This window comes from Methylobacterium fujisawaense (assembly GCF_014138435.1).
Lineage (GTDB): Bacteria > Pseudomonadota > Alphaproteobacteria > Rhizobiales > Beijerinckiaceae > Methylobacterium > Methylobacterium fujisawaense.
This window is the reverse complement of the sequence record NZ_JACJIM010000006.1, coordinates 169,040-495,461: the sequence shown is the minus strand read 5'-3', so window position 1 is coordinate 495,461 and position 326,422 is coordinate 169,040. Positions and strand designations below refer to the sequence as shown.

303 protein-coding genes, 4 tRNA genes, 5 pseudogenes and 2 riboswitches (1 of these 314 only partly in view) are annotated in these 326,422 nt (G+C 70.7%); of the genes and pseudogenes, 137 read left to right on the top strand and 175 right to left on the bottom strand.

All coding sequences use genetic code 11. The features are described from left to right. Positions 1-267, top strand: a 267-nt coding sequence (locus tag GGQ91_RS21035; RefSeq protein ID WP_281375120.1) for a transketolase C-terminal domain-containing protein, incomplete at its 5' end; no start/stop codon positions are given. Between the two features lie 168 nt (positions 268-435). Here GGQ91_RS21035 and GGQ91_RS21030 read toward each other — a convergent pair. Both GGQ91_RS21030 and GGQ91_RS21025 read right to left on the bottom strand, forming a co-directional pair. Then, positions 436-1,587, bottom strand: coding sequence for a tartrate dehydrogenase (locus tag GGQ91_RS21030; protein ID WP_246410824.1), 1,152 nt, complete (start codon positions 1,585-1,587; stop codon positions 436-438). A gap of 104 nt (positions 1,588-1,691) precedes the next feature. Continuing rightward, entirely contained in the window at positions 1,692-3,620 is a 1,929-nt protein-coding gene (locus tag GGQ91_RS21025; protein ID WP_244539026.1) for a chloride channel protein, read from the bottom strand. A 222-nt stretch (positions 3,621-3,842) separates the two neighbouring features. Between GGQ91_RS21025 and GGQ91_RS21020 the strand changes: the two genes are divergently transcribed. Then, positions 3,843-3,919: transfer RNA gene (locus tag GGQ91_RS21020), tRNA-His, on the top strand. 566 nt (positions 3,920-4,485) lie between these two features. Then, positions 4,486-5,019: an isochorismatase family protein gene (locus GGQ91_RS21015; RefSeq protein WP_182592778.1), complete on the top strand. Its 534-nt coding sequence runs from the start codon at positions 4,486-4,488 to the stop codon at positions 5,017-5,019. 56 nt (positions 5,020-5,075) lie between these two features. Here GGQ91_RS21015 and GGQ91_RS21010 read toward each other — a convergent pair whose 3' ends face one another. The 3 genes from GGQ91_RS21010 to GGQ91_RS21000 form a co-directional block, all read right to left on the bottom strand. Continuing rightward, entirely contained in the window at positions 5,076-5,672 is a 597-nt protein-coding gene (locus GGQ91_RS21010; protein ID WP_051044938.1) for a sigma-70 family RNA polymerase sigma factor, read from the bottom strand. After that, a complete protein-coding gene (locus GGQ91_RS21005) occupies positions 5,669-5,929 on the bottom strand; it encodes a NepR family anti-sigma factor (RefSeq protein ID WP_043354366.1) in 261 nt (86 codons plus the stop codon). The genes GGQ91_RS21010 and GGQ91_RS21005 overlap by 4 nt, the downstream gene beginning before the upstream one ends. A gap of 513 nt (positions 5,930-6,442) precedes the next feature. Beyond that, positions 6,443-6,517: transfer RNA gene (locus GGQ91_RS21000), tRNA-Thr, on the bottom strand. 2,656 nt (positions 6,518-9,173) lie between these two features. Between GGQ91_RS21000 and GGQ91_RS20995 the strand changes: the two genes are divergently transcribed. The 6 genes from GGQ91_RS20995 to GGQ91_RS28545 all read left to right on the top strand — a co-directional run bounded on the left by GGQ91_RS20995 (position 9,174) and on the right by GGQ91_RS28545 (position 13,638). Further along, the gene (locus GGQ91_RS20995; protein ID WP_182592777.1) at positions 9,174-9,917 is read left to right on the top strand and encodes a LuxR family transcriptional regulator; all 744 of its coding nucleotides are present in this window, start codon (positions 9,174-9,176) and stop codon (positions 9,915-9,917) included. 91 nt (positions 9,918-10,008) lie between these two features. Continuing rightward, the gene (locus GGQ91_RS20990) at positions 10,009-10,659 is read left to right on the top strand and encodes an acyl-homoserine-lactone synthase (RefSeq protein WP_210281366.1); all 651 of its coding nucleotides are present in this window, start codon (positions 10,009-10,011) and stop codon (positions 10,657-10,659) included. A gap of 28 nt (positions 10,660-10,687) precedes the next feature. Continuing rightward, positions 10,688-11,089: a hypothetical protein gene (locus GGQ91_RS20985; RefSeq protein ID WP_182592776.1), complete on the top strand. Its 402-nt coding sequence runs from the start codon at positions 10,688-10,690 to the stop codon at positions 11,087-11,089. A gap of 392 nt (positions 11,090-11,481) precedes the next feature. Beyond that, positions 11,482-12,921, top strand: a complete 1,440-nt coding sequence (locus tag GGQ91_RS20980) for an IS1182 family transposase (protein WP_182592775.1) — start codon at positions 11,482-11,484, stop codon at positions 12,919-12,921. 173 nt (positions 12,922-13,094) lie between these two features. Then, the gene (locus GGQ91_RS28250; protein WP_246410822.1) at positions 13,095-13,391 is read left to right on the top strand and encodes a hypothetical protein; all 297 of its coding nucleotides are present in this window, start codon (positions 13,095-13,097) and stop codon (positions 13,389-13,391) included. After that, a complete protein-coding gene (locus GGQ91_RS28545) occupies positions 13,327-13,638 on the top strand; it encodes a GNAT family N-acetyltransferase (protein ID WP_343066824.1) in 312 nt (103 codons plus the stop codon). Before GGQ91_RS28250 ends, GGQ91_RS28545 begins: the two co-directional genes overlap by 65 nt. Positions 13,639-13,989: 351 nt before the next feature. Here the strand turns inward: GGQ91_RS28545 and GGQ91_RS28630 are convergent. From GGQ91_RS28630 to GGQ91_RS20890, 16 genes and pseudogenes are all read right to left on the bottom strand, one after another. Then, a pseudogene (locus GGQ91_RS28630) lies at positions 13,990-14,121 on the bottom strand (DUF4113 domain-containing protein); the annotation flags it as partial. Between the two features lie 2,031 nt (positions 14,122-16,152). Next, positions 16,153-16,353: pseudogene (locus GGQ91_RS28655) on the bottom strand (DUF6531 domain-containing protein); the annotation flags it as partial. A gap of 165 nt (positions 16,354-16,518) precedes the next feature. Further along, positions 16,519-16,800, bottom strand: coding sequence for a hypothetical protein (locus tag GGQ91_RS20965; RefSeq protein ID WP_182592773.1), 282 nt, complete (start codon positions 16,798-16,800; stop codon positions 16,519-16,521). A 511-nt stretch (positions 16,801-17,311) separates the two neighbouring features. Next, positions 17,312-17,788, bottom strand: a complete 477-nt coding sequence (gene comJ, locus GGQ91_RS20960) for a competence protein ComJ (RefSeq protein ID WP_182592772.1) — start codon at positions 17,786-17,788, stop codon at positions 17,312-17,314. Between the two features lie 603 nt (positions 17,789-18,391). Next, entirely contained in the window at positions 18,392-18,973 is a 582-nt protein-coding gene (locus tag GGQ91_RS20945) for a DUF4150 domain-containing protein (protein ID WP_343066823.1), read from the bottom strand. Positions 18,974-19,155: 182 nt separating this feature from the next. Beyond that, positions 19,156-19,620: pseudogene (locus tag GGQ91_RS28625) on the bottom strand (DUF2169 domain-containing protein); the annotation flags it as partial. Positions 19,621-19,644: 24 nt separating this feature from the next. Further along, positions 19,645-20,331, bottom strand: coding sequence for a GAD-like domain-containing protein (locus GGQ91_RS20935; RefSeq protein WP_182592769.1), 687 nt, complete (start codon positions 20,329-20,331; stop codon positions 19,645-19,647). A gap of 18 nt (positions 20,332-20,349) precedes the next feature. After that, complete coding sequence (locus GGQ91_RS20930) at positions 20,350-21,483, bottom strand: PAAR-like domain-containing protein (RefSeq protein ID WP_182592768.1); 1,134 nt, start codon at positions 21,481-21,483, stop codon at positions 20,350-20,352. Beyond that, positions 21,480-22,550: a DUF2169 family type VI secretion system accessory protein gene (locus GGQ91_RS20925; protein WP_182592767.1), complete on the bottom strand. Its 1,071-nt coding sequence runs from the start codon at positions 22,548-22,550 to the stop codon at positions 21,480-21,482. Before GGQ91_RS20925 ends, GGQ91_RS20930 begins: the two co-directional genes overlap by 4 nt. A gap of 10 nt (positions 22,551-22,560) precedes the next feature. Next, complete coding sequence (locus GGQ91_RS20920; protein ID WP_182592766.1) at positions 22,561-24,561, bottom strand: type VI secretion system Vgr family protein; 2,001 nt, start codon at positions 24,559-24,561, stop codon at positions 22,561-22,563. Between the two features lie 51 nt (positions 24,562-24,612). After that, a complete protein-coding gene (locus tag GGQ91_RS20915; protein WP_182592765.1) occupies positions 24,613-25,101 on the bottom strand; it encodes a hypothetical protein in 489 nt (162 codons plus the stop codon). Between the two features lie 32 nt (positions 25,102-25,133). After that, the gene (locus GGQ91_RS20910) at positions 25,134-25,649 is read right to left on the bottom strand and encodes an Hcp family type VI secretion system effector (RefSeq protein WP_182592764.1); all 516 of its coding nucleotides are present in this window, start codon (positions 25,647-25,649) and stop codon (positions 25,134-25,136) included. Between the two features lie 1,221 nt (positions 25,650-26,870). Beyond that, on the bottom strand, positions 26,871-27,563 hold the full coding sequence (locus GGQ91_RS20905; RefSeq protein ID WP_182592763.1) for a Rossmann-fold NAD(P)-binding domain-containing protein: 693 nt from the start codon (positions 27,561-27,563) through the stop codon (positions 26,871-26,873). A 10-nt stretch (positions 27,564-27,573) separates the two neighbouring features. Beyond that, entirely contained in the window at positions 27,574-28,575 is a 1,002-nt protein-coding gene (locus GGQ91_RS20900; protein WP_179698079.1) for an AraC family transcriptional regulator, read from the bottom strand. 11 nt (positions 28,576-28,586) lie between these two features. After that, on the bottom strand, positions 28,587-29,336 hold the full coding sequence (locus tag GGQ91_RS20895; RefSeq protein WP_043352177.1) for a glucose 1-dehydrogenase: 750 nt from the start codon (positions 29,334-29,336) through the stop codon (positions 28,587-28,589). A 339-nt stretch (positions 29,337-29,675) separates the two neighbouring features. Continuing rightward, positions 29,676-29,750 (bottom strand): annotated as a pseudogene (locus GGQ91_RS20890) (DUF4113 domain-containing protein); the annotation flags it as partial. On the opposite strand from GGQ91_RS20890, the gene GGQ91_RS20885 reads away from it, so the two are divergent. The 4 genes and pseudogenes from GGQ91_RS20885 to GGQ91_RS20870 all read left to right on the top strand — a co-directional run bounded on the left by GGQ91_RS20885 (position 29,725) and on the right by GGQ91_RS20870 (position 31,616). Continuing rightward, complete coding sequence (locus tag GGQ91_RS20885) at positions 29,725-30,183, top strand: YqaJ viral recombinase family protein (protein ID WP_403091476.1); 459 nt, start codon at positions 29,725-29,727, stop codon at positions 30,181-30,183. The pseudogene GGQ91_RS20890 and the gene GGQ91_RS20885 sit on opposite strands and share 26 nt — an antisense overlap. Before the next feature lie 116 nt (positions 30,184-30,299). Beyond that, positions 30,300-30,686 (top strand): helix-turn-helix domain-containing protein, encoded by a 387-nt coding sequence (locus tag GGQ91_RS28620; RefSeq protein WP_182592762.1) that lies wholly within the window; start codon positions 30,300-30,302, stop codon positions 30,684-30,686. 47 nt (positions 30,687-30,733) lie between these two features. Then, positions 30,734-30,910: pseudogene (locus GGQ91_RS28615) on the top strand (hypothetical protein); the annotation flags it as partial. A 274-nt stretch (positions 30,911-31,184) separates the two neighbouring features. Further along, the gene (locus tag GGQ91_RS20870) at positions 31,185-31,616 is read left to right on the top strand and encodes a tyrosine-type recombinase/integrase (protein WP_182592789.1); all 432 of its coding nucleotides are present in this window, start codon (positions 31,185-31,187) and stop codon (positions 31,614-31,616) included. Between the two features lie 162 nt (positions 31,617-31,778). Here the strand turns inward: GGQ91_RS20870 and GGQ91_RS20865 are convergent, their stop codons facing one another. The 5 genes from GGQ91_RS20865 to GGQ91_RS20845 form a co-directional block, all read right to left on the bottom strand. Continuing rightward, positions 31,779-32,156, bottom strand: coding sequence for a hypothetical protein (locus GGQ91_RS20865; RefSeq protein WP_043354364.1), 378 nt, complete (start codon positions 32,154-32,156; stop codon positions 31,779-31,781). Between the two features lie 52 nt (positions 32,157-32,208). Next, positions 32,209-32,586 (bottom strand): hypothetical protein, encoded by a 378-nt coding sequence (locus tag GGQ91_RS20860; RefSeq protein WP_244447686.1) that lies wholly within the window; start codon positions 32,584-32,586, stop codon positions 32,209-32,211. A gap of 76 nt (positions 32,587-32,662) precedes the next feature. After that, a complete protein-coding gene (locus GGQ91_RS20855) occupies positions 32,663-33,028 on the bottom strand; it encodes a response regulator (RefSeq protein ID WP_043354361.1) in 366 nt (121 codons plus the stop codon). Between the two features lie 165 nt (positions 33,029-33,193). Next, positions 33,194-33,760, bottom strand: a complete 567-nt coding sequence (gene hpt, locus GGQ91_RS20850) for a hypoxanthine phosphoribosyltransferase (RefSeq protein WP_043354359.1) — start codon at positions 33,758-33,760, stop codon at positions 33,194-33,196. Positions 33,761-33,912: 152 nt separating this feature from the next. After that, the gene (locus tag GGQ91_RS20845; RefSeq protein WP_043759265.1) at positions 33,913-34,299 is read right to left on the bottom strand and encodes a hypothetical protein; all 387 of its coding nucleotides are present in this window, start codon (positions 34,297-34,299) and stop codon (positions 33,913-33,915) included. A gap of 304 nt (positions 34,300-34,603) precedes the next feature. Between GGQ91_RS20845 and GGQ91_RS20840 the strand changes: the two genes are divergently transcribed. Continuing rightward, positions 34,604-35,077 carry a response regulator transcription factor gene (locus GGQ91_RS20840; protein WP_182592761.1) on the top strand — a complete coding sequence of 158 codons (474 nt, stop codon included), beginning with the start codon at positions 34,604-34,606 and terminating at the stop codon, positions 35,075-35,077. A gap of 205 nt (positions 35,078-35,282) precedes the next feature. Here the strand turns inward: GGQ91_RS20840 and GGQ91_RS20835 are convergent, their stop codons facing one another. After that, a complete protein-coding gene (locus GGQ91_RS20835; protein ID WP_043354355.1) occupies positions 35,283-35,624 on the bottom strand; it encodes a phasin family protein in 342 nt (113 codons plus the stop codon). Positions 35,625-36,124: 500 nt separating this feature from the next. On the opposite strand from GGQ91_RS20835, the gene GGQ91_RS20830 reads away from it, so the two are divergent. The 3 genes from GGQ91_RS20830 to GGQ91_RS20820 all read left to right on the top strand — a co-directional run bounded on the left by GGQ91_RS20830 (position 36,125) and on the right by GGQ91_RS20820 (position 39,537). Continuing rightward, the gene (locus tag GGQ91_RS20830; protein WP_182592760.1) at positions 36,125-38,044 is read left to right on the top strand and encodes a heavy metal translocating P-type ATPase; all 1,920 of its coding nucleotides are present in this window, start codon (positions 36,125-36,127) and stop codon (positions 38,042-38,044) included. A gap of 100 nt (positions 38,045-38,144) precedes the next feature. Beyond that, positions 38,145-38,957 carry a universal stress protein gene (locus GGQ91_RS20825; RefSeq protein WP_182592759.1) on the top strand — a complete coding sequence of 271 codons (813 nt, stop codon included), beginning with the start codon at positions 38,145-38,147 and terminating at the stop codon, positions 38,955-38,957. A gap of 175 nt (positions 38,958-39,132) precedes the next feature. Further along, positions 39,133-39,537, top strand: coding sequence for a BLUF domain-containing protein (locus tag GGQ91_RS20820; RefSeq protein WP_043388204.1), 405 nt, complete (start codon positions 39,133-39,135; stop codon positions 39,535-39,537). Between the two features lie 43 nt (positions 39,538-39,580). On the opposite strand, the gene GGQ91_RS20815 is transcribed toward GGQ91_RS20820, so the two are convergent. Together GGQ91_RS20815 and GGQ91_RS20810 are read right to left on the bottom strand one after the other, a co-directional pair. Continuing rightward, positions 39,581-39,817: a hypothetical protein gene (locus GGQ91_RS20815; RefSeq protein ID WP_043354346.1), complete on the bottom strand. Its 237-nt coding sequence runs from the start codon at positions 39,815-39,817 to the stop codon at positions 39,581-39,583. Between the two features lie 16 nt (positions 39,818-39,833). Continuing rightward, the gene (locus GGQ91_RS20810; RefSeq protein ID WP_043354344.1) at positions 39,834-40,694 is read right to left on the bottom strand and encodes a universal stress protein; all 861 of its coding nucleotides are present in this window, start codon (positions 40,692-40,694) and stop codon (positions 39,834-39,836) included. 268 nt (positions 40,695-40,962) lie between these two features. Between GGQ91_RS20810 and GGQ91_RS20805 the strand changes: the two genes are divergently transcribed. The 6 genes from GGQ91_RS20805 (at position 40,963) to GGQ91_RS20780 (ending at position 45,526) form a co-directional block, all read left to right on the top strand. Further along, on the top strand, positions 40,963-42,513 hold the full coding sequence (locus GGQ91_RS20805) for a PAS domain-containing sensor histidine kinase (protein WP_081948865.1): 1,551 nt from the start codon (positions 40,963-40,965) through the stop codon (positions 42,511-42,513). Next, positions 42,503-43,111 carry a response regulator FixJ gene (fixJ, locus tag GGQ91_RS20800; RefSeq protein WP_182592758.1) on the top strand — a complete coding sequence of 203 codons (609 nt, stop codon included), beginning with the start codon at positions 42,503-42,505 and terminating at the stop codon, positions 43,109-43,111. Before GGQ91_RS20805 ends, fixJ begins: the two co-directional genes overlap by 11 nt. 126 nt (positions 43,112-43,237) lie before the next feature. Continuing rightward, positions 43,238-43,663, top strand: coding sequence for a response regulator transcription factor (locus GGQ91_RS20795; protein WP_182592757.1), 426 nt, complete (start codon positions 43,238-43,240; stop codon positions 43,661-43,663). Between the two features lie 372 nt (positions 43,664-44,035). Continuing rightward, complete coding sequence (locus GGQ91_RS20790) at positions 44,036-44,404, top strand: SPW repeat protein (protein ID WP_043387222.1); 369 nt, start codon at positions 44,036-44,038, stop codon at positions 44,402-44,404. Positions 44,405-44,488: 84 nt separating this feature from the next. Further along, the gene (locus GGQ91_RS20785) at positions 44,489-44,713 is read left to right on the top strand and encodes a hypothetical protein (RefSeq protein ID WP_043354335.1); all 225 of its coding nucleotides are present in this window, start codon (positions 44,489-44,491) and stop codon (positions 44,711-44,713) included. 120 nt (positions 44,714-44,833) lie between these two features. Continuing rightward, entirely contained in the window at positions 44,834-45,526 is a 693-nt protein-coding gene (locus tag GGQ91_RS20780; protein WP_043354333.1) for a helix-turn-helix domain-containing protein, read from the top strand. A 47-nt stretch (positions 45,527-45,573) separates the two neighbouring features. Here the strand turns inward: GGQ91_RS20780 and GGQ91_RS20775 are convergent, their stop codons facing one another. From GGQ91_RS20775 to GGQ91_RS20760, 4 genes are all read right to left on the bottom strand, one after another. Beyond that, positions 45,574-46,434 carry a universal stress protein gene (locus tag GGQ91_RS20775; protein WP_182592756.1) on the bottom strand — a complete coding sequence of 287 codons (861 nt, stop codon included), beginning with the start codon at positions 46,432-46,434 and terminating at the stop codon, positions 45,574-45,576. Between the two features lie 107 nt (positions 46,435-46,541). Continuing rightward, complete coding sequence (locus GGQ91_RS20770) at positions 46,542-46,808, bottom strand: hypothetical protein (protein ID WP_236952731.1); 267 nt, start codon at positions 46,806-46,808, stop codon at positions 46,542-46,544. Between the two features lie 103 nt (positions 46,809-46,911). Continuing rightward, positions 46,912-49,608, bottom strand: coding sequence for a cation-translocating P-type ATPase (locus tag GGQ91_RS20765; RefSeq protein WP_179697328.1), 2,697 nt, complete (start codon positions 49,606-49,608; stop codon positions 46,912-46,914). Then, complete coding sequence (locus GGQ91_RS20760; RefSeq protein ID WP_182592755.1) at positions 49,601-50,002, bottom strand: DUF6455 family protein; 402 nt, start codon at positions 50,000-50,002, stop codon at positions 49,601-49,603. The genes GGQ91_RS20765 and GGQ91_RS20760 overlap by 8 nt, the downstream gene beginning before the upstream one ends. A gap of 138 nt (positions 50,003-50,140) precedes the next feature. On the opposite strand from GGQ91_RS20760, the gene GGQ91_RS20755 reads away from it, so the two are divergent. From GGQ91_RS20755 to GGQ91_RS20720, 8 genes are all read left to right on the top strand, one after another. Then, on the top strand, positions 50,141-50,626 hold the full coding sequence (locus GGQ91_RS20755; RefSeq protein WP_182592754.1) for an SPW repeat protein: 486 nt from the start codon (positions 50,141-50,143) through the stop codon (positions 50,624-50,626). Further along, on the top strand, positions 50,587-52,245 hold the full coding sequence (locus tag GGQ91_RS20750) for a bifunctional aminoglycoside phosphotransferase/ATP-binding protein (protein ID WP_182592753.1): 1,659 nt from the start codon (positions 50,587-50,589) through the stop codon (positions 52,243-52,245). Before GGQ91_RS20755 ends, GGQ91_RS20750 begins: the two co-directional genes overlap by 40 nt. 73 nt (positions 52,246-52,318) lie before the next feature. Beyond that, positions 52,319-53,683 carry a S41 family peptidase gene (locus tag GGQ91_RS20745; protein ID WP_182592752.1) on the top strand — a complete coding sequence of 455 codons (1,365 nt, stop codon included), beginning with the start codon at positions 52,319-52,321 and terminating at the stop codon, positions 53,681-53,683. Between the two features lie 39 nt (positions 53,684-53,722). Continuing rightward, positions 53,723-56,326, top strand: a complete 2,604-nt coding sequence (mgtA, locus tag GGQ91_RS20740) for a magnesium-translocating P-type ATPase (protein ID WP_182592751.1) — start codon at positions 53,723-53,725, stop codon at positions 56,324-56,326. A gap of 90 nt (positions 56,327-56,416) precedes the next feature. Then, a complete protein-coding gene (locus GGQ91_RS20735; RefSeq protein WP_043352687.1) occupies positions 56,417-56,764 on the top strand; it encodes a DUF1476 domain-containing protein in 348 nt (115 codons plus the stop codon). Positions 56,765-56,836: 72 nt separating this feature from the next. Continuing rightward, positions 56,837-57,487 carry a BON domain-containing protein gene (locus GGQ91_RS20730; protein WP_182592788.1) on the top strand — a complete coding sequence of 217 codons (651 nt, stop codon included), beginning with the start codon at positions 56,837-56,839 and terminating at the stop codon, positions 57,485-57,487. Between the two features lie 11 nt (positions 57,488-57,498). Then, positions 57,499-57,975 (top strand): hypothetical protein, encoded by a 477-nt coding sequence (locus GGQ91_RS20725; protein WP_081948758.1) that lies wholly within the window; start codon positions 57,499-57,501, stop codon positions 57,973-57,975. 680 nt (positions 57,976-58,655) lie between these two features. Then, entirely contained in the window at positions 58,656-59,369 is a 714-nt protein-coding gene (locus tag GGQ91_RS20720; protein ID WP_158713301.1) for a Crp/Fnr family transcriptional regulator, read from the top strand. Between the two features lie 402 nt (positions 59,370-59,771). Here GGQ91_RS20720 and GGQ91_RS20715 read toward each other — a convergent pair whose 3' ends face one another. Next, complete coding sequence (locus GGQ91_RS20715; protein ID WP_182592750.1) at positions 59,772-62,318, bottom strand: phosphoketolase family protein; 2,547 nt, start codon at positions 62,316-62,318, stop codon at positions 59,772-59,774. 132 nt (positions 62,319-62,450) lie between these two features. On the opposite strand from GGQ91_RS20715, the gene GGQ91_RS20710 reads away from it, so the two are divergent. Genes GGQ91_RS20710 through GGQ91_RS20700 form a run of 3 tightly spaced genes read left to right on the top strand, consistent with a single transcriptional unit; the run spans position 62,451 to position 64,315 of the window. Further along, complete coding sequence (locus GGQ91_RS20710; protein WP_043759288.1) at positions 62,451-62,651, top strand: hypothetical protein; 201 nt, start codon at positions 62,451-62,453, stop codon at positions 62,649-62,651. A 25-nt stretch (positions 62,652-62,676) separates the two neighbouring features. Continuing rightward, positions 62,677-63,321 (top strand): BON domain-containing protein, encoded by a 645-nt coding sequence (locus GGQ91_RS20705; protein ID WP_043352669.1) that lies wholly within the window; start codon positions 62,677-62,679, stop codon positions 63,319-63,321. A gap of 10 nt (positions 63,322-63,331) precedes the next feature. Further along, complete coding sequence (locus tag GGQ91_RS20700; RefSeq protein WP_043387193.1) at positions 63,332-64,315, top strand: zinc-dependent alcohol dehydrogenase family protein; 984 nt, start codon at positions 63,332-63,334, stop codon at positions 64,313-64,315. A gap of 94 nt (positions 64,316-64,409) precedes the next feature. Here the strand turns inward: GGQ91_RS20700 and GGQ91_RS20695 are convergent, their stop codons facing one another. Next, positions 64,410-65,405: an ABC transporter ATP-binding protein gene (locus GGQ91_RS20695; RefSeq protein WP_043352660.1), complete on the bottom strand. Its 996-nt coding sequence runs from the start codon at positions 65,403-65,405 to the stop codon at positions 64,410-64,412. 212 nt (positions 65,406-65,617) lie between these two features. Between GGQ91_RS20695 and GGQ91_RS20690 the strand changes: the two genes are divergently transcribed. Genes GGQ91_RS20690 through GGQ91_RS20680 form a run of 3 tightly spaced genes read left to right on the top strand, consistent with a single transcriptional unit; the run spans position 65,618 to position 67,638 of the window. Beyond that, positions 65,618-66,433 (top strand): universal stress protein, encoded by an 816-nt coding sequence (locus GGQ91_RS20690; protein ID WP_043387218.1) that lies wholly within the window; start codon positions 65,618-65,620, stop codon positions 66,431-66,433. Next, positions 66,433-66,765, top strand: a complete 333-nt coding sequence (locus tag GGQ91_RS20685; RefSeq protein ID WP_053610283.1) for a c-type cytochrome — start codon at positions 66,433-66,435, stop codon at positions 66,763-66,765. The genes GGQ91_RS20690 and GGQ91_RS20685 overlap by 1 nt, the downstream gene beginning before the upstream one ends. Before the next feature lie 12 nt (positions 66,766-66,777). After that, positions 66,778-67,638: a universal stress protein gene (locus GGQ91_RS20680; protein ID WP_182592749.1), complete on the top strand. Its 861-nt coding sequence runs from the start codon at positions 66,778-66,780 to the stop codon at positions 67,636-67,638. Positions 67,639-67,973: 335 nt separating this feature from the next. On the opposite strand, the gene GGQ91_RS20675 is transcribed toward GGQ91_RS20680, so the two are convergent. The 7 genes from GGQ91_RS20675 to GGQ91_RS20645 all read right to left on the bottom strand — a co-directional run bounded on the left by GGQ91_RS20675 (position 67,974) and on the right by GGQ91_RS20645 (position 71,713). Continuing rightward, the gene (locus tag GGQ91_RS20675) at positions 67,974-68,420 is read right to left on the bottom strand and encodes a host attachment protein (RefSeq protein WP_043352661.1); all 447 of its coding nucleotides are present in this window, start codon (positions 68,418-68,420) and stop codon (positions 67,974-67,976) included. Positions 68,421-68,437: 17 nt separating this feature from the next. Then, complete coding sequence (locus tag GGQ91_RS20670; RefSeq protein ID WP_043352654.1) at positions 68,438-69,244, bottom strand: universal stress protein; 807 nt, start codon at positions 69,242-69,244, stop codon at positions 68,438-68,440. Positions 69,245-69,343: 99 nt separating this feature from the next. Next, positions 69,344-69,991 carry a BON domain-containing protein gene (locus tag GGQ91_RS20665; RefSeq protein WP_043387185.1) on the bottom strand — a complete coding sequence of 216 codons (648 nt, stop codon included), beginning with the start codon at positions 69,989-69,991 and terminating at the stop codon, positions 69,344-69,346. Between the two features lie 48 nt (positions 69,992-70,039). Next, entirely contained in the window at positions 70,040-70,492 is a 453-nt protein-coding gene (locus tag GGQ91_RS20660) for a response regulator (protein WP_182592748.1), read from the bottom strand. A 132-nt stretch (positions 70,493-70,624) separates the two neighbouring features. Then, positions 70,625-70,882: a hypothetical protein gene (locus GGQ91_RS20655; protein WP_043352639.1), complete on the bottom strand. Its 258-nt coding sequence runs from the start codon at positions 70,880-70,882 to the stop codon at positions 70,625-70,627. A 12-nt stretch (positions 70,883-70,894) separates the two neighbouring features. After that, the gene (locus tag GGQ91_RS20650) at positions 70,895-71,110 is read right to left on the bottom strand and encodes a hypothetical protein (RefSeq protein WP_043387181.1); all 216 of its coding nucleotides are present in this window, start codon (positions 71,108-71,110) and stop codon (positions 70,895-70,897) included. 84 nt (positions 71,111-71,194) lie between these two features. Further along, positions 71,195-71,713, bottom strand: a complete 519-nt coding sequence (locus GGQ91_RS20645; protein WP_043387216.1) for a potassium channel family protein — start codon at positions 71,711-71,713, stop codon at positions 71,195-71,197. A gap of 175 nt (positions 71,714-71,888) precedes the next feature. Here GGQ91_RS20645 and GGQ91_RS20640 point away from each other — a divergent pair, with 175 nt between their 5' ends. The 3 genes from GGQ91_RS20640 (at position 71,889) to GGQ91_RS20630 (ending at position 72,924) form a co-directional block, all read left to right on the top strand. After that, the gene (locus tag GGQ91_RS20640) at positions 71,889-72,128 is read left to right on the top strand and encodes a biotin/lipoyl-containing protein (protein ID WP_043352632.1); all 240 of its coding nucleotides are present in this window, start codon (positions 71,889-71,891) and stop codon (positions 72,126-72,128) included. A 71-nt stretch (positions 72,129-72,199) separates the two neighbouring features. Continuing rightward, complete coding sequence (locus tag GGQ91_RS20635) at positions 72,200-72,574, top strand: SPW repeat protein (RefSeq protein ID WP_043352631.1); 375 nt, start codon at positions 72,200-72,202, stop codon at positions 72,572-72,574. Then, positions 72,571-72,924 (top strand): c-type cytochrome, encoded by a 354-nt coding sequence (locus GGQ91_RS20630; RefSeq protein ID WP_182592747.1) that lies wholly within the window; start codon positions 72,571-72,573, stop codon positions 72,922-72,924. Before GGQ91_RS20635 ends, GGQ91_RS20630 begins: the two co-directional genes overlap by 4 nt. A 214-nt stretch (positions 72,925-73,138) precedes the next feature. On the opposite strand, the gene GGQ91_RS20625 is transcribed toward GGQ91_RS20630, so the two are convergent. The 5 genes from GGQ91_RS20625 to GGQ91_RS20605 all read right to left on the bottom strand — a co-directional run bounded on the left by GGQ91_RS20625 (position 73,139) and on the right by GGQ91_RS20605 (position 78,232). Further along, entirely contained in the window at positions 73,139-73,834 is a 696-nt protein-coding gene (locus GGQ91_RS20625; RefSeq protein ID WP_043387178.1) for a dienelactone hydrolase family protein, read from the bottom strand. Positions 73,835-73,873: 39 nt separating this feature from the next. Then, positions 73,874-75,892, bottom strand: coding sequence for an erythromycin esterase family protein (locus GGQ91_RS20620; protein ID WP_182592746.1), 2,019 nt, complete (start codon positions 75,890-75,892; stop codon positions 73,874-73,876). 101 nt (positions 75,893-75,993) lie between these two features. Further along, positions 75,994-76,524 (bottom strand): Hsp20/alpha crystallin family protein, encoded by a 531-nt coding sequence (locus GGQ91_RS20615; protein ID WP_053610281.1) that lies wholly within the window; start codon positions 76,522-76,524, stop codon positions 75,994-75,996. Between the two features lie 263 nt (positions 76,525-76,787). Further along, entirely contained in the window at positions 76,788-77,207 is a 420-nt protein-coding gene (locus tag GGQ91_RS20610; RefSeq protein ID WP_182592745.1) for a CBS domain-containing protein, read from the bottom strand. A gap of 206 nt (positions 77,208-77,413) precedes the next feature. Beyond that, the gene (locus GGQ91_RS20605) at positions 77,414-78,232 is read right to left on the bottom strand and encodes a universal stress protein (RefSeq protein ID WP_043386946.1); all 819 of its coding nucleotides are present in this window, start codon (positions 78,230-78,232) and stop codon (positions 77,414-77,416) included. A gap of 191 nt (positions 78,233-78,423) precedes the next feature. Between GGQ91_RS20605 and GGQ91_RS20600 the strand changes: the two genes are divergently transcribed. Then, entirely contained in the window at positions 78,424-78,990 is a 567-nt protein-coding gene (locus GGQ91_RS20600; protein ID WP_075380915.1) for a flavodoxin family protein, read from the top strand. On the opposite strand, the gene GGQ91_RS20595 is transcribed toward GGQ91_RS20600, so the two are convergent. Beyond that, complete coding sequence (locus tag GGQ91_RS20595) at positions 78,980-79,861, bottom strand: RMD1 family protein (RefSeq protein WP_403091468.1); 882 nt, start codon at positions 79,859-79,861, stop codon at positions 78,980-78,982. The two genes, GGQ91_RS20600 and GGQ91_RS20595, sit on opposite strands and share 11 nt — an antisense overlap. Positions 79,862-79,938: 77 nt before the next feature. Here GGQ91_RS20595 and GGQ91_RS20590 point away from each other — a divergent pair, with 77 nt between their 5' ends. Continuing rightward, positions 79,939-80,307, top strand: a complete 369-nt coding sequence (locus tag GGQ91_RS20590) for an SPW repeat protein (RefSeq protein WP_182592744.1) — start codon at positions 79,939-79,941, stop codon at positions 80,305-80,307. A 287-nt stretch (positions 80,308-80,594) separates the two neighbouring features. Here GGQ91_RS20590 and GGQ91_RS20585 read toward each other — a convergent pair whose 3' ends face one another. From GGQ91_RS20585 to GGQ91_RS20550, 8 genes are all read right to left on the bottom strand, one after another. After that, positions 80,595-81,992: a bifunctional enoyl-CoA hydratase/phosphate acetyltransferase gene (locus GGQ91_RS20585; RefSeq protein WP_182592743.1), complete on the bottom strand. Its 1,398-nt coding sequence runs from the start codon at positions 81,990-81,992 to the stop codon at positions 80,595-80,597. A gap of 12 nt (positions 81,993-82,004) precedes the next feature. Continuing rightward, a complete protein-coding gene (locus tag GGQ91_RS20580; RefSeq protein ID WP_182592742.1) occupies positions 82,005-83,861 on the bottom strand; it encodes a PHA/PHB synthase family protein in 1,857 nt (618 codons plus the stop codon). Positions 83,862-83,964: 103 nt separating this feature from the next. Next, positions 83,965-85,086, bottom strand: coding sequence for an ABC transporter permease (locus tag GGQ91_RS20575; protein ID WP_053610280.1), 1,122 nt, complete (start codon positions 85,084-85,086; stop codon positions 83,965-83,967). Between the two features lie 19 nt (positions 85,087-85,105). Beyond that, complete coding sequence (rbbA, locus tag GGQ91_RS20570) at positions 85,106-87,850, bottom strand: ribosome-associated ATPase/putative transporter RbbA (RefSeq protein WP_182592741.1); 2,745 nt, start codon at positions 87,848-87,850, stop codon at positions 85,106-85,108. 8 nt (positions 87,851-87,858) lie between these two features. Continuing rightward, positions 87,859-89,178: an HlyD family secretion protein gene (locus tag GGQ91_RS20565; protein ID WP_182592740.1), complete on the bottom strand. Its 1,320-nt coding sequence runs from the start codon at positions 89,176-89,178 to the stop codon at positions 87,859-87,861. Beyond that, complete coding sequence (locus GGQ91_RS20560; protein WP_182592739.1) at positions 89,175-90,071, bottom strand: CBS domain-containing protein; 897 nt, start codon at positions 90,069-90,071, stop codon at positions 89,175-89,177. The genes GGQ91_RS20565 and GGQ91_RS20560 overlap by 4 nt, the downstream gene beginning before the upstream one ends. 147 nt (positions 90,072-90,218) lie before the next feature. Continuing rightward, on the bottom strand, positions 90,219-90,509 hold the full coding sequence (locus GGQ91_RS20555; RefSeq protein ID WP_051044756.1) for a hypothetical protein: 291 nt from the start codon (positions 90,507-90,509) through the stop codon (positions 90,219-90,221). Positions 90,510-90,704: 195 nt separating this feature from the next. Beyond that, entirely contained in the window at positions 90,705-91,049 is a 345-nt protein-coding gene (locus tag GGQ91_RS20550; RefSeq protein WP_043759339.1) for a hypothetical protein, read from the bottom strand. 295 nt (positions 91,050-91,344) lie between these two features. On the opposite strand from GGQ91_RS20550, the gene GGQ91_RS20545 reads away from it, so the two are divergent. Continuing rightward, positions 91,345-91,599: a hypothetical protein gene (locus tag GGQ91_RS20545; protein ID WP_182592738.1), complete on the top strand. Its 255-nt coding sequence runs from the start codon at positions 91,345-91,347 to the stop codon at positions 91,597-91,599. Positions 91,600-91,699: 100 nt separating this feature from the next. Here GGQ91_RS20545 and GGQ91_RS20540 read toward each other — a convergent pair whose 3' ends face one another. From GGQ91_RS20540 to chpT, 8 genes are all read right to left on the bottom strand, one after another. Then, complete coding sequence (locus tag GGQ91_RS20540) at positions 91,700-92,716, bottom strand: asparaginase (protein WP_043386909.1); 1,017 nt, start codon at positions 92,714-92,716, stop codon at positions 91,700-91,702. 146 nt (positions 92,717-92,862) lie between these two features. Then, the gene (locus GGQ91_RS20535) at positions 92,863-93,480 is read right to left on the bottom strand and encodes a hypothetical protein (protein WP_182592737.1); all 618 of its coding nucleotides are present in this window, start codon (positions 93,478-93,480) and stop codon (positions 92,863-92,865) included. A gap of 171 nt (positions 93,481-93,651) precedes the next feature. Further along, positions 93,652-94,515: a CheR family methyltransferase gene (locus GGQ91_RS20530; RefSeq protein ID WP_043386914.1), complete on the bottom strand. Its 864-nt coding sequence runs from the start codon at positions 94,513-94,515 to the stop codon at positions 93,652-93,654. Next, positions 94,512-95,732 carry a chemotaxis-specific protein-glutamate methyltransferase CheB gene (gene cheB, locus GGQ91_RS20525; protein ID WP_043386917.1) on the bottom strand — a complete coding sequence of 407 codons (1,221 nt, stop codon included), beginning with the start codon at positions 95,730-95,732 and terminating at the stop codon, positions 94,512-94,514. The genes GGQ91_RS20530 and cheB overlap by 4 nt, the downstream gene beginning before the upstream one ends. Positions 95,733-95,789: 57 nt before the next feature. Next, positions 95,790-96,182 (bottom strand): response regulator, encoded by a 393-nt coding sequence (locus GGQ91_RS20520; protein WP_043352407.1) that lies wholly within the window; start codon positions 96,180-96,182, stop codon positions 95,790-95,792. Between the two features lie 11 nt (positions 96,183-96,193). Continuing rightward, a complete protein-coding gene (locus GGQ91_RS20515) occupies positions 96,194-96,712 on the bottom strand; it encodes a chemotaxis protein CheW (protein ID WP_043386919.1) in 519 nt (172 codons plus the stop codon). Positions 96,713-96,776: 64 nt separating this feature from the next. Then, positions 96,777-99,506, bottom strand: a complete 2,730-nt coding sequence (locus GGQ91_RS20510; protein WP_182592736.1) for a hybrid sensor histidine kinase/response regulator — start codon at positions 99,504-99,506, stop codon at positions 96,777-96,779. 103 nt (positions 99,507-99,609) lie between these two features. Continuing rightward, a complete protein-coding gene (gene chpT, locus GGQ91_RS20505; RefSeq protein ID WP_043352403.1) occupies positions 99,610-100,332 on the bottom strand; it encodes a histidine phosphotransferase ChpT in 723 nt (240 codons plus the stop codon). A 391-nt stretch (positions 100,333-100,723) separates the two neighbouring features. Here chpT and GGQ91_RS20500 point away from each other — a divergent pair, with 391 nt between their 5' ends. Together GGQ91_RS20500 and GGQ91_RS20495 are read left to right on the top strand one after the other, a co-directional pair. Further along, entirely contained in the window at positions 100,724-103,705 is a 2,982-nt protein-coding gene (locus tag GGQ91_RS20500; RefSeq protein ID WP_043386920.1) for a bifunctional [glutamine synthetase] adenylyltransferase/[glutamine synthetase]-adenylyl-L-tyrosine phosphorylase, read from the top strand. A 97-nt stretch (positions 103,706-103,802) separates the two neighbouring features. Continuing rightward, positions 103,803-104,666 carry a 3'(2'),5'-bisphosphate nucleotidase CysQ family protein gene (locus GGQ91_RS20495; protein ID WP_182592735.1) on the top strand — a complete coding sequence of 288 codons (864 nt, stop codon included), beginning with the start codon at positions 103,803-103,805 and terminating at the stop codon, positions 104,664-104,666. Here GGQ91_RS20495 and GGQ91_RS20490 read toward each other — a convergent pair. Further along, positions 104,647-105,192, bottom strand: coding sequence for a YHS domain-containing (seleno)protein (locus GGQ91_RS20490; RefSeq protein WP_043759343.1), 546 nt, complete (start codon positions 105,190-105,192; stop codon positions 104,647-104,649). The two genes, GGQ91_RS20495 and GGQ91_RS20490, sit on opposite strands and share 20 nt — an antisense overlap. A gap of 183 nt (positions 105,193-105,375) precedes the next feature. Between GGQ91_RS20490 and GGQ91_RS20485 the strand changes: the two genes are divergently transcribed. The 10 genes from GGQ91_RS20485 (at position 105,376) to GGQ91_RS20445 (ending at position 114,232) form a co-directional block, all read left to right on the top strand. Next, positions 105,376-106,008: a DUF1134 domain-containing protein gene (locus GGQ91_RS20485; protein ID WP_043386928.1), complete on the top strand. Its 633-nt coding sequence runs from the start codon at positions 105,376-105,378 to the stop codon at positions 106,006-106,008. Positions 106,009-106,119: 111 nt separating this feature from the next. Then, the gene (locus GGQ91_RS20480) at positions 106,120-106,848 is read left to right on the top strand and encodes a hypothetical protein (protein ID WP_343066821.1); all 729 of its coding nucleotides are present in this window, start codon (positions 106,120-106,122) and stop codon (positions 106,846-106,848) included. 144 nt (positions 106,849-106,992) lie between these two features. Next, on the top strand, positions 106,993-107,295 hold the full coding sequence (locus GGQ91_RS20475; RefSeq protein ID WP_043352393.1) for a hypothetical protein: 303 nt from the start codon (positions 106,993-106,995) through the stop codon (positions 107,293-107,295). Between the two features lie 169 nt (positions 107,296-107,464). Beyond that, the gene (gene lptM / locus GGQ91_RS20470; RefSeq protein WP_043352391.1) at positions 107,465-107,809 is read left to right on the top strand and encodes an LPS translocon maturation chaperone LptM; all 345 of its coding nucleotides are present in this window, start codon (positions 107,465-107,467) and stop codon (positions 107,807-107,809) included. Between the two features lie 165 nt (positions 107,810-107,974). Continuing rightward, on the top strand, positions 107,975-109,243 hold the full coding sequence (lysA, locus tag GGQ91_RS20465; protein WP_043386933.1) for a diaminopimelate decarboxylase: 1,269 nt from the start codon (positions 107,975-107,977) through the stop codon (positions 109,241-109,243). Then, positions 109,240-110,088, top strand: coding sequence for a glycosyltransferase family 2 protein (locus tag GGQ91_RS20460; RefSeq protein ID WP_179697349.1), 849 nt, complete (start codon positions 109,240-109,242; stop codon positions 110,086-110,088). Before lysA ends, GGQ91_RS20460 begins: the two co-directional genes overlap by 4 nt. Before the next feature lie 12 nt (positions 110,089-110,100). Beyond that, positions 110,101-110,192, top strand: a tRNA-Ser gene (locus GGQ91_RS20455). Between the two features lie 86 nt (positions 110,193-110,278). Continuing rightward, positions 110,279-110,683, top strand: coding sequence for a DUF6538 domain-containing protein (locus GGQ91_RS28610; protein WP_403091461.1), 405 nt, complete (start codon positions 110,279-110,281; stop codon positions 110,681-110,683). A 34-nt stretch (positions 110,684-110,717) separates the two neighbouring features. Continuing rightward, positions 110,718-111,050: a hypothetical protein gene (locus GGQ91_RS20450; protein WP_182592734.1), complete on the top strand. Its 333-nt coding sequence runs from the start codon at positions 110,718-110,720 to the stop codon at positions 111,048-111,050. Between the two features lie 712 nt (positions 111,051-111,762). Continuing rightward, a riboswitch (cobalamin riboswitch) is annotated at positions 111,763-111,960 on the top strand. A 133-nt stretch (positions 111,961-112,093) separates the two neighbouring features. After that, complete coding sequence (locus tag GGQ91_RS20445; RefSeq protein ID WP_182592786.1) at positions 112,094-114,232, top strand: TonB-dependent receptor; 2,139 nt, start codon at positions 112,094-112,096, stop codon at positions 114,230-114,232. A 1,661-nt stretch (positions 114,233-115,893) separates the two neighbouring features. Here the strand turns inward: GGQ91_RS20445 and GGQ91_RS20440 are convergent. Further along, a complete protein-coding gene (locus GGQ91_RS20440) occupies positions 115,894-118,362 on the bottom strand; it encodes a 2Fe-2S iron-sulfur cluster-binding protein (protein WP_182592733.1) in 2,469 nt (822 codons plus the stop codon). A 586-nt stretch (positions 118,363-118,948) separates the two neighbouring features. Between GGQ91_RS20440 and GGQ91_RS20435 the strand changes: the two genes are divergently transcribed. Together GGQ91_RS20435 and GGQ91_RS20430 are read left to right on the top strand one after the other, a co-directional pair. Beyond that, the gene (locus tag GGQ91_RS20435; RefSeq protein WP_043759408.1) at positions 118,949-120,034 is read left to right on the top strand and encodes an efflux RND transporter periplasmic adaptor subunit; all 1,086 of its coding nucleotides are present in this window, start codon (positions 118,949-118,951) and stop codon (positions 120,032-120,034) included. After that, positions 120,031-123,147: an efflux RND transporter permease subunit gene (locus GGQ91_RS20430; RefSeq protein WP_246410818.1), complete on the top strand. Its 3,117-nt coding sequence runs from the start codon at positions 120,031-120,033 to the stop codon at positions 123,145-123,147. The genes GGQ91_RS20435 and GGQ91_RS20430 overlap by 4 nt, the downstream gene beginning before the upstream one ends. A gap of 527 nt (positions 123,148-123,674) precedes the next feature. Here GGQ91_RS20430 and GGQ91_RS20425 read toward each other — a convergent pair. From GGQ91_RS20425 to rsgA, 5 genes are all read right to left on the bottom strand, one after another. Continuing rightward, a complete protein-coding gene (locus GGQ91_RS20425) occupies positions 123,675-124,832 on the bottom strand; it encodes an L-dopachrome tautomerase-related protein (RefSeq protein WP_043759412.1) in 1,158 nt (385 codons plus the stop codon). 39 nt (positions 124,833-124,871) lie between these two features. Next, the gene (locus GGQ91_RS20420; RefSeq protein ID WP_043346403.1) at positions 124,872-125,144 is read right to left on the bottom strand and encodes a type 2 periplasmic-binding domain-containing protein; all 273 of its coding nucleotides are present in this window, start codon (positions 125,142-125,144) and stop codon (positions 124,872-124,874) included. Then, positions 125,141-125,698: a hypothetical protein gene (locus tag GGQ91_RS20415; RefSeq protein ID WP_182592732.1), complete on the bottom strand. Its 558-nt coding sequence runs from the start codon at positions 125,696-125,698 to the stop codon at positions 125,141-125,143. Before GGQ91_RS20415 ends, GGQ91_RS20420 begins: the two co-directional genes overlap by 4 nt. Positions 125,699-126,078: 380 nt before the next feature. After that, entirely contained in the window at positions 126,079-127,050 is a 972-nt protein-coding gene (locus tag GGQ91_RS20410; RefSeq protein ID WP_182592785.1) for an NAD(P)H-binding protein, read from the bottom strand. Between the two features lie 248 nt (positions 127,051-127,298). Next, entirely contained in the window at positions 127,299-128,333 is a 1,035-nt protein-coding gene (gene rsgA, locus GGQ91_RS20405) for a ribosome small subunit-dependent GTPase A (protein WP_182592731.1), read from the bottom strand. A 350-nt stretch (positions 128,334-128,683) separates the two neighbouring features. Here rsgA and GGQ91_RS20400 point away from each other — a divergent pair, with 350 nt between their 5' ends. From GGQ91_RS20400 to GGQ91_RS20385, 4 genes are all read left to right on the top strand, one after another. Then, complete coding sequence (locus tag GGQ91_RS20400) at positions 128,684-128,971, top strand: co-chaperone GroES (protein ID WP_043356833.1); 288 nt, start codon at positions 128,684-128,686, stop codon at positions 128,969-128,971. A 98-nt stretch (positions 128,972-129,069) separates the two neighbouring features. Beyond that, on the top strand, positions 129,070-130,713 hold the full coding sequence (gene groL, locus GGQ91_RS20395) for a chaperonin GroEL (protein WP_091994949.1): 1,644 nt from the start codon (positions 129,070-129,072) through the stop codon (positions 130,711-130,713). Positions 130,714-131,008: 295 nt separating this feature from the next. Further along, positions 131,009-131,824, top strand: coding sequence for a transglutaminase-like domain-containing protein (locus GGQ91_RS20390; protein WP_182592730.1), 816 nt, complete (start codon positions 131,009-131,011; stop codon positions 131,822-131,824). A 292-nt stretch (positions 131,825-132,116) separates the two neighbouring features. After that, complete coding sequence (locus tag GGQ91_RS20385) at positions 132,117-133,178, top strand: YihY/virulence factor BrkB family protein (RefSeq protein ID WP_043356828.1); 1,062 nt, start codon at positions 132,117-132,119, stop codon at positions 133,176-133,178. A 101-nt stretch (positions 133,179-133,279) separates the two neighbouring features. On the opposite strand, the gene GGQ91_RS20380 is transcribed toward GGQ91_RS20385, so the two are convergent. Beyond that, complete coding sequence (locus GGQ91_RS20380; protein ID WP_043356826.1) at positions 133,280-133,558, bottom strand: hypothetical protein; 279 nt, start codon at positions 133,556-133,558, stop codon at positions 133,280-133,282. A 272-nt stretch (positions 133,559-133,830) separates the two neighbouring features. Here GGQ91_RS20380 and GGQ91_RS20375 point away from each other — a divergent pair, with 272 nt between their 5' ends. Then, positions 133,831-134,040, top strand: a complete 210-nt coding sequence (locus GGQ91_RS20375) for a cold-shock protein (RefSeq protein ID WP_043356824.1) — start codon at positions 133,831-133,833, stop codon at positions 134,038-134,040. A 144-nt stretch (positions 134,041-134,184) separates the two neighbouring features. Here the strand turns inward: GGQ91_RS20375 and GGQ91_RS28235 are convergent, their stop codons facing one another. Beyond that, a complete protein-coding gene (locus GGQ91_RS28235) occupies positions 134,185-134,400 on the bottom strand; it encodes a hypothetical protein (protein WP_236952732.1) in 216 nt (71 codons plus the stop codon). 335 nt (positions 134,401-134,735) lie between these two features. Here GGQ91_RS28235 and GGQ91_RS20365 point away from each other — a divergent pair, with 335 nt between their 5' ends. Then, complete coding sequence (locus GGQ91_RS20365; RefSeq protein WP_043383977.1) at positions 134,736-135,089, top strand: hypothetical protein; 354 nt, start codon at positions 134,736-134,738, stop codon at positions 135,087-135,089. On the opposite strand, the gene GGQ91_RS20360 is transcribed toward GGQ91_RS20365, so the two are convergent. The 4 genes from GGQ91_RS20360 to GGQ91_RS20345 all read right to left on the bottom strand — a co-directional run bounded on the left by GGQ91_RS20360 (position 135,064) and on the right by GGQ91_RS20345 (position 139,700). Beyond that, positions 135,064-135,453, bottom strand: a complete 390-nt coding sequence (locus tag GGQ91_RS20360; protein WP_043356817.1) for a TIGR02300 family protein — start codon at positions 135,451-135,453, stop codon at positions 135,064-135,066. The genes GGQ91_RS20365 and GGQ91_RS20360 overlap by 26 nt on opposite strands. Positions 135,454-135,899: 446 nt before the next feature. Then, complete coding sequence (locus tag GGQ91_RS20355; protein ID WP_182592729.1) at positions 135,900-136,823, bottom strand: cobalamin B12-binding domain-containing protein; 924 nt, start codon at positions 136,821-136,823, stop codon at positions 135,900-135,902. 427 nt (positions 136,824-137,250) lie between these two features. Further along, complete coding sequence (locus tag GGQ91_RS20350) at positions 137,251-137,727, bottom strand: BLUF domain-containing protein (protein ID WP_043759418.1); 477 nt, start codon at positions 137,725-137,727, stop codon at positions 137,251-137,253. 524 nt (positions 137,728-138,251) lie between these two features. Next, entirely contained in the window at positions 138,252-139,700 is a 1,449-nt protein-coding gene (locus GGQ91_RS20345) for a DUF1254 domain-containing protein (protein ID WP_179697379.1), read from the bottom strand. 737 nt (positions 139,701-140,437) lie between these two features. On the opposite strand from GGQ91_RS20345, the gene GGQ91_RS20340 reads away from it, so the two are divergent. The 3 genes from GGQ91_RS20340 to GGQ91_RS20330 all read left to right on the top strand — a co-directional run bounded on the left by GGQ91_RS20340 (position 140,438) and on the right by GGQ91_RS20330 (position 142,885). Then, a complete protein-coding gene (locus GGQ91_RS20340; RefSeq protein WP_081948693.1) occupies positions 140,438-140,923 on the top strand; it encodes a response regulator in 486 nt (161 codons plus the stop codon). 987 nt (positions 140,924-141,910) lie between these two features. Continuing rightward, positions 141,911-142,498 carry a phasin family protein gene (locus tag GGQ91_RS20335; RefSeq protein WP_182592728.1) on the top strand — a complete coding sequence of 196 codons (588 nt, stop codon included), beginning with the start codon at positions 141,911-141,913 and terminating at the stop codon, positions 142,496-142,498. 141 nt (positions 142,499-142,639) lie between these two features. Next, positions 142,640-142,885, top strand: coding sequence for a hypothetical protein (locus GGQ91_RS20330; RefSeq protein ID WP_043356801.1), 246 nt, complete (start codon positions 142,640-142,642; stop codon positions 142,883-142,885). A gap of 387 nt (positions 142,886-143,272) precedes the next feature. Here the strand turns inward: GGQ91_RS20330 and GGQ91_RS20325 are convergent, their stop codons facing one another. Then, a complete protein-coding gene (locus tag GGQ91_RS20325) occupies positions 143,273-143,638 on the bottom strand; it encodes a hypothetical protein (protein ID WP_246410816.1) in 366 nt (121 codons plus the stop codon). Positions 143,639-143,768: 130 nt separating this feature from the next. Between GGQ91_RS20325 and GGQ91_RS20320 the strand changes: the two genes are divergently transcribed. From GGQ91_RS20320 to ftsH, 7 genes are all read left to right on the top strand, one after another. Continuing rightward, complete coding sequence (locus GGQ91_RS20320) at positions 143,769-144,899, top strand: ABC transporter permease (protein ID WP_179697381.1); 1,131 nt, start codon at positions 143,769-143,771, stop codon at positions 144,897-144,899. Further along, entirely contained in the window at positions 144,896-145,642 is a 747-nt protein-coding gene (locus tag GGQ91_RS20315) for an ABC transporter ATP-binding protein (protein ID WP_182592727.1), read from the top strand. The genes GGQ91_RS20320 and GGQ91_RS20315 overlap by 4 nt, the downstream gene beginning before the upstream one ends. Before the next feature lie 296 nt (positions 145,643-145,938). Then, positions 145,939-147,159, top strand: coding sequence for an ATP-grasp domain-containing protein (locus GGQ91_RS20310; protein WP_182592726.1), 1,221 nt, complete (start codon positions 145,939-145,941; stop codon positions 147,157-147,159). 144 nt (positions 147,160-147,303) lie between these two features. Continuing rightward, positions 147,304-148,329, top strand: a complete 1,026-nt coding sequence (locus tag GGQ91_RS20305; protein WP_182592725.1) for an NAD-dependent epimerase/dehydratase family protein — start codon at positions 147,304-147,306, stop codon at positions 148,327-148,329. Between the two features lie 223 nt (positions 148,330-148,552). Beyond that, the gene (locus GGQ91_RS20300) at positions 148,553-149,278 is read left to right on the top strand and encodes an HAD family hydrolase (RefSeq protein WP_043383993.1); all 726 of its coding nucleotides are present in this window, start codon (positions 148,553-148,555) and stop codon (positions 149,276-149,278) included. Beyond that, on the top strand, positions 149,275-151,566 hold the full coding sequence (locus GGQ91_RS20295; protein WP_182592724.1) for a glycoside hydrolase family 65 protein: 2,292 nt from the start codon (positions 149,275-149,277) through the stop codon (positions 151,564-151,566). The genes GGQ91_RS20300 and GGQ91_RS20295 overlap by 4 nt, the downstream gene beginning before the upstream one ends. Before the next feature lie 401 nt (positions 151,567-151,967). Next, positions 151,968-153,866, top strand: coding sequence for an ATP-dependent zinc metalloprotease FtsH (gene ftsH / locus GGQ91_RS20290; protein WP_182592723.1), 1,899 nt, complete (start codon positions 151,968-151,970; stop codon positions 153,864-153,866). 668 nt (positions 153,867-154,534) lie between these two features. Here the strand turns inward: ftsH and GGQ91_RS20285 are convergent. After that, complete coding sequence (locus GGQ91_RS20285; protein ID WP_182592722.1) at positions 154,535-154,936, bottom strand: EF-hand domain-containing protein; 402 nt, start codon at positions 154,934-154,936, stop codon at positions 154,535-154,537. A gap of 940 nt (positions 154,937-155,876) precedes the next feature. On the opposite strand from GGQ91_RS20285, the gene GGQ91_RS20280 reads away from it, so the two are divergent. Beyond that, positions 155,877-156,083 (top strand): hypothetical protein, encoded by a 207-nt coding sequence (locus GGQ91_RS20280; RefSeq protein WP_043353665.1) that lies wholly within the window; start codon positions 155,877-155,879, stop codon positions 156,081-156,083. A 90-nt stretch (positions 156,084-156,173) separates the two neighbouring features. Here GGQ91_RS20280 and GGQ91_RS20275 read toward each other — a convergent pair whose 3' ends face one another. The 3 genes from GGQ91_RS20275 to GGQ91_RS20265 form a co-directional block, all read right to left on the bottom strand. Beyond that, positions 156,174-156,869: a VIT1/CCC1 transporter family protein gene (locus GGQ91_RS20275; protein WP_043759436.1), complete on the bottom strand. Its 696-nt coding sequence runs from the start codon at positions 156,867-156,869 to the stop codon at positions 156,174-156,176. A gap of 311 nt (positions 156,870-157,180) precedes the next feature. After that, positions 157,181-157,432 carry a hypothetical protein gene (locus tag GGQ91_RS20270; RefSeq protein WP_043353668.1) on the bottom strand — a complete coding sequence of 84 codons (252 nt, stop codon included), beginning with the start codon at positions 157,430-157,432 and terminating at the stop codon, positions 157,181-157,183. Positions 157,433-157,689: 257 nt separating this feature from the next. Further along, the gene (locus GGQ91_RS20265; RefSeq protein ID WP_043353670.1) at positions 157,690-157,950 is read right to left on the bottom strand and encodes a hypothetical protein; all 261 of its coding nucleotides are present in this window, start codon (positions 157,948-157,950) and stop codon (positions 157,690-157,692) included. Positions 157,951-158,243: 293 nt separating this feature from the next. On the opposite strand from GGQ91_RS20265, the gene GGQ91_RS20260 reads away from it, so the two are divergent. Together GGQ91_RS20260 and GGQ91_RS20255 are read left to right on the top strand one after the other, a co-directional pair. Further along, positions 158,244-158,495 carry a hypothetical protein gene (locus GGQ91_RS20260; RefSeq protein ID WP_043353672.1) on the top strand — a complete coding sequence of 84 codons (252 nt, stop codon included), beginning with the start codon at positions 158,244-158,246 and terminating at the stop codon, positions 158,493-158,495. Between the two features lie 103 nt (positions 158,496-158,598). Continuing rightward, a complete protein-coding gene (locus tag GGQ91_RS20255) occupies positions 158,599-159,174 on the top strand; it encodes a phospholipase A2 family protein (protein ID WP_107059924.1) in 576 nt (191 codons plus the stop codon). A gap of 104 nt (positions 159,175-159,278) precedes the next feature. Here GGQ91_RS20255 and GGQ91_RS20250 read toward each other — a convergent pair whose 3' ends face one another. Next, positions 159,279-159,734 (bottom strand): DsrE family protein, encoded by a 456-nt coding sequence (locus GGQ91_RS20250; RefSeq protein ID WP_043353674.1) that lies wholly within the window; start codon positions 159,732-159,734, stop codon positions 159,279-159,281. A gap of 128 nt (positions 159,735-159,862) precedes the next feature. Here GGQ91_RS20250 and GGQ91_RS20245 point away from each other — a divergent pair, with 128 nt between their 5' ends. Then, positions 159,863-160,681: a hypothetical protein gene (locus GGQ91_RS20245; RefSeq protein WP_182592721.1), complete on the top strand. Its 819-nt coding sequence runs from the start codon at positions 159,863-159,865 to the stop codon at positions 160,679-160,681. Positions 160,682-160,842: 161 nt separating this feature from the next. Here GGQ91_RS20245 and GGQ91_RS20240 read toward each other — a convergent pair whose 3' ends face one another. From GGQ91_RS20240 to GGQ91_RS20210, 7 genes are all read right to left on the bottom strand, one after another. Beyond that, on the bottom strand, positions 160,843-164,016 hold the full coding sequence (locus tag GGQ91_RS20240; protein WP_182592720.1) for an efflux RND transporter permease subunit: 3,174 nt from the start codon (positions 164,014-164,016) through the stop codon (positions 160,843-160,845). Positions 164,017-164,163: 147 nt separating this feature from the next. After that, on the bottom strand, positions 164,164-165,342 hold the full coding sequence (locus GGQ91_RS20235; protein ID WP_075380944.1) for an efflux RND transporter periplasmic adaptor subunit: 1,179 nt from the start codon (positions 165,340-165,342) through the stop codon (positions 164,164-164,166). 57 nt (positions 165,343-165,399) lie between these two features. Then, complete coding sequence (locus tag GGQ91_RS20230; protein ID WP_236952735.1) at positions 165,400-165,717, bottom strand: hypothetical protein; 318 nt, start codon at positions 165,715-165,717, stop codon at positions 165,400-165,402. 536 nt (positions 165,718-166,253) lie between these two features. Beyond that, the gene (locus GGQ91_RS20225; protein WP_075380945.1) at positions 166,254-167,423 is read right to left on the bottom strand and encodes an MFS transporter; all 1,170 of its coding nucleotides are present in this window, start codon (positions 167,421-167,423) and stop codon (positions 166,254-166,256) included. A gap of 7 nt (positions 167,424-167,430) precedes the next feature. Beyond that, on the bottom strand, positions 167,431-168,726 hold the full coding sequence (locus GGQ91_RS20220) for an arsenic transporter (RefSeq protein WP_043759444.1): 1,296 nt from the start codon (positions 168,724-168,726) through the stop codon (positions 167,431-167,433). 34 nt (positions 168,727-168,760) lie between these two features. Continuing rightward, positions 168,761-169,198 carry an arsenate reductase (glutaredoxin) gene (gene arsC / locus GGQ91_RS20215; RefSeq protein ID WP_043353683.1) on the bottom strand — a complete coding sequence of 146 codons (438 nt, stop codon included), beginning with the start codon at positions 169,196-169,198 and terminating at the stop codon, positions 168,761-168,763. Continuing rightward, complete coding sequence (locus GGQ91_RS20210) at positions 169,191-169,550, bottom strand: ArsR/SmtB family transcription factor (RefSeq protein WP_043353685.1); 360 nt, start codon at positions 169,548-169,550, stop codon at positions 169,191-169,193. The genes arsC and GGQ91_RS20210 overlap by 8 nt, the downstream gene beginning before the upstream one ends. 50 nt (positions 169,551-169,600) lie before the next feature. Here GGQ91_RS20210 and arsH point away from each other — a divergent pair, with 50 nt between their 5' ends. Both arsH and GGQ91_RS20200 read left to right on the top strand, forming a co-directional pair. After that, the gene (gene arsH / locus GGQ91_RS20205; protein WP_182592719.1) at positions 169,601-170,347 is read left to right on the top strand and encodes an arsenical resistance protein ArsH; all 747 of its coding nucleotides are present in this window, start codon (positions 169,601-169,603) and stop codon (positions 170,345-170,347) included. A 264-nt stretch (positions 170,348-170,611) separates the two neighbouring features. Then, positions 170,612-170,684, top strand: a riboswitch (Fluoride riboswitch). Positions 170,685-170,725: 41 nt separating this feature from the next. Further along, positions 170,726-172,123, top strand: a complete 1,398-nt coding sequence (locus GGQ91_RS20200; RefSeq protein WP_182592718.1) for a voltage-gated chloride channel family protein — start codon at positions 170,726-170,728, stop codon at positions 172,121-172,123. A 323-nt stretch (positions 172,124-172,446) separates the two neighbouring features. Here GGQ91_RS20200 and GGQ91_RS20195 read toward each other — a convergent pair whose 3' ends face one another. The 4 genes from GGQ91_RS20195 to GGQ91_RS20180 all read right to left on the bottom strand — a co-directional run bounded on the left by GGQ91_RS20195 (position 172,447) and on the right by GGQ91_RS20180 (position 176,514). Next, positions 172,447-174,138, bottom strand: a complete 1,692-nt coding sequence (locus GGQ91_RS20195; protein WP_043384017.1) for a methyl-accepting chemotaxis protein — start codon at positions 174,136-174,138, stop codon at positions 172,447-172,449. A 139-nt stretch (positions 174,139-174,277) separates the two neighbouring features. Further along, a complete protein-coding gene (locus GGQ91_RS20190) occupies positions 174,278-175,255 on the bottom strand; it encodes a sigma-70 family RNA polymerase sigma factor (protein ID WP_182592717.1) in 978 nt (325 codons plus the stop codon). Positions 175,256-175,316: 61 nt separating this feature from the next. Continuing rightward, positions 175,317-175,733 carry a cupin domain-containing protein gene (locus tag GGQ91_RS20185; protein ID WP_043384020.1) on the bottom strand — a complete coding sequence of 139 codons (417 nt, stop codon included), beginning with the start codon at positions 175,731-175,733 and terminating at the stop codon, positions 175,317-175,319. A 31-nt stretch (positions 175,734-175,764) separates the two neighbouring features. Then, positions 175,765-176,514 carry an SDR family oxidoreductase gene (locus tag GGQ91_RS20180; protein WP_182592716.1) on the bottom strand — a complete coding sequence of 250 codons (750 nt, stop codon included), beginning with the start codon at positions 176,512-176,514 and terminating at the stop codon, positions 175,765-175,767. A 639-nt stretch (positions 176,515-177,153) separates the two neighbouring features. On the opposite strand from GGQ91_RS20180, the gene GGQ91_RS20175 reads away from it, so the two are divergent. The 4 genes from GGQ91_RS20175 to GGQ91_RS20160 all read left to right on the top strand — a co-directional run bounded on the left by GGQ91_RS20175 (position 177,154) and on the right by GGQ91_RS20160 (position 179,526). Then, positions 177,154-177,483 (top strand): CsbD family protein, encoded by a 330-nt coding sequence (locus GGQ91_RS20175; RefSeq protein WP_053609625.1) that lies wholly within the window; start codon positions 177,154-177,156, stop codon positions 177,481-177,483. Positions 177,484-177,860: 377 nt separating this feature from the next. After that, positions 177,861-178,334, top strand: coding sequence for a VOC family protein (locus GGQ91_RS20170; protein WP_043384134.1), 474 nt, complete (start codon positions 177,861-177,863; stop codon positions 178,332-178,334). Between the two features lie 28 nt (positions 178,335-178,362). Next, positions 178,363-179,187, top strand: a complete 825-nt coding sequence (locus GGQ91_RS20165; RefSeq protein ID WP_043759451.1) for a 2-keto-4-pentenoate hydratase — start codon at positions 178,363-178,365, stop codon at positions 179,185-179,187. Between the two features lie 102 nt (positions 179,188-179,289). Beyond that, the gene (locus tag GGQ91_RS20160; protein WP_043353327.1) at positions 179,290-179,526 is read left to right on the top strand and encodes a hypothetical protein; all 237 of its coding nucleotides are present in this window, start codon (positions 179,290-179,292) and stop codon (positions 179,524-179,526) included. A gap of 16 nt (positions 179,527-179,542) precedes the next feature. Here the strand turns inward: GGQ91_RS20160 and GGQ91_RS20155 are convergent, their stop codons facing one another. After that, positions 179,543-180,250: a response regulator gene (locus tag GGQ91_RS20155; RefSeq protein ID WP_043353334.1), complete on the bottom strand. Its 708-nt coding sequence runs from the start codon at positions 180,248-180,250 to the stop codon at positions 179,543-179,545. Further along, positions 180,247-180,840: a MarR family winged helix-turn-helix transcriptional regulator gene (locus tag GGQ91_RS20150; protein ID WP_210274645.1), complete on the bottom strand. Its 594-nt coding sequence runs from the start codon at positions 180,838-180,840 to the stop codon at positions 180,247-180,249. The genes GGQ91_RS20155 and GGQ91_RS20150 overlap by 4 nt, the downstream gene beginning before the upstream one ends. A 140-nt stretch (positions 180,841-180,980) precedes the next feature. On the opposite strand from GGQ91_RS20150, the gene GGQ91_RS20145 reads away from it, so the two are divergent. Next, entirely contained in the window at positions 180,981-182,348 is a 1,368-nt protein-coding gene (locus GGQ91_RS20145; protein WP_182592715.1) for an 8-oxoguanine deaminase, read from the top strand. A 33-nt stretch (positions 182,349-182,381) separates the two neighbouring features. Here GGQ91_RS20145 and GGQ91_RS20140 read toward each other — a convergent pair whose 3' ends face one another. From GGQ91_RS20140 to GGQ91_RS20125, 4 genes are all read right to left on the bottom strand, one after another. Beyond that, entirely contained in the window at positions 182,382-184,055 is a 1,674-nt protein-coding gene (locus tag GGQ91_RS20140) for a formate--tetrahydrofolate ligase (RefSeq protein WP_043384032.1), read from the bottom strand. A gap of 258 nt (positions 184,056-184,313) precedes the next feature. After that, on the bottom strand, positions 184,314-185,273 hold the full coding sequence (locus GGQ91_RS20135) for an OmpA family protein (protein WP_182592714.1): 960 nt from the start codon (positions 185,271-185,273) through the stop codon (positions 184,314-184,316). Between the two features lie 348 nt (positions 185,274-185,621). Beyond that, a complete protein-coding gene (locus GGQ91_RS20130; protein ID WP_043384035.1) occupies positions 185,622-187,490 on the bottom strand; it encodes a tetratricopeptide repeat protein in 1,869 nt (622 codons plus the stop codon). Positions 187,491-187,644: 154 nt separating this feature from the next. Further along, positions 187,645-189,318: an electron transfer flavoprotein-ubiquinone oxidoreductase gene (locus GGQ91_RS20125; protein ID WP_043353371.1), complete on the bottom strand. Its 1,674-nt coding sequence runs from the start codon at positions 189,316-189,318 to the stop codon at positions 187,645-187,647. A gap of 313 nt (positions 189,319-189,631) precedes the next feature. Here GGQ91_RS20125 and GGQ91_RS20120 point away from each other — a divergent pair, with 313 nt between their 5' ends. Continuing rightward, entirely contained in the window at positions 189,632-190,522 is an 891-nt protein-coding gene (locus GGQ91_RS20120; protein WP_182592713.1) for a uracil-DNA glycosylase, read from the top strand. A 143-nt stretch (positions 190,523-190,665) separates the two neighbouring features. Beyond that, positions 190,666-191,577 (top strand): KPN_02809 family neutral zinc metallopeptidase, encoded by a 912-nt coding sequence (ypfJ, locus tag GGQ91_RS20115; protein WP_043384038.1) that lies wholly within the window; start codon positions 190,666-190,668, stop codon positions 191,575-191,577. Between the two features lie 87 nt (positions 191,578-191,664). On the opposite strand, the gene GGQ91_RS20110 is transcribed toward ypfJ, so the two are convergent. Further along, positions 191,665-191,925 carry a hypothetical protein gene (locus GGQ91_RS20110; RefSeq protein ID WP_043384142.1) on the bottom strand — a complete coding sequence of 87 codons (261 nt, stop codon included), beginning with the start codon at positions 191,923-191,925 and terminating at the stop codon, positions 191,665-191,667. Between the two features lie 237 nt (positions 191,926-192,162). Here GGQ91_RS20110 and GGQ91_RS20105 point away from each other — a divergent pair, with 237 nt between their 5' ends. Beyond that, on the top strand, positions 192,163-193,785 hold the full coding sequence (locus GGQ91_RS20105) for an ABC-F family ATP-binding cassette domain-containing protein (RefSeq protein WP_111473581.1): 1,623 nt from the start codon (positions 192,163-192,165) through the stop codon (positions 193,783-193,785). Positions 193,786-193,889: 104 nt separating this feature from the next. Beyond that, the gene (locus GGQ91_RS20100) at positions 193,890-194,369 is read left to right on the top strand and encodes a hypothetical protein (protein WP_043356918.1); all 480 of its coding nucleotides are present in this window, start codon (positions 193,890-193,892) and stop codon (positions 194,367-194,369) included. A gap of 100 nt (positions 194,370-194,469) precedes the next feature. Here the strand turns inward: GGQ91_RS20100 and mnmE are convergent, their stop codons facing one another. Next, complete coding sequence (mnmE, locus tag GGQ91_RS20095; RefSeq protein WP_182592712.1) at positions 194,470-195,795, bottom strand: tRNA uridine-5-carboxymethylaminomethyl(34) synthesis GTPase MnmE; 1,326 nt, start codon at positions 195,793-195,795, stop codon at positions 194,470-194,472. A 123-nt stretch (positions 195,796-195,918) separates the two neighbouring features. Here mnmE and bla point away from each other — a divergent pair, with 123 nt between their 5' ends. From bla to GGQ91_RS20070, 5 genes are all read left to right on the top strand, one after another. Continuing rightward, on the top strand, positions 195,919-196,797 hold the full coding sequence (gene bla, locus GGQ91_RS20090) for a class A beta-lactamase (protein WP_182592711.1): 879 nt from the start codon (positions 195,919-195,921) through the stop codon (positions 196,795-196,797). 11 nt (positions 196,798-196,808) lie between these two features. Then, positions 196,809-197,294 carry a YbaK/EbsC family protein gene (locus GGQ91_RS20085; RefSeq protein ID WP_043356908.1) on the top strand — a complete coding sequence of 162 codons (486 nt, stop codon included), beginning with the start codon at positions 196,809-196,811 and terminating at the stop codon, positions 197,292-197,294. 67 nt (positions 197,295-197,361) lie between these two features. Further along, positions 197,362-197,718: a hypothetical protein gene (locus GGQ91_RS20080; protein ID WP_043356906.1), complete on the top strand. Its 357-nt coding sequence runs from the start codon at positions 197,362-197,364 to the stop codon at positions 197,716-197,718. Positions 197,719-197,858: 140 nt separating this feature from the next. Continuing rightward, entirely contained in the window at positions 197,859-198,707 is an 849-nt protein-coding gene (gene panC, locus GGQ91_RS20075) for a pantoate--beta-alanine ligase (RefSeq protein WP_043356904.1), read from the top strand. 191 nt (positions 198,708-198,898) lie between these two features. Next, on the top strand, positions 198,899-200,185 hold the full coding sequence (locus GGQ91_RS20070) for a porin (protein WP_182592710.1): 1,287 nt from the start codon (positions 198,899-198,901) through the stop codon (positions 200,183-200,185). Between the two features lie 41 nt (positions 200,186-200,226). Here the strand turns inward: GGQ91_RS20070 and GGQ91_RS20065 are convergent, their stop codons facing one another. Further along, positions 200,227-201,699, bottom strand: coding sequence for an EAL domain-containing protein (locus tag GGQ91_RS20065; protein WP_182592709.1), 1,473 nt, complete (start codon positions 201,697-201,699; stop codon positions 200,227-200,229). 285 nt (positions 201,700-201,984) lie between these two features. Here GGQ91_RS20065 and GGQ91_RS20060 point away from each other — a divergent pair, with 285 nt between their 5' ends. Next, entirely contained in the window at positions 201,985-202,857 is an 873-nt protein-coding gene (locus GGQ91_RS20060; protein WP_051976115.1) for a MipA/OmpV family protein, read from the top strand. An 85-nt stretch (positions 202,858-202,942) separates the two neighbouring features. Then, complete coding sequence (locus GGQ91_RS20055) at positions 202,943-203,164, top strand: heavy-metal-associated domain-containing protein (protein ID WP_043761495.1); 222 nt, start codon at positions 202,943-202,945, stop codon at positions 203,162-203,164. 176 nt (positions 203,165-203,340) lie between these two features. Here the strand turns inward: GGQ91_RS20055 and GGQ91_RS20050 are convergent, their stop codons facing one another. Further along, entirely contained in the window at positions 203,341-203,490 is a 150-nt protein-coding gene (locus GGQ91_RS20050; protein ID WP_182592708.1) for a hypothetical protein, read from the bottom strand. 416 nt (positions 203,491-203,906) lie between these two features. Between GGQ91_RS20050 and mnmG the strand changes: the two genes are divergently transcribed. From mnmG to GGQ91_RS20025, 5 genes are all read left to right on the top strand, one after another. After that, a complete protein-coding gene (gene mnmG / locus GGQ91_RS20045) occupies positions 203,907-205,814 on the top strand; it encodes a tRNA uridine-5-carboxymethylaminomethyl(34) synthesis enzyme MnmG (RefSeq protein WP_075380958.1) in 1,908 nt (635 codons plus the stop codon). After that, positions 205,811-206,446 (top strand): 16S rRNA (guanine(527)-N(7))-methyltransferase RsmG, encoded by a 636-nt coding sequence (gene rsmG / locus GGQ91_RS20040; protein WP_182592707.1) that lies wholly within the window; start codon positions 205,811-205,813, stop codon positions 206,444-206,446. The genes mnmG and rsmG overlap by 4 nt, the downstream gene beginning before the upstream one ends. Next, on the top strand, positions 206,443-207,300 hold the full coding sequence (locus tag GGQ91_RS20035; protein WP_043354859.1) for a ParA family protein: 858 nt from the start codon (positions 206,443-206,445) through the stop codon (positions 207,298-207,300). The genes rsmG and GGQ91_RS20035 overlap by 4 nt, the downstream gene beginning before the upstream one ends. 61 nt (positions 207,301-207,361) lie before the next feature. After that, complete coding sequence (locus tag GGQ91_RS20030; protein ID WP_053609629.1) at positions 207,362-208,255, top strand: ParB/RepB/Spo0J family partition protein; 894 nt, start codon at positions 207,362-207,364, stop codon at positions 208,253-208,255. 136 nt (positions 208,256-208,391) lie between these two features. After that, positions 208,392-209,126, top strand: coding sequence for a class I SAM-dependent methyltransferase (locus GGQ91_RS20025; protein ID WP_182592706.1), 735 nt, complete (start codon positions 208,392-208,394; stop codon positions 209,124-209,126). A 7-nt stretch (positions 209,127-209,133) separates the two neighbouring features. Here GGQ91_RS20025 and holA read toward each other — a convergent pair whose 3' ends face one another. From holA to GGQ91_RS19980, 9 genes are all read right to left on the bottom strand, one after another. Continuing rightward, positions 209,134-210,177, bottom strand: coding sequence for a DNA polymerase III subunit delta (gene holA / locus GGQ91_RS20020; RefSeq protein WP_053609616.1), 1,044 nt, complete (start codon positions 210,175-210,177; stop codon positions 209,134-209,136). 6 nt (positions 210,178-210,183) lie between these two features. After that, positions 210,184-210,729, bottom strand: coding sequence for an LPS assembly lipoprotein LptE (gene lptE / locus GGQ91_RS20015; RefSeq protein ID WP_043346867.1), 546 nt, complete (start codon positions 210,727-210,729; stop codon positions 210,184-210,186). A gap of 169 nt (positions 210,730-210,898) precedes the next feature. Beyond that, positions 210,899-211,855 (bottom strand): AEC family transporter, encoded by a 957-nt coding sequence (locus tag GGQ91_RS20010; protein ID WP_182592705.1) that lies wholly within the window; start codon positions 211,853-211,855, stop codon positions 210,899-210,901. 107 nt (positions 211,856-211,962) lie between these two features. Continuing rightward, positions 211,963-214,206 (bottom strand): TonB-dependent siderophore receptor, encoded by a 2,244-nt coding sequence (locus GGQ91_RS20005; protein ID WP_182592704.1) that lies wholly within the window; start codon positions 214,204-214,206, stop codon positions 211,963-211,965. Positions 214,207-214,336: 130 nt separating this feature from the next. Beyond that, positions 214,337-215,215, bottom strand: coding sequence for an acid phosphatase (locus GGQ91_RS20000; RefSeq protein WP_043346862.1), 879 nt, complete (start codon positions 215,213-215,215; stop codon positions 214,337-214,339). A gap of 159 nt (positions 215,216-215,374) precedes the next feature. Continuing rightward, positions 215,375-216,229 carry an alpha/beta fold hydrolase gene (locus tag GGQ91_RS19995; RefSeq protein WP_043384071.1) on the bottom strand — a complete coding sequence of 285 codons (855 nt, stop codon included), beginning with the start codon at positions 216,227-216,229 and terminating at the stop codon, positions 215,375-215,377. Between the two features lie 40 nt (positions 216,230-216,269). Next, complete coding sequence (gene dapD / locus GGQ91_RS19990; protein ID WP_043384148.1) at positions 216,270-217,115, bottom strand: 2,3,4,5-tetrahydropyridine-2,6-dicarboxylate N-succinyltransferase; 846 nt, start codon at positions 217,113-217,115, stop codon at positions 216,270-216,272. A 51-nt stretch (positions 217,116-217,166) separates the two neighbouring features. Continuing rightward, entirely contained in the window at positions 217,167-217,658 is a 492-nt protein-coding gene (locus GGQ91_RS19985) for a cyclic nucleotide-binding domain-containing protein (RefSeq protein ID WP_043384073.1), read from the bottom strand. Positions 217,659-217,723: 65 nt separating this feature from the next. After that, positions 217,724-218,410: a response regulator transcription factor gene (locus tag GGQ91_RS19980; protein ID WP_043346856.1), complete on the bottom strand. Its 687-nt coding sequence runs from the start codon at positions 218,408-218,410 to the stop codon at positions 217,724-217,726. A 375-nt stretch (positions 218,411-218,785) separates the two neighbouring features. On the opposite strand from GGQ91_RS19980, the gene GGQ91_RS19975 reads away from it, so the two are divergent. Further along, positions 218,786-219,343: a L,D-transpeptidase family protein gene (locus GGQ91_RS19975; RefSeq protein WP_043759476.1), complete on the top strand. Its 558-nt coding sequence runs from the start codon at positions 218,786-218,788 to the stop codon at positions 219,341-219,343. Positions 219,344-219,358: 15 nt separating this feature from the next. Here GGQ91_RS19975 and GGQ91_RS19970 read toward each other — a convergent pair whose 3' ends face one another. Further along, a complete protein-coding gene (locus GGQ91_RS19970; RefSeq protein WP_043346853.1) occupies positions 219,359-220,111 on the bottom strand; it encodes a YggS family pyridoxal phosphate-dependent enzyme in 753 nt (250 codons plus the stop codon). A 392-nt stretch (positions 220,112-220,503) separates the two neighbouring features. Between GGQ91_RS19970 and leuS the strand changes: the two genes are divergently transcribed. Continuing rightward, positions 220,504-223,113, top strand: a complete 2,610-nt coding sequence (gene leuS / locus GGQ91_RS19965; RefSeq protein WP_043384077.1) for a leucine--tRNA ligase — start codon at positions 220,504-220,506, stop codon at positions 223,111-223,113. Positions 223,114-223,380: 267 nt separating this feature from the next. On the opposite strand, the gene GGQ91_RS19960 is transcribed toward leuS, so the two are convergent. The 3 genes from GGQ91_RS19960 to GGQ91_RS19950 are packed head-to-tail and all read right to left on the bottom strand — an operon-like array spanning position 223,381 to position 225,902. Beyond that, a complete protein-coding gene (locus GGQ91_RS19960) occupies positions 223,381-224,166 on the bottom strand; it encodes an ABC transporter substrate-binding protein (RefSeq protein ID WP_182592703.1) in 786 nt (261 codons plus the stop codon). 15 nt (positions 224,167-224,181) lie between these two features. Next, complete coding sequence (locus GGQ91_RS19955; RefSeq protein ID WP_182592702.1) at positions 224,182-224,952, bottom strand: TerC family protein; 771 nt, start codon at positions 224,950-224,952, stop codon at positions 224,182-224,184. Beyond that, positions 224,949-225,902: a lipid kinase gene (locus GGQ91_RS19950; protein ID WP_043346841.1), complete on the bottom strand. Its 954-nt coding sequence runs from the start codon at positions 225,900-225,902 to the stop codon at positions 224,949-224,951. The genes GGQ91_RS19955 and GGQ91_RS19950 overlap by 4 nt, the downstream gene beginning before the upstream one ends. Before the next feature lie 293 nt (positions 225,903-226,195). Between GGQ91_RS19950 and GGQ91_RS19945 the strand changes: the two genes are divergently transcribed. From GGQ91_RS19945 to GGQ91_RS19935, 3 genes are all read left to right on the top strand, one after another. Next, a complete protein-coding gene (locus GGQ91_RS19945; RefSeq protein ID WP_043346839.1) occupies positions 226,196-227,068 on the top strand; it encodes a hypothetical protein in 873 nt (290 codons plus the stop codon). A gap of 171 nt (positions 227,069-227,239) precedes the next feature. Further along, on the top strand, positions 227,240-228,511 hold the full coding sequence (locus tag GGQ91_RS19940; RefSeq protein ID WP_182592701.1) for a thermonuclease family protein: 1,272 nt from the start codon (positions 227,240-227,242) through the stop codon (positions 228,509-228,511). A 4-nt stretch (positions 228,512-228,515) separates the two neighbouring features. Continuing rightward, positions 228,516-229,556 (top strand): aldose epimerase family protein, encoded by a 1,041-nt coding sequence (locus tag GGQ91_RS19935; protein WP_182592700.1) that lies wholly within the window; start codon positions 228,516-228,518, stop codon positions 229,554-229,556. A gap of 122 nt (positions 229,557-229,678) precedes the next feature. On the opposite strand, the gene GGQ91_RS19930 is transcribed toward GGQ91_RS19935, so the two are convergent. The 6 genes from GGQ91_RS19930 to GGQ91_RS19905 all read right to left on the bottom strand — a co-directional run bounded on the left by GGQ91_RS19930 (position 229,679) and on the right by GGQ91_RS19905 (position 235,371). Beyond that, entirely contained in the window at positions 229,679-230,395 is a 717-nt protein-coding gene (locus GGQ91_RS19930) for a hypothetical protein (protein ID WP_182592699.1), read from the bottom strand. A gap of 24 nt (positions 230,396-230,419) precedes the next feature. After that, positions 230,420-230,764 carry a hypothetical protein gene (locus tag GGQ91_RS19925; protein ID WP_043384095.1) on the bottom strand — a complete coding sequence of 115 codons (345 nt, stop codon included), beginning with the start codon at positions 230,762-230,764 and terminating at the stop codon, positions 230,420-230,422. A 14-nt stretch (positions 230,765-230,778) separates the two neighbouring features. Further along, complete coding sequence (locus GGQ91_RS19920; RefSeq protein WP_043384098.1) at positions 230,779-231,198, bottom strand: hypothetical protein; 420 nt, start codon at positions 231,196-231,198, stop codon at positions 230,779-230,781. A gap of 129 nt (positions 231,199-231,327) precedes the next feature. Continuing rightward, on the bottom strand, positions 231,328-231,846 hold the full coding sequence (locus tag GGQ91_RS19915; RefSeq protein ID WP_043384101.1) for an Hsp20/alpha crystallin family protein: 519 nt from the start codon (positions 231,844-231,846) through the stop codon (positions 231,328-231,330). A gap of 121 nt (positions 231,847-231,967) precedes the next feature. Continuing rightward, the gene (locus tag GGQ91_RS19910) at positions 231,968-232,450 is read right to left on the bottom strand and encodes an Hsp20 family protein (RefSeq protein ID WP_043346827.1); all 483 of its coding nucleotides are present in this window, start codon (positions 232,448-232,450) and stop codon (positions 231,968-231,970) included. Between the two features lie 254 nt (positions 232,451-232,704). Continuing rightward, positions 232,705-235,371 carry a DNA translocase FtsK gene (locus GGQ91_RS19905; RefSeq protein ID WP_182592698.1) on the bottom strand — a complete coding sequence of 889 codons (2,667 nt, stop codon included), beginning with the start codon at positions 235,369-235,371 and terminating at the stop codon, positions 232,705-232,707. A gap of 168 nt (positions 235,372-235,539) precedes the next feature. Between GGQ91_RS19905 and mtnA the strand changes: the two genes are divergently transcribed. Continuing rightward, entirely contained in the window at positions 235,540-236,643 is a 1,104-nt protein-coding gene (mtnA, locus tag GGQ91_RS19900) for an S-methyl-5-thioribose-1-phosphate isomerase (RefSeq protein ID WP_111473573.1), read from the top strand. 6 nt (positions 236,644-236,649) lie between these two features. Here mtnA and GGQ91_RS19895 read toward each other — a convergent pair whose 3' ends face one another. The 4 genes from GGQ91_RS19895 to pth all read right to left on the bottom strand — a co-directional run bounded on the left by GGQ91_RS19895 (position 236,650) and on the right by pth (position 240,848). After that, a complete protein-coding gene (locus GGQ91_RS19895) occupies positions 236,650-237,693 on the bottom strand; it encodes an aldo/keto reductase (RefSeq protein WP_182592697.1) in 1,044 nt (347 codons plus the stop codon). 58 nt (positions 237,694-237,751) lie between these two features. After that, entirely contained in the window at positions 237,752-238,741 is a 990-nt protein-coding gene (locus GGQ91_RS19890; RefSeq protein WP_043387838.1) for a MaoC/PaaZ C-terminal domain-containing protein, read from the bottom strand. Between the two features lie 169 nt (positions 238,742-238,910). After that, positions 238,911-240,008: a redox-regulated ATPase YchF gene (ychF, locus tag GGQ91_RS19885; protein ID WP_043355673.1), complete on the bottom strand. Its 1,098-nt coding sequence runs from the start codon at positions 240,006-240,008 to the stop codon at positions 238,911-238,913. Positions 240,009-240,239: 231 nt separating this feature from the next. Beyond that, positions 240,240-240,848, bottom strand: a complete 609-nt coding sequence (pth, locus tag GGQ91_RS19880) for an aminoacyl-tRNA hydrolase (RefSeq protein ID WP_043387837.1) — start codon at positions 240,846-240,848, stop codon at positions 240,240-240,242. A gap of 302 nt (positions 240,849-241,150) precedes the next feature. On the opposite strand from pth, the gene GGQ91_RS19875 reads away from it, so the two are divergent. Continuing rightward, positions 241,151-241,381 carry a hypothetical protein gene (locus GGQ91_RS19875; RefSeq protein WP_043387836.1) on the top strand — a complete coding sequence of 77 codons (231 nt, stop codon included), beginning with the start codon at positions 241,151-241,153 and terminating at the stop codon, positions 241,379-241,381. A 72-nt stretch (positions 241,382-241,453) separates the two neighbouring features. Here the strand turns inward: GGQ91_RS19875 and GGQ91_RS19870 are convergent, their stop codons facing one another. Then, a complete protein-coding gene (locus tag GGQ91_RS19870) occupies positions 241,454-243,679 on the bottom strand; it encodes an FUSC family protein (RefSeq protein ID WP_051976288.1) in 2,226 nt (741 codons plus the stop codon). Positions 243,680-243,854: 175 nt separating this feature from the next. Here GGQ91_RS19870 and GGQ91_RS19865 point away from each other — a divergent pair. Together GGQ91_RS19865 and GGQ91_RS19860 are read left to right on the top strand one after the other, a co-directional pair. Next, positions 243,855-243,931: transfer RNA gene (locus tag GGQ91_RS19865), tRNA-Arg, on the top strand. A gap of 325 nt (positions 243,932-244,256) precedes the next feature. Continuing rightward, positions 244,257-244,544, top strand: coding sequence for a hypothetical protein (locus GGQ91_RS19860; RefSeq protein WP_043351475.1), 288 nt, complete (start codon positions 244,257-244,259; stop codon positions 244,542-244,544). Between the two features lie 186 nt (positions 244,545-244,730). On the opposite strand, the gene GGQ91_RS19855 is transcribed toward GGQ91_RS19860, so the two are convergent. Next, positions 244,731-245,450, bottom strand: a complete 720-nt coding sequence (locus GGQ91_RS19855; RefSeq protein WP_043387833.1) for a helix-turn-helix transcriptional regulator — start codon at positions 245,448-245,450, stop codon at positions 244,731-244,733. A 94-nt stretch (positions 245,451-245,544) separates the two neighbouring features. On the opposite strand from GGQ91_RS19855, the gene GGQ91_RS19850 reads away from it, so the two are divergent. Further along, positions 245,545-246,156, top strand: a complete 612-nt coding sequence (locus tag GGQ91_RS19850; RefSeq protein ID WP_043357054.1) for a glutathione S-transferase family protein — start codon at positions 245,545-245,547, stop codon at positions 246,154-246,156. Between the two features lie 1,119 nt (positions 246,157-247,275). Here GGQ91_RS19850 and GGQ91_RS19845 read toward each other — a convergent pair. Next, positions 247,276-247,437, bottom strand: coding sequence for a YqaE/Pmp3 family membrane protein (locus GGQ91_RS19845; protein WP_085987713.1), 162 nt, complete (start codon positions 247,435-247,437; stop codon positions 247,276-247,278). Between the two features lie 216 nt (positions 247,438-247,653). Continuing rightward, the gene (locus GGQ91_RS19840; RefSeq protein ID WP_182592696.1) at positions 247,654-249,162 is read right to left on the bottom strand and encodes a glucosamine inositolphosphorylceramide transferase family protein; all 1,509 of its coding nucleotides are present in this window, start codon (positions 249,160-249,162) and stop codon (positions 247,654-247,656) included. A gap of 524 nt (positions 249,163-249,686) precedes the next feature. Between GGQ91_RS19840 and GGQ91_RS19835 the strand changes: the two genes are divergently transcribed. Further along, positions 249,687-250,520, top strand: a complete 834-nt coding sequence (locus GGQ91_RS19835; protein ID WP_043756327.1) for an outer membrane protein — start codon at positions 249,687-249,689, stop codon at positions 250,518-250,520. 348 nt (positions 250,521-250,868) lie between these two features. Here the strand turns inward: GGQ91_RS19835 and GGQ91_RS19830 are convergent, their stop codons facing one another. The 3 genes from GGQ91_RS19830 to GGQ91_RS19820 form a co-directional block, all read right to left on the bottom strand. Beyond that, complete coding sequence (locus tag GGQ91_RS19830) at positions 250,869-251,069, bottom strand: hypothetical protein (protein ID WP_182592793.1); 201 nt, start codon at positions 251,067-251,069, stop codon at positions 250,869-250,871. 195 nt (positions 251,070-251,264) lie between these two features. Further along, positions 251,265-253,376, bottom strand: a complete 2,112-nt coding sequence (locus GGQ91_RS19825) for a putative bifunctional diguanylate cyclase/phosphodiesterase (RefSeq protein ID WP_179697411.1) — start codon at positions 253,374-253,376, stop codon at positions 251,265-251,267. Positions 253,377-253,704: 328 nt separating this feature from the next. Beyond that, positions 253,705-254,001, bottom strand: coding sequence for a hypothetical protein (locus GGQ91_RS19820; RefSeq protein WP_236952738.1), 297 nt, complete (start codon positions 253,999-254,001; stop codon positions 253,705-253,707). A gap of 95 nt (positions 254,002-254,096) precedes the next feature. On the opposite strand from GGQ91_RS19820, the gene GGQ91_RS19815 reads away from it, so the two are divergent. Further along, positions 254,097-254,468, top strand: a complete 372-nt coding sequence (locus tag GGQ91_RS19815) for a hypothetical protein (RefSeq protein WP_043386687.1) — start codon at positions 254,097-254,099, stop codon at positions 254,466-254,468. Positions 254,469-254,518: 50 nt separating this feature from the next. Here the strand turns inward: GGQ91_RS19815 and GGQ91_RS19810 are convergent, their stop codons facing one another. The 14 genes from GGQ91_RS19810 to GGQ91_RS19745 all read right to left on the bottom strand — a co-directional run bounded on the left by GGQ91_RS19810 (position 254,519) and on the right by GGQ91_RS19745 (position 266,998). Next, positions 254,519-255,211: a response regulator transcription factor gene (locus GGQ91_RS19810; protein ID WP_078947215.1), complete on the bottom strand. Its 693-nt coding sequence runs from the start codon at positions 255,209-255,211 to the stop codon at positions 254,519-254,521. Next, on the bottom strand, positions 255,208-255,729 hold the full coding sequence (locus GGQ91_RS19805; RefSeq protein WP_043386683.1) for a hypothetical protein: 522 nt from the start codon (positions 255,727-255,729) through the stop codon (positions 255,208-255,210). The genes GGQ91_RS19810 and GGQ91_RS19805 overlap by 4 nt, the downstream gene beginning before the upstream one ends. After that, the gene (locus GGQ91_RS19800) at positions 255,726-256,667 is read right to left on the bottom strand and encodes a YncE family protein (RefSeq protein WP_043357068.1); all 942 of its coding nucleotides are present in this window, start codon (positions 256,665-256,667) and stop codon (positions 255,726-255,728) included. Before GGQ91_RS19800 ends, GGQ91_RS19805 begins: the two co-directional genes overlap by 4 nt. 8 nt (positions 256,668-256,675) lie before the next feature. After that, on the bottom strand, positions 256,676-257,230 hold the full coding sequence (locus tag GGQ91_RS19795; RefSeq protein ID WP_043386677.1) for an SRPBCC family protein: 555 nt from the start codon (positions 257,228-257,230) through the stop codon (positions 256,676-256,678). 2 nt (positions 257,231-257,232) lie between these two features. Continuing rightward, a complete protein-coding gene (locus tag GGQ91_RS19790; protein WP_182592695.1) occupies positions 257,233-258,300 on the bottom strand; it encodes a VWA domain-containing protein in 1,068 nt (355 codons plus the stop codon). Beyond that, on the bottom strand, positions 258,297-258,929 hold the full coding sequence (locus GGQ91_RS19785) for an MxaK protein (protein ID WP_182592694.1): 633 nt from the start codon (positions 258,927-258,929) through the stop codon (positions 258,297-258,299). Before GGQ91_RS19785 ends, GGQ91_RS19790 begins: the two co-directional genes overlap by 4 nt. Next, positions 258,926-259,978 (bottom strand): VWA domain-containing protein, encoded by a 1,053-nt coding sequence (locus GGQ91_RS19780; protein ID WP_182592693.1) that lies wholly within the window; start codon positions 259,976-259,978, stop codon positions 258,926-258,928. Before GGQ91_RS19780 ends, GGQ91_RS19785 begins: the two co-directional genes overlap by 4 nt. Before the next feature lie 4 nt (positions 259,979-259,982). Then, positions 259,983-260,927, bottom strand: coding sequence for a nonribosomal peptide synthetase MxaA (locus tag GGQ91_RS19775; RefSeq protein ID WP_182592692.1), 945 nt, complete (start codon positions 260,925-260,927; stop codon positions 259,983-259,985). 2 nt (positions 260,928-260,929) lie between these two features. Continuing rightward, on the bottom strand, positions 260,930-261,784 hold the full coding sequence (locus tag GGQ91_RS19770; RefSeq protein WP_111474332.1) for a DUF58 domain-containing protein: 855 nt from the start codon (positions 261,782-261,784) through the stop codon (positions 260,930-260,932). Then, positions 261,781-262,812, bottom strand: a complete 1,032-nt coding sequence (locus GGQ91_RS19765; protein ID WP_043386668.1) for an AAA family ATPase — start codon at positions 262,810-262,812, stop codon at positions 261,781-261,783. The genes GGQ91_RS19770 and GGQ91_RS19765 overlap by 4 nt, the downstream gene beginning before the upstream one ends. Positions 262,813-262,989: 177 nt before the next feature. Further along, positions 262,990-263,280 carry a methanol dehydrogenase [cytochrome c] subunit gene (locus GGQ91_RS19760; protein ID WP_043386662.1) on the bottom strand — a complete coding sequence of 97 codons (291 nt, stop codon included), beginning with the start codon at positions 263,278-263,280 and terminating at the stop codon, positions 262,990-262,992. Positions 263,281-263,366: 86 nt separating this feature from the next. Then, on the bottom strand, positions 263,367-263,954 hold the full coding sequence (gene moxG / locus GGQ91_RS19755; RefSeq protein ID WP_043386659.1) for a cytochrome c(L), periplasmic: 588 nt from the start codon (positions 263,952-263,954) through the stop codon (positions 263,367-263,369). Between the two features lie 79 nt (positions 263,955-264,033). Then, positions 264,034-264,942, bottom strand: coding sequence for a methanol oxidation system protein MoxJ (moxJ, locus tag GGQ91_RS19750; RefSeq protein ID WP_043386657.1), 909 nt, complete (start codon positions 264,940-264,942; stop codon positions 264,034-264,036). Positions 264,943-265,114: 172 nt separating this feature from the next. Continuing rightward, positions 265,115-266,998: a methanol/ethanol family PQQ-dependent dehydrogenase gene (locus GGQ91_RS19745; RefSeq protein WP_043386654.1), complete on the bottom strand. Its 1,884-nt coding sequence runs from the start codon at positions 266,996-266,998 to the stop codon at positions 265,115-265,117. 368 nt (positions 266,999-267,366) lie between these two features. On the opposite strand from GGQ91_RS19745, the gene GGQ91_RS19740 reads away from it, so the two are divergent. The 6 genes from GGQ91_RS19740 to sorB all read left to right on the top strand — a co-directional run bounded on the left by GGQ91_RS19740 (position 267,367) and on the right by sorB (position 274,948). Next, a complete protein-coding gene (locus GGQ91_RS19740) occupies positions 267,367-268,170 on the top strand; it encodes a trypsin-like serine peptidase (RefSeq protein WP_051976220.1) in 804 nt (267 codons plus the stop codon). Positions 268,171-268,385: 215 nt separating this feature from the next. Then, positions 268,386-269,795 (top strand): cytochrome P450, encoded by a 1,410-nt coding sequence (locus GGQ91_RS19735; protein WP_182592691.1) that lies wholly within the window; start codon positions 268,386-268,388, stop codon positions 269,793-269,795. Beyond that, a complete protein-coding gene (locus tag GGQ91_RS19730) occupies positions 269,785-272,244 on the top strand; it encodes a putative bifunctional diguanylate cyclase/phosphodiesterase (protein ID WP_182592690.1) in 2,460 nt (819 codons plus the stop codon). Before GGQ91_RS19735 ends, GGQ91_RS19730 begins: the two co-directional genes overlap by 11 nt. A gap of 115 nt (positions 272,245-272,359) precedes the next feature. Further along, positions 272,360-273,301 carry an NAD(P)-dependent oxidoreductase gene (locus tag GGQ91_RS19725; RefSeq protein ID WP_043352342.1) on the top strand — a complete coding sequence of 314 codons (942 nt, stop codon included), beginning with the start codon at positions 272,360-272,362 and terminating at the stop codon, positions 273,299-273,301. A 97-nt stretch (positions 273,302-273,398) separates the two neighbouring features. After that, positions 273,399-274,607: a SorA family sulfite dehydrogenase catalytic subunit gene (gene sorA / locus GGQ91_RS19720; protein WP_179697417.1), complete on the top strand. Its 1,209-nt coding sequence runs from the start codon at positions 273,399-273,401 to the stop codon at positions 274,605-274,607. A 23-nt stretch (positions 274,608-274,630) separates the two neighbouring features. Then, on the top strand, positions 274,631-274,948 hold the full coding sequence (gene sorB, locus GGQ91_RS19715) for a SorB family sulfite dehydrogenase c-type cytochrome subunit (protein WP_043386636.1): 318 nt from the start codon (positions 274,631-274,633) through the stop codon (positions 274,946-274,948). A gap of 43 nt (positions 274,949-274,991) precedes the next feature. Here sorB and GGQ91_RS19710 read toward each other — a convergent pair whose 3' ends face one another. The 6 genes from GGQ91_RS19710 to GGQ91_RS19685 all read right to left on the bottom strand — a co-directional run bounded on the left by GGQ91_RS19710 (position 274,992) and on the right by GGQ91_RS19685 (position 281,702). Further along, complete coding sequence (locus tag GGQ91_RS19710; protein ID WP_043386634.1) at positions 274,992-275,231, bottom strand: hypothetical protein; 240 nt, start codon at positions 275,229-275,231, stop codon at positions 274,992-274,994. A 112-nt stretch (positions 275,232-275,343) separates the two neighbouring features. Beyond that, positions 275,344-276,753 carry an adenylate/guanylate cyclase domain-containing protein gene (locus GGQ91_RS19705; RefSeq protein WP_236961944.1) on the bottom strand — a complete coding sequence of 470 codons (1,410 nt, stop codon included), beginning with the start codon at positions 276,751-276,753 and terminating at the stop codon, positions 275,344-275,346. A gap of 1 nt (position 276,754) precedes the next feature. Beyond that, entirely contained in the window at positions 276,755-278,152 is a 1,398-nt protein-coding gene (locus GGQ91_RS19700; protein ID WP_182592689.1) for a TAXI family TRAP transporter solute-binding subunit, read from the bottom strand. 12 nt (positions 278,153-278,164) lie between these two features. Beyond that, positions 278,165-279,112 (bottom strand): DMT family transporter, encoded by a 948-nt coding sequence (locus GGQ91_RS19695; RefSeq protein WP_043759527.1) that lies wholly within the window; start codon positions 279,110-279,112, stop codon positions 278,165-278,167. Positions 279,113-279,142: 30 nt separating this feature from the next. After that, positions 279,143-280,411, bottom strand: coding sequence for an arsenic transporter (locus tag GGQ91_RS19690; RefSeq protein WP_182592688.1), 1,269 nt, complete (start codon positions 280,409-280,411; stop codon positions 279,143-279,145). A 67-nt stretch (positions 280,412-280,478) separates the two neighbouring features. Continuing rightward, positions 280,479-281,702 (bottom strand): metallophosphoesterase family protein, encoded by a 1,224-nt coding sequence (locus tag GGQ91_RS19685; RefSeq protein ID WP_043352327.1) that lies wholly within the window; start codon positions 281,700-281,702, stop codon positions 280,479-280,481. 782 nt (positions 281,703-282,484) lie between these two features. Between GGQ91_RS19685 and GGQ91_RS19680 the strand changes: the two genes are divergently transcribed. The 6 genes from GGQ91_RS19680 (at position 282,485) to GGQ91_RS19655 (ending at position 289,146) form a co-directional block, all read left to right on the top strand. Beyond that, positions 282,485-283,285 carry a MetQ/NlpA family ABC transporter substrate-binding protein gene (locus GGQ91_RS19680; RefSeq protein ID WP_182592687.1) on the top strand — a complete coding sequence of 267 codons (801 nt, stop codon included), beginning with the start codon at positions 282,485-282,487 and terminating at the stop codon, positions 283,283-283,285. Next, complete coding sequence (locus GGQ91_RS19675; RefSeq protein ID WP_182592686.1) at positions 283,285-284,454, top strand: methionine ABC transporter ATP-binding protein; 1,170 nt, start codon at positions 283,285-283,287, stop codon at positions 284,452-284,454. Before GGQ91_RS19680 ends, GGQ91_RS19675 begins: the two co-directional genes overlap by 1 nt. Positions 284,455-284,544: 90 nt before the next feature. Beyond that, entirely contained in the window at positions 284,545-285,198 is a 654-nt protein-coding gene (locus tag GGQ91_RS19670; protein WP_043352323.1) for a methionine ABC transporter permease, read from the top strand. Positions 285,199-285,285: 87 nt separating this feature from the next. Then, positions 285,286-286,518: an SfnB family sulfur acquisition oxidoreductase gene (locus GGQ91_RS19665; protein WP_403091439.1), complete on the top strand. Its 1,233-nt coding sequence runs from the start codon at positions 285,286-285,288 to the stop codon at positions 286,516-286,518. A gap of 10 nt (positions 286,519-286,528) precedes the next feature. Continuing rightward, complete coding sequence (locus GGQ91_RS19660; RefSeq protein ID WP_053610243.1) at positions 286,529-287,767, top strand: SfnB family sulfur acquisition oxidoreductase; 1,239 nt, start codon at positions 286,529-286,531, stop codon at positions 287,765-287,767. Beyond that, positions 287,767-289,146: an LLM class flavin-dependent oxidoreductase gene (locus GGQ91_RS19655; RefSeq protein ID WP_053610242.1), complete on the top strand. Its 1,380-nt coding sequence runs from the start codon at positions 287,767-287,769 to the stop codon at positions 289,144-289,146. Before GGQ91_RS19660 ends, GGQ91_RS19655 begins: the two co-directional genes overlap by 1 nt. Here the strand turns inward: GGQ91_RS19655 and GGQ91_RS19650 are convergent. Continuing rightward, positions 289,134-290,348 carry a transporter substrate-binding domain-containing protein gene (locus GGQ91_RS19650; RefSeq protein ID WP_182592684.1) on the bottom strand — a complete coding sequence of 405 codons (1,215 nt, stop codon included), beginning with the start codon at positions 290,346-290,348 and terminating at the stop codon, positions 289,134-289,136. The two genes, GGQ91_RS19655 and GGQ91_RS19650, sit on opposite strands and share 13 nt — an antisense overlap. A gap of 1 nt (position 290,349) precedes the next feature. Then, complete coding sequence (locus GGQ91_RS19645) at positions 290,350-291,372, bottom strand: helix-turn-helix domain-containing protein (RefSeq protein WP_236952740.1); 1,023 nt, start codon at positions 291,370-291,372, stop codon at positions 290,350-290,352. 412 nt (positions 291,373-291,784) lie between these two features. On the opposite strand from GGQ91_RS19645, the gene GGQ91_RS19640 reads away from it, so the two are divergent. Both GGQ91_RS19640 and GGQ91_RS19635 read left to right on the top strand, forming a co-directional pair. Next, positions 291,785-296,215: a S8 family serine peptidase gene (locus tag GGQ91_RS19640; protein ID WP_182592683.1), complete on the top strand. Its 4,431-nt coding sequence runs from the start codon at positions 291,785-291,787 to the stop codon at positions 296,213-296,215. A 46-nt stretch (positions 296,216-296,261) separates the two neighbouring features. Further along, a complete protein-coding gene (locus tag GGQ91_RS19635) occupies positions 296,262-296,459 on the top strand; it encodes a hypothetical protein (protein ID WP_043348020.1) in 198 nt (65 codons plus the stop codon). A gap of 191 nt (positions 296,460-296,650) precedes the next feature. Here GGQ91_RS19635 and GGQ91_RS19630 read toward each other — a convergent pair whose 3' ends face one another. The 3 genes from GGQ91_RS19630 to GGQ91_RS19620 form a co-directional block, all read right to left on the bottom strand. Beyond that, entirely contained in the window at positions 296,651-297,016 is a 366-nt protein-coding gene (locus tag GGQ91_RS19630; RefSeq protein WP_182592682.1) for a response regulator, read from the bottom strand. Further along, entirely contained in the window at positions 297,013-298,503 is a 1,491-nt protein-coding gene (locus tag GGQ91_RS19625) for a sensor histidine kinase (protein WP_182592681.1), read from the bottom strand. The genes GGQ91_RS19630 and GGQ91_RS19625 overlap by 4 nt, the downstream gene beginning before the upstream one ends. Before the next feature lie 332 nt (positions 298,504-298,835). Next, complete coding sequence (locus GGQ91_RS19620) at positions 298,836-299,405, bottom strand: DUF3016 domain-containing protein (RefSeq protein ID WP_182592680.1); 570 nt, start codon at positions 299,403-299,405, stop codon at positions 298,836-298,838. 206 nt (positions 299,406-299,611) lie between these two features. Between GGQ91_RS19620 and GGQ91_RS28440 the strand changes: the two genes are divergently transcribed. Next, on the top strand, positions 299,612-299,740 hold the full coding sequence (locus tag GGQ91_RS28440) for a hypothetical protein (RefSeq protein WP_257787387.1): 129 nt from the start codon (positions 299,612-299,614) through the stop codon (positions 299,738-299,740). 9 nt (positions 299,741-299,749) lie between these two features. On the opposite strand, the gene GGQ91_RS19615 is transcribed toward GGQ91_RS28440, so the two are convergent. The 6 genes from GGQ91_RS19615 to GGQ91_RS19590 all read right to left on the bottom strand — a co-directional run bounded on the left by GGQ91_RS19615 (position 299,750) and on the right by GGQ91_RS19590 (position 303,285). Beyond that, the gene (locus GGQ91_RS19615; protein ID WP_043348032.1) at positions 299,750-300,028 is read right to left on the bottom strand and encodes a hypothetical protein; all 279 of its coding nucleotides are present in this window, start codon (positions 300,026-300,028) and stop codon (positions 299,750-299,752) included. 29 nt (positions 300,029-300,057) lie between these two features. Further along, positions 300,058-300,399 (bottom strand): DUF6894 family protein, encoded by a 342-nt coding sequence (locus GGQ91_RS19610; RefSeq protein ID WP_236961934.1) that lies wholly within the window; start codon positions 300,397-300,399, stop codon positions 300,058-300,060. A 309-nt stretch (positions 300,400-300,708) separates the two neighbouring features. Then, positions 300,709-301,167, bottom strand: a complete 459-nt coding sequence (locus GGQ91_RS19605) for a Ros/MucR family transcriptional regulator (protein ID WP_043348035.1) — start codon at positions 301,165-301,167, stop codon at positions 300,709-300,711. A 631-nt stretch (positions 301,168-301,798) separates the two neighbouring features. After that, positions 301,799-302,404 carry a PAS domain-containing protein gene (locus tag GGQ91_RS19600; RefSeq protein ID WP_182592679.1) on the bottom strand — a complete coding sequence of 202 codons (606 nt, stop codon included), beginning with the start codon at positions 302,402-302,404 and terminating at the stop codon, positions 301,799-301,801. A 132-nt stretch (positions 302,405-302,536) separates the two neighbouring features. Further along, entirely contained in the window at positions 302,537-302,686 is a 150-nt protein-coding gene (locus tag GGQ91_RS19595; RefSeq protein WP_164706361.1) for a hypothetical protein, read from the bottom strand. Between the two features lie 104 nt (positions 302,687-302,790). Beyond that, the gene (locus GGQ91_RS19590; RefSeq protein ID WP_053610254.1) at positions 302,791-303,285 is read right to left on the bottom strand and encodes a GAF domain-containing protein; all 495 of its coding nucleotides are present in this window, start codon (positions 303,283-303,285) and stop codon (positions 302,791-302,793) included. Positions 303,286-303,713: 428 nt separating this feature from the next. Between GGQ91_RS19590 and GGQ91_RS19585 the strand changes: the two genes are divergently transcribed. Beyond that, positions 303,714-304,550 carry an outer membrane protein gene (locus tag GGQ91_RS19585; RefSeq protein ID WP_083683604.1) on the top strand — a complete coding sequence of 279 codons (837 nt, stop codon included), beginning with the start codon at positions 303,714-303,716 and terminating at the stop codon, positions 304,548-304,550. A 120-nt stretch (positions 304,551-304,670) separates the two neighbouring features. On the opposite strand, the gene GGQ91_RS19580 is transcribed toward GGQ91_RS19585, so the two are convergent. The 4 genes from GGQ91_RS19580 to GGQ91_RS19565 form a co-directional block, all read right to left on the bottom strand. Beyond that, positions 304,671-305,084 (bottom strand): VOC family protein, encoded by a 414-nt coding sequence (locus GGQ91_RS19580; protein WP_043386105.1) that lies wholly within the window; start codon positions 305,082-305,084, stop codon positions 304,671-304,673. A gap of 341 nt (positions 305,085-305,425) precedes the next feature. Continuing rightward, positions 305,426-306,736: an MFS transporter gene (locus GGQ91_RS19575; protein WP_043348042.1), complete on the bottom strand. Its 1,311-nt coding sequence runs from the start codon at positions 306,734-306,736 to the stop codon at positions 305,426-305,428. A gap of 539 nt (positions 306,737-307,275) precedes the next feature. After that, a complete protein-coding gene (locus tag GGQ91_RS19570) occupies positions 307,276-308,847 on the bottom strand; it encodes an ABC transporter substrate-binding protein (protein WP_179697426.1) in 1,572 nt (523 codons plus the stop codon). 90 nt (positions 308,848-308,937) lie between these two features. After that, on the bottom strand, positions 308,938-309,258 hold the full coding sequence (locus tag GGQ91_RS19565) for a hypothetical protein (protein ID WP_182592678.1): 321 nt from the start codon (positions 309,256-309,258) through the stop codon (positions 308,938-308,940). Positions 309,259-309,497: 239 nt separating this feature from the next. Here GGQ91_RS19565 and GGQ91_RS19560 point away from each other — a divergent pair, with 239 nt between their 5' ends. The 3 genes from GGQ91_RS19560 to GGQ91_RS19550 all read left to right on the top strand — a co-directional run bounded on the left by GGQ91_RS19560 (position 309,498) and on the right by GGQ91_RS19550 (position 311,048). Then, positions 309,498-310,034, top strand: a complete 537-nt coding sequence (locus tag GGQ91_RS19560; protein WP_246410813.1) for a PAS domain-containing protein — start codon at positions 309,498-309,500, stop codon at positions 310,032-310,034. 29 nt (positions 310,035-310,063) lie between these two features. Further along, complete coding sequence (locus GGQ91_RS19555; protein WP_182592677.1) at positions 310,064-310,330, top strand: hypothetical protein; 267 nt, start codon at positions 310,064-310,066, stop codon at positions 310,328-310,330. 79 nt (positions 310,331-310,409) lie between these two features. Next, positions 310,410-311,048: a hypothetical protein gene (locus GGQ91_RS19550; RefSeq protein WP_236961930.1), complete on the top strand. Its 639-nt coding sequence runs from the start codon at positions 310,410-310,412 to the stop codon at positions 311,046-311,048. A 274-nt stretch (positions 311,049-311,322) separates the two neighbouring features. On the opposite strand, the gene GGQ91_RS19545 is transcribed toward GGQ91_RS19550, so the two are convergent. Continuing rightward, the gene (locus tag GGQ91_RS19545) at positions 311,323-311,796 is read right to left on the bottom strand and encodes a CYTH domain-containing protein (RefSeq protein ID WP_043348059.1); all 474 of its coding nucleotides are present in this window, start codon (positions 311,794-311,796) and stop codon (positions 311,323-311,325) included. A gap of 245 nt (positions 311,797-312,041) precedes the next feature. On the opposite strand from GGQ91_RS19545, the gene GGQ91_RS19540 reads away from it, so the two are divergent. From GGQ91_RS19540 to paoC, 6 genes are all read left to right on the top strand, one after another. Next, entirely contained in the window at positions 312,042-312,509 is a 468-nt protein-coding gene (locus GGQ91_RS19540; protein WP_246410830.1) for an NUDIX hydrolase, read from the top strand. 195 nt (positions 312,510-312,704) lie between these two features. Continuing rightward, positions 312,705-315,146 carry a bifunctional diguanylate cyclase/phosphodiesterase gene (locus GGQ91_RS19535; protein ID WP_182592675.1) on the top strand — a complete coding sequence of 814 codons (2,442 nt, stop codon included), beginning with the start codon at positions 312,705-312,707 and terminating at the stop codon, positions 315,144-315,146. Between the two features lie 140 nt (positions 315,147-315,286). Further along, positions 315,287-315,484: a hypothetical protein gene (locus tag GGQ91_RS19530; RefSeq protein WP_043353828.1), complete on the top strand. Its 198-nt coding sequence runs from the start codon at positions 315,287-315,289 to the stop codon at positions 315,482-315,484. A gap of 356 nt (positions 315,485-315,840) precedes the next feature. Beyond that, positions 315,841-316,431 (top strand): aldehyde dehydrogenase iron-sulfur subunit PaoA, encoded by a 591-nt coding sequence (gene paoA / locus GGQ91_RS19525; RefSeq protein ID WP_182592674.1) that lies wholly within the window; start codon positions 315,841-315,843, stop codon positions 316,429-316,431. Next, positions 316,428-317,378: an FAD binding domain-containing protein gene (locus GGQ91_RS19520; protein ID WP_182592673.1), complete on the top strand. Its 951-nt coding sequence runs from the start codon at positions 316,428-316,430 to the stop codon at positions 317,376-317,378. Before paoA ends, GGQ91_RS19520 begins: the two co-directional genes overlap by 4 nt. A 3-nt stretch (positions 317,379-317,381) precedes the next feature. Further along, positions 317,382-319,601 carry an aldehyde oxidoreductase molybdenum-binding subunit PaoC gene (gene paoC / locus GGQ91_RS19515; protein ID WP_043759557.1) on the top strand — a complete coding sequence of 740 codons (2,220 nt, stop codon included), beginning with the start codon at positions 317,382-317,384 and terminating at the stop codon, positions 319,599-319,601. A gap of 169 nt (positions 319,602-319,770) precedes the next feature. Here the strand turns inward: paoC and GGQ91_RS19510 are convergent, their stop codons facing one another. The 5 genes from GGQ91_RS19510 to GGQ91_RS19490 all read right to left on the bottom strand — a co-directional run. Then, a complete protein-coding gene (locus GGQ91_RS19510) occupies positions 319,771-322,377 on the bottom strand; it encodes a TonB-dependent receptor (protein ID WP_182592672.1) in 2,607 nt (868 codons plus the stop codon). 290 nt (positions 322,378-322,667) lie between these two features. Next, positions 322,668-323,273 (bottom strand): SOUL family heme-binding protein, encoded by a 606-nt coding sequence (locus GGQ91_RS19505; RefSeq protein ID WP_043759561.1) that lies wholly within the window; start codon positions 323,271-323,273, stop codon positions 322,668-322,670. An 88-nt stretch (positions 323,274-323,361) separates the two neighbouring features. Beyond that, a complete protein-coding gene (locus tag GGQ91_RS19500) occupies positions 323,362-324,492 on the bottom strand; it encodes an FAD-binding domain-containing protein (RefSeq protein ID WP_246410811.1) in 1,131 nt (376 codons plus the stop codon). Between the two features lie 201 nt (positions 324,493-324,693). After that, positions 324,694-326,421, bottom strand: coding sequence for a hybrid sensor histidine kinase/response regulator (locus GGQ91_RS19495; protein WP_043759565.1), 1,728 nt, complete (start codon positions 326,419-326,421; stop codon positions 324,694-324,696). Further along, on the bottom strand, positions 326,418-326,422 hold the final stretch of the coding sequence (locus GGQ91_RS19490; RefSeq protein ID WP_043353847.1) for a response regulator. The gene runs 457 nt beyond the window's last position; the window shows 5 of its 462 coding nt (coding positions 458-462); its start codon lies off the right edge, out of view; its stop codon occupies positions 326,418-326,420. Before GGQ91_RS19490 ends, GGQ91_RS19495 begins: the two co-directional genes overlap by 4 nt.

Genomic DNA, 326,422 nt, shown 5'->3' with positions numbered 1-326,422 from the left:
ATCGAGGAGGGCTCGCGGGGCGGGTTCGGCGCGATGGTGCTGCACCTGCTGTCGGAGACGGGGGCGCTGGACGCGGGCGGGGTCCGGGTGCGGACGCTGACGCTGCCGGACACCTACCAGGACCACGACAGCCCCGAGAAGATGTACGCCGAGGCCGGCCTCGACGCCAAAGCCATCGTCAAGGCCGCCCTCGATGCCCTGCCGGCGGCGTCCGGCAAGGCGGAGCCGGCCAGCAACGTGGTGAGCGTGCGCCGCCGTCCCCGCTGATCGCGCGTTTCGCGACGGCGCTCCGCCCCGCGCACCGCGTCCTGAGGGGCCGGAGCAGAGCGCAGGCCCCGAAGGCGCCTTCCGGAGGTCGCGCGATCTCCGGAGGGCGCCTGCGAGGCGGCTCCGCCGCACCCCAGGATGAGGGTGCGGCAGGGCGAACCCGCCTCCCTAGCCCAGCGCCTGCGCCACCGCCTTGCCGCAGGCCTGCGTGTCGGCGTTGCCGCCGAGGTCGCGGGTGCGCAGGGTCCGCTCGGACAGTACCCGTTCGATCCCGCTGACGATCTCCCGGGCGGCTTCGTGCTCGCCGAGATGCTCCAGCATCATCGCCCCCGACCAGATCTGACCGATCGGGTTGGCGATCCCCTGGCCGGCGATGTCCGGCGCCGAGCCGTGGACCGGCTCGAACACGGACGGGTGCACCCGCTCCGGGTTGATGTTGCCCGACGGCGCGATGCCGATCGTGCCCGTGCAGGCCGGGCCCAGATCCGACAGGATGTCGCCGAACAGGTTGGAGGCCACCACCACGTCGAACCGGTCCGGGTTCAGGACGAAATGCGCGGTCAGGATGTCGATGTGGTACTGGTCCCACCGGACGTCCGGATAGGACTCGGCCACCGCCTTCACCCGCTCGTCCCAGTACGGCATGGTGATCGAGATGCCGTTCGACTTCGTGGCCGAGGTCAGGTGCTTCTTCGGGCGCTTCTGGGCCAGCTCGAAGGCGAATTTCAGGATCCGATCGGTCCCGTGGCGGGTCATGATCGTCTCCTGCAGGGCGAATTCCCGGTCGGTGCCGGCGAACATCCGGCCGCCCGCGTTCGAGTACTCGCCCTCGGTGTTCTCGCGGACCACCCAGAAGTCGATATCGCCCGGCTTGCGGTCCGCCAGCGGGCACTTCACCCCCGGCATCAGCCGCACCGGGCGCAGGTTGGCGTACTGGTCGAATTCCCGCCGGAACAGGATCAGGGAGCCCCAGAGCGAGATGTGGTCCGGCACGCGCTCGGGCATGCCGACGGCGCCGAAATAGATCGCGTCGTGGGTCTCGATCTGCGCTTTCCAATCCTCCGGCATCATCCGGCCGTGCTGCTCGTAGTAGTCGCAGCTCGCGAAATCGAACCAGTCGAGCTGGAGCGAGAAGCCGTGGCGCCTGGCCGCCTGCTCCAGCACGCGCACGCCCTCCGGCACCACCTCCTTTCCGATACCGTCGCCGGGAATGACGGCGATGCGGTAGCGGCGGGGCGGGCTGTTCGGGTGGCCGGTTTTTTCTGGACCGGGTTTTTCTTGGCCGGGTTTTTCTTGGCCGGGTTTTTCTTGGCCGGGCATGTGTCCTCCACGCATGTCGGAGATCGGGCTTTTGCGGAGCCCGGGTCGGAGACGTCAGGGTGATTGTTGCACCCGGGCGTGCGGTCAACACGCCGGCCTGACAATCAGTCGGTTTCGCCCGCCATCGCCCGGCGCTGGCGGTCGAGTTCCTCGCTGTAGCGTTTCAGCGTGTGGCTCTCGGTGAGCAGGCCCAGCACCTTCCGGCTCTCGGCACTCTCGACGACTGCGAGTGCCTCGCTCTCCGTGCGGTCGAAGGCGGCGGCGGCGTCCTTGGCGTTCATGCCCGGCGTGAGGAAATCGTCCCCATGGAGGAGCAGGTCGGCGAGCACGGGCTGCGCGTCGGCGCCGGAATCCCGGGACGCCGCGTGCGCCTCGGGCACGTTCACGATGCCGGCATAGCGCCCGCCCCCGTCCACGGCGATCACCCGGGAGGGCGAGCCGAGGGGATGGGCACGCAGGAAGGTGGGCAGCGGCGTATCCACCGCCACGGTCCCGGGATTGCGGCGCATCAGGCGGCCGACGGTGAGCGAGCGGATCCAGCCGACATCGTGGGGGCTGCGGATGCTCTCGCCGCGCAGGTGGAAGCGCCAGGTGGCGAAGGAGTAGCCGAAGGTCTTGCGCACGGTGAGCGAGGACGCGATCACCGCCGCCAGCACGACGCCGGTGATCGGCAGGCTGCCGGTGACCTCCAGCGCTAGGAACGTCATGGTCAGCGGGCCGCCGATGATCGCGACGGCCAGGGCGCTCATGCCGATCACCGCGTAGGCCAGGGGCGTGAGGCCGAAATCCGCGAGCGGCGGCACCAGCACGGGGGCGAGGGCGGCGAACAGCTTGCCGGCGATGGCGCCCAGGAACAGGGACGCGAAGAACAGACCGCCCCGGAACCCCGAGCCGATCGAGATCGCCGACGCCACCGCCTTGGCGGCGAACAGCCCGGCCAGGGCCGCGATGCCGTGTCCCTGCCCCTCGGCGGCGAAATGCATGTGCAGGGCGCCGTGACCGCCCGAGAGCACCTGCGGCGTCGCCAGCAGCGCCAGCGCGCCGACGCACAGCCCCCCGAAGGCGGGCGCCGCCACCCGCGGGACGCCCGAGGCCTGGACGAGGCGCTCGACCAGGGTGACCCCGCGCATGATCAGGATGCCGAGGCCCGCACAGACCAGCCCGAGGGCGAGGCTCGGCAGGATCTCCAGGCTGGTGACGTGCGAGGTCGTGACCGCCTGCATGTCTCCGAGATCGACGAGCGGCTGGGCCTCGATCAGCGACCGGGAGATCAGGTTGCCGCACAGGGCCGCGACGATTACGGGCGTCAGGGTGGCGATGGAGTAGGTGCCGATGATCAGCTCGAAGGCGTAGAAGGCGCCGGCGAGCGGCGCGCCGAAGCCGGCCGCGATGGCCCCGGCCGCACCGCAGCCCACCAGGGTGCGCAGGTCGCTGCGCCGCACCTCGAAGGCGATGCCGAGCCGCGAGGCGAGGCCGGAGGCGATCTGTGTGTAGCCGGCTTCGAGCCCCACCGAGGCGCCGGACCCGTTCGAGATGACGTTCTGGAGTGCGAGGTAGAGGCTGTCGCGCAGGGACATCCGGCCGCCATGCAGGGCATTCGCCTCGATCGGGTCGATGGCGGGGCGCTTGCGCGGGCCGCGGACGTAGTTGGCGGCGACGATCAGCAGGCCGAGTACGCCGCCGCCCAGGCAGGGGCCCACGAGGAGGAGCACCGGTGACACGGCATCGACGGCGCTGAGGCGCGCGCCCGCGGGCAGCTGGTAGAGCCCCTCGCGCAGGGTCTGGGTGATCCAGGTCATGGCGGAGACCGCCACGCCGGCGACGCAGCCCACCAGGGTCGCCAGGGCGACGAGGCCGCCCTCGCTCCGGCGAACGAGGCTGCGCAGCCGTCCGGGGGCCTGGATGAGGCCGATCCCGGCCCAACGGCGACGGGTCCGCCGGCTCGGCCGGACGGCCGATCGGGCCGGGACATCGGCCGATCCCTCGCCGGGCGCCCTGCCCCCGCCGGCGCCCGCTGGCTGTCGCGCGCTCACGGTCCGCCTCTTCGCCTCCGGTCGGTTCGACTGGCGGGGCCGACGCGTCGACCCCGCCAGTCGCAGTTACAGCCGGGGTCGATCCCGTTGCAAACGGGCGCGTGCCGCAGGGGCGCTGCCGGCCCGGCGCGGGGGAGCCGGACGGCGCTATCCACGGAGTCGAAATCCCGTGCACACATCGCCTTGAAAACTGCCGCGGCCCACGATACACCCCGCGCCAGTGCCGCCGTAGCTCAGTTGGTTAGAGCACCAGATTGTGGATCTGGGGGTCCCCCGTTCGAGCCGGGGCGGTGGTACCATTCATTCAGCTCGACAGCGCAAGGGGTTGGCGGATCGCCGGCCCCTTTTGCTTGGGGGGATGCGTCCGGCGCCTCCCGGATCCGGCGTTCTCGCCGGACGAGCGTCTCGGGACGACCGCACAGCCCGGGCGATCCCAGCGGTCTCAGGCGTGGTTGGGCGCGGCGTGCGGGAGATCGTCCACCGCGCGCCGCGGATGGCCTAGCGCGACGGCGGATGCGGGGCGAGCCGGCCCGGGATGGACGCCATGGTGCAGCGGCAGCAGCCCGGCCTCGCATCACCCTTGAGGCGCCCCAGGCCGTCGGGAGAGTGGGGGCGCGCCCCGCCCTCCGGCCGGCAGCGGTGGCGACCACAGCCCGCGTCGGATATCGCACGTCCGATCGGCCTCGCGGGCACGCCTGCCGGATCGGACGGGTGCCGGGTCGCGCGGTCGCCGGCCTCGGTGCGCGGACGGCCGATGGTCCGGCATGCCCAATCCGGCAGGCAGGCAGCCGCAGCACCACATGAGCGGACCGGACGTCCGACCGAACCCGTTCCGGCTTGCGCGCCCCATGCGAGATCCGAACCGATGCCCCTGATCGATCCCGCTCGCTCGCTTCTCCTGATCATCGACGTTCAGGTCCGGCTGATGCCGGTGATCGCCGACGGAGCCGGAATCCTGGCCAATACGGGCCGCCTCGCCGCCGCCGCGCATCGCCTCGACGTCCCGATCCTGGTCACCGAGCAGAATGCCGGTGGCCTCGGCCCCACCATGCCGGAACTGGCGCCCGAGCCCGGGACGGCCTTCCCCAAGATGAGCTTCAGTGCCACCCGGACGCCGGGCTTCCTCGAGCGGCTGCCCGCGGATCGGGACCTCGTGGTCACCGGCTGCGAGGCGCATATCTGCGTGCTGCAGACCGTTCTCGGGCTTCTCGAGGCCGGGCGCCGCGCCTGCGTGGTGTGCGATGCCGTGGGTTCGCGGCGGACGGAGAGCCGGGCGGCCGCGCTCACCCGGATGTCCGCCCACGGGGCCGAGATCGTCACCACCGAGATGGTGGTGTTCGAGTGGCTCGGCACGGCGCGCCACCCGCGGTTCCGCGAGATCATGACGCTCATCAAGTAAGGCGCCGGCGCGGCTCCCGGCCCGCCGAGCCGGCATCCCCTTCGACGGTAAGCGGCCTAGGGACCGTCCAGGGCCGCACGGGTCTGCGCGTCGGGACCGATATCGTCGGCGCCGTTCATGCCCAGAACCTCGATCAGGCGCATCCGGGCGCGGCTGACCCGGCTCTTGATCGTGCCGACGGCGACGCCGCAGATCGCCGCGGCCTCCTCGTAGGTGAAGCTCTGGGCGCCGACCAAGACCAGCGCCTCGCGCTGAGCCGGCGGCAGACGGTTCAGCGCGCTCTGGAACTGCGCCATCTCCATCCGGATCTCCTGCTCCGGGAGGGCGCTGAGCCGCCCGGCATGCACGCCGTCGGCATCCTCCACCTCGCGCTTGCGCTTGCGCTGCTCGGAATAGAACAGGTTCCGCAGGATCGTGAACAGCCATGCGGTCAGGTTGGTCCCGCGGCGGAAGCTGGCGGCGTTGATCCACGCGCGCACCAGCGTGTCCTGCACGAGATCGTCCGAGCGGTCGAGGTCGTAGGTCAGCGAGAACGCGAAGGCCCGCAGGGCCGGGATCGCGCCCAGAAGGAGGTCGCGCATCTCGGCATCGGCCCCGACGGGCGCCGGACCGGATCCGCTCCCCGCGGGGGCGGCTTGCAGCATCAGGGTCATTGCGAGGCCTCCGTGTCGGAGCAGGCGGCGAGGTCGTCGAGCAGCGTCCGGAGCCGGTCCGGAATCGGCAGCGCCAGCACCCCGGCGTAGTGCAGGCGCAGGCCGCGCCCGATCCGGTCCCGCGCCGCGCCGTCGATCGAACGACCGGGCGCACCGGCCCGCCGCGCCGGCCGCGGCCCAACCGCGGCGCATCCCTCGGTCGCATCCGGCGCTCCGGCGGAGCCCGCCCTCGCCCGATCGTCCTCGTTCCCTGACATGGTCGCGCCCCCTGCCGTGCCCGATGCGGCCCCGGAGGCCCGGCCTCCGCCGGACCGGTCTCGGCGCGGCGGAGACGCATCTCATCGCTGTCCGGCACGGCTGGTAGGCGCGACGGATTTAATCGGCTCTGAACTGCGCATTCATCTAATTTTAATTATCAAATGGCCCAGCTTGGGCCGAATTTTCGGGATATATACTCAGTTACAATTCAGAAATACTTGTCTTCAGCTTGGCTGTACCGAGGATGCGCGGAGGCACCTGAACGGACGCTGACCGCGCTCCGGGCCGCCTGTCCGACCGGGCGCGGTCTCGCTCCTCCCGAAACCGAACGGGCCGCGACCAGCCCCGTCCTGGCGCGCGCCGCGCGCGGGTGCGTCGACGGCAGACCCGGTCCCGGGATCCTTCCAGGGGGGAGGCGATTCGGAGGGGCGATGTCCCGACCGCTGCGTGAGGAGAGCGGTCGCCGCGCTCCGGGAGCAGGCCCAACCCACTCTGATCGTGCGGAAAACGTCTGGTGCCGGTGGAGAGGATCGAACTCCCGACCTTCGGTTTACAAAACCGCTGCACTACCGCTGTGCTACACCGGCGGACGCTCTGAAACCATTGAGAAAATTGGCGGTTTCGGTGCGTCAGAGGCGCTTTTGACTACGTTTTGGGGCGCTTCGTCAAGGCACACTACACGGCACATTCCGTTCACCGCTCGTTCGCCTCGTCCCTCTGAGAGGCGATCTTCGTCGGCCGCCGCCCTAGAACGGGGGTCGGCACATTGGACGGCACAGGAGACATGCCGGTGATGATGCCAAATTTATACCAGCGTGGGAACATCTGGTGGGGCCGCGCGTAGGTCGCTGGCCGTGAGTACCGAAAGTCGCTCAGGACAACGGTGAGACACGTCTCCGAAGCGCGCGTCACGGAATGGCTTCACGGCCTCGGAAGCGCCCGCCATCAGCTCGTGGCCGTTGATAGGCAGCCCACGCCGGTAGTCGACAACGGAACCGTTTATGCAATGGGATATGCTGACCGAGTGAAGGTCGGCTGGACGGGGCGGACAACGGGTTGGCGCCTTAGACAGATGCAGCCGTTCTACCCCGAGACGCTGATCGTTTTCGGATCATGTCCGGGGACGCGCGGCGACGAGGCACGGTTTCATGGCCTCTTTCGCCTCCATCAGATTCGCGGAGAATGGTTTTTGCGCGAGGGCGCGGTCGCGGCTTGGATTGAGGCCGGTTGCCCCGTGCAGTCCGATCCTGCCCAGCCAGCGTGATGGGCGATCATGACGAGCGCCGGTAGGTCAGACTGTGACCTTCGTCTGGCGCCGCACCTTCCCCGACACGCACCACGATTTCGTCGCGAGGAAGCGGGTCAGCACGTCGGCCGTATCCGGCGCATCCACGGCGGCCCACAGGATGGAGTCTGGATCTGAAGCTGCACCGGCTGCCAGCGCGGGCACGAGGCGACGGGCGTCCGGCCGCTGAACGGTGAGGCAGCCACTCAAGACGAGGCGATCAAAGCGTTTGCCGCCGCGTGGTCGAGGGACAAGGCCCTGAGCGTGCGGACCGTGCTGACGCTGGCATAATAGCCAAGACACGACAAAACCCGCCGCGGCGGTAAGCCGAGAGGGCTGGGTTTGTCTCGGAATAATCCGGACCAATTTGGACAGAGCAGCCGGCTAGCGGCCGCCGATCGACGACGTGCCCGAACGCTGGCAGATCGGCGACCGGATATGTTCGAATGCAGAGTTGAGAAGCCTCGCTGCGATCCGCGGGCCGGTCGAGGTTGGCGAGGGGCGATAGCCCAGGTTCTACAAGACCCTTTTGTGCAGGGGCTTGCCTTCTCGACGTGACCGGCCCTGGCAAGGGCGCCAGGGCCTCACTGCTAGATTCAGCCGCCGCGTGTTGCGAAGGCTATCCAACCTTCCTGTCGGTCTTTTTGCGCCAGAAAGTTACACCCAAAAAGCGAGTGCGGGGGCTACGAAGGATGAGGTCCCAAGAAGTGTCATAACGGAGAGGATGATCATTCGCTTCATGCTCGCAAATCCGTTGGAATTGTTTGAGAGAAAGCCGCTCATGTCCGGCAAAATCCGTGTACGGCATTAGGGGCGCTGTCGACGTGACGAAATGCACAATTAATCACTAAGATGCGCCAGCCTGCGCCGCGAACTCAATAACAAGGCCACCATCCATTGAGGCTCAGGCTGGAAGCCCGCGTACCTCGGGACGTCTGGCAGCCCAGATATCCGCCCACGCGTGCTGGCCGCACTGATGTCCGATCCGGCGATCGCCACCGCTCCTGACGACCAGCAAAAGGGTAGAGCCCCGTCAGCTTCCCGAGGCGCAATCGTTCTACTCAACCCGTTCGAGGTCCGGCTCCGGGATTTCCTCCTAGGCGATGTCGCCCATGCGAACGTTCGCCATTTCGAGCAGTCTCCGGATGAAAGCGGGAATCAGGCCGGCCAGTTATTGCGCGACGTGTCTTCACGACGAGTAGGAGCTTGAAGCACGGTGCCTTTACACATTTCGCTTTCGAACGAGTCGCGATATCTGATTTTTAGGCCACTAATCAGTTGGTCTGCGCCGGTTATAGAGCACAATTGGCTAAAATTTGACCAATTAACATCGCAATCAGCAGTTCCACGCTTGGCTGGACCAGCATGCGCCCGCCATCACGCCCCCGCGAAGGTCCGCACGAGCTCGGCGATCCCTCGGAGCACGAATGATACTTATCGCCCTCAACCTCGCGCTCTGGGCGGCGATCCTTTGTTCTTGGGGCTGGGCCTTCAGGCAGATCCTCTCCTGTGGATGATCGACCACGGATCACGCAGTTGCCATAGCCCTACCGATGCCGGGTCGCTTGCCGCCTAGAGGCCGAAACTGTCCGTCCGCGCCGCCATAGCCTCCACGATCCGCAGCGCTTGAAGCCGCTTGGCAGCAGGAAGGCTGAGGTACGCTCTGCACTGGCGTAGCAATGGTGTCGGACTCCGCAGCCAATCGGAACACACGCAGCTGCACTTTTCAGATCGACGGCTCGCCTGCACGAAGTGCATGACATCAAGTCCTGTTTCGGCGGCAATAATATCCAATTTATTTCGAGTTTTTGGCCCAGTTTCCACGGATATAATCCGTATAAACCACAAACGATTGCGACTTGATCATGGCGGACCATATCTCATCGCAGATTTAATGGCAATAACATTAATACATATTATGCATTTTGCGCAATCTGAAGCACTTTACGGATGAAGTTATGCAATTTTTCAGTGTTAGACAGGCAGCATTCGACATTATAGAGCAGATTAGGAGAGCCGATAACTTGCAATCGATATGCGACGTATTGAAAGAACACGGTGCTACGTTTGGCTATGATGCTTTCACCCTGGGTTATGTACCAAGATCGTCCCAGCAGACGATGCGGGATTGTATCATCATCTCAGGTTGGCCCCCTGCATGGGCGCGGCGGTACCAAGCCAGAAACCATATCCGCATCGACCCGGTGCTCACGTACATGAGGCAGGTCGTAGATCCTTTCAGTTGGCAGCAGGCCGCTGACGCGATTGCTTCGCCATCCGGCCGTATGGTGATGGACGAGGCGCGCGCCTTCCAGCTGCGCGACGGCTTCTGCGTCCCTTTTCATCAGCCTGACGGAAACGAAGCCGGCATCAGCTTCGGAGGCGAACGGATGCGACTATCACAGGATGAGCGTGCAGCTCTGCATCTCGTGGCGATCTATGCGGTCTCAGCAGCGCGGGCGATCGTACGCTCTACGGCTGGATCGTGTGCTCGGAGTCGGGTGGGCGCACCGCTCACCGACCGGGAGATCGAATGCCTCAAGTGGGCATCCGCTGGGAAGACGGCTTGGGAAACATCCGTCATCCTGTCGATATCCAGGAGAACGGTCGAACAACACCTTGGGAGCGCGGCTCACAAGCTGAACGCTGTCGGACGCGTTCAAAGCGTCGCGGAAGCAATTCGGCTCGGCATCATAAACTGATCCATGCTCACGGATCATCCGCAAAGTTACGGATGATCTGCGCTGCCCATTTCGCGGAAACATCCTTCCGTCTTCACGATGGGAGAATGTGATGTTCAGGCTCATAACAGGGAACATAGATCGGAATGACCCTTCGCTAGCCGATAGAATTTACCGATTTCGGCACACATTCTTTGTCGAAGGACTGGGCTGGGCAGCCTGCCGAAGACCCGACGGGCGTGAAAGGGATCGATTTGACGGCCCGGCCACGTTCCACCTGCTCGGCGAGGAGGATGACGAGATCGTCGCCTACGCCAGGTTCCTGCCGACGATGGGGCCGCACCTTCTCTCGCACCTCTATCCAGAGATCATGCAGGGCGGATCCGCCCCGAAGGGGCCGGCGATCTACGAATGGACACGCCAGGCGATCGTCGCGAAGAGGCGTGAGATGCCGGATGCCGACATATTCGCCGCAGCGGTCTCCGGTGCCATCGCGCTAGCGGTCCATGCCCTGAACCTCGACGGTTTGCTCATTGAGTTCCACCCCGCGCATATCCCACGGCTTCTCGACACGGGCTGGGATGTTCGACCGCTCGCCCTTCCGACCACCTACGAAGGGTCAAAGATCGTCCCGGTCTACGCCCAGGTGACCGGCCGCACCCTAGATGCCGCGCAGGCGGCCTTCGCGGCTTGGCCGGGAGCTCAGCTTCGCCTTCCTCACGGCCTCGTTGGCGGCACGCATCGCGAGCCCACAATCCAGTAACACTCGGACGCCGATAGGAGCGCCACCGATGTCACTCGCTACGCAAAGCGTGCTGTTCTTCCGGGTGTACCGGGAGGTCGCCTTAGTCCTTTACGCCGCCCTAGTGGAAGAGATCTGCAACTCGCCGAGTTTGCCCTATCAGCTCGCCACGACACTGGAGGATATTGGCCAGGGCTTCATTAAACTCGCCGACCAGGTCAACGATGAGCTGGACCGCCGCGGCCTCCTCGACCGCGAAGTCGAGGCCGAACTGACTGTCGAAGCTCAGATCGAAGCCTTTCTGGCATGCACGTTCGTGGCTCGCGGAGATCCGAAGAGCGACGCATCGGCTAAGCAGGAGGGAGCAGTGCTGAACCGAACGCTGTTCGAGCAGGCGCTGAGGATCGCCCTCACGATGATCCACGATCTACCGATCGCTCAGCCTACCTGAGTACAGCGGATCTGCTGCTTCGTCTTAAGCGTGGGCTGGTCCGGCTCACCAGCCCACGAGAGCTCTGCGGCATGCCCAGAGTACCTGCACCCAATGGCGCACAGCCGCACAAGGACACCCGAAATTGTGTCCTAATCGCGCTGACGCCGAATTCGGGCACTGCGGCGATGATCGCCGAGCGGGCCGGCATTCCGGGCCGGGAGCGCGCCTGCACGCCGGCCGCGCGCTGGCGCACCTGGAAGCTGACGGCCTCGCGGTCAGCGAAACCCGCCGGAACTGGACGCGGTGGCGATCGGCGCGGTGAGTTGCGCTCCCCTGTGACTGCAAAGGGTCGAGGCTGTGTCAAAAGTCCCTTCCGAGATAGACTTGCCGCCTCATCTGCGGAGGCCAGCATGGGTCGGTTCGTCGAAGGACAGGACCGTCGGCAGTCCTGGTTGCTGCCCAGTTCGCTGGACGACTACGTCACCGCCGACAATCCGATACGGGTGATCGAGGTCTTCATCGACGAACTCGATCTGGGCACCCTCGGCTTCACCCGCTTCGAGCCCGCGGCGACGGGACGGCCGGCCTATGATCCGGCCATGCTTCTGAAGCTCTACCTCTATGGCTATCTCAACCGGGTGCCGTCGAGCCGGCGACTTGAGCGTGAGGCACAGCGCAACATCGAGGTGATGTGGCTGACCGGTCGCTTGGCGCCCGATCACAAGACGATCGCCAACTTCAGGCGCGACAACGGGCCTGCGATCCAGGCGGCTTGTCGGCAGTTCGTGGTGCTGTGCCGGGATCTGCAGCTCTTCGCCGGGGCGACCGTCGCCTTGGACGGATCGAAGTTCAAGGCGGTCAACAACCGGGACCGCAACGACACCGTGGCCAAGGTCGCCAAGCGCCTGGACCAGGTGGAGGCCAGCATCGCCCGCTACCTCGCGGCGCTCGACCGGGCGGACAGGGAGGGCAGCGACGTCCCCGAGGCACGCACGCAGCGCATCGGCGAGAAGATCGCCGCCCTACGCCAGCAGATGGCCTTCCTGCGCGAGATGCAGGCGCAGGTGGAGATCGCGGACGACGGACAGGTCTCGCTGACCGACCCTGACGCCCGCTCGATGGCGACGAGCGGGCGCGGCACCGGCATCGTCGGCTACAACATCCAGATCGCCGTCGACCCCGAGCATCATCTCGTCGTGGCCCATGAGGTCGTCAACGAAAGCCACGACCGAACCCAACTCGTGCCGATGGGCGATCGGGCCAAGCAGGCCACGGACGAGGGGGAGATCGTGGTCCTGGCCGATCGCGGCCACTACAGCGGCTACGAGGTTCTGGCCTGCGAAGGCACGGGCATCCTGCCGGCCATGCCGCGGGCCGACACGTCGGGTCGAGCCAAGAAGGGGCTCTTCGTGCGCGCCGACTTCGTCTACGACGCCGCGGCCGATCACTACGTCTGCCCTGCCGGCGCTGTGCTGACCAAGTCTAACGCGCGCTCCGATCGACACGGTGACATCGACCACTACCGCAACCTGGACGCCTGTCATGCCTGCGCGATGCGGGCGCGCTGTACGACCGAAAAGTTCAAACGCTTCAAGTGCTGGAAGCACGAGGCGGTGCTGGAGGCCATGCAGAGGCGGCTCGACGCCATGCCTGACGCCATGGCGGTCCGGCGCGCCACGGTGGAGCATGTCTTCGGGACGCTGAAAGCCTGGATGGGCAGTACGCCGTTCCTGACGAAGGGCCTGAAAGGTGTGCCAACCGAGATGAGCCTCGCGATCCTCGCCTACAACGTGAAACGGATGATCCGCCTGTTCGGCGCAACCTGGCTCATCCAAGTCATTCGAGCCTGAAGCGGCCAACCGCGCCGCCGTCATCATCCCGCCAAGCGACGCTGCCGGCCACAAGCAACGCGTTTCGACACGGCCTCGGTCGCAAGCGGCCGCACAGGCTGTCATTGGCGCTTCTCTAAAGCGGTCGTTCGTCGGAGGCCGGCCAACTTCGTTTTGGAGTGGGAAGCAGCCTGTTGTCGATTTTCGGCGCGGCATTGAGAATGGGACTCTCGAAACGGCTATGGTGCCATCAGATCATGCTGCTACGCGAGTTCGAGATAGGCGACGAGGCCGCAATCGGTAGCGTTGCACTTGCGGCATTCAAGCAATTCGAGTCGTTTTACGCAGACTGGCCGGCGATGGCATCTAACATCTGTAGAATGGCCAACTTGGCAAAAACAAGCGAGCTCATCATCGCCGAAAGGAATGGGGAAGTCGTTGGCGGCGTCGCCTACGTCGGCCCCCATAAGCCGAAAGCCGCTTTTTTTTGATCAGGCCTGGCCAATCATCAGAATGTTGGTCGTCTCGCCATCGCATCGTGCTGGAGGCATTGGGAGAATGCTCACCGAGACGTGTCTTGAGCGAGCAAGGCGTGACCATTCACCTATGATTGCCTTGCACACATCGCCCATCATGAGTGTGGCGCTACCCATGTACCGACGTATGGGTTTCGAGAAATCGCGAGACGCGCCGGACATCCATGGCGTCCCCTACGCGGTGTACACAAAATCTCTTTGAACCCTCGACGCGAGCGCTCGCAAAGGTTCAGAAGAGGAAAGGCCCTGAGGGTTGAAAGTGCAACTCGAACGTGGTGGCTAGGGTGCTGAAATCGGCGATTAGAACACTGGTGTTGGCCGCGCTCGCTGGGGTGCTGTTCTTTGCCGCCTTCTTCTACTTCCTCGCGCACGCGGGCTTGGGTAGGCTTGACTGCGATGCTGGGCTGTTCATGGGCACCTGTATCGAATGACCATCCTCTAAGGGTTGTGAGCGGTCCCCGCAGCTATGTCCGTTCTGATGCATCCGCTTTCTGGGAGCGGACGGGCTGATAACCACCCAAAGCAGTCGTGAGGACGGACGATGCACGCCCAATGCGTGCGCAGCGGGCAACTCGCTGACATGCGTCGTGTAGCGCAGCGTGCGCATCTCGAACTTCGTGTTCCAGTGGCGCCGGCTCACCAGCCCCGCGCGCGCTGGCACCACGGCCCCGCGGCCCCAGCGCAGGTCGGCCACCGACACCGGCGCGTACGCCCGGTCCCAGCCGTAGACCCGCTCCAGGACCTTCCCGGCTCCCGAGCCGGAACTCCGCCCCCGGCCGCCGACCTGCCGCACCAGCTGGCCCGCCGCGTCCCAGGTGCTCTCCAGCACGAACCCGGCCGCGCTCGCCCGGCGCAGCTCCCGGCCCGCCGCGTCGTGCTCCAGCGTCAGCGCGCCGTGCCCGGCGATCTCCAGCGCCGTCAGCGCACCCAGCGGGTCGTACCGGCTCTCGACACGGCCCCCGAGCCCGACCCGCTCCACGCGGTTGCCGCAGCAATCGTACCGGCTCTCGACACGGCGCCCGTCCACCGTCTCGGCCACCACCCGGCCGAGAGCGTCCCATTCCAGCAGCACCTCCGCCCCGCCCCCGCGCGCCGCAACCAGCTGACCGGCCCCGTCATAGGCAAAGGTCGTCACCTGCGGCTCGGCCGCGCCCGGCACCGTCATGGCCTCGTGCGTCAGCAGCCCCGAGGCGTCGTGCGCGTAGAGCGTGCGCGTGCCGTCCGCCGCCAGCTTCTCCGTCAGGCGCCCGGCGCGGTCGTACGCGTAGGTCGTGCGCAGCCCGTCGAAGTCGGTCTCGGCCACCACCCGCCCGGCCGCGTCCCGTTCGAACGTCCAGGCCCGCCCGAGCTGGTTCTCGACCCGCTCCAGCCGGCCCAGCCCGTCATGGCCGAAGCGCAGGCGCCCGCCCTTCGGGTCCTCGATCTCGGCGAGCAGTCCGTAGGCGCCGTAGCGCTCGACCGTCCGGCGGCCCTCGCCGTCGACCCGCTCCACCCGCGTGCCGGACCGGTCCCGGGTCAGGCGGCTCACCACCCCGTCGGGACGCATCACGCGGCTCGGCTGCCAGAACCCGGCCGTGCCCGCCTCGTAGGCGAACCGCGTCACCCCGCCGAGCGGATCCTCCACCGCCACCACGCGCCCGAACCCGTCCCGGGTGAACCGGGTCAGCCCACCCCGGAAGTCGCGGATCCCCGACAGCCGCCCGTGCGCGTCGTAGGCCCGGCGCTCGATCAGCCCGTCATGGCGCATCAGCGCCACCGGCCGACCGGCCGCGTTCAGGGTGATGTCGGTGCGGTGCCCGAGCGGGTCGGTCACCGAGGCGAGGTTGCCGCGTTCGTCATAGCCGTAGACCCACGACCGCCCGAGCGGGTCGAGCACGTGCTGCAGGTTGCCGTCCGCGTCGTGGTCGGTGCGAGTCTCCCGCCCCTCCGGGTCGGTCACCGAAGCCACCCGGCCGTAGGCGTCGTAGCGGTATGCGGTGCGGCCACCCTCGGCGTCGACCTCGGCGAGCTTCTCGCCGGCCGCGCTCCAGACCTGCTCGGTCCGGTTGCCCAGCGCGTCCTCCTCGGCGGTGACCAGCCCGCCGGGCCCGTACTGGTACCAGCGCCGCTCCTCCGGCCGGCCGCCAGGCGTGTACAGGGTGCGGTTGTTCTCGGGATCGTACGTGAAGCTGTCGCCGTCGTAGGGCGCCGGCGTGCCGTCGGCGCCCCGGGTCTCGACGCGCACGGTACGGCCCTGCGCGTCGTAGACGCGCCGCGACCAGGTCGAGACCCCGTCCGTCCAGGCGATCCGGCGATCGGCGGCGTCGTGCTCGTAGGCGTGCGACGGCCCGCAGGTCGACTCGGCCGCCACGAGGTTGGCGCGGGCGTCGTAGCGGTAGCGCAGGAGTTCGCAGCGCGTGCCGTCGGTGCCGACCAGGGTGACGCCGGCGCGCCGGCCGGCCGCGTCGTTGTCGAAGGCGAGGCTCAGCCCGTCCGGGTGGTCGATCCGCATGATCAGCCCGCGCGGGTCGCGCGCGAGCGTGATGCGGTTGCCGTTGCGGTCCTCGATCGCGGCCGGGCGCCAGACCCGGACCGCTTGGCGGGTGAGGCGGCGGAACAGGCCGTCTTCCTTGAGCAGCAGGGTGTCGAGGTCGGCGAACGACAGGGCGAGGTTCCTGTCGGCGTCGTTAGTCGCCCAGACGTGCGGGAACGGCGACGGCCGCGCGAACCGAATGCGCCGGTGGACGCTCTGGAGGTAGACGAGTTCGCCGTCCGGCGTCTCGGTGATGCTGACGTCGATCGGGGTGGCGATACCGCGCCCGAGGGGCCCGATGAAGGTCTCGTCCGAGGCGTAGTGGCGCGACAGGACCAGGTCGAGGCTGCCGCGCAGCTCGAACTCGACGTCGTCCGACAGCGCCGCGCCGGTGTCGATCCGCACCGGGTTGCCCACCGCGCAAGTGCAGGGCTTTGAGCCATTGCTCGGCTCGGACTCGGCCTTCTTGCTGACCCGCCCCCCCTCCTTACCTTCGCTCTTGGCCGCCTGCGAGCCCTCTCCTTCGAGCCCCTCACCGACCGCTTTACCCGCCTTGGCGGCGTTGGCGCCTTAGGCCGTCGTGGCCGCGGCACGTCCCGTCTGCTTGGCGACGGTGCCCGCGGTCTTCACGGCCCCGCCCATGCTGGCGACGCCGCCCACCACCGCCTGGGCCATGCCGGTCACGGTCTGGACCGTCTGCACTGTCTCCGGCGCGGCACCCATCGCGCCCGCCGCCGCACCGGCGAGTTGCTGCCCTCCGGTCATTTGGGGGGCGCCGTACCACATCTGGCGGAGGCCTGTGGAAACGTTGTCGGCCGCGTTCACCAGGCCGGCCCAACCCGTGACCTGCATGGCGACACCGGCCGGTACACCGACGACCGTTCCCTCCGCAGCCGCTCCGCCCAAGATCAAGCCAGCTGAACCCAGTCCTTCCGCGACGCCACCGACGGCCTGGATCGCGCCCATCGTAGTCGGATGCTCGGCCACCCACTCGCCGACCGCGTCCCAGCCCTTCCGCAACCAGCTGCGATCATCCTCGGGAGGCTGGCTCTGGGCAGAACCACCCTGCGGGGGGGGGCACGGCCGAACGATCGCGGCTCAGCACGATCTCGCCGTCGGTGTTGCCGCCGCTTGAGGAACGCGGGCCAACTTTTAGAGGACGCATTCACTGGCACGCTCGACGCGATCGGCTAAGATGATCCCTTGGCCGCTTGCCTTCTACGAGCCAAAAAGCCAGCACCCATCATAAGGTTGGCTCATGACGCCGGAGCGATGCGATAGCTATCTCTGACGCCGAAAACATTGATGGAGCCAATTATTGTCAAAAATCATTTTATAATTTTCTCATTCATATCGGTGATTACTAACTTATTTCATCAGCGTCTACACGAAGAACGCGATCAGTTGTAATGCCGATACCTTTCTTTATGATGGAAAAAGATGGATTCGTGTCATTTGAAAAGAACAACTTCAACATGAAGGTACAATCACCGTCTATAACGTGCCCATCATAGACGGAAAATGTCAGATTGTATTTATCTCTATCGATGTGGACTTCGCGTGTTTCGGAAACCGTCCCGACGTGTATATAATCTCCGCTGACCTCAAATGGGACCTGCACGGCCCATATACATAGATCGTCGGGTACAAATTTTTCGTTGCTGTAGATCTGTATCCGGCATCCACCGTCGTGATCTGGAACTCCAAAAGAAACGTCACCTGGGGAAAATAAAAATCCTTGAGCTTCGTGGTCGTCAGTCCATTCACATGCCCTCGGAGGACGTTCAAAGACGACAACTTGTGCGTTTGTTACAGTCACATTAAATTCTGCGATCAGCATATTTACGGCCCCGTGGTTATCGTTGTTTTACAGCCCTCATCGGCGCGAGTTGGTGTGTTCATCTGCGCTTTAAGCTGCTGACCAGCGCTTCGATTATCCGATAATGAAATATACTTGACACTCGCGTTCGTGCTCTCGGAGAATGTCGCAGGCGGTTACTCGTCCCGATCATATAATGGGATAGGCGGTAAGCCTGATCTACTCATATTTGCCGCTCGCCTCTGGTTCGTGCCCGTCCTATCAAGCGTCAACTCTCTAGGCTGTCCCGAATCTTGAGCATCCTCAATATGTTTGGCCGCAAGCGGTGAACGTGATCGCGAGATTACAACGGTTCTTCTGCAATTGTTCCTTTTTTATCTGCGTGTGATGCGAAAGGTCTGCAATGCGCCTGCTGTCGCCAAGCCGGCAGCAATCGCAGCCTCCAGCCTTTTCTTCGCATCTGGATCGTCTTGTCCAGCCGCTCCTACAGTTTCGGGATGCGTGCGCTCCATCTCGGCAACTGACCGCGCTACACTCTCGTTGCGTGGGCCAGACCATGAAACATCCCAATAGCTCATCGGAGCCATATTCTTTGTCTACACGTAAGCGCGCGCGGCAAGCACATCATTTGTGTTCTGTGAATGTAGATCGAGCTGCTGAGCAGCATTCTGGATAGCCCTGTCTTCGCGAAAAAACGTCGAGTTCGTGCAGAGCTATTCCCCCGACTACCGTGCCTGCTGCAAGGCCGGGCTTCGGTACGGAAATCGCCTCGCCGCCAATGGGAACAGCATCGGTCATCGTGCCAGCACCCGCTTGCGCAAGTCTTATCCTTGGCGCGACCTTCACTCGTCTCAGAGTCGGATAGCTGTTGGTGTCCCTCAGGTGAGTGAGTTTTCCGAAAGTATTTTTCTTTTTCATCCACAGTTCGTCACTGTGACTCACCACTCCGTTGTCTTCGATCCTTACCGTCGAGGAGTATGTCTTTGGCTCACACTTCCCACCGTGTGTGCCCGATAGAACCCCGCCGCCCGTCCCCGCTTCGTCACCATAGCAAGCCTTGATCAGCGAACTGCTCACGTATGAGGGTTCGTCGTTCTGCCGGACGCTCGCGACAGTGCAGGCGCCCTCGATCTGCCCCTGGGTGTGGACCCGGTACGGCACGATCGTCTGCGGCGAGCGGCACCAATCCATCGCGGTCGAGACCACGATCCCCCTCGCGCGTCATGCGCGCGCCCTCCCACGGCAGGCTCATGCGGCCTCTCCCCCATCCCGCAGCCCGTGCTCGCCCGAGACCGGCAGGCCCGCCGCCTGCTCGGCCGGCACCGCGTCCAGTTCCGCACCCAGATACGCCGGGCACCGTGCAATCCAGCCGCGCGTGCTTCTCGACCATCATTCCATCTTCGCCGCACCACGGGGACGAACGCGGGCAGCTGGAAGCCGAGCGTCCCGGTCGGCAGCAGGCCATCGAGGCTCACGCGCGTGCCGCCGGTCAGCCGCCGGACCACGAGCCGCGGCGGCGCCACCTGGAAGAAGCGGTAGTCGAAGTCCGCCGGCATCTGCGGGCAGCGCCCGCGCTGCCACGCCTCGTCCCGGGTGCCGCAACGCCGTTCCCGCCACGCCCAGAACGGCGGCACCGGGCCGAACCCGGCCGGCTCCGGCACCGCGAACGGGTCGGTCACCGGCGCGTCCACCGCCTCGATCTGCGGCGCCCGCAGCGCCCGGCCAGCCGGGCTCCAGTCCCGGTGCAACAGTCCCGGGCCGATCGGGTTGTACCGGCTCCCTCCGCCTTCCGGATCGCCGACGAACCGGCCACCGGCCGACAAGCAATAGTCGAGCGGCACCAGCGCGACAGGCTTAGTTTTTAGACGCCGGAGTGATCATCGAGCCCCGAGGCGTCTGACATCTCTCATCTGACCGAGCGGTGCGCCGGGCTCGGGGGCTGTGATTTCAGTCAGCATGGGAGGCTCAAGTTGCACCAAAAAATCCATATACTCCCGTGCCTTGAACAGCTGTAGGTTTTCCGCGGCTGGGTCGCCGCCGATTTGTAAAGCAGGCACGAATCCAAAAACTTCATCCAGAGCCGGTCGTCCAAGCCGAGCGGATGCTTCCTGATAGTATTCGTCCATACCATCATTTTCTATCTGACTATAAAGTGATGTTCCTATTAAGAAATCCTGACCGTATCGCTCTCCTGTCGCAGGATTGACAATTTTATTCTGCGCCACAGCTCGCGAATTGCAAATATCGATATAGATTCCATATCCTTTACGGCTCCAAATATCCATCGCGCAAAATGCGGTGAAATTTATGACGGTTAGATCTTCGGCGCTGAACTCAGGATCATTTGCAAATATAACCTTTAAAAGAGGCTCAAATGATCTGGGATCGGCGATGCGACAATAGCCGGACCTGTACTCACCCCAGCCATATTTTTCCCAGAAAATAATCATAGATCTTGGAATTCGCTCCTTGTATAATTCTATGACATCCGGCGGGACGGTCTTTGCATGCTCCGGAGGACCGAAATCATTGATGATACGTTCGAATGCATCAAATTCTATCATATCGATTCGCCCTGATGATTAGAGTGTTATCGCGTCTGATTCGGGCACAATCTCGCAGATGTCCAACGTCACGGACATTCTGCAGCCCTTCTCACACATCTCGGCTACGTAGCGTTTTAACTTCCCCTTACGATTATCTGCAGGCCAGGACCCGCCGATAGACTTGTTGACCCCGTCGCTCCCCATGCCCACAAAATCTAGTTCATTTCCGCCGACGACCATATCGATTCGATGCAAGGCATTTAAATTACTCAACAAACCACCTGGACCTAGACGCGCATATAATGGTTTGAAAACACGGTTCTTGAAATTGTCAGCTCTATTACGCTGTTCTAATTTCTGCTTCGGGCTTTGTGCATCAAATTTATCGATATCGGCCTTGTTTTGGCAGGCCTTTTTAGCATTTAACCCGTCCTGCTGGATCTTTAATTGCCTTCGGTATTCGGTCTCATCGTAATTTCTGCGCTCGAAGCAGATCAAGTCGCTCCTGCACCCTGAAACACGGAATCCTCCTGGTCCTCGTGGTCCAGGAGCCGGTTCCGGTCCGGGTTCCGGCCCCGGCTTTGGCGCCAAACGTGGCGGCACCTTCGGCACGGGCGATGTTCCGCGCGGTCCGAGAAACCGCTCCATGCCCGGTGCTAAACGGGGGAGGAGCTTCGGACCTTCGTAGAAAGCCTGCTGGGCGGGCGGGGCGGCGGGATCGACCCCGTCCAGACTGGCCAGCGGTATTCTCGGCTCGATCTCCTTCCGCTCCGGCGTCGGGTAGCTCTGGGTGTCCTTGATGTAGGTGAGCTTGCCCCAAGTCTCCCTGTGGTTCATCCACCACTCGTCGTCGTGGCGCACCACCCCCTTGTCCTGGATCTTGACCGTCTTCGACCACGTCTTCGGCTCGCACTCCGCGCCCTGCGTGCCGAACTGAACGCCTCCGCCGGTCGCCGCCTCGTCGCCGTAGCAGCGCTTGATCCGCGAGCCCTCGACGTAGGACGCCTGATCCGTCTGCCGCACGGTCCCTGCCGCGGATGCCCCCTCGATCTGACCCTGCGTGTGGACCCGGTACGGCACGATCGCCTGCGGCGAGCGGCCCCAGTTCATGGGGACCGACATCACGATCCCCTCGCGCGTCATGCGCGCGCCCTCGCGCTGCAGGCTCATGCGGCCTCTCCCCCGTCCCGCAGCCCGTGCTCGCCCGAGACCGGCAGGGCCGCCGCCTGCCCGGCCGGCACCGCCTCCAGTTCCGCGCCCAGATACGCCGGGCACCGCGCGATCCAGCCGCGCCAGGTCAGGTCCACCGACCAGGGCGGCGCCTCCGCCCGCAGGTCGAGGTGCAGCCCGTCCAGCGTCAGCGCCGCGCGCGCCTCCCGGCCGTCGTTCCAGCTGTGCCGCACCACGGGGACGAACGCCGGCAGCTGGAAGCCGAGCGGCCCGGTCGGCAGCAGGCCATCGAGGCTCACGCGCGTGCCGCCGGTCAGCCGCCGGACCACGAGCCGCGGCGGCGCCACCTGGAAGAAACGGTAGTCGAAGTCCGCCGGCATCTGCGGGCAGCGCCCGCGCTGCCACGCCTCGTCCCGGGTGCCGCAGCGCCGCTCCCGCCACGCCCAGAACGGCGGCACCGGGCCGAAGCCTGCCGGCTCCGGCACCGCGAACGGGTCGATGATCGGCGCGTCCACCGCCTCGATCTGCGGCGCCCGCAGCGCCCGGCCCGCCGGGCTCCAGTCCCGGTGCAGCAGTCCCGGGCCGATCGGGTTGTACCGGCTGCCCCCGCCCTCCGGATCGCCGACGAACCGGCCGCCGGCCGACAAGCGGTAATCCAGCGGCACCCGCGCGACCGGCTCGGCCGGCCCGAGCCGCCACGACGCCCCGTCCGGCTCCCAGCGCCGCGGCCCGTGGACGCGCAGATCCGTGCGGCCATTACCCAGGCAGAGCGACACGTCCCAGGAGGCCGCCCGCCGGCCGCCCGGCGCGTGGGCGCTGCCGAGCACGGTCACGTCCGCGTGCGGACGGTAGCCGACGAGGTCGTTCGCCCGCAGCAGCGGCGTGCGGTGCGGGTCGCCCGCGTAGACGTCGCTCATCGCGATCGCCTGCCGCTCGTACAGGCGCAGGGCGCCCTCTGCGGTCAGCGCGTAGCTCGCCCGCACCGCGACCACCGCCATGACCGCCCCGTCCCGGTGCAGGTCGTCGAAGCCGATCGCCGCCAGCGGCGTGTCGTTGCGCAGCAGCATCGCCCGTCCCTCAGCGCGAGGGGTTCAGGTCGATCACCTTGCCCCAGTGCTTCACCTGCTCGGAGAAGTCGGTGGTGAGGGTCGTGCCGGTGAGCGTGACGTGCCCGTCCTTGGTCAGGGTCAGCGTCGCCTTGCCGACCTTGAGCTGGAACGTCTCGCCGACGTTGATCAGCATCTCCTTGCCGACGTTGATCACGTGCTGCTCGCCGACCGTGATCTGCGCGTCCTGGCCCACCGTGACGGTCTGGCTCACCCCGACCACGGTGCTTTTCATCACCCCGACCTCCTCGGACGAGGTCAGGCCGACCGTGCGGTTCATGTTCAGCGCGACCGCGAGCTGCTTGTTCTGCGCGATCGTCTCGACGTGGTTGCCGCCGACATCGATCGACTTGTCGTTGCCGATGCTCTCCGACTGGTCGTGATCGACCCGCTTGCGCCGGTCGTGGCGCACCTTCACCCGCATGTCCCTCTGCGCGTGGACGAACACCTCCTCCCGGCCCTGCTCGTCCTCGAACCGCAGCTCGTTGAACCCCTCGCCCTTGTGCGTCTTCGACTTGATCGCCATCCGCGTCTTGTTGGCCGGCAGCGGGTACGGCACCGGCTCGCGCGCGTTGTAGGCCCGGCCCGTGATGATCGGCTGGTCGGGGTCGCCCTCCAGGAAGTCGACGATCACGTGCTGGCCGATCCGCGGCAGCGCGATCTGCCCCCAGCTCGCCCCCGCCCAGCCCTGGCTCACCCGGATCCAGCACGAGGCCGTGTCGTCGGCCCGCCCCGACCGGTCCCACGGGAAGCGCACCTTCACCCGGCCGAACGCGTCGCAGTGGATCTCCTCGCCCGCCGGACCGGTCACGATCGCCATCTGCGGGCCCTCGACCCGCGGCTTGCCCGGAGCGTCAGGCCGATACGGCGTGTCGTGCCGGATCACCCGGAACGACGTGGTCAGGTACGCGCCCCCGTCCCCGGCATCGCCCTCGACCGCCCCCGGCTGGCTGCCGGCGTGGCTCGCCGCCACCACCAGGAACCGCCGGTTCAGCGCCGGGTCGGGATGCCCGGTCAGTGCGAACCGGTGCCCGGGCAGCAGCCGCGCGCCCCGCCCCGCCCCCTCGCCGTGGCTCGCCTCGTCCCGGAACCCCTCCAGCCGGTAGCGCGTGAACGCCCGGCCGACCGCGTCCGCCTTGTAGCGGCCGGGGTAGTCGTACATCTCCAGCTTGCGCGTCAGCCCGTTCAGCGCGGACGCCTGCGCCCGCGCCTCGAAGTCGTGGACCGGATTGCGGAAGAAGTGGTCGCGCTGGACCACGTCGGAGGGCGCCACCAGCTCGCGCCAGGTGAACCGGCCGACATGCGGGCCCTTTACCGTGCCGCCCGGTGTGGCGTTGTACGCGATCGCCTCCGCGCCCGGCGCGTCCGGCGCCAGCTTGGTCGCGTCGGTGAGCACCAGGGTGTGGGCGCCCTCGGCATGCTCGAAGTGGTAGGCGATGCCCTCCTCGGCCATCAGCCGCTCGATGAAGGCGAGGTGCGTCTCCCGGTACTGCACGCAGTACTCGCGCGCGGGATGCTGTTCGGTCAGCGCGAAGCGGTAGGCGGTGACGCCGTTGTCCTTGAGCACCGCCTCGACGATCTCGGGCACGCTCTTCGTCTGGAAGATCCGGCAATCCGCGCCGAAGCGCAGGCGGTGCAGCGCCGGCATGAGCAGAACGCGGTAGGCCGTGTGGTGCGCACCGGTGTCGCCGCGCTCGGCCAGGGCGAGCACGCCGTGGACGTGGCGGGGCGGGCCGTAGCGGTCGAGCACGGTGAGCCGGGCCGGCTTGTCGAGCAGGGCGGTCAGGTCGAGGCCCGGGTCCGGCGAGGCCAGGGCGATCTCGGCCCGGAACAGGCTCGAGATCGCCTCGTCCAGGCGGAAGCCCGTGACCGCCAGATCGGCGCCCGGCAGGCCGTCTGCGGTGAACGCGAGGGTGAAGTCGCGGTCGAGATCGCTCAGCGGCTGGGTGATCTCGGCGGGCAGGGCGATCATCGGAGAGCCTCGAAGGGGGCGGAGGTGGTCGGTCCGGCGTGGCCGGGCGGCTCAAGGGGGGCAGGCCGGGACGTGGAGGACGAAGCGCTGCAGCCAGAAGGCGGCGAGCCCCGCGCCCAGGGCTAGGCCGAGCCAGGAGCGCGGACGCCCGAAGGCGGCCAGACCGATCAGGCCGAGCACCGGGCCGAGCGTGATCAGGGCCAGGAGGATCGGCATCCCGTCGCGCCCGTCCGGCACGGCGCAGAACGCCACGGCCTCCGCTTCGGGCAGGTCGAGGATCCACTCGGCCGGGTCGGCGGAGAACACCCGGATCGCCAGGGCGATGACCGAGGCGGCCGGCACCAGCGCGAGGTCGCGGGCGTGGTCGCGCCCGCCCGGCCACCGCCCCGGCAGCCGGGCGGGCGGCCGGACCATCCGGGCCGGGATCGGCCTCGGCGGGGATTCGTCCTGGACGGGCTCGTCCGGGACACCCGCGTCCGGGCGCGCCTCGTCCCGCGGGACGCCGGGCCGTCCGGCGCGTGACCCGCCCGAGGCGCGCATCCGCTCGTCCCCCGCCGCTCAGGCCCGCGTTCTCAGGCCTTGGGCTTGCGCCAGTCGTCGGCGCCCGACGTGCTGGCCACCGTGTGCTCCCACTCGATCCGGCGGTAGGACAGCGACACGGCGATCAGCTGGGTGAAGTCGGCATTGCGCGCGTCCTGGCAGTGCGGCAGCTGGGCGTCGATGTCGATGATGGTCGCGTCGACCAGGCGGGTGGTGAAGAAGTGCTCCTGCTTGCCGGCCGAGCTGGTGCGGAACCACTTGACCTCGACCTTGGTCAGCATCTCGCCCGAGGTCAGGGCGTTGTAGAGCAGCGGGGTGGCCTTGTTCAGCGGGGCGGTGAACTTGAACGGCAGGTGGACGCGCTGGCCCGAGGGCTGACCGGACTGGGGGTCGCGCGGGATGGTGACGCGGTGCTCGATGGCCTGGACGAGGATCTCGTTCTCGTGGCCCTCCTGCCAGATGTTGCCCACGGAGGCTTCGGTGAAGGCGCCCTGGGTGATGCTGCCCTGGGTGGAACCCTCGATCGAGATATAGGCGGGTGTCGGCATGGTCTTCCCCGATGATCCGAGGCCGGCGGCGGTCGATCCGCAGGTCCGGCCCGATGAGGTCCGGTTGTCTGCGCTGTGTTCCGGCTTCGCGGGAAGCACATGGCAGAGTTCGTGCCAAGCTGTGCCGGGGCGATCTTATTTTGATCTTTGCCATCCAAGTGCCTGATCTCTCAGTCTGATCGTTTCGACCTGACAGCCGGGTGCTCGGATGCGTCCATCACCGGTTGAGATTTTTGGCCAAAAATGGCCGAGCGCTTGGCCAAAGATGGCCAAACTTTTTAAGTGGGGTAAGCACCTGTAGCGGCCGATGAAATCGACGCGGTTCGAACTGGACCAAGTCCAGAGAACAGCGAAGTCGTTGAGAACACAGGAGACAAGGTATTTGGCCAAAAATGGCCGAACCGTCCGGACGGTTAGTAAGGAATACGGCCGCACGGGCGGCCCGAACATCGCCGCAGAGGCTGTCGTCCCGGGCAGGGCCGTAAACTTTCCGTTGCATACGCGCCAAGGCAGGCAGCTTGGCCGTGCCCATTGAAGATCCACGACAATCTTGCCACCGGCCGGAATTGAATCGTACTGGAAATGCAGCGCTTTCTGGCCCCGCTGCAAACGAATCGCATTGGTGTGAGGCTTGACCACGAGCGTTCCCAAAGCGGCGAGATTCGCCTGAGGCAAGTGATGCCGCGTGGACGAAAATGCGGCGCTGAACCTTCACTGCTCCGGTGCGAGACACTCGGCTGAAGGCCGCTTGCGACCCAAGTTCGTCATAGCGGGCATTCAATCGCATTCTCCGAAGCGGACGTTCTTCGTACCGCCGATCAAACACGCGAAATGTGAGCGCGACCGTACGGAGGAACGCTTTACCCTCGTCCAGCCCATAATGCTTAATTGGAAAGATATTCGGTGGCTTAGATAGAAAGTGCTGCCGGTCGTTACTCTTCGGTTGCACCGCCCTCGACCATTCCGGACCACCGCACTGAATCATCTCGGTCTAACTCTGGAGACGTCGTAGCAAGGCTCGTCGTAGGTTCGCGCGCCGAAAGCATCATGGTTGCTCCGATGGCGACGAAACCTGCCATCGCTCGGAGATCGTCCCGCTGGCGAGGATCATTCGAGACCGCTTCCGCTTTCCGCTGAAGCCGGAGAATGGACGGCGAACGTCGCCGGCACGATCCGTTTCCAGGACGGGATGGCAATCGCGCTGACGGAGTCAGTCATGGATCACCCGTGGTTCGATGGGACGGCGGCCTTGGCCGCCCGATAAATGTCGGGCGCTTCCAGGATCGCGCGGCCCCGGCCGCGGCGCGCGACGGCGAGCATGGCCCGGCCGATCACCTCCGTCGTCAGGAATTGCGCGGGGGCGATGCGGCGCAGCAGATGCAGCACCGGGCCGGCCAGCCGGTAGAGAAGCCGGTAGGACGTGGTCTTCGAACGCTCGCCGTGCATCGGCAGGATCACGGCCGGCCGGAACATGAAGGCCCCCGCGAACGGCAGCGCCTGCAGCGCGTTCTCGGTGCGTCCCTTCACACGCGCCCACATGCTGCGCCCGCGTCCGCCACCATCAGTGCCGGCCCCGGACACGTAGACGAAGGTCATGTCGGGATCGAGCAGGGCCAGCCTCTCCGCCACGGCCAGCGTCAGGTCGTGGGTCAGCCGGACGTACTCGGCCTCGGTCAGGCCGGAGGACGTCACCCCGAGGCAGAAGAAGCAGGCGTCGTATCCCGTCATCTTCCGCCATGCCGTCGGTCCGGGATCGAACAGGTCCTGGACGACGGTCTCGTGCAGCTTGGGATGCGCGCGTCCGGTCGGGGTGCGTCCGACCGCCCTGATCTCCGTCACGTCGGAGGCGAGCAGGCATTCGCGCAGGACGCCCGCACCGACCATGCCGGTGGCGCCGAACAGCAGGATTCTCATGGGGCCGATCCTAGTGGAGGGAGCGCCAGCGCGCCGGCGTCGTGCCCTCCAGACTCCGGAAGGCGCGGTAGAACGAGTTCGTGTCGTCGTAGCCGAGCAGGTAGGCGACCTCGTTCATGTCGAGGGCGGGATCGGCGAGGTACTGACGCACCAGTTCCCGCCGGACGTCGGCGAGGATTTGTCGGAAGCTGCCGCCTTCCTCGGTGATGCGCCGCTGAAGGGTTCGGGCGGTCAATCCCAGTTCCTGCGCTACCGCGCCGACGTCGGGGGACTGGCCCGCCAAGAGACGCTTCAGGGCCCACCGCACCTGGTCGGTGATCGAGACCTTGGACAGGTGTTCCTGCCGTTGCCTCGCGAGATGCGGGTCGATGACCTCCAGCATCGCGGGATTGTGGGAGACCATCGCCGCGTCGAGATCCGCGCGATGCAGGATCAGGGCGTTCCGACGCGCGCCCTGGACCACGGCACAGCCGAGGTAGTCCGACTGCCCGGAGACGTCGCGGCCCGTGCCCGAGAGTTCGAGGTGGAGCGGGCGGATAAACCGACGCGTGCCGCGGCGACCGAGCTCCACGAACGAGGCGAAGGCAGCGTCGACGAGCGCCGCCGGGGCATCCTCGCCCGCGAACGGCCAAGCCAGGCTGATCGTGGCCGACGCCCCGTCCTCCTCCAGGATCATCTCCTCCGGCGAGCACAGGGCCTTGAATCGCGCGACCCGCGTCAGCGCCTCGCGGAGGTCGCGGGCGTAGTAGGCGGCGAGGAAGGCCGGCGGCAGCGTGCCGGGCTCCATCCCGACGATCAGCCTCATCCCGACGTCGGGGGCCGGCGACAGCGCCTCCAGCGACCGCCACAGCGCGAAGTATTGCGCCGTGGTGACCTGCGCGCGGGCATCGGCGGCGAGGCTGGCCGGAAGCCGCGAATGGCGCAGCACCGCCGTCGGGGTGAGCCCGACGGCGTCGAGCCCCTGCCAGAAGGCCGGAGCGACCTTGAGCCGGTCGGGGGGACGCGACGCCATCTCGGGGTTCCCTACTTAGCCTGGAAGCCGCCATCGATGTTCAAGACATGCCCGGTGACGAAAGACGCCTCGTCGGAGAGCAGCCAGACGATGCCGTTGGCGATCTCCTCGGGATGGCCCATCCGGCCCATCGGATGCATGCCGGAGATCATCGCCTCGTCGTATTGCCCGAGCTCGATCTGCTTCTCGATCAGGTCGGTCTTGATGGCTCCGGGGGCGACGGCGTTGATGCGGATGTTCTTGGTCGCGTAGTCGAGGGCGCCGGACTTCGTCAGGCCGACCACAGCATGCTTGGTCGCGGCATAGGTCCCGGCCCAGGGAATGCCGTTCAGGCCGGCGATGGACGCCAGGTTCACGATGGCGCCGCCGCCCTGTCGCTCCATCTGGTGGATCTCGTGCTTCATGCAGAAGTACAGGCCGAGGACGTTGGTCTGGAGCATGCCGTTGAACGCGTCGGTGTTCGAGGCGCCGATGGTCTTGTTCTCGTTCGAGATGCCGGCGTTGTTCACCGCGAGGTCCAGGCGGCCGTAGCGAGCGACGATGTCCGCGACGGTCCGGCCGACCGCCTCCTCGCTGTCGACGTCGCAATTGACGAAGGAGGCCTCGCCACCGGCGGCCTCGATCTCCTGGACGGCCTGGCGCCCGCGGTCGTCGCGACGGCCGGTGATCACGACCTTGACGCCGCCCCGCGCCAGGATCAGCGCCGTCGCCTTGCCAATGCCGGTCGCTCCACCGGTGATGAGTGCGATCTTGTCGGCCATGGAAGGGTCCGTTCGTGTCTGAGCCAAGGATGCCGCCACCGGAGAACCCGGAGCGACCGACCGACACATCGACGGTTTGCATCGTCTTTGAACTAGCACGTCATGCCAATAGACTTGCAATATCCGCCATTCGGTATGCGGCGATCCGTGGGGGAGCGTCGTGGCGCAGGCTGGCTTTCGTGGAAGGCGAGCATCAAAGGCCGTTCGGCCGTTCGGAATGGTCAGATCCCCTTTCGAGCAAATCGCCTTTCGCCGAATGTCTGCTTATCCGTATCGTGATCCGAAAGCAGATCGTCGCAAAACCACCCACAGCAGTCTCTTGCTCTCCGCGGTGACCCCTCAAGCCTGGGCCACCGGCAGCTCCGACACCTGCGTGGTGTAGCGCGGCGTGCGCATCTCGAACTTGGTGTTCCAGTCGCTAGCACTGCGCAAGGACGGCAAGCCGCGGGCCGAGCGCGAATCCTACCTGATGGAACTCGTCGGCGAGCGAGTGACGGGCCTGGCGACGCAGCACTACCTGACCGCCGCAATGCTCGAGGGTTCGGAGCGGGAGCCGCAGGCCTGCGACGCCTACGAGTTCCTGTACGGGGTCGACACCGTCAAAGTCGGGTTCGTGGACCATCCGACGATCGCCATGGCCGGGGCCAGCCCGGACCGGCTGGTGGGAGCGGACGGCCTCGTCGAGTTCAAATGCCCGACGCTGCGCACCCACCTGGAGACACTGCTGTCCGGCGCAATCCCGGAGGAGCATTGGCCGCAGATGGGCTGGCAGATGGCCTGCACGGGCCGGGCGTGGTGCGACTTCGCCTCGTGGCACCCGAGCGTACCGCCGGCCCTGCGGCTGTAGCGGCTACACCGGGACGAGGCTCAGATCGCGAAGGACGAAGAGGCCGTGCGCGGCTTCCTCGGCGAAGTCCAGGCGCGTGTGTCGCGGCTTCTGGCCATCGCTGTCGCGGAGGCAGCATGATGACGGGCCGCCTTTCCCAGGCGACTAAGAAGCCCCGCACCCTCCGTGCGCCGGAGCGCGTCCATATCGGCGAGGCGGCGGCCATCCTCGGCGTCTCCATCCGAACAGTGCAGCGCCTCGCCACGCGACGCGAGTTGCCGTCCGCCGCGAAAGTTGGTCGCCTGTGGACGTTCAACGAAGCGGCGATCCGCGCTTGGCTTGTTGAACAGGAGAGCAAGCCACCATGCCCACAGATCGAAAGAAGGCCCTGGAGGGCTGCTACTGGCGAGGTAGCACCCTATGGGCGCGCTTCACGGTTGCCGGCAAAGAGTACCGGTTCAGCCTCAAGACAGGTGATCCAGTCGTTGCGCGCAGCCGCCAGACTGCAGAGCACGCACGGATAACGGCCGCCGCCTCGTTCGGCGACAACCGCAAGCATTGGGAAGACGCCTTGAAGGAGTGGGGCTCCTACATCGTCCACCATATCGGCGAGCGGACGTTCAAGCGATACCTCGGCTCGCTCGACATCCTCGCCCCACACCTCACCGGGCTGTTCGTCGATGAGATCGACGACGACACCGTGGCCACCATCATCAAGGCTCGGCGCGCCCAGAAGGTGACCACCGCCACGATCCGACGCGATCTCACCGCACTGTCGAGCGTGCTGGCGTTCGCGATCGACGAGAAGTGGCGGCGCGGGAATCCGGCTCTGGAGGCGCAGCAGAGCCGCCGGATGAAAGAGCGGCGCGACCCGATCGTACTGCCAGAGGATCGGGACATCTCCATCGCGGTCGACCGAGCGCCTGGGAATTTCAAGTTCCTGATCCGGGCGGCCCTGCTCACCGGCTGCCGCCAGGAGGAACTCGTCACCCTGGAGGCACGTCGACCTCGCGCGCGGGGCGATCTCCGTTCTGGGCAAGGGCAACAAGCGGTGCGTAGTCTCGCTGTCCGAGGCGGCCGTGGCCTTATTCCGGGACATCCCGGTCAGCATGGTGACGCGGCGGGTGTTCTGGCACTCGGACGGCCAGCCGTTCCGCAACGTCGCGACCCGCTTCAGCCTGTACGGCCGGCAGCTCGCCGAAGAGGCGACGAAGAAGGGCACCGAGTTTCGGCGCTTCCGCTTCCACGACCTCCGGCACCGGTTCGCGGTCGATTACCTGCGGACCGGTAGAGGCGGCATCTACGAGCTTCAGCACGAGCTCGGCCACACCAGCCTGAAAGTGACCGAGGGCTATCTGGCCTTCCTCACGGCCGACGAGGCCCAGGCCGCGAAGGAAACGGCCGCACAAAAGTCGGCACAGGTGTATCGGTTTACACCGGCCGAGAACGCTTAGTGATTTGATATTGAATAGGAATGTGCCGGGGCGCGCGAGGCAGGTATTCGATTTACAGAACCGCTGCACTACCGCTGTGCTACACCGGCTCGCGAGACGCTTGCTACCAGCCGCCGTGCCGCCGCTCAACCCGAGGGGCGCGAAGAATTGCGGCGGCCCGCCTCATTGGCCCGAGCGGCGGATCAGGCGCTTGAAGCGCTGGTCCGCGGTATCGAGGCGGTCGGCGATGCCGCGGCGGATGCACTTCCCGACGGAATCGCCGGCGTAGAAGCCGACCGTCTGGTCCTGGTATCGGCAGGCCTGGATCGGCGGCCAGGCCACCACCCCCGCGACGACCAGGAGCACGACCAGGCTGTCGACGACGAGCCAGCCCTTCCAGCCGAGCCGGAGACGGCGTCCCCGTTCGGGTGCCCGGCTCCCGCGGGGGGGACGGTTCGCCGCTTCGGGGCCGACCCGTGCCATGCGGGCGCGGAACTTCGCCTCCTCGAGGGCATCGGACGCACCTTCGGACGCGGCGGGAAGAAGCGGGCGGCTGGACATGGCGGACTCACGGGGAGCGGAGCAGAGCGCGGCGGCGCGACACGCCGAAGGTTCAGTTGATGAGCCGCTTCAGGAGGGCGAGGTTGTCCTGGATCGAGAGGACGCTGCCGAGCATCTCGTTGCGGGCGCAGGCACCGGCCCCGACGAGGCCGAGCCAGCCCGCCGCCGGACGGCCGCTGCAATCGGCGAAGCTGCCATACAGGAACAGCGCCGCCGGCACCGCAAGCACGGAAATCTTGACCAGCGAAGACAGCCGCCCGAAAAAGCCCTTGCGTGCCCGCTGCGGCTCGTCCCGATCCGCCCGCCAGGTCGCATCGTCCGGCTCCCAGGCATAGCGGTCCGCTTGATAGGCTGCCGCGTCGATGTCCCGGTCCCGGCGATACATGGCGAGGGCGTACTCGGTCTGATCCAGTCGGGAGCAGATTGGCACGCCTTCGTGAAGCTCAACCTAAGGGAAATGTTTAAGTTCGTCTGAACGGGTGGACTGTCCCGCCGGGCCGGTCGCCTCAGGCCGCCAGCGCCCGCTTCACCGTGGCGCGCAGATCCGCCAGGGAGAAGGGCTTGGTCAGGACATCGGTGACGATGGCATCGAGCCCCCGCGCGCGCTCGCGCTGATCGGCGAAGCCGGTCATCAGCAGGATGGTCAGGTCGGGGAAATCGCGCTTGGCCGCCAGGGCCAGCGCGATGCCGTCCATGAGCGGCATGCGGATATCGGTGAGCATCAGATCGAAGCCGCCGTCGGCCTCGTTGAGGCGATCGAGCCCGTCACTGCCATCGCTGGCCGTGACGACCGCATGGCCGTCGATCTCCAGCCCCCGCTTGAGGAAGCCCCGGACGGTCTCTTCGTCATCCACCAGGAGGATGCGCGCCATGTGGTCCCGTGATCGTCCCCGAAGCCCGCGAGCGCCCCGTCGCGATGATGCGGACGCCCAAACGTCGACAGACACAGGCGAATTTGCCGCCTGTCAAGACGTCGCACGTCGAATCGTCAATCCTGCCGTGCAGCGCGGCGAAAATGCCGCGCCGCGGCGTCTCGGTCAGGCATCGAACAGATCCGGGCCGCCATCCCCGTAATCGACCACGCCCACGAAGGGCAACTGCCGAAAGGCGTGCGCGGCATCCATGCCGTAGCCGACGACGAAGACATCGGGGCAGACGAAGCCGACGAAATCCGCGTCGATCGTCACGGCGCGCTTGCCGGGCTTCTCCAGCAGCACCGCGGTGAGGACGCGCCGGGCGCCGCGGGCCATCAGCAGGTCCTTGGCGAAGACGACGGTGCGGCCCGATTCCAGGATATCGTCCACGAGCAGCACATCCCGCCCGCGCACCTCGCTCTGCACGTCGCGCAGGATCTCGACCTGACCGCTGGACACGGTCCCCGTACGGTAGCTCGACAGGTGCACGAACTCGACCTGCGGCGCGAGGCCGACCCGGTGGAGCGACCGGAGCAGGTCGGCCGCGAACATGAAGCTTCCCTTGAGCACGGCCACGACGAGGAGGTCCTCGGGCCCGGCAGCCAAAATCTCCTGGGCGAGTTCATCGTTGCGCCTGGCGATGGCCGCCTCGTCGAACAGGGTCCGGACGCGCCGTTCAGGGGTGCTCATCACTCGTATCCCGAAGCCCGTTCGCGGGACGGGATCCGCCACCGCACTGGAGAGGGTCTTAGCGTCCCGGGCGCCGTCGGGAAACTCCGGATCCGAAACGACGGCGGGCCGACATCAAGTCGCGCCCGCAGGACCCGCCGACGCCGGGAGCGTCAGGCCTCGGTTCCCTGCCGGAACGGGCGGAGCAGGCGGGTGAGCCGGCGCCGGCGCGGCGCGGCCGCGCCGGCATGCCGCTCGGCCGTCACGTCCGGCAAGGGCTCCGGTCGGGGCTCCGGTCCGGACTCCAGCTCGGACTCCAGGTCCATCCTCTCCGGCGCCTCCGCGGGCTCGACATGCCGCACCTGTTCCAGGACGTCCGCCACGATGCGGGGAATGGGGCGCTCGTGCTCCTCCAGCAGCAGCGACGCGGTCCAGAGGCGGCTGGCATTCGCCAGCGGCAGCGTTCCCTGGGTCAGGCGCTCCATCAGCATCCGATCGGCCAGCGACGCCGCCAGCGCGCTCACGATCTCGAGTTGATCCTGCTGTGTCGTGCTGTTCATGGCAGTCTTCACGCTCAGACGATATTCAATTCATGCGGTCGAGAGCGTAGGCGGACAAATTTGGCAATTCTATAACTCACACCAGAACCGGGGAATGCCCGCGAACAAAACCAGAGGACAACGAAACGACACGCCTTCCGGTCCCCTGCAGGAGCTGGTGCGCTGGGCGGTGCTGGCGGGCCTGGCCTGAGCCGGCCTTGAGGCAGGTCAAGGCCGGGATCCGGATCGCGCCCCATCCTGGCGGTCCCGAACCCGGACCGGCACGCCGCCGACGAACCCGCCGATCCAGCCGCCGATACACCTCATGCCTGCCCTGACCGACCTCATCTACGTGGTGGACGACGACGCGGCCGTCCTCCACTCCACCCGCTTCCTCCTGGAAAGCGAGGGCCTCCGGGTCGAGACCTTCGCGGACGGACCGGAACTGCTGGCCGCCTTCCCGGGGCCGAGCCCGGCCTTCGTCCTCCTCGACCACGTCCTGCCGGGGCTCGACGGCCTGGAAGTCTGCGCCAGGCTCCACGACCTCGATGCCCGCGTGCCCGTGGTCCTGATCACCGGACACCCCAACCCCGCCATCCGCGCCCGGGCCCGCGCCGCCGGGATCCCGCTGGTCGACAAGCCCCTCGCCTTCGACGCGCTCCTCGGGCTCCTCGCCCCGGACGCCGCCCGAGACACCGCCCGAGACGCCGCCCGAGAGGCCGCCCGAGAGGCCGCCCGAGAGGCCGCCCGAGAGGCCGCCCCGGCGCCACGCCCCGCGCCCCTCCCCCAGCCGGCCTGACCACACCCGGCGGAAACCAGACCGGCCAGAGCGAAATACGGCGCGCATCGGGCCGGCGCGCGAACACCCGGCGGAGGGCGGAACGGGTCGGCTGATCGACCTGCGGCCCGTCCTGCCACCCCCATCATGCCGCCCCCGTCCTGCCCCCACCGCAGCAGAAGCCATCGAGACGGGCGCGCTCGGAATGGCGCGGCGGTCCGGCCCCTCAGGCCGCCTTGGACACCCCCTCGGCGGAGGCCGCCTCGACGACCTCGTGCGACAGCGTGCGCGCCTCCGCTTGGTAGTCGGCCATGCTTCTGGTCAGGAACGCCGTCTGAAGCTCGAACGCATCCTTGAGCGAGCCGCATCGGGTGAGCGCGGCCAGATGGTCCGCCTGGGCCTGGAGACGGCAGCCCGTGAAGCGCACCGTCTCCGTGGCGATGCGCAGCGGCAGATCGACGGCAAAGGCGCGCCAGGCGCCGAAGCCTGTACCCAGGCCGGCCTTGATGGACTCCATCGGGTCGGTGGACGACGGTGCCTGAAGAGGCGTCACGGTCTCAGAAGCCATCGGGATCTCCTGTCTCGACATCCGGGCCACGAATGAAGTTCCGGTACGATCCGCATTGATTCAGATCAATATCTCAAATCCAATACAAATATTCGCTGAGATATTATTGAGAAAAACCCGACCGGACAGGTCGGACGCCGCCGGACGCGCCGCCCCGCGACCCGATCCAAGGCTCGGCGCCAGTTCCGGATCTCTCGGGCATCGCAGGCCGCGGCCCGTCCGCGCCCGGGACTCGGCCCTCGCTACCCCGCTCCGGTCGCGAAGGGAGAAGCCGACGCGACGCGTCGAGAGCCGGACCGAGCCCGCGATGCCCAACGGATTCACCGTCGTCCGCAGCCCCGTCCCGGTCGGTGCGCCGGCATCGCGGGGGCCGGAACCTGGCGTGGTCGCGCCCCACGGGCCTGGGCCCGGCCCGGTTCGACGGGGACGGTTTGATCCAACGCAAGGCCCGCGAGCCAGGCGGGCCCTAGCTCGGCGGCGCGGACGGAGGCACCCTCGACATGGCCACGGCGGCGGTAGGCTCAACCGGAACAGGATGGTCGGCCGCCGAGTGGGGGACGCGGGTGCGGAGGTGGCTGGCGGTCCTGCCGCTGGCGGGCCTCTGCGCGGGCCTCCTGGCGCAGGCGCTCGGGCGTCCGGACTTCGCGACGGCGGCCTGGGCGTTCGCAACCCTGGCGGTCCTGGCCGTCCTCCTGACGCAGGTCGTGACGAGCTTGGCGCGCGGCGATGTCGGGCTGGACCTCGTTGCCCTTCTCTCGATGGGCGGCGCCCTCCTCCTGGGTCAGACGCTGGCCGGTGCCGTCATCGCCCTGATGTACGCGGGCGGCCAGTCGCTGGAGGCCTATGCCACGGGCCGGGCCGGGGCGGCGATGACGGCGCTGATCGCGCGCCAGCCGCGCACCGCCCTGCGCGAGGAGGGCGGTGTGTTGCAGGAGGTCGCCCTCGCGGCGCTGGTCCCGGGGGACCGGATCCTGGTCCGTGTCGGTGACGTCGTGCCGGTGGACGGGTGGGTCGCGGCGGGCCGGGCGGTGCTCGACCGGTCGAGCCTGACCGGCGAGGCGCTACCGGTCACCCTCAAGGCGAACGAGCCCGTGCTCAGCGGCACGGTGAATGCCGGCACGCCGTTCACCCTCTTGGCGGAGCGACCCGCGGCCGAGAGCACCTATGCCGGGATCGTCCGCCTGGTCGAGGCCGCCCGGGCCCAGAAGGCGCCGATGGCGCGGTTGGCGGACCGCTACGGGCTCGGATTCCTCGCCCTCACGCTGGCTTTGGCCGGCGGCGCCTGGGCCGCCACGGGCGACCCGATCCGGGCCCTGGCGGTGCTGGTCGTCGCCACGCCTTGCCCGCTGATCCTGGCGGTGCCCGTCGCCCTCGTCTCGGGACTGTCGCGCGCAGCCGGCATCGGCGTGCTGATCAAGGGCGGCGGCGCGCTGGAGATGCTCGCCCAGGTGCGGGTCCTGGTGATCGACAAGACCGGCACCCTGACCCGCGGCTCCGCCCGACTCGCCGCCCTGCGAACCCTCGGCGCGCACGGGGAGGCCGAGGTCCTGCGCCTCGCGGCGTCCGTCGATCAGGCCTCGGGCCACCCGGTGGCGCGGACCCTGGTCGAGGAGGCCCGGGGGCGCGGCCTGATCCTTCCGCAGCCCTCGATGGTCGCGGAATCCCCCGGCGAGGGGGCGAGCGGCCGGGTGGAGGGGCGGCTCGTCATCGTCGGAGGCGCGCGCCTGATGCGCCGGCACGGCATCGTCTTCCCGCCGGCGGCCGGCCCCCGACAGGCCGCGGCGGCGGCATCGACGGTCCTGGTCGCCGTCGACGGCACGCCGGCCGCGGTCCTGGACTTCGCGGACCCGCTGCGGACGGATGGCGGCCGGGCGCTCATGGACCTTCGCGCCTGCGGGATCACGCGCGTGGTGCTCGCGACCGGCGACCGGCGCGGCGTCGCCGAGGCGCTCGTCGCCGGCCTGCCCGTGGACGCCATCGTGGCCGACCTCGATCCGGCGGCCAAGACCGGCACCGTGGCCGCCGAGCGTCGGAACGGCCCCGTGATGATGGTGGGCGACGGGGTCAACGACGCGCCCGCGCTGGCGGCGGCCGATCTCGGCGTGGCCCTCGGCGCCCGGGGCGCGGCGGCGGCGGCCGAGGCGGCCGACGTCGTCCTGCTGGTGGACAGCCTGGCGCCGCTGCCGCAGGCGATCCACATCGCGAAGCGCGCCCGCGCCATCGCCCTCCAGAGCGTGTGGATCGGCCTCGGCCTGTCCCTCGCCGGCATGGTCGCGGCGGCGCTGGGCCATCTCTCGCCGCTTCAGGGGGCGCTCCTTCAGGAGGCCATCGACGTCGCGGTGATCCTCAACGCCATGCGCGTGCTCGGCGGCCCCCGGGACGGGCGCGAGCCGACGGCGGAGGCCGTGGGCCATCCCTGACGCCCGCCGGCAGCCGGCGGGCTTGCGCTGGATCAAGGTGGCCCCTCGCGGCTCCAGCGAGGCTCCCCGCGTCGGCATCGACGCGGGCCGGAGCTGAGCCATGGACTACGCCAACATCCTCGTTTCCGCCGACCTCGGCGAAGCGGCGCTGGACCGGATGCGCCTCGCCGCCGGCCTCGCCCGGCGCTTCGCGGCGACGCTCACGGGCGCGGCGGCCCATCCGGTCCCGGCCCCCCTCCTGGTCCGCGATGTCTACGATGCCGTCGCGCAGGAGCAACGCAACACGGCACAGGTCCAAACCATCCTCGAACAGGCGCAGGCCCTGTTCCGGCGTGCCGGGACCGAGGGGATCGGCACGGACTGGCGCGCCGGCTTCGCGGACGCCGTCACGCACGTCATCGAGACGGCCCGCGCCGCGGACCTCGTGGTCCTGAGCCGGCGGGGACCGGGCGACGCGGATCCGGGACCGCTCGGCGTGCCGCCCGGGCCCGTCCTCATGGAGGCCGGCAGGCCGGTCCTGGTGGTGCCGCCGGGGCTCGCGAGCCTGACGGGGTCGCGCATCGTTATCGCGTGGCGGGACGGTCCCGCAGCGCGGCGGGCCGTGTCGGCGGCTTTGCCATTCCTGCGGGCGGCGGACCGGGTCCACGTGGCGACCGTCGGCGCCGATGCCCGGCCCGACGGTGCGGACGACGTGGCCGGCCACCTCGCGCGGCACGGCGCGCACGTCGCCGTCCATCACCTGCAAACGGAGGAGGATGCCGGCTCGGAGATCCTGCGGTTCGCCCTGCGGCAGGATGCGGATCTGATCGCCACGGGCGCCTACGGCCATTCCCGGTTGCGGGAATGGATGTTCGGCGGCGTCACGCGCGATCTCCTCGAGCGCTCCCCACGCTGCTGCCTGATGAGCCACTGAGCCCGCGCTTCCTCGGGGCCGCCCGTTCGCAGGCTGGACGAGCGCTTCCCGATCGCGGGCGTCGAACGGCACCATCCCGCGGTGCCCGCGTTCCGGTCCGATCCGTGCGACGAGGCCAGGCTCGCCGGCCCGGACGCGTCAGGGTCGCGCTGGGCGGCGGCAGGGAGGCAGAGCCATGGACAGTCGGCTTCTCTACGTCAGCCGGCGGACATCCTCCGAGGCCGACGTCCGGAACATTGTCGAGACGTCTCTGTCCCGGAACGCCCGGCTCCGGGTCACGGGAGCCCTCGTGGCGTCGCGCACCCGGTTCGCACAGATCCTGGAGGGGCCGCGTCCCGCGGTCGATGCCCTGATGGACAGCATCCGTCGCGACCCGCGCCATACGGAGGTGGCGGTGCTGCTGTACGACGACATCGACCGGCGGCGCTTCGCCGACTGGAGCCTCGCCTATTCCGGCGCCTCCGTTTACGTCGACAGGCTGATCGCAGCCCTGACCGCGCGTGCCCCGGCGCAGCCGGACCCGGCCGACCTGCGCCGCCTGATCCAGGCCATCGAGGAACTCGCGCGGGCCCGGCTCTGACACCGCCGCACGGGCCGGGGAGCCGACGGCGCCCGCGGAGCCGTCATTCGACGAAGCCCCAGCCGGCCTCGAGGGCGCGGCGCTCCTCCTCGGTCAACGGGTTGGCCCAATCGGGCGCGTTCGGCGCCCGCACCGGCGGCACCGCCTCGACGGGTTCGGGGCGCACCGGCGGCACCGCCTCCGCGGCTTCGGGGCGCGCCGGGGCGCCACGGGGCGGCGGCTCACGCTTGCGCGTCGGCCCGGTGGTCGTGCCGCTCCGGGCTGTTGGTCGCTTGCGCATCGCCGACCCCCTAGGTTCAATGGGACAGGAACAGCGGCACGGGACAGTTCCGCAGGAGCGAGCGGGTGACGCCGCCCAGGAAGAACTCCCGCTTGGGAGAATGCCGGTAGGCTCCCATCACGACCAGGTCGGCGCGGAACAGGCCGGCCTGGCTGCGCAGGGTCTCGGCGATGCCGTCCCCCTTCGGCAGGTCGTTGACGACGACGTTCACGCCGTGCCGCGCGAGGTGGGGCGCGAACTCGGCCCCGGGGACGGCCTCGTGGATCTCCGCGTCGTCGCAGACCGAGACGACCTCGATCGCTTCGGCGGCGCGCAGGAACGGCAGGGCATCGTTGGCGGCCCGCGCCGCCTGCGCGCTGCCGTCCCAGGCGACGATGATCCGCCGTGCGGCGAAGGCGTCGCGGCCCGGCGGCACCGCGATGACCGGCCGCCCGCTCTCGAAGAGCGCCCGCTCGATGGTCTCGCGATCGAGGTCGAACCGTCGCGGTCCCGCGTCCAGGACCGTGAGGTCGTGCAGGCGCGCCTGCGTGGCCAGCCGGGTCACGACGTCCGGGTAGGTCAGCCCCGGCGCCTCCGTCGTGCAGACAACGCCGACCTGGGCCGCATCGCCGGCCGCACGCTCCGCGATGGAGCGCGCCAGCGCGTCGAGACGGCGGTCCACGAGGGCCTCGCCCACGTAGTCGAACTCGCCGAGCCACGCGTCGTCGCCCGTGAGGCGCCAGGAGGCCGACTGCACGGTGAGGTGCGCATTGGCCGCCTTGGCCAGCGTCAGCCCGTAGCCGATCGCCGCGATGGGGGGATCGAACTCGCCCTCCACGGTCGTGCCGACGAGGACGTCGCGAATGCCCGCGAGTGGGGAGCGGGAGGGGCTGGACATGGAGCGTCTCCGATTCGTGCCGGCCCCATGGTTCGTCCCGTCGCGGCTGGGCAGCCTTGATCCACCTCAAGCGGCCCACGATGCGGAGTGTTCAATTTCGCACATTCGCCCGACGGGATCGTCTATATTCGACCAACAACACTGCCGAAAGGCTGTTCACTGATTCCAAAATGCAGTAATTTTTGGTTGTCATGGCGCAACCGATTGGAAGTTCGGGACGGATGCGTTTTCATCGTCGCGGCCCGCAGGACCTCTCCGGGTGCAAGCGATGACGAACCCCGTCGACGCGCCCGGCCACCCTCGCGACGATGCCACCGCTCAGACCGGCGACGACCTGCGGTTGACGCTCGACGAGGTGGGCATCTGCATCTGGTCGCTGGACATCGTGACCGGTCGCGCCACGGTGTCGCCGACCTGTGCCCGCCTGTTCGGCGTCCCGGCCGAACGATTGACCACCTTCGCCGCCTCACAGGCCCTCGTGCATCCGGAGGACCGTCCAGCCCGCGCGGAGGCCATCGAGAGAGCCGTGCGGGAGGGGGGCAGCTACGAGGTCGATTACCGCGTCCTGCGCCCCGACGGGCATGTCTGCTGGCTGCGCTCGCGCGGCCGGGTGCAACTCGACCCGGAACGCAGCCCCTTCCGGCTCCGCGGGGTCGTGCTCAATATCGACGAGCAGAAACGGGCCGAGGTCGACCTGCGGGCCCGCGAGGCTCACCTGCGCTCGATCCTCGACACCGTGCCGGAGGCCATGGTCGTCATCGACGAGGCCGGCCGGATCCATTGGTTCAGCGCGGCGGCCGAGCGTCTCTTCGGCTACGCGGCCGACGAGGCGGTCGGTCGGAACGTCCGCATCCTGATGCCGGAGCCGATGCGGAGCGAGCACGACGCCTACCTCGACCGCTACCGGCGGACCGGCGAGCGCCGCATCATCGGCACCAACAGGGTCGTGACCGGCCTGAGGCGGGACGGCTCCACCTTCCCGATGGAGCTGGCCATCGGCGAGATGCGCGCGGGCGAGCAGGTCTTCTTCACCGGCTTCATCAACGACCTGACCGAGCAACGCCGCACGCAGGCCCGTCTCGAGGAACTCCAGGCGGAGCTGGTCCACATGTCCCGCCTCAGCGAGATGGGCGAGATGGCTTCGACGCTGGCCCACGAGTTGAACCAGCCGCTCGGGGCCATCAGCAACTATACCAAGGGCTGCAAGCGCCTTCTGGCGCATCCCAGTCCCGAGAACGTCGCCAAGACGGTGGAGGTGCTCGACAAGGCCGCGGAGCAGGCCTTGCGGGCGGGACAGATCATCCGGCGCCTGCGCGAGTTCGTCACCCGCGGCGAGACCGAGAAGCGGGTCGAGCCCGTCGCGAGCCTGATCGAGGAGGCCAGCACGCTGGCCCTGGTCGGGGCCCGGGAGCAAGGCGTTGTCGCGCGCGTGCACGTGGATCCGAGGGTCACGTCCGTCCTGGCCGACCGCGTTCAGGTTCAGCAGGTCCTGATCAACCTGATGCGCAACGCCCGCGAGGCCATGCAGCAGGGGCACCGGCGCGAATTGCGCGTCGAGGCCTGCCCCGCGGGAACGGACCACGTCGAGATTGCCGTCGTGGACACCGGGCCGGGCATCTCGGACGCGGTGGCGGACCGGCTGTTCCAACCCTTCGTCACCACCAAGGCGAGCGGGATGGGCGTCGGGCTCTCGATCTGCCGCACCATCGTCGAGGCTCATGGCGGCCGCCTATGGGTCGAGCGCAACGAGGCCGGCGGGGCAACCTTCCGGCTGACGCTGCCGGCCGCGCACGATGGAGACCTCGGTCATGCCAGCTAGCCTTGTGCACGTGGTCGACGACGACCCGGCCATGCGGGACTCGGTCGGCTTCCTGCTCGGCACCGAAGGCTTCGAGGTGCGGCTCTACGAGACTGCGACCGACTTTCTCCAACGGCTCGTCGAGCCGGCAGCGGGCTGCGTCCTGACCGATATCCGCATGCCCGGTCTCAACGGCCTGGAGTTGCTCCGCCGCCTGCGGGCATCCGGCCACAAGCTTCCGGTTATCATGATGACCGGGCACGGTGACGTCCCGCTCGCGGTGGAGGCGATGAAGCTCGGCGCCTGCGACTTCATCGAGAAGCCGTTCGACGACGAGCCCCTCCTGCAGGCGCTGCGCTCCGCCCTGGAACGCAACGGCGCGGCCGAGGCGGTGGATCCGACGCTGCGGGAGTTCGTCCGGCGGGTCGGCACCCTGAGCGAGCGCGAGCGGCAGGTCCTCGACCAGCTGGTCGCCGGCGGCACCAGCAAGGAGATCGGCCGCACGCTCGACATCAGTCCGCGCACCGTCGAGATCTACCGGGCGAAGCTTATGGCCAAGACGCAGGCCGGCACCCTGCAGGAGCTGGTGCGCTGGGCGGTGTTGGCGGGCCTGGCCTGAGCCGGCCTTGAGGCAGGTCAAGGCCGGGATCCGGATCGCGCCCCATCCTGGCGGTCCCGAACCCGGACCGGCACCCCGCCGACGAACCTGCCGATCCAGCCGCCGATCCAGCCGCCGATACACCTCATGCCTGCCCTGCCCGACCTCATCTACGTGGTGGACGACGACGCGGCCGTCCTCCACTCCACCCGCTTCCTCCTGGAAAGCGAGGGCCTCCGGGTCGAGACCTTCGCGGACGGACCGGAACTGCTGGCCGCCTTCCCGGGGCCGAGCCCGGCCTTCGTCCTCCTCGACCACGTCCTGCCGGGGCTCGACGGCCTGGAAGTCTGCGCCAGGCTCCACGACCTCGATGCCCGCGTGCCCGTGGTCCTGATCACCGGACACCCCAACCCCGCCATCCGCGCCCGGGCCCGCGCCGCCGGGATCCCGCTGGTCGACAAGCCCCTCGCCTTCGACGCGCTCCTCGGGCTCCTCGCCCCGGACGCCGCCCGAGACACCGCCCGAGACGCCGCCCCGGCGCCACGCCCCGCGCCCCTCCCCCAGCCGGCCTGACCACACCCGGCGGAAACCAGACCGGCAAACCGGCGCGCGCCGGCGTGCTCGAGGCCGAGCCACCCTGGCCGAGGCGACCGTGGCGTCCGCATGCGGCGGCGGACGATCCGAAGGGCTCTGAACGCTCCGTCACAGCGTACGGCCAAGCAAAAGGACCGGCCCACGTCGCTCTTGTCTCCACGGCCCGACGATTTGCCAAGCTTATTCATGAACATTGCGGCGAAACCTGCACAAAGATCTTGAGCTGGATCAATGTATCGCCGCATCAATACGGAGACCCTGAAAATCGGGAAGGCGGTAGGCCGTCTGCCGCTCGCGCTCCGGACGCCCGCTCGGTCCGGCCGCCGGGGCCCCTTCGTCAGGGGGAAGCCGATGAGAACCATCGAGAACCGAACCGAGGACATGATCCCGAACGCGCTCAACATCCTCCTCGGGATCACGCTCGTCCTCGCACCCTGGTATCTGGAGTTGAGCTACGATTCCGCCGCCGCACGCAACGCCTTTCTCAGCGGCGGCGCCATCACCGTCGTCGCGTTGCTGGCCCTCGGCCGGACCTACGATTGGGAAGAGTACCTCAACCTCGCCCTCGGCCTATGGGCGGCCATGGCGCCGTGGGCACTGGGCTTCGCGGAGACCAGGGGCGCCATGGGGGTGCATGTCGGGGTCGGGCTCGCGGTGGCCGCCCTGGCCGCGTTCGAACTCCGGCGGCTCTACGTGTCGCCCCAGGCGCGCTCGGTCTGAGGCGGGCCGGGCGCCGGAACGGCCGCGACAGCCCTGCGCCGCGCGCGGCCGCGTCCCTCACGGCATCGTTTCCAGGAGGCTGCCATGCCCCTCGACCCCGTCGCGCTCGCGGCCGCCGCGTCCTTCACGGTCGGCTGCGCGGGCATCCACGCCCTGCGCCGTCATGCCGACGTCCTCACGCTGGTTCTGGGCGTGCTGGCATACGGGCTCGCCACCCTGGTGGGCGCCCTCCTCGCGGGGCGCTCCGGCCTGCCCGGGCTCCCCGACCCGGTTCCCGCCTGGGCATTCGCGACGACCGCGGGCCTCTGAGCCCGACGCGCGGCACTACGTAATTGTCCGTAAGCAAGTTCGCTTAAGACACGAACCGGAATTTCATCGCTCCCCGAGGACGGCCAATCTCGCTCCCACGACGAGGTGAGGAGCGAAGCGATGAGCACCGACTACACCGCACGGACGTCCACGCAGATCCCGGCAGGCCATTCGGCGCCCTTCCCGAGCCTGGACGCAAGCGCCCTGTTCGCGGGCTGCCCCGAGGTGATCGGGACGCCGTTCTCCTACGCCCGCGAGGAGGAAGTCTACGGCGAGGGCGAGGAGGCCGAGTTCGTCTACAAGGTCGTCAGCGGCGCGGTGCGCACGCACAAGGTGCTGAGCGACGGCCGTCGTCAGATCACCGGCTTCCGCCTGCCCGGCGACCTGTTCGGGTTCGAGCAGGGCAAGATCCACCGCCACAGCGCCGAGGCGCTCACCGACACCAAGGTGCTGATCTTCAAACGGCGGCAGGTCGAGCGCGCCGCGACCGACCGGGCCGAGTTCGCCTGCCAGCTCTGGGACATGGCCACGAACGATCTGAGGCACGCCCAGGATCACATGCTGCTGCTCGGGCGCCGCTCGGCGGCGGAGCGCGTGGCAAGCTTCCTCATCGACGTGGACGCACGCCTGGGCGGCACCGGGACCTTCGCCCTTCCGATGACCCGGCGCGACATCGCCGACTTTCTCGGGCTGACCATCGAGACCGTGTCGCGCACCCTTTCGCAGCTGGAGGAGGACGGGGCCCTGCAACGCGTCGGCGGCCGCCAGGTCAGCCTGAGACGGGCCCGGCTCCACCGCATGATCGAGGACTGAGCGCGACGCCGCCCCGGCGGGTCGCGACGGATCGTGATGCCGCGCCGTCAATGGGCGAGGAACAGCGGAAGGGGGCTGCGGGCCAGGAGCGACTGGGTCACGCCGCCGAAGAACCATTCCTTCAGGCGGGCGTGCCGGTAGGCGCCAATCACCAGCATGTCGGCGCGGAACAGGCCCGCCTGGGTCCTGAGCGTCTCCGCGACGTCGTCGACGACCGGCAGGACGTTCACCGACACGGTCACGCCGTGGCGCGCGAGGTGCGGCGCGAACTCGGCGCCGGCGACCGCGGCCGACAGGTCCTTCTCGCCGACGACGGACACGATCTCGACCGCCTCGGCGGCGCGCAGGAACGGCAGGGCATCGTTCGCCGCCCGCGCGGCCTGGGCGCTGCCGTCCCAGGCGACGACGATCCGACCGGCAGGCCAGGCCGAGCAGCCCGCAGGCACCACGATGAGCGGGCGACCGCTGCCGAACAGGAGTCCGTCGATCAGGTCGCGGTCGAGATCGACCTCCCGCGCCTCCGCGTCCAGGATGGTCAGGTCGGCGAGGCGCGCGCGGGCGGTGAGCCGGGCGATCAGATCCGGGTAGGCCAGCGCGGGCGCCTCGGTCGTACAGGTCACCCCCGCACGGGTGGCATCCCCGGCGGCGCGTTCGGCGACGGCCTGGGCGAGGACGCGCAGGCGCCGGTTCTCGTCCGCGACGAGGCCGTCGACGAACCCCAATCCCGCGCCGCCCACCATGGTGAGACGGCGGGCCGCGGACTGGACGGTGAGGTGGGCGCCCGCCGCGGCGGCGAGCGTGAGGCCATAGCCAAGCGCCGTTCCGGGCTCGTCGCCGCGGCCCTCCTCGGTGACGGCGACCAGGATGTCGCGCAAGGCGGCGAGGGGCGATGAGGACGGGAGGGACATGAGAGCTCCGGGCTGCCGATCGCCCGAGTCTCGACGGGTGCGGCCGCTCGACCTTGATCCAGCTCAACGCCGGACCGTCGGCGACCGCGCCGGATCACCCGATCCGGTCAGGGCTTCTTGCGGAAGCGGGACACGAACCGCTCCACCGCCCGCGCCATCGCTTCGAGCCGCGGCTTCAGCGCCGGGATGTCCTCGCTCAGGAGGGCGAAGCCGAGGGGCAGCATCCAGAGGCCGAGGATCGGCAGGAACGACAGCAAGCCGCCGCCGATCAGGGCGAGCGCCGCCGCCAACCGCGCCGGCCGCCGCGAGGGCTTCCTCAGCCACGTGACCGCATCGCGCAGGCGCCCGGGAAGGCGGCCGGTCAGCCGCTCCATTCGTGCATCCCAATCCGCTGCGGTCGGGTCCGTCGTGATCCTGCTCATGGACGACAGCTTACACGAAGGCGCGCGGGCCGTGGGCGCGGAGGGGCACCGGACCTCACGTCGGACGGCCGTCGCGCCCGGACGGCCGGCGGGCTCCTGCCGCCAGGGTGGCGAGTTGGACGACCAGGAGCGGTGCGAGGCTCACCGAGAGGACGAGCATCCAGCCGTTCCGATCGAGCGGGACGAGGCCCAGCAGGCGGCCGACCGGCGGGAGATAGGCCGGGCCGACGAGCAGCGCCGTGCACAGGAGCAGGGCGGCCCAGACCCAGGGATTCCGGGTGACCTCGTTGCGGAGGAGCGGCGCGCTGGAGGCGCGCATGTTGAACACCTGCCAGAGCTGCGCGAAGGCGAGCGTCAGGAACGTGACGGTCACGACCGAGGCCGGATCGAAGGCGAGCCAGAACGTGGCGGCGGCGCCGGCCGCGAAGGTCGCCGCCGTCATCGCGGCGGCGTGCAGGCCGATCCGCGTCCATTGCGCCCGCCCCAGAATGGGCTCCTTCGGATCCCGCGGCGGTCGCCGGAGGATGTCGTCCCGGCCTTCGCCGAGGGCCAGGGCGAAGGCCGGGAACACGTCGGTCACGACGTTCAGGTAGAGGATCTGCATCGGCAGGATCGGTAGCGGCAGCGTCGACACGACCGCGAGCCCGACGACCATCACCTCGCTCAGGTTGCAGGCCAGCAGATAGGTGACGAACCGGCGGATGTTGTCGAAGATGATCCGCCCCTCGCGGATCGCGCCCACGATGGTCGGGAAGGCATCGTCGAGGAGGATCATGGCGGCGGCCTCGCGCGCCACGTCCGTCCCCCGCCGGCCCATCGCGACGCCGATATCCGCCTGCCTCAGCGCCGGGGCGTCGTTGACGCCGTCGCCGGTCATGGCGACGACCTCGCCCTTCGCCTGGTAGGCGCGGACAAGCGCCAGCTTCTCGGCCGGGCTCACGCGGGCGAAGACCGCGACATCCTCCAGCCCGTCCGGCAGGCCGGCATCGGGGACGCCCTCCGCGATGCGGTCCCCCGGACCGGCGAGACCGACCGCGAGGGCGATGCTCCGGGCGGTTACGGCGTGATCGCCGGTGACCATGACCGCGCGGATGCCCGCGGCGCGGCAGGCCGCCATCGCCGCCGGCACGTCCTCCCGGGCCGGGTCCTCCAACCCGACCAGCCCGAGGAACGTGAGATCCTCGAAGGGCGGGCTTCCCGGGTCCGCGACCGTCCTCTCGGCGCAGGCGATGACCCGCAGGCCCCGTGCCCCCAGATCCTCGACGCGGCGTCGCCACAGGGTGCGGTCGCCCGCGTCGAGGGGACGATCATGCGCGCCGTCACCGGTGCGCCGCGAGGCGGCGAGCACGGCCTCCGGGGCGCCCTTGACCGCCACCCAGAAGCCCGGCCCCGCAGCATGGACGGTGGCCATCATGCGGACGGCCGCCTCGAAGGCGTGCTTTCCCACGAGAGGGCGGTCGCGCCCGAGGGCCGCGCGGTCGAGGCCGGCGGACCGCCCCGCCCGCAGCAGCGCCTGTTCCATCGGGTCGCCGCTGCCGTCTCCGGCGCCCGATCCGAGCGCGGCGTCGTTGCAGAGCACCGCAACGCGGAGCAGGCGTCCGGCTTCGATCGATGGCCCTCCCTCGGCCAGGTCCCCCTGCCCGGAGGGCAGCGACAATTGCCGCACCGTCATCCGGTTCTCGGTGAGCGTCCCCGTCTTGTCGGTCAGGATGACCGTCGTGGCGCCGAGCGTCTCGACGGCCGACAGGCGCTCGATCAGCGCGTTCCTGCGGGCCATCCGCCACATGCCGCGCGCGAGCACCAGGGTCGCGACGATGGGCAGGCCTTCCGGAATGGCCGCGACCGACAGCGCGATGCTGGCCTCGGTCATGAGGCGGAGATCCTTGCCGGTTGCGATGCCGAGGCCGGCCAGGAGAACGGCCACCCCCAGGACCGCCCAGACCATCTGGCCGGACAGGCGGCCCAGGCGCCGTTCCAGGGGCGATCCCTCCGGGTCGGCCTGCGCGACGAGGCGCGACACCGCCCCGAGTTCGGTCGCCGCGCCGGTCGCGACCACGACACCCGCACCGCTCCCGCGGGTGACCAGCGTGCCCCGGAACAGCATCGACGCGCGCTCCGCGAGGCGTGCTTCCGCGGCGACCGGCTGTGCCGACTTGTCCACCGGCACGGATTCCCCCGTGAGGGTCGACTCGTCGGCGCCCAGGTTCGACGCCTCGACCAGCCGGATGTCGGCCGGGACCGCATCGCCGCCCTCGATCAGCACGATGTCGCCCGGGACGAGATCCTCGGCGGGCAGGACCCGGATGTGCCCGTCGCGGCGGACGCGGGCCGAGCGCGTCCCGAGCGACCGCAAGCCCTCGACGGATCGGACCGCCCGCAGCTCGGTGAAGAAGCCGAGGCCGGTATTGATGGCCAGCACCGCAATGACGGCGGCCGCCTCCTGCCAATCCCCGAAGTAGAGCGAGAGCCCGCCGGCCGCGGCGAGCAGGTAGACGACGGGGCTCGCGAGCTGGTGCAGGAGCAGGGACAGCCTGCCGGCCCTCTCGGTCGTGGCGATCACGTTCGCGCCGAACCGCGCGCGCCGTTGCCGGGCCTCCGCATCGGTCAGGCCCGCAGGCAGGGCGGTCTCGAAACGCCCTGGAACCTCCGCGACCGGCAGGGCATGGACGGGTTTCGTCCCCGCCGCCGGGCACCCGGTCGCGGCCGGCGGGCTGGGCCATTCGGGATCCTCGGCCGGATCCCGCTCAAGCATGGCGCAGCCGGTCGAGGCGCGCGGCGTTCGGGCAGAAATCCGGGTAGGTGCGGGCCGCCGTTCCGGCCCGGAGCTCGCGTTCGCAGCGGCTCCGCGCGCCGCAGGCCCGGCAAGCGGACTCGAGCGCCCGCATGGTCTCGGGCTCGCTCCGCCGAACGGCTTCGGGGTCGAGCTGCAGGCGTCGCATCAGGCTGACGACGCCCTGGAGCTTCGCGCCGGCTTCCGGCGACAGGCCGGCGGGCGCCGCGGCGTCGGCCTCCATCATCGTCTCCATCATCTCCTGGTCGATGTCCCGGATTTCCTGCGCCGCCTTCAGGAGGCAGCACCATCCGGTCATCGCGGCGGCGACGCCGAATGGATCGAAGGGGTCGGTCTTGTCGGCTGGTGCGGCCATCACAGACTCCTGAAAGTCCCTGCGTGCCCCACCGCGGCGGCGGCGCCCTTGATCCATCTCAAGGCCGATCCGGCGACATCGGCGCACATCTCGGTCGGCGGCGGCCCAGGGCCCGCCACACCCCGGGGACGAGGGGCGATGCGAATCATCGACAACCAGCCGGAAGACATCTTCCTGGGGGGCTGGAACCTCATGCTGGGGGCGGGCCTGATCCTGGCGCCCTGGTACTTCGGCTTCCGATCCGAGGACATCGCGGCCTGGAACGCCTGGATCACCGGGGCGACGATCCTGGCCTTGGCGGCCCTGACGCTGATGCGCACCCGTGAGGGAGAAGTGTACGCCATCGGGGCGGCCGGTCTCTGGTCCTGCGCGGCCCCCTGGGCGCTGGGCTTCCAGGACGCCGCGGCCTGGGCTCACGTGGGCCTCGGCGTCGCCCTCCTCGTCTCGGCCGGCTCCTGGCTGTGGCGGCTGCGGGACCTACCCGCCTCCCAGAAATCGGCCCAGAAATCTGCCCAGAAATCTGCTTGGCAAACCGCGCCGCCCGCGGCCCGCGCGACGCCCAGGGTCAGCGAGGATCGATCCGCATGTCGACCGGGGACCAGGACGCCGTCGCCGCGTTCCTGACGCACGCCCTGTCGGGGATGGGGCAGGTGGAGACCGTAACCACCCACATCTCCCGGCTCTTCCTGGCCGGCAGCCGCGTGTTCAAGCTCAAGCGCGCCGTCCGCTTCCCCTATCTCGACTTCTCGACCCCCGAGCGGCGCCTCGCAGCCTGCGAGGCCGAGGTCGTGCTCAACCGCCGCACGGCACCCGCGCTCTACCTCGGCGCCCGGCGGATCACGCACGGACCGGACGGGGGCCTGGCCTTCGACGGGACCGGGAACCTCGTCGACGCCGTGGTCGAGATGCGGCGGTTCCCGGAGGCGGACCTGTTCGACACCCTGGCGTGCGAGGGGCGCCTCGGACCGGACCATATCGCGGACCTTGCCCAGGTCATCGCCGCCTTCCATGCCGGCGCGGAGATCCACCGCGACAAGGGCGGGGCCGCCGCCCTGACGGCGCTCGTCGACTTGAACGCGGCGGCGCTCCGGGCGACGGGGCTCGCCTCGACCGGCGCGGTGGCGACGCTGACGGCGCGGTTCCGGGCGGTTCTGGCGCGGCATGCCCCCCTGCTCGACGCCCGCCGCGCCGCCGGCAAGGTCCGCCGCTGCCACGGCGACCTCACCTTGCGTAACATCTGCCTGTTCGAGGGCAAGCCGACGCCGTTCGACTGCATCGAGTTCAGCGAGACCATCGCGACGACCGACATCCTGTACGACCTCGCCTTCGTCCTCATGGACCTCTGGCACCGGTCGCGCTTCGACCTCGCCAACCTCCTGCTCAATCGCTACCTCGATGAGGCGGACGAGACCGACGGTCTCGGATTGCTGCCGGTCCTGATGGCGCTGCGCGCGGTGATCCGCGCCCACGTCACGGCGGCTCAAGCGGCGGACGGAACCGGCGCGGCCGCCGCCGCCAGGACCGCCGAGGCGCGCGCGTATCTCGCCCTCGGGGAAGACCTGCTGACCGACAGGCCGGCGGGCCTCCTGGCGGTCGGCGGCTTCAGCGGTTCCGGCAAGTCGAGCGTCGCGGCGGCGGCGGCCCCCTGGCTCGGCGCGGCCCCGGGCGCTCGGATCCTGTCGAGCGATCGGATCCGCAAGCGCCTGCACGGGGTCGACGCCCTGACGCGGCTCCCGGCGGCGGCTTATGCCCAGACCGTGTCGCGGCGCGTCTACGCGATCCTGCGGCGGGACGCCGGGCGGGTCCTGGCCGCGGGCCATTGCGTCGTCGCCGATGCGGTCTTCGACCGACCGACCGAGCGGGCGCAAATCGAGGCCCTCGCCCGAGACCGGGGGGCCCGGTTCTGCGGCGTCTGGCTGGAGGCCCCGGCCCCATTGCTCGCGCGCCGCATCGACAGCCGCGCCGGCGACCCTTCGGATGCCACCGCGACGGTCCTGGCGGCCCAGGTCGCGCGGGGTCGCGGCGCCCTCGCGTGGCACGAGCTCCGCGCCGATCAGCCCGTGGACGCGTTGCGCGCGACGGTCCTGTCGCTCCTGGGGAGCGCCGGCGTGACGGGCTGGCCGGCGGCCCGGCCACCCGACGGGTCACCGGCGACCCCAACCCCGCCGGATCGGCCGGAGCGGGCACGGGGCGTTCCGACGACGATCGCCATCGCGCAGGGCCCGCCTCCGCACACGCGGTGACGTTGACGCACGTCAAGGCGAGGCCGGGCGCGGAGAGCCATCCTCACCGCGCGCGTGGACGTCGAACCGGGCGATGCCGTTCAAACCGATCGCAAGCAAGGCGGCACGCGACCGGGGGCCGACCGGTCGCGGCGCCGCGTGCTGCCTCGCCGGGGCGGCCTGGCTCGCCGGCGCCGCCGGCGCGCTGCTCACGAGCCCCGCCGCACCCGATGCCGGCCTACGCCCGGACGGGTTCCAGGACTCGCCCTATCGGGACCTGCGGCTCTTCGGGGCCGCATTCCACGCCATCCGGTCACGGGCGGCCGATATGCGCGGCGACGGTCCGTTGATCGACGCGGCCATCGTCGGAATGCTCGCCGCGCTGGACCGGCATTCACACTACCTCACCGCGGCCGAGTTCCGCCGGCTCGATGAGCAGGATACGGGAAGCTATGCCGGCATCGGCGTGGTCGTCGACGCGGACGGGACGGTGCGGCGCACGCTTCCCGATGCCCCGGCCGCGCGCGCCGGCCTCACGCCCGGGACAATCATCCAGGAGATCGACGGCGTCGCCATCGGGCGCATCGCGCCCGACCAGGTCGCCGACCGCCTGCGCGGAGAGCCGGACTCGACGGTGCGCGTGCGGGTCGTCCGGCCGGGCGAGCCTGCCCCGGCCGAGATGGTCCTGATCCGGGAGTGGCTGCCGCTGCACCCGGTGCGTCTGAAAGCCCTGGATACCGTCGCCTATCTCGGGCTCGACCACTTCGACGAATTCACGACCGGCCGGCTGCTCAGGGCGGTGGCGAACCTGAAGGCCGGCATCGGCCGTGACAGGCTCACGGGGTTCATCCTGGACCTGCGCGGCAATCCGGGGGGCCTCGTCGTGCAGGCCGTCGCGGTGGCCGGGGCCTTCCTCGGACGGGGCGAGATCGTGCGCCTGGTCGGCCGGGACCCCGGCAGCGTCGAGCGGTTCGCGCTGGACAGGACCGGTGCCGACGTGATCGACGGCCTTCCGCTGGTCGTGCTCGTCGACGGCGGGACCGCGTCCGCGGCCGAGATCGTCGCCGGCGCCCTTCAGGATCACCGGCGCGCGATTCTCATCGGGACGCGCACCTACGGCAAGGGGGCGGTCCAGACCACCTATGCCCACCGCGACGGGCGCGCGCTGCGCCTCACCACGGCCTGGTTCGTCACGCCCGCGGGCCGCCGGGTGGACGGCAACGGCATCGCACCCGACCGCGTGGTGACCCCGGACGGCATGGCGGCCGGGACGCAGGGCCGCCTATCGCCGGAGCCCGGTGCGGGCGGCGGCTCGCTGCAGGACGGCTTCGTCGCGGACGGCCTCATCGATCCGTCGCGGGACCGGCCGTTGACGGCGGCCGTGCAGCATCTCCTGGCCGTCAGCCAGAGCGGCGGCGGCGGCTTGATCCACCGCAACGACCCCAGTCCCAACCGGTGATGTCGTGCCGCCGCGAGCGGGAGAGCGACGGGTCGACCCATGGAGATGACGGCGGTTCCGGCGCGCGCGCGCGACATCGCCACTCCGACGGAGCTGTCGTCGCCCGGGCCGAGCGGGGCGTTCTGGGTGCGCGGCCTCGAGACGCTCTGCGCCGAGCTCCGATGCGGGCTCGACGGGCTCGGCGCGGTCGACGCCGCGCGACGGCTCGAACGCTACGGGCCGAACAGCGATGCCGGGACGCGGGCCGGCGGCGCCCTGCAGGCCGTGCTCCGCCGCCTGCTCGAACCGCTCGCCCTGATCCTGATCGCGGCCGGCCTCGTCTCGGTCGTGACCGGCGACGTGGTGGGAGGCGTCATCATCGTCGCCATCCTCGGCCTGTCCATCGGCCTCGACACGGTGCAGGAGGGCCACGCCACACGGGCCGCCGAGGCCCTGCGCCACACGGTGGCGCTGAAGGCTGAGGTCAGGCGGGACGGCAGCTTCGTCACGGTCCCGGTGGAGCAGGTGGTTCCCGGCGACATCCTGCGCATGCGGGCCGGCGACATCGTCCCGGCCGATGCCCTCGTGATCGACGGCGACGCCTTCACGGTGGCCGAGGCCGCCCTGACCGGCGAGCCCTACCCGGTGGAGAAGCGGGCCGGGCCGGTGACGTCTCCAGAGCCGGCGGAGGCCTCGAACGCCGTGTTCCGCGGCGCCGTCGTGCGGACGGGCAAGGCAACCGCCCTCGTCGTCGCGACCGGCCCCGCCACGATGTTCGGCGCGGCGGCCTCGGTTCTGGCCGAGACGCGGGCATCCTCGCCCTTCCAGCGCGACCTCCACGCCTTCGGGCTCATGGTCGCCCGGCTGACCCTGGCCCTGGTGCTCAGCGTCCTGGCCGCCCGCGTCGTGCTCGGCCGCCCCGTGCTCGACTCCCTCCTGTTCGCGGTCGCGCTCGCCGTCGGCCTCACCCCGGAACTGCTGCCGATGGTCACGACGGTGACGCTCTCGCGGGGCGCGCTGCGCATGGCGGCCCGCAAGGTCATCGTGAAGCGGCTCGCCGCGATCCACGACCTCGGCGCGATGACGGTGCTGTGCACCGACAAGACCGGGACGCTGACCTCGGCCGAGATCGCCCTGGGCCGGAGCCTCGATCCGGCGGGCCGCGAGGACGGGCGGCCGTCGCGGCTCGCGGCGGTCGCGGCCGATCTCGGCGGGGATCGCAGCTCGCTCGACGCGGCCCTCATCGACCATCACCCGAACGCGGGCCGGGCGTGGGTCCTGGCCGGCCAGCGGGCGTTCGACTACGGGCGGCGCACCGGGTCGGTCCTCGCGCAGGGACCGGAGGGGCCGCTGCTGATCCTGAAGGGCGCGCCGGAGGCGGTCCTGGCGCTGTGCACCGCGCGCCGCGCCGGCGAGGGGACGGAGCCGATGGGCCCGGAGGAACGCGGCGCGGCCCTCGGGCAGGTCCGGAGCCTGGCCGAGGAGGGGCTGCGCACCATCGCGGTCGCGTCGCGGCCCTGGTCGGGGCCCATGCGGCCGCCCGGAACCGCGGACGAGGCCGACCTCGTCTTCGAGGGCTTCTGCGCCTTCGCCGACCCGCCCAAACCGACGGCCGCCGCCGCCGTCACGCGGCTCGCGCGCGCCGGCGTGCGCCTGAAGATCCTGTCCGGCGACGACCCGGTGGTCGTGCGCCGCCTCGCGAGCCTCGTCGGGCTTCACACCACCACGGTCCTGTCCGGCTCCGAGGTCGCGGCCCTGAGCGATGCGGCGCTCGCGGTGCAGGCCCGCAAGGTGGACGCCTTCGGACGGCTCACCCCGGACCAGAAGGCGCGCATCGTGCGGGCGCTTCAGGCCAGGGGCGCGATCGTGGGCTTCCTGGGTGACGGCATCAACGACGCGCCGGGCCTCGCGCAGGCCGATATCGGCCTCTCCGTCGAGGGCGCGACCGGGGTCGCGCAGGCCGCGGCCGACATGATCCTGCTCGCCTCGGACCTCGCGGTCGTCGCCGACGGCGTCGAGGAGGGGCGGCGGACCTTCACCAACATCCTGAAGTACATCCGCATGGGCGCGAGCTCGAACTTCGGCAACATGCTCTCGATGGCGGTCGCGTCGGTGACGCTGCCGTTCCTCCCGATGCTGCCGACGCAGATCCTTCTCAACAACCTGCTCTACGACCTCTCGGAGGTCGGCATCCCCTTCGACCATGTGGCGCCGTCCGCGACCGCCCGGCCACAGGTCTGGGACATGGCGGCCATCCTCCGGTTCGCGGGCGTGATGGGCCCGCTCTCGTCGCTGTTCGACCTCCTGACCTTCGGCGCCCTGCTCTTCCTCTTCGGTGCCTCGGCGGAGGAATTCCGGACGGCCTGGTTCCTCGAATCCATGGCGACGCAGATCCTCGTGATCTTCGTCATCCGGACGAGCGGGCGCCCCTGGCGGGATCGTCCGAGCGCGGCGCTGGCGTGCTCCTCACTCGCCGCGCTGGCGGCCGCGCTGGCCCTTCCCTTCACGCCGGCAGGGCCTTGGTTCGGCTTCCAGGCCCCGCCCCTCCCGACGCTCCTCGGCATCGCGCTGATCACCCTCGCCTACCTCGCGGCGGTCGAGACCGTGAAGCCCTGGGCCGCCCGCCCGCCGCACCGCGCCCGCCATCGGCGCGCCGAACCTTGATCTGCCTCAAGGCCGGCGGCGTCGGCCGGTTGAAGGATGGCCGCACCGCAGCCGGCGCGGTCCGGCACCGCTCACGGGATGGAGGCTTCCATGACCACGACGTTCGACGAGCGCGAGCGAGCCGCCGAACGCCGCTTCGTCCAGGAGGAAGAGGCGCGGTTCCACGCCCGCAACCGGCGCAACCGGCTCCTGGCCGCCTGGGCCTCCGAGCGGATGAACCTGACCGGCCAGGCGGCGGAAGACTACGTCACCGCCGTCACGGAGTACGCCGTCGTGACCGAGGACGAAGCGCTGATCGACAGGCTTCGGTCGGATCTCGGGGCGGCCGGCATCGACGCGACGATCCCCCGCCTGCGCACGGAGCTGGAGCGGTGCGCCGCGCTCGCCCAGGCCGAGCGGCGCGTCGGCGTCGCGCTGAATCGAGGCTCCTCCGTCTAGGCCGCGCCGCAGCGCCGAGGAGCCCCCGCGCCAGCCAGAACGATCGGGAGACACGCCATGAGGAAGGACCCCATGACCGACAAGGACCTGCGCCGGGCGGTGCTCGACGAACTCGACTTCGACCCGAGCCTGGACGCCGGGGATATCGGCGTCGCCGTCTCCGAAGGGGTGGTGACGCTCAACGGCCATGTCGGCAGCTACGCCGAGAAGGTGGAGGCGGAGCGCGCCGTGCGCCGCGTCCGGGGCGTGCGCGCCATCGCGCAGGGGATCGCGGTCCGCTACGCCGACGAGAAGAAAGTGGCCGACGACCAGATCGCCGCCCGGGCGCTCGCGATCATCGACTGGTCGGTGCATCTCCCGAAGGACGCCATCCAGGTGAAGGTGGCCGGCGGCTGGGTCACGCTGACCGGCACGGTGGACTGGCAGTACCAAGTGGCGGGCGCCGAGGCGGCCGTCCGGAAGCTCACCGGCGTGCACGGCGTGACCAACCTCATCGAAATCCGGCGGCAGGTGCCGCCGGCGGCGGTCAAGGACAAGATCCTGGAGGCGTTCCGGCGGGGCGCCCTGTTCGAGGCGGAGGGGATCAAGGTCACCGTCACGGGGGACAAGGTGACCCTGGAAGGGGCGGTGACGGCCTGGGCCGAGCGCGATGCGGCCGAGCGCGCCGCGTGGTCGGTGCCGGGCGTGCGCGCCGTCGAGGACCGCATCGTGGCCCTGAGCTGAGGAGGACCGCCATGTCCGGCGAATCGCACGCGCTCGACGCCGCCCCGCTCCAGGGTGGACGACCTCCGGGGAAACCCGATGCCCGGCCCGGACTGTCTCGCGTGACGCTGACGCTGGCGCGCTGCCCGGAGCATCCGGACGGCAGCACCGGACGGGGCTACGAGATCGTGGCGCCCCTCACGCCAGACGGGCACCTCGACCCGGCGCTCTGGCGCGAGACCCGCGACCGGTGCCGCGTCCGCCGCTTCTGGATCGGCGAGCCGGACCGGCACGGCCGCCTGGTGCACCGGGCCGGTGGCGAGGGCGGCGCGACTTGGCTGATCGACTACGAGGACTGGACGAACGAGGATGACGAGGCCGGCTACCATCTGGGTACCCACGTCTTCGTCGAAGGCGAGTACGTCTCGATCCGGGACGCCGGCGGCGCGGTCTACCGCACGTTCAAGGTCGCCCGCCTCACCCATCCGGACGGCGGGGACGGATCATGACGGGCGGGGGCGCGGACTGTCCCGTCTTGCCCCTGTGCCCGCCTCCGTGCCCGCCTCCGTCGGAGTTCGGGCCCGCCGAGAGCACCCTTCTGACGCGGTGGCGCACCTTCTGGCGCGATCTGCCGCTCGCCCGGGCCGGCGCGGTCGACCGTCTCCTGTACCGATGGGTAAGGCCGGCCGACATCGCAGCCCATTCCGTCGGTTCGACGGAGGGGCGCGACGGCCGCGATGGCGGGGTCGGGATGGGGGGTGTGCGCGCGTGAGCGCGATGGAGCGTGCAGCCCCCCGCCGTCCCTCAGGGTGCGGCGATGATCTCCGGGGGCCGCCGGGCGGCAGGCGGTGCATCGTGCCGCGATGCCGGATGGCGTGGAGGCTTCGAACCGGGCGCCTTTGATCCACCGCAAGGCACGACCGCGGCGCGGCGCCGACCTGTTTCCATCCAGCGAGACTGGGGGCGCATGATGTCGATAGCCGAAGGGAAGACGCGCTCAAGGCTGAGCCACGAAGCGATCACCGCCCAGGGATGCGAGGCGGCGCAATCCCCCCCTGGCCCGACACGGCCCCCGACACGGCCCCCGACACTACCGCCGACACTCCCCCTGGCACGCGCCCGGGACGCGCAGACGGGCCGGCGGAAGTTCGCCCGCGACCCCACGCGCCCGTCGGGCGTGGATTGGACCTTGACCATCCGGCGCAGGCTGGATCGGTCCGGCGGCGTCTGGGCCGCGGAGATCGATGCCCTCGCCGCATCCGTATCCCGGGTCGTGAACGTCGAGGCGGACACGGACATCGTGCGCGAGGGCGACACGCCGACCGAATGCCGCCTTCTGCTGGAGGGTTGGACGTGCCGGTACGTCCCCTTGAAGGACGGCAGGCCGCAGATTCTCGGCCTGCAACTCGCCGGCGACGCCCTGGACCTGCAGGGCCTTCTGCGGGGCGAGATGGATCATGTCATCGCCACGCTCACCCCATGCCGCATCGGCATCATTCCGCACGGCGTCCTGCACGGGCTCGTCGAGCGGCATCCCGGCATCGGCCGTCTGATTCAGGTCGAAACCGCCACCGAGGCGGCCATAACCCGCCGCTGGCTCCTGAATGCGGGGCACCGTCAAGCCTATGCGGGGATGGCGCACCTGATCTGCGAACTCTTCACCCGGGCCGCGGTGGCCGGCATGACCGAGGCCTTCCGATTTCCGATGCCCCTGACGCAGACGGAACTCGGCAGCGCCCTGGGCCTCACATCGGTCCACGCGAACCGGACCATGAAGAGGCTCCAGCAGGCCGGGCTCGTGTCCAAGCGATGCCGATGGATGACCATCGAGGACTGGGACGGTCTCCGGAAGGTCGCCGAATTCGACCCTGCCTACCTGAACCTGGATTTCCCGCCCCCCTGACCCGGGGTGGACACGGCCCGGGTTCGGCTCCCCCCGGATCCGGGTTTGGGGTGGCCCTCGCGGAGGGACTCATCCGCGATTGCGTCCAGCCCGGGGGATGGCGCGGCCCCGAAGACGGCCCGAAGACGCCTCGAAGACGCCTCGGGCGGCACGCGCGCTTCGGGCCGTCGCGACACCCCGAAGGTCGGGCACCGATACCGTGATCGCAGTCAGGAAGGGACGCCCGGGGGGTTCGTCCAGCGCGCCCAGCACCGGCGCGTCGAGGCCTCCGATCGGGAGCGCCGCTCATGACCGGTGTCGGCGACCGCGGGCGCGCCACGCCGGGTCGTCGGCACCCGGCCGGGACAGGGCGCGGCGCAGGCTGGAGGCGCCGGCGTCGAGGACGCGGATCATCGCCCGGCCTCAGGTGACGACCGTCCAGTCGTCCAGGGTTTCGCCCGGGCGAGGCTCTTTTCCCGTGGTCGGACCGCACTGCATGATGTCGCCGTCGATCCGCCGACGGTCCGGATGCGGGTGCGCATGCCGGTCCGGCCAGACCCAATCCCGCACCTCCGGCAGGTCGTCGCCGGTGCGACGGACATACGCGTGATGGGCCGCCAAGGCATCCCGCAGCGCCTGCTCGGCATGCTCGGCGCATGCCCCGAGATGGGGGACCGTCTGCAGCGCGGCGAGCGCGAGGTGGAAGCGGTCGAGGCGGTTCAGCACGCACATGTCGAAGGGCGTCGTGGTCGTGCCCTCCTCGATGAAGCCGTGGACGTGGAAGTTGCCATGGTTCGTCCGCTTGTAGGTCAGCCGATGGATGAGCCACGGATAGCCGTGATAGGCGAACACCACGGGCCGATCGGAGGTGAACAGGCTGTCGAAGGTTGCGTCGTCGAGCCCGTGGGGGTGCGTCTCGGGCGCAGGCAGCGTCATCAGGTCGACGACGTTCACCACCCGGACCTTGAGCGCGGGGACATGTCGGCGCAGCCAATCCACCGCGGCGAGCGTCTCCTGGGTCGGCACGTCGCCCGCGCAGGCCATCACCACATCCGGCTCCCCCGCACCCTCGTTGGAGGCCCAGTCCCAGATGTCGACGCCGGCCGCGCAATGGCGGACGGCCTCGTCCAGACTCAACCACTGCAGGGCCGGCTGCTTGCCGGCCACGACGACGTTGATGCGGTCGTAGGTGCGCAGGCAATGATCCATGACGCAGAGCAGGGTGTTCGCGTCCGGCGGCAGGTAGATGCGGGCCGTGTCGCCCCGCTTGTTGGCCACGAAGTCGATGAAGCCGGGGTCCTGGTGGCTGAAGCCGTTGTGGTCCTGCCGCCAGACATGGGACGAGAGAAGGATGTTGAGGGACGGCACCGGCCGGCGCCAGGGCAGGTCGCGCGCGGATTTCAGCCACTTGGCGTGCTGGTTCACCATCGAATCGACCACGTGCGCGAAGGCCTCGTAAGTCGCGAACAGGCCGTGCCGCCCGGTCAGCACGTAGCCCTCCAGCCAGCCCTCGCAGAGGTGCTCGCTCAGCACCTCCATGACGCGGCCGTCGCGGGCGAGGTTCTCGTCGCCCGGCAGGATCGCCTCCTGCCAGGCGCGGCTCGTCACCGCGAAGACCGCGTCGAGGCGGTTCGAGGCGGTCTCGTCCGGCCCCATGATGCGGAAGTTGCGCGCCGGCGCGTTCAGGGTCAGCACCTCCCGAAGGTAGGCCCCGAGCGCGCGGGTGGCCTCGGCCCTGGTGCGGCCGGGCTCCGGCACCGCGACGGCCGCCACGCTCAGGTCGGGTAGGCGCAGAGGCGCGCTCTTGTGCGCGTTGGCGTGCGGATTGGCCGAGATGCGCCGCGCCCCCTTCGGCGGCAGCGCGGCGAGTTCGGGGACGAGGGCGCCGTCCTCCGCGAACAGCTCCTCCGGACGATAGGAGCGCATCCAGGCTTCGAGGATCGCCCGGTGCTCCGCGTTCTCCCGGACGGCGGCGACCGGCACCTGGTGCGCGCGCCATGTGCCCTCGACGGGCTTGCCGTCCACGCAATGCGGCCCCGTCCAGCCCTTGGGGCTGCGCAGCACGATCATGGGCCAACGGGGCCGCTCGACGGCGCCGCGTCCGGCGCGCGCCCGGATCTCCGCGATGGTGTCGAAGGCGGCATCGAGGGCCGTGGCCATGGCCTGGTGCATCGGGGCCGGGTCGTCGCCCTCGACGAAGACCGGCGCGTAGCCGTAGCCGACGAGAAGGCTGCGCAGCTCGTCCGCGGGCATGCGGGCGAGGACCGTCGGGCTGGCGATCTTGTAGCCGTTGAGGTGCAGGATCGGCAGGACCGTGCCGTCGGAGCACGGGTCGAGGAACTTGTTCGCGTGCCAGGCGGCGGCGAGCGGCCCGGTCTCGGCCTCGCCGTCCCCGACGATGCAGGCGACGGTCAGGCCCGGGTTGTCGAGGGCTGCCCCGAACGCATGCGCCAGAGAGTAGCCGAGTTCGCCGCCCTCGTGGATCGAGCCCGGCAGCTCGGGCGAGGCGTGGCTCGGGATGCCGCCGGGGAACGAGAACTGCCGGAACAGGCGGCCCATCCCGACCGCGTCCCGGGCCACGTCCGGGTAGATTTCGCTGTAGGTGCCCTCCAGGTAGGCGTTGGCCACGAGACCCGGCGCACCGTGGCCCGGTCCCCAAACGGCGATCATGTCGAGGTCGCGCTGCCGGATGATCCGGTTCAGGTGCGCGTAGATGAAGTTGAGGCCGGGCGTCGTCCCCCAGTGGCCGAGGAGCCGCGGCTTGACGTGCTCCGCCTTGAGCGGCTCGCGCAGGAGCGGGTTGGCCATGAGGTAGATCTGCCCGACCGACAGGTAGTTGGCGGCGCGCCAGTAGGCGTCGATCGTCCCGAGGCCATCGGGTCCGAGCGGCCCGGGCACGAAGGCCAGGCCGTGTCCGTCGTCCCGGCCTTCGCCGTCGCGGCGCTCCTTCGAGCCGTGCCTCGCGTCCATGTCGGCCTCCCGGCGGATCCGTAACCCGGGGCGGACCCTGCCGGGGGCCGGGCCCGGCGGCGTTGAGGTGGATCAAGGCCCTCCCCGGGCAGGACGGCAAGATGGCCCCGTCAGCCAAGACGGGAGCGAACGATGACCCTGGTGCTTCGATCCACCCACATCCGGACGGTGCGCCGCGTATGGATGCCGCTCAGGCTCGAGCCGCGGAACGACGCGGGCCGGCGCGTCGTGGCGGATGGCTACCACTACGGGCGCATCGGCAGTCTGCAGGCCCTGGCCCTGGCCATCGCGGCCTCGGCGGTGACGACTGTGCTGCTCTGGCTGGTCCTCTGAACCGAGCGACGCGGGGAGACGGGTGATGGACGACAAGACCGTGCACCAGCATGTGCTCGACGAGCTGGAATACGCTCCGATGATCGACGCGGCGCAGATCGGCGTCACCGTCGAGAACGGCATCGTGACCCTGACGGGGCATGTCCGCAACTACGCCGAGAAGGGCATCGCCGAGCGCGTCGTGCTGCGGGTCCGCGGCGTGCGGGGCGTGGTGGAGCGGATCGAGGTCCGTTATCCGAACTGCCCCATCGTCGGCGACGAGGCCCTGGCCGAGCGCTGCGCCCGGGTGCTCGCATGGGACGTGCAGATCCCGGAGAACGCGGTCACGCTCAAGGTCGAGAAGGGCTGCGTCACGCTCGACGGCTGTGTCCCGTTCTATCACCAGAAGGCGGCCGTCGATCAGGCGCTGCGGCGCCTGGCCGGCGTCACCGACATCGTCAATCTCATCGCGGTGAAGCCGCTCGCGCAGGCCACCGAGGTGAAGTCCCGCATCCTCGCGGCCCTGAGACGGAGCGCGCGGGATCCGGATACGATCCGCGTGCACGTGGACGGCGACAAGGTCACCCTCGACGGGTGCGTCGATGTCTGGAGCGAGCGCGAGATCGCCGAGCGGGCCGCGTGGTCGGCGCCCGGCGTCCGCGCCGTCGAGGATCGCCTGACCCTCGCGTGAGGCCGGCCCGATGCTGGCCATGGTCCTGCGGGAGATCGGCGCGGCCCTCGTCCCGGAGGAGCGTCCGGACCCGGACCCCGGGCCGGGCGAGGTGCGCATCCGGGTCGAGGCCTGCGCGGTCTGCCGGACCGACATCCACGTCATCGACGGCGACCTGCCCCAGGCCGTCTATCCCATCGTGCCGGGACACGAGGTCGTCGGGCGCGTCGAGGCGGTCGGCGCGGGCGTGACGGCGCCGCGACCGGGCATGCGGGTCGGCGTGCCCTGGCTCGGGCATGCCTGCGGGCACTGCGCCTACTGCGAGACGGGGCGCGAGAACCTCTGCGACGCCCCCGGCTTCACCGGCTGCACCCGCGACGGCGGCTTCGCGAGCCATCTCCTGGCCGAGGCCGCCTTCACCATCCCGCTCGACGCGCGCCTGGACCCGGTCGCGACGGCGCCCCTTCTGTGCGCCGGGCTGATCGGCTGGCGCACGCTGCGGATGGCCGGCGATGCCGGAACGGTCGGTCTCTACGGGTTCGGGGCGGCCGCCCACATCGTCGCCCAGATCTGCCGCTGGCAGGGGCGGCGCGTGTTCGCGCTGACCCGGCCGGGCGACCGGGACGCCCAGGACTTCGCGCGCACGCTGGGGGCCGCGTGGGCCGGCGGGTCGGACGAGGCGCCGCCCGAGCCGATGGACGCGGCCCTGATCTTCGCCCCGGACGGGAACCTCGTCCCGCGGGCCCTCGGCGCCCTGCGCAAGGGGGGCCGCGTGGTCTGCGGCGGCATCCACATGAGCGACATCCCGGCCTTCCCCTACGACCGGCTCTGGGGCGAGCGCTCCGTGCATTCGGTGGCGAACCTCACGCGCGAGGACGCCCGCACCTTCTTCGCCGTCGTGCCGCAGGCCGGCCTCGTCACGCACACCCGCACCTACGCGCTGACCCGCGCCAACGAGGCCGTGGCGGATCACCGGTCCGGCGCCCTCCGGGGCGCGGCGGTCCTCGTGCCCTGATCCCACGTCCCGGGGGCGCGAGGCCGTCCGGGCGGGGCACCGGGTCGAGGCGGTTTCGGGCGATCGGCGGGGGCGGTCCGGCCGGAACGCCGCCTCAGGCGCCCTGCCGCGGGAGCGTGTCGAGGGCCTGCCGGAGCAGGGCGTACTTTGCCAGCGTGACGCGCCACTCCCGGAACCAGTCGATCAGGCCGCCCCACGGATCGTTGAGCTGCCTCAGGCCCGCGACGAAGGCCACGACGGTCCCGAGATCCGTCTCGCCGTTCACCACGAGGTAGCCGCCCAGCCCCAGGGTCAGCGCCACCCCGGCGTGGTGCATCAGGTTCATGAGGAAGTTCATCGAGAACTTCAGCTTGAAGATGCCCATGTTGAGCCGGAACACCCGCTCGATGCGCGCGTCCTGAAGCCCCGTGGCCTCGTGTCGGTGCCGGCCGATGATGCCGCCGCTGATGCGGCGCAAGGCGCCCGTCCGCGCGACCACGCGGCGGTTGATCGCCTGCTGCATCAGCGGCACGAAGACCATCTGCGGTACGAACACCGCCAGCGCCAGGGCCGCCATCAGCGGGTTGAGGTACAGCATGTACCCGAACGTCCCCAGCACGATGCCGCCCTCCAGGACCGGTTCCGAGACGCTCACGCCGACGAAGGCGCCGACCGGCTCCGCCTCCGCCAGGACGAGGGAGACCTCCACGCCCTCGACCGCCGCACGGTCGCCCGGGGCGAGGGTGCCGAGGTCCTGCAGCAGCGTCCTGCGGAGCCGGCGGACCGCGCTCTCGCTGACGTAGCTGCGGTATATGTTGAGCGCGAGCTTGAGGGCCCCCATCGCCGTGGCAGCCGCGATGTACAGGGCCGCGAGCAGGAGGATGGTTCGGGCGCTCCCGCCGGGAAGGGCCGCGTTGACGACCCGCCGCTGCAGCTCGAGGGGCGCCAGATCCGCCACGAAGAGGGCCGTCGCCATCGCCACCAGGGCCAGCTGATGGGCGCCGCTCGCGCTCGCGATGAAGGCCGGGAGGGTCCGCGGCGTCGCCAGCCCATCGCGGGAGGGCCCGAAACCGGGCAGGCCTGAAGCCAGGATCGCGGAAGCGGACGGCATGAGACCTCCATCCGCAACCTCATGTCCCCATCCGGCGGGACCGGGCATTGCGATCGGTCAATCGTCCCGGACATCGCGCCCACCGCGCGGCGGGACACGCGCCCTCGCGGCTTGCGGCGGCCCCGGTGCGGTTGAGCTGGATCAAGGCCCCGGCCACCCGCACGGGCAAGAGTCGCCGGGCCGGGCGGACGGGCCCGCGCCGGGAGGTGATCATGCGGATCTCCAACATCTTGGTCTCGGTCGACCGCGGGGCCACGGCCGTCGACCGCGTCCGGCTCGCCGCCGACATCGCCTGGCGCTTCGACACCACCCTGATCGGCGTCGCCGCGCGGCAGCTCGTCACCATGATCCCGGTCGAGAGCGCCGACGCGTCGCAGCGCATCTTCGAGATCGAGGAGACGCGGGCGAAGGAGGAGCTGGCCGAAGGGCGGGCGCTGTTCGAGCGCGAGGCCGGCGAGCGGGTCAGGACCGCGTGGCGGGAGGCGCTGGCCGAGCCCCTGGCCTTCCTGGTGGAACAGGCCCGCGCCGCCGGCCTCGTGGTGGTGAGCCGTCAGGGGCCGGCCGACGGCGATCCCGGGCCGATGGGTGTCGCCGCGGGCGGCCTGCTGATGGAGGCGGGGCGTCCCGTCCTCATCGTGCCGCCCGGCCTCCATCGGCTCTCGGCCAAGCGGATCGTCGTGGCCTGGAAGGACACCCGCGAGGCGCGCAGGGCCGTCCACGACGCCCTGCCGTTCCTGGTGCGGGCCGACCAGGTCCATGTCGCGGTCGCGGGTCCGGAGGCGCGCCGCGAAGGCGCCACGGACGTCGCCGCGTACCTGTCGGGGCACGGCATCCGCGTCGCCACGCACCTGCTGCACAAGCCCGAGATCAGCGTCGCGGACGAGATCCTCCGCTTCGCCCGGCGGGAGGAGGCGGATCTGATCGTCATGGGCGCCTACGGCCATTCCCGGCTGCGCGAGTGGGTCTTCGGAGGCGCGACCCGCGAGATGCTGGAGACCACCACCGTCTGCTGCCTGATGAGCCACTGATGCGCACGACCCGCCTCCTTCTCGCCGGCGTCCTGGCTGCCCTCCCGCCTCTGCCCGCCGTGTCGGCGCCGGCCTGGAACCTGCAGATCCGGCAAGGCGAGACCCTCGCGCGGACCAACTGCGCCCGGTGCCACGCCATCGGGCGGGCCGGGGAAAGCCCGCTGCGGGCCGCGCCCCCCTTCCGCGATCTCCACACGCGCTACCCCGTCGAGGATCTCGGCGAGGCGCTCACCGAGGGGATCCGCACGGGCCACCCGACCATGCCCGAGTTCCGGTTCGATCCGGACCAGGCGCAAGACCTGATCGCCTACCTCAAATCGCTGGAACGCTGAGGGAGAGCCTCGATGTACCTCCGCTGCCTCCTCGTCCCGACCGGCCCGGGGATCGACGCGACGCGTCGGCTGGAGGCGGCCCTGCGCCTCGGGCGGCGCCTGCACGCGCATATCGGCGTCGCCTTCATGGCGCCCGGCCCGGAGCACGTGCTGGCCGCCATGGCGAGCCTCGTGCCGATGGACGGCACGACCATCGAGGCCATCCAGCAGAGCGTCCGGGAATCGGCGGCCGAGAGCAAGGCGGCCTTCGAGGCGTGGTGCGGACGCGCGGGCGTGCCGGTGATCGCGAAGGCCGAGCGCCTGGACGCCACCTTCGCGACGTGGACCGAACTCTCCGGAGAGGTCGAGCCGCTCCTGACGCTGACCGGGCGGGTCAACGACCTCGTCATCGTCGACCGCCCGGATCCGGACGAGCCGTTCACGGGCCGCGCCCTCGACACCGCCCTGTTCGCCGTCGGCCGGCCGACCCTGGTCGTCGGCGAACACATCCCCCACGACCTGCTGGACCACGTCGTGATCGCCTGGAACGGCAGCCTGGAGGCGACGCGGCTGATCGGCCAGTCCATCACGCTGCTGCACGAGGCCGCGCGCGTCACGGTCGTGCACGCGCAGACCGAGCGCTTCGCGGAGGTGCGGGCAGCGGATCTGTGCGCCTATCTGCGCTGGCACGGCATCGTGGCGGAGGCCGTCAGTCTGCCGGTCGAGGACGGGACCCCGGTCGGCGCGGCGATCCTGGCGGAGGCGGGACGGCGCAACGCCTCCCTGCTGGCCATGGGCGCCTACACGCACAGCCGCGTGCGCGAGTTCCTGCTCGGCGGCGTCACCCGCCATGTCATCGAACACGCCGGCATTCCGGTGCTCATGGCCCACTGAGTGCGGGCCTGGGCAGAGGGCTCGGTTTCGGCCGGGCGCCCGGTCGCGATGCAGTTCCACCGCCGCAGCCCGGTCCGGGGGGCGCGGGTTGCGCCTCTGCGTCCGGATCCGGCCGGAGAGCGCAATTGTAGCCGGTATCGACGGCGCGCCAGAACAGGTCCCGGAACGCCGCCCCGTGGCGCGAGAGGATGGCGTCGATCAGGACCCGGGCCGCGGCGGCGTCCGCCGCGCTCCAGTCCCCCGGGCATGGGGCCGGCGGCGTCCCGGCCTCGTCGGCTCCTGCCGCGTCGGCCCCTGCCGCGTCGACTTCTGGCGCGTCGGCTTCTGGCGCGGGGTCAGGCATTGGCGAGGCAGCGCTCGATCTCCTCGACCGGGTGCTTGGTCAGATCCTTGTCGACCTCCGCCACGACGACCCGCCGCAGGCGCTCGGGCAACGCGCGCCGCATCTCGGCGAGGGTCTTCGGCGGGGCGACGACGATCAGGGCCGTGACCGGATCGAAGGCGTCCAGCGCGTGAGCGACCGCTTTCGCGAAGCGTCGCTCGGCGAGATCATGCCAGTCCGTCTGCGCGATGGCGCTGCGCTGGTCTCCGAGCCTGACCCGCGGCGGCCTATCGGTGCCCTGCGCGTGGGTCGGCGGGTTCGGGGGCGCCTCGAACGCGAGCTGGACCTGGAGGTCCGGCTTCGGGTGGACGCTCACGTTGCGGAGCACCAGGGCCTTGCGGCCGTCGCAGACGACGACGTAGCCGCCGTGCGGGATCATGCGGGTGCGTGTATCGGACATGCCGCCCATCCCTGCTCTCAGTGGCTCATCAGGCAGCAGACCGGGGCGCCGGCCAGCAGTTCGCGGGTGACGCCGCCGACGACCCACTCGCGCAGACGCCCGTGCCCGTAGGCGCCCGTGACGATCAGGTCCGCCCCATGCTCTGCCGCCGCCTCGACGAGCGCCAGGGACACCAACTCGCCCTGGGCATCGCGCCGGACGCGGATCGCGGAGACGTCATGGGCCTGAAGGAGGCGGAGGGTATCCTGCCCTTCGGAACTGGCTCCGTCGTCGACGGAGACGACGAGCACCTCCGAGGCGCGCTTCAGGAAGGGCAGCGCGTCCCAGACCGCCCGGCGCGCCTCGCGCGTGTTCTTCCAGCCGATCACCACGCGCTTCGCGTCGAGATGGTCCAGATCCGGCGGCACCACCAGCACCGGACGGCCGAGCTGCATGACCGCATCGGCCGGATCCACCGCGAACAGGGGGGGCCCGGGGACTCCGCGGCCGACCACCACGAGGTCGGCGGCCGCGGACTGTGCCGCCAGGAACGCCACCGGGACATCGAGGTTGGAGCGCCACTCGAGGCGGTTGCGGCCGCCGGCCGCCGCCGCGAAGGCCTCGTGGGCGACCCGGAGGTCGTTCAGGACGGTCTCGCCGGAATCGGCCAGCGCGTAGGCGCTCGCCGGCGTCGGGCCCACCGGCGGGACGACATAGGCCGGCTGCTCCGCGGCGACGCCGATCAGGCGGGCGTTGAAGTCGTCGGCGAGGCGGCCTGCCAGGCGCACGCGGTTTCGCGCGCCATCCGTCAGGTCCATGGCGACCATGATGCTCGCATAGGTCATGGAACGTCTCCGGCTCGAAGGACGGCGGCGGGATGGCGGCGGGATGACGGCGGGCCCGGCCGGCGCCCCCCGTCGGTTCGGGCCTCAGCCCCGCGTCCGTCAGCCCAGCGTCAGGTGGTCCTCGACGGCGCGCACGCCCGGCGCCGACCACGCCGCGTTCTCGGCGAGCCGGCGCTCGTGCCACGCGTTCACCTTGCCCTCCAGGACGACCTTCGCGTCCTTGACGGTGACCTTGATGGCGTCCGCCTCGAGTTCGGCGTTGCGCTTCAGCGCCGCCAGGATCTTCGCACGCACATCGGGCACGCTCGCCTTCGGCGCCACCTCGATGGTGTTGAGGATGCCGGCCACGCCCGCGAGGCGCTTGATCGACCGGTAGGCTTCTTCCTTCTGATACTGCCAGTCGACCCGGCCGGTCAGCGTCACCCAGCCGTTCTGAACTTTCACCTGCACCGCACCCTTCGGCACGGTCGCGGACCAGTCGAGCATCTGCACGGCGCGCTGGGCGAGGTCCTCGTCGCGCGGCGGCGTCTCGCCGCCGAAGCGGACCTTGATCTCCTCGACGACGCCGCGCACCCCGCGCACCTTCTGGGCCGCCTTCTCGGCGGCGACGCGCTCCGTGTAGCTGGCGACGTGGCCCGTGAGCGTGACGATGCCGTTCTCGACGGCGACGCCGATATGTGCGGCGTCGATGCTCGGGTCGAAGTCCAACTCGTCGATGACGTTCTGGCGGATCAGCTTGTCGCCCATGTCGGTCTCCTCCGATGAGGTCCAGGCCGTGCCCGGTCCACGCCGACGCTAGGCCCGGCAGGCGGTCGGGCATTGATCCAGCGCAAAGGGGGCGCCCGCCGGCCTCCGATCCGGCATCGGGCAGGCCCGGGTGCCGCCGGCAACGGCGCAGCCGGCGGTCACGGTGGAGACCATCGCCCGGGCCTCGAACAACCGGTCGAACTGCGGCACGTCCGAGAAGGCGCGCGGCACGCGTGCGTTGCCCGAGATCAGGGCGAAGGGGATACCCTTCCGGCGCAGGGCGCAGGCCAGCGGGAAGCCGGAGCCGTGATTCAGGTCGATGCTGACCACCGCGAAGTCCGGAGGCGTCTCGTCCAGGCAGCGGGCCGCCTCCGCGCTGGTTCCGTAGGGTCCGCGCACCGCGCAGCCGGCCTCGGCGAGGACGTCCTCCAGCCACATGCCCGGCAGGGCCTGCGGCTCCGCCACCAGCACGACCGGCCTGTCCCCTGGTCCGCTCCTCATCGCCCGTCTCCCAGTGCCGTTGCGGTGCGGCCAGGATGGACCGGTCGGTCCGGTCCGCGTTGCGCCAGGTCAAGGGCGGCGTGACCGTACCGCACAGGGCCGTGCCGGGCTCCTGCCGGACTCATGCCGGGCTCATGCCGCGGAACGCGACGCGGCCGGCTTCGCCGCGAACCGGATCGAGCGGGCCACCCTGAGGGCCGCCGCGAGGTCGTCCCGGTCGGTGCCGTAGCGGTGCCAGAGATTCTCCAGCCAGTCCGGAGGCCCGGCCTCGGCCTCCGGGATCTCGGAAAACGGCACATGGTACATGCCGTCGAGCGCCTCGATGCCGTAGCCGGTGACGGCCCATTGCCGGCCCTGCCAATGCACGGGGGCGGTGAGATCGTGGCTCATGGGGATGCCTCCTTATACCGTGGCCTCGGACAGTTGGGCGACCAGGCAGGTGTCGGCCCGCAGACGCCAGTCGACGATGCCGGCCGCTTCGCAGAACAGCGCCTGGGCCGCGCAGGCCGCGGTGACCTCCGACCGGGCGGGGACGATGACCTGGTGCTGCAGGATACGGTGGTCGTGGCCGCTATCGTCCGGCACGACCTTGTGGAAGGTCACGAGGTATTGGCGCATGGTGCGCCTCCTGTCCGAGAATCCCTTCAGCCTGGGGCCCGCGAGGACCGGCGGCCTTGATCCAGCGCAAGGATGGGCGCCCGGTCAGGTTTCCGGGGCCGGCGGGAAGAGACGGTCTCGGCTGGGCTCGGTCCCGATGCCGGCCGCCGCCCGGGCGGCCCGGTGCGCCTGCGTCTTCCCGTGCAGCGGCCAGTACCGCTCCATCGCCAGGTAGGTGAACGAGGCCGACCACCCGATCAGGAGCAGGCCGTTGAGGGCCTCGACCCCGGCGAGCAGCCGCGTGTGCGAGGTCGGAAAATGGTCGCCGAACCCGAGGGACGTGTAGGCCACCACGGAGAAGTACAGGCAGTCCTCGAAGGTCTCGACCGGCGCGCCCGCGAAGGTGCCGATGCCGAGCCGGAGCACGAGCAGCCAGTAGGCGCCGGCGTAGATCCAGACGGCGACGGTGTGTCCGACGAAGGTCATCAGCACCACGGCCAGGATGCGGACCCGCGGCGGGACCGGCAGCTCGGACAGGTGCTCCGAGGTCAGCCGCAGCGTCTCGTAGAGGACCAGGATCGTGGACACGACGAGGGCGACGCTGGCCGTCATGGCGAGGAGCATGGCGCTGGACCGGACGACTGTTCCCCTCGACCCTGCCTGAGACACCGCGGACCTCATTGACCTGGCTCAAGCGGCCCCGCAGCCGCGCGGTGATCCAGATCAAAGCGCGTCCTTCCCGGATGGCCTCCTCTACAAGCGGCGCCCCGCGACGGGCGCCCCGACAGGGGAGACGACCATGGCCGACGTGCATGTGGCCGAGGAACTCTGGTCCACCAGCATGCTGCCTGAGGGCATTCTGGAGCGGTGGTTCGTGGCGGACGGAGCGCGCGTGCGCGCCGGCGAGGCCGTGGCCGCCGTCCGCATCGGCGATGCCCTGCACGACATCGCCTCGCCGGCCGAGGGCTGCCTGACGGTCCTCGCCCCCGTGAACCAAGTGGTCGACCCCGGCTGCGTCATCGCCGAGGTCCACGCCTGACGCCGCGCCGCGGCGATGGTTTCCACACCGGCCGTGGCGCGGTGCCCGGCCGGTCCTATCGGAGGCAGATCATGTCCCGCGCGGACCCGGCCCCAACACAATCGCCGACGTGGCGGACGGACGAGATTCTGGTCAGCATCCTGCAGTACACGGCCGGCATCGCGCTGGTGCTGACGGCGTGGGTGCTGGCCTTCACCGACCATGCCCGTGCGGCGGGGTCCGCGCTGCTGCCGGGCTTGCTCATCATCATGCTCTACGGCGCCAACCAGATCCGCTTCCGGGCCGTGCTGGAACGGACGGTCCTGCTCGTCGGGGTTTGGACGCTGGTCGCACCCTGGGCCCTCGGCTTCGCGGCGAATGACGGCGCGACCTGGGCGCATGTCGTTCTCGGGAGCCTGGCCGTCGCCTCCGCCACGGCCCTGCTGCGGATCGCGAAACGGCCATGACGGTCTCGCTGCCCGCCGCCTGCGCGGCGCTCCTCGCCGGCCTTCTGGCAGTCGGAACCGGCGCCGCGGCGGCCGATCCCGACGAGGGTCACCGCCTCCGGGGATGGACCATCGCCACGCAGCTCTGCAGCCCGTGTCACGTCATCGGTCGCGTCCCGCAGGCCGGCGACGCCATGGGACCGTCCTTCGTCCGGATCGCCAACATGCCCTCGACGACCGGACTGGCGCTCAACGTCTTCCTGCAGAGTCACCACCAGCGCATGCCGAGCCTGCGGCTCGACCGCGACGAGATGGATGCGGTCATCGACTACATCCTCAGCCTCAAGGAGGCCGAGGCCATCCGGCCATGAGGCGCGGCACGCTTTCGGAGCCCGTCAGGGACGAGACGCGGATACGCCTGCAGACATGCCTGCCGCCCGTCAGGCCGCACGCGACGGCCTCGGAGCCGGGCAGGCCCCGCGCCGGACGGCCGTTGCTCTCCGGCGTCAGTGATGGGCTGGGCGTCGGCGATGCACCGGTTGCCCGGGTCGCGGCCTTCGGGGCGGCCGTCGCGTCTCCGCGCCGTCAGGATACCGGAACCGAGGCGCCGGAGGTATCGGCCTTCAGGTGCTCCCGGAACCACCGCGCCGCGTGCTGCGCCACCGTCTCGAGCGTCCCCGGCTCCTCGAAAAGGTGCGACGCACCGGGCACGACGACCAGGCGCTTGACGCAGGTCAGACGGGCCAGGGCCGCCTCGTTCAGGGCGAGAACCTCGGGGTCGCGGCTCCCCACGAGCAGCAGCGTCGGAGCCCGCACGCGGGCCAGGGTCGCGCCCGCCAGGTCGGGGCGGCCGCCGCGCGACACGATCGCCCCGACCTGATCCGGCTCGGCGGCGGCCGCAATCAGCGCGGCCGCCGCCCCGGTGCTCGCGCCGAAATAGCCCCGCGGGAGCCGCCGCAGATCCCGCTGGCCGGAGAGCCACGCGGCCACGGAGCGCAGCCGCCCGGCCAGGAACGGGATGTCGAAACGCAGCTGGCCGGTCCGGCGGTCGGCCGTCTCTTCGCTCGGGGTCAGAAGGTCCGCCAGCACCGTCGCGAAGCCCACCGCATTGAGCGCCTGCGCGACGCTGCGGTTGCGCGGGCTGAAGCGGCCGCTTCCGGAACCGTGCGCGAACAGGATGACGCCGCGGGGCGTGCGTGGAACGTGCAGGTCGGCCGCCAGGAACGCCGCGGCGGCCGGAATCCGGATCTGCTGCTCGCGCGGAGCGAGGATTTCGTCCATGGCCAGCTCCTCCGCTGGGGAGAGGATCGCGCCGGCGGCTCAGAGGCCGACCGGGAAGGTTTCCGGCACCTCGCCCGCATCCCACTCGGCCGTCCGCTCCAGGGGCGTCACCGCGCGTGTCTCGTCGAAGTGGAGGATCGCGTCGAACTGCTCCGGAAGGCAGGCTCGGGCATAATGGCTCTGCAGCTCCGTATCGGGCCGGTAGATGACGCCGATCGCCCGCTCGATCCGGTCGGTCCGGAGGATTTGCTCCGCCTCCCCGCCGAGGGTGAGGGGCAGCAGGAAGCGGCCTATGCCGAGGGCGTGGAACAAGGCCTCGTAGCTGTCGGGTCGCGCGGGACGCACGCGCTTGCGCTCGGCCGGCTGATCCCAGTCGGAGGCGGCCGTCACGGTCCCCGCGTAGGTGGTGAAGCCGACGCTCACGACGGCGCGGCCGTGGCGCTCCCGCAGCAGCTGCCCTAGGTTCAGTTCGCCCCGCTCGCCCATCGCAGTGGCGCGGGCGTCGCCAAGATGGGAGTTGTGCGCCCAGACGGCGATCTTCACCGGGCCGGGCCGGCGCTCCAGATGCGCCACCAGCCGCTCCAGGCTGTCGGCCATGTGGCGGTCCCGCAGGTTCCAGGAGGAGACCTCCGCCAGGAACATCGTGCGGTAATAGGCTTCGGCGCTCTTGACGACCCGTGCGTTCTGTTCGGCGTTGAAGAGTTCCTCGCCATCGGCGCTGCCGCTCCAGGACAGGGTATCGGCCGTGCGCCGCTGCAGCGCCAGGAGCTGGGCGACGGCCTGCTCCTGGCAGGATCCGATGCCCTTCAGCCCGGTCATGAAGCCGTAGGCCTGGCCGCTGTCGCCGAACCGGTCGAAGCAGGCGTAGCGCGTACGCGCCACCGCGGCGGCGGCCGGGTCGACGGCTTCCAGGCAGCGGAGCACCGCCTTCATCGAGGCGCGCAGGCTGTAGAGATCGATGCCGTACACGCCCACCCGCGCCTGCGCCGGCAGGCCCTGGTTGTGGATGCGCAGCCACTCGACGAACTCGACCATCTCGGTGTTGCGCCACATCCAGGTGGGGAAGCGGCGGAAGCCGGCGAGCGCCTCGACGGCGTCGAGGTCGTCGCTGTCGCCGCGGACGTAGCGGTTCACCCGCCAGGCATCCGGCCAGTCGGCCTCGATGGCCACGGCCCCGAAGCCCTTGTCGGTGATCAGCCGCCGGGTGATCTCCGCCCGTTCCCGGTAGAATTCGTGCGTCCCGTGGGAGGCCTCGCCGAGGAGCGCGAAGCGCGCGTCGCCGATCAGCGCCAGCAGCGGATCGTAGTCGTCGGGGCCGCCTTCCAGGGGGATCGCCGCCGCGCGCAGGCGGCGGAGGACCGTGGGGTCCGGCGCGTCGTCGGCGTGCGCCGCGGCGGGATCGGCCGCACCCGCGGCCTGCGCGCGCCCGAGCAGCCGGCGCACCTCGTCGTCGCTCGTCTGCGTGAAATCCCGGTACGCGGCGCCCACCGCCCAGAACGGTTCGGGCAGGTCGGCGCAGACGACCGCATCCGCCTCGTGTTTCAGCCGCTCGACCGTCTCGCGGGAGGCGGTGGGCACGGCCACGACCACCTCCTTCGGCTGGCGCTGCCGGATCGCCCGGATGGCGGCCTGCATCGAGGCGCCGGTGGCCAGGCCATCGTCCACCAGGATGACGGTGCGCCCGCGGACATCGGCGGGCGCGCGCCCGCCGCGATAGACGCGCTCGCGCCGCAGGAGCTCCTCTTGCTCCTGCGCGGTGACCGCGTCGATCAGGTAGGGGGGGACCTTCAGGGACGCGACGATGTCCTGGTTGAGAACCCGCACACCGCCGCTGGCGATGGCGCCCATGGCGAGTTCCTCGTAGCCCGGCACGCCGAGCTTGCGCACGATGAACACGTCGAGGGGCGCGTGCAGCGCGTCGGCCACCGCGGCCGCCACCGGAACGCCGCCGCGCGGCAGCGCCAGGATCACGACGTCGGAGCGCCCGGCGAAGGCGGCGAGTCCCTTGACGAGTTCCCGGCCCGCTTCGGCGCGGTCGCGAAAGATGCGCTCGGCCATCGCCACCCTCCCGCTGCGCGGATCCCGGAACAGGATCGTCGTTCGCCGGGGCGGGCGACCCGACGCGTCGGGCCCACCCCGGGCTCGCGTTCGAAAGCCGGCTACGCGGCCTGAACGGCGATCGTCGTCTCGGCCTTCGCCTCCGCGGTCTTCGGCAGCGTCACCGTCAGCACGCCGTTCTTGAGGACCGCCTCGATCTTGCTCGCGTCGACGCCCGGCGGCATGCGGAAGGCCCGCTCGATGGCGCCGAACCGGCGCTCGGACAGGTAGAAGCCCTCGCCCTTGCGTTCCTGGTCTTGCCGCTTCTCCCCCTTGATCATCAGCATGCCGTCGGTGACTTTGACCTCGACATGCTTCTCATCGATCCCGGGAAGCTCGGCCGTGACTTCGTAGCAGGTCGGCTTGTTCTGTATGTCGGCCACGGGAGACAGTTGCCACAGCGCGCCGCCGGTGAACGGCGTGGTGGCCGCCCCGAGGAAATCGAAGGGCACGCGCTTCAGGCTGCGCGCCAGATCGTCGATGAGATGATCGATGTCCCGGCGCACATTCTCGAACGGACGCCATTCGGCCGGTGCGGACGCGCGCTCCGACCCGTCGCTGCTGACCGACACTTTTGTACCGGACTCGGCCATGGGGAATGCCTCCTCTCAAAAAGTGGTCCGCATCGGTAGGGCCCGCACCCCGATGCGGCATTGATCCACCTCAAGATCAACCGCGCCCGAAGACACGAAAATAAAATATAATCAGAGTACGAATATTTGGAAAAACGACGACATCAACAAGACATCGAGACAACCTCAGGCTGTCCACGCAGGATCTCCATCCGCACCGCAGGCGCGCGCGGGGGGCCGGGATCCAGCCGTCGGTCCCAGGGCGGCCTGCCCGCGCCCCTTCGTCAGCGATGATGCGCGGAGACGGCGCGCAGAACCTCGCCCGACAGCCCGGCGCCGACCTTGTGGGAGATGTCCCCGAGGCTCACCATGCCGACGAGCTTCTGGTCGGCGTCGATGACCGGAAGGCGGCGGACCCGCTTATTCTCCATGATCTTGATCGCCAGAGCGAGATCGTCATCCGGAGCGCAGCAGGCGACCCGGGTGGTCATCACGTCGGTCGCGGTCAGCGTCTGCGGGTCCTTGCCGTCCGCCAGGGCGCGGCACGCGATGTCCCGGTCGGTGACGATGCCGACCAAGTGGCCGTCCGACTTGACGGGCAGCGCGCCCACATCGGCATCCCGCATCTGCCGCGCAATCACGTCGACGCGCGTCTCGGCCGAGACGAAAGTCGCACCTTTGTGCATGACGTCACGGACTTTCATGAGCTTGGCCTCGTGCTGATGGTTTCGGATCCGCCCCGGAATCGCCTCCGCGCGGATTCTGTCTGAAACCCTCTTCCGGCTGGAATGACCGGCATTGATGCAGGTCAACGGAAGTTTCGTTCAGCTCAAGACTTCGTCCGAAGCTCGCGCCCGAAGCACAGGCGTTCCGCGGGCCCCGGCGACCGGTGCGCGAAACCTTCCGCGGCTCAGTGCGCCATCAGGGTCGGCACCGTTATCCTGCGGAGGAGGTCGCGGCTCGCCCCGCCGAGGAAGACCTCGCGCAGGCGGGAATGGCCGTAGGCCCCCATCACGAGAAGGTCGACGCCGGCCTGGGCGACCTCCGCCAGCAGGGTTTCGCCGACGGTGGTGCCGCTGATGATCGCGCGGTAATCGGCGGCGATGCCGTGGCGACCCAGATGCTTCACCACGCGGGCGCCGCCCTCGCTGACGCCGGCCACCGCCTCCGTCTGCACCGTGAGGACGCGCACGCGCTCGGCGCGGCTGAGGAGCGGCAGCGCATCGGCCAGCGCCCGTGCGGCCGCGGCGCTGCCGTCCCAGGCCACCGTGACGGCGCCGAACCGCGCCGGCCGGCCCCACCGCGCCGGCACCACGAGGATCGGCCGGCCCGCTCCGAGGAGAAGGTCTTCGATATAGGCATCCGCCGGCTTGTCGCGGCCCGGATCGGCCCGCTCGACCACGATGAGATCGGCGAGGCGGGCCCGATCCAGCAGGCGGCTCCGGATGTCGCCCGCGCTCCCGCTCAGGGTTTCCATCTCCATCGGCACGTCGGCGGTTCTGGCGGCGTAGGACAGGTCGTCGGCGGCGTCGCGCACCACCGCGAGGGCGGCCTCACGGGCCGAGAGGGCGAAGCCGTAGGGCAGCTCCGCCAGGGGGGCCTCATCGCCGCCCTCCGGCTGGAGGTACAGGCATCCGGCCGCGGCCCCGACCTCCCGGGCCAGGGACAGCGCGTAGGGCCCGGCGGCCTCTCCGACCGCGTCCGCGACGATGAGCAGATCCTTGATCATGGCGCGCATCCTGTGAGGGCGAACCGGAGGACGATCCGCGTTCCGGTCCAGGCCGCCAGGGTGCGCCGATGGGCACGGCGAGCCTTGATTCATCGCAAAGAGGCCGGACGGCCGGCCTTTGATGTCCCTCAATGCCGCGCCCGGGCCCGAGGCGGATCCTGGCGGCTCACTCGGGCACGCGGAGGCGGGCGATGCGTGACGTCCTGGTCGTCTATTATTCGCGCTCGGGCACGACCGACGTGGTGGCCCGGGCGCTCGCGACCGCGCTCGGCGCCGACCTCGATCGGATCACGCCTGCGGTTTCCTATGCGGGGGCGGCGGGATTCGTGAGAGGCCTGTGGCATGCGCTCCGTCGGATCGGGCCGCCGATCCGGAAGCGCTTCGATCCGGCGCCGTTCAAGACGGTCGTCCTGTGCTCACCCGTCTGGGCCGGCCGGCTTCCCGGGCCGGTGCGGACCTACCTCCAGGAGGCCGGGGCGCCGCCGCACCTGCTCGGCGTCGCCGTCTCGGGCTCGGGGGGCGCGCAGGCCGCCTTCTTCCGCGATCTGGAGCAGATCAGCGGCTGCGCCGGCATGCCCACCCTCTCGTTGACCCAACGCCAGGTCCTGACCGGCGCGTATCGCCCGTCCCTGGATGCGTTTGCCCAGACGGCGCGTCGCGGCTTGAGCGACGCGGCCCCGGCCCGGCCCCGCGCGGACGGCAACGCGCCGGATCGGTCCGGTCCGGACGGCCTTCCGGGCGGCGGCCTCATCGCCTGAAGGCGGGCAGCAGGGGAAGGAACGTGATCGCGATCTCGAGGGCGATCAGCAGGACGACCACGATCTCCAGGCGCAACGAACGGTTCGTGTGCATCAGGTCGGTGAGCGCGGTCGCCGTCGCGCCGATCACGGTGAGCTTGCGATTCAGCGTGGCCGTCCGCTCCCGCAGCTCGTACTCGTCCTCGAGGCGCGCGTAGAGGCGTTCCAGGCCGGGCTGATCCCACAGCACCTCGGGCTTCTCCTCGACCGCCACGCGCCCCGACACCCTGTGCTGGACGAGCAGCGTGCTGCCGACATGCTTCAGGACGGCCCGACGGCCGCCCGATGCGCGCCCCGTCTCGGCCAGGCGCCGCGCCAAGGGCTCGATCACGTCGAAGACAGCCGCGACCTCGATCTCGTTCTGCGCCAGCGCCGTGCTCTTGGCGAGGATGTCGGCGATGACGATCAGGCGCCCGGGCGTCAGCTGGCGGATGGCGATCCGGCCGCCGGGCACGACCTGATCGTCGTGATCCGGCCCGATCTCGATCGTGGCGGTCTCCTCTTCCGGCCGCGTCACGGGACCGCGGACGCGCGACAGCAGGCCTGCCGCCATCGCCTCCTCCTCGCTCGGGGACAGCCCGACCGTCACCACGACCCCGTAGCGGAAGACCACCGCGAAACCGCACCCGACCCGCAAGGCGAGCGGGTTGATCGCGAGCGTGTCGTTGCGTTCGAGACCCGCCGTATCGATGCGGTCGCCGAGGATCCGGGCGCGGGCGATCAGGCGTTGCGGTTCGACCGGCAGCGTGTCCTGACTCAGCGGAACCCCCGACCGCGTCGATCCGATGCCCGGCCGCGAGAGGGACCCGGCGCCCGGTTTGATCCAACGCAAGGTGTCCCGTCGCCCCGCGCAATACGGTCCCGGGCACGGCGGCGACACGCGCGCCGGACCCGTTGAGGGAGCGGAGGATGCGCACCATCGACAATCAATCGCAGGACATCTTCCTGAACGGATTGAGTCTCCTGCTGGGCGTCGGCCTGATCGCGGCGCCCTGGTATTTCGGATTCGCGTCCGAGACCGCCGCGGCTTGGAACGCCTGGATCTTCGGCACCACGGTCGCGATCCTCGCCGTGCTGGCGCTGATGCAGACCTACGACTGGGAGGTCTACGCCATCGCGGCAGCGGGACTCTGGGTCTGCCTGGCCCCTTGGGCACTCGGCTTCCAGGAGGCCACGGTGGCGACGTGGGCGCATGTGAGCTTCGGCATCGCGCTGATCATCTCGGCGAGTTCCGAAGTCTGGCGTCTGCGCGAATCCCCGTCGGCCTACGAGGTCTGAGCCGGCGCCGCCCCCCTGACCCGCACCCCCGCCGTGCCGCGGCCTGCCTCGTCCTCCGGGGGGCCGCCGTTCCGGCCCTCGCCGGATCCGGCCCTGGAGGCGTGGCGCCCGCGCCGATGCGCTGGAGCCCCCGTCGGGGATCGACCGCGCGGGAGCGCGGGTCCGCCCTCGGTCCGTCGAGGGCCGTGAAGCCATCGTGGTCGTGACGCTCGTAACGCTGCCGTGGCCCCTCGGGGCGCATTCGAGGCGCGGCGCGCCGGCGTTCCCCCCGCTGAGCATCGGATCCATCAGGGCGTCCCAGAGCGGTGGGCGAAGAGCTGCGCCAGCGCGCAGGAGGCCAGCCGCACCTCCGGGCTGTCGGAGCGGCTCGTCAGGATGATCGGGACACGGGCGTCGAGCAGCAGACCGGCGGCGTCGGCGCCCGCGAGATGGATCAGCTGCTTGGCGAGCATGTTGCCCGACACGAGGTCCGGCACCACGAGGATGTCGGCCTCACCCGCGACCGGCGACACGAGGGCCTTCGCGGCGGCGGCGGCGCGGGAGATGGCGGTGTCGAAGGCCAGCGGCCCGTCGACGAGGCCGTCCGTGATCTGCCCGCGCCCGGCCATCTTGCACAGGGCCGCCGCGTCGAGGGTCGAGCCGAGCTTCGTGGAGACCGTCTCGACGGCCGAGAGGATCGCCACCTTGGGCTGCGCGATGCCGAGCGCGCGGGCGAGGTCGATGGCGTTCTGCACGATGTCGCGCTTCTCCTCCAGGCTCGGCGCGATGTTGACGGCGGCATCGGTCAGGAACAGCGGCTTGGGGTAGCTCGGCACGTCGAGGGCGTAGACGTGGCTCATGCGCCGCTCGGTCCGCAGGCCCGTCGCCCGGGCGATGGCGGCCGCCAGGATCTCGTCGGTGTGGAGCGCGCCCTTCATCAGCGCCGTCACCCGGCCGGCGCGGGCGAGGGAGACCGCCTTCTCCGCCGCGGCGTGGCTGTGGGGCGCGTCGACGATCTCGATGCCGTCGAGGACGAGGCCGGCCGCGCGCGCCGCGGCCTCGATCTTCGGCCGCGGCCCCACCAGAACCGGCACGATCAGCCCGGCCTCGCGCGCGGCGCGCGCGCCCTCGAGCGAGACCGCATCGCAGGGATGGACGACGGCCGTCAGCGCCGGGGCGAAGCGGCGCGCCGCCGCAATCATGGGTTTCCAATGCACGCCCCGCTCGTGCAGGTGGACCTCCGGCAGCAGGACGCGCGGCCGGCGCACCTTGTCGGCGGGGGCCAGCACCTCGGCCTCGCCGGTGATGACCGTCTCGCCCTGCGCATTCAGGCAGACGCAGTCGAGGCGGACCCGCTGATCGGCGGCCTCCTTGGCGCGCACGGTGACGCGCGCCGTCACCGTGTCGCCGATCCGGACCGGATGCAGGAACCGCAGGGACTGGCTGAGATAGACCGTGCCGGGCCCGGGCAGCTCGGTGCCGAGCACCGCCGAGATCAGCGACCCGCCCCAGAGCCCGTGCGCGATCACACCGTGGAACCGGTCCGTGGCGGCATAATCTCGATCGAGATGGGCCGGGTTCACGTCGCCGGAGGCCAGGGCGAACAGGCTGATGTCCTGCGCCTGCAGGGTGCGGGTCAGGCTGGCGGTGTCGCCCACCGCGATCTCGTCGAAGGTGCGGTTCTCGATGAAGCGGGGCGGTTCCATCGGGCCACCCGCTCAGGCTTCCAGCACGTAGGCGCCGGGCGCGTCCCCGAGCACCGCGTAGCCCGAGGCCGGTGCGCCCATCGCGGGCGGCGGGGCGGGCGGCCCCGACCGCTCGGCGAGCCAGGCGACCCAGGCGGGCCACCAGGACCCTTCGCACTGCGGCGTCTGCCCGATCCAGGTGTCGGGATCGCGGTAACGGTCGGTCGCCCGCGTGGTGCGGATCCGATGACGGGCCTGCTTCCGCCCCGGCGGCGCGACGATCCCGGCATTGTGGCCGCCGCTGGCGAGGACGAAGGTGACGTCGGTATCGGCGAGGGGGTGGATCTTGAACACCGAACGCCAGGGCGCGACGTGATCGCGCTCCGTGGCCGCCGCGAAGACCGGGACACGGATGTCGCTGATGGAGACCGGCCGGTCTCCGGCCAGGAAACGCCCCTCCGCGAGATCGTTGTCGAGGAACAGGCCACGCAGATATTCGGCGTGCATCCGCGCCGGCAGGCGCGTCGCGTCCGCGTTCCAGGCCGTCAGGTCTGTCATCGGCTGTCGCCGCCCCAGGAGATAGTCGCGGACGATCCGGGACCAGATCAGGTCGTTCGAACGCAGGAGCTGGAAGGCGCCGGCCATCTGCCGGGCATCGAGCGTGCCCTGGCTGCGCATCAGGCTCTCCAGGAAGCTGATCTGGCTCTCGCCGATGAACAGCGTCAGCTCTCCGGCCTCGGTGAAGTCGAGCTGCGCGGCGAACAGGCTGAGTGAGGCGAGGCGCGCGTCGCCGTCCCGGCTCATCGCGGCGGCCGCGATGGCGAGCAACGTTCCCCCCAGGCAATACCCGGCCGCGTGGATCGGGTGGCCGGGAACGATGGCCGCGACGGCCTCGAGGGCCGCCATCACGCCGAGCCGGCGATAATCGTCGAAGGACACGTCCCGGTCCTCCGGACCGGGATTGCGCCAGGAGATCATGAAGACGGTGTGGCCCTGGCCCGTGAGGTACCGGACCAGGGAGTTTTCGGGCGACAGATCGAGGATGTAGAACTTCATGATCCAGGCCGGGACGATCAGCACCGGCTCCGGCCGGACCGCGGTCACGGTGGGGGCGTACTGGATCAGCTCGATCAGCCGGTTGCGGAACACGACCTTGCCGGGCGAGACCGCCACCGCGTCGCCGACCGGGAAGGCGTCGGCGCCGACCGGCTTCAGACCGTCGGCCGCGCGCTGGGCGTCCTCGGCGGCATTGAGCAGGCCCGTGACGAGGTTCGCACCGCCGGTCCGCACAGTCTCGCCCAGCACGACCGGATTGGTCCAGGGCAGGTTCGAGGGCGCGGCGGCATCGAGGACTTGGCGCGCCGCGAAGGCGACCATGGTCTCGTGGGCGCGGCACACGCCGGGCACGCCGGTCGTGGCGTTGTGCCACCATTGCTGGGTCAGCAGGAACGACTGGCAGGCGAGGCTGAAGGGCCAGACCTGCCAGGCCGGATCGTCGAAGCGGTGGTCCTGGGGCAGCGGATCGATGCACGGCGCAGCGTGACCCTGCAGGACGGCGCTGCGGGCGGCGAACTGCGCGAGGCGCACCTGCTTCCGCAGGAGCTTCATCACCAATGTGGCCTGCTTGCCGGGCGAGAAGGCCGCGTGGATGGCCCAGTCGAACCACGCCTCGGCGAGGGCAGCGGGGGAGAGGCCGGCCGTCATCCGGGCGACGGACGCGTGCACGCTCTGATCGATCGCGCGCCGGACCGGCGCCAGATCGTCCTCGTCCTCGGGGGGATCGGGCCGGGATGCCGGGCTGGGGACCTCCGGGATCGGGCGCAGACGCAACCCGGGCCGCGGCGGCTCAGCGGCCGTCTCGGCCCGGTCTCTCACCTCAGCGTCGAGCATGCACGGTCTCCTGCGACGCCGCGCAGGGTACGGCAGGCGCAGCCGCCGTCCCGTGATTCAGATCAAGGTGCGGCGGACGGCCCCCGGCCGCGGTCCCCCGAGGTCACGAGAGGGCGACCGTCTTGCGGAACCGCAGGATCGCCGCGACGACGAACACGGCGCCGATCGCGCTCACCACCACGATGCGGGTCCAGACCGCGTCGAGACCGGCGCCCCGGTAGAGGATCGCCTGCGCGAAGGCCACGAAATGGACCGTGGGGGAGGCCTGGAGGAGCGTGGCGAGCCAGGGCGGCATGCTCTCCAGCGGCGTGTTGCTCCCGGACAGCATGGCGAGCGGCAGGTAGACCAGGAGGTAGATCAGGCCGAGCTGCGGCATCGAGCGCGCGAGGGTGCCCAGGAACAGGCCGATCGCCGTCGCGAAGAACAGGTACGCCGCCGTCCCGACCAGAAACAGCGGGATGGAGCCGATGATCGGCACGTGCAGCAGGCCCCGCACGACGAGGACGAGGGACAGGCCCACGGCCACCAGGATGACGAGGCCGTTGGACCAGACCTTCGCCATGGCGATCTCGAAGGGCGTGACCGGCATCACCAGCAGGTGTTCCAGCGTCCCCCGCTCGCGCTCCCGCACCACCGCCGCACCGGCCAGGATGATGGCCAGCATCGTCACGCTGTTGAGGATCCCCATCACGCTCGTGAACCACGCCGTCTCGGCATTGGGGTTGAAGGCGATGCGCGCGACGAGTGCGACCGGCGCCGGCGCCGCCCCCCCTGCGCGGCCGACGAAGCGGGCGACCTCGTCGGCCACGATCTGCTGCGCGTAGGCTGCGCCGAGGCCGGCCTGCACCATTGCGGTGGCGTCGATGTCGAGCTGGAGCCGGGCTGGCTTCAGACCGAGCAGGTCGGCCTGGAAGCGCGGCGGGATGTCGAGCACGAACGTGTGGGTGCCCGCGTTCAGCGCCGGGACGATGTCCCGTTCGGCGATGGCGACGGGCGGCTTGAAATGGGGGGGCAGGAAGGCCTGCGTGATCTGCCGGGACAGCGTCGAGCGGTCCTCGTCGACGATGGCGATCGCGGCGTTGTGCAGTTCCTGCGAGCTGCTCTGCGCCTGCGCCAGGATGGCGAGGGAGAAGCTGTAGACGACGAGGCCCAGCAGGACGTAGTCGCGCCCGAAGCTGCGCAGCTCCTTGGTCCCGAGCCAGACGATGTTCGCGAGGGTGGCCACGGCGCAGTCCCGTCCGCGATCAGGATTCCTGCCGGGGCATCGCCAAGCAGGCCGCCGCGGTCAGGACGGGGACGAATACAGCCAGGATGGCGAGGCTGCCGGCGAGGTCGGCCCAGCCGAGGCCCTTGGTGAAGGCCCCGAGGCTCACCGGCAGGTAATAGGTCATGGGGAAGAGCCGCCCCAGGATGCGCCCCAGGCCCGACAGGGAGGCCACGGGGACGAGCATCCCGGCGAACATGGTGGCGGGCAGCACGGTCAGGATGGCGGTGCCGAACAGGGCCGCGATCTGGGTCCGCGCGAAGGTCGAGACCAGCATCCCGTAGGCCGTCGTCGCCGTCACGTAGATCAGCGTGCCGACGACCAGGACCGAGGCGCTCCCCTTCAGCGGGACCCCGAAGACGAACTGGGCCAGCAGGACCATCAGCGCGAAATTGACGAGCGCCAAGCCGATATAGGGGAGCTGCTTGCCCAGCAGGAATTCCAGGCGCGTCAGGGGCGTCACGTAGAGATTGGTGATCGAGCCGAGTTCCTTCTCGCGCACCACCGCCAGCGCCATCATGATCGCCGGGATCAGGGCGAGCTGGAGGGCGATCTGCGCCGGCACCATCGCGAAGATGCTGTCGAAATCCTGGTTGTACTTGAAGCGGACCGCGATCTCGGCCTGGGGAGCCGGATCGGCCTTGGCAGGAAATCGCCGCGGATCGGACAGATAGCGCTGGTGCACCCCGGACAGGTAGCCCCGGATGGTCTGCGCGAAGAACGGCCGGGCTCCGTCGATCCAGGCCGCCACCTGCGTCGGCCGCCCGCGGGCCACGTCCCGGCCGAAGCCCGGCGGGATCTCGATCGCGGCCGCGATGTCCCCCCGGGCGAGCCGCCGCTCGAGATCGCCGAACCCCGACAGGGGCGCGGTCTCCACGAAATAGCGCGAGCCGCGCAGGTCCTCGAGATAGGCGCGGCTCGCATGGCTCCGGTCGTGATCGAGCACCGCGAAGGCGACGCTGTTCACGTCGGTGGAAATGCCGAAGCCGAAGACCAGCATCAGGAAGGTCGTGCCCAGGACCGCGAAGGCGAGGCGGACCCGGTCGCGCGCCAGTTCCAGCGCCTCGCGACGCGCGCAGGCGAGGAGCCGGCGCGGGCTGACCGGGATGATGCCGTCCGTCCGGGGGCCGGACGGGGGAAGCCGCGCCTCCGTGATCGCGGGCGTCTGCGGGGGCGCTCCGGTGCCGCCGGCTCCGGCCCGTTCGAGGAGGGTGACGAAGGCGTCCTCCAGGGTGGCGGCCCCGCAACGCGCCACCAGTCCCGCGGGGGTGTCGATGGCCAGGACCCGCCCCGAATCCATCAGCGCGAGGCGGTCGCAGCGTTCGGCCTCGGCCATGAAGTGGGTCGACACGAAGATCGTCACGCCCTGGCGGCGCGCGAGATCGAGCAGGAGAGCCCAGAAGCGGTCGCGTGCCGGCGGATCCACCCCGGAGGTCGGCTCGTCGAGGATGAGGAGTTCGGGCCCGTGGACCACGGCCACCGCCAGGGACAGGCGCTGCCGGATGCCGAGCGGCAGGTCCTCGGCACGCTGATCGACGTGGCGGGCGAGGTCGAACTGCGCGACGAGTTCGGCCACCCGGGCGCGCCTGGCCTCGGGGCTGAGCCGGAACAGGCGGGCATGCAGGGCGAGGTTCTGCCGGACGGTCAGCTCGGCATAGAGCGAGAAGGCCTGCGACATGTAGCCGACCCGTCGGCGCGCCGCGATGCCGCCCGCGGCGACCGGCTGCCCGAACAGGAGCGCCTCGCCCTCGCTCGGCGGCAGGAGGCCGGTCAGGACCTTCATGGTCGTGGTCTTGCCGCAGCCGTTCGAGCCGACGAACCCGAAGATCTCCCCGGGCAGGATGTCGAAGCTGACGCGGTCCACCGCCGTGAAGGCGCCGAACCGCCGTGTCAGGTCGCGGGCGGTGATGATCGGCCGGTCGCGCCCGGGGGCGGCCCTGGGCGGCACCGGCGCCCGGGACGGGGGCGCGTCCGCCTGCGGCAGCAGGGCCGTGAAGGCGGCCTCGACGCCGGCCGCGCCGGTCCGCCGCCGCAGCCCCTCCGGGGAGCCCGTGGCGACCACCCGGCCGTCGTTCATGGCGACGAGCCAGTCGAAGGCCTCCGCCTCCTGCATGTAGGCCGTGGCGACCAGCACCGACATGGCCGGGCGCCGCGCCCGGATGCGCCCGATCAGCTCCCAGAACTGCCGGCGCGAAAGCGGATCGACCCCGGTGGTCGGCTCGTCGAGGATCAGCAGGTCGGGATCGTGGATCAGGGCGCAGCAGAGGCCGAGCTTCTGGCGCATGCCGCCGGACAGCTTCCCGGCCGGGCGGTCCGCAAAGGGCGCGAGCCCCGTGGCGGCCAGGAGTTCGGCGATCCGCGCGTCCCGCTCCGCCGGCTCCTGCCCGAACAGCCGGCCGAAGACGTCGACGTTCTCGCGCACGCTGAGGCTGGCGTAGAGATTGCGCCCGAGTCCCTGTGGCATGTAGGCGATCCGCGGACACGCGGCCGCCCGGTGCCGAGCCTGCGCGATGTCGCCGTCGAGCACCGTGGCGCGGCCCGCCTGAAGCCGCCGGGCCCCCGCGAGAATCGCGAGCAGCGACGACTTCCCGACGCCGTCCGGCCCGATCAGGCCCACGAGCCGGCCGCCGGGGATCGCCAGCGTCACGTCGTCGAGTGCGACGGTCCGGCCGTAGCGGTGGGTGAGATGCTCGACCCGGGCGACGGTGAGATCCGGCGGCCCCATGACGCGTCTCAGGGCGCCGTGGGGATCGGCGCGGGAGCCGGTGCAGCCGGCGGCGGGCTCGGGAGGAGCGAGGCCGGCCAAGCGGCCGTCTCGTCGGTCCGCACATAGGCGATCCCGGGCAACCCGCTGCGGATGAGCCGCTCGCGTCCACGGAGGCGCTCCGGGTCGATCCGCACCCGGATCCGGAACATCAGCTTGTCGCGCTCGTCACGGGTCTCCACGGTCTTCGGCGTGAACTGCGCCTGGCTCGAGACGAAGACCACCCGCGCCGGGATGACATGCCGAGGATAGGCGTCGAGCACGATGCGCGCCTCCGCGCCGATCCGGACACGGCCCGCCTCCGGCGTCGGCAGGTAGACATCCATGCGGACGTCGGCGGCGTCGAGCATCGTGAAGACCTTGCCGCCGGCGCCCAGGACCTCGCCGACATTGGCGACGCGATACTCGATGGGCCCGTCGCGCGGCGCGACGAGGGAATTGTCGGCGATGTTGACCCGGATAAAGGCGGCGCTCTGCGTCTGGGCTTCGAGGGCGTGCCGGGCCGCGCCGACCCGCGCGGCCGCCGCCTCCCGGGCGGCCTGCGCCGCGTCGGCGTTCTTCCGCGCGACCTCCAGCGCATGTTCGCCGCCGCCGAACCGTGCCTCGGCCGCGCTCAGCGCCGCGGCCGCCTCGTCCGCCGCCTGCCGGCGCGTGTCGAGCTGCTCGGCGGACGCGTAGCCCCGCGCCGTGAGATAGGTCGAGCGGCTCAGCTCCTGCTGGGTGAGCTTCACGTGGCTCTGCCGCTCCTGGATGTTGGCGCGGGCCTCCGCGACGGCGCGCTCGGCCTGGCTGACCGCCGCCTGGGTGGCGAGAACCTGGGCCTGCTGCTGGACGAGGGTCCGCTCCGCCTCCTCCACGCCCTTCTGGGCCTGGCGGATCTGCGCCTCCGCCTGGCTCAGCTGCGCCTCCAGATCCCGCGTATCCATCACGGCGACGACCTGCCCGGCCCGCACCAGGTCGCCCTCTTCGACGAGAAGACGCGCGATGCGGCCGGCGAACTTGGTCTCGATGTCGATCACGTTCGCTTCGAGCCGGCCATTCCCGGAGGCGAAGCCCGGCGGCAGCAACGGGCGATGGGCCTTCCACCATCCGTAGCCGCCCCCGGCGAGAAGCAGCAGCACGATGGCGGCCGTGAGCCACAGGCCGCGTGATCGCCGATCCGGACCGGCGGGGGGGCATGGCGCGGGAGACGGGACGCTGGTTCCGGGCGCGGGGACGACCTTGTCACGAAGCACCTCCGCCGTCCGGTTGCGGGCGCTGACGGAGGGCAGGACGGTGTCCACGCTCATGGGGACGCGCCCTCGATCCGTACGGCGCTGTCGGCAGGCGTGGCGGGATGCGTGGCGGGATGCGGTGCGGCGGAATCCTCCGCCCGGGCGTCGTCTGGACCCGGCAGGACCGTGCCGGTGATCGGCTCGACCCACGTCAGATGGTCGCGCAGGGCGACGACGCCCGGAACGCCGTCGACGGCGGCGCGCACCGCGCCCCTTTCCCGCTCGTCGGCGATCCAGCCGTGGAGCTCGACCGTTCCGTGCCGGACGGCGACCGCGATGGTGGCCTTCGGGATGCAGACGGCTTGGTCGAAGGCCGCGAGGATGTCCTGACGGATCTCGACATCACTGCGGTGGCCCGCAGTCCCGTCCGCGTCCAAGGCGGCGCCGAGAGCCCGGACGACATCCGCCCGGCTCACGATCCCGACGACGGCGTGCCCGCGCAGGACCGGCACCCGCTTGATCCGAGCCCGTATCAGGGTCTCGACGATCGCCTTCAGGGGCGTGTCCTCCGTCACGGTGGTCACGGGGCTGGACATCACCGCCTCGACCCGCCGGCCGTGCGCGTGGACATAATCCTCGGCGAGCCGGCCGGGGCTGCGCAGATACGCGATCCAGCGCGACATGCGGTGTTCGGTGCCGAGTTCGACCCGGCGGAGCAGATCGCCCTCCGTCACCATGCCGACGAGCGCGCCCTGCGCATCGATGACCGGCAGGCCGCTGATCTCGGCGTCGAGCATGAGATCGATCGCGCGCCGCAGGGCCGTGTCGGGGCAGACGCTGACGACGGGCGCCGACATGATCTGCCGGGCGCACAGGGGATGCAGCCTCAGGTGCGACCGGTCGCCCGCGGACGGCGACGGGGCATCGGGCCCTGGGGCGTGATCCGGAACGGAGGTGAGCGCTGGCATTCACAACCTCCCCGGCTTGGGATCGGGGCATCGATCAACCGGCATCGGCAGGGCGGCCGGCCACGGAGCAGGGTGCGCAGCCCAACCTTCGGCCCGCCTTGCGCTGGATCAAGCCCGGACGGACGGAGGGCCCGCCGCGGCCCTGAATCACGTCTGAGCGGGCGTGCCCCGCTCGTCCGGTTTCAGCCGCAGCACCGGTCCCGGCGAGGCCTGCCGGTCCATCACGGACTGGTCGATATCGCGCGCGGCATTCGCGTAGATCTCGAACCGCCGCTGGAGGACGGCCCGCTTGATGCGGTTCTTGCACTTGACCATGGCCGCGCGCGCCTTGTCGGCCCGCCGCCGCAGCTTGAGCGCCAGTTTCTCGTAGGATTTGTCGATGCGGGCGCCGACCCGTTCGGTCTCTTCGCTCAGGTTCGTAGCGAGATCGCGTTTCATGGCTTCACCTCTTCGCAGGTCTGCCATTCATCGCTGTCGGCGCAGCCTGGGCGTTGATCCAGCGCAACGTGCGGGCCGACGGGACGGCGCAACCGCCGGGGTGAGGCGACAGGCGGCGCCCTCCCCCGTGCGGGACCGGGGTCCCGCGCGCAGGCCGTTGCCGCAGGCTTCGGCCCGGCGGGCCGTGAAACGGCGTCAGGCCATCCGTTCGCTGCTGTGGCTCATCCGGCGCGCGACGTAATCCGTGCGGTGCCAATGCTGGCCGAAGATCAGCCATGCCAGCCCGAAGCCGACGCCGCCGGCGGCGAGCAGCGCCGCCACTGCGGCCGGATCGTGGCCGTTGGCCACCCGGCGGCTCAGCGCGTGTTCGTGCGGTCCCAGATGGATCGCCTGCCGCAGCGCTTCGGGGCTCTTCAGGATGTCCTGCAGGGCCCGTCTCACGTGTTCGCCGATGCGGCCGGCAAGCCGCTCATCCGGATGGGCGCCCTCCCCGCCCCGGCCCTCATGCTCGACGACCTCGTGTGCGTGGCTGTCCGTCATAGCGCGTCTCCATGGCTGGCTGCGGGTTCACGGGCGATCCGGTCTGCCGCTGCCCGGCCGTTCCGTCCAGACGAGAGCGACGATGCGGTCCTCGACGGCCCGGATGCGGGGCGCGGACCCGCGGCAAACTCTGCTCGCCCCCGGCCGGCGAGCCTTGATCTAGCGCAACGGCGACCGGGCCAATGACGACGAGCCCGGCGCCGCACGCGGGCCGAGCCTTGCGATAGGTCAATGCGGGGAACCCGGATCGGTCTGTGATGCCGTCACACGCTCTACCTCTACGGCGGAGGCGGCCATGCGGTATCCTCTCGTTCTCGGATGTTCGATCGCTCTTGTGGTGGTCTCGTCGGCTCTGGTCCGGGCCGGCGACAGGCCGGATTCGATGGATGTTGCGGCCAACCGAAGCGACTACATCGCCAAGAGCGGTGCGACCGTGCCGAAGCCGGACAAGATCGACGTCGACGAGAGCAGCCAGATCCAGCGGCGCACGCCGGAGCAGATCCGCGACGACGCCATCACCCGCGGCATCTGCGTCGGCTGCACCCGGTGATCCTCCGGCCGGGCGCGGACGACCCCGGCGCGGATCGGGCCGAACCGCGGCCCCGCCCCCCTCTCGCGCCGAGCCGGTCCCCCTTCGGGCGGCCGGTGCCCTAATACGTCGCGAACAGCCGCGCCACCGCCTCCGGCTCCGTCGTGACGGTCAGCGCCAGGGCCAGCAGGATTCTGGCCTTCTGCGGGGTGAGGTTGTCGGCGCTGAGGATGCCGCGGGTGCGCAGCCGGGTGGTGAGCGGGACGACGCCGCTGCCGGCCCGGGTCGACATCACCACCACGATCCCGGCGGCAGCCGCCGCCTCCAGGGCCTCGGCCTCGGCCGGCGGGGTCATGCCCGGGGCAAGACCGGCCGCGACGAGGCCGCGCGCGCCCGCCGACAGGAAGGCCCGGACCGCGGTGCCGTCCGCGTCGGCGTAGCCATAGACGATATCGACCCGCGGCAGCGCGGGCAGGCTGCGGATGTCGAAGGGCGTGCCCGGTGCGTGCGCCCGCTCGGAGCGGCGATAGTAGCGGACGCTGTCGCCGTCGACATGGCCGAGCACGCCGAAATCCGGCGTCCGGAACGTCTGAAGCCGGGCCACCGAGGTCTTGGTCACCTCGCGCGCCGCCTGGATCTCGTCGTTGAGCACCACCAGCACGCCGCGCCCGCGGGAGGCCGGCGCCGCGGCGGTGCGGATCGCGGCCACGAGATTGAGCTTGGCGTCGGTGGAGAGGGCGCTCATCGGCCGCTGCGAGCCGACCAGCACCACCGGCAGGTCGATCGTCAGGGTCAGGCTCAGGGCGTAGGCGGTCTCCTCCAGGGTGGCGGTGCCGTGCCCGATGACGATTCCCGCGAGATCCGCATGCTCGGCCGCGAGGCGCTCGCACAGGCGCACGAGGTCGCGCCACTCGGCAAATCCGATCGCCGGGCTCGGGACCGCCTGGAACGGGACCGGCACCACCGTGGCGACGGTGGCGAGTTCCGGGACCGCCTCCAGGATGCCGCCGGCTTCGAGGCGCCGGTCGGTGGCGGTGTAGTCGAGGATGTCGAGGGTGTCGCGCCCGAGGGACGAGATCGTCCCGCCCGTGCCGATGAACGCGACCTTGGGCAATCCGGTCCCCGATCCTGCCGCCATGCCGTGCCTCCCGACCCTGTCCGGTCGCGCGAATGCGATGGCGGAGTGATGCCGCGTCGCGCGGCCGAGGTCGATCCCGGCCGCGCGCAGGCGGGCGATGCGTCGGGCGGGCGGCCCCCTCGGCCGGCCACGCCCGCACCGCCGGCTCAGCTCTGGAAGTCGACCAGAAGGGCCGAGAGGCTGCTGCTGCTGTTGGTGGTGCCGTTGGCGCCATAGCCGGCGCCGACCGACTGGCTGCTCTGGAGCTGCTGCATGAAGGTCGAGAGGAGGTCGTTCGTCGACTGCGTCACCGACGTGGGGGACGAGGTCCCGCTGCCGGTGCTGCCGGAGGCGGCGCTCCCCGGCGGCGGACCGGGCGGGGGGCCGGGCGGCGGACCGTCCGGCCCGGACACGTCGCCGGTGGCGTCCGCGCTCTGAAGGCTCTGGCCGTGGCTGGAAAACAGGTTCTTCAGCTCCGTGGCCTGGTCGGTGGTGAGGCTGCCGCTGCTGACCTGATCGGCGATCAGGCCGTCGATCCGATCCTTCATGGAGGACGGGTCGAGCTTGGACCGGGTCGTGGTGCTGCCCGAGGCGGAGCTGTCCGACGACAGGCTCGAATCGATGCTGCTCAGGGCGCTGGTCAGCGCCGTCGCGTCGGTGCTGCTGATCGTGCCGGCCGACAGCGCGCTGCTGATCGTGTCGGACATCTGGGTCTTGGGCGACGGAGGCGGCGACCATCGCTGCGCGGAGAGCTGCGATGTCGCGGTGGATGAGACGGTACTCATGAGGGGGCTCGGGTCACGGATGAGCCGGATTCGCCCGGCGGCGGGTCCGTGTGCAAATTACCCACGCGAGTCTTAAGGCCGCGTTTCCGGAACCGCCCGGATCCCCGTCGCGGTGCCGGGTGCAGGGACGGCCCGGAGCCGGGGCGCGACCGGGAACCCCGATCGCCGGATTCAGAGGCTCGCGGCCATGCGCAGCGGCGGCGCCTCGGCCGGGCGCGCCGCGGCCTCGGAATGGCCGTAGAGGCCGCGGTGCTTCGGGTTGGGCGACAGCCGGTCGGTGAGGCCGATCACCGTCTCGGCGGCCCCCAGCAGGAGCGCGCCCTCCGGTGCGAGCTGCGCGGCGAGCCGCGCCAGCACGTCCGACTTCGTCGGCGCATCGAAGTAGATCAGCACGTTGCGGCAGTAGATCACGTCGAACTGGCCCAGCGAGGCGAAGCTGTGCAGCAGGTTGAGCTGGCGGTAATCCACCATGCTGCGCAGGCTCTGGGCGATCTGCCACTGCTCGCCGACCTGGGTGAAGTACTTGATCAGCCACTGCACCGGCAGGCCGCGCTGGACCTCGAAATGGCTGTAGAGCCCGAGCTTGGCCTTCTCGATCACCTCGGTGGACAGGTCGGTGGCGACGATCTCGACCTGCCAGCCGGCGAGCCGCGGCGCCGCCTCCTGGAGCAGCATGGCCAGCGAGTAGGGCTCCTGCCCGGTGGAGGCCGCCGCGCACCAGATCCGCAGCCGGCGGCGGCTGGCATTGCGCGCCAGCACGTCCGGCAGGAGCGTGTCGCGGAACAGGTCGAAGGGGATCCGGTCGCGGAAGAAGAAGGTCTCGTTCGTGGTCATGGCCTCGACCACGGCCCGCTCGATCGTTCCGTTCTGGGCGAGCTTGAGGGCGCCGATCAGGTCGCCCAGGCTCGCGAGCCCGAAGCGGCGGCAGACCGGGGTCAGCCGGCTCTCCACGAGGTAACGCTTCTCCGGCGTCAACGCGAGGCCGGAGCGCTGCTTCAGGAAGCTGCGCAGGAATTCGAACTCGAGTTCGGTCATGCCGGCTGCCCCGTGATCATGGCGCGGAGCGCCGTCGCGAGTTCGGGCAAGGGCAGCACGGCCTCGGCGAGCCCGGCCCGCGCGACGCTGCCCGGCATGCCCCAGACCGTGCTGGTGGCCTCGTCCTGGGCCAGAACCGGGCCGCCGGCCTCGGTGAGGGCCCGGGCGCCGTTGGTGCCGTCCGAGCCCATGCCGGTGAGGATCACGGTCGCGGTGGCGGCGCCGAACACGACCGCCGCGTCCTTGAACAGGACGTCGACCGCGGGGCGGCAGAAGTTCACCGGCGGGCCGTCGGTGAGCTTGATGATCGGGCCGCCGGCGGCCGCGGCCAGTCCCATGTGGCGGCCGCCCGGGGCCACGTAGATGCGGCCCGGTTCGACCCGCTCGTCGGCCTTGCCCTCGGCTGCGGGGAGCCCGGTACGGGTGGCGAGGTGTTCGGCGAAGACCGCGGTGAAGATCGGCGGCATGTGCTGGACGATCAGGACCGGCAGACGGCGCAGGGCGGCCGAGCCGATTCCCTCCAGCATCTCGCCCACCGCCCGCGGGCCGCCCGTGGAGGAGCCGATCAGCAGGGCCCGGGGCTGGGTCCGGTTGCGGACCTTAGGCCGAAGCGTGAAGGGGGTCGCGGGGCGCGCGGCGGCCGGCGCCGGATGCGCCACGACCGCGGGTGCGTGGTGCCCGACCGCAGGCCCGGCGGGGGCGTGCGGGGTGGCCGGCACATGGCCGAAGGCGGGGCGCCGGCTCCGCGCGCGGGCGGAGCCGAACACGCGGACGCGCTCGATCAGCTCGACCCGGAACGTGTCCGAGGTGGTGACGCCACGGCTGCTCTCGGGCTTGGCGATATAGTCCACCGCCCCGAGGGCGAGGCATTTCAACGAGATGTCGGCGTTGCGCGTGGTCAGCGTCGACATCATCACGACCTGCACGCTCGGGCTCATGGCCAGCATGCGCGGCAGCGCGGTCGTGCCGTCGAGTTCCGGCATCTCGATGTCGAGCAGGACCACGTCCGGGTCGTGCTTGGCCATCAGCTCGAGGGCGATCCGGCCGTTCGAGGCCGTGCCGACGAGCTCGAATCCGGCCTCGCCGATCCAGCGGGCCACGAGGCCGCGCACCACGGCGGAATCATCGGCCACCAGAACCCGGATCGTGGTGGCGGATGCGGTCGTGCTCGGGGTGGTGGGTGTACGGAGCGGAGCAACCGCGGGACTCAGGGCCATGATGCTTGCCTCGGGTACAGGTCGCGGGTGCAGGGGCGTCGGAGCCGAATCGTGCGGTCAGGCCGCGTCGGCGACGAGACCGACCTGTTCGAGCTTGGCCGTCAGGATGTCGCGGTCGAAGGGCTTCATGATGTATTCGTCGGCCCCCGCCCGGAGGGCGCGGGCGATCGCCCCGACATCGTTCTCGGTGGTGCAGAACAGGACCTTCGGCACGCCCCCGCCCTCGCTCTGGCGCAGGGCCTGGAGGAAGGCGTAGCCGTCCATGTTCGGCATGTTCCAGTCGAGCAGGATCGCGTCCGGCATGCTGGCGGCACAGGCTTCCAGGGCGGCGCTGCCATCCTCGGCCTCGCTCACGTTCATGCCGAGATCCTCGATGATCCGCCGGGCGACCTTCCGGATCACCGCGGAATCGTCCACCACCAGGCAGGTGGTCTCGTGGGGCGCCTTCATCGACCTCTCCCTCAAGCCGCCTTGGCGCCGGCGGGCGTGAAGCCGAGGAGCGCGTCCACGTCGAGGATCACCAGGAGCCGCCCGTCGAGGCGATGGACGCAGGTGGCGAGATCGCGGAAGCGCGGATCCAGGTTGATCGGCACCGCCTCGCGGCTGTCGGCCCCGAGCTTCAGCACCTCGCCGACGCCGTCGACCACCAGCGCGAAGGTCTCGCCGGCCTGCTCCAGGCCGATCGCCATCTTCGGGCTGGCCTTGGTGCCGTCCGCCTGGGCCTCCGCGTCGGGCAGGCCCAGCCGCCGGCGCAGGCTCATGGCCGTCACCACGCGGCCGCGCAGGTTCAAGAGGCCGACGATCTCGGCCGGCGCCAGGGGAACCGGCGTCACGCCCGAGGGGACGAAGACGTCGTGCACCCGCTCGATCGCCAGGCCGAACAGCGTCTCGCCGACATAGACCGTGACGAAGTCGTCGGTGGCGCCGGTCTCGACACCGTTGGTGGTGGCGCCGCTGGTGTTGGCGTTGGCAGCCTGCATCGGAACTCTCCGGATTCGATCGTCTCGATCGTCTCGATCGTTTTGGGGCGGGCGGCGTGCAGGCTCAGGCGGCTTTCGACACCGTGGCGGCGCCGATCTCGGCCAGCGCCGAGATCAGGCCGCTGCGGTCGAACTTCGCCACGAGGTCGCTGATCGCCAGGGCCCGGGCGCGCTCAACCGCATCGGCGCCGATCGCGCCGCTGAGGCCGATCACCGGGAGCCCGGCGAGGCGCGGCTCGGCCCGGCGCATGGCGGCGACGAGGTCGAAGCCGCTGCGGCCCGGCATCTCCAGATCGGTGACCACGACCTCGATCTGCGGATCGGCCTGGAGGGCCGCCAGCGCCGCGTCCGCGCTCGCCGCGGTGACCACCTGGTAGCCCGCCGCCTTCAGCACCGGGCTCAGCATGTCGCGGAAGAAGGCCGAGTCGTCGACCAGCAGGATCGTGGAGATCTGCTCGGGCCGCTTCAGGCCGCGCGCCCAGTCGTCGTAGGCCAGCGGCAGGAAGTGGGCGATGTTGATGATGTCGGTCGCCCGGCCCCGCAGCACCGCCGAGCCGATCAGGTCCGACCGGTCGGCCGCGATCTCGATGTCGAGGCGCTCCTCGACGATGTCGACGATCTCGTCGACCACGAGGCCCATGGCGCGCTCGCCGTCGGAGAACACCACCAGGGCCTGCGTCCCCTCCGACTTGATGGTGATCGCCGCGTCGGCCGGGACCAGGGGCATCAGGCGCCCGCGATACTGGATCAGCGCGCGGCCGCCGAGCCACTCGACCTTGGCGCACTCGATCTCCTCGAGGCGGGTGACCAGCGACAGCGGCACCGCCTTGAAGCTGCCCTGGCCGCCCTTGAACACCAGGAGCGTGGTCTTGGTGTCGGCCATCTCCACCGCCTCGTCGGCGTCGGCGTCGATGTGGCCGCCGCTGCCCTGGACGCCCTGCGCCACCTGGCGGGCCACGCCGTTGGGATCGACGATCAGCACCACGGCGCCGTCGCCGAGGATCGTGTTGCCGGCAAACATCGGGATGTGCCGCAGCTTCACCGACATCGGCTTCACGACGATCTCCTCCGTGTGGAAGACCTCGTCGACGAGGATGCCGAAGCGCTCGCGCCCGACCTGGGCGACCACCACGAAGCCGGCCTGCTCCGCCTCCCCGCCCGGGCTCGACTGGCCGAGCAGGCCGGTGAGCGAGACGATCGGCAGGAGCCGCTCGCGCAGGCGCAGCACCGGCGCGCCGTTGATGTGCTCGACCCGCTGCGCCCCGGCATCGACCCGCACCAGCTCCAGCACCGCCACCTGCGGCAGGGCGAAGCGGTGCTCGCCGGCCCGCACGATCAGCGCGGCGACGATGGCCAGCGTCAGCGGGATCTTGATGGTGAAGGTCGTGCCGCGCCCCGCCGTCGTGGCGATGTCGATCAGGCCGCCGATGGTCTCGATGTTGGTCTTGACCACGTCCATGCCGACGCCGCGGCCCGAGACCGAGGTCACCGCCGCCGCCGTCGAGAAGCCGGCGTGGAAGATGAACTTGGCGACCTGGGCGTCGGTCATCCGCTCGACATCGGCCTGGGAGGCGAGGCCGCGCTGCACCGCCTTCTGCCGGATCGCCGCGAGGTTCAGGCCCTTGCCGTCGTCGGCGATCTCGATCGTGATCGTGCCGCCCTCGTGGTAGGCGGCGAGCCGGATCGTGCCGCGGGCGGGCTTGCCCGCCGCCACGCGCTCGGCGGTCGATTCGAGGCCGTGATCGGCCGAGTTGCGGACCATGTGGGTCAGCGGGTCCTTGATGACCTCAAGGACCTGCCGGTCGAGTTCGGTCTCGTTGCCGACCATCACGAGGTCGATCTGCTTGCCGAGTTCCGCCGAGAGGTCGCGCACCACGCGCGGCAGCTTCTGCCACGCGTTGCCGATCGGCTGCATGCGCGTCTTCATGACGCCTTCCTGCAGCTCGGCCGTGACGTGCGACAGGCGCTGCAGCGGGACCTTGTAGCTCGAATCCTCGTGGCGGCGGGCGATCTCCAGGAGCTGGTTGCGGGTCAGCACCAGCTCCGAGACCATGGTCATCAGGTGCTCGAGCGTGTCGACGTTCACCCGGATCGTCTGGTTCTTGGCGGCGGCGGTCGTCTCACCCTCGGCGCCCTCGGCCTTCTCGGCGCGGGCCGGCTCGGGCTTCTCGGCCTCGACCGGCTCGACCCTGGTCTCGGCCTTCGGCGGCGCGCTCGCCGCGGGGGCGGCGGGCGTCGGGGCCGGCGCGGCGGCAAGGGGGGCCGGCGGCGGGAGGAAATCCGATTCGTCGGGACCCGGGGCCGACAGGAAGGCGGCTTCCAGCTCGTCCAGGGTGACCTCGCCGGGCTTCAGCTCGCGGACCACCGGATCGGGCAGCACCGGCTCAGGCGGCGGCGAGGCGACGGCCTGCGGCTCGGGCGCGCCCTCGGCCATGCGCTCCAGGGCGGAGATGAGGTCGTCATCCGAGCCTGAGGGCTCGGTGCCGGTGGCTTCCAGATCGGCCAGGATCGCCTTGAGCCGGTCCAGCGTCAGCAGGATCAGGGTGACGGAATCCGACGTGGCGGGCAGCCCGTCGCGGAAGCGGCCCATCAGGGTTTCCGCAGCATGCGCCAGGGCTTCGAGCCGCGGAAGGCCGAGGAATCCGCAGGTTCCCTTAATCGTGTGCACGAGCCGGAAGATGTTTCGCAGAATAGTCTCGTTGTTCGGATCCTGCTCGAATCGAACAAGTTCTGCATCAACCGTGTCGAGATGCTCCCCGCTCTCGGTCAAAAACTCGCGAAGCAGGTCGTCCATAGGCGCTACTCGTTACGCGGAGAAGGTCTCGCGCAACCTACTTACTCGCGCGGGGTTAGGGAAGCGTTTCCATCCCGGCCCCGCGTCTCGGTTTTTCAGAATTTCACGCCAGGGCCGTGTCCGAAGCCTCGCCGTCGGGGTCTTCGGGCGCTCCGATCACTGCGGGGCTCGCGGCGGGCGTGGCGGTGATAGTCACTTCATCACCCTCGATGGCGAATCGCACATCCATGGCGGCGGCCCGCGCCACGAGGCCCGCGTAGAACGGCAGGATGCCGTGCGCGTCGACGGTGCCGCTCTCGGGGCGGCCGGCCATCAGCTCCTCCACGTGGGGCGGGATGCGGGCATGCGAGCCCTTGGCCTTGAGCACCAGCGTGGGCGCCTCGGCATCGCCGGAGACGACGACGTCGATCACGCCGCCCCGGGGAATCGCCGAGGTGGCGACCATCACGAGGTTGAGGAGGAGCTTGACCTTGTTCTTCGGGAAGAGGGCCTGGGGGGCGCTCCAGGTCAGCTTGGTCTTCTCGTCGGAGAACATGCCCTTGGCCACGCCCTCGGCGTCGGCGAGGTCGATCGAGGCGCCGGCCGAGCCCGCGGCCCCGAAGGCGATGCGGGCGAATTTCAGCCGCGCCGAGGCCTGCCGGGCGCTCTTGCCGATCAGCTCCAGGGCGAAGGTCCGCATCGATTCGTCCTGGTCGTCCTCCAGGACCTCGAGCCCGTTCACGATCGCGCCGACGGGGCTGATCACGTCGTGGCAGACGCGGGAGCAGAGCAGGGCGGCGAGGTCGAGGCCGTCGAGATGCAGGGTGGGCGAGGTCGGGGAGGACATGGTGCGCTCCGGGCGGGCGGATCTGAGGTGCGGACGTCTGCGGGTCGGGGCCCCGATCGAGGCTGCCGGGTTCCGGCCGCCCGGCTCCCGGGCGCCCAGTCCTCGGCCGCCCCTGTGGCGATCGAGTCGCCCGAGGGGGTCCCGCACGGCCTGCAGGTCGGACCGGGGGCGACGACCGGTCCGCACGGATAGACGCCACGGTCAGCTTTGAAAAGCGTTACCGGATCGGACGGAGGGCGGGGCGGCCCCCGATTCCGGATCCGCATAGCCCAGGATCCGCCCAGCCCAGGACCCGCCCAGCCCAGGATCCGCGCGTCCCTGCGCGCGGGGCCGGACACGGGCGGCCCGGTCGGTTACGATGCCCGCCCCGTCGCGCCAGGGAGGATGCGGCATGAGAGACGAGACCGGTCTCCGGAACGGATCGGCCACGACGCTGCGCGCGAGCCTGAGCCCCCGGCTCGGCCTCGCCGATCCGGACGCCGCGCAGGCCCGGCTCGCCGAGATCGCGCCGGCCCTTCCGGCCGGTTTCCTGACGCCGCCGTGCCGGGACCTGCTCCTCGGCCTCGCGGACCACTCGCCCTTCCTCTGGCGGGCGGCCACCCGGTCGCCGGACCGGCTCGTCGCCCTGCTGGAACAGGCGCCGGACGCGGCCAGCCGGGACATCATCGCCCGGCAGCGCGCGGTCGGCGCGTCCTGCGGGGCGAACCCCGACCTCGCCGAGGTCGGCCGGCGGCTGCGCGCCAACCGGGAGGAACATGCCCTCCTGGTCGCGCTGGCCGATCTCGGCGGCTGCTGGGATCTCGACGCGGTGACCCAGGCCCTGTCGGCCTTCGCGGACGCCTCGGTGAGCGGGGCGGTCGAGGCGCTGCTCCGGCAGGGGATGGCGGCCGGGCGGTTCCGGCCCGCGGATCCGGAGGCGCCGCAGGACGGGTCCGGCCTGATCGTCCTCGGCCTGGGCAAGCTCGGCGGCTGCGAGCTGAACTATTCGAGCGACATCGACCTCGTCGTCTTCTACGAGGCCGGCTCCGCCGCCGCGGCCACCGGCGGCGATCCGAAGCCCTTCTTCGTCAAGCTGGCGCAGGGGCTGGTGAAGCTCCTGGCCGACCGGACCGCGGACGGCTACGTCCACCGCATCGACTACCGGCTGCGGCCGGACCCGGGCTCCACCGCGGTGGCGCTCTCCACCGGCTTCGCCTTCGACTACTACCAGACGCTCGGCCAGAACTGGGAGCGCGCGGCCTTCATCAAGGCCCGACCGATCGCCGGCGACATCCCGGCCGGCGAAGCGTTCCTCGCGGAACTGGCGCCGTTCATCTGGCGCCGGCACTTCGACTTCCCGGCCATCGCCGAGATCCACGCCCTGAAGCGCCAGATCCACATGGTCCGCGGCCACGAGACCATCGCGGTCGGCGGCCACGACATCAAGATCGGCCGCGGCGGCATCCGGGAGATCGAGTTCTTCGTCCAGACCCAGCAGCTCGTCTTCGGCGGCCGCAAGCCCGCCCTGCGGGGGCGTCGTACGGTCGCGATGCTGGCCGAACTCGTCGCGCAGGGCTGGATCGACGGGCAGGCCCGGGACGAGCTGCGTGCGGCCTACACGTTCCTGCGCACCCTGGAGCACCGGATCCAGATGATCCGGGACGAGCAGACCCAGCGCCTGCCCACCGGGACCGAGGCGCTGACCGCGCTGGCGCTGTTCGCGGGCTTTTCCGACCTGGCGGCCTTCGAGGCGGCGCTGCTCCACCACGCCGGCCGGGTCCAGGCGCATTACGCCCTGCTGTTCGAGGCCGGGCCGGAGGCGGGCGGGGACGGGCCCCCCCTGGTCTTCGGCGCGAGCGAGCCGGAGCCCGCGACCCTGGCGCGGCTCGGCGCCTTCGGGTTCCGGGATCCGCCCCTGGCCTGGGAGACCGTGCAGGGCTGGCATCTCGGGCGCCGCCCGGCCCTGCGGACCGGCCGGGCCCGGGAGATCCTCGCCGAGGTGCTCCCGGCGCTGCTGCGGGCGCTCGGCGGAACCGCCGATCCGGACGCGGCGCTCCTCGCCCTCGACCGGGCCTTCGCGCGGATGCCCGCGGTGGCGGAACTCCTCGCCATCCTGCGCTCGCACGAGCGCCTGCGCCTCCTGTTCGCCGACATCCTGGGGACGGCACCCCGCCTCGCCGACACGGTGGGCCTGAGCCCGCACGTCCTCGACACCGTGCTCGACGCAGATTTCGTGACGCCGACCACCGATCCCGATCAGGTCCGCGCGCAGTACCGGGCGCTCCTGGGACAGCCGGCGAGCCACGAGGAGAGCCTCGACCGCTGCCGGGACGCCACGCGGCAGATGACCTTCGTCACCGGCGCCCGCCTCCTGTCGGGCATCCTCACGCCGCGCCAGGCCGGGGAGGCCTACGCGGCGATCGCCGACGCGACGGTGGCGCTGAGCCTGGAGGCGGAGGAGCGCCGGTTCGCCCTGGACCACGGCACGCTGCCCAAGGGACGCTGCTGCATCCTGGCGCTGGGCCGCCTCGGATCCCGGCAGCTCAGCGCGGAATCCGACCTCGACCTCGTCTTCCTCTACGATTTCGACCCGGAGAATCGCACCAGCGACGGCCGGCGCCCCCTCGACGCCGTGGTGGCCTACAACCGGCTGGCGCAACGCGTGTTCGCGGCGCTCACCACGGCCACGCGGCGGGGGCGGCTCTACGCGGTCGACCTGCGGCTGCGGCCCTACGGCAGCCACAGCCCGCCCGCCGTGCAGCTCAGCGGCTTCGCGGCCTATCACGGCGGCGAGGCGGAACTCTGGGAGCACATGGCGCTCGCCCGCGCCCGGGTCGTGGCCGGCGACGCCACCCTGGCGGCCGACGTCACGGCCGCGATCGCCCGGGTGCTCCGGCAACCGCGCGAAACCGCCGCCGTCTGCGCCGAGGCGGGCGCGATGCGGGCCCTGGTCGCCCGGGAGCGGGGCCATGCCGGCCCCTTCGACCTGAAGCTCGCACCGGGCGCGCTGTTCGACCTCGACTTCCTGGCCCAGGCCCTCGTGCTGAGCCGGGCCCGCGACTGGCCCGGCTGCATCGGCCTCGGCGCGGAGGCGCTGTTCCGGGAGGCGGCGGCGCGCGGCCTCCTGCCCGCGGCAACGGGCGAGGCCCTCGCCGAGACCTACGGGTTCCTCGACGCCGTCTATCAGTGGCAGCGGCTCGTGATGACCGATCCCGCCGCGGAGCCCTCCGAGACCGCGGCCCGGCAGATCGCCAAAGCCGTGGGCCTTCCGGACGCCCGCAGCCTCGCGGCGGAGCTGCGCCGCCACCGGCGCCGGAGCCAGGCCCTGCTGGCGCGGATCCGGCGGACTTTGCGGATGCCGGGCGCCGCGGATGTCCCGCCGGAGCACGGCTGACGGGGCCGTCCCGGCCCGACAGGCCGGCCGCACACCCGGGAGACACGGTCGACATTGCCGGCGGGCTCGGGCATTCAGGGTCGCCTCCGGAGGGACCATGACGAGCGCGACGACGATCTCGGAACCGGAGCGTGAGCGGATCGCCGCGGCGCTCGCCGAGATCGCCTGCGCGGCGGGCGAGATCCTGCGCCGCTACCATCGGGCCCCCTGCCCCCACGCCCTGAAGCCGGACGGCTCACCGTCCAGCGCCGCCGACACCGAGGCCGAGGACCTGATCGTCGAGGCCCTCGCCGGACGCTTCCCGGGGATCGCGGTCGTGGCCGAGGAGCGTGCCCAGACCGACGCGACGCGGCCGGCCGACCTCTTCTTCCTCGTCGATCCCCTGGACGGCACCCGCGACTTCCTCGCCGGGACGCCGGACTACTCGGTCAACATCGCGCTGGTGTCCGGCGCCCGCCCGGTGGCCGCTGCCCTGGCGGCCCCGGGGCTCGGCCGGGTCTGGTGGGCGGGCGCAGCAACCGTCGAGGGCGCGGTGGTCGCCGGCCGGCCGGGGGCCGGGCGGCCGGTCCACACGCGACCGGCGCCGGAGGCCGGCCTCGTCGCCCTGGGCAGCCGGCGGCACGGCGATCCCGAAACCGCCGCCTGCCTCGCGGCGCTGCCCGTCCTGGAGACGCGCCAGGTCGGATCCGCCCTGAAGTTCGGGCTGATCGCCGCCGGCGAGGCGGACATCTACGTGCGCTGCGGCCCGACCATGGAATGGGATACGGCCGCGGGCGATCACATCGTCGCGGCGGCGGGGGGCTGCGTGGTGGTGCCCGGCGGTGGCCCGATCCGCTACGGGCAGCACGGGCCCGATCATCGCAACGGGCCCTTCGCGGCCCTGGGCGATCCCGCCCTGGCCCCGCGCCTCGCCCTGCCGACCGGCAGGCCGACGGTGCCGCTCAGCGCGGCGCATCCATAGGCGGGACGTCCTGCAGGGCACGCAGGGCCGGCCACGCCGCCTCCGCCTGCCGGACCAGGTCGGGCTCGGCCAGGAACCGGGCGCGGCGCTCGGCATTCCGGAACAGGTAGAGGCGCTCGCCGATCACCGCGAAGACCAGGGGATCGGCATCCACCAGCCGGCCCTCGAGGATTCCGGCAGCGTCGTAGCCCCCGAGGCGCGGGGCGTAGACCGGCGGATCGTCCCGGAAGGCCTCGCGGTTGGCGCCGCTGGCGAAGCGCCAGACCCGGCCGTCCCAGGACAGTTCGAACCGGGCCGCCCCGGCCTGCGGCCCGCCCTCCAGGAAGTAGCTGACGGGGTCGAAGCCGTTGAGCGTCAGCAGCGCGATCCGCGTCTGGGACGGCAGGCCCTCTTCGGCCGCGGCGCGGCGGGGACCGACCCCCGGCAGAGGGGCCAGCGTGGCCGTCAGCGCGAGGGCCAGCGTGATCGTCAGCGCCGCCCCCGGGATGATCGCCGCGGCCGCGGGGTCAGGACGCGTTAACCACATCTTGCGAATTCCCTCAGAAGCTGGTCCGACTCATCCGCCCGGGTTCGCGGGACGCACGGCCCGGATGGATGGCGGCGCCCCGGCCGATCCGGGGCGCAGGCGCGGCCGCTGCCGGCCCGGCGGGACGAGAGCGGCCCAGGTCCATCGCACGAACCGTTAATCGAACCGGGCGAGGAGACAACGATGATGGCACGAGACGATCGCGGCACCGACCGCCGCACCCTGCTGCGGGCGGGCCTCGGCCTGGCTCTCGGCGCGCCCTTCGGCGCCTCTCTCGCCGGCCTCGCCGCCGCGGAGCCGGCCCGGGCGGCCGGCGAGGACCTCGACACGCCCGAGACCTTCCGCCCCGGCGAGATCGTGGAATCCGGCCACCGGTTCTTCGGCACCGTGTCGCGCGGGCTCGCGCTCACCGTCGAGGAGGCGGGCCGGCGCTGGGGCGAGCCCAACGGCTATATCCTCGGACAGGAGGGCGGCGGCGCCCTGGTGGCGGGCGTCCGCTACGGCGAGGGCACCCTCTACACCCGCAATGCCGGGCAGCGGCGCATCTACTGGCAGGGCCCGTCCCTCGGCTTCGACGTCGGCGGCGACGGCGCGCGCACCATGATGCTGGTCTACAACCTGCCGAACGTGCGCAACCTGTATCGCCGCTTCGCCGGCGTCGACGGCTCGGCCTACCTCGTGGGCGGCTTCGGGATGACCGCGGTGGTCAACGACCGGACCATCGTCGTGCCGATCCGCAGCGGCGTGGGCGCGCGCCTCGGGATCAATGTCGGTTATTTGAAGTTCACCCGTGAGCCGACCTGGAACCCGTTCTGATCAGGAATCCGTTCTGATTGACCGGTGCCGCAGGATTTCACCCCCGCGGCCAACCTGGGCTAGAGTGGACTTGGGTCGGGTCTTCCGGCCGGATGCGCGGACTGCACCCTCGTGATCGAAACGGTGATGATCTTCGCGCTGGGCTTCCTGGCGGCGAGCCTGTGCGGCCTGCTGCTGCTGCCGGCCCTCAATGCGCGTGCCGCACGCCTGGAGCGACGCCGGGCCGAGGCGCGCCTGCCCCTCTCGCCGGCCGAGATCGCGGCGGAGCGCGACTTCCTGCGCGCGCAGTTCGCCGTCCAGCAGCGCCGCCTGGAGCGCCGGGTCGAGACGGTCGAGGCGCGGCGGCAGGCCGACATGGCGGCGATCGGAGCCGGGACGATGCGGGTCGCCGCCCTGGCGCGCGATGTCGCGGCCCGCGATGCCGAAATCGCCCAGGTCCAGGCCAAGACCCGGGAGCTCGAGGCCGAACTGGCGATCGCCCGCGAGGACGGCACCGCGAGCCTCGCGACGCTCCAGGCCCTCGAGGACGCCCATGCCGACCTGCTCGACAGCCTCCTGACGCTCCGGCAGGGCATGGCCCCGGCACCGGACGCCGCTGCGCTGGCGGCCGAGCGCGACGATCTGCGCGCCAGCCTGAAGGCGGCCGAGGAGGCTCTGGCCCTGACCCTGGCCGACCGGCAGAACGACCGCTCCGGCGACCGGCAACCGGATCGGCAAGCCGGGATCGAGCGGGAGAACGCCGATCTGCGCCGGCGAATCGTCGAGGTCGCCGACGCCCTCACGGGCCCGGGCCGGATGCCCCGCGCCGCCGCGCCGATGCCGCAGCACGAACGGGTTTGAGCGGATCCGCCTCCGAAACGGGGCCTCTACCACCAGAACCGGACCGAAAACCTGCGACGACTGCCTTGTTTCGACCACGCAAAGGCATCATCGCAACGTCGACGCGTCACGCATTCACAACTTCGACAGATGGTACGGATACCCATGCGCCTGAAGCCGATCGCCCTCGCCGTCGCGGCGTCCGTTGTCCTGACGCTGCCGGCGGCGGCGCAGCAGACGAAGCGCGGCAACGAGACCCTGAAGAAGTACTGCACCGGCGATTACCTGACCTACTGCGGCAATCTGGCCCCCGACGATCCGGCCACCGACGCCTGCTTCCAGAAGAACTGGAAGAAGCTGAGCGAGAACTGCCGCCGGGCGATCGACGCCTACGAGGCCGAGCAGCAGCAGAACGCCCCCGCCAAGAACCGGCAGGGTTCGCAGGGCGGCAAGGAGCGGCGGGGCTGACGCCTCTCCGCTGACAATCCTCGGCCGAAAGTCCCCCGAGCGGGCCATCGGCCGAGGACCGAGCCCGGCCTGTGGCGGGGGCGCGCTCGCGCCGGGGCTCGGCAACGGCTAAGGTAGCGCTCCCGCCGGCCCTCGCGTGCCGGTGCCGAGCCCGCCGGACCCTCGCGCGATGTTGTCGAAACCCGCCCTGAAACTCCTCGCCGTGTCCGGCCTCGTGGCCCTGGCGGTCTCCGCCTGCGGGCGGCGTGGTGCCCTGGAACCGCCGCAGACGGCGGCCCCGGCCGCCGCGCCGGCGAGCGGGGGCGCGGCGACCGGGCGGCGGACGCTGCCGGTCTCCGTCGGCCTCGGCGGGGGCGCCCCGGAGCCGGATGCGGCCTCGGTGCGCGCCGGCGACGAACTCTCCGTGGCGGCAGTGCCGCCGGGCGGCACCGATGCGCCGGTGGAGACCAGCCGCGGCGCGCGGCGGGGCTACCGCGTGCCGAAGGAGCCTTTCATTCTGGATCCGCTGCTGTAGAGGGCTGAGGCCGGCACGGCGCCACGCCGCCGGCAGGCCGTCGTGGTGCTCCGCGCCCGGTGACCCGGTTGGATCCGGTCGTCGGCGTGCGCCCGCGTCGGCCTGCGGCGGGGTGTTTCACGGGAAACAGGCCGCGCTCCGGCGCGCAGACGAGACACGGCCGAGATGCACCATTTCCACTATCGCGACGGCCGCCTGCACGCCGAGGCGGTCGACCTGACCGGCCTCGCCGCGGAGGTCGGGACGCCGTTCTACTGCTACAGCACCGCCACCCTCGAGCGGCATTACCGCGTCTTCGCGGAGGCCTTCGCGGCCGACGACGCGCTGGTCTGCTTCGCCATGAAGGCGAATTCGAACCAGGCCGTCCTGCGCACCCTCGCTTCCCAGGGCGCCGGGATGGACATCGTCTCGGGGGGCGAGCTGCAGCGGGCGCTGGCGGCTGGGGTGGACCCCGGCAAGATCGTGTTCTCCGGCGTCGGCAAGACCCGCGCCGAGATGGAGGCCGCGCTCAAGGCCGGCATCTTCTGCTTCAATGTCGAGAGCGAGCCGGAACTCGCGGTCCTGTCCGACGTGGCCGTGGGCCTCGGCCTCAAGGCCCCGGTCTCGATCCGGGTGAACCCCGACGTGGATGCCGGCACGCACGCCAAGATCTCCACCGGCAAGTACGAGAACAAGTTCGGCATCCCGATCACCCGGGCGCCGGCGGTCTACGCCACTGCCGCCGCCCTGCCGGGGATCGCGGTGCACGGCGTCGACATGCATATCGGCAGCCAGATCACCGATCTGGCGCCCTTCGCCGACGCGGCCCGGCTGCTGGCGGACCTCGCCCGGACGCTCATGGCGGCCGGCCATCCCCTGCGCCACATCGATTTCGGCGGCGGTCTCGGGATCCCCTATCGCGACGACAACGCGCCGCCGCCGGATCCGGCCGCCCTGGCGGCGACCCTGCGGCCGCATTTCGCCCCGCTCGGCCTGCGGCCGGTCTTCGAGATCGGCCGGATGATCGTCGGCAATGCCGGGATCCTGGTGACGCGGGTGCTCTACGTGAAGCACAGCGAGGGGCGCACCTTCGTGATCGTCGACGCGGCGATGAACGACCTGATCCGCCCGACCCTGTACGAGGCCTATCACGCCCTGCGGCCGGTCCTCGAGCCAAGTTCCGGGACGCCGCGCCTCGTCGCCGACGTGGTGGGTCCGGTCTGCGAGAGCGGCGACTATCTCGCTCTCAACCGTGACATGCCGGCGGTGGCGGCGGGCGACCTGATCGCCGTGATGAGCGCCGGCGCCTACGGGGCGGTGCAGTCCTGCACCTACAACACGCGGCCCCTGGTGCCGGAGGTTCTGGTGCGGGGGGACCGGGCGGCCGTGGTGCGACCGCGCCTCGACGTCGACGCGCTGATCGCCCTGGACCGGGTGCCGGACTGGCTGGCGTGAGCGGCGCGCCCGCATCCCCGTCGGCCGCCGCGGCCGACCGGCGGCTGCCGCTGTCGGTCTTCATCATCGCCCACAACGAGGTGGACCGGATCGGCGCGACGATCCGGGCGGTGCGGGGCCTGACCGACGACCTCGTGGTGGTCGATTCGGGCTCCACCGACGGCACGCAGGCGCTGGCGGCCGCGCTCGGCGCGCGGGTGATCCACAATCCCTGGCCGGGCTACGGCCCGCAGAAGCGGTTCGCCGAGGAGCAGTGCCGGCATGTCTGGCTCCTGAACCTCGACGCCGACGAGGTGGTGCCGGAGGATCTCGTCCGGGAGATCCGGGCCCTCTGGGCCGCGGGCGAGCCGCGCCGGCCGGCGTGGCGGATCGGCATCGCGGAGATCTTTCCCGGCGAGGGCCGCCCGCACCCGCTCGCCTACACCCTGACGCCGGTCCGGCTCTACAGGAAGGACCGGGGCCGTTACGCCGCCTCGCCGGTGCACGACCGGGTGGCGCTGGAACCCGGCGTCACGCCGGGGCGGCTCAGGGGCGTGATCCATCATTTCTCGGTGCGCTCGCTCGGCGACCAGCTCGACAAGCTGAATCGCTACTCCGACCAGCAGGCGGAGGACTTGGAGACGCGGGGCGTGGTGATCCCGACCTGGCGGGTGTTCGTGGAACTGCCGGGCAACTTCCTGAAGGCCTATCTCGGGCGCCGCCACTTCGTGCGCGGCACCTACGGCTTCCTGACGGCGATGAACTACGCGATCTCGCGGCATCTGCGCGTCGCGAAGCATGTCGAGCGCCGCCGCGTGGCCGCCGCCCGCCAGGATCGGGTTGACCCGCCGGATCCGACCTTCTAGAGCCAGAGCGCCGGAGACGTGGCCGAGCGGCTGAAGGCACTCGTTTGCTAAATGAGCATACCCAGAAATGGGTATCGAGGGTTCGAATCCCTCCGTCTCCGCCATTTAGCCCTAAGATGTTGTAAAAGCAGCGCTTTTATCGCTTCGTCCGGCCAGCTTTGGTGACACAGCGTCATCGTAGCCGTACGGGATGAGGCCAAAGGTGCGGCGCGCCGACCACCTGCAATGCCGTCGTGGGCGCTGGTCCGTGCGACTCAGGGTGCCAGCCCATCTCGTCTCCACGGTCGGACAGACCCATCTCGTCCGGGCTCTCGACACGAGCACCGAGGCTGTTGCGCGGCAGCGACGGTGGATCGCGCTGGCGCTGCTCTGGGACTGGATCGGTGCGCAGACCGTTTCGGAGGGTTGGCAGCCCGCCCGGGCGGCTGCCCTGACCGGTTCAGGACGGTCCCGCGATGATACCGGGCGCGAGTGCCCGGACCCAACGCCTCATTCTCTCCCCAAAAGACAACCCGAAAGGATGGCCGCGATCATGCTCATCCAGGGGGCTCATCGCGCCAGACCACAATGCTCACGACGCTGGAGCGCTGGTTGAAGGAGATCGATGGGTCCAGACCAAGCAATCTCGGATGCAGCACGCCCTTGCCGTCCGGGAGTTCGCACAAACTCAGCCGTCAAACTATGCCGTCCGCGGCGTGGATCGACGCACCGCGGGTGAGTTCGTCAGCGACGTGCTCCTGCGGAGTCGGGCGTCTCAGGCCATGGTCCATCGACAGATCGCGGCGCTCTCTTCGATGTGGCAGCGGCTCATCAAGCGTGGCTTTGTCGCCGACAATCCGTGGCAGGGCCAGGGTAGCGTCGCGAACGGATCGAGGCAGGAGCCATCGAAGCGCGCCGACACCGCTGATGAGCTTGTCACGCTCCTCACGGCTGATCCTGTGGCGATCATGGGCCAGCGGTAGGGGACGGTGCTGTTCGACCTCATGCGGGTCGGCTTACTGACCGGCTGCCGCATCAGCGAGCTTTGCCAGCTTCGCACCGCCGACATGCGCATAGAGGGGCGAGCGTTCCGCATCTCCCACGGAAAACGGAGCATGCCCGGCGCGTCGTACCAGTTCACGGATCAGCTAGGCCGATCTTGCAGCAGCGCGTTGCACGCTCGTCAGACGGCTGGGTATACTCGGGTCTCACGCCCGCGGGGCCGGACGGGAAGCGAAGCTGGATCGTGGTGAAGCGATTTGCCACCTTTTGCCAGAAGGTGCTTGGGCCCAGCAAACAGGTCGATGTCCATAGCTTCAGACGATGCTTCGCAACTTATCTCCAACGGGCCTCTACGCACACCACAACAGTAAACAGCAGCGTTATCGCCGAGCTTATGGGTCACGCCAAGCCGCGCTCGGCCTTGCCGTATACGCGTCAGGACTCGGACCGGAGCAACTCCGAGCCGCCATCGAGGCTTTAGATCGGGCGATCGAACCACAGGTGATCAAGCCTCTTATAGCCAAACCGTGTCGCTTCGCGTCCGGTCAAGTTCGGCAATGGGTGTGACGCGGTAATTGGCTTGATGCGCGGAAGCGACCGTTCGATAACGGCGAGGTTAAGGACCCCATTGTCACAGCGAGGCCACACACGGTCGCCGATCTTCCTCATGGCTTGACGTGGCCTGACAAGGCGACGGATGGTGACAGCGACGGTTCCCTTCGGGGATCAAAAGGGAACGCGGTGAAGGGCTTGCCCTGAAGCCGTGGCTGCCCCCGCAACTGTAAGCGGCGAGCCCAGCACCACCGCGTCACTGGATGTGCCTCATCCGGGAAGACGGTGCGAGGGCGGTGACCCGCGAGCCAGGAGACCTGCCGTCAGTCGTGGTCACACGCGAAACGCGTCGGGCGGGGTGTCCTGACGGGTGTCGAAGCGCCGGGCTGACGCTGGGCGTGGAGACCTCATTCGCGGTGACGTGCCACTCCCGTCGCCCGAGGCTCCCGTGTCCCGTCGTCCCACCATCCGAATGCTCTCGACCTGGTCGGGCGTCGGCCTCGCCGCCCTGGCCTCGGCGGCCGCAGCTCAGGACCGCTCCACGCCGAGTGCGGCGACCACCGAGACGACGCTGGAGGAGATCTCGGTCACCGCCGACACAGCCGTAGCCGCATCGCCGCGCGTCGGTCCGGCCGCGAGCGCGGGCTACGTCGGGGGCACGACCGGGATCGGTGGGATCAGCACCCCCGTGGCTTCCGCCAGTTCGGGTGTCATCACGGGCGCACAGCTTAACAGCCGTCCGGTGACGCGCCCCGGCGAGGTGTTGGAGTCGGTGCCGGGCCTGATCGTCACGCAGCACTCCGGCGAGGGCAAGGCCAATCAGTTCTTCTTGCGCGGGTTCAACCTCGACCACGGCACCGACATAGCCCTGTTCCTCGACGGCATGCCGCTCAACCTGCGAACCCATGCCCACGGACAAGGCTACGCCGACATCAACTTCCTGATCCCGGAACTCGTCGGCGCGGTGGAATTCCACAAGGGTCCGTATTTCGTCCGCGACGGTGACTTCGCCTCTGCGGGCTCCGTGCGGATCGACTATCTCGACACGACCGCGAAAAACGTCGCCCTGACCTCCATCGGCAGCTTCGGCCACAAGCGCGCGCTCTCGATCACCACCGTACCACTCGGTGAGGGCAACCTCCTCCTCGCGGGGGAAGCCCAGGTCTACGACGGCCCGTGGGTGGTCCCGGACGCCCTGCGCAAGATCAACGGCGTGGCCCGCTACAGCCAGGGTACGCCGCTCGACGGCTTCTCGGTCACCGGCATGGCCTACGCGGCGCGCTGGACCGCCACCAACCAGATCCCAGAGCGCGCTGTGGCGGAGGGGCTGATCAGCCGCTACGGCACGATCAACCCGACCGATGGCGGCGACACCTCGCGCTTCTCGCTCTCGGGCAAGTTCAGCGCAACGGACGACACGGGCGTGACGCGGGCCTCGGCCTACGTCATCCGATCCCAATTGAACCTGTTCAACGACTTCACTTACTTCCTCAACGATCCGGTGAACGGCGACCAGTTCCACCAGCTCGATCAGCGCATCATCGGCGGCGGCGAGGCCCTGCACATCTTCCAGGGCGACCTGTTCGGGAGGCCGATGGAAAACGAGATCGGCGTGCAGACCCGCACCGACTCGATCCGCGTCGGCCTGTTCAACACAACGAACCGGCAGTATCGCTCGGGCGTGCTCGACGACCGGGTGCTGGAGACAAGTGGAGCCTTCTACTTCGACAACCGCGTGCGCTGGACCGACTGGCTGCGCACCAGCGTCGGTTTCCGCGCGGACGGATACTACGCCAGCGTCGTCTCGGACACGCCAGCCAATTCGGGCAAGGCGCGCGATGGCATCGTCAACCCAAAGCTCGGCCTGACGCTCGGGCCGTGGTTCGACACCGAACTCTTCGTGAACTACGGCGGCGGCTTCCACTCGAACGATGTGCGCGGCGTGACCGCCACGGTGGATCCGACCTCCTCGCTGTTCAACACGACCCGCTCGCCCTTCCTCGTGCCCTCCACGGGCTACGAGATCGGCCTGCGCAACCGGTCCATTGCCGGGCTGGAGACGAGCCTCGCCCTGTTCCGGCTCGATTTCGCCTCAGAGAACCTGTTCCAGGGCGATACCGGCACCACGGAGCCGAGCCGCCCGACCCGCCGCTTCGGCGTGGAATGGACCAATCGGTATGCGGTGACGCCCTGGCTCGCGCTGGAGGGCGACCTGACGATCACGAACGCTCGCTTCTCGGACTACGACCCGGTGGGCAACCGGGTTCCTGAAGCGCCGACGACCATCGCGTCGGCGGGCGTGACCTTCGGCGAGCCGCTAGGCTGGTTCGGATCACTCCGCTTCCGCTACTTCGGCCCCCGGCCGCTGATTGAGGACAACGCGATCCGCTCGCGGGCGACCGCGCTGTTCAACGGCCGGGTGGGCTACAATTTCGACAACGGCATCAGCGTCTCGCTGGACGTACTGAACTTGACGAACAGCAAGTCTGACCAGATCACCTACGCGTATGTTTCACGGTTGCCCGGCGAGCCCGCCGAAGGGCTGATCGACCGCGTGTTTCACCCGGTCGAGCCTACGGCGGTACGTCTAACCATCGCTGGAAAATTCTGAAGGACCGGTCCGGTCCACACGGGCTCGTATAAGCCCACCGAGTGCCCCGGAAGCGGGGACGAGGCTTTTGAGCGCTTTCGGGGGCGGGTGCGCCAAGCCGGAAGCCCTGGCAGCTCCGGCGGACCTGCCGTCGCGGGCCTCGATGCAGTGAGGCCGCCGGGAGGCTGCAATGGGCCCTATCTGAACAGCGGCAACTCTGCGCCGAGCACGCAAAGGCCGACCAGAAACAGGGAGCCACCCGCAGCTTCAAGAATGACGCGCAGACGGTCGCTGATGAGAGACGCCGCGGCAGAGGCCGTTCCAGCCACGAAGCAAGCCAGACTGATCAACGTCACCGCAGCGCCTCCACATCGGCATGGGACGCCTACGCTACGGCGTGAGGGAGCAGGAAGTTTCGGCGAGGGTTCGCCGAGCCGGCGACGACGCGGTCGAGCTTAGGGGCAGCGTTTCGCGCCCCCCTTGGCATCCACGCCCGCCCTTGTCGCTGAGGGGCGAACGGTAGGCGGACGTGGACGGCCAGCCTGAAGCCGGCGGCGGCGGCCTAATGTCTGATTGGAGACATTTCAATCCAAACTTGCTCTTCCCAGTGAACGCCGCTCGCACATCCCGTGCAGGCGGTGGGAGGGATCTCGGAGGCCTCAGGAAATCCAGCCGAGCACCGCCACCAGATGGTCGGCCTGGGCTCGGGTCAGGCCAGAGGCGACGGCGGATCCATTCCGGCAGACCGCAAAGGTCCCGTCAGCGGACGCACGAATTTTGATGGAGGCCATGGAGCTAAACCCGCGATCATGTCGCGGCCGATGTCGACGGCTCCGTACGAGCCGCGTGAGATGTGACCCCGGTTCCCCCATGGGAAAATGCGGCGGACCGCCTCAGGTCTGTGGCTGGAACCCAAGCATGTCCCGCTCGCGCATCCGATGCGAGCTGATCAATCCGTCGTCGTCCGCCGCACTACCCGGAGATCCGCGTTGATCACGTGGACTGGGATGGGTAGCGAACGCAGCCATCGAGGTAAGCAGCGGATAAAAAACACGAAATTCGAGATCATGGGCGGGCCGCGTCTCCGCGATCGCCCACCAACCCGAAACCGGTGTTTCCTCACAACGGGTTGGCGCGCCAAAAGTCGGTTCGCCCCCGCAGCCGCGGCCTGTGGATTGCACTCCCTGAGTGTCCTCCCATCCCGTCGCCGCGACGTCGCACTGGACGCCGCCGAGCTGCGATCAAAAACGGTGCGAACGGCGCCCCCTGACGCAAACCGACCTGCGCCTGGCGAGAGTGCCCGGCCCAAAACACCTTTGGGCCATCGGTCACGGCTTGCCGGGATCTTGAGCGGGCGGGGGCCTTCTCCCCGGCGGAATGACGTCAGGCCGGCGTTCTGGCAACGGAGACGAGCAACCGATGGCCCGGGACGGCCCGCTCAGGGGCGGCGCGGGTGCTTGGAGCCGAGCTGGCGCTAGGCTTGGCCACAGACCCGTGCCGGTCTCGACGTCGAGCGTCATGGCCCCAACGCGATAGCGGCCTGAAGCGAAGCCCGCATTGGCCAACGCGAGCAGCCGGTCGAAGCCAAGGATCACCCCGCCCTGGGGGTGCCCCGCCGCGCGGCACGAGATGCGCCCATCGCCGAGGGCTGAACGGCATCAATCGCCCCCCCGAACGCGGGGCTACGCTTCCAACTCCACGTCGCCTTCAGGCTCGGCCTGGCAGGCGAGGATGTAGCCATCCTCCCTGTCGCCGTCGCCGAGTGCGTCCTGCACGGGCATCCGAACCGTCCCGCTCCGCAGCTTCACCATGCAGGTTCCGCACGTCCCGGAGCGACAGGCGCTGTCGATGCGTACCTTCGCCTCGTCAGCCACGTCGAGCAGCGTCGCTCCCTCGCGAGCCGTAGACGTCTTACCGGTGTCCAGGAATTTGACCTGACCGACGACCGTGCCGGACTGTCCGGTCCTTCTGGTCGGATCGCGACGGTCCGTTCCGAAGGCCTCTGTCCGTATCTGACCGGCCGGCACGCCCAGATCGAGCAGGATCGCCTTGACCGCGTCCATCATGGGCGTCGGTCCGCAGATGTGGGCGCGGTGGAGCGCGATATCCGGCACGGCGGCCGCGACGAAGCGGGCATCGATGCGACCGGTATGACCCTTCCAGGCCTCCCTACCCGGTGCGGACATCGCGACAGAAACGTGAAGCCTGGGATTCCGCTTCCTCAGCGCCTCGATCTCGTCCTTGAAGATGTAGTCCTGCGGGCTTTTGAAGCTGAGGAGGAGGTAGATCGTGCCGGGCCAGTCCGTCTCGGTCAGGTAACGCACGCTGCTCATCATGGGCGTGATCCCGACGCCGCCGCCGATCAGCACGACGGTCGGCCATTCCCTGCCGGAGAACACGAAGCCACCGCTCGGCGCCTCGACCTGGACGCAGTCGCCCGGTCGCATCTCGTCGTGCAGCCAACGGGAGACCGCGCCGTTCTCCTCGCGCTTGACGGTGATCTCGATACGGTCCCGCCACGTCGGCGACGAGGCGATGGTGTACGAGCGGCGGGTCGGAATGCCCTGCCGCGTGATCTCCAGCGTCAGGTACTGCCCGGCCACATGCCGGAAGGGGATCTCGCCGCCCTTCGGATCGACGAAGCGGAACGTCCTGACCGTGCGGGTGACCTGCGCGACGTCGCGCAGTTCCAGCTCGCCGAACCACCGCACCGTCCCGGTCGCCTCGTCGTTCCGCGCGTAGGGCGTTATCGCGGGACGCAGCAGCGAGGTCTCGGGCACGATCTCGACGGGCTTGCGCCGGATTTCGGGCGACGGGAAGCATTTGCCGAAGGCCAGCAGGAGCCGGGGGTCCCCGACGATCCGGATCTTCCGCCTCGCCAGAGCCCAGACCAAGCTCTTTTCCCTGGCGAGGAACCCGAGCCACGTCTTGGCGTCGGCAATCACACGCAGGTTGGGCTTGTCGACCAAGCCGTCGCGAACGGCGATCTTTCCATCGCGGACGGTGACGGTTGCTTGGCGGCTCTCGGCGCCGGTGAAGGTGAAATGGAAGACCGCGTCGAGATCGCGCGCCTGCGCCCGCTGGAACACGATGGGCATGAAGGTCAGGAGGCCACCGATGGTCCGGGGGGTCATGCCATTGCCGACGGGCTTCACCGTCTTGTGCTTCCACTTGCGTCTGGCGATCTCCTCGGCGTCGGTGCCGGCCACGACGTAGACCGGTTCCGGGCGATCCTGGAGCGGCTTCAGAATTTCGCGCCGGTGCGCGCCTTTATCCTTCAGGTACGAGCCGATGACGTCCTCGCCCGCCGGGCACACGGCGATGCAGTAGGCCGACTTGTAGTTCGCCCCATAGGTCAGGCTCTGCCACATCGAGGCGGTCTCGGGCTCGTTGACCCGCCGGCGATAGTCGAGCGCGTCGCGGGAGTCCGCAATCTGCTCCACCCAGTCGGTGAAGCCGCCCATGAATTCGCGGTAATTGTGGGTGAAGCAGGCCTGGAAATCGAAGGCGCCTTCGAGCTTGATCGCACCGACCGGGCAGGCCGCGACGCAGAGCTTGCATTCCAGACACGGGTTGTAGTCGATGGGCGCGTCGGGGATGTCGATGTCCTGGTCGAGCAGGACCGTGCCCAGCAGGATGAAGTTCCCGAATTTCGGGTGGATGACGTTGCGGTGGATGCCCATCCGGCCGAGACCTGCCGCGACCGCCACGGGCTTGTGAGCCACGATCCAGATGGCGTGCCCGGGGTTCTGGTTCATCTCCATCGGGAAGCCCATGGAGGGGTTGACGGCTCGGATGCCATGATCCTGAAGGCGCGCGACGATGGCGGCGCAGATGGCGTTGGTGTCGTGACCGGCACGGTGGAATTCGAGGTTGGCAACGGACCGCGGCGTCCCGCGAACCGGTGCCTGCGCCATCTTGACGACGATGCTGACGAGGGACCGCGTCCAGGGATAGTGCCGCAGGATCTCGTCCCGCTGCGGCTCAAGCTCGGACCGGCCGATCTCGACGAACCCGACGTCGTCCGCACCGCATTCGAGGGCCAGCTGCCGCAGTTCGCCCGCCCCGAATGGCCTCCTCGCAGCGGCCGGCCCGCTCGATAGCTCGGCGGCACGGAGACGCTTCACCGTGGGATGATCTTCGAGGTTCATCAGGCAGGGATCTCCGCCCCAGGCTGGCTTCGCGATCCGGGATGCTCCGGACGACAGGCGCCGAGCCCCCGGCGCCTTCGATGCCGCAAAATAGATGTTATATGTAATCTATAAGTGTCTGCGCTCCGATCCGCAAGCCGGCCTGGGCGCCCTGTGACTTCGCCGGTCGAGATTGCCGCCTTCCGACGTGACCGCGCACCGCCGCGACAGGACGCATCAGGACGGATGGTTCGTCGTCTCGAGGCTGGGCCTCCGCCTTGGAGCCTTCGAGGCGCTCCTCCGTGTCGGGGAGGGCGCGGTCTTGCTCGGCGCTGCCAGAGGAGCCACGCCTTCCGCGTGGCAGGCCGCGGCCTTGAGCTTCAACGCAGCGCGACGATCCGGAGCGATCTCCCGGACCCGACCCCGGCCGTGTGCGTCCCCTGCCCCCAAGGTCGCCGGTCGCCATGGAGCCCATCGCGTGGCCCCGGCCTCCCGTGATCGTGTCCCCCGGAATGGGCGGCAGCACGGGCCATTGACGATGGAACCGAGCCGGAATAGATGACGACTATCATATCAAAACCCCTCAAAAGGTTACGGGGAATCGCCAATGGACGCGCGATGGATGGTCGGACTGACCGGATTGGCCCTGGCGGCCTGCTCGCCCGCCGAGACAGCGGTCAGCCCCGAGCCGCCCCTGGTGCAGATCGCCGAAGTCGTCCCGAGCCCCGGCGCGGTCTCCCGTTATACGGGCGTGATCCGGGCGCGCACCGAGAGCAACCTCGGCTTCCGGGTGGGAGGCAAGATCTTCGAGCGCCTCGTCGATCCTGGTGACCGCGTGCGCCTCGGCCAGCCGCTGATGCGCCTCGACCGAACCGACTTCACCCTCGCGCTCAACGCGGCGCGCGCTTCCGTCGATGCCGCCCGCGCCCAGATGATCAAGGCCAAGGCCGACGAGGAGCGCAGCCGTAAGCTCGTCTCGGACGGCTGGACCTCCAAGCAGACCTACGACCAGAACAAGGGCGCGGCCGACGCGGCCATCGCCCAGTTCGCCAATGCCGAAGCCCAAGCCAGCCAGATCGAGAACCAAGCGGGGTATGCTGAGCTCAAGGCCGATGCCGACGGCGTCGTCATGGAAGTGCCCTCCTATCCTGGGGAGGTGGTCGCCGCCGGCCAGACCGTGGTCAAGCTCGCTCGCGACGGGGCGCGCGAGGCGGAAGTGTTCATACCCGAGGGCAGCCGGCGCGCCGCTCAGGGCGAGGCTTCCGCCACGCTCTATTCCGAGGACGCGGCGACCTATCCGGCCCGACTGCGCGAATTGTCCGCCACCGCCGACCCGGCCACGCGCACCTACCGGGCGCGCTACATCCTCTCGGGAGACGGCGAGGCGGCGCCGCTCGGCGCCACCGTCACCCTGCAGCTCAAGGCCCATGCGGCGGTCCGCACAGCGAGCGTGGAGGTTCCCCTCGCGGCGCTGTTCGACCAGGGCCGCGGCACCGCGGTCTGGCGCTACGACGTCGCGACCGAGACCGTGCGGCCGCAGATGGTGCAGGTCGCCCGAATGGGCGAGGAGCGGGTCGAGATCGTGGCCGGCCTGAACCCCGGCGACCGGATCGTAGCCCTCGGCGCCCATCTCCTCAAAGCCGACCAGAAGGTGCGGCAAGCGCCGGTCAGCATGACCGGGGTGGCCCGATGAGCCGCTTCAACCTCTCGGCCGTGGCCGTCCGCGAGCGGGCCGTCACCCTGTTCCTGCTGATTGCCCTGACGGGTGCCGGCTTCTTCGCCTTCCAAAAGCTCGGGCGTGGCGAGGACCCGAGTTTCGCGGTGAAGACAATGGCCGTCTCGGCCGCATGGCCTGGGGCGACGACCGCCGAGATGCAGCGGCAGGTCGCCGACCCGCTCGAGAAGCGGCTGCAGGAACTCGCTTACTACGACCGTGTCGAGACGACGACCCGGCCCGGACTGTTGCTGATGAAGGTCTTCTTCAAGGACAACATGCCTCCGGCGAAACTTCAGTCGGAGTTCTACCAGACGCGCAAGAAGCTCTCCGACCAGGCTTCCAGCCTGCCGCGCGGCGTGCTCGGGCCGCTGTTCAACGACGAGTTCTCGGACGTCTACTTCTCTCTCTATGCGCTCCAGGCCAGGGGTTTGCCGCACCGTCAACTGGTGCTTCGCGCCGAGGACCTGCGGCAGCGCCTGCTGCGGGTGCCGGGCGTCGAGAAGATCAACATCCTAGGCGAGCAGGCGCAGAAGATCTTCGTCGAGATCTCCTACCAGCGTCTCGCCACGCTCGGCATCAACGGCCAGCAACTGCTGGCGGCGCTCGCCAACCAGAACGACGTGACGCCGGCTGGCTTCGTCGAGGCCGACGGCCCGCGGGTGTACCTGCGCCTAGACGGCGCCATCGACGGGCTCGACGCGATCCGCAACCTCCCGGTGGCCGTCGGCGACCGCAGCCTCAAGCTCGGCGACATCGCCGCGGTGAAGCGCGGCTACGAGGACCCGAAGACCTTCGAGATCCGTAACGACGGCGCGCCGGCCCTGATGCTCGGCCTCGTGATGAAGCCCGGCTACAACGGCCTCAAGCTCGGCGCGGCGCTGAACGCCGAGGAAGTGGCGATCCACCACGAGACGCCGGTCGGCATCACGTTCACGAAAATCACCGACCAGGCGAAGGTCATCGACGACGCCATCAACGAGTTCATGGTGAAGTTCTTCACCGCGCTCGGTGTGGTCATCCTTGTGTCGCTGGTGGCTCTGGGCTTCCGCGTCGGCATCGTGGTGGCGCTGGCCGTGCCGCTGACGCTCTCGGCGGTGTTCGTGGTGATGATGGTCACGGGCCGTGACTTCGACCGCATCACCCTCGGCGCCCTCATCATCTCGCTGGGCCTCCTCGTCGACGACGCCATCATCGCCATCGAGATGATGGTGGTGCGCATGGAGGAAGGCGCCGACCGGATCGAGGCCGCGACCTACGCCTGGAGCGCCACGGCCGCGCCGATGCTCACCGGCACGCTGGTCACCATCGCGGGCTTCCTGCCCGTGGGCTTCGCCGCGTCGACGGCGGGCGAGTACGCCGGAAACATCTTCTGGGTGGTGGCCTTCTCGCTGATCGTCTCATGGATCGTGGCCGTGACCTTCACGCCCTATCTGGGCGTCAAGCTCTTGCCCAACATCGAGAAGGTCGAGGGCGGGCACGACGCCATCTACGCCACGAAGAACTACCAACGCCTGCGCCGCGTCGTGCGCCTGTCCGTCGACCATAAGTGGATCGCCGCCGGCATCACGGTGGGGTTGTTCGCACTCGCCGTCGTGGCCATGGGCAAGGTCGAGCAGCAATTCTTCCCGAATTCGGAGCGCCCCGAACTCATCGTCGAGGTCACCCTGCCGGCGGGCTCGGCCTTCGCCACCACCGAGGCCAGCGTCAAGCGGATTGAGGCGGCGGTTCGCGAGTTGCCCGAGGCGCGTGAGATCACGAGCTATATCGGCCAGGGCATGCCGCGCTTCGTGCTCTCTTTCGACCCGGAACTGCCCGATCCCGCCTTCGCGCAGATCGTGGTGCAGACCGCCGATTCCCATGCCCGCGACGCCCTCCGGGGCAAGGTGCGCAAGCTCGTCGAGGACGGCCGCTTTCCTGAAGCCCGTGTGCGGGTCCTCCAGATCGTGTTCGGACCACCGGTCCGCTTCCCCGTCGCCTTCCGCGTCGTGGGACCCGACCTCGACATCATTCGCGGCATCGCCGGTGAGGTCGCCCAAGCGATGGCCACGAACCCCAACATGCGCATGGTCCATCTCGACTGGGGCGACAAGACCCCGAGCCTCCACCTTGCCCTCGACCAAGAGCGCGTGCGCTTGATCGGCTTGACGCCCAAGGAGGCCGGCCAGCAGCTGCAGAGCTACCTCAACGGCACGCCCGCCACCCAGGTCCGGGAGAACCTGCGTTCCGTCGACGTCCTCCTGCGCAGCCCCGGCCCCGAGCGGCGCTCGCTGGGGGAGATCGGCGACCTGACGCTGGCGACGAAGGACGGGCGCCAGGTGCCGGTCTCGCAGGTGGCGCGCTTGGAGAGCCGCACCGAGGATGCGGTCCTGAAGCGCTACAACCGTGAGACCTACATCCGCGTGCAGGGCGACGTGCTCGACGGCAAGCAGCCGCCCGACATCCACGCCCAGGTCGTTCCGCTGCTGGCGCCGATCAAAGCCAAGCTGCCGCCGGGCTACCGCATCGACACGGCAGGCTCCGTGGAGGAGAGCGAGAAGGCGATGCTGTCGCTGGTGGCGGTGTTCCCCATCATGCTCATCGTGACGCTGACGGTGATCATGATCCAGGTGCGCTCGTTCGCCACCATGTTCATGGTCTTTGCCACCGCACCGCTGGGCCTCGTCGGCGCCGCGCCGACCCTGTTGGTCTTCCACCAACCCTTCGGCTTCAACGCGATCCTCGGGCTGATCGCGCTGTCGGGCATCCTCATGCGGAACACGCTGATCTTGGTGGACCAGATCCACCACGACCAAGCGGCGGGCCTCGGGGATTATGAGGCCATCGTGGAATCGACCGTGCGCCGGGCGCGGCCCGTCATCCTGACGGCGGCGGCTGCGATGCTGGCCTTCATCCCGTTGACCCACTCGGTGTTCTGGGGTGCGCTAGCCTACGTTCTCATCGGCGGCGTCGGTGTCGGTACGGTCCTGACGCTCCTGTTCCTGCCCGCCCTGTACGCCCTGTGGTTCCGGGTGCAGCGGCCGGAAAAGGCCGTCACAGGGCCGGCCGTGGTCACCGTCGATAATGCGGCCGCAACGCCCCGCTCGACATAAGGACGCCGTCTCCAGAGACGTCCAGAAGATCGCACGCGCTTCCAAACTCGCGTGTGATGGCCCGGCGGGCCCGTATCTGCCCCCCCACGGGCCCGCCGGGATCATTGATCGTACCCGCACGCCGTCGCCCCTGTGGACCGCCGCTCGTGTGCATCGGGACGCTGCAAAAGGCGGACGGGATCCTGAAGATCCGACGCCAGCATGACGCGATCAAGAGTGCTTTCTCGCGCGCCGATCGTCCACCGCCGCAACGCGGATCCATGGAGCCGAACGGGCGGATCCCGGAACCGTCCCCGCCGCCGCAGCTTCCGGCCCTGGAGCTTGGCGGCAGCGCCCCCGCGCTCAAGGTCGTGGGGAGGCTCTGGCACGGGGTCATGCCGGGCAGCCTTTCGGTTCGCCGATCTCGCCCCCTCGAGAAGGCTCCCCGGCGAGGCGCGGCGAGGTCCGTCATCACGGCAGCCGGGCGTCGGATCTGTCGCCGGAGAACGTCCACGCGATCCGGCGCAGGCCTCAGCCGCGACGCGGTCTCAGGGGCGGGTCAGGAGGACGGGCCCGCTGTCGATCCGGATGCGCAGCACCGCGTAGGGCTTGCGGCGAAGGTCGCGGCCTTCGTGGAAGCCCGCTTGCCGGTGCAACTGGTTGGCGGTGAAGTACAGGTAACCGTCGCGCCCGATCGACAGCGTATCGGGCCAGCTGATGGCCGGATCGGTGACCACGGTGGACCACTTGCCCTGGTCGAGCACGCGGATGGCGTTGTGCTCGTAATCGCCGGCGAAGACCCGGCCGCGATCGTCTTCGGCGATCCCGTCCGAGGCGCCCTTGGCGCCCATGTCGCGGATCTGGCCGGCGAGATCAGCCTCGCTCACCCGGGGATCGCGCAAGGCGGCGGTCGGCACGGCATAGAGCGTCCGGCCGGAGAGCGGGCCGTAATAGAGCAGCGACCCGTCCGCCGAGAGCGCGATGGCATCGCTGGCGACGCGGACTGGCTTCGCCGGCCCGTTGGCGGGGCGGTTCATCAGCGGCTCGCCATCGACGACGGGGGTGAAGTCGGGCTCCGGCGCGGTGCTCGCATGGCCGGAGAGGCGGCGGAATGCCTTTCCGGTGGCGAGGTCCACCACGATGATCCCGCCAATGCCCGCGTTGGAACTGTCGGTGATGTAGGCGACGCCGGCCTCGCCCTGGCGCAGGTCGAAGCGGACGTCGTTGAGATAGGTCGTCGGCAAAACGACGCTGTCGGGCAGGACGATGGTACGGACGATCGTGTTCGTGGCCAGGTCGATCGCCACCAGCTTGGCACCGCCCGGCTGCGGCGTGCGGAAGCCGGGCGCGGCCGTATCCAGCACCCAGAGCCGGTTCGCGCCGTCGGCGACGACGCTCTGCACGGAGATGAAATGCGCGGCCGGGGCGGCCGGATCGGGCTGGTTCGTCGCGAGCTCGGGATAGGGCACCGTCGTCCCGTTCACCACCTCCCCCACGGTGAAGGGCGCGTTGTCGCCCCATTGCGGGAAATTCACGAACATCCGCCCGTTGGGCGCGACAGTGATGCCCGTCGGCATGGCGCCGTCGAATTGTGCGACCTGCTCGATGGCAGGCGCCGGCGCGGCGGAGGGCTCGGCCGCGCGCGCCGCGTCGTTCGCAAGCGCGATGGACAATGCCGCCGCCAGGGTGGCGGTGAGACTCTTCATGATGTCCTCTCCCCCCCGACGCCGCGTCGAGGCCTGTCGTTAGGCGCAGCAGGTAAGACGTCGGCACCGGTCGGCAATGGCGGGACTGAACGGCTCCAGCACCGGCGCGAGCCGCCCTGCGGCGAGATCCGCGGAGACGTAGGACCGGCCGAACCGTGCGAGGCCGGCGCCGCCGAGCGCCATCAGGCGCACTACGTCGCCGGACAGGCCCTTGTGCTCGGCGAGATCGACGCGCATCCGCGGATGTGCCGCGAGAGATCGCGGCCGGACCGGCAGGATGACCTGGGTGCCGAACGGGACCGAGGCGTTCACCCGGAGCCGGGCGCTCGGCTCGGCTGTCCCTCGGCCCCTGACGACTTGCAGGCGTCCGCGCGCTGGTCGCGCAGGCTGCGCAGGCCGGCGAGGCTGATCTCCTCCGTGATGGCTTCGTGCCATCTGTCGAGCAGGCGGATGCTGAATCGTCGGCCGTTCAGGATGCTCTTGAGCACATCGCCATTCAGCGAAATCACCCCGATTTCCTGCATCTGCGCCGTGGGAAACATTGCGTTCGACACCGGCCCGTCGTCGATCCGATACTGATAGTTGAAGATGGAATTCTTCGGCAGACCCGTCACCTCGAGCCGGTCGCCGACGATCTGGATGCGCGATCGGGTCTTCGGCGCCAGGATGCAGGCAGCGTCCCCGCTCGACGGGTGACCGGCCTTCCTGAGCACCCAGTCGCCCTCGCTGGCGACCGTCTGTCCCGCATCCTCGGCGGCGCCGAGGGGGGAGGCCAAGCAGGCCGCGACGGCGAAGAGTGCAACCCTCATGAACGACATCCTCGTCTCACACGTCGGTTCGGTCCTGGACCCAACATCGTTCTCCAAGCCGGGCTGTCGATCTGAGACACATTCGCCCGGTCACCCCGGCAGGCGATGGCTGGCAGATCCGCCCCAAGACCGGTCGGCAACGTGGTCCGCGACCGCCCACGCCCCGTTGCAGCAGCAGCCCCGGGAGACCTGTGGTCAGGCGCGCGAGGACGCGGCGGTCGTGCCTGTTCGCTCCACCCCCGGCTCGGGAGCAGGCCGGCCGCAATCCACCCGACCAAGGCTCTCAGACGATCACCGGCGCCCGCCGGTTCCGGCCGACGATGGTCAGGCTGCCTCGACGTGGGCGGAGCGGAGAAGCTGACGCCGGTCGGCGCGTCGGCTTCCGCCCCGCTTGGGCGGCCCTGCGGCCCGCTTGCGGGCGTCCAGACGGCGCGCCGTCAGAACACGGCGTGGTCGCCGCGCTCGGCAACGGCCTCGCCTCGGATCACGCGCGCATAATAGTCGAAGAGAGTTTCAGAGCCGGTCGACGGTGTGGCGCGCGCATCATATTGGCCCGTCACCGGATCCAGAACGAGCATAGATTCCGTCGCGTAGTAGCGCCCGATGCGCGCGAGTTCGGCCTTGGCTGCCAACGTCGGAACCAGCCGTCCGAGCATGGCCAGAGTGACTATGATGACGTCCAGAAGGGCCACGGGCACATGCGTGAATCGCGCTTCGCGCCCGAGCAAGGCGAAGAGCTGCTCGCCCTGCGCCTTCGGGGTCACAGCTTCGCCCGGGCCGCCGATCGGCAGCACGCGATTGCGCCGGTCCGGGTCGTCGAGGCACTCGGCAATGTAGGTGCCCAAGTCGTCGTCGCTGATCGGCTTGCAGGCCGTCAGCGTACCGTCGCCGAAAATCAGGAACGACTTCCCGCGTTTCAAACGATCGATTTGCCCCGAGAGCGATTTGAAGAAGGCCGTTGGTCGTACGATCGTGTAATCGAGGCCCGACGCGGCCAGAACGCCCTCGAACGCGCGCTTGGCGTGCTGGAACGCCAGGACCGGCTTCTGGACGCAGATCGCCGAGAGAAGGATGACGTGGGTCACGCCGGCCGCCTTCCCGGCGTGCAAAGCACTCACATGCGCGCGATAATCGATCGCCCAGGCGTCGTCGGGCAAGCCCGTGCGCGAGGCGAGACACGAGACCAGGACGTCGAACGGCTCGCCGCGGAAACCCGCCTCGGCGAGGGACGATGGATCGGTCACATCCACCACCCTTGCGGTCGCGCCCGGAGGCAGTCGGGAGCAAGCGGGCGGCCCTGACGGGTCGTCGATGTCGGCGCGACGCCTGACGAAGCAGACCACGTCATGGCCCCGTGACACCAGCGCGCGCACCGTCGCGCGCCCGATCGTCCCGGTGCCACCGAGCACGGCGACGCGTCGCGGGCGCAACGCGTCCGATTGGTCTCCGGTCACGCTCACCTTATCCAGCCACTCAGGGTTCCGGCATGTCCGGTCGTTGTGACGAGACCGTATCGATCCACCCGAACAGGAGGCCGCCTTCGCAGCCTGGATTGCCACGGGTGTGGGCGAAGGGTCAGCGCGTCATGCCGGCGTCATAGCACGGAGCGCGCCGCCGGCGCCCGCTCTCGCGGCAGCGGGACAGTCAGGGCCGCAGCCTACCTGCGAGGACGTCGGTGGCTGCGTGGACCAGCCGGTGTCGGTGTATTGGTCCGGTTCTCATCGAACAGCTTGCGCCAACGGATCAGCCGCTCAGGTGCGAGGCTGCCGTCCGCGACGGCAGCCTGCACGGCGCACCCGGGTTCGCTTGTGTGGGTGCAGTCGCGGTATCGGCACAGGGGCGCGCGTTCGATGATCTCGGCGAACAGCGTTTCGATCCCTTCCGCGGCGCCGCTGACGTGCAGCGTGCGCATCCCCGGCGTGTCGATGACCCAGCCGCCGTCGGCGATGGCATGCAGCGAACGCGACGTGGTCGTATGGCGGCCCTTGGCATCGTGCTCGCGAATGCCGCCGGTCAGCTGGGCCTGGGCCTGACCGGGACCGACCAGCGTGTTCACCAGCGTCGATTTGCCGACGCCGGAGGAGCCGACCAGCGCCACGGTCTGCCCCAGCCCACACCACGGAGCGAGGGCGTCTGCGGCCGCGGAGAGACGGGGGTTGAGGGTTACGACGTCGAGCCCGCGCTGCAACTCGGACGCTTGGCGCTGGTAGGTTCCCAGATCGGCTGTCGTGTCGGCCTTGGTGAGGAGGATCACCGGGTTGGTGCCGCCTTGATTGGCCAGAGCCAGATAGCGCTCCAGTCGCGCCGGATTGAAATCGGCGTTGCAGGAGGTGACGATGAACAGCGTGTCGACATTGGCCGCAGCGGCCTGAAGGGTCCGGCTGCCTTCGGTGCGGCGCTCCATGACCGTCCTGCGGCTGAGACGGCGATGCACGGTCTGGGTTCGCGGATCGACGAGAACCCAATCGCCCACGGTGAAGTCGCTCGTGCTGGCGTGGATCGCGAGCGTCAGTTCGACGGATCCGGCCTCCGACAGGGCGGTCAAGCGAGACCGGTGAAGCGTCGCGATCCGCATCGGGGCGAGATCGGCCTCGTGGGGTTCACGCTGGACTTCGAAGAAGTCGGACCAGCCCAAGCTTGCAAGCGACAGGGGCTGGAAGGAAGGGGGATGATCGATCACCGCCCTGCCCATGACATGGCATCCTGCGCCTGGCCAGCCCTCCGCCGCCAGGCGCACGTCGATGCCCGGCCGAGTGCAAGGACCGTCGCCTTGCGCCGTCTCCCTGCGCCGTCTCCCTTGGCCATACCCACGGGAGGCGGACGGTCGTGTCGCCGCGCGGGTCAATCGGGAGCGGCCGCGAAGGCGCGCGCCCCAATGCCCGGATGAGCCGGTCCCCGGCCCATTCATAAGATTAGCACTTCCACTCGGTGAGTGCTAACAATGCGTCGATCGGGCGGCGATGACAGTCTCGCCGTAGCCTTTCCCGCGACAGCGCCAATCATGTCGGTTGGATCTCGCTTGGGAACGATCAGGATACCACGATGAAATTCCGTCCGCTGCACGACCGCGTGGTCCTCCGTCGCATCGAAGGCGAGGAGAAGACCAAGGGCGGCATCATCATTCCCGATACGGTCAAGGAGAAGCCGCAGGAGGGCGAGGTCGTCGCCGCTGGACCGGGCGTGCGCGACGAGGCGGGCAAGATCAACCCGCTCGAGGTGAAGGCCGGCGACCGCGTCCTGTTCGGCAAGTGGTCCGGCACCGAGGTCAAGATCGACGGTCAGGACCTCCTGATCATGAAGGAATCCGACATCCTGGGTATCGTCGCCTAGCGCGGATCAGGCCGCTCAGAGCCTCACGACGATCTGCCCTTCGAGGCGCCCGCTGTGGCGCGCCTCAGGGCCAAACGACAGATGACGAGTGCTCCACCATGTCCGCCAAAGACGTTCGCTTTTCGGTCGATGCCCGCGAGAAGATGCTGCGCGGTGTCGAACTGCTCGCCAGTGCGGTGAAGGTGACGCTGGGCCCGAAGGGCCGCAACGTCGTGATCGAGAAGAGCTTCGGCGCCCCGCGCATCACCAAGGACGGCGTCACCGTCGCCAAGGAGATCGAGCTCGTCGACAAGTTCGAGAACATGGGCGCCCAGATGGTGCGCGAAGTGGCCTCCAAGTCGAGCGACACCGCCGGTGACGGCACGACGACCGCGACCGTTCTCGCGGCCTCCATCGTCCGGGAGGGCGTGAAGTACGTCGCCGCCGGCATGAACCCGATGGACCTGAAGCGCGGCATCGATCTGGCCGTGGCCGCGGTCGTGAAGGATATCGGCGCGCGCTCCCGCAAGGTCGCCTCGTCCGAGGAGATCGCCCAGGTCGGCACGATCTCCGCCAACGGCGACAAGGAGATCGGCGAGATGATCGCCCACGCCATGCAGAAGGTGGGCAACGAGGGCGTCATCACGGTCGAAGAGGCCAAGACCGCCGAGACCGAACTCGACGTCGTCGAAGGCATGCAGTTCGACCGCGGCTACCTGTCCCCGTACTTCATCACGAATGCGGAGAAGATGGTCGCCGAGCTGGAAGACCCCTACATCCTCATCCACGAGAAGAAGCTCTCCTCGCTCCAGGCCATGCTGCCGGTGCTCGAGGCCGTGGTCCAGACCGGCAAGCCGCTCCTGATCATCGCCGAGGACATCGAGGGCGAGGCGCTGGCCACCCTGGTGGTGAACAAGCTGCGCGGCGGCCTGAAGGTCGCGGCCGTGAAGGCGCCGGGCTTCGGTGACCGCCGCAAGGCGATGCTCGAGGACATCGCGATCCTGACCAAGGGCCAGATGATCGCCGAGGACCTCGGCATCAAGCTCGAGAACGTGACGCTCCCGATGCTCGGCCGCGCCAAGCGCGTGCGGATCGAGAAGGAGACCACCACGATCATCGACGGCGCCGGCGAGAAGGCCGACATCGAGGGCCGGATCAGCCAGATCAAGGCGCAGATCGAGGAGACCACCTCGGACTACGACCGCGAGAAGCTCCAGGAGCGTCTGGCCAAGCTCGCGGGCGGCGTCGCGGTGATCCGCGTCGGCGGTTCGACCGAGGTCGAGGTCAAGGAGAAGAAGGACCGCGTCGACGACGCGCTGCACGCCACCCGCGCGGCGGTCGAGGAAGGCATCGTCCCCGGCGGCGGCACCGCGCTCCTGCGCGCCAAGGCCGCCGTCCAGGGGCTCGCGAACGACAACCCCGACGTCCAGGCCGGCATCAAGATCGTCCTCAAGGCTCTCGAGGCCCCGATCCGCCAGATCGCCCAGAACTCGGGCGTCGAGGGCTCGATCGTGGTCGGTAAGATCCTGGCCAACAGCTCGGAGACCTACGGCTTCAACGCCCAGACCGAAGAGTATGTCGACATGCTCAAGGCCGGCATCGTCGACCCGGCCAAGGTGGTGCGCGCGGCCATTCAGGGCGCGGCCTCGGTCGCCGGCCTGCTGGTGACCACCGAGGCGATGATCTCCGAGGCGCCGCGCAAGGAGGCCCCGGCCATGCCCGCCGGCGGCGGCATGGGCGGCATGGGCGGCATGGATTTCTAACCGGCCGAAACAGGTCCGAAGCGCCCTCCGGCACGCCGACAGGCGGATCGCCGGAGGGCGCTTCGGCGCAACACGAGGGGGTGGATCGACGGGCTGGACCGACCTTCTGTCGCTATCGACCGCTGCCGCCTCCGCCGGGCTGAAACCGGCAAGCTTGTGCCGTTCGCTCCGGGCGCCTCATCCTCGTGACGGATGCGTTGGCTCGCAGGGCGATCGCGCCGACGAGGGCCCTGCGAAATTCGTCCTGTCGGCATGACCCGCGCCGATCTCGCGGTTGCCATCGAGGAGAGAGCACATGCGCATTCTTGTCGGCTGCGAGATGACTTACGAGTTTCCGCAGCCCACGCCCGTCATCGCGACGCTCAACGTCCACGCATCGCGCTTCCCTGACCTCGAACGGCCCGATTACCTGATCACGAGCCCGGCCGTTCCCCTGGAGGGCTATCGCGACAGCTTCGGGAATTGGTGTTCCCGTATGGTCGCTCCGGCGGGGCGCTTCATGCTCAAGACCGACACGGTCGTGCGGGACCACGGCAGCGGGGATCTGCAGGAACTCGACGCTCCGGAGATCCCGGTCGAGAAGCTGCCTTCGGACAGCGTGCTGTTTCTCCTCGGCAGCCGGTACTGCGAGACGGATCGCCTCTCCGCCATCGCGTGGGATCTGTTCGGACATGTCCCGCCCGGCTGGGGACGGGTGCAGGCGATCTGCGACTATGTGCATGATCGGATCGCCTTCGGGTATGAGCACGCGCGTGCAACCCGCACGGCCTTCGATGTCTTCGAGGAGCAGCGGGGCGTCTGCCGCGACTATGCGCATTTGGCGATCGCGTTCTGCCGCTGCCTCAACATCCCGACGCGCTACTGCAACGGCTATGTCAGCGACATCGGCCTGCCGGTGCCGCATGCGCCCGGTGATTTCGCCGCCTGGATGGAAGTGTATCTCGGTGGCCGTTGGCATACCTTCGACCCTCGCAACAACAGCTCCCGGATCGGCCGGATCCTGATCGCCTATGGGCGCGACGCCGCGGACGTGCCGTTGACGCTCACCTTCGGGCCCAACGATCTCACCGGGTTTCGCGTGACGACGGAAGAAGCGCCCGGCCCGGCCTGAACCGGCGCCGTATCGAAGCCGAGCACAGCCGATTCGGCCGATCGACCGCAGGATGGTGGCGCTGCGGCGTCGCGCAGCCGTCGATCTGACAAGGCAGGAACGGGCGGGCGACCCGGCTTCCCGGCCGGCGCGCTCCGTGTCCGTTGCGGGACCTCGGGCGGGCCTCGACGCATGGCGATGATGGGCCTGACGCCGAAGGTCTGCTTCAATGCGGCGCAACGGCCGACGCGATTGGCGGCCGGCCGGAACGACGTAGAGTGCGCCCGGGTCAAGGCGCTGCGCAGGATCCCTCGTGAGCCCGGACCAGAACCACGACGAGGGCGAGGACGAGGGCGAGGATTGGCGCTCCGTCAGCACGCGCCGGCCTGACACGGGAAGCCTCAGCCGCGCCCGGAGCCGCGCGCGCGAACCCGGTCGCGGGCGAACCGCGGATGATCCGGCCCAGATCCCGGCCCTGGGGTGGAAGGACGTCCTCTGGAGGATCCTGTACTCCTTCCCGCGCGACCGCATCTTCACCACGGCCGGGGGCGTCGCCTTCTTCACCCTTCTGTCGACCTTCCCGGCTTTGGCGACCATCGTGTCGGTCTACAGCCTGTTCTCCGACCCGCACGTCATCAGCGAGCACCTGAGCCTCCTCTCGGGCGTCCTGCCGAGCGGCGTCCTCGCCCTCCTGTCCGACCAGCTCATACGCGTCGCCCAGCAGAGCGCCGGCGCGCTCAGCACGGCCTCGCTGGTGAGCGTGTTGATCGCCTTCTGGAGTGCGAACTCGGGCGTGAGCGCCCTCTTCGATGCGCTCAATGTGATCTACAGGGAGCGGGAGAAGCGTTCGCTGGTGCGCTTCTATGCCACCACCTTCCTGTTCACGTTGAGCGGCATCGTGTTCGCCCTGACGGCCACCGGATTGGTCGTCATCCTGCCGCTCGCGCTCGACCAGCTCGGCCTGGGTGTGCTGACCGACGTCACGCTGCGCCTCGTGCGCTGGCCGGGGCTGCTGATCCTCGTCAGCCTCGGCTTGGCCGTGACGTATCGGTACGGACCCAGCCGGCGCGAGGCCAAGTGGCGGTGGGTGAGTTGGGGCGGCGTCGCCGCGGCCATCACCTGGGTCTGTGCCTCGGTCTCGTTCTCCTGGTACGTGGCCAGCTTCGACAGCTACAACAGGATCTACGGTTCGCTCGGCGCAGGCGTCGGGTTCATGACGTGGATCTGGTTCTCGGTCGTGATCGTGCTTCTGGGGGCCAAGTTGAACGCCGAGATCGAACGCCAGACGGCGCGCGACAGCACGCGGGGGCAGCCGAAGCCGCTCGGCTCGCGCGAGGCCCATGCGGCCGACACCATCGGACCGACCGAGGGCTGAATGGGGTGCCGGCACGGTCAAGAGGACCGGCCTGAATCTCGGGCCTGTCGCAGGCGTCGGGATCTCACGCCCGGCTGAGCGTCACGCGCGAAAAGCCGCGCTCACGGATCCGGCGACGGCTCGTCCTCAATCAGCGCGATCGAGGTCGCGATCGGACCGTCCAGGGGTCCCACATGGGCTATGAAGCGGGCCCGCGACCAGAGTTCGACGCGGTCTCCGTCGCTCAGGCAGAGGGCACGTTCCGTCGCGTCCGCGTCGCTGGCGGCCTCGATCGGGATGGTCGACCTGACGCTCCCATCCGGCGCGAACCGGTAGGCCCGGTACGGCGAGAGCGCACAGGACGAATGGCGCCTGGCCGGGAAGCTTACGACGTCTGCCATTCGCGCCTGCCCGCTCCCGTTGTGAACACCAGCCCCAAGCTGCTGGCGCTCGAGGCACGCGATCCGTCGACCGGCATCCTGCGCCTCCCTGAGCCGCAATGATAGCCCAGATGATGGGCGGCCGGAGCGAACCCGGAAAACGCCGTCACGGTTCGTGCGGTCGTCGGTTCAACGCCGTCTGATCGGTGCCGCGCATGGAACGGTCGGCTGATCCGGCCGGTTCGAAGCTCACGGCGTGCCGCGTTGGCGCGCCGACGACCAGGGTTAACGCTATGGCTACCGGCACAGTGAAGTGGTTCAACGAGACCAAGGGCTATGGCTTCATCCAGCCCGACGACGGCGGCAAGGACGTGTTCGTCCACATCTCGGCGGTCGAGCGCGCCGGGATGCGCAACCTGATCGAGGGGCAGAAGATCTCCTACGACGTCGAAGCCGACCGGCGCAGTGGCAAGGAGAGCGCCGCCAACCTGAAGGGCGCCTGAGCCGTCCTTCGTGGGGATCACAGCCGGCGCGCGCCGTTCGGCATCGGCTGACCAGATCCGCCTAACATCAGCATCGCGGGCCGAGTCGGGTATCGACTTGCGGTGCTGAAGCGACGACCTGTGCGGGACCGCTCGCCACCGATGTCACCGCGCCGGGACCGCCCCGCCCTGGCTCACCAGGGTGGCCTCCCGGTCGGAGGCCTTCCACACCGGCAGCGACCCCTCGCGAACGAACATGGCGAAGGCCTCCGCCACCGCTCCTCGGTCGAAGGCTTGCGCCCCGTCCACCGCGCGACCGACGATGCAGGCCGCGTCGGGAGCCTCTGCGACGGGTGGCCGGCTCTCCAACGAGAACAGCACGCCCGACCGATCCGGCCTCAGGTCATCCGGCAGGGCTCCGATCTTGCGCCACAGGCAATCCCAGCGGGCGCAGGCCTCCGGGCGCTCGGGGTAGATCCCGCACGCCGTGCCGGTGTTGTGGCGGCACAGGATCCCCGCGGGCTTGTCGAGGGCCTTGATCTCCAGGGCTCGACAGCAGACCGTGCAGGAGCCGCAGGATCGGCCTTGTGCGAGAGCCGCGGTGTTCCGTGGGGTGCCCCCCCGGCGACCGCCTTGCCCTTGGGGCTCCTTGATGATCAGGGTGTCCTCGCTGTCACGTCGTTGCGGCCTGTCGCGCGCGGTATGGGACGTCGCCGATGTCGGACGATGCCACGCTCTGGGATCTCGTAACCGCCGAGCGCATCGCCATCGAGGACGTCGGTGCCGCCATCGACGTCTACCTCGCGGAACCGACGACGCAGAATCATCCGATCGGGCCGGACCATAGTCTCGATCTGGCTGCGGCCGTCGCGGCGCACGCCTTCGCGTCCGCGACCGTGGTCGATCCTGACAGCGACGAGCCGTCCCGTCGCATGGCGGTGCGATCGGCCCTGCTCATGGGCCGCCCGACGGCCCGATCGATCGGCCGCCGAGACCCTGCGAGGGATCAGCGTTCGGCGGATCGGGCGATCCGCTTGAGCGCGGCTACTGATCGTCCTCGTCGTCGTTGACCTCGATCAGGTCGCTGGTGTCCTCGTCGTCCTCGTCGACCACGAGGGTGTCATCCTCGACCGTGTCGCCGTCGTCCTCGATATCGAGCGTGTCATCGCTCTCGGTATCGGTGTCCTTGTCGGCTTCCTCGGCCTCGGCCTCATCCAGTGAGACGAGTTCCGGCCCGTCCGTCTCCTCCTCATCGTCGACCGGCGTCTCCTTGCGCGCCACCACGGGTGCGGCCGCTCGGGCGGAGGACGGCGACACGGAGGTGGGGACGACCTCGCCCGAGTAGGGCGAGATCACGGGGGTCTTGTTGAGGTCGTAGAACTTCTTGCCCGTCACCGGGCAAATGCGCTTCGTACCAAGGTCCGGACGTGCCACTGCGACTCTCCAAAAGGACGTTCCACGCTGGACGGGCAGCGCACTCTCCGGCTCGTCTATCATAGATGGCGGCGGATCACCCTGCCCAACGCGAGTCTGAATCGGATCCGGGCAGCGGCTTGCCCGCCCGCAGACGTCCCGCTGCCGGTGACGGCCTGGCTGACCCCGCGAGGGGGCAGACACGCGCCCGCCCGACCGACCGCTTGAACGTCGGCTCTCGGACGCCGCCATTCCCAGGCCGCCCGGCAACGTCGCCCCGGGGTAGTCAGCGGCCCCTGGCCCTTCGCCAGACGGCACAGGGACCGTCTTCGGGCCGCCCCAGTCGGCCGCTTCGCGCCCGTCCCCTGAGAGCGATTCCGAGGCTCGATCGGCCGGATGCCGGGGGGCAGGCTGACCTCTCAGAGCCGCAGGAAGGCTGATGAAGCCTTGCTTCTCCTGCGCCGGTGTCAGGTCCCGCACTCGGTCGCAACCGCGTCTGCTCCTGACGTCCCGGCCTCGTCGGCCGCAAGATCGAGCAGTCGTTGCGCGAGTAGCACCGCCGTCGCCGCGTCCACCGCGGATGCGTCCGCTCCGACCCGTTGGACGAGGTCCGGCTGCTGCAGAAACATCGGTCCTCCGACCATCACGCAGATGGCTCGGTTGCACGACGCATCGCGCACGGAGCGGATCGCCGTGGCGAGCTGGTCGACGCGCGTCTCGCTGCTGAGCGTCAGACCGACGACGCCGAACCATTCGGACGCCACCAGAGCGGCGATCTCCTCTGGACTGGAGGAGAGGCCGATCGACACGGCCCAGCCTGCCCGACGCAGGAATTGCTCGACGATCCGCACGCCGAACGTGTGCTGTTCACCTGGAGCGCCCATCAGGAGCAGACGACGCCGATCATCGCGCGAGGCGGTCCCCGGCGCGGCTCGGAAACGCGCGACGAGCCGTTGGAGACGGGCCACCCCCGTGGTGACCTCGACGAAGTCGCACAGATCCTCGTCCCACATCCGGCCCAAGAGAGCCGCGGAGGGGGCCAGAAGATCGAGGAACAGGCGATCGACAGGGTGGCCGGCCGCCACCAGGGCCGAGAAAGCCTCAATGACGGCCCCATCGTCCGTCGCGAGCGTGAGATCGGTGAAGGCCGCGATCTGTCCCGCGTCTGGTTTGAAGGCGGGTATGGCTCCCTCGGTCCCCAAACCGCGATGGCGCAGAACCAGTTGCGGGATGATCTCGGTCTGGACGACCTGCCCCAGGGCCAGGCAGCGCTCGCGTGCGGCCTCGGCGGCACGCTTGCGCGCATAGAGCCGACGAGCCTCGGTCGCACGTTCGGTATCGTGCGGGAGACCGTCGCCCCCCAGATGGTCGGACGAACCGAAATTCTGCATCGTCCCCCCCGGCGCCACAGCGTCGGCGGCCTTGCTGGCCTATCGATCGCTGCGCAGCATGAGAACTGTTGTCAGCGCGGATGTAAAGGCTAAGTCAAATTTCCTGGGATAAGACAACGCGGCCCGGCTTGGCCGAAAGACAAAGTTTTGCGCGCGGGCGAGACAACGGTCGGGCTCGGGCTCGGGCTCGGGCTTAGACAGGCGATCGCGCGCCCCCTTGCCCGTGAAGGGTCTTTGCGTGGTCGGACTGGCTCGCGGGCCCAACCGCACAGCCGCAGGGACTGGAATGGAGGTTCGCCACGGCGACGCGGTCGATCCTGGAGAACGGGATGCTCTGCGACGCTCGGTCGAGGTCGAATGGGGCCCATCGAAGTCCTGGCCCACAACGCCGATCGGGCGCCGGACTGGATGTTACGGGCTGGCCCGATCAGCTCCGTCCCAGCGAATCGAGCGGTCCCGAATCGAGTTGCTTGAGAATCCGCTTGAGGGCCGAGATGTTGCTCTTGTCTTCGGCGCTTTCAAGCGCGTCCGTCAGGACCATGCGGATGTCCTCGGCTTCGACCTTCTCCATCTCCCAGTCCGGATAGAGACGCTCTCGCTCTTCCTCGCTCTGGCTCAGCGAAACGACATCGTAATGGCGCGAATCGCCATGCAGGCGCGCGATCAGCTTGTGTATCTGGGCAGCCGGCCCCTCGATCCACTGGAAGAAGACGCCGCTGCCGAACACCAGGACCCCGGTGATGCCATGCGCGAGATTGTGGAGCTGGGCCGCCTTGACGATGCGGCCGACCTCGGCGTCGTCGACGCCGTCGGCGGCACGGCTGCAATAGACGAAATGATACAGCGCGGGCAGCGGGACTTCGTTCAACTCAGCGCCTCTTGGAATGCCGTATTCATCGAACATGAGCGGGCTCTTTCCGTCTATGCCAAGCAGGGCGTTCCCCCCGGCGCGTCAGCGGCAGGATAGCGCAACGAACCGGATTTGGCATTGAGCTTGGTCGCCCCGGCCATCAGGCGGACACCGAAGGTGCTGCGGATCGACCGGCCATCAGCGTGCTCACCCGCGATCAGGCCGATGCGGTGACGACGAAGCGGGCCTGTCACGGGCCTGCCATTGGCCTGCCATGGGTCTGCCATGGGTCGTGTGCAGGCGCGGAACCGACGTCGGCTTCCCCTGGCGGTCCGAAAGCGGTCGGACCGCTCTCGCCCTGAGCGGCCCTGCAGGTTTCGACCCATCTCGGTCGTCAGGACCGCGTTCGTCTCGTCCTCAAAGGAGACGTTTGCCTGCGGTAAAGCGACTTCGGCTCGGGGTGAGGAGCCGGCCTTCGGCGGGGCGGTCGCAACGGACTGCGTCACCGTCGCAGGCGGACGTTCGCGGATTGGATCTTATGGAGCGCTGCCTCTCGGGCAGGGATCCGGCCGTGCGGCCTAGAGCGTGGCGCTGGAGCTGCGGGTGACCGGCGGCGGCGCCCAGGAGCCGTTCAGGAGGACGTCCTTCGGCCAGTAGGTGCGGAGCATCAGGATGAAAGGCCCAGCCGGGGCAGGTAGCCAGTTCGCCTCCCGCTGCGCGCCAGGGCTCTCATGCTGGATGAGGAGATCAACCGAGCCGTCCGGGTTGGCCTTGAGGCTGTCGCGCGGGCTCAATGAATAGCGGTTGATCGGGTTGTCGACGAAAAAGTAGTCCGCGTCATACATCGTCAGCGACCAGAAGCCGTTGACGGGCGGCAGCTCGCCGGCCGGGAAACGCATCACGTACGTCGAGGCGCCGGTCAGCCGACGGCCCGCGGCATCAACCGTGGCCACCGGGTAGACTGCGTCCTGCGGCAAGTTGCAGCCGAGCCCGACCGCCGTCACCAGAGCGCGTTGCAGGTAATCCTTGCCGTAATCGCCGCCGTTGGTCGTGAAGGTCCAGCCGTTTACGTGCTGTCCCGCCGTCTTCATGTGTCCCATGATGCGAGGAATGGCCTCCTTCGGCGCCTGCGCGATTGCCTCGCGGGTGGCAGGCGGCAGGCGTGCGGGATCGAAGGGCTGGCCCGGCACGATGCCGAGTGAGGCCATCTTGGCGACCGGAACCCCATCGGCGAGCGCCGGCGAGTTGTCCTTCATGAGGGTGGCCAGCATGTTGAAGTAGGTCGTCGCATCCATGCGGTTGACCTGCTCGCGCACCGCCGTCTTCGTGTCGACGCTCGGATCGACGCGCCCCGGAGGCGGTGTGTACGGCTTGCCGGCCGCGCTCGCCGGGATGAGCCGGTACTGGTCCTGCAGCGCGTGCACGGCCCTATAATCCTCGGGAGCCCCCGTGCAGTAGGTCCGGCCAAGGATCCAGATCAGGTTAGTCGGCGCCTGGATCAGCTTGGCGCCGGACGGCACGCTGCCGCTCCAGCCGGGTCCGGCGATGAAGTAGGTTTGTGGCCCGGTTCCCGTCGTGCGCTTGCCCGGCACGGCGAACACGTTCGTCCAGGCGCTCAGCATCGGCATGAGATAGTATCGGCCGTCCTCCTCCGGGATGCTGAGAAGGTGGGGCTCTGTCCCGACATCGATGAAGGCGCTGGAGTACAGAGTATCCGCGTTTGGTGCGGTGACGGCCCGGAACTTCGCGTCTGGATATTCGCGTAGATTGGCGAATTGGCCCATCGGGGCGTTCTTGCCCTCAGGCGCCGCCACATTGGTGAGCACGCGCCGGGTCATCTCCATGGTGACGAGCGGGTAGCCGTAGATGTAGGCGTCCGTCGCCAGCTCGATCGGATCGGCCACCGCGTTGTTGCCGATGAGTGGCGCGTCCTGGGCCGTGCTCTGAGCCCGGGCGAGAGGCAGGCCGGAGCCGACGAACGGGATCGTAGCGGCGCCGGCGGCGAAGATCCGTCTGGTGACATCCATGACCGTCTCCTCGGAATTGCCCGCTCAGGCAGGCGGCTTCAGGAAAAATCTCGATCCCCTAGACGCGCCGAATGCAGTGCCCTCTCGCCGGACCGGCTTTGCCGATCGTCAGAACAGAGAAACCGTCGAGAGCCACATCGGATCGCGGCGCGCGGCAGCATACCGAAGCTGAGCACGGCAGCTTGACCGAATGGGACAGCGGCTTGGCTCGACCCGGAAGCGCACTGTGTGTCTGACAGTCCAGTAAGGCTTGTCCTAGCGGAACGCTCCAGTTCGAAGCGGCCACAAATGGCGGTCTGCTGAAGGCGCCCCATAGCGAACCGGCGGAGTGGGTCTTCATCCGCATGCCCAATCCTCACCGGTGGGATCGGCTGCTTGGGATCGTGAGCAGGCGGGAGGGCAAGGCCCGCTCCAACGTGTCTGCGCCCTGGAACAGACCGGCAGAAACCCACCCCGCGCGGTCCTTCCGCTGCCGACCCATGTCGGCCCTTCGGCCCGCTGTTGGACGCCCCGAAAGCAGGGGCGTCCACAGACGCCATTCGTCGGCCGTCCGGCAAGTTCGGCTCTGGGCGGAAGGCGGCCGGACCAGGGCGCGCCCTCGGGAGACGCGCTGCCACAACCAAGGTCATCGCGCCCGGCGGACAATTGGCGCATAAGGGGGAATCACTGGCTTCGGACCCGGCCGTCAGTGCCTGAGAGCAGCGAGCGCTCCCGCCCTGATCACGCGGAGCATGTCTGTGTCTGACAGCAGGCCTTTAGCCATCCTCATCGCCGAGGCCGATGAACTTGTCCGTATGGTCACGGCCGACATGCTGGAGGATGTTGGCTTTCAGGCCATAGAGGTCCGCACAGCCGCCGAGGCGCTGGCGGTGCTCGAAGGACCGACCCCGGTGAGCATGCTGGTGACGGGGCGCGGCATCGTGGGTGATGGTGTTGCCCTTGCCCACCTCGTTCATCACCGTTGGCCCGCCGTCGGCATCATTGTCACCTCGGGAGCCGGATCGGATCTTCAGCGGGCGCTGCCGCCGGGCACACGCCTGCTCAGCAAGCCCTACGACTTTGCAGACCTCATCCACGAGGTGGACGCCGGCCTCGCACAGGTGCAGGAGGCGCCCGCAACCGCCCCCGTATTGCCGAGCGGAGTACCGCCTCACAGGGGAGTGGACCTGGGCAACGGCCTGGGAACCGTTGCCGGCCCCTCGACCGAGCCGGACAAGACGTAACCCCTGCTTCCATCACGGCCAGGTCTGAAGCCCGTCAGTTTGGCCGAGGCGATGTTCGGTTTGATGCGTCGTCGCTCGCAGGCAGACGAGCGCAAACCCGCCCGTCTCGCCGATCCGGCGTCCTTCGTTGGCGTCTCCGAAGCGGACAGGGCCCGCTGCCGGTCCGCGACCTTTCGAACGCCTCGATCACCACGGAGCTCCGGAAGCAGGCCAAGCGCGAGGCCACCCGGGGCGACCTGGCGACCCGCGCGCGGAACACGGCTGCGATCGAGAGGGCGCTCGATACCGCCGGCGGGACTGCCGACGACCGGACGCCCGTGCTCAACCGCATGGCCAAGTTCGTCACGATCACCGCGTGCGACGGCGAGCTCGTGCCGAGCGTCGGAGAGGAGGCCGGCGGGATCCGGAGCGGGTCACGATCGCTCCGGCAAGGGTCGACGTCCTGGCGGCCGAGCTTCGCGAGACGGACCCGCGGAACGTCAGACGGCAGGCGCCGAATGGCCGCTCGACGCCCGCGCCGAGGCCCGCGGCGGCTCCGCTGACGGGCGATCTCGGGCGGCTCTCCCGACCGGGGCCGGACTACAGCTTGACCATGATCGGCGGCGTCGACCGCGAGGAACGTGCCGCTGACGACCGCATCGCGGCAGCCCGGGCCTCCTGAGCGCCTCGCAAGCCGTTGGCGACCACGGGACGGCCTGCGCCCAATACGCCGTCGCGGTCTCACGCGACCCACCCTGACCGCAGTGCATCCTGCCGAAGCTTTTATTGTGCAGCGCAATCAGCGACTTATCATTTAAGTATCTCCGTTCTGGAAAATCACGGATCATTATTTGGATCAAATCTTCATTTCAGACATTGTTTATATGATCCGGCGCACGATTTAAATGAGGCGCAATAAGATGGATAAATAACTATCCCCGCATCCCGATTGGCATCTGAATTTCGCAGAGCAGACATCGCCAATCGATTATAGGACAGGAATTTACAATGACATCCAATCAAAACACTGACCAGAACAGGCACAACAGGCAGTTCGACAAGGCCGCCGAGACCCTGAAGGCCAACGCCGACAAGTCCGCCGAGCAGACCACACAATTCGCCGACGCCGCTCGCGACGGTGTGAACAAGCTCGTCGATCTCAACGAGCGCGCCGCGGAGAACACCCAGCACATCGTGCAGAAAGGCGTCGAGACGGCCTCGCACCAAGCGCGCCAAGCCGCGGATCGCTTCAGCCGCACCCTCGGCTACACGGGCGAGGGCAGCGAGCGCTTGGCTCGGCAGTCCAAGCAGAACATGGAAGCGGTCGTTCGCTGCGGGACCGTGATCACCCAGGCCTTCCAGGACACGTCACGGATCTGGCTTTCGCTGAGCCAGAAGCAGTGGCAGCGCAACCTCGACGGCCTGAACAAGCTGGCTCGCGCCAAATCGGTGCAGGAGTACTCCGCGATCCAGAGCGAGCTCGTCCGTGAGGGGCTGCAATCCATGGTTCAGGACGGCAAAGCCCTCTCCGAGACCTCGGCCCGCGCCATCGAGGAGGCCGGCAAGACCTTCTCCGGCATCGCGCAGCAGGGCTGAGCGCGCGTGCGCTGAGACGCCGGACCGAAGGTCGAGCGATCCTCCTCGATCCGGCAATCAACCCGAGGGCGGTCGCTTCGGCCGCCCTTTTCGTTTGTCGCAGTCGCGTCGGTTCTCGCGCGGCGTGGCTCGGAGTGCGCGATGTACAACCCCTATGCCGTGACCCTGCTCGCTCTCGAGGCGCAAAGAGTCGTCGAACTTCGGCTTGTGAAACTCGCCTTGGGCGGTGCCGACGGTCAGCTTGAGGCGCACCGAATGGTCAGCGAGAAGATCAGCGCTTTCATCGAGGCCTCGGGCACCTTGATGACCGGAGGTTCGGTCGACGTGGTTGTCGCCCGCTATCGTGAGCACGTGGCTGCGAACGAGAAGCGTCTCACGGCGACCTGATCGGGATTGGCCGGCAATCGCCTTCGGGCAATCCGTGGGGTTCACCGCAGCGCGCGCAGATGTGGGAGCCGGGCGTGTCGCCGCCGCAGCCGCATCTGCGTCTTCCAAACCCTTGCCCAGAAGCAGGCCGTCGCAAAACCACCCGACTGAGACACTCGGTGACCTGTCGGAGCAGGGCCGGAAACGGCTTACCCGAGTCGGCGCGCCTGAGCAGGTGAAACGCACACGCAGCCCATGGCCCGACTGAGGCGGGCGAGAGACCGTCACCCTGCAGAGGGCCGCGGCACACAAGGAAGGCCCCGGTGATCGTGACGCGGAAGCGCTCACCGCCGGGGCATTGACGCGGCGGCGACAGCAGGTCCGGCTCCCTTCAGCCACGGCTCGGATTCAGTCCGGACACCTGTAGATGTCGGCCTCGAAATCCCCATCCCCCTGGATCATGTGCCAGACGCCGCCCCGCTGGCGCGTAAAGACGATGTCCGATCCCATCGTGATGCCGCTGCGAAACCGGCACGCGACGCCGAAGATGAGCCTGCTCCCTTCGCCGCGCCTGGTCTTTATCGCGCATGTTCCGCCCGCGTACGTGATCTGCTGCGGTGTGATCGTCACCCTCAGGCTCGGGGGATCGGTCCTGTCGCCGCGGCATGGCCGGTTCTGCAGGTATCGCCCCTCGAAAGCGTCTTCTGCGCAAGCGCGGGCGCCGACCAGGACCATCGCTGCCGCCGCCCCGGCGACACACCACGCGCGGCCCATATCGCCCTCCAGATCAAGATCAAAGCGAATGTGAATACAGAGCCATGGCGCCGCAATTGATCCATATCAATCTCATTACTGGCAATTTATGCTGATTTTTACATGACAATGGCACATATCGAGCACGCGAATGCCGCTTGTCATGACGCTGGCGCTCCGGAATCTGCTTCAGGATCGGCTTCGGTTCGTGGCCGCCGTCACCGGGATCGTGCTCTCGGTCGTCCTCATCCTGGTGCAGATGGGCTTGTTCTACGGCTTCGGGCGGATGGTGACGCTGATCGTCGATCACACCGCAGCCGATCTCTGGATCGTCTCGAAAGGAACGCAGTACTTCGAGGACATCTCGATTCTCGACGCGGAGATGCGCCAGGAGCTGAGCGCCGTCGACGGGGTGTCGGAGGCCGTCCCGGTGGTGGCGGGCTTCTCGGCTTGGCTGCCGCCGGACGGCGGATTGATCGGGATCTTCATCATCGCGTCCGACCCGGTCGGTGGCCTGGCGCCGTGGAACATCGTGGAGGGTGGCCTCGACGATCTCGCGACCACCGGCACCGTGTCGCTCGAACGGTCCTACGCAGACCAGCTGGGCGTGTCTGCGCGCGGCGAGACGGCACAGGTTCGCGGGCACCCGGTGACGGTCGGGGCGGTCACCTCCGGCCTGCGCTCCTTCACGACGCGGCCCTACGTCTTCACCGATTTCCGCAGCGCCCGATCCTATGTCGGATTACCGGCCAATCTGGTCACGTACTTCCTCATCCGGGCGAAGCCGGGGGCCGACATCGCGCGCATCCGGCAGGAGGCGCAGGCGCGTGTCTCCGGCATGGAGGCGCTCACGCCGGAACAGTTTCGCGCGCGGTCCCTGAATTTCTGGCTCTACCGTACGGGGGCCGGCGCGGCTCTCGTCGCGGGCGCCCTGCTCTCCATCATCGTCGGGACCGTCATCATCGCGCAGACGCTCTACTCCAGCACGAAGGAGCACCTCTACGAATTCGCGATGGTCCGGGCGATCGGTGCCTCCAACCGATACATCTACAGGGTCATCGCCTTCCAGGCGCTCGTGAACGCGCTGATCGGTCTCTCGGTGGCGACCGTAATCAGTATCGGGGTCGAGCGTCTGACCGCGACGAGCGTCGCCCCGGTGATTATTACCCCCGCCTTGGTGGCGGTCGCCTTCGCCCTCACGCTCCTCATGTGCGTCGCCTCCGGCATCGCCTCCATCGTCCGGATCATCCGGGTCGATCCCGCGAGCGTGCTCACCCGATGAGTGCCGCGATCGAAGCCGCGCGGGTGTGCAAGACCTACGGGCAGGGGCCGACGCGCGTCGAGGCGGTGCGGGCGCTCGACCTTGTCGTCCGCGCCCACGAGTTGACGGTCCTGGTCGGGCCCTCGGGCAGCGGCAAGACGACCCTGCTGTCCATCCTGGGCTGCATGTTGACGCCCACGAGCGGGACCGTGCGGGTCTGCGGCGTCCCGACCGGCGACGCCCGGCCGGAGGCGCTGGCGGCCATCCGGCGGCGGCACATCGGCTTTGTCTTCCAATCCTACCATCTGTTCTCCACGCTCACCGCGGCGGAGAATGTCCAGCTCGCCCTCGATATCCGCAGCGAGCGCGGCCCCGGGGCGACCGCGAAGAGCGCCGCGGTCCTCGCCGATGTCGGCCTCTCCGCCAAGCTGAACGCGTTCCCGCGCGAGCTGAGCGGCGGCGAGCAGCAGCGCGTCGCGATCGCGCGGGCGCTGGTCGCGGATCCGTCCGTCATCCTCGCGGATGAGCCGACGGCCGCTCTCGACTCGGAAAACGGTCGGGCGATCATGGCCATCCTGTCATCGGCGGCGAAGCAGCGCGGGCGGGCCGTCCTCGTCGTGACGCACGACGCGCGTCTCTTCCGCTTCGCCGATCGGATCGTGCACATCGAGGACGGGGTGATCACGCGCGAGGAACGGCCGGACGCGGACGACTGCGAGACGCATGCCCGGACCGTGGGTTCGCAGAGGGCCGGCCGCCCATGATCGACAGGCGGCAGAATCATCGCGGCCGGGCGGGTGCGGCGCGCGGCAGGCGGTCTTCTGGACGTCCGCGAGCCCGGGCCGCGGTGGCTTCGCGACCGGCCATGCGTGCCCCCGCCGCGACAGCCGTGTCCGTCTGCTCGTCCCGGCGAGGCGCCCGTATCCGGACTATAACGGGCCCCCGCCATCGGCGCGTCCTGGCGCGGACGGACGCTCTGCCCTGAAGGCATCGACACCGGCATCGACGGCCTCGGCGCGACGGGCATCCCGCCGAGCATCCTGGAGGCGACGAGCACCGCATGCGCGTTCTCCTGACCGAGGGCAGCAGCACGTCTGCGCGCCAAGCCATCACGGCCCTGGCGCTCGCCGGGCACGAGGTCGCCTACTGCGATCCGGCCCGGATCTGCCTCGGGCGGTTCTCGCGCTTGGTCGTCCGCCGCTATCGCTGCCCGCCCCTCGGCACGGATCCGGAGGGGTTTCGACACTTCCTCCACGAGACGCTCTCGTGGGAGAGATTCGATGTCCTCCTGCCCATCCACGAGCAGGGATACCTCGTCGCCCGCTTGGCCGACGAACTGCGCCCGCGGGTTGCGTTCGCGGTTCCGGCCTTCGAAAGCTACGAGCGCGTCCTGACGAAGCTCGGTTTTCGCGGCCTGCTGACCGAGCTCGGCCTGCAACAGCCCCCAACACATTTGCTCGACGATCCGCGCAGCCTCGCCCAGCACGCGGCCTACCCGTTCGTCGTGAAGGCCGCCCTGGGCACGGCGAGCCGCAGCACCTGGTTGATCCGTTGCGAGGCGGACCGGGACCGTGCCGCGGCCGAACTCGCGCATGTGGCGACCCCGGGCGAGCCGATCCTCGTGCAGGCATGGGTGTCCGCGCCCCTCGAGCAGGCGCAGGCCGTCTTCCAGGAGGGGCGGCTCGTCGGGTTCCACGCCACGCGCAGGCTCGTCGAGGGAGCAGGCGGCGGCGCGGCGCTCAAAGAAAGCGTTCATCGCCCCAACGTCGCCAGCGATCTTGCAAAGATCGGCTCCCATCTGTCCTGGCACGGCGCATTGTCCGTCGATTACTTCACGGACGACCGCGGCGAGCGCCCGCTCTACATCGACGGCAATCCGCGCCTCGTCGAGCCGATGGCCGCCAGCCTCGCGGGCCTCAACCTTGCGGACCTGCTGGTCCGCGTATCTGCCGGTCACAGCATCGCGCCCGGCCGCATGGGCCGGCCGGGGGTGCGCACGCGGCTCGCCCTGCAAGTCCTCCTCGGCGCGGCGCTTCGGGGCGCCCGCCGGCGGAACCTCGTCGCGTCGCTCCTGCAGCTTGTCGGCCGCCCAGGACCCTTCGCGCAGGCGCGCGAAGAATTGACGCCGGTGCGTCTCGATCCCTTGAGCGTCCTGCCGGTGGTGGGTGCGGCGCTCATGCTCCTCGCGCGGCCGGCCTGCGCCGGAGCGATGGTGCGGCAGGGATGGGGCGCTCACCTCCTGACACCCGAAGCGATGCGGCACATTCGAGATCTGGCCTAAGCCTCCAGCTCGCCCGACCCGGGCCGCCCAATCGCTGCATTGTATTGGCCGCCAATTCCGCACCGATACACCGGCGGAATTGATCGAGATCAACGCAATAAATGAGCGTGACATCAGCATCGCATCGAATTCCAGAGAAATCCGATGACCGCCGTCGATCTCGTTACGGGTGGATGCGGCTTTATTGGCCGCCATCTCGTCCAGTCGATCATTGTCACAGGGCGCAGCGTGCGCGTGCTCGACTGCGGCGACCCGCGTGGCCTTTCGGCTGACGCCGAGTATCGCCGCGGCTCGATTCTCGATGCCGCCGCCCTGTCGACCGCGATGGTCGGGATCGCGCGCGTCTATCATCTGGCCGGCGACGCGCACCTGTGGGCCCCGGAGCGGGGTGCCTTGGCCCGCGTGAACGCCGAGGGCACGGAACGCCTGCTGGCCGCAGCGCCGCCTGCCGCACGGGTCGTGCATTGCTCGACCGAGGCGGTGCTGCTCACGGGATTTCGGGATGCTGCGCGGGTGCGCGACGGCGATCTCCCATCCCTGGACCGGATGGCCGGTCCCTATACACGATCGAAATGCCTGGCCGAGCAGGCGACGTTCGCCGCCGCGCAGGCGGGCCGCGATGTCGTGATCGCGAGCCCCACGGTCCCGATCGGACCGGACGACTGGAACATGACGCCGCCCGCGGCGATGCTCGCCCTCTTCCTGACCGGGCAGACGCCGTTCTTCCTCGATTGCACGCTCAACCTCGTCGATGTCCGGGACGTGGCCGAGGGGCTGCGTCTGGTGGGGGAGAAGGGACAGGCCGGGCAGCGCTACGTGCTGGGCGGCGAGAACGTGCCGCTGCGGCAGCTCCTCTCCAGGCTGGAGCGGATGACGGGCCGACGCATGCCGTCCATGGCGTTGCCGGGCTGCCTCGCGATGGCGGTGGCCATCGTTGCCGAGTGGTTCGCCGATCACATCTCCCACCGAAGTCCGGTGGCCGTGCGCGAGGGCGTGCGCCTTGCGCTGCGTTCCACGGCGTTCGACCACAGCAAGGCGCGCCGGGAACTCGGCTACGAACCCAGACCGATCGACGAAGCGCTGGCGCTGGCGGTCGCATGGCTCACCGAGCGGTCCGTCCCGCGCGCGGATGTGGCCGCACCGGCCCGCAGCACCGGCTTTGCGTCCTGATCGGCCTGCTGCCGTCGAGCGGGGTGTCGCCGGCAGGCGGGCTGCCGGACGCGCATCGGTCGCCGGAGGGGCTCGAGGCCGGCCCAGCCCGCAAGTCACTGGCGCTCCTGACAATCGGCGGCCGGATGCTCTCCCGCGCCGACGCCAGGTCGGTTCTGGTCTTCGGCGCGACAGGGAGATGGCTGATCCGCAGGACGTGCCATTCGGCCGGGGGAGCGACGGGATGAGGCCTCCACCGATCACGCGCCGCCCGAGCGCCCCCGCCTTCATCTTCGACGTCGACGGCGTCCTGCTGGCGTCCCCGCATGAACGTGCCTGGCGCGAGGCGCTCGCCGGCGTCGCGGATCCCCGGCCCTTCACCACCGCCCTGTATCAGGCGCAGGTCGCCGGAAAGGCCCGGATCGACGGGGCCCGCGCGGCCCTCGCCGCGCTGGGTCTACCGGATACCGAGCGCCTCGTGTCGGCCTACGCCGATGCGAAACAGCGCTGTCTCGAGCGGATCGTTGCGGCCGAGGGCGTGACGGCCTTTCCGGACGCCCTCCGCTTCGTCCGGGCCCTCGCCGACCGGGGCTGGCCCCTGGCGGCGGCCTCGTCCTCGAAGAACGCGGAGGCCATGATGCGCGCGGTGCCGCTGAGCCCGGACCGGACGCTGCTCGACGCGTTCGCGGCCCGCATCTGCGGCCGCGCCCTGCGCCACGGCAAGCCGGACCCCGAGATCTTTCTGCTGGCCGCCGCCGAATTGCGGGTCGTCCCGGCCCGCTGTTTCGTGGCCGAGGACGCCCCCGTGGGCATCCGGGCCGCCAAGGCCGGCGGCATGACGGCCATCGGCATCGCCCGCCTCGGCGACGCCGACGGATTGCGGGCAGCGGGGGCCGACCGGGTGGTCACGAGTTTCGACGAGATCTGCATCGAGCATATCGCGCCGCCGTCTTCGGGAGATGCCGCATGAGCGTGGCCGACACCTTGGCCGAAGACATGATCGCTGGAGGCGATCCGTCCTGGCTGCTGCGCGAGACCGGATACGAATTGCTGCGGGAGAGCACCTTCGAAACCCGCTTCGCCCTCAGCAACGGCTTTCTCGGCGTGCGGGGCGGGCTGGCTTCCCATCTCGGCGCCTGCCGGGCTGTTCCGCCGCGGATCTACGTCGCCGGATTGTTCGACACGCCGACGCCCGACAGCGTGGTTCCGGAACTGGTGCCGGCCCCCGACTGGACGCAGGTCCGCATCCTCCTGCCGGACGGCCCGCTCATGCGCTGCCCGGACCGGTCCTCGCGGGCTCTGACCCTGGACATGCGACGGGGGGCCCTGTTCATGGAGGCCCGCCAGACCTGCAACGCCCCGCTCGATGTCTGCCTGCGCTCCCTGCGGCTGGTGTCGCTGCACGCGCGTGCGATCGGCATGCAGGTGATCGAGCTTCGGATCGAGAGCGGGGTCAGCGACCTCACCTTCGAGGCCGCGTTCGGGCCCACGGATTTCGAACTCGCGCCGGAACGGGCGGAACTCGACCTGAAGGCGTGGCGCACCTGGCGATCCGGCCGGAGCCTCGCCATCGCGGCGGCGGCCTCCCTGGAGGTCGACGGGATCGAGCGCCAGCCCGTGATGCGGGGCGACCTGACCTGGAACTGGAGCTGGACCGCCCAGCCGGGCCAGATCGTGACCTTCCGGCGCATCATCGCGGTGACCCGCCACCACGCCACCGACGTCCATGCGGGCGCCCGGGCCCGCAAGGAACTGGCCGCCGCGCGCACGCTCGGCTGGCGCGGCATCCTCGCCCGCCACGAGGCGGCCTGGGCCGAGCGCTGGCGCTGCAGCGACATCCGGGTGACCGGTGACGATGCCGCCCAGGCCGCCCTGCGCTTCGCCATCTACCACCTGAACGGGGCGGCGAATCCGGAAGACCCGCACGTCTCCGTCGCAGCCCGCGCCCTCACGGGGGACGATTACCGCGGCCACGTCTTCTGGGACACCGAGATCTTTCTCGTGCCCTTCTACGCGCTGACCTGGCCGGAGGCCGCGCGCACCCTCCTGATGTACCGCTTCCGCACCCTGGACGCGGCCCGCGCCAAGGCCGCGCAGATGGGTTGTCGGGGCGCCCTCTACGCCTGGGAATCGGCCGATAGCGGGTCGGAGGTCACGCCCGCCCAGACGGTCGGCCCGGACCGCAAGATCCTGGACGTCCTCTGCGGCAGCCAGGAGCAGCATATCAGCGCCGACGTGGCCTATGCGGTGTGGCAATACTGGCAGGCGACCGAGGACGAAGCCTTCCTGCAGGAGGCTGGGGCTGAGATCATCCTGGAGACGGCCCGGTTCTGGACCTGGCGTGCGGCGCCGGAGGCGGACGGCCGGCGTCACATCCGCACGGTCATCGGGCCGGACGAGTATCACGAGGGCGTGGACGACAACGCCTTCACCAATGGGATGGCCCGGTGGACCATCGCGCGCGGCCTCGACGTCGCCGCCCTCGTGCAGGCCCGCTGGCCGGAGACGTGGGCGCGCCTCGCGCGGAGTCTGGACCTCGGCGAGGCGGAACTGGCGCACTGGCGTGAGGCGGCGGAGGCCATCGCCACCGGCTTCGATCCGGCCACGGGGCTGTTCGAGCAGTTCGCGGGCTTCTCGGCCTTGGAGACGGTCGATTTGAACGCCTATGCCGGGCGCTCGGTGCCGATGGATGTCGTGCTGGGGCGCGAGCGGACGCAGCGGGCGCAGGTCATCAAGCAGGCCGACGTCGTCGCGCTCCTGGCCCTCCTGCCCGAGGCCTTTCCGGGCGCGAGCGGCGGGACCAACTTCGACCATTACGAGCCCCGATGCGGGCACGGGAGCTCCCTGAGCCGGGCCATGCACGGCCTCGCGGCCGCGCGGCTGGGGCGTGCCGAGGCAGCGCTGAGCTACTTCCGCCGAAGCGCGGCAATCGATCTCGCCGACACCCATGTGGCGATCGGCGGCGGCATCCACGTCGCGGCCCTCGGCGGGGTTTGGATGATAGCGATCCTCGGCTTCGCCGGGTTGTCGCTGCGGGCTGACGGGCTCGCTTTCGATCCGTGCCTGCCGGCCGACTGGCAGAGCCTCGACTTCAGGATCCGGTGGCGCGGGCGGGACCTGGCCGTGGCCATAGACGGGACGACCCGTGTGCTGCGTGTCGCCCTCGACCGGGGGGCTCCCATGACGGTCTTCGCCGGAGGCGCCGCCTTCGTCATCGCGATGGACCGGCCCCTGACGGTCAAGGGCGTCGGCGGATGAGACCGTCGTCCTGGAGCGGGCGGCGGATCTCGGTTGCGGGACCGGGACCGCCCGCCCTCTCCCATCCGTAAGCGATCCCCGCCGCGACGCACGCCGAGGGGCCATCCCCGGGATGTTGATCGGCGATGGGTTCGGCGCCGATCCGGCCAGCAAAGCACGGTCGCCCGTCACAGGCGGCAGCCGCCCCCCATGCCGGTCCGCATGGGGCGACCGGAGGTTCGCTGCGGCGTCATGCGGAGCCGCGTTCGACCGCGGCTCCGAACAGGCTGCGCGTTCAGCCCGCTCGACCGACGGATGTCGCCACCCCGCGCCGCGGTTGCAGACGGGCCGAGACATTTGAGCTGGCGCAAAGCGACGAGCGGCCGAACGGCGCACTTCCCGAGGCGACGTGGGAGGCGCTCATGGACCCGAGTCAGCGCAAGTTGAGCTGGGCGCTCTGGTCCGTGGCGGCGGCTTCCTTCGGCGTCCTGCTCGTCCACGATCTCTGGGTCGGCTTCAGCCAGACGGACGCGATCCCCTACAGTCAGTTCGAGCAATTGGTCGCCCAGGGAAAGATTGCCGAGGCGACCGTCGGCACCGACCGGATTGCGGCCACGCTGAAGGAGCCGGCGGACAACGGCCACCGGTACGTGGTGGCGACGCGCGTCGATCCAGCCCTCGCCGACAGGCTTTCGGCCAAGGGCGTGGTGGTCAAGGGAGCCCCATCCACGGGCTTCATGACGGGCCTCCTCTCCTGGATCCTGCCTGCCTTCGCCGTCTATTTTCTGTGGCGCGCCCTCTTCAGCCGCGTGTCCGGGCGGAGCGGCCTCGGCGGCCTCATGGCCATCGGCAAATCGAAGGCCAAGGTCTATGTCGAGACCGACACGAAGGTGACGTTCAAGGAAGTGGCCGGCGTCGACGAGGCCAAGGCCGAATTGCAGGAGACGGTCGCCTTCCTCAAGGATCCCAAGTCCTTCGGGCGGCTCGGGGCGCGGTCACCGAAGGGCATCCTGCTCGTCGGGCCGCCGGGCACCGGCAAGACGCTGCTCGCGCGCGCCGTCGCCGGCGAGGCCGGCGTGCCGTTCTTCTCGATCTCGGGGGCCGAATTCATCGAGATGTTCGTCGGCGTCGGCGCCGCCCGGGTACGAGACCTGTTCGAGCAGGCCCGCGAGGCCGCGCCTGCCATCATCTTCATCGACGAACTGGACTCCCTCGGCCGCAGCCGCAGCGGCACGCAGATCCTGGGGGGCCACGACGAGCGCGAGCAGACCGTCAACCAGCTCCTCGCGGAACTCGACGGGTTCGACCCGACCACCGGCGTGATCCTTCTCGCTGCGACGAACCGGCCGGAGGTCCTGGATCCGGCGCTCCTCCGGCCCGGCCGTTTCGACCGGCAGGTGCTCGTCGACCGCCCCGACCGGAAGGGCCGTGTCGAGATCCTGAAGGTGCATGTCGGCAAGGTCCGGCTCGCCGGGGAGCTCGACCTGGACGAGGTGGCGGGCATCACGCCCGGATTCACCGGCGCCGACCTCGCCAATCTCGTCAACGAGGCCGCCATCGTGGCGACCCGGCGCGGCGGCGCGGACGTCACCTATGCCGACTTCACGGCCGCCATGGAGCGGATCGTGGCCGGGCTTGAGAAGCGCAGCCGCGTGCTTGGGCCGGAGGAGCGCAGGCGCGTGGCGTTCCACGAGATGGGACACGCCCTCGTTGCCGCGAGCCTGCCGGGTGTCGATCCGGTCCTGAAGGTCTCGATCATCCCGCGCGGCGTCGGGGCGCTCGGCTACACGATCCAGCGTCCCACCGAGGACAGGTTCCTGATCACCGCGAGCGCGCTGCGGAACCGGATCGCGGTCCTGCTCGGCGGCCGTGCGGCCGAGGCGCTGGTCTTCGACGGGGATGTCTCGACCGGTGCCGCGGACGACCTGCAGCGCGCGACCCAGATCGCGCTGGAGATGGTGACCCGGCACGGAATGACGCCGGAGGTCGGCCAGCGCACCTATCTGCCACCCGCGAACCCGTTCCTGTCCGAGATCGGCAGCGACCGGCCGAACGCGTCCGACCTGACGGCTCGCGAGATCGACGTTGCCGGTCGGGACATCGTGGCGGGGGCATTCGAAACGGCGACAGAGATCCTGAGACGGCGGCGGCAGGATCTGGAGGGCGGGGCCGCGCTCCTCCTCGACGTGGAAACGGTGACGGCGGCGGAGTTTCCCGCGCTCAGGCCGGGCCTGGAACGAGGCCCGTCTCCCGAGCCCGAGCGGCGGCGCGCGCCGGTCGTCCGGCTGCCGGTCGATGCGAAGCAGGGCACCGACCGATGAAGCCGGCGGCCATCCGGGCCGACGGCGCAGCCGGCAGGACCGGAAGGCCGTCTGGGGCGGATCCTGGCCTTGGCGACCTGATCGTCCGTGAGGCGAACGCGCCTGGCCCGTTCCGGCTCTGGAACAGCCGCCGGCGTCCCCCCCGGGCCCGCGATCCTGGGCAGGTGCCGCGCACCGGTCAGCAGGGCCCGCAGCGCGTCGGGGGCGGCGGGCCACCCCGTCGCGACGAGGAAGCCGCCGACGACGGCCACCGGCACGATGAGGAGATGCTTGAGCATATCTGTGTCATGGGCGGCTTCCCACGCGCGCGTGGTCCCGCGCGTGGTCCCGGAGGCCCTGTTCGAGGCGGGGTCACCGGGACGGCGGATCGACCCGCCGGCCGGCGCGGCCAAGGCCGGGTGCCGGTCACACGGGTGGCGCCGGGCTCGCCGAACGGCGTGGCCATGGCGGCGGCGCCCCATCTGCGGTCGGCCTCCGATCCGCACCTCATCGCGCGCCCGCACCCCGACCCTTCGCCCGTGGAAGGCGCCGGGTGCGCCGGCACGCTCATGCCTCATGGGATCGCCGACCCGCCTCATCGCCGGCCCAAGGCCGGGCTGGGCGGAGGACGAGGTGGCGGCTGCGCGGGCTGGTCCCGCCCGGTCTCTGCGGCTTGCTGTGAGCGTCGACTACCGATCCGAGAAGAATTTCCGAAGCTCCTCGGAGGTCACCTTTCCATCCTTGTTGGCGTCGACCGCGTTGAAGAGACGCTTATGGATAGCCGTCACTTCGTCGAACGAGAGAGAACCGTCCCCGTCCGTATCCGCAATCGCGAACATCATCCGCATTCGGAGGCCGCCGGCCATCATCCCGTCCATCATGTGGTCCATCATGCCACACATGCCGCCATGGCCCAGCCCTCCCATGCCGCTCATCATGCCCCGCCCCATCATTCTGGGTCGATTGGGCGGGGAGGCTGGGTCCGGCGTGTTCTCCGGGCCCGTTGATGTCTGAGCACCTGCGCTGGACAGCGAGCCGGCCGCGAGGAGTGTGGTGAGGGCCGTCACCTGCACCAGTGTCGCCAGCGTCATGAAACCCTCCCCAGCGAGAGATGTCCCTCGTCACGCGCAATGTCGCCAGCGATGCGGTCGGCCGTGGGCGCAACCGAATTCAGGTTACCTGCCCCGAGGGGTCACACATTGATGTTGATCAACCGCTCAGGACCTCAGGATCGGCGTTCGATCTGAGGCATGCCATTCCGTCGGCATCTCCGAGTCCTGAGCGCCGGATGCGCCCCGGCCATCGAAGTCCCTCGCGGGGCCCGCTGGGGGTGTCACCGATACCCGGTTGGGGTGTGATGGCGAGACCGGCGGTGCAGGCGCGCATGACGGCACGCGTCGTGGCGGATGCGCCCGTCCTGGCGATCCGGCGCAGGGGCAGACCCGCTCCGCTGCTGCCGCTCCGCCCCCCGCGCTTCGACAAAGCGGCCGGGCGGCACGCGACGCTCGGCTCCCGCAGGCCCGGTGGAGTTCGAGAACCGGCCCGAACCCGCTGAGTGTGGTGTCCACCGTGCCGGCAGCAATCCGCGCCTTCGCAACGGACTCGGGAACAGCGGCTTGGCGTTGATCTGGCTCAACGACGCGAGGCTGACCTTGTATGCGAGTTCGACTTCGATCGGCCGGTCGCTGGAGCGCGAACAGGTAGGCTCATCATGACTGCGACCACCGCGGCACCCGCACGGCCTGAACCCGACACCGCCAGAGTCACCTCTGCCCAGCGCGAAGCCTCGGCGCGCGCCGTCGCGGTCGTCTCCGGTGCACGACCGACGCGGCGGCAGTTGCCCGGATGCCATGTGCCGCGACGTCATCGTCGCGTCGGACGTCGCTATTTGCCAGTATCCGTCTCAACAAACCGAAATGGATCAAGGCCCTGGCCATCGCCGCTTCCCTTGCCGACACGAGGGATTGCGCACGTTCAAGCGGTCCGCTCCGGGGGCAAGTCTCGGCTCGGCCGTCCAAGAGGGAGGGGTCCATGCAGAGCGGCAAGGAGTTTATCGACACCCTGAAACGTGAGCACGCCCGCCTCGGCCGGCTGGTCGACGTCATCGATAACGGTCGTTGGTGGACGACGGACACGCCGGGCCGCCCGGCAGTCGCCGATCTGGACAAGCAGGCGAAACTCCTGGTGAGCGTCATCGATGAGATTGACCGTGTTGTCGGGCAGATCGGCTCGCGCTGAGCCCGACGCTGCGTAACGTGCGCAACAGCAATGCCGCCCAGCGCTCCGTGATCCTTGGCTTGCGCCTCCGCCGTGTCTCCGGCCGAGCGGTCACACAACCTTGCCGACGAGATGCCCGATCCCCGCGGTGACCGCCATCGCCAGGGCCCCCCAGAACGCAACCCGCGCGGTCGCCCGCGGGATCGCTGCGCCGCCCACCTTCGCGCCCAACGCCCCGAGCACAGCGAGGAACGTCAGCGAAGCTGCGGACACCGAGACGACGAGATAGTCGGCCGGAGAGACCGCGGCCACGAGAAGGGGCATGGCCGCGCCTGCGGAGAACGTCGCCGCCGAGGTCAGCGCAGCCTGGATCGGGCGCGCCGTGGTGAACGTGGAGATGCCGAGTTCGTCCCTGGCATGGGCGCCGAGGGCGTCCCGCGCCATCAGCTGCTCCGCGACCTTCAGCGCGAGATCGTGGTCGAGGCCGCGCGAGACGTAGATCCCCGCAAGCTCCTCCCGCTCGGCCGCCGGGTCCTGTTCGAGCTCGCGCCGCTCGCGCGCGAGGTCGGCCCGCTCCGTATCGGATTGGGAGCTCACCGAGACGTACTCACCGGCCGCCATCGACATCGCGCCGGCGACGAGGCCCGCCGTACCGGCGACCAGGATATCGCTGGCGGCGGCGGCGGAGGCCGCCACGCCGACGATCAGACTAGCCGTGGATACGAGCCCATCGTTGGCGCCCAGCACCGCGGCACGCAACCAGCCGATGCGCTCGATCAGGTGGCTTTCCGCATGGCGCGCGCGCATCGGCGTCAGCCTTTCTCGGCGGGTGTGGATCTGCCGCTGCCGGGAAGTATGCGACGCAGGGCGCGCTCGTGCCAGAGGTGGCGATGCGCCGAGGCGGCTGTGGCGCGGGGAGGCCCGCTCGGGCCGGGCGTTTCCGCCGGGCCCGAGCCAGATGGAACGGCCGACCCCGCCGGCGCGAGGAGATCGGCAGGACCCGGGTCACACCCGGCGGGTCATCCCTCCAAAGCCCCCCTCCAAAGCCCCGACGGTTTCGGCTGCGCGCCTGTCCCGGCAGCGCCGGGCGTGCCCGCTCGGGCTGAGCGGCCGACGGCTCAGCCGCGCTTCGCCTGCTTGAAGCTCTGTATGGCCTCCCGACAGCCGGTGGAGAGCTTCGCCATGTTCTTCTCGAAGCAGGCCTGCGTTCCGGGACCATCCTCCGGGGTCAGGTCGCCGCAGAAGGTCGTGAAGTCGCCCATGCATTGCTGCTGGAACGCCGCCTTCTCGTCGGCGGACATCGGCGCGGCCCAGACGGAGGTTGCCGCGGTGGACAGAAACAGAACGGTCGTGACCAAACGTATCGGCATGGCGATGCCCCTTCGGCTCGATGAATCCGGTCGGTAAGTCGAATGGGTCGAAAGCGGTTGCACGCCGGCGGGCCCGTCGGCGTTGGCCCGGACAGCCGGCGCCGGACGGTGCCCCGGCGGGCGTTCCGGACGGGGCCCTCAGCGGATCTGTGGCCCGGCGCGGTGCAAGGGCGACGATGACCGCGCTGGAGATTCCGACCGCCCGCGGAACTGCGCCCCGACCGGCCGACAGGGCCGGAAGGGGCGCAGCAGGTGCGTCAGCGGTGGGTTCCGGTCGAACCGGTGCCGGACGTACCGGTGGCCGTGCCGCCGGTCCGCGTGGTCGAACCGGTCGATTCCATCCCGCCGGACTTCATCTCGTGTCCGGGAGCATAGCCGGATGCGCCGGGGCTCCCCGCCCGGCTTCCGCGGTCCTGCATCTCGTGGCCAGGCGCCTTGGACGAAGCCCCCTGCTCGGCGGCCATGGCGCTGCCGCCGAGAGCGAGAGTGGCGAGAATGATGATCGGGAAGCTTCGCATTGAGCGTCTCCTGTGTTGGAGCCCCTAAACGGCAGGGTGGCCGCGACCGTTCCAGAAAAATTCGATGTCTCGAAAGTATCGCCCGATGTTCGAAGACCGGAGATATCGCCGACCTTAATACTGAAGAAATTCTTTTAGGTTGTTCCTGCCGATCTGTCGCACGTCTGGCCGGCTCAAACGGCGCATCTCAGTCGTCGCATGAGCCCATGGTGCTGCGCGGCGCGTGGAACGGATTTGCCCCGAGCGCCGTATCTGAGCCGCACCGGGACCAATCCCGCTGCGAGGGAGGCTCCATGTTTCGCACGCCAACGTTGTTCCTGCTCGGCGCACTGACCTTGGCGGGAGGCGTTCTCGGGACCTCGTCCGCCGCCCTGGCCGATCCGCCCTGGGCCCGTGGGGAACGCGGCTTCCGCCCCGGCGGCCCGCCTGCATGGGCGCCCGCGCACGGGTATCGCCGCCATCGCGACATGGGCGGCTACGGCCGCAGGGATGCGCGCGTCTTCGAGGAGCGTCGCTACCGCGGGTACCGCGACGACCGCTACTAGATCCGTCGCGGGCATATCCTCGCCTCGCCGGCCCGGGCAGACCGCACCCCGCTTGGGCCGAGACACCTTGCGCGCGCCTGCGCCGTAGCCATCGGGACCGGTCATGACCCTCGTCCGTGCGATTGTCCTCGCGGTTGTCGTCCTGACCTCTCAGGGTGCGCTCGCGCAGGCGCCTGTGGCGCCTCCATCCGCCGAAGACGGGGAGCCTCGCCCCGGGCCGCCCCCGCCCCTTCCGGATGTCTCCGATCCGAACGGGCGGGCCGGCGGGGCGCTGAACGAGCCCGACGAACGGTCCGATATCCCGAAGACGCTCCGCTCGTCCGGATCCAAGGCCGGCGGCCCGGCCAACGACCTGAACCCGGGCGGCCGCGCCGAGGCGCCGGCCCCGCCCAAGGGCGAGCTTGGCCAAGTCATTGCCGGCAAGGAACTGTTTCACGGCAACTATTGCGGGAAGGGGCAGCGCGGCGAGGGGTTGCCGCCGACCGACGACCTGGACGCCGCATGCATGCGCCACGATGCCTGCTATGACACGGCCGGGTACAGTTCATGCGCCTGCGACGCGACGCTGAAACGGGAGGCCTCCATCGTCTCGGACAGCCCGAAGGTGACGCTGGAAGTCCGGCGCAGGGCCCTCAGCGTGATCGAGGCGACGGCCGCGATGGACTGCCGCGCCCCCTGATCCCGGTCGGTGGACCGGCTCCTCGGCCGGGACTTCGGAAGTCGCGCCCGTCCCGCACCGCCGCGGGACCGGCGGCGGCGCAGGCCGCGCGCCGGCAGATCACCCTACGGCCGCACATAGCTCCACCCCTGCTCCTGCCGCTCCATGATCTGCACGACGCCGGAGGGAACGATCGTCGCCTGCGGCAGCAGCGGGATCGGATGCCCCTCGGCCTTCTCCATGGCGGTCTTGGTGTTGTTGCAGGCCGAGAACTGGATCTTCGACGGGAAGCCGGACTCGGCGAAATGCGCGATCCGGTCGGCCACGGTGGATTTGTCGGCCCGATACATGGCGAGGCCCGGCCCGAAGGCGACGATGTCGATCTCCACCGCCTCGTTCTTGGCGCGGTAATGATCGACCACGTTGGTGGCGTTGTTGAGCGTCAGGTTCATCGTGGCCGGGTCGGCTGTGTCCACCTGGAACACGACGCGGTGCCCCCTGCCCGTCTCGGCGGCAGAGACCGGGGCGGCGGCGAGCCCGGCCAGCAGGAACAGGATCGGGCGTCGGGGGAGCTGTCGCATGGCTGATCTCCGGTCGGGGCCGGCGCCTGCCGGAGCCCGTGACTTTGGCCCAGGCCCGGCGCCCGTGATAGCGAAGCCGCGGCTCCGAAGTCGATCCGGATCGGCGGTGCGATGCCGGGGAAGCGGCCGTGGCAGCGATATGGGTAACAGCCCTGGTCCGGGCGCTGGCCTCGGGAACCGTCGTCGTGCTGGCCTCCGTGCTGGCGGAACTCCTCGGACCGGTCTGGGGCGCCCTCATCGTCAGCCTGCCGGTCTCGGCCGGGCCGGCCTACCTGTTCATGGCCTTGGAACACGATACCGACTTCGTCGCCGGGGCGGCCCTCAACGGCTTCGCCGCCAATGCGGCGACGGGCCTGTTCCTGACCGTCTACGCCCTGCGGGCCAGCGGCCGGGATCTGGGCTCGACCCTCGGTCCGGCGACGCTGGCATGGCTGGCGGTGGCCATCCCCGTATCCGCCGCGTCCTGGACGCCGCTGACGGCCCTCGGGCTCAACGCGCTCGTCTATGGCGCGGGGGCCGTCGCGACCCGGCAGGCGGTGCGAACCTCCCTCGTCCGGAGCGCGGTCGTCGCGCGGCCGCGACCGGTGGATCTCCTGGCCCGAGCGACGGCCGTGGCCCTGTTCGTGGCGGTTGTCCTGGCTGTCAGTTCGGCCCTGGGACCGGCGCGGACCGGGGTGGTCGCCGCCTTTCCGGTCACCCTGACGAGCACCTTCGTGATCCTGCATCGCCGGATCGGCGGGGGCGCGATGGCACGCTTGGCCAGCATTGCGATCCGGGGCGTCTTCGGCTTCGGCCTGGCGCTGCTCACGCTTCACCTGACGGTCCAGGCCCTCGGTGCCGCCGCCGCCCTGTGTGCCGCCCTCCTCGTCTCTTTGATCTACTCGGCCGGGCTTCTCATCCTGCAGCGCCGGCCCAGTCCGAAGGAGCCCGGCATCGTCACGCGGTGAAGCGGCGGGGCGTCCGATCCCGGGTGTCGCGGTACGCTCGACCGCCCTGCTGCGGGGGACGCGCCAGGAGCCGAAATCCTCGCGGCGGCGTCAGGCTGGACCCGCCACGCCGCCCCCCCGGGACCCGACGCAATCCGGGATGCGCGCCCTCCGTCACGGTGTCAGACCCTCTCGGGGGCCGAGGATGCGGTCCCGGTCGGCACAGGCTGCCGCCCCTGCGCGCGCCGCTCCTCGACGCGCTGCAGGATGACGTAGAAGCACGGCACGAACAGCACCGCCAGGCAGGTCGAGGCCAGCATCCCGCTGAACACCGTGATGCCGATCGACTTGCGCGCGGCGGCGCCGGCCCCGGAGGCGGTGACGAGGGGCAGGACGCCGAGGATGAAGGCGAACGAGGTCATCAGGATCGGGCGGAAGCGCAGCCGCGACGCCTCCACGGCCGCGGCCGCGATGTCGAGACCGGCCTGCCGCTTCTCGCGGGCGACCTCGACGATCAGGATGGCGTTCTTGCTCGCCAACGCGATCAGCAGGATCAGGCCGATCTGCGTGTAGAGGTTGTTGGCGACGCCGAGCAGCAGCAGCGCCCCGACCGTGCCCAGGAGCGCCAGCGGCACCCCGAGCAGGACCGCCAGCGGCAGGATCCAGCTCTCGTACTGGCCGGCCAGGACCAGGTAGACGAGGAGGATGGCGAGCCCGAACACGAGGTAGATCTGCGCGCCGACCGCCTTCTCCTGGTACGACATCGCCGTCCAGTCATAGCCCGTGCCCGGCGGCAGCACCTTGGCGGCGATCTGCTGCATCAGGTCCAGCGCCTGCCCGGAGCTGAAGCCCGGCGCCGCCCCGCCCACGATCGTGGCCGTCGGGTAGAGGTTGTAGAGGCTGATCAGGGACGGGCCCTGCACGGTCTTGATCTCCACGATGGTGCCGAGCGGCACCATCGCCCCGTTGCCGGCCCGCACCTTCAGGTTCTCGACGTCCTCGGGGCGGAGCCGGTAATCGGGCGCGGCCTGCACGTAGACCTGGAAGGTCCGGCCGAACTTGTTGAACTGCGTGACGTAGGACGACCCCACGTAGCTCGAGAGCGTCGAGAAGACCTGCCCGACCGTGACGCCGAGCGCCTCGGCCTTGATCCGGTCCACCGCGATCGCGATCTGCGGCACGCCGGCCCGGAACGAGGTGTTGAGCCTCCGCAAGCCCGATTGCGCGTTCCCGTCGGCGACGATCGTCCGGGCGAGGCTCTCCAGCAGGGGGTAATCGAAGTCGCCGTTGCGCAGCTCCACCTGCATGGTGAAGCCGCTGGCATTGCCGATGCCCTGGATCGGCGGCGGGATGAGCACGAAGGTCGCGGCGTCCTCGACGCCCTCCAGCATCGTGTTGAAGCGGTCGTAGAGGCTGCGCAGATCCTGGCCCTTCTCCCTGGCCCGGGCGTCCCAGTCCTTGAGGACGACGTAGGCGACACCGGCATTGGGCAGGGTGGCGTTGGAATCGAGGACCGAGATGCCGCTGATGGTGAGCACGTTGTCGACGCCGGCCGTCGCCTTCGCCTGCGCGCTGATGCGCTGCATCACCGCGTCGGTGCGCTCCTTCGAGGCCCCGTCGGGCAGCTGGGCCCCGATCAGCACGTAGCCCTGATCCTCCGTGGGCAGGAAGGCGGTGGGCAGGCGGGTCAATCCCCATCCCGCCAGGCCGATCAGCAGGAGCGCGAGGACGGCCATGAGGCCGCTGTGCCGGACCATGTGGGCGATCAGCCGGGCGTACCAGCCCTCGACGACCCCGTAGACGCGGTTGAAGCCGCGGTAGAACAGGTTCCGCTTCTCCGGCGGCACCGGCTTGCGCAACCACAGGGCGCATTGGGTCGGCTTCAGCGTGGCGGCGTTGATCGCGCTGATCAGCGCGGTGGCGGCGATCACCAGGGCGAACTGCTTGTAGAGCTGCCCGGTCAGGCCGGGGAGGAACGCGGCCGGCACGAAGACCGACATGAGCACCAGGGTGATGCCGATGATCGGGCCGAACAGCTCCTCCATCGCCTTCTCGGCCGCCGCCCGGGGCGAGAGGCCCTCGTCGATATGGTGGGCCACGCCCTCGACGATCACGATGGCGTCGTCCACCACGATGCCGATCGCCAGCACGATGGCGAACAAAGTCGAGAGGTTCACGCTGAAGCCCATCGCCGCCATGGCGGCGAAGGCGCCGATGATGGTCACCGGCACCGTCGTGGCCGGCACCAGCATGGCCCGCCAGTCCTGGACGAAGACCAGGATGACGATCAGGACCAGCACGGCGGCCTCGAACAGCGTCCTGTAGACTTCGTGGATCGAGGCCTGGACGAACGCGGTCGTGTCGAACGGGATGGCGTAGACGAGGCCCGGCGGGAAGGTCTTGGCGAGTTCGGCCATCCGGGTGCCGACGGCGTTCGCCACCGTGAGCGCGTTCGCCTCCGGCAGCTGGTAGATGCCGATGCCGGCGGCGGCCTGACCGTTCAGGGTGAAGGACTGGCTGTAGGTCTGCGCGCCGAGTTCGACCCGGCCGACGTCGCGCAGGCGGGTGATGCGGCCGCCGTCCTGCGCGTCCGCCTTGATGATGATGTTCTCGAAATCCGGGGCGTCGTTCAGCCGCCCGTTGATGTTGAGGGTGTACTGGAAATCCTGTCCGGTCGGCACCGGCGGCATCCCCAGGGCCCCGGCGGTGACCTCCTGGCTCTGCTGCTGCACGGTGTTGATGATGGCGTCGGGGGTGAGGCCCCGGGCCTGGAGCAGATCGGGGTCCAGCCAGATCCGCATCGCGTACTGGCCGGCGCCGAACACCGTGACGTTGCCGACGCCGGGGAGCCGGGCCAGCTCGTTCTGCACGTTGATCACGCCGTAATTCGACAGGAACAGGCTGTCGAACTTCCCGTCGGTGGCCGACAGCGTCACGAATTGCAGGATTGCGGTGGATTTCTTCTGGGTCGTGACGCCCTGGACCTGGACCGCCTGCGGCAGCGAGGACATCGCGATCGCGACGCGGTTCTGCACCAGAACCTGCGCCTGATCGCCGTCCGTCCCGATCGCGAAGGTGACCGTGAGGGTGTAGGTGCCGTCGCTCGCGCTGGTCGACTGCATGTAGAGCATGCCCTCGACGCCGTTGACCTGCTGCTCGATCGGCAGCGCCACCGTGTCGATCACCGTGCGGGCGCTCGCACCCGGATAGCGCGTGGTGACCTGGACCGTCGGCGGCACGACGTTGGGGTATTGCGACACGGGCAGGTTGAGGAGCGACACCGCGCCGACCAGCACCATGATCAGGGCCAGCACGTTGGCCAGGACCGGCCGCTCGATGAAGAAGCGCGAGATCATGCCGTTGGCCCTCGGTGCCGGCGTCTCAGGGGCGGTCCGCCGCATCGGCGGGCCGCGGATGGGCGGATGCCGGCCTCCGGTGACCGGGCGGATCGGTGCCCTGGACCATCGGTCTCGCGGGCTCGGCCAGGCGCACCGGCCGGTGTCTCACCGCTGAAGCGGCGCCGGGCCTGGAGAGGCCTCGGCCACCGCCGACTTCTGGGGTGCGACCTTGGCCCCGGGGATGGCTCGCTGGATGCCGTCCGTGACGACCCAGTCGCCGGGGGCGAGCCCCGCCTCGATCACCCGGTACCGCCCGTCCCGCGCCCCGAGCGTCACCACCCGTTGCGCGACCGTGTTGTCGGCCCCGACCGTGAGCACGTAGCTGCCCTGCTGGTTCGTCCCGATGGCGTCGTCGCGGACCAGCAGCGCCTTGTCGTCGCGGCCGACCGGGATCCGGACCCGCACGAACAGGCCCGGGAGGAGCGCGTGATCGCCGTTCTCGATGAGCGCCCGGGCCAGCAGGGTGCCGGTGGACGGATCGACCTGCGGCGCGAGGTAGTCGAGCCGGCCGGTATGCGGATAGCCGGTCTCGGTCTGCAGGCCGATCTCCACCGGTATCTTGGCCAGATCGCCCAGCGGCTGCTGCGTCGCGCGCAGGTGCTGCTTGACCAGCAGCACCTGCTGCTCGCTGACGTTGAAGTAGACGTAGAGCGGATCGATGCGGACGAGCTGCGCCAGCTTGGTCGGCCCGCTGATGCCGACGAGCGCCCCGACATCCGCCAGGTGGTTGGTGACCACGCCGTCGAAGGGCGCGGAGACCTGCGTGTAGCCGAGGTTGATGGTGGCGATGTCGAGGTTGGCCTGCGCCTCCATGACGGCGGCGCTGGCTTGGTCCTGCTTGGTCTTCGCGTCCTCGACCCGGGCCTGCGAGGCGAATTCCTGCCGCCCCAGCGTGGATTGGCGCTGATATTCGGACTGGGCGTTCGCCAGGGCGGCCTGCTGCGCCGCCAGGGCGCCCTGCGCCTGCTTGAGCTGCGCCTCGTAGGTGTTGCGCTGGATGGCGAAGAGCGGCGCGCCCGCCTTCACCACGGCGCCGTCCTTGTAGGTGATCGCCTCCAGAAAGCCCTGGACCCGCGCCTCGAGATCGACGGCCGCGAACGCCTTGGTGTTGCCGGTGAGTTCGAAGTAGCGCGTCACCGTGCGCACGACCGGCTGCGAGACCGAGACGCCGGGCGGCGGTGGCGGGACGTACTGGTTCGAATCGCGGCAACCGGCAGCGCATCCGGCGATGGCCGCGAGGGCGAGAAGACGGACGGATCCGGGAAGCTGCAGCACGATCGGCACGGCCGGCCCTCAACCTGAGATCGTTACGGATGGTCTTTGGCCTCGGTCCTGCCGCGGCTACTGACCATCCTCGGCCTTGGCTTCCCGGGCGAGGGTCAGGCATTCGAGCAGATCGACATAGCTGGGCAGGCCGTCGAGTTGCGCTTCCGCCGCGCAGCGTGTCCGGTCACCGGCCGGGTAGCTGGACCACTTTTTTTCGACCTCGGCCCGCGCCGACCCCTCATCCTCGAGGCAGAGCTTCTGCCGGCCGGCATCGAGGGTCATCTGCTGCGTCGCCGCCCGGCAGCTGCCGTGAACGTCGAAGACCGGCATCGTGTCCGAGACCGGCGTCGCCAACGCCAGCTCCATCAGCAGGGCAGGAACGGCAAACATCATGATCGACACACTCGCGCAGCGCGCCAACCGGACAACCCGGTCGATCCTGACTTTGGCGGCCCAACACAGATGCCCCGCCCTGCGACAATACAGGTTCGATGCGCAAACGGGCCCGATTCGGTCGCCTGTGCTCTATCGATAGCACATTTCGCAGCTGAGCCATGGCCTCAAAAATTGTTATCAACCAAGGCGGACTACCGAATCCCGCGATCCCCCGGCAGATCGGGCACACGATGTATTTACATCTTATTTAAACGTCCCACCCGATACGGGACAGCAACAGACCCAACGATACACCTGCATCACGGTATTTCGGCGCCCCCAGGATCGACGGCCCGCGAAGATTCACCTGTGAAAGACGGGCGCCGCCAAGGAGAGGGGATCGGCCGGTCTTGGACCCGGCGGAGTGGGACGATGGACCGAGCCGCGAACAGCCGAACATGCAGGGTTCGTCGCGGTCGCGCGATCCCCCCTCCCGTCGGCCGGCGGGACAGGGCCGGTGTCGCGATCCCCTGCCTGTCGGCTTGGCCGCCGTCTCACCGCTCCGCGCGGTGGAGATGCCACAGCGCGCCGACCAGCCCGAGATTGGCGAGGCTCAGGGCGAGCAAGAGCCACAACAGGGCCTCCGGGCTGGCCTGGGTCAGCACGAACGCGCCGGCCGGCGGGGCGAGCGCCTGCGCGACCAGCCCCGGCCGCGCCAGGCGGCCGACCACCAGCGGGTAGCGCACCGGACCGAACAGGGCCAAGGGCACCGTGCCCCGCGCGATCGAATAGATCCCGTTGCCGCCGCCGTAGAGCACCAGCCAGATCCCGACGCCCGGCAGCCCCAGGGCCAGCAGCACCAAACCCAGCGCCACCAGGCCCAGGGCGGCGGTGAGAGTCCACAGCGGGTGATGCCGCCCTTCGAACGACATCTCCACGATGCGGGCGCCGACCTGCGCCGGGCCGATCAGCGCCGCGTAGGACACGGCGGACGCCAGCGCCACGCCCCGCGCCTGCAGCAGCGTCAGCAGATGCACCGACACCAGCGCCATGATCGCGCCACCGAGGACCAGCACCCCGGCGAACAGCCGGAACGCCCGCCGCTCGGAGGCGGACAGAGGGCCGGTGCGCGCCGCGCGGTGCTCCGCCGCCGCCGCCGGCGGGTTCGGGATCAGCAGGAGCACCAGCGGCAGCGTGACCCCGAGGTGCAGGCCGGCATAGGCGAGGCAGGCGCCCCGCCAGCCGACCTGCGCGACCAGGAACGCCGAGAGCGGCCAGCACACGGTGCTGGCGAACCCGCCCCACAGGGTCAGGGTGGTGATCGCCGGCCGTGCCGCCGCCCCGTAGAGGCGCCCGAGGGTGGCGAAGGCCGGATCGTACAGGCCGCAGCCCATGCCGAGCCCCAGCAGAAGCCAGCCGGCCAGGTAGACCGGCAGGACCGGCGCGGCGGCCAGCGTGATCAGGCCGGCCGCCAGCAGCAGCGCCGCCAGCGCCAGAACCGGACGGCCGCCGTGGCGGTGGATCGCCGCCCCGACATGCGGCGCGGCGAACGCGGCAACGAGGAGCCCGAGGGACAGACCGCCGACCACCCAGGCCAGCGGCCAGCCGGTGCTCTCCGCCACCGGGCCGGCGAGCACGGCGGGCAGGTAGAACGAGGACCCCCAGGCGAGGATCTCGATCACGCCGAGGGCGGAGATCACCGGCCAGCGCCGCCCCCCGGACACGCGCGGCCTACCGGGTGCCGAGCAGCGGCAGCCAGGCCGCCAGCGCCAGCAGCGTGGCCAGCAGCACGGGCGGGGTGATGACCAGGCCGACCTTCATGTACTGGCCCCAGGTGATCCTCTGGCCCTTGCTGTCCAGGACATGCAGCCAGAGCAGGGTGGCGAGGCTGCCGATCGGCGTGAACTTCGGCCCGAGGTCGCAGCCGATCACGTTGGCGTAGACCATCAGCTCGCGGGTCAGCGGCGACAGGTCCGGCGCCCGCTCGATCGCGAGCGCCCCGATCAGCACGCTCGGCATGTTGTTCATCAGCGACGACAGGATCGCGGCGGCAAAGCCGGTGCCGATGGTGGCGGCCCACGGGCCGTGGCCGGCGAGCCAGACCAGGCCCTTCGCCAGCGCGTCGGTCAGGCCGGCGTTCCGGAGGCCGTAGACCACGAGGTACATGCCGAGGCTGAACAGCACGATCTGCCAGGGGGCGCCGGTCAGCACCTTGCGGATCGGGATGATCCCGCCCCGGTTGGCGAGCAGCAGGAGCACCGCCGCGCCGGCGCAGGTGACGGCCGACACCGGCACCCCGAACGGCGCGGTGACGAAGTAGGCGGCGAGCAGCACGCCGAGCAGCGGGAACGCCGCCCGGAAGACCAGCGGATCGCGGATCGCGTCGGCCGGGCGTTCGAGGGCATCGACCGGGTAGGCTTCCGGCACGTCGCGCCGGAAATAGGCCCACAGCACCAGCAGCGTCGCCGCCAGGGACACCAGGTTCACCGGCACCATCACGGCGGCGTACCGGCCGAAGGTCACGGCGAAGAAGTTGGCGGAGACGATGTTGACCAGGTTGGAGATCACCAGCGGCAGGGAGGTGCTGTCCGCCACGAACCCGCAGGCGACGATGAACGCCAGGGCCGCCGCCGGCTTGAAATCGAGCCGGAGCAGGATCGCCAGCACGATCGGCGTCAGCAGCAGCGCCGCGCCGTCGTTGGCGAACACCGCCGCGATGGCCGCGCCGAGGAGCACGACCAGCGGGAACAGCCGCCGGCCCCGGCCGCCGCCCCAGCGGGCGATGTGCAGGGCCGCCCAATGGAAGAACCCGGCCTCATCGAGCAGCAGGGAGAGGATGATGAGCGCCACGAAGGTGAACGTGGCGTCCCAGACGACATGCCAGACCACCGGAATGTCGCCCGGATGGATCACGCCCGCGGCGAGAGCGACCCCCGCGCCGGCCAGTGCGCTCCATCCGATCCCGAGGCCCCTGGGCTGCCAGATGACGAACACGAGGGTGGCAAGGAAAATGGCGAGCGCGAGCATCCGGGCGTTTTCGTCTTATGGATCGGTGTGAGGCTCAGGCCGTGGCGACGCGGCGGCCGTGCTCGTCCACGACCCGCTCACCGTCTTCCTTGACGAACTCGCCCTGCTGCACCGGCAGAAGATCGAGCACGGCTTCGGACGGTCGGCACAGGCGCACGCCCTTGGGCGTGACCACCAGCGGGCGGTTGAGGAGGATCGGGTGCGCCGCGATGGCGTCCAGGAGCTGCGCATCCGTCAGCGCGGGATCGCCGAGGTTCAGCTCCGCGAACGGCGTGCCGCTCTCCCGCAGCACCGCACGCACCGACAGACCGGCGCGGGCCAGGAGCTGCACCAGCAGCGCCCGCGCGGGCGGGGTTTTGAGGTACTCGATCACGTGCGGCTCGATGCCGGCGTTGCGGATCATCGCGAGGGTGTTGCGGGACGTGCCGCATTCGGGGTTGTGGTAGATCACGACGTCGAACGGCTCAGGCATGGGCGGTCTCTCCAAGGGCGGGGCAGCAGGGTGCCAGGGCGGCCATCGCCGGGGTGCAGACCTCCGGGCGGCCCTGGCAGCAATCTTTCATCAGGAAGGCGATCAGGCCGGACAGCGCCGGGTAGGCGGCGCTGTAGATGATCGAGCGGCCCGCGCGCCGCGAGGCGACCAGGCCCGCGTGGCTCAGTTCCTTGAGATGATGGGACACGGTGGCGGCGGAAACGCCCACCGCCTCGGCCAGCACGCCGGAGGCCAGCCCGTCCGGGCCGGCGGTCACGAGCACCCGCACCAGGCGCAGACGGTGCTCCTGGGCGAGGGCCGCGAAGGCGGCGAGGGCTTGCGGCTCGTCCATATTCGTTACAATCTTCAAATCACTCTTTGAACGTACAAGAAAGCTGAACCTTGGACAAGCCGCGCCAGCCTTTCACCGATGGCCTGCCGAACCTGAGCGCCGCGCATTTCGTGGTGCCGACCCGCGCGCGCCTGGAGGCGGTCAAGCCGCTCACCCACGCCCCCCGGTTCCTGATCCTCTACGGCTCCCTGCGGGTGCGCTCGTTCAGCCGCTTCCTCGCCTACGAGGCCGCCCGGCTCCTGGAAGCCATGGGCGGCGAGGTGCGGATCTACGACGCGCACGGCCTGCCCCTGCCCGACGACACGACCGCCGATCATCCGAAGGTGCAGGAGCTGCGCGACCTCTCGATCTGGTCCGAGGGCCAAGTGTGGGTGTCGCCGGAGCGGCACGGCACGCTGACCGGCGTGATGAAAAGCCAGATCGACTGGCTGCCGCTCTCCGAAGGCAGCGTGCGGCCGACCCAGGGGCGCACCCTGGCCGTGATGCAGGTGTCCGGCGGCTCGCAGAGCTTCAACGCCGTGAACAGCCTGCGGATTCTCGGCCGCTGGATGCGGATGATCACGATCCCGAACCAGTCGTCGGTCCCGATGGCCTACAAGGAGTTCGACGAGGCCGGCCGGATGAAGCCGGGGCCGCTCTACGAGCGCGTCGTGGACGTGTGCGAGGAGCTGATGAAGTTCACGCTGCTGACCCGGGAGCGGGCCGACGACCTCGTCGACCGCTACAGCGAGCGGAAGGAGCGCGCGCCGGAGCGGCTGAGCGCCGTGGCCGCCGACATCGGCTTTGTGAAGCGCTGAGACACCCCGCCGCCGATGCGACCGTCCACGCGGGCGCCGTCGTGATCGCGGCGGCGACCGGCCGCCCGTGGGGCAGGTCTGTGCGGGACCAGGGTCCCAGCGCCCCGAGGGCCGACCGGATCCGCTGTCGCCGCGTCCACCCTCGGGGGAGCGACGGGTTCGCCCCCCCGGACGCCGCAGGCCTGCACGAAGGGCCTTGACGAAGGGCCTTGACGAAGGGCCTTGACGAAGGGCCTTGACGCGGTTCGGAGGGGTCCCGTATCTCTCGAGGACGGCAATGGTGTCTGCCGGGCCATCAAGGCCGAACCGCCGTCAGGCTGATGACTCCTACTTCTTGCGATCCCGCAAAGTCTTGCGGCGTCGCATCAAGGGGATGTCATGCGCGCAACCTTCCGAAATCTGTTCACACGCTTCAACGTAGCGGCCTTTGTCCGCACGCGGCACGATCATGCCGTCTCGGTCGCGCGCTGGATCCTGGTTCTGCTGCCCATGGCCGCCGCCGTGGGCTCCCTGTGCGCGGCCTTCCTCTGGAGCCTCGATGCGGCCACCCGGGCGCGCTTCGCCTATCCCGGGCTGCTGTTTCTCCTGCCGCTCGGCGGCTTGGCTATCGGGCTGCTCTACCATCGCTTCGGCCAGTCCGTGGAGGGCGGCAACAACCTCATCGTCGAGCAGATCCATGTGCCCGGGGGCGGCGTGCCCCTGCGCATGGCGCCGCTGATCTTCCTCGGCACGGTGGTCACGCATCTGTTCGGCGGATCGGCGGGCCGCGAAGGCACGGCCGTCCAACTGGGCGGCAGCCTCGCAAGCGCCTTCGGCAAGGCGGTCCGCCTGGATGCGCCGAGCTTCCGGATCATGCTGATGGCCGGGATCGCCGCGGGGTTCGGCGCCGTCTTCGGTACGCCACTGGCCGGCGCGGTCTTCGCGCTCGAGGTCCTCGCTGTCGGACGCGTCGAATATGCGGCCCTCGTGCCCTGCCTCGTCGCGGCCGTGGTCGGCGACTGGACCTGTCAGCTGTGGGGCATCGAACACGGGGTCTTCCGTATCGACGACCACGCCGGAGCCGTCGGCACGCACATGGTCGAGCCGCTGCTCCTGGCCAAGGTCGCGGTGGCAGGCGTGGCCTTCGGACTGGCCGGCTTGGTGTTCGCCGAGGCGAACCACATGCTCGGCGGATGGTGCAAGCGGGTCATCGCCTTCGCGCCCCTCCGCCCCGTGGCGGGCGGCCTCGCGGTGATCGCCCTGGTCTACCTCTGTGGCACGCGGGATTACCTGGGACTGGGCGTCTGGTCGGCGGATCCGCACGGGCTGACCATCGCCCGCTTCTTCGGTCCGGAGGTGCATCCCTGGAGCTGGGCGCTCAAGATGCTGTTCACGGTCGTCACCCTGAGCGCCGGGTTCAAGGGCGGCGAGGTCACGCCGCTGTTCTTCATCGGCGCGGCCCTCGGCAACGCGCTGGCCGGGGTGCTGGGGGTGCCGGTGGATCTCCTGGCCGGCCTCGGGTTCGTCGCCGTGTTTGCCGGAGCGGCCAACACGCCGCTGGCCTGCACGCTGATGGGTATCGAGCTGTTCGGCGCCACGCACGGCGTCTACATCGCGACCGCCTGCTTCCTGGCCTACCTGTGCTCCGGGCACAGCGGCATCTACCTGTCCCAGCGCATCGCCGTCCCGAAGGTTTCCGTGGGCACCCTGCCGCCGGACGCCACCCTGCGCCATGCACGCACGCACCGCGCGGCCCGGCTGACCGCGCCGGCCCCCGTGTCGGCCCCCGACAGATAGGTGCGCCCCAGGGCTTCGACGCGCCCGGTCGTCCCGGCCGGGATCGGGACGGTGCGCGCATCTCAATGACGTGCGCCGACAGGGCTCGACCACGCCAAGCCCGTTCCCTGGGGGGCTCCAGGCCCCTCTGCGGGGAACGGGTCGTGCAGGTGAAGGCCGACGGCCTGCTCAAGGCCGTCGGCCGAGGACGCCCCGGTCTCAATGGGCGCCACACGCCCCCCGCAATCCGCGCCCTGCCCCCGCACCGCCGTCGGGCCGGCCCGCAAGCGGCGGAGCCGGCCCGCGCCGCGAGGGCGGACCGGGAGGATCCGGCCAGAGACTCGTCAGGCGGCGCGGACGGTTGCGAGGAAGCGGGCGACCTCGGCACCGAGATGCTCGGACTGGCGCGAGAGTTCGGAGGCGGAGGCGAGCACCTGGCTGGCCGCGGCGCCGGTCTCCTCGGAGGCCTGCGCGACGCCCGCGATGGTGCCGGTCACCGCGGTGGTGCCGGTCGAGGCCTGCGCCACGTTGCGCACGATCTCCTGCGTCGCCGCCCCCTGCTGCTCCACCGCCGCGGCGATCGAGGTCGCCACGCCGTCGATCTCCCGGATCCGCCCGGTGATCCCGCCGATCGCCGTCACGGCCTGCCCGGTCACCTCCTGCACCGCGCCGATCTGCCGGGCGATCTCCTCGGTCGCCTTGGCGGTCTGCTCGGCCAGCGCCTTCACCTCGGCAGCCACCACCGCAAAGCCCCGCCCCGCGGCGCCGGCCCGCGCCGCCTCGATCGTGGCGTTGAGCGCCAGCAGGTTGGTCTGCCCGGCGATCCCGGAGATCATCCCGACCATGTCGCCGATCCGGGCGGCGGTCTGGCTGAGCGCCTGGACCAGGGCGGCGGTCTGGTCGGCCTCGCCCACCGCCGATTGCGCGAGCCGGGCCGAGCCGGTGACCTGCCGGCCGATCTCCTGCACCGACGAGCCCAGCTCCTCCGCGGCGGCCGCCACGGTCTGGACGTTGGCGGCGGCCTCTTCCGCGGCGGCCGCCACGGTGGTGGATTGCGAGGCCGTCTCCTGGGCGGTGGCGGTCATCTGCCGGGCGGTGGCCTGCAGCTCCGTGGCCGAGGACGAGACCATGCCGACGACGCCGCCGACCGCCCGCTCGAACCCGTCGGCGAGTTCGATCATGGTGCGCCGGCGCGCCTGGGCCGCGGCCGCGTCGGCCAGCCGCTTGACCTCGGCCTCCTCGGCGGCCTTGCGGGCGACCAGGGCCTTGATCCCCTCCACCGCCCGGCCGACCGCGCCGATCTCGTCGCCCCGGCCAGCCTCCCGGATCTCCGCCTCGATCTCCCCTTGCGCCATGCGTCGCAGGACGACGACCAATCTGCCGAGCGGGCGCGTGATGCCGACGATCGTCACGAGGGCGGCCGCAGCTAGCCCGACCAGCAAGCCGAGCGCGCTGAACGACACCAGGGAGATGCGGGTGGCGTTGGTCTGCTCGGTCAGTTCGGCCGAGCCCTTCTCCATCGCGCCATCGATGTCGTTCCCGAGCTTCGAACTGCCCTGCACCATGGCGACGAAGGTCGGGTCGATCGTACGATGGACCAGCGCGAGGGCCTCGGCGTTCCGGCCCGCCAGGCAGAGCTGGCGAACCTCGGAGACCTGCTGGACGAACTGATGGATACGGGCCGCCTGCTCGTCGATGCGCGCGCCAAAATCCGGCGCGAGTCGGCGCAGGTCGGCCAGAGCCTTTGTCAGGGTGGGGATGGCGTCGTCGAATCCAGTGTTGGCCACCTTCATCTGAGCTTCGTCTGTCTCAGCGAGGATGCGATACACCCAGTAATTCATCTCGAAGACGCTGCGATTCAGGCGACGCGCCGTTGCAACCGCCTTCGCATCGCGATCGATGAAAGAACTGTAGGCCTTATCGATCTGGCCGATCCGCGCCTGCGCAAACCAAATACAGCCACCGATCACTCCACCGATAAGCACGATGACCGCTGACAGCTTTGTCAATATTTTAGCGTTGGAGAGCAAGGACATGGTTCCACCTGTGTGCATCAGGCGAAACGTCAACGAACACGATTAAATTTCGGTTCAAGTTTCCGTGATGCGGAGAGAGCCAGCGCGATTCCGGGGGCCTCGGGGCCGGGCGGATGCGCGGCCGCTCTCGGCGATGCGGTCAAGGAACCGCCCCTCCCGGGCGCCGCTCCCCGGATCCGCGCGGTTGCGGCTCCGCATGCGGCCCGGTGCCGGCTGCGCCCGCCACAGGCGGCAGGACCTGACGGAGCACATGGCGGAGCTTGTCGGGGTTGCGGGTGATGTAGAGGGCGGTGATCCGACCGTTCTCGATGGCGAGCGCGGTCGTCTGGAGGAGATCGCCGCGTTCCCGGCTGATGTATCCCGGCAATCCGTCGATCCAGACCGGCGCGACCAGCGCGGCCCGCTCGGGCCCCCATTTGCGCCGGACGCCCGCGAAGAGACGGAGCAGGCGCTCCGACCCGACGATGGGGTTGGGAAAGGCCAGGACCTTGCCGCCGCCGTCCGAGCAGAGCACCACGTCCTCCGCGAGCAGCGTGCGCAGGGTCGCGATGTCCCCGCTGGCGGAGGCCGCGAAGAAGGCGTGGGCGATCCGCTCGCCCTCCTCCCGCGCCACGGGAAAGCGCGGCCGTGCGGACTGCACGTTCCGGCGGGCGCGCACCGCGAGCTGACGCACGGCGGCCGCCTCCCGATCAAGCGTGTCCGCCACCTCGCCGAGCGGGATGCCGAACACGTCGTGGAGCAGGAAGGCTGCGCGCTCGAGGGGCGAGAGGCGTTCCAGCGCCATCATCAGCGTCAGCGTGAGATCGTCCTCGTCCACGCCGTCCTCCCCCGTCTCGACCAGGGGCTCCGGCAGCCAGGCGCCGACATAGGTCTCCCGGCGGGCGCGGGCCGACTTCATCTGGTCGAGGCAGAGCCGGGTCACGATGCGGGCCAGAAACGGATACGGGGCCGCGACCGCGCCCCGATCCGCCGCGATCCAGCGCAGCCACGTGTCCTGCACCATGTCCTCGGCCTCGCTGCGGGAGCCGAGCATGCGGTAGGCGATGCGCAGGAGGCGCGGACGATGGGCCTCGAAGGTGGCGGTCGCCGCGTCGGTCTGCGTGTCGGTCGGCGGCATGGGATCTGTCTGCGGAGCGATGGCGAGACCCGGGGATCCTCGCACGCGGCCGGAGGGAGTGTCACCGCCGGTCCGGCACGGTCAGGTCGCGGTCGTCCGTGTCGACGACGAACACCGCGAGAAGGCGGGACGGCTCCGTGGCGCTGGCATTGGCGCTCACGGCGTGGTGGTCGCCCGGCTGCTCCACGAAGCTCTCGCCGACCCGGAAGATCTGCTCAGGCCCGTCGTTGATGCGGCTGCGGATCGCGCCCTCGATCACCGTCGCGGTGATGAAGGCGGAGCGCGCATGCCTGTGGGCGGGGGAGGACCCGCCCGGCCCGTACGCGACGAGGACGCCGCGCAGACTCTTGCCGGGGATGCCCGGCAGGGGGTGGTCGAAGATCGTCGTGACGCGGGCCTCGCCGGCCCGCAGCTCCGCCGCCCCGACCGGGAGCGCGAAGCCGGCCAGGCAAGCGGAGAGGATGAGTGCTTTGACCATGGGGGTTCGTCCAGCGTGGTGAGGGAGGCCGTCAGACGGTCGCGAGCCAGGTCGCGAAGCGCGTGGATCCGAGGCGCGCCGCGGCAGCGTCCTCGGGAACGAGCGAGCCCTTCTCCAGCGCGGCGCCGAAATACCGTGCGCCGCGGTCGGCCGACACCGCCCGGCGGTCGCCGGCGGCGGCGGCGCATCGGGCGACGAAGTCGCGGAAGGGCAGCCTGTCCGGTCCGGCGATCTCGATCGTCCGGCTGCGGGGCTCGTGGACGGCGACCTCCGCCAGCGCGGCCGCGACGTCGGCGGCGGCGATGGGCTGGAAATCGGCGTCGGGGACGACGATGCGATCGCCCACGACCGACGCCGCGGTGATCGTGGCGACGAACTCGAAGAACTGGGTTGCACGAACGATCGTGTAGGGCAGGCCGGACGCCACGATCAGCCGCTCCTGCGCGACCTTCGCCCGGAAGTATCCGTTCCCGTCCAGGCGATCCGTGCCGACGATCGAGAGGGCGACATGGTGCGTCACGCCGGCCCGACGCGCGGCGGCCAGGAGGTTGCGGCTCGACCGCTCGAAGAAATCGAGCACCGCCGCATCCTCGAAGGACGGTGCGTTCGCGACGTCGACCACGACCTCGGCGCCGACGAGAACCTCGGCGAGCCCCTCACCCGTCAGGGCGTCGACGCCCGTCCGCGGGGAGGCGGCGACGGCTTCGTGTCCCCTGCGGCCGAGTTCGGCGGTCAACTGCCTGCCGATCAACCCGCTCCCGCCGATCACAACCATCTTCATGACGCGCGTCTCCTGCGTGAACCGGGCGGCGCGGCGGGGTGCCGCTGAGGCGCTCGTTCGACGTCAAGACGAGGGGACGACGCGGGATGTGACATGCCGTCGGAGAAAAAGGCGATGCCGCCGCGTGGGACGCCGTCCATGGCCACGACCGGACGCCAGCCCCCCTCCGGGCTGAGCGTCACGGGGTCGATCCGGGCCTCCCCCATCAAGCCGACCCGGAGGGCGTTCCAGCGGACAGTCCTGGCCAGACCCGGCCAGTCCCGTGACGGTCTCGCCGACCGTGTCGGCGCCGGCACCGATGCGTCCGCGGGCGACCGGATGGCCTCCGACGCCCTTCGCCGTCGCGGCGACGTCCGCGCCTCCGACCAAACCGCCGATCCGCACAGGGTCCCGATTGAAGGCGTCCGCGCCAACGTCGCGTGCGGCTCAGCCGATATCGCCTTCCGCGCGACCGTGACGGGACAGCGCGCCATCCCGGAATGGCCAGGGTCCGTGGCGGAAGCCTGGAGCCGCTGGACTGGACCGCTCGCCTGGAACGCTTGGAGGAGGCCGCCGTTGCACCCGTCGCGAGAGGGTGGGCGTCTGGCTTGCGAGACCGCAGCCGATGCCAGCCCGAGACAGGATGTGAAGGGCAGCGCGATGATCGACACGGACAGGATCACGGGGGCCGCGCGCGCGTTCGGCGGCACGGTTCAGAGCTCGGTCGGCGACCTCGCCGGTTCGAACCGCGATGCGATCGAGGGCCGGCTCCGCGAAGCGCAGGGCACCGCCGAGAACCTCTACGGTCAGGCCAAGGACGCGGTCCGGCACGCGGCCGACGAGATCTCGGACCACGCCGCGGAGGCCTATGACCGGAGCCGTGCCTACGCGTGGGAAGGTCACCAGACCTCCGTCGCCTGGCCCCACGCTTCCTTGCTCGTCGCCGGGCTCGCGGGCTTCGGTCTGGGCTTGCTCGTCAGCAAGCTCTGAGCCGCGACGCCCGCTCGCACCGACACCGTCGGCAGCGTGGCCCTAGCGGATCTCCCAGGCGGGGCCGCTCGCGGGCCCCGCGCGGCCGATGATCGGCCCGCGTCCCGGCCGGGCCTCCACGGCGCCGGGCAAAACGGTCCCCGCGCGGTCGATCGCGCGGCGACGCAAATCCGTGCGGCCAACCCGACCGGCCGGTCCCGCGTGTCGGTCTTTGCCGGGTCGACCTCTCATGGTTGTATGGGGGCGTGCCGCGGCCCCTGTCGGCCGGCGGCGAGGCCCGCCCGTCGGCATGGCACGGGAACGGCAAGGGAGGCACCGCAATGGCCAGCGTGGTCGCCGAGGATCAGGACGCCCGGAACGCGCTCGGCGAGAGCGAAATTCCCAAGGCCACGATCTGCCTCTGGTACGACACGGAGGCCGAGGCGGCCGCCCGATTCTACGTCGCGACCTTTCCGGACAGCGCCATGGGCGCGGTTTACCGGGCACCGGCCGATTACCCGTCGGGCAAGGCGGGGGACGTGCTGACGGTGGCGTTCACGGTGGCCGGCATCCCGTGCATCGGCCTGAACGGCGGTCCCGCCTTCCGGCACAGCGAGGCCTTCTCGTTCCAGATCGCCACGGACGACCAGGCGGAGACGGACCGGCTCTGGACCGCCATCGTCGACAATGGCGGGCAGGAGAGCGCCTGCGGCTGGTGCAAGGATCGCTGGGGCATCGCGTGGCAGATCACGCCACGCGTGCTCACCGCCGCGCTGGCGGCCGGCGGCGCGGAGGCCCGGCGCGCGTTCACGGCCATGATGACCATGGGGAAGATCGACGTCGCCGCGATCGAGGCGGCCCGGCGCGGATGACGTCGCGTCGGCCTGGACCCTGTTGCCGATGACCGAGCCGATATCCGCCGCGGCCCACGCGCGCACCATCCTGGCCGCGCACGAGCATCGCCGCCCCATCGCACCGCTGACCGGCTGGGATCCGACCTTCGACCTGCCGGCGGCCTACCGGGTCGCCGAGGCGATCCGGAGCCTGCGTGCCGGGCGCGGCGAGCGGAATGTCGGCTACAAGATCGGCTTCACCAACACGACCCTGTGGGAGCGGTACGGCGTCCGGGCGCCGATCTGGGGGCATGTCTACGACACGACCCTGCGCGACCGGGCCGCCCTGGGCGGACCGGTGCCCCTCGCGGCCTTCGTCGAGCCCCGGATCGAGCCGGAGATCGTGTTCGGTCTGGCACGCGCGCCGGAACCCGGCATGGATGCCGAGGCGCTGATCGCCTGCCTCGACTGGGCCGCGAGCGGCTTCGAGATCGTGCAGTCGCTCTATCCGGGCTGGCGCTTCGCGGCGCCCGACACCGTGGCGGCCTTCGGGCTGCACGGGTTGCTGGTGGTGGGCGAGCGGGTGCCGGTTCCGGCGGCCGCGCGGCGCGCCTGGATCGGCGACCTCGCGGGCTTCACCGTCGACCTGCTGCGGGACGGCGCCGTCGCCGACCGGGGCGGCGGCCGCAGCGTCCTCGGGACGGGACCGCTCGCCGCCCTCGCGCACTTGGTCGATGCGCTGGCTAACGATCCGGTCGCCCCGCCGCTCGCAGCCGGCACGGTCGTCACAACCGGCACGCTGACGGACGCGCTTCCGGTCGCCTCCGGCCAGCACTGGAGCACGCGGCTCGACGGGCTGCGGCTTCCCGGCATCGACCTTGCCCTGATCTGAAAGACCCGGCACGGGTTATCGTGCCAGGATCGTGTCGTTTCCCGGGCCGGCTCCGGGACTCTGGCATTGGTGATGGTTAGCCGACATGCCAAATGCTGAGCCATGCCTGGACGCCTGCGGCGACGCCACACGACCTTCCTCGTCTCCGTCACCGTGCAGGGCTCCAGCCCGGCATCCGGCGCCACGGTCTACGCGGTGATGAAGCCCAGCGCCGCGGAGGCGCTGGAGGCCGTCCGCCCTCTGGTCGACCCGTCGGCCACCCTCGCCGTCGTGGGCAGCCTGTCCACCCGGATCGCCAAGGCCCTCAAGCTGAAGCGCGACGAGCCGCGGGTGGTCTGAGCCGCCCGGTTCCGGCTCAATCCACCGCGAGCCGGTAGCCGACGCCCCGCACGGTCTGCAGGAAGACCGGATTGGCGGGGTCGACCTCGGTCTTGCGGCGCAGGCGGTTGATCTGCACGTCGACGGTGCGCTCCGCCGCGGCCCCGCCCGGGCCGGCGAGCTGCTCGCGCTCGACATTGGCGCCGCCCGCCATCGCCAGGATCGTCAGGATCTCGCGCTCGCGCTCGGTGATGCGGATCAGCTCGTCGTCCCGGCGCAGCTCGCCCCGGTCGACCCGGAACGCGAACGGCCCGAAGGTCACCGCCTCGGCGGCCGCCGCGCGGGGCCGCGCGCTGCGCTTGATGATGTTGTTGAGCCGCAGCGTCAGCTCCCGCGGCTCGAAGGGCTTGGGCAGGTAATCGTCCGCGCCGATCTCCAGCCCCATCACCCGGTCGTTCGGGTTGGAGCGGGCGGTGAGCATCAGGATCGGCACCCGCGACGTCTCGCGCACGCTGCGGGCGTAGTCGAAGCCGTTCTCGCCGGGCATCATCACGTCGAGGACCATGGCGTCGAACACGACGCTCTGGGCCCGGGCCCGGGCCTCCGCGGCGCTCGCCGCTGCGGTGACCCGGAAGCCCTGGTCGGTGAGGTAGCGGGCGAGCAATTCGCGCAGCCGGCGGTCGTCGTCGACCACGAGGACGTGGGGCGCCTCGTCGGGCAGGTCGGCCCGGGCGGCATTGCTCACGCGCACTCCTCCCCGGCGACGCGCCCGTCGCTCCCGCCCCCGCGCCGCGCCATCAGGCGCTGGACCGCCGGGCGGTCCTCCGGCTCGATCATCGCCATCAGGAAATCCTCCGGGGAGCCCCGGGCATCCGGCGCCGCGAGCGCCCGGGCGAGGCGGCGGGCCTGGACCCGCGTGAGGTCGGCCGCGAGACGGGCGCCGGCCTCGGTGCAGTAGAGGAGGCGCTGGCGCCGGTCGCTGGAACCGGGCTTCTGCGCGACGTAGCCCTGCCCGATCAGGTCCTTGAGCACCCGGTTCAGGCTCTGCTTGGTGATGCGCAGGATGTCGAGGAGTTCGGCGATGGTCAGGCCGGGATAGCGGTCGACGAAGTGCAGCACCCGGTGGTGGGCCCGGCCGAAGCCGTAGGCGGCCAGGATCCGGTCGGGATCGCCCACGAAATCCCGGTAGGCGAAGAACAGAAGCTCGATCAGGTCGTCGCTGCCGAGGGCGGCCGGCGCGGCGCCCGGGACGGGTTTCGCCGCGAAGATCGCCTCGCGCGGGGCTGTCCGTGTCACGGCGCGGCCGCTCCCAACGGGTGATAGGTCAGTCCCCATGACGTTTCTCAAGGCGGCCCGGGCCCGTCAACCCTGACCGGGCCGGCCGGGGCGCCGGCCGGCGGCGATCCTCAAGCGGGATTGCCGCCGGTCCGGCCCCTCCGCTACGCAGGATCCTCGATCGACGGGAGCGGACGGACATGGACGAGGCAGCTGAACCGGGACCGGGACGCCTCTGGATCCGCGATCCGCGCGCCATCCTGGCCGAGGGCGCCGGGGGCGGGATCGTCGTGGCGGGCACCCGGATCGTCGAATGCGTGGCGGCGGGCGCGAAACCCGCCGCGCCCGTGGACGAGACCTTCGACGCCTCGCGCCACGTGGTCATCCCGGGGCTGATCAACACCCATCACCACGCCTTCCAGACGCTGACCCGCGCCCACCCGCTGGCGATCAACAAGCCGCTCTTTCCCTGGCTGAAGGCGCTCTACACGGTCTGGGGGCGGATCACCCCGGAGGCGTTCCGGCTCGCCACGCAGGTGGCCTTCACCGAGCTGTTGCTCTCGGGCTGCACCACGGCGGGCGACCATCACTACCTGTTCCCGAAGGGGCTGGAGGATTCGATGGACGTCCAGGTCGCGGAGGCCCGGGCCCTCGGGATCCGGGCCGCGATCACCCGCGGCTCCATGAGCCTGTCCGACCGGGAGGGCGGGCTGCCGCCCGAGAGCCTGACCCAGGACGACGACACGATTCTTTCGGATTGCGAGCGGGTGCTGAACCTGTTCCACGACCCCGCCCCCGGCGCGATGGTGCAGGTCGCGCTCGCCCCCTGCTCGCCCTTCGCGGTGACCCGGCGTCTGATGCGCGAGAGCGCGGCGCTCGCCGCCCGGCACGGGAGCCGGCTGCACACCCATCTCGGCGAGACGCTGGACGAGGACGCCTATTGCCAGCAGATGTTCGGTTGCCGGCCGGTGGAGTACCTCGAGGAGGTCGGCTGGCTGAACGACCGGGTCTGGCTCGCCCACGGCATCCACTTCACCGATGCCGAGGTCGCCCGGCTCGGCAAGGCCGGGGTCGGCGTCTGCCACTGCCCGACCTCGAACATGACCCTGGCCTCGGGCCGCTGCCGCACCTGCGAGCTGGAGGCGGCGGGCTCGCCCGTGGGCCTCGGCGTCGACGGCTCGGCCTCGAACGACAGCTCGAACCTGATGGAGGGCGTGCGCCACGCCCTGATGATCAACCGGCTCACCTACGGGGCGGAGGCCGTGACGCATCTCGACGCCCTGCGCTGGGCCACCGAGGGCTCGGCCGCCTGCCTCGGCCGCACCGATATCGGCCGGATCGAGCCGGGCCGGGAGGCGGACCTCGCCCTGTTCGCCCTGGACGAGCTGCGCTTCTCCGGCGCCCACGACCCGCTGGCGGCTCTGGTCCTGTGCGGCGCCACCCGGGCCGACCGGGTGATGGTGGCGGGCCGCTGGCGGGTGATCGACGGCCAGCCGCTCGGGGTCGATACCGGGATGCTGCGCGAGGCGCATTCCCGGCTGGCGGTGGACCTGTTCGGAGCGGTGTAGAGGGCGAGCCCTGACCCGCCCCGCGCGTGATCCTCAGAACAGCCCGTCGATCTGCCCGTTGGCGTCCAGCCGGATTGTGTCGGCGGCGGGCACCCGGGGCAGGCCCGGCATGGTCATGATCTCCCCGCAGATCGCCACCACGAAGCCGGCGCCGGCCGAGAGCCGGACGTCGCGCACGCCCACGATGTGGCCCTCGGGGGCGCCCATCAGGGTCGGGTCGGTGGAGAACGAGTACTGGGTCTTGGCCATGCAGATCGGCAGGTTTCCGTAGCCGTCCTTCTCGAAGGTGGCGAGCTTGGCCTGAGCCTTCGTCTCGATCTGGATGTCGGCGGCCCCGTACAGCTTGGTGGCGATCGCCCGGATCTTGTCGGAGAGGCGGCTCTCCGTCTCGTAGGCGTGGCGGATCGGCGCCGGCTCGGCCTCGGAGAGCTTCACCACCGCGCGGGCCAGCTCCTCGGCCCCGGCCCCGCCCTCCGCCCAGTGGCGGCAGGTGATCGCCTCGACGTCGAGCCGCTCGCGGCACAGTTCCTTGAGCTTGGCGTGCTCGGCATCGGTGTCGGCGTAGAAGTGGTTGACGCCGACCACCACCGGCAGGCCGAAGCCGCGCAGGTTGGTCACGTGCCGGGCGAGGTTGGCGAAGCCCTTCTCCAGGGCGTCGATGTTCTCGGCCCCGAGGTTCTTCTTGTCGACGCCGCCATGCATCTTGAGGGCGCGGATGGTCGCCACCACCACCACGGCCGAGGGGGTCAGCCCCGCCTGCCGGCACTTGATGTCGAGGAACTTCTCGGCGCCGAGATCGGCGCCGAACCCGGCCTCCGTCACCGTGTAGTCGGCGAGCCGAAGGCCGGCCCGTGTGGCGATCACCGAGTTGCAACCATGGGCGATGTTGGCGAAGGGGCCGCCATGGATCAGCGCCGGGTTGCCCTCGAGCGTCTGCACGAGGTTGGGCTGCAGGGCGTCCTTGAGCAGCACCGTCATGGCGCCGGTGGCCTTCACGTCCTTGAGGGTGACGAGCTTGCGGTCGCGGGTCTCGGCGATCACGATCCGGCCGAGGCGCTCCTCCAGGTCGGCGAGGTCCTTGGCGAGGCAGAACACCGCCATCACCTCGGAGGCCACCGTGATGTCGAACCCGTCCTCCCGGGGGAAGCCGTTGGCGACGCCGCCGAGCGACTGGGTGATCTGGCGCAAAGCCCGGTCGTTCATGTCGACGACGCGGCGCCAGTGGATGCGGCGCACGTCGATGTTGAGCTCGTTCGCCCAGTAGACGTGGTTGTCGATCAGCGCGGCCGCGAGGCTGTGGGCCGACGTGATGGCGTGGAAGTCGCCGGTGAAGTGCAGGTTGATCTGCTCCATCGGCACGACCTGGGCCTTGCCGCCGCCGGCGGCGCCGCCCTTCATGCCGAAGCACGGCCCGAGCGACGGCTCGCGCAGGCAGATCATGGTCTTCTCGCCGATGCGGTTCAGGGCGTCGCCCAGGCCCACCGTGGTGGTGGTCTTGCCCTCGCCCGCGGGCGTCGGGGAGATCGCCGTGACCAGCACGAGCTTGCCGGGCTTCCGGCTCTCCAGCCCGGCGATGTAGCCGTGGTCGATCTTGGCGATGTGCTTGCCGTAATTGTGGAGCGCGTCATCCGGGATGCCGAGCTTCTCGGCGACCTGCGCGATCGGCTTCAGGGTCGCGGCGCGGGCGATCTCGATATCTGACGGCATGGGCCTTCCTCCCTGACTCGCGGGCGCGATGCCCGCCCGCCGGCTCTTGCCGTGCGAATCTCCTGCCGTGCGGGCTGCGGCTTGGCCGCCCGCGAACGGCTGCGCACTGTGCGTCAAAGCCCGGGAAAATGCGCGTCGATTTTTATGATATGGCGGACAAAATACTCTTGTCGCCCCCGACGTCCCCAGCTCCGACGCACGGAGCGGGTCCGGACCAGCGAGACGCCCGGTCGAGGCCTGCCATCGGCGCCTCTGCCCTCAGAACCTGACCAGCTCGACGCGCCGGTTCTTCGCCCGTCCCTCCGCGCTGTCGTTGGCGGCGACCGGGCTGGACGCCCCGAAGCCCCTGGCCTTCAGCCGATCCCTCGCGACGCCGGCGGCGACGAGCTTCGCCATGACCGACTTGGCACGGCCGTCGGACAAGGCCTGGTTGTGCGCGGCGGCTCCGGTCTCGTCGGTATGGCCGTTGATCGCGAGCCGCAGGCCGGGATTCGTCCGCAGCAGGCCCGCCACCGCGTCGATCTGCGGGGCGGAGGCCGGCAGGATCTCGGTCCTGTCGGTGGCGAAGTTGACCTGGATCACCGCCTTTCCCGTCGTGTCGAGGTCCTGCTTCAGCTGCTCGGCGGGCAGGAGGGCGGCGGTCTGGAGAAACGGCTTGGTCTCCAGGATGGTCCAGGCCGCGTTGTTGCTGCCGGGCACGAAATGGACCCAGATCTGCCGGTCCGGCCGGCGGATCACCCAGGTCTGCACCGGCTCGTTGTAGACATTGCCCAGGCCCTCATACATCCCGATCCGGATGTCCTCGGGCAGCGTCTCCGTGAGGGTGGCGGGGATCCTGCTGTCGGCGATCTTCCGGCCGCCGGCCTGTGTCAGCACGGCCTCGATATTCTTCTTCAGCTCATAGGATGCGTAGGTCTTGCCGTCCTTGGTGCCGATGAGGGACAGGAAGACCTTGCCCTCGACCTCGTGGAGCGCCGTGCCGGTCCAGAACAGGAAATGCCCGAAAGCGCGGGTCTCGGGCGGGTTCAGCGGCTGGTAGCCGTCGGGGAGCGCGAAGTAGGGAAAGCCGCCGAGCGGCGCGTTCGAGACGGGAACGGCCTCCAGGATGGACGCAGCCGGCCCGGACACCGTGTCCTGCGCGCTCGCAGGATCGGCCGGGATTCCGGATGCCGCACAGGCGAGGGCCAGCAGGATCCAGACCGGCTTCAGCGCTTTCACGATCCACTCCGACAGGTTGCGGAGGCGCGAGCCTAGCGGGCCCGGATCGTCAGGCAATTAGGCCTCTTGAGCTACGGTCCCCAAGAGAATCCCGTTCGTCTTTGCGCTTTGCAGGACGGCGCGACGGGATGTCGGGTGCAGAATACCGGCGATCTTACGCAGGCACCGGGAGCCTGAACGGGCGCAGGCTCATGCCCGGAGGCCGAAGATCTTGCCCTTGCGGCCCGAAGCCGCCTTGCGGATCTTCCGGACGGCGCGCCCGAGCGTCGGCTGCGGGCGGCGCCGGCCGCCGCACCGCCGTGACGAACGAGGTGCGGACCGCCAGCGCGCCGGATCGGGAGAGGGGCGCTAGCCCCCCGACTTCTTGGCCTTGTCGGCGGCGCCCGGCGCCTCGTGCGGCTGGGGGGCGCCCTTCGGCAATTCCGGGTTCTCGGCGTTGTGCGGGGCGGCGACCGGGGCCGGCACGGTCTCGGCGGTGGCGGTCGGCTTCTCGATGTCGGGCAGCCCGTCCTTCAGCTTCGCGTTGATCTGCGTGAGGTCGTCCGGCTCGGGGTTCAGATCCTTGGCGTGCTGCCACTGGAACTTGCCCTCGAGGCGCCGGCCCGAACGCCAGTAGGCGTCGCCCAGGTGGTCGTTGATGGTCGGATCGCCGGGCTTCAGCTCGACCGCCTTCTCCAGCTCGCGCACCGCATCGTCCCAACGGCCGAGGCGGTAATAGGCCCAGCCGAGGCTGTCGACGATCATCCCGTCCCGGGGGCTCGCATCGGCGGCCTGCTGCAGCAGCTTGAACGCCTCGTCGATGTTGACGTTCTGATCGACCCAGGAATAGCCGAGATAGTTCATCACCTGCGCCTTGGCGGCCGGCTGGTTGGCCGGCACCAGCGACAGGGCCTTCTTCAGGTCGGCCTCGGCCTTCGGCCACTGCTTGGCGCGCTCGTAGGCGGTGCCGCGGAAATAGTAGGTCGTCCAGTAATTGGCCTGCGGCCGGTCGCCGATCAGGCCGATGGCCCGGGTGTAGGTGGCGGCCGCCTCCTCGTATTTCTTGCGGGCGCGCTGCACGTTGCCCAGCGCCGTGATGACGTCGATGTCGTCCGGATGGGCCTTCATCGCCGCGTCGAGATGGGCCAGGGCCTCGTCGCCCTTGCCCATCTGCTCCAGGTTCAGGCCGATCTGGATGTCGGCGTTGAGCTTGAGCGGGGAGGCGGCCGGGATCTGCGCGTAGGCCTCGTTGGCCCGCTCGGGCTGCTTCATCCGGTCCAGCGTGTCGGCCAGCGTCAGCCGGGCGAGGGCGTGGTCGGGGGCGAGGTAGAGCGCCAGCCGCAGGTAGATCACGGCGGGCAGTTCGTCGCCCTGCGTCGAGCCCGCGGAGCCCAGCCCGTACAGCACCTCGGCTGCGCCCTCCTGGGCGGTGCCGATCAGCCGCGTCAGCGGCTTGCCCTCCTTGAGCTTGTCGAGGGCGTCGCGCACCAGCGGGTGGCGGGGCGAGAGCTGGTCGAAGTCGGAATAGGCCTGGATCGCCAGATCGGTGCGGCCGAGGCTCGCCTCCATCCGGGCATAGGCGTCGACGATGCGCAGGGTGTTGCGGTCGGCCTCGTAGGCGGCCTTGAGGCGCCGCTCGGCCTCGGCGTTGTCGCCGGTCACCGAGGCGATCAGGCCGGCATGGTAGTCGCGGAAGGTGTTGTAGTAGCGCTCGCCCCGGAGCTTGTTGACCGTCTCCAGCGCCTTCTTGCCGTCACCCGCGCCGGCATACGACCAGGCGGTGAGCAGCGTCGCGGTCAGGTCGGTGGCCGCCCCGCGGCCGCTGCGCGAGAAGTTCTGGCGGGCGGCGGCCCATTGGCCCGCCTTGATCTGGCGCACCCCCAGCGAGAGGTTGGCGAGCCCGTTGGTGGGATCGCGGGCGATGAGCTTCTCGGCGGTGCGGAACGCGTCCGGCAGGGCGCCGTCGGCGAGCAGCGAGATGAAGGCGCGCTCGACCAGCTCGGCGTTGCGCGGATCGGCCTTGACCGCCTCGCGGTAGAAGGTCGCCGCCGCCGCCGTGTCCCGGGACGCGCCCGCGATGTAGGCGGAGAGGAAGTTGCCCTCCAGCGAATCCGCGGGCTCGTAGTCGAGCACCGGGGTCGATTCCCTCGGCTGCGCGGCCAGCACGGTCTGCGGCAGCCCGGCGGCGAGCAGAAGGGCGAGCGCCGAGACGCTCCGGCGGGCGCGTGTGATCATCATGAACCGATCGCGGCTCCTGGGCGCCGGCCCGTCAGGGGCCGGGCGCGAGAATGGCGGGGCATCCCCGAAAAAACGCTGGGGACACTGAACCCATCCCGCCAGCCCCGCAAGGCGAAAGGATGACGCCGCGTCCTCCCAGCCCGGTCCGGGCGCCTCACATGTTCGGGTAGTTCGGCCCGCCGGGCCCCTCCGGGGTCACCCAGTCGATGTTCTGGTTCGGATCCTTGATGTCGCAGGTCTTGCAGTGGACGCAGTTCTGCGCGTTGATCTGGTAGCGCACCCCGTCGCTCGCGGCGGAATCCGCCACCCACTCGTAGACGCCCGCCGGGCAGTAGCGGCCGGACGGCCCGCCATAGACGTCGTGCTCGGAGCGCTTCTGCAGCTCCAAGTCGCGGACCTTGAGGTGCGGCGGCTGGTCCTCCTCGTGGTTGGTGTTCGACAGGTAGACCGAGGAGAGCCGGTCGAAGGTCAGCTTGCCGTCGGGCTTCGGGTAGACGATCGGCGTCACCTCGGAGAGCGGCTTGAGGCAGGCGTGGTCGGGCTTGCCGTGCTTGAGCGTGCCGAACGGCGAGGCGCCGAAGATGCTCGTCGCCCACATGTCGATCCCGCCGAGGCCGACGCCCACCAGCGTGCCGTACTTGGACCAGAGCGGCTTGACGTTGCGCACCGCCTTCAGGTCCTGCCCGATCGGGCTGTCGCGCCAGCCGGCCTCGTAGGCGGTGAGCTCGTCCCCGGCGCGGCCCGCCTTCAGGGCGTCCGCGATGGCGTCGGCCGCCTGCATCCCGGAGAGCACCGCGTTGTGCGAGCCCTTGATCCGCGGCACGTTGACGAAGCCCGCCGAGCAGCCGACCAGGCAGCCGCCGGGGAAGACCAGCTTCGGCACCGATTGCCAGCCGCCCTCCATGATGGCGCGCGCGCCGTAGCCGATGCGCTTGGCGCCCTCGAAGGTCTCGGCGATCAGCGGGTGGGTCTTGAAGCGCTGGAACTCCTCGAACGGCGACAGGGTCGGGTTCTCGTAGTTCAGGTGCGTGACGAAGCCGACCGAGAGCAGGTTGTCGTCGAAATGGTAGAGCCAGGAGCCGCCGCCGGCCTTGTTGGGCAGCGGCCAGCCCATGGTGTGGCGCACGAGCCCGGGCTCGAACTTGCCCGGCGCGAGCTGCCAGAGCTCCTTCACGCCGAGCCCGTACTTGAAGTGGTCGCTGTGCCGGTTGAGCGAGAAGCGCTGGATCAGACCCTTGGTCAGGTTGCCCCGGGCGCCCTCGCCGAACACCGTGTACTTGGCGCGCAGCTCCATGCCGCGGGTGTAGTCCTCGCGCGGCGCGCCGGACTTGCCGATCCCGAGATCGCCCGTGGCGATGCCCGCCACCGCGCCCTTGTCGTCGAACAGCACCTCGGAGGCCGGGAAGCCCGGATAGATCTCGACGCCGAGCGCCTCGGCCTGCGCGCCCAGGTACTTGCAGACGTTCGAGAGCGAGCCGACGAAATTGCCGTGGTTCGACATGAGCTTGGGGAAGAACAGGTTCGGCAGGGTGATGCCGCTGTTCTTGGTGAGCATCATGAACTCGTCGCGCTGAACTTCCGTCTTGAGCGGCCGCTCCGGGTCCTGGCGCCATTCGGGCAGGAGCCGGTCGAGGCCGATCGGGTCGATCACCGCGCCCGAGAGGATATGGGCGCCGACCTCGGAGCCCTTCTCGACGACGACGACGCTGATCTCCTCGCCGATCTCGGCGGCGCGCTGCTTCAGGCGGATCGCGGTGGCGAGGCCGGCCGGGCCGGCGCCCACCACGACCACGTCGAAATCCATGCTCTCGCGTTCGGGCAGCGCCATCCTCGCCTCTCCTTTTCTTCTTCCAGTCTTCTTCCAGCCCCCGATCCGCGGTGGGCCGGCATCCCTGCTGCCGTCTCAAGCGATTCCAAGCTGGAAAGGCAAGTTGCCGAAGATCCGGCTTAAGGCAAAGTTCCCTTTGCCGCACGGGGCGGTACATGTGACGGGTGCCGGACGATCCCACCCCGTCCGCAACCCGGCATGCCGGTCAGACGGCAGGGGGGGGCGGGGCCCGCGGAATCGCGCTGTTCCGTCACGCAAGACCTTGCCCGGCCGGCGGGTTTCGAGAGTTGTCCACAGGCCGCGGCGTTCCCACATGCTCCTCTCCATGCCGAGCCCCAACGACGCGCAAGCCGATCTGATCGCCTATCTCGACTTCCACGTGGAGGCCGGTGCCGACGCGGTTCTGGACGAGCGGCCGCACGACCGGTTCAGCGAGGCGGATGCGCCGGCGCCGACCCTGCGCGCACCGCGCCGGGCCCCCGACCCGCCCGTCGGCCAGACCGCCGGCCCGACCGCCGGCAGCCTCGTGCCGCCCCCCGGTTCGCCGCCGCCCGCCGCGCCGTCGCGGACCTTCGGCCGCGCCGCCAGCGCCCAGCCCGACGAAGCCGCGAGCGACGCCCGCGCCCGGGCGCGGCAGGCGAAGACCCTGGACGAGCTGGAGCGGATCCTCGCCGATTTCGACGCCTGCCCGCTGCGCTTCACCGCCAAGAACCTCGTCTTCGCCGACGGCAATCCCGAGGCGCGGGTGATGTTTCTCGGCGAGGCGCCCGGCGCCGACGAGGACCGGATCGGCAAGCCGTTCATGGGCCGCTCGGGCCAGCTCCTCGACAAGATGATGAAGGCGATCGGGCTCGACCGGACCAGCGCCTACGTCGCCAACATCGTGCCTTGGCGCCCGCCGGGCAACCGCAACCCGACGCCCCAGGAGGTGGCGGTGTGCCGGCCCTTCGTGGAGCGCCAGATCGAGCTGGTCGATCCGGACCTCATCGTCTGCCTCGGTGCGCCCGCGACCCAGACGCTGACCGGCACGAAGGATGGCATCCTGCGGACCCGCGGCCGACTGTTCCCCTACAAGCTGCCCAACCGCGAGGTGAAGCTGCTCGCCACCCTCCACCCGGCCTTCCTGCTGCGCCAGCCGGTGCAGAAGCGTCTCGCATGGCGGGATTTCCGATCCCTGCGTGCCCTTCTCGACGGGAAAGCTTGACCACGTGGGCGGAACCGGGTCTCCCCTCCCGCCATTAGAGCTTCGTTCCCGCCGCTGGTCCACCGTCGGCCGGACATAGCGACGCATAGCAAACCGTGGGCTGCCCGAGGCGGCCGGCGCAGCATTGATGGCGGGACCCAACCATGCGCTGGGAAGATCTACGCAGCTCCGACAACGTCGAGGATCGCCGGGGCGAGGGCGGCGGCGGTGGCGGCATGGGCTTTCCCGGCGGCGGCGCCGGCGGGCTCGGCATCGGCACCATCGTGGTGCTGCTGATCATCAGCTATTTCACCGGTATCAACCCGGCGATCCTGATCGGCGGCGCCGAGCGGATCGGCGGCGGGCGCGGCCAGCAGGAGCAGCAGGTCGATCCGCAGACCCAGGCCAAGCGGCGGCAGGCGCCGACGGACGAGAGCGGCCGGTTCGCCTCGAAGATCCTCGGCAACACCGAGGACGTCTGGAGCCAGATCCTGCCGCAGCAGACCGGCAAGCAGTACACGCCGACGACCCTGGTGCTGTATACCGGCGGCACCCGCTCGGGCTGCGGCTCGGCCCAGGCGGCGATGGGCCCGTTCTACTGCCCCCTCGACAAGAAGGTCTATCTCGACACGGGCTTCTTCAAGGAGATGGCCTCGAAGTTCGGCGTGAAGGGCGATTTCGCCTACGCCTACGTCATCGCCCACGAGGTCGGCCACCACGTCCAGGACGTGCTCGGCATCCTCGGCAAGGTCCAGGCGCGCCAGCAGCAGGCGTCCAGCAAGACCGAGGCGAACGCCCTCTCGGTGCGGATCGAGCTGATGGCCGACTGCCTCGCCGGCGTCTGGGCCAAGAACTCCAACGACAAGTACGCCGAGCTGGAGCAGGGCGACATCGACGAGGCCCTGAACGCCGCCGCCCAGATCGGCGACGACGCCCTGCAGCAGCGCTCGAAGGGCTACGTGGTGCCGGATTCCTTCACCCACGGCTCCTCGGCCCAGCGCCAGCGCTGGTTCAAGGCCGGCTACAAGAGCGGCCAGACCAAGGCCTGCGACACGTTCCGGACGGCGAACAACTGAGATGTGCGGCGGGGCGGAGAGCCTCGTCCGGACCTGACATACGTCCTCCCTCCCCTCTTCGCGGGGGAGGGAGACGCGCACTCCGCCTCACCCCCGGCTCAGGCGCCGGGCATTGGCCTGGACCTTCCGCCGGTAGCTGCGGATCACCTTGCCGTTCGAGGCCCCCGCGGCGAGCATCAGAGCCGCCTCGCCGGCGGCCAGCATCTTCTCGGTCACCATGAGCTGCGCCTCGACCTGCGCGGCCGGCCCCCCGAGGGCGAACATCGCCATCCGCTGGGCGATCACGCCCTGAGCCTCCAGGCCGAGCATGGCCATGTCGAGGCTCGTCGTCCACCAACCGCAAAACATCATCGTCCTCAAAGGCGTCCGCCACGGCCAAGCCCGGCACCATACGCCGGAGCGGCGGCTGGAGCGGCAGGGAAACGACTTAGCTCGCGGAATCGGGCAGAAAAGCCGTCCGGCGACCGGATGACGGTCACGGTTGCGCGCCATGCAGGGCCCCGCGGCCGCGCCCGTCTTTGCGCCGTCTCGATCGATGCCGTAAGCGCCCCGGAGCCTCATTCCCGGACACCGCGCCCGCACTTCATGATTCGCCTGGACAAGATCACCAAGCAGAACGGGCGGCAGCTCGTCTTCATCGAGGCCTCGGCCGCCCTGCAGCGGGGCGAGAAGGTCGGGCTGGTCGGCCCGAACGGGGCCGGCAAGACCACCCTGTTCCGGATGATCATCGGCCAGGAGCAGCCCGACGAGGGGCAGGTCGCCGCCGACCGGGGCATCACGATCGGCTATTTCAGCCAGGATGTCGGCGAGATGTCCGGCCGCAGCGTCGTCACCGAGGTGATGGACGGCGCCGGCCCAGTGAGCGCGGTGGCGGCCGAGCTCGCCGAGCTCGGCGCGGCCCTCGCCGACCCGGACCGCGCCGACGAGATGGACGCCCTGATCGAGCGCTACGGCGAGGTCCAGGCCCGGTTCGAGGAGCTCGACGGCTACGCCCTGGAGGGCCGCGCACGGGAGGTGCTCGACGGCCTCAGCTTCAGCCAGGAGATGATGGACGGGGATGTCGGCGCCCTCTCGGGCGGCTGGAAGATGCGCGTCGCGCTGGCCCGCATCCTGCTGATGCGCCCGGACGTGATGCTCCTCGACGAGCCGTCCAACCACCTCGACCTCGAGAGCCTGATCTGGCTCGAATCCTTCCTGAAGGCCTATGACGGCGCCCTGTTGATGACCTCGCACGACCGCGAGTTCATGAACCGCATCGTCACCAAGGTCATCGAGATCGACGGCGGCGCGCTCACCACCTTCTCGGGCGACTTCGCTTTCTACGAAGGCCAGCGGAAGTTGAACGAGGCGCAGCAGCAGGCGCAGTTCGAGCGCCAGCAGGCCATGCTGGCCAAGGAGATCGCCTTCATCGAGCGGTTCAAGGCCCGGGCCTCCCACGCCGCCCAGGTGCAGAGCCGGGTGAAGAAGCTCGACAAGATCGAGCGCGTGGAGCCGCCCCGGCGGCGGCAATCGGTGGCCTTCGAATTCCAGCCGGCGCCGCGCTCGGGCGACGACGTCGTGATGCTCAAAGGCGTGCACAAGCGCTACGGCAGCCGCACGATCTACGAGGGCCTCGACTTCTCGGTGCGCCGCCGCGAGCGCTGGTGCGTGATGGGCATCAACGGCGCCGGCAAGTCGACGCTCCTGAAGCTCGTGACCGGCACCACCGCACCGGATGACGGCTCGGTCACGGTGGGCGGCAGCGTCAAGCTCGGCTACTTCGCCCAGCACGCCATGGACCTGCTCGACGGCGACCGCACCGTGTTCCAGACCCTGGAGGAGGCCTTCCCGCAGGCCGGACAGGGCTCGCTGCGGGCGCTGGCCGGCTGCTTCGGCTTCTCGGGGGACGATGTCGAGAAGCGCTGCCGGGTTCTCTCGGGGGGCGAGAAGGCCCGGCTGGTCATGGCGCTGATGCTCTACGATCCGCCGAACTTCCTGGTGCTCGACGAGCCGACCAACCACCTGGACATGGGCACCAAGGAGATGCTGATCGAGGCGCTGGCCAACTACGAGGGGACGATGCTGTTCGTCTCCCACGACCGGCACTTCCTGGCCGCACTCTCGAACCGGGTGCTGGAGGTGACCCCGGAGGGCATCCACCAGTATGGCGGCGGCTACACCGAATACGTGGCCCGCACCGGCCAGGAGGCGCCGGGCCTGCGGAGCTGACGGGCGCGGACGGACCCCGTCCCGGTGCGGTGCGACCGGCGCGCCGCTATCCCCCCGGGAGGCCCCACGCTAGGCTGCGCCGAAACGGCCCCGGGTGAGATGCCGTGCGACGCCTGCTGAAGTTCCTCCACACGATGGGATCCGCCGGGCTGCTGGGGGCGATGGCGTCCCTGGTGGTCATGCTGAGCCTCGCGCCCGCGCCATCCGCCCTGGCGGGATACGCGGCGATGCGGGGCGCAATGGGGGCCGTGGCCACCTGGATCTTCCTGCCCGCCCTGGCGGTGACGCTGATGTCCGGCCTGCTGGCGATGGCCCTGAACCGCGCCTTTCTGAACGCCGGCTGGGCATGGCTCAAGCTCGCCACCGGGGTCCTGATGTTCGAGGGCGGCCTGGTCTACGTGCAGGGACCGATGAAGCAGGAGGCGGAGCAGAGCGCCCGGGCGCTGGCCGGCCTCGTCGATCCCGCCGTGCTGGCCGTGTCGCTCCCCGGCGAACGCGGGACCCTCTGGGTGCTGCTGGCGGTCGCGACCGCGAATGTCGCGCTCGGGATCTGGCGGCCCCGGATCCTGCGGATCCCCCAGTAGGCGCGCCGCATCCGCCGATAAGCTCCGTCCCGGCCCGGCACGACCGGCGTCGGAACCCGAAAGACGCGCCGAATGCCGCGTTGAGTTGCCGGCTATAGAACTACTTTCCGATGCAGAAGCCGCTGAATAGGCGGTCGAGCACATCCTCGACGCCGACATGACCCGCGACCTCGCCCAGCGCCCGGACAGCGAGACGCAGATCCTCCGCGGCGAGCTCCGGCAATCCGCCCGTGCCTTCGAGCAGGCGGTCGAGATGGCCCACGCAGGCTTCGAGCGCCGCCCTGTGCCGGGCCCGGGTGATCAGCGCATCGCCGGTGCCGAGACCGCATTCGGCCGCAGCCTGGATGGCATCCAGCAACGGGGCCATTCCGGCGCCCGTGCGGGCCGAAACGGCCGGACCGTCCGACTCCCGTTCCGTTTCTGAGCCGGCAAACAGATCGGCCTTCGTGCGGACCGTCAGGATCGGCGTGCGGGTCGGCCCGAGCTCCGGAACCGCCCCGTCGGGGGGCACCAGGGCGATCACCAGATCGGCGCTGTCGATCCGCGCCCGCGTCCGCACGATCCCCTCCGCCTCGATCGGCTCCGCGGTCTCCCGGAGCCCGGCCGTGTCGACCAGCAGGACGGGCAGGCCGCCGAGATCGAGCCGCACCTCGATGGCGTCGCGGGTCGTTCCCGGACGGTCCGAGACGATCGCCACGTCCCGTCGGCTGAGGGCATTGAGCAGGGTCGACTTGCCGCTGTTGGGTGCCCCGGCCAGCACCACCGTGAAGCCCTCGCGGAGGCGCTCGCCCCTCTGCCCGTCGCGCAGGGTCCCGGCGATCGCGTCGCGAAGCCGCGCGGCGCGGCCGAACAAGGCGGCGTCGAGCCCGGCATCGTCTACGTCGCCCTCGTCGGCGAAATCCAGCGCCGCCTCCGCGGCGGCGAGGCAATCGACCGCTTCCGCACGCCACGCGGCCACTTGCCGGCTGAGGGCGCCGTCGAGCTGACGGAGGGCCTGCCGGCGCTGGCCCTCGGTCTCGGCATCGATCAGATCGGCGACGGCTTCGGCCGCGGCGAGATCCATCCGGCCGTTGAGGACCGCCCGACGGGTGAAGGCGCCGGGCTCGGCCGCGCGGCACCCGGGAAACCGGGCAAGCGTGGCGAGAACGCCCATTCGCACCGCCGCACCGCCATGGAGGTGCAGCTCGGCCATGTCCTCGCCGCTATACGTGTCCGGCCCCGGAAACCAGGCCACCAGAGCCCGATCGAGTTCGGTGCCGTCGGCCGGATCGCGCAGGCTTCGCAGGGACAGCCGGCGGGGTGGCGGCAGGCTCCCGCAAAGGGCAACGAGCACGTCGCGCGCGGCCGGGCCGCTGATGCGGATCACCGCGACGGCCGCGCGGCCGAAGCCGCTGGCCGGTGCGAAGAGGGTCTCGGCTTGGGTCATGATCCGGCAGGGTCGTGCGGAGGGGCAGAGTTTCACGTGAAACAGGCGCAGGTGCCCTATACCATTCCGGCGTCGCGGTGCCGCGCCGGGTTGCGGTGTCGCGCCCTCGAACCCGGATGCGCCATGCTCGTCACGACCCGCCGCACCGTCAGCCTCGGCCTGCTCGCCGCGCCCTTCGCCCTGCCCCTGCGGGCCGCCGAGGCTGAGCCGGACTGGGGCGCCCTCGAGCGGCGGCTCGACGGTCGCCTCGGCATCGCGGCCGCCACGGCGGACCGCGTCCTCGCCGCCTATCGCGCGGACGCGCGCTTTCCCATGTGCAGCACCTTCAAGGTGCTGGCGGTGGCGGCGGTGCTGGCGCGGGTCGATACCGGCCGCGAGACCCTCGACCGGATCGTCGCCTACGGTCCCGGCGACCTCCTGAGCTACGCGCCGGTGACCCGGAAGGCCCTGGAGACCGGTGCCGGGACAGGGCAGATGACCGTCTCGGATCTCTGCGCGGCCGCGATCGTGTGGAGCGACAACAGCGCCGCCAATCTGCTCCTGGCGAGCCTCGGCGGCCCCGAGGCGCTGACCGCATGGCTGCGCGACACCGGTGACCCCGTCACCCGCCTCGACCGGACGGAGCCCACCCTCAACACGGCGCTCCCCGATGACCCGCGCGACACGACCACGCCGGACGCCATGCGGGCGAGCCTGGGCCGGATCCTCCTGGGCACCGTCCTGTCGCCGGCGTCGCGCGGCCGGCTGGAAGCCTGGATGATCGCCTGCGAGACCGGGCGCAAGCGCCTGCGGGCTGGGCTGCCGCCCGACTGGATCGTGGGCGACAAGACAGGCAGCGGCGACAACGGCTCGGTCAACGACATCGCGATCCTGCGGCCGCCGGGGCGTGCACCGGTGGTCGTGGCGGTCTACGTCACCGGCTCGACGGCGTCCGCGGAGACCTACGCGGCGGCCTACGCGGAAATCGGCCGGCTCATCGCCGCGCGAGCACAGGCAGCTTGACCGGACGACCCATGAAGACCCCCGCCAAGACCACCCGCGCGACGCTCGCCCTGGACAAGGCCGGGATCCGCCACAGCCTCCACGTCTATGCGTACGATCCGGACGCCCCGCGCATCGGCCTGCAGGCCGCGGAGGCGCTCGGGGTCGCGCCCGGACGGATCCTGAAGACCCTGATGGCGGCCGTGGACGGACGGACGATCTGCCTGCTCGTGGCCTCCGACAAGGAGGTGTCGATGAAGCGGGTCGCCGCCGCCTTCTCGGGCAAGGCGGCGGCCATGCTCAAGCCCGCCGATGCCGAGCGGCTGACCGGCTACCATGTCGGCGGCATCAGTCCCCTGGGGCAGAAGCGGCCCGTCCCGACGGCGATCGATGCCGGATCGCTGACCGACCCGGCGGCCGAGATCCACGTGAACGGGGGCGGTCGGGGCTTGCAGATCCGCCTGACCGAAGGCGATCTCGTCGGCGCCCTGAAGGCCCTCGTTGTGCCGCTCACGTGAGCGCGCGGTAATCATCCGTTTACCCTGCCGCCCCACGGTGCCGCCTTCCGGCGGAGACGGGTACGGCATGCGGAAGACGGGACGAAGGGCGATGACGGCGCTCGGATTCGTCCTGCTGCTCGCGGGATCGGCCCGCGGGGCGGATCTCGACATCCGTGGAACCGCCGAGACGGGTGTGGGGGCCAGCCCGCGCTTCTTCCCGCGCAACGACGGGCTCGATCGCCGCCCGGTCTACGCCGTCCGGTCCCGTCCCGTGCCGGTGGGCTGCACGCCCCGCCGGGTGCCGGTGCCGACCAACGCGCCGGACGATCCGAGCTATGTCGGCTCCGAGTACGGCCTGGGGCATCCGAGCTATTACGGCTTCACGCCGCCGCCCGGCGTGGACGATCCCTTCGGCCGCTCCCTCCTGCCCTACTGCCCCTGACGCCGAAACACGCGCCATTCCGGAGACCGCGTCGCCACGGCAGATCCAGGCCCGTGTTCACGCAGGCGGATCGGAGTGCCGGATTCCACCGCTCCGCATCATGCTCTAGACCGGCCCTGCCCTCCTCCGGAGCCCGTCCCGTGCCCGAGCCGACCCTTCAGCCCTTCCGTGATCTCGCAGCCCTGCGCCGATGCGTCGCCGCGTGGCGCGCGGCGGGTGAGCGCGTCGTCCTGATCCCGACCATGGGGGCCCTGCACGAAGGGCATCTCGCCCTCGTGGCCGAGGCGCGGCGGATCGGCCGCCGGACGGTGGCGAGCATCTTCGTCAATCCGACCCAGTTCGGCCCGAACGAGGATTTCTCCCGCTATCCCCGCGACCTGGAGACCGACCTGGCCCTGCTCGCGCAGGCCGGCGCGGATGCCGCCTGGACGCCCGGGGTGGAGACCATGTACCCGCCGGGCTTCGCCACCCGGATCGAGGTCGCAGGCCTGACCGAGGGCCTGTGCGGCCCGTTCCGGCCCGGCCATTTCGCCGGCGTCGCCACGGTGGTGACCAAGCTCCTCAACCAAGTCCGCCCGGACGTCGCCCTGTTCGGCGAGAAGGATTTCCAGCAGCTTCGGGTGATCCAGCAGGCCGTGGCGGATCTCGACCTCGCGGTGGAGATCCACGGCGTGCCGACCGTGCGGGAGCCCGACGGCCTCGCGCTGTCGTCGCGCAACCGCTACCTCTCGGCCGAGGAGCGTGCCGTCGCCCCGAAGCTTCAGGCGGTCCTGGGTGAGATCGCGGCGGCCTCCCGCAACGGCACCCCCGTGGCCGGGCGGATCGCCGCCGGGCGGGCGGCGCTGGAGGCGGCGGGGTTCCGGGTCCAGTATCTCGCGGTCTGCGACGCCCGGACCCTGGCGCCGGTGGAACGGGTCGACGGCCCGGCCCGCGTGCTCGCCGCCGCCTTTCTGGGCCGGACCCGGCTGATCGACAACCGCGCCGTGTAGGCTGGCCGGCCCCGGGCCGGCGGCGCGGGGATCGGGGGAATGCACCCCCCAGCCGGCCCGCCGGGTGTTGCCCCCGGCCCCTCGACCGGCCCCGCGCCGTCGTGGCCGTCTGGCCACGGCCCTCGGACTTTTCGGATTTTGCGGCCTCGGCTCATTGGCTCCGGCCGGCCGACCTGTTCTCTGCTGGGACCGTGAATGGACTGCGCACCGCTCCGGCCGTCCTGGCCATGTCCCTCGCCCTGGCGGTGCCCGCGGGCGCCGGGGAGGACGCGTTCGAGGGGATGGCCGGCCCGTACGGCGAGCGTCTGCGCGTCGATGCCAAGGGGCTGACCCTCACCTTCCCCGCGCCCGATGTGAAGCTCCAGATCGGCGGCCGGCTGCATATCGACGGCGGTGCGGCGGGTTTCAGCCGGCCGGACCTGCCCGAGGCCTTCCCCGACACCGTCGCCGTGCGCCGGGCCTGGATCGAGCCGACGCTCACCATCGGCCGCGACTGGGTGATCGCCTTCCAGTACGATTTCGCCGACCCGATGCTGCCGATCAACGACGCGCTGGTGGCCTGGAAGGGACTGCCGGACACGATCCTGACGCTCGGCAACATGAAGGAGCCCTTCAGCCTGGAATGGCTGCAGAGCAACAACGACACCCTGTTCGTCGAGCGCTCGGTGGCCAATGCCCTCGTGCCGGAGCGTCGCTTCGGCGTCGCGGCCGGGCATCACGGGCAGGCCTGGACCGCGGTGGCCGGCCTGTTCGGCAACGCCGCCAGCAACGGCATCGACGGGGATGGTGTCGCGGTGGCGGCCCGCGCCACCGTCGCGCCGATCATGACCGCCGACGAGACCCTGCATCTCGGCCTCGCCGGGATCGTCCGCAACCGGTCGCGGTCCGACGGAGCCTTCGGCTTCTCGAGCCCCGCGGGAGCCTTCCTGTTCGAGCGCCCCCTGGTGGACACCGGCGATCTCCCCGATGCCGCCAGCGTGTCGCGGCTCGGGGCCGAATTCGCCTATCGCCGCGGTCCGGTCCTGATCCAGGCGGAATACATCTACGCGGCGCTGCAGCCGTTCCGCGGCCCCGGACAATCCGGCTCCGCGCTCGACTTCCAGGGCGGCTATGTCGAGGCGGCGCTCGTGCTCAACGGCGAAGGCCGTGCCTACGCGCTGACGCCGCAGAGCGGCACCACCTACGCGACCTTCAGGGGCGTGGCGGTTCCGGAGGCGCAGCGTGTGTCCCGCGGCGGGATCGGCGTGTTCGAACTGGCCGCGCGCTACAGTGCCATCGACCTGAACGCCCGCGGCTTTCGCGGGGGCATGGAGCAGGACGTGAGCCTCGGCCTGAGCTGGTATCCCGAGCCGAATCTGCGGCTGATCGGGAACGTCATTCACGGGCGCGTGCAGCCGGGGGAGGCCCAATCCGCGACCCTGGGCACGGCCCCGTTCTCGGTCGACACGGTGATCGCACGCCTGCAGATCTACTGGTGACGGCGCGTGCCGGGAAAGCCAGCGGCCTCAGCTGACGCCCGTCACACCGCCCGGCGCAGGACCGATCGGAACGGGCGCCGTTCGGGCGTCGGTTCCGGGGGCGGCACGGGCTGCTCGACGGGCGGGGCGGCCAGAACCTCCGACCGGACCGGCCGCGGGGCCGCGAAGGCCGTGCCCTGGGCGAACGGCACGTCGAGGTCGATCAGGTCCGGGACGTCGGCCTCGTCGGCGACGCCGGTGGCGATCAAGCGGATGCCGGCCCGGGTCAGGGCCGGTGCGATGTCCTCCACGGCGATGTCGGACAGGCTGCCCCGGTCGGAGCGCGGGCGCAGCAGCATCTCGGCCGGGACCTTGACCTGACCGATGCCGCGGTCCGCGAATTCGGCCGCATCGAAGCGCAGGTCGTCCGGACGGTCGAGGCTGAAGCCGATCCGACCCCGGAGCGGCGCGAGCAGGCCCCGCTGGCCTGCATCGAGACGGCGCCAGCTCGCCTGCGGCAGGGCGATGGTCAGACCCGCCAGGGCCGGATCGTCGGTGGCGGTGCGGGCGAGCTCGCGCAGGAGCCCGGGCTCGAACAGCGACAGCGGCGACAGGCTGTAGGTCAGCAGCGTCTCGCTGCCGCGCCGGGCGAGGTGACGCGCCACGATGGTGGCCCGCTGCAGCATGCGGCGGTCGAGTTCGGTGGTCCGTCCGAAGCGCTCCAGCACGGGCAGGAAGACCTCGGGCTCGGCCGGCGGAACGCCGGGGCCGCCGATCCGGAGCCGGGCCAGCGCCTCGTAGGCCACGACCTTGCGTTGAGGCAGGGTGACAACCGGCTGCAGATGGATCTCCAGACCGTCCCCTTCGAAGGCGCCGATGAGACCGGCCTCGTCGACGGGGGGAGCCGCGGGCCGGGGCGGGATCGGTCGCGGGGGGATCGGCCGTGCCGGGACGGATGGGGCCGGGTTCGGGGCCGGTTGCGGGTCCGGCGGAACCGCCTGCGGCCGGAGCGCCCCGTCCTCGCGCGGGGGGGCGGCCGACACCTGCGGACGCGGCAGGGCCGGGGCCGGGGCGGCGTCCGGAAGGGCCGCGCCGGGCACCGCCTCGGGCTGCGGCCGGAGCGCCTCCGCCGACCGGGCCTTGAGGGCCGCGATCTCGGCATCCTGCGCGCTCAGCACGGTGGTGAGGTCGCGCACGATGCCGCTGAGCAACCCGAATTCGACCGTCAATTCCTCGATCTGCGCCCGCAACGCCGCCTCGGCGGCTTCGGGGCGCGGCTGAGCCGCGGCGCCGGCCCCCGCCGTCTCGACCTTGAGCAGGCGCCGGGACAGCAGATCGACCTCGCCGGATAGCTTCTCGCAGCGCGCCTTCAGGGTGGCGATACGGGTCAGGGCGAGACCGCCGGCCAGGGCGGCGGCGGCGCCGAGCGTCATGGCACTCCAGAGCGGCAGGAACACCGCGAGTGGCCCGAACACGACGAGCCCGAGAAGGCCGACCGTCAACAGCCCCGCATACCGGCCGAGGACCGGGACCATCGTCTAACCACCTGCCAGGAACGCGCGCCGGTCGCCGGGGGACATCCCGAGCGAACCCCACCGGGCGCGAACCGAATCACTGGATCATTGGCCGGGCGCACCGGGCCCGGCAAGGCTCCGGGAGGAGGATGATGCGCCATCACCTGTTAATTCCGGGCGGTGTGACGCCGGCGCCCGCTGGAACGTTGCGGAATCATCACGGCGGATCCGATTGCGAGGCGCTCCGGGGAGGGTTGCGCGGCTTGCGAATGCGGAGGGGATGAAAAAGGGTCATAAAGCGTGGCCATGACGTTCGTCCCCCCGCGTACTTCCCGATTTCGCGCCGTTCTCGGCGCCGGCGCGCTCCTCGCGGCCTTCGGCGCGACGGCGCCGCAGGCCGCGGATCTCGGCGCAGATCTTCCGCGCACCACGCCGACCTTCGCGATGATCGATCCCAATACGTGGATCGTCACGCTGAGCGGCTCGATCCAGGCCGTGCCGCGCTATCCCGGCGCCAGCGACTACACGGCCGTCGGCTATCCCTCGATCGATATCCGCCGGGTAGGCGAGCCGCGCCGCTTCTCGACGCCGGATGACGGGTTCAGCCTGTCGCTGTTCGACACCGAGTCGTTCCGGATCGGCCCGACCGCGCGCTTCGTGCCGGGGCGCTATTACGGCGACGACCGGCGGCACCTGTACGGCTTCCGCGACGCCCGCTTCGCGGTGGAGCCGGGCGTGTTCGCGGAATTCTACCCGGTCTCGTTCATCCGGACCCGCGTCGAGGTGCGCCAGGGCCTCTACGGTCACCACGGCACGGTCGGCTCGGTGGCGGCCGACTACCTGATCCCCGCGGAGAAATTCCTGTTCTCCATCGGGCCGCGCCTGAACATCGGCGATGCCAGCTACGCCCGGAAGTATTTCGGCGTCTCCCCGATCGAGGCGGCGCTGAACGGGCGCGTCACCCCCTACGACCCGCGCAGCTTCTACTCGGCGGGCGTGCTCGGCGGCGTGACCTACACGCAGAGCGAGACCTGGGCCTACACGGCCTATGCCGGCTACACCCGCATCCTGGGCGCCTCCGGCAACAGCCCGCTCGTGCGTCGACCCTTCGGCAATCCCAATCAGTACCAGTTCGGCCTGCGGATCGATTACGCCTTCCGGATGCCTGCGCTGTTCTGAGCCGCACGCACGGCTTGCACCGGTCGCACCCGGGCCCGACATCCCGGCGATACGACGGAAGGCGATACGGCTGATGGAGGCCCGGATGGACGAGACGCGCACCGACCTGCTGATGCGGGTGGAGGGGATGACCTGCGACGGCTGCGCCGCCGCGGTGACCCGCACGGTGAAGCGGATCGATCCCGCGGCCGACGTGCAGGTCGACCGGGACGCCGGGCGGGTGGCGATCCGCACCGACGCGCAGGCGCTCACCCTCGCCGAGGCCCTGACCAAGGCCGGCTACACCGCGACGGCCATGACGGGCTGACGCCGAGTCGGGTCCCGGAACGTCGGATCCGGGGTGTCGGGCTGCGGCGGCAGATGTCGCGGCGCTCCATCGTCCTGGCCAAGCCGTCATCCTGGCCAAGTCGTCTTCCTGGCCAAGCAGGCGTCCTGACCGAGCAGGTATCGGGACGATGATGGCCGGCCTCCGAGGAACCCCGCTCAGGAGCGGCTCAGGAACATCCCCGTCAGCAGCAGGGCGAAGCCCGCGAGGCCGAACAACCCTTCCTTGCGCTGGGTGCGGTCGAGGAAATGGGCGGCGGCGCCGGCCGCGCAGCAGGCGGTCCCCAGACCGATCGTCAGGGACGACATGTCGAATCTCCTCATCCCGCGTCGCCCCGCGACGCGGCGAAACAGCCCCTCTCGTGAGCCTGCCGGACGGCGCTGTCCGTTCAGGATGAAGTCACGGCGCAAGACTTGCACGGTCCGGGGTGACTGGCAAGCGACGATAGCCAAGTCCTCACGCATCCTCCACGAGCAATGCTTGAGGTGACGATAGATCTCGGCGCCTCGATCGCACCGAATATCGTATCCATTTGCGGCTTCGACCGGCGACTAGGACGGAGGCCGCGTCTGGCGAAGGACGACGGGGATGCGTTGACCGCCGCGCCCGCCCCCGCTTAGACCTCCCGGAAGAACCGCCGCCCCCGGGCTCGAGTCCGGAGGACAGCGGGTGTGCGTCACCCGCATCCGCGGCGGGATGTCTGCGAAAGGCTGCTCGTCACCCCATGCTCACCACCTCCTCCGCCCGGTTCGACGTCGCGGTCGTCGGCGGCGGCCATGCCGGCGTCGAGGCCGCGGCCGCGGCCGCACGCTGCGGCGCGCGCACGGCGCTGGTCACCCACGATCCGGCGACGATCGGGGCGATGTCGTGCAACCCGGCCATCGGCGGTCTCGGCAAGGGCCATCTCGTCCGCGAGGTCGACGCCCTGGACGGGCTGATGGGTCGCGTCGCCGACGCGGCGGGCATCCAGTTCCGCCTGCTCAACCGCCGCAAGGGACCGGCGGTGCGCGGCCCCCGGACCCAGGCCGACCGCAAGCTCTACGCCGCCGCCATGCAGGCCGCCGTCGCCGAGACCGCGGGGCTCACGGTGATCGCGGGCGCCTGCGAGGATCTGACCTTCGACGCGGATGGCCACCTCTGCGGCCTCGGTCTGGCGGATGGGCGCACCCTCGCCTGCGGCGCAGTGGTGCTGACCACCGGCACCTTCCTGCGCGGGCTGATCCATATCGGCGAGCGGCAGATCCCGGCGGGCCGGGTCGGCGAGGCGCCGGCGATCGGGCTGGCGCAGACCCTCGACCGCCTCGGCCTTCGCCTCGGACGCCTGAAGACCGGCACGCCCCCGCGCCTCGACGGACGGACCATCGATTGGTCGGGCCTGGAGATGCAGGAGGCCGACGCCGAGCCGGTGCCGTTCTCGACGCTCACCGAGCGGATCACGACGCCACAGATCCGCTGCGGCATCACCCGGACGAGCCAGGCCGTCCACGACCTGATCCGCGCCAACCTGCACCGCTCGCCGATGTATTCCGGCGGGATCGCCAGCCGGGGCCCGCGCTACTGTCCGTCGATCGAGGACAAGGTCGTGCGCTTCGGCGACCGGGAAGGGCACCAGATCTTCTTGGAGCCCGAAGGCCTCGACGATCCGACGATCTACCCGAACGGCATCTCCACGGCGCTGCCGGAGGAGGTCCAGCACGATCTCGTCCGCCTGATCCCCGGGCTGGAGCGGGCCGCGATCCTCCGGCCGGGCTACGCCATCGAGTACGATTACGTCGATCCCCGGGAACTCGATGTCGGCCTGCAGGTGAAGCGCCTGCCGGGCCTGTTCCTGGCCGGCCAGATCAACGGCACCACGGGCTACGAGGAGGCGGCCGGCCAGGGGCTGGTGGCCGGCCTCAACGCCGCTCGGCACGCGGGCGGCCGTGGCATCGTGGGCTTCGACCGGGCCGAGTCGTATCTCGGCGTGATGATCGACGACCTCGTGACCCAGGGGGTCAGCGAGCCCTACCGGATGTTCACCTCGCGCTCGGAGTATCGGCTGTCCCTGCGGGTCGACAATGCCGACGCCCGGTTGACGCCGCGGGGGATCGCGCTGGGCTGCGTCGGCGGAGACCGGGCAGCCCATTACGCGGCCGGACAGGCGGCCCTGGACGAAGCCCGCGCCCGCCTCGAAGCCGTAAGCCTGACGCCGAGCCAGGCCGCGTCCCATGGGATCAGCCTGAACCGCGATGGCATCCGCCGCACGGGCTTCCAGCTGCTGGCCTATCCGGAGATCGCGTGGTCCGATCTGGCAGCGGTGTGGCCGGACCTCGCGGATGTCGCCCCGCGGATCGCCGACCGGATGAAGACCGACGCCACCTACGCGGTCTATCTCGATCGTCAGAACGCGGACATCGCGGCCTTCCGCCGGGACGAGGCGGTGCGCCTGCCGCCGGCCCTGGATTACGCGACGATCAGCGGGCTCTCCAACGAAATGCGGGTGAAGCTCGAGACCGTGCGCCCCGGGACCCTCGGACAGGCGGCGCGGATCGAGGGCGTGACGCCGGCGGCCCTGACCCTGCTGGCCGCGCATGCGCGGCGCGGCGCCCGATCGGTCCCGGTCGCGGCCCCCGTGGACCCGCTTTCGGCATGAGCGATCCAGATCGCGCCCGCGTCCTCGCGGCTTCCGGTGTTTCACGTGAAACAGCCGAGCGGCTCGACCTCTACGTGGCCCAGCTGCGGCGCTGGCAGCCCATCAAGAACCTCGTCGGCCCGGCGACGCTGACGGAGGTCTGGAGCCGCCATATCGACGACGCGCTCCAGCTGCTCGACCTGGCACCGGAGGCGCGCACGTGGCTCGATCTCGGCTCCGGTGCGGGCATCCCCGGCCTGATCCTGGCCATCGCCGGCCAGGAGCGCGGCATCCGGGTGGACCTCGTGGAGAGCAACGCGCGCAAATGCGCCTTCCTCACCGAGACCGCACGGCTCACCGGAGCCCCGGCCCGGGTGCGCAACGCCCGGATCGAGGCGGTGATCGGCGACTACATCGGCACCGACGTGGTCTGCGCCCGCGCCCTCGCGCCGATGACGCAGCTCCTCGCCTGGACCGAGCCTCTGTTGAAAACGGGCACCACCGGACTGTTTCCGAAGGGCCGGGACGTACAAGCCGAATTGACCCAGGCCGGCGCGCAGTGGACAGTCGTTAACGACCTCGTGCCGAGCCGGACCGATTCCGAAGCCCGGATCGTGCGCGTCACTGCCCTCGCCGCCCCGAGCCACCGATGAGCGAAGCGATCCTCGGCGATTCCGCCGACCGGTCCATGGATTCATCCATGCGACGCCCTCTGCGCGTTCTGGCGCTCGCCAACCAGAAGGGCGGCGTCGGCAAGACCACGACGGCGATCAACCTCGGCACCGCCCTGGCGGCGATCGGCGAGGATGTGCTGGTGATCGATCTCGATCCGCAGGGCAACGCCTCCACGGGCCTCGGGATCGACCGCGCCAAGCGCAGGGTCTCGACCTACGAGGTCATGGCCGGCGAAGCCTCCCTGGCGCAGGCCGTGGTTCCCACGGCGGTGCCGCGGCTGTCCCTGGCGCCCTCGACCATGGACCTCCTCGGCCTGGAGCTGGAACTGGCCACCCTCCCCGACCGGGCGCACCGGCTGCGCAGCGTCCTGAAGAGCCTGACCCAGGCGCCGAGCCTCAGCCGGATCAGCTACGTGCTGATCGACTGCCCGCCCTCGCTCAACCTGCTGACCATCAATGCCCTGGCGGCGGCCGACGCGGTGCTGGTGCCGCTGCAATGCGAGTTCTTCGCCCTGGAAGGCCTCAGCCAGCTGCTGCGCACCGTCGAGCAGGTCCGCGGCGCCCTGAACCCGAAGCTGACGATCCAGGGCATCGTGCTGACGATGTTCGACCCGCGTAACAACCTCTCCGCCCAGGTGGTGGCGGATGTGCGCGGGTTCATGGGCGACAAGGTCTACGAGACCGTGATCCCGCGCAACGTCCGGATCTCCGAGGCGCCCTCGCACGGCAAGCCGGCGCTGCTGTACGACCTGAAATGCGCCGGCAGCCAAGCCTACCTGCGCCTCGCCTCGGAGGTGATCCAGCGCGAGGGCCGGGTTCCGGCCGCGGCCTGATTGATTTGAGCCCCCTCCGGTTCGAAGAGGGGGAGTGTGGAGCGTGACACGGGTGGCGATCATGGCGGAGGAGGGGGCGAAGCCTCGACTGGGGCGCGGGCTCGCGGCGCTGATCGGCGATTTCAACGAGGCGGGCCGTGGGTCGGCCAAGGCCGAGGAGCAGCGCAAGGTTCCGATCGAGTTCCTGCGTGCCAACCCGCGCAACCCGCGCCGGAGCTTCGCCGAGACGGAGCTGTCGGAGCTCGCGGTCTCGATCGGCCAGCGGGGCATCATCCAGCCGATCGTTGTGCGGCCGATCGGCGACGTGCCCGGCACCTTCGAGATCGTGGCCGGCGAGCGGCGCTGGCGGGCGGCCCAGCGCGCCGGCCTCGACGAGGTGCCGGTGGTGGTGGTCGAGATCGACGACCGGGGCTCCCTGGAATTCGCCATCCTGGAGAACGTCCAGCGCACCGACCTCAACGCGATCGAGGAGGCGTCCGGCTACGAGCGCCTGATGAAGGATTTCTCGTACACGCAGAAGGAGCTGGCCGAGATCCTCGGCAAGAGCCGCAGCCATCTGGCCAACACGCTCCGGCTGCTCAACCTGCCGCTCTCCGTGCAGGAGCGGGTCTCCGCCGGCGAGCTGACCGCCGGTCATGCCCGCGCCCTGCTGGCGGTGCGCGATCCCGAGGCGACGGCGCGCCGCGTCGTGGCCGAGGGTCTGTCGGTCCGGGACGTGGAGGCCATCGCCTCCGCCGAGGCCGCGCCGGCCGAGGCACCCCGTCCCGGGCGCCCGCGCCTCTCGGCCGAGCGCCCCGCGCCGGTGCGCGATCTGGAGTTGCGGATCCACCGGGCGCTCGGCGTCCCAGTCTCCTACAAGCCGAAGGACGCCGATTCGGGCGAGATCCGCATCCGCTACGAGACGAAAGACGAGCTTCAGGCCCTGCTCAACCGGTTCAAGGTCTCGGACGCCTGATCGGGCCCCCTGCCCTGCCGGTGGCGCTCGCGGGTCCGAGCGCGTGCCGTATCGGTGGCCGGAGCGCGTGTGCCGCCCGGCCCAGAGTTGGGACATGCGGGCCGGTCCGCAGTCCGGATGACCGGGGAGCCGGACCTTGGCGGACGGTACCAGCGCGGCAGCTCGGAAATTCGACGCCGACCGGGCCGGCGAATACGCGCAGCAGAGCCGGATCGCCCTGGCCGGCTACGAGGCCTGCCATGAGCTCGCCGCCTGCATGCTTGCCGCCGTCCTGGGCAGCGGCACGCCTGCGCGGCTGCTGATCGTCGGCGCAGGCGGGGGCGGCCCGGAGATCGTCACTGCGGCGGCCCTCGAGCCCGGCTGGCGCTTCACCGCCGTCGACCCGTCCAGCGCCATGATGGATCTCACGATCGCGCGGCTGGAGCAGGACGGTCTCCACGACCGGACCGAGATCGTCCTCGGAACGGTGGATGCCCTCCCCCAGGACGCGGTCTACGACGCCGCGACCCTGATCGGCGTGCTGCACCATCTGCCGGGCGACGCGGAGAAACGGGCGATCCTGCAGGCCATTGCCGGGCGCCTGAAGCCGGGCGCGCCTCTGGTGCTCGCCGGCAACCATTACGCGTATGCAAGTCAGCCCCTGCTGCTTGCAGCCTGGGGCGAACGCTGGCGCCAGCACGGCGCCAGCGCCGACGCGATCGAGGCCCGACGCGGGAAGATCCTGCAGGGGGCCGATCCGCCCCATTCCGAGGCGGCCGTCGCGGCCCTGCTGGATGCCGCCGGCTTCGAGCCTCCGACCCGCTTCTTTTCCAGCCTGTTCTGGGGCGCGTGGCTCGCGCTGCGCCGTGCCGGAAGCGCCGACGGCGCCTGAGCCGGGACTAGCGCCGCCGCCGCGCCCCCGCCTCCGCGACCCGCAGGAGGGCCGCCGAGGCCAGGGCGTGGGCCAGGTCGGGCTCCGCCCGCCGGCAGGCCAGGACCGCCGCCTGCAGGGCCGCGACGGCCTGCCGGAGGGTGCCGGGCGGCCAGGCGCCGAGCTGGCCCTCGATGCTGGCCTTGCGCTTGAAATGCAGGCCGCGCCACGTCGCGACCATCATGGCGGGCGTCTTGTCGGGATTGTCGAGGCGGGTGGTGAGCAGCGTCAGGGCGTGCCGCAGCGCCGAGCCCAGCACCACGCCGGGGTCGAGGCCCTCGTGCCGGAACCGGCGGTAATCGCGCTCCACCGCGTCGCGGCGGCCGTCGAAGGCGGCATCGATCAGGGTGTTGAGCACGCTCGCCGCGACGTCGCTGGTGATCGCCTCCACATGGTCGAGGGTCACGGTCTTGTCCCCTCCCCCCTCGCCCCCGGCGTAGAGGGCGAGCTTCTCGATCTCCATCAGGCTCGCCCGGCGGTCGCCGCCGAGGCTGCGGGCCAGAACCTCCCGGGCGGCCCGGTCGATGCGCAGGCCACGCTCCTGAAGGGTGCGCTCGATCAGGTCCGAGAGGGTCCGCTCGTCGTCGGCATAGCAGGGGATCGCCAGCGCCTTCGGAGAGCGCTCGCACAGGGTGCGGAGCGGGTTGTTCTTGGCGAGATCGCCGGCCTCGACGACGATGCGGGCGTCGGCGACCGTCGCGCCGAGCACCGCCTCGACGGCGGGGGCGTAATTGCGTGTGCCCGGACGGACCCAGATCGACCGGCGGCCGCCGAACAGGCCCATCGTCCCGGCCTCGTCGCACAGCCGGCCCGGATCGGCCGCCAGGGCGTCGCCGTCGATCCGAACCAGCGCGAAGGGATCGGCCGGGTCGTCGACGAAATCCTCGGCGAGCTTCCGGGCCCGCTCGGTGACCAGCCCGGTATCCGGCCCGTAGACGAGGATGACGGGGATGCGCGGATCGGGTCCGCGCCGGATCAGCCCCTCGATCTCACCCGCCTTGACCGCCGTCACGTCGGATTACGGCTTCGTCGAGAGCACGGCGGCGAGGCGGCTCTTGATCTGATCGGACAGCACGCTCGCCAGCCGGATCTCGGCGTCCCGCGCCGCCCGCTGGCTGGCGAAGCGCTGGACCGAGCGATCGTAGGTCGCGGTCGAGGTGGCCACGCCCTCGGTATAGACCTTGGCGCCGCTCATATCCTCGAGGCTGTACTTGATGTTGGCCACCAGGGTGCCGGCCTCGGCGCGGCCGGTGGTGGAGGAGACGATCGGGGTCTGCACGATCTCGGAGCCCGAGAGCTTCAGCCGGTAGCGCTTGGTCGCCGGATGACCGGACCCGTCGAGATCGAAGACCAGTTCGCTGCGCAGGTAATGGCCGAGGCGCTCCTGCCCCTGGGCCATCGCCACGTCGTCGACTTGGACCGAGGCGAGCAGCGCCTGGACGGACTCGCCCGACGCGGTCGGCCCGTAGAGCGGCCGAAAGCAGGCCGAGAGGCTCAGCGCCAGGCCGGTCGCGCAGGCGAGGCGGACGATCCGCCCCGCGATGGAAACTCCCGAACCCACCATCCGCCGTCGTTCCGCCCCCGCTTGTCGGATCGTTCTAGCGCGGACACGGCATGCCGCGCCACGACGCTAGGGGGCAAACGTTACGATTCCTCTGCGGCAAGAGCGTGATCGTCCGGTTTCCGAATGTCATGCCGCGGCGGGAGAGAAATCCGATGACCGGCCGGAAATCCTAGGCGATCGCCGACAGGTAGGCCGAGACCGTGACGATCGCCAGCACCGTCGAGACCAGCACCACGGTGGCGGTCAGGTCGGCCTCGCGCCGATAGAACTCCGCCAGCATGAACGGTCCGGTGCCGGTGGGGAGGGCGGCCATGAGCACCGCGGTGTGCAGCAGGAGCGGGGGCAGGTCGAACAGGTAGCGGCCGAGGCCGTAGGCCAGCAGCGGATGAAGGGCGAGCTTGAGGCCGACGAGGAGCGCGGCGGTCCGCCCCTGCCCGCCGCCGGCGTGACGGGTCTGGGCCAGGAACAGGCCGAGCGCCACCAGGGCGCAGGGCGCGGCCGCGCCGCCGAGGAGCTTCAGGAAGGTCTCCGCGGATTCCGGCACGGTCAGTCCGGCACTCGGCACCAGGGCGCCCAGCGCCGGCGCCACCAGAAGCGGGTTGCGCATGAGCGAGCGGCCGACCGACCGCCAGACGGGCATGCGGGGCCCGCTCCGGCCCGACGCGGCCGCCTCGCGCCGCAGCCCGGTCTCGATCAGCACGATGGCCACCGCGAACACGCCGCAGACCGTCAGGATCGCCGCCACCGTGGTGGGGGCGAGCGCCTCGGGCCCGAAGGCGACCAGCGCCAGGGGGAACCCCATGAAGCCGGTATTGGCGTAGCCGGAATTGAGCCCGTCCACCGCGGCATCGGCCAGCGGCCGCCCCTCCCCGCGCCGGATCAGCACGGTGAGGGCGAAGACCGCGAGGCTGCTGAGGCCGAAGGCGCCGATGAAGCCGGGCTTCCAGATGGCGCTCCAATGGGCGTGGGCGGTGACGTCGAACAGGAGGGCCGGCAGGGCCAGGAAGACCACGAACCGGTTGAGTTCGGTGGTGGCGGCGGCGCCGAGCACGCCGATCCGGCGGGCCAGCCAGCCGGCGAAGATCAGCGCGAAGATCGGCAGCACGACCAGCACGGTCGAGAGCATGGCGGGTCCGGGTCGGAGGACGATGCTCCGGCCTTAGGACGGTTTGCGGGGCCATCTCCAGTGCCGGGGGCGGGGACCTGCCATGCCGCGGCCCCGGCTCACAGGACCTACCAGCGGTAGATCAGGCTGCCGATGACCGTCGCGGGCGCGCCGCGATAGCAGAAGCCGGCTTGGCAGTTGTAGTAATCGCGATCGAAGATGTTGAACGCGTTGATCTGCGCCCGGAAGCCTTTGTACTTCGGATCGAGCGCCGCGAAGTCGTAAGCGACGAGGGCGTCGAACAGCGTCACGGTCGGATTGCGCACCGTGTTCTCGTCGTCGGCGAAGCTGTTGGCGTTGAACCGGATGCCGCCGCCGATCGTCAGGCCGCGCAACGCGGAGGAGGGCGGGAACAGGTAGGTCAGGAACGACGCGAAAGTGTCCCCCGGAATGCCGGAGAGCTGGTTTCCGTCGATCGCCGCACCGGTCACGGCCGAGGTCTGCTTCACGAAGCGGAAGTCGAGATGGGTGTAGGCGAGCGTCAGGTTGGTCCCCGGCGCGAAATTCGCCGTCGCCTCCATCTCGAAGCCGCGCGAATTGACTTCGCCGGTCGCAACTTGGTTGGCAAAGTTTGTGGGATCCTGGCGCAGAATGCTCGTCTGATTGATATCGAAGCCTGCGATGCCGGCGCTGATATTCGTGCCCGGGATCAGGTATTTCACACCCGCCTCGATCTGGTCGCCTGTGGCCGGGCGATAGGGACGGCCGGTGACGGTGTTGACGCCGACCTGGGGGGTGAAGGTCGTCGCATAGCTCGCGTAGGGCACGAGGCCGGGCGCGAGTTCGTAGTTCAGGCCCGCCCGGTAGGTGAAGGCGCTGTCGTTCTGGCTCTGCGGTCCGGCCACGACGCCCCGCGTCACGCTCGCCGTGTCGGAGGCGACCCAGTCCTGCCGTCCGGTCAGCGTCAGGACAAACTTCCCCCACTTCGCCTGTTCCTGGAAATAGACGCCGACCTGATCCTGCGCCTGTCGCGAGGAGCGATCGATGCTGGAGCGCGCGATCGGCTGGCGACCGTAGTTCAAGGTGAGCAGGTTGAGATCGGGCGCCACGCCGAAGCCGGCGACGCTCGAGAAGTCGTAATGATAGTAGTCGATGCCCGTCAGCAGCGTGTGGGCGATCGGGCCGGTGTGGAGATGACCCTCGAGTTGGGTGTCCACCGCGAAGGAGGCCAGCGATTGCTTGAACAGGCCCGTGGAGCGCTGCGCGCTGAGGCCCGTCACCCCGTCGACCTGCGTGTACGAGAAATTGGCATCGACGCCGGAATAGCGGAAGTTCTGCCGCAGGATCAGGTCTGGCGAGAACCGATGCTCGAAGGCGTAGCCGATCCGGTGCTGATCCGTCCGGTAGGTGTTGAGCGCGCCGTCACCCGAGTAGATCCGCGACACGCGGAAGCCGGGGAAGTTGTAAAAGCTCGCATTGCCCGGGACGTTCGATTCTTGGAACTCGGTCAGCAGCGTAAAGGTCGTGTCGGCCGTGGGGCGCCACGTGAAGGCGGGCGCGATCGTGAACCGGTCGTCCCGGACGCCGGGGCCGGGCAGGAACGTATTGGATTGCCGGGCGACGCCGGTCAGCCGGTAGGCCATCGTGCCGTCCGACCCCTCCACCGGGCCGCCGATATCGAAATTGCCCTGGTAGCGGTCGAAGTTGCCTCCCTGGAACCACACCTCGCCGAATTGGGCGAAGACCGGCCGCTTGCTGGTCACGTCGACGATGCCGCCGGGCGAGCCCAGGCCGTATAGGCCGGAGGCCGGCCCGCGCAGGATCGTCAGGGCTTCCGTTCCGTAGGGTTCGATCCGGGGAACGGCGAAGCCGACTCCGGTCTGGCGCAGGCCGTCGCGGAACACACCGTCGTAGGTCTCCGCAAAACCGCGAATGTAGAATGCGTCGGCCCGCGGATCGAAGCCGAACACGTTGCTCGACACGCCGGGCGTGTACGCCACCGCCTCGTTGAGGCTCTGCACGTTGCGGTCGTTGAGCTGCTCGCGGGTGACCACGGAGACCGATTGCGGGGTCTCGATCAGGGGCGTGTTGGTCTTCGTGGCGGTCGGGCTCACCCGCGCCACGTAGCCGGTGATGCCGGAGGGCCCGCCGCCGCCGCCGCTGGTGGCGGCGCTGCCGCCGTCACCGCCGCTGACATTGCCGCCGCCGCCGCCGGATCCCGTCGGAGCCGCCACGGCCGGCCGGGCGGCCTCCACGGAGATCTCGTTGAGCTGCACGGCGGTCTCTTGCGCGGCAGCCGCCGGGGCGAGGGCAATCGTGGTCAGCGCCGTGGTGGCGAGCAGCAGGCCGGACTGGGCGATACGGAATGACATCGGAGACCCCGAAACGCGCCCTTACGCGGCGCCTGGGGTCCACGTACCATCGTTCACGGGTCCTTGAGCAAGCCGAAAACGTGTTGTAAATCACACACTTAGAAGACTTCAAATCTGGAACGGTTCGAGCCTAGAACTCGAGCGGCGGCTCCCGCAGGGCGTCGGCCTCCCGGGTACAGGCGGCCTGATCCGGCACCGTCCCGGCGCCCGCCATGGCGCTCCGGAGCTCGGCCCGAGCCCGGTCGAGGTCCGCCCGGAAGGTTGCATCCCCCATCAGGGCGGCGAAGACCGCGGTGCCGGTGAGGCGTCCCGCCGCCACGTCGCTGAGCCAGTGCACGCCGCAGACGATCCGGCTCTCGCCATAGGCCCGGCCGCGGGTCAGGATCGGCGTCGCCTTCTCGGGAACCAGGGATGCAAGGATCAGCGCGTAGGCCCACCCCTGGGTGGCGTGCCCGGAGGGATAGCTGAAGCTGTCGGCCAGGGCCTGGCTGCGCTGCACGCAGATCGGCGCCTCGTTGCCCACGAACGGGCGCAGGCGGCGGTAATGGACCTTGGGGCCCCGCGTCGCCCGGGCGAGGTCGAGGCGGGCGCGCTCCAGAAGGTTGATCACCGCCGGCACCCGCGCCTGATCGATCCGGGTGCCGAGGACGCAGGCGAAATTCTCCAGCACCGCCGCCGCGCCCTCCGCGACGTCGTTGGCGGCCAGGTCCCAACGGGCCGTTCCCTTGAGGACACGGGTGCTGTTGAAGGCCGCCCGGTCGGCCTTGTCGAGGGGCGCGTCGTGGGCCGGCGGGGCCGGCAGGATCTGGACGGCGTCCGGCACCGCCGCGTCCGCCAGGTAGGGCTTCACGGCCGGCTTGCCGGGCTTCAGCGTCTCGGCGCCCAGGGACGGGGCTGCAGGGGTCATCGCCGGGGGGTGGTGGGGCGCATCCTCAGCCCGGGCCGCGACGGCCAGGAGGAGGGCGAGGGCGGCCGGGGCGAGGAGGGGCAGGGACGGCGTGCGCAGCATCGGATCCGGGGCTCTATCGGATGGAATCTGCGGGGCGCGCCCGCTGCCGGACGAACGGCTCAGCCGGCACATCCAGTCCCTGCACAGGCGCCCTCTTCTGTCCAGGGTGACGGTGCCGATCCGCGCCGACTGTCACGCGTGATCGCGCCCCCGCCGCGATCACGCCGCCCGGATCGCGGCGGCCACGGCGCCCGGATGCTCCTCGTGCGGGCTCAGGGCGCCGGGGATCGCGGCGCCGGTCACGCGGCCGCCGGCGATGAGGGCGTCCATCTCGGCGCCCGAGCGCCGGGGTGCGCCCTCGGGCCGCAGCACCAGGGTCGGCGGCAGGCCGTCGCCGAACAGGGCCAGGAAGGCGTCGCGGCTGCCCACCGGATCGAGGCCTCCGGTGACGAAGGCGGCGGTGCCGAAGCGGCCGTTGCGCTGGCGGGTGATGGCGTGCTTGTCGCGGATCAGAGCCGGGGTCACCCGGGCGGCGTCGGCATAGACATGGGCGCGCATCATCCGGCCGATGATCGGTGGGCTGATGTTGATGCGGTAGAGCGCCTCGCCGAGGAGCGGCGCCTCCACGGCGCGGCGGATGCGCGGGAACCAGTGCGCCCGTCCCGGCATCGCGGTGGGCAGCGGCCCCCGCCAGGTCGGCGCCACCAGGACCAGGCGCGCGAAGGCCTGCGGATGGCGCCGCGCCGCCGCCACGAGGTAGCCGGCGGCATGGCCGGCCGCGACGCCGAGCGCGTACGGGCCGGGGGCGGCGGCGAGCAGGGCGTCGAGGAAGGCGTGGAAGGTCGCGGGGGCGAGGGGCACCCGCGTCCGCGGCCGGGCGCCGAAACCGGGCCAGTCGGGCACGAGGCAGCGATACGCGGTTCCCAGGTCGCGGGCGAGGTCCCGCATCTCGGCGCGCGCCGAGATGGTCGACAGGGCCGGGAGCAGGAGGGCGTCCGGCCCCGCTCCGAACACGTCGCAGGGGGTCGGCACCGGCCGGCCCGCCACCGTGAGGTTCAGCTCCAGCGTCTCCATCGCGCTCCCGCCAAGCACGCTCCCGCCCGGTCTCAGGACATCAGGTGCGCAGCAGCTCGTTGATGGCGGTCTTCGACCGGGTGCCGGCATCGACGCGCTTGACGATCACCGCGCAGTAGAGGCCCGGGCCGGGCGATCCGTCCGGGAGCGCCTTGCCGGGCATCGTGCCCGAGACGACCACGGAGTAGGGCGGCACGCGGCCGTACATCACCTCGCCGGTGGTCCGATCGACGATCTTGGTGGAGGCGCCGATATAGACGCCCATGGACAGGACGCTGCCCTGGCCGACGATGACGCCCTCCGCCACCTCGGCGCGGGCGCCGATGAAGCAATCGTCCTCGATGATCACCGGGTTGGCCTGGAGCGGCTCCAGCACGCCCGCGATGCCGGCGCCGCCGGAGATGTGGCAGTTCTTCCCCACCTGCGCGCAGGAGCCGATCGTCACCCAGGTGTCGACCATCGTGCCCTCGCCCACATGGGCGCCGAGATTGACGAAGCTCGGCATCAGCACGGCACCGGGGGCGATGTAGGAGCCCCGGCGGACGAAGCAGCCCGGCACGGCGCGCAGGCCCGCGGCGCGGAACTCGGCCTCGCCCCAGCCGGCGAATTTCGACGCGACCTTGTCCCACCAGGGCGCGCCGCCGGGGCCGCCCTCGATCGTCGCCATGTCGTTGAGGCGGAAGGAGAGCAGCACCGCCTTCTTCAGCCACTGGTTGACCACCCAGTCGTGGTTGCCGCTCTTCTCGGCGACCCGTGCCTTGCCCGAATCGAGCAGCTCCAGGGCCGTCTCGACCGCCTCGCGCACCGCCCCCTGGGTGGCGGTCGAGATGTTGGCGCGGTCTTCCCAGGCGGCTTCGATGGTCTGGGCGAGATCGGAATGGGGCAGGCCGGCCTGGGACATGGAACGGGTCAGAACTCTTGCGGCGGGAGCCCGTGCTTACAAGCGGCCATCGGAGCTGTCACCTGAGGAGATGCCGTCGATGACCTCGAGGAGCCCGCGCACCTGATCGAGATCGGTCACCAGCCCGGCGAGGTCGTCCGCCAGGGTGTCGTGGACGGCCTGCGCGGCCGCGGGGAATTCCTCCAGCACCCGGCGCATCAGCATCGGCGTGATGCGCATCACCGCGGCGCTCCCCTCGGCCCGGGCTTCGGTCGGGCGGGTCCCGCGTACGAACAGGGCGAGCTGGCCGATCAAGGCGGAGCGCCCGGCCCGCACCGGCTCGGCCCCCGGGGACCGGGGTGCCAGCCGGATCGTCCCGGCCATCACCACGAAGCCGCCATCGGCCGGATCGCCGCGGGAAAACAGCAGGTCGCCGTCCGCGAGGTCGCGGCGCTCCGCCGCGAAGGTCAGCAGGCGCAGGGCATCCCGGTCGAGGAAGCCGAACAGCGGTGCGGCCGCGAGGATCGCGATGTCGTCGTCGAGCCCCAAGAACGCCTCACCACCCTGCGCATACGCGAACCTGCCGGATCGCCTACACGTAAAGCTTCAATTCGTCAGGGCAGCAACTTGTATCCGCCCCCCTCGGTCACGAGGATCGCGGCGGTGGCGGGGTTCGGCTCGATCTTCTGGCGCAGCCGGTAGATATGCGTCTCGAGCGTGTGCGTGGTCACCTGGGCGTTGTAGCCCCAGACCTCGGCGAGGAGGGTGTCGCGGTTCACCACGGCCCGGCCCGCCCGGTAGAGGAAGCGCAGGATCGCGGTCTCCTTCTCGGTGAGCTTCAGCTTCGAGCCGCGCTCGCCGACGAGGAGCTTGGCCCCCGGCCGGAACGTGTAGGGGCCGATCTGGAACACCGCGTCCTCGGAGGCCTCGTGGCTGCGCAGGTGGGCGCGGATCCGGGCCAGCAGGATGCCGAACTTGAACGGCTTGGTGACGTAGTCGTTGGCGCCGGCCTCCAGCCCCTCGACATGGTCCGCCTCGGAATCCTGGGCGGTCAGCATGATCACCGGGCCGCGGAAGCCGCCGGCCCGCATCCGGCGCACGGCCTCGCGCCCGTCGAGGTCGGGCAGGCCGACATCCATCACGGCGAGGTCGATGCGCTCGGCGGCGACCCGTCGGATCGCGTCCGTGGCGTTGGCTTCGGTGAAGACCGTGAACTCGTCGCAGAGATCGAGCTGCTCGGTGAGGGTATCGCGCAGGATCGCGTCGTCGTCGCAGATCAGCAGGCGGTAGGCATTCGGCATCGTCCGGGGCCCCAGAGCAGGCTGCGGGAGAGGCGGGGGCCGCCTGCCGGGTGCAGCATGCGATGACGTCAGGATCTCGGCAGGATCGCGGCGCGACTCTACCGAGGCTTGTGTTTCCGCATCCTTTCGCCGCCGCGGCAATCGCCGCGGTGAACGGGCTGCGGGATCGGGGCGCACCGCTTCAGGATCAAGGCGTCGGACCCCACGGCGAGGCGGTGGGCTGGCTCCCGAATCCCGGCTCGGCGGCCCGGGTTCAACCGAGAAATAGAGCGCCCTTTGTGGCCGGAAGTTGCCTTGCGCGCAATTTTTCACCGGTTCGGAGTACGGATCTCGGGCATAAGGCGCGCCGGGCCGGGTGGATTCGGGAGGACGGAGATGCGGCGGCCGAGCAGGGGACCCGTCCGCCTGACCCTGGGGGACATCCGCGTGCGGGCCACGGTGGGGGACCGGCGGCGCGGGCAGCTCCTCGTCGGCCCGGCGGTGATCCCCTGCGCCCTCGGGGCGGGCGGGATCGTGATCGACAAGCGCGAGGGCGACGGCGGCTCGCCGCGCGGGCGCTTCCGCCTGCGTGCCGGCGCCTACCGGCCCGATCATCTCGGGATCCGGCCGCGCACGCTGCTGCCCCTGCGGGCGACCCGACCCGACGACGGCTGGTGCGACGAGAGCCGGGACCGCCGCTACAACCGGCCGATCCGCCTGCCGGCCCCCGGGATCAGCGCCGAATCGATGTGGCGCGGCGACGGGCTCTACGACGTGGTGATCGACCTCGACTACAACCGCGCCCCGATCCGGAAGGGGCGGGGCTCGGCGATCTTCCTGCACATCGCCCGGGACGGCTACCGCCCGACGGAGGGCTGCGTCGCCCTGGCCCGGGCCGACCTGCTGCGGCTGCTGCGCCGCCTCGGGCCGCGGACGCATCTGCGGATCGGCTGAGGCCCGACCTCAGGCTCAGGCCTTCCGGGTCCGGGCCCCGAAGATCGCGGTCCCGACCCGGACATGGGTGGCGCCGAGCTGGATCGCCGCGGGGAAATCCGCGCTCATGCCCATGGAGAGGATCGGCAGGTTGTGGGCCTTCGCGAGCCGGGCCAGCAGGGCGAAATGGGCCGAGGGCGGATCCTCCGCCGGCGGGATGCACATCAGCCCCTGAATGGCGAGGCCGTGGGTCTCCTGGCATTCGGAGAGCAGGGTGTCGAGTTGATCCGGGAGCACGCCGCCCTTCTGCGGCTCTGCGCCGGTATTGACCTGGATCAGAAGCTTCGGCGTCCGGCCGGACCGGTCGATCTCCTTGGCCAGCGCCGCCGCGAGCGACAGCCGGTCGAGGGAGTGGATCACGTCGAACAGGGCGACCGCCTCCCGGGCCTTGTTGGATTGCAGCGGCCCGACGAGGTGCAACTCGACATCCGGGTAGCGGGCCCGGAGGTCCGGCCATTTCGCTACGGATTCCTGGACGTAGTTCTCGCCGAAGACCCGCTGTCCGGCCTTGAGCGCCGGCAGGATGCCCTCGGCCGGCACGGTCTTGGAGACGGCCACGAGCTGGACCGTGGCCGGATCGCGCTCCGAATCCTCGGCAGCCCGGGCGATGGCCGCCCGGACCTCGGCGAGACCCGCGGCGACATCGGCCTGCCCCACCGGAAGCTTCGCGGTCACGTGCCCCATCCCGTCGGTGGGAGGCGCGCTGGGTTCGGTCTTCGCGTCGTCCATGGCCTTGCCTGTCCTGTCGCTGCCGGGCGGCGGCCCGTGCATCCCCGCTGCCGTGATTCTCGAGGGGACGGTCATCCTGTCCAACCCCCTCATCCTGAGATGCCGGAGCGCCGCGGAGGCCTCGAAGGAGGGTCCCGGCCGTCCGCCCCCCTGCAGCCCGCCGTCGAAGCGGCGGCGCCGCGTCTCAGGATGAGGGGGTTGGATGGGATCGCTCCGGCGCGACCCCGCCTCATGTCCCGCCTCTCCCTGTCCGACCTATGCGTTCGCGCGCCCCGCGCAAGCCCGAATCGCGCGCTGCGTTGACCGGCTGCGGCGCAGATATGCTATCGCGGCGCGACCGTGCCGTGGTCATCCTTCGGAATGACCGACGAGCCCCTGACCCAGCCGGATCCATGACCAGCACCGCCCCCCAGCCCGTCGAGCGCTACAACGCCAAGGATGCCGAGCCGCGCTGGCAGGAAGCCTGGGCTGAGAGGCGCCTGTTCGAGACCGACAATTCCGACAGCCGTCCGAAATACTACGTTCTTGAGATGTTCCCCTATCCGTCGGGGCGCATCCACATGGGCCATGTCCGCAACTACGCGATGGGCGACGTCGTCGCCCGCTACAAGCGCGCCCGCGGCTTCAACGTGCTGCACCCGATGGGCTGGGACGCCTTCGGCCTGCCGGCCGAGAACGCCGCCATGGAGCGCAAGGTCAACCCGCGGGACTGGACCTACGCCAACATCGCGTCGATGCGCGACCAGCTGAAGGCCATGGGCCTGTCGCTGGACTGGAGCCGGGAGATCGCGACCTGCGATCCCGACTATTACAAGCATCAGCAGCGCATGTTCCTGGACTTCTTGGCGAAGGGCCTCGTGACCCGCCGCACCGCCAAGGTGAACTGGGACCCGGTGGACCACACCGTGCTCGCCAACGAGCAGGTGATCGACGGGCGCGGCTGGCGCTCCGGCGCCCTGGTGGAGCAGCGCGAGCTGACCCAGTGGTTCTTCAAGATCACCGATTTCGCCGAGGACCTGCTGACCGCGCTGGACGGGCTGGACCGCTGGCCGGAGAAGGTCCGGCTGATGCAGAAGAACTGGATCGGCCGCTCGGAGGGCCTGGAGGTTCTTTTCGCACTTGTTCCGGATGCCCACGCCGCAGCTGCCCAACGTGCGGCCGATGGGGTCCTCCGTGACATCAAGGTCTACACCACGCGGCCCGACACCCTGTTTGGCGCCAAGTTCCTCGCCGTGGCCGCCGATCATCCGCTGGCGGCAGCGGTTGCCGCAACAAACCCCGCTCTCCAGGCCTTCATCGAAGAATGCCGGCGCACGGGCACGGCCCAGGCGGCGATCGACACGGCGGAAAAACTCGGCTTCGACACCGGCCTCACCGTCCGCCATCCCCTGGACCCGTCCTGGACGCTGCCGGTCTACGTGGCGAATTTCGTGCTGATGGAATACGGCACCGGCGCGGTGTTCGGCTGCCCGGCGCACGACCAGCGCGACCTCGATTTTTCGAACAAGTACGGGCTCGGCAACACGCCGGTGGTCTGCCCCGAGGGGCAGGATCCGGCGACCTTCGTCATCACTGACACCGCCTATGTCGAGGACGGGCGGATGATCAATTCGCGCTTCCTCGACGGCATGAGCACCGGGGAGGCCTTCGAGGCCGTGGCGCGGCGCCTGGAAGGGGAGGGGATCGCCAAGCGCAAGGTCCAGTTCCGCCTGCGCGACTGGGGCGTCTCCCGCCAGCGCTACTGGGGCTGCCCGATCCCGATCATCCACTGCGAGTCCTGCGGCCCGGTCCCGGTTCCGGTGTCCGACCTGCCGGTGAAACTCCCCGAGGACGTCTCCTTCGATCAGCCCGGCAACCCGCTGGAGCGCGACGCGGCGTGGCGGAACGTGCCCTGCCCGCAATGCGGCGCGCCGGCCCGGCGCGAGACCGACACGATGGACACGTTCGTCGATTCGTCCTGGTACTACGCCCGCTTCACCGCGCCCTGGCTCACGGACGCGCCCACCGACCGCGCCGTGGTCGATCGCTGGCTGGCGGTGGACCAGTATATCGGCGGCATCGAGCACGCGATCCTGCACCTGCTCTACGCCCGGTTCTTCATGCGGGCGATGCGCGAGACCGGCTGGGCCGGCGTCTCCGAGCCCTTCGCCGGCCTGTTCACGCAGGGCATGGTCGTCCACGAAACCTACAAGGACGCGGCCGGCGCCTGGGTGCCCCCGGCCGAAATCCGCTTCGCCACGGAGGAGGGCGAGCGCCGCGCGTTTCACGTGAAAACTCAGGCGCCGATCACGATCGGCGCCATCGAGAAGATGTCGAAGTCGAAGAAGAACGTGGTCGACCCCGACGACATCATCGCGAGCTATGGGGCCGACACGGCGCGCTGGTTCATGCTCTCCGACTCGCCGCCGGAGCGCGACGTGATCTGGACCGAGGAGGGCGTGCAGGGCGCGGCCCGCTTCGTCCAGAAGGTCTGGCGGCTGGTCAACGCGGCCGTGCAGGCGACCGGCGACGGCGCCGCGGACCTGCCCCTGCGCAAGGCCGCCCACCGGGCGCTGGCCTCCGTGCAGGACGATATCGAGCGCCTGCGCTTCAACCGTTGCGTCGCCCACATCTACACGCTGGCCAACGCCCTGGAGGATGGCCTGCGCGGGCCGGTCTCGGGACAAGCGGCGCGGGAGGCCGCCGGCATCCTGGTCCAACTCATCGCCCCGATGATGCCGCACCTCGCCGAGGAGTGCTGGTCCGTCCTCGGCCGCGGCGGCCTCGTGGCCCAGGCGCCCTGGCCCGAGACCGAGGCGGGGCTCCTCGTCGAGGACGAGATCACCTTGCCGGTCCAGATCAACGGCAAGAAGCGTGCGGACGTCACCGTGCCCCGCGATGCCGACGCCAAGGCCGTGGAGGCCGCGACCCTGGCGCTGGAGGCGGTCCAGAAGGTCCTGGAGGGCAAGGCACCCCGCAAGGTCATCGTCGTGCCGGGGCGGATCGTGAACCTGGTGGTGTGAGGCGTCGGTCTGCCGATCCCATCCGGAATCGACTCCATCCCACCCTCCATCCTCATCCTGAGGTGCCGGAGCGCAGCGGAGGCCTCGAAGGAGAGCTCCCGCCAGCCGGGCGATCCCGGGTGCCCTCCTTCGAGGCCCGCCGACGCGGGCACCTCAGATGGGGCACGGGTGGGGTAAGCGGATTCCAAGGCGAGGACGGATCTGCCCTGTCGGGCCTCTGTCACAGCGCCGGGTTGACGAAGGCCTCAGCGCGCCGCGTGACGCACCTCAAGGCGCCGCCAGCTCCGGGTCCTGCCCGCTGGCTTCCAAACCGCGCCGCACCAGTCCGTCCCGCTTCGCCTGCGCGATGAACGCAGCGAGGTAGGCGGCCCCGGCCGCGCGTCCGACCGGCAGGCCCATGGCCTGCGGGATCTCCATGAAGTGCCCCGGCAGCAACCGCACCTCCGGATGCGCCGCCGCGTAGGCGGCCAGCGGCTGATGCACGCCCGCCGCCACCTCCAACCCGTCCCGCGCGAAGGCCGTCACCGCCTCGGCCGAGGTCGGTGCCCGCACCAGGGCCGCGTGCGTCAGGGCGCGGGTCAGGAACAGGTCGTAGGCGCTGCCGCGCCCCACCGAGACGCGCACGCCGTCGCGATCCACCGCCTCCGGGGACCGGAGCGGCGAGGCGGCCGGCACGAGGTAGCTGCCGGCGATCAGCACGTAGGGCTCGGTGAAGCTGATCCCCTCGGCCCGCTTGGGGTCGATCGCCAGGAAGCAGATGTCCCAGGTTCCGGAGCCCGCCGAGCCCGAAACCGCGCCCGCTCCCGGATAGGTGATGAACGCCACCGGCACCCCGAGCCGCGCCGCCAGGGCCCGGGCCAGATCCACCGAGACCCCCGCGGGCCCGTCCGGGCCTCCCTGAGCGAGCACCGGGTTGCCGAGATTGATCGCCGCCCGGAGCGTGCCGGTGGGGGCGAGGTCGTGCAGGACCGTCGGATCGGGTGCCATCGGTCTCGTCTCGGCATGTGCGGCGGCGGGGAGCAGCAGGAGGAGGAGGGCTGCGCGGATCCACATGACGGTCGCTCCGCCTCAGGCGCGCCGCGCCGGCCCGGTCGACGCGGGGACGCCGTCCCGGGCGGGACGGCGGCGCCGGCGGGCCAGCATGTTGAGGCCCTCGACGCCGGCCGAGAAGGCCATGGCCGTGTAGACGTAGCCCTTCTGCACATGCGCGCCGAACCCCTCGGCGATCAGCGTCATGCCGATCATGATCAGGAAGCCGAGCGCCAGCATCACCACGCTGGGGTTTCGGGCGATGAAGGCCGAGAGCGGCTCGGCGGCGACCAGCATCACCACCACGGCGGCCACCACCGCCACCATCATCACCGGCACGTGCTCGGTCATGCCCACCGCGGTGATGATCGAGTCGATGGAGAAGACGAGGTCGAGGAGCAGGATCTGGCCGATCGCCGCGCCGAAGCCCAGGCTGCCCCCGGTTGGCCTGTCCGTCTCGGGCTCCGGATCCACCGTGTGGTGGATCTCCTTGGTGGCCTTCCACAGCAGGAACAGGCCGCCGCCGATCAGGATCAGGTCGCGCCAGGAGAAAGCCTGGCCGAGCACCGCGAAGACCGGTTCGGTCAGCTGCACGATGAACGCCACGGTGCCGAGCAGCCCCAGCCGCAGGATCAGCGCGAGCCCGATGCCGATACGCCGCGCCCGGGTCTGCTGATCGGCCGGCAGCTTGTTGGTCAGGATCGAGATGAAGATCAGGTTGTCGATCCCGAGCACCACCTCCATCACCACCAGGGTGGCGAGGGCGGCCCAGACGGCCGGCTGGCTCGCGAGTTGGAGCAGGTCGGTCACAGGCTGGGGGCCTCACTGGTCGGGAACAAGCGGCTGCCCAGGGTGGTCAGGTCGAACGGGCTGGGGCCGCGCACCGGCTCGGGGGCCAGCACCCGCAGAATCTGCGGGAAGACCTTGAAGTGGGCGGGCGTGTGCGTGGTCAGTTCGCCGTCGGTGTTCACCGGCCGGGGTCTGCGGGTGGAGAGGCGGATCTCCTGCGCGTGGAACGCCCGCACGTCGGCCGCCCGTCCATGCGTGCCCCGCCGAAGCGCCGGGAGCAGGGTGATGAGCCGCCACCAGTGATCGATCTCCAGGCTGTAGAAATCCAGCTTGCCGTCATCCACCGCGGCCATCTCCTCGACGGTCATGCCGCCGCCGTAGTGGCGGCCATTGCCCACCGAGACCTGGATCGTGGTGACCTTCTCCACCGTGCCGTCATGCTCGATCGTCACGGTGAAGGGCCGGACACGGCGCAGCACGCGGACAGCCGCGACCGCGTAACCGAGCACGCCCCAGGTCTTCTTGGATTCCGCCGTGAGTTCGCCGGCGAGTTCGGCGGAGAAGCCGATGCTCGCCACGTTGAAGTAGTAGTGGCCGTTGACCCAGCCGAGATCCACCGGCCGCGCCTCGGCGGCGGGGATGAAGCGGGCGGCCGCCAGGGGATCCAGCGGCAGGTTGAGGGAGCGGGCGAGGTCGTTGGCCGTGCCGAGCGGCAGGATGGCGAAGGGCAGGCCGGCCTCCACCAGAGCCGGGGCGGCGTAGTTCATGGTGCCGTCGCCGCCGCCGAGAATCACGAGGTCGACCGCGCCGGCGCGGTCGCGGATGACATCCCGGCAATCGGCCTCCGGCGACGGCTCCTCCGGCTCGATCCCGCCCTCCCGCAGGATGGCGCGCACCTCGTCGAGATCCAGGGCGCCATTGCGGGCCTTGGCGTTACAGATCAGCAGGGCCCGGCGCTGGCGCGTGCTCATCGTGTGCGTCCGGGACGGGTGCCGGACGGCGTTTCGGTCTCAGGTCGGGCCAAGGGATCCTCGGTGCACGGCGGCAAGGGGGTGCCAGGGGAACGCGGGAACGGCGAAAGGCCGAGACTGTCCCCGACTTGGTACCCAAACGCACGAACGCAACCCCATCATCCCCGCAATCCAGGGCTGGTCGCCGCCGCGCAGTCGGGCAGGATGTGACGCGCGCCCGAAGCCCCCGTGGAACCCCGCACTCACGCAGGCGCGTTCTCTCTCAGTCCGCCCCGGCCGCCAGGAAGGCACCGATGCCCGCCACACGTCCCACCCGTCCCCAGGCCCTCGTCCTGGGCTTGGTCCTGCCGCTCGCCATCGTGGGCTCTGCCGCGGCCCAGCAGCCGGGTGCTGCGGGCGGGGGCGGCTGGGTGGATCCGCCCCCGCGGGCGGCCGCGCCCGTTGCGGCTGCCCCGAAGGCCCCGCTCAAAGCCGCAGGCCCACAGACCCAGGAGCCCGTCACCGCTCAGGCGAAAGCCCCGCCCGAAGGCGGGCGCGGCGCCGAGCCGCTCCGGCAGGCCGCCAGACCGGAACCGGGGGAGGATGCCCTGCCGAAGGCTGCGGCGACGCGGGGGCCGGGACCGAAGCGGGCCGCCGCCCTGGAGCGCCCGCCGGTCCGGGAATCCCTGCACCATCACGCGCGCCCTCAGCACCGGCTCGCCGAGACGCCGGCCGCGATGGTCCCGGCATCCGGCGTCTCGGCCGAGCGCGCCGCCGCCGCCCGGGCGCTGGCCACGAGCTACCTCGCCACCGTCTCGGGTTCGAGCGACACGATGGTCGATGCCGCGACCCGGTTCTACGCGACCCGCGTGCGCTTCTATGGGCGGCCGATCACCACGGCGGGCCTCGTGGCCGAGAAGCGCAGCTTCGTGCAGCGCTGGCCCGAGCGTCGCTACGAGCCGCGGGCGATGCGCGCCGCCTGCGATGCCGAGACCTGTACGATCCGCACGATCGTCGATTTCCGCACCGCCAATCCGGGGCGCGGCGCCGTCTCCAGCGGCGAGGCCGAGCTGATCCTGGAGGTCGGCTTCGCGGGCACGCGACCCTACATCCTCGGCGAGACCGGTCGCGTCCTGCGGCGGAGCATCCAGGCCGGAACCCTGGCCGCTTCGCCCGGCAAGGCGTAAGAGCCCCGGATCATGGTCCGCCGCCTCGCGGCGGGCAGGGGCGTGCGAGGTGGTGCGTCATGGGATCGGTCCCGGTGCTCGGGCGTTCCGTGAGGCGCCCCGGGCGGGCTTCGTCGGGAGGCGCGGCCGGGCCTCCTTCACGCCGCGCGCGGTGATGCCGGGATCGGGTGTATGACGTCTTCGATGGTGGTGGGGAAACAGGCGGCGGAGCCGGCGCGTCCGGCCCTCGACGGTCCCGGCCGCCTCGCCCTGCGCGAGGCAATCCGGGCCGAGATTGCGCGGGCGCGCCCGCGCCCCGTGGCGGTCCGGACCCTCGAGCTCCTGGCCGAGGCCGCCTGCACCCCCGATGAGGCGGGAACCGGCCTCCGCGTGCTCGATCGACACGGTGCCGTGCGCCTGCGGGACGACACGTCCGAGCCGATGACCCTCGTGGATCTCGTGGCGGACCTGCGCGCCCGGCATCCGGCCCTGTTCCTGCCGCCCGAGCCCGAACCCGAATCGGCGCCGGAGGCCGCCGACGAGGCCCGCGATTCGTCCCTGCTGAGCGGCGCCTACGAGATGAAGGCCGCCACCGCGCGCTTCGTCGAAACCCAGTCCGAACGGGCCCGCTCCCTGGCGGAGCGCTCCTCCGAGCAGGGTCGGGTGCTGGCGCAGAGCGCCGCCGGCCGGTTCGCCACCCTGCGGACGAGCCTGCGCGGCCGGTTCGCCCGTCCCGCGACGGTCCGGACCGACGCGGCCACGGAGGCGAGCCCGGGGGTCGATCCGGCAACGGCCTGGAACAGCGGCCCCGGCCGCGTCGGAGAGTCCCTCCGTGACGGCTTCGGCCGTCTGCGCGACCGGTTCGGCCGCGGCGGAGACGGCGCGGACGAGGGCGCACGCCGGCAGCGCCGCCTGCTCCTGGGCGCCAGTGCCGGCACCCTGGCGGCGGTGATCGCCGCGGGCCTCGTCCTGGAGGGCCGTGCGCCCGATCCCGCGCGTCCCGCGGCCCCGGCCGCGCCCCGAACGGAGGCCCCGAACGGCGCCACCCCGAACAATCCCTCCTCCGGCGCCCCGGCGGCAGCCCCCGACACGGTCACGCCGCCCCCCGAAACCGGAGGCGAGTCCGAGCCCGACGCGCCGCTGGCGCCGAATGCCGTGACGGGACAGGCCCAAGTCATCGATACCGCGACCCTCAAGGTCGGCGGCAAGGTCGTGCATCTGTTCGGCGTCGAATGGGTGCGCGGCGGTCAGGCGGAGGAGTTGGCCCGGTACATCGGCAACCGGCCGGTGACCTGCCAGCCCGCCCCCGGCAGCACGACCATGAATTGCCTCGTGGACGGGCGCGACCTTTCCGAGGTGGTGCTGTTCAACGGTGGCGGTCGCGCCTCGCCGGAGGCGAGCCCCGAACTGGTCGCGGCCGAGGATCACGCCCGGAGCGAACGGCTCGGCGTCTGGAAGCGCTAGACCGATGCCGGCCGAAGCGTTCGGCACCACCGCGGATGGACGGCCGGTCACCCGCCATGTCCTGAGCCGGGACGGTCTGCGCGTCGCCATCATCGATTTCGGCGCGGCCGTCACGGCGATCGAGGTGCCCGACCGCGCCGGCCATTCGGCCAACGTCGTCCTCGGCCTCGACACCCTCGCGGCCTACGAGACGCTGAGCCCGAGCTTCGGCGCCATCGTCGGCCGCTACGCCAACCGCATCGCGGACGGGCGCTTCAGCCTCGACGGGCAGAGCTATCGCCTGCCTGTGAACGAGGCGCCCAACACCCTCCACGGCGGCCCGGACAATTTCGGCCGGCGCCTGTGGCGGGCGGACCTCTCCGAGGCGACGCGCCTCGTCCTGAGCCGCCGCTCCCCGGACGGGGAAGAGGGATTTCCCGGCACCCTCGATGTCCGCGTGACGTACAGCCTTCCAGAGGACGGCGTGCTGCGCATCGATTACGCCGCCGTCACCGACCGGCCGACGGTCGTGAACCTCACCAACCACAGCTACTTCAACCTCGCCGGCGAGGGGACGGGCAGCGTCCTCGGCCACATCGTGCAGGTCGAAGCGGACGCATTCGCGCCGACGGACGCGACCCAGATCCCCACCGGCGCGCTCCAGCCGGTCGCCGGGACGCCGTTCGACTTCCGCACGCCCCGGGCCCTGGAGACCCGGATTCGCGAAGGGGACCTGCAGCTCGCCTACGCCAAGGGCTACGATCACACCTTCGTCCTGCGCGGCGCCGCAGGGACGCTGCGGCCGGCCGCGACCTGCATCGCCCCCGGCAGCGGGCGCCGGCTCGACGTCTGGACCACACAGCCGGCGCTGCAGCTCTACAGCGGCAACAATCTCGACGGGCGGCTGATCGGGCCCTCCGGACGCATCTACCGGTCCGGGGACGGCGTCTGCTTCGAGACGCAGGGCTTTCCGGATGCGCCGAACCAGCCGGCCTTTCCCTCCGCGGTCCTGCGGCCGGGCGAGACCTTCGCGGCGACGACGGAGTTCCGGTTCTTGGTGGTGTGAGGGCGCGTCGCGCCAGCCTCACGCCTCCGTCAGGGCGCATACCGCCGGGCCGCAGCGCCCTGAGGGCCGAAGCCTGGATCGATCCGGGACCGGCCGATCCGGTCTGACGGCTGGCTCCGGCCTCACGCGGCCTGCGGGCGTCCCCGCAGGCCGGGGATCGCGGCGGCCGGCGCGGCGGGATGCGGACGCCGCGTCTCGCCGAGCGCCAGTAGGGCAACCGTCACGGCGTCGAGCCGGGACGGCTCGCCATCGGCCATGCCCTCGGCGGCGGCGACCTCCTTCAGGTACTCGTCCCACGCCCAGCGCCGCAGGATTTCGCGCTTGCAGCTGGGCAGCAGCCGGGGATGATCGAGGACCGCGGCCGGCGTGACGAACACCGCGGCCGGGTTGACCAGGGCTCGCTCCAGATCCGGCAGCCCCTCCGTCACGCGATCGTCCGCGGAACGACCCTGCGCCGTCGCGCGGACCTGCACGGGCGCCGCGTCCCGGTTCGAGCGCCAGACCCGCACAGTGCCTGGCCGACCACGTCGGTCCGCCGGGTCGGGCGCGGGCCTGTCGGGGCGGCTCCGGCCCGCGGCAGAGGCTGCCGCCCGCTCCCCTGTCGGGCCTGTCGGCGCCTCCTCCGTGGCGGGCGTGCCGGTCTCGCCGGTCCAGCCCATCGGCGGCCCGATCTCCGGAGGCGTCGCCCGCTCGACGGCGAGGCCGCCCCTCTCGGCCCGGGCGCGGCCGGATGTCTCGACGGAGCGCCCGCCGTGGCGGATCGGCGCCCGGCGGCCGGCGCGCCTCGTTGCGCCCGCGGGCGGCGTGTCGTCTCCGAGTCCGATCGTACGATCCTGCATGGTTGCCTCCCTGTTGAGGCGCGCTCAGCCGCCGAAGAGACCAAGCCGCGCCGCCGATTGCACGCCGAAGCTCGCCGCGAACGAGAGCAGCGCGGCGTCCCAGGCAGTCAGATGCGGGGTGTTGGCCGGCGGCCCGGCCTGCGTGATCGCAAGACCGAGCCACACGAAGCCCGACAGGCTCAGCAGCACGGCCAGCACCCAGGGCAGGGCCGGTGACGGGCAGAGCGCGGCCAAAGTGACGCACAGCGCGGCGGACAGGATCCAGCGGCCCAGCACGGCCCCGTCGGTCGCCTGCCCCGGCCCGCCACGCCGGCCATGCCGCAACCGGGATACGCGCCTGTGCCCACCCCTCAGGTCGAAGGTTGCCATCGGACGCCTCCGGCTCAGTTCAGCTGAGGCTCGCGCCCGGTCGGACCGCGCCGCCAGCGGCGGGTGAACGCCGCGGGGACGAGCGGCTTGGGCGGCGCCGGAGAGACGGGCGGGGCCGAACCCTCGTCGAGCGCCTGGAGCGCGTCCAGGATCGCGTCGAGCGGCACGGGCTCGGCCCGGCAACCGGGCAAGCAGCGCAGCGCCGGACAGGACTCGACCGCCCGTGCGTCGGAGGCCCAGGAGGCCAGGATCGCCCGCTTCTCGGCGTGCGACAGGCCCGGATAGCGCAGCACCTCGCGGGGATGCCGGAAGACGTCGCCCGGCGCCACGAAGGCGTCGAACGGCTCGACCGCCTGCGGTCTCAGGGTGGCGGCCGCCACCGGACCGAGGCGCTCGATCTCGGGATGGATGGACGTCGTATCGATCGGCTGCATGCAACCCTCCTCGTCGTGAGCAAAGGCAGGGGCAGCCGGCACGTTGATCGGGACGCACCGGCGGCCGCATCATGCGTTCAGGTCTGCGGCCGCCGGGGCGGCCGCAGGCAAGGTCGATCCAAAGCCGGCTCAGTGCTTGGCGGCCGGCGCGCCGGTAGCGTTGATCGCGATGCGCCGACGGCGTTCCGGCGCCTCGGCGGCCCGCGGCAGCGTCACGGTGAGCACGCCGTTGCGGAACGTCGCCTCGGCCTTGTCCTCCTCCACCGGCACGGGGAGGGCGATCGACCGCTCGAAACGGCCGTAGCTGCGCTCGGAATAGCCGCGCGCCTTGTCGGTGGTCTCGGCACGCTTCTCGCCCTTCAAGGTCAGGACACCGTCCGCGATGAGGAGTTCGACGTCCTTCTCGTCGAGGCCGGGCAGCTCGGCGGAGACGCGCAGCGCCCCGTCCGCCTCCACCAGCTCGACCTGCGGCCAGCCGATGCCGCGGCTCGCGAGGCTCGGCACGCCGCCGAACCCGCTGAACACGTCGTCGAACAGGCGGTTCATCTCCCGGTGCAGCGTCAGGAACGGGCTGGCCGGCTCCTGCGACAGGGCGGTGGGCGCCGGGGCCGTGCTGCGGCTCCAGGGAATCAGATCTCTCACGCTCATGGTCCATTCTCCAGCGCATGCGATGCAGTCGTGGGAACAGGCCCGCGGCGGGTCCGCGGACCCGTGAGGGATGTCATGCGTGTCGGCACGGGGTGCCCGGACGCGCGGCCCGGGCCGCCGATCAGGCTGCCTTGGCGTCGCGGGCGATCTGAGCCGGGGCGTTGTCCTGGCCGGACGCGGCCGTCGTGCCGCCGATGGCGATGCGGCGGGGCTTGAGCGCCTCCGGCACCTCGCGCTTCAGCGCGACGGTGAGCAGGCCGTTCTCCAGGGACGCGCCCACGACCGTCACGTGCTCGGCCAGATTGAAGGTCTGGCGGAAGGTGCGCGCCGCGATGCCGCGGTGGAGGTAGTGCCTCTCGCCCTCCTGGGCGGCCTTCTGACCGGACACCAGGAGCGTGGTGTCCTGCTGGGTCAGCTCGATCTCCTCGGGCGTGAAGCCCGCCACCGCCATGGTGATGCGATACTGGTCCTCGGCGACCTTCTCGATGTTGTAGGGCGGCCAAGCGGCCGAAGGCTCGACGCGCTCAGCCTGATTGAGCAGCTCGAACAGGCGGTCGAACCCGATGGACGACCGGAACAGGGGCGAAACGTCGTAAGTCCTCATAACCACATCCTCCGACGAGCAACGTGACTACAAGCGACGCCGGACACCGTGTCCGGCGCCCTCACCGCGAGCCCGTTTCCGGGCCTCGCACGCGCGTAACGTGCCGGGTGAGGGCGGGTTCCAGGCCGAGCGAAAATTTTTGACCGCGACGCTGCAGGCTGTCGGACCGGGCATTCCGGCCCCAAGAGATCAGGATGAGGCCGGGGACTGGGACGGGCGCCGGACCGGAACCGGCGGCACCGGCGCCCGCACGCTCAGCCGACAGCCTCCTCCACCAGGATCTCGCGCTTGCCGGCATGGTTGGCCGGGCCGACGATGCCCTCGATCTCCATCCGCTCCATGAGCGAGGCGGCGCGGTTGTAGCCGATCTGCAGGCGGCGCTGGATGTAGCTGGTCGACGCCTTCTGGTCGCGCAGCACCACCTGCACGGCCTGATCGTAGAGATCGCCGCCGGCCTCGCCGAAGGAGCCCTGGTCGAACACGGCGCCGTCGAGTTCGAGTTCCGCCGCGCCGGCCTTCCCCTTCCCGGCCCGTTCGCCGCCCTTCTCGGGCGCGCCCTCCTCGTCATCCGCCGTGACGGCGTCGAGGTAGCTGGGGCGGCCCTGGCGCTTGAGGTGGGCGACCACCGTCTCGACCTCGCTGTCCGAGCAGAACGGCCCGTGCACCCGGGTCGTGCGCCCGCCGCCGGCCATGAACAGCATGTCGCCCTGGCCCAGAAGCTGCTCCGCGCCCATCTCGCCCAGGATCGTGCGCGAGTCGATCTTGCTCGTCACCTGGAAGCTGATCCGGGTCGGGAAGTTCGCCTTGATCGTCCCGGTGATGACGTCCACCGACGGCCGCTGCGTCGCCATGATCAGGTGGATGCCCGCCGCCCGCGCCATCTGCGCCAGGCGCTGGATCGCCCCCTCGATGTCCTTGCCCGCCACCATCATCAGGTCGGCCATCTCGTCGACCACGATCACGATGTACGGCAGCGGCGCCAGATCCATCGCCTCGTCCTCGTAGACCGCCTCGCCGGTGTGGCGGTCGAAGCCGGTCTGCACGGTCCGGGTCAGCACCTCGCCGCGCGCCGCCGCCTCGGCGACCCGGGCGTTGTAGCCGTCGATGTTGCGCACCGCGATCTTGGCCATCTTCTTGTAGCGCTCCTCCATCTCGCGCACGGCCCATTTGAGGGCGATGACCGCCTTCTTGGGGTCGGTGACCACGGGGGAGAGCAGGTGCGGGATGCCGTCGTAGACTGACAGCTCCAGCATCTTCGGATCGACCATGATCAGCCGGCACTCCTCCGGCTTCAGCCGGTAGAGCAGGCTGAGGATCATGGTGTTGATCGCCACCGACTTGCCCGAGCCGGTGGTGCCGGCCACCAGCAGGTGCGGCATGCGCGCGAGGTCGGCGATGATCGGCTCGCCGCCGATGTTCTTGCCCAGGCACAGGGCCAGCTTGTGCTTGCTCTCGGCGAAGTCCGTGGAGGCCAGGAGCTCGCGCAGATACACCGTCTCGCGCTTGGCGTTCGGCAGTTCGATGCCGATGGCGTTGCGGCCGGGCACCACCGCGACGCGGGCCGAGACCGCCGACATCGACCGGGCGATGTCGTCGGCGAGCGCGATGACGCGGCTGGACTTGGTGCCCGGTGCCGGCTCCAGCTCGTAGAGGGTGACGACCGGGCCCGGCCGCACCGCCAGGATGTCGCCGCGCACGCCGAAATCGCCCAGCGTCGCCTCGAGGAGCGTGGCGTTCTGCTCCAGGGCGTCCGCCGAGATCAGGCTCGCCTGGGACGGGCCCCGGGGGGCAGCCAGCAGGTCGAGGGCGGGCAGGGCGTAATCCTCCGGGCGGACGGGCGGCGCGGGCGCGCGGCGCGCCGGCACCGGCGCGGCCGGGGGCGGAGCGACCCGGGAGGCGGTGGGTTCGGAGCGCGGCGGGACCGGGCTCTGCGGCGCCTCGAACGCCTCCAGCTCGTCCTCCGCATCGGCCTGCGGCGCCGCGATTCGGCGGGCGGTCGTGGCCGGGGGGCCGTCCTCGGGCGCCTCGAAGACCGGCTCGCGCCGACCCGGCCCCGGCGCCCGTCCCTCGGGCAGGTGGTCGGCCCAGGGCAGATCCGCATCCGTGAAGGCGCGCCGGGCCGCGAGGGCCGGCGAGGCACTGTCGATCGGCTCGGCCCGGCCGGCGCGCCATGCCGCGATCCGGTCCGCCGCGGCGACGCGCAGGCCCATCAGCCCCTGCGCCAGGGCGCCGACACCCACGAGGCCGAGGCTCGGCTCGTCGGAATCCTCGCGCTCGTCGCGGGCCGATTCCCGGCCGCGCGCCAGGGCGCGGCGGACGGGATAGGGGTCGTCGTGCAGGGTTTCCTCCTCGACGGCGCCGAAGCGGCAGGCACCGGTCAGGCTGAGGATCGCCACCGCCGCGTAGCCGAAGCCGACGAGATGGGCCGCCGCGGACGAGACCGCCCCGACGATCACCCGCGCCATCGACAGCAGGCCGTCGCCGGCCACGCCGCCGAGGCCGGTGGGCAGCGGCCAGCGGGTCGTCGGCGGGAGCGCGCTCGCCACCGCACTGGCGGCGCAGAAGCCGATGATCCAGAGCGCGATGCGCAGGCCGCCCTCGGGCAGGTTGCGCTCGCGCATCAGCCGGATGCCCCAGAGGACCGGCGGCAGCACGAAGGCCAGGGAGCCCAGGCCCAGGATCTGCATGGCGAGATCGGCCACGACGGCGCCCGGCTGGCCGAGGACGTTGTGGGCGGCGTGGTCGGTGGCGTGGTTGAGGCTCGGGTCGTCGATCGACCACGTGGCCAGGGCCACGGTCAGCGCGACCGCGCCGGTGAAGAGCACGAAACCGCCGAGTTCCGTCAGGCGCTTGCCCAGGAAGGGGCGAACGCTGTCGACGAAAGTCTCGTAGGGCGATGCGGGACGGCGAAGCGAGCGCATGCGGGACCGGACGCAAGACGGGGACTTACGCCCGAGGCTAGGCATGACCGCCTTAACGACCTGCTAAGGTTGAGGAAGGCTCACCGGCGCCCGGCCGGGCCTCCTCGGGCCGTCGCGATCCCGCCCGGGAGGATGCAAAAGCCGCCCCGCTGTGGCACAGGAGCGGCCATGAATATCGACGGCCAGCCCTACCGCACGATCTTCCCGGACCCGGACGGCGTCAGCGTCCAGGTGATCGACCAGACCCGCCTGCCCTTCGCGTTCGAGCTGAAGCGCCTCGCCACGCTGGAGGACGCCGCGGTGGCGATCCGCACGATGATCGTGCGGGGCGCGCCCCTGATCGGCGTCACGGCCGCCTACGGGCTGGCGCTGGCCATGCGGGCGGATGCCTCCCACGACGGGATCGACCGGGCGGTGGCGACGCTCGCGGCGACACGTCCGACCGCCATCAACCTGCGCTGGGCGCTGGATCGGGTCTCCACCAACCTGCGGCAGGTTGCGCCGGACGAGCGCTTCGCCCGCGCCTTCGCGGAAGCCGGCCGCATCGCCGAGGAGGACGTGGCGAGCTGCCGCGCCATCGGCGCCCATGGCAGCCAGGTGATCGCCGACCTGCACAGGGCCAAGGGCGGCGACAGACCGGTCACCGTGCTGACCCACTGCAATGCCGGCTGGCTCGCCACGGTGGATTGGGGCACGGCGCTGGCGCCGATCTACGCCGCCCACGAGCGGGGGGTGCCGGTGCATGTCCTGGTCGACGAGACCCGGCCGCGCAGCCAGGGTGCCGCGCTCACGGCCTTCGAGCTGAACGGCCACGGCGTGCCGCACACGGTCATCGCCGACAATGCCGGCGGCCACCTCATGCAGCACGGCGGCGTCGACCTGTGCATCGTCGGCTCGGACCGGACCACGGCGAGCGGCGACGTCTGCAACAAGATCGGCACCTACCTGAAGGCGCTGGCGGCCCACGACAACGGCGTGCCGTTCTACGCCGCCCTGCCGTTCTCGACCATCGACTGGACCCTCGACGACGGGGTCAAGGAGATCCCGATCGAGGAGCGCGACGGGCGCGAGGTCACCCACATGACCGGGCGGCTCGCCGATGGCGGCTTCGCCACGATCGAGGTGGTCTCCCCCGGCAGTCCCGTGGCGAATCCCGCCTTCGACGTGACCCCGGCCCGGCTGGTGACCGGCATCATCACCGAGCGCGGCATCTGCGAGGCCAGCGCCGAGGGGTTGTACGGGCTCTATCCGGAGCGCCGGAAGGCGGCGTGAGCCGCCTCACCGCACCCCGGGCCGGCCCGATTCCGCGAGCTGCTGCGCCCGGGCGCCCTGGCGCTCGAACATCCAGCCCGGATATTCCGGCGGCAGGGCGCTCACCGCATCGAGGGCGTCGAGTTCCGCGTCGCTGAGGCTGAGTTCGGTCGCCGCGATGTTGTCCTCCAGCTGGTCGAGGCGCTTGGCACCGACGATCACGCTGGTCACCGCCTTGCGGTGCAGCAGCCAGGCCAGCGCCACCTGGGCCACCGAGACGGCGCGGGCCTCCGCCACCTGCCGCATGGCGTCGATGCAGGCGTCGGCCCGGGGGCGGTCGACCGGCGGGAAGTCGAAGCTCGCGCGCCGGCCCTCCCCCGCGCCGCCGGCATACTTGCCGCTGAGCAGGCCGCCGGCCAGCGGGCTCCAGACCAGGAGGCCGAGCCCCTCCGAGCGCAGCATCGGGACGATCTCCCGCTCCAGGTCGCGACCCGCGATGGAGTAATAGGCCTGCAGGGTCTCGAAGCGGGCGAGCCCGGCCCGCGCGCTGATCCCCAGCGCCTTCACGATCTGCCACGCCGCCCAGTTCGAGACGCCGACGTAGCGGACGTGGCCGTGCTGGACGAGGATGTCGAGGGCGCGCACCTGCTCCTCGATCGGCGTCGCCGGGTCGAAGCCGTGGACCTGATAGAGGTCGATGTGGTCGAGCTGGAGCCGCTTGAGGCTCGCCTTGCAGGCGTCGATCAGGTGCAGGCGCGAGGCGCCCTTGGCGTTCGCGCCCGGCCCCATCGGCCCGTAGCCCTTGGTGGCGACGACGACGCTGTCGCGCGGGACCTTGAGGTCGCGCAGGGCCTGGCCGGTGATCTGCTCCGAGAGCCCCTCCGCGTAGACATCGGCCGTGTCGATGAAGTTGATCCCGGCCTCGAGCGCCCGTCCGACGAGGCGCCCGGCCTCCGTCTGGTCGAGGGCGCCGATCTGGCGCCACATCCCGGCCCCGCCGCCGAAGGTCATGGTGCCGAGGCAGAGTTCCGAGACGAACAGCCCCGTGCTGCCGAGCTTCTTCTGATACATGCCTGCCTGATCCCGTCCGTGTCTGGGGTGTCAACGCGCGGGAGCGGGCCCGGTGCGCTCAGGGCTCCCAGCGGTGGAACACCGCGCTGTCGAAGGCGAAGACCGGCTCGCCGCGCTGGTTCACCCCGGTGTTGCGGGCGAAGGCCAGGCCCCAGCCGGGCCGCGAGGCCGAGGCGCGCTTGTCGGTGAGCTTGGCGCTGAACCGGACCGTGTCGCCCGCGTAGACGGGCTTCAGCCAGCGCAGGTTCTTGAACCCGGGGGAGGGGCCCGCCTCCGGGACCGGGCCGCGGGTGGCCGTGTAGGCGGCGTCGCGGGCGCGGGTCGTGAGCATCCGGTTCATGTAGGCGGCGGCCGTGTGCCAGCCGGAGGCGCAGAGGCCGCCGAAATGGCTGCGCTTGGCCGCCGCGTGGTCGAGGTGGAAGGCCTGCGGATCGTAGGCCTCGGCGAACGCGATGATCGCCTCGGCGGTGAACGGATAGGCGCCCAGCTCCCGCACGGCGCCGATCTCGGCATCCCGCAGGAACGGCAGGATCTCGGCATCCTCCGGCTCGGCGACCGGTCCCGGCACGCCGATCTCCACCGGCCGCGGGGGCAGGGGATCGGTGCCGCGGCGGGCCAGCATGAAGGTGAAGCGCTGGGTCAGCACCGTCTCGCCGCGCGGGTTGCCGAGGGCGACCTCGGCGGTCACGAAACCGAGCCCGGGCTTGGAGGCCGAATCGCGCAGCCCCACCACCCGGAAGGTCAGCGTCAGCGCGTCCCCCGGCAGGACCGGCGCGAGCCAGCGCAGCTCGTCGATCCCCGGCGCGCCGAGCGACGAGCCGCCCTTGAACGGTCCCTGCTGGAGCAGCCGCATGCCCAAAGCCGCCGTGTGCCAGCCCGAGCCGATCAGCCGGCCCGCGAAGGTCCCTTCCGCCGCCGCCTCGTCGAGGTGGAAGGGCTGGAAGTCGAAGGCCTGCGCGAAGCCCACGATGGCGTCGCGGGTGACGGTGAGCGGCGCGCCGACGATCACGTCGCCGACGGCGAAATCCTCGAGGGCGGGATCGGGCATGGCGGGCTCGTCTGGTTGATCGGTGGGGCGGGCGATCGGGATCGCCGTCTTTGCGAGCGGGAGCGAAGCAATCCAGGAGCGCCACGCTCACCGATGTCGCGCTGCCCTGGATCGCTTCGCTCCGCTCGCCAAGACGCAGCGTCGCCCAGGGCTGAGCGCGGCCCGAGCCTCAGTTGGCGAAGCGGAAGTGCAGCACGTCGCCGTCCTGCACCACGTACTCCTTGCCCTCCAGCCGCAGCTTGCCGGCGTCCCGGGCCCCGGATTCACCGTTGAGCGCCGTGTAGTCCTTGAACGCGATGGTCTCGGCCCGGATGAAGCCCTTCTCGAAATCCGAGTGGATCACCCCGGCCGCCCCGGGGGCGCGGGTGCCCTTGGTGATCGTCCAGGCGCGGGCCTCCTTGGGGCCGACCGTGAAGTAGGTGACGAGGCCGAGCAGGTCGTAGCCGGCGCGGATCACCCGGTTGAGGCCGGGCTCGGCGAGCCCCACCGCCTCCAGGAACTCCGCCTGGTCGGCCTCGGGCATCACGGCGATCTCGCTCTCGATCTTGGCCGAGACCACCACCGCCACGGCGCCCTCCGCCTTGGCGCGGGCGAAGACCGCGTCCGAATAGGCGTTGCCCTTGTCGGCGTCGGGCTCATCGACGTTGCAGACGTAGAGGACGGGCTTGGCGGTCATCAGGCCGAGGGACTGGAACAGCTTCTCCTCGTCGGGCTTGCGCTCCACCAGCCGCGCCGGCTTGCCCTCGCGCAGGAGCGGCAGCGCCCGGTTGACGAGGTCGAGGCTCTCCTTGGCCTCCTTGTCGGCCCCCTTGGCCTTCTTCTCCAGGGCGACGGCGCGGCGCTCCAGGCTGTCGAGGTCGGCGAGCATCAGCTCGGTCTCGATCGTCTCGATGTCGGCGGCCGGATCGACCTTGCCCTCCACGTGGGTGACGTCGCCGTCCGTGAAGCAGCGGACCACGTGGGCGATGGCGTCGACCTCGCGGATGTTGGCCAGGAACTGGTTGCCCAGGCCCTCGCCCTTGGAGGCGCCGCGCACGAGGCCGGCGATGTCCACGAAGGTCAGGCGCGTCGGGATCTTCTCCTTCGACGAGGCGATGCGGGCGAGGTCATCGAGCCGCGGATCGGGCACCGCCACCTCGCCGACATTCGGCTCGATGGTGCAGAACGGGTAGTTCGCCGCCTGGGCGGCCGCCGTCTGCGTCAGCGCGTTGAAGAGGGTCGACTTGCCGACGTTCGGCAGGCCGACGATGCCGCATTTGAAGCCCATGAATCAGTTCCGTCGCAGCACGTCGTCGGGCGACGCGCGAAAAAGGGTTGCGGAGAGTCAGGCCCGCGAACACGGCACCGTGCGCCCTGTCCTCGGTCGAGCACGCGCGGCACCGGCGAGCCGGGCCTCAGCCACCGGGAGGCAATCGAACCGCCGACAGCCGGGCTTGTGGCGCACGGCCTTCATCGGACCCTCTCGCCCGCCCCGATATCCCGTCCCCGCGGGGGCGTGTCAATTTCGGGCGCCCAGCGTCTTCACCTCGTCCCAGCCGCGGCCGGCCATGGCGAGATGGACCTTGTTCTGGAAGCTCGCATCCTCGCCGGCCGCGAGCAGGGCGGCGTGGTCGGCCACGGCCCGGCAGAGATCGTCCACCCAGGGCAGCTCGGCCTTGCCGAAATCGTTGAGCACGTAGGCATGCACCAGCGCCTTGTCGCCGGGATGGCCGATGCCGAGCCGCACCCGGCGGTAGTCGTTGCCGCATTGGGCGGTGATCGAGCGCAGGCCGTTATGGCCGGCATTGCCGCCGCCGAGCTTCACCCGCAGCTTGGCGGGGGCGAGGTCGAGCTCGTCGTGCAGCACGATCACGTCGGAGAGCGGAATCTTGTAGAAGCGCTGCGCCTCCGAGACGGCGCGGCCGGACTCGTTCATGAAGGTCGAGGGCTTCAGGAGGATCGCCCGCTCCGGGCCCAGCACCGCCTCGGCGGCCTCGCCCTGGAAGCGGTGGCGGAACGGGCTCGCCCGGTGCTGGCGGGCGATCGCGTCGACGGCGAGGAAGCCGATATTGTGCCGGTTGCCCGCATAGCGTGCGCCCGGGTTTCCGAGGCCGACGATCAACTTCATGTCAGAGGGTTCCGCGGGACTCCGTTCGGCGCGGTCTGTGGCACGCTTCCGCGCGGGACGCACCCCCGGGCCGGGTCCGGCCCGCCCGGAGCGATGGGCCGGCCTCCGGGCCCGGGCCGTCTCCGTCGTGCGCCAGCGCACGGCCTCGGCCGAACCCGAAGCAGAATATCCTCGTTGAGAGGTCACATTCGGCCAAGCAAAGCCCGAGTGATCAAGACCGCCGACCCGACGATCTTCCTCACGCGACACGGTTGACCGGATGACTTCCCGCTGAAGTCGTACGAAGACACCAGGAGATCATCATGACCGTCCGCATGCTCGCTGCCGCCGCCCTGGTCGCCGCGGTCGCCACGCCCGCCCTCGCGCAGGGCCTGGATTCGAAGCACTCGCCCTACCCGGCCTCGGCCTATTCGGGCTGGGTCGGCAACGGCGCCGTCCTGCATCGGGACGCCGCCGGTCCGGCGCGGGCGGCCGCCTACCGCTACAGCGGTCCGCATGCCGGCGGCCCGGCCAATGCCCTGCCGCGGTTCTGACGGGCGAACGGGCCCGCGGGCTCCGCGGGCCCCGATAACCGGCCGTGATCGGGGCACCGGACCGGCGGACCCTCAGGTGTGAGGGACGGGCCGGTCGGCAAGGCCGGTGGCGCCGTTTGCCGGACCCGGCACCGCGCCGACGGCCGCCGTCCCAGCCCGGATCTCTCCAGGGCGCAGGGTTCCCACCAGAAGATCGACCTGGCTGACGAGACGCACGAGCGATTGCCCGCGATCCAGCGCCGGCCGCTCGGGCACGGGCCTGTCCGCGCCCAGGGCTGCCAGGGTCGCGGTGATCCAGGCCCGCCAGGGCTCGGCCTCGGGGGCCGCCGCCTCCGGGGCGTGCCGCAGGACGATGAGCCGGGCGCTGATCCGGCGCAGGGTCGCGTCGGCCACCAGGGCGGATTCCACCTCCGGGTGGCTGCCGGCCCGGGGCTGCTGCAGGGCGCGGGAGAGTGCCGCCTCCAGATCGTTGAGGGCGAGGCCGGCCTCGCGGCTCTGCGCCGCGATCGCGGTCTCGCGGCCCTCGCCGGGCGGCGCGCGGAGCACCGCCTCGGCGAGACCGGCCTGGGCCTTGAGCGCCCGGCGCAGTTCCTGCCGGACCTGATCGGGCTCCCAGATCGGCCACAGCACCAGGCAGCTCGCCACCGCGATCACGCCGCCCAGCACCGTGAAGCCGCCCCGCATGGCGACGATCTCCCAGGAGCTGTGGCCGGGCTCCAGCAGCTCGACCAGCAGCACCACGAGGGGGGTCAGGCAGGTGACGAAAAAGCCGTAGGAGATCTGGCGCGCCGCGAAGCCGACGATGCTGAGCACGAGGATCAGCCCGGCCTCCGCCAGGGGGCTCGTGGCGTAGTAGGCGAGCACGGCGCCCACGAGGCCGCCCAGCACCGTGCCGCCGATCCGCTCCAGCGCCCGCTGCCACGTCGCCGCGTAGAAGGGCTGCATGGTGAGCACCACGGTCATCACCAGCCAGTGCGTGAAGGCGCCCGCATAGGTCAGGGTGGCGGCGAGCGCCGGGGCCGCGACCGCGCTCGCCCGCAGGGCGTGCCGGAGATTGGGCGAGGCCAGGGTAAAGTTCTGCCGCAGCGGCCCGACATAGCGGGTCCAGCGGTCGAGGCTGCCGCCCTCCGTGAGCGTGCCGCCGGGGCGATAGCCCTCCGGGGTCGACAGCTTGGCGCCGATCCGCACGCGCCCGACGATCCGTTCGGCGAGGCGGGCGAGGGTCGGATCCTCCGACAGCCCCTCGGCCACGCGGGCGATGGAGTGTTCCAGACGGTCGAGGTCGAGGTTGACGTCGTCGCGGATCGCCCGGGCGATGGTCACCAAGAGGGGGCGCAGGCGCCGCAGAAAAACCTTGGCGAGGGCCCGGCGGCGGGCATCGGGACGGCTGTCGATCAGCTCGCCGACGGCGATCAGCGCGGAAAAGATCTGCTCGGCGCTCTCCAGGCGCAGCAGGGCCTGGGCGGTGCGGTCCGAGACGCGCTCGCGGGAGCGGGCGAGGTCGAGGATCATGGTCCGGGCGGTCTCGATGCTCGCCCGCACGCCCCGCCGGTGGCCCCGCGCGTGGCCGTCGAAGGCGGCCGTATCGGGTTCCGGCAGGACGACGAGCCGCTCAAGGTCGCCGCAGAGCCGGGCGAGGTTGTGCCAGACCTCCGCCACCGCCCGGTGGGCCGGCCGGTACGGGTGCAGCCGCCAGATCACCAGGGCCAGGAACGTCGCCCAGAGACCGCCGGCCGCGAACATCAGCGCGGTGACGGCCGCCTGCTCCGGGGTCAGGGGCCGGTCGAGGGCGATGCACAGCACCACCACGAGCACGTTGCCGGCCGACTGGGCCTGAACGCTCCAGACGCGGGCGTACGAGCAGGCGAAGATCAGCGCGCAGGCGACCGGGACGACCACCGGCAGGCCGAGGGGCTGGATCAGGCCGAGTCCGGCCCAGAGCAGGCCGCCCAGGACCGAGAAGGCGGTGAGGACCCGCAGGCGGGCGCGCATCGGGCCGCCGTTGTCGCAGAAGCAGGCGAGGTTGGCGGCGAGCGCCATCGTCAGCAGCGGCGCCCACTGGATCCAGATGTTGAGGAGGATGACGACGCCGAACGCGAAGGCGGCGCGCACGCCCTCCACGAGCCGGACGTTCCGGAGGTCGAGGCCCGTCGGCAGGCGCCGCAGGTCCGAGCCGGGCCGGTTCAGGCTGCCCCGACCCGCGGCGTTCCACCGGCGCCGGGCCGGCCCAGGAGGCGAAGCTGTGGGACTCGGCGCGGGCAACCTCGGTCTCCGGACGGGGGCGCGGTGCCCCGGCATGAACCGCGCCCCGGCCTGTCCGGATCCGCAGCGTCGCGCAACCCCAATCCGGATCCGCGGCACGATCCAGACGTCCACATCGTCACCGCCGATGTGAACCCGGGGGCGGCGGACGTCTTCGTCTCGCGCTTGACCCCCGGGCGAGCCCGTGGCTTCTGGGGCCGCTTGGCATCCTGACTCCGTAGCTCAGCTGGATAGAGCAGCCGCCTTCTAAGCGGCAGGTCGTAGGTTCGAGCCCTACCGGGGTCGCCAGCAACTTGCCCGCTGCGGGGATGACGGAGCGGGTTTCACGGTGCCGCAGCGTCCTCCTCCGCGTTCACGGCACCGACGCGATCTCGACGCCGCGGAACTCACCGCCATCCGAGCAGCACGACGAAGCCGGAAAACGTGAGGGCGGAGGCCATGAGGGCGAACGGGACGATATCCATGAGGGCCGCGTAGCGGCGAGCCGCAGGCTCGGCCATCGGGCGTTCGGCCGCTGCGGCACGATCACCGCCGCTCCGGCCATCCTGGTTCGAACCGAAGAGCGCTCTGGACCGTTGATGGCCGTTCAGCGTGACCGTTCGAAGAGCCTCCCATGGACCGCCCCCGCCGCGTCGGCCTGCCCTGGTACGCTCCGGAGCGCTACGCGGAGTTGCGCGCGCGCTTGGCGGATGGCGCCAAGCTGCCGCCCGACTATGAGACGTGGCGCGTCGCCACCGAACAAATGGAACGCGAGGTGCAGCGCAGCGGCGTAGAGGTCGTGCGCGTGCCGATCGAGCCGGAGATCTTCGCCGCGTGGTGCGAGCGGGCCGGGCTTCAGAGAGATGCGGCGGCGCGCGCCCGATACGCCGCCGCGGCACTGGCGGCCGACTGGGCGATCTGAAGAGCGCGGCGGCGTCCCAAGGGCGATCCGTCGCGCCGCCCCCGGGCGGCGCGGGCGCAGTTCGGCCAGCGCGTGACAGCCGGGCGGGCGACGGGGGCGATCGCGGCGCGACCCGGATCGCGTTCGGAACGCCAGGGGGCGCCCGCCCTCGACGGCTGGTGGCCGCAAGCCGGGATCCCGACGCCTTCACGTCACGACCTGCGTCGGCGCGTGCGGACCCACCGGCCGGCCCGACAGGCTCCGCTTCCACCGGGCGCGCAGGACGGCGGGCCGGAGGCCGTGCCGCTCCTCCAGGAAGTCGGGGTCCGTGATCCGGTCGGTGCGGAAGTGCCGGAATTCCCCGCGCAGCTCGCACCAGCCGGCCAGCATCCGTGCCTGATCGAAGAACCCGACGATCACCGGCCAGATCACGCGCCGGCTCGGATCGCCGCGCGCATCGCGGTAGTCGATGCGGATCTTGCGGCCCTCGCGGATCCAGGCCCGGGTCCGCGCGACATCGATCCCGTCCGCGGTCTGCGTGAAAGCCGGCGGCGTACCGATCGACGGATCGGCGATGAACGGATGCAGGCGCTCGGGCACGACGGCGGTGATCTTGGCGATGAGATCGCGCGCCGCCTTGGCGAGGACCGGCTCGCCCCGGCCCGCAACCCATTGCGCGCCGAGAACCGCCGCCTCGATCTCGTCGGGTGTCAGCATCAGCGGCGGCATGTCGAAGGTCTCGCCCAGCACGTAGCCGAGCCCGGCCTCGCCCAGGATCGGCACGCGCTGGCCGACGAGATCGGCCACGTCCCGATAGACCGTGCGGGCGGACACCTCCAGCTCCCGGGCGATCTCGGCGGCGGTCACCGGGCGCGGCGCACGCCGCAGGATCTGGATGATCTGAAACAGCCTGTCGGCGCGGCGCATCACTCGACTCCTGCTGACAGGATGCTGTCAGCAGGGTGGTCCTACAAGCCTCCCGTCGCGGCCATCCCGCCCGCCGTGACGAAGGAACCGCGCCATGATCACCCTGTATCACGCCCCGCAATCGCGATCCTCACGCATGATCTGGCTGCTGGAGGAGCTGGGCGTTCCCTACGCCATCGAGCCGGTCTCGATCTTCCGGCCGATGACGGGGGAGGGCGTGCCGGATGCCGCCAACCCGCATCCCGACAAACGCGTCCCGGCCCTCCTGCACAACGGCGTGCTGGTCGCGGAGTCCCTGGCCATCGTGCTCCATCTGGCGGAGCACTTCCCCGAAGCGGGGCTGGCGCCGGCGATCGGCGACCCCGATCGCGGCGCATACCTGACTTGGCTGGCTTGGTACGTGGCAGAGTTCGAGCCTGCCCTGTTCGCCGGCATGGCGGGCGAGCTCCCGGGATCGCCGCAGAAGCGCCGCGCCCACGAGGCGGTGGTCCGCCGCCTCGAAACCGCCCTGGCGCGCGGCCCCTACGCGATGGGTGAGAGGTTTTCCGGCGCCGACATCCTCATCGCCAGCGCGCTGGGCTTCGGCCGCGCCGCGTTCCCGGCCAGCGAGGCCTTCGAGGCCTATCTGGAACGCTGCCGGGCGCGACCGGCCGCCCTCCGCGGTGCGGCGCGGGACGGTGCCTCCGGTCTTCAGCAGGGTGCCTAGGGCGCCCTCCGCCGAAGCGGATGCCGGTTCTGTGGAGGGGCCCGCGCCAGAAGGACGGACCGAGCCCGCACCGCGCCGGCGTGCAGCGCGGTGCGGGCTCCGCCGGCCATCGCCGCGCAGACGATGTGCGGGGCGCCCTCCACCGCGGGTGTTTCAGGACACGCCGGACCTGAATGCTTGAGCTTACATCAGGATCACACCGCGAACGCCGCCGCACATCTGATGGAGATGACGATGACCTGGACGAACCGCATCACGATCGCCGCCACCCTGATCGCGGGCGCGATCGCGCTGGTCACCTACGCGCAGGCTCTGAGCCTTCCCGCGCATTTCGCGTAGGACGGACCGGCGGGACGGCCGACCGCCGCATCCCGTCCCGCGCCGGGGCACGCTCAGCCGTGTCGCTGAACCTGCGCCGAACGGTTCCGCAATGCAACGTGACGCATCGCACCGCACGCGCCCGGCCGATCCGGCATCATCGTTGCAGTTGGTTTTCCCGGGCCTCCGAAGGCCCGCCGCGTGATGAAAGGAGTGCACGACATGGTTCTGAAGGGCTTTTCCTACGCGATGATCGGCGCTTTCCTGGGCGGCCTCGCGATGACGGTGACCGGCTCGGCCGGCGTCCTGATGGGCTTCTGAGCGACGGAGACTGGCAGCCCGCGAGGCTGCCCTGGCGACGGTCTTCGCGGGCGGCGGGGTTCTTGCCCCGCCGTCGTCGCGTTCGGGGACCGGGCAGATCGCGGCACCGCCGCGCACGCAGCCAACTTCCAGTCGCCGGCCGGCCCAGCGGGATCCGGCAGGCGCATGACGGCCGGGCGCAGTGCACCGCTCCCAATCGACGGTAAAGCGAACCGGAATCCCGCCAACGTGCGGGATCGGGCCCGACATTCCTTTACCGTGCGAATCGGATCGTCGGTTCGAGACCGCCGGAGTCGGCACGCCGCCGGCCGCCTCGGCCGGTCTCCCGAGGCTCGGGCCGGCCGCTGGAGCCGAGTCCGAGCATCAGGCCGGTCACGTCCCTCGGTGGGATCGCTCGGATCGATCCTTCCGCGACGGTGCGGCCTCCGTCGATCTTCGGGCGTAAGCCGGGCCGGTCCGCGACCGGCCCGGCGCTGTCCGTCAGGCCGCCTCCCTCCGGGTCACGACCAGGGCCCAGATCGTCGCCGGGATCCATCCGATGATCGTCAGGTGGAGGATGATGCAGAGGATACCCTGAAGCACCTTTCCGCGCAGGAACATGGCGAGCCATGGCGCGAGAAAGCAGATGAGGATCATGATCATGAGGGTGACGTGTCTCCGGGTTCGTGAGCGAACACGGAAAGCGCCGGCTGGTTCCTGGGGGCCGGGCCTCCGCCGCGACACGCATCGGATCGAGGTCCCGGATCGAGATCCCGGATCGAGGCTCCGGGGCGCAGGGCGGATGCCGGTTCGGCGCCGGAGGGCTTGTGAGAACGGGCATCCGACGCCGTGCCGGTTCGCCCGGGGCCGGGTGCGGCTCTAGGCGCCGAGCCGCGCCCTGAGGCGCGAAGCCCGGCCGGATCCGTCGATGCACTCGATGCCGCCGCCGGCGTTGAGCGTGTGGAGACAGCTGCCGGGCCAAGCCGGCCCGGGCTCGATCCGGCCGAGGACGGTCTGGGCGAACCCGTCTTGGTCCAGCCGGTCGATCCGCGCCAGCGACAGGGCGCGGCCGTAACCGTGGGCGCAATCCTGAACCGGACGGATCAGGCGCCCGCGGCGCGCGACGATCCGGCCCGCGGGCCGCGCGAACGAGGGGTCGACCAGAACGGGATTGGCCGGATGCGGCACATACGGTCCCCGGAAGTCGGGGGCCGACCAGAGATACAGCGCGTCGTGGTGGCACCCCGATCCCGCCGGGGCGCCGGGGGGGGCGTCGCGCACGGTGGCGAAGAGCCACCAGCGGCCATCCTGTTCGAGGAGCGTCGCGTCGCTCGCGACCACGCCGGAGAGGAGCGTCGCTTCCTTCACCCAGCCGCCGGGGTAGCGCGTCGCCCGGTAGAGATCGACCGTGCCCGCCGCGGAACTCTCCGGCACCATCCAGACGGCGCCCGCCCGCGCGAACACGAACGGGTAGGAGAGGTGATACGGCTCCTCCAGCACGGGGATGGGCGCCCCTACGGGACCGTCCGGCCCGAAGCGGACGGCCGAGATGATCGCCTTGCCGGTCGCGTGCGGGAATTCCTCGACGAAGACGTGGGTCGTCCCATCGGCGGCGAGCGGGAACGGGTCGGCGTAGAAGCGACGGCCGTCGTCGGGCAGGATCTGCCATCCCCCCTCGGGATGGCGCCCCAGGTCGATGAGATCCGGCCCGCGCAGAACCCGCCATCCGGTGCGCCAGTGCGGCGCGTGATAGCACAGCCTGTACAGGCGGCCGACGAGACTGCGGGCCAGAAGCCGCGCCGGTCGGGACGCCCGGATCCGCGCCGGGCGCGCGGGCCCGGCGGCCGCCGGGGCCGGGGTCTCAGCCGCGGCGCGGCCCGCCAATCGGTCCCGCAGCGCGGCGGCGACCAGCGTGGTCGTGCGCACCAGCGCGTCCTCGAACGACAGCGCGATGGAGCCCCGGTAGTCCGATCCGAGGCGTCCCGAGACCAGGACGGTGTCGCCTTCCAGCAGGTCGAGGCGCGGCACGCGGCCGGCGAGCAGGCTCCCGAGCAGGCCGGTCTCGCCGAAGCCGCCATCGTAAGCCACCCGCCAGACCGGGCAGCGGGCGACCGCATCGCCACACAGGTCGAGCAAGAGGTCCGGGGCCGCGGGATCGGTCCAGGCGGCCAAGTCCGCCGGCGGCACAGGCGCCGACCCGTTCGGGGCCACCCGGAAGATCAGGGATTCCAGCCGGAACAGGAGGTCGGCCTGGACCGGCCAACCGTCCGGGCCGGGTGCGGCCTCGACACTGACGGCTTCGATGCCGGGCAGGCCCGAGAGTCGCGTCAGCAGCGCGACGTGCCAGCGGCGCGGGTTCGCGCCGTCGAGGCGAACTCTCACATGCATGGCAGCCGGGTTCCTATCGATGGGTCGCTCGAGACAATGACTGTCGATCCCGTCTATTTTCCCGCTGGTAACGGGAGTGATAACTTTGGGCGGCCCATAGGATTTACCGTCGATCGGCTTCCGGACAGCGGCGAGGGTGCCGAAAGCCGATCATCCGCGCGGCGCGCGATTGCCGGCGACTGGCTCGGCGGCCCGGTCCGGAATCCCGCGGGATCGATCTCGAGTGTCAGGCCCGGCCCAGGCGGCGCCCTCCCCCCACGAGGCCGGCCGGTCGCGCAGGGGCACCTGTGGCTCGACAGCCACAGGTGCGGGCGTAGGCACAGTGCGATGCAACCAAAACGCCTTCACATTGTTCTCGCGCGCGCTCGCGGTATGAGCGATGTATTTCGGCACCTCGGCGAATCTTGAGGGATGATTTACTATGGCATTGCCCGCCATCGACGGGCGGTGTGTCCGTAAAACTACAGCCATTTTCGTCGATGATCGGTAGCCATACGTCCAGATCGAAATTTGGACCTTACCTGATGACCAAGCTCCTGGCCTCGCTGGCTGCCTTCACCGCTCTGACCGCTGCCGCCTCGGCCGCCGACCTGCCGCGCCGCGCCGCCCCGCCGCCGGTCTTCACCCCCGTCCCGGTCTTCACCTGGACCGGCGCCTACTTCGGTATCAACGCCGGCTACGCCTTCGACGCCAGCGACCGCAACACCGGCAACACCTTCGCCGTGCCGTTCCCCTACGCCGCTCCCGGCACCGTCGCCTCCTTCCGCAACCGCAGCCAGGACGGCTTCTCCGGCGGTGGCCAGATCGGCTACAACTGGCAGCTGACCCCCGGCTCCGGCGTCGTGTTCGGTATCGAGGCGGACGCCCAGTACCTCGACTTCGGCCGTAACCGGAACAACGCCTTCGTCGCCGGCGCGCTGGCCCCCGGCTACTACGTCACCGACCCGCGCGGCCTCTCCAGCCTCGACTTCTTCGGCACCGTCCGCGGCCGCCTCGGCTACGCCTTCGACCGCACCCTCGTGTACGGCACCGGCGGCTTCGCCTACGGCTCCGGCAGCGCCGACCGCTCCTTCGGCGGCTACGCCGGCAACGACAGCTTCCGCACCGGCTGGGCCGTCGGCGGCGGCGTCGAGTACGCGCTCCCCACCGACTCCTTCCTGAACTTCTTCCGCTCCTCGGCCGTGACGCTCAAGGTCGAAGGCCTGTACGTCAACCTCGACCGCAACACCCGCAACCAGGGCGCGTTCGTCATCAACGCCGCCAACAACTTCCCCGTCGTCTACAGCGGCATCGGCCGCCGTTCCGACGAGTTCGCCGTCGTCCGCGCCGGCCTGAACTACAAGTTCGGCTCCTACTAAGACCGCGCTGCGGCGGTCGGATCCCGACCGCCGCGCCAAGCCGAACTCGCAAGGGGCCGCGTCCGAAAGGACGCGGCCCCTTCGGCGTTCGGAGGCCGTCGCGTCTGCGACAGGACGGACTTTCCACGGCCTCAACCGCGGAGCGCTGTGAACCAGGGCCGGGCGACCTCGGAGCGGGTGGCCCACCCCGGATGGCTTCGCTGCGCGCGTGAAACCTGGACGCCGGCGTCGTCCGAGCGCTTCACGCGGAATCCGTATCGGACCGCCCGCCGCGCGTGCGGCGCGGGGCATCGACAGCCTGCGCCCCCCAGGTCCGCAGCCGATTCTCCGTCGGTCGGAGCCGGGGGATCAGCCGATCGCCCAGAAGAGCGGCAGGGCGCCCGCCAGGAACAGCGCGGAGGAGATGAGCACGGCGACGCGCTCGCGATGACGGAGGATGAGGGCGTGGGGCTGGGCGAACATGCGATGAGGGCGCTGGGTGAGCCGGATCGGCGGTGCGCGGTAATGCTGGCCTCCGAACCTTGACGGATCGGGGGCAGGTCCCGTCATCCACAGGCGGTCGTCGTCGGGTGTCGCGGCCGCGCCACAGAGGCCGGCGCGGCGCCCGCGGTCCCGGCGGACCCCGGAACGCGTCGGGGCCGCAGGGCGGCTATCGCCGCCGTTGGACGCCGGCCGATCGGGCGGCCCGATCCGGCCCCGCATCGACCGTCCGGGCTCCGGGCCGTCGTCGATCCGCAGCGTGCCTCAGGCGACGGCCGCGTCCGGGCGGCCCGGTGCCACGAAGCCTTCGCACGCACCGATCTGCTCGGCGAAATGCTCGATCGGCTGCGGCTTGCTGATCAGATAGCCCTGGGCCTCGTCGCACGCCTCCGCGGCCAGGAAGCGCATCTGCGCATCCGTCTCGACGCCCTCGGCCACGACGCTCATCCCCAGGCTGCGGCCGAGCCCCAGGACCGCGCGCACGATCACAGCAGCCTGCGCGCTGACCTCGACATGGCCCACGAACGACCGGTCGATCTTGATCTTATCGAAGGGGAACGCCTGCAGCGTCGCCAGCGACGAGTAGCCCGTCCCGAAATCATCCATCGCGATGGAGATGCCGAAGGCCTTCAGCCGACGCAGGATGCCGAGCGCCCGCGCCATGTCGTTGATGATCAGGGTCTCGGTGATCTCGAGTTCGAGCCGCGTCGGCGCCAGGCCCGTCTCGGTGAGGATGGCCAGGATGCGCTCGGGCAGATCCGCCTGCTGGAACTGGCGCGGGGACAGGTTCACCGCCACCTTCAGCGGACGGGACCACCGCGCCGCCTCCCGGGAGGCGGCGCGCAGCACCCACTCCCCCAGCAGCAGGATCAGGTCGCTCTCCTCCGCCAGCGGGATGAAGGCATTCGGCGGCACCAGCCCGCGGGTCGGATGCTCCCAGCGCACCAGCGCCTCGAACCCGAGGAGCCGGCCGGTGGCGGTGCTCACCTGCGGCTGGTAGTGCAGGATGAGTTCGTCGCCCTCGATCGCCTGGCGCAGATCCCGTTCCAGGTCGCGCCGGGCCGCCTCGGCCTCGTCCATCGTGGGCTCGAACACCCGATGGGTGTTCCCGCCCTCCGCCTTCGCCCGGCAGAGAGCGAGATCGGCGCGCCGGAACAGCGTCTCGCTATCGGGACCGTGGCCGGGCGCCTGCGCGATGCCGACGCTCAGGCCAACCTTCAGCCGCTGCTTGCCGAAGCGGATCGGCGCCTGCACCGCCGCGATGAGGCGCGCCGCCAGGGTCTCGGCGTGGGCGGGATCGCCCGCATCGGCCACCAGCACGGCGAACTCGTCGCCGCCGAGGCGCGCCACCATGTCCTCGGCCCGCAGTACCGCGCGGATGCGATGGGCCACCGCCCGGAGCAGGAAATCCCCGGCCGCGTGGCCGAGGCTGTCGTTGACGGCCTTGAAGCGGTCGAGGTCGAGGCACAGCACCGCGCAGGCGCCGCCGTGGAGATGCAGGTCGGCGAGCCGGATCTCCAGCCGCTCGTAGAACAGCGCGCGGTTGGGCAGGTCGGTGAGGCCGTCGTGGCGCGCCATGTGGGCCACCTGCCCCTCGGCCGCCTTGCGGGCGCTGATGTCGATCTGCGTGCCGATGAAGCGCAGGGCGCGGCCATCCGCGGCGCGGGCCACGACCTTGCCGCGGGTCATCATCCAGGCCCAAGTGCCGTCCTTGCGCCGCATCCGGTGCTCGCACGCGAAGGTCGGCGCCCGCCCGCTCAGATGCTCGATCAGGGCCCGCTCGGCCGCGCCCGCATCCTCCGGGTGGAGCAGGGCCCGCCACGTCTGGGCGTGGCTCGCCAGCTCGCCGGGCTCGTAGCCCAGCACCCCCCACCAGCGATCCGAGGACCACGCCTCCCCGGTCGTGAGATCGCAGTCCCAGAGCCCGTCACTGCCCGCGTCCTGCGCCAGGGCGAGGCGCGTCTCGCTGACCTGCAGCGTCTCCTCGGCCCGCTTGCGCGCGGTGATGTCCGTGAAGGTCCGCACCGCCCCGCCATCGGGCAGCGGCACGGTGCGGATCTCCAGCACGGTGCCGTTCGGGCGCTCGCGCTCGTAGGTGTGGGCGCGGCGCTCCAGCCCGCGCGCGGCCACCCAGCGCCGCAGGGTCTCGCACGCCGCGCCGAACTCCCCCTGCGCGATCTGATATTGCCGGACGGCCTCGAAGGTCGGGCGGGTCCGCATCAGCGCCGGCGGCAAATCGAGCAGCGTGAGGGCGCGGGCATTGCAGACCTGGACGACGCCGGCGGCGTCGATCATCATGAGTCCCTGGTCCATCGTGTCGAGGACGGTGTCCAGAAGCTTCGCCTTCTCCCGCAGCGCGCCCATCCCACTGTTCATGTTCCGGGGATCCCACTCGTCCGCCTGCGCGAACGTACTGCTGGACGGTGCACGCTCCCACCAGGCGGGACTTTAGCAACGGGGAGCTTTCCGGATTCTTTCCGGAAGACCTGATTTCAATTGCTGCGTGTAATCCCGGAGGCGGATGGAGCACGGCTCCGCGGGCGTCCGGCGCGCCGCATCGGCCCTTGCCGGGCCGCCCGCGGAGCTTTCCGATACGCGGACCGCAGGCGGACCCGGGCTGAAGGTGGTCAGGGATCACGGCCGGATCCTGACCTTCGCGGCCCCCGGGATGTCGGCGGCACCGCAGGCCGGCGCGGCCGGCCGCTCACTCGCCTTCGTCCCGGACGAGGGAGATGCAGGCCCGCACCATCTCTTCGAGCCTGAGTTCCTTCGTGTCACCGATATTGGCGGTCTCTTCCAGACACCGCATGAAATACGCTTCGTCGAGTTTGGGCGACAGCGTGTGGAAGGCCCGGCCCATCCGGCTGGAAAAATCGATCTTGTCGGTCATGCTCGCCCGCGGCCACAGCGAGGCCTTGTCGTCCATGGTCAGGCGGGCGGCATCCGCCGGCAAGGTCCCGCAGGTCAGAGCAATTAAGACGATTATAAGCTTGGTCTGCATTGTAAATCCCCGATCCTGCGGCATAACCCTGCGTGACTCTGCGCAGCGGTGACGGTGGACGGACGCGCTGCTCTTCGAACAGGATGAGAGAAGCCATGCGCGTGGTCCGTCTGTCCGGTCTGGTCTCGGCCGGCCTCCTTCTGAGCCTGCTGACGGCCCAGGCGCAGACCCAGACCCAGGACCCATCGGCCGGCGACCCGCGGCGCAACCAGGCGGCGAAGCTCGCCGGGCTCGCCGGATTCGTGAACCTCGAATGCCCCGGCCTGCGGAGCGATCCCGCGCGCCTCAAGCAGACCGTCGAGGCCCTGGGCGTCGATGCCGCCAGCCTGGAGACCGGCGACCTGCACCTGATCGCGACCCGGTACATCGCGGCCTACCAGAAGGACGTGGCGGCGAATTGCCGGAAGGCCGAGGCGACGTTCGGGCCGCAGGGATCGATCATTCCCGGCCTGATCGTGCCGCGGTAGCCCCGGCCCGCTGTCGGCGGCGCTGTCGGCCGCGCTGTCGGCTGCCCGCCTCACACCGGCCGCCCGTCCCGCGACAGGGCGATGCGGAGAAGGTCGGCGAGGCTGCCGGCGCCGAGCTTCTGCTTCATGCCCGAGACGATGGCCGACACGCTTCGGTGGCTCATCGACAGGCTGTCGGCGATCGCCTCGTTGGACTTGCCCGCCCCCAGCAGCGACAGGACCTGAACCTCCCGCGCGGTCAGGCGCGCGAGGGGCGAGTCCAGCAGACCGGCATTCAGCATGGCGATCTTGGTCGCGACCTCGTGCGGCAGGTAGCTGTGCCCGGCCGAGACGGCCGCCAGCGCCTCGTGGAAGCGCGTCACCGCCGTGTCCTTCAGGACGAAGCCATGCGCCCCGCCCTCGATGGCGCGGGCGACGATCACCGGGTCGTCGTGCATGCTGAAGGCGAGGATCCGGGTCGCCGGCTCCAGGGCCCGCACCCGGCGGATCAGCGACAGGCCGGAGAGGCCTTGGTCGCGGAAGCCGAGGTCGGTCACCACCAGCCCGGGACGGTGGCGGTGGAACGTGCGGTATCCCGACACCACGTCGGCAGCCTCGTGGACCGCCCGGACGCCGGCATCCTCCGCGAGGTGGCGGAAGCCGCGCCGCACCACCGGGTGGTCGTCGACGATCAGCACCGCGTCGAGGATGGCCGCACCGTCCCCCCCCGCCGGCCAATCGGCCGAGGCCCGGGCGGCGCTCACGGCGTGCCCTCGAGGACCGGATGCGGGGCGGCGAGGCGCGCCAGCGCGGCCGCATGGTCGGCCCCCTGCATCCGCGCGTTGTAGTAGTGCTGGCACATCTCGCCGTAGAGGCTCTTGCGGCGCCCGCGTTCGGCCGCGATCCCGCCGAGCCCGTCGAGGATCGCGCCGTAGCCCTCGCCGATGCCGGCCTCGGCCAGCATCTGGCCGAGCTGGACGGTGCGGTTGGCGATCATGCGCGGATCCTCGATGAAGCCGTCGCGGGCCCGGGCCAGCGCCGCCGCCATCGCGCGCACGCGGGGCTCATCGGCCGGCAGGGCCTTGCCGGCCTCCCGGCCCGCGAGCCAGCGGGCCGGGTCGGTCCCGTCGGTCGGCGCGAGCCAGGCCGGCAGGGTACCCTCGGCGGTGGTGGCGACCACCGCGCCCGCGGCGTCGCCGCGCTCGTCCGAGTCCCGGTTGCAGGCGCCGAGGGCCAGCAGGACCAGGCCGGACGCGATCCGGATGCGGCAGGCCCGTCTCATCGCGCGGGCTCCCCCGGCGCCAGGACCGTGCGCGGGCCCTCCGCCACCTTGATGCGCGCCGTCTCGCGCCACGTGGCGAGATCGATCACCGAGACATCGTCCGAGAACCAGTTCGCCACGTAGGCCCGCGGACCGACCACCGCGATGCCCTCGGGATAGGGCCCCACCGCCACGGTGGCGACGATCTCGAGCCGGGCCGCATCGATCACCGTCACGGCGGCGGCATGCTGGTTGGTGACCAGGATCCGGCTGCCGTCGCCGGTGACCGCGACGCCGTAGGGCATCCGGCCGGCCGGAACCGTGGCACGGGCCCGCAACGTCGCCGTGTCGATCACCGTGAGGTCGCCGCTGCGCACGTTGGCGACGTAGAGGCTGGCCTCGTCCGGCGCGAGCGCCAGGGCGAAGGGCGCCTCGCCGGTCGGGACGACGGCCACGCGGGTCATCGTCCCCGTGTCGATCACGCTGACCTGACGGCTCTCGCGGTCGGCGACGTAGAGCCGCCCGCGCCGGTCGAGGACGAGATGGGCCGGTTCGTGCCCCACCGCCGCGGTGCCCTCGACGGCGCCGGTCGCCGCGGAGATCCGCAGCACGCGGTCGCCCGACCAGTCGCCGACGAACAGGTGCGCGCCGTCGGGGCTCGCCGCGAGGCCGAAGGCCTGGCCGGGGACGGGCAGGCGGCGGGGCGGCTTGCCGGGCTCGACGACGGTCACGGCGCGCCCGTCCGGGTGGGTGAGATAGAGGCGGCCGGCCCGGTCGGTGGCCGCCGCCACCGGCGCGGGCCCGAGCGGGATCCGCCCGGCCACGGTCCCGGCCTCGATCCGCGCCAGCTCGGCCCCCTGCTGGCTGACGACCCAGACCGGGTCGGCGGAGGCGGACGCGCCACCGGTCCCGGTGGCGGCCGCGAGCGCGAGCGTCGCGATCAGCCGGAGGTGGCGCATGCGGGGCCTCAATGGGTCGTCCGGCCCTCGACGGCCGCCTTCAGCCCCTTGAGCCCGTCCGCGAAGTAGCGGTTCATCGCCGTGCGCCCGGCCTCGTCGCTGAGGTTCTCCGGCGGCTCGTTGCCGGTGTCGCCCCGGTAGAAGCGGCCGATCCACGACACCTTGGAGCCGGTCCCGTCCGGGGTCACCGTGAGGGTCGCCGAGTAGGAGGAGACCGGGAGCGCCTTCAGGTCCGGGTCGGACATCCGGTACGAGTAGGTCCGGCCGTCGGCCAGCCACTCGTCCAGCCCCTCGACCAGGGTGCCGCCGGCCTTGAGGGTCACCCGGCGGGTCGTGCCCTCGACATTGCCGCCGCTGGCCTCGGCCTTGGCCACGTCGGGGTGCCAGCGCCCGATGCCGCCGAAATCGCCCACCACCTTCCAGACCGCGTCCGGGGGCGCCTGGATGGTGATCGACTGGTCGATCTTCTGCGGCGTCGGCCCGTGGGCCAGCGCCGCGCCGGCGAGGCCGACGACGGCGAGGCCCGCGGCGACGGCCGGGACGAGGGCGAGGGGCATCCGCATGGTCAGGTCCTGATCGGTCCGGTTGGAACGAGGGTTTGAACAGGGTGGGCCGCGCGCCCGCGGCGCGCGCGCTGGACGAGGGCGAGGGGGTTCGCCAGGAGGGCCAGGAGCGTCAGCCCCAGGGACGCCGCCAGGAGGGCGGGGCGCGGGTCGAGCCGGCCGGGCAGCGGGCGCGGCGTCGCCGCGGCGCGCAGGGGGGCGGCCAGGCCGCCCGGGCCGTCGAGATGGGCGTAGCCGAGGCCGGTCTCGGCGGCGAGGCGCTTCAGATAGGGTTCGCGAACCGCGGAGAGGTGCTCGCTGCCATGGGCCGCCTGTGCGCCGAAGGGGGCGTTGCGCGGGTTGTAGCCCTCGCGCGATTCCGCGTCGGCCGGGGGCGGCCCGGAGCGGTTCTCCTGCTGGACGTCGCTCTCGCCCAGGAAGCCCGCCGGCCGGCCGCGATCGTCGAAGCGCGGGATCGGCGACAGGCCGTAGCCGCCCGCGCCGACGATCAGCCCGCGCACCGCGCCGGGCTTGCCGTCGAAGGTCGGGCCGCCGGAGGCCGGCAGGGGCGGCGTCTCCTGGCCGTCGGTGAGGAACAGGAGGTCGGCGTCGATCTCCCCCGCCATGGCGAGCGACCGGAACAGGCCGGCCGCGATGCGGCTGTCCCCCTCCCAGGCCATGCGCGGATCGAGGGCCGCGATGGCGCCGTCCAGCGGCGCGAAATCGGCGCAGACCTCGACCGGCGTGAACAGCAGGAACGGCCGCCGGTCGGTGAACAGGCCGAGCGCCACCCGCGAGCCGCAGGGGAGGTCGGGCAGCATCGCCCGCAGCGCCGCCTTGACGGTCTCGAGCCGGCTCACGGATCCCGCGGCGGCGGGATAGTCGCGCACCGCCATGCTGCCGGTGATGTCGACCACCGCCAGCACCGACACGCCGGTGCGGGTGAACGGGATCGGCGGGGCGACGAGGGCTGCCAGCGCCAGCACCAGGGCGGCCGCCAGGACGCGGAACCGCCCGTCGCGCAGGTTGCGGGCGACGAAGGGGGGCAGGACGGAGGGCCGAACGGGGGGCAGGACGCGCCGCGGTCTCACGGGCCGCCCCGCGGCTGGCCGGGGATGTCGGTCCAGATCTTCTTCGGTTCGGCGCGCAGCTCGTCCCCGGTCTTGCGGTCGAATTCCGGGTAGTCGCGCACGAGGCGCGAGGCGACGTCGAGATTGTACTTGGCGTCCCAGAATTCGGGCCGGGCCTGGAGGGCGCGGCGGTAATCCTGCCGCGCCAGCGTCACCTGGGGCGCGGCCTTGTCGAGATCGCCGCGGCCGATCAGCACGAAGGCCTGCCGCATCCGCGCGTTGCCGATGACGTACCGCGCCCGGGCCGCCTCCCGCACCGCGCCGGCGCGGTCGAGGGCGTCGAGGAAGGGCTCGGTCTCGCCGAGACGGTCCCGGGCGGCGAGGAAGCCGATCCGCGCCACCAGGAGGGCCGGCCGCGCATCCGGGTCGACCGGCCGGTCGCGGCCCGCCTCCAGGGCGGCGATCCGGTCGTCGTCGCGCGCGGCGCTCCAGCCCGAGACGGCGAACCACAGGGCGGCGGCCGCGAGGACCAGCGGCAGGGCGACCAGCAGGGCCGGCCGGACCCGGCGCCAGGCCGCGGCCACGCCGAGGCGGGGAAGGGCGGCGCGGCGGCGCGGGGCCGGGCCGTCGAGGAGGGCGCCGGAGCTCATGCCGCCCTCCGCGGCGCCGCGCCCGCGGCTTCCGTCGCCGTCTCCGCCTCCGCCGGCGCATTCGCGAGGTCCGCCTCCACGAGCTTGGCGAGGACGAGCACGGCGAGGCCCAGCGCGGCGAGCGCGGCGGCGAGCCCGGTCAGGTCCCGGCGCGGGCGCTCCTCGACATAGGGGATCGGGTCCCGCTCCAGGGCCTCGATCTGCCGGATCGCGGCTTCCACCGCCGCGGCGCCCTCGGCCTCGAAGGCGCGGTAGGGCACGCCGAGGCTCTTGAAGAACAGGTCGAGGTGCCGCTCCGGCGCGGCCTGGGGCGTGTCCTCGCCGGCCGGCCGGTCGGCGATGCCGGGCGAGCCCTTGGTGCGCAGGAACAGCCAGTACAGGTTCGGCCGGATCCGCGCGACGGCGGCGCGCAGCTGGTCCTGGATGCGCGGGTCGATCACCGCGGCGCCGTCGGACACGAGCAGGAGCACCCGCGAGGCGCCGACATCGACCCCGAACTGCGACAGGGCCATGCCGAGGCCGCGGCCGATATTGGTGTAGTCGAGGCCGGGCCGGTCGATGGCGGCGATCGCCGCCCGCACGGCGTCGTGGCGGTCGGTCATCGGCATGACCAGCATCGGCGCGGTGGAGAAGGCCGTCACGGCAAACAGGTCGTGCCCCCGCGCGCCGACGAAATCCGCCAGGAGGCGCCGGGAGGCGGCGGCCTTCGATTCCTCGGCGCCGGAGGGCTGCCGGCCCGCGAAGGTCTCGTTCATGCTGCCCGAGCGGTCGATCAGCAGCGACACCTGCGCGCCGATGCCGAGGCGCTCGATCCGCGCCCCCGTCCGGTAGGGGCCCGCCAGGGCCACGATCAGGCCGGCGATGGCCAGGATTCCGGCGAGCGTCAGCGCCCGGCCGAGCCAGGCCGAGAGGGGATCGGCCGGGGCGGCGGCGACCGCCGGCACGGAGGTCCGGCGCAGGGCCGAGCGGGCCAGCGGCAGCAGCGCCAGCGGCAGCAGCCACAGGATCCAGGGTTCGGTCGCGCCGAGGCGGGCGAGGAGATCGGTCACGGCGTCACGCGCTCCGCTCCGCCGCCGCGAGGCGGGTCAGGAGCATCTCGGCCTCGGCGAGGGGCCAGGCCGCGCGCGCGGCGGGCAGGCGGCCGCCGAAGAAGGCGAGGCGCGAGGCCTCGAAGAAGCGCGCGAGCCCCTCCGCCTGCCCCCGAAACGCCCCGTGGCGCGCGAGGACGTCCCCGAGATCGTCGGCCAGCACCCGCCGGCCGGCGGTCTGGTCGAGCCCCCGATGCAGGGCCAGCAGCGCCGCCCGGTAGGCCTGATCGGGCTCGGCCCCCGCCCGCTGCCGCCGGAGCACCCGCAGGGCCGTCGCGAAGGGACGGCCGCGCCGTGTCCGGAACGGCCCCCAGGCGCGGTCATGCGCCAGCGCCAGGGCGGCGAGGCCGGCCAGGGTCCCGAGGCCCGCCGCCGCCGCGACATCCGGCCCGGGATCGATCCGGCCGCCGCGACCGTCCGGGCGCAGGTACTCGGCCGGATCCTCGCGCCGCTGCGGCTGCACCTCGCGCAGGGGGGAGACGCCGAGGCTCCAGCCCGGCACCTGGACGGCGGCGGTGGTCAGGCCGGTCGCCGCCTCGCTCGCCAGCGTCAGGGGGAAGCCCGGCACCTCCAGGGTGCGGGCGTCGAGGGCGGCATAGAAGCTCTGGTAGGTGAGGCGCAGGCGCACCCGCCGGGCGCCGGCCACCGTAACGTCGTCGACCGCGACGGCGCGCAGGTCGAGCCAGTAGGTCACCGGACCGGGCTGGGGCAGGGTCGCGCGCTGCAGCCGGAAATCGGGATCGGCCAGGATCTCCACCTGCGCCTCGACGAGGTCGCCCAGGAAGATTCCGAAGGGCCGCGGGCTGCGCACCTCGACGGAGCGCACCTGCGCGGCCGCCGTGCCGGCCGTCAGGGCGAGGGGCGCGGCGAGGAGGCCGGCCAGCAGGAGGGCGGGAACGCGCGCGCCCATGCTCAGGTCGTCATCAGGTGGCGGGTGAGCGCCTGGGCGTCGAAGCGCCCGGCGAGCTGGAAGACCCGGCGGGCGAAGGGCGCGGCGGCGCGCTCCAGGGCGGCGATCCGGTCCCGCTCCCGGGCGATCCAGGCCCGGCGCAGGCTCGGGCGCAGCAGGACCACGCGGCGGCCGCCGCCCTCCAGATCGTCGAGCTCGACGAGGCCGAAGGCCGGCAGCGCCTCCGCCTCGGCGGGGTCGGCGAGCAGGATCGGCACCGTGTCGTGCGGCGCCAGCGCGGCGAAGACCTGGGCGATCAGGGCCTCGGGCCAGCGGAAGTCGGAGGCGAGGAAGACGAGCTTCGGCCGCCCGGCGAGCCGCCGCGCGGCCTCGAGCATGCCGGCGCAGCCGCGACCCGTGCGGGGCGCGCCCGCGACCCGCTCGGCGGCGGCGACGGCCGCGCCCCGGTGGCGGGTGGCGGGCAGGGTGAGGTCGTCGCGCAGGGTCTCGTCGCAGCCGATTAGGCCGAACCCGTCGCTGATCCGGGTCGCCGAGACGGCCAGCGCCCGGCAGAGATCGCCCGTGAGCCGCGTCCGATCCACCGTGCCGCGGAAGCCCATGGAGGCCGAGAGATCGACCAGAACCCAGGTCTCGACCGCGGTCCGCGCCTCGAAGCGGCGGACATGCACCCCCTCGAACGGGTCGCGCAGCGTCGCGCGCAGGTCGATGCGGCGGGCATCCGGCAGTTGCAGGAACGGCACCTGATCGCGGAACGGGCCGGAGCCGCCGGCGTCGCGTCCGCGGTGGAGGCCGGCCCGGCTGCCGCGCGGCCGCCAGCGCGGCAGGTAGACGATGTCGGCCGTGCGCGGGTCGCTCACGGCGCCGGCACCGTCTCGAACGCGGCCCGGCACAGGGCGGGCACGATGGCGCCGCGCTGCAGCTCGTGGACGGGTTCGAGGAAGACGCGGTGGGCCATCACCTCGGTGAAGACCGCCCGCACATCCTCCGGCACCAGCCAGTCGCGCCCCTCCAGCCACGCCCGCACCCGGGCGGCGCGCACCAGGAAGGCGACGCCGCGCGGCGAGGCGCCCCCCTGGACGAGGGTGGCGGTGTCGAGGCCCGGGAGCCGGATCCCGGCCTCCGCGGGGCGGACCAGGGCGTCCCAGAGGGCCACCACGTAGGCCTCGATCGACGGCTCCGCCCGGACGGCGTGCTGGATCGCGGCCGCGATGCCGCCGATCCGGGCGTGGTCGAGCACGCCCTCCGCGACCGCGCCGACGAGGGCGTCGGTGTCGTGGAAGCGCGGGTCGAAGACCAGGGTCCGGCGCACCGCCGCGTCCCGGGGCGCCTCCAGGCCGATCTCCATCAGGAAGCGGTCGCGGGCCGCGGCCGGGAGCTCGAAGGTCTCCTCGCGCTCGACGCGGTTGCGGTCGGCGAAGACCTGCAGGTTCGGGAACGTGTAGGTGCGGCCGAAGGCCTGGACGCTGCGCTCGGCCATCAGCCGGAGCAGCAGGGCGTGGACCTGCGGCCGCGCCCGGTTGATCTCGTTGAAGAAGAACACCGAGAGATCTTCGGCCCGGGCCAGGACCGGGCCGGGATCGACCCGCGGCCGGCCGTCGGGGCCGAGATAGGTGTGGTAGATCAGGTCGGTCGGCATCATGTCGACCGTGCCCTCGACGCGCTCGTAGGCGCCGCCCAGCGCCCGGGCCACCGCCCGCAGCAGGGTGGTCTTGCCGACGCCGACATCGCCCTCGAGCATCACGTGGCCGCGGGCGAAGATCGCGATCGTCACGAGGCGGATCGCCCGCTCCTGTCCGACCACCGCCTTGGCGACCTCCGCCTCGAAGCGGGCCGCCGCGGCCCGCCAGTCGGTGAGCATCGTGTCTCCGGGACGGAGGGTGTTCATGAGGCGGTGCCTGCGGTGTCGGGCGGGGCGCCGGTACGGTGGCGCCGGGTGTCGATGCGGCGTGTCGGTGCGGCGCGCGGTACCGAGCGTCGCTGCGGGCCGGCGCCGCGGCGCGGGCCGGCCCCAGGACGCCCGATCGGCCGGCCGGATCGGTCGGCCGCGATCCGTTCGACGCGATCAGTTCGATGAGATCTTGGCGACGTCGTACTCGAACTTGCCGGTCTTCTTGGCGTTCTCGATCCGCTTCTTGTTGCGCTCCTCCATCTGCTTGATGGATTCGGCCTGCTTGCTGACCTCCTTCGGGTCGTGCTTGGGATCGTACTTGGTCCCGGCGACCTTCTCGGGGAAGCCGGGCTTCGGCTGCCAGCAATTGCCCGGCGCCTTGCAGGTCTGCCCGTCATAGGCCAGCGCCGGCACCGCGAAGGCCGCCCCCGCGATCAGCATCGCCGTCGTGATCACTGTGCGCATCGTTGATTCCTCCGTCTCTTCCTTGGCCGGCCGGTCGGGCCGTCGGTTCGCCCCGTCTCCTGCGGGGCGCGACTTGCCGAGAACGGCTAGTCCAGCGGCTTGCACTGGCCGGGCACGTCCTTGGCAAAGGTCTCGCCCTCCTTGAAGGGCTTGTAAGTCTTCTTCTGCGCGTCGGTGAGCCACTCGGCATCCTTCACCGGACCCGTGTAGAGATGGCGGATCCAGGCGATGACCTGCAGCATCTCGTCGGGATTGAGATCCTCGTTGTGCGGTCCCATCATGCCGTTGGCGCCGCCCCAGAGGGTCGCGAACAGGCCGACATCGGTCGTGTTCGCCGGGTAGGTCCAGTAATCGTCGTTGAGGCCGGGCCCGACCTTGCCCTCGCCGAGATGGCCGTGGCAGCCGGAGCACGAGGTCAGGAACAGGCTCTCGCCGTTGCGCAGGCAGGACTTGTCGTCGATGTAGAGATTCTTGCCGGTCTGGAAGAAGGTCTTGACCGCCTGCGTGTCCCGCCCGCCCGGCTTGCCCTCGGCCGTGTCCATCGCCTCGCCGGTGATGGTGTTGCGGAACACGATCCCGGTCTGCGGGCCGGACTGGGGCTGCGCGCGGGCCGCAACGGGCATGGCCACGGCGAGGGTGAGAAGGGCGACGCGTGCCGAACGAACGATGAGCATCTGTTGAGCGGATCCTGATGTCTTGGTCGGTGGCCCGGGCGCGCCGGGCCGGTCTCGGGGGAGTCGGGGTGGGCGGGGCTCAGTTCGAGGCGACGACCGGCACCCCGTCCTGCTTGAGGATCGCCGCGATGGCGGGCCGCGCCTTCTCGATCCCGGCGTCGAGGGCCTTGCGCAGGGCCTCGTCGTCCTTGCGCACGCCCATCGACTGGTCGAAGACCTGCGGGACCTTGCGGCCGTCGCTGCCGACCGTGTCGGCCGGGACCAGCGTCATGCGCAGGGGCGTCGGGGAATCCTTGACGTAGCGGGCGACGTCGGGACCGAAGGCGACGCCGACATCGGCCTTGTCGTTGGCCACCTCGCTGACGATGCGGGCCGGGTCGATCTGGGTGTACTGGTTGCGCGGCGAGCGGAAGTTCACCAGCGAGTAGAGGTAGGCCATGTCCTCCTCGTAGCGGCCGATATCCTTGAGCATCGCCTCGCCGGGGGAGCCGAAGGGCACCACCATGTGGTCGAGGGTCTTGAGCCGCGGGTCGGACCAGGACTTCACGTCGAGATCCTTGTCGGCGCGCGTGATGAAGACGTAGCCGCTCCGGTAGTACGGCTTCGTGGTCAGCACCCGCGGGTCGTCGCTGTCGAGGCCGACGACCACGTCGCAGGTCCGCTTCTCCAGGCCGTCGCGGACGAGGTAGATCGCGGGCTTCGGCAGCCAGACGAAGACGGGCTTCTTCCCCATCGCCTCCGCGACCGCCACGGCGACGCGGTTCTCGAGCCCCGATCCGTCCCGCATCGAGAGCGGCGGCTGCTTCTCGGAGGCGCAGATGCGCAGGGTCGCGGGGTCGGCCGGCGGGGCAGCCGGAGCCTTGCCGGGATCCTGCTGGATGGCCTGGGCCTCGGAGTCCTGGGCCGCCACCGGCCCGGCGGCCAGGGTGGCGAGCGTCAGGACGGCGGCGAAACGGGCCGCCAGGATGCGGGCGCGCGGGCGCGGCATGGACGTTGATCCCTGTTGTCGAAGCGTTTCTTGATGGCGGTCCGGAGGGGCACGGCCGGGCTGCGGGGCGCCGTGGCGCCCCGCGCGTCCCGGACCCGGCCCGGAATCCCGCCGGCCGCTTGGCCGGCGGGATGAAGGCGGGCCTCACTTGGATGGCCCTACTTGGCGGGCCCTACTTGGCGGCGTGCTGCTCGTACTCGCCGACATTCGGGTCGTCGTAGGGGCCCTTGCCGTCCAGCGAGAACACCATCACGCCGCCGCCCATCTGGGTGTAGTTGGCGAGCTTCTTGAAGGCGCCCACCGCGCCGAGGCCGGCGGTCGGGTCGGCGAGGTCGAACACCAGGCCCACGCCCGGCCAGCCGCCGACGCCGTAGTAGATGGCGACGTATTGCGTGCCCTTGTGGGTGTAGGTGATCGGGTAGCCGATGGCGCCCGACGGCAGCTTGAACTTCCAGAGGAGGTCGCCGTTGTCGGAGTCGCGCGCCTTGATGAAGCCGTCCAGCGTCCCGTAGAGGACCAGGTCGCCGGCGGTGGCGGTGGTGCCGCCCCAGACCGCGAAGCGCTCCATCTTCTCCCAGTTGAACTTGCCGGTGATGGCGTTGTAGCTCTTGATCTGGCCGAGGCCCTCGTAGTTCTGCCGGTCACCCTTCGGGCCCGGATACATGTTCAGCGTCGCGCCGACGAAGAACTGACCCGCCCGGTAGGGCAGCATGAAGGGCTCCCAATCCATGCAGATGTGGTTGATGCCCATGTAGAAGGCTTGGCGCTTCGGATCGTAGGAATCGTGCCCCTGGTTGTGGTAGCCCATCGCCGAGGGACAGATGTCCTTGGCGAGGTGGTCCATCCGGGTGCCGTATTCCGGATCGCGCACCGGCGTGCCGGTCTTCAGATCCACCGACTTGAACACGTTGACGGTGTCGTCGATCTTGTTGGCCGAGACCAGCGTCCCGTCCGTCCGGTCGAGGGTGTAGACGATGCCGTTGCGGTCCGGGTGGGTGAGGAGCTTCCTCATCTTCCCGTCCTTGTCCTTCTGGTCGGACAGCATCATCACGTTGACGCCGGCATAGTCCCACTCGTCGTGCGGGGTCTTCTGGTAGCCGAACTTCGCCTCGCCGGTGTCGGCGTCGCGGCCGAAGATCGTCATCGTCCACTTGTTGTCGCCGGGACGCATGGTCTCGTTCCACGGCGCCGGGTTGCCGGTGCCGAAGTAGATCAGGTTCGTGCCCGGGTCATAGGCGTACCAGCCCCAGTTGGTGCCGCCGCCGATCTTCCAGGCGTCGCCCTCCCAGGTCGAGGTGCCGAGGCCCTTCTGGCCGTAATGAGCGTTGTGGATGTTGAAGTCCTTGGCGAGCAGCAGGTCCTCGTCCGGGCCGGTCGCGTAGGCGCGCCAGACCTGCGCGCCGGTCTTGACGTCGTAGGCGGTGAGGTAGCCGCGGACGCCGAGCTCGGCACCCGAGGAGCCGATGATCACCTTGTCCTTGACCACGTAGGGGGCGATGGTGAGCGTCGAGCCGACCTTGATGTCGGAATTCTCGACCTTCCACACCGTCTCGCCGGTCTGGGCGTTCAGCGCCGCCACGTTGCCGTCGAGCTGGGTCTTGAGGATCAGCGCCGGGGTCTTGCCGTCGCCCGGCCAGTAGGCGAGGCCGCGGTTGACGAGATCGCAGCAGGCGACCGAACGGGCGGCCGGGTTCTGCTTGGGCTTGTCCTGCCACAGGATCTTGCCCGGGTCGTCGAGGCCGAGGGCGAAGGTGTTGTTCGGGAACGAGGTGTGGATGTACATGACGCCGTCGACGACGAGCGGCGCGCCCTCGTGGCCGTTGAGCAGGCCGGTGGAGAACGTCCAGGCCGGCTTGAGCTGCTTGACGTTGCTCTTGTTGATCTGGGTCAGATCGCTGTAATTGTTCGAGTCGTAGTTCTTACCGGGCATCACCCAGTTCTCGTCGCTCTTCGATTTCTCGACGAGCTTGTCGTTGGCCTGCGCCACGCCCGCCATGGCGACCGGCGCGAGCGCCATGATCGCCAATGCCGAGACGGAATTCCGGAGCCTGATCATCCTGCGTCTCCTCGCCGGACTGCCACGCCGTTTGGCCTCGCAGTCATCGTGGTGTTCATCCGATGGCGACACGTCTTCCGACGACAAATCCGCTTTCAGCATCGCGATATCCCGGCTATTTCCAGTATTCGCTAGGCTTATGAAAGACTTATTATCGTTGTGCGCCACTCGATCATTCGCACGGCTTGTAATGCGTGTCTTTGCAAAACGAAACATTTCTTTTCGGGACAATCTGGCAATACGCCACCGGAGATTTGGTAAGATCAGCGAGGTCTTGACCGATCGCCGACATCCATCCCAGACAAGCGGAAACGATATGCGGGCGTGCGGGCACGGTGCCGTCCGCCGACCCGCTCCGGGAGGACGCGATGGGTCTTGTCACGGGCGGCGCAGGCCGCTTTCTGGCGCTGGCGACCTGTGTCGCGATTCCGGCCACGGCGGCCGGGACCGGCGGCGGACAACGCCTCGCCGCCCTCTACGCACAGGACGGGCGGCGCGAACTGACGGGGGCGGATCTGGAGCGCTTTACCGGCGCGGGCGTCCTGTGGTGCCGCCGCCCGGACGGGATCCCCCAGAAAGCCGCCGCCGCCTGGCTGATCGGGACCCGCTCCCTCGTGCTGATGAACGCGCACAATTTCCGCAATCGCCAACTGGAGGTCACCCGCACCGTTGCCGATTGCTACTTCCAGATCGCCGGCCGCAATTACGGCTTCGCGCCGGACTTTCTGGAACTCGGCATCGAGCCGGAGGCGCGGCGCCTGCACATCACCGACGACTGGGCGCTCCTGCGCCTCGCCGAGCCGGCCGAGGCACGGCCGCAGCCGATCCCGGACGCCCCGCACCTTCCGACCGGCGACCTGACGCTCCCGGTGACGATGGTCTCCCCCGCCGGCCACGAGAACTACCGCGGTCAGAGCAGCCGGGAATCCTGTGCCATCCGGCGGATCGATCCGCCCAGCGAGGGCGACATCCGCCGCGCCCGCCACGACTGCAACGACGGCTACGGAGGGTCGGGCTCGGGCCTGTTCGACGAGGCCGGGCATCTCGTCGCGATGCAGAGCGCGTCGCTCTCGATGAACCAGCGCCACGCCTTCGACATCGAGTTCCACTACGGCTCGGCCCTGCTGATCGAGGGCCGGCTCCGCGAGGCCCTCCGGGCGCAGGCCCGCTAGGGCCGTCGGTCTGACCCGCCCGCCCGGCATCCGCTTCGGCGGCGCGTGCCGGATCCGCCGTCCGGCCGCACGGCTTCCCGGAGGCATTCGGGTAAGCCTCCGGTAAGCACCGCGGCGATTTCCGCACCGCCCGGGCGCGAATGCCTCGACGGCGGTGCCGAGGAGCGCCAAAACTTAACGTTGAGCCTCGAATCTGGTCCCGCGAGGGTGCCGGGATGCCAGCGGTCGGAACGTTCAGGGTCTGCGAGCCGGGAAGGCTGCCGCTCACGGAGGCCGTGGGGGAGGCTGTGGCGGAGGCGATCGCCCTGCCATCGGTGCTCGCCACGATGCTGGGCAGCCTGATCGAGGCCTGGCCCCGGCAGATCTACACACAACCCCTGGTGACAACGCGCTTCCTCGGCCAGCGCACCACCTACGTCTGCGACCCCGGACACATCCGCAGCCTGCTGGTCGATCAGGCCGAGGCGCTGGAGCGGGAGCCGTTCATGCTGCGGGCCCTCGCGCCCGCCCTCGGCTCGGGCGTCCTCACCGCGGACGGTTCCCACTGGCGGGGGCAGCGCAGGACCGCCAGCCCGATGTTCCGCCCGGACCGGGTCCGGAGCTTCGTGCCGGCCATGGCCCGGGCCGCCGCGGCGACGCGGACGCGCTGGCACGGCGCCGATCCGGCCGGGGCGGAGCGGGACGTCCTGCACGAGATGATGCGCACCACCTTCGAGGTGATCGTCGCCACGATGGTGTCGGGCGATCCCCATCTGGAGGTCGAGCCGTTCGGGCGCGCGATGGACGCCTATCTCGGCCAGACCAGCTGGAAGATCGCCCTCGCGATGCTGCGCGCCCCGGCCTGGGTCCCGCATCCCGGGGCCCGGGGGGGCGCGGCCGCGGTGCGCCACCTGCGCGGCGAGGTCGCCCGGACGATCGCGCGCCGCCGGGCGCGCGGCGAGCCCGGCACCGACCTCCTCGGCCTCCTGCTGGAGGCGCGGGATCCGGAGACCGGACAGCCGCTCCCCGAGGCGCGCGTCGTCGACAACCTGCTGACCTTCGTGGCCGCGGGCCACGAGACCACCGCCCTGGCGCTGGCCTGGACCCTCCGGGTCCTGGCGGAACACCCGGAGGTGGAGGCGCGCGTCGTCGCCGAGATGGCGCAGCTCGGCGACGATCCCGCCGCCGATCCCGAGGCCGCGGACCGGTTGCCCTACACCCGCCAGGTGCTCCTCGAGGTGATGCGCCTCTATCCGCCGGCGCCGCTGATCGTGCGGCGGACCCGGGCGCCGGTCCGGCTCGGGGACAGGGTCGTGCCGGCCGGGCAATCGGTCCATGTGCCGGTCTACGCCCTGCACCGGCATGCCCTGCTCTGGGACAGGCCGGAGGTGTTCGATCCGGATCGCTTCGCCCCCGAGCGGGCCGCCGCGCGCGACCGCTACGCCTACCTGCCGTTCGGAGCCGGCCCGCGGGTGTGCATCGGCATGAGCCTCGCCCTGACCGAGTGCCTCGTCATCCTGGCGACGCTGCTGCCCGCCTTCCGCTTCAGACCGGTCACCCGGGCGATGCCCGCGACGCAGTTCCGCGTGACGCTGCGGCCCAAGGGCGGCCTGACGATGAGGGTCGAGCCCCGCCATGTCGCGTGAGACGTCCGCCGCGGCGGCCGGCCCGGCCGGCGGGCCCGATCCGGCCCGGCAATCGCGGCGCCGGACGGGATCGCTGCTCGGCCGCCTCCGCGGCCCCGACACGGTCGACGCGCTGCCGAACCGCTACCGGCTGCAGGTGCGCACCGGGCTCCTCGACGAGACGCTGAAGCTCGCCACCTACTCGGCGGTGACGCACCTGATCATCGCGCTGGCCGTCACGTACTTTTTCTGGGGCTCCGCCTCGCACACCTATCTTCTCGGCCTGCTCGCCGTGGTCGCGGCGCTGATCACGGCAACGACCTACACGACCTGGCTCTACTGGCGCGCCTATGCCGGCACCGCGTCCGAACGCAGCGTCCGGTGGGGCTGCCGGATCTCCGCAGGGCTGGCCTTCGCCCTGGGCCTCGCCTGGGCGACCATGCCGGTCGTGCTGTTCACCCCCTGCAGCAGCGAGGAGCGGCTGCTCGTCGTCGCCATCGTGGCGGGCCTGATCTCGGACGCCTACGTGGTCGGGCCGCTCCTGTCGGTCTCGTACCTGTTCGCGGTCCCGGTCATCGTCGGCAGCTTCGTCGGGCTCGCCCGGTCCGGGGAGCCGATCGCGCTCAGCATCGGTTTCCTGCTCACCGTCTACGCGGTGTTCGTGGTGACGAGCGTGCGCCGCATGAGCCGCCTGTCCTGCCAGCGCATCCTGGACCGGGTGCGCGTCGAGGATCAGAGCGAGACGATCGGTCTGCTGCTCAACGCCTTCGAGGCGAATGCCAGCGACTGGCTCTGGGAGACGGACGAGACCGGGCAGTTCCAGCACGTCTCCACCCGGATGGCGGATGTCCTGGCCCGCCCGGTGGAGACGCTCCAGCACGCCCGGTTCCAGGCCCTGCTCGCCGGGCGGGGGGAGGCGCCGATCGAGGCCGATCAGAGCGCCGACCTGCTGGAGCGCCTCCGCGGGGGCACCCCCTTCCACCAGCTCCTGATCGCCATCGACACGCCGGCCGGCCGGCGCTGGCTCCGGCTCAGCGGCAAGCCCTTCCTCGACCAGGGAGGGCGCTTCGCAGGCTTCCGGGGCGTCGGCTCGGACATGACGGAGGCCCGCCGGACGGAAGCGCACATCGCCTTCCTGGCGACGCGGGACCCGATGACGGGCCTGTCGAACCGGGTCATGTTCCACGCGGTCGCGTCGGAGGCCTGCGCGGCAGCGGTCGCGCAGGGGCCGGCCCCGGTGGTCAGCCTGCTCTACCTCGACCTCGACGGCTTCAAGACCGTCAACGACAGCATCGGCCACGCCGCCGGCGATGCCCTGCTGGGGCAAGTCGGCGATCGCCTGCGCGCCCTGCTCCCGGCCGACGCGCAGGCGTTCCGCCTCGGGGGCGACGAGTTCGCGATCCTGCAGCGCGGCCGGGATGCCGCGGCGGCGCAGGCCCTGGCCGAAGCCATCATCGGGGCCCTGCGCGAGCCCTACCTCATCGACGGCGTCCGGGCGGAGATCGGCGTCAGTATCGGGATCGCCTGCGCGCCCGCGGACGCGACCGATCCCGAGGATCTGCTCCGGAAGGCGGATCTCGCGCTCTACAGCGCCAAGGAGGCCGGCAAGGGGCGCTGGCGGGACTTCGACAGCGGCCTGGAAGTGCGCGTGCAGCGCCGGCGCGAACTCGACGAGGCGATGCGTCAAGCCCTCGCCGACGGCGAGATGACCTTGCACTACCAGCCGCTCGTGAGCCTGCAGGACGGCCACGTGGTGGGCTGCGAGGCGCTGCTGCGCTGGACCCGGCCGGGCCTCGGTCCCGTTTCGCCCGCCGAGCTGATCCCGATCGCCGAGGGAACGGGCTTCGTGGTCACGATCGGGCGCTGGGCCCTGCGGCGGGCCTGCACGGAGGCGCTGACCTGGCCGGCAAGCCTGCGCGTCGCCGTCAACATCTCGTCGGTCCATTTCCGCCGGCCCGACTTCTTCGCCGACGTCGCGGCGGTCCTGGCCGAGACCGGCCTGGCGGCGAACCGCCTCGAGATCGAGATCACCGAGTCGATCTTCCTGGCCAACACGCCGCACGTGCTGGACAATCTCCGCTCCCTGCGGGCGCTCGGGGTGCGGATCGCCCTCGACGATTTCGGGACGGGGTATTCCTCCTTGAGCTACCTGACGCAGTTCCCGGTCGACAAGATCAAGATCGACCGCGCCTTCGTCCGCGACCTGAGCAGCCGCCCCGAATGCCTGACGGTGATCGCGGCCATCATGGTCATCGCCCGCGACCTGGGCATCGACGTCACGGTCGAGGGCGTCGAGACCGAGCAGCAGGCCGAACTGCTCCGGCTGCGGCGCTGCGACAGCGCGCAGGGCTTCCTCTACAGCCCGGCCCGGCCGCCCGGGGAGATCCCCGGCCTGATCGAGCGCATACGGATCGCGTGCGCGCCGCGCACGGCCGCTCCGGCGGAGCAGACCGTCCGCGCGGTCGCCTGAAGGAGCGCCGGAATCGGCCCGGCCGCGTCGCGGGCGGGGACGGATCCGTGTTGCCACGCGCCCGGGAACGGCTCTAGCGGGGGGCGACCACGCGGAACCGGGGAACAGGCGCGCCATGCCCAAGGTCGTCATCAGCGAATTCATGGACCCTGCGGCGATCGCCGCCGACCTGTCGGGCTTCGACACCCTGTACGATCCCGGACTCGTCGACCGGCCCGAGGCACTCGCCGCCGCCGTGGCGGAGGCCGACGCCCTGATCGTGCGCAACCGGACGCAGGTCCGCGGCGCGCTGCTCGCGGGTGCCCGACGCCTCCGGATCGTCGGGCGTCTCGGGGTCGGCCTCGACAACATCGATGTTCCGGCCTGCCGGGCGCGGGGGATCACGGTCCAGCCGGCGACGGGCGCCAATGACGGCGCGGTCGCCGAGTACGTCGTCGCCACCGCGCTGCTGCTGCTGCGCGGGGCCTATGGGGCGAGCGAGGCGGTCGCGGCGGGGACGTGGCCGCGCAACGCCCTGATGGGGCGCGAGATCGCCGGCAAGCGCCTCGGGCTCGTGGGCTTCGGATCGATCGCCCGGGAGACCGCCCGCCGCGCCGCTGCCCTCGGCATGGCGATCGCGGCCCATGACCCGTTCCTGGCCGCCGAGGATCCGGCCTGGACGCCCCCGTACGGTCCGGTGCGGCGCCGGGATCTGGAGGCGCTGATCGCGGAGAGCGACGTGCTCTCCCTGCACGTCCCGCTCACCGCGGAGACCCGCGGCCTGATCGACGCGACCGCCCTCGCCCGGATGCCCGCGGGCGCCGTGCTGATCAACGCCGCCCGGGGCGGCATCGTCGACGAGGCCGCGGTGGCGGCCGCCCTGCGGTCCGGGCATCTCGGCGGCGCGGCCCTCGACGTGTTCGACCGCGAGCCCCTCGACGCCGCGGCCGGCGCCCCGTTCGCGGGCGTGCCGAACCTGATCCTCACGCCCCACATCGCCGGGGTGACGCAGGAATCGAACGTCCGGGTCTCGGCCGTCATCGCCGCGGCGGTGCGCCGGCATCTCACGCAGGGCTGAACGCGGGGGATCTGGGCCTTTCGCCCGGCGCAGGCTATCCCATGGATCCGGCGCCGCGCGACCGAGGCTGTCGGGGCAGACCGGGAGGGAGCAGGGGATGACCGATCCGGCACGACGGGCCTTCCTGAAGAGCGCCGCGCTCGGTGCCCTGGCGGCGGGAAGCGGCCTGCGGCCCGCCTGGGCCGGAGAGGACGCGCAGCTGCCCTTCGGCAACGGCGAGCGCCCGCTCGTCGCCTATCCGGGCAAGCGGCCGCTGCTGCAGACCACCGCCCGGCCGCCCCAGCTGGAGACGCCGTTCGCGGTGTTCGACGAGGGCGCGATCACGCCGAACGACGCCTTCTTCGTCCGCTACCACCTCGCCGACATCCCCCTGGAGATCGACCCGGAGGCGTTCCGGCTGACCGTGGGCGGCCATGTGGAGCGACCCGTCGCGCTGTCGCTGTCGGAGCTGAAGGCGCTGCCGGGCCGGACCGAGATCGTGGCGGTCAACCAGTGCTCGGGCAATTCCCGCGGCTTCTTCGAGCCCCGGATGGCCGGCGGCCAGCTCGGCAACGGCGCCATGGGCTGCGCGCGGTGGACGGGCGTGCCGTTGAGAAGCGTGCTGGACCGGGCCGGCGTGAAGGCCGGGGCCGTACAGGTCGCCTTCAACGGACTCGACCGGCCTGTGCTGCCCGAGACGCCGGACTTCGCCAAGGCGCTCACCCTCGACCAGGCCGGCGACGGCGCGGTGCTGCTCGCCTGGGGCATGAACGGCGAGGACCTGCCCTGGCTCAACGGCTACCCGCTCCGCCTCGTGGTGCCGGGCTATTACGGCACCTACTGGGTCAAGCACCTCGATACCGTCACGGTGCTGGACAAGCCCTTCGAGGGCTTCTTCATGAAGACCGCCTACCGCATCCCCGACAATCCCTGCGCCTGCACCGAGCCCGGCCAGGCGGCCGCCGCCACGGTGCCGATCGGGCGCCTCAACGTGCGGTCGTTCCTCACGAATCTGGCCGACGGCGCGCGCGTGACCGCCGGGCCGGTCTCCCTGCGGGGCATCGCCTTCGACGGAGGCTCCGGCATCCGGACGGTCGCGGTCTCCACCGACGACGGCGCCACCTGGACCGAGGCCGCGCTCGGCCGGGATCTCGGCCCCTACGCGTTCCGGCCCTGGTCGCTCACGGCCGCGCTCACGCCGGGCGCCCACGCGATCCGGGTCCGGGCCACCGCCAACGACGGCAGCAGCCAGCCGATGGCGTCCCGCTGGAACCCGTCCGGCTACATGCGCAACGGCGTCGAGACCACCCGGGTGCAGGCGGCGTGAACGCGAACGGGAGGACGAACGGGATGCGTATGCTTCTGCTCGGCGCGATGATCGGGGGCCTGACGGCCGGCTCGGCCTGGGCCGCGCCACGGACCTACGCGGTTCCGGACCCGACCGCGCAGCTGCGGCCGCCGAAGGCGGACAGCCTGGCTGCGGGCTACGAGGCGGCCCAGGCCAATTGCCAGACCTGCCACTCGGTGGACTACATCGCCACGCAGCCGCCCGGCCGCGGGAAGGCGTTCTGGGATGCCGAGGTGTCCAAGATGATCAAGGCCTACCACGCCCCCATCGAACAGGCCGATGCCGGCGCGATCGCCGCCTATCTGGCCGATACGTATTGAGAGGCCTGGAACGACGCCCCGGCCGGAAACCCGATCCGGGTTGTCAGCGCAGGGCGAGGGCCTGTGCGGCGTGCGTGGCGACGGCCTGAACGGCCGGAAGATCGTACGCGTAGACGCGACCGGCCAGGATCGCCAGGGCCAGCGTCCAGAACACCGCACCGCCGACGCGACGGGCCGTGCGGTCGCCGGCCGCGGTGGCCGGGCAGGCGCGGGCGACGCCGTCGGCGACGGGCTCGCCGAACGGATCGAAGGCCGGCGACTGGTTTTCGGAGGCGCTGCGCATGATGGCGAATGTCGCGCTCGGCCTGTCCCTTCGCAATGGACGCGTCTTTCGTATTTCTCTGTCCGGGGAGATGCTTGTTCTCTATCCGCCATCGGCGGCAGACAGGTTCTTCTCAGACCGCCGTTCCTGCCGCCGGAAGCGGCACATCTTCGTCTCCACAGGGCGCCGGCGCGGCCGGCCCCGGGCCGGCGGGGGTATGATAGGCCATGCGCTCCCGGCGTCCCCGCAGGGGCTCGCGGCTGACCTCGCGCCACGCCTCGACCGGGGCCCCGGCGGCGCGCCGCGCGGCCTCGGAGACCAGGATCGGGACACCGTGGAGCTTGGTCGCCTGTTCCAGGCGGGCGGCGACGTTGACCGCATCGCCCAGCACCGTGAACTCGTAGCGCGCCTCCTCGCCGATGATCCCGCAGAACACCTCGCCGTAATGGACGCCCACGCCGATGCGCACGGTCCCCGTGGGCCCGGCTCTGTCGGTCCAGCGGGCGATCACCGCGACGAGATCCTGGGCGAAGGCGAGGGCACGGGCGGCATCGTCGGACCTGGGCTCGGGCAGGCCGAACACCACCAGGGCACCGTCGCCGATGAACTTGTCGACCACCCCGCCCCGGAGGCGGGCGAGGCGCGTCACCCGCCGCCGGAAGGCGGACAGGAACTCGGAGAGCCGGTGCGGGTCCAGGTTCTCGGCCAGGGTGGTCGAGCCGCGCATGTCGACGAACACGATGGCGGCCTGCTGGCGGCGGCCGGCCTTCAGGCTCCCGTCGCCGTCGGCGAGCCGCAGGACCAGCTCCTGCGGCAGGAACCGCGACAGCCGGTTGCGGCGGGTCGCCTCCCGCAGGGCCGAGACGGCGAACAGCACGAACAGGACGGCGAGGGCACCGACCATGATCCAGAGGGCGAGGGCGATCCGGGACACCGTCGCCTGCCGCCGCTCCATCCTGTCCGCCTCGTACGTCTCCATGCGGCGCACGCGGTCGCGGATCGCGTCCATCACCTGCTTGCCGCGTCCGTCCGCCACCGAGGTGTGGGCCGCGGCGCTGTCGCCGCCGCGCATCAGGGCGACGCTGGCACCGAGTTCGTCGAGCTTCTCGCGGATCAGGGCGGCCAGGGTGTCGAGTTCGGCCCTCTGGTCGGCGTCATCCTGGACGAGGTCGCGCAGCCAATCGAGCTGGCGGTCGACGTTCAGCCGGCCCTCGGTGAAGGGCAGCAGGAAGGCCTCGTCGCCGGTGAGCAGGTAGCCGCGCTGGCCGGTCTCGGCGTCCTGCACCGCCGAAAGCACCCGGGCGAGGCGCCCGTCCACCGCCACGGTGTGGCGCACGGCGTCGATGCCGCGCTGCTGGTAGACGAAGGCGCCGAGCGCGATGGCGGTCATCACCAGGATCGTGGCGAAGCCCACCGTCATCCAGGTCACGGTGCGCGAGCGCAGGGATCGCTGCACCCGCGCCTCGACGCGGTCCCGGACGGAGGCGACGTCCGGCGCGGCCTCGCTCCGGTCCGGCGCGGGCACGGTGGCGGGACCGGACATGTCAGGCCCCGCCCGCGCCGTGCAGCCGGACGGACCGCCCGATCCGCCCCCCGCCCTCGACCGCCTGCGTCCGGCAATCCGCGATGGTCGCCCGCGCCGTGTCGATGGCGACGGACGCCGCCGACAGGATCCGGGTGTCCCGCTCCCGCTCCCGGGCGTAGCGCACCACGTCCATGGCCAGCGCGTCGACCTCGACGGTGAGCGCCTCGATCGCCGCCGGGTCGCGCAGCGCCCGGGCCTGCCCGGCGATCTCCAGGAGCCGGTCCATGATCTCGTCGATGCGCTCCCGGCGGAGGCTGGCGAGGCGCTTCCGGATCCAGGCGAGCACCGAGACGAGGCCGCCCGCCAGCGCGCCCAGGAGGTAGAGGGTGTCGCCGTAGCGCTCGATGAAGCCGTGCTGGTCGCGCTCGTAATAGTCGATCGCGCCGGGATGGATCGGGATCCGGGCGCTGGTGGCGGCCACGGTCGTATCGTAGGCCGGGGCCTGGACGTACTCGGCAGCGTCGGTGGCCAGCGCGGCGGCGCTGCGCTTCTCGAAGAGCTGCTGGGTCACGTCGGCCGCCACCACGCGGCTCAAGGAGGCGCGGGCCATCAGCCGGTACGAGGCGCCCACCGTCTTCACGTCGTCGGCCGGCAGCTTCGGGCGGCCGCCGAACAGGCCGCCCGGGACGGTGACCGCCTGGAGCCGCGGGAAGCGCTCGATCACGGCGCCGTCATCCTCAACGGCGACGAACGCCACCTTGCCTCCGCGGGCGACGCCCTGCAAGGCCGAGACCAGGGCCAGCGCCTTGGGCGCCGAGGGGGCGATGATGCTGACGAAGGCGTCGATCCGCCTCTCGCGGAAGGCGCCGGCCACCGCCTCCTGATCGACCGGGACCAGCAGGACCGTCGAGTCCCGGGCCGGGCCGGCAGCCTCCTCCAGGGTGAGGCCGTAATAGCCGAGGAGGTTCCGGAGCAGCCAGAGATCGGCGTCCCGGTGCGCCGCGATGCCGAGCCGCTTGCCGGCGAGCTTCGGGAAGCTCGTGATCCCGGCCTGCTCGGGCGAGGCGATGACCATCGCCTGGTCGCGCAGGATCGCCAGGGTCAGCCCGTTCGTCGGCAGCAGCACGTCGGGGCGGACGACCGCGAGGTCGGCCCGGCCGTCCTGCAGGGCGGCGGCGCTCTCGCGCACGTCGTCGAAGGACAGGATCTTCAGGCGGACATTCTCGTGGGCGGCCTCGAGCGCGTCCGCGTAGGCCTTGATCAGGCCGGGCTCGGTGCCGTCGCGGGGCGCGACCGCGATGGTCAGGACCGTCGCCTGGAGCAGGACCCACGCCGCGATCCCGCCCGCGCCCAGGAGGGCGGCGCCCGCCAGGAGAAGCATTTCCCGGCGCAGCAACCAGGCGGGCAGGCTCCACATCGGTCCGGATGCTCAGAACAGCGAGATCAGCACGATGCCGGCCACCATCACGGCGGCGCCGATCAGGCGCGGCGGGCCGGCCTTGACCTGCTTCATGCCGAACCAGCCGAAATGGTCCAGGGCCACCGAGGTCAGGAGGTTGGCGGTGATCAGCAGGCCGTTGAACGCCCCGGCCCCGACCTTGTCGACGAAGAGCAGCCCGGCGAACACCGCCACCGCCCCGGTGATCCCGGCGAGCGGCATCCACCAGCGAACGCCCGCGATGTCGTCCCGGGTCGGCAGCGGCGACGGCCGCAGCAGGAACATCAGGGCGAACACGAACACCACGGGCACGAACGACACCGTCGCGGCGAGCCAGGGGTTCTCCAGGGCGCCGCGGAGCTGCGCGTTCCAGACCACGCCGATCGCCATCAGGGCGCCGGCCACGAGGATGAACGGGTAGAGCAGCTTGCCCGACATCCCGTGCCCCTCGCCGTGCCCCTCGCCGTGCCCCTCGCCGCCGTCGCTCCTGCCCCCCGAGCGCGCGATGAAGATCACGCCCACGGCCATCAGCAGGCCGCCGAGCCAGGGCATCGGCTTGAAGCCCGCGGCCTGCAGGCCGAACAGGCCGAGCGCGTCCATCGCCAGGGAGGTGAGGATGTTGGCGGTGAGGGTCAGGCCGTTGAACGGCCCGGCGCCGACCTTGTCGATGAAAGCCAGCCCCCCGAACACCGCCACCGCGCCGGCCAGGCCGCCGAGGGGTGCGTACCAGGGCATCTTGCTCAAGCTGTCGAGGCTCGGCAGCGGCGTCGGCATCGTGAAGAACAGGGTCGTGAACACGAAGACGATCGGCAGGAACGACACCGTCGCGGCGAGCCACGGATTGACCATGCGGCCCCGCAGCTGCGCGTTCATGGCGTTGCCGATCGCCTGCAGCGCGCCCGCCACCAGGATGAAGGGATAGAGGAGGGCTGCCGTCACGGGCGCGGACCTTGGGTTTCCGGGAAGGGATCAGACGAGGAGCAGGCCGGCGAGCGCCAGCGCGAGGGCCGGCGGCATCACCAGCAGGCCGAGCTTGAGGAAGGTCCAGGCGCCGACATCCTGGCCCTCGCGCCGGATGGCGGTGAGCCAGAGGATCGTGGCGAGCGAGCCCGTCACCGACAGGTTGGGCCCGAGATCGACGCCGATCAGGATCGCGCCCGCGACCTTCTCGGGAACGTGGGCGGCCTGCACGGCGGCGCCCGCGATCAGGCCGGCCGGCAGGTTGTTGACGAGGTTGCACAGCACCGCGACCAGGCCGCCCGCCCCCCAGGCGGTGGCCTCCGGGGCGGCGTGGGCGTAGCCCTTGAGGAGGTCCGCCAGCATCGCCAGGACACCGGTCTTCTCCAGCGCCTCCACCAGCACGAACAGGCCGGCCACCAACGGCAGCACGCTCCACGACACGTCCTTGGCCACCTCGACGAGGCCGCCACGCTTGAGCAGCAGCACGACGATCGTGGTGGCGAGCCCGGCCACGAAGGTCGGCAGGCCGAGGTCGAGGCCGAGCGCCGAGGCGGCGATCAGCACGCCGCCGGTCGCCACGATGCCGATCCCCGCCACGAGGCCGGTGCGGGAGAGCGGCTGCGCCTCGACGTCGGTGGCGACCTCCTGCCCGCGCAGGGTCTTCGCCTGGGTCAGCCGCAGCACCGCGTAGGTCGTCGCGATGGCCAGCAGCGAGGGCAGCGCGAACAGGCCGAGCCAGCGCACCAGCGGCGGCATGTGCTCGGCGAAGACCACGAGGTTCGCCGGGTTCGAGATCGGCAGCACGAAGCTCGCCGCGTTGGCGATGAAGGCGCAGATGAACAGGTAGGGGAGGGGGTTCTCCACCTTGGCGGCCTTGGTGGCCGCGTAGACGGCGGGCGTCAGCACCACCGCGCAGGCGTCGTTCGACAGGAACACCGTGACCACGGTGCCGACGAGATAGACCAGGGTGAACAGCCGCGTCGCCGAGCCCTTGGCGGCGCGCACGGCGATCGAGGCGAGCCAGTCGAACAGGCCCTCCTTCCGGGCCACCTCCGACATCAGCATCATGCCGACGAGGAACAGGTAGACGTCGGTCCCCTTCAGGACGCCGTCCCAGGCGGTGGCGGGGGCGAGCAGGCCGAGGGCCACGAGGGCGCCAGCGCCGAGCACGGCCCAGATCGCCTCCGGCCACGCGAACGGCCGCAGGATGACGCCGAGGGTGGCGAGCGCGGCGATCGCCCAGGTCGCGATATTGGGGGTCAGCGTCAGCGCGCCCATCGGGTCCGGTGGTCCTCTGGTGGAGTGGATCGTGCGGTGCGGTGTGCAGCGATTCGGGTGAGTCCGGCTACCAGGGCCGGCCGTTGCGGTTCGGGCCGAGCTGGTCGCCCCGAAGCCCCTTCTGCGGCCAGGCGGGGAGCCGGGTGGCGTCGCTGCCGGGGCGATCGGGTGCGGGCGGCGGGACGAAGCTCCGGCCCACGGGCTCGATCACCTCGGTATCGGCCTGCCCCGTGCCGTCCGTGACCGTGACCGCGAGGCGGCGGGCGCCCTCCGGCCAGGGAATGCGGGCATGGACGGTGCGCGGCCCGTCCGGCACCATCGCGTGGGGCCGCCCGTCATCGACGCGCACGCAGCAGCACCAGTCGCCCTGCGGCCTGTCCGACAGCACGAGGGCGCGCACGGAGATCCGGCCGTCCGCCATGGCGAGGGGCGCCGTGGCGAGGCGCCGGTCGGCGGGGCTCGTGATCATCACGAAGGGCAGCGCCCGGTCGAGGGGCTTGAACCGCCAGCTCGTGACCGGCCCGTCGATCGCCGCGACCGCGTAGCCCACCGAGCCGTCCTCGTTCTGGCCGACGGAGCGGGCCGCCGCGTAGAGGGTGCGCCCGTCCGGGGCGAGCTCGTTGTAGTGGGTGTGGCCCATCTCGACGAGGCGCACGCCGTGGTGGCGGATCAGGCCGGCCAGCGCCGCCTTCTCGTCAGGCACGCAGAGATCGTCCGGGTAGGTGTGGGTGAAGACCGCGCAGGGCCGGCCCTCCTCGTCGGCCCGGGCCAGCTCCTCGGCGAGCCAGGCGAGCTGGCAGGGGCCGAGCCGGAAGTCGAGGCCGAACCCCTTCCGGCCGTAGCCGGGGCTGACCATGTCGAGGAACAGGCAGCGCACGCCCGCGAACGTCTCGGCGAAGTAGTAATGCGTGACGGGGGCCGGGTCGTGCGGGCGCGGCAGGTCGTGGCGCCGCGCCGCGTGGCCGCCGCCGCGGGGGCTGCCCGCCACCGCGGCGAACAGCGCGTCGAAATCCGTCATCGTGCCGTGCTGGCGGTCGTGGTCGCCGGCGATCAGGCGCACCGGCAGGTCCGGGTGCCGGTGCAGGGCCTCGCGCAGGACCGCGTATTGCTCCGCCCGCCCGTCCTCGGCGAGATCGCCCGGGAGGTAGGCGAAGTCGAGGAGGCCGTGTCCGTGCAGCCCGTCCACCTCCGCGAGGATCGCCCGCAGGTCGGCGGCATGGGGGTCGGAACTCCGCTCCAGATGGAGATCGCCGACATGCGCGAAGGCGAAGACACCGTGATCTGCGGTCATGGCGCGCCCACGGGGCCGGACACGGCCGCGTGGGCCGCGCGCGCTCTGTCGTTCCCCTGCGCCATCATGCTCCCCGGACAGGCCAGCCCGCCCCGGCCGGGGATCGGCCGCGGTGGTCGCGACCGGCCCGACGTTTCGGACACGGCCGGGTTCCGGATCCGGGATGATGCCCGCGGTGGCGGGAGCCTACATTTTCGTGAGTCAGGGCCATACGCGCCGTCGAGCCGGGAAAGTGTCGCGAAAACAGACACTCGATGTCTTCTCGCGCGACAGATCTGCGGGGATCGCCGTCGGCCGGGGACGCGGACGTCGGGCGCGGTCCCCAGGCTGTGCCGGCGTCGCCTGGGTGCCGCCCAACGGGGCACGGAATCCTCCCGCGCAGGCTCATCCCCCGGATCCAGGGCTATCGGTCGCGGCCTGTTCGCGGACGAACGCGGTCTTGGATGAGCCACGGTTCGTGCTCGATGACCGGTACGGTCCCGATCCGACGGGCACTGGTCCGGTCTCGTCCGAGACGAGGCTCGAGAGGCGCCGTACGGGATGCACGCAGCATCCGCATCCCCCTGTCCGGGCCTTCCGGAGATCTTTCATGTCGCCAAACGATCATCTTTGGAATTTCGGATCGCGTCGAGCTGATCTAGACTTTCTCAAGAAGCTCATCCGGACAAGATTGTGCCTATCGAATCGATGGATCGCCCGCGCCTGCGCGTCGGATGCCGACCGTTGTCTCGCGGCTCCACATCCGGAATTGCCCGATCATTGCCCCGCCGGAGTCCTGCCCGATGAAGATCCTGCGTCTCCTCGCCGTCGCGGCGCTCTGCCTCGGCGCATCCTCCGCCGGGGCAGAGGCCCTCCGGATCGGCGTCGTGCCCGGGGCCTACGGCGATGCCGTCACGGTGGCGGCCCGGGAGGCCAAGGCGGAGGGCCTCGACGTGAAGGTGGTCGAGTTCAGCGACTGGACGACGCCCAACGTCGCGCTCGATGCCGGCGACATCGACGTGAACTTCTTCCAGCACCGCCCCTTCATGGAGAACGCGGCCAAGCAGAAGGGCTACGCGTTCGACATCGTCGGGCAGGGGATCCTGTCCAATATCGGCCTGTACTCCCTGAAGCATAAGCGCCTCGACGAGGTCCCGGTGGGCGGGTCGGTGGCGCTCGCCAACGATCCGGTGAACCAGGGCCGCGGCCTGCTGCTCCTCCAGAAGGCCGGGCTGGTCAGGCTGAAGGACGGTGTCGGCTTCCTCGGCACCCTCGACGACATCGTCGAGAACCCGAAGAAGCTGCGATTCACCGAGGTCGAGGGACCGCAGCTCGCGCGGATCACCGGCGATGTCGATCTCGCGCAGGGCTATCCGCATTTCATCGTGGCGGCCGGAAGCTTCGACCCGACCAGCGGGCTGATCTATTCCGGCATCGAGGACAAGCTGTTCACGGTCAGCTTCGTCACCAAGACGTCCCGCAAGGACGACCCGGCGATCCGGAAGTTCGTGACCCTGTTTCAGAATTCAGACGCCGTGAAGCGGCAGATCCGCAAGTCCTTCGCCGACAGCGACAAGCTCTACCTGCTGGCGTGGCAGAACTGATGGTCGGCCTCGTCTTCGACAGCCTGCACACTCCGGGCACGCCGGTCGCGACCGGACGGCGGAGTCCGGCCGCCGCGGCCACCGCCCCAGGTCCGGCCGCAGGTCCGGCCGCAGCGCCCGGCCGGAGGCCCGGCACGGTACGGTTCGAGGCGGTCTCCAAGACCTATCCGTCCGCCGCCGGACCGGTCCGCGCGCTCGACAGCGTCGACCTCGCCATTCCGGCGGGGGCGATCTTCGGCATCATCGGCCGCTCGGGGGCGGGCAAGTCGAGCCTCCTGCGCATGGTCAACCGGCTGGAGGCGCCCACCTCCGGCCGGGTTCTGGTCGACGGCGCCCCCGTCGATGCCCTCGACACCGACGGGCTCGTGGCCCTGCGCCGGCGCGTCGGCATGATCTTCCAGCACTTCAACCTGCTGGCGGCCAAGACCGTCCGGCAGAACGTGGCGCTGCCGCTGACGGTCGCGGGCGTCCCCAGAAGCGCGATCGGCCCGCGGGTCGCGGAGGCGCTGCGCCTCGTCGGCCTGGAGGACAAGGCCGACACCTACCCGTCGCGGCTCTCCGGCGGCCAGAAGCAGCGGGTCGGCATTGCCCGGGCCCTCGTGAGCGATCCGGAGATCCTGCTCTGCGACGAGGCGACCTCCGCCCTCGACCCGGAAACCACGCTGGCGATCCTCGACCTGCTGCGCGACATCAACCGGCGCCTGGGGATCACCATCATCCTGATCACCCACGAGATGCACGTGATCCGCGAGATCTGCAGCGACGTGGTGGTGCTGGAACGGGGCCGGGTGGTCGAGACCGGGCCGGTCTGGCGCGTCTTCGGGGCGCCCGAGCACCCGACCACGCAGGCGCTGCTCGAACCGCTGACCCGCGGCCTGCCGCCGGATCTGGCGGACCGGCTGCAGCCGCTGCCGACACCCGGCGGATCCGCGATCCTGCGGATCACCTGGGCCGGGCAGGGGACGCCGGATCTCTCGGGCCTCGCCGTGGCGGCCGGCACGCCGGTGCGCCTGCTCCAGGCCGGCATCGAGCGGATTCAGGGCCACGCGGTCGGCCGGATGCTGGTCGCCGTCCCGGGCGCGGATCCGGACGTGGAGGCGCGCCTGCGGGCGCTCGGCGGGGCCGTCGAGAGGCTCGGCTACGTCGCCCCGGAAGCGGAGGCGGGGTGAGGCGACGATGGGCCGCCTTCCCCGCGGAATCCGGCAGAGACTCCGCCGCGCAAGCGGTTCCCCCTCGAACCCACCGACCCGGAGCCCCGCATGACCCCGCAGATGATCGACCGCCTCTGGCAGGCCTTCCTCGACACCGGGCTCATGGTCGGGGTCTCGGCCGGGATCGCCGTGCTGGCCGGCCTGCCCCTGGCGCTGTTCCTCGTCATTTCCGGGCCCGGCGGCATCGTCCCGGCACCGGCGGCCAACCGGGTGGTCGGGGCCGTGGTCAACGGCTTCCGGGCCGTGCCGTTCATCGTGCTACTGGTGGCGCTGATCCCGTTCACCCGGCTGGTGGCCGGCACCACCATCGGCGTCTGGGCGGCCATCGTGCCGCTCGCGGTGAGCGCCACCCCGTTCTTCGCCCGGATCGCCGAGGTCTCGCTGCGGGAGGTGGATGCCGGCCTGATCGAGGCCGCCCAGTCCATCGGCTGCCGACGCCGGCACATCCTCGCCCACGTGCTCCTGCCCGAGGCGCTGCCGGGGATCGTCGCGGGCTTCACCATCACGGTGGTGTCGATGATCGGCGCCTCCGCGATGGCCGGGGCGGTGGGCGCGGGCGGCCTCGGCGACGTCGCCATCCGGTACGGCTACCAGCGCTTCGACACCACCGTGATGATGGTGGTGATCGCGATCCTGATCGCCCTCGTGTGCGTGGTCCAGTTCGCGGGCGACACCGCGGTGCGGCGGCTCCGGGCCCGCTGACGGCCCCGCGCCCCGGCACGAGGCGGCCCGCACCCGAGGCCGCATCCCTGAGGCTGAACCCGTGAGCCTGCACCCATGAGCCTGGACATGGACGAATCCGTCGCCGACGGGGCGGCCGAGCCGATGCCCCCGCCGCCGTCGCCCCCGCACCGGATCGGATCCGACGCCGAGGCGATCGCGGCCGCACAGGCCGTGGCCCGGATCTTCGCGGCGGGCGCGGCCGAGCGCGACCGCGACCGGCGCCTGCCCTGGGGGGAGATCGCGGCCTTCACCGACAGTGGGCTCGGCGGCCTCACGGTGCCGCGGGCCCATGGCGGCGCGGAAGTCTCGTACGCGACGCTGGCCGAGGTGTTCACGATCCTGGCCGCCGCCGACGGCTCGGCGGCGCAGATCCCCCAGAACCAGTTCGGCGTCCTGGCGCTGGTCGCGGTCGCCGCCAGCCCCGCCCAGCAGGCGCGGATCTACCGCGACGTCCTCGCCGGCCACCGGATCGGCAATGCCGGCCCCGCCCGCAACGGCAAGGCGATCACCCGCGTGGAGACGCGGCTGACATCCGGGCCGGCGGGCCCGCGCCTGAGCGGCCACCGCTTCTATTCCACCGGCGCGCTCTTCGCCCACTGGATCCCGACCCGCGCGGTCGGCCCCGACGGAGGACCGCTCCTGGTCTTCGTGCGCCGGGACGCCCCGGGCGTGCGGGTCGTGGACGACTGGCAGGGCTTCGGCCAGCGCACCACGGCGAGCGGCAGCGTCCTCTTCGAGAACGCCCCCGTCGAGGCGGATCTGACGATCGACCTCGCGCCCCTCGCCGGGCGCCCGGGCCTGTTCGGGCCGATCTCCCAGCTGATCCACGCGGCGATCGATGCCGGCCTCGCCCGGGGCGCAGTCGCCGCGGCCCTCGACTTCCTGCGCACCCGGACGCGGCCCTATCCCTTCACCGCCGAGACCGTCGCGGAGGATCCCCACATCCTCGGCGAGGTCGGACGGCTCACGGTCGACCTCCACGCCGCCGAGGCGGTCCTGGCCCGGGCCGGCCGGACCCTGGACCGGATCGCCGCGGCCCCCGTCACCGCCCAGAGCGCGGCCGAGGCCTCGGTGGCGGTGGCGCAGGCGAAGATCCTCACCACCGAGGTCGCCCTGGAGGCCTCCGAGCGGCTGCTCGAACTCGCCGGCGCCTCGGCGACCCGCGACGGGTACAATCTCGGCCGGTTCTGGCGGGATGCCCGGGTCCATACCCTGCACGACCCCGTGCGCTGGAAGTACCACCTCCTCGGCAACCACGCCCTGAACGGCGTGCTGCCGGCCCGCCACCAGTGGAACTGAGGATCGGGCCATGCCACTCCAGCCCCACGAGACCGCCTTCACGCAGGCGCCCGCACCGCCGCGCCCGGTGCCGGTGATCGCCGACGCCGCGGCGGCGCTGGCCATCGCCGACGCGCTGGCGGCCGCGTTCGCGGAGGCCGCGGTCGCGCGCGATCTCGAGCGGCGCCTGCCCGTCGCCGAGGTCGAGCGCTTCAGCGAATCCGGCCTCTGGGCGATCACGGTGCCGAAGGCCTATGGCGGCCCCGGCCTCGACAGCGCCACGGTCGCGCAGGTGATCGCCCGGATCGCCGCGGCGGACGGGTCCCTCGGCCAGATCCCGCAGAACCATTTCTACGCCCTGGAGGTGCTCCGCAACGGCGGCACCGAGGCCCAGAAGCGCGACCTCTACGGCCGCGTCCTGGCGGGTGAGCGATTCGGCAATGCGCTGGCCGAGATCGGCGCGCGGGACCACACCCGCCGCACCCGGCTCGTGCGCGATCCGGCCGGCTGGTTCGTCGAGGGCCGCAAGTATTACTGCACCGGCTCGCTCTATGCCCACCGCATCCCGACGCTGGTCGAGGCCGAGGAGGCGGGCCGCACGGCCACCTACCTGGTCTTCATCCCCCGGGACGCGCCGGGCGTGACCCTGGTGGACGATTGGGACGGGTTCGGCCAGCGGGTCACCGGCTCGGGCTCGGTCCTGTTCGAGCGGGTCGCCGTGGAGCCCGGCTGGGTGGTGCCGTTCCAGGCCTCGCTGGAGCGGCCCACCGCCATCGGCCCCTTCGCGCAGATCCTGCACGCCGGGATCGATCTCGGCATCGGCGAAGGCGCCTTCGCGGCGACGCTGCCCTTCGTGCGGGACCGCGCCCGGCCCTGGATCGATTCCGGCGTCACCCGGGCGAGCGAGGATCCCCTGACCCTCCACGCGCTGGGCGACGTCCAGGTCCGCCTCGCGGCGGCCGACGCCCTGCTGACGCGGGCCGGCCGCTTCGTGGACGCCGCGCAGGACGCCCCCGATGCGGACAACGTCGCGGCGGCCTCCGTGGCGGTGGCGGAGGCCCGGGCTGCGAGCCACCGGGCCGGGCTGCTGGCGTCCAACAGGCTCCTCGAACTCGGCGGCACCTCCGCCACCGACCGGGCCGAGGCCCTGGACCGCTACTGGCGCAACGTCCGCACCCACACCCTGCACGATCCGGTGCGCTGGAAGTACCACTGGATCGGCGCCTACCACCTCGACGGCCGGCTGCCGCCCCGGCACGGAGCGCTCTGATGGCCGCCCAGAAGAAGCAGATCCTGTTGAACGCCTTCAACATGGCCTGCGTGGGCCACATCAATCACGGGCTCTGGACGCACCCGCGCGACCGCTCGTCGGCCTACAACACGCTGGGCTACTGGACCGACCAGGCGAAGCTCCTGGAGCGCGGCCTGTTCGACGGCCTGTTCATCGCCGACATCATCGGCGTCTACGACGTCTACGGCGACGGCATCGACGTGACCGCCCGGGAGGCCGTGCAGCTCCCGGTCAACGACCCGACCGTGATGATCACCGCCATGGCGGCGGTGACCGAACATCTCGGCTTCGGGGTGACGATCAACGTCCACCAGGAGGCGCCCTACACCTTCGCCCGGCGCCTCTCGACCCTCGACCACCTGACCGGCGGCCGGATCGGCTGGAACATCGTCACCGGCTACCTCGACAGCGCCCACCGCGCCCAGAGCGGCGGCACGTTGCCGGCACACGACCGGCGCTACGACTATGCCGACGAGTATCTGGAGGTTCTCTACCGGCTCTGGGAGGGCAGCTGGGACGACGCCGCCGTGCGCCGCGACCGGGCGGCCCGGGTGTTCAGCGATCCGGCCCATATCCGCAAGGTCGCCCACCGGGGCGAGTTCTTCGCGGTCGACGGCTACCACCTGTCCGAGCCGTCGCCCCAGCGCACGCCCGTCCTCTACCAGGCGGGCGCCTCGGGCCGCGGCCGCGCCTTCGCGGGCCGCCACGCCGAGTGCGTGTTCATCTCCGCCCGCGACACGGCCACCGCCCGCGAGTCCGTCCGCGCCATCCGGGCCGAGGCGGTCGCGGCCGGCCGCAATCCCGACGACGTGAAGGTCTTCGTCGGCCTCGCGGTGATCCCCGGCCGGACCCGGGCGGAGGCCGAGGCCAAGCGGGACGAATACCTGTCCTACGCGAGCCCGGAAGCGGGGCTCGCGCATTTCTCCGCCTCCACGGGGATCGACTTCGCCCGCTACGGCCTCGACGAGGCGATCCCCTACGCGCCGGGCAACGCCATCCAGTCGGCCACGGCGGCGGCGGCCAAGCGCGGGCTGACGAAGCGCGACCTCCTGGCCGAATTGCAGCTCGGCGGCCGCTACCCGGTGCTCACCGGCGACGCGGTCGCCATCGCCGACGAGCTCCAGGCCTGGATCGAGGAGGGCGAGGTCGACGGCTTCAACCTCAGCCGGATCGTCGTGCCGGAGAGCTTTTCCGACTTCATCGACCTCGTGATCCCGGAACTGCAGGATCGCGGCCTCTACAAGACCGCCTATGCCGAGGGTTCGCTGCGGGCGAAGCTCTTCGGCCAAGGGGACCGGCTGCCCGCGCGCCACCCGGCCGAGGCCCACCGCCACCGCGGCGCGCCTCAGCGATCCTGAGCCTCGCCGCTCTCGGAGCCGAACCAGCGGCTGTAGATCTCGTCGTAGCGGCCATCCTCCCTGAGGCCGAGGAGGGCTTGGTTGACGCGCTTGCGCCGGGGGTCGTTCGCCGCGAACAGGATGCCGTAGGCCTGCCGGTTGAAGGCCGGCCCGATCAGGCGCAGCGGCGCGTGGCCGGGCTGCGTCGCGTAGTAGCTCAGGGCGGGGGCATCGTAGACCACCGCGGCGACCGTGCCGGCCTGCAGGGCCGCGCAGGCCTCCTCCAGGCTCGCGAACCCCACCGGCGTGGCGAAGTGGTCCGCCAGATAGGCGACCGACGTGGTGTGGGCGACCGTGCCCACCCGCTTGCCCGGCAGGTCCTGCGGGCCGTTGATCGCGCCGCGCAGGCGCTCCACCGTCGCCGTGCTGGTCAGGCCGGCGGTGAACCACGCCACCAGGGCGATGCAGGTGAACAGCCAGACCACCGTGATGGCCCGCGCGAGGGGGCTGCGCGGCATCTCCTCCGCCTGCGCGGCGAGGCTGCTCAGCGCCCACCAGAGGACATGGGCGAAGCCGTGCGCCGGCCGCGCCCGCGCCGCCATGCCGCCGGGATGGCGGCGTTCGAGCCACCAGATCAGCGCCGCCACCGCGAGGATGAGGGCGGCGAGCCCCAGGAGGACCTGCAGGAAGGTGGCGTCGCTCAGGAGCGCCCGGAGGGCCCGGCCGGTGGCCGAGCCGGTCGCGTCCGGCGCCGCCGGGACGGCGATGCGCAGGCCGGTCTCCAGCATCGTGACCGAGAAGTCGAACCGCCGCTCGCGCTCCGCGGTGATCGACACCGCCGCGATGGCGAGGTCCGCGCGCCCGTCCGAGACCGCCCCGAACAGCGCCGGCAGGTCGTCGACGCGGACGAAGGCGGTCCGGACGCCCAGCTCCCGGGCGATGGCGTTCCAGAGATCGATGCTGAACCCGCGCAACCGGCCCTCCGCCTCCATGACCAGGGGCGGCACCGGATGCGTCGCGACCCGCCACGTCTCGGGATCGTTCATGCGCAGCGCGAGGGACGGCCCCTCCGACACGCCCTCGGATGCCGCCCGAGCCGTGTCCCGGGTCTCGGCGCGCAAAGGGTCCGCGGCGAGCGGCACGGCGGCCGCGAGGCAGAGGCAGAACGCCACGACGCCCGCAGGCGCGACGGCGCGCCGTCGACCGGTGGACGGGCGCGGCATGTCAGAGGCTCTCGATCCAGTTGCGCAGGACGGCCCCGGGCGCGGGGTCGGGGTGGGCGTCCAGGCGCTGGGACGCATCGCTGGGGATGAAGCCGAACCGGCGCTTGAACGCCCGCCGGAAGGTCCGCTCGTCCGAGAAGCCGACCGCGAAGGCGACCTGCGAGATGCGCAGGGGCTTGGACGCATCGTCGCGCACGAGCATCCGCATCGCCGCCATCAGGCGCCGGTCGCGGATATACGCCACGATGCCGTTGGGGGCGAACAGGCGGTACAGGGTCGAGCGCGACAGGCCGAGCCGCGCCGCGACCAGGGCGGGCGTCAGCTTCGGGTTGCCGAGTTCCGCCTCGACGAGGCGGCGGACGCGGATCCGGACGTCCTGGTTCTGGGACGGGCGCCCCTCCTCCTGGCCGCGCAGCCAGCTGGCGCAGAGCTGGGTGATCGCCGTCGAGGCCGCCAGGGCCTCGCGCCGGTCGAGGAGGTCGCCGCAGGCGACGACGTTGGCGACGAAATTGTGGACCAGCCGCCCGAACGGGTCGCCGTCATGGTCGAGGGGGCGGCCGTGCAGGGCGTCCGGGTGGCAGCCCTGCTTCTCCAGAAGCGCGCGGGGGATCACGACGTTGGTGGCGTCGACCGCGCCCGCGACGATGCGCACGGGCTGGGCGAGATCGAAGACGATGCACTGGACCTCGTTCACCGGGCCGGTGCCGTGATCGGTCTCCACGCGGCTCTGCCCCCGGCGGTAGAACTGCAGCAGGATGTGATCGAGGCCCTGCTGGCCGATCATCTCCCGCGTCCGCACGAGGGTGTGCGCCGGCGCCACCACGTCGCCGACCAGCAGGTCGCCGAGATGGTAGCTGCGCATCGCGATCGGGATGGTGAGATCGGTCTCCGGGCGGAAGCTCACGTCGAAGATGGGCGCGAGATGGTCCTGCCAGGCCCGGCCGAGCGCCTCCGGATCACCGGGCGGCTCGAACCGCAGGCAGGCGACCTCGCCGCCCGGGGCGTCGCCGCCGGCGGGTGCCACGTCCGGGTCCCGGTTTCTCTCCTCGGAAGACATACGTGGAGCCTGACACCTGCTGTTAGCGCGACCGATGAAGAACGAGGGCCTGCCCCAAGGTGACGCGTGGCAACGCGGTCGGGTCGTCCCGCACGTTAGCCGCGTCCATCCGGACAGTCCTCCTATCTCGTGACGACCCGAGCAGCTGTACACTGTCGTTTGTCGCTGCGGCGTGCGATTCGACGCAGGTGTCGCCCGACCGGGCCGCAGCGGGCCCAGCATCGGAGGATTCTGACCTGCGCGCCGGTGGGATGGTTCCTTCCGTCTCAGAAAGGGGGATCCCCGTTTCAGAATGTTGCGCGCGGCGCAGAGTGTGGCTGCAATGTGATAGTTCGTTAAAGCCGCATTTTCTAACCCCCGCGCAAAGTCTGTGACAGGCATGACGGGGGTCAGTCCGATGGTCCAACAGTATAGCGACGTCGAGCATGCGACCGGATCCTGTGATCCGAGCAGGAGCACGGGCGCCGGAACGCGACGGTGCGGCCCCGTCCGGATGGGATTGCTGGTCGGCAGCTCGCTCGCCACGCTCGCGCTGGCTCTGGGACCTGTGGCGGCGCAGACCGTGCCGGCGCGCTCGCCCTCGACTTTCGGACTGACAGCGGCTGATTTCTCGAACTGGTCGGCTTACCAAGGTGATTGGGGGCTCGCCGCGATCAATGCCGCGACGGCTTACGCGCATGGCTATACGGGGCTCGGCGTCTCGGTGGCAGTTGTCGATAGCGGCATCGACCCCAATCACCCGAAATTTGCTGGGCGGATATCGTCTGCCTCTCGGAACTTTTGGCTCACCGATCCCCCTGGAGCGATCCGCAGCACTCTTCTCGTCGACCTCAACAGTCATGGGACGCACGTTTCAGGAACGATCGGGGCATCTGCAGCCGGCGGCGAGATGATGGGCGTCGCTTTTGAAAGCACGCTGCTCTCACTGAATGCGATTATGGGCCCGGCCGAGGCCAATTTTATCAAGCAGAGATTGGGCCTCAACGAAATCTCGACCGATGCCAATGCCGCGGTTGATTTCGCGGCAGCCAATGGGGCGCGAGTTCTCAATGGCAGCTATGGCCCCTCCTTGCCGACCAAGCTCATTCTCGATGATAACGGCAATGTAATATCTAATCCTTATTACGTTCAGCTGAAAATACAATCATACGAATACGGCGACGCACTGGCGGAGTACAGCGCCCTCAAACGTGCCGCAGACAAAGGTATGCTGCTAGTCTTTGCGGCTGGCAATGAGCGTGAAGATCAGGAAAAAGTCGCCGTCAATCCGACCGGCGTTGCGTTCTATCCTTTCATACGTCCAAGCAACGCAAACATCGGCGTCTATCAGCTCAATGATGGTCAAAATCGGCCGATCGATCAGTCGAAGGTCGATTTTTCCGACTTGTCAGGCTACATCGTTTCAGTCGTCGCAACTGACAAAAACAATCAAATCGGATCTTTCAGCAATCTATGCGGCGTGACAGCAGCTTGGTGTATAGCCGCGCCCGGCGTGGGTATCTACTCGACCGTTCCGGGCGGCGGATACGGGTTGAAAAATGGTACATCGATGGCAGCGCCGCACGTCTCCGGTGCCGCAGCCGTGCTGATGCAGGCGTTCCCGTTCCTGACGGCGCCGCAGATCGCCCAGACCATGTTCACCACCGCCACCCACCTCGGCGACGGACCGGCCAACGCCCCGAACGCCACCTTCGGCTGGGGCCTGCTCAACCTCGGCAAGGCGATCGACGGTCCGGGCCAGTTCACCTCGACCTGGACGGTCAACACCACCTATAACGGCCAAGCCTATTACGGCCGCTTCGCCAACGACATCTCGGGCGTCGGCGGCCTGATCAAGACCGGGCTCGGCACCCTCGAACTCGCCGGCACCAACAGCTATGCCGGCGGCACCGCCGTCTACGGCGGCACCCTCGCCGTCTCCCGCGACGCCAACCTCGGCGCCGCCGGCACCGGCCTGACCCTCGGCGGCGGCACCCTCGAGGTCCTGGCCGACGGATTCGCCACCGCCCGCCCGCTCACCCTCTCCGGCCCCGGCACCCTGCAGATCGACGGCGGCACGTCCACCTTCGCGGGTCCGATCGCCGACGGCAGCCAGCCGGGCGTGTTCGTCAAGACCGGACCCGGCACCGCCATCCTGTCGGCCGCCAACACCGTCACCGGCGGCGCCCTGGTCGGCGCCGGCACCCTGACCCTGACCGCCACCGGCAGCCTCGCCGCACCGGTCCGCATCGGCCCCGCGGCGAGCCTCCTCAATGCCGGCCTGGTCTCCGGCGGCGTCGGCAATCTCGGCGTCCTGGGCAACAGCGGCACCATCGCGGGCGGCCTCGCCAATGCCGGGCTGGCCCTCAACACCGGCACGATCACCGGCGGGGTGGCCAACACCGGCAGCCTGGGCAACAGCGGCGCCCTCGCGGGCGGCGTGGCCAACACCGGCAGCCTCGCCAGCAGCGGCGCCCTCGCGGGCGGCCTGACCAACACCGGCACCGTGCTGGCCAGCGCCGGCCGCATCGACGGCGCCATCGCCAACAACGCCGGGCTGCTCGCCGTCTCCGGCAACGTCGCCAGCGACGGCACCCTCGCCAACGCCGCCGGCGCGACCCTCGCCGTCACCGCAGGCGGCCGCTACAGCCTCGCCGGGCCACTCGCCAATGCCGGCATCGTCGTCCTCGCCCAGACCGCCAGCCTCACCGCGCCGGCCGGCTTCGGCAATGCCGGCCTCGTCGCCAGCGACGGCACCCTCACCACCGACCTGACCAATACCGGCCTCGCCCGCCTGTCCGGGCAGCTCAACGGCGCGCTGACCAACACCGGGCTGATCCAGGTCACCGGGCCGCTGGCCGGCCTCACCACCCTGACCAATGCCGGCGCCCTCGACCTCAGCGGCGGCGCCCTCACGGTGGCGAGCCTGTCCGGCCCCGCCTCCGCCGTCCTGGGCAACGGCGCCCTCACGGTCGCCGGCCCGGCCTCCACCACCTATGCCGGCGCCATCCTAGAGACCGCCAGCCCCACCAGCCTGACCCAGGCCGGCACCGGCACGCTCACGCTCACCGGCACCGGTCGCTTCTCCGGCCCGACCACGATCCAGGCCGGCACGCTCGCGCTCAACGGCCTCTGGGCCTCGCCCGTGACGGTGGCCGCCGCCGGCACCCTGCGCGGCATCGGCACGATCGCCGCCCCGGTCACGGTGGCCGGCGCCCTGCGGCCGGGCAACTCCCCCGGCACCCTCACGGTGCTCGGCCCGGTGGCCTTCGCCCCTAGCAGCCGTCTCGGCCTCGACATCGACGGACCCGGCACCGGCACGGGTGCCGGCAGCTACGCCCGGCTCCTGGCGCTGGGGGCCACCAGCACGGTGTCGGCGGGGGGCACCCTCGTGCCGGAGCTGCGCGGCCTCACCGGCAACGCCACCAACGCCTTCACCCCGGCCCTCGGCCAGCGCTTCGGCGTGCTCACCGCTCAAGGGGGGCTGTCGGGCTCGTTCACCGGCCTCGCCCAGCCGACGACGGGGCTTCCGGCCGGCACGCGCTTCGACGCCCTCTACGCCGCCACCGGCCTCGACCTCGTGATCACGCCGGCGGCCTACGGCAACCTCGCCGGGCTGGGCCTCCCCCAGACCGGCAACGCCCAGGCCGTGGGCGCGGCGCTGGACGTCGCCCGCCCGGCCGCCGGCACCCGGCCGGACGCGGCCCGGGCGCGGGTCTACGATCCGCTCTACGCGGCCAACCCGGCCACCCTGCCGGGCGGCCTGGCCAGCCTGTCGGGCCAGAGCTACGGCGACGCGGTGATGACCGATCTCTCCGCGCGCCGGCTGATCGCCGACGCGATCGACCGGCACCAGCGCGGGCTGGGCGGCGGGACGGCGGCGTTCGGCGCGGGCGATCCGGGCCTGGGCCCGAACCGCACGGCGCTGCAGGTGCGCGGCGCCGCCGGGGTGCCGGACCAGCCGCTGGCGGTGGGCGAGGGCCGGGTCTGGGCGGACGCGCTGTACGGGTTCGGCGACCGGGCCGGCGATCGGGCGGCCTCGGGCGCCGGTTACGGCGCGGGCGGCCTGCTCGTGGGCGTCGACCGGCAGGTTGGGGCGGAGACGCAGGTGGGCGGGGCGTTCAGCTACCTGCGCGAGACCGGCACGTCGCGGGGGGCGGGGCTCGGCCGGTTCACCACGGACAGCTACGGCGGCAGCCTGTACGCGCAGACGCGTCTGGGGCCGGTGGTGCTGCGCGGGACGGCGGGGGTGTCGTACGCGGACGGGCGGATCGACCGGACGGTGGCCCTGGGCACGGCGGTGTCGCAGGCGAGCGGTCTGGCCTCGGGCTGGAACGGCGGGGTGGCGGGCTTTGCCGGGTACGCGCTGGCCGTGGATCTGCCGGTCGAGGTCGTGCCGGAGGTGGGGTTCAGCTACGACCGGCTGACGCGCGGCCGGGTGGCCGAGCGGGGCGGCCTGGTGGGCCAGGGGTTCGGGGGCCAAGGGTTGGGCGGCCAGGGATTCGCGGTGGCCGATCTCGACGCGGCGCGCAGCCTCGTGGGCGGCCGCGTGGCGAGCGTGGCCTTCGCGGGCGTGCCGGACCTCCGGCTGGAGGGTCGGGCCTATTGGGCGCACGAGCTGGCCGACACTTACGCGGTGGTCCGCTCCGGCCTGTTCGGGGCGCAGTTTGCCGCCCGCACCAGCGCCCTCGGCCGGGACGGGGCGGTCCTGGGGGTGAGCCTGACCGGGCCGGTGGCGGACGGCGTGCGGTTGACCCTGGGCTACACCGGTGACGTGCGTCCGGGCGCCACCGTCCAGGTCTTCGCCGCAGGCCTCCAGGCCGCATGGTGAGGCACACCGACCGCACGCAGGCCGGCGCCGTGCTCCGGAGAGAGGCATGCAGGACCGCAGAGAATCGGGCGATCCGTCGATCGAGGCCGAGCCGGCATCGCGCCGGCCCGGCCGGTTGCGGCGGCTGGTCGATCTGCTCGAAGGGATCGAGCTGCTGGTCCAGGCGGTTCGGCTGGTCGGATGGCTCCTGAGAGGATTGTGGCTGGCCGCCGGGGCCCTCGTGCGCGCCTTCGGGGATCGATGAGCCGCACGGCGGGCCCACCATCCCCTGCCGATGCATGGCCGCTCCGTCCGAAGCCCGTCTCGTGTCGGTCTGGACAGTAACGGCGCTCCGATGCAGAGCGGCGCGCAGGCGGAGATGTTTCACGGGAAACACCCGCCCGATTGGCCGAAGCCCCGACAACCGAGTCCGGCGCGGGCGCGGGACCCGGTGCTTCAGCCGAACAGCGCGCGCGCCACGATCTGCGGGTCGAGAGGTTTCTGGCAGAGGGCCACGGCTCCGTGGAGGGACGGCACCGCGACCGGATCGTAGCCGGTCGCGAATAGGAACGGCACACCCCGCGCGTACAGCGCGTCGGCGACGGGATAGACGAGCTCGTCCTGCAGGTTGATGTCGAGCACCGCGGCGTCGATCGCGGCCGTGCGGGCGATCAGCGCCAGCGCCTCGCCGACACTGGGCACCGGTCCCAGCACCTGGGCACCGCCCGCCTCGAAGCCGGATTTGAGATCGATGGCGATGAAGTAGTCATCCTCGACCAGCAGGACCCGCCTGCCGGCCAGCGGGCGTGGAGTCGGGGTCATGCGGGGCTGCCTGCGGCTTCTCCGTCGGGGAGGGGAATGTTGATCGCGCAATAGAGCGCGGTGTCGCCGAGTTCGTAGCTGGTGGTCGCCTTGAGGGCATAGGGGAGGGCGTGCTCGATCAGTTCCCGCCCGTATCCGCCCCGCGGCGGCGCGTCCGCCGAATCCGGTCGACGGACGAGACCGTCCTCCACCCATTCCACCAGCAGCCGGCCGCCGCCATCGTCCGCCCGGTAGGTCCGCCACGTCACCGCCAGGCGCCCCTCCTCGCTGGTGAGCGCGCCGTATTTCAGCGCGTTGGTGGCGAGTTCGTGCAGGGCCAGCGCGAAGGTCTGCACCGTCGCCTTGCGCAGCCGCACCACGGGGCCGTGGAGCCGGATGCGCCCCTGCATGGCCGGAGCGTCGAGGGCGGCGAGTTCCGTCTCGATCAGGGCGCGGAGCGTGATCGGCTCCTGATCCGAGCGGGAGAGGAGGCCCTGGACCCGGGAGAGGGCGGACAGGCGGTCGTTGAAGCGCTCCCGGAACGTCTCGCCGGGCCCGGTCTGAGCCATCGTCTGCTGGGCGATGGAGCGCACGACGCCGAGCAGGTTCCGGGTCCGGTGCTGCAGCTCGGCGACCATGACCTGTTGCCGCTCCTGAAACTGGCGCAGATCGTCGATGTCGGTCGAGGTTCCGAGCCACTCGACGATCCGGCCCTGCGCGTCGCGGACCGGGGCGGCCCGGGTCTGGAACCAGCAGAAGCGCTGCTCGGCCGCGTTGCGGAGCCGGTGCTCGAAGGAGAGGTGGCCGCTCACCGGAGCCTCGCGCCAAGCGGTCTCGGCCGCCGCGTAATCGTCCGCATGGACCGCGTCCAGCCAGCCCCAGCCCCGGCTCGTCGCCTCGGTCTGACCCGTATAGGCGTGCCATTGCGGGCTGGACCAGATGCAGGCACCGTCGATCGCGGCGCGCCAGACGAGCTGCGGGATGCCCTGGGCGAGGGTGCGGAACAGCTCCTCGCTCTCCCGCAGGCGGCGCTCGGCCAACACCCGCTCGGTGCTTTCGACCACGATGGCGATGACCCCGGCGGGCCGACCATCCGCGCCGAAGACCGGCGAGTAGTCGAGGTTCATCCAGACCGGCTCGGGCTGGCCGTAGCGGTGCAGGGTCAGTTCCTGGTCCTTGTAGGAGAGCGTCCCGCCAGCCAGTCCGACACGCATCACGTTGTCGTTGAAATCGACGATCTCGGGCCAGCCCTCGCGCACCTTGGAGCCGAGGAGCTTGGGATGGCGCGCCCCCGCGAAGACGGAATAGGCATCGTTGTAGATCATGATGCCGTCCTCGCCCCACAGCAGCACGATCGGCACCGGCGATTGCAGCAGGGTGCTGACCGTGAAGATCAGGCTCTGGGGCCAATCCGCCAGGGGCCCCAGCGGCGTCTGCGTCCAATCATAGGTCCGGACCAGGTCCGCGAGTTCGCTGCAGCCGGCCGAGAAGATGCAGGCCTCGCTCATGCGGTGACCGACTGAAGAGGCTCCAGCCCGGGCGAGCGCCGCGGGACTGGAGCGGGGACCGTTCCGCGACCGGCCCGGGGGCGGCCCGTCGTGCAGATCACGACCAGGTACTACACAGCCCCGGGGCTTGATAGGGGCGCCCTCATCGTCGAAGCGGCCATCGGCTCCGGGTCTTGCGACCATCCGACGGGTCCGGAAAGCCGGATGTCGCGACATCGCATCGGTCTTCACGCCACCACGCCACAGCGCGCTCCACGAGCGCCACGGCGGATGCCCACGGCCCTGTCGGATCCGACAGGACGAATGCAGGGACGAACCGCCGGTGACGCGCCCTAGCGGCGGCCCGCCAGCTCCGGAAAGCGCCGGGCGAACCAGTCGCGCAGGAGCTGGCGCTCGTAATACAGGCTGCCGGTGGAGAAACGCGGGTTAGACGTCAGCAGGAAGTTGATATCCGTCACCGTGTCCTCGCCCTGCGCGACGATTCGACCGCCGCGGTGCAGGACATAGGCGAGGCGGATCCGTGGCGGCGTCGCATCCGTCACGACCCGCAGGCCCGTCGGCGTCGCGAAGCCGGGGCGCTCGAAGCCGGCGAGATCGACATCGAGGACGATGATGTCGAGGCGCTCATCCGGGCGGAGCCGCGCCGTGCCGAGATCCCGGAAGATCCGGGTCAGCTCGGCGAGGGTGACCCGGAGCGGCTGCCCGGAGCCGAACCGGTTCTCGGCATCGGTGAACCGATCCGGATCGGCATAGCGCACATGGACCTGTGCCTGGACGATCGGAGCCTCTGCGACCTGAGCCTGGACGACCTGAGCCTGGACTTGGGCGGCGGCTGGTCCGGCCAGAGGCAGCAGAACCGTGACCGCGAACCCGGCCCAGCCGCCGGCGAGACGCCTGCGCATGTCGAACTCCTCCCCGAACCGCTTCCCGACGGCGCGGCGTGGGCCTGCGGGGTGGGACCACCCGAGCGGAGCCACAGAGCCCACGCTCATCCCCGACGGCCGGCTGCGACCGAATGGCCCTGACCCGTTCATAGTCTCGCCGTGTTCCGGGCGCCTCGTAGCACTCCCGGCCCGAGGGGCGAGCCGGTCATGGGAGTCCGACGCGCATGATGAACTCTGTTCTGGCGCTTCTTACCGTCGTGGCGGTTCTGGTGGTCACGGCGCTGATCAAGCTGCCGCTGCTGCCGTTCCGCCTCCTGGGCCGCCTCCTGCGCAGCCGCCCGGCGACCGCCTGATCGAGCCGCTCAGGTGGCCGTGTCGATGCAGAATTCCATCCCGCGACCCGGCCCCTGATCGGAATAATCGACGAGCGCCAGTCCGCGCTCGGCCAGGGTCGCCTCCACGGTGTCCCGCTCCTTGCGCACCATCTGGCCGACCGCCAGAGGGGTCAGCCGCGGACTCGCGCGCCGCACCTGATCGACCCCGATGCTCGCCGGCAGGCCCGCACCTTCGGCGATCCGGGCCAGGGCGAGCCCCAGATCCCGCGCCTTGGTCTCCGCGGCGGATTTCGGCTTGTAGGCCATCTGCTTCTCCTTCTCGGCGGCCGCCCGCATCAGGCGGCCCGCGTGTCGACGTTCACGTCGGGAAAGGCCCGGATCCAGACGCGCCGCCCCTTGGCGTCGTAGACCTCGACCTGCCAGCCCGACCAATCGAACCGCTCCACGACCCGCTCCATCAGAGCGAGGGCGACGCGCTCGGCATGGGCCCGCATCGGCGCCCCGTCGGGCAACCGGCTGCCGCACAGGTCGGTCACCAGCTCGTGGCCGTCCGTACAGTGGAAACGGTACAGCCGCGTCGGCCTTGAGGCTCTCTCGATCAATCCACAGGGCTCCACCGCGATCCGAGACAGGACGCGTCGGCGGTTGAAACTGCCGATCCGAGGCGCTCTGTTCATGATCTGTTCTATACAGATTCGAAGCGCGATGCACCCTGGTCCCGAGACGAGACCTGCGGAGATTCGTCTCAGGGAGGCCGAGACGATCGCCTTTGCCGATCACCCGGCGGCCAAGGGCGATGGCGCAGCGCCTCGACCGGCAGACCGGCTGATTGTCCGGGGGGCTATGGCCATGGCCGGACGGAGGCGGACGATATCCCCGCGGCTGCCCCCGGCCGGTCCGTCGCCGTGACGGACGATTGACGATCCCGGCTCCGTCGGGGGGAACGGGACGCGGCGCCGTCCGGGCGGCGTCACGCCCGCGGGGGATCAGCGCTTCGCGCCGCCGCGACGGGCCATGGCGCCGGGCTGGCCCAGGCCGATCGCCTTGGCGAGGGCGGAGCGCTGCTCGGCATAGCCCGGGGCGACCATCGGGTAGTCGGCCGGAAGGCCGTAGCGGTCCCGGTAGCTGCGCGGATCGAGGCCGTGGCTGGCCAAGTGGCGCTTCAGCGTCTTGTAGGTCTTGCCGTCGATGAAGCTGACGATCCCGTCCTGCCGGACCGACTTGCGGACCTGGGCCGCGCCCGGCTTCTCGATCTCGGCCTGGGGCGCCGCCCCGGATTCCGGCGTCAGGGTCCCGGCGACGAGCCCGCTGACCGCGCCATGCACCCGCGCGATCAGGGCCGGCAACTCCGAGGCCGGAACCGGATTGTTCGACACGTAGGCCGCAACAAGCTCGGCCGTTATAACGGCCAAGGTGTTGGAGGCTTCATCGAAGGTCTCGTTCATGTGCAGATTTCCAAATAGCGGTTTACGTTCAGATCGTTTGGGCTCAACAAGGGTTTAAACAAGGTAAAAATCGAACGAAGACTCATCGAATAGATTCCGATTTTCTCGTGCCCTACGGCCTCCGAGAGGCGATGGCGCCGCGTCGGTCACCGGGATCGCGTGACGACCCGTCTCGTGCCACCGAAGATCGTCCGGGATCATGGACACCCGGGTGGCGGCCAGATTCGGCACCCGTGCGGCGCAGCCGCCCGCTTGCCGGAACCGGCAATGGCATCGCGAACAGGCGCGTCTCCGACGCGACGGTCGGCGGTGGCCCCGGACCGTGCCGGCGATCACCGTCAGGCGCCCCAGGTTGGCATGCCGCGCAGCGGCTCGGGCGGCCGGGTGTCCTGGCCGCCGCTTTCGGGAGCTTCGTCGGGCCCGGGATCCGCAGGGCCGCGGACGCGGGACCGCTGCCGAGAGCCGCAGGATCGGAAGCTTTCGCCGGGCCGGCCGAACGGTCCGGCGCACGCGTTCCGAACGCTTCGCGGGCGGCCTCGAGATCCTGTGCCTTGCGTTCCTCCCGGCCAGCCCGGCGGATCCTCCCGGAGGATCGCGTGGGCGGTCCGGTCGGAGTTCACCCGGATCCCGCTCAGCGTCGACCCATCGTCCGGGCCAGGGCGCGGCCGAGGCTCATCAACAATCCGTCGGCCGCGAGGCGGAGTTCCGACGCCGCATCCTCGCCGAGCGTCTGCCTCAGCGCGATGGCCAGATCGGCCGCACGGCTCAAGGGGTCGTCCGGCGCCGCCGCGCTGGTGAAGACGTAGCGGCCGCCGCCTTCCCGGAGTTCCGTGATGTCGATGATGATGCCACGCGCCCGGACCGGACGCCCCGCGGAATCCGGGACGGTCCGTCCGCGGCTGATCAGCCAGTGCTCGGCTCCGCCCTGCACGACGCGGTACTCGGCCAGCACCAGACCACCCGACCGCACGGCCCGCTGGACCTGGTCCAGCAGCCACGGATGGTCGTCCGGATGGACGGCGGCCAGCGCGTCGGCGCCGCTGATCTCCGTACCGGCGAGGGCCGGATCGCCGGTGAGCAGCCGGGCCGCGCCGGCATCATAGACTATGGTGCCGCGGCGGATGTCCCAGTCCCAGGCGCCGACCACGCCGGATGCATCGAGGGCGGCCTGCAACCGGTCGAACGGCGTATTGAATCCGTCGGTCGCGTCGATCGGCGTCCTCGAAATCTCACTCATGACGCGAATCCCGGCCGCACAACCGGGATGATCTGGCATAGAAATGTGCCTCTTTGCCAGAATCTCGACGGAGATTTCATCAGCGGGTCCGGTCGATCAGGATCGGCACGCCGGGCGGCCCGTCATGCCGCATCATTTCCTCTGGGCGGTGGGGTTGGGTGTCGACGACGTATCCGGCGCGACGGCCGGATTGACGGGCGTGACCGTCGACCACGTGGCCGCAATCGCCACAATGGCGAGCAGCAGGGCGACGAAGATGCCGATGAGGGTGAGGCGCTTCATGAGGAGGGTCTGGGACTTCCGTGCAGGGCGATGAAGGCGGGGAACGGCCTGAGCGGCCGATCGATCCCGCCGGCACGCAGGATCCGAACGGCCGGCACCGACCGTCACGGCCCGCTCGGACGGATCCGATCCAAGGCCGCCGCCGCGTGCCGGGCCAGACCCTCGAGCCGGCGAACGGTCCCGTCGTCGGGGATGACGGAGGCGCACCAATAGGCGCTGAGGGCGGCGACCGGCTCGGGGGAGCCGATCGGAACCACCACGAGACTGCGCATCGAGGTCAGTCGGTAGGCCGCGATCGGCACCCGGGGATCGCACTCGATGTCCGGCACGACGATGGTCGCGCCATCGAGCATGGCCCGTCCCGAAACGCAGTCCGTCAACGGAAACCGGCGGCCGCGCCACAACGGCTCGATGGCGTCCTCGGCGGCGTAGAATGAGGCGTCGCCCTCGCGCAGCACCACGGCAATCCCATCGGAGCCGGCGATCTCCCGGGCCGTCTCCCGCAGGATCGTCACGATGTCCTCGAGGAAGCGGGCGGTCGCCAGCCGGCACGAGGCCCGAACCAGACCGGCGTCGGAATCCAGGGGACGTTCAGCCATCTGGGACGCGTCGTGGAAGCAGGCCGATCGATCCATGAAGCGCCCTCCGCGACGTCGCCTCGGGGTCGCCTCGGGCGTCTTCTTCGGTTGAAGCCTCACTGCGCGCGACGGCGCGGACAACAACTTGGATCAAGCGTTTCGCCGAAGCGGTTCGGCGTGATCGGATCGCCCGCGCGTGGCGAGACGCGGAGAGATGAGCGGGCGACGCCCGACATATTGGTCATCGCGGCGGGGCGACGTGGCAGATGTCACGAAATAGTTCCCGATCCTTCGATCACGACGCCGAGATGATGTGCTCCAGCGCACCTTCCGGTCCACCGCCTCCGGACCCCCGCCGACGCTGTTGCAACAATGCACTATCGCGTCCGCACATCCTGACGTCCTGTCCGCCCCGCACACATCCCGCCTAACGGGAGACAGAGGACCAGATGATCAAGAAGCTTCTTCTCGCGAGCGCCGCCACGGCCCTCCTGACCGGTGCCGCCTCGGCCGCCGACCTGCCGCGCCGCGCCGCCCCGCCGCCGGTCTTCACCCCCGTCCCGGTCTTCACCTGGACCGGCGCCTACTTCGGTATCAACGCCGGCTACGCTTTCGACGCCAGCGACCGCAACACCGGCAACACCTTCGCCGTGCCGTTCCCCTACGCCGCTCCCGGCACCGTCGCCTCCTTCCGCAACCGCAGCCAGGACGGCTTCTCCGGCGGTGGCCAGATCGGCTACAACTGGCAGCTGACCCCCGGCTCCGGCGTCGTGTTCGGTATCGAGGCCGATGCCCAGTACCTCGACTTCGGCCGTAACCGGAACAACGCCTTCGTCGCCGGCGCGCTGGCCCCCGGCTACTACGTCACCGACCCGCGCGGCCTCTCCAGCCTCGACTTCTTCGGCACCGTCCGCGGCCGCCTCGGCTACGCCTTCGACCGCACCCTCGTGTATGGCACCGGCGGCTTCGCCTACGGATCCGGCAGCGCCGACCGCTCCTTCGGCGGCTACGCCGGCAACGACAGCTTCCGCACCGGCTGGGCCGTCGGCGGCGGCGTCGAGTATGCCCTGCCCACCGACTCCTTCCTGAACTTCTTCCGCTCGTCGGCCGTGACGCTCAAGGTCGAAGGCCTGTACGTCAACCTCGACCGCAACACCCGCAACCAGGGCGCGTTCGTCATCAACGCCGCCAACAACTTCCCCGTCGTCTACAGCGGCATCGGCCGCCGTTCCGACGAGTTCGCCGTCGTCCGCGCCGGCCTGAACTACAAGTTCGGCTCCTACTAAGACCGCGCCGCGGCGGTCGGATCCCGACCGCCGCGCCAAGCCGAGCTCGCAAGGGGCCGCGTCCGAAAGGACGCGGCCCCTTCGGCGTTGAGGGCCGCCCCGACGCGGCCCGGCGCCGTCTCAGTAGCCCTTCCAGAGGCCGGGGGTGGCCAGCTCGAGCAGGTGCCCGTCCGGGTCGCGGAAGTAGACGCTGACGCCGCCCCTCGGCCAGCGGGTGCGCCCCTCGACGGCCACGCCGGAGGCCGCGAGATGCTCCTCCCAGGACGCGAGGGCGTCCGCGTCGATCGAGAACGCGACATGGGCCGGGCCGCGGCCGTCATGCGGCGGGATGAGCCCGCCCGGCGTCTCGATCGGCTGCAGGGACCCGCCCTCCGGGAAGAGCAGGAGGACGCCGCGGCCGCCGACGTCGAAGGCGCGCATGCGGAAATCCGTGAAGAGGCAGGGCAATCCCATTGTGTCGCGGTAGAAGGCTTCGGCGCGGTCGAGATCCGCGACGTACAGCGCCGTCTCCAGGATGGCGTTGAGCTTGGGCACGGCGATCTCCTGACGGCATCTCGGTCACGGGCGGCCCGGCCGCCGGGCTCGATCGTCCGGCGGGGATGTTCCGCGACGCCGCGCGAGCCGCGCGGTCCGCCGGCGACCGCGCCGGCGGTCACCGTCGGCAGAGCCTCGCGGTCGATCCGCCTCGGCCTGACGCGTCGGCTCCGCCCGGACGGCGTCCTGCAAGGCGTCGTCCAACGTCATGGGTCCGGCTCCCGGTCATCGGTGCGCCCGGCCGGCGGGCCCCGATCCGGTCCGGATCGGCGCCGTGCCGGGCGATGGCGGCACCAGGGCCAACCGGCCGGTCCCGGACTCGGTTCGCCGCCGCGCCGGGCTCAGACGGTCGACGGGCGCGGCGTACCCCGGTCGGGACGCGGGGCACGGCCCGGCACCAGTGACAGGGCGGCCGAGAGCAAGGCGAAGGCCACCAGGGGCAGAAGGCTCAGGGTGAAGCTGCCGGTCCCGTCCTTGATCGCGCCGATCAGGTAGGGGCCCAGGAAGCCGCCGAGATTTCCGACCGCGTTGATCGCCGCGATGCTCGCCGCCGCCGTGGCGGGCGGCATCTGCTCGGTCGCGAGCGCCCAGAACGGCCCCTTGAGCATGTAGACGCCGACCGCCGCGACCGTCAGCGCCGCCACGACCGGGCCGAGCCCCGAGAGGACCGTCCCGCCCGCGAGCCCCAGCGCCAGGACCAGGAACGAGAGCGCGAGGTGCCAGCGCCGCTCGGCGGTCCGGTCGCTGTGCCGGCCCCAGAGGACCATGGCCAAGGACGCGAATCCGTACGGGATGCTGTTCAGGAGCCCGGTCTCGACATTGCCGAGGCCGAAGCTCTTGACGATCTGCGGCGTCCAGAACGACAGCCCGTAGCTGCTCGCCGTCGAGCCGAAATAGATCGCCGCGAAGAGGGCGAGCCGCCGGTCGCGCAGGATCTCCCAGAGCGGCGGCTTCGCGGGCGCGCCGCGGCGGGTGTTGCGCGCCGCCTCGGACCGGAGCTGCCGCTCCAGCCAGTCCCGCTCGGCCGCCGGCAGCCACGCCGCCTCCCGCGGCCCGTCCGGCAGGAACCACAGGACCGCGACGGCCAGGACCACCGCCGGCAGGCCCTCGAGGATGAACAGCCACTGCCAGCCGGCGAGGCCGAACCCCGTCACGTTGAGCAGCGCGCCGGAGATCGGCGAGCCGAGGAAGGACGAGATCGGGATCGAGATCATGAAGATCCCGATGATCCGCGCCCGGTAGGCGGAGGGGAACCAGTAGGTGAGGTAGAGGATCACGCCGGGGAAGAAGCCGGCCTCGGCGAGCCCCAGCAGGAAGCGCAGGGCGATGAACGACCACGGCCCCTGCACCAGCGCCATGGCGGCGGAGATCAGGCCCCAGGTGGCCATGATCCGGGCGATCCACAGCCGCGCCCCGAAGCGCTCCAGCATCAGGTTGCTGGGGATCTCCATCAGGAAATAGCCGAGGAAGAAGATCCCGGCGCCCCAGCCGAACACGGTCGCCGACAGGCCGACATCGTGGTTCATCTGGATCGCCGCGAAGCCGACATTCACGCGGTCCAGGAAGGACACGAAGTAGGCGAGGATCAGGAACGGCACGAGCCGCCAGCCGATCCTGCGCATCGCCGAGCGTTCCAGGGCGGCGTCGTCCATGGCCTATCCTCGCGCGTGTCGTGGGCTCGGGCCGGGCCCCCGGGGTCCGGATCGATCCAGGTCACGGCTCCAGGTCACGGCTCCAGATTACGGCCGGGCCCGCACGGGGCTCGACGTCGCCGCGGGGCCCCCCGTGAGCGGCGGGCCGGGCGTCTCGTCTCGGGCTTCCTCGCGGGCCGGTCATCTCTGGTTGTGACCTGTGCCAACCTCAGCTTAACCCGCGGCCGCCGCGGCTGGGAAGCGCCATCGGGCTTCAACGGATCGGATCTGTCGAAGCCCGACGGCGTATGCGTCCGCCAAGCTGCCGGCCGCGATCGCCTGCAGGCGCGCGCGCCGGGCTGCCGCACCTGCGGGGCGCGAAGCGCCATCCGGCGGCCATCCAGGCCGCGCGACGCTCGGTGACGTCCCGCAATTCCGGGTTGCCGGCGCCGCTCGCCGGGACGGAGACACGGCGGGCGGCTCCCGACGCCGGGGCCTCGGTCTGGTTCGGAGCGACCGCCGTGCCGCAGGTCCGGGTCGGGACGGCGGTCCGCCGCCCGTCACCCCTTCTTCACGTTCCAGAACATCGGCACGCCGTCGAGCACGCCGGTCAGGGACGGCTTGTACGAGGTCTGGTTGAAGTATTGCCCGAGGGGCAGGTAGGGCAGGTCGCTGAAGGCCTGCCGCTGAAGGGCGCCCGCGAGCTGCTTGCGCGCGGCGGTGTCCGGAGCATCCAGCCACTGGTCCCGCAACGCCTCGATCTTCTCGCTGGTGGGCCAGCCGATCGCGGCGCTCTGCCCGGTCCCGCGCAGGAAGGCGCTGACCGCCGGGTTGGCCTGGTCGAGCCCCGCCCAGAAAGTGCAGAAGGCGCTCCAGCCGCCCTGGGCGATCGGGTCCTTCTTGGCGCGCCGCTGCACCACCGAGCCCCAGTCCATGACCTGATAGTCGACGTTGAAGCCGGCGCGCGTGAGCATGTCGGCCGCCACGTCGGCGAGCGCCTTGAGGCTGGGGAAGTCCGAGGCGCCCATCAGCACCACCTTCTCGCCCTTGTAGCCCGCCGCCGCCAGCGCCGTCTTGGCCGCCTCGTAGTCGCGCTTGCTCGTGAGGACATCGAGGCCGACATCGCTCGCCATCGGCAGGCCGGGGCAGAAGAACCCGGTGGGCACGTGAATCAGCTTGGGATCGGTGCCGGTCACCGCCTGCATGAAGTCGGTCTGGTCGACGACCTTCAGCAGCACCTGCCGGATGGCCGGGTTGTCGAAGGGCGGCTGAAGCTGGTTCATCCGCAGGCAGCCGATCAGGCCGGTCGGGTCGGTGATCCGCGTCGTGAGCCCGCCCAGGGTCGGAACGAGATCGGCCGGCGGCTGCTCCCACCAATCCATCTCGCCGGTCTGCATGGCCGAGGCGGCGGTGGCTTGGTCGGGAATGACGTGCCACTCGACCCGGTCGACGAAGACGCGCTTCGGACCCGAGGTCCATTGCGGCTCGCCGCCCTCGCGGGGGACGTAGCCGGCAAAGCGCTCGTAGACCACCCGGGCGCCGACGACGCGCTCGTCCGCCTTGAAGCGGAAGGGGCCGCTGCCGACCATCTCGGTCACCTGCGTGAACGGGTCGGTCTTGGCGAGCCGCTCCGGCATGATGGCGCAGATCGAGGATCCGACCTTACCGAGGGCCTCCGGCAGGAGTGCGAAGGGCTTCTTCAGCCGGAACTGGATCGTCCGGTCGTCGGGGGCCGAGAGTTCGTCCGTGTAGGCCATGAGCGTCTGGCCCATGGCGTCGCGCTTGCCCCAGCGGGCGATGCTCGCCACGCAGTCGCGGGCGAGCACGGGGCTGCCGTCGTGGAAGGTGAGCCCGGGCCGCAGGGTCAGGCGCCAGAGCTTGTCGTCGTTCTCCACCGTGTGGCCCGCCACCATCTGCGGCTGGGCGGCATAGCGCGCATCGGTGCCGTAGAGCGTGTCGAACACGGCGAGCCCGTGATTGCGGGTCACGTAGGCGGTCGTCCAGATCGGATCGAGCACCGTAAGGTCGGCCTGCGGGATGAATTTGAGCGTCCGCGCGGCACTGCCCTGCGCCAAGGCCGGGGCCGCGAGGGCGGCGCCCGACAGGGCCATGAAGGATCGTCTGTTCAGCATGCCGACTCGCCCGAGCGTTGCAACCCGGCAAAGGTTAGCACGTGGCGGGCCAAGCACGTCACGGGCGAAGCGGATCAGGGGCGAAGCGCGTTATGGGTGAGCCGATGCGCGTCGCTCCGCGAGATTCCGCACGAGGTCCAGGAGACGATGGCGAAGCTCGGGATCCTCGATCCGCCGGAAGGCGGACAGGAGAGCCTCCGCCTCGTCGGCGCGCCGTTCGGCACCGCCATCGTCCCGTTCGGCGGCGCGCGGGCCGTACAGGGTGGCTGCCGGAATCGCCAGGGCTTCGGCGATCCGCTGCAGGAGCCGCCCCGTCGCCGATTCGGGCGGACGGGCCCGGTGATCGAACGGGTTGTCCTCCGGCGCCGCATCCCCGGAGGATCCGCCCGGATCAGGTGCTTTGGGTCCCATCGGCGGTCAAGCTTCGGCACGCAGGCTGGCGGGAGCATTCATAATACAGAAGAATGCCGACACGCGAGTGCCCAGCAAGCAACAGTTGCATAATTGCGCTAAGAATCCCTTGAGGTTGTGACAGACATCCTAATAAGAGGTGATCGGGGACGAATACGAACACCGCCATGCCCAAGACTAAGCCGCACGCCGGTCGGAACCGTTCCAGGGCGTTCCCGATCGCGGGCGAGACCGCGGACATGATCGGACACTGGGACTGGGATGCCGCCACGGACCGCGTACGGGTCGATGCCTTCGCGGCTCGCCTCTTCACGGTCGATCCGGCCGAGGCCGAAGCGGGTCTCCCGCTGGCGTTCTACGACGGGATCACCCATCCCGACGACCGCGAACGGGTCATCGGCCTGATCCGCCGCAGCGCCGCGGAGGGGAGCCCGTACATCGCCGAGTACCGGGTGATCTCCATCGACGGCCGGACGCACTGGGTTCTGGCCCGCGGCCGCATCTTCGGCGACCATACGGGCCGGCCGGCCGGCGGTCGCGGAATCCTGGTGGATGTCACGCGGCTGCGCGCGAGCGAGGGCCTCTCCGATGAGGTCACGCCCGGTGCCGGGGAGACGCCGCTGGACCGGGCGGTCGAGCATGCCATCGCCGCGCAGGACGCGATCGTCGCCGCCGGGGATCCGGTGCTGAAGGCCCAGGCGGACGCGCTGCTGATGGCGCTGGGACGGCGGCTGGCACAGCGGCACGTGGTGGAGCAGCGACGGCGCCTGAACTGACGTCGGCGATCGATCGCCGATCATCACGCGTGACGATCGGCCATGAGCAAGTTCTCGCCGAGGTGATGACTTTGTCGGCGACGATCCAGGGCGCCTTCCAGGCTGCCGAAGGCGCCGCGTCCGGCACCGCCGCGGTGACGATCACGGACGGCAGCGCCCGGGTGCGGGCGCCGGCCGAGCTCCGCGCCGGCGCAGGCCGCCCGATCCGGAAGGACCCTGGTCCTCGCCGCCGCCGCTCCCGCACGCGGGCCGGCCGGGTGGCGCCCCTCCTGCAGCAGCACGCAACACCTTCCTGAATGGCCCCGGTGAACACGACTTCCATTTCTCGGCTCACCGCTTGGATATGACGGCAGCCGATTTCAACTACAAAGAAATTTGATCAGTACGCGCCCGTCTTTCTGGACAACGGCCGAGATCAGGCTTAACCTGGATATGTTCGTGCCGCCGATGTGCGGGCTCGAATGCTTCCAAGGATCGTCTTACATGAAGCGCCGCAGCGCGCGACCGTTCATGGTCGAAGTCAAGCAGACCCGTCCGGCCCGCACATCGCTGACTGCCACTGAAGCGCGCTCCCGCCCGGACAAGACTCTATGGCCGGAACTGGCGCAGGCCGCGATGGAGCCGCCGGCATCCGTGCCTCAGGCGGCACCGGCCCAACGCCCGGAACGGAAGGCGCCGGAGACACCGGCTCGCCGGGTTCTGCCGAGCCTCGTCCCCATGTTCGAGATTCCGGACGAGCCGGTGGCCGAACCGGCGGACGAGGCCGTGCCGGCACCTCGGGTGCGGCGGCCGCGCCGTACCCGGGCTCCCGCGTCCGAGCAGGACATCGCCCCCCAGGTGCAGGCGGCACCGCCGCGTCCGGCCGCAGAGCCGCCCCTGCCCGTCGCGGAGGCGCCCCCCCTGGCGGCCGCGTCCGGTCAAGGTCCGTCGCCGCGATCGACGGCCGGGCGGCGAACGAAGGACCTGCGGCTCGGGGAACGCTGGAAGCGGCGCCTTCCGCCGGCCCTGCGCTGACCCAGGCTGCGCTGACCGGTCCTGGCGCCTTCGCCCGGATCCGTCAGGGACTGCACGGTCCGAAGGTCTCGAGCCATCCGCGCAGACAGGCTTCGCAAGCCGGCCCGGCGCCCTCGGCCGGCGGGCTCCATCCGGTCCAAAACCGGCTCTATCCGTCAGCCCCGGGAGCGGCACGCCGGGCGGCTCGTCCCGCGTCCCGGCAATCCGGCGCTTGGCGGCGTCCCATTGGAACGCCGCCTGTCCAACCCGATGGATCCGGCGGAGGCGCAGACGGTCAAGCCGCCTGCCGCTCCGGCACCAGTCCCGCGGCCAGGCGCGAGTTGCGGTAGCGCGCGTCGCCGGTGACCTCGCCCTCGACCCAGGGGGGCAGCACCACCGGCTGGTCCTCGCGCTCCAGCTCGATCTCGGCCAGGATCAGGCCCGAGAGCCCCCCGCCGAACACGTCGACGTCCCACGTCGCTCCGGCATGGACGACCCGGTAGCGGGTCTTCTCCAGCCGCCGGTCGGGCGGCACCGTGGCGAGGAGCGCCGCGCCGTCCTCGGGCGGGATGGCGAATTCGATCTCGTCCCGGCAGGCGCCCCGGCGCGGGCTCTTCCACGTGATGAGCGTGCGCGCCCCGGCGCGGCGGATCCGGATCGTGTTGGCGGCGTCGGTGAAGAGATAGCCCTGAACGAAGTGCGTCCCCTCCCGGCACAGCGCCAGAACCGACGGGTTCGCGATGAACTTGCGCTCGATCTCGACCGGCATACCGTGCCTCGTGGACATTTGACGCAGGAGCTTTCGCGGAGGAGCCGGCCCGAGACAAGCGGGCTGCTGGGGATGAGCACAGCGCTGCGGGCATGGCTCGGTGCCGATTCGCACGGGCTGAATTGGGATCGTATTAAACTTATGTAAAAACGCGAGGAGTCTTGGCCTTGCAAAAGCAACATCAGAAACCCCGCCCCCCAACATCCCCGAGGTCGGCGCTGAAGACGTCATCCAAGCGGCCGAACCTGAAGAAGCTGCTCCGGAAGGCGCATGTCAAACCGCTGAAGCCGCTCAAGCAGGTGGCGGCCCTGCCGTTCCGCGTCGACGCGGAGGGCCGGATCGAGATCCTGCTGATCACCTCGCGGGATACGGGCCGCTGGATCATTCCGAAGGGCTGGCCGATGTCCGGCCGGAAGGCCCATCAGGCGGCCGAACGGGAGGCCTTCGAGGAGGCGGGTCTCAAAGGGCAGATCGCGGCGAGCCCGGTCGGTCGGTACCACTATCAGAAGCGCTTCGATCACGGCCGGGCGTTCCCCTGCATGGTCCGCGTCTACCCGCTGCGGGTCGAAGCCCAGCATGCGCGCTGGCCGGAGCAGGATCAGCGCACGCTGCGATGGTTCCCCCCCGAAGAGGCGGCACGCCTCGTCCACGAGGACGAACTCCAGGAGCTGCTGGCGGGTTTCGCGGTGCGGCCGGTTGAAAGCCACGGTTGAAGGCCGGCGCGGCCCGTTCGTCGCCGCGACCCGGGCGAGGCTATAGGGCAAAGAGGCTGCGCTGAAGGGATGTGACAATCGCGCCGGAAACGCCCGCCCGCGGGTGCCGGGCCGTCCGCGACCGCAGTTTATGCAACTTCTGATTAGTATCCGCAGGTTACGGTTCCAGCCATCGCAGATGGGCGGGGCACCTCGATGTATCGCGCTTTCGCTTGCCTGACCGAGGAACACACCGCCTGGGTGGTGGCGCTGGCGGCCTGCATCTGCTGGATCTCCTGCGCGGTCGCCCTCAAGCTCGAGCAGCGCGTCCAGGCCCACAGGCACGGGCCGATCTGGCTCCTGGCCTCGGGCTTCTCGATCGGAGCCGGGATCTGGAGCACGCACTTCATCGGCATGCTCGGCTACGATCCCGGGGTGGTGCTCGGCTACGAGCCGCGCACGACCCTGCTCTCCCTGCTGGTCGCCATCGCGGCCGCCACCGCGGCCTTCCTGCTCGCCCGGGCCACGCCGTCGCGCTGGGCGGGGGCCGGGGCCGGCCTGGTGCTGGGGATCGGCATCGCCGGCATGCATTTCCTCGGCATCGCCGGCGTGCGGCTGCCCGGGCATTTCACCTGGGACCCGGCCCTGGCCGTCACGGCGATCGCGGCGGGCTGCCTGCTCTCGGCGGTGGGGATGGCCATCCATGTCGGGCCCGCCGGCCCGCGGGCCCGGTTCGCGGCCGCGACCGTCCTGACCCTCGCCATCGCGGTCCTGCACTTCCTGGCCATGTCGGCCGCCCGGGTGGTGCCGGATCCCGCCCTGGCGATCCCGCAGCTCGGTCTCGCCCGCGGCGTGCTGGCCGGCGGCATCGCCGCCATGATGGCCGTGATCCTGGCCTTCGCGGCGCTGACGCTGATGTTGGACCACCTGCGCCGGATCAACGTCGCCCTGGCCCGACAGAGCCACATGCTGCGGGAGAAGACCCTGCTGCTCGACGCCACCCTCGACAGCATGGACCAGGGTCTGATCATGGTCGACGCGGGCGGTGCGGTGCGCGTGTGCAACGAGCGGGCGCTGGCGCTCCTCGATCTGCCCCGGGCGATGATGCAGGCGCAGCCGAGCTACCGGGCGGTGCTGCGCCATGAGGCAAGCCGCCGCGAGCGCCGACTCACGGACCGCTCCTCCCGGGCCTGGATCGAGCGCGGCGAGGCCGGGCAGACGCAGGTCCACGAGCGGGCGCGGCCGAACGGCCTCGTGCTGGAGATCCGCACCGTGCCGCTGGCGGATGGCGGCTTCGTCCGGACCTTCACCGACATCACGGAGCGGAAGGCCGCCGAGGCCGAGGTGGCCCGCCTGGCGCGCCACGACGTGCTCACCGGCCTTCCGAACCGGGCGCTCTTCCACGAGACCCTCGCGCGCAGCCTCGCCGACATCGCCCTACGCGGGGGCGCCTGCGCGGTCCTCTACCTCGACCTCGACGGCTTCAAGAGCGTGAACGACAGCCTCGGCCACCAAGCGGGGGACGAACTCCTGCGCCGCGTGGCGGCCGGCCTGCGGCGCGCCGCGGGGGACGGGGCGGTGGCCCGGCTCGGAGGCGACGAGTTCGCCGTGCTCTCGGACGGGGGCGCGGCGGAGGCCGCCGCCCTGGCCGAGCGCCTCATCGCCCTGTTCGACAGCCCGTTCAGCGTGGCCGGGCACCGGGTCGGCGTCGGCCTGAGCATCGGCATCGCGCTGGCGCCCGAGCACGGAATGGATGCGGAGCCCCTCTACCGCCGCGCCGACCTCGCCCTCTACCGGGCGAAGGCCGAGGGCCGCGGCACGTACCGGATCTTCACCCCCGTCATGGACGAGGAGGCCGAGGAGCGGCGGATGCTCGAACGCGACCTGCGGCAGGCTCTCGACGACGATACCCTGAGCCTGCACTATCAGCCGCAGGTGGACGGCTACACGGGGGCGCTCGTCGGGTTCGAGGCGCTGCTGCGCTGGACGCACCCGGTCCGCGGCAGCGTGGCGCCGAGCGTCTTCGTGCCGCTCGCCGAGGAAACCGGCCTGATCGTGGTGCTCGGCGACTGGGTGCTGCGCGAGGCCTGCCGCGAGGCGGCGCAATGGGCGCAGCCCCTGAAGGTCGCCGTCAATCTCTCGCCGCGCCAGTTCCAGAAGCCCGATCTGCCCGAGTCCGTCCTGGCCATCCTGGCAGAGACCGGCCTGTCGCCGGACCGCCTGGAGCTGGAGGTCACCGAGAGCATCATCATCAACGACATGGCGCGGGCCGTGGGCATCCTCCGGCGCCTGAAGGGCTACGGCATCCGGATCAGCATGGACGATTTCGGAACCGGCTACGCGTCGCTCGCCACCCTCCAGGCCTTCCCGTTCGACAAGCTGAAGATCGACCGCTCCTTCGTGGCGCAGCTCGGGACCGGACCGCAGGCTGCCGTGATCGTGCGCGCCGTGCTCAGCCTCGGCCGCAGCCTCGGCATGGGCGTGGTCGCGGAGGGCGTCGAGACCCACGCGCAGATGAAGTTCCTCACGGAGGAGGCCTGCGGCGAGATGCAGGGCTACCTGTTCGGCAAGCCGCGCCCGATCGCCGACTACGCCGCGGCGGTCGGCGCTCCCGCGGTGGCGGTCGCCGCCGGATCGGGCCTTGCCGCGGCCGGGTGAGGGCCGTCGCCGGCCTTACCCGATGGGGAACCCGCCGGATCCGTCCGACGTTGGGCCAGCAGATTGGATCACTTCTAAGGTCCACGCTCTCCGTTCCCCGCCAGGGCGGCCCCGGCCGCCGGCCTCACAGGAGCCTGACCATGAACGCCAAGTGCGAGACCTGCCGGTTCTTCGACGAGCACAAGGGCAACGGCGCCGTCGCCCAGAACGATGCCGGCCTGTGCCGCTTCAACCCGCCGGTCAGCCAGCCCGCGCCCGAGTCCAAGGGATTGTGGCCGATTGTCGGTGCCCAGGACTGGTGCGGCCACTACACCCCCGAGATGACGGCGGCCGAGTAGGAATTTTCGCAGGGCGCACGATGGGGCCGGCCTTCGGGTCGGCCCTTTCGTTTGGCGTCAACGTCCCCGGCCGCCGCCGGGCGCCACCCGCAGCGCCGCACCGCGGTCGGCGCGCATGCGTCTCGTGATCGGTCGGGCCCGCGGCCCCCGACCGCGGGGCCCGCGATTTTCGGGTCGATGATCCCGTCGCCCCCTGACCATCGGGGACGTGGGCGCTACCTTGGAGCCAATCCAGGGTGTCGGTGTTTCCCCGGGTGTCCCGCCTTCGATGGGCCGACGCGCGTCGGCGGCGGCGCCGGCCCGGAGACCGAGACGCGCCGTCCCTGCCCTTGTGATCTGAACCGGAGAGAAACTTGATGGTGGGAGCTACCGCCGCCGCGCCCCAGGACCGGGGTGCCGGGACTTCACAGACCACCGCACGGACCGACGTGCCGGTCCTCGCCACCGTCACCTTCACGGTGAACGGCGAGCGGCGCACGCTGGACCTCGACACCCGCACCAGCCTGCTCGACGCGGCACGCGAGCACCTGCACCTGACCGGGTCCAAGAAGGGCTGCGACCATGGCCAGTGCGGCGCCTGCACGATGATCGTCGACGGGCGGCGCATCAATGCCTGCCTGACGCTCGCGATCATGCACCAGGGCGCCGAGATCACCACGATCGAGGGGCTCGGCCAGCCGGACCAGCTCCATCCGATGCAGGCGGCCTTCGTGAAGCACGACGGCTACCAGTGCGGCTACTGCACGCCGGGCCAGATCTGCTCGGGCGTGGCCGTCCTCGAGGAGATCAAGGCCGGCATCCCGAGCCACGTCACCGTCGACCTCGATGCCGCGCCCCGGGTCACCGAAGCCGAGATCCGCGAGCGCATGAGCGGCAACATCTGCCGCTGCGGCGCCTATTCCAACATCGTCGAGGCGATGACCGAAGTCGCCGGGGGGCAGGCATGAAGTCCTTCACCTACGAGCGCCCGAGCACGCCCGCTCAAGCCGCCGCCGCCGTCGCCGGGACGCCCGACGCCAAGTTCATCGCCGGCGGCACCAACCTCCTCGACCTGATGAAGCTGCAGATCGAGACCCCGCGCCACCTCGTGGACGTGAACGGCCTCGGCCTCGACACGGTGGAGCCGACCGCGGAGGGCGGCCTGCGCATCGGCGCCCTGGTACGCAACACCGACCTCGCGGCCCATCCGCGGGTGCGCAAGGATTACGGGGTCCTGAGCCGGGCGCTGCTGGCCGGCGCCTCGGGCCAGCTGCGCAACAAGGCGACCACCGCCGGCAACCTGCTCCAGCGGACCCGCTGCCCGTATTTCTACGACACGGCCCAGGCCTGCAATAAGCGCCGGCCCGGCTCGGGCTGCTCGGCCCTCGACGGGGTCAACCGGCAGCTCGCGGTGATCGGCGGCAGCGACGCCTGCATCGCCACGCATCCGGGCGACATGGCGGTGGCCATGCGGGTGCTCGACGCCACCGTCGAGACGGTCGATGCCGCGGGCACGGAGCGCCGGATCCCGATCGCCGAGTTCCACCGCCTGCCCGGCGACGCCCCCGAACGGGATACGAACCTCAAGCCCGGCGAACTCATCACCGCGGTGACGCTGCCGAAGCCGGTGGCGGGCACGCATATCTACCGCAAGGTCCGCGACCGCGCCTCCTACGCCTACGCGCTGGTCTCGGTGGCCGCCATCCTCGGCAAGGACGGGACGGGTCACGTCGCCTTCGGCGGCGTCGCCGCCAAGCCCTGGCGGGACGCGGCGGCCGAGGCCGACCTGCCGAAGGGCGCGAAGGCCGTGACCGACCGGGTCTTCGCCGACGCCAAGCCCACCCCCGAGAACGCCTACAAGCTGAAGCTCGCCGAGCGGACCCTCGGCGCCGCGCTCAACCAAGCGAGGGCCTGAGCCATGAAGTTCGACACCCCCGCCGGCCCGAACCCGATCGACCGGCTCAAGGTCGTGGGCCAGCCCACCGACCGGATCGACGGCAAGTACAAGACCACCGGCACCGCCCCCTACGCCTACGAGCGCCACGACGCGGCGCCCGAGGCCGCCTACGGCTACGTGCTCGGCTCGGCCATCGCCAAGGGCCGCGTCCGCAGCATCGACACCGCTTCGGCCCGGCAGGCTCCCGGCGTCATCGGTATCGTCACCACCCTCGACACGCCCCGGATCGAGCGCGGCGTGATGAACGTCGCCTACCTGTTCGGCGGCGACGTGATCCAGCACTACCACCAGGCGATCGCCGTGGTGGTGGCCGAAACCTTCGAGCAGGCCCGGGCGGCCTCCTTCCTGGTCGCGGTCGAGTACGCCCCGGAAGCCGGCGCCTTCGACCTCGCGGCGGCGGCGAAGACCGCCGAGCCGGTCCCGGCCGAGAGCGGCGAGGGCAGCGGCGGCGACGGCGAGGAGCGCGTCGGCGATTTCGAGGGGGCCTTCGCGCAGGCGCCCGTGACCCTCGACGCGGCCTACACGACCGCCGACGAGAGCCACGCCATGATGGAGCCGCACGCCACGACGGCGGCCTGGGACGGCGACCGGGTGACGCTCTGGACCGCCAACCAGATGATCGGCTGGGGCCACGGCAGCCTCGCCAAGATGCTCGGCCTGCCGAAGGACAAGGTCCGGCTCGACGCCCCCTATGTCGGCGGCGGCTTCGGCGGCAAGCTGTTCGTGCGCGCCGACGCGGTGCTGGCGGCGCTGGCCGCCAAGGCGACGGGGCGGCCCGTGAAGGTCGCGCTCACGCGCCCGCTCATCGCCAACAACACCACGCACCGGCCGGCCACGATCCAGCGGGTCCGGATCGGCGCCACGCAGGACGGCACCATCACGGCGATCGCGCATGAGAGCACTTCCGGCAACCTGCCGGACGGCGATCCCGAGACGGCGGTGAACCAGACCAAGTTCCTCTACGCGGGGAAGAACCGCCTCACCGCCATGAAGCTCGCCCACCTCGACCTGCCCGAGGGCAACGCCATGCGGGCGCCGGGCGAGGCCCCGGGCCTCGCCGTGCTCGAGGTCGCCATGGACGAGATGGCCGAGAAGCTCGGCCTCGACCCGGTGGAGTTCCGCATCCGCAACGACACGCAGGTCGTCCCGACCCAGCCGGACCTGCGCTTCTCCCACCGCGACCTCGTCGGCTGCCTCAAGCTCGGCGCCGAGAAGTTCGGATGGGCCAAGCGCAACCCGAAGCCCGGCCAGGTCCGGGACGGGCAATGGCTCGTCGGCCTCGGCATGGCGGCGGCGTTCCGCGACAACATGGTGATGAAGTCGGGCGCCCGGGTGCGGCTGGACGGCAACGGCACGGTCACGGTCGAGACCGACATGACCGATATCGGCACCGGCAGCTACACGATCATCGCCCAGACCGCCGCCGAGATGATGGGCGTGCCCCTCGACAAGGTGGCGGTGCGGCTCGGCGACTCGGACTTCCCGGTCTCCTCGGGCTCGGGCGGCCAGTTCGGCGCCAACTCGTCGACGGCGGGCGTCTATGCGGCCTGCGTGAAGCTGCGGGAGTCCGTGGCGCAGAAGCTCGGCTTCAACGCCACCGACGCGGTGTTCGAGGAGGGCGAGGTCCGCGCGGGCAACCGCGCGATCCCGCTCGCCCAGGCTGCCGCGGACGGGGAGCTGGTCGCGGAGGACACGATCGAGTTCGGCAAGGTCTCGAAAGAGCAGCAGGTCTCGACCTTCGGGGCGCATTTCGTCGAGGTCGCCGTGGACGTCTACACCGCCGAGGTCCGGGTCCGGCGGATGCTGGCGGTCTGCGCGGCCGGTCGCATCCTCAACCCGAAATCGGCCCGCAGCCAGGTGATCGGCGGGATGGTCATGGGCACCGGGGCGGCCCTGATGGAGGAGCTGGCGGTCGACACCAAGCGCGGCTTCTTCGCCAACCACGACCTCGCCGGATACGAGGTGCCGGTCCACGCCGACATCCCGCATCAGGAGGTGATCTTCCTCGACGAGGTCGACCCGCGGTCCTCGCCCATGAAGGCGAAGGGCGTGGGCGAGCTCGGGATCTCGGGGATCGCCGCCGCGGTGGCGAACGCGATCTACAACGCCACCGGCATCCGCGTGCGCGACTACCCGATCACCCTCGACAAGCTCCTGGACCGGATGCCGGACGCGGCCTGACCGGGGAACGGGGACGTCCGGCGGACGTCCCCGGCTGGATCGACGCTGAGGAGGCCGGCCCGGCCCGCACCAGCACGGGCCGGCCGTCCGCGTCGCAGGCGCGCGCGGTGAAGGTGTTCACCCCGGCCGCGTCGCGCTCACGGGTGCCGTCAGGGTCCCGCGGGCGGGATCAGTACTTCCGGATGATCGGCTCCGGCGCCATCGGGACCGGATCTTCCCCGAACCGGTAGGTCAGGCCGGCATAGACCGAGAGCGGCTGCGCCAGCGTCGTGGTCCGGGGATCGTTGATCGACAGGTTGCCGGCGACCGCCCCCGTCTCGGCGAAGGTGCCGAAGGTGGCGTAGCGGTTGTTCGTCAGGTTGGTGATCAGCCCGAAGATCTCCAGGTTCTTAGTGACCTGATACTTCGTCGTCAGGTTCATCACGTAGTAGGCCGGCAACTTGCGGTTCAGGTTCGATTCGTCGCCGCGGAAATAGGACGACGAGAAGGCCGAGACGTTGAGGCCGAAGCGCCAGTTCGGGGTGATGTTGTACTCGAAGCCCGCCTTGATCTGGTGATCGGGGATGAGCGGGATCTTGTCGCCCGGCCGCACCCGGATGCCGCCGTTCGGGATCACGTCGCCGCCCACGGCACCGCCGGTCGCCCCCGTGCTGGCCAGGGGGTTGTTGGGCGACGAGAGGGTCGCGTTGAACTGGAAGGTCGCGTCGACCAGGGCGTAGTTGGCGTAGACCAGCAGGTCGGGGGTGACGGCGTATTCGGCGCCGACCTCGATGCCCTGGCGCCGGGTCGCCGGGACGTTGATGTAGTAGGCCCTGGCGGCATTGCCGGCGACAGCGACCTGATAGAGGTCGTTGCTCAGGTCGGTGCGGTAGACGCCGGCCTTGTAGGTCAGGGCGCCGCCCGACAGGAAGCTCGGGATCACCCCGCGGAAGCCGGCCTCGTAGGTCCGGCCGGTGACCTGCTTGAGCGGCGGATCGGCCACCAGCGAGTTGGGCAGCAGGCAGGGCTGGGTCGGGCTGGAGCAGGACAGCTCCAGCGGGGTCGGGGCACGGTTCGATTCCGAATAGCTCCCGTAGAGGTTGACCGCCGGGTCGAACTGGTAGGTCAGGCCCGCGAGCGGGTTGACCTTGGTGTATTCGTGCACGCCGGTCACGTCCGGCGAGAAGCCGGTCTGGTCGCGCGTCTGGATGCGGGCGTAGTTGAGGCGGAAGCCGCCGGTCAGCGACAGCCGGTCGGTGAGGTCCAGCGTGTCGGTGGCGTAGAGGCCGAGATACAGCGTCGAGCCGGTCACCGAGCTGGGCGCGAGGCCGATCGCCCCGAGGGTGCGGATGTCCGGCGTGCCGAGCCCCGGGATGGTGCCGTAATACGGGTTGTTCGGGTCGACGGTGATCGACAGGTTCGGATTGATCACGCCCAGCTGGCTGGACGACTTGAACGCGAAGGTTGAGGCGTCGACGCCGCCGCCGACCACGAAGGCGTTGTTCAGGCCGAAGATCCGGTCGCGGTTGGCCGCCTGCAGCGAGCCACCATACGACTCGGCCTCGGTCAGGGTCGTGTCGATCGTGCCGTACGGGATGTTCCGCAGGAACGGGATCGTCCGGTTGTTCAGGCCCAGGATCGCGAACTGGTTGGCGTAGGCCCGGCGGGCCGCCACCTGGCTGGTGGGCGGCGCGTTCACGTTGAACGCATCGTCCTGGTAGCAGAGCGAGCCCCGGAAGCTGCTGCGGCTGCTGCAATTCTCGAAGTTGCCCTGGTTGCCGTCGACGTAGTTCTCGCTGAAGCGCCGGTAATAGGCGTTGCCGGCGAGATCCCAGGTCGGCGAGATGTCCACCCGGCCGGTCAGCTGGATCGTGCCGACCTGCGTCGTCTGGGTCTGCGGGTAGGTGAAGATCGCCCGCGGATCGCGGTGGGTGAAGTCCACCGGGGTCGCGGCGGCGGCGCCGTAGAAGCTGCGGGCGGCGAGCCCGATCAGGTGGAACTCCGAATCCTGGGAGCGGTAGCCGAGATCCGCGTAGAGGCGGCCGATCGTGCTCGGGCTCTGGTAGCGCCAGCCGCGGTCGTTCAGGCCGTCGCCCGTGAAATAGAAGCTCCAGGGGCCGGAGACCTTGCCGTATTCGAGGTAGCCGGCGGTGCGCGCGTCCGAGCCGCCCCAGGCCGAGATCTCGGTGCCCTGCCAGGTGAAGCCGTTCTTCATCTGGATGTTGACCGCGCCGCCGATGGCGTTGAGGCCGAAGACCGGGTTGCCGGTGACGACGTCGATCCGCTGGATCGCCTGCGGGGGGATCAGGTCGAAATTGACGACGTCGCCGAAGGCTTCGTTGATGCGCACGCCGTTCTGATAGACGGCGAGCCCCTGCGGCACGCCCTGCACGGACGAGGCGGTGAAGCCGCGATAGCTGAGATCGACCCGGTTCGAATTGCCCTGCGAATCGTTGAGGTTCACGCCGGGCGTCTGCCGCGCCAGCGTGGCGATCACGTTGTCGGAGCCCCGGTCGATCTCGATCTGCCGCGCCGTGACGGTCTCGACGGTGCTGGGGATTTTATTAAGCGGCTGCTCCGAGCCCCGCAGGCGCACCCCGCCGGCCGGAGCCGGCAGCGTCGGCGCGGTCTGGGCGAGGGTATCGAGGGTCTGGGCGCCGCTGGAATTGCCGCCGCCCGCACCCACCGGCGACGTCGAGACGACGCTGATCTCACCGAGGGTGACGGCTTGTTGAGCCTGCGCGACACCGGGCAATAGGGCCACGGACGCGATCAAGCTGCCACGTAGGGCGTGCATATCTTCCCCCAACCTGAATTCAAGGCTCGCGCCGCTTCCCGTCGGCTGCGTGAGCGTCACTGATCTCGGGTCGGGTTCGGGTCGCAATTCACGTTTTGTTTAATCCCTGCCCGTGCCGGAAAAGACCATCGAATGACGCACAGTGTTGCGCAGATATAACATCATCGAACGATCGTCCGGGATCTTCGGGCATATTTGGAAGTAACTTGCGGGAATATTACGCAATCGGGAAGTTCGGCGACGGGCCATCGGGATGCCGGCCGGGACCGGCCCCCGTCGCCGCCTCCGGCTCACGGGGAGGCCAGCCGGACGGCCACCTCGTTCCTGCGCAGGAACGGGATCGCGAAGGGGGGATCGTATCCCATGACGAACGGCGCGCCCTCGGTTCTCCGTCCCGCCGCCGCCAGCACGTCGGCGAGGATGCGCGCCTGTGCGGCCCGCGCCTCCGGGGTGAGACGGCCGGAGAAGCGCAACGCCGCGATCCGTTCGGCCGGGATCTCGACCAGCCGGATCCCCGGCTCGGTCGGCGCGGGCGCCCCGGCCGCCGCCACCGCGCGCGGCAGGAAGAAGCGCATCGTGCCGGCCCCGTCCTGCTCCACCGGGACCGTCATGGCGATGCGCCGCCCGCCGGTCTCCACCGGCGCGGTCATGGCGATGCGGTCGCCCCCCCGGTTCGCACCGGTGATGTAGCGGAACAGCCGGCCGAAGGCCTCGCCGTCGCCCTGGCCGCGGGAATCGGTCTCGACCGCCAGGCGCGGCGCGTAGGACCGGATCTCGACCCCGCGGTCGAGACGCTCGACCACCGTGTAGGCGGGCTGCTCGTAGAGCGCCCGCACGCCGAAGATCCCGAGCACCGATTCCACGAGGGTGACGAGCACGTACAGGACCCTGTCCATGGCGGAAGCTCCGGATGCGGGCGCGGGCGTCGCCCCGCGGTCCCGGGAACATGGCGTCGGGGGCGCCTGCCGCCGACCATCTGCGGCGTCAGGCCTCCATCAGGCCGGGGATGGCGCTGCGCAGGCGGAAGAAGCCGCGGTTCGCGAGGGGCCAAGCCCGCGAATCCCAGGGGCGGCGGACCCGGAGGCAATCCCGCGGCAGCACCTCCGCCGAGGGGCCTGCCGGCGCCCAGGCCGTCACCACGGGCAGGTCGCCGGCCCAGCCGTCCTGCACGGGCATGGCCGGGCAGCCGAACTGCGCCTGCGCCCGGGTCAGGGCATCCGCCAGCGCCGCCGCGTCGGCCGCGCGGACCCGGTCGACCGCCCCCTCCGCGTGGGCGAGAAGGCCGCCGACGCGGACCACGCGGGCCGGTCCGAGGGGAAGGCTCTCGGGATGAAGGTCGTCGAGGTGCAGCAGCAGGGCGATCGCCCCGTCCGGCGGGGTGTCGGCCGGGGCGAGGGGCACCTCCCGCGGGGGCATGTCCTCCTCCAGCGGCGCGGCCCCCTCGTCGAGCCCGGCGGGATCGTGGCGGCCCTCCGTGTACTGCCGGATGTTGTCGCGCCGGGCGCGGTAGGGCTTGCCCCGGGTGTGGAGGCCCGCGACCCACCGCCACGACAGGGTGTTGCTGGCCGGATCGCCGTCGAGCAGGTGGCGCAGGAACAGGTCGGCGCCCAGCTCCCAGGGCAGGCGCAGGGTGAAGATCCAGATCGAGGCGAACCACATGCGGGCATGGTTGTGCAGCCAGCCCTCCTCGGCGAGCTGGCCGACCCAGGCGTCGAAGCCGTCGAGGCCCGTGCGCCCCGCGGCGGCCCGCTCGTAGGTCCGGCGCAGGCCGGGCTCGGCGGCAAGGCGCGTCCGTGCGGCCGCCAGACCCTCCCGATAGCCGGTCCAGGCGCCGGGATGGGTTTCGAGGTGGCCCTTGAAGTAGGTCCGCCAGAACACCTCGGAGACGAAACGCTCCGCGCCCGGGATGCCGAAGGCGCTCTGCGCGGCCCGGGCGACCTCCTCCTCGGTGAGCAGCCGGCGGCGCAGGTAGGGCGACAGAACCGACGTCGTCGGCGTCGCACCGGGGCCGCGATCCGTGTTCCGGGACGCCGCGTAGGCGGCGCCGGGACCGGTCAGGAATGTCGCCAGGGCCTCGAGGCCGGCGGCGCGGGTCATGGGGCGCGAAGGGGGCATGACCCTGATCTAGGCCCCGTGCCGCGATTGGCAGCTGCGCGAAAGCGCGGATCCCCCATCTCGGCCCGGGCGCGGGTGTAGCCGGAGGCCGGCACCACCGGCAGGGTCAGACACCCCGCTCCGGTCCGCAGCGCCGGCTGCCGGGGGCGGCCTTTCGCCGGCGCGGGCCGTCCGATGGCCACGGCCCGGGTCGAGGACGCCTCAGGCGCTCCTGTCGCGGCCCGAGATCAGGCGGAGCTGCGCCGGCGGGCGGGCCGCCAGGGCGGCGGCGACCTTACCCTCGAGCTCGCCGACCCGGAACGGCTTCAGCACGATCGCGTCGCTGCCGACGGCCCCGGCCTTCGTCAGGGCGGTGGTGTCGGCAAAGCCGGTGACGAACAGCACCGGCAGCGTCGGCCAGCGCTTCCGGATCTCCAGAGCCGTCTCGGCTCCGTTCATGCCGGGCATGGCGAAATCCATCACGACGAGGTCGACGCCCGGATCCGCTTCGAGGGCCGCCAGGGCCTGGAGGCCGGAGGCCGCCTCGCGCACCGCGTAGCCGGCCTCGGTCAGGCGGGTCGTCGTCACCTCGCGCACCTCGGCGTCGTCGTCGACCACCAGGAGCCGGGGGCCGCTTCCGGGCGGATGCATCCGCGCGGCCTCGGCCGCGGCGGCATTGCGGGGTGCGTCCCCCTTCGCCTCCGCGGCCCGGGGCAGGTAGACCTTGATCGAGGTGCCCTCGCCGGCGACCGTGTCGATGCGGATGCCGCCGCCGGACTGCTTGACGAAGCCGTAGACCTGGGCGAGCCCGAGACCCGACCCCTTGCCGACCTCCTTGGTGGTGAAGAACGGCTCGAACACCCGGGCCAGCACGTCCGGCGTCATCCCGGTGCCGGTGTCGCTCACCGCCACCATGACGTAGGCGCCGGGCGCCGGCTGTTCGGGCCGCGTCGGCGCCCCGGTGACGCTGACATTGGCGGTCTCGATGGCGAGCCGGCCGCCCACCGCCATCGCGTCGCGGGCGTTGATGGCGAGGTTGAGGATCACGAGCTCGATCTGGGTGGCGTCGACCAGGGCCGGCCACAGATCGGGCTGGAGCGCGGTCTCGATGCGAACCGCGCCGCCGATCGAACTCTGCAGCAGGTCGCGCATCGAGGCGACCGTCTGGTTCAGGCTGACCGGGGTGGGTTCCAGGCGCTGGCGCCGGGAGAAGGCGAGGAGCTGTGCCGTGAGCCGGGCGGCGCGCTCGGCGGCCCCGCGCATCATGTCGAGGCGGCGCTTCGAGCGGGCGTCGGAGACGGCGCGCTCCAGGAACTCGATGTTGCCGGCGATCACCGTGAGCAGGTTGTTGAAGTCGTGCGCGACGCCGCTCGTGAGCTGCCCGACCGCGTCCAGGCGCTGGGCGAGCCGCAGGGCGTCCTCCGCCCGTTCGCGTTCGACGATCTGAGCCTGCAGAGCGTCGTTCGCCGCGGCGAGTTCCCGGGTGCGCTCGGCGATGCGCGCCTCCAGGGTCTCGTTGAGCGCCTGCAGGGCAGCCTCGGCTTCGCGCTTCTCGGCGCGCGCCCGCGCCTCGGCCAGCGCCCGGACGATGGTGCGCGGCATCCGGTCGAGGCGCTGCTTGACGACGTAGTCGGTGGCGCCGTTCTTCAGGGCCTCGACGGCCACGTCCTCGCCCAGCGTGCCCGAGCAGAAGATGAACGGGGTGTCCGGGCATTGCGCCCGGGCGATGCCGAGGGCGCTCACCCCGTCGAAGGTCGGCAGGACGTAGTCCGCCAGGATCAGATCGTACCGGCCGGGCACCGCCGCGCGGGCGAAGGCGTCGCGCGTCATCACCCGCTCGATCTCGACCGGATGCCCGAGCGTCTCCAGCTCGGCCTCGATCAGCTCGGCGTCGAGATCGCTGTCCTCCAGATGCAGGATGCGCAGCGGGCCCGCGGAACGTCCGATCACG

Excerpts from the sequence above, each read along its gene's own strand:
- GGQ91_RS19805 (WP_043386683.1), bottom strand. The coding sequence starts at position 255,729 with ATGAGACGGGCCTGCCGCATCCGGATCGCGTCCGGCCTGGTCCTGCTG.
- paoC (WP_043759557.1), top strand. The coding sequence starts at position 317,382 with ATGAAGTTCGACACCCCCGCCGGCCCGAACCCGATCGACCGGCTCAAG.
- GGQ91_RS19855 (WP_043387833.1), bottom strand. The coding sequence starts at position 245,450 with ATGCGCCGCGCCGACAGGCTGTTTCAGATCATCCAGATCCTGCGGCGT.
- GGQ91_RS20080 (WP_043356906.1), top strand. The coding sequence starts at position 197,362 with ATGCGGAAGACGGGACGAAGGGCGATGACGGCGCTCGGATTCGTCCTG.
- GGQ91_RS20280 (WP_043353665.1), top strand. The coding sequence starts at position 155,877 with ATGCAGAGCGGCAAGGAGTTTATCGACACCCTGAAACGTGAGCACGCC.
- cheB (WP_043386917.1), bottom strand. The coding sequence starts at position 95,732 with ATGGCCCTGAGTCCCGCGGTTGCTCCGCTCCGTACACCCACCACCCCG.
- GGQ91_RS20730 (WP_182592788.1), top strand. The coding sequence starts at position 56,837 with ATGACCGACAAGGACCTGCGCCGGGCGGTGCTCGACGAACTCGACTTC.
- GGQ91_RS20825 (WP_182592759.1), top strand. The coding sequence starts at position 38,145 with ATGGACTACGCCAACATCCTCGTTTCCGCCGACCTCGGCGAAGCGGCG.
- GGQ91_RS19815 (WP_043386687.1), top strand. The coding sequence starts at position 254,097 with ATGCGCGTGGTCCGTCTGTCCGGTCTGGTCTCGGCCGGCCTCCTTCTG.
- GGQ91_RS20285 (WP_182592722.1), bottom strand. The coding sequence starts at position 154,936 with ATGACGCTGGCGACACTGGTGCAGGTGACGGCCCTCACCACACTCCTC.
- GGQ91_RS20820 (WP_043388204.1), top strand. The coding sequence starts at position 39,133 with ATGGACAGTCGGCTTCTCTACGTCAGCCGGCGGACATCCTCCGAGGCC.
- GGQ91_RS20545 (WP_182592738.1), top strand. The coding sequence starts at position 91,345 with ATGCGGTATCCTCTCGTTCTCGGATGTTCGATCGCTCTTGTGGTGGTC.
- GGQ91_RS20065 (WP_182592709.1), bottom strand. The coding sequence starts at position 201,699 with ATGGTCCCGGTCCTCGGCCGGTATGCGGGGCTGTTGACGGTCGGCCTT.
- GGQ91_RS20375 (WP_043356824.1), top strand. The coding sequence starts at position 133,831 with ATGGCTACCGGCACAGTGAAGTGGTTCAACGAGACCAAGGGCTATGGC.
- GGQ91_RS28440 (WP_257787387.1), top strand. The coding sequence starts at position 299,612 with ATGATGAACTCTGTTCTGGCGCTTCTTACCGTCGTGGCGGTTCTGGTG.
- lysA (WP_043386933.1), top strand. The coding sequence starts at position 107,975 with ATGCACCATTTCCACTATCGCGACGGCCGCCTGCACGCCGAGGCGGTC.
- GGQ91_RS20900 (WP_179698079.1), bottom strand. The coding sequence starts at position 28,575 with ATGGCGTCGCGTCCCCCCGACCGGCTCAAGGTCGCTCCGGCCTTCTGG.
- GGQ91_RS20055 (WP_043761495.1), top strand. The coding sequence starts at position 202,943 with ATGGACGAGACGCGCACCGACCTGCTGATGCGGGTGGAGGGGATGACC.
- GGQ91_RS20440 (WP_182592733.1), bottom strand. The coding sequence starts at position 118,362 with ATGAACCTCGAAGATCATCCCACGGTGAAGCGTCTCCGTGCCGCCGAG.
- GGQ91_RS20760 (WP_182592755.1), bottom strand. The coding sequence starts at position 50,002 with ATGGCCGCACCAGCCGACAAGACCGACCCCTTCGATCCATTCGGCGTC.
- rbbA (WP_182592741.1), bottom strand. The coding sequence starts at position 87,850 with ATGGGGCCGCCGGATCTCACCGTCGCCCGGGTCGAGCATCTCACCCAC.
- GGQ91_RS19740 (WP_051976220.1), top strand. The coding sequence starts at position 267,367 with ATGGGTCTTGTCACGGGCGGCGCAGGCCGCTTTCTGGCGCTGGCGACC.
- GGQ91_RS19935 (WP_182592700.1), top strand. The coding sequence starts at position 228,516 with ATGCCGGCCGAAGCGTTCGGCACCACCGCGGATGGACGGCCGGTCACC.
- GGQ91_RS20475 (WP_043352393.1), top strand. The coding sequence starts at position 106,993 with ATGCGCCTGAAGCCGATCGCCCTCGCCGTCGCGGCGTCCGTTGTCCTG.
- GGQ91_RS20540 (WP_043386909.1), bottom strand. The coding sequence starts at position 92,716 with ATGGCGGCAGGATCGGGGACCGGATTGCCCAAGGTCGCGTTCATCGGC.
- GGQ91_RS19960 (WP_182592703.1), bottom strand. The coding sequence starts at position 224,166 with ATGTGGATCCGCGCAGCCCTCCTCCTCCTGCTGCTCCCCGCCGCCGCA.
- mnmG (WP_075380958.1), top strand. The coding sequence starts at position 203,907 with ATGCTCACCACCTCCTCCGCCCGGTTCGACGTCGCGGTCGTCGGCGGC.
- GGQ91_RS20535 (WP_182592737.1), bottom strand. The coding sequence starts at position 93,480 with ATGAGTACCGTCTCATCCACCGCGACATCGCAGCTCTCCGCGCAGCGA.
- GGQ91_RS19520 (WP_182592673.1), top strand. The coding sequence starts at position 316,428 with ATGAAGTCCTTCACCTACGAGCGCCCGAGCACGCCCGCTCAAGCCGCC.
- ychF (WP_043355673.1), bottom strand. The coding sequence starts at position 240,008 with ATGGGCTTCAAATGCGGCATCGTCGGCCTGCCGAACGTCGGCAAGTCG.
- GGQ91_RS20620 (WP_182592746.1), bottom strand. The coding sequence starts at position 75,892 with ATGGCCGAGCGCATCTTTCGCGACCGCGCCGAAGCGGGCCGGGAACTC.
- GGQ91_RS20840 (WP_182592761.1), top strand. The coding sequence starts at position 34,604 with ATGCCTGCCCTGACCGACCTCATCTACGTGGTGGACGACGACGCGGCC.
- GGQ91_RS20780 (WP_043354333.1), top strand. The coding sequence starts at position 44,834 with ATGAGCACCGACTACACCGCACGGACGTCCACGCAGATCCCGGCAGGC.
- GGQ91_RS20915 (WP_182592765.1), bottom strand. The coding sequence starts at position 25,101 with ATGCGCGCCTCGGGCGGGTCACGCGCCGGACGGCCCGGCGTCCCGCGG.
- GGQ91_RS20590 (WP_182592744.1), top strand. The coding sequence starts at position 79,939 with ATGCGCACCATCGACAATCAATCGCAGGACATCTTCCTGAACGGATTG.
- GGQ91_RS19875 (WP_043387836.1), top strand. The coding sequence starts at position 241,151 with ATGACCGTCCGCATGCTCGCTGCCGCCGCCCTGGTCGCCGCGGTCGCC.
- GGQ91_RS20765 (WP_179697328.1), bottom strand. The coding sequence starts at position 49,608 with ATGCTTGAGCGGGATCCGGCCGAGGATCCCGAATGGCCCAGCCCGCCG.
- GGQ91_RS20615 (WP_053610281.1), bottom strand. The coding sequence starts at position 76,524 with ATGGCCGAGTCCGGTACAAAAGTGTCGGTCAGCAGCGACGGGTCGGAG.
- GGQ91_RS20430 (WP_246410818.1), top strand. The coding sequence starts at position 120,031 with ATGAGCCGCTTCAACCTCTCGGCCGTGGCCGTCCGCGAGCGGGCCGTC.
- GGQ91_RS20855 (WP_043354361.1), bottom strand. The coding sequence starts at position 33,028 with ATGGCGCGCATCCTCCTGGTGGATGACGAAGAGACCGTCCGGGGCTTC.
- GGQ91_RS19610 (WP_236961934.1), bottom strand. The coding sequence starts at position 300,399 with ATGAACAGAGCGCCTCGGATCGGCAGTTTCAACCGCCGACGCGTCCTG.
- GGQ91_RS19730 (WP_182592690.1), top strand. The coding sequence starts at position 269,785 with ATGTCGCGTGAGACGTCCGCCGCGGCGGCCGGCCCGGCCGGCGGGCCC.
- GGQ91_RS20600 (WP_075380915.1), top strand. The coding sequence starts at position 78,424 with ATGCGTGACGTCCTGGTCGTCTATTATTCGCGCTCGGGCACGACCGAC.
- GGQ91_RS20085 (WP_043356908.1), top strand. The coding sequence starts at position 196,809 with ATGAAGACCCCCGCCAAGACCACCCGCGCGACGCTCGCCCTGGACAAG.
- moxG (WP_043386659.1), bottom strand. The coding sequence starts at position 263,954 with ATGCTCATCGTTCGTTCGGCACGCGTCGCCCTTCTCACCCTCGCCGTG.
- GGQ91_RS20910 (WP_182592764.1), bottom strand. The coding sequence starts at position 25,649 with ATGCCGACACCCGCCTATATCTCGATCGAGGGTTCCACCCAGGGCAGC.
- GGQ91_RS20755 (WP_182592754.1), top strand. The coding sequence starts at position 50,141 with ATGCGAATCATCGACAACCAGCCGGAAGACATCTTCCTGGGGGGCTGG.
- GGQ91_RS19840 (WP_182592696.1), bottom strand. The coding sequence starts at position 249,162 with ATGCATGTGAGAGTTCGCCTCGACGGCGCGAACCCGCGCCGCTGGCAC.
- GGQ91_RS20705 (WP_043352669.1), top strand. The coding sequence starts at position 62,677 with ATGGACGACAAGACCGTGCACCAGCATGTGCTCGACGAGCTGGAATAC.
- GGQ91_RS19620 (WP_182592680.1), bottom strand. The coding sequence starts at position 299,405 with ATGCGCAGGCGTCTCGCCGGCGGCTGGGCCGGGTTCGCGGTCACGGTT.
- GGQ91_RS20335 (WP_182592728.1), top strand. The coding sequence starts at position 141,911 with ATGACATCCAATCAAAACACTGACCAGAACAGGCACAACAGGCAGTTC.
- GGQ91_RS19505 (WP_043759561.1), bottom strand. The coding sequence starts at position 323,273 with ATGGACAGGGTCCTGTACGTGCTCGTCACCCTCGTGGAATCGGTGCTC.
- GGQ91_RS20905 (WP_182592763.1), bottom strand. The coding sequence starts at position 27,563 with ATGAGAATCCTGCTGTTCGGCGCCACCGGCATGGTCGGTGCGGGCGTC.
- GGQ91_RS20050 (WP_182592708.1), bottom strand. The coding sequence starts at position 203,490 with ATGTCGTCCCTGACGATCGGTCTGGGGACCGCCTGCTGCGCGGCCGGC.
- GGQ91_RS19950 (WP_043346841.1), bottom strand. The coding sequence starts at position 225,902 with ATGAGCACGCGCCAGCGCCGGGCCCTGCTGATCTGTAACGCCAAGGCC.
- GGQ91_RS20190 (WP_182592717.1), bottom strand. The coding sequence starts at position 175,255 with ATGCCGCCGACCGACACGCAGACCGACGCGGCGACCGCCACCTTCGAG.
- GGQ91_RS20110 (WP_043384142.1), bottom strand. The coding sequence starts at position 191,925 with ATGTTTTGCGGTTGGTGGACGACGAGCCTCGACATGGCCATGCTCGGC.
- GGQ91_RS20495 (WP_182592735.1), top strand. The coding sequence starts at position 103,803 with ATGACGAGCGCGACGACGATCTCGGAACCGGAGCGTGAGCGGATCGCC.
- GGQ91_RS20380 (WP_043356826.1), bottom strand. The coding sequence starts at position 133,558 with ATGGCAGACGTCGTAAGCTTCCCGGCCAGGCGCCATTCGTCCTGTGCG.
- GGQ91_RS20500 (WP_043386920.1), top strand. The coding sequence starts at position 100,724 with ATGAGAGACGAGACCGGTCTCCGGAACGGATCGGCCACGACGCTGCGC.
- sorA (WP_179697417.1), top strand. The coding sequence starts at position 273,399 with ATGACCGATCCGGCACGACGGGCCTTCCTGAAGAGCGCCGCGCTCGGT.
- GGQ91_RS20795 (WP_182592757.1), top strand. The coding sequence starts at position 43,238 with ATGCCTGCCCTGCCCGACCTCATCTACGTGGTGGACGACGACGCGGCC.
- GGQ91_RS20835 (WP_043354355.1), bottom strand. The coding sequence starts at position 35,624 with ATGGCTTCTGAGACCGTGACGCCTCTTCAGGCACCGTCGTCCACCGAC.
- GGQ91_RS19680 (WP_182592687.1), top strand. The coding sequence starts at position 282,485 with ATGAAGATCCTGCGTCTCCTCGCCGTCGCGGCGCTCTGCCTCGGCGCA.
- GGQ91_RS20515 (WP_043386919.1), bottom strand. The coding sequence starts at position 96,712 with ATGCAGGCTGCCAACGCCAACACCAGCGGCGCCACCACCAACGGTGTC.
- GGQ91_RS20605 (WP_043386946.1), bottom strand. The coding sequence starts at position 78,232 with ATGATCAAGGATCTGCTCATCGTCGCGGACGCGGTCGGAGAGGCCGCC.
- GGQ91_RS20005 (WP_182592704.1), bottom strand. The coding sequence starts at position 214,206 with ATGTCATTCCGTATCGCCCAGTCCGGCCTGCTGCTCGCCACCACGGCG.
- GGQ91_RS19970 (WP_043346853.1), bottom strand. The coding sequence starts at position 220,111 with ATGGACGACGCGAAGACCGAACCCAGCGCGCCTCCCACCGACGGGATG.
- GGQ91_RS19975 (WP_043759476.1), top strand. The coding sequence starts at position 218,786 with ATGCGGCGGCCGAGCAGGGGACCCGTCCGCCTGACCCTGGGGGACATC.
- GGQ91_RS20150 (WP_210274645.1), bottom strand. The coding sequence starts at position 180,840 with ATGGGGACTGACCTATCACCCGTTGGGAGCGGCCGCGCCGTGACACGG.
- GGQ91_RS20435 (WP_043759408.1), top strand. The coding sequence starts at position 118,949 with ATGGACGCGCGATGGATGGTCGGACTGACCGGATTGGCCCTGGCGGCC.
- mtnA (WP_111473573.1), top strand. The coding sequence starts at position 235,540 with ATGAATATCGACGGCCAGCCCTACCGCACGATCTTCCCGGACCCGGAC.
- GGQ91_RS19640 (WP_182592683.1), top strand. The coding sequence starts at position 291,785 with ATGACGGGGGTCAGTCCGATGGTCCAACAGTATAGCGACGTCGAGCAT.
- GGQ91_RS20200 (WP_182592718.1), top strand. The coding sequence starts at position 170,726 with ATGCGCGCAACCTTCCGAAATCTGTTCACACGCTTCAACGTAGCGGCC.
- GGQ91_RS19560 (WP_246410813.1), top strand. The coding sequence starts at position 309,498 with ATGATCGGACACTGGGACTGGGATGCCGCCACGGACCGCGTACGGGTC.
- GGQ91_RS20350 (WP_043759418.1), bottom strand. The coding sequence starts at position 137,727 with ATGTTCGATGAATACGGCATTCCAAGAGGCGCTGAGTTGAACGAAGTC.
- GGQ91_RS20695 (WP_043352660.1), bottom strand. The coding sequence starts at position 65,405 with ATGCCGTCCGCTTCCGCGATCCTGGCTTCAGGCCTGCCCGGTTTCGGG.
- GGQ91_RS20700 (WP_043387193.1), top strand. The coding sequence starts at position 63,332 with ATGCTGGCCATGGTCCTGCGGGAGATCGGCGCGGCCCTCGTCCCGGAG.
- fixJ (WP_182592758.1), top strand. The coding sequence starts at position 42,503 with ATGCCAGCTAGCCTTGTGCACGTGGTCGACGACGACCCGGCCATGCGG.
- GGQ91_RS19500 (WP_246410811.1), bottom strand. The coding sequence starts at position 324,492 with ATGCCCCCTTCGCGCCCCATGACCCGCGCCGCCGGCCTCGAGGCCCTG.
- GGQ91_RS20930 (WP_182592768.1), bottom strand. The coding sequence starts at position 21,483 with ATGAGCCTGCAGCGCGAGGGCGCGCGCATGACGCGCGAGGGGATCGTG.
- GGQ91_RS20735 (WP_043352687.1), top strand. The coding sequence starts at position 56,417 with ATGACCACGACGTTCGACGAGCGCGAGCGAGCCGCCGAACGCCGCTTC.
- GGQ91_RS20650 (WP_043387181.1), bottom strand. The coding sequence starts at position 71,110 with ATGCGCCAATACCTCGTGACCTTCCACAAGGTCGTGCCGGACGATAGC.
- GGQ91_RS19785 (WP_182592694.1), bottom strand. The coding sequence starts at position 258,929 with ATGAGCTCCGGCGCCCTCCTCGACGGCCCGGCCCCGCGCCGCCGCGCC.
- GGQ91_RS20805 (WP_081948865.1), top strand. The coding sequence starts at position 40,963 with ATGACGAACCCCGTCGACGCGCCCGGCCACCCTCGCGACGATGCCACC.
- GGQ91_RS19820 (WP_236952738.1), bottom strand. The coding sequence starts at position 254,001 with ATGCAGACCAAGCTTATAATCGTCTTAATTGCTCTGACCTGCGGGACC.
- mgtA (WP_182592751.1), top strand. The coding sequence starts at position 53,723 with ATGGAGATGACGGCGGTTCCGGCGCGCGCGCGCGACATCGCCACTCCG.
- GGQ91_RS20180 (WP_182592716.1), bottom strand. The coding sequence starts at position 176,514 with ATGAAGATGGTTGTGATCGGCGGGAGCGGGTTGATCGGCAGGCAGTTG.
- ypfJ (WP_043384038.1), top strand. The coding sequence starts at position 190,666 with ATGCGCTGGGAAGATCTACGCAGCTCCGACAACGTCGAGGATCGCCGG.
- GGQ91_RS20565 (WP_182592740.1), bottom strand. The coding sequence starts at position 89,178 with ATGAGCGTGGACACCGTCCTGCCCTCCGTCAGCGCCCGCAACCGGACG.
- GGQ91_RS19765 (WP_043386668.1), bottom strand. The coding sequence starts at position 262,812 with ATGAACACCCTCCGTCCCGGAGACACGATGCTCACCGACTGGCGGGCC.
- rsgA (WP_182592731.1), bottom strand. The coding sequence starts at position 128,333 with ATGGGCAGGGCGGTGATCGATCATCCCCCTTCCTTCCAGCCCCTGTCG.
- GGQ91_RS19890 (WP_043387838.1), bottom strand. The coding sequence starts at position 238,741 with ATGCCCGATCCCGCCCTCGAGGATTTCGCCGTCGGCGACGTGATCGTC.
- GGQ91_RS20400 (WP_043356833.1), top strand. The coding sequence starts at position 128,684 with ATGAAATTCCGTCCGCTGCACGACCGCGTGGTCCTCCGTCGCATCGAA.
- GGQ91_RS20685 (WP_053610283.1), top strand. The coding sequence starts at position 66,433 with ATGCGCACGACCCGCCTCCTTCTCGCCGGCGTCCTGGCTGCCCTCCCG.
- GGQ91_RS19920 (WP_043384098.1), bottom strand. The coding sequence starts at position 231,198 with ATGCAGCCGATCGATACGACGTCCATCCATCCCGAGATCGAGCGCCTC.
- GGQ91_RS20390 (WP_182592730.1), top strand. The coding sequence starts at position 131,009 with ATGCGCATTCTTGTCGGCTGCGAGATGACTTACGAGTTTCCGCAGCCC.
- GGQ91_RS20580 (WP_182592742.1), bottom strand. The coding sequence starts at position 83,861 with ATGCTCGACGCTGAGGTGAGAGACCGGGCCGAGACGGCCGCTGAGCCG.
- GGQ91_RS20750 (WP_182592753.1), top strand. The coding sequence starts at position 50,587 with ATGTCGACCGGGGACCAGGACGCCGTCGCCGCGTTCCTGACGCACGCC.
- GGQ91_RS19735 (WP_182592691.1), top strand. The coding sequence starts at position 268,386 with ATGCCAGCGGTCGGAACGTTCAGGGTCTGCGAGCCGGGAAGGCTGCCG.
- comJ (WP_182592772.1), bottom strand. The coding sequence starts at position 17,788 with ATGCTGATCGCAGAATTTAATGTGACTGTAACAAACGCACAAGTTGTC.
- GGQ91_RS20995 (WP_182592777.1), top strand. The coding sequence starts at position 9,174 with ATGCAATTTTTCAGTGTTAGACAGGCAGCATTCGACATTATAGAGCAG.
- GGQ91_RS19570 (WP_179697426.1), bottom strand. The coding sequence starts at position 308,847 with ATGCTGAACAGACGATCCTTCATGGCCCTGTCGGGCGCCGCCCTCGCG.
- GGQ91_RS21005 (WP_043354366.1), bottom strand. The coding sequence starts at position 5,929 with ATGTCAGGGAACGAGGACGATCGGGCGAGGGCGGGCTCCGCCGGAGCG.
- GGQ91_RS20220 (WP_043759444.1), bottom strand. The coding sequence starts at position 168,726 with ATGCTCGCGCTCGCCATTTTCCTTGCCACCCTCGTGTTCGTCATCTGG.
- GGQ91_RS20675 (WP_043352661.1), bottom strand. The coding sequence starts at position 68,420 with ATGTCCGATACACGCACCCGCATGATCCCGCACGGCGGCTACGTCGTC.
- GGQ91_RS19510 (WP_182592672.1), bottom strand. The coding sequence starts at position 322,377 with ATGCACGCCCTACGTGGCAGCTTGATCGCGTCCGTGGCCCTATTGCCC.
- GGQ91_RS19605 (WP_043348035.1), bottom strand. The coding sequence starts at position 301,167 with ATGAACGAGACCTTCGATGAAGCCTCCAACACCTTGGCCGTTATAACG.
- GGQ91_RS19615 (WP_043348032.1), bottom strand. The coding sequence starts at position 300,028 with ATGGCCTACAAGCCGAAATCCGCCGCGGAGACCAAGGCGCGGGATCTG.
- GGQ91_RS19870 (WP_051976288.1), bottom strand. The coding sequence starts at position 243,679 with ATGCCGGGGCACCGCGCCCCCGTCCGGAGACCGAGGTTGCCCGCGCCG.
- GGQ91_RS20250 (WP_043353674.1), bottom strand. The coding sequence starts at position 159,734 with ATGCGACAGCTCCCCCGACGCCCGATCCTGTTCCTGCTGGCCGGGCTC.
- GGQ91_RS20265 (WP_043353670.1), bottom strand. The coding sequence starts at position 157,950 with ATGCGAAGCTTCCCGATCATCATTCTCGCCACTCTCGCTCTCGGCGGC.
- GGQ91_RS20325 (WP_246410816.1), bottom strand. The coding sequence starts at position 143,638 with ATGGGCCGCGCGTGGTGTGTCGCCGGGGCGGCGGCAGCGATGGTCCTG.
- leuS (WP_043384077.1), top strand. The coding sequence starts at position 220,504 with ATGACCAGCACCGCCCCCCAGCCCGTCGAGCGCTACAACGCCAAGGAT.
- GGQ91_RS20445 (WP_182592786.1), top strand. The coding sequence starts at position 112,094 with ATGCTCTCGACCTGGTCGGGCGTCGGCCTCGCCGCCCTGGCCTCGGCG.
- GGQ91_RS20980 (WP_182592775.1), top strand. The coding sequence starts at position 11,482 with ATGGGTCGGTTCGTCGAAGGACAGGACCGTCGGCAGTCCTGGTTGCTG.
- GGQ91_RS20275 (WP_043759436.1), bottom strand. The coding sequence starts at position 156,869 with ATGCGCGCGCGCCATGCGGAAAGCCACCTGATCGAGCGCATCGGCTGG.
- GGQ91_RS19760 (WP_043386662.1), bottom strand. The coding sequence starts at position 263,280 with ATGCGCACAGTGATCACGACGGCGATGCTGATCGCGGGGGCGGCCTTC.
- GGQ91_RS20030 (WP_053609629.1), top strand. The coding sequence starts at position 207,362 with ATGGCGGAGGAGGGGGCGAAGCCTCGACTGGGGCGCGGGCTCGCGGCG.
- GGQ91_RS20935 (WP_182592769.1), bottom strand. The coding sequence starts at position 20,331 with ATGATAGAATTTGATGCATTCGAACGTATCATCAATGATTTCGGTCCT.
- GGQ91_RS20345 (WP_179697379.1), bottom strand. The coding sequence starts at position 139,700 with ATGGATGTCACCAGACGGATCTTCGCCGCCGGCGCCGCTACGATCCCG.
- GGQ91_RS19575 (WP_043348042.1), bottom strand. The coding sequence starts at position 306,736 with ATGGACGACGCCGCCCTGGAACGCTCGGCGATGCGCAGGATCGGCTGG.
- GGQ91_RS19795 (WP_043386677.1), bottom strand. The coding sequence starts at position 257,230 with ATGCGGATGCCCCTCGCCCTCGTCCCGGCCGTCGCCGCGGGCCTCGCC.
- GGQ91_RS19940 (WP_182592701.1), top strand. The coding sequence starts at position 227,240 with ATGACGTCTTCGATGGTGGTGGGGAAACAGGCGGCGGAGCCGGCGCGT.
- GGQ91_RS19665 (WP_403091439.1), top strand. The coding sequence starts at position 285,286 with ATGGACGAATCCGTCGCCGACGGGGCGGCCGAGCCGATGCCCCCGCCG.
- GGQ91_RS19600 (WP_182592679.1), bottom strand. The coding sequence starts at position 302,404 with ATGAGTGAGATTTCGAGGACGCCGATCGACGCGACCGACGGATTCAAT.
- GGQ91_RS20815 (WP_043354346.1), bottom strand. The coding sequence starts at position 39,817 with ATGCGCAAGCGACCAACAGCCCGGAGCGGCACGACCACCGGGCCGACG.
- GGQ91_RS20895 (WP_043352177.1), bottom strand. The coding sequence starts at position 29,336 with ATGGCCGACAAGATCGCACTCATCACCGGTGGAGCGACCGGCATTGGC.
- GGQ91_RS20635 (WP_043352631.1), top strand. The coding sequence starts at position 72,200 with ATGTCCCGCGCGGACCCGGCCCCAACACAATCGCCGACGTGGCGGACG.
- GGQ91_RS20625 (WP_043387178.1), bottom strand. The coding sequence starts at position 73,834 with ATGGACGAAATCCTCGCTCCGCGCGAGCAGCAGATCCGGATTCCGGCC.
- GGQ91_RS21015 (WP_182592778.1), top strand. The coding sequence starts at position 4,486 with ATGCCCCTGATCGATCCCGCTCGCTCGCTTCTCCTGATCATCGACGTT.
- lptE (WP_043346867.1), bottom strand. The coding sequence starts at position 210,729 with ATGGTGGGTTCGGGAGTTTCCATCGCGGGGCGGATCGTCCGCCTCGCC.
- GGQ91_RS20485 (WP_043386928.1), top strand. The coding sequence starts at position 105,376 with ATGATGGCACGAGACGATCGCGGCACCGACCGCCGCACCCTGCTGCGG.
- GGQ91_RS19930 (WP_182592699.1), bottom strand. The coding sequence starts at position 230,395 with ATGCAGGATCGTACGATCGGACTCGGAGACGACACGCCGCCCGCGGGC.
- GGQ91_RS20125 (WP_043353371.1), bottom strand. The coding sequence starts at position 189,318 with ATGGCGCTGCCCGAACGCGAGAGCATGGATTTCGACGTGGTCGTGGTG.
- GGQ91_RS19705 (WP_236961944.1), bottom strand. The coding sequence starts at position 276,753 with ATGTCCGGTCCCGCCACCGTGCCCGCGCCGGACCGGAGCGAGGCCGCG.
- GGQ91_RS20120 (WP_182592713.1), top strand. The coding sequence starts at position 189,632 with ATGCTCCTCTCCATGCCGAGCCCCAACGACGCGCAAGCCGATCTGATC.
- GGQ91_RS20775 (WP_182592756.1), bottom strand. The coding sequence starts at position 46,434 with ATGTCCCTCCCGTCCTCATCGCCCCTCGCCGCCTTGCGCGACATCCTG.
- GGQ91_RS19925 (WP_043384095.1), bottom strand. The coding sequence starts at position 230,764 with ATGGCAACCTTCGACCTGAGGGGTGGGCACAGGCGCGTATCCCGGTTG.
- GGQ91_RS20295 (WP_182592724.1), top strand. The coding sequence starts at position 149,275 with ATGAGCGTGGCCGACACCTTGGCCGAAGACATGATCGCTGGAGGCGAT.
- GGQ91_RS19775 (WP_182592692.1), bottom strand. The coding sequence starts at position 260,927 with ATGGGCGCGCGCGTTCCCGCCCTCCTGCTGGCCGGCCTCCTCGCCGCG.
- GGQ91_RS20665 (WP_043387185.1), bottom strand. The coding sequence starts at position 69,991 with ATGGGCGACAAGCTGATCCGCCAGAACGTCATCGACGAGTTGGACTTC.
- GGQ91_RS19835 (WP_043756327.1), top strand. The coding sequence starts at position 249,687 with ATGACCAAGCTCCTGGCCTCGCTGGCTGCCTTCACCGCTCTGACCGCT.
- GGQ91_RS19905 (WP_182592698.1), bottom strand. The coding sequence starts at position 235,371 with ATGCGCTCGCTTCGCCGTCCCGCATCGCCCTACGAGACTTTCGTCGAC.
- GGQ91_RS20640 (WP_043352632.1), top strand. The coding sequence starts at position 71,889 with ATGGCCGACGTGCATGTGGCCGAGGAACTCTGGTCCACCAGCATGCTG.
- GGQ91_RS19800 (WP_043357068.1), bottom strand. The coding sequence starts at position 256,667 with ATGCGCCACCTCCGGCTGATCGCGACGCTCGCGCTCGCGGCCGCCACC.
- GGQ91_RS20655 (WP_043352639.1), bottom strand. The coding sequence starts at position 70,882 with ATGAGCCACGATCTCACCGCCCCCGTGCATTGGCAGGGCCGGCAATGG.
- GGQ91_RS20770 (WP_236952731.1), bottom strand. The coding sequence starts at position 46,808 with ATGGAGCGGCTGACCGGCCGCCTTCCCGGGCGCCTGCGCGATGCGGTC.
- GGQ91_RS20145 (WP_182592715.1), top strand. The coding sequence starts at position 180,981 with ATGGACGAGGCAGCTGAACCGGGACCGGGACGCCTCTGGATCCGCGAT.
- GGQ91_RS19530 (WP_043353828.1), top strand. The coding sequence starts at position 315,287 with ATGAACGCCAAGTGCGAGACCTGCCGGTTCTTCGACGAGCACAAGGGC.
- GGQ91_RS28610 (WP_403091461.1), top strand. The coding sequence starts at position 110,279 with ATGAGGCCAAAGGTGCGGCGCGCCGACCACCTGCAATGCCGTCGTGGG.
- GGQ91_RS20035 (WP_043354859.1), top strand. The coding sequence starts at position 206,443 with ATGAGCGAAGCGATCCTCGGCGATTCCGCCGACCGGTCCATGGATTCA.
- GGQ91_RS19690 (WP_182592688.1), bottom strand. The coding sequence starts at position 280,411 with ATGGGCGCGCTGACGCTGACCCCCAATATCGCGACCTGGGCGATCGCC.
- GGQ91_RS20195 (WP_043384017.1), bottom strand. The coding sequence starts at position 174,138 with ATGTCCTTGCTCTCCAACGCTAAAATATTGACAAAGCTGTCAGCGGTC.
- rsmG (WP_182592707.1), top strand. The coding sequence starts at position 205,811 with ATGAGCGATCCAGATCGCGCCCGCGTCCTCGCGGCTTCCGGTGTTTCA.
- GGQ91_RS20240 (WP_182592720.1), bottom strand. The coding sequence starts at position 164,016 with ATGATCTCGCGCTTCTTCATCGAGCGGCCGGTCCTGGCCAACGTGCTG.
- GGQ91_RS20230 (WP_236952735.1), bottom strand. The coding sequence starts at position 165,717 with ATGATGTTTGCCGTTCCTGCCCTGCTGATGGAGCTGGCGTTGGCGACG.
- bla (WP_182592711.1), top strand. The coding sequence starts at position 195,919 with ATGCTCGTCACGACCCGCCGCACCGTCAGCCTCGGCCTGCTCGCCGCG.
- GGQ91_RS19625 (WP_182592681.1), bottom strand. The coding sequence starts at position 298,503 with ATGAGCGAGGCCTGCATCTTCTCGGCCGGCTGCAGCGAACTCGCGGAC.
- GGQ91_RS19945 (WP_043346839.1), top strand. The coding sequence starts at position 226,196 with ATGCCCGCCACACGTCCCACCCGTCCCCAGGCCCTCGTCCTGGGCTTG.
- GGQ91_RS20060 (WP_051976115.1), top strand. The coding sequence starts at position 201,985 with ATGACGTTCGTCCCCCCGCGTACTTCCCGATTTCGCGCCGTTCTCGGC.
- GGQ91_RS19590 (WP_053610254.1), bottom strand. The coding sequence starts at position 303,285 with ATGGCTGAACGTCCCCTGGATTCCGACGCCGGTCTGGTTCGGGCCTCG.
- hpt (WP_043354359.1), bottom strand. The coding sequence starts at position 33,760 with ATGAGCACCCCTGAACGGCGCGTCCGGACCCTGTTCGACGAGGCGGCC.
- GGQ91_RS20175 (WP_053609625.1), top strand. The coding sequence starts at position 177,154 with ATGATCGACACGGACAGGATCACGGGGGCCGCGCGCGCGTTCGGCGGC.
- GGQ91_RS20255 (WP_107059924.1), top strand. The coding sequence starts at position 158,599 with ATGACCCTCGTCCGTGCGATTGTCCTCGCGGTTGTCGTCCTGACCTCT.
- GGQ91_RS20185 (WP_043384020.1), bottom strand. The coding sequence starts at position 175,733 with ATGGTCAAAGCACTCATCCTCTCCGCTTGCCTGGCCGGCTTCGCGCTC.
- GGQ91_RS20130 (WP_043384035.1), bottom strand. The coding sequence starts at position 187,490 with ATGATGATCACACGCGCCCGCCGGAGCGTCTCGGCGCTCGCCCTTCTG.
- GGQ91_RS19700 (WP_182592689.1), bottom strand. The coding sequence starts at position 278,152 with ATGTGGAGCCTGCCCGCCTGGTTGCTGCGCCGGGAAATGCTTCTCCTG.
- GGQ91_RS20305 (WP_182592725.1), top strand. The coding sequence starts at position 147,304 with ATGACCGCCGTCGATCTCGTTACGGGTGGATGCGGCTTTATTGGCCGC.
- GGQ91_RS20715 (WP_182592750.1), bottom strand. The coding sequence starts at position 62,318 with ATGGACGCGAGGCACGGCTCGAAGGAGCGCCGCGACGGCGAAGGCCGG.
- GGQ91_RS19630 (WP_182592682.1), bottom strand. The coding sequence starts at position 297,016 with ATGACCCCGACTCCACGCCCGCTGGCCGGCAGGCGGGTCCTGCTGGTC.
- moxJ (WP_043386657.1), bottom strand. The coding sequence starts at position 264,942 with ATGCCGCGCCCGCGCGCCCGCATCCTGGCGGCCCGTTTCGCCGCCGTC.
- GGQ91_RS19915 (WP_043384101.1), bottom strand. The coding sequence starts at position 231,846 with ATGAGCGTGAGAGATCTGATTCCCTGGAGCCGCAGCACGGCCCCGGCG.
- GGQ91_RS19660 (WP_053610243.1), top strand. The coding sequence starts at position 286,529 with ATGCCACTCCAGCCCCACGAGACCGCCTTCACGCAGGCGCCCGCACCG.
- groL (WP_091994949.1), top strand. The coding sequence starts at position 129,070 with ATGTCCGCCAAAGACGTTCGCTTTTCGGTCGATGCCCGCGAGAAGATG.
- GGQ91_RS19675 (WP_182592686.1), top strand. The coding sequence starts at position 283,285 with ATGGTCGGCCTCGTCTTCGACAGCCTGCACACTCCGGGCACGCCGGTC.
- GGQ91_RS19995 (WP_043384071.1), bottom strand. The coding sequence starts at position 216,229 with ATGGAGACGCTGGAGCTGAACCTCACGGTGGCGGGCCGGCCGGTGCCG.
- GGQ91_RS20845 (WP_043759265.1), bottom strand. The coding sequence starts at position 34,299 with ATGAACAGCACGACACAGCAGGATCAACTCGAGATCGTGAGCGCGCTG.
- GGQ91_RS20520 (WP_043352407.1), bottom strand. The coding sequence starts at position 96,182 with ATGAAGGCGCCCCACGAGACCACCTGCCTGGTGGTGGACGATTCCGCG.
- GGQ91_RS19670 (WP_043352323.1), top strand. The coding sequence starts at position 284,545 with ATGACCCCGCAGATGATCGACCGCCTCTGGCAGGCCTTCCTCGACACC.
- GGQ91_RS19585 (WP_083683604.1), top strand. The coding sequence starts at position 303,714 with ATGATCAAGAAGCTTCTTCTCGCGAGCGCCGCCACGGCCCTCCTGACC.
- GGQ91_RS20965 (WP_182592773.1), bottom strand. The coding sequence starts at position 16,800 with ATGCAGGTCACGGGTTGGGCCGGCCTGGTGAACGCGGCCGACAACGTT.
- GGQ91_RS19745 (WP_043386654.1), bottom strand. The coding sequence starts at position 266,998 with ATGATCAGGCTCCGGAATTCCGTCTCGGCATTGGCGATCATGGCGCTC.
- GGQ91_RS20010 (WP_182592705.1), bottom strand. The coding sequence starts at position 211,855 with ATGCTCTCGACCGTGCTGGTCGTGCTGCCGATCTTCGCGCTGATCTTC.
- GGQ91_RS20710 (WP_043759288.1), top strand. The coding sequence starts at position 62,451 with ATGACCCTGGTGCTTCGATCCACCCACATCCGGACGGTGCGCCGCGTA.
- GGQ91_RS20990 (WP_210281366.1), top strand. The coding sequence starts at position 10,009 with ATGTTCAGGCTCATAACAGGGAACATAGATCGGAATGACCCTTCGCTA.
- GGQ91_RS28620 (WP_182592762.1), top strand. The coding sequence starts at position 30,300 with ATGATGACGGGCCGCCTTTCCCAGGCGACTAAGAAGCCCCGCACCCTC.
- GGQ91_RS19850 (WP_043357054.1), top strand. The coding sequence starts at position 245,545 with ATGATCACCCTGTATCACGCCCCGCAATCGCGATCCTCACGCATGATC.
- GGQ91_RS19980 (WP_043346856.1), bottom strand. The coding sequence starts at position 218,410 with ATGCCGAATGCCTACCGCCTGCTGATCTGCGACGACGACGCGATCCTG.
- GGQ91_RS20550 (WP_043759339.1), bottom strand. The coding sequence starts at position 91,049 with ATGACGGACAGCCACGCACACGAGGTCGTCGAGCATGAGGGCCGGGGC.
- GGQ91_RS19535 (WP_182592675.1), top strand. The coding sequence starts at position 312,705 with ATGTATCGCGCTTTCGCTTGCCTGACCGAGGAACACACCGCCTGGGTG.
- GGQ91_RS20165 (WP_043759451.1), top strand. The coding sequence starts at position 178,363 with ATGACCGAGCCGATATCCGCCGCGGCCCACGCGCGCACCATCCTGGCC.
- mnmE (WP_182592712.1), bottom strand. The coding sequence starts at position 195,795 with ATGACCCAAGCCGAGACCCTCTTCGCACCGGCCAGCGGCTTCGGCCGC.
- ftsH (WP_182592723.1), top strand. The coding sequence starts at position 151,968 with ATGGACCCGAGTCAGCGCAAGTTGAGCTGGGCGCTCTGGTCCGTGGCG.
- chpT (WP_043352403.1), bottom strand. The coding sequence starts at position 100,332 with ATGTCCTCCCCGACCTCGCCCACCCTGCATCTCGACGGCCTCGACCTC.
- GGQ91_RS19565 (WP_182592678.1), bottom strand. The coding sequence starts at position 309,258 with ATGGGACCCAAAGCACCTGATCCGGGCGGATCCTCCGGGGATGCGGCG.
- GGQ91_RS20310 (WP_182592726.1), top strand. The coding sequence starts at position 145,939 with ATGCGCGTTCTCCTGACCGAGGGCAGCAGCACGTCTGCGCGCCAAGCC.
- GGQ91_RS20670 (WP_043352654.1), bottom strand. The coding sequence starts at position 69,244 with ATGACCTATGCGAGCATCATGGTCGCCATGGACCTGACGGATGGCGCG.
- GGQ91_RS19845 (WP_085987713.1), bottom strand. The coding sequence starts at position 247,437 with ATGATCATGATCCTCATCTGCTTTCTCGCGCCATGGCTCGCCATGTTC.
- GGQ91_RS20140 (WP_043384032.1), bottom strand. The coding sequence starts at position 184,055 with ATGCCGTCAGATATCGAGATCGCCCGCGCCGCGACCCTGAAGCCGATC.
- GGQ91_RS20925 (WP_182592767.1), bottom strand. The coding sequence starts at position 22,550 with ATGCTGCTGCGCAACGACACGCCGCTGGCGGCGATCGGCTTCGACGAC.
- GGQ91_RS20355 (WP_182592729.1), bottom strand. The coding sequence starts at position 136,823 with ATGCAGAATTTCGGTTCGTCCGACCATCTGGGGGGCGACGGTCTCCCG.
- GGQ91_RS20610 (WP_182592745.1), bottom strand. The coding sequence starts at position 77,207 with ATGAAAGTCCGTGACGTCATGCACAAAGGTGCGACTTTCGTCTCGGCC.
- GGQ91_RS20490 (WP_043759343.1), bottom strand. The coding sequence starts at position 105,192 with ATGTGGTTAACGCGTCCTGACCCCGCGGCCGCGGCGATCATCCCGGGG.
- GGQ91_RS20865 (WP_043354364.1), bottom strand. The coding sequence starts at position 32,156 with ATGTCCAGCCGCCCGCTTCTTCCCGCCGCGTCCGAAGGTGCGTCCGAT.
- GGQ91_RS20785 (WP_043354335.1), top strand. The coding sequence starts at position 44,489 with ATGCCCCTCGACCCCGTCGCGCTCGCGGCCGCCGCGTCCTTCACGGTC.
- GGQ91_RS19710 (WP_043386634.1), bottom strand. The coding sequence starts at position 275,231 with ATGCGCAGCGCCTCCGAAAACCAGTCGCCGGCCTTCGATCCGTTCGGC.
- GGQ91_RS20985 (WP_182592776.1), top strand. The coding sequence starts at position 10,688 with ATGTCACTCGCTACGCAAAGCGTGCTGTTCTTCCGGGTGTACCGGGAG.
- GGQ91_RS20725 (WP_081948758.1), top strand. The coding sequence starts at position 57,499 with ATGTCCGGCGAATCGCACGCGCTCGACGCCGCCCCGCTCCAGGGTGGA.
- GGQ91_RS21010 (WP_051044938.1), bottom strand. The coding sequence starts at position 5,672 with ATGACCCTGATGCTGCAAGCCGCCCCCGCGGGGAGCGGATCCGGTCCG.
- GGQ91_RS20745 (WP_182592752.1), top strand. The coding sequence starts at position 52,319 with ATGCCGTTCAAACCGATCGCAAGCAAGGCGGCACGCGACCGGGGGCCG.
- lptM (WP_043352391.1), top strand. The coding sequence starts at position 107,465 with ATGTTGTCGAAACCCGCCCTGAAACTCCTCGCCGTGTCCGGCCTCGTG.
- GGQ91_RS20300 (WP_043383993.1), top strand. The coding sequence starts at position 148,553 with ATGAGGCCTCCACCGATCACGCGCCGCCCGAGCGCCCCCGCCTTCATC.
- paoA (WP_182592674.1), top strand. The coding sequence starts at position 315,841 with ATGGTGGGAGCTACCGCCGCCGCGCCCCAGGACCGGGGTGCCGGGACT.
- GGQ91_RS19725 (WP_043352342.1), top strand. The coding sequence starts at position 272,360 with ATGCCCAAGGTCGTCATCAGCGAATTCATGGACCCTGCGGCGATCGCC.
- GGQ91_RS21030 (WP_246410824.1), bottom strand. The coding sequence starts at position 1,587 with ATGCCCGGCCAAGAAAAACCCGGCCAAGAAAAACCCGGCCAAGAAAAA.
- GGQ91_RS20105 (WP_111473581.1), top strand. The coding sequence starts at position 192,163 with ATGATTCGCCTGGACAAGATCACCAAGCAGAACGGGCGGCAGCTCGTC.
- GGQ91_RS19860 (WP_043351475.1), top strand. The coding sequence starts at position 244,257 with ATGGACCGCCCCCGCCGCGTCGGCCTGCCCTGGTACGCTCCGGAGCGC.
- GGQ91_RS20630 (WP_182592747.1), top strand. The coding sequence starts at position 72,571 with ATGACGGTCTCGCTGCCCGCCGCCTGCGCGGCGCTCCTCGCCGGCCTT.
- GGQ91_RS19655 (WP_053610242.1), top strand. The coding sequence starts at position 287,767 with ATGGCCGCCCAGAAGAAGCAGATCCTGTTGAACGCCTTCAACATGGCC.
- GGQ91_RS20790 (WP_043387222.1), top strand. The coding sequence starts at position 44,036 with ATGAGAACCATCGAGAACCGAACCGAGGACATGATCCCGAACGCGCTC.
- GGQ91_RS20555 (WP_051044756.1), bottom strand. The coding sequence starts at position 90,509 with ATGAAACGCGATCTCGCTACGAACCTGAGCGAAGAGACCGAACGGGTC.
- GGQ91_RS20160 (WP_043353327.1), top strand. The coding sequence starts at position 179,290 with ATGCCTGGACGCCTGCGGCGACGCCACACGACCTTCCTCGTCTCCGTC.
- pth (WP_043387837.1), bottom strand. The coding sequence starts at position 240,848 with ATGAAGTTGATCGTCGGCCTCGGAAACCCGGGCGCACGCTATGCGGGC.
- GGQ91_RS20690 (WP_043387218.1), top strand. The coding sequence starts at position 65,618 with ATGCGGATCTCCAACATCTTGGTCTCGGTCGACCGCGGGGCCACGGCC.
- GGQ91_RS20510 (WP_182592736.1), bottom strand. The coding sequence starts at position 99,506 with ATGGACGACCTGCTTCGCGAGTTTTTGACCGAGAGCGGGGAGCATCTC.
- GGQ91_RS19545 (WP_043348059.1), bottom strand. The coding sequence starts at position 311,796 with ATGCCGGTCGAGATCGAGCGCAAGTTCATCGCGAACCCGTCGGTTCTG.
- GGQ91_RS20660 (WP_182592748.1), bottom strand. The coding sequence starts at position 70,492 with ATGAGGAGCGGACCAGGGGACAGGCCGGTCGTGCTGGTGGCGGAGCCG.
- GGQ91_RS20585 (WP_182592743.1), bottom strand. The coding sequence starts at position 81,992 with ATGGAACCGCCCCGCTTCATCGAGAACCGCACCTTCGACGAGATCGCG.
- GGQ91_RS20560 (WP_182592739.1), bottom strand. The coding sequence starts at position 90,071 with ATGCCAGCGCTCACCTCCGTTCCGGATCACGCCCCAGGGCCCGATGCC.
- GGQ91_RS20270 (WP_043353668.1), bottom strand. The coding sequence starts at position 157,432 with ATGCCGATACGTTTGGTCACGACCGTTCTGTTTCTGTCCACCGCGGCA.
- GGQ91_RS19685 (WP_043352327.1), bottom strand. The coding sequence starts at position 281,702 with ATGACCGCAGATCACGGTGTCTTCGCCTTCGCGCATGTCGGCGATCTC.
- GGQ91_RS20260 (WP_043353672.1), top strand. The coding sequence starts at position 158,244 with ATGTTTCGCACGCCAACGTTGTTCCTGCTCGGCGCACTGACCTTGGCG.
- GGQ91_RS20810 (WP_043354344.1), bottom strand. The coding sequence starts at position 40,694 with ATGTCCAGCCCCTCCCGCTCCCCACTCGCGGGCATTCGCGACGTCCTC.
- arsC (WP_043353683.1), bottom strand. The coding sequence starts at position 169,198 with ATGCCTGAGCCGTTCGACGTCGTGATCTACCACAACCCCGAATGCGGC.
- GGQ91_RS20645 (WP_043387216.1), bottom strand. The coding sequence starts at position 71,713 with ATGCTCCTCGCCATGACGGCCAGCGTCGCCCTCGTCGTGTCCACGATC.
- GGQ91_RS20315 (WP_182592727.1), top strand. The coding sequence starts at position 144,896 with ATGAGTGCCGCGATCGAAGCCGCGCGGGTGTGCAAGACCTACGGGCAG.
- GGQ91_RS20210 (WP_043353685.1), bottom strand. The coding sequence starts at position 169,550 with ATGGACGAGCCGCAAGCCCTCGCCGCCTTCGCGGCCCTCGCCCAGGAG.
- GGQ91_RS20680 (WP_182592749.1), top strand. The coding sequence starts at position 66,778 with ATGTACCTCCGCTGCCTCCTCGTCCCGACCGGCCCGGGGATCGACGCG.
- GGQ91_RS20320 (WP_179697381.1), top strand. The coding sequence starts at position 143,769 with ATGCCGCTTGTCATGACGCTGGCGCTCCGGAATCTGCTTCAGGATCGG.
- sorB (WP_043386636.1), top strand. The coding sequence starts at position 274,631 with ATGCGTATGCTTCTGCTCGGCGCGATGATCGGGGGCCTGACGGCCGGC.
- GGQ91_RS28545 (WP_343066824.1), top strand. The coding sequence starts at position 13,327 with ATGGGGAAGTCGTTGGCGGCGTCGCCTACGTCGGCCCCCATAAGCCGA.
- GGQ91_RS19910 (WP_043346827.1), bottom strand. The coding sequence starts at position 232,450 with ATGAGGACTTACGACGTTTCGCCCCTGTTCCGGTCGTCCATCGGGTTC.
- GGQ91_RS19830 (WP_182592793.1), bottom strand. The coding sequence starts at position 251,069 with ATGACGGGACCTGCCCCCGATCCGTCAAGGTTCGGAGGCCAGCATTAC.
- GGQ91_RS20450 (WP_182592734.1), top strand. The coding sequence starts at position 110,718 with ATGCAGCACGCCCTTGCCGTCCGGGAGTTCGCACAAACTCAGCCGTCA.
- GGQ91_RS20830 (WP_182592760.1), top strand. The coding sequence starts at position 36,125 with ATGGCCACGGCGGCGGTAGGCTCAACCGGAACAGGATGGTCGGCCGCC.
- GGQ91_RS20365 (WP_043383977.1), top strand. The coding sequence starts at position 134,736 with ATGTCGGACGATGCCACGCTCTGGGATCTCGTAACCGCCGAGCGCATC.
- GGQ91_RS19895 (WP_182592697.1), bottom strand. The coding sequence starts at position 237,693 with ATGTATCAGAAGAAGCTCGGCAGCACGGGGCTGTTCGTCTCGGAACTC.
- GGQ91_RS19635 (WP_043348020.1), top strand. The coding sequence starts at position 296,262 with ATGCAGGACCGCAGAGAATCGGGCGATCCGTCGATCGAGGCCGAGCCG.
- GGQ91_RS20530 (WP_043386914.1), bottom strand. The coding sequence starts at position 94,515 with ATGACCGAACTCGAGTTCGAATTCCTGCGCAGCTTCCTGAAGCAGCGC.
- GGQ91_RS20330 (WP_043356801.1), top strand. The coding sequence starts at position 142,640 with ATGTACAACCCCTATGCCGTGACCCTGCTCGCTCTCGAGGCGCAAAGA.
- GGQ91_RS20425 (WP_043759412.1), bottom strand. The coding sequence starts at position 124,832 with ATGAAGAGTCTCACCGCCACCCTGGCGGCGGCATTGTCCATCGCGCTT.
- GGQ91_RS20920 (WP_182592766.1), bottom strand. The coding sequence starts at position 24,561 with ATGATCGCCCTGCCCGCCGAGATCACCCAGCCGCTGAGCGATCTCGAC.
- GGQ91_RS19825 (WP_179697411.1), bottom strand. The coding sequence starts at position 253,376 with ATGAACAGTGGGATGGGCGCGCTGCGGGAGAAGGCGAAGCTTCTGGAC.
- GGQ91_RS19650 (WP_182592684.1), bottom strand. The coding sequence starts at position 290,348 with ATGCCGCGCCCGTCCACCGGTCGACGGCGCGCCGTCGCGCCTGCGGGC.
- GGQ91_RS19595 (WP_164706361.1), bottom strand. The coding sequence starts at position 302,686 with ATGAAGCGCCTCACCCTCATCGGCATCTTCGTCGCCCTGCTGCTCGCC.
- GGQ91_RS20000 (WP_043346862.1), bottom strand. The coding sequence starts at position 215,215 with ATGCTGCGCACGCCGTCCCTGCCCCTCCTCGCCCCGGCCGCCCTCGCC.